The 461,373-nt window shown below is 29.8% G+C and carries 362 protein-coding genes, 11 pseudogenes and 3 riboswitches (2 of these 376 only partly in view); of the genes and pseudogenes, 327 read left to right on the top strand and 46 right to left on the bottom strand.

Annotation, left to right across the window (positions count from 1 at the left end; genetic code table 11):
* The 10 genes from AXY43_RS11090 to AXY43_RS11045 form a co-directional block, all read left to right on the top strand.
* Positions 1-57 carry the 3' portion of a GntR family transcriptional regulator gene (locus tag AXY43_RS11090; protein WP_012060719.1) on the top strand. The gene continues 669 nt to the left of window position 1, outside the view, so only the last 57 of its 726 coding nucleotides appear in the window; the start codon falls outside the window, past its left edge; its stop codon occupies positions 55-57.
* A gap of 21 nt (positions 58-78) precedes the next feature.
* Positions 79-807 (top strand): glucosamine-6-phosphate deaminase, encoded by a 729-nt coding sequence (gene nagB, locus AXY43_RS11085; protein WP_012060718.1) that lies wholly within the window; start codon positions 79-81, stop codon positions 805-807.
* Positions 808-1,203: 396 nt separating this feature from the next.
* A complete protein-coding gene (locus AXY43_RS11080) occupies positions 1,204-1,914 on the top strand; it encodes a GntR family transcriptional regulator (RefSeq protein ID WP_012060717.1) in 711 nt (236 codons plus the stop codon).
* Between the two features lie 283 nt (positions 1,915-2,197).
* Positions 2,198-2,620 carry a PTS sugar transporter subunit IIA gene (locus tag AXY43_RS11075; RefSeq protein ID WP_012060716.1) on the top strand — a complete coding sequence of 141 codons (423 nt, stop codon included), beginning with the start codon at positions 2,198-2,200 and terminating at the stop codon, positions 2,618-2,620.
* The gene (locus tag AXY43_RS11070) at positions 2,617-3,087 is read left to right on the top strand and encodes a PTS sugar transporter subunit IIB (protein WP_012060715.1); all 471 of its coding nucleotides are present in this window, start codon (positions 2,617-2,619) and stop codon (positions 3,085-3,087) included. Before AXY43_RS11075 ends, AXY43_RS11070 begins: the two co-directional genes overlap by 4 nt.
* Before the next feature lie 15 nt (positions 3,088-3,102).
* Positions 3,103-3,867, top strand: a complete 765-nt coding sequence (locus AXY43_RS11065; RefSeq protein ID WP_012060714.1) for a PTS mannose/fructose/sorbose/N-acetylgalactosamine transporter subunit IIC — start codon at positions 3,103-3,105, stop codon at positions 3,865-3,867.
* A 14-nt stretch (positions 3,868-3,881) separates the two neighbouring features.
* A complete protein-coding gene (locus AXY43_RS11060; RefSeq protein WP_012060713.1) occupies positions 3,882-4,706 on the top strand; it encodes a PTS system mannose/fructose/sorbose family transporter subunit IID in 825 nt (274 codons plus the stop codon).
* 63 nt (positions 4,707-4,769) lie between these two features.
* Positions 4,770-5,738 carry an SIS domain-containing protein gene (locus tag AXY43_RS11055; RefSeq protein WP_012060712.1) on the top strand — a complete coding sequence of 323 codons (969 nt, stop codon included), beginning with the start codon at positions 4,770-4,772 and terminating at the stop codon, positions 5,736-5,738.
* A 317-nt stretch (positions 5,739-6,055) separates the two neighbouring features.
* A complete protein-coding gene (locus AXY43_RS11050) occupies positions 6,056-8,803 on the top strand; it encodes a sigma 54-interacting transcriptional regulator (RefSeq protein ID WP_012060711.1) in 2,748 nt (915 codons plus the stop codon).
* Between the two features lie 16 nt (positions 8,804-8,819).
* A complete protein-coding gene (locus AXY43_RS11045; protein WP_023973911.1) occupies positions 8,820-9,449 on the top strand; it encodes an HAD family hydrolase in 630 nt (209 codons plus the stop codon).
* A gap of 270 nt (positions 9,450-9,719) precedes the next feature.
* On the opposite strand, the gene AXY43_RS11040 is transcribed toward AXY43_RS11045, so the two are convergent.
* Both AXY43_RS11040 and AXY43_RS11035 read right to left on the bottom strand, forming a co-directional pair.
* The gene (locus AXY43_RS11040; RefSeq protein ID WP_105411546.1) at positions 9,720-11,681 is read right to left on the bottom strand and encodes a fructose-1,6-bisphosphatase; all 1,962 of its coding nucleotides are present in this window, start codon (positions 11,679-11,681) and stop codon (positions 9,720-9,722) included.
* Between the two features lie 149 nt (positions 11,682-11,830).
* Positions 11,831-12,391 (bottom strand): class IV adenylate cyclase, encoded by a 561-nt coding sequence (locus tag AXY43_RS11035; protein WP_012060696.1) that lies wholly within the window; start codon positions 12,389-12,391, stop codon positions 11,831-11,833.
* A 405-nt stretch (positions 12,392-12,796) separates the two neighbouring features.
* Here AXY43_RS11035 and AXY43_RS28445 point away from each other — a divergent pair.
* From AXY43_RS28445 to glcT, 6 genes and pseudogenes are all read left to right on the top strand, one after another.
* Positions 12,797-15,546, top strand: a pseudogene (locus AXY43_RS28445) (sigma 54-interacting transcriptional regulator).
* Positions 15,547-15,737: 191 nt separating this feature from the next.
* Positions 15,738-16,049 (top strand): PTS sugar transporter subunit IIB, encoded by a 312-nt coding sequence (locus AXY43_RS11025; RefSeq protein ID WP_012060694.1) that lies wholly within the window; start codon positions 15,738-15,740, stop codon positions 16,047-16,049.
* A gap of 20 nt (positions 16,050-16,069) precedes the next feature.
* Entirely contained in the window at positions 16,070-16,381 is a 312-nt protein-coding gene (locus tag AXY43_RS11020) for a PTS lactose/cellobiose transporter subunit IIA (protein ID WP_012060693.1), read from the top strand.
* A 45-nt stretch (positions 16,382-16,426) separates the two neighbouring features.
* Positions 16,427-17,329, top strand: a complete 903-nt coding sequence (locus AXY43_RS11015) for an N-acetylglucosamine kinase (RefSeq protein ID WP_012060692.1) — start codon at positions 16,427-16,429, stop codon at positions 17,327-17,329.
* Between the two features lie 85 nt (positions 17,330-17,414).
* Positions 17,415-18,701, top strand: coding sequence for a PTS sugar transporter subunit IIC (locus tag AXY43_RS11010; RefSeq protein ID WP_012060691.1), 1,287 nt, complete (start codon positions 17,415-17,417; stop codon positions 18,699-18,701).
* A gap of 436 nt (positions 18,702-19,137) precedes the next feature.
* Positions 19,138-19,992 carry a glucose PTS transporter transcription antiterminator GlcT gene (gene glcT, locus AXY43_RS11005; protein ID WP_012060690.1) on the top strand — a complete coding sequence of 285 codons (855 nt, stop codon included), beginning with the start codon at positions 19,138-19,140 and terminating at the stop codon, positions 19,990-19,992.
* 46 nt (positions 19,993-20,038) lie between these two features.
* Here the strand turns inward: glcT and AXY43_RS11000 are convergent, their stop codons facing one another.
* Positions 20,039-20,536: a PTS sugar transporter subunit IIA gene (locus AXY43_RS11000; protein WP_012060689.1), complete on the bottom strand. Its 498-nt coding sequence runs from the start codon at positions 20,534-20,536 to the stop codon at positions 20,039-20,041.
* Between the two features lie 408 nt (positions 20,537-20,944).
* On the opposite strand from AXY43_RS11000, the gene nagE reads away from it, so the two are divergent.
* Positions 20,945-22,381 (top strand): N-acetylglucosamine-specific PTS transporter subunit IIBC, encoded by a 1,437-nt coding sequence (nagE, locus tag AXY43_RS10995; RefSeq protein ID WP_012060688.1) that lies wholly within the window; start codon positions 20,945-20,947, stop codon positions 22,379-22,381.
* A 203-nt stretch (positions 22,382-22,584) separates the two neighbouring features.
* On the top strand, positions 22,585-23,622 hold the full coding sequence (locus AXY43_RS10990; RefSeq protein WP_012060687.1) for a nucleoid-associated protein: 1,038 nt from the start codon (positions 22,585-22,587) through the stop codon (positions 23,620-23,622).
* Between the two features lie 169 nt (positions 23,623-23,791).
* Here AXY43_RS10990 and AXY43_RS10985 read toward each other — a convergent pair whose 3' ends face one another.
* Positions 23,792-24,574: a helix-turn-helix domain-containing protein gene (locus AXY43_RS10985; RefSeq protein WP_012060686.1), complete on the bottom strand. Its 783-nt coding sequence runs from the start codon at positions 24,572-24,574 to the stop codon at positions 23,792-23,794.
* A 413-nt stretch (positions 24,575-24,987) separates the two neighbouring features.
* Here AXY43_RS10985 and AXY43_RS10980 point away from each other — a divergent pair, with 413 nt between their 5' ends.
* The 3 genes from AXY43_RS10980 (at position 24,988) to AXY43_RS10970 (ending at position 30,512) form a co-directional block, all read left to right on the top strand.
* Positions 24,988-27,225: an FAD-dependent oxidoreductase gene (locus AXY43_RS10980; RefSeq protein ID WP_105411545.1), complete on the top strand. Its 2,238-nt coding sequence runs from the start codon at positions 24,988-24,990 to the stop codon at positions 27,223-27,225.
* A gap of 212 nt (positions 27,226-27,437) precedes the next feature.
* The gene (locus AXY43_RS10975; RefSeq protein WP_023973901.1) at positions 27,438-28,757 is read left to right on the top strand and encodes an MFS transporter; all 1,320 of its coding nucleotides are present in this window, start codon (positions 27,438-27,440) and stop codon (positions 28,755-28,757) included.
* A 279-nt stretch (positions 28,758-29,036) separates the two neighbouring features.
* Entirely contained in the window at positions 29,037-30,512 is a 1,476-nt protein-coding gene (locus AXY43_RS10970; protein WP_023973900.1) for an amino acid permease, read from the top strand.
* Between the two features lie 234 nt (positions 30,513-30,746).
* Here AXY43_RS10970 and AXY43_RS10965 read toward each other — a convergent pair whose 3' ends face one another.
* Entirely contained in the window at positions 30,747-31,349 is a 603-nt protein-coding gene (locus AXY43_RS10965) for a GntR family transcriptional regulator (RefSeq protein ID WP_105411544.1), read from the bottom strand.
* Positions 31,350-31,507: 158 nt separating this feature from the next.
* Between AXY43_RS10965 and AXY43_RS10960 the strand changes: the two genes are divergently transcribed.
* Positions 31,508-32,878 carry a glycoside hydrolase family 1 protein gene (locus tag AXY43_RS10960; RefSeq protein ID WP_039769964.1) on the top strand — a complete coding sequence of 457 codons (1,371 nt, stop codon included), beginning with the start codon at positions 31,508-31,510 and terminating at the stop codon, positions 32,876-32,878.
* Positions 32,879-33,088: 210 nt separating this feature from the next.
* On the opposite strand, the gene AXY43_RS10955 is transcribed toward AXY43_RS10960, so the two are convergent.
* The 12 genes from AXY43_RS10955 to AXY43_RS10900 form a co-directional block, all read right to left on the bottom strand.
* Positions 33,089-33,715 (bottom strand): flavodoxin family protein, encoded by a 627-nt coding sequence (locus AXY43_RS10955; RefSeq protein ID WP_023973897.1) that lies wholly within the window; start codon positions 33,713-33,715, stop codon positions 33,089-33,091.
* A 43-nt stretch (positions 33,716-33,758) separates the two neighbouring features.
* Positions 33,759-33,887, bottom strand: coding sequence for a hypothetical protein (locus AXY43_RS28440; RefSeq protein WP_257792340.1), 129 nt, complete (start codon positions 33,885-33,887; stop codon positions 33,759-33,761).
* A gap of 220 nt (positions 33,888-34,107) precedes the next feature.
* On the bottom strand, positions 34,108-35,202 hold the full coding sequence (locus tag AXY43_RS10945) for a GIY-YIG nuclease family protein (protein WP_171983594.1): 1,095 nt from the start codon (positions 35,200-35,202) through the stop codon (positions 34,108-34,110).
* Positions 35,203-35,548: 346 nt separating this feature from the next.
* Positions 35,549-36,469: an ornithine carbamoyltransferase gene (gene argF / locus AXY43_RS10940; protein ID WP_023973895.1), complete on the bottom strand. Its 921-nt coding sequence runs from the start codon at positions 36,467-36,469 to the stop codon at positions 35,549-35,551.
* Positions 36,470-36,564: 95 nt separating this feature from the next.
* Complete coding sequence (locus AXY43_RS10935) at positions 36,565-37,746, bottom strand: aspartate aminotransferase family protein (RefSeq protein WP_012060676.1); 1,182 nt, start codon at positions 37,744-37,746, stop codon at positions 36,565-36,567.
* A gap of 114 nt (positions 37,747-37,860) precedes the next feature.
* Positions 37,861-38,718 (bottom strand): acetylglutamate kinase, encoded by an 858-nt coding sequence (gene argB / locus AXY43_RS10930; protein ID WP_017211161.1) that lies wholly within the window; start codon positions 38,716-38,718, stop codon positions 37,861-37,863.
* Between the two features lie 96 nt (positions 38,719-38,814).
* Entirely contained in the window at positions 38,815-40,038 is a 1,224-nt protein-coding gene (gene argJ, locus AXY43_RS10925; RefSeq protein WP_105411543.1) for a bifunctional ornithine acetyltransferase/N-acetylglutamate synthase, read from the bottom strand.
* A 97-nt stretch (positions 40,039-40,135) separates the two neighbouring features.
* Positions 40,136-41,170, bottom strand: coding sequence for an N-acetyl-gamma-glutamyl-phosphate reductase (gene argC, locus AXY43_RS10920; RefSeq protein WP_023973892.1), 1,035 nt, complete (start codon positions 41,168-41,170; stop codon positions 40,136-40,138).
* Between the two features lie 327 nt (positions 41,171-41,497).
* Positions 41,498-42,883 (bottom strand): argininosuccinate lyase, encoded by a 1,386-nt coding sequence (gene argH, locus AXY43_RS10915; RefSeq protein WP_023973891.1) that lies wholly within the window; start codon positions 42,881-42,883, stop codon positions 41,498-41,500.
* Entirely contained in the window at positions 42,883-44,106 is a 1,224-nt protein-coding gene (locus tag AXY43_RS10910) for an argininosuccinate synthase (protein WP_023973890.1), read from the bottom strand. The genes argH and AXY43_RS10910 overlap by 1 nt, the downstream gene beginning before the upstream one ends.
* A 343-nt stretch (positions 44,107-44,449) precedes the next feature.
* The gene (locus AXY43_RS10905) at positions 44,450-44,830 is read right to left on the bottom strand and encodes a DUF4363 family protein (RefSeq protein WP_012060670.1); all 381 of its coding nucleotides are present in this window, start codon (positions 44,828-44,830) and stop codon (positions 44,450-44,452) included.
* Positions 44,827-45,525: a DUF421 domain-containing protein gene (locus AXY43_RS10900; RefSeq protein WP_017211155.1), complete on the bottom strand. Its 699-nt coding sequence runs from the start codon at positions 45,523-45,525 to the stop codon at positions 44,827-44,829. The genes AXY43_RS10905 and AXY43_RS10900 overlap by 4 nt, the downstream gene beginning before the upstream one ends.
* Before the next feature lie 311 nt (positions 45,526-45,836).
* Between AXY43_RS10900 and AXY43_RS10895 the strand changes: the two are divergent.
* From AXY43_RS10895 to sdaAA, 9 genes and pseudogenes are all read left to right on the top strand, one after another.
* Positions 45,837-47,491, top strand: a pseudogene (locus tag AXY43_RS10895) (nucleoside kinase).
* A 652-nt stretch (positions 47,492-48,143) separates the two neighbouring features.
* Entirely contained in the window at positions 48,144-48,857 is a 714-nt protein-coding gene (locus tag AXY43_RS10890) for an MIP/aquaporin family protein (protein ID WP_023973888.1), read from the top strand.
* A gap of 85 nt (positions 48,858-48,942) precedes the next feature.
* Positions 48,943-49,500: a glycerol-3-phosphate responsive antiterminator gene (locus AXY43_RS10885; protein ID WP_105411542.1), complete on the top strand. Its 558-nt coding sequence runs from the start codon at positions 48,943-48,945 to the stop codon at positions 49,498-49,500.
* Between the two features lie 292 nt (positions 49,501-49,792).
* Entirely contained in the window at positions 49,793-51,292 is a 1,500-nt protein-coding gene (gene glpK / locus AXY43_RS10880; RefSeq protein ID WP_012060665.1) for a glycerol kinase GlpK, read from the top strand.
* Between the two features lie 304 nt (positions 51,293-51,596).
* Entirely contained in the window at positions 51,597-53,024 is a 1,428-nt protein-coding gene (locus AXY43_RS10875; protein ID WP_023973887.1) for an NAD(P)/FAD-dependent oxidoreductase, read from the top strand.
* 17 nt (positions 53,025-53,041) lie between these two features.
* Complete coding sequence (locus AXY43_RS10870; RefSeq protein ID WP_012060663.1) at positions 53,042-54,295, top strand: NAD(P)/FAD-dependent oxidoreductase; 1,254 nt, start codon at positions 53,042-53,044, stop codon at positions 54,293-54,295.
* 1 nt (position 54,296) lies between these two features.
* Positions 54,297-54,650 carry a DUF1667 domain-containing protein gene (locus AXY43_RS10865; RefSeq protein ID WP_023973886.1) on the top strand — a complete coding sequence of 118 codons (354 nt, stop codon included), beginning with the start codon at positions 54,297-54,299 and terminating at the stop codon, positions 54,648-54,650.
* A gap of 280 nt (positions 54,651-54,930) precedes the next feature.
* Entirely contained in the window at positions 54,931-55,611 is a 681-nt protein-coding gene (gene sdaAB / locus AXY43_RS10860) for an L-serine ammonia-lyase, iron-sulfur-dependent subunit beta (RefSeq protein WP_023973885.1), read from the top strand.
* Between the two features lie 2 nt (positions 55,612-55,613).
* Positions 55,614-56,492 (top strand): L-serine ammonia-lyase, iron-sulfur-dependent, subunit alpha, encoded by an 879-nt coding sequence (sdaAA, locus tag AXY43_RS10855; RefSeq protein ID WP_023973884.1) that lies wholly within the window; start codon positions 55,614-55,616, stop codon positions 56,490-56,492.
* A 454-nt stretch (positions 56,493-56,946) separates the two neighbouring features.
* Here the strand turns inward: sdaAA and AXY43_RS10850 are convergent, their stop codons facing one another.
* Positions 56,947-57,231, bottom strand: coding sequence for a putative quinol monooxygenase (locus tag AXY43_RS10850; protein WP_023973883.1), 285 nt, complete (start codon positions 57,229-57,231; stop codon positions 56,947-56,949).
* Positions 57,232-57,939: 708 nt separating this feature from the next.
* On the opposite strand from AXY43_RS10850, the gene AXY43_RS10845 reads away from it, so the two are divergent.
* The 23 genes and pseudogenes from AXY43_RS10845 (at position 57,940) to AXY43_RS10735 (ending at position 90,764) form a co-directional block, all read left to right on the top strand.
* A complete protein-coding gene (locus tag AXY43_RS10845) occupies positions 57,940-58,629 on the top strand; it encodes a response regulator transcription factor (protein WP_105411541.1) in 690 nt (229 codons plus the stop codon).
* Complete coding sequence (locus tag AXY43_RS10840) at positions 58,626-60,182, top strand: sensor histidine kinase (protein ID WP_105411540.1); 1,557 nt, start codon at positions 58,626-58,628, stop codon at positions 60,180-60,182. Before AXY43_RS10845 ends, AXY43_RS10840 begins: the two co-directional genes overlap by 4 nt.
* Before the next feature lie 284 nt (positions 60,183-60,466).
* Positions 60,467-61,471: an FAD:protein FMN transferase gene (locus tag AXY43_RS10835; RefSeq protein ID WP_078114448.1), complete on the top strand. Its 1,005-nt coding sequence runs from the start codon at positions 60,467-60,469 to the stop codon at positions 61,469-61,471.
* 428 nt (positions 61,472-61,899) lie between these two features.
* Entirely contained in the window at positions 61,900-63,144 is a 1,245-nt protein-coding gene (locus AXY43_RS10830; RefSeq protein WP_105411539.1) for a 4Fe-4S binding protein, read from the top strand.
* A gap of 65 nt (positions 63,145-63,209) precedes the next feature.
* Positions 63,210-63,320, top strand: a riboswitch (TPP riboswitch).
* A 189-nt stretch (positions 63,321-63,509) separates the two neighbouring features.
* Positions 63,510-64,049: an energy coupling factor transporter S component ThiW gene (gene thiW, locus AXY43_RS10825; RefSeq protein ID WP_017211136.1), complete on the top strand. Its 540-nt coding sequence runs from the start codon at positions 63,510-63,512 to the stop codon at positions 64,047-64,049.
* Positions 64,050-64,079: 30 nt separating this feature from the next.
* Positions 64,080-64,886, top strand: a complete 807-nt coding sequence (gene thiD / locus AXY43_RS10820; protein WP_017211135.1) for a bifunctional hydroxymethylpyrimidine kinase/phosphomethylpyrimidine kinase — start codon at positions 64,080-64,082, stop codon at positions 64,884-64,886.
* 70 nt (positions 64,887-64,956) lie between these two features.
* On the top strand, positions 64,957-66,267 hold the full coding sequence (gene thiC, locus AXY43_RS10815) for a phosphomethylpyrimidine synthase ThiC (RefSeq protein WP_105412506.1): 1,311 nt from the start codon (positions 64,957-64,959) through the stop codon (positions 66,265-66,267).
* 205 nt (positions 66,268-66,472) lie between these two features.
* A complete protein-coding gene (thiM, locus tag AXY43_RS10810; protein WP_012060644.1) occupies positions 66,473-67,303 on the top strand; it encodes a hydroxyethylthiazole kinase in 831 nt (276 codons plus the stop codon).
* Positions 67,304-67,395: 92 nt separating this feature from the next.
* A complete protein-coding gene (gene thiE / locus AXY43_RS10805) occupies positions 67,396-68,025 on the top strand; it encodes a thiamine phosphate synthase (protein WP_023973877.1) in 630 nt (209 codons plus the stop codon).
* 200 nt (positions 68,026-68,225) lie between these two features.
* Positions 68,226-69,557, top strand: a complete 1,332-nt coding sequence (gene torT / locus AXY43_RS10800) for a TMAO reductase system periplasmic protein TorT (protein ID WP_105411538.1) — start codon at positions 68,226-68,228, stop codon at positions 69,555-69,557.
* Between the two features lie 37 nt (positions 69,558-69,594).
* Positions 69,595-71,517: an ATP-binding protein gene (locus AXY43_RS10795; protein WP_238892654.1), complete on the top strand. Its 1,923-nt coding sequence runs from the start codon at positions 69,595-69,597 to the stop codon at positions 71,515-71,517.
* 72 nt (positions 71,518-71,589) lie between these two features.
* Positions 71,590-73,296, top strand: a complete 1,707-nt coding sequence (locus AXY43_RS10790; protein WP_077867869.1) for a hybrid sensor histidine kinase/response regulator — start codon at positions 71,590-71,592, stop codon at positions 73,294-73,296.
* A 232-nt stretch (positions 73,297-73,528) separates the two neighbouring features.
* Positions 73,529-74,752, top strand: a complete 1,224-nt coding sequence (locus AXY43_RS10785; RefSeq protein ID WP_012060639.1) for an FprA family A-type flavoprotein — start codon at positions 73,529-73,531, stop codon at positions 74,750-74,752.
* 312 nt (positions 74,753-75,064) lie between these two features.
* Positions 75,065-76,318, top strand: coding sequence for a UV DNA damage repair endonuclease UvsE (gene uvsE / locus AXY43_RS10780; RefSeq protein WP_023973873.1), 1,254 nt, complete (start codon positions 75,065-75,067; stop codon positions 76,316-76,318).
* A gap of 112 nt (positions 76,319-76,430) precedes the next feature.
* Positions 76,431-78,964, top strand: a pseudogene (locus AXY43_RS10775) (FAD-dependent oxidoreductase).
* Positions 78,965-79,446: 482 nt separating this feature from the next.
* Positions 79,447-80,733 carry a GntP family permease gene (locus tag AXY43_RS10770; RefSeq protein WP_023973871.1) on the top strand — a complete coding sequence of 429 codons (1,287 nt, stop codon included), beginning with the start codon at positions 79,447-79,449 and terminating at the stop codon, positions 80,731-80,733.
* 69 nt (positions 80,734-80,802) lie between these two features.
* Entirely contained in the window at positions 80,803-81,945 is a 1,143-nt protein-coding gene (locus AXY43_RS10765; protein ID WP_023973870.1) for a glycerate kinase family protein, read from the top strand.
* A gap of 697 nt (positions 81,946-82,642) precedes the next feature.
* Positions 82,643-83,671 (top strand): CdaR family transcriptional regulator, encoded by a 1,029-nt coding sequence (locus AXY43_RS10760; RefSeq protein ID WP_105411537.1) that lies wholly within the window; start codon positions 82,643-82,645, stop codon positions 83,669-83,671.
* A 323-nt stretch (positions 83,672-83,994) separates the two neighbouring features.
* On the top strand, positions 83,995-85,776 hold the full coding sequence (recQ, locus tag AXY43_RS10755; protein WP_105411536.1) for a DNA helicase RecQ: 1,782 nt from the start codon (positions 83,995-83,997) through the stop codon (positions 85,774-85,776).
* Between the two features lie 179 nt (positions 85,777-85,955).
* Positions 85,956-88,706 carry a calcium-translocating P-type ATPase, PMCA-type gene (locus AXY43_RS10750; protein WP_039770014.1) on the top strand — a complete coding sequence of 917 codons (2,751 nt, stop codon included), beginning with the start codon at positions 85,956-85,958 and terminating at the stop codon, positions 88,704-88,706.
* Between the two features lie 293 nt (positions 88,707-88,999).
* Complete coding sequence (locus tag AXY43_RS10745) at positions 89,000-89,620, top strand: HD-GYP domain-containing protein (protein WP_031275663.1); 621 nt, start codon at positions 89,000-89,002, stop codon at positions 89,618-89,620.
* Between the two features lie 131 nt (positions 89,621-89,751).
* Complete coding sequence (locus tag AXY43_RS10740) at positions 89,752-90,348, top strand: HD-GYP domain-containing protein (protein ID WP_105411535.1); 597 nt, start codon at positions 89,752-89,754, stop codon at positions 90,346-90,348.
* Between the two features lie 158 nt (positions 90,349-90,506).
* Positions 90,507-90,764, top strand: a complete 258-nt coding sequence (locus AXY43_RS10735; protein ID WP_012060627.1) for a hypothetical protein — start codon at positions 90,507-90,509, stop codon at positions 90,762-90,764.
* A gap of 93 nt (positions 90,765-90,857) precedes the next feature.
* Here the strand turns inward: AXY43_RS10735 and AXY43_RS10730 are convergent, their stop codons facing one another.
* Positions 90,858-91,550: a PHP domain-containing protein gene (locus tag AXY43_RS10730; protein WP_023973865.1), complete on the bottom strand. Its 693-nt coding sequence runs from the start codon at positions 91,548-91,550 to the stop codon at positions 90,858-90,860.
* A 437-nt stretch (positions 91,551-91,987) separates the two neighbouring features.
* Between AXY43_RS10730 and AXY43_RS10725 the strand changes: the two genes are divergently transcribed.
* From AXY43_RS10725 to AXY43_RS10715, 3 genes are all read left to right on the top strand, one after another.
* Positions 91,988-92,932 (top strand): CAP domain-containing protein, encoded by a 945-nt coding sequence (locus AXY43_RS10725; protein ID WP_105411534.1) that lies wholly within the window; start codon positions 91,988-91,990, stop codon positions 92,930-92,932.
* 606 nt (positions 92,933-93,538) lie between these two features.
* Positions 93,539-94,246: a GntR family transcriptional regulator gene (locus AXY43_RS10720; protein ID WP_017211116.1), complete on the top strand. Its 708-nt coding sequence runs from the start codon at positions 93,539-93,541 to the stop codon at positions 94,244-94,246.
* A 465-nt stretch (positions 94,247-94,711) separates the two neighbouring features.
* Positions 94,712-95,578 (top strand): Cof-type HAD-IIB family hydrolase, encoded by an 867-nt coding sequence (locus tag AXY43_RS10715; protein WP_105411533.1) that lies wholly within the window; start codon positions 94,712-94,714, stop codon positions 95,576-95,578.
* 162 nt (positions 95,579-95,740) lie between these two features.
* On the opposite strand, the gene AXY43_RS10710 is transcribed toward AXY43_RS10715, so the two are convergent.
* Together AXY43_RS10710 and AXY43_RS10705 are read right to left on the bottom strand one after the other, a co-directional pair.
* Positions 95,741-97,444, bottom strand: coding sequence for a methyl-accepting chemotaxis protein (locus AXY43_RS10710; RefSeq protein ID WP_105411532.1), 1,704 nt, complete (start codon positions 97,442-97,444; stop codon positions 95,741-95,743).
* Between the two features lie 620 nt (positions 97,445-98,064).
* Complete coding sequence (locus AXY43_RS10705) at positions 98,065-99,120, bottom strand: aldose epimerase family protein (protein WP_105411531.1); 1,056 nt, start codon at positions 99,118-99,120, stop codon at positions 98,065-98,067.
* A 337-nt stretch (positions 99,121-99,457) separates the two neighbouring features.
* On the opposite strand from AXY43_RS10705, the gene AXY43_RS10700 reads away from it, so the two are divergent.
* From AXY43_RS10700 to AXY43_RS10670, 7 genes are all read left to right on the top strand, one after another.
* Positions 99,458-100,660: a response regulator transcription factor gene (locus AXY43_RS10700; RefSeq protein ID WP_105411530.1), complete on the top strand. Its 1,203-nt coding sequence runs from the start codon at positions 99,458-99,460 to the stop codon at positions 100,658-100,660.
* A gap of 1 nt (position 100,661) precedes the next feature.
* Positions 100,662-101,609 carry a substrate-binding domain-containing protein gene (locus tag AXY43_RS10695; RefSeq protein WP_023973859.1) on the top strand — a complete coding sequence of 316 codons (948 nt, stop codon included), beginning with the start codon at positions 100,662-100,664 and terminating at the stop codon, positions 101,607-101,609.
* Between the two features lie 123 nt (positions 101,610-101,732).
* Positions 101,733-102,740 carry an ABC transporter substrate-binding protein gene (locus tag AXY43_RS10690; RefSeq protein WP_023973858.1) on the top strand — a complete coding sequence of 336 codons (1,008 nt, stop codon included), beginning with the start codon at positions 101,733-101,735 and terminating at the stop codon, positions 102,738-102,740.
* Between the two features lie 103 nt (positions 102,741-102,843).
* The gene (locus AXY43_RS10685; protein ID WP_039773694.1) at positions 102,844-104,361 is read left to right on the top strand and encodes a sugar ABC transporter ATP-binding protein; all 1,518 of its coding nucleotides are present in this window, start codon (positions 102,844-102,846) and stop codon (positions 104,359-104,361) included.
* Between the two features lies 1 nt (position 104,362).
* The gene (locus tag AXY43_RS10680) at positions 104,363-105,403 is read left to right on the top strand and encodes an ABC transporter permease (RefSeq protein ID WP_017211108.1); all 1,041 of its coding nucleotides are present in this window, start codon (positions 104,363-104,365) and stop codon (positions 105,401-105,403) included.
* Positions 105,400-106,407, top strand: a complete 1,008-nt coding sequence (yjfF, locus tag AXY43_RS10675; protein ID WP_023973856.1) for a galactofuranose ABC transporter, permease protein YjfF — start codon at positions 105,400-105,402, stop codon at positions 106,405-106,407. The genes AXY43_RS10680 and yjfF overlap by 4 nt, the downstream gene beginning before the upstream one ends.
* Before the next feature lie 266 nt (positions 106,408-106,673).
* The gene (locus tag AXY43_RS10670) at positions 106,674-108,443 is read left to right on the top strand and encodes a sensor histidine kinase (RefSeq protein ID WP_023973855.1); all 1,770 of its coding nucleotides are present in this window, start codon (positions 106,674-106,676) and stop codon (positions 108,441-108,443) included.
* A gap of 196 nt (positions 108,444-108,639) precedes the next feature.
* On the opposite strand, the gene araA is transcribed toward AXY43_RS10670, so the two are convergent.
* The gene (gene araA, locus AXY43_RS10665) at positions 108,640-110,109 is read right to left on the bottom strand and encodes an L-arabinose isomerase (RefSeq protein WP_105411529.1); all 1,470 of its coding nucleotides are present in this window, start codon (positions 110,107-110,109) and stop codon (positions 108,640-108,642) included.
* A 562-nt stretch (positions 110,110-110,671) separates the two neighbouring features.
* Here araA and AXY43_RS10660 point away from each other — a divergent pair.
* From AXY43_RS10660 to AXY43_RS10615, 10 genes and pseudogenes are all read left to right on the top strand, one after another.
* Positions 110,672-111,744: pseudogene (locus tag AXY43_RS10660) on the top strand (GntR family transcriptional regulator).
* A 134-nt stretch (positions 111,745-111,878) separates the two neighbouring features.
* Positions 111,879-112,565 (top strand): L-ribulose-5-phosphate 4-epimerase, encoded by a 687-nt coding sequence (locus tag AXY43_RS10655; RefSeq protein ID WP_012060611.1) that lies wholly within the window; start codon positions 111,879-111,881, stop codon positions 112,563-112,565.
* Between the two features lie 238 nt (positions 112,566-112,803).
* A complete protein-coding gene (fsa, locus tag AXY43_RS10650) occupies positions 112,804-113,451 on the top strand; it encodes a fructose-6-phosphate aldolase (protein WP_023975892.1) in 648 nt (215 codons plus the stop codon).
* A 668-nt stretch (positions 113,452-114,119) separates the two neighbouring features.
* The gene (gene tkt, locus AXY43_RS10645; RefSeq protein ID WP_105411528.1) at positions 114,120-116,111 is read left to right on the top strand and encodes a transketolase; all 1,992 of its coding nucleotides are present in this window, start codon (positions 114,120-114,122) and stop codon (positions 116,109-116,111) included.
* A gap of 606 nt (positions 116,112-116,717) precedes the next feature.
* A complete protein-coding gene (locus AXY43_RS10640) occupies positions 116,718-118,325 on the top strand; it encodes a xylulokinase (protein WP_105411527.1) in 1,608 nt (535 codons plus the stop codon).
* A 660-nt stretch (positions 118,326-118,985) separates the two neighbouring features.
* On the top strand, positions 118,986-119,258 hold the full coding sequence (locus tag AXY43_RS10635) for a hypothetical protein (protein ID WP_012060607.1): 273 nt from the start codon (positions 118,986-118,988) through the stop codon (positions 119,256-119,258).
* Positions 119,259-119,465: 207 nt separating this feature from the next.
* Positions 119,466-120,605 (top strand): multiple monosaccharide ABC transporter substrate-binding protein, encoded by a 1,140-nt coding sequence (chvE, locus tag AXY43_RS10630; protein WP_023973621.1) that lies wholly within the window; start codon positions 119,466-119,468, stop codon positions 120,603-120,605.
* 70 nt (positions 120,606-120,675) lie between these two features.
* The gene (gene mmsA, locus AXY43_RS10625) at positions 120,676-122,211 is read left to right on the top strand and encodes a multiple monosaccharide ABC transporter ATP-binding protein (protein ID WP_012060605.1); all 1,536 of its coding nucleotides are present in this window, start codon (positions 120,676-120,678) and stop codon (positions 122,209-122,211) included.
* Between the two features lie 12 nt (positions 122,212-122,223).
* A complete protein-coding gene (gene mmsB, locus AXY43_RS10620; protein WP_023973620.1) occupies positions 122,224-123,420 on the top strand; it encodes a multiple monosaccharide ABC transporter permease in 1,197 nt (398 codons plus the stop codon).
* 476 nt (positions 123,421-123,896) lie between these two features.
* Positions 123,897-124,730 (top strand): DegV family protein, encoded by an 834-nt coding sequence (locus AXY43_RS10615; protein ID WP_017210077.1) that lies wholly within the window; start codon positions 123,897-123,899, stop codon positions 124,728-124,730.
* 203 nt (positions 124,731-124,933) lie between these two features.
* Here AXY43_RS10615 and AXY43_RS28645 read toward each other — a convergent pair whose 3' ends face one another.
* Positions 124,934-125,743: an AraC family transcriptional regulator gene (locus AXY43_RS28645; RefSeq protein WP_341457893.1), complete on the bottom strand. Its 810-nt coding sequence runs from the start codon at positions 125,741-125,743 to the stop codon at positions 124,934-124,936.
* Between the two features lie 501 nt (positions 125,744-126,244).
* Between AXY43_RS28645 and AXY43_RS10605 the strand changes: the two genes are divergently transcribed.
* The 8 genes from AXY43_RS10605 to AXY43_RS10570 all read left to right on the top strand — a co-directional run bounded on the left by AXY43_RS10605 (position 126,245) and on the right by AXY43_RS10570 (position 138,097).
* Entirely contained in the window at positions 126,245-127,537 is a 1,293-nt protein-coding gene (locus AXY43_RS10605) for an ABC transporter substrate-binding protein (RefSeq protein WP_017210079.1), read from the top strand.
* A 73-nt stretch (positions 127,538-127,610) separates the two neighbouring features.
* Positions 127,611-128,531, top strand: coding sequence for an ABC transporter permease subunit (locus tag AXY43_RS10600; protein ID WP_023973616.1), 921 nt, complete (start codon positions 127,611-127,613; stop codon positions 128,529-128,531).
* Between the two features lie 16 nt (positions 128,532-128,547).
* Positions 128,548-129,378 carry a carbohydrate ABC transporter permease gene (locus AXY43_RS10595; protein WP_105411525.1) on the top strand — a complete coding sequence of 277 codons (831 nt, stop codon included), beginning with the start codon at positions 128,548-128,550 and terminating at the stop codon, positions 129,376-129,378.
* A gap of 58 nt (positions 129,379-129,436) precedes the next feature.
* Positions 129,437-131,647, top strand: a complete 2,211-nt coding sequence (locus AXY43_RS10590; RefSeq protein ID WP_105411524.1) for an alpha-galactosidase — start codon at positions 129,437-129,439, stop codon at positions 131,645-131,647.
* Between the two features lie 209 nt (positions 131,648-131,856).
* On the top strand, positions 131,857-133,953 hold the full coding sequence (locus AXY43_RS10585) for a glycoside hydrolase family 36 protein (protein WP_105411523.1): 2,097 nt from the start codon (positions 131,857-131,859) through the stop codon (positions 133,951-133,953).
* 351 nt (positions 133,954-134,304) lie between these two features.
* Positions 134,305-134,556 (top strand): TM1266 family iron-only hydrogenase system putative regulator, encoded by a 252-nt coding sequence (locus AXY43_RS10580; protein WP_012060596.1) that lies wholly within the window; start codon positions 134,305-134,307, stop codon positions 134,554-134,556.
* A gap of 135 nt (positions 134,557-134,691) precedes the next feature.
* Positions 134,692-136,110, top strand: coding sequence for a [FeFe] hydrogenase H-cluster radical SAM maturase HydG (gene hydG / locus AXY43_RS10575; RefSeq protein WP_012060595.1), 1,419 nt, complete (start codon positions 134,692-134,694; stop codon positions 136,108-136,110).
* Positions 136,111-136,384: 274 nt separating this feature from the next.
* Entirely contained in the window at positions 136,385-138,097 is a 1,713-nt protein-coding gene (locus tag AXY43_RS10570; protein WP_020372903.1) for a methyl-accepting chemotaxis protein, read from the top strand.
* Between the two features lie 83 nt (positions 138,098-138,180).
* Here AXY43_RS10570 and AXY43_RS10565 read toward each other — a convergent pair whose 3' ends face one another.
* A complete protein-coding gene (locus tag AXY43_RS10565) occupies positions 138,181-138,780 on the bottom strand; it encodes a tyrosine-type recombinase/integrase (protein WP_017210085.1) in 600 nt (199 codons plus the stop codon).
* A 387-nt stretch (positions 138,781-139,167) separates the two neighbouring features.
* On the opposite strand from AXY43_RS10565, the gene AXY43_RS10560 reads away from it, so the two are divergent.
* The 12 genes and pseudogenes from AXY43_RS10560 to AXY43_RS10505 all read left to right on the top strand — a co-directional run bounded on the left by AXY43_RS10560 (position 139,168) and on the right by AXY43_RS10505 (position 156,192).
* Positions 139,168-140,586 carry a putative bifunctional diguanylate cyclase/phosphodiesterase gene (locus AXY43_RS10560; protein ID WP_051144781.1) on the top strand — a complete coding sequence of 473 codons (1,419 nt, stop codon included), beginning with the start codon at positions 139,168-139,170 and terminating at the stop codon, positions 140,584-140,586.
* A 28-nt stretch (positions 140,587-140,614) separates the two neighbouring features.
* Positions 140,615-142,321, top strand: a complete 1,707-nt coding sequence (locus AXY43_RS10555) for a methyl-accepting chemotaxis protein (protein WP_023973610.1) — start codon at positions 140,615-140,617, stop codon at positions 142,319-142,321.
* Positions 142,322-142,996: 675 nt separating this feature from the next.
* Positions 142,997-144,067, top strand: coding sequence for a galactose ABC transporter substrate-binding protein (locus AXY43_RS10550; protein WP_012060590.1), 1,071 nt, complete (start codon positions 142,997-142,999; stop codon positions 144,065-144,067).
* A gap of 88 nt (positions 144,068-144,155) precedes the next feature.
* Positions 144,156-145,654 (top strand): annotated as a pseudogene (locus AXY43_RS10545) (sugar ABC transporter ATP-binding protein).
* Positions 145,655-145,859: 205 nt separating this feature from the next.
* Positions 145,860-147,086 carry a galactose/methyl galactoside ABC transporter permease MglC gene (gene mglC / locus AXY43_RS10540; protein WP_038457978.1) on the top strand — a complete coding sequence of 409 codons (1,227 nt, stop codon included), beginning with the start codon at positions 145,860-145,862 and terminating at the stop codon, positions 147,084-147,086.
* A 336-nt stretch (positions 147,087-147,422) separates the two neighbouring features.
* On the top strand, positions 147,423-149,039 hold the full coding sequence (locus AXY43_RS10535) for a response regulator (RefSeq protein WP_012060587.1): 1,617 nt from the start codon (positions 147,423-147,425) through the stop codon (positions 149,037-149,039).
* Between the two features lie 11 nt (positions 149,040-149,050).
* Positions 149,051-150,859 carry a sensor histidine kinase gene (locus AXY43_RS10530; RefSeq protein ID WP_077856087.1) on the top strand — a complete coding sequence of 603 codons (1,809 nt, stop codon included), beginning with the start codon at positions 149,051-149,053 and terminating at the stop codon, positions 150,857-150,859.
* Positions 150,859-151,839, top strand: a complete 981-nt coding sequence (locus AXY43_RS10525) for a substrate-binding domain-containing protein (RefSeq protein ID WP_105411522.1) — start codon at positions 150,859-150,861, stop codon at positions 151,837-151,839. The genes AXY43_RS10530 and AXY43_RS10525 overlap by 1 nt, the downstream gene beginning before the upstream one ends.
* A 77-nt stretch (positions 151,840-151,916) precedes the next feature.
* Positions 151,917-152,975, top strand: a complete 1,059-nt coding sequence (locus AXY43_RS10520) for a galactose ABC transporter substrate-binding protein (protein WP_023973604.1) — start codon at positions 151,917-151,919, stop codon at positions 152,973-152,975.
* A gap of 374 nt (positions 152,976-153,349) precedes the next feature.
* Entirely contained in the window at positions 153,350-154,411 is a 1,062-nt protein-coding gene (locus AXY43_RS10515) for a galactose ABC transporter substrate-binding protein (protein WP_012060583.1), read from the top strand.
* A gap of 56 nt (positions 154,412-154,467) precedes the next feature.
* Positions 154,468-155,511, top strand: a complete 1,044-nt coding sequence (locus AXY43_RS10510) for a galactose ABC transporter substrate-binding protein (RefSeq protein ID WP_023973603.1) — start codon at positions 154,468-154,470, stop codon at positions 155,509-155,511.
* A gap of 108 nt (positions 155,512-155,619) precedes the next feature.
* Positions 155,620-156,192 carry a beta-class carbonic anhydrase gene (locus AXY43_RS10505; protein ID WP_023973602.1) on the top strand — a complete coding sequence of 191 codons (573 nt, stop codon included), beginning with the start codon at positions 155,620-155,622 and terminating at the stop codon, positions 156,190-156,192.
* A gap of 818 nt (positions 156,193-157,010) precedes the next feature.
* On the opposite strand, the gene AXY43_RS10500 is transcribed toward AXY43_RS10505, so the two are convergent.
* The 7 genes from AXY43_RS10500 to AXY43_RS10470 form a co-directional block, all read right to left on the bottom strand.
* Positions 157,011-157,757 (bottom strand): TIGR03915 family putative DNA repair protein, encoded by a 747-nt coding sequence (locus tag AXY43_RS10500; RefSeq protein WP_105411521.1) that lies wholly within the window; start codon positions 157,755-157,757, stop codon positions 157,011-157,013.
* A 2-nt stretch (positions 157,758-157,759) separates the two neighbouring features.
* The gene (locus AXY43_RS10495) at positions 157,760-159,184 is read right to left on the bottom strand and encodes a putative DNA modification/repair radical SAM protein (RefSeq protein ID WP_105411520.1); all 1,425 of its coding nucleotides are present in this window, start codon (positions 159,182-159,184) and stop codon (positions 157,760-157,762) included.
* 515 nt (positions 159,185-159,699) lie between these two features.
* A complete protein-coding gene (locus AXY43_RS10490; RefSeq protein WP_039770053.1) occupies positions 159,700-160,713 on the bottom strand; it encodes a LacI family DNA-binding transcriptional regulator in 1,014 nt (337 codons plus the stop codon).
* A 12-nt stretch (positions 160,714-160,725) separates the two neighbouring features.
* Positions 160,726-162,225: a UDP-glucose--hexose-1-phosphate uridylyltransferase gene (galT, locus tag AXY43_RS10485; protein WP_023973599.1), complete on the bottom strand. Its 1,500-nt coding sequence runs from the start codon at positions 162,223-162,225 to the stop codon at positions 160,726-160,728.
* Positions 162,226-162,408: 183 nt separating this feature from the next.
* Entirely contained in the window at positions 162,409-163,401 is a 993-nt protein-coding gene (galE, locus tag AXY43_RS10480; RefSeq protein ID WP_023973598.1) for a UDP-glucose 4-epimerase GalE, read from the bottom strand.
* A 107-nt stretch (positions 163,402-163,508) separates the two neighbouring features.
* Positions 163,509-164,678 (bottom strand): galactokinase, encoded by a 1,170-nt coding sequence (locus tag AXY43_RS10475; RefSeq protein ID WP_012060575.1) that lies wholly within the window; start codon positions 164,676-164,678, stop codon positions 163,509-163,511.
* A gap of 297 nt (positions 164,679-164,975) precedes the next feature.
* Positions 164,976-165,437 (bottom strand): RNA-binding protein, encoded by a 462-nt coding sequence (locus AXY43_RS10470; protein ID WP_105411519.1) that lies wholly within the window; start codon positions 165,435-165,437, stop codon positions 164,976-164,978.
* 369 nt (positions 165,438-165,806) lie between these two features.
* On the opposite strand from AXY43_RS10470, the gene AXY43_RS10465 reads away from it, so the two are divergent.
* The 42 genes and pseudogenes from AXY43_RS10465 (at position 165,807) to AXY43_RS10260 (ending at position 209,598) form a co-directional block, all read left to right on the top strand.
* Positions 165,807-166,634, top strand: coding sequence for a hypothetical protein (locus tag AXY43_RS10465; RefSeq protein ID WP_023973596.1), 828 nt, complete (start codon positions 165,807-165,809; stop codon positions 166,632-166,634).
* A gap of 248 nt (positions 166,635-166,882) precedes the next feature.
* The gene (locus AXY43_RS10460; protein WP_039770058.1) at positions 166,883-167,446 is read left to right on the top strand and encodes an HDIG domain-containing metalloprotein; all 564 of its coding nucleotides are present in this window, start codon (positions 166,883-166,885) and stop codon (positions 167,444-167,446) included.
* 461 nt (positions 167,447-167,907) lie between these two features.
* On the top strand, positions 167,908-168,510 hold the full coding sequence (locus tag AXY43_RS10455) for an HAD family hydrolase (protein WP_023973593.1): 603 nt from the start codon (positions 167,908-167,910) through the stop codon (positions 168,508-168,510).
* A 200-nt stretch (positions 168,511-168,710) separates the two neighbouring features.
* Positions 168,711-169,055 carry a DUF3892 domain-containing protein gene (locus AXY43_RS10450; RefSeq protein WP_017212590.1) on the top strand — a complete coding sequence of 115 codons (345 nt, stop codon included), beginning with the start codon at positions 168,711-168,713 and terminating at the stop codon, positions 169,053-169,055.
* Between the two features lie 221 nt (positions 169,056-169,276).
* Entirely contained in the window at positions 169,277-169,969 is a 693-nt protein-coding gene (locus AXY43_RS10445) for a hypothetical protein (protein WP_012060569.1), read from the top strand.
* Between the two features lie 283 nt (positions 169,970-170,252).
* Positions 170,253-171,071 carry an adenosylmethionine decarboxylase gene (gene speD / locus AXY43_RS10440; RefSeq protein WP_170816507.1) on the top strand — a complete coding sequence of 273 codons (819 nt, stop codon included), beginning with the start codon at positions 170,253-170,255 and terminating at the stop codon, positions 171,069-171,071.
* Positions 171,072-171,088: 17 nt separating this feature from the next.
* Entirely contained in the window at positions 171,089-172,546 is a 1,458-nt protein-coding gene (locus tag AXY43_RS10435; protein WP_012060567.1) for an aminotransferase class I/II-fold pyridoxal phosphate-dependent enzyme, read from the top strand.
* The gene (gene speE / locus AXY43_RS10430; RefSeq protein ID WP_012060566.1) at positions 172,547-173,401 is read left to right on the top strand and encodes a polyamine aminopropyltransferase; all 855 of its coding nucleotides are present in this window, start codon (positions 172,547-172,549) and stop codon (positions 173,399-173,401) included.
* A 143-nt stretch (positions 173,402-173,544) separates the two neighbouring features.
* Positions 173,545-174,747: a saccharopine dehydrogenase family protein gene (locus AXY43_RS10425; RefSeq protein ID WP_012060565.1), complete on the top strand. Its 1,203-nt coding sequence runs from the start codon at positions 173,545-173,547 to the stop codon at positions 174,745-174,747.
* Between the two features lie 409 nt (positions 174,748-175,156).
* Positions 175,157-176,296: a carboxynorspermidine decarboxylase gene (gene nspC / locus AXY43_RS10420; protein WP_077856015.1), complete on the top strand. Its 1,140-nt coding sequence runs from the start codon at positions 175,157-175,159 to the stop codon at positions 176,294-176,296.
* Between the two features lie 402 nt (positions 176,297-176,698).
* Positions 176,699-178,875: pseudogene (locus AXY43_RS10415) on the top strand (transcriptional regulator).
* Positions 178,876-178,932: 57 nt separating this feature from the next.
* Positions 178,933-179,358 (top strand): hypothetical protein, encoded by a 426-nt coding sequence (locus tag AXY43_RS10410; RefSeq protein WP_023973588.1) that lies wholly within the window; start codon positions 178,933-178,935, stop codon positions 179,356-179,358.
* A 27-nt stretch (positions 179,359-179,385) separates the two neighbouring features.
* Entirely contained in the window at positions 179,386-179,811 is a 426-nt protein-coding gene (locus tag AXY43_RS10405) for a hypothetical protein (protein ID WP_012060561.1), read from the top strand.
* A 104-nt stretch (positions 179,812-179,915) separates the two neighbouring features.
* Entirely contained in the window at positions 179,916-180,344 is a 429-nt protein-coding gene (locus AXY43_RS10400; protein WP_039770066.1) for a DnaJ domain-containing protein, read from the top strand.
* Positions 180,345-180,504: 160 nt separating this feature from the next.
* Entirely contained in the window at positions 180,505-181,074 is a 570-nt protein-coding gene (locus tag AXY43_RS10395; RefSeq protein WP_023973585.1) for an FHA domain-containing protein, read from the top strand.
* A gap of 82 nt (positions 181,075-181,156) precedes the next feature.
* Entirely contained in the window at positions 181,157-181,657 is a 501-nt protein-coding gene (locus AXY43_RS10390; RefSeq protein ID WP_023973584.1) for an FHA domain-containing protein, read from the top strand.
* Between the two features lie 11 nt (positions 181,658-181,668).
* Positions 181,669-182,517, top strand: coding sequence for a PP2C family protein-serine/threonine phosphatase (locus AXY43_RS10385; protein WP_105411518.1), 849 nt, complete (start codon positions 181,669-181,671; stop codon positions 182,515-182,517).
* A gap of 62 nt (positions 182,518-182,579) precedes the next feature.
* A complete protein-coding gene (locus AXY43_RS10380) occupies positions 182,580-184,418 on the top strand; it encodes a PP2C family protein-serine/threonine phosphatase (RefSeq protein ID WP_105411517.1) in 1,839 nt (612 codons plus the stop codon).
* Between the two features lie 72 nt (positions 184,419-184,490).
* Positions 184,491-185,771, top strand: a complete 1,281-nt coding sequence (locus AXY43_RS10375) for a normocyte-binding protein (RefSeq protein ID WP_105411516.1) — start codon at positions 184,491-184,493, stop codon at positions 185,769-185,771.
* Positions 185,768-186,466 (top strand): hypothetical protein, encoded by a 699-nt coding sequence (locus tag AXY43_RS10370; RefSeq protein WP_105411515.1) that lies wholly within the window; start codon positions 185,768-185,770, stop codon positions 186,464-186,466. The genes AXY43_RS10375 and AXY43_RS10370 overlap by 4 nt, the downstream gene beginning before the upstream one ends.
* 73 nt (positions 186,467-186,539) lie before the next feature.
* Positions 186,540-189,170 carry a molecular chaperone gene (locus AXY43_RS10365; RefSeq protein WP_105411514.1) on the top strand — a complete coding sequence of 877 codons (2,631 nt, stop codon included), beginning with the start codon at positions 186,540-186,542 and terminating at the stop codon, positions 189,168-189,170.
* A gap of 486 nt (positions 189,171-189,656) precedes the next feature.
* Complete coding sequence (istA, locus tag AXY43_RS10360) at positions 189,657-190,952, top strand: IS21 family transposase (protein ID WP_077857071.1); 1,296 nt, start codon at positions 189,657-189,659, stop codon at positions 190,950-190,952.
* Positions 190,945-191,697 (top strand): IS21-like element helper ATPase IstB, encoded by a 753-nt coding sequence (istB, locus tag AXY43_RS10355; RefSeq protein WP_078114545.1) that lies wholly within the window; start codon positions 190,945-190,947, stop codon positions 191,695-191,697. The genes istA and istB overlap by 8 nt, the downstream gene beginning before the upstream one ends.
* 681 nt (positions 191,698-192,378) lie before the next feature.
* Positions 192,379-193,158: a hypothetical protein gene (locus AXY43_RS10350; RefSeq protein WP_105411513.1), complete on the top strand. Its 780-nt coding sequence runs from the start codon at positions 192,379-192,381 to the stop codon at positions 193,156-193,158.
* A gap of 25 nt (positions 193,159-193,183) precedes the next feature.
* Positions 193,184-193,774: a hypothetical protein gene (locus AXY43_RS10345; RefSeq protein WP_105411512.1), complete on the top strand. Its 591-nt coding sequence runs from the start codon at positions 193,184-193,186 to the stop codon at positions 193,772-193,774.
* Positions 193,775-193,795: 21 nt separating this feature from the next.
* Positions 193,796-195,208: a phage tail protein gene (locus AXY43_RS10340; RefSeq protein ID WP_105411511.1), complete on the top strand. Its 1,413-nt coding sequence runs from the start codon at positions 193,796-193,798 to the stop codon at positions 195,206-195,208.
* A 24-nt stretch (positions 195,209-195,232) separates the two neighbouring features.
* Complete coding sequence (locus AXY43_RS10335) at positions 195,233-195,844, top strand: hypothetical protein (RefSeq protein WP_105411510.1); 612 nt, start codon at positions 195,233-195,235, stop codon at positions 195,842-195,844.
* Between the two features lie 17 nt (positions 195,845-195,861).
* Positions 195,862-196,389 carry an imm11 family protein gene (locus AXY43_RS10330; RefSeq protein ID WP_105411509.1) on the top strand — a complete coding sequence of 176 codons (528 nt, stop codon included), beginning with the start codon at positions 195,862-195,864 and terminating at the stop codon, positions 196,387-196,389.
* A gap of 25 nt (positions 196,390-196,414) precedes the next feature.
* Positions 196,415-196,804: a DUF4280 domain-containing protein gene (locus tag AXY43_RS10325; RefSeq protein WP_423236890.1), complete on the top strand. Its 390-nt coding sequence runs from the start codon at positions 196,415-196,417 to the stop codon at positions 196,802-196,804.
* 35 nt (positions 196,805-196,839) lie between these two features.
* A complete protein-coding gene (locus AXY43_RS27865; protein ID WP_242986342.1) occupies positions 196,840-199,203 on the top strand; it encodes a hypothetical protein in 2,364 nt (787 codons plus the stop codon).
* A gap of 219 nt (positions 199,204-199,422) precedes the next feature.
* Positions 199,423-200,118 (top strand): hypothetical protein, encoded by a 696-nt coding sequence (locus tag AXY43_RS10315; RefSeq protein ID WP_039770122.1) that lies wholly within the window; start codon positions 199,423-199,425, stop codon positions 200,116-200,118.
* A gap of 108 nt (positions 200,119-200,226) precedes the next feature.
* Positions 200,227-200,664 (top strand): hypothetical protein, encoded by a 438-nt coding sequence (locus AXY43_RS10310; protein WP_146145470.1) that lies wholly within the window; start codon positions 200,227-200,229, stop codon positions 200,662-200,664.
* A 240-nt stretch (positions 200,665-200,904) separates the two neighbouring features.
* Complete coding sequence (locus AXY43_RS10305; RefSeq protein WP_105411507.1) at positions 200,905-201,183, top strand: hypothetical protein; 279 nt, start codon at positions 200,905-200,907, stop codon at positions 201,181-201,183.
* A gap of 216 nt (positions 201,184-201,399) precedes the next feature.
* Positions 201,400-201,723: a hypothetical protein gene (locus tag AXY43_RS10300; protein WP_146145469.1), complete on the top strand. Its 324-nt coding sequence runs from the start codon at positions 201,400-201,402 to the stop codon at positions 201,721-201,723.
* A gap of 362 nt (positions 201,724-202,085) precedes the next feature.
* Positions 202,086-202,346 (top strand): hypothetical protein, encoded by a 261-nt coding sequence (locus AXY43_RS10295; protein ID WP_105411506.1) that lies wholly within the window; start codon positions 202,086-202,088, stop codon positions 202,344-202,346.
* Positions 202,347-202,365: 19 nt separating this feature from the next.
* Positions 202,366-203,067 carry a hypothetical protein gene (locus AXY43_RS10290; protein ID WP_206608183.1) on the top strand — a complete coding sequence of 234 codons (702 nt, stop codon included), beginning with the start codon at positions 202,366-202,368 and terminating at the stop codon, positions 203,065-203,067.
* 162 nt (positions 203,068-203,229) lie between these two features.
* Positions 203,230-204,219: a transposase gene (locus AXY43_RS27860; RefSeq protein ID WP_069187755.1), complete on the top strand. Its 990-nt coding sequence runs from the start codon at positions 203,230-203,232 to the stop codon at positions 204,217-204,219.
* A gap of 538 nt (positions 204,220-204,757) precedes the next feature.
* Positions 204,758-205,108, top strand: coding sequence for a hypothetical protein (locus AXY43_RS10280; RefSeq protein ID WP_039770132.1), 351 nt, complete (start codon positions 204,758-204,760; stop codon positions 205,106-205,108).
* A gap of 324 nt (positions 205,109-205,432) precedes the next feature.
* Positions 205,433-205,630, top strand: coding sequence for a hypothetical protein (locus AXY43_RS10275; RefSeq protein ID WP_039770134.1), 198 nt, complete (start codon positions 205,433-205,435; stop codon positions 205,628-205,630).
* A gap of 38 nt (positions 205,631-205,668) precedes the next feature.
* On the top strand, positions 205,669-206,568 hold the full coding sequence (locus AXY43_RS10270) for an Rpn family recombination-promoting nuclease/putative transposase (RefSeq protein ID WP_243099200.1): 900 nt from the start codon (positions 205,669-205,671) through the stop codon (positions 206,566-206,568).
* 1,059 nt (positions 206,569-207,627) lie between these two features.
* Positions 207,628-208,431: an RNA ligase family protein gene (locus tag AXY43_RS10265; protein ID WP_039770138.1), complete on the top strand. Its 804-nt coding sequence runs from the start codon at positions 207,628-207,630 to the stop codon at positions 208,429-208,431.
* 3 nt (positions 208,432-208,434) lie between these two features.
* Positions 208,435-209,598, top strand: coding sequence for an AAA family ATPase (locus AXY43_RS10260; RefSeq protein ID WP_051144785.1), 1,164 nt, complete (start codon positions 208,435-208,437; stop codon positions 209,596-209,598).
* Positions 209,599-209,885: 287 nt separating this feature from the next.
* Here AXY43_RS10260 and AXY43_RS10255 read toward each other — a convergent pair whose 3' ends face one another.
* Positions 209,886-211,103 carry a DUF5105 domain-containing protein gene (locus AXY43_RS10255; RefSeq protein ID WP_039770140.1) on the bottom strand — a complete coding sequence of 406 codons (1,218 nt, stop codon included), beginning with the start codon at positions 211,101-211,103 and terminating at the stop codon, positions 209,886-209,888.
* A gap of 529 nt (positions 211,104-211,632) precedes the next feature.
* On the opposite strand from AXY43_RS10255, the gene AXY43_RS10250 reads away from it, so the two are divergent.
* From AXY43_RS10250 to splB, 3 genes are all read left to right on the top strand, one after another.
* Positions 211,633-213,111, top strand: a complete 1,479-nt coding sequence (locus AXY43_RS10250; RefSeq protein ID WP_077870071.1) for an ISLre2 family transposase — start codon at positions 211,633-211,635, stop codon at positions 213,109-213,111.
* 457 nt (positions 213,112-213,568) lie between these two features.
* Entirely contained in the window at positions 213,569-214,087 is a 519-nt protein-coding gene (locus AXY43_RS10245) for a hypothetical protein (RefSeq protein WP_039770142.1), read from the top strand.
* A gap of 130 nt (positions 214,088-214,217) precedes the next feature.
* A complete protein-coding gene (gene splB, locus AXY43_RS10240; protein ID WP_012060518.1) occupies positions 214,218-215,240 on the top strand; it encodes a spore photoproduct lyase in 1,023 nt (340 codons plus the stop codon).
* 273 nt (positions 215,241-215,513) lie between these two features.
* On the opposite strand, the gene AXY43_RS10235 is transcribed toward splB, so the two are convergent.
* Positions 215,514-215,834 carry a YddF family protein gene (locus tag AXY43_RS10235; RefSeq protein ID WP_017212555.1) on the bottom strand — a complete coding sequence of 107 codons (321 nt, stop codon included), beginning with the start codon at positions 215,832-215,834 and terminating at the stop codon, positions 215,514-215,516.
* Positions 215,835-216,040: 206 nt separating this feature from the next.
* Between AXY43_RS10235 and AXY43_RS10230 the strand changes: the two genes are divergently transcribed.
* Positions 216,041-216,868 (top strand): methyl-accepting chemotaxis protein, encoded by an 828-nt coding sequence (locus AXY43_RS10230; protein ID WP_039770147.1) that lies wholly within the window; start codon positions 216,041-216,043, stop codon positions 216,866-216,868.
* Between the two features lie 83 nt (positions 216,869-216,951).
* On the opposite strand, the gene AXY43_RS10225 is transcribed toward AXY43_RS10230, so the two are convergent.
* Positions 216,952-218,274, bottom strand: coding sequence for an alpha-glucosidase/alpha-galactosidase (locus tag AXY43_RS10225; protein ID WP_039770149.1), 1,323 nt, complete (start codon positions 218,272-218,274; stop codon positions 216,952-216,954).
* Positions 218,275-218,798: 524 nt separating this feature from the next.
* Here AXY43_RS10225 and AXY43_RS10220 point away from each other — a divergent pair.
* The 3 genes from AXY43_RS10220 (at position 218,799) to cysK (ending at position 221,687) form a co-directional block, all read left to right on the top strand.
* Positions 218,799-219,638 (top strand): AraC family transcriptional regulator, encoded by an 840-nt coding sequence (locus AXY43_RS10220; RefSeq protein WP_039770151.1) that lies wholly within the window; start codon positions 218,799-218,801, stop codon positions 219,636-219,638.
* 149 nt (positions 219,639-219,787) lie between these two features.
* Positions 219,788-220,309 carry a nitroreductase family protein gene (locus AXY43_RS10215; RefSeq protein ID WP_023973557.1) on the top strand — a complete coding sequence of 174 codons (522 nt, stop codon included), beginning with the start codon at positions 219,788-219,790 and terminating at the stop codon, positions 220,307-220,309.
* Positions 220,310-220,751: 442 nt separating this feature from the next.
* Entirely contained in the window at positions 220,752-221,687 is a 936-nt protein-coding gene (gene cysK / locus AXY43_RS10210; RefSeq protein ID WP_039770153.1) for a cysteine synthase A, read from the top strand.
* 439 nt (positions 221,688-222,126) lie between these two features.
* Here the strand turns inward: cysK and AXY43_RS10205 are convergent, their stop codons facing one another.
* Positions 222,127-222,537, bottom strand: coding sequence for a hemerythrin domain-containing protein (locus AXY43_RS10205; RefSeq protein ID WP_023973556.1), 411 nt, complete (start codon positions 222,535-222,537; stop codon positions 222,127-222,129).
* A gap of 370 nt (positions 222,538-222,907) precedes the next feature.
* On the opposite strand from AXY43_RS10205, the gene AXY43_RS10200 reads away from it, so the two are divergent.
* The 19 genes and pseudogenes from AXY43_RS10200 to AXY43_RS10110 all read left to right on the top strand — a co-directional run bounded on the left by AXY43_RS10200 (position 222,908) and on the right by AXY43_RS10110 (position 244,539).
* On the top strand, positions 222,908-224,038 hold the full coding sequence (locus tag AXY43_RS10200; protein WP_023973555.1) for an iron-containing alcohol dehydrogenase: 1,131 nt from the start codon (positions 222,908-222,910) through the stop codon (positions 224,036-224,038).
* 107 nt (positions 224,039-224,145) lie between these two features.
* On the top strand, positions 224,146-225,591 hold the full coding sequence (locus AXY43_RS10195) for an APC family permease (RefSeq protein WP_023973554.1): 1,446 nt from the start codon (positions 224,146-224,148) through the stop codon (positions 225,589-225,591).
* Positions 225,545-226,363 carry a carbon-nitrogen hydrolase family protein gene (locus AXY43_RS10190; RefSeq protein WP_023973553.1) on the top strand — a complete coding sequence of 273 codons (819 nt, stop codon included), beginning with the start codon at positions 225,545-225,547 and terminating at the stop codon, positions 226,361-226,363. Before AXY43_RS10195 ends, AXY43_RS10190 begins: the two co-directional genes overlap by 47 nt.
* 281 nt (positions 226,364-226,644) lie before the next feature.
* The gene (locus AXY43_RS10185) at positions 226,645-227,370 is read left to right on the top strand and encodes an amino acid ABC transporter ATP-binding protein (protein WP_017212547.1); all 726 of its coding nucleotides are present in this window, start codon (positions 226,645-226,647) and stop codon (positions 227,368-227,370) included.
* Between the two features lie 81 nt (positions 227,371-227,451).
* Positions 227,452-228,336 (top strand): substrate-binding periplasmic protein, encoded by an 885-nt coding sequence (locus AXY43_RS10180; protein ID WP_023973552.1) that lies wholly within the window; start codon positions 227,452-227,454, stop codon positions 228,334-228,336.
* 58 nt (positions 228,337-228,394) lie between these two features.
* On the top strand, positions 228,395-229,102 hold the full coding sequence (locus AXY43_RS10175; RefSeq protein WP_023973551.1) for an amino acid ABC transporter permease: 708 nt from the start codon (positions 228,395-228,397) through the stop codon (positions 229,100-229,102).
* A gap of 316 nt (positions 229,103-229,418) precedes the next feature.
* Positions 229,419-230,636, top strand: a complete 1,218-nt coding sequence (locus AXY43_RS10170) for a PucR family transcriptional regulator (protein WP_077856648.1) — start codon at positions 229,419-229,421, stop codon at positions 230,634-230,636.
* 293 nt (positions 230,637-230,929) lie between these two features.
* Entirely contained in the window at positions 230,930-232,270 is a 1,341-nt protein-coding gene (gabT, locus tag AXY43_RS10165) for a 4-aminobutyrate--2-oxoglutarate transaminase (RefSeq protein WP_087701186.1), read from the top strand.
* Positions 232,271-232,489: 219 nt separating this feature from the next.
* Positions 232,490-233,425 (top strand): M14 family metallopeptidase, encoded by a 936-nt coding sequence (locus AXY43_RS10160; protein WP_023973549.1) that lies wholly within the window; start codon positions 232,490-232,492, stop codon positions 233,423-233,425.
* Positions 233,422-234,357 (top strand): M14 family metallopeptidase, encoded by a 936-nt coding sequence (locus AXY43_RS10155; RefSeq protein WP_012060502.1) that lies wholly within the window; start codon positions 233,422-233,424, stop codon positions 234,355-234,357. The genes AXY43_RS10160 and AXY43_RS10155 overlap by 4 nt, the downstream gene beginning before the upstream one ends.
* A gap of 263 nt (positions 234,358-234,620) precedes the next feature.
* On the top strand, positions 234,621-236,024 hold the full coding sequence (locus AXY43_RS10150; RefSeq protein WP_039770157.1) for a cation:dicarboxylate symporter family transporter: 1,404 nt from the start codon (positions 234,621-234,623) through the stop codon (positions 236,022-236,024).
* Between the two features lie 159 nt (positions 236,025-236,183).
* Positions 236,184-236,564, top strand: coding sequence for a GntR family transcriptional regulator (locus tag AXY43_RS10145; protein ID WP_017212540.1), 381 nt, complete (start codon positions 236,184-236,186; stop codon positions 236,562-236,564).
* A 177-nt stretch (positions 236,565-236,741) separates the two neighbouring features.
* A complete protein-coding gene (locus AXY43_RS10140; protein ID WP_077856718.1) occupies positions 236,742-237,599 on the top strand; it encodes an ABC transporter ATP-binding protein in 858 nt (285 codons plus the stop codon).
* Positions 237,600-237,755: 156 nt separating this feature from the next.
* Positions 237,756-238,415 carry an ABC-2 transporter permease gene (locus AXY43_RS10135; RefSeq protein WP_023973546.1) on the top strand — a complete coding sequence of 220 codons (660 nt, stop codon included), beginning with the start codon at positions 237,756-237,758 and terminating at the stop codon, positions 238,413-238,415.
* A gap of 306 nt (positions 238,416-238,721) precedes the next feature.
* On the top strand, positions 238,722-239,720 hold the full coding sequence (locus AXY43_RS10130; protein WP_023973545.1) for a hypothetical protein: 999 nt from the start codon (positions 238,722-238,724) through the stop codon (positions 239,718-239,720).
* A 178-nt stretch (positions 239,721-239,898) separates the two neighbouring features.
* Positions 239,899-240,690 (top strand): phosphocholine cytidylyltransferase family protein, encoded by a 792-nt coding sequence (locus tag AXY43_RS10125; RefSeq protein WP_023973544.1) that lies wholly within the window; start codon positions 239,899-239,901, stop codon positions 240,688-240,690.
* Positions 240,691-240,797: 107 nt separating this feature from the next.
* Positions 240,798-242,096, top strand: a complete 1,299-nt coding sequence (gene aepX, locus AXY43_RS10120) for a phosphoenolpyruvate mutase (protein WP_039770161.1) — start codon at positions 240,798-240,800, stop codon at positions 242,094-242,096.
* Between the two features lie 131 nt (positions 242,097-242,227).
* A pseudogene (gene aepY / locus AXY43_RS10115) lies at positions 242,228-243,360 on the top strand (phosphonopyruvate decarboxylase).
* A 60-nt stretch (positions 243,361-243,420) separates the two neighbouring features.
* Positions 243,421-244,539, top strand: coding sequence for a 2-aminoethylphosphonate aminotransferase (locus AXY43_RS10110; protein ID WP_206608179.1), 1,119 nt, complete (start codon positions 243,421-243,423; stop codon positions 244,537-244,539).
* 16 nt (positions 244,540-244,555) lie between these two features.
* On the opposite strand, the gene AXY43_RS10105 is transcribed toward AXY43_RS10110, so the two are convergent.
* Together AXY43_RS10105 and AXY43_RS10100 are read right to left on the bottom strand one after the other, a co-directional pair.
* Complete coding sequence (locus AXY43_RS10105) at positions 244,556-245,356, bottom strand: metal ABC transporter permease (protein ID WP_105411504.1); 801 nt, start codon at positions 245,354-245,356, stop codon at positions 244,556-244,558.
* A gap of 33 nt (positions 245,357-245,389) precedes the next feature.
* Entirely contained in the window at positions 245,390-246,061 is a 672-nt protein-coding gene (locus AXY43_RS10100) for a metal ABC transporter ATP-binding protein (protein ID WP_012060491.1), read from the bottom strand.
* Between the two features lie 281 nt (positions 246,062-246,342).
* Between AXY43_RS10100 and dltD the strand changes: the two genes are divergently transcribed.
* From dltD to dltC, 5 genes are read left to right on the top strand one after another with little or no spacing between them, the layout of a single operon-like run.
* On the top strand, positions 246,343-247,527 hold the full coding sequence (gene dltD / locus AXY43_RS10095) for a D-alanyl-lipoteichoic acid biosynthesis protein DltD (RefSeq protein ID WP_023973539.1): 1,185 nt from the start codon (positions 246,343-246,345) through the stop codon (positions 247,525-247,527).
* Complete coding sequence (locus tag AXY43_RS27855) at positions 247,493-247,633, top strand: hypothetical protein (RefSeq protein WP_017212532.1); 141 nt, start codon at positions 247,493-247,495, stop codon at positions 247,631-247,633. Before dltD ends, AXY43_RS27855 begins: the two co-directional genes overlap by 35 nt.
* 14 nt (positions 247,634-247,647) lie before the next feature.
* A complete protein-coding gene (gene dltA, locus AXY43_RS10090; RefSeq protein ID WP_039770165.1) occupies positions 247,648-249,162 on the top strand; it encodes a D-alanine--poly(phosphoribitol) ligase subunit DltA in 1,515 nt (504 codons plus the stop codon).
* The gene (gene dltB / locus AXY43_RS10085; protein WP_039770166.1) at positions 249,162-250,316 is read left to right on the top strand and encodes a D-alanyl-lipoteichoic acid biosynthesis protein DltB; all 1,155 of its coding nucleotides are present in this window, start codon (positions 249,162-249,164) and stop codon (positions 250,314-250,316) included. Before dltA ends, dltB begins: the two co-directional genes overlap by 1 nt.
* A gap of 56 nt (positions 250,317-250,372) precedes the next feature.
* Positions 250,373-250,600: a D-alanine--poly(phosphoribitol) ligase subunit DltC gene (gene dltC, locus AXY43_RS10080; protein WP_017212529.1), complete on the top strand. Its 228-nt coding sequence runs from the start codon at positions 250,373-250,375 to the stop codon at positions 250,598-250,600.
* A gap of 857 nt (positions 250,601-251,457) precedes the next feature.
* On the opposite strand, the gene AXY43_RS10075 is transcribed toward dltC, so the two are convergent.
* Positions 251,458-251,871: a hypothetical protein gene (locus tag AXY43_RS10075; RefSeq protein WP_017212528.1), complete on the bottom strand. Its 414-nt coding sequence runs from the start codon at positions 251,869-251,871 to the stop codon at positions 251,458-251,460.
* Positions 251,872-252,282: 411 nt separating this feature from the next.
* Between AXY43_RS10075 and AXY43_RS10070 the strand changes: the two genes are divergently transcribed.
* From AXY43_RS10070 to AXY43_RS09695, 77 genes and pseudogenes are all read left to right on the top strand, one after another.
* Complete coding sequence (locus AXY43_RS10070; RefSeq protein WP_023973534.1) at positions 252,283-252,684, top strand: DUF6762 family protein; 402 nt, start codon at positions 252,283-252,285, stop codon at positions 252,682-252,684.
* A gap of 129 nt (positions 252,685-252,813) precedes the next feature.
* Positions 252,814-254,598, top strand: a complete 1,785-nt coding sequence (pepF, locus tag AXY43_RS10065) for an oligoendopeptidase F (RefSeq protein WP_077309228.1) — start codon at positions 252,814-252,816, stop codon at positions 254,596-254,598.
* Between the two features lie 454 nt (positions 254,599-255,052).
* Complete coding sequence (locus AXY43_RS10060) at positions 255,053-256,087, top strand: rhomboid family intramembrane serine protease (protein ID WP_105411503.1); 1,035 nt, start codon at positions 255,053-255,055, stop codon at positions 256,085-256,087.
* Positions 256,088-256,302: 215 nt separating this feature from the next.
* Positions 256,303-257,691 carry a glycosyltransferase family 2 protein gene (locus AXY43_RS10055; protein WP_012060482.1) on the top strand — a complete coding sequence of 463 codons (1,389 nt, stop codon included), beginning with the start codon at positions 256,303-256,305 and terminating at the stop codon, positions 257,689-257,691.
* Positions 257,692-258,134: 443 nt separating this feature from the next.
* Positions 258,135-260,084, top strand: a complete 1,950-nt coding sequence (locus tag AXY43_RS10050) for a DNA gyrase/topoisomerase IV subunit B (protein ID WP_012060481.1) — start codon at positions 258,135-258,137, stop codon at positions 260,082-260,084.
* A gap of 188 nt (positions 260,085-260,272) precedes the next feature.
* Positions 260,273-263,185 carry a DNA topoisomerase IV subunit A gene (locus AXY43_RS10045; RefSeq protein WP_023973531.1) on the top strand — a complete coding sequence of 971 codons (2,913 nt, stop codon included), beginning with the start codon at positions 260,273-260,275 and terminating at the stop codon, positions 263,183-263,185.
* Between the two features lie 415 nt (positions 263,186-263,600).
* Positions 263,601-264,152, top strand: coding sequence for a DJ-1 family glyoxalase III (locus AXY43_RS10040; RefSeq protein ID WP_039770174.1), 552 nt, complete (start codon positions 263,601-263,603; stop codon positions 264,150-264,152).
* Positions 264,153-264,290: 138 nt separating this feature from the next.
* Entirely contained in the window at positions 264,291-266,057 is a 1,767-nt protein-coding gene (gene recJ / locus AXY43_RS10035) for a single-stranded-DNA-specific exonuclease RecJ (RefSeq protein ID WP_105411502.1), read from the top strand.
* 108 nt (positions 266,058-266,165) lie between these two features.
* Complete coding sequence (locus tag AXY43_RS10030; protein WP_423236887.1) at positions 266,166-267,224, top strand: undecaprenyldiphospho-muramoylpentapeptide beta-N-acetylglucosaminyltransferase; 1,059 nt, start codon at positions 266,166-266,168, stop codon at positions 267,222-267,224.
* Between the two features lie 149 nt (positions 267,225-267,373).
* Positions 267,374-267,805 (top strand): flavodoxin domain-containing protein, encoded by a 432-nt coding sequence (locus AXY43_RS10025; RefSeq protein WP_012060476.1) that lies wholly within the window; start codon positions 267,374-267,376, stop codon positions 267,803-267,805.
* Positions 267,806-267,955: 150 nt separating this feature from the next.
* On the top strand, positions 267,956-271,465 hold the full coding sequence (gene nifJ, locus AXY43_RS10020) for a pyruvate:ferredoxin (flavodoxin) oxidoreductase (protein WP_012060475.1): 3,510 nt from the start codon (positions 267,956-267,958) through the stop codon (positions 271,463-271,465).
* A 379-nt stretch (positions 271,466-271,844) separates the two neighbouring features.
* Positions 271,845-272,180: a DUF1292 domain-containing protein gene (locus tag AXY43_RS10015; RefSeq protein WP_012060474.1), complete on the top strand. Its 336-nt coding sequence runs from the start codon at positions 271,845-271,847 to the stop codon at positions 272,178-272,180.
* 383 nt (positions 272,181-272,563) lie between these two features.
* On the top strand, positions 272,564-273,757 hold the full coding sequence (locus AXY43_RS10010) for a pyridoxal phosphate-dependent aminotransferase (protein ID WP_065418938.1): 1,194 nt from the start codon (positions 272,564-272,566) through the stop codon (positions 273,755-273,757).
* A 968-nt stretch (positions 273,758-274,725) separates the two neighbouring features.
* Positions 274,726-275,363: pseudogene (locus AXY43_RS10005) on the top strand (HAD family hydrolase).
* Positions 275,364-275,654: 291 nt separating this feature from the next.
* Positions 275,655-276,389, top strand: a complete 735-nt coding sequence (locus AXY43_RS10000; protein WP_023973524.1) for an aminotransferase class IV — start codon at positions 275,655-275,657, stop codon at positions 276,387-276,389.
* A gap of 117 nt (positions 276,390-276,506) precedes the next feature.
* Positions 276,507-278,456 carry a FapA family protein gene (locus AXY43_RS09995; protein ID WP_105411500.1) on the top strand — a complete coding sequence of 650 codons (1,950 nt, stop codon included), beginning with the start codon at positions 276,507-276,509 and terminating at the stop codon, positions 278,454-278,456.
* 14 nt (positions 278,457-278,470) lie between these two features.
* Entirely contained in the window at positions 278,471-278,920 is a 450-nt protein-coding gene (locus AXY43_RS09990) for a chemotaxis protein CheW (RefSeq protein ID WP_017211291.1), read from the top strand.
* A 9-nt stretch (positions 278,921-278,929) separates the two neighbouring features.
* Complete coding sequence (locus tag AXY43_RS09985; protein WP_023973522.1) at positions 278,930-279,418, top strand: chemotaxis protein CheD; 489 nt, start codon at positions 278,930-278,932, stop codon at positions 279,416-279,418.
* 23 nt (positions 279,419-279,441) lie between these two features.
* Positions 279,442-280,548: a protein-glutamate methylesterase/protein-glutamine glutaminase gene (locus tag AXY43_RS09980; protein ID WP_023973521.1), complete on the top strand. Its 1,107-nt coding sequence runs from the start codon at positions 279,442-279,444 to the stop codon at positions 280,546-280,548.
* 8 nt (positions 280,549-280,556) lie between these two features.
* Positions 280,557-281,324 carry a CheR family methyltransferase gene (locus AXY43_RS09975; RefSeq protein WP_023973520.1) on the top strand — a complete coding sequence of 256 codons (768 nt, stop codon included), beginning with the start codon at positions 280,557-280,559 and terminating at the stop codon, positions 281,322-281,324.
* 13 nt (positions 281,325-281,337) lie between these two features.
* A complete protein-coding gene (locus AXY43_RS09970) occupies positions 281,338-283,401 on the top strand; it encodes a chemotaxis protein CheA (RefSeq protein WP_105412505.1) in 2,064 nt (687 codons plus the stop codon).
* 194 nt (positions 283,402-283,595) lie between these two features.
* A complete protein-coding gene (locus AXY43_RS09965; protein ID WP_012060463.1) occupies positions 283,596-284,198 on the top strand; it encodes a chemotaxis protein CheC in 603 nt (200 codons plus the stop codon).
* A gap of 19 nt (positions 284,199-284,217) precedes the next feature.
* Positions 284,218-284,577, top strand: coding sequence for a response regulator (locus AXY43_RS09960; protein ID WP_017211295.1), 360 nt, complete (start codon positions 284,218-284,220; stop codon positions 284,575-284,577).
* A 130-nt stretch (positions 284,578-284,707) separates the two neighbouring features.
* On the top strand, positions 284,708-285,109 hold the full coding sequence (locus tag AXY43_RS09955) for a chemotaxis protein CheW (protein WP_017211296.1): 402 nt from the start codon (positions 284,708-284,710) through the stop codon (positions 285,107-285,109).
* A gap of 22 nt (positions 285,110-285,131) precedes the next feature.
* Positions 285,132-286,130, top strand: coding sequence for a flagellar motor switch protein FliM (gene fliM, locus AXY43_RS09950; RefSeq protein WP_039770186.1), 999 nt, complete (start codon positions 285,132-285,134; stop codon positions 286,128-286,130).
* A complete protein-coding gene (fliY, locus tag AXY43_RS09945; protein WP_174775799.1) occupies positions 286,114-287,316 on the top strand; it encodes a flagellar motor switch phosphatase FliY in 1,203 nt (400 codons plus the stop codon). Before fliM ends, fliY begins: the two co-directional genes overlap by 17 nt.
* 604 nt (positions 287,317-287,920) lie before the next feature.
* Positions 287,921-288,835 (top strand): group II intron reverse transcriptase/maturase, encoded by a 915-nt coding sequence (ltrA, locus tag AXY43_RS09940; RefSeq protein WP_012059836.1) that lies wholly within the window; start codon positions 287,921-287,923, stop codon positions 288,833-288,835.
* Positions 288,836-288,967: 132 nt separating this feature from the next.
* Entirely contained in the window at positions 288,968-289,264 is a 297-nt protein-coding gene (locus AXY43_RS27850; RefSeq protein ID WP_171786255.1) for a group II intron maturase-specific domain-containing protein, read from the top strand.
* A gap of 643 nt (positions 289,265-289,907) precedes the next feature.
* Positions 289,908-290,231 carry a hypothetical protein gene (locus AXY43_RS09935; protein WP_023973515.1) on the top strand — a complete coding sequence of 108 codons (324 nt, stop codon included), beginning with the start codon at positions 289,908-289,910 and terminating at the stop codon, positions 290,229-290,231.
* Between the two features lie 311 nt (positions 290,232-290,542).
* Entirely contained in the window at positions 290,543-291,358 is an 816-nt protein-coding gene (locus AXY43_RS09930; RefSeq protein WP_105411499.1) for a phage replisome organizer N-terminal domain-containing protein, read from the top strand.
* A gap of 174 nt (positions 291,359-291,532) precedes the next feature.
* Positions 291,533-291,808: a flagellar biosynthesis anti-sigma factor FlgM gene (locus tag AXY43_RS09925; RefSeq protein WP_017211301.1), complete on the top strand. Its 276-nt coding sequence runs from the start codon at positions 291,533-291,535 to the stop codon at positions 291,806-291,808.
* Between the two features lie 2 nt (positions 291,809-291,810).
* Complete coding sequence (flgN, locus tag AXY43_RS09920) at positions 291,811-292,221, top strand: flagellar export chaperone FlgN (RefSeq protein ID WP_105411498.1); 411 nt, start codon at positions 291,811-291,813, stop codon at positions 292,219-292,221.
* 107 nt (positions 292,222-292,328) lie between these two features.
* Positions 292,329-294,203 (top strand): flagellar hook-associated protein FlgK, encoded by a 1,875-nt coding sequence (gene flgK / locus AXY43_RS09915; protein ID WP_105411497.1) that lies wholly within the window; start codon positions 292,329-292,331, stop codon positions 294,201-294,203.
* 19 nt (positions 294,204-294,222) lie between these two features.
* The gene (gene flgL / locus AXY43_RS09910) at positions 294,223-295,470 is read left to right on the top strand and encodes a flagellar hook-associated protein FlgL (RefSeq protein ID WP_105411496.1); all 1,248 of its coding nucleotides are present in this window, start codon (positions 294,223-294,225) and stop codon (positions 295,468-295,470) included.
* A 15-nt stretch (positions 295,471-295,485) separates the two neighbouring features.
* Positions 295,486-295,905 (top strand): flagellar assembly protein FliW, encoded by a 420-nt coding sequence (fliW, locus tag AXY43_RS09905; RefSeq protein ID WP_105411495.1) that lies wholly within the window; start codon positions 295,486-295,488, stop codon positions 295,903-295,905.
* An 11-nt stretch (positions 295,906-295,916) separates the two neighbouring features.
* Positions 295,917-296,135, top strand: coding sequence for a carbon storage regulator CsrA (gene csrA, locus AXY43_RS09900; RefSeq protein WP_105411494.1), 219 nt, complete (start codon positions 295,917-295,919; stop codon positions 296,133-296,135).
* Positions 296,136-296,176: 41 nt separating this feature from the next.
* Positions 296,177-296,575: a flagellar protein FlaG gene (locus AXY43_RS09895; RefSeq protein ID WP_105411493.1), complete on the top strand. Its 399-nt coding sequence runs from the start codon at positions 296,177-296,179 to the stop codon at positions 296,573-296,575.
* Between the two features lie 26 nt (positions 296,576-296,601).
* Positions 296,602-296,886: a hypothetical protein gene (locus AXY43_RS09890; RefSeq protein WP_105411492.1), complete on the top strand. Its 285-nt coding sequence runs from the start codon at positions 296,602-296,604 to the stop codon at positions 296,884-296,886.
* Between the two features lie 11 nt (positions 296,887-296,897).
* On the top strand, positions 296,898-297,272 hold the full coding sequence (fliS, locus tag AXY43_RS09885; RefSeq protein ID WP_105411491.1) for a flagellar export chaperone FliS: 375 nt from the start codon (positions 296,898-296,900) through the stop codon (positions 297,270-297,272).
* A gap of 36 nt (positions 297,273-297,308) precedes the next feature.
* A complete protein-coding gene (gene fliD, locus AXY43_RS09880) occupies positions 297,309-299,867 on the top strand; it encodes a flagellar filament capping protein FliD (RefSeq protein WP_105411490.1) in 2,559 nt (852 codons plus the stop codon).
* A gap of 60 nt (positions 299,868-299,927) precedes the next feature.
* Positions 299,928-300,257: a hypothetical protein gene (locus AXY43_RS09875; protein WP_105411489.1), complete on the top strand. Its 330-nt coding sequence runs from the start codon at positions 299,928-299,930 to the stop codon at positions 300,255-300,257.
* A gap of 224 nt (positions 300,258-300,481) precedes the next feature.
* Positions 300,482-302,158 carry a flagellin gene (locus AXY43_RS09870; RefSeq protein WP_105411488.1) on the top strand — a complete coding sequence of 559 codons (1,677 nt, stop codon included), beginning with the start codon at positions 300,482-300,484 and terminating at the stop codon, positions 302,156-302,158.
* A 135-nt stretch (positions 302,159-302,293) separates the two neighbouring features.
* Positions 302,294-304,369: a glycosyltransferase family 2 protein gene (locus AXY43_RS09865; RefSeq protein ID WP_181246116.1), complete on the top strand. Its 2,076-nt coding sequence runs from the start codon at positions 302,294-302,296 to the stop codon at positions 304,367-304,369.
* A 193-nt stretch (positions 304,370-304,562) separates the two neighbouring features.
* Positions 304,563-307,946: a glycosyltransferase gene (locus tag AXY43_RS09860; RefSeq protein WP_341457895.1), complete on the top strand. Its 3,384-nt coding sequence runs from the start codon at positions 304,563-304,565 to the stop codon at positions 307,944-307,946.
* A gap of 146 nt (positions 307,947-308,092) precedes the next feature.
* Complete coding sequence (locus tag AXY43_RS09855) at positions 308,093-308,719, top strand: GNAT family N-acetyltransferase (protein WP_105411486.1); 627 nt, start codon at positions 308,093-308,095, stop codon at positions 308,717-308,719.
* 319 nt (positions 308,720-309,038) lie between these two features.
* Complete coding sequence (locus AXY43_RS09850) at positions 309,039-310,094, top strand: glycosyltransferase (RefSeq protein WP_105411485.1); 1,056 nt, start codon at positions 309,039-309,041, stop codon at positions 310,092-310,094.
* Positions 310,095-310,147: 53 nt separating this feature from the next.
* Positions 310,148-310,399, top strand: a complete 252-nt coding sequence (locus AXY43_RS09845; RefSeq protein WP_105411484.1) for a hypothetical protein — start codon at positions 310,148-310,150, stop codon at positions 310,397-310,399.
* 142 nt (positions 310,400-310,541) lie between these two features.
* Entirely contained in the window at positions 310,542-310,730 is a 189-nt protein-coding gene (locus AXY43_RS09840) for a YjfB family protein (RefSeq protein ID WP_105411483.1), read from the top strand.
* A 27-nt stretch (positions 310,731-310,757) separates the two neighbouring features.
* Positions 310,758-311,594 carry a flagellin gene (locus AXY43_RS09835; RefSeq protein WP_105411482.1) on the top strand — a complete coding sequence of 279 codons (837 nt, stop codon included), beginning with the start codon at positions 310,758-310,760 and terminating at the stop codon, positions 311,592-311,594.
* A gap of 275 nt (positions 311,595-311,869) precedes the next feature.
* A riboswitch (cyclic di-GMP riboswitch) is annotated at positions 311,870-311,959 on the top strand.
* A 722-nt stretch (positions 311,960-312,681) separates the two neighbouring features.
* A complete protein-coding gene (gene flgB, locus AXY43_RS09830; protein ID WP_017211327.1) occupies positions 312,682-313,086 on the top strand; it encodes a flagellar basal body rod protein FlgB in 405 nt (134 codons plus the stop codon).
* An 82-nt stretch (positions 313,087-313,168) separates the two neighbouring features.
* A complete protein-coding gene (gene flgC / locus AXY43_RS09825; RefSeq protein WP_023973285.1) occupies positions 313,169-313,576 on the top strand; it encodes a flagellar basal body rod protein FlgC in 408 nt (135 codons plus the stop codon).
* A gap of 11 nt (positions 313,577-313,587) precedes the next feature.
* The gene (gene fliE, locus AXY43_RS09820; RefSeq protein WP_023973284.1) at positions 313,588-313,905 is read left to right on the top strand and encodes a flagellar hook-basal body complex protein FliE; all 318 of its coding nucleotides are present in this window, start codon (positions 313,588-313,590) and stop codon (positions 313,903-313,905) included.
* Positions 313,906-313,926: 21 nt separating this feature from the next.
* Entirely contained in the window at positions 313,927-315,498 is a 1,572-nt protein-coding gene (gene fliF, locus AXY43_RS09815) for a flagellar basal-body MS-ring/collar protein FliF (RefSeq protein WP_105411481.1), read from the top strand.
* A 5-nt stretch (positions 315,499-315,503) separates the two neighbouring features.
* The gene (fliG, locus tag AXY43_RS09810; RefSeq protein WP_017211330.1) at positions 315,504-316,520 is read left to right on the top strand and encodes a flagellar motor switch protein FliG; all 1,017 of its coding nucleotides are present in this window, start codon (positions 315,504-315,506) and stop codon (positions 316,518-316,520) included.
* Positions 316,504-317,289, top strand: a complete 786-nt coding sequence (locus AXY43_RS09805) for a FliH/SctL family protein (RefSeq protein WP_105411480.1) — start codon at positions 316,504-316,506, stop codon at positions 317,287-317,289. Before fliG ends, AXY43_RS09805 begins: the two co-directional genes overlap by 17 nt.
* A 144-nt stretch (positions 317,290-317,433) precedes the next feature.
* Complete coding sequence (fliI, locus tag AXY43_RS09800; protein ID WP_105411479.1) at positions 317,434-318,750, top strand: flagellar protein export ATPase FliI; 1,317 nt, start codon at positions 317,434-317,436, stop codon at positions 318,748-318,750.
* A gap of 136 nt (positions 318,751-318,886) precedes the next feature.
* Positions 318,887-319,324: a flagellar export protein FliJ gene (fliJ, locus tag AXY43_RS09795; RefSeq protein ID WP_039770235.1), complete on the top strand. Its 438-nt coding sequence runs from the start codon at positions 318,887-318,889 to the stop codon at positions 319,322-319,324.
* Positions 319,325-319,419: 95 nt separating this feature from the next.
* Entirely contained in the window at positions 319,420-320,766 is a 1,347-nt protein-coding gene (locus AXY43_RS09790) for a flagellar hook-length control protein FliK (RefSeq protein ID WP_105411478.1), read from the top strand.
* Positions 320,767-320,777: 11 nt separating this feature from the next.
* Positions 320,778-321,755, top strand: a complete 978-nt coding sequence (locus tag AXY43_RS09785) for a flagellar hook capping FlgD N-terminal domain-containing protein (RefSeq protein ID WP_039770239.1) — start codon at positions 320,778-320,780, stop codon at positions 321,753-321,755.
* Positions 321,756-322,154, top strand: a complete 399-nt coding sequence (locus AXY43_RS09780) for a flagellar biosynthesis protein (protein WP_023973277.1) — start codon at positions 321,756-321,758, stop codon at positions 322,152-322,154. It abuts the gene before it with no gap.
* A 152-nt stretch (positions 322,155-322,306) separates the two neighbouring features.
* Positions 322,307-323,398, top strand: coding sequence for a flagellar hook-basal body complex protein (locus tag AXY43_RS09775; protein WP_105411477.1), 1,092 nt, complete (start codon positions 322,307-322,309; stop codon positions 323,396-323,398).
* 245 nt (positions 323,399-323,643) lie between these two features.
* Positions 323,644-323,835: a flagellar FlbD family protein gene (locus AXY43_RS09770; RefSeq protein WP_017211338.1), complete on the top strand. Its 192-nt coding sequence runs from the start codon at positions 323,644-323,646 to the stop codon at positions 323,833-323,835.
* An 80-nt stretch (positions 323,836-323,915) separates the two neighbouring features.
* Positions 323,916-324,407: a flagellar basal body-associated FliL family protein gene (locus AXY43_RS09765; RefSeq protein ID WP_017211339.1), complete on the top strand. Its 492-nt coding sequence runs from the start codon at positions 323,916-323,918 to the stop codon at positions 324,405-324,407.
* Positions 324,408-324,416: 9 nt separating this feature from the next.
* Positions 324,417-324,815, top strand: a complete 399-nt coding sequence (locus AXY43_RS09760) for a FliO/MopB family protein (protein WP_023973274.1) — start codon at positions 324,417-324,419, stop codon at positions 324,813-324,815.
* Positions 324,805-325,584: a flagellar type III secretion system pore protein FliP gene (gene fliP, locus AXY43_RS09755; RefSeq protein ID WP_017211341.1), complete on the top strand. Its 780-nt coding sequence runs from the start codon at positions 324,805-324,807 to the stop codon at positions 325,582-325,584. The genes AXY43_RS09760 and fliP overlap by 11 nt, the downstream gene beginning before the upstream one ends.
* Before the next feature lie 11 nt (positions 325,585-325,595).
* Positions 325,596-325,865 (top strand): flagellar biosynthetic protein FliQ, encoded by a 270-nt coding sequence (locus AXY43_RS09750; RefSeq protein ID WP_012060412.1) that lies wholly within the window; start codon positions 325,596-325,598, stop codon positions 325,863-325,865.
* Positions 325,866-325,878: 13 nt separating this feature from the next.
* Positions 325,879-327,720, top strand: coding sequence for a fused FliR family export protein/FlhB family type III secretion system protein (locus AXY43_RS09745; protein WP_039770241.1), 1,842 nt, complete (start codon positions 325,879-325,881; stop codon positions 327,718-327,720).
* Between the two features lie 175 nt (positions 327,721-327,895).
* Positions 327,896-329,962 (top strand): flagellar biosynthesis protein FlhA, encoded by a 2,067-nt coding sequence (gene flhA, locus AXY43_RS09740; RefSeq protein ID WP_023973272.1) that lies wholly within the window; start codon positions 327,896-327,898, stop codon positions 329,960-329,962.
* On the top strand, positions 329,963-331,309 hold the full coding sequence (gene flhF, locus AXY43_RS09735; RefSeq protein WP_077868934.1) for a flagellar biosynthesis protein FlhF: 1,347 nt from the start codon (positions 329,963-329,965) through the stop codon (positions 331,307-331,309). It abuts the gene before it with no gap.
* The gene (locus AXY43_RS09730) at positions 331,303-332,163 is read left to right on the top strand and encodes a MinD/ParA family protein (protein WP_017211345.1); all 861 of its coding nucleotides are present in this window, start codon (positions 331,303-331,305) and stop codon (positions 332,161-332,163) included. The genes flhF and AXY43_RS09730 overlap by 7 nt, the downstream gene beginning before the upstream one ends.
* Before the next feature lie 12 nt (positions 332,164-332,175).
* Entirely contained in the window at positions 332,176-332,817 is a 642-nt protein-coding gene (locus AXY43_RS09725; RefSeq protein ID WP_105411476.1) for a flagellar brake protein, read from the top strand.
* 120 nt (positions 332,818-332,937) lie between these two features.
* Entirely contained in the window at positions 332,938-333,666 is a 729-nt protein-coding gene (locus AXY43_RS09720) for a FliA/WhiG family RNA polymerase sigma factor (RefSeq protein WP_023973269.1), read from the top strand.
* A 372-nt stretch (positions 333,667-334,038) separates the two neighbouring features.
* Positions 334,039-334,659 carry a hypothetical protein gene (locus AXY43_RS09715; RefSeq protein WP_105411475.1) on the top strand — a complete coding sequence of 207 codons (621 nt, stop codon included), beginning with the start codon at positions 334,039-334,041 and terminating at the stop codon, positions 334,657-334,659.
* Positions 334,660-334,854: 195 nt separating this feature from the next.
* Positions 334,855-335,625 (top strand): flagellar basal-body rod protein FlgG, encoded by a 771-nt coding sequence (locus AXY43_RS09710; RefSeq protein ID WP_023973267.1) that lies wholly within the window; start codon positions 334,855-334,857, stop codon positions 335,623-335,625.
* Positions 335,626-335,711: 86 nt separating this feature from the next.
* Positions 335,712-336,479: a flagellar basal-body rod protein FlgG gene (locus AXY43_RS09705; protein ID WP_078114568.1), complete on the top strand. Its 768-nt coding sequence runs from the start codon at positions 335,712-335,714 to the stop codon at positions 336,477-336,479.
* A 763-nt stretch (positions 336,480-337,242) separates the two neighbouring features.
* Complete coding sequence (locus tag AXY43_RS09700; RefSeq protein ID WP_012060402.1) at positions 337,243-338,889, top strand: putative manganese-dependent inorganic diphosphatase; 1,647 nt, start codon at positions 337,243-337,245, stop codon at positions 338,887-338,889.
* Positions 338,890-339,652: 763 nt separating this feature from the next.
* Positions 339,653-342,237 (top strand): annotated as a pseudogene (locus AXY43_RS09695) (calcium-translocating P-type ATPase, PMCA-type).
* A gap of 21 nt (positions 342,238-342,258) precedes the next feature.
* Here AXY43_RS09695 and AXY43_RS09690 read toward each other — a convergent pair.
* The gene (locus AXY43_RS09690) at positions 342,259-342,690 is read right to left on the bottom strand and encodes a hypothetical protein (protein WP_105411474.1); all 432 of its coding nucleotides are present in this window, start codon (positions 342,688-342,690) and stop codon (positions 342,259-342,261) included.
* A gap of 837 nt (positions 342,691-343,527) precedes the next feature.
* Between AXY43_RS09690 and AXY43_RS09685 the strand changes: the two genes are divergently transcribed.
* Positions 343,528-344,574: a DNA polymerase IV gene (locus tag AXY43_RS09685; RefSeq protein ID WP_105411473.1), complete on the top strand. Its 1,047-nt coding sequence runs from the start codon at positions 343,528-343,530 to the stop codon at positions 344,572-344,574.
* A gap of 578 nt (positions 344,575-345,152) precedes the next feature.
* Here the strand turns inward: AXY43_RS09685 and AXY43_RS09680 are convergent.
* Entirely contained in the window at positions 345,153-345,926 is a 774-nt protein-coding gene (locus AXY43_RS09680; protein ID WP_039769557.1) for an HAD family hydrolase, read from the bottom strand.
* Positions 345,927-346,120: 194 nt separating this feature from the next.
* Between AXY43_RS09680 and AXY43_RS09675 the strand changes: the two genes are divergently transcribed.
* The 6 genes from AXY43_RS09675 to AXY43_RS09650 all read left to right on the top strand — a co-directional run bounded on the left by AXY43_RS09675 (position 346,121) and on the right by AXY43_RS09650 (position 355,135).
* Positions 346,121-347,599, top strand: coding sequence for a hypothetical protein (locus AXY43_RS09675; RefSeq protein WP_105411472.1), 1,479 nt, complete (start codon positions 346,121-346,123; stop codon positions 347,597-347,599).
* Positions 347,600-348,485: 886 nt separating this feature from the next.
* On the top strand, positions 348,486-349,340 hold the full coding sequence (locus AXY43_RS09670; protein ID WP_039769554.1) for a diguanylate cyclase domain-containing protein: 855 nt from the start codon (positions 348,486-348,488) through the stop codon (positions 349,338-349,340).
* Positions 349,341-349,407: 67 nt separating this feature from the next.
* Positions 349,408-350,604 (top strand): DUF2334 domain-containing protein, encoded by a 1,197-nt coding sequence (locus tag AXY43_RS09665; RefSeq protein ID WP_242986349.1) that lies wholly within the window; start codon positions 349,408-349,410, stop codon positions 350,602-350,604.
* A gap of 4 nt (positions 350,605-350,608) precedes the next feature.
* Entirely contained in the window at positions 350,609-351,862 is a 1,254-nt protein-coding gene (locus tag AXY43_RS09660) for a glycosyltransferase (protein ID WP_039769550.1), read from the top strand.
* An 11-nt stretch (positions 351,863-351,873) separates the two neighbouring features.
* A complete protein-coding gene (locus tag AXY43_RS09655) occupies positions 351,874-354,075 on the top strand; it encodes a cellulose biosynthesis cyclic di-GMP-binding regulatory protein BcsB (protein WP_105411470.1) in 2,202 nt (733 codons plus the stop codon).
* Between the two features lie 325 nt (positions 354,076-354,400).
* Positions 354,401-355,135 carry a phosphatase gene (locus AXY43_RS09650; RefSeq protein ID WP_087701137.1) on the top strand — a complete coding sequence of 245 codons (735 nt, stop codon included), beginning with the start codon at positions 354,401-354,403 and terminating at the stop codon, positions 355,133-355,135.
* A gap of 641 nt (positions 355,136-355,776) precedes the next feature.
* Here AXY43_RS09650 and AXY43_RS09645 read toward each other — a convergent pair.
* Positions 355,777-356,049 (bottom strand): acylphosphatase, encoded by a 273-nt coding sequence (locus AXY43_RS09645; protein ID WP_039769542.1) that lies wholly within the window; start codon positions 356,047-356,049, stop codon positions 355,777-355,779.
* A 437-nt stretch (positions 356,050-356,486) separates the two neighbouring features.
* On the opposite strand from AXY43_RS09645, the gene ndk reads away from it, so the two are divergent.
* The 4 genes from ndk to AXY43_RS09630 all read left to right on the top strand — a co-directional run bounded on the left by ndk (position 356,487) and on the right by AXY43_RS09630 (position 360,510).
* Positions 356,487-356,894 (top strand): nucleoside-diphosphate kinase, encoded by a 408-nt coding sequence (gene ndk, locus AXY43_RS09640; RefSeq protein ID WP_012060389.1) that lies wholly within the window; start codon positions 356,487-356,489, stop codon positions 356,892-356,894.
* Positions 356,895-357,570: 676 nt separating this feature from the next.
* On the top strand, positions 357,571-358,485 hold the full coding sequence (gene ltrA / locus AXY43_RS09635) for a group II intron reverse transcriptase/maturase (protein WP_012059836.1): 915 nt from the start codon (positions 357,571-357,573) through the stop codon (positions 358,483-358,485).
* A gap of 132 nt (positions 358,486-358,617) precedes the next feature.
* Positions 358,618-358,914 (top strand): group II intron maturase-specific domain-containing protein, encoded by a 297-nt coding sequence (locus AXY43_RS27845; protein ID WP_171786255.1) that lies wholly within the window; start codon positions 358,618-358,620, stop codon positions 358,912-358,914.
* Between the two features lie 735 nt (positions 358,915-359,649).
* Positions 359,650-360,510 (top strand): YcdB/YcdC domain-containing protein, encoded by an 861-nt coding sequence (locus AXY43_RS09630; protein ID WP_023973256.1) that lies wholly within the window; start codon positions 359,650-359,652, stop codon positions 360,508-360,510.
* Positions 360,511-360,602: 92 nt separating this feature from the next.
* Here the strand turns inward: AXY43_RS09630 and AXY43_RS09625 are convergent, their stop codons facing one another.
* The gene (locus AXY43_RS09625; RefSeq protein WP_105411469.1) at positions 360,603-363,077 is read right to left on the bottom strand and encodes a transglycosylase domain-containing protein; all 2,475 of its coding nucleotides are present in this window, start codon (positions 363,075-363,077) and stop codon (positions 360,603-360,605) included.
* Positions 363,078-363,183: 106 nt separating this feature from the next.
* Between AXY43_RS09625 and yunB the strand changes: the two genes are divergently transcribed.
* On the top strand, positions 363,184-363,855 hold the full coding sequence (gene yunB, locus AXY43_RS09620; protein WP_023973254.1) for a sporulation protein YunB: 672 nt from the start codon (positions 363,184-363,186) through the stop codon (positions 363,853-363,855).
* A 347-nt stretch (positions 363,856-364,202) separates the two neighbouring features.
* Here yunB and hpt read toward each other — a convergent pair whose 3' ends face one another.
* A complete protein-coding gene (gene hpt / locus AXY43_RS09615; protein WP_023973253.1) occupies positions 364,203-364,724 on the bottom strand; it encodes a hypoxanthine phosphoribosyltransferase in 522 nt (173 codons plus the stop codon).
* A 662-nt stretch (positions 364,725-365,386) separates the two neighbouring features.
* On the opposite strand from hpt, the gene hflX reads away from it, so the two are divergent.
* From hflX to AXY43_RS09515, 20 genes are all read left to right on the top strand, one after another.
* Positions 365,387-367,177, top strand: coding sequence for a GTPase HflX (gene hflX, locus AXY43_RS09610; RefSeq protein ID WP_039769539.1), 1,791 nt, complete (start codon positions 365,387-365,389; stop codon positions 367,175-367,177).
* An 81-nt stretch (positions 367,178-367,258) separates the two neighbouring features.
* Positions 367,259-367,801, top strand: a complete 543-nt coding sequence (locus AXY43_RS09605; RefSeq protein ID WP_023973251.1) for a hypothetical protein — start codon at positions 367,259-367,261, stop codon at positions 367,799-367,801.
* 483 nt (positions 367,802-368,284) lie between these two features.
* Positions 368,285-369,205 (top strand): nucleotidyltransferase domain-containing protein, encoded by a 921-nt coding sequence (locus AXY43_RS09600; protein WP_105411468.1) that lies wholly within the window; start codon positions 368,285-368,287, stop codon positions 369,203-369,205.
* Between the two features lie 27 nt (positions 369,206-369,232).
* Positions 369,233-370,675: a PLP-dependent aminotransferase family protein gene (locus tag AXY43_RS09595; protein WP_039769537.1), complete on the top strand. Its 1,443-nt coding sequence runs from the start codon at positions 369,233-369,235 to the stop codon at positions 370,673-370,675.
* A 376-nt stretch (positions 370,676-371,051) separates the two neighbouring features.
* The gene (locus AXY43_RS09590) at positions 371,052-371,699 is read left to right on the top strand and encodes a YigZ family protein (RefSeq protein ID WP_039769536.1); all 648 of its coding nucleotides are present in this window, start codon (positions 371,052-371,054) and stop codon (positions 371,697-371,699) included.
* A gap of 959 nt (positions 371,700-372,658) precedes the next feature.
* The gene (locus tag AXY43_RS09585) at positions 372,659-373,396 is read left to right on the top strand and encodes a YebC/PmpR family DNA-binding transcriptional regulator (protein ID WP_105411467.1); all 738 of its coding nucleotides are present in this window, start codon (positions 372,659-372,661) and stop codon (positions 373,394-373,396) included.
* A gap of 688 nt (positions 373,397-374,084) precedes the next feature.
* Positions 374,085-374,167, top strand: a riboswitch (cyclic di-GMP riboswitch).
* A gap of 238 nt (positions 374,168-374,405) precedes the next feature.
* Positions 374,406-375,158 (top strand): prepilin peptidase, encoded by a 753-nt coding sequence (locus tag AXY43_RS09580; protein WP_105411466.1) that lies wholly within the window; start codon positions 374,406-374,408, stop codon positions 375,156-375,158.
* 114 nt (positions 375,159-375,272) lie between these two features.
* The gene (locus tag AXY43_RS09575; protein ID WP_105411465.1) at positions 375,273-376,958 is read left to right on the top strand and encodes a GspE/PulE family protein; all 1,686 of its coding nucleotides are present in this window, start codon (positions 375,273-375,275) and stop codon (positions 376,956-376,958) included.
* A 40-nt stretch (positions 376,959-376,998) separates the two neighbouring features.
* Positions 376,999-378,201: a type II secretion system F family protein gene (locus AXY43_RS09570; protein ID WP_023973220.1), complete on the top strand. Its 1,203-nt coding sequence runs from the start codon at positions 376,999-377,001 to the stop codon at positions 378,199-378,201.
* 76 nt (positions 378,202-378,277) lie between these two features.
* On the top strand, positions 378,278-378,700 hold the full coding sequence (locus tag AXY43_RS28435; protein WP_023973219.1) for a prepilin-type N-terminal cleavage/methylation domain-containing protein: 423 nt from the start codon (positions 378,278-378,280) through the stop codon (positions 378,698-378,700).
* 107 nt (positions 378,701-378,807) lie between these two features.
* The gene (gene pilM / locus AXY43_RS09560) at positions 378,808-380,019 is read left to right on the top strand and encodes a type IV pilus assembly protein PilM (protein WP_017211378.1); all 1,212 of its coding nucleotides are present in this window, start codon (positions 378,808-378,810) and stop codon (positions 380,017-380,019) included.
* Positions 380,020-380,034: 15 nt separating this feature from the next.
* The gene (locus AXY43_RS09555) at positions 380,035-380,592 is read left to right on the top strand and encodes a PilN domain-containing protein (protein ID WP_023973217.1); all 558 of its coding nucleotides are present in this window, start codon (positions 380,035-380,037) and stop codon (positions 380,590-380,592) included.
* A 1-nt stretch (position 380,593) separates the two neighbouring features.
* Positions 380,594-381,877, top strand: coding sequence for a pilus assembly protein PilO (locus AXY43_RS09550; protein ID WP_105411464.1), 1,284 nt, complete (start codon positions 380,594-380,596; stop codon positions 381,875-381,877).
* A gap of 6 nt (positions 381,878-381,883) precedes the next feature.
* A complete protein-coding gene (locus AXY43_RS09545) occupies positions 381,884-382,801 on the top strand; it encodes a type IV pilus modification PilV family protein (protein WP_105411463.1) in 918 nt (305 codons plus the stop codon).
* An 11-nt stretch (positions 382,802-382,812) separates the two neighbouring features.
* Positions 382,813-385,224 (top strand): pilus assembly PilX N-terminal domain-containing protein, encoded by a 2,412-nt coding sequence (locus AXY43_RS09540; protein WP_105411462.1) that lies wholly within the window; start codon positions 382,813-382,815, stop codon positions 385,222-385,224.
* Positions 385,225-385,250: 26 nt separating this feature from the next.
* The gene (locus AXY43_RS09535; protein ID WP_242986140.1) at positions 385,251-385,772 is read left to right on the top strand and encodes a type II secretion system protein; all 522 of its coding nucleotides are present in this window, start codon (positions 385,251-385,253) and stop codon (positions 385,770-385,772) included.
* Between the two features lie 69 nt (positions 385,773-385,841).
* On the top strand, positions 385,842-388,667 hold the full coding sequence (locus AXY43_RS09530; protein WP_105411461.1) for a VWA domain-containing protein: 2,826 nt from the start codon (positions 385,842-385,844) through the stop codon (positions 388,665-388,667).
* A 272-nt stretch (positions 388,668-388,939) separates the two neighbouring features.
* Entirely contained in the window at positions 388,940-390,385 is a 1,446-nt protein-coding gene (locus AXY43_RS09525; RefSeq protein WP_105411460.1) for an O-antigen ligase family protein, read from the top strand.
* Positions 390,386-390,564: 179 nt separating this feature from the next.
* Positions 390,565-392,256: an AAA family ATPase gene (locus tag AXY43_RS09520; RefSeq protein WP_105412502.1), complete on the top strand. Its 1,692-nt coding sequence runs from the start codon at positions 390,565-390,567 to the stop codon at positions 392,254-392,256.
* Between the two features lie 134 nt (positions 392,257-392,390).
* Positions 392,391-393,044: a DedA family protein gene (locus AXY43_RS09515; RefSeq protein WP_023973211.1), complete on the top strand. Its 654-nt coding sequence runs from the start codon at positions 392,391-392,393 to the stop codon at positions 393,042-393,044.
* 324 nt (positions 393,045-393,368) lie between these two features.
* Here the strand turns inward: AXY43_RS09515 and AXY43_RS09510 are convergent, their stop codons facing one another.
* Positions 393,369-394,682, bottom strand: a complete 1,314-nt coding sequence (locus AXY43_RS09510) for an aspartate kinase (protein ID WP_077831074.1) — start codon at positions 394,680-394,682, stop codon at positions 393,369-393,371.
* Positions 394,683-396,135: 1,453 nt separating this feature from the next.
* Here AXY43_RS09510 and glnA point away from each other — a divergent pair.
* From glnA to AXY43_RS09260, 49 genes and pseudogenes are all read left to right on the top strand, one after another.
* On the top strand, positions 396,136-397,467 hold the full coding sequence (glnA, locus tag AXY43_RS09505; RefSeq protein WP_012060363.1) for a type I glutamate--ammonia ligase: 1,332 nt from the start codon (positions 396,136-396,138) through the stop codon (positions 397,465-397,467).
* A 41-nt stretch (positions 397,468-397,508) separates the two neighbouring features.
* Positions 397,509-398,069 (top strand): ANTAR domain-containing response regulator, encoded by a 561-nt coding sequence (locus tag AXY43_RS09500; RefSeq protein ID WP_012060362.1) that lies wholly within the window; start codon positions 397,509-397,511, stop codon positions 398,067-398,069.
* 172 nt (positions 398,070-398,241) lie between these two features.
* A complete protein-coding gene (gltB, locus tag AXY43_RS09495; RefSeq protein WP_038457919.1) occupies positions 398,242-402,819 on the top strand; it encodes a glutamate synthase large subunit in 4,578 nt (1,525 codons plus the stop codon).
* 13 nt (positions 402,820-402,832) lie between these two features.
* The gene (locus AXY43_RS09490) at positions 402,833-404,305 is read left to right on the top strand and encodes a glutamate synthase subunit beta (protein WP_012060360.1); all 1,473 of its coding nucleotides are present in this window, start codon (positions 402,833-402,835) and stop codon (positions 404,303-404,305) included.
* A gap of 722 nt (positions 404,306-405,027) precedes the next feature.
* Complete coding sequence (locus AXY43_RS09485) at positions 405,028-405,945, top strand: CPBP family intramembrane glutamic endopeptidase (RefSeq protein WP_105411459.1); 918 nt, start codon at positions 405,028-405,030, stop codon at positions 405,943-405,945.
* Positions 405,946-406,150: 205 nt separating this feature from the next.
* Positions 406,151-406,375, top strand: a complete 225-nt coding sequence (locus AXY43_RS09480; RefSeq protein ID WP_243099199.1) for a hypothetical protein — start codon at positions 406,151-406,153, stop codon at positions 406,373-406,375.
* Positions 406,376-406,993: 618 nt separating this feature from the next.
* The gene (locus AXY43_RS09475) at positions 406,994-407,728 is read left to right on the top strand and encodes a phage replisome organizer N-terminal domain-containing protein (RefSeq protein WP_105411458.1); all 735 of its coding nucleotides are present in this window, start codon (positions 406,994-406,996) and stop codon (positions 407,726-407,728) included.
* Positions 407,729-408,031: 303 nt separating this feature from the next.
* Positions 408,032-409,240: an NADP-dependent isocitrate dehydrogenase gene (locus tag AXY43_RS09470; protein WP_023973195.1), complete on the top strand. Its 1,209-nt coding sequence runs from the start codon at positions 408,032-408,034 to the stop codon at positions 409,238-409,240.
* Between the two features lie 872 nt (positions 409,241-410,112).
* Positions 410,113-412,101 (top strand): methyl-accepting chemotaxis protein, encoded by a 1,989-nt coding sequence (locus tag AXY43_RS09465; RefSeq protein ID WP_023973194.1) that lies wholly within the window; start codon positions 410,113-410,115, stop codon positions 412,099-412,101.
* An 18-nt stretch (positions 412,102-412,119) separates the two neighbouring features.
* Positions 412,120-413,589 carry a chemotaxis protein CheW gene (locus AXY43_RS09460; RefSeq protein ID WP_105411457.1) on the top strand — a complete coding sequence of 490 codons (1,470 nt, stop codon included), beginning with the start codon at positions 412,120-412,122 and terminating at the stop codon, positions 413,587-413,589.
* 105 nt (positions 413,590-413,694) lie between these two features.
* Positions 413,695-414,807, top strand: coding sequence for a protein-glutamate methylesterase/protein-glutamine glutaminase (locus tag AXY43_RS09455; protein WP_105411456.1), 1,113 nt, complete (start codon positions 413,695-413,697; stop codon positions 414,805-414,807).
* Positions 414,808-414,866: 59 nt separating this feature from the next.
* On the top strand, positions 414,867-416,720 hold the full coding sequence (locus tag AXY43_RS09450; RefSeq protein ID WP_146145454.1) for a HEAT repeat domain-containing protein: 1,854 nt from the start codon (positions 414,867-414,869) through the stop codon (positions 416,718-416,720).
* A complete protein-coding gene (locus AXY43_RS09445) occupies positions 416,717-417,559 on the top strand; it encodes a CheR family methyltransferase (RefSeq protein ID WP_087701104.1) in 843 nt (280 codons plus the stop codon). The genes AXY43_RS09450 and AXY43_RS09445 overlap by 4 nt, the downstream gene beginning before the upstream one ends.
* A 2-nt stretch (positions 417,560-417,561) precedes the next feature.
* Complete coding sequence (locus AXY43_RS09440; protein ID WP_023973189.1) at positions 417,562-417,930, top strand: response regulator transcription factor; 369 nt, start codon at positions 417,562-417,564, stop codon at positions 417,928-417,930.
* 2 nt (positions 417,931-417,932) lie between these two features.
* Positions 417,933-420,170 (top strand): chemotaxis protein CheA, encoded by a 2,238-nt coding sequence (locus AXY43_RS09435; protein WP_105411454.1) that lies wholly within the window; start codon positions 417,933-417,935, stop codon positions 420,168-420,170.
* Positions 420,171-420,189: 19 nt separating this feature from the next.
* Positions 420,190-420,561 (top strand): response regulator, encoded by a 372-nt coding sequence (locus tag AXY43_RS09430; RefSeq protein WP_023973187.1) that lies wholly within the window; start codon positions 420,190-420,192, stop codon positions 420,559-420,561.
* A gap of 44 nt (positions 420,562-420,605) precedes the next feature.
* Positions 420,606-421,082 carry a chemotaxis protein CheX gene (locus AXY43_RS09425; RefSeq protein ID WP_105411453.1) on the top strand — a complete coding sequence of 159 codons (477 nt, stop codon included), beginning with the start codon at positions 420,606-420,608 and terminating at the stop codon, positions 421,080-421,082.
* Positions 421,082-421,543: a chemotaxis protein CheX gene (locus AXY43_RS09420; RefSeq protein ID WP_105411452.1), complete on the top strand. Its 462-nt coding sequence runs from the start codon at positions 421,082-421,084 to the stop codon at positions 421,541-421,543. The genes AXY43_RS09425 and AXY43_RS09420 overlap by 1 nt, the downstream gene beginning before the upstream one ends.
* A gap of 90 nt (positions 421,544-421,633) precedes the next feature.
* On the top strand, positions 421,634-422,494 hold the full coding sequence (locus tag AXY43_RS09415) for an STAS domain-containing protein (RefSeq protein WP_105411451.1): 861 nt from the start codon (positions 421,634-421,636) through the stop codon (positions 422,492-422,494).
* Between the two features lie 13 nt (positions 422,495-422,507).
* A complete protein-coding gene (locus tag AXY43_RS09410) occupies positions 422,508-422,924 on the top strand; it encodes an STAS domain-containing protein (protein WP_065418806.1) in 417 nt (138 codons plus the stop codon).
* A complete protein-coding gene (locus tag AXY43_RS09405) occupies positions 422,911-423,309 on the top strand; it encodes an anti-sigma regulatory factor (RefSeq protein ID WP_077309044.1) in 399 nt (132 codons plus the stop codon). The genes AXY43_RS09410 and AXY43_RS09405 overlap by 14 nt, the downstream gene beginning before the upstream one ends.
* 33 nt (positions 423,310-423,342) lie before the next feature.
* Positions 423,343-424,389, top strand: coding sequence for an ATP-binding SpoIIE family protein phosphatase (locus AXY43_RS09400; RefSeq protein WP_105411450.1), 1,047 nt, complete (start codon positions 423,343-423,345; stop codon positions 424,387-424,389).
* 10 nt (positions 424,390-424,399) lie between these two features.
* On the top strand, positions 424,400-425,371 hold the full coding sequence (locus tag AXY43_RS09395; protein WP_023973180.1) for a sensor histidine kinase: 972 nt from the start codon (positions 424,400-424,402) through the stop codon (positions 425,369-425,371).
* A gap of 7 nt (positions 425,372-425,378) precedes the next feature.
* The gene (locus tag AXY43_RS09390) at positions 425,379-426,773 is read left to right on the top strand and encodes an Hpt domain-containing protein (RefSeq protein WP_181246071.1); all 1,395 of its coding nucleotides are present in this window, start codon (positions 425,379-425,381) and stop codon (positions 426,771-426,773) included.
* A 21-nt stretch (positions 426,774-426,794) separates the two neighbouring features.
* Positions 426,795-427,208 carry a response regulator gene (locus AXY43_RS09385; RefSeq protein WP_031275525.1) on the top strand — a complete coding sequence of 138 codons (414 nt, stop codon included), beginning with the start codon at positions 426,795-426,797 and terminating at the stop codon, positions 427,206-427,208.
* 42 nt (positions 427,209-427,250) lie between these two features.
* Entirely contained in the window at positions 427,251-427,478 is a 228-nt protein-coding gene (locus AXY43_RS09380; RefSeq protein WP_023973177.1) for a hypothetical protein, read from the top strand.
* 33 nt (positions 427,479-427,511) lie between these two features.
* The gene (locus AXY43_RS09375) at positions 427,512-428,276 is read left to right on the top strand and encodes a ParA family protein (protein ID WP_105411448.1); all 765 of its coding nucleotides are present in this window, start codon (positions 427,512-427,514) and stop codon (positions 428,274-428,276) included.
* The gene (locus AXY43_RS09370; RefSeq protein ID WP_105411447.1) at positions 428,269-430,119 is read left to right on the top strand and encodes a chemotaxis protein CheW; all 1,851 of its coding nucleotides are present in this window, start codon (positions 428,269-428,271) and stop codon (positions 430,117-430,119) included. The genes AXY43_RS09375 and AXY43_RS09370 overlap by 8 nt, the downstream gene beginning before the upstream one ends.
* A 187-nt stretch (positions 430,120-430,306) precedes the next feature.
* Complete coding sequence (locus tag AXY43_RS09365; RefSeq protein ID WP_087701215.1) at positions 430,307-430,660, top strand: response regulator; 354 nt, start codon at positions 430,307-430,309, stop codon at positions 430,658-430,660.
* 862 nt (positions 430,661-431,522) lie between these two features.
* The gene (locus AXY43_RS09360; protein ID WP_012060355.1) at positions 431,523-431,732 is read left to right on the top strand and encodes a FeoA family protein; all 210 of its coding nucleotides are present in this window, start codon (positions 431,523-431,525) and stop codon (positions 431,730-431,732) included.
* A gap of 13 nt (positions 431,733-431,745) precedes the next feature.
* Positions 431,746-431,967, top strand: coding sequence for a FeoA family protein (locus AXY43_RS09355; RefSeq protein WP_012060354.1), 222 nt, complete (start codon positions 431,746-431,748; stop codon positions 431,965-431,967).
* Positions 431,968-432,041: 74 nt separating this feature from the next.
* Positions 432,042-434,195 (top strand): ferrous iron transport protein B, encoded by a 2,154-nt coding sequence (gene feoB, locus AXY43_RS09350; protein WP_105411446.1) that lies wholly within the window; start codon positions 432,042-432,044, stop codon positions 434,193-434,195.
* A 63-nt stretch (positions 434,196-434,258) separates the two neighbouring features.
* Positions 434,259-434,423: a FeoB-associated Cys-rich membrane protein gene (locus tag AXY43_RS09345; RefSeq protein WP_012060352.1), complete on the top strand. Its 165-nt coding sequence runs from the start codon at positions 434,259-434,261 to the stop codon at positions 434,421-434,423.
* A gap of 459 nt (positions 434,424-434,882) precedes the next feature.
* Entirely contained in the window at positions 434,883-435,929 is a 1,047-nt protein-coding gene (locus tag AXY43_RS09335) for a sulfate ABC transporter substrate-binding protein (protein WP_012060351.1), read from the top strand.
* Between the two features lie 554 nt (positions 435,930-436,483).
* Positions 436,484-437,511 (top strand): annotated as a pseudogene (locus AXY43_RS09330) (sulfate ABC transporter substrate-binding protein).
* Between the two features lie 199 nt (positions 437,512-437,710).
* On the top strand, positions 437,711-438,535 hold the full coding sequence (gene cysT / locus AXY43_RS09325; RefSeq protein WP_105411445.1) for a sulfate ABC transporter permease subunit CysT: 825 nt from the start codon (positions 437,711-437,713) through the stop codon (positions 438,533-438,535).
* A 27-nt stretch (positions 438,536-438,562) separates the two neighbouring features.
* Positions 438,563-439,377 (top strand): annotated as a pseudogene (gene cysW / locus AXY43_RS09320) (sulfate ABC transporter permease subunit CysW).
* Between the two features lie 5 nt (positions 439,378-439,382).
* Positions 439,383-440,447 (top strand): sulfate/molybdate ABC transporter ATP-binding protein, encoded by a 1,065-nt coding sequence (locus AXY43_RS09315; RefSeq protein ID WP_012060347.1) that lies wholly within the window; start codon positions 439,383-439,385, stop codon positions 440,445-440,447.
* A 135-nt stretch (positions 440,448-440,582) separates the two neighbouring features.
* Positions 440,583-442,289, top strand: a complete 1,707-nt coding sequence (locus AXY43_RS09310) for an adenylyl-sulfate reductase subunit alpha (protein ID WP_105411444.1) — start codon at positions 440,583-440,585, stop codon at positions 442,287-442,289.
* Positions 442,273-442,590 (top strand): 4Fe-4S dicluster domain-containing protein, encoded by a 318-nt coding sequence (locus tag AXY43_RS09305; RefSeq protein WP_023973165.1) that lies wholly within the window; start codon positions 442,273-442,275, stop codon positions 442,588-442,590. The genes AXY43_RS09310 and AXY43_RS09305 overlap by 17 nt, the downstream gene beginning before the upstream one ends.
* Before the next feature lie 328 nt (positions 442,591-442,918).
* On the top strand, positions 442,919-443,818 hold the full coding sequence (cysD, locus tag AXY43_RS09300) for a sulfate adenylyltransferase subunit CysD (protein WP_012060344.1): 900 nt from the start codon (positions 442,919-442,921) through the stop codon (positions 443,816-443,818).
* A gap of 1 nt (position 443,819) precedes the next feature.
* Entirely contained in the window at positions 443,820-445,508 is a 1,689-nt protein-coding gene (locus tag AXY43_RS09295; RefSeq protein WP_069187746.1) for a sulfate adenylyltransferase subunit 1, read from the top strand.
* Between the two features lie 266 nt (positions 445,509-445,774).
* Positions 445,775-446,821, top strand: coding sequence for an HD-GYP domain-containing protein (locus AXY43_RS09290; protein WP_039769480.1), 1,047 nt, complete (start codon positions 445,775-445,777; stop codon positions 446,819-446,821).
* An 848-nt stretch (positions 446,822-447,669) separates the two neighbouring features.
* Positions 447,670-448,095: a chemotaxis protein CheW gene (locus tag AXY43_RS09285; RefSeq protein WP_026015802.1), complete on the top strand. Its 426-nt coding sequence runs from the start codon at positions 447,670-447,672 to the stop codon at positions 448,093-448,095.
* A gap of 11 nt (positions 448,096-448,106) precedes the next feature.
* A complete protein-coding gene (locus AXY43_RS09280; RefSeq protein ID WP_105411443.1) occupies positions 448,107-450,263 on the top strand; it encodes a chemotaxis protein CheA in 2,157 nt (718 codons plus the stop codon).
* A 33-nt stretch (positions 450,264-450,296) separates the two neighbouring features.
* The gene (locus AXY43_RS09275; protein WP_105411442.1) at positions 450,297-454,718 is read left to right on the top strand and encodes a methyl-accepting chemotaxis protein; all 4,422 of its coding nucleotides are present in this window, start codon (positions 450,297-450,299) and stop codon (positions 454,716-454,718) included.
* Positions 454,719-454,765: 47 nt separating this feature from the next.
* Entirely contained in the window at positions 454,766-455,578 is an 813-nt protein-coding gene (locus AXY43_RS09270) for a CheR family methyltransferase (protein WP_023973156.1), read from the top strand.
* Entirely contained in the window at positions 455,578-456,642 is a 1,065-nt protein-coding gene (locus AXY43_RS09265) for a protein-glutamate methylesterase/protein-glutamine glutaminase (protein WP_105412501.1), read from the top strand. The genes AXY43_RS09270 and AXY43_RS09265 overlap by 1 nt, the downstream gene beginning before the upstream one ends.
* A gap of 409 nt (positions 456,643-457,051) precedes the next feature.
* Positions 457,052-457,966 carry an AEC family transporter gene (locus AXY43_RS09260; RefSeq protein WP_077869488.1) on the top strand — a complete coding sequence of 305 codons (915 nt, stop codon included), beginning with the start codon at positions 457,052-457,054 and terminating at the stop codon, positions 457,964-457,966.
* 123 nt (positions 457,967-458,089) lie between these two features.
* Here AXY43_RS09260 and AXY43_RS09255 read toward each other — a convergent pair whose 3' ends face one another.
* On the bottom strand, positions 458,090-458,725 hold the full coding sequence (locus AXY43_RS09255; RefSeq protein ID WP_023973154.1) for a VTT domain-containing protein: 636 nt from the start codon (positions 458,723-458,725) through the stop codon (positions 458,090-458,092).
* Between the two features lie 216 nt (positions 458,726-458,941).
* Between AXY43_RS09255 and AXY43_RS09250 the strand changes: the two genes are divergently transcribed.
* Positions 458,942-460,498 (top strand): bifunctional lysylphosphatidylglycerol flippase/synthetase MprF, encoded by a 1,557-nt coding sequence (locus AXY43_RS09250; RefSeq protein WP_023973153.1) that lies wholly within the window; start codon positions 458,942-458,944, stop codon positions 460,496-460,498.
* Positions 460,499-460,527: 29 nt separating this feature from the next.
* Here the strand turns inward: AXY43_RS09250 and AXY43_RS09245 are convergent, their stop codons facing one another.
* Complete coding sequence (locus tag AXY43_RS09245) at positions 460,528-461,079, bottom strand: helix-turn-helix domain-containing protein (RefSeq protein ID WP_087701091.1); 552 nt, start codon at positions 461,077-461,079, stop codon at positions 460,528-460,530.
* Between the two features lie 120 nt (positions 461,080-461,199).
* On the opposite strand from AXY43_RS09245, the gene AXY43_RS09240 reads away from it, so the two are divergent.
* Positions 461,200-461,373 carry the start of an AzlC family ABC transporter permease gene (locus AXY43_RS09240; protein WP_105411441.1) on the top strand. It continues 561 nt past the right edge of the window, so only the first 174 of its 735 coding nucleotides appear in the window; its start codon is at positions 461,200-461,202; its stop codon lies beyond the right edge, outside the window.

The raw sequence follows: 461,373 nt of genomic DNA, 5'->3' as shown, positions 1-461,373 counted from the left end.
ACCATAACAATAGCGAGAGGAGATAAATATAGATACAGGGTTTGTTTAAAAAATTAACATCAAAGGAGCGTAATAATAATGAAGTTACTAGTAGTTAAAGATTATGAAGAAATGAGTGAAGTTGCAGCTAAAATATTTAAGGAGGTAATTTCTGAGAAAACAAATGCTGTCCTAGGACTAGCTACAGGAAGTACTCCTGAAGGTTTATATAAAAAGATTATAGAAATGAACAGAAATAAAGAAATAGATTTTTCTAATATAAAAACAGTAAACTTAGATGAATATGTTGGACTTGGAGGGGAAGATCCTCAAAGCTACAGATATTTTATGAATGAAAAGTTATTTAATCATGTTAATATAAATAAAGCAAATACATTTGTTCCAAATGGCTTAGCAAAAGATCTTGATGAAGAAGCTAAGAATTATGATAAAAAAGTGGATGAATTAGGTGGTATTGATATACAAATCCTTGGAATAGGTGCTAATGGCCATATTGCATTTAATGAACCAGATGATTTTTTAATAGCAGAAACTCATGTAACAGGTTTAACTAAAACTACAATAGAGGCAAATTCTAGATTTTTCAAGTCTATAGAGGAAGTACCTACAAAGGCGTTATCTATGGGTCTTGGTCAAATAATGAAAGCTAGAAAAATAGTATTGTTAGTAAGAGGTCAAGATAAAGCAGAAGCAATAAAAGGATTATTTAAAGGAAATATTACAACTCATAATCCTGCAACTATGTTACACATGCATAAAGATGTAACAGTAATAATAGACGAAGAAATGGCAAATGCAATTAAGTAATTGTAAAATAGGTGAAATTAAAATTTTAAACTATATTAAAATAACGGTGAGTTTTTTAATATAGTTTTTATTATTTTGAAGGAAATCAAGAATGATTTCTTTTTTTGTACAATTTATATCATATTTTAATATGAATTGTGTGTTAGAGTTATGATGTTCAGGAATTTTTTTATTAGATGTATTTACCATCACTAGTAAAGTCACTATAAACAGTAGATTTTAATTGAATGAAGATACTAATAATTTTTATATATATTATTTTATTGAACATATATAATTACCTTATAATTAAACTTAATTTAAGTGTTTAATAATGTATAGAAATGATATAATTAATATATAAATGATATGATAAACATGTATATAAGTTATACTGTAAGGAGAAAGGTGAATATAATGGCAAAATATGATGAAATTGCTGAAGACATAAGAAATAGAATATTGAATGGTGAATATAATCCTAATGAACAGTTGCCTTTAGAAAAAGAAATGTGTGAATATTATGGGGTTAGTAGAATAACAATAAAAAAAGCTGTTGATGAACTAGTAATTCAAGGATTAGTAATAAAACGAAGAGGTTCTGGAACATTTGTAAAAGCTCTTGATGAAGAGGGGGTTCAGGAATTAAGTCTAGCAAAACAATTTGAAGGATTTTCAGAAGCTCATAAGGACAGAAAAGTAACATCTAAAATTGTAAAATTCGAAGTAATTCACCCAACGGAAGAAATTGCAACTAAGCTAAAGATTACTACTGATGATTTTGTTTATTATGTAATAAGAACTAGATACGCGGATGATAGTCCATATGTAATTGAGTATACATATATGCCAATAGGACTTATACCTGGCATAAAAAACGATATTTTAACGAGTTCAGTTTATGGTTACATTGAAAAAAATCTTAAACTTAAAATAAAAAGTGCTCATAGGATTATTCGAGCTATTTTACCAAATGAGTTGGAACAGGAATATCTAGAAATAGAAAATAACTTTCCAATATTGGAAGTGGAGCAGGTGGGTTTTTTAGACAATGGTCAGCCTTTTGAATTTTCAACAGCACACCATAGAAGTGATAGGATTGAATTTAGGACTGTAAGTATTAAATAAGATATAATTACGTTCATTATAATTATAATTATAATTATGGAGTTAAAATAAAATTTCAAAAATTAAATAGAAAAAAATAAGCCTAATGAAAAGTTAATTATACTTTTCATTAGGCTTATTTTTTTCAACACTTTGCTCAAACACTTCAATTAATCTTTTTTTAACTGTTGGTTTTATTTACTAATGTATATATAAATGACCAATTTAGTATGTTTTTGAATACAAACTGTTTTTTGGCACGATTATTGCTAATAATAATTACATAGAATGGAGGTGAATCTTAATGATACAAATTATTTTAGCTAGTCATGGTGATCTGGCAAAGGGAATGAAGGATACTTTGGGTATGATAATTGGAGATGTATCTATGGTTGAAGCTTTTTCATCTTATAGAAACGAAGAAGTAAATGTTGGGGAAATAGTAGAAAAAATAGTAAGAGAAAAATACATTGAAGCAGATATATTTATTTTCACAGATATTCTTGGTGGAAGCGTTAATACAGAAATGATGTCTTTAATAAAAGAATATCCTAAAATACATGTTATTTCAGGAATGAATTTACCTATAATTATTTCAGTTGCTACTCAAGCAAATGAAATTTCTGAAAGTCTATTGCAGCAGATTATTGAAGAAAGTCAGCAGGGAATAGTTGACTGCAATAAATTGCTTAATGAATGTAAAAATATAAAGGAGGAAGATTTATGATTAAATTAGTAAGAATCGATCACCGTTTATTACATGGACAAGTAGTTTTTTCATGGACAAAAAGTTTAGGGATTTCAAGAATTATTGTTGTAGATGATGAAACTGCAAATGATGAGATGAAAAAAGTTTCATTAAACTTATCAAAACCAGTTGGAGTAACTTTAAATATATTTTCGGTAAACGATATATTAGCGAGAATGTCTAAAGTTGAACAATTAAAAGATAATATTATGATTGTTTTTAGAGGTACTAAGGAAGCATTAGAGTTCTGTAAGAGCTGCTCTAGTATTAAAGAAATTAATTATGGGGGAATTGCAAATAAAGAAAATTCAAAGCAATATAGTAATGCTATTTTCCTAAATCCAGAAGAATTAGAAGATACCAAAAAGCTGAAAGCAATGGGGATTAACCTATATATGCAACAAGTTCCTACTTCAAAGAGAGAAGATTTAACTTCTAAAATATAAAAAGGAGGATCAAGAATGTTAATTAAGTCAATATTATTAGGTTTCATTGGTGTTATTTGTATTTTAGACTCTAGACTTTTAGGCAGAATGAATTTAGAAAGACCGTTAATAGTTAGTACGCTTGTAGGGCTCGTTTTAGGCGATATTCAAAAAGGATTAATGGTTGGTGCTGCTCTTGAATTAATTTCTTTAGGATTAGTAAACATAGGAGCGGCAGCACCACCAGATATGAATATGGCATCCATTATTGCTACATCGTTTGCTATTTTATCAAATGCGGATTCAGAGGCAGCACTAACTATTGCGATTCCAATTGCAGTGCTTGGGCAAATGCTTGGAGTTTTAATGAGAACTATTCTTGCAAACTTAACTCATAAAGCTGACTCGTTAATTGAAAATGGGGAATATAAAAAAGCCTGTAATATTCATATTGTTTGGGGAACATTTTTGTATTCACTAATGTATTTTGTACCAATATTTTTAGCAATTTATTTTGGAACAGATTTAGTAAAAAATATTGTAGAAGTCATTCCGTCATGGATTACAAACGGTCTAAATTTATCAAGTAAAATTCTAACAGCTTATGGATTTGCTTTATTGCTTAGCACTATGCTGTCAACAAAAATGCTTCCATTTTTACTAGGAGGATTTTTCATTACAGCATATTCTAATTTAAGTGTGACTGGTGTTGCTATTTCGGCTTGTATTGTAGCATTTGTTTTGGCTGAATTTAAATTTAAAAATGAAAAAATAGTTGATGAATTAGATATTTTAGATTGATTGGAGGTATAAAAATGCAAAATATACAAAAACAAAATGATCCAAATAAATGGAAGTATATGAAGTTCTTATGGCGTTCTTGGGCAATTCAAGCTTCATGGAACTATGAAAGACAAATGAATATGGGCTTTTTATATGGAATTGCTCCTATTTTAGACAACATATATAAAGATCCTAAAGATGATGAATTAAAAAAAGAAGCTTATAAACGCCATATGAATTTTTATAATTGTACACCTCAAACAAATGCTTTTGTTTTAGGATTAAGTGCTTCAATGGAAGAACAATACTATGAAGACAAAGAAAATTTTAATCCTGAATCGATTAATGCTATGAAAACTTCATTAATGGGACCATTATCTGGAGTAGGAGACTCTTTCTTTCAAGGAACTGTACGTATATTGGCTTTTGGATTAGGTATTAATTTAGCGCAACAAGGTAGTATTTTAGGACCAATATTAGCAATAATTATTTCATTTATTCCATCATTTCTTGTTACATATTATGGTGGGAAAATTGGCTATTCAATGGGAAATAAATATTTAACAAAGCTCTATAATGAAGGGCTTATGGATAAAGTAATGTACATTTGTTCTATTGTTGGACTTATGGTTATTGGATCCATGATGGCCAGTATGATTGGAATTACAACTCCAGTGCAGTTTGGTGAAAAATTTGTTTTACAAGATGTATTAAATGGGATAATACCACAGAGTATACCGCTTGGCATAACATTCTTTATGTATTGGTTATTAAGAAAGAAAGTATCAACAGGATGGATGCTTGCAATTTGTATTCTAGGTGGAATATTATTGAGCATTTTAGGTATTTTTAAATAAATTGAAAACATTCCTTAAAAGGATGTAAATATATATAAAATAAAAATATAGGAGGGATTTATTATGAATCCAAAACAAATTATAAAAGAAATAAAAGAAAAACAAGAAGAAATTAGAAGTGTTATATTTGTAGGATGTGGAGCTTCAAAAGCAGAATTATATCCAGCAAAATATTTTTTAGAAAATAATTCGAAAAATTTACGTGTTAGTCATTATACTGCTAACGAATTCAATTATGGTACAATAGCTTCATTAGATAAAACTGCAATTGTTATATCCGCTTCACTTGGCGGTAGTACTCCTGAAACAGTACAAGCTAATGCTAAGGCTAAAGAATATGGTGCACATGTAATATCCTTAACTCGTGCAGAGAATTCGGCTCTTACAAAAGATGCTGATTATGTTATCTGTCATAGATTTGCTGAAAGCTATGGCGCAAAATTAGAAAAGATGGGTTATGCGCTTGAACTTGCAGTGGAGATATTAGAGCAATATGAAGGATATAAAGATTATGAAGATGCACAGGTTGCTTTCAGCAAGATATATGATTTAGCAGATTCAGCGGCAAAATCAGCGATAGCAGATGCAAGGAAATTTGCTGAAGCTTATAAAAATGATTCAATGATTTACTTAATGAGCAGTGGTGCAACCGCTGAAGTTGCTTATTCAACATCAATTTGTTTAATGATGGAAATGCAATGGATCAATTCAGGAAGTTTCCATTCAGGAGAGTTTTTCCATGGACCATTTGAAATAGTAGATAAAGATGTACCATTTATTTTATTAATGAATGAGGGAAGCACTCGTCCAATGGATGCCCGTGCGTTAACATTCTTAAAGCGTTTTGAAGCAAAAACAACAGTTGTTGATGCTTTAGATTATGGATTATCTTCAGTTATCCCAAAAACAGTTATTGATTATTTTAATCCAATGTTAATTACAGCAGTATTCCGTGTATATGCTGAAGAACTTTCTTATGCACGTCAGCATCCACTAACTAAAAGAAGATATATGTGGAAATTAGAATATTAAAATAAAGTTTACGTTAAACGTATGTTATCAGGTTCTACTTATAATCCTAAATACAAAAAAATGACTCAGGTAAGGAAATCGAATATTTTTCGATTTCTTTGCTTTAGGCAAATTTAAAAATAATAAATATATTTTAGTCTATTTTTAGCTATCCTATATAGGTAATTATCTTAAGAGGCCTACTACTATGGGGAGTAGTACATTTTTATTAAAAGTATGCATAATATTTTGGAATTATTATTTTTTCATATGCCTTATTCTAAATGTATGTTATAAAATAATAAGGTTAACTTTTATTAACTAAGGGGGCATTCAGAATGGCAATAGATATATCTAATTATTTAAAAGAGGCTACCAAGGAATTTTCTAAAGATAATATAAAAGAATTTTCGGCCAATTCAATTGCTGAAAAAGTAGAGCTTAGTAGAAGTACAGTAAGTAGTTATCTTAACAAAGAAGTAAAACAAGGCAGGATTATAAAAATTAAAGAGTATCCAGTAATTTTTTTATATAAAGAAACTTTCTCTAAATTATATTTTACCCCAACACAGGCTGAATATAATACTTTAGATGAATTATGGAAAGAAAATTCAAACGTTAGAAAAACAGATATATGGAGTAATGTAATTGGGGCAAAAGGAAGCTTAAAAGAACAAATTGAACAAATAAAGACAGCAGTGCTTTATCCAGAAAATGGTCTTCCTATAATGCTTTTAGGTTCAAGTGGTTCTGGAAAAACATATCTGGCAAAATGTATTTATGATTATTGCTTGGAAGAAAAATTAATAAATCCCAAGTCCTCATTTATTTCTTTAAATTGTGCTCAATATTATCATAATCCAGAATTGTTATCAAGTTTATTATTTGGTTATACAAAAGGTGCATTTACAGGAGCAGATAAAGATAAAAAGGGGCTTCTTGAAAGCGCTGATGGTGGAGTTTTATTTCTTGATGAAGTGCACAGACTAACAGAAGAAGGCCAAGAAAAGCTTTTTACATTTATGGATTCAAATGAGTATTCTCCCATTGGTGATAATAGTATAAAAAAGGAAGCAAAAGTACGGTTAATTTTTGCAACTACGGAATCTATCCAATCTACTTTCTTACCTACTTTTATTAGAAGACTTCCTGTTATTGTTAATATTCCAAGTTTTGCAGAAAGACCTCAACAAGAAAAAATTCACCTAATAGATAGTTTCTTTTTAAAAGAAAGTGAAATCTTGAAACATACTATTAAGGTTACAAAGCAGGTAATTTCCTTTTTGCTTTTTAGTAATTATGAAGGAAATGTAGGGAAAATTAAAAATATTGTAAAATACAGTTGTGGAAGCAGCTATGCTAAGAGGAAAGATCAAGAGATTATTAAAGTTCGCATTGGAGATTTACCGATTGGAAATGAAAATCAATTAAAGGAGAGTTTATATCATCAAATATCAAGTAGATATCAGGATAGGATTTATGATTATCTGCACCCAGAACTATTGAATATTAATAGTGATGAAGAGAAAAACATTAAAAAAACATATTTTGAATTTGTTGAAGGATTTAAACAGGTTGAGTCCGGAGAAATTATGTTTGATCATTATACTAAAGAGATGGTCAAAAATGTGAATTTATTACTTGATGAATTAACATTTAATACAGAAGTAACCAACAATCAATCATTTTTTTCTGTATTAACATTTAATATAAAATCTACTTTTAAATATATGGAAGAAAATTATGGATTTGAACAGGATGGAAATAAAATTCTTTCAATAGCATATTTGCTTTATTTTAAGGAAGAGCAAGAAATTTTAATTAATCATCCTGATTGGAATAGTATTCGCCCAAAAATTATAAATTTCATTGAAAGTTATATGAAGAATATTTTATGGCTTTCCAGGCGTATGCTTACACATTTGAGTGAACGCTTAGACTTTCAGGTTCTTGATGAAGATTTGATTTTTATTTCATTTTATCTAAAAAGCATGAATATACAGAGCCTGAAAAATGAAATTAAAAGTATTGTTTTAGCTCATGGCTACTCTACAGCAAGTAGTATGGCGAATGTAGCTAATAGGATGTTAAGGAAGAACTTTTTCCAAGCTATTGATATGCCTATTGATACTACAATTGATCATATAGAGGAGAAAATATTAGATTTTATTGATAATAACAGTACAGAAAATGGACTTATCTTGTTAGTTGATATGGGATCACTTTTTGATCTTAGAAATCGTTTGGAAAAGAAGATTAAAGGTCCGTTATTATTAATTGATTTTGTCTCAACACCATTGGTATTAGAAATTGGAAGTATGCTTTTACAAGATAAAAATATTATCGAAATTAATGATCAGATTTTAAAGAATGTACAAATTAATAAACAATTAGTTTATCCAGTTGAAAAAAAGAAAAAAGCTATTTTAACTTGTTGCTATACAGGTATGGGAAGTGCAATTCAAATCCAGGATATATTACAAAAGAGCTTAAAGCATGAGGACCCTTCTTTTGTAATTATGTCATACGATTATCATAAGCTGTATCAAAATAAACAAAAGGAATTGCCATTTCAAATGTATGATGTACTGGCTATCGTAGGAACTGTAGATCCAAAAGTTGAAGGAATTCCATATATAGGATTGGATCATTTGATTGGTGGGGAGGATATTGATTCATTCATTAATATATTAAGGTGCAATTTCAATATAGATGAAGAGCAGTTGAAAAAAGATTTGGTATTTAATTTTTCTATAAAGAAAATAATTGAGAAGCTAACAATTTTAGATGTAAATAAAGTACTCAATTTTGTACAAGATGCAGTTGATAAAATGGAAGAAAAACTAGGGGTTAAAATGTCTAATAATAAAAGATTCTTACTTTATCTTCATGCATCCTGTATGGTAGAGAGAATTTTAAGAAAAGAAGATGTTGACATGCAGGAAGATATTAAGGAATTTGTGCAAAGAGAAAAAAGAAAGATAGATATTATAAGGTATGCATTCAGTGAAATTGAAAAGGAATATACAATAAAGATATCAGATTTAGAAATTAGATTAATTTTTGATATTGTATTGAGCGATTGATTTGGGAGGAAAGAAATTGAAACAAGCAGTAATTTTTGATATGGATGGAGTTTTAGTGAATACTGAAAATTTTTATTTTAAAAGAAGGATGAAATTCTTTGATGAATTAAAAATAGAACCAGCTACAAGAAAAATTGAAAATTTCATTGGATCAACAAACGGGATGATATGGGAAATGTTAGTGCCCGATGATGATGAAAAACGAAATACTTTAAAAGAAGAATATTCAAAGTATTGTAAGGAACATGAAGTTTGCTTTCAAGAAATATTGAATCCTTCAGTTAAAGAAGTGATTAGGGAATTAAAAGATAGAAATCTCAAAATAGCCATTGCATCATCTTCAGAAAGAAAAGAAATTTTGAGAATGGTAGAAGAATGTAGAATTGCCAGTTGTATTGATTTTGTAATTAGTGGTGAAGAGTGTATGCAAAGCAAACCAGATCCAGAGATCTACATTAGAGCTATAAAAGCATTAGAATTATTGGAAACAGAAGTTCTAGCAGTAGAAGATTCAATATTAGGAATTCGAGCAGCAAAAGCAGCAGGGCTAACAGTTGCAGCTTTAGAGCCAAGAGATTACTACATAGATCAGTCAGAAGCCGATTATAAAGTAAATGATTTGATTGAAATAACTTCTAAAATTTAAATAGAAAGATATTTTTGCAAATTAGTATTACAAAGTATATAAGTGATGATTATCTTAGAATGGAGTATTACTATAAATGATTTTAGAAAAAGTTAGAGAAGATATATAGTGATTCAATGAAAAGAGGGCATTTAAATAGCATTTATATCAATTGAAGATATATATGAAATAAGTGGCAAGGGTTTTGTAAATGTATAATAAGAAGATTTGTAAAAGAGATAGCAGATTAAAACTGCTATCTCTTTCATTTATAAATATTAAGAGTACAAATTATCTTACCTCGTTTATTAAACCTTTTCTATAGGCTTTGAGCAATAATTTCAAATCTTTAATTTGATTTTTAAGATCCTTTCCTATGTCTGTATCACCAACTTTTTTTCTGTCTAGTTTTTCTACTATTTGTGTTGAAGATAATATATCCGTTTCTTTACTAAATGCATCTTCAATTGATTTGAAAGGTTGATGAGATATTAGCTGAAGTCCATAGGAATTATAAGTCAATGTGTATCCTGCGAGGCCAGTTTGACTTCTATAAGCTTTAGCAAAGCCACCATCTATAACTATCAGTTTTCCATTACACTTTATTGGGTTTTCTCCAAATTTATTTTTAACTGGAACATGTCCATTTATTATTCGTGATTCAGCTGGATCTAATCCAAATTCTTCAAAAATCATATTACACATTTCTTCAGAATCCCTAAAATTGTAGTAGGGATTTTTCTTTTCTTTATGTGTACTTTTGTCTTTTATAAAGTATCTTTCAAAAGTTGTCATATCTTCTTTTCCAAAAAGAGAAGAACAGGCTCCAGTCCATAAATACCACATTATATCAATACCATATAATTTTTCAGCACTGCCTCTAGTACTGAAATAACCTTCTCTAGCTAAAGAATCAAATTTATCTAGAAGTTTTTTTCCTTTATACTCTTCACCATGAATAGTCATACTTTTAAAAGTTTTATCTTTATTTAAAGGAATACAGCCGTGAAATAAAAGATTAGAATTATAAGTTAAATATAGTCTTCCTTTATTAAATAAAAATAGAACGTGCTTTTGCAATTTATCGCTATTTATAAATGAAATTTGAAGCTTAGAAACCAATTTTTTTTCATCACTCGTAAGTTCAAAAGGATTATTAATATTGATTGTAGGGAAACTTTTGTCGCAAAGCTCATAAGTTATATTGTTTAAAGTTATGGTGCCATCACTATAATTTATCTTATCTAAAAGTAATCTATGATCCATATTAAATTCAGGTCTTCTTTTTATAATTTCATATTCAAGTTTAAATTGAATAATTGTTATGGCTTTATGCATTTTAGAAATAAGCTCAATTTCAGAGGCTCCATATAATGTTTCATCTGTGTTTTTAGGAACGAAAGCTATGCAATTATCATTTTTATAGTGCTTAAGTGCAAAAGTTGCAAGAGGTAATAAATTTATACCGTAAATATCTTCGATGACGTCTAGATTAGAATATCTAGCTGCTATTCTTAAAACATTTGCTATACATGTAGTATTACCTGAGGCAGCACCCATCCACAATATATCATGGTTACCCCATTGTATATCAACAGAATGATAATTTATAAGGGTATCGAGGATTATATCTGGTCTAGGACCTCTATCAAATATATCTCCGATTATGTGTAATCTATCTATTACTAGTCGTTGTATTAATTTAGATAGAGCCACTATGAACTCTTGGGCTCGTTCAATTTCGATAATAGTATTTATTATCCCATCATAATAACCCTGTTTATCATTATTATCAGATTCTTCATGTAATAATTCTTCTATAATGTAGCTAAAATCTGGAGGTAGCGCTTTTCTTACTTTAGATCTTGTATATTTAGAAGATACATGTCTGCATAATTCAATCAACCTATACAGATTAATTTTATACCAATCATTTATATCTTTTTCTTCTCTTAGAACAATCTCTAATTTTTGTTCAGGATAGTATACAAGTGTGGTTAAACTTCTTTTTTCACAGTCCATTAAAGAATTTTCAAATACCTCTTGAATTTTTCTCTTTATAGCCCCTGAACCATTTTTTAATACATGAACAAAAGGCTCATATTCACCATGAAGGTCAGCTAAAAAATGTTCTGTACCTTTAGGTAAATTTAAAATAGCTTCTAAATTAATTATTTCAGTTGATGCCGCTGCAATAGTAGGATATTGCTTAGCAAGCAGACTTAAATATTTTATGTCATCATATTTTTCCATGACATCCTCCTTTTATAAGAAAAAAAGTTTAGTTTAAAAGTAAACTAAACAAATTTCATTTTAAAAGTATACCTATCTCTATGTATATTTTACATTATATAAACTTATAATTCCATAGTAAATTTACAGTTAATGGAATAAAAACTTAATTATATTCCTTTAGGGACATTATTAAGCAATCCTCTTTCAGATAATATATCGTATATTGTTTGAGAGGTTGTATCTTCTAATGTATATCCAAGTAACTTCACTACTGTTTCCAATTTTTCTTCCGATGTAGTTTCAATTTCTAAATATGGGAAGGGACAAAAACTCTTGTCATTAATATCAATTTCAATTAAGCAATCAAGTAATTTATAGCTTTCTCTATATTTTTTATTAGATTCTTTCAGAACTAATCCAAGAGATTTAAATATACCTTCTCCCATAGTTTTGTTATCAATTATAACTTCATTTTCTTCCATGACTTTAAATCTGCCCTGGGATAGCATTTTTTTGGTAGTCATAAAATACACGATTTTATTATTAATCATATCATTTATAGTTCTTATTCTAGCATATCCTTTCTTATCTAAAAGACGTCCATCTTCAAAATCATATATATCATTTACTTGATCTTCCATTTTAACTTTTTCAGCACCATTTGATAATAAAATTTTCCTTATATTTTCAACATCAATATCAACGATCCTGGTTTCTAACTCTTGCATAGAATAGCCTCCTTAGTTAAAGTTAATAAATAATACTTAAAAAGAGTAGATATTTATTTTTATATAATAATATAATATAGCAATTTTAAAAGTTGTGCTAGTAAAATTGATTTATATGGCATATTTATAGTAGAGTCAGAATTATCTAAACAATTATAATAATATGAAGAATATGGTTGCAAGAAATAAAAATATTATTATATAATGAATTCAAAACTGGTAGTATCCAGTTATATTTTCACAAAGATTTATGTAGAAGAATTCAAAGGAAAATTTCAAATGTATCTTAGAAAGCGAAAAACATGGGACAATATATAGAGGTGCATTTATATAGTAGGTTAAAAGTTATAAGGACAAATTTTATGTTTTTAATGTGGACTACTTATGAGTGGGGGATAATATTAAATGAAAGGATTACCTAGAAAGGAAGAAGTAATAAAGAGTCTTATTGAGCTTGAAAAGATCAAAGGAAGAGGAATAACAGCAGATGAACTGGGATTTTATATAGGAATAGACCGAACAAATATAAGTAGGTATTTAAACCAATTATATAAGGAAAAAAGGATAAATAAAAAAGAAGGACGACCAGTTATATATAGTAGTATCAAAAGTTACAAGAATGAAATGAATTCAATTAAAAATAAATCGGACATAATCGTGAAAAATATAGATAGCCTTGAAATGCTCATAGGTTCAAATCAGTCACTTAAATTACCTGTACAGCAAGCGAAAGCTGCAATATTATATCCTCCTAGAGGCTTACATGCTCTTATTTTGGGTGAAACTGGTGTAGGAAAATCGCTATTTGCAGAAGCAATGTACAATTTGCTAAAGACTCTAAAATAATAGCTGCTGAAGCTCCTTTTATTAGATTTAATTGTGCCGATTATTCAGATAATCCTCAGTTAGTTGTGGCACAAATATTTGGAGTAAAAAAAGGTGCATTTACGGGGGCAGATACTGATAGAGAAGGTTTGTTAAAGAAAGCTGATGGAGGAATATTCTTTTTGGATGAAGTACACAGGCTATCACCACAGGGGCAAGAAATGTTATTTACTTTTATAGATAAGGGATATTTTAGGCAGCTTGGAGATACTGAGAAAAAGGTGAAATCTGAAGTGCAGATTATAGCAGCTACTACGGAGAATCCACAGTCATATCTTCTGAAAACATTTACTAGAAGAATTCCAATGGTGATAGTATTACCGACATTAAGAGAAAGAAAATTAGAGGAAAGATATCTTCTTTTAAACGAGTTCATAACAGAAGAATCTATAAGAATCGGAAAGAGCATATATATTAGTAAAAATGCGATTATTTCATTTTTACTATATGACTGTCCTAATAATATAGGGCAATTAAAAAGTGATATACAATTAGCTTGTGCTAAAGCATTTTTAAATTATAAGATTAAGAAAAATAATTATATTTTGGTAGATAAAAGTGATCTGCAACCTAGAATTCAAAAAGGAATAATGAGAATTAGAGAATGCAGAAAAGAAATAGATAATTTATCTCAAGATATGGCTGATATTTTAAGATTTTCAAGTGAAGATAGTATACTAAAAAATATTGAATTTCATGAAAATCAAATAGAAGGCTCGGAAAATAAAAGTTTTTATTCGATAATAGAAAATAAGATGGAAAACTTAAAGGCACGAGGAATTAATGAGACAGAAATAAATGATATTCTAAATATTGATTTGGAAAAATATTTTAGAAGATATATTAGTAATATCACAACAAATGTTAAAAAAGATGAGATTGCCAAAATTGTAAACATTAAAGTAGCTACAGTTGCAGAAAAAATGTTGAGTATAGCATCTGAAAAGTTAAATAGGGATTTTGATCAGAAAGTTTATTTTGGGTTAGCACTTCATTTACAGGGAAGCATCGAAAGGATTAATTCAGGAAAAAAGATATATCATCCTAAGCTTAATATTATAAGGGTAGAAAATAGGGAAGAATTTGCTGTGGCCATGGATATTATAAAAATTGCGGAAAAAGAATTTCATATAGATATCCCATTAGATGAAATAGGCTATATAACTATGTTTTTGGCTGCATGTAATGATGAAAATAGTGAACAATTAGAGAAAAAGGCGCGAGTTCTAGTAATGATGCATGGAACAAGTACAGCTAGCAGCATGGCTGAGGTAGCTAATTCTTTAATAGGAGAAGAATATGTGCAAGCTCTAGATATGCCACTAACTATGAAGGCTGAGGATATGCTAGAGAAAGCTAAGAAAAAAATTAAAGAAATATATAATGAAAAAGGTATATTGTTACTTGTTGATATGGGATCATTGGTTAACTTTGGAGATATAATTAGTAATGAATTAGAAATAAAAATTAAAACCATAGATATGGTCACAACACTAACTGTTATAGAGGCAGGAAGTAAAGCTTTTAATGGGAGAAGTTTGGATTCAATATATAATTTATGCAGAGATATTGGAAAGTCCTCTATGCAAGTTTCTAAGGAAGACTATAAATACAATAAAGAACTAGTTATAATAACTACATGCTTTACAGGTGAAGGTGCAGCAGAAAGAATAAAAATAAGAATAAGTAATAATTTGAAGAATATAGAAAAAGTAAAAATTATACCGCTTAATATTTCTGATAGGGAAGAGTTTTTTAGAAAAGTAAATAGGCTAAAAGAGAAGTTTGTAGTATTAGCAGTTGTAGGAACTATAAACATAGTTATTGAAAATGTTCAATTTATACCAGCACAAGATGTATTCTTGAATGAGGGAATAAACTATTTGGAGAATCTAGTGGACATTGAATATGACTTTCTAAAAGTTAGAAAAGCATTAAGTATTGAATTAAATGAATTAAATTCAATAAAGGTATTTTCAGATATTAGAGATGTAATAAGAAAAATAGAAGAAAATTTAAAAGTGAGAATTCAGCATGATGCACAGATAGGAATTTTAATTCATATCACTTTTCTTATAGATAAATTAAAGCATGGTGGTCAAGAATTAAAATTCAAAGATTTAGAAAATTATCGCCATATGTATAATAGTGAATTTTCATTGATTAAGAAAATTTTAAAAGACTTGGAGCGTGTATATAATATAAATATAGGAGATAATGAGATCGCTTATATAGTGAGAATTGTTAAGGAAAATATAGTTACTGTGTAAGAGCCAAAGCAGTGTGTAAGTTAAATTACACACTATTTTTTTAAAGTTGCACACTTCGATTCATGAATTGTGCGATTATGAGATGATTTATATTTATTTATGTATAAATATAATATTGGTATAAAACTTGCTTTATATAATAGTGTAATAGATGAATGCTAGTAAAAAAAATATCCAAGGAGAGGTTAAAAATGAAGAATATATTATTAGTTTGTTCAGCCGGAATGTCCACAAGTTTATTAGTTTCGAAAATGGAAAAGGCAGCTGAAGAAAAAGGGATTGAATGTAATATAAAAGCTGTAGGAGAGGCAGATGTTAAAGAATATATAGGTAAGATAGATGTTTTGTTACTGGGGCCTCAGGTTAGATTTTTATTATCAAAATTTAAAGCTAATTTATCGGATAAGAATATATCTGTAGAAGTAATTAATACAGTTGATTATGGAACAATGAATGGAGAAAAAGTCTTAGAAAGAGCTCTAGATCTTATAAAAAATAAATAATTGAAAAGGAGAGAAACATTGTGGAAGAAACAATAATGAATCTTATAGTGCATAGCGGAGAAGTTAGAAGTTATTCAATGGAAGCTATTCAATGCGCTAAAAGTGGGAATATAGATGGAGCAAGAAAATTAATTGAACAAGCAGAAGCAGAATTATTAAAAGCACATAATGTTCAAACATATTTAATACAAAAGGAAGCACGAGGAGAAAAAACAGAAGTTTCTTTACTTATGATTCATGCTCAGGATCACTTTATGACTAGTATGACATTAAAGTCTATGGCAGTTGAAATTATAGAAATACATGAAAAATTTAATAACAACATATGTTAGCCTAATTACTTATTTACTTAATGTTAAGGAAAAGGTAGTGATGATATGAAATACATTATAGGTGTGGATGGTGGAGGAACAAAAACGGAAGCAGTAGCTTATGACTTTCAAGGAAATATTATAGTTACTTCTGTAAAAGGATTCGCAAATTTGCTAAATAATAGAGAAAAAGCACTAAATAATATAGTAGATTCAATAAGAGAAATAATAGATGTTCTTAAAGAAGACGAACTTGTAGATTTATATCTTGGCATTGCAGGATCGGAAGTCGGAGATAATGCAAAAATTATAAAAGATACAATAAAAAATGAACTTAAGACTGACTGTGTACTTATGAACGATGCTGAAATAGCCCTAAAAGCTATGTTAAGGGGGAATGATGGAATATTGACAATAGCAGGAACTGGATCGATAGCATTTGGAGTTAAAAATAATTCAAGTGTAAGGTGTGGGGGATGGGGCAACTTATTAGGAGATGAAGGGAGTGGATATAAAATATCAATTGATGCTATAAAAAGAATGATATTTGAAGAAGAAAATTCTTTACCCAAATCAGAATTAACTACGAGAATTATGAAAAGGTTAGGTGCTAAATCAATAGGCGAAGTAGTAACTTTTGTATATTCCTCTACTAAGGACGAGATAGCATCTTTGGCAGAAGTAGTTTCAATATTGGGCGAGGAAGGAAATAAGATAGCTGAAGAAATATTGGTTAATGAAGGCGTAGATTTGGCTAAGACTGTTATAAATGTGTATAGAAAATTAAAATTTGAAAGCTGCTCTATTGCCTTGGTTGGTGGGGTTATAAGAAAAGCAAAGATATTAAGGAAATCTTTTGAAAAGTACCTAAGAGAAAATATAGTTATTGAGTATATAGTAGATGATGAAATTTCACCTACAATTGGTGCTTATTATATTAATAAAGCGAAGAGAGAAAGTAATGTTTAGGTAAATATTATACTAGACTATATAGAGCCATGGATGAGTTTTGACTTTATTTCAAATAAATCTTAGATATGGGGAGGAAATAATTATGAATAAATTTTTTGAATGGATGGAGGAGCACTTTGTTCCAATTGCATTTAAGATTGGTTCGCAAAGACATTTAGTAGCTATACGTGACGGATTTGCTACAATAACACCTATTATAATGGCCGGTGCATTTGCAGTATTGTTCAATAATATAGGATTTCAATGGTATCAAAATTTCATGGATTGGCTATTGCCAGCAGGTTGGAAAAGCTGGGGAGGATCTATATGGAATGGTTCTTATGCAATTATGTCAATATTAGTTGTATTTACGATATCATATCATTTAGCAAGATCGTATGATAAGGATGGCTTAGGAGCTGGAATAGTATCAGTTGCGGCATCGATGATCCTATATGCAACGACACCAGATGGAGGAGCATTTCCATTAACTTTTTTAGGGGCACAAGGTTTATTTATTTCATTGATAGTATCATTAGTATCTACAGAGATTTTCGTAAAGTTAATCGGCAATCCTAAATTAGTAATAAAAATGCCTAGTGGAGTACCACCAGCAGTTTCGAAATCATTTGCAGCATTGTTACCAACAATAATAATTTTAGCATTAGCAGCGGGAATTAAGGAATTATTTATAGTTATGAGTGTACCAGATATACATCAGGCATTATTCTTTACTCTACAGAAACCATTACAATTAATTGCAGGAAGCTTTTTAGGAGTATTTGTAATAGTATTATTGGTACATGTATTATGGTTTTTTGGTTTACATGGTTCAAATATACTAGCACCAGTAATAAATGCATTATTACTTCCATTACTTTTAGCTAATACAGAAGCAATAACAAATGGATTACAGCCAGAAAATATATTAAATAGTCAATTTTTAGATTCATATGTAAATATGGGAGGAGCAGGAACCTCAATAGCTTTATTGATTGCAATATATGTATTAGGTAGAAAAGCAGGTGCACAACAAAGGGCCATTGCAAATTTAGGTATAGCACCAGGAATATTTAATATAAATGAACCAGTAATATATGGTGCACCAATAGTTTTAAATCCGATCTATTTTATTCCGTTTATATTATCTCCTATAGTTTCATTAACCATAGCATATATATTAACAGTTATTGGGTTTGTTCCAAAGGTAGCAATAATGGCAACATGGACGACACCGCCAATTTTGGGAGCAATCATATCTACGAACTCAATCATGGGTGGAGTTACAGCTCTTATTTGTTTAATTGTAAGTATATTAATATATCTTCCATTTGTATATGTTGCTGGAAGGCAAGAATTAAGAAAAGAAAATGTAAAAGAGGAATTTTAATAAAGGATTTTAGCATAGTTATTTATAATGTTTCTTAGTAGAATATTCTTAATACTCTATATTAAATATTGAGTAATAAATGGAATTTTAATTAATATATTTATATTAGTCCATTTATTATATTAGTGAGTTATGAAATGTAGCAGATTCTTAGGAATCTGCTTTCTATTTATATCTTAAGATTTCTTAAATCTGTGCTTTACAATAAATAATATATTAAGCTATTATTAATATATTAGATTTATATGGTTTAAAAGAATCATAATAGATACTAACGGCTAAAAATAAGTAAAGTATTTAAATAATAAGGTTAATGATAGAATCGTTTTATAAGATTAATAATGTCATTTATATTTTCTAAATAATGTATTAATTCAGATGATAAGTGATTTGCTAAAGATTAGAAAGTTCTATAAATAATAAAAAGGGTGGTCATATGAGTAAAATTATTGATCCAGCAACGATAATAAAATCCTATAACAACAATATAGTTTCCGTAAACATGAATGGAAAGGAAAGAATACTTTTTGCAAAGGGAATTGGATTCGGTAGAAAGTCTGGAGATACCATTGAAAAGGGTACTGAGGTTGAAAAGATATTTGTTATTGAAGATGAGGATAACCTAAGAAACTTTAAACAAGTAATCGAAAATGTTGATGAAGAATTTTTTGTGCTATGCGAAAAGATGATATCATATGTTGCAAATGAATTAAAGGAAAATTTGGATGAGAGAATACACGTTGCATTAGTAGATCATTTAAATTTTGCAGTGAAAAGGCTTTCGGACAAAGAGGAAATAGAGAATCCATTTCTTATGGAAATTAGAGCATTATATCCACAAGAATACTCGTTAGCAGAAAAAGTTGCGGAAGTTTTACAAAATGAAAAAAAGGTAAAAATTCCAGAAGGAGAAATTGGATTCATAGCATTACATATCCATTCTGCTAGAAATTCAGGTAAGCTATCCAATACTATAAAGAATACACATTTGATAAACTCAATAATTGAATACGTAGAAGCAAAAACTGAAATAAAAATAGACAAAACATCATTAGATTATGCCAGATTTCTCACACATTTGAGATTTGCAATTAAAAGAATTTTAGATGACATATCTATTGAAAATGACTTTATAAAAGAAATAAAATCAAAATATAAATTATCATATAAAGTATCTAAGGGTGTAGCAAAAATATTAGTTTTAAAGCTAGAAAAGAAAGTTTCAGATGATGAAATAGCATATCTAGCAATGCATATAGAGAGATTTAGAAAAGCTACAATAAAACTCTAATTAAAATGGCTAACATATTAATAAAAACATGTTAGCCATTTTTTTTTTATAAAGTAAAAGTAATTACTTCATCTTCTCCAGCAACAACTTCTTTATCAATATTTGAATTTAAATCCTTGATTATATCCATGTTTGTAACAAGGACTGGAGTGACCAAAGAAAAACCTTTTCCTAAAATAAAATCCCTATCTATTTTTATAATTGGAGTCCCAGCTTTAACTTTAGTTCCAGCTTTAGCTAATTGTTCAAAACCTTCACCATTTAAAGAAACAGTATCGATACCTATATGAACTAATAACTCAGCTCCATTATCAAGAGTAATTGCAAATGCATGCTTTGTATTAAATACTAATGTTAAGGTTCCGTCAGCAGGTGAAACTACTGTATCTCCAGTAGTATCTATTGCAAGCCCGTCTCCAGCCATTTTTTCTGCAAAAACTTTATCTGGTACTTTTGATAAATCTATTGTTTTACCAGTTATAGGTGCAACTAATTTTGCTTCTTTATTTGAGTCCTTTGAATTTTTCTTAAAAAAATTAAACATACTTAATATTCCCGATTAAACAGGAACAGTCACTTCCTTTCATTCTGTTATTTATTGGTAATAAAAAAGCATAAGTTTCCGAATTACGCAAACTTATGCCTGATTAAACAGTAACACATTTATGTACTAATTATATTATTTCATACAATTAGTGTCAACAATAAAAAAATAAAAAAGGGTATTGACTATAGAATAAAAATAGAATAATATGAGTGTATAAGAATACGATCTTTGGCGTGTAACCGATTAAATCAGGGCATTAGCTGAAAGGGATAATATAATTTATCCTTTTCAGCTTTTTTATTTGCTGAAAAGGATACATGTCCATAAGAATTATAATGCATTTAGGGATATAACAATCCTTAAAATAAATTTTATTAATTATTATGGAAGGGGAATTATATTATTATGATGAAGTATTTACAAAAATTAGGAAAATCCTTAATGCTTCCAGTAGCTTGTTTACCCGTTGCAAGTATTTTAATGGGTCTTGGTTATTGGCTTGACCCTACAGGCTGGGGAGCAAATAACATTGCTTCAGCTTTTATGCTAAAAGCAGGTAGTGCTTTAATTGACAATATGGGAATTTTGTTTGCAATTGGTGTAGGTGTAGGAATGTCAGATGATAATGACGGTACAGCAGGACTTGCAGGACTTGTTTCATGGCTTATGATTACAACATTATTATCTACAGGAGCTGTAGCAATGTTTAAGGGAATTGATGTTAAAGAGGTAGCGCCAGCATTCGCTAAAACTCAAACACAATTTATTGGTATTTTATCAGGTTTAATAGGTGCAGCCTGTTATAACAGATTTAAAAGTGTTAAATTACCAGATGCATTGGGATTCTTTAGTGGAAAAAGATGTGTCGCAATTGTAACCGCAGCATATTCAATAGTTGCATCTATAGTATTATTCTTTGCATGGCCTCTTATTTATGGTGCATTAGTAGCATTTGGTGAAGCTATTGTATCAACAGGTGCAGTTGGATCTGGTATTTATGCATTCTTCAATAGATTATTAATACCATTTGGTCTTCACCATGCATTAAACTCAGTATTCTGGTTTGATGTAGCTGGAATTAACGACCTTGGTAACTTCTGGTCAGGTAAAGGAACACAAGGAGTAACTGGTATGTATATGACTGGATTCTTCCCAGTAATGATGTTTGGATTACCAGCAGGAGCATTAGCTATGTACCATACAGCTAAAGATAAGAAGAAGAAAGCGGTATATGGTTTATTATTAGCAGCAGCAATATCTTCATTCTTCACAGGTGTTACAGAACCATTAGAATTTGCATTTATGTTCTTAGCTCCAGGTTTATATGTTCTTCATGCTGGATTAACAGGAATTTCAGCATTTGTATGTACATTATTACCAGTAAGAGCTGGATTTAACTTTAGTGCTGGATTTGTAGATTGGTTCTTAAGTTTCAAAGCTCCTATGGCAGAAAATCCAATAATGTTAATCCCAATAGGTTTAGTATTTGCAGTAATCTATTATGTAACATTCCGTTTTGCAATTACAAAATTTAATTTAAAGACACCTGGTAGGGAAGATGATGATGCTGAAGAACTAAATGTAAAACTTGCGAATAATGATTATACTCAAGTGGCAGCTGTAATATTAAAGGGTGTTGGAGGAAAAGAAAACGTAGTATCTATAGATAATTGTGTAACTAGATTACGTTTAGAAATTAAAGATCAAGCTGCTGTAGATGAAAAAGTTATTAAATCAGCAGGTGTATCTGGAATAATAAGACCAGGAAAAACAAGCGTACAAGTTGTTGTAGGAACACAGGTGCAATTTGTAGCAGATGAATTTAAAAAATTATGTAAGTAAATTTGAAGATCAATAATTAGATTAGGAAAATTATCTGATTAATAAATTAAGAATATTTAAAAATGTGGAAAAGAGATTGATGATATAAGAAATTAAGTTTTATATCAGACTCTTTTCCATTTTTTTTGTATGCTTTAAGGCTTTTTTTTAATTTACTTAAAGTTTATAATATCTAATGTATAAATTTATTTGGTGGTGAAAATATGGAATACATAAATGAGATTAATATAAATGAAGCAGTTATTCATATATTAGATAGTAATGGGGAAGAACCTATTTTAAACGAGTATAGTTTGGAATTAAATGAAGATATATATTTTTTCTTACATAAACATTTAGAAAAATGTTTTAAGGATGAAGAACTTAAATATGGAAAGTTTAATCCAGAAAGAAACATAGTTAAAGAAGTATCCCAGGATTATCTGACTGGAGTAGACAATAATTTAGTTAAACTATCTAAAGAATTAGCTAGGCAGCTATTCATAATAATGAAAGGAAATGTGAATATCCCATCTGGAGATTTAATAATAGTGTCTCTAACTACAGATCAAGGTCCAATGATAGGAATACTTAAGATGGATTATGTTAAAAATTTTACTCATGAAGTTCAATTTATAGATCAGAAAATAGGTATAGGGATAGTACCTCAAGCAGCAGGACTTCCAGGAAGTGGGCAAAGAATTCAAAAAGCTGCATTTATTAAACCAATTATAGAAGAGGATAAATATAACTTAATGATTTTAGATAAGCAAAAAGGTAGTAAGGAAGATGAGTATGGAGCAAATTATTTTATAAACACATTCTTAGGTGCAAGCATTGTTACAAATGAAAGAGATATGACCAAAACTTTTGTAAAAGCAGCGGAAAACTGGACTAGAGAAAATGTTACAAATGATGCAGGAAGAGCAGAAGAGATTAGGACTGCAATAAAAACTAAATTAAAAGAAGAAGACTCTATTAATATAGAGGAGTTTTCTGCTGAATTATTTAATGATCACCCTCAAGCGAAGGAAGAGTTTTCAACTTATATAAAACAACAAGGATTGCAAGAAGAAGTAGCTGTGGATAAAACTTGGGTTGAGAAAAAACTAAAAAGAGTTAGACTTAATATTGATAAACAAATTGATTTGTATATAAATGAAGAGACATACCACGACCCTAGCAAGTTTGAGATACAAAGAAACGGCGATGGAACTATTAATTTAATAGTAAAAAATGTGATTAATTATATAGAAAAGTAGATAGCTAGGCTCTATGATTTGTTGCTATTTACTTTATATTTGAGAAAGTAAATGCTCTAAATAGTTTATTTTGTGCTGGCTGATTAACAGCAAGTTTTTAAGAATCTAATATATTTATATTGTGCAACCCACATATAAATATATTAGATTCTTATTTTATATGAATTTATTACCGGTATTTTTTTCTGTAATCAGAAGGCGATATCCCTAAGTTCTTAGCAAAGACCCTGCTAAGATAAAATCCGTTATCATACCCACATTTGGAAGCAATACAATCTAATGTATCTTCGGTTCTGAGTAATAATACTTGAGCTCTTCTTAATCTTAAAGAAGTTATATATTCAATAGGAGTGGTTCCTATACACTTGTGAAATCGTCTAGTAAACTGAACAGAACTAAGTCCCAGTGAAGCTGAAAAATCTTTGATTTTAATGGATTCATAAGCATATTTATTTAAGTACTTTAATGAATAGTTTATAATTTCATCCTGAACAAAGTTTTTTGGGGAGCTGCTATACTGTGTTTCTATATAATATAATTTCAGAATATCGCTTATCAATGAGCTTTTCCATTGGTTTAATTCAATATTGTTATTATGGCTGTATAGTTTTAAATAGTAGTACATATTATTGAGTCTTTTTAAATCTGATACAGATATTTTACCAACTGGAAAAGATGAAGTATCATCTCCAGAATTTATCGAAAAGTTTATGAAGTGAAATGTGAGAGTGGTAATGACCTCTCTTTTGAAAATCATTCCAGGTGGGCAAATTACAATATCACCAAATTTACCTTTTCCTTTATGAGATTCAACTTCGTAACTGCATTCACCATCTTCAATAGCGTAAAGTACCCAGTTCGAATCTATGTCTTCATCCAATAGAAAATGTTCTTTTTTATCCCAAAAAATATGTTGATTAATATTTACATTAAGATTATTTAAATCAAACATCAATAAGCCTCCTTTAAGAGCTAAGAAGATTATGCCATAGAAGAATTATAAGAAAATAGAAGTGAAATGTAAACATTTAAAAAATAATTAAAGTAATTATATCTGTATTTATATAGAAATTTTGATTGCAGAGTATGTGAATTACAAATATTCCTTTTTTAGATGTTTATATTTTGTGTAAATAATAATTGTTATATCAAATATATGAAATAAAGTATATGCAGATGATACGTTAGTGAATTCAAAAAATCAGCACCCTAATATATTATAAAGATATAATCAGTAAGAGGTGGGATAAGCTATAGTCTTCCTATAAAGCTGATTATGAAAAAATAATACAATGCATTGTAAATATTAAAACACTAAATAGATGTAGACATTTAGGATTAATATATCTATAAAGGGAGCGAATTATGAATTACAAAAATGTAAAAAAGGATATAACCGTAATAGGTGGTGGTTTAGCAGGTGTGTGTGCAGCTATTTCTGCTGCTAGAAATGGTAAAAGTGTTTCTTTAGTACAAAATCGCGGAATTTTAGGCGGAAATTCTAGTAGTGAAATTCGTGTATGGGTATGTGGAGCAACAAAACATGGAGTAAACAGATATGCCAGAGAAACTGGAATTATGGGAGAATTGTTTTTAGAAAATCAGTATCGCAATCCAGATGGAAATCCCTATTTTTGGGACATGCTACTATTAGAAAAGGTAAAAGATGAAAAAAATATTTCTTTATTTTTAAATACAGAAGTGTCAGAAATCGATGTAATTGAAGGAGAAAAAGAAAATAAAATAAAATCTGTGACAGGGTGGACAATTGGATCAGAAACTAAGACAAAATTTGAAAGTGAGGTATATCTAGATTGTTCCGGAGATGGATTTATTGGAGCATTAGCTGGTGCTAAATATAATTTAGGGAGAGAATCAAGATATGAATATAATGAATTATTGGCGCCAGAAAAAGAAGATAAAATTTTATTAGGAAGTACTATATTATTTTATACTAAAGATGCTGGACATCCAGTTAAATTTATTCCACCTAATTTTGCAAAAGATATAAGTAAAACCAGTATTCCAAAGAATAGAGTTATAAAATCCAATGACTCAGGTTGCTGCTATTGGTGGATAGAACTAGGTGGGGAAGTTGATATAGTAAAAGACAATGAAATAATAAAAGATGAGTTATGGGCACTAGTATATGGAATATGGGATTATATAAAAAATTCGGGAAATTATGATGCAGATAATCTAACATTAGAGTGGGTTGGGTCAATTCCAGGTAAAAGAGAATATAGGAGATTTATAGGAGATTACGTTTTAAATCAAAATGATATTATTGAACAGACTGAATTTGATGATAGAATAGCTTTTGGTGGTTGGTCAATAGATCTTCATCCTGAGAAAGGAATATATGAGGAAAGCTGTGGCTCGAGAAATATACAAGCTGATGGAATATTTCATATACCGTTTCGTTCCACATATTCTGTAAACGTATCGAATTTGATGTTTGCTGGAAGGAATATTAGCGCATCACATATAGCTTTTGGAGCAACTAGAGTTATGGCAACTTGTGCTACTATAGGAGAAGCTGTTGGATTAGCGGCAGCAATGTGTATAGAATACAAAATTATTCCTAGGAATTTATATATGAAGCATATAAAGAAATTACAGCAGATTTTATTAAGGCAAGATGGATCTATTATAGGAATAAAAAATGAGGACATGGAAGATAAGGCTAGATCAGCATCTATTATGGCATCTACATCATTAAAGAAAATTGAAGTCGTAAATTCTAACGATGAATATAGGTTGACTACAGATATAGGAATTTTATTTCCAATAGAAAACAGAGTTGAAGATATAGAAATACTAATTTCTAGCTTAGAACAGACTACATTGGAAGTAGAACTTTGGGATACAGGCAGAGCAGAAAACTATATTCCTAAAAATCTTTTGAAGAAGAAAAAAGTACAAGTGGAAAAAGGAAGAAATCAATGGGTTAAGAGCGACTTTGTATTAGAATCAGAAGTGGCAAGAAATCTATTTTTGGTTGTAAAGGCTAATGATAAAGTTACAATACATTTATCTTATGAACAATTAACAGGTGTACTTTCATTTACTAAAAAGGCTATAAAAAATACAAATCTTGATGATTATATTGGTATAAATCCAATTGTTGAGTGGTCTATGAAAGAAATGGCTAGAAAAGAATTTTGCTTTAGAATTCATGGTGAAACAAATGCATATTCTCCTGGTAAAATTATAGATGGTTACTCAAGACCTTATGGAGGTCCTCATATGTGGATATCAGAAGATATTAAAGATACAGATGAGTGGATACAACTTGAATGGGAAAATGATATTGAAATTAACGAAATTCATATTACATTTAACGATGATGTAAACGAAGATCTTATAAATCTTCATCACCATTACACTGATTTTTCTGTAATGCCTGAATTAGTTAAAGATTACAAGGTTTCCATATGGAAGGATAATAAATGGGAGGTTATTGCATCTAAGAAAAATAATCGTAAGCGAAAAGAAATATTTAAAAATGTAGGTAAGATTTTAGCAAATAAAATTAGAGTTACCATTGAATCAACAAATGGATGCAGGAAAGCTGAGATAATTGAGGTGAGAGTGTACTAAGATATGCTTCAAGAAGGCGCAATTAGAAAATAGCAAGTCAATCTTACAAGGTTATTTTCCGCTATACTGTTTCAGAAAATTATCATAACAGATGTAAGCACAAGCTACTATGTATTATGATTAAAAATAATCATAATATTTTGAAACCGCTATTTTCTTCAATTCGTCTAAATAGAGAATAATTTATTTAAAGATAGGAAGGAATAAACAATATGAATATAAATAATAATTATAAGACTAATTTGACTGAAGAGAAGCCAACTAGAGTAAGATATTTAGTATTAGCTCTAATATTTATAAATATAGTAATAAATTACATGGATCGTTCAAATATATCTGTAGCAGCATCTCATATGTCTAAAGATTTGAAATTATCAACTGTTCAAATGGGATTAATATTTTCAGCGTTTGGATGGGTATATGCTGCATTGCAAATACCTAGCGGATACTTAGTTGATAGATTTAAGCCTCGTGCTGTATATGCATGTAGTTTATTTATATGGTCATTAGCTACATTATTACAAAGTATTGTAGGTGGATTTGGATCACTTTTAGGTTTACGTTTATCAATAGGATGTTTTGAAGCCCCAGTGATGCCAGCAAGTAATAAGGTGGCATCAAGTTGGTTTCCAACAAATGAAAGAGCATCTGCTATTGCAATATACTCTTCAGCTCAATTTGTTGGATTAGCATTTGTGAGCCCATTACTATTTATATTAGAGGATAAGTTTGGTTGGAAATTCTTATTTATACTTACAGGATTTGTAGGGATAGCATGGTCAATTGTTTGGTATGCATTATATAGAGATCCAAGTAAAAGTAAACGTATAAATAATGCTGAGCTAAATTATATCAAAGAAGGTGGAGGTATAGTAGAAGATGAGGATGTAGATAATTCCACTACCAAGGAGAAAGCTCAGTTCAAGTTTAGCGATTTAAAGATGATGTTCTCTAACCGTAAGCTTATAGGAATATATATTGGTCAATTCACTATATCATCAACATTTTGGTTTTTCTTAACTTGGTTTCCAACATACCTTGTAGAATATAGACATCTAAGTTTTATAAAGTCAGGTTTTGTTTCATCAGTACCATATTTGGCTGCATTTTGTGGTGTTTTAGTTTCAGGTTTTGTATCAGATAAGCTCATAAAAAAAGGAGTTTCTATGGGAGTAGCAAGAAAAACTCCAATAATTATTGGATTATTATTAACAACAACTATAATTGGAGCAAATTTTGTTGATAGCACTCCATTAATAGTAATGTTCATGGCTATAGCATTTTTCGGTAATGGATTAGCAACTATTACTTGGATATTTGTATCATTATTGGCACCTAAAAATTTAGTTGGATTAGCTGGTGGTGTATTTAACTGCACTGGAGCTTTATCATCAATAGTTATTCCAATTGTAATAGGCATTATTGTATCAGGAGGTAACTTTACTCCAGCAATAGCTTTGATAGGTATTTTAGCTTTAATAGGAGCATTATCATATATATTTATAGTAGGAAAAATAGAAGAAAATAATTAGAATTAAATAATTAAGTTTTATATTTAATTTTGGATGAGATAAAAGTTAGTGCTAGTTACCAGCATTAACTTTTATCTTTTATTCTTAGATGGATTTAATTTACATATTTAAAACTTATTTTAAATAAAATAATAGATATAAAATTTTATATTTAGATAAAGTACATGTTATATGAATTTTGAGGAATAATATTCTAGAAGTTATTTAGTACATCGTTAAGAAATTTGCAAATACTTTTATTTGCTTTTCTTAGGTGTTTTAGTACGGAGGAGAATATTTATGAAGAAAAAAAACAAAGGATTATCTGCTTGGCAGCTCGCAATGATGGCTTTGGGAAGCATAATAGGAGGATCGTTTTTTCTTGGCTCAGCGGTGGCTATTAATGCGGCAGGACCATCTGTTTTGATATCCTATATATTAGGAGGAATTTTAGTATACTTTATACTTTATGCTTTATCTGAAATGACTGTTGCAAATCCACATTCAGGATCTTTTAGGACTTTTGCATCAGAAGCGTTTGGTCCTGGAACAGGATTTGTTGTTGGCTGGGTTTACTGGATTGGTATGGTACTTTCAATGTCTAGTGAGGCTACCGCTGTATCAATTTTATTGAATGAATGGATTCCGAATATATCAATAGCTATAGGAGGAACTATAATTATTGTTGGTGTAACTTTGCTTAATCTTTTAGGGGCTGATAAATTAAGTAAGCTCACTAGTGGTCTTTCAGCTATAAAGCTTTTTGCAATAATTTCATTTATAATTATATCTTTTCTACTTGTTACTGGAATAATTCCAGGAAGAACAGCGGTAGGGGCAGGAGAGCTTATGAGAGAGCCTTTTATGTCAAGTGGCATAGGAGGTATTGCAGGAGGAATGCTTATAGTAGTATTTGCTTATGCTGGTTTTGAAATAATAGGTTTAGCGGCTTCAGAAGCTGATGATCCAATAAAAACAATACCAAAAGCAATTAATTATACAGTTGTAAGTCTTATATCACTCTATATAATTTCCCTTATAGCATTACTTCCGTTAATTCCTACAGCAGATTTAAGCGAAAATATAAGTCCAATGGTTGCGGCTCTTGATAGATTGGGAATTACATGGGCTGGAAATGTAATTAATTTAGTACTTATTACAGCTATACTTTCTGCATCTCTCGCTTCTATGTTTGGGATTGCAAGAATGCTAAGATCACTTGCAGATGAAGGTGATGCTCCTAAGTTTTTGAAAGATAAAGGTGATATTCCTTACAAGGCTATAGTATTTTCTGGAATTTCAATGCTTTTAGGATTAGGATTTGGGTTGTTATTTCCTAGAATATATCTGTTTCTAGTAACAGCAAGTGGATTCTCTCTACTTTTTACTTACGCAGTAATTATGGCGACGCACATAAGATTCCGTAAAAGAAATGGATGCCCTCCTGATGGGAAATGTCAAATGCCGGGATTTCCGTATACGTCTTGGATTGGATTAATAAGTATGATTGTAGTTATTTTTAGTATGCCCCTTATTTCAGATCAGGCACCAGGACTTATAGTAGGACTGATAATGATAGCTTCATTTTCATCAATTTATATGATAATGAAATATTTTAGAAGTACTGAAAAAAATAAAAATAGTTATGCAAGAGTTAGTAATAAAATGAATCGTTCAAAGTTGATGACAGAATTTTCGGAAGAAGTTGCAAATGACAACGAATCAAAGCGAAATAATAATCAAAAAAGCCAATGTAAAAAATGCAGCAAGAAATAGATTGAAAGAAAAAAATATATATAAGTTCTAAATAAGATAACCAATTCTTTACAAAATTATTTAAGATAGCATCTAATAGCCTTAAATAAATATTAATGAATTAAATTTTATGGAACATATATATTATATAACTAAAATAAGGATATCTTTTAAATGCTTGACTTTGGGATTAAGTATTTGAAGGATATTTTTATTCTAAATTTTTTAATGATACGAATTTATATAATATTAGTTTTATCGTCTACAATAATATTGAAACTTACTTTCTCTAGATTTGCTTATAGAATATTCATATACTCTACTATTAGTTAAATAACCTATATTTTCAATCTGCATTACAACAGACTCGTTCGGTAAATCTAATAAATCGCTATCATATTTATTTAATTTGATAGAGCTGACAGTTCTGATGCCGTGACTAATTTTATAATCATATTGGGACTCAATATATGAAAGTAAACTGGATTCACAATCTTCTGTTTTAAGGTTTGGAAATAAGGAATATGGCATGTAAATCTCTTCTGTATGAATAGGATGGGATTCTATATAACGAACTCTTTTTATAAGCCAAACATGAGAATTTACTTCTACCTGCAATAATTTGCTAAGTTCATCAGATGAACTAATAAGTTTAAATTCATTAACATAAGTTGAGCCATCAATTGATTTAACCAAATATGACCTTTCAATTAAATGAGATATTACTTTTCTTATAGTATGTCTATTACATTGATATTTGATTGCTAGCTGAGTTTCAGATGGAATACGAGATGATACTGAGAGCTTCCCAGAAGTAATTTTTTCAATCAAGTCGTTAATAATATAATCACTTTTCAAGTTTACTCACCTCGTAATAGATAAAAATTATTTAAATATATTATAGCATAATCAAAAAAAATGTTGTATAGACAGGTGATGAAAGTTAGGTTTAATAAATATAAAATGTGATTAAAGTATTAAATGCTTTGTATAAAGATAAGAGGAGAGTGTAATTTATGAATAAAAAAAATATAAACATAATTCCTGATAATTTCTTTTGGGGAAGTGCGGTTACATCATTTCAAAGTGAGGGAGCATGGAATGAAGGTGGAAAAGGAATTTCTATAGTAGATAAAAGAGAAATAAAAGAAGGTTTTTCTAATTGGGAAGTAGCCGTTGATTTCTATCATAGATATAAAGAAGATATAGCATTGTTTAAGGAGCTAGGAATAAATAGTTATCGTACAAGTATCTCATGGACAAGAATTATTCCAGATGGAGAAGGTGAAGTTAACGAAGAAGGGATAAGTTTTTATAATGATTTATTTGATGAATTATTAGCTAATGGAATAGAGCCAATTATAACACTTTACCATTTTGATTTACCAGAGGCGTTAGCGAAAAAATATAATGGATTTGCATCAAGAAAAGTTGTAGATTTATTTGAGAAATATGTAGGAGTAGTATTTGAAAGATTCAAAAATAAAGTGAAATACTGGATAACATTCAATGAGCAAAATTTAGTTATTCCGCGTATGGAGTTGTGGGGAGTAAAAGTAAGTAATAATGTTAATAAAGAAGCTTTAGCGTATCAAGTATGTCACAATGTGTTTATAGCTCATGCTAAAGCAACTAAACTGATGCATGAAATAATTCCAGATGGAAAAATGGGCGGAATGGTTACTTATATGACAACATATCCAATGACGTGTAAACCTGAGGACGCATTAGCAAACTTAAAAGTAAAAGAGCTCTTTAATGATCTCTATTTTGATGTATTTGCTAATGGTGAATATCCAACATATGTGACAAGTAGGTGGAAAAGTAGAGACATAAAGCCAATATTCGAAGACGGAGATGAAGAGTTATTAAAAGAAAATACAGTGGACTATTTGACATTTAGTTATTATCAAAGTTCAACTGTAAAAGATGATCCGGAGGATACGGAGAGTATAGTAAAAGGAATGACACCAAATCCACTATTAAAGAAAAATGAATGGGGATGGGCTATTGATCCTATAGGTTTTAGAATAGCTTTAAAAGAGATATATGCAAGATATAAAATGCCAATCTTTGTAACTGAAAATGGGATTGGTGTTAGAGAAGAATTGAATGAAAATAAAACTGTAGAGGACGATTATAGAATAGATTATTTGAGAGCACATATAAAGCAAATGAAATTAGCCATGGAAGAAGGCGTTGAGGTTATAGGATACCTAACTTGGGGATGTACTGACATTTTAAGTTCACAAGGTGAGATGAAAAAAAGGTATGGATTTATATTTGTAAATCGTGATGAATCAGATTTAAGAGATTTAAAAAGGTATAAGAAAAAGAGCTTTGAGTGGTTTAAAAATGTAATTTCTACTAATGGGAAACAATTATAAGACAGCCATTAAGGTAGTATAGTATAGCTAAAGAAGTTATATGTTGAATTAGTAAGTTTAGATTTAAAACTTTAATAAGGAAGCGATAAATTAAAACTAGAGTACAGAAGTTTAATTGTAATATATATTTAATTAATTGATAAGTGTAAGAGGGATTTAATAAAAGTTAAGAAAATACATCTTTTATTAAATCCTTTTTCTAAAATAGAGCTATCTAATAAAATTAGTTGCAACTCTAGGTTCACTTTCAGGCAATGAAATACCTGCTTTTTTACCAGCATCTATGGACTTTAGAAGCCATGCCATATTTTTGCCAAGCATTCTCATTGTCTGCATTCCTTCTAAATCTTGTTTAACTTCTTCAGGAGTATTACCGTGAACCATATTCCAATACTGAGATGAAACAACCGGCATATTTGAAATAGTAAAATATTTATTTAATTGATCAAAAGCTGAAGCAGCTCCGCCCCTACGGCAGCTTACAACTGCAGCACCAGGTTTATGTGCAAAGCAATTTCCAGCATAAAAGAATCGGTCTAAAAAAGATGTAATTGAACCTGAAGGAGCAGCGTAATGAACAGGTGAACCGAATATAAATCCATCAGCTTCTTTTGCCTTCTCTAAAGCGATATTTACGATATCATCACTAAATACGCATTTACCTTCACCACTTTTATAGCAGCCACCACAACCAATACAGCCACTAATAGGTTTATTTCCTATTTGAAAGATTTCTGTTTCAATATTTTCTTTTTCTAATTCACCGGCTACTTCACATAAAGCGGTATAGGTACATCCTTTAGCTTTTGGACTACCATTAATAAGTAATACTTTCATTTTCACACCTCACTATTTAATCGAACAAATTTATATAAAATTTTTAATAATTCACTATTGGATTGAAGTTTATGTTTGGATTTCCAAATACTTTTGCAGTAACTGCTGTAATTTTATCTAATAAGTCGGAATTTTGAATAACAGTTAGATGAACTGAGTTATATGCACCCATCCCTACTGGTGCTGCACAGCCAGCATTAATAATAGTATTTAAAGATTCATCACTGATTTACTCAGATTTATAGCTTCTAGTAGATTTACGCATTGCGATTACTTTCATTAATTCCATAGTTAAAATCTCCTTTTATAAATTATTATACTTAGTTAAATGAACTTAGTATAATAATTATACCTACTTGTACAATTACGAACAAGTAGGCACAATTTTATTATTAGGTATCATTTTTTATACTAGGTAACAATTTGTTAAGGATATTATGTATGTTTATATCATTATTTGAAACGCTTAACCATTCTTCTGGAATTATAATATGTTTGCAGCTATTAGAGTTATTTTTTAAATATGTGTAGATTATTTGAGATTCATCGATTTCTTCTTTTCCAATTTCCATTGGAACATCTTCATTGTTAAAGTAAAATAAAATATTATCTTTAAGAATACCTTTCAATGCTTCTAAATCAAAGTTTTTTAAAGTATATTTTTCACTAAAGAGTATCTTATTTCCTCTAATAAGAAAAAATTTAACTATGTCATTATCTAAATATTCAAGCAAAGCAATATTTCTATTTTTTTTAGTAAATTTGACAATTTTAATTTTCTCTAGCAAATAATTTACTGAGCTTATGTAATCCCTATATTTAGCGGCAGTTTCAAAATCAAATTTTTCAGAAGCGCTATTCATTATATGTTCCATTTCCTGGAGAATGATTTTATCATTACCATTAAGAAGATTTATTATTTTATTTAATATATTAAGATACTCTTCTCGTGGTGTAGTATCTAAACACATTCCAATACATAATCCTAGAGAGTAGTTAAAACAGGATGAAGTTTTTCGCTGATTAATACTGCATTGTATTTTGCAGTATTCTTTAATACCATAAAGTCCTTTTTCAACAATGTTTTTTCTTGAATATGGACCAAAATAAATGTTTCCATCCGTTTCATTTGATTCATGAGATATTTCAATATTTGGATATTTTTCGTTAAGAACTATTTTTATGTAAGAATATGACTTAGGATTTTTCATTAGCCTATTATAAGCAGGCTTAATTTTCTTTATTAATTTGCATTCAAGCAAAAAAGCCTCAAATTCAGTATCAGTAATTTTATACTCAAAATCCTTGAGATTTTGAACTAACTTAAGAATTTTAGGAGAATGAGATTTAGAATTTATAAAATATGATCCAACTCTACTTTTTAAGTTCTTTGACTTACCAACATAAATAACGTTATTCAGTGAATCCTTCATAAGATATACACCAGGTGAAGAAGGAAGTTTTTTTACTTTTTCTTTTAAATCCATATCCATATTATCTCCTCTAAAAATATATGTTGAGTAAATTATCATTAGTTAAATTAAAAATCAATTATTCATATAATTATATCTTATCATCACGCCTGTAAAATTAATAATAATTATAAAATAAATATTTAAATTATGTGTAAATATAAAAAAATGATATAGTTGTTTGCGCAGAGTGCATCAGAAAAAAATTATTAGAGTTTCATTATTTCAAGATAAAAAACTTTTACTGTTTGAACGTATGTGAATTGAAAAATTTTTTATCTTGAAATGATAGAAATTCTTTGCAATTTTTTTAGCAATCGAAGTAAACAAGTATATCATTTTTCTATTAACTAGAATTTTATTATTTCATTAATTTAACAAGGACAGCTTTTTGGGCATGTAATCTATTTTCAGATTCATCGAAAATTGAATCAGCATGTTCTTCTAAAATTTCAGCTGAAATTTCTTCTCCTCTATGAGCAGGAAGACAATGAAGCACCATAGCATTTTTATCAGCAATAGTCATTAATTCTTTATTAACTTGGAATCCTTCAAAGGCTTTAATCCTCTCATTAGCCTCACCTTCTCTGCCCATACTAGCCCAAACATCAGTAATTATAACATCAGCATCTTTAGCTGCTTCAAGTGGAGATGTAGTAATTGTAAAAGTAACGCCTTCTTTTTCTGCGATCTCTTTAGCTCTATTAAGGTATTTCTTAGATGCCGTATAATTCTCAGGAGATGCAACTGCAAAATTCATGCCGACTTTTAGGCAGCCAATCATTAGAGAATTGGCCATGTTGTTACCATCGCCAATAAAAGCAACTTTTAGACCTTCTAATATATTCTTATTTTCCCTTATCGTCATTAAATCAGCTAGTACCTGACAAGGATGTTCTTCATCTGTTAATCCATTTATAACCGGAATTGATGCATATTTAGCTAATTTTTCAACCTCATCTTGTGAGAAAGTTCTAATCATTATGCCTTGTATAAATCTAGAAAGAACTCTAGCAGTGTCTTCAATTGGCTCACCACGACCAATTTGCATGTCTCTATCAGTCAAAAAAAGTGAATTTCCACCTAATTGATACATGCCGGTTTCAAAGGAAACTCTGGTCCTAGTAGATGATTTTTCAAAAATCATTCCTAAACTTTTACCTTTAAGATGATGATGTTCTATGCCATGTTTTTGTTCGTATTTTAACTGATCTGCTAAATTTAAAATATCCAGAATTTCCTCTTTAGAAAGATCATCCATTTTTAGTAAGTCTTTTTTCATATATATGCCTCCAAACAATAAGAAAGTGAAAAATAAGCAGTTAGGGAGAAAATCCAAAAGATACGATAAAGATTATATTCATACCAAAGTAAAATTTACTTAAGGCTAGATAAAATTTCAAGAATAATATCTATACCAACTTTTAATTCTTTCTCAGTTATAGTAAGTGGTGGGAGAAGTCTAACAACATCTTTACCGGCTGTAAGTACTAATAATCCTTTTTTTATAGCCTCTTTTTGGACTAGAGCGGGATCACATTTCACCTTTATTCCGATCATTAATCCCATACCACGTACATCTACAATTTGAGGATTTTTAGCTTCATCTATTAGCTCTCTTACAAATAATCCTCTTTTATATATTTTTTCAAAGTATTGTTCATTACAAATCTCTTCAAGAACAACTAAAGCACCAGAACATACAACAGGATTTGCTCCGAAAGTTGAGCCATGATCACCAGGCTTGAATACATCTGCAACTTTAGAGGAACAAAGTATTCCGCCTATAGGAAGTCCTGCACCAAGGCCTTTTGCTACAGAGACTATATCAGCCTCTACATTGAAATTATTATACCCAAACATTTTACCTGTTCTACCTATACCACATTGAACTTCGTCAAATATTACAAGAACATCTTTCTCATTACACGCTTTTACTACTTCTTGAACGAATTTTGTATCAAGAGGGATAACACCACCTTCACCTTGTATTGCTTCGAGCATTATGGCACAAACATCATCTGTAAGCTTAGCTTTAAAGTCTTCTATATCATTTGCTTTTACATAATCAAAACCTTCTGTAAAAGGGTAGAAGTACTTATGAAATTTCTCTTGACCAGTTGCTTTTAGGGTTGTTATTGTTCTACCGTGAAATGATTGAATTAGAGTAAGAATTTTACTTCTTCCAGCACCATATTTGTCGTAACTGTATTTTCTAGCTAGTTTAATTGATCCTTCATTAGCTTCAGCGCCAGAATTAGCAAAAAAGACTTTACTCATGTTGGCTTTTTCAGTTAATTCTTTAGCAAGTTTTAAACTTGGTTCAGTATGAAATATGTTCGATGTATGAGCAAGTGTTTTTAATTGATTACTAGTAGCTTTAACCCATTTTTCATGTCCATATCCTAAGCTGCTGACACCAATTCCACTTGTAAAATCTAAATATTTATTTTCATCTTGGTCATAAAGATAAACGCCTTCGCCGTGAGTGAGTATAAGATCTAAACGACCATAGCTATTAACAACGTGTTCTTTTGCTTCGTTAAAATCATATGACATAAAATTGCCCCCTTTAAATTATTCAATAGTTAATAATATCCAGTATAAACTTTAGATCATTAACTATTATTAGAGAAATTTATTTGAAGTTTCTAAAATATTTTAATATTTTGATTAATAAATCATTGTTCCGATACCCTCATTAGAGAATAACTCTAAAAGAATAGAATGAGGTACACGTCCATCAAGGATAGTTGCTTTTTCAACACCCATTCTAATTGCTTCAACGCAACAATCAATTTTAGGAATCATTCCACCTTTTATTATCCCTTCAAGGCATAATTTGGGTATTTGATGTAATCTTAATGTGCTAATTAGAGTAGATATATCTTTTGGATCTTTCATAACTCCTGGAACGTCAGTAAGCAGTATTAATCTCTCAGCTTTTAATGCTGATGCAATTTTTGCTGCGCAAGTATCAGCATTTATATTGTATGCCTTATTATCATCTTCTCCTAAAGCTACGCTACCAACAACAGGTATATATCCTGAACTTATAGTAGTTTTTAATATTTCTGTATTAACCTTAGTTATCTCACCTACATACCCTAAGTCGTTATCAGATTCTATTTTTTTAGCTTTTAAAAGAGAGCCATCCATTCCACATAAGCCAATGGCCTTTCCTCCAAATTTCTCTATTAAAGAAACTAAATTTTTATTTACCTTTCCGCCTAAAACCATTTGAACTACTTCAATGGTAATATCATCAGTATATCTTAAGCCGTTAATAAATTCACTTTTGTGATTTAATCTATTTAATAAATCTGAAATATCAGGACCGCCACCATGTACTACAATTGGTTCAATTCCAACACATTTCATTAATATAATATCATTTATTACTGTTTCTCTAAGTTCATCACTTATCATTGCATTTCCGCCGTATTTTACTACTATTATTTTTCCACGGTAACGTTGTATATAAGGTAGTGCATGAACTAATACTTCAGCTCTTTCAGTATGATTCAACAAGTTAATACCCCCAGTCAATTTAGAATGTACAGTTCATAATTAACATATTAAGAACTGTACATTGGAATAAGTTTAAAATATATTTATAATCTAAGATTAACTTCTGTAATCACCATTTATTTTCACATATTCGTAACTTAGGTCACAGCCCCAAACATAAGCACTATAATCACCTAAGGATAAGTTAACTTTAATAACTATTTCATTTTCGCTAAGAACCTTTTTTGCAATATCTTCATCGAAGGGTAAAGAACTGCCAGATTCACAAACTTTTATTGAGCCAGCCTTACTTTCAAAGGCAACATCAACTTTTTCGGGATCGAAATCAATATTTGCATATCCAAGTGCACAAAGAATTCTTCCCCAGTTCGCATCGCTACCAAACATTGCAGTCTTTACTAAACTAGAGTTTATTACACTTTTACCTAAAACAACTGCATCTTTTTCATTCTTTGCACCGATTATTTGACATTCTAATAGTTTTGTAGCACCTTCACCGTCTTTAGCTATATTTTTAGCCATAATTGTATTTAACTCAGTAAGGGCATTTAAGAAAGTATTATAACTTTCATCTTTTTCAGTTATAGTAGGATTTTCAGCTAAGCCATTAGCTAAAATTAATACCATATCATTAGTACTTGTATCTCCATCAACGCTGACTCTGTTATAAGTTACTCCAACACTCGATTGTAGTGCTTCATGTAGCAATTCTGGAGCAATAGAAAGATCAGTTGTAATGAAGGAAAGCATTGTTCCCATATTTGGTTCAATCATACCTGAACCTTTTGCCATCGCTCCCATAGTAATTTTCTTATCACCTATATAAAATTCTACAGCTAGTTGCTTTTGAAAAGTATCTGTTGTCATTATAGCTAAAGATGCATCATTAGAACCTTCTTTTGATAACTTTTCAGTAAGCATTGGAATACCGTCTTTAATAGCATCTATATTTAAAGGAACCCCAATTACTCCCGTAGATGCAACTAAAACATCTTCTGTTTTTAAGTTTAGTTTATTAGCTTGCAATGAAGTCATTTTCTTTGCCTTAATTAAACCATCATCACCATTACAAGTATTTGCATTACCGCTATTTATTATTATTGCTTGTGCTTTTTTATTTGATAAATGCTCTTTTGTAACGTAAATAGGAGCACCTTTAACTTTATTTTTAGTATACATTCCTGCTGCAGCAGCAGGAACTTCTGAATAAATCAAAGCTAAATCTTTTTTTAAGCTTCCTTGCTTTAATCCACAGTGTACCCCAGAAGCTAAGAAACCGTTAGGAGCTGTAACTCCGCCATCTATATATTTTATATCCAAATTTATAACCCCCTTAGTCAATGCACAGTGCTCGATGCACAATGCATAATCAATAATTAAATCTGTTAAAGTTTTTAGTATTTAAAAATTATATGAATTAAAAAGCTGGTGCAATTAGATTTAAACCTTCTGCTTCATTAAAACCTAAAATTATATTCATGTTTTGAATTGCTTGTCCGGCAGCACCTTTAATCATGTTATCTATAGTACTAATAATAATAATTTGATCTTCTCTATGATTTAAGTGTAGAGATATATGACAATCGTTTGTTAATCGTACGTTTTTTATTGAAGCTGTATCACCAAGTGGAAGTACATTTACGAAACGTTCATCTTTATAAAATTCTGTATATAGTTTATGAATTTCTTCAAGATCGACTTTATCTTTTGGAATGCAGTAAATTGTTGAAACTATGCCTCTATTAATTGGGAGTAGGTGAGGAGTGAATGTTACATTTACTTTATCTTCTGCCATAACAGATAATGTTTCCTCGATTTCAGGTGTATGTCTATGAGCACCTACTTTATATGGAGCAAAAGTTTCATTTTCTTCTGGAAAGTGAGTATTTAAAGTTAATCCTCTTCCAGCGCCTGTAGTTCCAGATTTAGAATCACAAATAATATTATCTAATTTTATTAATGAATTTTTAAGTAACGGCATTAGTCCTAATTCTATAGTTGTTGGATAACAACCAGGATTAGCAATTAAAGAACATTCTTTGATCTTATCTCTATTTAATTCTGGAAGGCCATAAACACTTTCTGTGTGTATTTCAGGTTGTGTGAATTTCTTTCCATACCACTTTTCATATTCTTTTTCGCTAGATAATCTAAAATCAGCACCCATATCAATACAGACCTTCTTGTTGTCTAGTGCTTTTTTAGCAATATCTTCACTTAATCCATGAGGTAGGGCGGTGAAGATTACATCACACTTTTCAACAACATCATGTGCAGACTCGCAAATTAGATTTGTTTTGCTTAAAAAATTTTTATATATATTGCTAATCTCTTGCCCCTCAAAAGAAACTGAACTTAAAGCTGCAACTTCAACCTTTGGGTGAGATAATAATAATCTTAAAAGTTCAGCGCCTACATATCCTGTGGCACCGATTATTCCGATTTTAACCAATTTTAAATAGCCCCCTTGTTTATTTGATTATTGCAAAATAATATTATTTATTTTCTGTATGTTAATTCTTAACTATAGTATTTCAATTGTCTATAAAATTTCGTGTTAGAAATTTCATAGACAATTGAAAGTTTTTATGAAGTAGAACTTGATTTAGAGGAGGATTTCCATCTGAATCTTAGTTAAACATATACCTCAAGGAATATTATAATGTACACTTAAGGCGTACTTAGCCTAAGACTTAGCAGCCGTTATCTGGGAATGTTACGGCTGCTATTATTATAAGGAAAAAAATATTAAATTTTTTCTTTATAATTACTAATCTTATTAGACTTCCTTATTTTCTGATATAAAATTTTTTAATGCTTCAATTTGAATTTTTACTGATTCTGTAGAAGGACCACCTATAACTTTACGCTCTTCTACGCAAGTAAGTAAATCTATAGCGTGGTAAATATCTTCTTCAAATGAAGGAGAAAAGCTCTTAAACTCTGCCATAGTTAATTCTTCAATCATTTTGTTATCTTTAATACATTGAAGGACTATTTCTCCGACTACTTCATGAGCATTTCTAAATGGCATACCTTTTTTTACCAAGTAATCAGCTACGTCTGTAGCATTAGTAAATCCAAGACCAGCACCTTTTCTCATATTTTCTTTCTTAACTTTCATTGTTTTAATCATTCCACAGAAAGTTTTAAGGGAAAGAATAACTGTATCTAATCCATCAAATAGAGCTTCTTTATCTTCCTGCATATCTTTATTATAAGCGAGAGGAATTCCTTTCATAACAGTAAGTAAAGTCATAAGATCTCCATAAACCCTACCAGTCTTACCTCTAACTAATTCTGCAACATCAGGATTTTTCTTTTGAGGCATAATACTGCTTCCAGTGCTATAACCATCATCAAGTTCGATAAAGCTAAATTCATTAGTACACCAAAGAATTATTTCCTCTGAAAATCTTGATAAATGCATCATTATCATTGAAAGGCAAGAAAGTGTTTCGATAGCATAATCTCTATCAGAGACAGAATCTAAACTATTTAGTGTAACCTTTGAAAAACCAAGATCACGAGCAACAGCTTCTCTATCAATAGGGTATGTGGATGTTGCTAGTGCTCCAGATCCAAGTGGCATCTCATCAACACGTTTATAGCAATCAGAAAGTCTTCCTAGATCTCTTTTAAACATTTCAGCATAAGCTAAAAGATGATGAGCAAATGTAATTGGCTGAGCCTTTTGCATATGAGTATATCCTGGCATTATTGTACCTATGTTTTCATTAGCTTTTTCTAAGAGAACTTCTTCCAAAGCTATTATATCTTGTTTTAATGATGTTATAGCTTTCTTTAAATATAATCTTAAATCTAAAGTTACTTGGTCATTTCTGCTTCTTCCAGTATGAAGCATTTTTCCATATTCACCAATGTAATATGTCAAAGTACCTTCAACAAAACTATGAATGTCTTCAGAAGTTTCATCAATTTCTATAACTCCATTATCCATTCTTTTTAATATTTCTAGAAGACCAGAAGTAATTCTATCACTAGCTTCCTTAGAAATTATATTTTGATTTCCAAGCATGGAAGCATGAGCTAGACTGCCTTCAATATCTTCTTTATACATTCTGCTATCAACATTTATAGAAGAATTAAAATCATTAACTAATTTGTCAGTGCCTTTTTTGAATCGTCCGCCCCAAAGCTTCATTACATTTCCTCTTTCTTAATTTTTTCTTGCATTTTAGCTTTTACAACTGTTGGAAGACCGTATAGATTAATGAATCCAGCAGAATCCTTTTGATCGTATACTCCATCTTCTCCGAAAGTTGCATATTCTTCGCTATATAGTGAGTATGGGCTAGTCATGCCGGCATTGACAATATTTCCTTTGTATAATTTTAATTTAATTTCTCCTGTAACTGTTTCTTGAGTTTTATTAACGAATTCAGTTAATGCTTCTCTAAGAGGAGTGAACCATTGACCGTTATATACTAAATCAGCAAATTTTAAAGCAATTTGCTCTTTATAATGAGCTATTTCCTTATCTAAGCAAAGTTCTTCTAGATCTTTATGTGCTTTATAAAGAATAGTTCCTCCTGGAGTTTCATAAACACCTCTTGATTTCATACCAACAAGTCTGTTTTCTACCATATCAGTTATACCAATAGCATTTTCTCCACCGATTTTATTTAATTCATCTAGTAATTCAACGCTGTTCATTTTTTTGCCATTTAAAGAAACAGCAATTCCTTTTTCGAATAATAATGTTATATAAGTTGCTTCGTTTGGAGCTGCCTCTAAGGTTTTGCAAAGTTCTAAGATCTTATCATATTGTGGTTCATTTTCAGGAAATTCCAAATCTAAGCCTTCATGGCTTAAATGCCATATATTTTTATCCTTACTATAGTTTGTTTCACGATTGATTTTTAATGGAACATTTTTAGCCTCTGCATAATCTATTTCGTCTTCTCTTGATTTAATATCCCAAATTCTCCATGGAGCAATTATTGGCATTTCTGGAGCAAATGCTTTAACTGCCATTTCAAATCTTACTTGGTCATTTCCTTTACCTGTGCATCCGTGACAAATTGCATCTGCTCCCTCTGCTTTAGCAATTTCAACTAACCTTTTTCCGATTATTGGTCTAGCAAATGAGGTCCCAAGAAGATATTTGCCTTCATATATAGCACCAGCTTGAATAGTAGGGAAGATATAATCATCAACGAACTCTTGAGTTAAATCTTCAATATATAATTTTGATGCTCCTGTTTTTATTGCTTTTTCTTCTAATCCATCAAGCTCGTCCTTTTGTCCTACATTTCCGCATACAGCAATTACTTCACACCCGTAATTTTCTTTAAGCCATGGGATAATAATCGATGTATCTAGTCCTCCTGAATAAGCTAAAACTACTTTGTTATATTTTATCATTTTAAAAGCCCTCCTAAATAATCATATAAAATGCATAAACATACATGCAATGCTATTTTCTTAAATATAATCAATAAATTAATCTGATTTATAATACCTAATTGATGTTTATAATTATACAGTTTTGCAAAAGAATAATCAAGTATAAAATGAAAAAATATTCATAAAAATATTAAAAATATGCATTAATAAATAATGTTTATGCAGAAAAAACAATAATTTATGCAAATAGTACTGGCTTTTATGCATGAATTATTGTGGTGCATAATTGTGCGGATAAAGTGAATGTTTATATATGCGAAATTTTTGTATATATAATAAAAGTTTGCATGTCAATGTTCTATTAGAAAATATTCTCGAAATTTGGAGATTGTAACTTCTTTAGATGATCAGTATTATGCTTTACTAAATGTAGAGATGTATGCGCTTCAGTTGAATCTTTATGAACAAGATATGTAGATAACCTTAAAGCTTCATTTAGCAAATTATCAAATTCTTGATGGCTAAGATAAAGAGATGTTAAAACATTATTATCTTGAATAGTATTTAATAATTCAAGAGACTGATAATAGGCATCCTCCATTTTGTCACTTGCGATATTAAGTTCGATATCTTCAGTTTGCATTTCAATATTATCGCATAAACTAATGACAGACTTATTTAAAAAATATACGCATGACATGGTTAGGAGAAACAAAAGTATTGATATTATAGCATTTCTCATTGCGCATCCTCCTTTTCGTATTTATCAAAAAGTTGATATTTAAATTTGCCTTCTGTATCATATAAAGCAATAAGGACATGCTTTATTGATTTAATATTGTGCTTTTTAAGTAGATTAGATATCCATTCTTCATCTTTATTCATGGAAGTTAGTGAGTTTTTATTTACTTCACCATCAGAAATTAATACTTTTGGCAATTTTGCTTCAGTATTTTGAGCAGTATTTCCTGAATTTGATGTATTAGAAGAATTATAATCTGTTGGTAATATAGATATTTGACCATCATTCTCTAAAATTGCATATTGAATTTCATCAAGATTAAAATAATTGGCAAGTCTTAACTCTTCTAGTAACTCATCTATATTTAATTGTTGCTTTTTTAGCGTTGAGTAATTAATTTTTCCTTTATGGACTAATATGCAGGGCTCTCCATCCACGAGCTTTCGGGTATATTGAAATTTTAATCCTATTTGTGTTAAAAGTGTTTTTAAAAATAGCAATGTTATAATTGGTATAATACCTAATAATAATGGGAGCCTTGTGTCTTGCATTGGCAATGATGCTAAGTCTGAAATCATAATAGTTATTACAAATTCATAAGGCTGAAGTTCTCCTATTTGCCTTTTTCCCATTAGCCTCATAGTTAATACAACCAATAAATATAAAATAGCAGTTCTGATTGATACTACAAACATTAAAAAATCACCTCGAAAATAATATTTGCAAAAATAAAATTAATATACACACCTAAAGAAAAAGCAGCTATGCTAAATAAGAACATTTCATAGTAAGTTTGGAATTGATATTTTATTTTATATACTTAATAAAAAAGTTTATCTTTTTTGGAAATAGTGTATATAATATATTTGAAATGATTATTATGGTACCCAAATATTTGAATGCAATTAGAATAAGAGACTTTACAGAGACGGAAAGCTTAATTTTCAAATTGTGGAATTAAAATCTAAAGGGATAATCAAATTATAGAAAGAAAGGTTTGAATAGTATGGAGTGTAGAGGGATTGAATTTAAATATAAGAAAATTAAAGCTAAAAAAGGACTGACTTTTTATGAATTAATTATGGGTAATTACAAAGATAGGGTTAAAGACATAGCTATATGCAAATTAAATGGAAGGTATTGTGAATAACTGAAGTAATAGAGGATGATGGGGAAGTAGAATTAATAGGATTCGATACAGAACTTGGAATGAAAATATTCACAAGAACTTTACAGTTTATATTTATAAAGGTAGCATTGGATTTATTTCCAGAATCAAAGATAACAATAGACCATGCTATAAGTAAGGCAGTATATGGAGAAGTTCATAAGGAAAATCCATTAAGTAAAGGTGAAATTGATAAGATAAAGGTTAAGATGCAAGAAATAATAGATAGAAATGTACCAATTAAGAGTATGAGAACGTCAAAAGAAGAAGCTATTAAGATTTTTGAAGGATATAAGATGGATGATAAAGTTAAGCTTTTAAAGTATTGTGATATAAAGCATGTTCATCTTTATGAGCTTGAAGGACGGTATGATTATTTTTATGGTCCTATGGGATATTCAACAGGTATCATAAATAAATTTGATGTATTTAAGTATGAATCAGGATTCATTTTACAGAGGCCAGAAGAGACTAATCTAAGTGAATTAGCTGAATTTAGAGAAGAGAAGAGCTTAACAAAAATTTTCATAGAGACTCAAAGATGGCTAAACATTTTAGGAATTGAAGATGTCGGGACTCTAAATGAAAAAGTGCTTAACAATGAATTAAGAAATATAATTATGGTTTCAGAGGGGCTTCATGAAAAGAAAATAGCTAATATAGCTGATGATGTTTTAGATAGAAAAGATGTAAAAATCATACTTATCGCTGGCCCATCATCCTCAGGAAAAACCACTTTTGCGAATAGGTTAAGTATACAATTGAGAGTGAATGGATTAATACCTATACCATTGTCTTTGGATAACTATTTTGTAAATAGAGAAGAAACGCCGAAAGATGAGAATGGAGATTATAACTATGAATCAATTGATGCATTGGACTTGAGTTTGTTGAATGATAATTTGGAAAGGTTAATGAGTGGAGAGGAAGTGGACCTTCCTACTTATAATTTTAAAACTGGGGAAAAAGAATGGAATGACTATAAAGTTAAATTACCTAAAAATGGAGTTTTGATACTTGAGGGGATACATGGTTTAAATCCAAATTTAATTTCAAGCAATTTAAATAGGAATGTATTTAAAATATATATATCGGCATTGACACAGCTAAATATAGATAATCATAATAGAATTTCTACAACAGATGTACGAAAGGTGAGAAGAATAGTTAGAGATTCATTATCAAGAGGATATAAGGCCGAAGAAACTTTAAAAATGTGGAAATCTATAAAGAAAGGAGAAAAAAATAATATATTTGTTTATCAAGAAGGTGCTGATGTAGCATTTAATTCTACATTGGTTTATGAACTCGGAGTTTTAAAGCCATATGCATTAAAAGAGCTAGATGAAATAACGGAAGAAAGTTCAGTTTATTCAGAAGCTATAAGATTAAAATCGTTTTTGAACTTTTTCAAAGAGATTAATGTTGATGAAGTGCCAAAGAATTCTCTGTTAAGAGAATTTATCGGAGGATCAGCTTTTTATGAATATTAAATTAAGTATGTTATTTCACTAATATTATTATATAGAACTATAGATAAATTTGAACATTTATCTATAGTTCTTGTGTTCTTAAGATAAATTTATAATAGATAAAATATTAACAATGTTTCATTGTAAAAATAAGGATTAAAAGAAGAAAATAAGAAACAATAATTAGATATGAAATAAGATGCATTGGCAGTCAAGTAATTAAGAATGAATGAGCAAATAATATGTATTGATTTTAATTGTTATATTATTAACTAAGCTTGACACTATAAAGTAAATATGTGATACTAAATCTAACAAGAAAACAATTACATTGCAGTTCTGAAAAAATTTTAGAAATGTAGGCTATAGAGAAATAGAGAATAAAGCCACATAAAACTAAGTTTACTTAAGAAATCTTATGATTACCAAGTAAATTTAAAACTTATGTTTTAAACAGTTAGAAATATATGATTGTTTAAAATGTAAGGAGTTTTATGTGGCTATACTTATGGCCAAAATTACTTAATGTACATTGATTTAGAACTTTTAAATTAAATCAGTCATACTAAAATAAATTATGAATATTATGTAATGAGTTGTTTTCTAGTAATATTAACCGTTCTAAAATGTTAAAAAATAAACAAGTATTGTGAAGTAGAAGGGAGATAATGTTATGACAATTTTTTTTGCAGAGCTAGTAGGAACTTTATTACTTATTTTATTAGGTGACGGTGTTGTAGCCAATGTCGTATTAAAAAAATCAGGTGGATCAGGAGCAGGATTAATAGTAATTGCAATAGGATGGGCTTTTGCGGTAGGAATTCCAGCATTGATTTTTGGAAGTTATAGTGGGGCTCATTTTAATCCAGCATTAACAATTGCGTTAGCAGTAATAGGTAAAGTGGCATGGGCTCAAGTTCCGATTTATTTAGCTGGACAATGTATTGGTGCATTTTTAGGAGCAGTTTTGGTATTTATTGTTTATAATGATCAATTTAAAGCTACTGAAGATAAAGGAAGCAAACTTGGTGTATTTTGTACAGGCCCTCAAGTAAAGAATACTTCAATTAATTTTATAACTGAGCTTGTAGGAACATTTGTACTAGTTTATGCAATTTTAGGAATGGGAGATCAAAATCTATCAAATGGAATGGGAACATTGTTTGTAGCATTTTTAATTTTGGCTATTGGTGTAAGCCTAGGAGGCCCAACAGGATATGCAATTAATCCAGCAAGAGATTTAATGCCAAGAATCGCACATGCAGTATTACCTATACCTGATAAGGGAGATTCTAATTGGGGATATGCATGGATTCCTGTTGTTGCCCCAATTGTAGGAGGAACTTTAGCTGCATTATTTTATGTAATATTACATGGAATATTATAAAAGTTAATTAATAGTTAGAATTGACAGAGACAAACAACTATGTAATACTAAGAATAAAAAAGAAAACAATTACATGGGAGGGCCAATGAATATAAAAGAGTTATTAGAAGAAAATCCAATTATAGCAGCAGTAAAAAATGAAGAACAATTAAATCAGGCATTAGATTCAGAAGCTCAAGTTATATTTGTTTTATTTGGAGATGTAATGAATATTAAAGAGATAAGTGAAATTATAACATCTAGAAATAAAATAGGAATAATCCATATAGATTTAGTTGAAGGATTTACGAATAAGGAAATTGTTGTAAAGTATATTAAAGAAGAAACTAAATTTAGTGGAATAATAAGTACAAAGCCACAAGTTGTAAAACTAGCAAAAAAGTATAATTTACTAGGAGTTCAAAGAGTTTTTATATTTGATACACTTTCTTTAAACAATGTAAAAAATCATATGATTTCTGAATGCGATGCAATAGAGGTACTGCCGGGAATAATTCCAAAGGTAATTGAAATCATTTCAAAGTATTCTAGTAAGCCAGTCGTTGCTGGAGGACTAATTGAAATTAAGGAAGAGGTAATGCAGGCATTAAATTCAGGAGCAACATGCGTATCTACAACTAAAAAAGAAATTTGGAATATGTAGGCTGAAGAGAATTAGAGAATAAAGCCACATAAAACTGAATTTACTTGGGAAACACTTAATGGACTGAGTAAATTTAAAATTTGTACGAGGCAGTAAAAATAAATATTATTGCTTCTGTATAAATGGATGTTTTATGTGGCTTTAATTGTCGCTAAAATTACGTCTAGAACACTAACTCAATTTTTTAGGTCAACTATTTGTTAAATTCATTTCCTAAAATATAAATAATAAATTTAACCTTTTCTAGGTAAATATTAGAATATATAAATATTAGAAAGCAGGGTGTTTTTGTATGAAAAAGTATATATTAGCATTAGATCAAGGAACTACAAGCTCAAGAGCAATAATCTTTGATAAAGAACAAAATATATTAGGAGTGAGTCAAAAAGAATTTACTCAAATTTATCCAAACCAAGGATGGGTTGAACATAATCCTTTAGAAATATGGGCAAGCCAATATGGAGTTTTACAAGAAGTTATTGCAAAGACTAATATAACTCAAGAAGAAGTAGCAGCTATAGGAATTACTAACCAAAGAGAAACAACAATAGTTTGGGATAAAAATACTGGAGAACCAGTATACAATGCAATAGTATGGCAATGTAGAAGAACAGCAGGTATAATAGAAGAACTTAAACTAGACAAAGAATTTAGTGAATATGTAAAAGAAAATACAGGATTACTTTTGGACGCATATTTTTCAGCAACTAAAATAAAATGGATATTAGACAACGTAGAAGGTGCTAGAGAGAGAGCAGAGAAAGGTGAATTATTATTTGGTACAGTAGATACTTGGTTAGTGTGGAAACTTACAAATGGTAAGGTTCATGTAACAGATTATACTAATGCTTCTAGAACAATGCTTTATAATATAAAGGAATTAAGATGGGATGAAAGAATCCTAGAAAAGCTTAACATTCCAAAATCAATGTTACCAGAAGTTAAAAATTCATCAGAAGTTTATGGATACACAAATCTTGGAGGAACAGGAGGCGTTAGAGTTCCAATAGCAGGTATGGCAGGGGATCAACAATGCGCTCTATTTGGACAAACTTGTTTTGAAGAAGGTAGTGTTAAAAATACTTATGGAACAGGATGCTTCTTACTTATGAATACAGGAGAAAAAATGATTCATAGTAAAAATGGATTAGTAAGTACTATTGCAGTTGGTATAGATGGAAAAGTACAATATGCATTAGAAGGTTCAGTATTTGTTGGTGGTGCCGTTATTCAATGGATTAGAGATGAACTTAAGTTAGTTACTGATGCAGCAGATACAGAGTATTTTGCACAGAAAGTAGAAGACAATGGTGGAGTATATGTTGTTCCAGCATTTACAGGACTTGGAGCTCCATATTGGGATATGTATGCAAGAGGCGCTATCTTCGGACTTACAAGAGGTGCTAATAGAAATCATATAATAAGAGCTGCTCTTGAATCTATTGCATATCAATCTAAGGATCTTATAGATGCAATGCAAGAGGATGCAGGATGTAAATTAACAAGACTTAAAGTTGATGGTGGAGCAAGTAGAAATAATTTATTAATGCAATTCCAAGCTGATATAACAGGGGCAGAGGTTGTAAGACCTATTATAACTGAAACAACAGCTCTTGGTGCAGCATATTTAGCAGGACTTGCTGTAGGTTTCTGGAAATCAAAAGAAGAAATAGCTGAAAAGTGGGCTGTAAGTCAGTCTTATTCTCCAAACTTAGCAGAAGAGAAGAAGGAAAAATTATATAAAGGATGGAAAAAAGCAGTTAAGAGAGCAGAAGGATGGGAAGAGGAATAGAATGATACTTTAATAAGTGTTTATTATTCCAAATTAGTCTAAGTTAATCACAAGCTTTGAGCATTATAATGTACCCTAAATGTTGATGACATATAGGGTACATAGTTTAAAATAGTATTTGAAAATAAAGTAAAATTGAAAATTCAGAGTAAATAGTAGACAAGTATACATTTACATGATACAATGTATATATAATTTAAAATAAATGCTGAGAGAATATAGAGTCAAGCATGAAAACGTTGGTGGATTACACCTTGTTTTTTGCTTGACTTTTTTTATGCGCTATTAATAAGGAGGATGTAATATGTATGATGTAGCAATAATTGGATCAGGGGTTATTGGAAATTCTATTTTTAGGGAACTAACTAAGTATAATTTAAAAGTAGTTGTTTTAGAAAAAGAAAAAGATGTATCGATGGGAACAAGCAAAGCAAATTCAGCAATAGTTCATGCTGGATATGATCCTAAAGAAGGTACTTTAATGGCAAAATATAATGTAGCTGGAAATGAGATGTTTGAAGATCTTTGCAAAGAGTTAAGTGTACCTTTTAAGAGAAACGGATCTCTGATAATAGCTTTTAACGATGAAGATATGAAAACAGTACAAGCTCTTTATGAAAATGGGACAAAAATAGGCGTAAAAGATTTACAAATTTTAAGTAAAGAACAGGTTCTAGAAAAGGAACCAAACCTTAATCAAGAAATTTTTGGAGCTTTATATGCACCAACTGGTGGTATAGTAGGTCCGTTTGAATATACAATTGCACTAGCAGAAAATGCAGTAGCTAATGGAGGAGAAATTAAGCTAGAAAAAGAAGTTGTTGCGATAGAAAAAAATGATACATTCAAAATTACAACTAAAGATGGAGAAATAATAGAATCAAAATTTGTAATAAATGCAGCTGGACTTTATGCAGATAAAATTCATAATTTAGTTTGTAAGGAAAGCTTTAAGATAGTACCAAGAAGCGGAGAATACTTTGTAATGGATAAAACTCAGGGAAATGTAGTTAGCCATACAATATTCCAATGTCCATCAAAACTTGGAAAAGGGGTTTTAGTTACTCCAACTGTTCATGGAAATTTATTAGTTGGACCTGACGCCAGAGATATAGAAGATAAAGGCGATGTTGGAACACTAGCAGAAGGATTAAATGAAGTAAGAGACGCTTCAATGCGTACAACTAATAAAGTTAATTTTAGAGAAATAATAAGGAGCTTTGCAGGTCTTCGTGCTAATCCAGATACAGGTGATTTTATAGTAGAAGAAAATGATGAAGTCAAAGGTTTCGTAGATGTTGCCGGAATGAAATCACCTGGTCTTTCTTCAGCACCAGCTATAGCTCTTGATGTTGTAGAAATATTGAAAGAAGCAGGATGTAAGTTAGATAAAAAATCAGACTTTAAGGCAAAAAGAGAACAAATTCATTTTATGGAATTATCGGCTAAGGAAAAAGCTGAATTAATAAAGAAAAATCCGCAATATGGAAGAATGGTTTGTAGATGTGAAAGCATAACAGAAGGTGAGATTGTAGATGCAATAAAGAGAAGTATAGGGATACCATCCTTAGATAGTATTAAAAGAAGATGTAGACCAGGAATGGGAAGATGTCAAGGTGGATTCTGTGGACCAAGAGTTCAAGAAATAATAGCAAGAGAATGTAATGTCCCACTTGAAGATGTAGTTCAAGAAAAATCAGGTTCATATATATTATTAGGTAAGACAAAATAGAAGGATGAGGTGTTATTATGAGTTATGAATTAATAGTAGTAGGTGGAGGACCAGCTGGTCTTGCAGCAGCATATGAAGCATATAATAGTGGAATTAAAAAAATATTGATTTTAGAAAGAGATAAAGAATTAGGTGGTATATTAAATCAATGCATTCATAATGGTTTTGGGCTTCATACTTTTAAGGAAGAACTTACAGGGCCAGAATATGCAGGAAGATTTATTGAAATGATTCAAGATACTAATGTTGAAGTTAAACTAGACACTATGGTATTAGAAATCGGAAAAGATAAAACTGTTTATGCAATAAATACAGAAGAAGGCTATATGGAACTTAAGGCCAAAGCTATAATTCTTGCAATGGGTTGCAGAGAAAGAACTAGAGGTGCTATAAATATTCCTGGTGATAGACCAGCGGGTGTATTTAATGCAGGTGCAGCCCAAAGATATATAAATGTAGAAGGATATATGCCTGGTAAAGAAGTCCTTATTTTAGGATCAGGAGATATTGGACTTATAATGGCTAGAAGAATGACTCTTGAAGGCGCTAAAGTTAAAGCTGTAGTTGAATTGTGTCCATATTCAAATGGATTAAACAGAAATATAGTACAATGTTTAAATGATTATGATATTCCTCTATATTTATCACACACAGTTGTAGATATTGTAGGAGATAAGAGACTTGAAAAAGTTGTAATAGCAGAAGTTGATGAAAATAAGAGACCTATTAAAGGAACTGAGAAAGAATTTGATGTAGATACACTACTACTATCAGTTGGATTAATTCCAGAAAATGAAATATCATTTAATGCCGGACTTGAACCTGATAGAAGAACTAATGGTTTAATTGTTAATGAGAGTATGGAAACTTCAGTAGAAGGAATATTTGCATGTGGTAATGTAGTTCATGTTCATGACTTAGTTGACTTTGTAACTCAAGAGTCAAAACACGCAGGTTTTTCTGCTGCTAAGTACATTAAGGGTGAACTTAAGAAAGACAAATATGTAAACATAATAAATGGTGCAAATATAAATTATACAGTGCCACAAAAAGTTAATGCAGAAGCTGTTGATGATAAACTAACTGTATTTATGAGAGTAAATAACATATATCATAATAAGGCATTAGTTGTAAGATGCAATGATGAAGTTATAGCTAAATTTAAAAGAGCTCACTTAGCACCATCAGAAATGGAAAAGGTAGTTTTAAGTAAGGTGCTATTAGAGAAAGTTAAAGGTGATATAACAATATCATTAGAGGATGGTGAATAAAATGGAAAAAGAATTAATTTGTATATGTTGCCCTAAGGGATGTCATTTAAAAGTAGATGCTGAAAATAAAAGTGTACAAGGTAATGGCTGTAATAGAGGTATTGAGTATGGAATAAATGAAGTTACAAATCCAGTACGAGTAATAACTTCTACTGTTAAAGTAGACAATGGAGAATTACCAGTAGTACCTGTTAAAACAAATAATCCAATTCCTAAGGGACTTAATTTCAAATGCATGGAAGAAATAAATAAAGTGACAATAAAGGCTCCTGTTAAAATAGGAGATGTTGTAATAAAAGATGTTCTTGGAACTGGCGTTGATATAGTTGCGACAAGAAATATACATGAAAAATAGAAACTAATAAAAGTTTGGTTAAAGCATCATCAATATTTAATATTGATGATGCTTTTATTATGGATTATAGTTTATAAATTATAATCCATAATAATAATTACATTTAAATTTCTAGTGGGCCAAGTGCTAATTTAAGATTAATATGTAGAAACTAAATTGAAACATATATATGTAATCAAATTTATGATATTATTTTAGATAGAAAAAGCTAGGAGTATAAATATATTAATAAAGAAAAACTAATTATATATAATAAATAAAAGGGAGGATATTTCTCACAATGAAAGGGATAGGAGTTTTCGATATTTTAGGGCCTATTATGATAGGACCCTCAAGTTCACATACAGCAGGTGCAGCGAGACTTGGTAAGATAGCAAGAAGTATAGCAGGTGGAGATGTATCAGAGGTGACATTTTTACTACATGGTTCATTTGCTAAAACATATAAAGGTCATGGAACAGATAGGGCTTTAGTTGCTGGTATTTTAGGAATGGAACCAAGCGATGAAAAACTTAGGTATTCTATGGAGATAGCAAAAGAAAAAGGTGTTAAATTTTTATTTAAGGAGGCAGAATTAGGGGATGTGCATCCTAACACAGTAAAATTCATTATAAAAACAATTGATGGGAAGTATTGTGAAGTTATGGGATCATCAATTGGTGGCGGAAATATTCAGGTTATAGAAGTTAATAATAATAAGGTTGATTTTACTGGAATGTATGAAACTTTAATAATAGCTCATAAAGATGCGCCAGGTGTAATTAATAGTGTTACAAGTATATTATATAGTGAAAATATAAATGTAGCTTTTATGAGAGTTTTTAGGCAGCAAAAAGGGCATGAAGCTATAATGATTTTTGAGATGGACAATAAAGTGAATAATATTTTAATAGAGAAAATTAAGAAAATAGAATTAGTACATAATGTAATCTCAATAAGCCCAGCAAAGGAAGGTGAATAATAATGTTTGCAAAAACAGGTACGGAATTGTTAGAAATATGTGAAAAACATAATATTTCATTAAGTGAATATGCAATAAGATATGAGGTAGAAGAAAAAGGATTGTCAAGAGACGAAGTAATAGAGAAAATGAGGAAAAATTTGAGCGTTATGATTTCGGCTGCTAATGAGGCAATGGAAAAAGAAGTTTATTCTGTTAGCGGATTAATTGGTGGAGATGCTTTTAAGATACATAATTATGCTAGGAGAGGAAAAACTTTGACAGGTGATGTAACTAATATAGCTATGGCTATGGCACTTTCTTCATCTGAGGTTAATGCTTCTATGGGCAAGATAGTTGCATGTCCAACGGCTGGTTCTTGTGGAATATTACCAGCAGTAATTTTAAGTGCTGGAGAAAAACTTGGATTAGATGAAGAAGGACTTATAAATGGATTATTTGCCGCAGCTGCTGTAGGAATGATTATTGGATTAAATGCAACACTAGCAGGAGCAGAAGGTGGATGTCAGGCAGAATGTGGGTCAGCTTCCGCAATGGGAGCAGCTGCTGTTATTGAGATGATGGGAGGAACTCCTGAGATGAGTTTAGATGCAGCAGCCATAGTAATTAAAAATGTACTTGGCCTTGTTTGTGATCCAGTTGCGGGACTTGTTGAAATACCATGTGCCAAGAGAAATGCACAAGGAGCAATAACTGCTTTATGCATGGCAGATATGGTAATGGCAGGTGTAGCTTCAAAAATACCATTTGACGATACGGTAAGTGCTATGTATAAGGTAGGAAAAAGCTTGCCAGAATCACTTAGAGAAACAGCTTTAGGCGGAATAGCTGTAACTAAAACAGGACTAAAGCTTAAAGAACAGGTATTTGGAAAGAAATAATGCACATATTAAAGTATTGTATAGAACTTAAAGTAAATTGACAAACAATCGAAATAGAATACATGAATTCTATTTCTTTATTTATCCATTACTTCAAGTATTTAATATATGCCTTTGGTTATTTCGGACATAGATACCGAACCTAAAGTAAAATATATATTTTTAATTATAGTCTACACTAGAAAGGAAGTTCATTCTTTTGTAGAAGTGTTACATTGAGTTTTTAGCTGTAGATATTTCCTTAGTAGAAGTTGTTTCATTTATTGATTGTCACGAGCTTGCCTCGGGAGCATGCAGAAATGGTGCAACTTCTTCTAATGGAAATTAAAAGCTAAATACTCCAGAAACCTGGAACAAATGAATGATATTCCTTTCAGTATTTACGTATATAACTTTAAGTTTACTTTAGGTATCTAGTGATTAATAATACCTTACGAAGGTGTCTTTGGGATTTTTATATTTCTTTGTATAAATTTACTTCCCCATTGCCTACACGAAGTTCACCTAGTAAAGGAACTATTCTTGTAAAATGCTCACTGTTGTTATGCAAATTGATTGCTTTTTCGTCTTTCCATTCTTCTATGAAGGTGAATATAGAACTATCATTAATATCTTGAAACAAGCCATATGAGATACAGCCTTCTTCTTTTCTACTTTTATCAATTAACTCTTTCGCAAGGCTTAGATATTTTTCTGTTTGTTCATTTTTTATAACACTTCTGGCCACTATTTTTATCATATTGATCCTTCTTTCTATAATATTTATTAAAATTAGTATATCACTTAATTAAGAAATATTTTAACTTTATTAGTGATAGATGATATAGAAGAATTTAGCGCATATATAAACTTACGATAGATAGACCAATTATAATCAATACTTATGCGTATAGCTCACCGAAACGAATAATATACTTTTGTTCCAGTTTCCAGGTAATTCTGATGGGTGATTCTAAGGCTATAAAGTTGAACCCAAAGTGCTAGCCTCAAAGAACAAGCTTTGAACTAGCACATTTGGAATAACTTATAGCCAAAGAATCACATCCATCAAAATCACCAATGAAACATTCCACAAAAGTATATTACTCATTTCTAGTTGGAGGATATTTCATAGTCTAAGTATAGTTTATGATTATGTTATCTATAACATGTTGCAATAATAAATTCTTATTTAAAGATCTATTAATCTAAGGATTTAATTAAGGCCAGAATGTAGAAATTTAATTACAATAATATATGCAAATTTCTTAATTTATTGTTCCAGTATATGAATTTGTATATAATTAACTATAAAATTACTAAACTAACTATAGTATAATATGTTGAAATAAGCTATCTATATAAAAATGTCTAAAAAGATTTATAAATAATTTTGATTGCAATTTATTGACTTAAAAGACTTTTGAAGTTAAGAAGAGCTATTTTATTAATAGAGGAGAGGAATTTAATGAACTTAGGAGTAAGAGATCAGATTACTATTCTTATAGTTGATGATGAAAAAAGTATAGTGGACTTTATTAAAATGGGATTGGAAGCTGAAGGCTATTTAGTATATGAGGCATATGATGGGAATCAAGCAATCGAGATAGCAAGTAAAATAACCCCTAATATAGTGATATTGGATATTATGTTGCCGGGAATGGATGGATATGAGGTATGTTCAATTATTAAGAAGTCTATAAAAACATCAGTTATTATGCTAACAGCATTAGACGAAGTTGATGATAAGGTGAAAGGGTTGGATATTGGAGCGGATGATTATATGGCAAAACCTTTTAGCTTCAAAGAGCTTTTAGCACGCATTAATGCTAGGATAAGAAATAGTTTTCCGGAGCTAAGCGATATTACTAATATAGGAAATTTTAAAGTGGATGATAAAGCTCATGAAATAACTTATCGTGAAAAAGTATTAGATCTACCTCCAACCCAATACAACTTGTTGAGTTTTTTACTTATGAATAATGGAATAGTATTGAGCAAATCGCTTATACTTGAAAAAGTATGGGGATATGATTTTAATGGAGAAGATAATATTGTTGAAGTATACATAAGGTACTTAAGAGACAAAATTGGAGACAAAGATCATAATATCATTAAAACTGTCCGCGGTGTTGGATATAAGATGGTGGCACAATGAAAAAATTAAGAAATAAATTAAAAATAAAGAGTTTGAAATGGCAGTTGTTATTTAGGTTTCTTGTGATATTAATTTTATTATTGGGAATCATGGGACTTTTTCAGTATATAAGTATGAAAAATTATTTATATAAAACAAAGGTGCAAGTACTTCATGAGAGGTTTCATAATCTAGACTTTAAGAAAATGTCAAAAGAAAATATTGAGGATATAACTGAAAGTGATACTAAAGAAATTTTAAAGAATTTATGGGATAAAAATATGAGTGTAGCTCTAATAAATAAAAATGGAGAGCTGTTAGGTCAAAGAAGCAATATAGATACACCTAGAGATGATGATGACGGTGACGATGATTCAAAGGAGCCTGATGAACGAAAGAGGAAAGAGATACCAGTACCGGTGCTTTCTAGAGATAAATATATAGAGATTTGCAATGAACAAGGGAATTTGGAACATGCATATGAAGTAGTAAGAGATGAAAACAATAATTATCAAATGGTTGCATGGATAAAAGTTGGGGATTTAGATTCACCATCAGGGTTAATACAGTTGAGTACGCCAATAGACGATATTACAAGTATCTTAGATAGGCAAGAGTATGTGCATATTAGTCTTTCAATTATGATTCTCATAGTGGGAACAATACTTGGAATCACTATTTTTAATCGAACATTGAAGCCGTTATATAAGATAACTGATACTGTGGAAGGAATAAGTGTAACTGATCTGCATACAAGACTAACGGAAGAAAGTGGTCAATTAGAAATTAATAGATTATCAAAATCCTTTAATATTATGCTTGAAAGAATAGAGACATCATTTGAAAAAGAACAGATTATCAAAGAAAAAATGAGACGATTCGTGTCTGATGCATCACATGAATTACGTACACCATTAACCTCAATTCATGGTTTTGTTGAAGTATTATTAAGAGGGGCAGCAAAAAATCAGGAAAAATTAGATTTGGCTTTAAACAGCATATTGATAGAAAGTGAAAGGCTTGCAAAACTGGTAAATGATCTTTTAATATTAACTAGGCTAGATCAGCAACCAGTTGTTGAAATAAAAAAGGAGAATTTGAATGATGTTATAAATGAAATAATTCCTCAACTGCAGATACTTTCTAAGGATAAAACTTTAAATATAGAGTTGAAGGATTATATAGATGTATATATAAATAAAAATCAAATTAAGCAGGTCATATTCAATATAACTCAAAATGCTGTAACTCATACTGATAAAGAAAAAGGTGTTATAACAATTTCTACAGGTATAGAAGATTACAAAAATAAAACCTTTGCGGTTTTGAAGATATCTGATAATGGAACTGGAATACCTAAAGAGCATTTAGATAAAATATACGATAGATTTTTTAGAAGTGATTATCACAGAGCTAGGGAACAAGGGGGATATGGATTGGGTCTCTCTATAGTAAAATCAATAATTGATAGCAATCGTGGAAAAATTAGAGTAGAAAGTGAGCTTGGAGTTGGGACAACATTCTCAATATATTTAAAATTAGAAAATAAGGCAGATGAATTTGATATTTTTTGATTGTGCCCAAATAAGAAAAGATGTTACAAAATAGATTTATTATATTATTTTGTAACATCTTTTTTAGTATATATCGTTATTCTATTGATTAAAATATCAACGCATCTTTAGTTTAAGATATCGCTAAGAAAATCTGGGTGAGTAGTCTTAAATAGTTCTCAGCAAATTCTAAGCTTTAACTAAGGATACATTAAGACTTTTTTGTTATAATTCCAACAATGAGGAAATTTATATATTTTAGATAGGTGGGGATTATTATAAGTACAGTAAGTATTTTTATATTAATGATTGTGATAATAATAGTTATTTTATTTTTTATATTTGTGACTGGTAAAATTGAAAAACATGAAGCAACTAGGAGCAGTTATGCTCTTGGAACTTTGATCAACTTAAGAGCAAATGGAAATAAAGCTAAAATGGCAATAGATAAAGCGCTAGAAAGGTTAAACCAAATTGATGATAGAATGTCAGCTTTCAAAGAAAGTAGTGATATATCAAAAATAAATTTTAATGCAGGAAATAAGGGAAAGAAAGTAAATAATGATACTTATTTTGTAGTTAAAAAAGCCATAGAATACAGTAAAGTTTTAGAAGGTACTTTTGATCCTACAATAAGGCCATTAGTAAAGTTATGGAGCATAGGTACAAAAGAAGAAAAAGTTCCAGAAAAATCTCAAATAGAGAAAACAGTAAAACTTGTAAATTACAATGATGTTATTTTTGATGACAAAAATAATTCAATAATGCTAAAACATGATAAGCAAGCTTTAGATGTCGGAGGTATTGCAAAAGGATTTGCAGCTGATGAAGTAAGAGATATTTTTTATCAGTATAATATTAAAAGTGCATTAATTGATTTAGGTGGAAACATTTTTGCTCTTGGAAGTAAGGAAGACGGTTCAGCTTGGAAAGTTGGAATTCAAAACCCATTTAAGCCTAGGGGAGAATTTATAGGAATATTAAGCGTAAAAAATAAATCAATAGTAACCTCAGGCAATTATGAAAGATATTTTATAAAAGATGGAAAGAGATTTCATCATATAATTGACCCTAAAACAGGATACCCATCTGAAAGCAAAATTATAAGTGCAACTATTATATCAGATAATTCAATTGAAGGAGATGGCTTATCAACTGGTGTTTATATAATTGGTATTGATAAAGCTATGAAGATTATAGAAACTATAGAGGGCATTGACGCTATATTTATTACAGAAGATAAGAAAATATATAAAACATCAGGTATTGATGAAAGTATTTTTACATTAACAGATAGTGAATTTTTTTAGCCATTGTGTCTGGAGCTAAATATAGAGGTAAGGGCATAATTGAGGAAATAAGAAAGCTTTAAATCAAGCAAAATGATAAGAAGAGATAATACCGATTGAAACAAACCTCGTTAAGTTGGAATATAACTTATTAGCAGGGATAAATTCAATTTGTACTATCTTTTTTTAGTTAGATTTTTCGTACAATTTAGCCTTTTCCTTAATTCTAAAATGTTTTAATTGCCATTTCTCAGCGAATTCTCAGCTTAGATTAAGGGCACATTAAGGTTCTATTGCTATAATTCACTTAATTAAAGAAATTGCAATAGCAGATAATGAAGTGAAAATAATATTTCTATTGGAAATTAATTGGAAAAATATGATTGATGATAATTAACATAAAAAATTATTATTGCTAAATATAGAGAGTTAGAAAAGGGGAAAGAAACATGGCAAGTAAAATAAAAAAATCGCAGATTATAAGGCATATTATACAATTGATTGCATTTATTCTGTTACCAGGTCTTTATTCAATGACATTCAGTGAAGTAAAAACTGTATATCAAATGATTATCAATGGTAATGTTAACTTTTTGGAAGCATTACCAAGCTTAATAGAATTTATAGCTATTATGCTTTTGACTATAGTATTAGGAAGATGGTTCTGCGGTTGGATATGTGCATTTGGTGCATATAATGACTTAATATATTTTATATCAAAAAAAATATTCAAAATAAAGTTTAGAGTAGATGAAAAAGTTGATTCTATACTTAAGTATTTCAAATATTTAGTATTACTTTTTATAATAGCTATTTCATGGACTATAGGAAGCAGTATACTGGAAAGCACAAGCCCTTGGGATGTATTTGGTCAAATAACTGATGTATCTACTATTTTTTCGAATTTACTTGTTGGATTGATATTTTTAATATTAATCACAATAGGATCAGCGTTTATTGAGAGGTTTTTCTGCAGATATCTATGCCCTTTAGGTGCAATATTCTCTATTATTTCTAAGATTGGAATAGTTAAGATTAATAAGCCAAAAGCTGATTGTGGTAAATGTAGAGCCTGCACAATGAATTGTTCAATGGGGTTACCGCTCTATAAGGTAAATTGTGTCAAAGGTGGAGATTGTATAAATTGCTTAAAATGTACTGAAGTATGTTACAGAAATAATGCTAATGTAAATGTACTTGGAAGAGATTTAGATGCTAAGTTAACAGGATCAGTAGCTATGGCTACATTTTTAGGTATATATGGATTCACTAACTTCGCCGGCAATGCAGTAACTAAATCTGGAATTGCAGCTAAGAGTAATGCAGTTTCAAGCAATTTAAATTCACAAACAGAATCTGCACCAGAAAGTTCAAAATTAAATCATGAAACTACAAGTTCAAATACAGTTCAAAATAATGCAAGTGAATATAAAGATGGGACATACACAGGAAGTGGAACAGGATATAGAGGAGGAACAACTAAGATTTCTGTAACTGTGTCTGATGGAAAAATATCAAGTATACAAGCTATATCCAATCAAGATACTCCAAAGTTTTATCAAAGAGCAGAGGGTACTATAATTAAGAGTATAATTTCAAAACAATCAACATCAGTGGATACTGTATCTGGAGCAACTTATAGTTCGAAGGGTATCATGAGTGCGGTAACAAATGCTTTGAATGAAGCAAAATAATAAAATATACTTGACGTTTGAAACTTAATGGTATAACCTTTAAATTGTGAAAGAAAATTTTGTAATTGAATAACTAGGGGAGCTAATATTTTGGCTGAGATTGGAAAGATTGATTTCCTAGACTCTTATAACCTGATTTGGATAATACCAGCGTAGGGAAGTATATTAATATTATTTGTGTAAGTATTGATATGATTTGTGCATGATTTATTGATGTATCCCTTGTGGATACATTTTTTTTATGCAAAATAATTAACTTCTTTTAAGGTTAATCAATTTAAACGTCATTGTAAAGGTGATTTAGTAAATTTATTTCACATTAAAAAGTAAGTTTATTGATTTTATTATTAAAGGAGTGAATTTTAATGAAAGAAAAGAGTAAAGCACAGAAGATGGCGTTAAGTGGCGTGTTAATCGGTATTTCTGTTATTTTTGGAACATTTTCAATACCGATTGGAGCTGCTAAAATATCTCCAATACAACATTTCGTGAATGTAGTTGGAGCAATAACACTTGGGCCAGTATATGCTCTTATGAATGCATTTGTGACATCTCTAATAAGAAATTTTATGGGAACAGGAAGTTTATTGGCCTTTCCAGGAAGCATGGTAGGAGCATTACTTGCAGGAATTCTTTATAAAAAATTTAGAAAGCCAGGTATTGCAGTAATTGGAGAAATAATTGGAACTGGAATATTAGGAGCATTATTAGCTTATCCTATAGCTACAATGGTGTTAGGAAAACAAGTTGCGGTTTTTGTATATGTTGTTCCGTTTATATCAAGTTGCAGTGTTGGAGCGATTATAGCGTACTTTTTTATAAAAGTTCCTGTCATTAAAAAAATACTAGTAGATAATGAGTTTCAAGTAAAGGGAGAAGCAACTAATAACATAGATAAGATTTAAATGAAATATTATAGGTGAAAGGATGAGTTTATGTTTAGAGCATTAACTATTGCAGGATCGGATACTTGTGGAGGAGCAGGAATTCAAGCGGATTTAAAAGCTTTCTCGGCAAATGGAGTATATGGAATGAGCGTTATCACAGCGGTAACGGCTCAAAATACTATGGGGGTTTTTGGAATTCAAGATATAAATCCTGAAATGATTGAATCTCAGATAGATGTTATTTTTGAAGATATAAGAGTAGATGCTATAAAAATAGGAATGGTTTCTAAAATTGAATCTATAAAAGCTATATCAAAATCTTTGAGAAAAGTTGATAAACTACCAGTGATAGTTCTAGATCCAGTTATGATTTCTAAAAGTGGATTTAATCTGTTATCGAAGGATTCAAAAGATACTTTAGTTAAGGAATTATTTCCATTAGCAACATTAATAACTCCTAATTTACCAGAGGCAGAAGAAATTTTAGGGATGAAAATAGAAAACTTAGATGAAATGAAGGAAGCGGCCTTGAAACTTAAAGAACTTGGTCCGAAGGCAGTTTTAGTTAAAGGGGGGCATTTAGAAGGGGAAGCAACAGACTTGTTATATGATGGAAATAACTTTCTTGTTCTAAAGCAAGAAAGAATAAATACTACCCATACTCATGGAACAGGATGTACTTTATCTTCAACTATAGCAGCAAATTTGGCTAAGAATATGACAATAGAGGAAGCGGTTAGAAGTGGTAAAGAATATATAACATGTGCAATCGAACATGGTTTTGAGCTTGGTAAAGGTGTAGGCCCTACTAACCATTTTTACGAGCTATATAAGAAAGCAGGAATGATTGAATAATACTATAGAACTCAAGTTAAATTTTATAACTAATAAATTAAATAATAATGGTATGAGGAGAGGGAAAGAAATGAATTATAAAACACAAATGGAAGCAGCTAAAAAAGGTATAGTTACAAAGGAAATGAAAATAGTAGCGGAAAAAGAAAGAATTTCAGAAGAAAAATTAATGAAACTTGTTGCAGAAGGTAAAGTAGCTATACCGGCTAATATCAACCATAAATCACTTAGCCCTGAGGGGATTGGTGATGGATTAAGAACAAAGATAAATGTAAACTTAGGGATATCAGGAGATTCGGTTGATTATTGCAGAGAGATGGAAAAAGTAAAAATGGCAGTTGATTTTGGTGCAGAAGCAATAATGGATTTAAGTAATTATGGGAAGACTCAAGAGTTCAGGGAAAAGCTTATAGAATATTCTCCAGCTATGATAGGAACAGTTCCTATGTATGATGCAATTGGATACCTTGAAAAAGATCTTTTAGATATAAAAGCTAAAGATTTTCTTGACGTGGTGTTAGCTCATGCTAAAGCTGGGGTTGATTTTGTTACTATTCATGCAGGAATAAATAAAAGAACAGTTTCGATATTTAAAGAAGATAAGAGAAGATTAAATATAGTATCAAGAGGTGGGTCATTGCTATTTGCATGGATGGAGATGACAGGAAATGAGAATCCATTTTATGAATACTATGATGAATTACTTGATATACTAAGAGAATATGATGTAACAATAAGTCTTGGAGATGCTATGAGACCTGGCTGTATTGATGATTCAACAGATGCTGGACAAATTACAGAACTTATAGAGTTAGGATTATTAACAAAAAGAGCTTGGGAAAAAGATGTACAAGTTATGATAGAAGGACCAGGTCATATGGCAATGAATGAGATTGCAGCTAATATGCAAATTGAAAAAAGATTATGCCATGGGGCACCTTTCTATGTACTAGGCCCTCTTGTTACAGATATTGCACCTGGGTATGATCATATAACTTCAGCCATTGGTGGCGCTATTGCAGCAACACATGGAGCCAATTTCCTTTGCTATGTAACACCAGCTGAGCATTTAAGACTTCCTGATTTATCTGATGTTAGAGAAGGAATTATTGCATCGAAAATTGCAGCTCATGCAGCAGACATTGCTAATGGACTTCCAGGGGCTAGAGATAGAGATAATGCAATGGCAGATGCTCGTCAAAAACTTGATTGGGAAGAGATGTTCAAGATTGCTATTGATGGGAAAAAGGCTAGAGAATATTTTGAAAGTGTACCACCAGAAGATATGCATAGCTGTTCTATGTGCGGGAAAATGTGTGCAGTAAGAACAACTAACAGAATTTTAAATGGCGATAAAGTGGAGCTTCTTGACCAGAAATAAGATTTATATGAGGTATAATTATATATGTTGCAGTTGAATTTCTATAGTATTATTTTTATTGAGTACTTAGTTTACTAGAATTTTAAATGCAAGTTCATAATTGCAACATAGATATCAAGCAAAAGAAACTTGAAAAATTTTTACTTTTGAGAGGAGGTATTTTAGTAAGGATCATTAAAGAATGAATTCTTACTAAAAGATATTTATGAGTAATGAAATATCAATTAAAATAGGAAGTTTATTAAATGAAGTTAGGAATAAGAAACCACTTGTGCATAATATAACAAATTATGTTACAGTTAATGATTGTGCGAATATTTTACTTGCAATAGGTGCATCACCAATTATGGCTGATGATATAAAAGAAGCAGCGGATATTACTAAGATTTCATCTGCCCTTGTAATAAATATTGGAACATTAAATGAGCGAACTATTGAATCTATGATTGCATCTGGTAAGAAAGCAAATGAATTAAATATTCCAGTCGTTTTTGATCCAGTTGGAGCAGGAGCATCAGAATTTAGAAATTCAACAACAAAGAGATTATTAGAAGAAGTGAAAATAAGTGTTTTACGTGGAAATATGTCTGAGATTAAATTTATAAGCGGATTAGGCTCTACAACTAAGGGAGTTGATGCCTCAGAAAATGACGCAAGAACAGGAAATGATGAGGGAATAGATGTAGCTAAAAACTTAGCTAAAAAACTTCAGTGTACTGTAGCCATTACAGGTGCAACAGATATTATATCTGATGGAGAAAGAGTAGTTATACTTGAAAATGGAACTAAGATGTTATCTAACGTCACAGGAACAGGCTGCATGACAACTGCATTAATTGGAGCGTTTTGTGGGGCAGGTTCAGATTATTTTATAGGAGCAGTTTCTGGTATCATTTCAATGGGAATATCGGGTGAAATTGCTTTGGATAAAGCAGGGAAGATTGGAACAGGAAGTTTTCATATTGCAATTATAGATGCCATAAGCAATTTGACTTCTAATATCATTGAAAAGATGAATAAGATAAAGGAAATATAATAAACAATGTTTGCGTGTATATCATTGAAATGAAATACACGCATTAATGTGTGAACTTATCTAAAATATAATATGAAGGAGAGAGGAGTTTCATGAAACCTAAAATAGATTATAGTATCTACCTTGTAACAGATAGAGATTTAATGAGTACAGAAACTTTAGAAGAAGCTGTGGAAAAAGCTATAATTGGAGGATGTACATTAATTCAATTAAGAGAAAAAGATTGTTCATCACTCGACTTCTATAATACAGCTGTGAGAGTTAAAGAAATTACAGATAAACACAATATTCCATTAATAATAAATGATAGAGTGGATATTGCACTAGCAGTAGATGCGGCTGGAGTGCATGTTGGACAAAGTGATATTCCTGCAGCAATTGTAAGAAAAGTCATAGGAAATGATAAAATCCTTGGAGTTTCAACAGGGTCTGTAAATGAAGCTCTTGAAGCAGAAAAAAATGGAGCTGATTATTTAGGAGTTGGTGCGATGTATTCAACTGGTACTAAAAAAGACGCAGATTCAACTAGTATGGATGAATTAAGAAAAATTAGAGAAAATGTATCTATACCTATAGTTGTAATAGGTGGAATAAATAAGGATAGAGTTAAGGATTTCAAAGGAATAGGAATTGATGGACTTGCAATAGTTTCTGCTATTATAGCAAAGGAAGATATTACTACAGCCGCTAAAGAATTAAAAAATGAATTTATTAAAATCTAACAATTAAATATATAGTATTTCAAAGGCACTGTTTACTGGAATTTCTGGTATAGTGCTTTTATTTTATTCTTATTTATACTGAGCATAAAATATATTTTGCAGAATATTGTCATATAGTATGTTTTGACAAATTATAGTAAAAAAATTAAACTTAAGATAGCATAAAGATTATAGTAGAATAGCAAGTTTAATGGAGTTTAATGACGATTAAAGTAATACTGCAGGTAATATCCATAGAGAGCTTGAAGGTAAGGATGTGCTTTGCTACGAAAGTTGGAAAATATATCAATAGAAAGTTAGGACTATCAATTTTGATAACGTCAGTAGTATTTATATTGGGATTAGCATATATAAAAAATCACAAGAACATAGGATCTAATGATATTGTCAGAAAAGAAAAAGAAGAATACGTGGAAAGAGAACGTGTATCGAAGAGTATAACAACAGTGGAGACAAATGATGATAGAATTCTTACACAAATAGGTAAAAAAAAGTTAATAGTAAATAGCTATTATAATATTGATGCTGCTTCAAATAGTAAAGAGGGTGATATGAGAGGCGTTGTAAAAGAAAAGTGGAGGCATATTAAGCCTAAGAAGGAATATACAATAGGCGTTTTGCTGCCTCACTTTGAAGATCAATATTGGGTCTCAGCGAATTATGGAATAATAAATTATGCAAAGGAATTAGGAGTGAAGGTAAAGTTATATGCAGTTGGAGGCTATATAGAGTTTGGAAACCAAAAAGAGGAGCTAATGGATTTAGCTGAGGATGATAAAATTGATGGAATAGTGTTTGCTACATTAGATAATACAAAATTTAATTCAGATGTAGAGAATATTGTTCATTATGATAAGCCTATTGTTGCACTAGTAAATGATATTAATAGTCCTGATATTAGCGCAAAAGCAATAGTTTCCTATTATGATATGGGATATAAAGCAGGAGAGTATGTTGTTGAAGATTCAGCAGGTAAAGATATAAAAATTGCATTTTTTCCTGGGCCAAAAGAATCAGGATGGGCATTAGATACATTAAATGGCTTTAAAGATGCAGTTTCAAGGTTAAAGAAAAATAATCAAAAGATAGATATTAGTAATCCTTTTTATGGAGACACTAGACCTGATGTGCAGCGATTACATATAACAAGCGTTTTGGAAAATAATGATGATTATGATTATTTAGTTGGTTGTGCTCCAGCAGTAATTGAAGCCGAAAAATTTATTGCTAAACGCAAAGAGAAATCTAAAAATATAAGAATTGTATCAACATACATGACAAGTGATGTTTTTAATCTAATAGAAAAGGGAGCTGTATTAGCTTCTCCATCAGATCAAACTATCCAACAATGTAGAATAGCACTAGATATGATTGTAAGAATTTTAAATGGAGAAAAGGCAGGGATAGATTTTCCATTCCAAAGTGGTCCGTGTGTGCCTATAATTTCAAAGGATAATATTTCAGAATTTGAGTATGAAGATCTATTTGGAAGTAAAGAGTACATTCCAGTATTAAATCATATGGGTAAATAAGGGTTAAATTATGAGCGTAAAAAAGAAATTCAGGAATATGAAGATTAAGCACAGATTTACAATTTCAACATTAACAGTGGTTATAATTACCATGTTAATATTTGAAATAATAAGAATAATAATATTGGTTGCAGGAATAAATAAGGATTCAATGCAAAAAGTTGAAACAATCACTAGATTAGCAGCACTTAGCTATCAAGACCCAATTTGGAATTTAAATATTGTAGGAATTAAAAAAATTAGTGATGCATTATTTGAGGATGAGGAAATTGGTTATATTCAAGTTAAAGCTAAGGGAAATGGAGAAATATATAATAAGTATAAAAAAGATGATATATATTCTGAGCAGAATTTGATCATAAAGAAGGTTAATGTTTTAAAAGATGAAATACCAATAGGTGAGATAACTATAGGTATTACAAGGTATTATAAATCAAAAGTTATTGAAAATTACATAATTGCTACAATTATAAGAATCTTGGTAATGGTTTTACTTCTTTGGTTAGCAATAAGTATTGTTTCCCGTATTGTTACCAAGTCTATATATGAGTTGAGTGTAGGAACTGATGAGATATCAAATGGAAACTTGACTCACAGATTATTTATTAATTCAAGAGATGAAATAGGGGAATTGGCTATTAAATTTAATAATATGTCTCAAAATTTATATAATATGATTCAGCAGAGGAATGAAGCAATAAGTGAACTCAAATCTTCAGAAGAGAAATTCAATAAGGCGTTTAATTATAGCGCCGATGTAATAGCTATTGTAAGGTTTAGTGATAAACTATACATTGAAATAAATCAAGCGTTTTTACGCACTTTTGGATATAAACGTGAAGAGATAATTGGTCATTACTCCCATGAGTTTAACTTGTGGGAAAATGAAGAACATCATTTGAATGTGATTCAAATATTAGATAGTGGAGGTATGTTGCGTAATGAAGAGATAACTTGGAATACTAAATATGGAGAAGTTAGAGTTGGATTATTTTCAACGGAAATAATTGAAATTGACTGTATTGAATGCATAATATTTGTTTGGAATGATATTACAGAACGTAAAAAAATTAGCGAAGAGTTGAAACGCGTTAATGATGAACTAGAAGATAAAGTTAATGAAAGAACAAAACAACTTATGCAGACTCTTGCTGAGTTAGAAGATCAACATAATAAGCTCAAATCAGCTCAGTCAAAATTGATTCAATCAGAAAAGATGGCTAGTCTTGGTACTTTAGTAGCAGGGGTAGCACATGAAATTAATAATCCCATTAATTATATATATTTAAGTTCAAAAGTTCTGGATATGGATTTATACAATTTTAAAGAAGAACTTATGGAATTATTAGATGATGCGGATGATGATGTGTTAAATTTTTTTGAACAATATTTCAACAAATTTTCTAAATCAATAATTAATATTCTAGATGGATCTAATCAAGTAACAACCATAGTTAACGATTTGAGATTATTCTCTAGGCTTGATGAGGCTGTTAAAAAAGAGATAGATGTTTCAGAAGCTTTGGAAACGACAATAAGGTTAGTTAAAACTCAATATACTAAACAAATTAAATTTATTAAGAACTTTCAAACTCATAGGAAGATAGTGTGCTATCCTTCACAATTAAATCAGGTATTTTTAAATATAATTGTAAATGCGTGTCATGCTATAGTTGAAAAGCAAAATGACTTAGTATGTGAAAATAATGGATTAATAGTAATAAGAGTTTTTGACAATAACAAAGAAATTATAATCGAATTTTGTGATAATGGGTGTGGTATGACTAAAGATACAATATCAAGAATATTTGAACCATTTTTTACAACTAAACCAATGGGACAAGGAACAGGGTTAGGTATGTCTATATCATATGGTATTATTGAAAAACACAATGGAACTATTGATGTTGAATCTAAAGTGGGGGAAGGATCGACTATAACTATTCATATTCCTTACTAAAGATATTAATAATAAAATCAATAAGGCACCATAATCTAAAATTATATTTTAATTTCAGTAAGGAGAAGATAAATGAAATTTGTTATAAATAAGGACAAGCTTAGAGAACTTAATAAAACAGATAGTAAAGATAAAAAATATACAATACTATTAATTGATGATGAACTAGCAAATCTTGAGGCTTTAACAAGACTCTTAGAAGAAGAGTATGATGTAATCAAAGCAGAAAATGGGTTTGAAGCATTAAATATACTTAAAGATGAATCATGTTCTAAAAAAATCAATTTGATTATCTCAGATCAGCGCATGCCAGGAATGACAGGGGTTGAATTATTAAAGCAAACAATATCTATTGTCCCAAATGCAATTCGTATTATTTTAACTGGATTCATGGATGTGAAAGATATTATTGATTCAATTAATGAAGGGCATATTTATAAATTTCTTTTAAAGCCATTGGAGGCAGATGAGTTGTTAATTTCCGTAAAAAGGGCTTTGGAGACATATGAATTGAAAATGAAAAATATTAAGCTTATAGATGAGTTAAAGCAAACAAATAAGAAATTAAAGAAAAGTGAAGTTTACTTAAGCACTATTTTCAATTCGGTAAGTGATGCAATATTGATTCATGATTTTAATGGGATTATAGTTAACGTTAATGATACTGCTAATAGGCTATATGGATATCTACATGATGAACTAATTGGTATGAGTATAAAAGATATTATTTCAAAAAATTCACCGTACATATACGATGATATACTTAAATTGATTAATGATAGAAAGAAAAATAAGATTAATACTCCAGTAACCCTTGAAGCTATTTCAATAGATAAAAATCATAAAGAGTTTTGGGTTGAGAGTAATAGTCGTGCAATAATATTTAATGAGCAGAAGGCTATTATTGCAACTGTAAGAGACATAACTGAAAGAAAAAATACTGAATTAAAATCAAAAGAAGAGGCTTTGGAATTAGAAAAATTAAGAACTGAATTTTTTGCTAATATTTCTCACGAATTGAGAACACCACTTAATATAATACTAGGTGTGATACAAATTCTAAGAAGAGATCTTTTAGATAAAGAAAAACCGATCGACAAAGGAAAGATAATTAATAATATAGACATTGAAAGACAAAATTGTTTTAGATTACTTCGTTTAATAAATAATTTAATTGATTCAACTAAATTAGATGCAGGACATTTTCAGATTGATATGATTAATTGTAACATTGTCAGTGTCGTAGAAGAAATCACTCTGTCAGTAGCTGGTTATATAAGCAATAACAATATAAACCTTATATTTGATACCGATGTTGAAGAAAAAATTATTGCTTGTGATCCTGATAAAATTGAAAGGATTATGTTAAACCTACTGTCTAATTGCATAAAGTTTACAGATGATGATGGAAGCATATTTGTAAATATATTTGATGGAGAAGAATATATAACCTTGTCTGTAGAAGATACAGGTATAGGAATTCCAGAAGAAAAAGTTGAAATTATTTTTGATAGATTTAGACAAGTAGATAAATCTTTTACAAGAAATTATGAAGGAAGCGGAATTGGATTATCTCTCGTAAAGTCCTTAGTAGAGATGCATGATGGGACGATATCAGTGGAAAGTAAATATGGGGTAGGAACTAAATTTACGATTAAACTTCCAGTAAAGGTATTAAATAAAAGTAAAGAAAGAGTTAATATAAGTAATAATATAATTAATACTTGTGTAGAAAAAATAAATATTGAATTTTCAGATATATATAAACAACATTTGTAGAGGAATAAGTAAAAAAGTACGAGATTATACTTAGAATTTGCAAATATATAGTCAATTAACGAAAAAGCAATATATTATATGTTTTTATGAAAATATATAAGAATTTGTGTATAATATATATGGCGAAATACATTAGTATAACGATGTTAAAGGTATTATTAATTGTTTGTTATACAAAAAAGGTGTATAATGTTCTGATTTGGACGAAATATATCTAGGGAGGGATTTTTACATGGAAATATTAGAATTGAAAAAAAATTTATACTGGACAGGAGTATTAGATGCCAATTTAAGGGTATTTGATATTATCATGGAAACAGAGTTTGGAACTTCTTATAATTCTTATTTACTTAAAACAAGTGAAAAAACAGTATTATTTGAAACTGCAAAGGCTAAGTTTTTAGATGGATATTTAAAGGCGTTAAATAAGCTAGTTGATATTAAGGATATTGACTATATTGTAGTAAACCATACTGAGCCAGATCATGCAGGGAGTATAGAAAAACTTATTGAAATGAATCCTAATATTAAGATTATTGGAAGCCAAGTTGCTATAGGATTCTTGAAGAATATTGTTAACAGAGAATTTAATGGAATAATAGTTAAAGAAAATGAGACTTTAAGCTTGGGTGACAAAACTTTACGTTTTATGTCAGTACCAAATTTACATTGGCCTGATACAATGTATACTTATATTGAAGAAGATAAGACTTTAGTTACTTGTGATTCATTTGGTTCTCATTATAGTTTTGAAGGAATTCTACTAAGTAAGGTTACAGATAATGAGGGATATTTAAGAGCTCTTAAATATTATTTCGATTGTATTATTGGACCTTTTAAGAATCCGTTCATGATTAAAGCATTAGATAGGATTAAAGATTTAGAAATTGATATGATTTGTACAGGACATGGTCCAGTTCTTGACTGTAGAATAGATGAAATTATGGAATATTATAAGAAGTGGTCTAATGTTTCAAATCCAAATCCTAGAAAGACAGTAATCATACCATATGTAAGTGCGTATGGGTATACAAAAGAATTAGCAGAAAAGATTGCAGAAGGAATTAAGGCTAGTGGAGATATAGATGTTAGAGTTTATGATATGGTAGAGGCAGATAAAGACAAAGTTCTTGAAGAACTAGAATTTGCAGATGGTATTTTATTTGGTTCACCAACAATAGTTGGTGAGGCTCTAAAGCCAATATGGGATTTAACTACTTCAATCTTTGCAAGAACTCATGGTAATAAACTAGCAAGTGCTTTTGGAAGTTATGGATGGAGTGGGGAAGCTGTTCCTCATATTATAGAAAGACTAAAGCAACTTAGAATGAAGGTTGTTGATGAAGGATTCCGTGTTAAATTCAAACCAAGTGAGAGTGAGTTAAGTGATGCTTATGATTATGGTTATAATTTTGGATTCCTGCTTTTAAATAAAGAAAATCTAAATAAAAATTAATAGGTAATTATTATCTTATTAGGACTTATTGTAATAAGTCCTAATTTTGATTATTATATTGTAAAATAACAAGCTAAAGACTGAGTTTACACTTTTTTTTGAATTTGTGAAAATGTTTACTTGAATTGATATCGTATTAATGGCAGAAATGAGACATAACATTGTATAAAGGAAATTAAATGACTTGTTATTTTTGGATTATTGTATATATTTGATACTAAACAAGAGTTAAATAATCAAAGGTATAATCTTTAAAAAGTACTAAAAACAAACGAATGAGTAACTAAGATTATTAGAAAAGGAGATTAAATAATGAGTATAGGATATGCATGTTTAACAATAGGAGTTCCAGATGCTAATCTAAAAAGCTGCACTGCTAAGAGTTTAACTGAAGAAAAGTTATTGGAAATAATATCGTATAATTTGAAATCTCTTAAAAATATAATTGAATATAATATAAAGAATAATATAAAGCTTTTTAGGATTAGTTCAGACTTAATACCATTCGGATCCAGTCATTTGAACCAATTATCATGGTGGAATATATTTTCCCAAGAATTTGGGGAAATAGGTAGAAAGATTATGGATAATGATATAAGGGTATCGATGCATCCAGGGCAATATACAGTGCTTAATTCTCCTAATGATGATGTTGTAAAGAGAGCAATTGAAGATTTAAATTATCATGTTAAAGTTTTGGATAACTTTGGAATTGGAGAAAATCATAAAATTATATTGCATATTGGTGGAGTTTATAATGATAAAGAGCAGGCGATAAAAAGATTCGCAGATAATTATAAACGTTTGAATGATCAGGTGAAAGAAAGACTTGTTATTGAAAATGATGATAAATCGTACAATATAAATGATGTTCTTAAAATAGGAAATGGACTAAATATTCCAGTTGTTTTTGATAATCTTCATAATGAGATAAATTGTTATGATAGAGAAAAAAGCGATTCATATTGGATAAGTGAGTGCAATAAAACATGGAAAGAGAAAGATGGAAGGCAGAAAATACATTATTCTCAGCAAGACCCATTAAAAAAGGCAGGCTCTCATTCAAATACAATAAAAATTAATAAGTTTATAGAGTTCTATGAAAGTGTAAAAGGGAAAGATATAGATATAATGCTTGAAGTTAAGGATAAAAATTTTTCAGCTGTAAAGTGTATAAATTCTATAGCTGAAAATACTAAAATAAAAAAACTTGAGGAAGAATGGGGAAGATATAAATACAAGGTTTTAGAGAATTCTCCTTCAAATTACTTAGAAATAAGGAAGCTGCTTAAAGATAAAACTCAGTATCCAGCGGTTAAGTTTTATAATTATATTGAAGATGCCATGGAAGAGGAAATAACAATTGGAAATTCAATAAATACTGCATTACATGTATGGGGATATTTTAAGAATTTAGCAGATGATAAAGAGAAAATGAGCTTTTTAAAAAGTATTGAAGATTATAAAAATGGAAAAGTTTCAATAAAATTAATAAAAAATAAATTGTTTAAGATGGCTGTAAAATATAATGAATCATACCTTTTAAACTCGTATTATTTCCTATAAAATAGATTTATTAATTGTGAATTATAATAATTTTCTAGTATTTGATACAGTTTTACTATAAAAAAAGGTATAATATTTTCATATAGATGAAAGTTATAGGGAGGAATTTTATATGGAAATATTAGAATTAAAAAAGAATTTTTATTGGACAGGAGTTTTAGATCCTGGTTTAAAAGTATTTGATATAGTTATGGAGACAGAGTTTGGAACATCTTATAATTCCTACTTACTTAAAACAGGGGAAAAGACTGTATTATTTGAAACTGCCAAAGCTAAATTTTGGGATGGGTATTTAAGTGCATTAAATAAATTAGTTGATATTAATGATATTGATTATATTGTAGTAAATCATACAGAACCTGATCATGCTGGGAGTATAGAAAAGCTTATTGAAATCAATCCTAATATTAAAATAGTTGGTACACAAGTTGCTATAGGATTTCTAAAGAATATTGTAAATCGTGATTTTTATAGCATAACAGTAAAAGAAAATGATACTTTAGAATTGGGAGATAAAACATTACGTTTCATGTTCTTACCTAATTTACATTGGCCAGATACAATGTATACATATATTGAAGAGGATAAAACCCTTATAACTTGTGATTCGTTTGGATCTCACTATAGTTTTGATGAAATATTATTGAGTAAGGTTAAAGATAATGAGGGTTACTTAAGAGCTACTAAATATTATTTTGATTGTATCATTGGGCCTTTTAAGACGCCATACATGGTTAAGGCATTAGATAGAATTAAAGATCTAGATATTGATATGATATGTACTGGGCATGGTCCAGTTATAGATTGTAGGATTGATGAAATCATGGAACTTTATAAAGAATGGTGTACTGTAGTTAATCCAAATCCAAGAAAAACAGTAATTATACCTTATGTTAGTGCGTATGGATATACTAAAGAGTTAGCTGGTAAAATATCAGAAGGTATTAAAGATAGCGGAGATATAGATGTAAGATCGTACGATTTAGTAGAAGATGATAAGGAAAAAGTAATTGAAGAATTAGGATTCGCTGATGGAATTTTATTTGGAACACCTACTATAGTTGGTGAGGCTTTAGAGCCAATTTGGGATTTAACTATAAAGATGTTTGCTAGAACACACGGAGGAAAACTTGCTAGTGCCTTTGGAAGTTATGGATGGAGTGGTGAAGGAGTTCCACACATTATAGAAAGATTAAAACAACTTAGGATGAAGGTTGTGGATGATGGATTTAGAATTAAATTTAAGCCTAGTGATAGTGAATTAAGTGAGGCTTATGATTATGGATATAATTTTGGATGTATACTTCAAAATAAAGAGAATCCAAAGAAAAAATCAGCTAAAAGAACATTAGTAAAATGTTTAGTGTGTGGAGAAATATTTGATTCAAGTCTTGAAATATGTCCAGTTTGTGGTGTAGGAAAAGAAAATTTCGTACCAGTTGAAATAGATGATAGCAATTATAAAAATAATACAAATGAAATTTATCTAATTCTGGGAAATGGAGCGGCAGGTATAAGCGCTGCAACGTCTATAAGAGAAAGAAATGAAACTTGCTCTATAGTATTAGTTTCTAATGAAAATGTGCTAGGTTATAATCGTCCAATGCTTACAAAGTCAATGATAGCTAAATTTAATTCGAAACAAATTGCAGTTCATGATGAAGCTTGGTATAAAGAAAATAATATTACAAATGTTCTTGACAGAGAGTTAATTCAAATAAATGCTAAAGATAAAGAGGCTGTGTTTAAAGATGGAATTAAATTAAAGTATGATAAATGTATATATGCTTTAGGAGCTGAATGCTTTGTTCCACCAATTTCAGGGAAAGATAAGAAAGAAGTTATAGCAATCCGTAGGATTTGCGATACAGATAAAATTACAGAATTATTGCCAAAGGTAAAGAATGCAGTTGTAATAGGTGGAGGAGTTCTCGGACTTGAGGCTGCATGGGAATTAACAAAAGCAAAATGCAAGGTTACAGTATTAGAGCTTGCTGATAAATTAATGGGACGTCAATTAGATTATGAAGGCGGAAAATTCCTTGAAGAAATAATTAAAGGTCAAGGAATTGATGTGAGATTAGGCGTAAAAATTGATGAAATAGAGGGTGAAGATTCAGTTACTGGAGTTAGAATTAATGGAGGAGAAGTTATTGCAGCTGATTTAGTTGTTATATCTTGTGGTATTGTACCTAATTCTAAAATAGCTCAGGAAGCAGGAATTGATGTTAATAGAGCAGTAATAGTAAATGAAAAAATGGAGACTAATATTTCTGATATTTATGCATGTGGAGATTGTGCAGAATATAATGGGATAAATTATGGAATATGGCCACAAGCTCTAGAAATGGGAAAAGTAGCAGGGGCTAATGCAGCGGGAGACTCATTAACTTATGAAACAGTAGATGCAGCATTAACTTTAATGGAGCTAATACTTCACTGTATGCAATTGGTGACAACGGTAAGAACCCAGAAATCCAATATAAAACAGTTGAATTTAAAGATCCGGTTAAGAAGACATATACAAAATATTATTTTGCAAACAACCGTTTATGTGGAGCTATTTTAATTGGAGATACTAGCAACTTGGCTAAAGTAACTCAAGATGTGAAGGAAAGTAGATTATTTAAAGATATGTTTAAATAGAAATTTAAGATAATTTAAATTTGGAGATAACGAAATTAATTTGAATTTGGTTATTCTATTCTAAGGCTGCTGGCAAAATGTCGGCAGCTTTTAATTTTTGAATTATTGTTATAATGCACAATAGATTAAATAAATTGAAGAAGTAAAACAGTTAGAATAGTTACTATTATACTATTAAAAGCCAGACTTTCAGAGTTTAATAATATTAAACTTATGAAGAAAGACTCGCTGCAGCGGCAGTTTCACGTAAGAAGGCATAGATATTTAAAAGCTGTGCATAGTATGAAAATTCAACTAATAAAGTAGCACATAAGATTTAAATTAAGAGCCTATTGTTCAAATACACAAAAAAAAATGTCAAGTAAACAATATCAAGGTCTTACTAAATATATTATTATGTATATGTTAGTAAACGTTAACTCGCTTACACGGTATAATAAAGGATAAATTTGTATAATTATTAAATTTGAGGAGGAAATATAATGGCAGTTATTCATTGGAGTGGAGCGATTATTGGATTAGTAATCGCTATAATACTAATTTTAAGGAAAGTGAATCCTGTATATGCACTTTTTGGAGGCGCTGTTATAGGCGGACTAATTGGTGGTGCTAGTTTAGCTAATACAGCACAGGCTATCATTGAAGGTACGAATAGCGTAATGGGAGCAGTTGTTCGTGTAATAGCAGCAGGAGTGCTTGCAGGTGTATTAATTGAATCTGGAGCAGCAGAGAAAATTGCTGAGACTATAGTAGAAAAATTTGGAGAGAAAAAGGTTCTCTTAGCAATTGCACTATCAAGCATGATAATCACAGCGGTTGGAGTTTTCATACCGGTTACAGTTATTATAGTTGCACCTATAGCACTTCCTGTGGCTAAAAAAGTTGGAATCACTAAATCGTCTATACTTTTAGCTATGATAGGAGGAGGTAAGGCTGGAAATATAATTTCTCCAAATCCTAATACAATTGCGGTAGCTAAAGGATTTAATGTTGAATTAGCACAAGTTATGATAGGAGCATTTATACCAGCAGTAATTGGGCTTATAGTTACATACTTTGTTGCAACGTTAATTAGTAAAAAAGGAGAAATGATTAAAGAATCGGAAATACCAGTTAGAGTAGATAATAAGATAAAGCCAAGCTTTGGAAAGGCCATGGTAGCACCAATAGTTGCTGTAATATTATTAGCACTTAATCCTATAGCGAATATGTTGCATTTGAAATTCTTAGCAACTATTCAAATAGATGCAATGTATATATTGCCTATAGCAGGATTAATTGGATTGTTTGCAATGGGACAACGTAGTAAGATTCTTGAGTATACAACATCAGGATTAAATAGAATGACACCAACTGTAATGATATTAATTGGTGCTGGAGCAATAGCGGGGATTATTTCTAAATCAAATTTAAGTGATGCAGTAGTATATTGCATTCAACAAACAGGGATTTCGGGAATATTTTTAGCACCCATATCGGGTATATTGATGGCAGCAGCTACGGCTTCAACATCTACAGGTGCAATTGTAGCGACAGGAACTTTTGCGAAAGCAATACTAGCTGTTGGTGTCGCACCTTTAAGTGCAGCAATTATGATCAATACAGGAGCTGTAGTTATCGATCATCTACCTCATGGTAACTTCTTCCATGCATCAGCAGATGCAGTAAAAATGAATATAAAGGAACGTATGAAATTAATGCCATATGAATCTATAGTTGGAGGATCTATGGTTATCGTATCAATAATAATATACGGTTTTATAAAATAATAATATAAGTAAAATTTATTCAGTTTAATAATCTCACAAAATATAAAAATTTAGTTAGGAGCGTTGAAAATGAAAAAAGATTTAGTTATTGTATTAGCACCTGATTCTTTTAAAGAGAGCATGACAGCAAAAGAAGCTTGCGAGGCAATGGAAAGAGGAATAAAAAAAGCAAACGTTAATATAAAATGCTTACATGTGCCTATGGCTGATGGTGGAGAAGGAACTATGCAGTCATTAGTAGATGCTACTAATGGAGAAATATATTCATTAAAGGTAATGGGGCCCCTTGGTAATGAAGTAGAAGCACAGTATGGTATTTTGGGAGATAAAGAGATAGGAATATTGGAAATGGCTAGTGCAAGTGGAATACATTTAGTACCACCAGATAAGAGGAATCCTTTACTAACTACAACTTATGGTACTGGACAACTTATAAAGGCATGTTTAGATAGAGGTGTAAAAAAACTGTTAATAGGTATTGGCGGAAGTGCTACTAATGATGGTGGAGCAGGAGTTATACAGGCACTTGGAGGAAAACTATTAGATGATAAAGGCAATGAATTAGCTCTTGGTGGTGGAGAATTAGGAAAATTAAATAGTTTAGATTTAAAGAATTTTGACCCAAGATTAAAAGATGTTGTAATTGAGGTAGCCTGTGATGTTAATAATCCTCTTTGTGGTGAAAAAGGAGCTTCAAATGTATTTGGACCACAAAAGGGAGCAACACAGGAAATGATAGAAATATTAGATGATAATTTAAGACATTATGCAGATGTAATAAAAAAAGAATTGGGAAAAGATGTTTTAAATGAACCAGGATCTGGAGCAGCTGGAGGGCTTGGAGCTGGACTTATGGCATTTCTAAATGGAACTCTAAAAAAAGGTATTGAAATGGTGATAGAATATGCTTCATTAGAAGAAAAAGTTAAAGAAGCAGATATGGTATGGACCGGAGAAGGAAGCATAGACTTTCAAACTCAATACGGTAAAACACCTTTAGGTGTTGCTACAATTGCTAAAAAACATAATAAGCCGGTAATTGCATTAGCGGGAAGAGTTGGTGAAGATATAGAAGTTCTATATGAAAGTGGAATAGATTCAATATTTGGAATAACTAAGGGCGCAACTTCGTTAGAAGAAGCTTTGGTAAAAGGTCAGGAGAATATTGAAAAGACTGCTGAGAATATAGTTAGGCTTATGAATCTACTGTGATTAATCCAATATAAGTATAATATTAAAAGTGCGTTTTATTTTAAGACGCACTTTTAATTTATATATTATGATAATGTAGATATTGCTTTTGCTTTATAATCTAATTATTATATATACTTAGCTTTGTTTTAGTGTTAAAAAGTATAATAATAGGTATTGTATATAGATAACACAATCATAAACTATGCTTAAACCATGAGTATCTTACAACTAGAACATAAGTATATTATTAATTTCGGTGAGCTATACGCATAAGTATAGATTATAGTTGGGTTATCTTTGTATAGATATCCAATTTAAGAATTAGACTTATTAGATGAACATATTTGCAAATTTTCTAAAACTTTGAGTTCATATCTTCACTAGAAATCATAAATATATTTGTGGAGAAAACATTTGAAAATGAGCTGTTAAAGGTTCTTAGCTGTAGGTTGTTCCAATTTAGCTTGTCAAACTGAAAGTTGGAGCATGCTAAATTGGATACAACCTGCTGCTTAGAAATTTCAGCGATATTTTCATAGCTTTTCGGAACAAAATATTTATGATTTCGGTAAGTTATCACATCAGTTTAGTTTTAAATTTGGATATCTATAGATAGAAAAATTAAGAATTAGATTTATATTTTTCAATAGATACTATACTAATTATAGCTTTGAATTCTTATAATATAACTATAGATTAGAAAGGGATGGTTGATATGACGTTATCTAAAACCATAGCACAAAAAATTGTTTTAGAAATGATGAATGTAATTCCTTATAACATAAATGTTATGGATGAAAGTGGAATAATTATAGGCAGTGGTGATAGTAAAAGGATTGGGAATTTGCATGAAGGCGCCAGGAAAGCTATAGATAACCAACAAATAAACGAAGTCTTTGAAGAAGATGACAGAATGAAACCTGGAGTTAACGAACCCATTATTATCAATGACAAAGTAATAGGTGTGATCGGGATAACTGGTCACCCTGATGAGGTGAGAAGATTCAGTAAACTTGTTCGTGTAACAGCAGTTTTATTAATAGAGCAATCTAAAGCAGATGAGGAAATTCAGAACAAAAGATTAAGTATGCAGAAATTTTATAATGAACTAGCTCATAGAAAGACAAAGTATGATGAAAATTTACATCAAAGAGCTAAAAGCTATGGAATAGATCTTACGAAAAAATGCAGAGTTATTCTTGTGGATGGAAATATAAATTCTCGAAGCTTTAAAATATTGTATCAAAAGTATTCAAGTTATAGTGAGGTTGATAATAGAATAGCATTTTTTGTTACGTCTAAGGATCTATATAATGGATTACTAGAGAACTTAAAAACAAATAAAGATGTAAAGAGAATAAGCATTGGAGCAATGGAAGATGTTGCAGCTATCTCGCTAGAAAGTGCGGAATTGGCAATGGAATTTGGTGCGAAGATAAAATCATCAAGCTTAGTGTATAGCTATGATGAATTGAGATTTTTTATAAAATTATCACATGACAATAAGTTACCTTTGATATCAATGATGTCAAATCTTGATAAGGCAGGGAATAAATTAGAACTTATTCAAACTATACAGGCATATATTGAAGAGAATGGGGATATCGGTAATGTGGCTAATAGATTAAATATACATAGAAATACTTTAAATTATAGGCTAGAAAAAATAAAAAAATTAACGGGGAAAAATCCGAAAAATTTATTAGAATTGTTTGAGTTGTTGTGTGGGTTAATTTGGAGATAATCATTTTATGTTTAAGATTTTAATTATGTGGTATATACTAGTATTAAGGTATAATTGAAAAATAACAAGTCCATCTGCCAAGAATGTTTTCAGACATGGAAAGCTCAATTCGCATACACTCGCTGAGTAAGAGAGTCACACCAAATCACAGATTTGGGTTCTCTTCTCATCAGCATATTGGTTTAATAGGTTTACCATGGGCAATCTATTTGATTGCCTAATGAAAAATAACAATGGCATTTTAGACTCGTTATTTTATTTAATATGCTAAAAAAGAAATTTACAAGTAGAATTTATTATATATAAGAGAAAGGGAAGCAAAGATGGATACTAAACAAAAGATATTTTATGCTTTAAAAAAATACTACGGATTTGATACTCTAAGAAGAGGGCAGTTCGAGATTATAAATAGTATTTTAAATGGTGTGGATACTTTTTGTCTTATGCCTACAGGGGCAGGGAAATCTATTTGTTACCAGATTCCAGCTATAATTATGCAAGGTGTAACTATAGTTATATCTCCTTTAATATCGCTTATGAAGGACCAAGTGGACAATCTAGTTGGGGCTGGGATTAAAGCCGCATATATAAATAGTACTCAGAATATGGACACTATAAGAAGTATATTAATTGAAGCATCTATGGGGGAGTACAAGATAATATATATATCACCAGAAAGATTAGAATCCAAAATATTTAGAGAATTGATTAAAGATCTTCATATATGCCAAATTGCTATAGATGAAGCACATTGTGTATCTCAGTGGGGGCATGATTTTAGGCAGAGTTATTTAGGAATATTAGATTTTTATAAAAGTCTTAAAGTTAAACCTATAATATCAGCGTTCACTGCAACAGCAACAAGTGAAGTTAGAGAAGACTCAATCAAATTATTGGGGTTAGAGAAACCTTATATATATAAAGGCGATATTAATAGGGAAAATCTTAGTCTTAATATACTTAAGAAAGTAGATAAGATTGAAACTGTTAAGGATATAATTAGAAAAAATGAAGGTGAATCTGGTATTGTATACTGCGCGTCAAGAAACGAAGTAGATAATTTATATTATTATTTAAGGGACCTAGGATTTAATGTTGGTAAGTATCATGGTGGACTCAAAGATGAAGAGAAAGAAAGATTTCAAGAAGAGTTTTTATATGAGAATTTAGATGTAATTATTGCGACTAATGCATTTGGAATGGGAATAGATAAGTCAAATATTAGATTCATAGTACATTTTACTTTTCCTCAAAACTTAGAATCGTATTATCAAGAGATAGGAAGAGGAGGAAGAGATGGAGAGAACTGTGACTGTTACTTATTTTATTGTGAAGAAGATATAAGTAGAGTGGAATATATTATAAATAGAAGTTCTTCCATGAATAGGAGAGAAATTCAGCTTAGAAAGTTCCAATTTATGATTGATTATTGTAATTTAAAGGAATGCTATAGAAAATATATATTGAATTACTTTGGAAATGATCGGAAGCTAAATTACTGTAATAAATGCAGTAACTGCTTAAACGATGATGAATTAAAAGATTTTACAAAAGAAAGTCAGATGATTTTATCCACAGTTTTTAGAACAAAAGAACAGTATGGAATATCAGTTCTTGTGGATATTTTGAAAGGTTTTAAGGGACCTAAAATAATACAAAATAATTTAGATAAAGTTACAACATACGGAATAATGAAGGAATATGGAAGCACCTTTATAAAAGAGTTGATAAAAAGATTACTAGATGATGGATACGTTGATTTGAAAGAAGGCACATATTCAATGTTAAAACTTAATTCTAGATCAATTAGGGTTTTGAAAAGTAAGGAATCGGTTGTATTTAAGATATTAGATAGTAGGGAACCTATAATAAATACAGAGCTATTTGAAGCTTTAAAATCTTGGAGAAAAGATAGGGCATATAAGGATAAAATAAAGCCTTATATAATATTTTCGGATACAAGTCTGATTGCAATATCTAATAGCAGACCTAGAACATTAGATGAATTGTTGGAGATCAGAGGAGTTGGAACAAAAAAAATTGAAGCTTATGGGGGAGAGTTATTAAATATAATAAAAATGTTTGCTCAAAAAGAAGCTAATTAATAAAAGTATCTAAAAATTGATACTGTTGTAGTAAAATGGGTTATAATGAATAATATAAACTAGTAGTTAAGTCCGTATTATAAGTTAACTTAATATTGACTATGTTTTATGTTAAAATATATTGAAAGATTTTGAATCATATTTGAAGGAGCTACATGTTAATAAGAGGAGTTTAATTAATGAAATATTTTAATAAAGATATAGAATCAGTTTTAGAAGAACTAGATGTCGATCTAGAGATTGGCCTAAATGATTCATCCATAAGAGAGAGAACTGAGAAGTATGGAAAAAATGAATTTACTCATAAAAAAGAAGGAAATATATTTGAAGAAATAAAAAATGCATTATTGGAACCAATGATGCTTATTCTTTTGATAGCGGCTTTAGTTAGTGCAATTATTGGAGAATATTATGATTCAGTTGGAATAGTATGTGCTGTTGCAATTGGAATAACTATCGGAATAATTACAGAAGGAAAATCAAAAAAAGCAGCAGAAGCTTTGGCCAAAATGACAGAAGATATTGTTGTAAAGGTGTTGAGAAACGGCAAAGTAACTCAAGTAGGAAAAAATGACTTAGTTCCAGGAGATATCATATATCTTGAAACAGGAGACATGATACCAGCAGACGGAAGATTTATTGAGACAATAGATTTAAAGGTTAGGGAAGATATGTTGACTGGTGAATCAGAAGATGTTACAAAAAATGCTCAAGTAATTGTCAATATGGAGGAAATACAAGTAAAAGAAAATAAAGAAATGCAGGATCCAATTCCAGCAAAGCAAATTAATATGGGATTTGGCGGAACTCTAATTGCTTATGGTAGAGCGACAATGGTTGTAACTTCAACTGGTGATAATACTGAAATGGGTAAAATAGCTCAAACTCTTCAAATAGATGAAGAAGAAACACCTCTCCAAAGAAAATTGGGGGATTTGGGTAAGACAATCACTAAAATATCAAGCGTTATAGCAGGTTTACTATTTATATTTATGGTTACCAAAATGATTATATCTGGTAATTTGAATATAAATACATCAGGAGTAATATCGTTTTTAAATTCTATAGATCCTGTTAAAACTGCTTTTGTTGTATGTATTGCTTTAATAGTCGCAGCGGTGCCAGAAGGGTTGCCAACTATGATTAATATGACATTAGCAATAACGATGCAAAAGATGGCTAAGATTAATGCGTTAGTAACAAAAAAAGAGGCTTGTGAAACTATAGGCTCAGTTAGCGTTATTTGTTCAGATAAAACAGGTACTTTAACTGAGAATAGGATGACTGTAGAGAATCTTTATTTAAATGGAAAGTTCTTTGATGATAAAAATGATATAGATGATTATTTTATAAAAAATTGCCTTGTGAACTCAACGGCTGATATAAGTTTTGAGGGAGATAAGTTAAATTACTTAGGTAATTCAACAGAATGTGCACTACTTTCATATCTAGAGGAATATGATTATAAACAGGAAAGAAAAGAAAGTGAAGTGATTCATCAAATACCGTTTAACTCTGAAAATAAATTCATGGCTACTGTTATGAAGATTAAAGGAATGAATGTAGTACTCGTAAAAGGAGCGCCTGAAATACTGTTATCAAATGCTACTAATGAAGTTATAAATAATAAATTTATAGATCTTACACAAGAGAGAAAAAATGAAATAATAAAAGAAATACAGAAACTACAGGCTAAATCTATGAGAATTCTAGGGTTTGGATTTAGGATTATTGAAGATGTAGAAGCAGAGGCTGCGATTACAAGTGAGATAAGTATTTTAAAACCTAAACTATTAGATGGAGAAAATGGACTAATATTCAGTGGTTTTGTTGCCATAAGAGATCCACTAAGGGAAGATGTAGCTAAAGCTATAGAAGCAGCTAAAAGAGCTGGTATTGAAACTAAGATGTTGACTGGGGATAATATAAATACAGCCATAGCAATAGGAAATGAGCTTGGAATGCTTAAAGGTGGAAAAAAAGCAGTGGAAGCTACATATATTGATACTTTAAATGATAAAGAATTAAGAAATGAGATTGAAAATATAGCTATTGTAGCTAGAAGTAAGCCGGAGACAAAAATGAGAATTGTTGAAGCTCTTCAAAGCAATGGGGAAGTAGTTGGAGTAACTGGTGATGGTATAAATGATGCACCAGCATTAACAAAGGCAGACGTCGGAATAGCTATGGGTATTTCAGGATCAGAAGTTTCTAAAAATGCTGCAGATATAATATTAACAGATGATAATTTTACTACTATCATTGATGGAATAAAGTGGGGAAGAGGCGTGTATGAAAATTTTCAAAGATTCATACAATTTCAGATTACTGTAAACATAATAGCATTTTTAGTTGCAATAATTTCACAAATATTAAATTTTGAAATGCCATTTACTACGATTCAATTACTGTGGATTAACATAATAATGGATGGACCGCCAGCACTAGTTCTAGGTTTAGAACCAATTAGAAAGAATGTTTTTAATAGAAAACCTGTAAATAGAAATTCAAGTATAATTACAAAAGGTATGATTACTTCAATAATATTAAATGCAATATATGTTACATCAATTTTACTTATACAGATGAAGTACAATATCTTAGGAGCATCCACAGAAAAAAACGGATTTGCAAGTGAGATGGAAACTGTTTTATTTGGATTATTTGCATTTAGTGCACTATTTAATGCATTTAACTGCAGAGAATTTGGGGCAGAAAGTATATTTCCTAACTTTTTTAAGAACAAGATAGCTATTCAAGTAATATTTATAACTGGATTGGCTCAAATAATATTTACTCAAGTATTTACTACTTTCTTTAGTTCAGTTGCTTTATCGGTGATAATGTGGAGTAAAGTTCTAGGGTTAGCATTTATGGTTATAGTAGTAAATGAAGTTATAAAATTTATTATAAGAATGTTTAGAAAATAATTAAATAGTGTTATTTAAAAGCTAAGGGAAGTTAATTTAACTCCCCTTATTTTTATGTACTTTTGTTCTTAAAAAATAGCAGTGATAAAGGTAAGAAGTTAATAGGGTATTTAGTGATAATATTCATATTTATCATAAAATTATGATAAAAGTTAAATATTGATTAATAAGTAAAATAGGATATAATATAATTGATAATAATTTTCAATGAGAGATAATTTAAGTAAATTAAATATGATTTAGAGTTTAATTTTATATAAATGCGTTTTAATTTGATTTAAGGAGGTATGATTATGAGTATGTTATTTAGTAGTGAAGTTTACCACGATATAATAGAAAGTATGGTTGCAGCATTGGATGCAAAAGATATTTACACCGCTGGACACTCTACTAGAGTTGGAAATATGGCGAATAAGCTTGGTATGTATTTAGGGATACAGAATGAAGAATTAGAGATTTTGCACATTGCAGGGCATTTGCATGATATAGGTAAGATTGGGGTTCCTGATAGTGTTCTAAATAAGAGAGGTAAACTTGACCTACAAGAGTGGGAGCTTATGAAGAAGCATCCAGAGATAGGGTATAAAATATTAAGCAAAGTAAAAAGCTTAGATATTATTTCAAAAATAGTACTACATCATCATGAAAGATGGGATGGAAGAGGATATCCAAATGGATTATGTAAGGAAGAAATACCATTAGGATCTAGAATAATAGCAGTTTGTGATTCTATTGATGCTATGAAAAGTAATAGACCTTATAGAAAATTAATAAGCGATGAAGAATGTAAGAATGAAATAATTAAAAATAAAGGTATAATGTATGATCCTGAAATAGTAGATTGCATCATTAAAAATTGGGGCGAAATTACACAAGAATATGATACTAACAATGAATTCTATATTGTGATTTAATCGTCAAGTTTCTATAAATATTTGAAAAGTATTTTAATTATCTTAATTGAATTAAATAATTATATTCAAACACAGTAGATTTTATGATATTATATTTAGTAAGAATAGCAAAATTAGTAAGGCGGTGAGAAATATTGGAACAATATAATGATGATATGTATCATGGTGTTGTAAGAAGTATGGTTGCAACCTTGGAAGCAAAAGACTTCTATACATATGGTCATTCGACTAGAGTAGCAGATATGGCTTATAAGTTAGGAGAAGTCTTGGGAATGACAACGGAAGAGCTCGAATTAATACATATAGCAGGAGATCTGCATGATATTGGTAAAATTGGAGTACCGGATAACATTCTAAATAAACCAGATAGCCTGGAAGTAGGTGAATGGGAATTAATGAAGAATCATCCGTATATTGGATATAATATACTAAGTAAAACAAGTACGTTTGAAGATATTTCTAGGATAGTCTTATATCATCACGAGAGATGGGATGGAAAAGGATATCCTAAAGGATTAAAGGAAGAAGAAATACCGTTTGCATCAAGAATATTAGCAGTTTGTGATTCTATAGATGCAATGAAAAGTGATAGGCCGTATAGAAAATCCATAAGTGATGAGTTATGCAAAGATGAAATAAAGAAGAATAAAGGAATAATGTATGATTCGAAAATAGCTGAATGCATGCTCAACAATTGGAATAAAATAGTTGATGAACTTTATAATTAGGATTGTAACTATGTATAGATTTTTTCTATAGTATAGTTACAATTTTTTTGTTTGAAATTTTATTTAAAGCTAGAAGTTTTTTGTATATAATAGATTTAAATTAATATGATATAAACAAAGCAGAAATATAAATCGTAAATTATATGAGGGGTGATTGAATGCTAGACTTTAAGAAAGAGATAATGAATGGATCTTTTAACAAAGTTAGTAAGGCAGATAAAGAAGCAGGAAGTATTAATGTAAATTTTAAGTCTAAAGATAGAAGTGTTGATATTAAGGTTTCGGGAAAAGGGTTGCTTTTGGCTGGATTTATAGCAGTGGCTCCAACTGCTATATGTGTTTTGGGAACTACTGTGACAGCATGCTTGGTAGCTAACAAAATATATAAAAGAAGAAAAAAGCTAGAAGAAATATAGTTTATGAAGTGGGAAATTAGATATATGTAGTATAGTAATAATTCAATTAAACATATATCTAATTTTTAATATTAAATAATTCTAGTAAAGTATTTACAAGTATGGCAACTTACCACGTATCAAAAAATTATATATTTCAGATTCATTTAGATAAACGTCACCTATTATCCCATGAATTCTATAAAATTCTTTGCAACTGTGGAAATCTGACCCGGCTGTGTAAAGTAAGTTTCTATCACTGGCTACTTTTAAGAAGTATTCAGTATCATTTTCTGTATTACTGAAGTATTTAGCTTCAAGTCCATCAAAGTCCATTTCTATGATTTTTTCAAAATCAGATTTGTTTAAAAGTACAGGATGTGCTAAAACCACTGTAGCTCCAAAAAACTTTAGAATTTTTATGCCAGTCTCTACAGAAAGTTTATCCTTAGTATTATAAAAATCTAGATTTTTTCCTAGCAATTTTTTTATATTTGAAATTTTATGATTCTTTACATTTTTTAATACTTCAACTAAAAGCTCATTTTTGTAGCTATCATCTTTAAAGTAGCCTAAAACATGAACTCTGGAAGAATTGTATTTAGTTGAAAGTTCAACGCCAGGAATGACTCTTACACCAAGATCTTCACCAGCCATGACAGCTTCATCTAAACCAGATGTACTATTATGATCTGTTATAGAAATAATATCCACCTCTCTTTTTTTGGAAAGAATGACAAGCTCCCTAGGGGTACATTTTCCATCTGAGAAAGTTGAATGGATATGGAAATCACCTTTTTTATACATTATAACTCCCCTGAAATATTATCTATTTCTAATATATGAGTTAATGAATTAGGTGTTAAAATGATTGATTTTTATATTTATATGAAAATTAACTTAATTAACAAATTGCGTTAACATAAATTCTTTATATTATATATATGTTGTAACAATAAATTTGTATTTAAATTTTTAAAGACATAAGTACTTAAATAAAATATATATATGAATATAACTATTTTATAATAAATTTACAATAAATCAGAAGGAAAAAAGAGAATTATATAGTCTGTTTAGCTATTATAAAATATTTTAGAATAAAATGGGTTGAAAAATGTCGAATTTATGGTAAAATAATTATATGGAAAAACTTTTATATGTGGTTCTGAAAACGATTTTACAGGGAGTTATACATAACTATATGTAAGATAACAGAATAACAAAAGAAGAGAGGAAAACTAATGAAGAAAACTTTTTTTACAAGAATTACAAGTACAGTTATTATGGCTGCAACAATTGCTACACTATCACCGTTAAAAGCATCTGCGGAATGGAGTCAGAATGATGATAGAACATGGAGCTATAAAGAAGGAAACAAGGTAGCTAAAGGATGGAAGAATATTTCAAATGAATGGTATTATTTTAATGAAAACGGAAGAATGAAAACAGATTGGACTTATGAGAAAGGAAACTGGTATTACTTAAATAATTCAGGAGTAATGCAAGAAGGTTGGAATAATATCAATGGAACCTGGTATTATTTTAATAATAATGGAGTGATGCAAATAGGTTGGATTCAGGATAATAATAAATGGTATTATATGAATAGCAATGGAGCAATGCAAACAGGAATTCAAAATATTGAGGGAAAGGTTTATTGCTTTGATGAGTCTGGAAAGTTAATAGAATCATCAAATGATTCAGGCCAACTGTTGACTAACTCAGCATACGATGGACAAGCTGGTAATAATGCTGTTGATATAAATGGACTTCCTCAATTACCAAGAAACTATTCTATAAGCATACAAATAATGGCAGAAAATAAAATTTTTGAGTTAATGAATGAAAAAAGAACTGAAGCAGGTCTAAATCCTTTAGTTATGGATAATGAGTTAGTTCAAGTAGCTAGGTATAAGAGTAACCATATGATACAATACAATTATTTCGACCATACTACTCCAGAGGGCAATAATTGGACAAGTTGGCTAAAAGCAATTAACTATGAATATACTACAACTGGAGAAAATATAGCATACAACAATTATGAACCAGTTGAATTATTCAATCAGTGGTGGAATTCGCCGGGGCATAAGGCAAATATGATGAATCCTTCTTACACTAAGGTTGGTATAGGTGTAATTAGTGGTAGTGATAAATATATGGGAACTCAGACTTTTTCAAATTAATATTTGGACTAGTATGTTGTTAATATAAATATACATGATACATAAGTTAAGTAAGAACTGCTGATTATACAAAATAATTAGCAGTTCTATATAAGTTGCGTTAAAGATTTATCTATATTATTAACGGTTAAGCATATATAATTAGTATTAATATAGGATTATAATTCAACTTATATACTATTTGAATTATTATTTTGTGAACTTAAAACAAGTTATTTAAACCTTTACAAAAGGTGCCTTATATTATATAATAAATCATGCCAATGAATTATAAGAATAGTTAAATTATTCCGCTAGTTGGAGGAATCAATAGATATAAAGTTTAAATACTAAGAAGTAAAAGATGTAATATATTAGTAAAGATATTAAATAAATTATTAAGAAGAGAAAAGTGAATTTATGTGATAATGATATTCATTAAAGGGAATTATCAAGTATTAAACCCAATATTTCGAGTGAAAATGAAAGAGGAAATATTGGGTTTAATATTTGATATAACAGTTTTTATTGTTTTTAGAAACTTTATAGATTAGGATTAACGTGTTACGAATTAGAAGAAGATATTAGTAAAAATACTTATTTAAAATAAAGCGAGGAATTACAGAGATGCAAACAAAGTATGAAATGGTTGTTAATATTTTAGAAAAAGAAATGTTGGAAGATAGATATAGTTTGAGTAAAAAACTTCCTACAGAAGAGGAACTGATAAAAAAATTTAATGTTAGCAAAAATACTATAAGAAAAGCTATAGAAATATTAGTGACTAAAGGTTATGTTTATAGAGTGCAAGGTAGTGGGATATTTTTAAGGGAGTTTGCAAAAAATGGTTGCGCCCAAATAAGAGATATAAATGGTTTATCAAAACAGTATTCTAATGAAAAGTTTGAAAGTAAGGTTGCTGAATTTTCGTTAATTAATGCAGATGAAAAATTATCAAATAGAATGAAATGTGATATTGGCACAAAGATATATTATATTAAAAGAGTAAGATATTTAAATGGAGATCCAATTGAAATAGAGGAATCTTACTATAATAAAGATATTATTCCTTATTTGAATGAAGAAATATGTAGTAAGTCTATATTTGATTACATTACAAATGATTTAAAATTAAAAATAGGATTTGCGGATAGAATAATAACTTCTGAAAAATTAACTGAAGAAGAAGCAAGTTTTTTGAACTTGGAAAAAGATGATCCAGCTTTAGTTTTAAATAATACTATATTTTTAAGTAGTGGAATAGTATTTGATATTTCTGTAGAGAAATTTAACTATAAAAATATGAAATTGATAAGCTTGACTAGTATTAACTAAATAATTTAATGTTATATGTTTTACTAGTAAATTTATATAGATATTACAAATAAGTGTCTATAATTATTATCTTAATTGAATAATTGGTTTGATGGGGGGGAAAAGTAGATTTATTATATAAAATATATATTTAAAATTATAATAAATCAAGTATTTAAATAAGCTTAAATTAATATAGAAATCATATTTAGTTGTATGAATTAGTGATTTATATAGTTAATAATTTCAATTATCTTGGGTGAATAAAAAAGCTTGCCCTTTATATTATATAAAGGGTAGGCTTTTTTGTGTTATAAGTTTGATGAATAGAAAAGATGTCAAATAAAAGTTAGGAATCAATAAAACCTATTTTTAACTATATATTGATAAAAGTGAAATCATGTCGCTTATTTTCACAATTGAATAAACTTTGTTATAATATTAAGGTATGAGAAATTTAATAAAATAGCGAGGAGATGATCCCAAATGATAAAACTTATTGCATCAGATATGGATGGGACACTGTTGAATACAAAACATAAAATAGATAAAGAGACCGTATCTGCTATTAAGCGCGCTGAGAAGGCAGGAATTATATTTGCAATTTCAACAGGAAGGGAATATGATACTGTTAAACCTCTTTTGATGGAAAATAATATAAGATGTCAATGTGTACTTATGAATGGGGCAGAGTATAGAGATGAGGATGGAAATATTCTAGAAGAGATAAATATAGAGCTAGAAACTGCAACTAAAATTATAAATATACTTCAAAGAGAAAAAGTATCTGCAAGAATATTTACTAATAAAGGAATATATACTACAGACACTAAAGAGGAAGCTTTAAAGGAAATGGCATATAGAACGTTATCCTTTAATCCAGAGCTTACTCCAGAAGAAGCTTTGAAACTTGCCAAAGTTCAACCATATTTTGTTCAACTTAATTATATTTCTGATTTGGATAAATTTTTAAGCAGTGGTATAGAAATTAGAAAGTTTGTAGCTTTCCATAAAGATATAGAGCTTATAAATAAAATGAAAAAAGTTATTGGAGAATTGAAAGGAATTGCTGTTTCATCTTCATTCAGGGATAATATAGAGATTACGGATATAACTGCTCAAAAGGGCATTATACTTGCAAAAGTAGCTGAAAAAATGGGATTTGAAAGAGATGAAGTTTTGGTGCTAGGAGATAGTTTTAACGATTATTCTATGTTTACAGAATTCAAAGAATCAGTTGCTATGGGAAATGCTATTCCTGAAATAAAAGAAATAGCAAAATATATAACTGATACAAATGACAATTTAGGAGTAGCAAAAGCAATATATAGAGTTTTAGAAGAACAGAAATAAAAAGAAATTATATGATTGCGCTTTAACGTCTAAGTAAAGCAGTTTTATCATGGCGTTATGCCAATGGCACAGATATGATCTTTTTATATTGAAGCCAAAGAATTTTTACATTCTAATTCTTTGGCTTGAAATAAGTATTGATATCTAAAAGGCCAAAATTCATTATTTGTTTTTTAATGTATATTTTGATATTTCAGTTTTTATTATCTGAGATTGAGAAGCTAATTCTTCTGTAGATGCTGCTAGTTCTTCTGCTGTTGCAGAATTAGTTTGAACTACTTGAGAAATTTGATCAACCTTACTGGTCATTTCGGTTATAGCTTCAGTTTGGTCTTCAGAGGCTACAGCTATTTCTTTCACTAAATTAGTAGTATCATCGACATTTTTAACTATTATATCTAATGCAGCAGCAGTCTCTGTAGCCAGCTTTTCTCCATTAGCTACTACATGCAATGAATTTTTTATAATCTTAGAAGTATTGTTTACGGCTTCGGCAGATTGTTCAGCAAGATTTCTAACTTCGTCTGCAACTACAGCAAAACCTTTTCCAGCTTCACCGGCTCTAGCTGCTTCAATAGCAGCGTTTAATGCTAAAAGATTAGTTTGAGAAGCAATTTCTTCTATTGCTTTTATAATTTCAGCAATTTGTTTTGAGCAGATAGTTATTTCTCTCATAGATTCCATCAATATTTGCATCTTTTCGTTTCCTTCTTGTACAATATGTTTTACATTAATGGAAAAACTTTTAGCTTTATCTGCATTGTTAGTAGTATTATTAACCTTTTGCAGTATGTTCTTAAAACTAGTAAAGAGCTCTTCAACAGCACCAGCCTGGTTAATAGAGCCTTCAGATAGTATTTGGGTGGTTGAAGATAATTGCTCAGAACCATTAGAAATTGATGAGATTGATTGATCCATATTCTGAAATATAATATTTAAAGAATCGATAATATTTTTTATTGATTTTTGTATAGGATTAAAATCGCCTATATATGCTATTGAAGTATCTAAATGTATATCTAAATCTCCATCTGCTAATCTTTCCAAAGTGCTTGTTATATCATTAATATAAGAAAGTAACATTCCGATAGAATTAGTTAAATCGCGGGACATTTCGCCCATTTCGTCTTTTGCATTATATTCAGTATTTATCTTAAGATTTCCATGAGCTAGGTTTTTTGCAATATCCTTAATATGATTAATCCCTTCAAGTAATACATCATTCAATACCCTAATTAACAATAATGATATCACAATTAATATTATCATAATAAACGTAATAGAAATTAGTGATATATTTCTATAAGTATTTGAATTAGTAACAAAGGAATTAGCATCTTCTTGGGATGACTTAAAAAGCTTAAGTATACATTCTTCAGACTCTTTAATTTGTGAAGAGTAAGCATCTTGGCTGACTTTCATTACAGACTGATTGGTTTTTGATTTTAATAAGTCACTTAATTTTTCTCTCTTATCATCTAAACCCTTTACATTTGATAAAAATTCATTTAATAAAGATGGATCTCCCTTATGTATTTCTTTTAAAATTTCTATATTTTTCGAAAGAGCTATAGATTCTGTATCAGCTTGCTCTAGATAAAAGTTCTTTATTCCTGGATCTGTTTCTGTGATTGATCTGAACATGTCCATTTTTATTGTTTGTAAGTTTACTCTAATATTAGAAATAGTCTCAGAAACTTTATATGGTCCATTATATAGCGAATTTGTTTGCGATGAAATAAACAATATTATGCATATCACAGCTACCATAAGGAAAGAAGTAAGTCCTAAAATTGTTGAAAAAGTTATTTTGAATTTTGTATTAATAGGATAGTTACTAATAACTTTTTTTAATTTATTATACATATAAATTCTCCTTTAATAAAAATGACATTAAAAATATAAGCGCAAGGTATTTGATAAGTCTAAGCATAAAGTTAATAAGCATTAATTTTAAAATATGTATAAATATTGAAATGTATTTGCATAGATTACAAAAAACATTCTAAAAGTTGTATTTTAAAATAAATTTAGTAATGCATAAATTCAAGCAACCTTATCGTATTGAGTATACTCAGCGTGATGAATATCTTTTGAGGTTAATATACTTTAATAAGAAATTTTAATTTTGGGACTGAGCATGTTTTTTAATAATATCAACTTTATAAATAGATAGCGTCGCCATTGTAGATAGGGATTTTCCTTGATTTATTTCAATGATTGTATGGTAACGTATTTCATTTAGAATAGTATCTATTAGGCGACTTAGGTCAGAAAGCAATCTTTAAGACAAAGTTGGATTAGCATACAATCATGGAAAATAAAGTGTTTATTTTTTTAGTGCTCTTTATAATATTTGTATAATCCATAGTGGTTATATTTTAGGCGAATTTTTATTTAATAATTAAATCATAAAACATAATTACCCACTATGGATGTTTATTGGTTAAGTACCTTTTTATATTAGTGCATTATAATATCAGAATTTATAATGTAGAGAATTTATAAATGGTTTTATCTTTATATACTTCTCCAGCTCTAAGTATTGGAGATTTAAATTTACTACAGTTTATAGAGTTAGGAAAATATTGAGTTTCTAAACAAAATCCATTTCTACGATTATAAACAGATTTATTTTTACCTACATCTGAACCATCAAGAAAGTTCCCGCTGTAAAATTGAATTCCAGGAGTGGTTGTATAAACATCCAATACTATTCCAGAATTTTCATCAACAGCTTGAGCAGCCTTTGAGCTATCACATCCATCGGTATTTAGTACCCAGTTATGATCGTATCCTTTTCCAAAATCAATTTGTTCATAATCGCTATTTATATTGTTGCCGATAGGAGTTAATGATCTAAAGTCCATAGGAGTTCCGGCTACCTCTTTTATTTCGCCTGTAGGAATTGAATATTTATCGTTTACTGTAAACTTATCTGCATTTATCATCAATTTTTGATTAAGAACGTCACCAGATGAATGACCAGATAAATTAAAATAAGCATGATTTGTAAGATTTACGACTGTATCTTTATCAGAAGTTGCACTATAATTTATCTCTAGAGCATTATCTTCAGTAAGGACATAAGTAACTTTAACATTAAGGTTACCAGGATATCCCTCTTCACCATCTGGGCTAAAATAAGAAAGCTCTAATGTATTAGGAGAATCTTCAACTATTTTTGAATCCCATACTACTTTATCAAAGCCTTTTAAGCCGCCGTGTAAATGATTTTCTCCATCATTCTGAGCTAAAGTATATTCTTGATCATTAAGGATGAACTTTCCATATTGAATTCTATTTCCAAAACGTCCTATTAAGGCACCGAAAAATTTATCTCCTTTTAAATAATCATCTAAATTATCATATCCTAACGTTACATCAATTAATTTACCATCCTTATTCGGAACTAAAGATGAAACTATTGTACCACCGTAAGTAGAAATCTCAACTTTCATTTTGTTAGAGTTTGTTAAAGTATAAATATAAACATCTTTTCCATCAGGCATTGTTCCGAAAACATTTTTTTCTATTGCCATGATAACACCTCCGTATTTAATAAATTACTACATATTTTTTAGTATACATTTACATAATTAAAGATATCGGTTTCATGTATGTACAAGTATATTATATTACATTAAAATTGTACATACAATTATTTCTAGAAATTATTTTGGAAATATATTAAAATAATATAAATATATGCTTAATAATTACATTAATGGAGTATTAAAACAATAAAAATTAATATAGTAACAAAATAAAAAATATATCTTGCAATTAATTTCCTATATTTTAATATTAATTCGGCCTTAGCTCTAGAATATTAAATATAAATTTATTATTGTAATATATATTATAAATGGAGGAATTATGTGGAAACTAGTTATCGCTGATGACGAGCCTAAAATTAGAAGGGGTATTGAGAATATTTTAAATTGGAGTGAGTTCGGTATTGAGATAGTAGGGCAAGCGGAAGATGGGGAAATTGCATTAGAAATTATTAAAGAAAACAGACCCGATATTATATTATTGGATATAAATATGCCATTCTTAAACGGTTTAGACCTATTGCAAAAGCTAAAAGAGATTGGCAATAATGGGATTGTTATTATAATAAGTGGATATGATGATTTTTCATACGCTCAAAAAGCATTGCAGTTTAATGTTTTCGATTACATTCTAAAACCTGTGAGTAAAAAGAACATAGAGGAGATAATAATTAAAGTAACCAATAAACTTATTGAAAGGGGAAAAGAAAACAATTACTTAGAATGGGTAAAAAGACAATTAGCTGAAAATAAGGAAGTATTACAAAAAACTTTTTTTAGTGAATGGTTTAACAATAAATTAAGTGATGAACAAGTTTTAAAGGAGATGAGTTTTTTTGATATCGAGTTTGGAAGAAATATTGGAATTATGGTTATAAAGATTGTTGAAAAACTTAATGTTGAAGTAAGTGTCAGGAATTGGAGTGTTGAATTATTAGAGTTTGCAATAGCTAATATTTTAAATGATGGATTTAAAGATTTAGAGTTAAAGTATATTTTTAATGATGATAAGAAAAATATAATATTAGTAAGCAAGATAAATGATATGGGGTGGTGGATTTCTATTGCAAAAAAAATACAGAAGGAGATATATAAATATTTAAAGTGTAATGTATTAATTGAGCAGGCAAGTGTTTTTAATGATGTATTTAAGATAAAAGATGAATATATGAAAATAATGAATAGGGTTAATGAAAAAAAGAAGTGCAGTTCTATGGTTTTACTAGCAATCAAGTATATAGAAGATAACTATTATTCAAATGAGTTAAATATAAATTATATATCAAGTAAATTAGAAGTAACATCCTCATATTTAAGTAAATTATTAAAAAAAGAAACTGGATTATCCTTTATTGATTACCTTACTAAAACAAGAATAGAAAAAGCAATGTATATGATGGAGGATCCAGCTGTTAAAATTTATGATGTGGCAGAACTAGTCGGTTATAGTAATCAACATTATTTTTGTAGAGCTTTTAAAAAAGTAGTTGGAGTTTCACCAACGGAATATAAGAGGGGAAAATAGAGTGAATAATAAAAGAAAGATTATTTATTTATCTATAATTATAGCTTGTATATGTGGACTAATAATTTTTGTAATTCATTTATATAGGACAAACTCTCAAAAAAAGGATACATTTATAATCGGTATGTCTCAGGCAAACCTGTATGAACCATGGAGAATAAGTATGAATAAAGAAATACAGGAAGAAGCTAAGAAACATAGCAATATAAAAATAATTTTTAAGGATGCAGGTGGAGATGTTGAAAAACAGAAAAAGGATATAGAAGATTTGATGAACTTTGGTGCAGATTTACTAATTGTTTCAATTAATAATTCCAAAGAACTAGCACCAACTGTAAGAAAAGCGTATGAATCTTTACCTGTTATATTATTGGATAGAGCTGTTGAGGGATATGATTATACCTTATATATAGGGGCTGATACAAAGTCTATAGGAGTGCAGGCAGGAGAATTAATTGCTAATTTAGCTGGTAATAACAAGGCTAATGTTATAGAGGTTCAAGGAATATTAGATTCAAGTACAGATAAAGAAATAACTAATGGATTTAAAGAAGCGATTAGTAATTATAAAAATATTGCTATAGATAGAACAATTGTAGGGAATTGGCAGAAGAATGAAACAGAAGATAAATTAGAGGAAATATTGAAAGATGATAAGGATGTTAATATAATTTTTGCTCATAGTGATTATATGGCACTTGGGGCATATTACGCTACCGTAAGTACTAATTCAAAAAATATTAAAATAATTGGTGTTGATGGCTTAGAAGGACCTCAGGGAGGTATAGACCTTGTTAGAAATGGCATATTGCAAGGAACATTTACATGCAAGACTGGAGGAAAAGAAGCAGTAGATTATGCAATAAAAATATTGAACAAGAAAGATGATATTCCTAAAAAAGTATTACTAAAGTGCAATAAAATAACTAAAGATATTTTAAGTAATTAAATATATGGATTTCCATATTCCGTAAAAGTATACAAAAGTGCTGATTAATGCAAATACAATTTATAAGTATAAATATATAATTAATTCATGAAAACGAAATCATGAATATAGGGGGAATTAATTATGAAGTTAAAAAAGATGATGGCATTAATGGCGAGTGCTGTATTGTGTATTGGCATGCTTTCAGGCTGCGGTGGATCTGGAGCTGGTGGAGGCGATTCAGCAAAGACATCAGCGGCGAATTCATCTAGTAAAAAAATAATTGGATTTGCACAGGTTGGTGCGGAAAGTGGTTGGAGAACAGCAGAAACTGACTCTATAAAATCAATTCCAACATTAGATCCTAACTTTGACTTGAAATTTTCTGATGGACAACAAAAACAAGAAAATCAAATAAAAGCCATAAGATCATTTATTGCACAAAAGGTAGATTTAATTGCTTTAGATCCAGTTGTTGAAACTGGCTGGGATACAGTACTTAAAGAGGCTAAGGATGCAAAAATTCCAGTAGTAATTGTTGATAGAAAAGTTACAGTTTCAGATGATTCACTTTATAAATGTTTCTTAGGTTCAGACATGGTTGCAGAGGGGAAAAAGGCTGCACAAATACTAATAGATCAATTCGGTAAAGACGCAACACTTAATATAGCAGAGCTTCAAGGAACAGTGGGGTCTACTGCAATGGTTGGAAGACAACAAGGGTTTAATGATGCAATAAAAGATTGTCCTAATTATAAGATAATAAAATCACAAACTGGAGATTTTACTCGTGCAAAAGGTAAAGAAGTTATGGAAGCATTTCTAAAATCAGATGGTGATAAAATAAATGTACTATGGTCTCATAATGATGATATGGCAATGGGAGCTATTCAAGCTATAGAGGAATATGGAAAGAAACCAGGAAAAGATATATTTATAGTTTCAGTTGATGGTATTAAAGATATATTCCAAGCAATGGTTGATGGTAAAGCTAATGCAACTGTTGAATGTAATCCGTTACTTGGACCTCAATTACTTGAAGTTGCTAAAAACATATTAGATGGTAAAGAAGTTGAAAGAACTATAAACTCAAAAGAAAGTCAATTCTTACAAAAAGATGCTGGAGCAGAATTACCAAACAGAAAATATTAATGATAGTATGCATAAGAGCTGGAATTCAATCCATGCTCTTATGTTAAAAAAGATGTAGTACGTACATGTTTGTAATTGTGTTAAAACAAGAGGAGTGATATAAGTGAGTGATTCTAATATAGTTTTAGAGATGAAAAATATTAGCAAGTTCTTTCCGGGTGTTAGAGCACTTTCAAATGTTGATTTTACACTAAGAAAAGGTGAAATCCATACGCTAATGGGAGAAAATGGTGCTGGAAAATCGACATTGATAAAGGTTCTTACAGGTGTTTATAAGATAGATGAAGGAACAATTATATTGAGGGGAAAAGAAATAAAAATATCATCTACTCAGGAAGCTCAGAGTCATGGAATTAGTACTGTTTATCAAGAAGTAAATCTATGTCCAAATCTATCAGTTGCAGAAAATGTATATATTGGACGTGAACCTAAGAAAAATGGAAGTATAGATTGGAAGAAAATGAATAGAAGTGCAGAGAAACTATTAGAAGAAAGGCTTAATTTAAAGGTAGATGTAAAGAAGGCCTTAAATAATTATTCGGTTGCAGTACAACAAATGGTAGCAATTGCACGTGCTGTAGATATATCTCAAGGTATATTAATCTTAGATGAACCAACATCAAGTTTAGATGATAAGGAAGTAAAGCAATTATTTAAAATTATGAAAAAATTTAAAGAAGAAGGTATGTCAATAATATTTGTTACTCACTTTTTAGATCAAGTATATGAGGTTTCAGATAAACTTACAGTGCTTAGAAATGGTGAGTTGGTCGGGACATATGATGCAGACAAACTTTCTAGGATAGAATTAGTTTCTAAAATGATTGGTAAAGACTATAGCGAGATAGAAAAAAGTACAAGAACAAAGAAAGTAGTTAATGATGAACAGAGAGAGAATTTAATATCAACAAATAATTTTGGAAGGTCTGGAACTATAAATCCATTTAATATAGAAATCAAGAAGGGGGAAATTCTTGGATTCGCAGGGCTTCTTGGGTCTGGTAGAAGCGAATGTGCGCGAACAATATTTGGGATAGATAGATCTACTAGTGGAAATATAACTATAAATGGAAAAAACTATTCGTATATTTATCCTCAAAAAGCAATAGAGGAAGGTTTGGGTTTTTGCCCAGAGGACAGAAAAGTTGAAGGAATAGTTGGCGATCTAACAATAAGAGAAAATATAATATTAGCATTGCAAGCTAATAGAGGAATATTTAAATATTTGCCGATGAAAAAACAACAAGAAATTTCACAAAAATATATAGATTTACTTAGAATCAAAACTCCAAGTATGGAGCAAAAAATAAGTAATTTAAGTGGTGGTAACCAACAAAAGGTAATATTAGCAAGATGGCTCGCAACAGAACCGCAATTATTAATTTTAGATGAACCAACAAGGGGAATTGATATAGGAGCAAAAGGTGAAATAACAGAATTAATATTAGCATTAGCTAAGCAAGGAATGACAATTTTGTTTATTTCGTCAGAGCTACCAGAAGTAGTTAAATGTTGTGACAGAGTAATTGTTCTTAGAGATAGAAATATTATCGGAGAACTAGTTGGAAATGAAATAGAGGAATCTAATATCATGAAAACTATAGCAGGAGGTGCTAGATAATATGGAAAATAATAAGAAACAAACTTTTTTCCTTAAAATTTATAATGCTAAAATATTTTGGCCATTAACGAGCTTAATAATATTACTTTTGTTTAATTTTATAATGACACCAAGTTTCTTAAGCATAAGTATGAAAGACGGGCATTTATTTGGAAATACTATAGATATACTAAACCGTGCAGCTCCATTAATATTGATATCTTTAGGAATGACTCTAGTAATTGCAACTCAAGGAATTGATATTTCAGTAGGGTCAATAATTGCAATAAGTGCAGCTCTTTCTGCAACTGTAATAGTTGATGGAGGTTCAGTTCCATTAGCAGTAGCAATAGGAATAATTAGTGGACTTGTATGTGGAATATGGAATGGTTTTTTAGTTTCGTATATAGGAGTACAACCAATGGTTGGAACATTAATTTTATATATTGTTGGTAGAGGAGTTGCTCAACTTATAACAGGAGGACAAATATTAACTTTTACTAATAAGGATTTCATATTTATAGGGACAGGCTACATATTGCTTCCTATAGCAATATTTATAGCTATTGCGGTAGCATTAATTATGTATTTTTTAATAAGGAGAACTGCTCTAGGATTATTTATTGAGTCTATAGGAGTTAACAATAATTCATGTAAATTCGCAGGAATTCAATCTAGGAAAGTTGTATTTTCACTTTATGTTATATGTGGAATGTTAGCAGGAATAGCAGGAATAATTTTATGCGCTAATATAAAAAGTGCTGATGCTAATAATGTTGGTTTGTGGTTAGAATTGGATGCAATCCTTGCAACAGTTATAGGTGGGACGTCTATGGCAGGAGGACGGTTTTATCTTTCAGGGACAGTTGTAGGGGCATTGTTCATACAAACATTAACTACAACAATTTATAGCTTAGGCGTTGCACCTGAAATTACATTAGTTGTTAAAGCGATAGTAGTTATAGTTGTATGTATAATTCAATCTCCTGAATTTAGAAAAATTCTTAAGATAAAGAAAAATACAAAAATCAATCTAAAAGAAAAAGAGGTGATTAAAGCATGAATAAGCTAATAGGAAAGAAGAACGCATTTAAGATAAACAAAGATTATATTGCAATTTATGCTACAATCGCATTATTTATAGGATTATTTCTAATAGGATCAGTATTATATAAAAGTTTTTTATCAGCACAAGTATTTACTAACTTGTTCATTGATAATGCATATTTAATAGTGGTGGCAATTGGGGAAGCAGTTGCAATATTAACTGGTGGAATAGATCTTTCAGTTGGATCAATGATAGCTTTTGTAAGTATGATTACAGCAAGTTTATTGCAAAAAGGAGTAAATCCTTTTTTAGTAATGCTAATAGTTCTTATTGTTGGAATTATTTTTGGAACAGTTCAGGGCATCTTGATTCAAAAGTTTAAACTACATCCTTGGATAGTTACACTTGCAGGAATGTTCTTTGCAAGAGGAGCTAGTTATATTATAAGCATTGATACAATTATAATTGATAATCCAGTTTTTACAGAAATCTCATCATATAGAATATCAATATTACCAGATGCCTTTATATCAATTAATGTTATCGTTAGCCTGATAGTTGTCGCTGCTGCATTTTATATGATGAAGTTTACAAGGTTCGGAAGAACCGTGTATGCAATTGGTGGAAATGAAAATTCAGCTAAATTAATGGGATTACCAGTGGAAAGAACCAAAATACTTGTATATACATTTTCGGGTTTCTGTTCATCTTTAGGTGGTTTATTGTTTACAATATATACTCTTTCAGGTTATGGTCTTCATTGTAATGGAATGGAAATGGATGCCATAGCAGCGTGCGTAATTGGAGGTATATTATTAACAGGTGGATATGGAAATATAATTGGACCATTATTTGGTGTATTAACTACAGGAATTATTCAAAGTCTTATAATGTTTGATGGAACACTAAATTCATGGTGGACTAAAATAGCGGTTGGAATGTTATTGTTCATATTTATTGTATTGCAGAGAATTATTGTAATTAGAGATGAAAGGCGAAAAAATGCTTCATCTTCTTAATCAAACTAAATAATATAATATGGATTAATATAATAAAATGAGCATTTGTATGATCTTTTAAAATAAGAAAGCACAAATGTTCATTTTATTTTTGAACGAATGTAATATATTTAAATAAATATATATGCCAAGTATTGGTAGTTTGGGCTATAATTTAATATATAGGCTTGTTAATTATAAGTATAGTTAATAATAAAATTTGAAATATAGATGTGCTAATTTGTGGATGATAGATATGATTTATACAAATGTTTTGGAGGTATAGGGTGAATAGTTTAAAAACATATTTTATGAATAAGAGCATAGGGGATAAACTCATATTTTATTTTTTTGGAGTAATCCTCATTGTTACTATTACTATTACTACTTTGGGAAATTTACTATATAAAGATTCAATTAACTTTTCACAAAATGAAAACACTAATCAAATAATAAAACAAATAAATAGCAATATTGAATCTTATGTTAATAATACTGAAAACATTATAAATTATATGTCAATCGATCCTAGAATAATAAAATTCCTTAATGATAATAAATCTGAAGATACTGATATTGAAGACGAAGCGTATAAATCTATTTATAACTTTGTTAAATTCAATCCGGAAATAGCTGGAATAATGGTGGTAAACACTAATGGTGGTTATATAAGTGATGTAATGAACAGAGTATCAAGAGATCCTTTATATAATGAAGAATGGTATACAAAGGCTTATAATAAGCCTGAAACTATACACCTATTTACTAAACCAATAGGTAGGAACATTGATAATATTTTTCGCTATTCTGCTGATGAAGTCTTCTCTATGTCTAAAGCTGTTGTGGATTCATCTACTAACCAAATAAAAGGTGTAATACTTATTGATATAAAATTAGATGCAATCAAGAAAATTATTGAGAATTCAAGACCAGGAACTGCGGGTTTTATTTATATTATGGATATGAACAAAGAGATTGTTTATACTCCTGTTAATAATATAGTATATAGAATTAAAAATGAATGGATAGAGAATATTAACAACGATATAATAATAAAAAATATTAATGGAGAAAATTATCAATTGACAAAGATTGATTCAAAATATACAGGATGGGAAACAATTGGAGTATTTCCTGAAAGTGAGAGTTTACGAGTTATTAAATATATAAGATATTATTCTTTTGTAGTAGCTATTTTGGCATTAATAATAGCTGAAATTTTAGTTATAATCTTTACAAGATCTATTGTAAATCCAATTCAAAAATTAAAAAGGTTAATGAGAAAAGCTCAAGAAGGAGATTTAACAGTATCATTTAATGCTAAGTATAATGATGAAATAGGGGAACTTGGCGGCTCTTTTAATACCATGGTAAAAGAAATAAATAATCTTATAAAATTAGTACAAATCGAAGAAAAAAATAAAAGGCTGGCTGAAATGAATGTTTTACAGGCTCAAATAAAGCCGCATTTTATGTATAACACTTTAGATACTATAAGGTGGATGGCAGAAGAACATAATGAAGAAGATATAGTGGAGATAATAGAAGCCTTTACTAACTTGCTTAGAATAAGCTTAAGTAAAGGAAAAGAAATAATAAGCGTCAAAGAAGAACTGAGTCATGTACAAAGCTACTTAATTATTCAGAAAATAAGATATGAAGACAAGCTTGATTACGAAATTCAATTTGATAAAGAAATACTTGATTATAAGTTAATAAAATTAATATTACAGCCCATTGTTGAAAATGCAATTTACCATGGAATAAAAGAAAAGCGTGGCAATGGGAAGATTTTAATTACAGGAAAAATTGAAAATAATTTATTATGTTTTACTGTAGCTGATAATGGAAAAGGTATGGATGAAGAAACATTAAATAAAATAAATAATATGCTTAATAATAACGATGGGAATAGGAATCAGATTGGATATGGAATTTTTAATGTAAATGAAAGAATAAAGCTTATACATGGAAGTGAGTATGGGTTAGTCTACAGAAGTATTCTTGGAGAGGGGACAATTGTTGAGCTTAGACATCCAATAATTGAGCCAGAATAATATTAGGTCATAATGAAAATAGGTAAAATCCGGATATCGGATTTTACCTATTTATATTTTATCAAATAAGGGGAGTGGTAAATATTAGGATTGTAGAGAGTCTATTATTTCTTTCTGGAAGGTTAATGAAATATATTCTAAAATCATCAATCAATATTTACCACTTTTATATAAATAAGATTTATAGCACTATTAATCAGAATTTCCAAGCGGCACTAGAAAACTTTAGTTCGTTTTTGAATGTTGAAAGTTTAGTGTCATTATTAATTACTACACATTCAACTCCAACCATATCAGCCCAATCTAATAATTGTTCTTCATCAACATAGAATGAGAAGCTAGTATGGTGAGCACCACCAGCCATAATCCATGCTTTAGCACCTTCTTTTAATGATGGTTGTGGTTTCCAAAGAACGCTTGCTACTGGTAAGTTAGGCATATCTTCAGTTACTTCAACACAATCAACACTATTAACAATTAAACGGAATCTGTTACCCATATCAATTAATGAAGCAGCAACAGCTGGACCAGAAGCACCTTTAAATACTAAACGAGCTGGATCTTCTTTGCCTCCAATTCCAAGTGGGTGTACTTCAATAACTGGCTTAGTTGCAGCAAGTGTTGGACATATTTCAAGCATGTGTGCACCAAGAATCAATCCATTTTCTGAATCCATGTTATAAGTGTAATCTTCCATCAATCCTGTACCTTTTCCACCAGCCATGATTTTCATAGCTCTAAGAAGTGCAGCAGTCTTCCAATCTCCTTCAGCACCAAAGCCATAACCTTCAGCCATTAGATGTTGAACAGCAAGACCTGGAAGCTGTTTCATTCCGTGAAGTGCTTCGAAGTTAGTTGTGAAAGCTGTATATCCTCTTGCATCCAAGAAAGTTCTTAAACCAATTTCAATTTTAGCTTGTTCACGGATAGAGTCTATAGAAGCTTTAGGATCTATATCATATAATTTAGAGTACTCAGCCATAAGTTCATCTATTTGATCTTCTGTAACTGTATCCATTGATTTAACTAGGTCACCAACTCCATAGTAATCAACTATCCAACCAAATTTAATTTGAGCTTCTATTCTATCACCATCAGTAACGGCTACATTTCTCATGTTATCTCCGAAACGAGCAACCTTAATACTGTGTCCTTCAGTAAATGCAACAGCAGGAGCCATCCATTTAGCTATATCAGCAGAAACAGAAGCATCTGTCCAGTGACCAACTACTATTTTACGAGCTATTTCAAGTCTAGCTCCAATATATCCAAATTCTCTATCTCCATGAGCTGCTTGGTTTAAGTTCATGAAGTCCATATCAATTGTTCCCCAAGGAATTTCTTTATTAAATTGAGTATGGAGATGAAGTAATGGTTTTCTTAGTTCAGTTAAACCATGAATCCACATTTTAGCTGGTGAGAATGTATGCATCCAAGTAATTATACCAGCACAGTTTTCATCGTTATTAGCATCGTTGCATACTTTTCTAATTGAAGGAGAATCAGTAGCAACTGTTTTAAAGACTATTTTATAAGGTAAATCCTTTTTGTTTAATTCATCAACTATTATCTTTGAATTATCAGATACTTGCTCTATTACTTCAGGACCATATAGATGTTGACTTCCTGTAATAAACCAAAATTCATAATTTTTTACTTTTAACATTTAACATTCCTCCTAATATATAAAGTGAAACTTTTTAAGTGGAATTTTAACTCCACCTTGAATTTATACCCTTAAGGGGCACCTAGTCCAGGAGCTTGCGGCCGTTATCTCTCACTTAAGAAGATGGAGTACTACGGATGCTAGCTATTGGATAAATAAAAATGCTTATCTAAATTTAGTATACCTTTTCATGAGTACAAACAAGTTTTTGATGTATGTACAAGCTTATTATAATACAATAATGTTGTACATACAAGATGTAAAATGAAAAAAATAAAAAATATTAACTTTCCAGATAGACATTATTATGGTTTAAATTAGGTAAAGACAGCCTTGCAGTGAAATTTATATTTGAGATTACGATAAAAATTATTAAAGTAGATGATGTATGGTTAACCTTTGTGTTTAAATAAATTTTAGAAAAAACTATTGATATATATAGGGAATAGAGATATAATCAAATCATCAAGTGCGTACAACTTTTTGAAATATACTTTTAAAGAAATCGATTTATATTTTAAGAAGTTATTGCATAGTTATTTGATGAAAGTAGTTGAAAAAGATGAAAGAAGCTGAAACAAAGCACGAATTAATAGAAAATTACTATATCAGCCTAATAGAAGAAAACAAGGTTTCAGCAGGAGACCAATTACCTTCCGAAAATGAAATAGCCAACTTATTTAATGTAAGTAGGCACACTGTAAGACAAGCTCTTACTTATTTAGTACAAGAAGGCTGGATATATAAAGAAAGAGGAAAAGGAAGCTTTTACTCTAACAAAAAAACTAATGAAGTTAAAAAAAATGTTGCTGTTCTTACAACTTATATATCAGATTATATTTTTCCTAAAATTATATCAGGTATAGAGGAAGAATTAAGACGTAAGGGATATAATTTATTATTATTTAATAGTAACAACGACATTGAGAATGAAAGAAGATGTTTTGAGGATATCATAAACCAAGATATATCAGGACTAATAGTTGAACCAGCACAAAGTACAATAAATAACCTGCATCATGATAGCATTAAAAAGTTAGAAAAGAACAATATAAAATATATTGCAATAAATGCTAATTGTGATGAAGAAAATTCTGCATATATTGTAGTAGATGATGAACAGGGAGGGTACAAGCTTACTAATTATTTATTAGAACTTGGTCATAGAAACATAGCTGCATTATTTAAAGCAGATGATTTACAAGGTGAAAAGAGAAGAAGGGGTTACATAAAGGCCCTAAACGAATATGACTTGAGTTTTAACAAAAGTATAGTAGGAGAATATATAACTGATAATCAAGAGATGTATATAGACCAGTTTATAAAGAAGATTTTAAATCTTGAAGAAAAGCCAACCGCAATTGTTTGCTATAATGATAAGGTTGCTTGAAGGTAATAGATAATTGTAGAAAAGAAAATATAGAGATACCAAAAGATTTATCAATAGTAAGTTTCGATGATTCTAGTTTAGCAGTTTCATCAGGTGTTAAACTTACAACAATAAAGCATCCGAAAGAAGAAATGGGAATAAGAGCAGCCAAATGCATTATAGATATGATTGAGGGAAGAATAGATAAGCCTCAATACACATACAGTGCTGAACTTATTGTTAGAGATTCTTGTTCTAGAGTTTAAATTTTATCTTTGCTTTAGATGACTTGATTTTGGGTTACTGGAGCAAAGATAAACTTTAATGATATATATTAGATATTATTTTTTTATGTACGCTTGTACGTACATACATACAACAAGCAGATAGGGGTGTTTAAATGTTAGAGAAATTAAAGGAAAAAGTTTATGAAGCTAATATGGAACTTCAAAGAAAAGGTCTTGTAATCTACACTTGGGGAAATGTTAGTGAAATCGATAGAGAAACTGGATTAGTAGTTATAAAACCAAGTGGTGTTGATTATGATACTATGAAAGCAGAAGATATGGTAGTTGTAGACTTAGAAGGAAATGTTGTAGAAGGAAAGTATAAACCTTCAACAGATACTCCAACTCACTTAGTTATGTATAAAACTTATCCGAGTGTTGGAGGCGTTGTTCATACTCATTCAGATTGGGCAACAACTTTTGCTCAGGCAGGAATGAGTATACCAGCTTTTGGGACAACACATGCAGATTATTTTTATGGGGATATTCCTTGTACTCGGGATCTAACAGATGAAGAAATTAGTGGAGAATATGAAAAAGAAACAGGAAATGTAATAGTTGAAACTATTGGAGATAAAAATCCATTAGAAGTTCCAGCTATTGTAGTTAAAAACCATGGTCCTTTCGCTTGGGGAAAAGATGCTAATTCAGCAGTTTACAATGCAGTAGTATTAGATAAAGTTGCTGAAATGGCATATAAGACAATGACTTTAAACAAAGATGTAAAGGGTGTCAAACAGCACCTTTTAGATAAACATTATCTTAGAAAACATGGTGCGAATGCATATTATGGACAATAAGATATCATAGTATAAACCAACATATTTTTAAGGAGAATTTTTAATCAGCAATTGGAACTCCTTTGTAAATTCTCCTTAATAAGTATGAATTAAAAAGTGACGTATAAAATTGAAGTTAAAAAAGAAAATGTCTAAATTTAATATTATGAAACATAAATATTAAATGGAAGGTAAATATGCAAATAATAGTTTGTTGCTAAATAACAAACAAAATATATAAAGAGGAGATGTTAATAAAATGAGATTTTTCTTAGACACAGCAAATGTGGAACACATTAAAGAAGCAAATGAAATGGGAGTAATATGTGGTGTAACAACAAATCCATCATTAATAGCAAAAGAAGGAAGAGACTTCAATGAAGTAATAAAAGAAATTACAGAAATAGTTGATGGACCAATAAGTGGAGAAGTTGTAAGTGAAGATGCTGAAGGAATGATAAAAGAAGGAAGAGAAATTGCAGCAATTCATAAGAATATGATAGTAAAGATTCCAATGACAGCTGAAGGATTAAAGGCAACTAAAGTATTAGCAAGTGAAGGAATTAAAACAAATGTAACATTAATATTCTCAGCAACTCAGAGCTTACTTGCAGCAAATGCAGGAGCAACATATGTAAGCCCATTCCTTGGAAGAGTAGATGACATCTCAATGATAGGTATGGATTTAGTTAGAGATATAGCAGAAATATTTGCAGTTCATGGAATAGAAACAGAAATAATAGCAGCAAGCGTAAGAAATCCAATTCATGTAATAGAAGCAGCAAAAGCAGGCGCAGATATATCAACAGTACCTTATAGTTTAGTAATGCAAATGTTAAAACACCCATTAACAGATCAAGGATTAGAAAGATTCAAAGCAGACTGGGCAGCAGCATTTGGAAAATAAATTGCCGAAGTAAGGAACAAGCTTTTGTTCCGGTTTCTAAGAAATTTTAACGGGTGCTTCTAAGATTACAAGTTGTACCCAAAATGCTAGTCTCAAAAACAAGTTTTGAACAAGCGTTTTGGAACAACTTATAACCAAGAAGCACAACCGTCAAAATTTCTAATGAAACACTTCACAAAACATGTTCCTTACTTCTAGCATAGATATTTTTCAAAGTATAGTAATAATATAAAGAGTAATATCTATAGGATACATTTTAAAAATACAAGAGTAATTTATAGATATAATGGCTAGATTCTGAAATTAGGAAAGTGTAAATGTTTATGGATAAATATTTTGATATAATGCTTTCGCAAAAGTATGACTATCATTTATGATTTATTCATGTTCCAAATGACAGAGATAAAAATATATATTCTTAAGAATATAAGAATATAAGAATATAAGAAGTTAAGAATGAAAGAATTTAAGAATATAGGAATTTAAGAATTTATAAATGAAAACATAAAACAACTTCAAAAGGTGTGGTAAAATAGGAACCTTTTGAAAAGATAATGAAGGATAGCTAAGATTATTTCAGGTTTGAAATGAATTCGAAGCGCAGCATGGGACTTAATTAGCACAACTAAGAACTTATAAAAAAATATGTCTATGAAATGAGGATAAAGATGAGTAGAGAATTAGATAAATTATCTATTAACGCAATAAGAGTATTATCAGCAGATGCTATTGAAAAATCAAAATCAGGACATCCAGGTTTACCACTTGGATCAGCTACAATGGCTTATACATTATGGACAAAGATGAATCATAATGGAAAGAACCCTGAATGGGATAACAGAGATAGATTTGTATTATCAGCAGGACATGGTTCAATGCTTGAATATTCATTGCTACATTTATTTGGATATGGACTTACAGTTGAAGATATTAAAAACTTTAGACAATTCGGAAGTTTAACACCAGGACATCCAGAGTTTGGTCATACAAAAGGTGTTGAAATAACAACAGGACCACTTGGACAAGGTATTTGTAATGCAGTAGGTTTTGCTATAGCAGAAGCACATCTTGCAGAAAAATTCAATAAACCAGATTATAGCGTAGTTGATCACTATACATATGCTATAGTTGGAGACGGATGCCTTATGGAAGGTATCTCAGGAGAAGCGTCATCTCTTGCTGGAACTTTAGGTCTTGGAAAATTAGTTGTATTATATGATTCGAATAATATTTCAATTGAAGGAAATACAGACATAGCATTTAGAGAAGATGTAGCTAAGAGATACGAAGCTTATGGATGGCAAGTGCTAAATGTAGCAGATGGAAATGATATAGATACTATAGAAAAAGCAATAGAAGCAGCTAAAGCAGAAACAACAAAACCATCTATTATAATAGTTAAAAATCAAATTGGTTTTGGATGTCCAGCAAAACAAGGAAAAGCTTCAGCACATGGTGAACCTTTAGGAGCTGAAAATGTAATTGCTATGAAGGAAAACTTAGGATGGAAGACAGAGCCTGCATTCTACGTACCAGACGAAGTGTACACAAATATGAATGAACACATAGCAAAAGGTGAAAAGACTGAAGAAGCTTGGAATCAGCTATTCAAAGCATATGCAAAAGCTTATCCAGAACTTGCAGCAGAATATACTAAATGGATGAGTGGAGAACTTGATAAAGAAGCTTTATTAAACAACGAAGAACTTTGGAGCTTTGATAAAGAAATGGCTACAAGAGAATCTTCAGGAATAATGATAAATAGATTAGCTAAACTAATTCCAAACTTCATTGGAGGATCAGCAGATTTAGCTCCATCTAACAAAACTCATATGAACGATAGAGGAGATTTCTCAGCAGAAGATAGAAGTGGATCAAACCTTCACTTTGGAGTTAGAGAACATGCTATGGCAGCTATCGCTAACGGAATGTATGCTCATGGAGGACTTAAAGTATTCTGTGCAACATTCTTTGTATTCAGTGATTACATGAAGGGTGCTATGAGATTATCAGCTCTTATGAATCTTCCAGTAGCTTATGTATTAACACATGATAGCATTGGAGTAGGGGAAGACGGGCCAACTCATGAACCAATAGAACAATTAGCAGCTCTTAGAAGTATGCCAAACATGACAGTATTTAGACCAGCAGATTCAAAAGAAACTGCAGCAGCTTGGTACTATGCTGTAACTAATGGAACTACTCCAACATCATTAGTATTAACAAGACAAAAGTTACCACTATATGATGGATGTCCTAAGAGAGCATTAAAGGGTGGATATATCTTAAAAGATTCTAAGAAAGAAACTCCAGATGTACTTCTAATGGCATCAGGGTCAGAAGTAGAATTAATCTACAAAGCAGCAGCTGAATTAGAAGCTAAAGGTATAGATGCAAGAGTTATCAGTATGCCATCATTTGAATTATTTGATGCTCAAGATGAAGCCTATAAAGAATCAGTTATGCCAAATAAAGTTCGTGCAAGAGTTGCAGTAGAAGCATTAACAAGCTTTGGATGGCATAAATATGTAGGTCTTGATGGAGATGTTATATCTTTAGATACTTTTGGAGCATCAGGTAAAGCAGAAATCCTATTCGAGAAATTTGGATTCACTGTAGAAAATGTTGTTGAAAAGGCTATTAATGTAGCAAAGAAATAGATATTAAAGTAATCAAATCTACGATATAGTAGAGGAAATTTAGTGATTATAGTAAAACTTTAGAAAAATAGATTTAACCTTAAAATATTAATAAATATAGCTAAACATATATAAAAAGATTTGGATTAAAAGTGTGTAAATTAATTAATCTATAAATATATTAAAACCAATCTATTCATTATTATAAAAGTTAAAATTATTAAAAGATATGTATGAAGATGTGTGAAAAGATTAGTGTGAAATTATGTAATTACAATAATAAATTATTGGTTAGAAATATATTTATAGATTTTTAATAAATGTATATAAATTAATATGACAATAAAGCAGTTTTAGAATTTAATAAAATTATTTATCTAATGTCTAGTCATTATTGCATTCCGATCTTACATTGAGCTGGGGACGGTAACGGTATGAGGGCTGGACATTAGGTGATTATAAGAGTTATTTTGTATTAGGTTTAGTAATATTACAATGGAATGATATTCAGAAGAGATTAGAAATTATTTTAAAATTAAGATTTATTTAATTTAACTATAATAATAATATAAATTTATCACATAATAAGTAAACGATTTAAAAAAATTACACGTAGTGGAGGTTTTTATGGGATTAGAGATGAGCAATATAAAAAATGCCATTATTAATGGTAAGACAGTGCTTGGTATTGAACTAGGTTCAACTAGAATTAAAGCAGTTTTAATAGATGAAAATAATACTCCAATAGCTTCAGGGAGCCATGATTGGGAAAATAAATATGTTAATAATATTTGGACTTATGGTTTAGATGATATCTGGACTGGCGTTCAAGATAGTTATAAGAAGATGGCTGAAGATGTCAAAGAAAAATATGGAGTTACTATTGAAACAATAGGCGCAATTGGATTCAGTGCTATGATGCATGGATATATGGTTTTTAATAAAGAGGGAGATCTTTTGGTGCCGTTCCGTACATGGCGTAACACTATTACTGAAAAAGCCTCAGAAAAATTAACAAAATTATTTAACTATCATATCCCTCAAAGATGGAGTATTGCTCATCTTTACCAAGCAATATTAAACGGTGAAGAACATGTGGCTGATATAGATTTCCAAACAACTTTAGAAGGATATATTCATTGGAAATTAACAGGTGAAAAAGTTATAGGTGTTGGAGAGGCATCTGGAATGTTCCCTATTGATATAGATACAAAGAATTATAATGCACGTATGATTGATCAATTTGATGAGTTAGTAGCTCCTAAGAATTTTTCATGGAAACTTGGAGATATTTTACCAAAGGTATTGTTAGCTGGAGAAAATGCAGGCGTACTTACTGAAGAAGGTGCAAAGCTTTTAGATGTTACAGGGCAATTAAAAGCAGGTATTCAATTCTGCCCTCCAGAAGGTGATGCAGGAACAGGAATGGTTGCAACTAACAGTATTGCAAAGCGTACAGGTAATGTATCAGCAGGAACATCTGTTTTTGCTATGATCGTACTTGAAAAAGAGTTATCAAAAGCATATGAAGAAATAGACTTAGTTACAACTCCTACTGGTAATTTAGTGGCTATGGTTCATTGTAATAACTGTACTTCGGATCTCAATGCTTGGGTTGGATTATTTAAAGAATTTGCAGAGGCATTTGGTGTAGAAGTTGATATGAATAAGTTATTTGCAACTCTATATAATAAGGCACTTGAAGGGGATTCGGATTGTGGCGGATTATTAGCTTATAATTACTTCTCAGGTGAGCATATAACTGGTTTTGAAGAAGGACGCCCACTATTTGTACGTTCAGCAGAGAGTAAATTCAATCTAGCTAATTTTATGCGTGTACATTTATTTACATCATTAGGAGCGCTAAAAACTGGTTTGGACCTTCTTCTTAAAGAGGAAGGTGTTAAGGTCGATGAAATGTTAGGACATGGGGGTTTATTTAAGACTAAAGGTGTAGGACAAAAGATAATGGCAGCAGCTATAGATGCACCAGTTTCTGTGATGGAAACTGCTGCTGAAGGCGGAGCGTGGGGAATTGCAGTACTTGCATCTTATATGATAAATAAAGATGAAAATGAGACATTAGACGATTATCTTACAAATAAAGTGTTTGCAGGACAAATAGGTACAAAAATAGATCCAGATTCTAAAGATGTTGAAGGATTTAATGAATTTATAAAACGCTACACTAGTGGGCTTGCTATTGAAAGAACAGCGATAGATAGCCTTAAATAGAAAGTATGATTAATAAGGTTGAATTCAATAAAAAGGATTCAACCTTATTATCTATTATCTATAAATAATAAAGGAATAGATAAAAAATATACAATTTGTGTTTATATTATAACTCACCTCAATTATAGATATTTCGATTCATAAAGATTGTAAAAATATCATTGAAGCGGCTAAGAATCAGCTTATATATACTTTAGCATGCTCTGATTTCTAGTTTAACAAGTTAAAATTGAACATTTTATTGCAACGAATCCTAGATGTATGCACATTGGTAAAGAAATATAATAAAATTGTACATACAATATAAAAAAAACTATTGCTATAGTGATGAAAACGATATATAATAAATACATGAAGTACGTACAACATATTAACAAGTACTTCTTCTAAAATTATAACACATTAAGAGTTAGAGTATGTGTATCAGATAGAAGTGACAAGATAGGCTATTCTCAATTTGTACAAGCAGGATACATATATAAATAAATGTTAATGTAAATTTTTATTATGATAATAAAGAAGAATATTGATGTACTTACAAGATATATATCATAGAGCATATATAGGAAAATGTATTTTCCATGATATATATTCAAATTATATGAATAATATCAATCAAACATTAAACAATAATATTTACTAGGATAGGGGAGGAATTTTATGAATGAAAAGCACATTACTTTATGTAACAAATTATTATACTATCTAGTAGCTCCTGGCTTATTACTATATTTTATTTCTATCGATTCAGGAATAATTACTTCTTCTTTTGGTGTACTAGCTATATTTGGATTAGCCATTTTGCTTGGAGTAGGAATACCAATGATTTATAAGAGAAAGAATCCAGAGTATAAATTCAATATTAGTAGTAAATATGCTAATGCTATGGCTATATTAGTTATTCTTGAGTTAACTTATAATATGTCAAAATAAATAAGAACATGTCTGAATTTGATGAAAACGTATTAATAAAGTTTAATTTTTGGTTATAAGTGTATTAAAAAAATTATATTGTTTTAATAATTTAGAATATTAACTTTTAGTCCACTTTAATTTATCAGAAATGATAACTATTAAGCAGATTAAAAGAAAATATAAATTTATAATTTATTATATGGGAAGTTGAAGGGAGAAAATATTATGAAGAAAAAATTAATGGCTATGTTATTATCAATGGCATTACTAGGTTCTATCGGTGGATGTAGTGTAACAACTAGTGCTCCAAACTCAGATGCAGATAATTCTAAAACAGAGTCACAGGGAAAAACTGACGGGGGATCAGGAAGCGGAAAAACAATAGGTATTTTAATGCCAACTAAATCTTCTGAACGTTGGATAAATGATGGAAATGACATGGTAAAACAGTTAAAAGATCTTGGCTATAATACAGATCTTCAATATGCTGAAGACGTTGTAGAAACTCAAGTATCACAAGCAGAAAACTTAATTACAAAAGGTGTTAGTGGCTTAGTAATTGCAAATATCGATGGTGAATCTTTAACTGATGTTTGTCAAAAGGCTAAAGATGCAGGAATTCCTGTTATAGCTTATGACCGTTTAATTAAAAATACTGCAAATGTAGACTATTACATTTCTTTTGATAATAAACTTGTAGGAAACCAAATGGGTCAATATATAGAAAAGAAATTAGATTTAAAAAATGCACAAAAATCATTTAACATAGAATTATTTGCTGGATCTCCAGATGATAATAATGCTCATATGTTCTTTGAAGGTGCAATGGAAGTACTTCAACCATATATAGATTCTAAGAAATTAACTGTAGTTTCAGGTCAAACTAAATTTGATGAAATCTGTACATTAAGATGGGATGGAGCTTTGGCACAATCAAGAATGGAAAATATATTAACTGCTAACTACTCAGGTGGTAAAAAAGTTGATGCTGTATTATCTCCTTATGATGGTATAAGCCGTGGTGTTGTAGAAGCGTTAAGAAGTGTTGGATATGGTTCAGGGGATCTTCCATGGCCAGTAATTACAGGTCAAGATGCAGAAACAGCTTCAATTAAATCTATAATTGCGGGAGAGCAAACATCAACAATATTCAAAGATACAAGAAAATTATCAGCTCAAGCTGTTAAAACAATCGATGCAGCTATTAAAGGTCAAAAAGCTGAAGTTAATGATGAGAAGACTTACAACAATGGAGTAAAAGTTGTACCATCTTACTTATGTCAACCTGTATCTGTAGATAAAACAAACTATAAAGAAGTTCTAATTGATTCAGGATATTTAAAAGAAGCAGATCTTTCTAAATAAGATTAACAGCAGTAATGATAGTGCGGACAACTTTGTTGCACTATCATTCAAATAAGGAGGGGCGTGACGTATGTTAAAAGACAATGATATTATTCTTGAAATGATAAATATAACTAAGACATTTCCTGGTGTAAAAGCACTAGATAATGTTAATTTAAGAGTGCAATCAGGAGAAATTCATTCTCTTTGTGGAGAAAATGGAGCAGGTAAATCAACTTTAATGAAGGTATTAAGTGGAATATATCCTCACGGATCATACGAAGGTGCAATTCTATATAATGGAAAGGCATGTAAATATAAAGGCATAAAAGACAGTGAGGCAGATGGAATAGTTATTATACATCAAGAATTAGCTTTGAGTCCACATCTTAGTATAGGAGAAAATATATTTATAGGAAACGAAATTGCAAGTCATGGAGTTATAGACTGGCAAGAGGTAAGAATTAGAACTAAAGAATTACTTAAAAAGGTCGGATTAGATGAAGACCCAGATACAATAGTTAACACACTTGGTGTTGGTAAACAACAATTAATTGAAATTGCAAAGGCATTATCAAAGAACGTAAAATTATTAATTCTAGATGAACCGACTGCATCATTAAATGAGGATGACAGTGAAAATTTATTAAAATTAATGTTAGAGTTGAAATCACAAGGAATTACATGTATTTTAATTTCACATAAGTTAAATGAGGTTTCAAGAGTATGTGACTCTATAACAGTACTACGTGATGGAGCTAGTATTGAAACATTAGATGCCTCTGGAGGGCAAATCTCAGAGGATAGAATTGTTAAAGGGATGGTTGGTCGTGAACTTACAGACCGTTATCCAAAAAGAACTCCTAAAATTGGAGATGTGATGTTTGAAATAAAGGATTGGAATGTATATCATCCAGATTATCCGGATAGAAAAATGGTTGATAATGTAAATATAAAAGTTAGAAAAGGCGAAGTACTTGGAATTGCCGGGCTTATGGGTGCTGGAAGAACTGAACTTGCAATGAGCATTTTTGGTAGAACATATGGACAAAAGATTTCTGGTAGCATTTTAAAAGAAGGTAAAGAGATTCATATTAAGACAGTTAAAGATGCAATTAATGCAGGTATTGCTTATGTAACTGAAGATAGAAAAGAAGCAGGTTTAAACCTAATTGATGATATTCGTCACAACATTTCAATAGCATCATTAGGCAAAATTTCAAATAATGGTGTTATAAATGAACAAGTTGAGATTTTAGCTGCAGAAGAATTTAGAAAATCAATGAAAATCAAAACCCCAAGTATATTACAAATTACAGGAAACTTAAGTGGTGGAAATCAACAAAAAGTAGTACTTTCAAGATGGGTTTATGCAGAGCCAGACTTACTAATTCTTGATGAACCTACTAGGGGAATTGACGTTGGAGCAAAATACGAAATATATACAATTATAAATGATTTGGTAGCTCAAGGAAAAGCAGTTATTGTAATTTCATCCGAATTACCTGAAGTCCTTGGATTAAGTGACAGAATCTATGTCATGAACGAAGGAAAGATTATTGGAGAATTAGATAAGAAAGATGCTACTCAAGAAGTTATCATGAGTAAAATTGTTGCATCAAAATAGGGAGGTAGTAAAATGAGTGAAGCAAGAGTTGAAGAAAAAAAAGTTGCAAAAAATACATTTAATAAATTTATGAAAGACAATGGTATGCTAGTTGCATTATTGGTGGTAGTAGTTATATTCTCGATTTTAACTAAGGGAGTTATGTTAAAATCACTTAACATAACAAATTTAATTCAGCAAAATGGTTACGTACTTATTCTTGCAGTTGGAATGCTTTTAGTAGTTATTGTAGGTACGGTCGATCTTGCGGTTGGTTCAGTGTGTGCCTTTGTTGGAGCAATAGCCGGTGTTCTTATGGTTAATAAAGGAATGAATCCGGTAGTATCTGTTGTTCTATCACTTTTAATAGGTGCAGCTGTTGGAGCTGTACAAGGATATTGGATTTCGTATAAAGCAATTCCAGGATTTGTTGTAACATTAGCGGGACAATTAATCTTTAGAGGATTCTCAATGATAATATTAAATGGTAAGACAATAGCTCCATTCCCAAATGAATTTGCGAACTTAGGATCTGGATTCATACCTCCACTATTCTACTTTAAAATGGGTGATATTTACTTAGTAGGATCAGCAATGATTATAGGTGTTATACTATCAGCAATCATGGTATTTAATAATATAAAAGGAAGAAAGAAACTTCAAAAATATAATTTCAATGTTGATCATAATTCAATGTTCCTTGCTAAAAATATAATATCAGTTGTAGTAATTATGGGTGGAAGCTTTGTATTAGCATCTTATAAAGGTATACCAAATATATTAATAATAGCAGGAGTATTAATAGCAATTTACTCATTCATTACTACTAAAACAGTATTTGGTAGACAAGTATATGCAGTTGGTGGTAATAAAAAAGCAGCAGCTTTATCAGGTGTAAACGTTGATAAGATTACATTCTTAGTATTTGTAAATATGGGATTGATGGCAGCATTAGCAGGACTCGCTTATGCAGCACGTGTTAACTCAGCACAACCTAAAGCTGGTGTTAACTTCGAATTAGATGCTTTAGCAGCTTGCTATATAGGTGGTGCATCTACAGCAGGTGGTACTGGAAGAATTTTAGGAGCAGTTGTTGGTGGACTTGTAATGGGAGTACTTAATAATGGTATGTCTTTAATGGGAGTTGATAATAACTGGCAACAAGCTATCAAAGGATTTGTATTATTATTCGCTGTAGTATTCGACTTATATTCAAAGAAAAAGAAATAAATATAGCAGCAATATAAGAAATGGTTTCTTCAAACTTTAAAACATAGTTTGTTAATAAAATGTGTTAAATAAATTAAGAAAAAGAAAATGTATGAGGTTAAGGTAAGTTCTGCACTAAATATTTTATATATGTGCAGAACTTGCCTTTTACTATTACGTATAATTTGAAAGATATATCGTTAAGAGTAAGTATTAAATAGTACTACTTATAATACTTTGTTTTTAGATATGTATATGTGTTGAAATTCACATTTCAACGATTCACAATTGCGGCTAAAATTCTTGTGATATTTTTAGAATTATAATGAAGGATTACTTTTTCAATATATATGTTAAGAAAAAAAGAACTACTAATAATAGTAAAATTAATATATAATTTAGTGGACAATTATATATTAATTTAGGCAAGCGTTATTAATTAAATGAGTTGATAGATAAAGTATTAGAACTACAAATGAAAAAGATGGAGGAATAAAATGAATACTAGAATAATAGTAGACAGTTGTGTTGATTTTAATAATGAAGTTTTTGGAAATGAAGAGTATATGGAAAGAATTCCATTTAAAATTATTATTGATGATGAAGAAATCGTTGATAAGAATGTAAATATAAATGATCTACTTGAAAAAATGAAAAGCAGCAAAAACAAAATTAAAACAGCATGCCCATCGCCACATGATTTTCTAGAAGCTTTAAAAAAGTGTAAAAATAATTTTGTTGTAACCATTTCTGGTAAATTAAGTGGATCACATAATAGTGCTGTATTGGCAAAGGAAATGTTTCAAGAAGAGTTTCCAGAAAGTTTCGTTCATGTATTCGATTGTAAGACAGCAGTATCTGGAGCTGATCTAGTTGTTTTAAAAATAAAAAAGTTAATTGAAGAAAAAGCACATAATTCTCAGATTGTAGAGCAAGTTACTGAATACATAGAAAATATGAAGACATTATTTGTTTTAGATAAATTGGACAACCTAGTTAAGAATGGTAGGATAAGCAGTGCAAAAGCTTTAATGGGATCACTTCTGCAAGTTACTCCAATTATGACTGCTAACGATGGAGAAATTGTGCTAAAAGAGCAAGTAAGAGGGAAGAAAAAGGCATTTAATAGACTAATAGACCTAATAGGTGAAGAAGGCAGCGATTTTAAAAATAAGGTTCTAGGAATAGGGCATATAAATGCAAGAGAAAAAGCAGAAAAGCTTAAGGAAGAAATAAAAAACAAATATAACTTTGAAGATATAATAATTTTTGAAGGAAGCGGATTAAGTACTGTTTATGCTGATGATGGTGGGATTGTAATTTGCTACTAACGCTAAATTATAAAATATTAATTATATAATTTCACAGTTAGCTATTTTGATTTATGAGAATGTCATTACATAAAATATTTAGATGAATGATATCAGTAGATAATCCTAAGAAAATATTTAATAAAATAAGAAATATAAAGCAAGCTTTGCATTAGTTAATATAGTTAATGTAAAGCTTGCTTATTTTTTGAATATAGAAGAAGTTATAACTTAGTTTTATTTTGATTTCTCCATTGCCTAGGAGACATATTATAGACTTCTTTGAAGGATCTAGAAAAGTGAAACTGATTTGGATATCCAGTTAGTTCAGAAATTTCTCTAATAGATATATTATTATCCTTCAACATTTCGCATGCTTTAGACAACCTATACTTAATTAAAAACTCCTGAGGAGTAGTTTTCATAGAGTTTTTGAATATTTTACCAAAGTAACTTCTATCTAAGTTACACCATTTTGCGATATTTTCAACAGAAATATTATTGTTATAATTCTTTTCAATGTAATTTATAGCTTCTCTTACATAAAATTCTTGAAGATTACTAGCACTTTTGGTGTTATTAAAACTTGAATTTTCTAGTAGAGCATAGAAGAATAAATAAAGATGACCTAAAATAGCTGAATCAGGAGCACTTGGGTTATTTAATAAAAACATTAGATTGTCCTTTATAGAATTATCATCATTATTATATTCTTTAGGTGTAAAAATTGGATTTTTGCTTGATAGACCTATTTCTTCAAGATATCGTTGGGCTTTTAAGCCTTCAAATTCTACCCAAACATAATTCCAGGGATCATCTTTATCAGCCTCATAAGTGTTAATTATATTTGGGGTTAATAAGAAACCTTCCCCCGCTTTTATAGTATAAATGGAGGAGTCATTTTGTGTTCCTTTATTAAATGAGTAGAGTCTTCCTTTTCCAGATAGAACATAATGGAAAAGAAAATGATTTTTAACCGTGGGGCCAAATGAATGTAGGGGATCACAACGTTCTGAGCCAAATTGATAAAGTATAATATCTACATAATTTATGTTATTAAAAATATAACTTTTAAAATCGGCCGAATGGTATACCTCCTTTTGAAAACGTTAAATGGATAAATTTTCTTCCATTATAACATAAAATATATACTTTTGCGTTTATAGTTGAACAATAACTAAGTAATATAGCAAAAGTATATATTATTAGCTTGTTTATTCTATGTATTCCGGAATTTTTTAATGATAATATTTAATTATAGAAAGTGAATAAAGTCCAAAGAACGCTTTATACTGCAGTAATAGCACCTGATGTGCAAAACAACAAAATTATATAGAAATTCTATATAATTCGTTTTTAGCCAAATTTTGAAAAGCTTTACTTAAATCCTTTTAACGATAATAATATATATATTTGCTTATAATTTGAACAAATTAAAATGATGAATGTGATTTTAATATTAGTGTTGCAAACTACATATTAAAAATATATTTGTTTACAAAATCGAATATGTACAAAAATAGGAGGGAAATTTAATGAAAAAGAAAATTGTTTCTTTAATCTTAGCTAGTATGATGGCTGTTACAGGACTTGCTGGGTGTGGTAGTTCAAATTCTGCAGCAACTGGTGGACAAGACACAGCTAAGGGATCTAGTGGGGGAGATGTACACATTACTTATGGAATTTGGGATTCTAATCAGGAAAAAGGTCTTAGGAAAATGGCAGATGAATTTGAGGGAAAAAATCCAGGGATAAAAATTGATATACAAGTAACGGGTTGGAGCGATTATTGGACAATGTTAGAGGCGGCAGCTACAGGAGGATCTCTGCCAGATACCTTTTGGATGCATTCAAACGAAATTTATAGGTATGCATCAAATGGAATGCTTATGGATTTAACAGATAAAATTAACAAAAGTGATGATGTGAAATTATCTAATTATCCAGAAGGGTTGGTGAAGATATATAATTTGAATAATAAACAATACGCTATTCCAAAGGATTATGATACTATAGGTCTTTGGTATAACAAAACAATGTTTGATAAAGCTGGTATTTCATACCCTGATGAAACATGGAACTGGGACAAGCTATACGAAGCAGCAAAAAAATTAACAACAGGTGATGGAAAGCAATATGGATTCCTAGCACCTTTACACAATCAAGAAGGATATTATAATTTTGTATATCAAAATGGCGGAACAATAATAACTGATGATAAAGTATCAGGATATGATAACCCTAAGACAATAGAAGCAATGAAATATTATGTGAGATTTGTTAGTGAAGGATTGTCACCTAAAATTTTTGATGATGCAGCACGTGCAGAGACACTACAAAATGGACTATGTGCAATGGGGTTTTTTGGTTCTTGGAATTTAAGTGGATTTGCAGCAAATGACTATATGACTAAGAATTTTAATGTTACAGTATTACCTTCAGCAAATGATGGAAAGAGAGCTAGTATCTTCAATGGACTTGGAAATGCAATTTCTGCTAATACAAAGCATCCAGAAGAGGCTTGGAAATGGGTTCAATATTTAAGCTCAAAGGAGGGACAGACAAAGCAAGCTGAACTTGGAGTTGCAATTTCTGCGTATAATGGTACAGCAGATGCATGGATAAATTCAAACAAAACATTTAATATAAAATGCTTTGTTGATATGGTTAAATATGCACAAATAAGACCATATTCTAATACAACTGCAAAATGGGAAGATAAGGCATATGAAATGTTAAAAGGTGCATTTACTGGAGAAAAGACAGTAGAAGATGCTTGTAAAGATACTGCTAAAATGATGAATGATGCATTAAAAGAGGAAAAATAAAATAATTATTTATGATTACGGCAGCAAGTATGTTGCCGTAATCTTTAAAATAAATATGATAGGAGATGAATATATGGCAAAAAATATAACAGTAAATATAGGAAAACCATCAAAACGAACAGTTAATGAGTGGAAATGGGCATATTTTTTAGTCGCTCCTACTATTATTGGACTTATAATATTGAATATTATTCCTATTATTGAAACCCTATATTTAAGTTTTTTCAAGAGTGGAGATTTTGGAAAGGGAAATATATTTGTTGGCTTAAGTAACTATAAAAAGATGCTTGGAGATGTCCAAGTATGGTACGCAGTAGGAAATACTTTAAAATATACAATTATAGTTGTACCAGTAACAGTAATAATAGCAATGGTCTTAGCTGTATTATTAAATTCCAAGATTAAGGGAAAAGGTATTTATAGAACAATATATTTCATTCCAATGGTTGCTGCACCGGCAGCAATAACAATGGTTTGGAAATGGTTATATAATAATCAATTTGGTCTTATTAATTATATTCTATCTAAAATTGGAATTGGACCTGTAGATTGGATCGATAACCCTAATATTGCTCTTTATTCTATAGCTATTATTGGAATATGGAGCACAGTTGGATATAGCATGGTTTTGCTTATAGCAGGCCTTCAGGAAATACCAAAGGACTATTATGAAGCTTCAAGTATTGATGGTGCAAAACCAGTACGACAATTCTTCAATATTACCTTACCCCTTGTGTCTCCAACCTTATTTTTTGTTGTTGTTACTAGTATAATTCAGGCAATGCAAGTATTTGATGTCATTTATATGATGATTGATGTAGCTAGTCCTGCATATGATAAGACAGTATCGTTAGTTTATTTATTTTATAATAGCTCATTTAAGTATGCAGATAAAGGATATGGTTCAGCTATAGTAATGTTACTTCTTGCTATTATTATGATAATTACAGTATTTCAAATGAAAGCACAGAAGAAATGGGTTAATTACATGTAGAAAGGGGAGCTATATTATGAAAATGAAAAGAGATGCTTCAAAATTATTTATACACTTATTTTTATTGTTTGGAGTAGCAATTATGATATTACCATTTGTTTGGATGATACTTACATCATTTAAAACTGTATCAGAGTCTACTTCAATGAATCCATATGTTATTTTTCCATCAGATTGGAAGATCGAGAATTACTTTGAAGCAATAAGACAAAACAATTTTATTATATTATATTTTAATACTTTTGCAATGATGTTTTTTAGGATATTTTGTTCAGTGGCTTTTAGCGCTATGGCGGCTTATGCCTTTGCGAGATTAAAATTCCCAGGAAGAGATTTTTTATTTGGAATTGTGTTATTTCAAATGATGGTTCCAGTTCAACTTTTTATAATTCCACAATATTTGATGGTAGATAAAATTGGAATGAGAAATTCAATATTTGCGCTTCTTTTTCCAGGACTTGTAAGTGCATTTGGTACATTTTTGTTAAGGCAATTCTTTATGGGATTGCCAAAAGAATTAGAAGAATCTGCAAGGCTTGACGGCTGCAATATAGGACAAACATTTTTAAAAGTTATGTTACCCTTAACTAAGTCTGGCCTGGTTGCACTTGGAATATTTACAGCATTATTTGCATTTAAGGATTTAATGTGGCCGCTAATTATTAATTCCAATGCTGATTCCGCAACTTTATCATCGGCACTTGCAAAAATTCAAAGTGCATATTCTGTTAATTATCCTCAATTGATGGCTGCATCTGTACTTGCCATTTGGCCAATGCTTGCAATTTATATTGTATTCCAGAAACAATTTATAGAGGGTATAGCAACTTCAGGTGGAAAACTTTAATTCAATAATTCTAATGAACAAAGATAATTTGCAGAAATACATAGGGAGGAGTAGTTATATGGCAATTAAATTTAACGCAAAGTCAAAGGAGTTTCATTTATACAATAAAGAGATTAGTTATATCATAAAAATACTAGATAATAATGAGCTAGGAAATTTATATTATGGGAAGAGGATACATCATAAAGAATCATTTTCATATCTTTTTGAAGGAGGAATGCGTCCTTTAGCAGCATATGTATTTGAAGGCGATACTTTCTTTTCGCTGCAACATACTAGGCAGGAATATCCTTCTTATGGAACAACAGATTTTCGGTATCCTGCATTTGAAATAAAGCAGGAAAATGGAAGTAAAATTACTAATTTTCAATTTCAATCCTATAATATTTTTCAAGGTAAAAAGAAGTTAGAACAACTTCCAGCTACCTATGTGGAAAATGAGAAAGAAGCACAAACTTTAGAAATAATACTATATGATGATTTGATTAGTACAAGATTAATATTAAGTTATACCATATATGAAGATTTCCCAATAATAACAAGGAACGCAAAGTTTATGTATGAAGGAGAAGATAAAGTTACATTAACAAAGGCGATGAGTTGTAGTATAGATTTACCAGATTATGATTACGAAATGGTGCACCTTTCTGGAGCTTGGAGTAGAGAAAGACATATAAGAAATAGAAAATTAGACCATGGAGTTCAATCAATTTACAGTTTAAGAGGGACAAGTAGTGCAGAGCATAATCCATTTATAGCCTTGAAGAGACCAAGCACAACTGAGTTTGAGGGCGAAGTGTATGGATTTAGCTTGGTTTATAGTGGAAATTTTTTGGGTGAAGTTCTTGTTGATACGCATGATACATCTAGAATTATGTTAGGAATTCATCCAAGCATGTTTGAATGGATACTAAATAAAGATGAAAGTTTTCAAACTCCAGAAGTTGTAATGACCTATTCGGATAAAGGAATAAACGGAATGAGTCAGGCTTACCATAAATTATATAGAACCAGACTTGCTAGAGGCTATTGGAGAGATAAGGCAAGGCCAATTCTAATAAATAATTGGGAAGCTACAACATTTGATTTTGATGAAGAGATAATATTAAATATTGCAAAAACCGCAAGTGATCTAGGTATAGAGTTATTTGTGTTAGATGATGGGTGGTTTGGAAGTAGAAATAATGATAAAGCAGGGCTTGGAGATTGGTATGTAAATACTAAAAAGCTTCCAGATGGAATAGTTGGACTTTCAAAGAAGATAGAAAACATGGGTATGAAATTTGGACTTTGGTTTGAACCAGAGATGGTAAATAAAGATAGTGATTTATACAGAGCTCATCCAGATTGGATTATCCATACACCAAATAGGACGGCATCCCATTGTAGAAATCAGTATACATTAGATTTTTCTAGAAAAGAAGTTGTAGATTATATTTATAATGCAATGTCAAAGGTATTCAGAGAGGCATCAATATCATATGTAAAGTGGGATATGAATAGATATATGACTGAATGTTATAGCGTATCTGCAATTGCGGAAAATCAAGGAAAAGTAATGCATGAATACATTTTAGGAGTGTATGCATTATATGAAAGATTAACATCTGAATTTCCACACATTTTATTTGAATCATGTTCGAGTGGTGGTGCAAGATTTGACCCCGGAATACTTTATTATGCACCACAAGGATGGACAAGTGATAATACCGATGCAGTTGAACGCATGAAAATACAATATGGAACTTCATATGTTTACCCAATAAGCTGCATGGGGGCTCATGTATCTGAAGTTCCGAACCAACAAGTTTTTAGAATAACGCCACTAGAAACTAGAGCAAATGTAGCTTATTTTGGAGCTTTTGGATATGAGTTAGATTTAAATCATTTATCCGAAGAAGAAAGAACGATTGTGAAGAAACAAGTTAAATTTATGAAAGGAAATAGAGAATTAATACAAAAGGGAACTTTTTATAGGCTTATAAGTCCTTTTGAAAATAAATTAAATTCTTGGATGGTTGTCTCAGAAGATAAATCCGAAGCAATAGTTGGTTATTATAAAATACTTAACACAGCTAATGAAGGTTTTAAGAGGATAAAGTTACAAGGATTAGATGAAAATAAAAAATATTATATAAATAATAAAGAAGAATCTTTTTTTGGAGACGAATTAATGTTTGCAGGAATTCCAGTAAGATCAGAAGATTTTTGCGAACATAGTGGAGATTTCACTTCAGCAATATATCATTTGAATGAAATAAATAAGTAGTTTAGAAGCAGTAGATATGCAAGTTAATCGTGATTTTGTATCTACTGCTTATTTATATAGTAATTTATACACAATAACAGGATGGAATGCGAATGATAATTATATGTAGAGTATGAAGGATCTAAAAACTAGATAAGGAAATAAGCATCTCTGATTAATTACTCTATTGTGTTTTTTAGGGAGCATGTTTAGGAAATGGGGAAAGATAGATGAGTAAATATATAAAAATTAATGAGAATAATTTAAATATTGTATTAGAAGTAACTAAAGATAGAGATATAAGATTGCTACATTTTTCATATCTTCCTTTTGAACAGTTTAATAAATTAAGTGAAGATGAAAAAGAAAAATGTAGATTATTAGAATTGCAATTTACAGGAGAAAATCAATTAAATCATAGAGGAGTAAAACATACAGGAACTCTGCCCGGACATAGGATAATTTATGAGAGTCATAATGATGAAATTCTAAAAGAAGGAAGAAGAATTACTATTAACTTAGTTGACAATATTACAAAAATTGAAGCAAAAGTAATATTTCAATTTTATAATGATTTACAAATCGTTAGAACATGGATCATTTTAGAAAATAAAGGTGAAAGAAGTGTTGGAATAGAGTATATAACCTCATTTGCTTTAACTGGTATTGATAGAGGCGGAGTATTAGACAGAGAATATAAAATGAAGATATATATTCCTCATAATGAGTGGTGTGGTGAAGGAATGTGGGAACAATATTCATTAAAAGATGTTGGAATATTCCATGTGGAAGACGAATCAACAAATAGATTGTTAGTTTCTAATACAGGAAATTGGTCAACCTGTCAGTATGCGCCTCTAGGATTTATAGAAAATACAGAAATAAGTAATGGTTACATGTGGCAAATAGAGCATAATGGCTCATGGAATTGGGAAATTAGTGACATAATGCATATGCTATATTTAAAATTAAGCGGACCTTCAGAAGCAGAAAATCATTTCTGGAAAGAACTAAAACCCAATGAAAGCTTTGAAACAGTACAAGTCGCAGTTACAAGCATAAGTGGAGGATTGCAAGCTGGAATAGAAGTTATGACTAAATATAGGCGTAGAATAAGAAGAGAAAATGATGATAATAAAAGATTACCAGTTATTTTTAATGATTATATGAATTGTTTATCTGGTGATCCTACTACAGAAAAACTAATTCCTCTTATTAATGCTGCATCACTAGCTGGTTGTGAGTATTTTTGCATAGATTGTGGATGGTATAGTGATGGACCTTGGTGGGATGGTGTTGGAGAATGGCTGCCATCTAAAGAGAGATTTAAAAATGGTATTAAAGAACCTCTAGACTATATAAGAGAGAAAGGAATGATTCCAGGGCTTTGGCTTGAACTTGAGGTAATGGGGATAAATTGTTCATTAGCAGACAAATTACCTGATGATTGGTTCTTTATGAGGCATGGAAAGAGAATAAAGGATCATTCAAGATATCAATTAGATTATAGAAATCCAGAAGTTAGAAAGTTTGCAACTGGAATTATAAAGAGAGTTGTAGAAGAGTATGGTGTTGGATATATAAAGATGGATTATAATATTAATATGGGGATTGGTACTGATAACAAAGCTGATAGTGCAGGTGAAGGACTATTAGGTCATAATAGAGCATATTTAGCTTGGTTAGACGAAATATTTAAAAGATATCCTGACTTAGTTATTGAGAATTGTGGTAGTGGTGGACTTAGAATGGATTATGCCCTATTGCAAAGACATAGTATACAATCAAGCAGTGACCAAACAGATTATAGAAAAAATGCAGCAATTGCAGCAGCGGTACCATCTTTAGTTACTCCAGAACAATGTGCAGTTTGGTCTTATCCATTGCGAGATGGGGATAAAGAAGAAGTAATATGTAACATGGTAAATTCTATGTTATGTAGAATTCATCAGAGTGGGCATTTAGCAGAAATAAATAATGAATCCTTTAAATATATCCAAGAAGGAATTAAATATTATAAAAGCATCAGACATGATATACCAAATGGAATACCATTTTGGCCAATAAAAATGCCATCTCTGGACGATGAATGGATAGCATATGGACTGTTATGTAGTAGAGTATGTTATCTTGCTTTATGGAGGATGCAAAGTGAAAATGATATTATAGAGATTCCATTGGAAAGATTTAATGGAGAAAATATATCTGTAAAAATGGGGTATCCTGAAGACGTAGATTTAAGCTGGAATATAAATAAAATTAAGAATATTTTAATCATTAGAAATAAACATAATTATAGTGGAAGAATTCTCGAGATAAGGTGGTGAAAATAGTATTTACATGGTTTACTGGAAAGAGATAGTTAAAAAAAGAGTTAAACATGATAATTTAATTTTTTATAGAAATGATGACTATTGCTAAAATATATTTTTATGATAAAATATATATGTAGTCTGACTTTAAAGGGAAATCCCAAGAAGAAAGACTCTTAACACATGATCGTTCTGAAACACATGAGGGTTCGTCCCAAATGACAAGGCGGTATTATAGATAGAGATATGTACGCTATCCCTGCGCCTTTTTGTGGCACGGGGATTTTTTATTGCAATTGAAAAATAGTAATTGCTAATTAATACGGTGAATATAAAAATATTTTCTTCTTGAAAGGAATAAAGAATATGGATACAAGAATCGCATTGATAGGAATTATAGTGGAAGATATGAATTCAACAGATAAGCTCAACAATATTTTGCATGAATATTCGCAATATATGGTTGGGAGAATGGGGATACCTTACAGAGAAAAGAATGTGGGTATAATAAGTGTAGTGATAGATGCTACCAATGATATAATAAGCTCATTATCAGGTAAACTTGGTATGATCGAAGGAATAAATGTAAAAACAATGTATTCTAAAACTGCTAAATAAATATTAAATATAGTAATAAGTAGATTAGCTTTAATTAATATTTTAGCCTTTGCCAAAATTGGATGAAGAAAGCATTAATCAGAACGAATTAAATTCAAAATTTAAAAATCCAATTATAGAAAGAAGAGTAGAGTAATGTATAATGTTAAATCAAAAATAGCAACAGAATTTATTGATAACGAAGAGATATTAGAAACTCTTGAGTTTGCTAAGAAAAATAAGAACAATAGAGAATTAATTAATGAAATTCTAGAAAAGGCTAAAGAGTGTAAGGGAATTTCACATAGAGAAGCAGCGGTTTTACTTGAATGCGAATTAGAAGATGAAAATGAAAAAATGTATAAACTTGCAAAAGAAATCAAGCAAAGATTTTATGGTAACAGAATAGTAATGTTTGCACCACTATATCTTTCTAATTATTGTGTAAATGGATGCACATATTGTCCATACCATCACAAAAATAAACATATAACAAGAAAGAAGCTTACTCAAGAAGAAATTAAAAACGAAGTAATTGCATTGCAAGATATGGGACATAAAAGACTTGCATTAGAAACAGGAGAAGACCCAGTAAACAATCCTCTTGAATATGTTCTTGAAAGTATAGAAACAATTTATAGTATAAAACACAAAAATGGAGCAATTAGAAGAGTTAATGTAAATATCGCAGCAACAACTGTTGAAAATTATAGAAAGTTAAAAGACGCAGGAATTGGAACATATATCTTATTCCAGGAAACATACCACAAGAAGACATATGAAGAACTTCATCCAACAGGACCAAAGCATGACTATGCTTATCATACAGAAGCTATGGATAGAGCTATGGAAGCTGGAATTGATGATGTTGGTCTAGGTGTATTATATGGCTTAAATATGTATAGATATGATTTTGTAGGCTTATTAATGCATGCAGAACATTTAGAAGCAGCCATGGGAGTTGGTCCACATACTATAAGCGTACCTAGAATAAGACCGGCTGATGATATAAATCCAGATGAATTTACAAATGCTATTTCAGATGAGATATTTGCTAAAATAGTTGCAGTACTTAGAATTACAGTTCCATATACAGGTCTTATTGTTTCTACAAGAGAATCTCAAAAAACAAGAGAAAAAGTGCTTGAACTTGGAGTCTCTCAAATAAGTGGAGGATCATCTACAAGTGTTGGTGGATATGTTGAAAAGGAAAATGAGGAAGAAAACTCAGCACAATTTGATGTAAGTGATACTAGAACTTTAGATGAGATAGTAAACTGGTTGCTTGAAAGAGGTCATATTCCAAGTTTCTGTACAGCTTGCTACAGGGAAGGAAGAACTGGAGATAGATTTATGAGCCTTGTTAAATCAGGACAAATAGCTAACTGCTGCCAACCTAATGCATTGATGACATTGAAGGAATATTTAGAGGATTATGCTTCTGAAGATACACGAAGAAAAGGTGAGGAAGTAATTAAAAATGAAATTCCAAATATTCCAAATGGAAAAGTTAAGAAGATAGTATTGGAAAATCTTGAAAACTTACATGAAGGAAAACGTGATTTTAGATTTTAGATAGATTAAATTAATTAATAAAGCTATATGCATAGTTAAAGTAGACTTGTGTATAGCTTTATTATTTTTTATATAATTAAGTTTATAGTTAAAAATGATTAGCAAATACTCAACATTTCGATATAAGAGTAGATTTTTTAGTTGATTATATAAATTAAAAATATTATCATAATAATTAGCAATATATGTTAATTTCAACATCTTAGTAAAACGTTTTCTATTGCAAAAAGGGTAATAAATGGTCGAGATTATAAATTTAGAGAGGGGAAAAGTTATGTTTTTGAGAAGAAGCCTGCCTATAAAATTTAAATTAACCTTATCATTTTTGACGGTAGCAATTTTAATTGGCGTAGTAGGAATAATAGGAGCATTGTCTTTGAAAAATGTAAATAATAAAGCATCAGGAATGTACAATAGAAATTTTAATCATGTCAATGAGATCCTATCTATAAAATCAAATATGACAGAAATTAAAAGTAACATATTAATCATGATGTATGAAAAAGATAAATATAAGGTAGAGGAAGCACAAAAAAATGTTATTACTGCACTTAATGAGAATGATAAATATATAAATGATTATGAAAAATCACAAATGACAAGTAGTGAAACAAAATCTTGGAAGGAATTTAATGATAATGCGAAGGAATATAATCAGGTTAGAGACAAGGTAGTGAATGCTGTAAAATCAGAAGATTTAGAAGAAGCAAAAAAGAGGTATTTAGAAATGGTTCCTCTACAGACAAAAATGATGTATAGCCTGGATAAAGTTATAGATATAAATATATCTGATGCAAAATCAGCTAATGAGGATATATCATCTACTTATATTAATTCTAATAAAATTATGATTACACTTACTATCTTTGGATTAGTGGTAGCAATTATATTTGGAGCACTAATATCAAAGGCTATAAATATACCATTAAAAAAAATCAAAGGATTTGCAGAGAGATTAGCGTTATATGATTTTTCGACTCCAATTTCAATTAAAAGAAAGGACGAACTTGGACAAACAGGAAGTGCATTAAATAAAGCACAAGAAAATGTGAATAAACTAATTAGAGATATTATTCAAAATTCTCAAGATATAAGTACATCTAGTGAAGAACTTTCTGCAACAGCTGAGGAGCTTTCATCAAAAGCTGCGAGTATAGATGAAGCTGTAAGTACTATTTCACTAGGGATGGAGGAATCTTGTGCTGAGGCAGGAATTATAAGTACGACAGTAGATGAAGTAAACTCAAATATAAATGATTTATCTAAAAAAGCTATGGAAGGAAGCCAGAATGCTAATAGATCCAAAGAGAGAGCTATAGAAGTCAAAAACAATAGTAAAAAGTCTATAGATGAAATGGAGAAATTATCAAAGGAAAAACAAAAGAACATGTTAATTGTTATTGAAAATGGAAAGATAGTTGATAATATTAAAATTATGGCTGATACAATTGGAAGTATATCTGAACAAACAAATTTATTAGCACTGAATGCAGCAATAGAAGCAGCAAGGGCAGGGGAACAAGGTAAAGGATTTGCAGTTGTAGCAGATGAAGTAAGAAAGCTTGCAGAACAATCATCAGAGGCTGTAACAGCTATCAAAAATACTATAATTAAAGTTCAGGATGCATTTAATAACAGCATTAACACTGGAAATGATATATTGAAATTTATAAATACAGAGGTGCATGAACAGTTTAATGCCTATGGAAATACAGGAAATATATATTATAGCGATTCTGAATTTGTAAGTAAAATGTCAGAGAATATTGCAAACATGTCAGAAGAAATTACAATCACTGTAGGGAAAGTTAATAAGTTAGTACAAGAGATGGCATCGACAGCGCAGGAATCAAACGATCAAGTAGCTACGATAAAAGAAAGTGTAGATGAAACTTCAAAAGCCATAGAGCAAGTTGCTTTAACAGCACAAAACCAAGCAGGGCTTGCGCAAAAACTCAATGAAATGATACAAAAGTTTAAAATCTAAAGAAGATATGTGATGAAAAATAAAAGACTTATTTTAGTTATTTAGCAGCTAAAGTAAGTCTTTTTTAATTAATTAAGTAAATTTTATACCATTTCACTTTTTCCCTCTAGTTTTGCATACATCTTTTCTTGTTGTTTTGTAGTAAATTGAAAATATATTTCTGTATTGGTAACAGATTTATGGCCAAGCCACCATTGAAGCTCTTTTATATCCATATCACATTCAGCAAGGTGAACTGCTGTAGTATGTTTAATGGTATGAAAATGGTGCTTTGACTTATCTTGAATACTTGCCATGGAGAAATATTGCTTCGTTAGGTGGTCTAGGGTTTGCCTTGAAATTGGCTTATTCTTTTGACTTGTAAATATAGTTTGAGCTTCAGATGTAATTTCATTTTCAGTAATGTATTTGTCTAAAACGCTTTTTGTTTTCTCATCTAGCCGCAGAGTATTATTCTTACTACCCTTTAATCTTTTACAATATATTTCTCCTTTATTAATATTATAATTCTCCAATTTTAACATTGATATTTCGGAAGCTCTAAGACCGCATCTATAAGCTAATCTAAATATTGCTAAATCACGTGTTGAATGCAGCTTTCCAGAATTTTCAATTGCATTAAATAGTGATAATACTTCTTTTTGCGTTAAATATTTAATTTCAGTTTCATTAGATGCCCTCATATGCACTCTCCTCTAGAAGTAATGATACATAATAAATATTTTGTCCTATTATTTTATGTAATAATGTATTTATAGCTTGCAAATATACAAATATTGCATATAAATGTTCATAAGAATACAATTTAACCTATATTTGTACATTTTATAAGCTTTTTTATACAATATTTACATATATACAACTTATAATATAATATAATAGGACAAAATATTTATTATGTTCAAATAAATGATATATTTAATTTTTTAAAAAGTCAAAGTTTAAAAGTTTGTAGAATAATTACGCAAAAATTATTATTGAAGATGTCATATTTTATTATTAAATAATAGGAGCGAGGTGGAGAGGTTTTACACGTGTTGAGTTGTACTAATTTAAAAAAGGAAGTTATTATGAATAAAATTAATATGCCCAAAAAAGAACTTAAACTTAAGATAAAAATGGTAAATACCACAAGAGGAAAATTAAACAAGGATATACATAGGAGAAAAAAAAGTAAGCCTAATGAAGAATTCTCAAGGTATGATATTCTTACTGGGCTACCAAATAGTACTTATTTTTTTGAAAAGCTTAATAGGAGTTTAGAGATATCAAAAGTTAATTGTAGAAAAGGTGCGATTATTTATATTGATGTTGATGACTACAAAATCATAAATTATAATTGGGGCTATTCTTTTGGTGACTTTATATTAAAATGTTTTTCTGAAAGGGTAAGTAAATGTATTAAAGGAAAAGGGAAACTATTTAGATTAAATGGTGATGAATTTGCAATTTTGATCTATGAATTTAAATTTATAAGTGAAATAGAGGAAATTTGCAAGAAAATTTATGAAAATTTGTCAGTACCTTTTAAGATAGCAGATGATGAATTAGACATTTCTGTAAGTATGGGAATATCTACTTTCCCGGATGATAGCATAAATTCTGATGAGTTGTTAGAGTTTTGTAATTTAGCTATGTACAAGTCTAAGAAAACTGGAAAAAACAATTATACAATCTTTAATAACGAAATATTTGAGACATATTATAGGGACGTATTGATTAGAAGGGAATTAAAGAATGCTATTAATAAGCATGAGCTAAATATTAATTATCAGCCACAAATTGATTTGTCTAATAATGAGATTGTTGGAATTGAAGCTTTATTAAGATGGAATAATGATAAGCTTGGAAATGTTTCACCAGCAGAATTTATTCCTATTGCTGAAGAAAGTGGAGATATAGTTCAAATTGGCGATTGGATAATGGAAAAATCCATAGAGCAAGCGAGTTTGTGGAAGTGCATGGGGTACAAGTTTAATAATATAGCAATCAATATATCACCAATTCAAATCAAGGAAAAAGATTTTAAGGATAAGTTGTTAAAATGCTGTAATAAGTATAATATTTCTCCAAACTTTTTAGAGATAGAAATAACAGAGAGTACTTTATTAGATATATCAGAAAAAAATATAGAAGTATTAAATGAACTTAAAGGGATGGGAATAAATATTGCAATAGATGACTTTGGGACGGGATACTCTTCTTTAAGCTATTTAATTAATATTTCAGTAAGTACATTAAAGATTGATAAAACATTTGTAGATCATGTAGAAAATTATAAGAACATGGTATTAATAAAGAACATAGTTAACTTATCAAAGGACTTGAAATACAAGGTAATAGTTGAGGGAGTTGAAACAAGAGAGCAGATAGAAGTACTTGCTGACTTAGGTTGTAAGATAATTCAAGGTTTCTATTTTAGCAAACCGCTTACAGAAGATGGTATGAAAACTTTATTGGATAGTAATAGAAAAAATAATATGCAATAGCATTTTAACAGTGGGAGGAAATTTTAATATGAATTTATTAAACCAAGTAAGAGCTAAGTTAATATCAGCATTTTTATTAGTGGCTATATTAATTGCAGTTGTAGGCACAATTGGTGGAATAGAAGTAAAAAGAGTAAATAAAAATGCAGAAACAATGTATAGCGTAAACTTACAGAGTGTTAATGAAATTTTGTCAATAAAATCAAATATGTCACAAATAAAGAGCGAAGTTTCAGTTATAATGTATGATCAAAATAAAAAAGAAACGGATCAAGCAAAAAAATATATTACTGACATGGTAGCTGCAGATAACGAATATATAGCTAAATATGAGAAATTAATTACTACAACAGAGGAAAAAGAAAATTGGACGAAGTTTACCGATAATGTAACAAAATATAGAGATGCTAGAAACAGGATAATAGATGCAGCTGATCTAAATGATCCAAATGAAGTGACGAAACAGTACATGATTTTTTTGCCTATAGAAGAAGAAATGATGGCAAGCCTTGACAAGGTTATAGAAATAAATTTGGCGGCAGCAAAAGTAGCAAGTGATAACATTAATATAGCATCTGCACGGACAAACATAATTATGACATTGATGAGCATTGCAGGGGTTATAATTGCCATTTTACTTGGAATATTTATTTCAAGCCATATAAATAAACCTTTAAGGAAGATAAGAGATTATGCAGAGAGATTAGCAATGTATGATTTTTCAACTCCAATTACTATTACTAGAAAAGATGAATTTGGACAAACAGGTATCGCTTTAAATAAGGCACAAAAAAATGTAAATATCTTAGTTAAAGAGATCATGGAAAATTCTCAAGATATAAGTGCGTCGAGTGAGGAACTATCTGCTACGGCTGAAGAATTATCTTTGAGAGCTAGAAGTATTGATGATGCTATATCAAATATTTCTGATGGTATGCAAGAATCTAGTGCGGCAGCCGAGGAAATAAGTGCATCTGTAGAAGAAGTGGATTCAAGCGTTAATGAACTTTCAGGAAAGGCAATGGAGGGAAGTAGTAGTTCAAGTAAATCCAAAGAAAAAGCAACAGAGGTAAAGAATAGCGGTAAAAAAGCTATAGAAGAAACAAGAAATCTATATGCAGAAAAAGAGAACAAAATGTTAGAAGTTATTGAAGATGGCAAAGTAGTAGATAATATAAAAGTTATGGCAGATACAATAGGAAGTATAGCCGAACAAACAAATCTATTAGCTTTAAATGCAGCTATAGAGGCTGCAAGAGCAGGAGAACAAGGTAAAGGTTTTGCAGTTGTTGCCGAAGAAGTAAGAACACTTGCAGAACAGTCATCACAAGCTGTAACGTCTATACAGGAAACAATAAATAGAGTCCGTGATGCTTTTAAAAATAGTATTGATACTGGCAATGATATACTTTCATTTATTAATACTGAAGTACATAGACAATTTAATGCCTATATGCAAACCGGTGACCAATATTATAATGATTCAAATTTCGTCAGCATGATGTCAGAGGAAATTGCAGCTATGTCAGAAGAGATAACAGCTACTGTAGGTCAGGTTAGTGAAGTTGTACAAGATATGGCACAAACTACTCAAAAGTCTAGTGAAGAAGTAGCTACAATCAAAGAAAGTATGGATGAGACAACTAAATCCATAGAGCAAGTTGCACTAACAGCACATAGCCAGGCTGAACTCGCTCAGAGGCTCAATGAAATGGTACAAAAGTTTAAAATTTAGGTATCAAGATGCAAGAAAGAATGATTTTATTCTTATACAAATTTCATTGAGAGAAATATAATTATACATATAATTTATAGAGGATATAAGTTTTGAATTTATATCCTCTTTTTATATATTAATTAAATGTATGCTAAATTGGATTCAACCTGCAATTTAGAACCTTCAGTGATTTTTCATAGTTTTTCGGAATCAAAATATTTATGATTTAGGTAAGTTATCCCATAAGTATAAGTTATATGTTGTTTATATATAACACAATCATAAACTATATAGGATATGAAATATATCAAAACTAGAAATGGGCAATATACTTTTGTGGAATGTTTCATTGGTAATTTTGAGGGATGTGATTCTTTGGCTATAAGTTGTTTCAAATGTGCTAGTTCAAAGCTAGTTCTTTGAGGCTAGCACTTTGGGGGCAACTTTATGGCATTAGAATCACCCATCAGAATTGCCTAGAAACTGGAATAAAAGTATATTATTCATTTCGGTGTGGTATACGCATAAGTATAGATTATAGTTAGTTTATCTATAACATCTAAGAAATTCGATAAAAAAGTGAAGAATTTCGTATGGAGACTAATTGATAAAATCCCTATAATTAGTAATGTAAACGAAGAACAAATTTGAGTCTTTGTTTTAGGATTTAGATAAGAATATGGAGGGGTAAAAATGAAAAGGTTTAAGAGTCTATTAACAATTGTAATGTCAGCAGCTATAGTTGCAACAATGGCAGGATGTGGAGCAAATAAGAGTGCAAGTTCTGGAGGGGATGCACAAACAAGTACTAAATCTTCAAATACTTTAATTGGTTCTGCAATATATAAATTTGATGATACTTTCATGACCGGAGTTCGTACTGCTATGGAAGGTGAAGCTAAGGAAAAAGGATCAACTATTGAACTAGTGGATTCACAAAATAAACAACCTACTCAAAATGAGCAAGTTGATACATTTATTACAAAAGGTGTAAACGCTTTAGCAATAAATCCAGTTGATAGAACTGCAGCAGGTCCTATCATTGAAAAAGCAAAAGCTAAGAAACTTCCAATCGTATTTTTAAATCGTGAGCCAGAAAAAGCAGATATGGATAGCTATGATAAGGTTTGGTATGTAGGTGCACATGCAGAACAATCAGGAACTTTATCAGGTCAACTTATAGCTGACTACTTCAAAGCACATCCAGAAGCAGACAAAAATCATGATGGAGTGGTACAATACGTAATGCTTCAAGGAGAACCAGGACATCAAGATGCTACTCTTCGTACAGAATATTCTATAAAAGCTATTGAAGCTGCAGGATTAAAAACTCAAAAACTTGCTGCTGATACAGCAATGTGGGACAAGGCAAAAGCTACTGACCTTATGAAAGCATTTATGACAGGTCAAGGTGTTGATAAGATAGAAGCAGTTCTTTGTAACAATGATGATATGGCTCTTGGTGCAGTAGAAGCATTAAAAGCTGAAGGATATAACAAAGGTGATGCATCTAAATATATTCCAGTAGTTGGAGTTGATGCAACAGCACCAGCATTACAAGCTATGAAAGAAGGATCACTTCTTGGAACAGTTCTAAATGATGCACAAAACCAAGGTAAGGCTACAGTTAATATAGCTTTAGCAGCTGCTCAAGGTAAAGAAATTAATAAAGAAAATGTTGGATTTGATGTAACTGATGGAAAATATGTATGGATTGACTATGTAAAAGTTACTCAAGATAACTACAAGGATTATTTAAAATAAGATATATCTGACATAGAAATTGTCAGGGATGCGAGATTATAAAAAATCCCCATCCCTGAATTATTATTTAGAAAAGGAGGATGCTTGTATGGGTGAATATGTACTGGAGATGAATAACATAACAAAGGTATTTCCAGGAGTAAAAGCATTAGATGGTGTAACATTGAGGGTTCGCAAGGGAAGTGTCATGCATTAATGGGAGAAAATGGTGCTGGAAAATCAACCCTAATGAAATGTCTATTTGGTATTTATCATGAAGATGGTGGAGAGATCATATTAGATGGAAAGAAAATGGAGATAAATACTTCAAAACAAGCATTGGATTTAGGTGTATCAATGATACATCAAGAATTGCACCCAATTCGTTTCCGTCCAGTTATGGAAAACATTTGGCTTGGCAGATTTCCAATGAAAGGAATTGCTGTTGATAAGAAAACTATGATTAAGAAAACAAAGGAATTATTTGAAGAAATTGAGTTAGATATAAATCCTGAAGCATTAGCGGGAACACTTTCACCATCTAATCTTCAATTAGTTGAAATAGCAAAGGCTGTTAGCTATAATTCTAAAATTATTATTATGGATGAACCGACTTCATCATTAACAGAAAATGAAACTAAGCATTTATTTAAGATAATAAAACAACTTCAAAATAAGGGCTGTGCAATTATATACATATCCCATAAGATGGAGGAAATTCTTAAGATATCAGATGAAGTAACAATTATGAGAGATGGTCAGTATGTAGGAACTTGGGATGCTAAGGATCTTACAACAGACTTAATTATAAATCGTATGGTTGGTCGTGATATGACTAATAGATTTCCACCAAGAGAATATACACCAAGTAAAGATGTTGTATTAAGGGTAGAAAATCTTTGTTCTCCAATTAAAAAATCATTCCAAAATGTAAGCTTTGATTTACATAAGGGTGAAATACTAGGAATAGGTGGTCTTGTTGGGGCACAACGTACAGAATTAGTCGAAGCTTTATTTGGACTTCGTGAAGTAGCCTCTGGTACTGTAGAAAAGGATGGGAAGATTATAAAAATAAAAATCCCTAAAGATGCAAAAGAGTATGGTTTTGCACTGTTAACAGAAGAAAGACGTGCTACTGGTATATTTGGTATTCTTTCAGTACTAGATAATACTGTAATTGCAAGTCAAAAAGAATATGCTAAAGCAGGAGTTTTGCAAGAAGCAAAGAGATATAAAGCTGCAAAGCAGTCAAATCAAGAACTTAGAACTAAAACACCAAGCATGGAACAATTGATTCAAAATCTTTCAGGTGGAAATCAACAAAAAGTTTTAATTGCACGTTGGCTTCTTACAAATCCAGATATTCTTATATTGGATGAGCCTACAAGAGGTATTGACGTTGGAGCTAAGTATGAAATCTATTCGATCATGCATGAATTGGTTAAGAAGGGCAAGTCAATTATTATGATTTCTTCTGAAATGCCAGAATTGCTTGGTATGTCAGATAGAGTTATGGTTATGTGTGAAGGTAAGGTTACTGGAATTTTAGATCAAAGTGAAGCAGATTCAGTAAAAGTTATGAATCTTGCTACAAAATTTATGCAATAAGAAATATCTCCTTTATCAAGTGGGACTTAATTCAGGTAGGGTTAATCCATAGCTGAATTTTAGTTGAACTTATGTCCTTAAGTGTGCAGTCGTTATTTTATCCTACTTATAAAGAGGTGAAAATATTACGGATGCTAGGTATTGGATAAATGAAATTTTATAACAAATGATTTTGGTAGGAGAGAAAGAAAGTGAGGTATGTAATATGAGTGGAGAGAAGATAGTTTCACGAAAAGGCTTTGGAAAAATATTTTTAGGTATTGGTGCTTTTTTGGTGGCTTTAGGAATTGTTTTTAATTTTATTTTAGATCCAAGTGTATTTTATGATTTACCAATTTATGTAGGTGGAGTTGGTATAGCATTACTTGTTTATGGCGCAAAACAGTTTTGGGATAAGAAGAATGCAGACATGGATGTTATTTTTTCATCAAAGACTGTAAAACATTTCTTTACAGATAATGCGATTATTATAGCATTATTATTACTAGTAGTTGTAATTATGATAATTCAACCACGTTTTATGCAATATGCTGTATTTCTAGATATTTTGACACAATCATCAACAAAAATGATTGTTGCTTTAGGAATATGTTTTACATTATTAATTGCTGGTACTGATTTATCAGCAGGACGTATGGTAGGTCTTGCAGCTGTAATATCAACTTCAATGTTGCAAAACCCTGATTATGCAAATAGATTCTTCCCCAATATGCCACAGTTAGCAGTTATCATTCCAATACTGTTAGCAGTAGTTGGATGTGCTATATTTGGAGTTCTTAATGGTTTCTTGGTTGCAAAATATGATATGCATCCATTTATTGCAACATTGGCTTCTCAAGTTATAGTATATGGTGTAACTTCTCTATACTTTGATTTACCTCCAAACAAATCACAACCTATTGGTGGTATTCGTCAAGACTTTATAGATCTTGGACAAACAAAATTATTTCAAATTGGAAGTTTCCCAGGAATATCAATTCTAGTTCCAATTGCTGTAGTATTTATAATTCTAGTTTGGTTTATTTTAAATAAAACTGTATTCGGTAAGAATGTATATGCTATTGGTGGCAACCGTGAAGCAGCAGTAGTTTCTGGAGTAAATGTATTTGCAACTATTATGGGTATATTCATCTTCGCATCACTTTTATATGGTGTTGGTGGCGTACTTGAAGCGGCTAGAACAGCTGGTGCAACAAATAACTATGGTAATGGTTATGAGCTTGATGCAATCGCAGCGTGCGTTGTTGGCGGTGTTTCATTAAATGGTGGTGTTGGTAAAGTTGGTGGAATAGTAAGTGGTGTTTTAATCTTTACTGTTATCCAATATGGATTACAATTTATAGCGGTAAGTCCTATGTGGCAACAAGTTATAAAAGGTATCATCATAGCAGTTGCAGTTGCAATAGATATGGCAAAATACAGAAGAAAATAATTATTAAATAAATAAAATGCAGGCAAATCATTAGTTTTTTAGCTAGAGATTTGCCTGTATTTTATTTATTTTCTAAATAATAATCAAATTGGTAAGACTTAGCACTCGTGCTAGTAATAATTTAATACATAATGTATAATAGTATTTAGGCATAATCAAAAAATAACAAATCTATCTGTCAGTATTTTTTAATCATAATTTATTGCCAAAGTGCCCTAATAGACCTGATATGAGAGTAATTTGTCTCCTTGGCTAATAAAAAATATTCATGGCAGTTCTAATTGTTATTTATTTTCATGTGCCTTATTAAATAATTCATCTATCGGAGGTAGTTAAATGAATTCATATAGAATTATGATTGTAGACGATGAAGAAGAAATACGCCTTGGAATCATAAAAAAGATTGATTGGGAAGCCAATGGATTTATAGTTGTTGGTGATGCTGAGAATGGACAAGATGCCTTGGAAAAAGCAGAAAAACTACAGCCAGATGTTATAATGACAGATATTAAAATGCCATTTATGGATGGGTTGGAACTAGGAAAGAAGTTGGTAGAATTAATGCCATCTACAAAAATTATTGTATTTTCAGGATGTGATGATTTTGAGTATGCTCATAAGGCAATAAAGATAAATGTAGTTGAATATGTTCTGAAACCGATTAACTCAGCAGAACTCATAGAAGTTTTAGTGAGGTTAAAAGAACAGCTCGATCGTGAATATAACGAAAAACGAAATTTAGAAACACTTTATAAGCATTATATTAAAAGTCTACCAGTAATTAGAGAACAATTTTTAGTTGGTGCAATTGAAGGCAGAATAAATGAAGAACAATGGCATGAACAAATGGAGGAGCTGGGAATAGAATTCAAGTATAAGCATTTAACAGTAGGGATTATTCAGGCAGATGGAACACTATCCTTTGAAGAAAACTTAAATAGTTTTTCGGGGCAAAAGGAATCAGCACTTACACCAATTTCTATTAAGAAAATTGTAGATGAAAATATGGGTAAGTATTGTAAATTTATTAGTTTTATTTATTCTGGTATGGTAATAGTTATGGGTAACTTTGAAAAAAAGGAAGATATATTATTATTTATAAAAGGTATAAATGAGGTTTGTAAGGTTTATAAGAGAATTATGAGTTTAACAATATCTGCAGGAATAGGGTATGTTTATAGTAATCCTTCGCAAATACGTTTTTCATATAGAACTGCACAAAATGCATTAGATTATAGATTTATATTAGGAGCTGGAAAGGCTATTTATATTGATGATGTAGAGCCAGATAATTCAATCCAGCTACAACTTGATGAGAAAGAAGAACGATCGATGTTAAATGCAATAAAAATTTCTTCAGAGGATGAAATTTCAGAGGCAATTGATAGTTTGTTTAAGAAAACAGAAGATTTATTATTGCCTTTTAATCAATATAGAATTTATCTTATGGAAATTATGACGTCACTTTTAAAACTTGTTCAAACATATGCATTTGATATAGAAGAAATTTTTGGTGAAAATTTTAATGCATACAGTTATTTAGAATCCTTTAATTCTATTCATGAAGTCAAAAAATGGATTATAGAAAAAGCTATTAGGATAAATAGTTATATTAAAAGAGAGCGAATCAATTCATCTATGATGCTTATTGAAAAAGCAAAACAATATATAAAAGAAAATTACAGTGATTATGATGTTTCAGTAGAAAAATTATGTTCTAAATTGCATGTTAGTCCAACATATTTTTCTACAATGTTTAAGAAGGAAACAGGAACAAGCTTCGTAAATTATCTCACAGCAACACGTTTAGAAGAAGCCGTTAAACTTTTGAATACAACAGATGATAAGACATACATGATAGCGGAAAAAGTTGGATATCCAGAAGCTAATTATTTTAGTTATGTTTTTAAGAAACAGTTTGGAGTATCTCCATCAAAGTATAGAAAGAATTGAGTTGATTTACTATGCTTAATTTGTTTAAGAGAAAAATACAGAAGACAATAAATTACGTTAACAGCGGAAGTATACAACATATAATATCAATTTCTTTTACCGTAATAGCAGTTATAGGAATGGTTACTGTTGGAGGGGCTTTATATTTTCGTTTTATAACTTCCACTGAAGAAATGGTATCTGAGCATAATAAATCTATGTTAGATCAAGTAAATTTGAATTTAGATTCTTATCTGAGGAATATGATGAAAGTGTCTGATACCACTTATTACAATGTAATTAAGAAGAAAGATTTGGCTACAGATACCATAGATAAAGAAATGGACTTATTGTATGAAACAAATAAAGATTCACTTATAAGCATATGTGCCTTTTCGCAAGATGGGGAAGTTATAGCGGCATCTCCTGTAAAACAATTAAAAAGCTCTATTGATCCACGAGTGAGTGATTGGTTTACTAAAGCGATAGATAAGAAAGAAAATTTACATTTTTCAACACCTCATGTTCAAAATTTATTTGTAGATCCAGATTATAAATATCGTTGGGTCGTATCATTAAGTAGGGCTATTGAACTTACTAATAATAAGAAAACAACATCTGGAGTATTGTTAGTTGATATAAATTTTAGTGGAATAGAGCAGATATGTAAAAATGCAAATATAGGAAAGTCAGGATATGTTTATCTAGTTGATAGAGAAGGCGAAATTATTTATCATCCTAGGCAGCAATTGATTTATTCAGATTTAATAGATGAAAATAATAAAATTGAAGCAGCTTATGATGATGGAAATCATATAGAAACTTTCAGAGGAGAAAAAAGATTAGTTACAGTTAAAACTGTTGGATACACTGGATGGAAAATTGTCGGAATTACACCGATGTTAGATATTACTTCAGATTATTATCAAATGAGTATATTTGCTGTGTTCATTATGTCTTTCGCTATCTTTATACTTGTATTTCTTAATATGTTTGTCTCTTCAAGAATAGCTAACCCAATACGATTATTAGAAAAGTGTGTGAAGAAATTGGAAAATGGAGTAAAAGATGTAGATGTTTCGATAAGCGGATCATATGAAGTTCAGCATTTAGGAAAAGCAATTCGTTCTATGGTCAACCAAATGCATACACTTATGGACAACATAATGATTGAACAAGAATCAAAAAGAAAAAGTGAGCTTAATGCTCTTCAAGCACAAATTAATCCCCATTTTTTATATAACACATTGGATTCAATCATATGGATGATAGAAAATGAAAATTATGATGGGGCAATAATTATGGTAACTGCTTTAGCAAAACTTTTTAGAATAAGCTTAAGTAAAGGCAAAAATATAATAACAGTGAGAGATGAAATTGAGCATGCACGAAATTATTTGACCATACAAAATATAAGGTATAAAAATAAATTCACATATAATATTGAAGTTGATGAGAAAGTTCTTAATTATGGAAGTATTAAATTAATTATTCAACCGTTAATTGAAAACGCAATTTATCATGGTATGGAATTTATGGGGGGAGATGGTGAGATTTTAGTAAAGGCATATGCAAAAGATAATGAGTTATATATTGATGTTGTAGATAACGGACTTGGAATGCTTCAAGATGTTGCAAATAGCCTTTTAACAGGTGAAAGCAAGATTGAAAAGAAGAGCTCTGGTATAGGATTGAAGAATGTTAATGAAAGAATACAACTATATTTTGGAAAGAGATATGGACTCGAAATTTATAGCGAGCCAGATGAAGGGACAACAGTTCGTATTCATATGCCATGTGTGGACTTTTATGAAATTAGAAAGAGGGAGGAAGATAAATAGTGAAGAGAAAAAGGAAGCAAATTTTTATTACTTTATTTTTGCTATTAATATTATCTTTTTTACTTTTCTTAAATAATACATTGTGGTATGAAAAAGATATAAGGATATACAACATATCAATTATAACTAGAGGAAGAAACAGTGAAAGCTTAATGATAATGAGACAGGGTATAGAGCAGGCAGCTTCAGAAATGAATGTTAATGTAAGTTTTGTTACTTTGTCGGAAGATAATAGTATTGACGAACAGAAAGAACTTATAGAACGAGAGATAAAAAATAAGGCAGATGCAATAATTATATCGCCTGCAGATTATGAGAAAATGGCAGAACCAATAGAAAATGCTAGAAAAAAGATACCAATTATATTATTTGATTCTACTATAAAATCAGAACATGCTCAGCCCAGTATTTCTTGTGATAACTATAAGCTTGGATCTAGCTTGGGGGAAGAATTAATAAAGAACGGAGATATGAATAAGAATATTTTAATAATCAAAAACAACTTAGAGTGCAGCAGTGTAAAGGAACGATATAATGGATTCATGAGTGTTATGAATCGAACAGATAACAAATGTACATTTTGGGATTTTTCAGAAGATAAGCAGACTACTTATTATAATCAAGCTAAAAGTTTGTTAGAGAACAATAATATTGATGTTGTGGTTACATTTGATGCAGGATTATTAGAGAATGTTTCTCAAGCTAAAAAGGATGTAATGGGTATTAACAAAGAAAAAGCATCAATAGAGATATATGGGACAGGAAGTACAAGCAAAATTCTTTCTTTTTTAGAAGATAAGGTTATTAGTGCAACAGCTATTCAAAATGAATTTAATGTAGGATATCTAAGTATAAAATCAGCAGTATATAAGATTAATAAAAAAGATATGCCCAATAACATTATCTCTTCAACAGTTATAAATACAAAAAATATGTATTCGGAAGAAAATCAAAGATTATTATTCCCATTTGTTAGATAAGCACCATAAATGCAAGGATGAACTTTTGTATAAATGTATTGTGGTGCTTGATGGAATCATATGGTGGAGGGATTGTAGTGAGATTAATTAAGAAATTATCAGGGCTTTTAACAGTAGTCTCAATTTTTAATGTATTGTCATCTTGTAGTGCAAATGTGAAATCAGCAAATTATAGTAATGATATTAAGGAAATAAAAATAGGTGTAACCTTATATAAACAAGATGATGCATTCATATCAGAAATTTCAAAGAATATTGAGGATATAGCAAAAGAGAAGGAGAATCAAGGTAAATATAAGATCATTGTGAATGTTGCAGATGCTAAAGGAAATTTAATTAACCAAAGTAATCAAGTAGATAAATTTGTTGCGCAGAATTACGATGTTATATGCGTAAATATGGTTGATCGTACAGCGGCATCTATGATCATTGATAAAGCAAAATCAGCTAATATTCCAATTGTTTTCTTTAATCGTGAACCAGTAGAGGAAGATATGGAAAGATGGAATAAGCTCTATTACGTTGGAGCAGATGCTCAGCAATCAGGTGAGATGCAAGCAAATATCATTATAAATGCTTATAAAAAAGACAATAGAATGGTAGATAAAAATGGAGATGGCAAAATCCAGTATGTAATGCTTGAAGGAGAGCAGGGACACCAAGATTCCTTAATTAGAACGGAATATTGCATCAAAACTATAACTCAAAATGGAATTGAATTAGAGAAATTAGCTGATGATACAGCAAATTGGCAAAGTGCTCAGGCAACAACAAAGATGTCACAATGGATTAAAAGTTTTGGAGATAAAATTGAAGTTGTATTTAGTAATAATGATGAAATGGCACTTGGAGCAATAAATGCAATAAATGATGCTAATATAGGCGGTAAAAAACCACTAGTTGTAGGAATTGATGGGCTTCCTAAAGCGTTAGAGGCAGTGAAAAATGGATCTATGATAGGAACTATTTTAAACGATTCGAAAAAACAGGCAAATGCGATCTTCAATCTTGCATATACATTAGCTTCTCATGGAAATGTAAATTCCATAGATGGACTTGAGAAAGGAAAGTATATTAGGACTCCACACGCAGAGGTTACTAGTGATAATGTTGATTTATATATAGAAAATAAATAAAATTATATATTATGTATAGATAATGTAGAAGTATATTTATTATAAAAAAATAAGTAAGTCTTTTTCGATTTACTTCCTTTTTTGTATAAGCATACTTCTATTTTTATAAATTTTTATCAGCAGGATCTATAGCTATAGTTAGATTATATTCAATATGCCTTATACCAGTATAAAGTTCTTTATTACACACATAATAAAATAAATGATTTAAGAAATAAAGATAAAATTTAATGTGCTTTTTATGTATAGAAACTGACCATAAAGGCAAAGTCTTTGCAAGGTACTATGAAAATAGGTTTATTTTCGTAGGAACCTTAAGTATCGAGATGCTAGGAAGAGTAGGGAGCTATTTGATAAATCAACGGAGGATAAAAATGAGAAATTCTAAAAAGATATTGGTATTATTCACTATTATGGTTATGATAATAAATTTATTATTAAATTCTAATAAAGTAGTTGCCAATACCAAGTTAACAGCCACGGAAGGAAGGCCAGTAAGAGCAAGCGTATTATTACGTACTTTGGAGGATCCATATACCGCCTTACTTAAGCAAAGTTTTGAAGAGATTCAGAAAAATAATCAAGGGAATATTGAATTTACTTTTTATGACTGTAAGAATGATCAATCATTACAAAACAGAAATGTTAATTCAATACTTAATGCAGGAAATGCAGATATTATATTACTGAATCTAGTAGATCCAACAGGAGTGAGGACAATTGTAGATAGAGTCAAAGAAAAAAATATACCTTTAGGTTTATTCAATATAGAACCACTAAATATGGAAACTGTAAAATCATATAGTAAAGCTTATTTTGTTGGAACAAATCCAGCCGAAGCGGGAATACTGCAAGGTGAACTTCTTTCCAGCTTATGGAATAAGGATAGAACAATTATTGATAAAAATGGAGATAATATAATGCAATATGTTATGCTTATGGGACCGCGTAATAACTTGGAGGCAATTGGAAGAACTAAGTATTCTGTTTTATCAATCAATGATGCAGGAATTAAAACAGAAGAAATTGCTTTGAGAGTTTGTAATTGGGAAGAAAACTTAGCTAAAGATGCTATGGATGCATTATTCTTATCGAATGGAAATAAAATTGAAGTTATAATTTCTAATAATGATGCTATGGCAATAGGTGCAATTGAGGCATTGCAAAAGTATGGATATAATAGTGGAGATAAAAATAGGACAATACCAATTGTTGGTGTAGATGGGATACCGAAAGCGATACAGCTCATTAATCAAGGAATTATGACTGGATCTGTTCCTCAAGATGCAGCTAGCATGGCAGAAGCGACTTATCTTATAGGAATGAATTTGGTTAATGGTAGACCTCCACTTGATGGAACTTCGTATAAGTTTGATGATACAGGAGTTGCAGTTCGTATTCCTTACAAAGGATATATAAGTAATGATAATATCTAAGGTTATTTAAGTTGATTAAATAACTTATAATAAAAAATATGGAGGATTAGTATAAGATGTCTAAGAAAATAACTACCATAATTATTATCATGATTGCAGCAGCTATGCTAATAAGCATTAATCAAAGTAATATCATGGCGAGTTCAGGAATTGCTGAAGGAAAGCCTATTAAAGCAGCTGTATTATTATATAGATTTGATGATGCTTATATTTCTTTAGTTCGTGAAAATTTAGAAAAAATACAAAAAGAGAACGAAGGAAACATTGAATTTATTTTTTATGATGGGAAGAATGATCAATCTATACAGGATAAAGATATTAATAACTTAATTGAAAAGCAAGATGTTGATCTTTTGCTAGTAAATCTAGTCCAAACAACGAGTACACAGTCAGTTATTAATAAAGTAAAAGGAATTAATATTCCAGTAATTCTATTTAATAGGGAACCAGTTGCGATAGATTCTATAAGATCTTATAATAAAGCTTGCTATATAGGAACAGAGGCTGAGGAAGCCGGACTATTACAAGGAAAAGTTATTATAAATGCATGGAATAAAAATAAAACAGCAATGGATAAAAATAAAGATGATATACTTCAATATGTTATGTTAATGGGAGAACAAAATAATTTAGAGGCAATTAAAAGAACAGAATACTCTATATTAAAAATCAATAATTCGGGAATAAAGACTCAAGAAGTTGCATTAAGGGTTTGTGATTGGAATGAGGAAGAAGCTAGGAATGTTACTAAAACATTGTTTCTGCAGTATGGAAATAAAATTGAGGCTATAATTGCGAATAATGATTCCATGGCTATAGGTGCGATTAAAGCATTGCAAGAATATGGCTATAATAAGGGTGGCAAGACTCCTAATATAGCAGTTGTAGGAGTTGATGCAATACCAGAGGCACAGGAATTAATTAAACAAGGAATAATGACTGGGTCTGTTCTACAGGATCCTTATGAATTAGCTAAAGCACTTTACAGTGTTGGAATTAATTTGGTTTCTAATAAAAACCCGCTTTATGATACAGAATATAAATTTGATCAAACAGGAGTTTCAATTCGATTGCCTTATCATGAATACATGAGTAAGTAAGAATTAAAAGATATATAAAATAACTTTACAATCAAACCAACTTAACTTAATATTAAGTTAATAAAAAAACGTATTATATTATTAAAATTTACGAGGAGTGGGGCTAAAATGAGTAAATTAGAAGAAATAATAAAGTATAATGAAAGTTTTGTGGGGAACAAAGATTATCAGGAATATGTAACAACTAAGATACCTAAGAAAAAGATGGCGATATTATCATGTATGGATACAAGATTAACAGAATTGTTGCCTAAAGCCATGAATATCAAAAATGGGGATGCAAAAATAATAAAAGATGCAGGAGCAACAGTTATGCACCCATTTGGTGGTGTAATGAGAAGTATATTAGTTGCAGTATATGAATTTGGAGCAGAAGATGTTTTTGTAATAGGACATCATGGTTGTGGGATGAGTAATTTAAACACAAAAAAACTTGTTGATAAAATGTTAGATAGAGGAATTAAGGAAGAAACGCTCTCTACTTTAAATAACGCAGGAGTTAACGTTGAGAGATGGCTTCATGGTTTTGAATCTGTTGAAGAATCAATAAAAGAAAGTGTTAAAATGATAAAAGATCATCCTCTTTTACCTAATGACGTAAGGGTACACGGTCTCATTATGAGTCCTGAAACTGGAGAACTAGAAATCATAATAAATGGAGACATTAAAGACGCAAACTAAAGGTATGGCGAAGCGCTAGATATCTAGAGTAAACTTAAAGTTATATATGTAAACACCGAAAGGAAGGTCATGCATTTATTCCAGGTTGCTAGAGTATTTAACTGCGAATTTCCAATAGAAGAAGTTGCATCATTTCTGCAAAATCCTATATGTAACACCTCCACAAAAGCATAACCTTCCTTTCTGGTATATATCATAATTGAAAATATATGTTTTAATTTAGGTTCGTTATCTAGATACGAAATACCTAGAGATCAATACATGGATTGTGATTCCGTTGTATATTTTTATGAGTTATCAAATCTATAGTGATGATAAATACTCAATAATGTTAAACTTAAAAATTTAACATTTAACATTCTGATGAGTAAAACTTGCGTATCTATATGGAGACCAATATAATTATTTATTTGGCACGAAGTAATCACTGTGTTTGGAATATATTATTTTTTCATCTACTTAGTTTGCTAACAATAGAAATATAAAAATATTTGCGCGAATATAGATTTACTTTAATTTACTGCTAAATTAGAAATGGAATATATGTTTTTGCACAGTGTTCATAAGAAGATTTTGCTGGCTGTAATTCTAGATTATAAGTTGTTCCAAATGTGCTTGTTCAAAGCATAGTCTTTGAAGCAAGCGCTTTGGATGCAACTTATAATTGTAGAATTACCCAGTAAAATCTTCAAGGAACCGGAGCAAACACATATATTCCATTTCGTCTTTTGGGCAGTGAAATTAAATTGTCCTCAATACTTGCAAGTATTTTTATATTTAGCTCGTTTGTCAATACGTACTTTTATGAACATGGTAAATTATATTTTTGTTTCTAGTATGTGCTTCCAATATCTTTTAGGCATCATTCTACATTGAAGTTTAAGATTTTTTCGCTCTTGTATAGTAGTGGCTTTAAAATATGTTTTCCAAAGGTCTGTATATTCATCGTTGTGAAATTTTAGTTTTTCATAAGTTTCTATATCCATATCTATTATTTCGTAAAAATTTGTATTATATATTAAAGCCTTTTGTCTAGAAATATCGTGTATAATAAAATATTCCCTAGGAAATCTATTTTTAAAATGATCTCCAATAAGCTCTAAAATATCATTATCTGGTTCAATAGAAGAGTATAAAAGTTTCTCTTCTATTTGATTAAATCTAATAAATCCTTCAAATCTATGGCATTCATTTAAAACCTTTTTTGTAATATTATCTACAAGTCTTATTACATCTATATTTAAAAAATCATGAACATCTGGTCCGAGTTTAAAGGCTATCTTTAAATAATTAAATATTATTATTCCTTTGTCCTCATAATTACTTAAAAATGCAAAGTATATTTTTTTTAATGAGAGGAAATTAATTTTATTTATAATAGCATTTTTTACTTTTTTGAACTTATTAATATCAGTAGAAATTTCAACTATATTCCCTAGTAGAAGGGGAGTATTTGTTTGGCTTTTTCCATATATAGATGTTGGAGGTGAGCCGTTTGAGTAAAAAGCATCATATATGGAAGTTAATAGGCCTTCAAAAGTATCGTCATATAAGTATATTTTCATAATCAAAACTCTCCAGTTAAAGAAGTAATTTTATCACCTAATGTTAATATATTTGACTTAGGAATTATATTATTTAAAGAATTTTCAATTTTTATAGGTGATATATGTGATGAAGAAATATCATCCTTAGGTAATATAATTCCAGAAGGAAGCTTTACATCATTAAATGAAGCATTATCAAAAAATGATATTTGATTAGGATTTACGCTGCCACTTTTAGAAATATCGTGTTCTAGAAGTTTATTTTTTATTTTAATAGTATCAAAAAGAACATCTCCATGATATTTTCCGTTACAGGTAATAAAATATTTAGCTCTTTTAAGTACAACTCTTAGATTTCTCAAGTCATCAAAGGTCAGATTATGAACTCTTCTTATTTTTAAAATTTTCTTAGCAGAAGTAACTCCTATACCAGGGATTCGTAATAATTTTTCATAAGAAACTTTGTTAATTTCAACAGGAAATTCATTCAAATTGGATAATGCCCAATGTGTTTTTGGGTCAAAATTTAAATCAAAGTTATCATCGTCATTCTTCAAGAGTTCATTAGCTTTAAATCCATAATATCTAAGAAGCCAATCGGCTTGATAAAGTCTATGTTCTCTAAGCATTGGTGGATGCGTAATGTCAGGAAGCAGGTTATTATCCTTAATTACAGGGACATAAGCAGAGTAGTACACTCTCTTTAGAGTATATTTATTGTAAAGAGCTTCAGAGAGTTTTAGAATTTTTCCATCACTTTCAGGAGTTGCACCAACGATTAATTGAGTACTTTGACCACCTGGTACAAACAATGGTGTACTTTTTATGCTTTTTTTCATTTCACTATAATTAAGTATTGAATTTTTTATAGTTTTCATAGGTTGTAAAATTTTTTCTTTACTCTTTTGAGGTGCCAAAAGTTTAAGACTATTGCTAGAAGGAAGTTCTATATTAACACTCATTCTATCTACAAACTTTCCAGCTTCCTCAATTAAAGCATTATCAGCGCCAGGTATAGCTTTTAGATGAATATAACCATTGAACTTATTTTCTATACGCAGTTTTTTCACAGTTTTAAGTAGAAGTTCCATAGTATAATTAGGATTATAAATAACAGCAGAACTTAAAAAGAGGCCCTCTATATAATTACGCCTGTAAAAATTAATAGCAAGACTGCATATTTCATCAGGAGTAAAGCTTACTCTTAAAAAATCTCTAGATGATCCATTAATGCAATATTTACAATCAAAAATACAATCATTTGAAAATAATATTTTAAGGAGAGAAATGCAACGTCCATCCGGAGTAAAGCTGTGACAAATACCAGCTTCTGAAGCATTGCCTATTCCATTTTTAGCATTCTGTCTCTTTGAGCCAGAAGAGGAACAAGAGACATCATATTTTGCGGCATTAGATAATATTTTTAATTTTTCCATTAAATCCATTTTGATTACACTTCCTTATAAAATGAAACTTTAAAATTAAAATATATGCTCTGACAAAACTTGAATGGTGTATTGGAATTTAGTTTTTGTATTTTTGCATTAACTAAGTACGTAGGGAATAGAATTTTAAAGTTAAATTAATTATCATAAAATATACACGCTCTAAAAAATTTAATTCATCGAAGTTTATTTTAAAATATAAGATAATAAAAAATTAGATAATTTTATAATGATCGAATCATATTATTTAAAACATATACAAATAGAAAAAGAACATATATTCGTTAGGAATATTATATACGAATATATGTTCTGTGGCAATGAATTCATTTTAAAGTTTTGATAAAAAAACTAAAATGAAAAGTTAAATTCCGTATGTAAGAGTAAATTCTATGTAAATAGAATTAAGTTATAAACTTATTTATGATTAAATTAAAAAAATAATGCTTTGGTATATGTTACATTAAAAATAATCAGTAACTATAACAAATGCATTATTTATTTTAATAAATATATTAAATAGCGGTTACAGTATCACGCTCAATTAAAGTGTTCATAAGAATAATTCTCTTGCTGCAAGAATTATCACATTCTATTTTTTCTAATAGCAGTGTTGCTGCATTTGAGCCAAGAAGAAACATGTTTTGATCTATAGTAGTTAACTTAGGTTCTACAAATTTACTCAAATCTATATTATCAAATCCTATAATAGATAATTTATCTGGTACATCTATATTTAGTTTTTTGCAAGCGTTAAGTACACCAACAGCCATAAGGTCATTGCAGGCAAGAACTGCAGTTGCAGTAGATGCTTTAAGGACATTTAGGAATATATTAACAGCGTTATCAACAGTTTCACTACTATTTCCATTTCCTATGTTGATAATATTTTGTGGATTAAAATTATTTAAATCATCCATTATTTCTGTATAAACTTTTTCCTTTACGTCATAAGAATAACTATCTTTTCCTCTAACAAATAGTATATCTTTGTGATTTTTTTCTAATAAATAGTTTAAAGCCATACTTGCACCCATAGCTTCATCATTTACAACAGATGAAATATTTGTGGACACGGAATGTCCATTAACAAAAACAATGGGAGTTTGTTTTGAAATATTATGAAAAAATTTAGATTTAATATTTTCTGTATTTGGGTCAATAACTATTATTCCAGATACATTCCTAGATAATAAATTGTTAACACATAATTTTTCTTCTTCACTATCATTATTACTACATGCCAGCACTAAAGACAAATTATTTGCTTTTAAGCTGCTTTCAATCCCGTTTATAACTTCTGGGAAAAACATATTATTGATACTAGGAACAACAACACCTATAGTAGCTGACTTCTGTTTAGTAAGCTCACGTGCTTGCATATTGGGAATATATTTAAGTTCCTCTATTACTTCAAGTACTCTTTTTCTTGTTTCTTCTTTCACTGGATAATTGCCATTCATTACCCTTGAAACAGTCGCAACAGATACATTAGCTTTTTTTGCTACATCTACTATGGTTAATTTCATAATTATTCCACCTTATAATATATTTATAAATTTATCAAAGGCAGCAAATCCTTCTTTATTTCTTTTAAATACTCCGGAGTGACATAATACTTCTAAGAATTTAAATCCAACTTCCTCTTTTAAAATAGAATCAACGTTTTCTTGAGATATATTAGAGTGTTTTTCTAGAAGATATTTATACCAATCAGAATGTTTTGCCACCATTTCATCATCTAAAATGTTGTCTTTTCTATTAATTAAGTATTCCTTTAAAATGTTTAATTCTTCTTTTAATCTTGCAGGAAGAACTGCAAGTCCCATGACTTCTATAAGTCCTATATTTTCTTTTTTAATGTGATGAACTTCACTATGAGGATGGAAAATACCAAGAGGGTGCTCAGTACTTGTTCTATTGTTCCTTAAGACTAAATCTAGTTCGTACTTATTATTCCTTTTTCTTGCAATAGGAGTAATAGTATTATGCGGTTCATCCATTGTATGACTTAATATATTTACAGATTCATCAGAATAACTTCTCCATGAAGTTAAAATATGATCAGCTAAATCTAATAATTTATCTTTATCATTACTTGAAAGCCTAACAACAGACATAGGCCATTTGACTCTACCTATTTCAACATCTTCATAATTTTTAACTGAGTAGTTTTTTTCTATTGGAGCTTTTTCCATAGCAAATGTGTAGTGACCACCTTGATAATGATCATGAGATAGTATTGATCCTCCAACTATAGGCAAGTCAGCGTTAGATCCAGCAAAGTAATGAGGCAGTATATCAGTAAAAATCAATAAATTCCTAAAAGTATCCTTATTAATTTTCATAGGTATATGTTCGCTATTTAGAATTATACAATGCTCATTATAATAAGTATAAGGGGAATACTGCAAGAAATATTTTTGTTTATCAAAATCCAAAGGTATAATTCTATGAGTCTGTCTGGCAGGATGATTTATATGACCATAAAATCCTTCATTTTCTTTACATAATAAACATTTAGGATATGAACTAGATTTAATTAATTTAGCTTTTGCTATATCCCTAGGATCTTTTTCTGGTTTTGATAAATTAATTGTTATATCTAAGTCTCCATATTCCGTTGGTGCTTTCCAGATTATGTTCTTGTCAATTCTATCTTTTCGAATATAGTTAGAAGAAATGCTTAAATCATAATAGTACTCAGTAGCTTTAGTTGGAGAGATATTATATAAATTATTAAAGTTATTTATAACCTCAGAAGGTCTTGGCATTACGCAGTTCATAATTAAAGTATCAAATAAGTCTCTTTCAGTCACTGTATTTTCTATTAAATTATTTTCACATGCGTAGTCTAAGATATTTTCTAAGATAGGAGTTGGAGTTTCTAAAGTTTCATCAACTTCACGAACTTCAAATTCATTTAAGTTTAATACTCCAAGAATCATATTGGTAGAGTAAATTATATCATCATTATTTATAAGATTTTTTTTCAATGCAAAGTTTATAAGTCTATTTATTTCATGATTTATATTTATCATGCTAAAACCTCCTCAATTTTAACAAAAGGTATTAATCTAAGACATATCTAAAAAATAAGTCCATGTTAGTTTATTTCATAGACTTATCTTTTTCTATGCCTAGGTGGCGGAAACTTGAACCATATAAGTTTTTAGGTTGGCTCTAGTTTCCCAAGATAAATTTTAAAATTCTATATGATTTTATTATTTGTCATCATATCCGTTAGGATTATTTTTGTGCCATGTCCAAGCTGTTTTGATTATAGCTTTTACATCAGTATATTTAGGAGTCCAGCCTAGAATCTTTTGAGCTTTTTCATTAGAAGCTATTAATCTTGCAGGATCACCAGCACGCCTTTCGCCCACAACAACTTTAATTTCTTCACTAGTTGCTTCTTTAGCTGAATCAATCATTTCTTTAACGCTAAAGCCAATTCCATTACCTAGATTGAAGATGTTACTTTCATTTCCGTTTTGTAAATACTCAACAGCTTTTATATGTGCGTCTGCTAAGTCTAGTACATGAATATAATCTCTTATACAAGTACCATCAGGAGTATCATAATCTTCTCCAAAAACAGTTATAGCTTCTCTTTTTCCAAGTGGAACTTGAAGTATTAGAGGTATTAAGTGACTTTCAGGAGAGTGATCCTCACCGATGCTTCCATCTTCTAGTGCACCAGCTGCATTAAAGTATCTTAAAGAAACGTAATTTATTCCGTTAGCTTTGCTAACCCATTTCATCATTTTTTCCATAGTCAGCTTTGTTTCACCATAGGTATTAGTTGGATTTGTTTCATCATCTTCAGAGATAGGAATTTTCTTTGGTTCTCCATATACTGCTGCAGTTGAAGAAAAAACTATATTCTTAATATCATGTTTTACCATACTTTCAAGTAATATTTGCATACCATATACATTATTATTGAAATATAGTAGAGGTTTTACCATACTTTCGCCAACTAAAGAATTAGCAGCGAAATGTATAATAGCATCGATTTTATTTTCAGAAAAAACTTTATCTAAAAACTCAGAATCTCTTATATCACCTTTATAAAATTTTGCTTTTGGATTTACAGCTTTCATATGACCTGATTGTAAATTATCAACTATTATTACGTCTTTATTTTGTTTTACAAGTTCATGAACTGTATGAGAGCCGATATATCCAGCACCACCACAAACTAATATTGACATATTAACATCTCCCTTATTTTTATTGATTTGGTTTAAAGACTTATACTTTAAATTTAAACTAAATCTTTCTTATAATCAACTTAATAAAATCTTAAGTAGTAAATCTTTTATCCAATTTTTCTTGTTCCATCTGAAATGCTAACTACATAGAAGCTAGGTTCATAGCCAATTTTGCTTGTATATTCGGCTTTAACTTTTTCTACAAATGAATCTATACAGTCTTCTTTAACAATATTAACTGTGCAGCCCCCGAAACCAGCGCCTGTCATACGAGCTCCAATTACACCTTCACTTTTCCAAGCAAGAGAAACTAAAGTATCTAGCTCTATTCCAGTAACTTCATAATCATCTCTTAGAGAAATGTGAGAATCATTCATAAGTTTTCCGAATAGAGTTAAATCATTTTCTTCTAGAGCTTTTACAGCCTTTAATGTTCTTCTATTTTCATATACTGCATGTTTTGCTCTTTTTGCTTTAATAGGATCTGAAATACAAGATTTAACTTCTTCAAATTCTTCTTCTGTAAGCTCACCTAAAGCATTAATATTCTTAACTTTTTGTATTTCAGCTAAGGCAGTTTCACATTCACTTCGTCTTTCATTGTACTTAGAGTCAGCTAGACCACGCTTTTTATTTGTATTGGCAATTACTATCTTGTAGCCATCCATAGCAATAGTACTGTATGAATATTTCAAGGTATTACAATCTAAAAGAATCGCACAATTTTCCTTTCCCATGCCAATAGCAAATTGATCCATTATTCCACAATTTACACCGATAAATTTATTTTCAGCTTCTTGACACATTTTTACTATATCAACCATGTTGATATTTAAATTGAACAAATCATTTAATATAGTTCCCATCAAAACTTCTATTGAAGCAGAAGAGGACAATCCAGAACCATTTGGAATATTTCCATAGAAAAGTATTTCAAATCCGTTAGGAATATTATAACCATGATTTTCAAAAGTTTTAATTACACCTTTAGGATAATTGGCCCAATCGTGTTGTTTTTCATATATCATATTTTCTAAACTAAATTCTAAAATTCCTAATTCTTTAAAGTTTAAAGAGTTAACTAATACATTTTTATCTTCTCTTTGTCTAACTAAAGCATAAGTTCCAATAGTAAGAGCGCAAGGAAAGACATTACCTCCATTGTAATCAGTATGCTCTCCAATTAAATTAACTCTTCCAGGTGAAAAGAAAACACTTTCAGCATCTTTTGCAAATAATTTTGTGAAATCACTTTTTAATACATTAATATTCTCCATATTTAATACCTCCCTTTTAATTTAATAGTAAGCGATTACTATTAAAAAGTAAAGAGGGAATTAAGAAAATTTAGAATTTTTTAGATATATACAAAATCTGTGAATATACACTATAAATGAAGGCTTAATAGGACAATAGTGATAAGCTTGATCTTTCATGAGAAAGATTACAAATAATAATTATTTCTGAAGTGATTATTTGAAAATATATAAATTTAGAATATTTTTATAGAAAAGGCTTACTGTTATAAAATTTAATAGGTAGCCTAAATTTTAAGCTACCTATTAGAATGTCCACTATTTTTTTGAATGGGAATGCCTATTTGAATTGTTGTTCATATTGTTCATCATGTTATTCATATTATTCATATTATTCATATTATTCATAGGCATATTGCCCTGATTTCCCATTAGCATACTTAATAAGGAATTAATATCGTTCATATTTCCCATATTATTCATATTTGGACCATTGCTATTCATATTATTTGCATTATTCATGTTAGGGTTGTTATTTGGATTATTAAATGGAGAACCGTTAGATCCGCCCATATTTCCCATCAACATGTTCATTAATGGATTTCCATTCATAGGGTTCATGCCGCCACCCATGCCACCCATAAGCATGTTCAATAAAGGATTACCACCCATTTGATTTGGATTACTGCCACCATTTTGATTAGGCATCATGGGATTTCTAAATCCGCCACCCATTCCATTAAAAAGGGAACTGAGTATCATACTTAATAAAGGATTCATTTTACCACCTTTTTGTTAATTGCTTTATTATAGTTTATTACAGAGGCATATAAAAGGATACTAAAATTTAATCTATAATAAAATATATATATGTTGCAATTCACAATGCGCAACGCACATTGCACAATTCACAATTGCAACTAAAATTATTGCAATATTTTTAGAATTATCATGAAGAATCATTTTTGAAATATATATATTAATGAAAGAAAATATTTTATGTTTAGAATACAGAATAAAAGAGGAAAAAATGAATAAAATAAACACAAGAACGAGGGCTGAGAACTGTAATCTTAGTTCTTTTTTATGTTTGTTTATGAAATATAAAGACAGCTAGAGAATATAAGCTAAGGAACTTAGGAGAATTTTATGAGAATCGGAGAACTGGAGATAGCAATAATAGATATAATTACATTTACGGGAATATTAATAACTCTTTTAACAGGAGTGCTTAATTTATTTCAAAACAAGAAAACTCTTTACATAAATAATATTACAAGATTTAGAGTCATATGGATAACTACATTAAGAACGCATATTGCAAGCTTGAAAGAGCTAAGCAATATAACTAACTTATATATTAGAACTAAAGATGGAAGTAATAAGATTGAATATAGAAGAGAGTTAGATAAAATAGTATCGTTGATTAAAATGCATTTGAATTTTACAGGAAAACTAGATATTGAGCTAATATTAAAAGTAGAAGAATTAAAAGCTACACTTAATAGTTATTTATTAATATATTATTGTAAAAATGCAATAAAATCTGCAGAAAGAAATGAAGATATAACAACGAAATTTTATGAAGCTATAGATGTGATAAGTGAAAAAAAAATATTAAAGGAATTTTTGGTTATGGCAAATAGTTATAAGAATGTTGAAAATAAAAATAATATAAATTTATTAAATTTACTAGAACTTAAAAATGAAGTTAAATCTGCATACAGCGATGAGTTACAATTAATAAATAATATAGTTGAAAAAAGCGATTATATAGTAAGTAATTATGAAAATGAAATTGAAAGCCTAAATAGAGATATAGATGAGCTTGTGCAAATATGTTTAAAAGCTGAGTGGATTAGATGTAAGGTAGAAACTAGAATATGGCCGTATAATAAATATGATGAAGAAAGAGTAATTACTAAGCTAAAGGATGAATATAAAAACATTAGACATAAAATGCAGACTTATAAATAGTAAGTCTGCATTTATAAAGCTGGATAGTAAATTTACATTTAAAAATGCTAGTAAGAAGGATCTTGCATTGGGATTAGAATTTAGAAATTTAAGTATAATATATATAATTTTATAACTTAAATCCTAATAATATTGATTATAAATTTTCATAGTGATATTATTTTTATTAACATGGATATAATTTCATATATAGAAATAAATGTTAATAAAAATAATTTTATATACATATGTTAAGGGGGCTATATAATATGGAAGAAAAAATTAATAGACAAAAGGCATGGGACGCACTTTGTAAGTATAATAAAAGTGATGCACTCAGAAAACATGGACTAGCAGTAGAGGGGGCAATGAGACATTTTGCTAAACTCTATAATGAAGATGAGGATGTATGGGGCATAATTGGATTACTTCATGATATAGATTATGAAATGTATCCAGATAAGCATTGTGCTAAATCTCAAGAAATAATGAGAGAAGAAGGATTTCCGGAGAGTTATATAAGAGCAGTTGCATCTCATGGATATGGAATAGTAAATGAAATAAAACCTGAAAGCAATGCTGAGAAGGTACTTTATACAATAGATGAACTTACAGGTCTTATAGGGGCAGCTGCATTAATGAGACCATCTAAAAGCGTAATGGATCTAGAAGTTAAATCTGTTAAGAAAAAATTTAAGACTAAAGGATTTGCGGCAGGAGTAGACAGAAATGTAATATTAAATGGTTGCAAGATGATAGATATGGAATTAGACAAGGTCATAGAAAATACAATTTTAGGAATGAGAAATGTAGCAGAAGATATTGGACTTTAGTATGGAATATTAATAGTTAAATTTATCATACAAATATAAAATTATATAGATATCCAAAACAAAACTTAGACTTATGCAATAATTTACCGAAAGGACAGGTACTCTGTTGTTTCGGTTACTGAGAATAAGTTGAGGCTTTCTAACAGCATAAGTTGCACCATTTCAGCATGCTCTCGAGACAAGCAAAAATGGAACAACTTATGATGAAGAAATGCCTGCAACATATTCTCTAATGTAACACTGCACAAAAGAGTACCTGTCCTTTCTGATATAGCAGATTTTTAAAGCTATAAGTATAATTCTCAAATTGGATATCTATATATAGGGTTCCATATTGATAACAATACATATCAACTGTTTCAAATTTCTGAATAACAGCAATATTGAAATTTCATAAGTTTGAATATCATTGAGGAACCATATAGTTAATAAGATACATTATTAAAATTAGGAGAATTTTTATGATTAAAAATATAATATTTGATCTTGGAAATGTTATTTTAGATTTTCAACCAAAGATATATGTAAGATCAAAAATTGATGAAGAAAAAGTAGAAGAAATATATAAATGTATATTTCAGAGTGATGAATGGCCAATGCTTGATAGAGGAACAATTTGTGAAGAAGATGCTAAAAGAAATATAATTAATAGAAACACTGAAAGTGAAGAGTTAATTAATAAAGTCTTTGAAAATTGGTACGACATACTGACTCCAATAGAAAGCAGCGTGGATACATTAAAAAAACTAAAGCAAAAAGGTTATAAAATTTATTATCTATCCAATTTTCATCTAGCAGCGTTTGAATATATAAATAATAAATATGACTTATTTAAATTATTTGAAGGAGGAGTGGTTTCTTATAAAGAGAAATTACTTAAACCTGAAAAAGAAATTTATGAGAAGATACTATATAGATATAGTTTAGAACCAGGTGAAACATTATTTATAGATGATATGGAGCAAAATATCGAAGCTGCTATTAAGCTTGGATTAAAAGGAATAGTCTTAAAAGAACCAAGGAAACTGGAAGGTGAATTACAAAAATTTGATATCAATATTTAAATAGTAAATAATAGAATGCATTAAAGTATTTTTATTGGACAATATAACACTAAAGGGTTTTAGAATAGGCATATAAAAGAAAATATACTAAAATACTGACTTGCTATATTTTAATTATTCAGCAAGTGTATTTTAAAAAATTAAAAAACAGAGATTAGAAATATACACATATGCTTATCTAGAAAATAGGAGGTGTTTGTATGGAGGATAAATATAATGTATCTTCAATGGGATTAACATATGACTTTATTCATAATGCTGCTGTAGCAAATACTGACATAAAGTTAAGTGATAACGAAGATTCACAGTCAAATGTAGAAAAAAGCTCTATAAAGGCTATAATAAAGCATTCGGGTGAGATAACAGGATATGAACTTTCAAATGGAGAGAGAATAACTAAAGAAAGAGGCGTGGAGCTAGCCAAAGATGGAGCTATATCTGGAGTATCTGTCTCAACATCAAGAAAAGGTGAGGAATATTTAAGGAGCTTAAGAGATGATGATGAGTCAAACAATTTAAGCGCCTTGCCAGTAGTAGAAGAATAAAATACTTTTTTAATAAAATTTGCTTATAAACTCTATGGAATATGTTACTATTAAAATAAAGAAAGAATATTTTTAACTAGAAAACTCATATCATTGAATTCAATGATATGAGTTTTTTCTTAAAAGTGTTAAAATAGTAAAAGAAGCATAATAATGAATAGATATGTGCTTAGAGGAAAAAAATAATAATTATAAGTTGATTAATGTAAGGAGATGTATTCATGAGTGATTTAAGTGACTTAAAGGAAATGACAAAAGCTAAGGCAGCAAAAGAAATGCAAGAATTGAAAGATAAGATATTAGAAAGATTGAGCTCGATTAAAAGAGATGGGATAGATGAATTAATAAAATATCTTTTAGAAAGAACCGATTATTTTACAGCCCCAGCATCTACTAAGTTTCATTCAAACTTTGATGGAGGATTAGCACTTCACTCTGATAATGTTGTTGAATTATTAATACAAAAAAATAAACAATATAACCTAGGTTTGAGTCATGATACAATGTATTTAACAGGATATCTACATGATTTGTGTAAGTGTAATTTTTATGAAAAAACTATGAGATTAAAAAAAGATGAGATGACAGGAAAGTGGATAGGATATGCAGCCTATGAATTTGACGATAAAATTCCTTTAGGACATGGAGAGAAAAGTGTAATTTTACTTCAACAGTTTGTCAAGTTATCATTAGAAGAATGTTTAATGATAAGATGGCATATGGGTGCTTATGTTCCAAAGGATGAATATAGAGACTACAATAAGGCAATAGAAATGCATAAGTCAGTTCTGGCATTTAGTAATGCAGATGCAGAGGCTTCACATTTCTTGGAAGAAGTAAGAGAACCAGAAGTTTATTCAATAGAAGAATATAATCAATATGTAAAAGAAAGAGCTTTAAGAAAAAATAGTTAATTATTACTTTATTTATATATGTGAGAAATAAGAAGGATTTGCAACCAAAATAAAGCATAAGGGACTTCAAACAAATTTATCAAGTATATTAAAGAAATATTGTCATAAATAGTAGCAATTTTAAAGATAATATAGTAAAATGTCAATGTTGTATAATAAAGATGTTTCAAGGTAAACTAGAAGGTGAGTATTTGAAGGTTATAAACATTAGAATATATAGGATTTTAGTGATTGAATTTTTGAAACAAATTCTAATGCAACTATAATTTATGCCAGAAAGGTTGTGATGTTAGGGTTGGAAAACAAGCTGAAGTTATACGGCTTTAACAACCTCACAAAAACACTTAGCTTTAACATCTATGATGTATGCTATGCAAAAAGTGAGCGAGAGCAAAAGGACTATATTGCTTATATTGATGAGCAATACAATTCAGAAAGACTTACTAGAATTCTGTGTGATGTAACGGAAAGTATTGGAGCACATGTACTTAATATTTCAAAACAAGATTATGATCCTCAGGGAGCAAGTGTAACTATTCTAGTATCGGAACAGACCCTAGCAGTCAAAGAGATAGATGCATCTTGTAATAAAGGTGAAATTGACATTTTGAAAACTAGAGACACTGTTGTAGGACATTTAGATAAAAGTCATGTTACTGTGCATACTTATCCAGAATATCATCCAGATAATTCAATTGCTACTTTTCGTGTTGATATTGATGTAGCCACGTGTGGAGAAGTTTCTCCTCTAAATGCACTAAACTATCTTATAGGAAGTTTTGATTCAGACATCATAACGATAGATTATCGTGTCAGAGGTTTTACCCGAGATGTTGATGGCAAAAAATTATTTATAGATCATAAAATAACATCAATACAAGATTATATTGATGAAAATACCTTGAAAAAGTATGATGCAATGGATATAAATGTATATCAATCAAATATATTTCACACTAAAATGCTAATTAAAGAAATTGAACTTCAAAATTACCTTTTTAATAGAGATGTTTATGAAATCAAGCCAAAGCAAAGACTTGAAATTGAAAACAACTTAAGAAGAGAGATGATTGAGATTTTTAGTGGAACTAATATATATTAACGGGAGGGATGTATACGATGAAAAACAAAGAATCCCACTCAAGAGCACCAATCTATGAAGCATTAATAGAATATAAGAAAGCTAGAGTGGTTCCGTTTGATGTACCAGGTCATAAGCAGGGCCGAGGAAACGATATGCTTAGGGAATTCTTGGGAGAGCAATGTCTTTCAGTAGATGTAAATTCAATGAAACCACTCGATAATCTTATTCACCCGGTATCGGTTATAAGAGAAGCTGAGGAGCTTGCGGCTGATGCATTTGGTTCTAAGCACGCATTTTTAATGGTTAATGGAACAAGTTCTGCAGTTCAGGCTATGGTTATGAGTGTATGTAAAAAAGGTGAAAAGATTATAATGCCTCGTAATGTGCATAGAAGTGCTATAAATGCTTTAATAATTAGCGGAGCAATTCCGGTTTATATAAATCCAGGAACAAATAAACAACTTGGAATACCACTTGGGATGTCAGTTGAAGATGTAAAAAAAGCAATTAGAGAAAACCCAGACGCAAAAGCGATATTTGTAAATAATCCTACTTATTATGGGATTTGTTCAAATTTAAAAGAAATTACGAAACTTGCCCATGAAAATGGAATGTACGTATTAGTAGATGAAGCTCATGGAACACATTTTTATTTTGGTGACAATATGCCTTTATCAGCAGTTGATGCTGGGGCAGATATGGCAGCAGTCAGTATGCATAAGACTGGAGGATCTTTAACTCAAAGTTCTTTTCTACTCTTAAATTGTGATTTAGCAATAGGATATGTTCGTCAAATAATTAATTTGACTCAGACTACAAGTGGTTCATATCTTTTAATGTCATCACTTGATTTGGCAAGAAGAGATCTTGTATTACATGGAAAAGAAATTTTTGATAAAGTAAAGCAAATCTCTGAATATGCTAGAGGTGAAATAAATAAAATAGGCGGTTATTATGCCTTTTCAAAAGAGTTAATTGATGGAGATGCAGTTTATGATTTTGATATAACAAAGTTATCTGTATTCACTAGAGAAATAGGTCTTGCTGGAATAGAAGTATATGATCTATTAAGAGATGAGTATGGTATACAAATTGAATTGGGAGACATTGCAAATATTTTAGCTATTATTTCTGTTGGAGATCGTAGTCTTGCAATTGAAAGATTAATATCTTCATTATCTGAAATTAAGAGATTGCATTCAAAAGATAAAATTGGTATGTTTGATCATGAGTATATAGATCCTGAAGTTGTATTAACTCCTCAGGAAGCATTTTATTCTCAAAAAACTTCAGTGCCGCTAAATGAAAGCAGTGAGAAAATATGTGCTGAATTTGTAATGTGTTATCCACCAGGAATACCAATTCTTGCTCCAGGAGAAAAAATAACAAAAGAAATATTGGACTACATAAATTATGCAAAAGAAAAAGGTTGTTTTTTAACTGGAACAGAAGATACTAAAATTGAAAATATTAATGTTGTGGAGGACAAGTAAATGGAGTTATGGTATACAGAACAACACACAGAAAATGTAAGATTTTCAATTAAAGTTGAAAAAGAAATACATACTGAAAAAACTGAATTCCAAAGAATAGATGTACTTGAAGCTAAGGAATTCGGAAGGTTTTTTACATTAGATGGATTAATGATGGTAACTGAAAAAGATGAATTTATTTACCATGATATGATAGTTCATGTACCAATGGCAACTAATCCAAATATTAAGAATGTTTTAGTTATAGGTGCTGGTGACGGTGGAACAATAAGAGAACTTACAAGATACAGCACAGTTGAAAAGATAGATATGGTTGAAATTGATAAAAGAGTTGTTGATATTTGTAGAGAGTATTTTCCGCTAACATCATGTAAGCTTGATGATAAAAGAGTTAATGTATTCTATGAAGATGGTTTGAAATTTATACGTGATAAAGAAGATGAATATGACTTAATAATAGTTGATTCAACAGATCCTTTTGGACCAGGAGAAGGATTATTTACTAAGGAGTTTTATGGAAATTGCTATAAAGCACTAAGAGAAGATGGAATTTTAGTTAATCAACATGAAAGTCCATACTATGATAATGATGCGGCTGCAATGAAAGAAGCTCATGAAAAAATAACGAAATTTTTTCCAATCATTAGGGTCTATCAAGCACATATTCCAACATATCCATCAGGACATTGGTTATTTGGATTTGCTTCAAAAAAGTATCACCCTATAAAGGATTTTGATGCAGAAGCTTGGAATAAGTTAGGGATAAAAACAAAATATTATAATACAGATCTTCATGTAGGGTGCTTTGCACTTCCAACTTACGTTAGAGATATGTTAAATGGACTTACTGATTAGAAAAATTATCAGATAATACAATTAAATTTTTTGTTCATGACTTGAAGATAATCAAAAAATAATAAGTCAATATTCTAAATTCAGCTGGAGCATAAAGCTCCGTCTGAAAAGTTTCATTTTATAAAGAAATTGGAGGAATTGGAATGGGAAAAGCTTTAATTATTGGCGCTGGTGGTGTTGCTAGCGTTGCTATTCATAAATGTTGTCAAAATTCAGAGGTGTTCGAGGAAATTTGTATCGCTAGTAGAACTTTATCAAAGTGTGATGCAATAAAAGCTTCATTAGAAGGAAAAACTAAGACAAAAATACAAACAGCAAAGGTCGATGCTGATAATGTCCCAGAATTAGTGGCGCTTATTAATAAATTCAAACCAGAAGTTGTTATAAATCTTGCGCTTCCTTATCAAGACTTAACAATTATGGATGCTTGTTTAGAAACAAAAGTTCATTATGTAGATACAGCTAACTATGAACCACTTGATACAGCAAAATTTGAATATAAGTGGCAATGGGCATATAAAGAAAAATTTGAAAAGGCAGGTTTAACTGCATTACTTGGAAGTGGATTTGATCCAGGGGTTACTGGTGTATTTAGTGCTTATGCTCAAAAGCATTATTTTGATGAAATAAATTATATTGATATATTAGATGCTAATGCTGGTGATCATGGTTATCCATTTGCAACTAACTTTAACCCAGAAATCAATATTCGTGAAATTACAGCTCCAGGAAGCTATTGGGAAGAAGGGAAATGGATAGAAACAGAACCTCTTGAAATAAAGAGAGTTTATGATTTCCCAGAAATCGGACCAAAAGATATGTATTTATTACATCATGAAGAATTAGAATCTTTAGGTATAAATATTAAAGGAATTAAGAGAATAAGATTCTGGATGACGTTCTCACAAAAGTATATAACACATTTAAATGTACTTGAGAATGTTGGTATGACATCAATTGAACCAATTGAATTTGAAGGAAAGCAAATAGTACCATTACAATTCCTTAAAGCAGTATTACCAGATCCTGCATCATTAGGTCCAAGAACAAAAGGAAAGACTAATATAGGATGTATATTCCAAGGTAAAAAAGATGGAAAAGATAAAACATATTATGTTTACAATGTTTGTGATCATGAAGAATGTTATAAAGAAGTTGGATCTCAAGCAATTTCTTACACAACTGGAGTTCCAGCTATGATAGGTGCAAGCTTAGTAATGAAAGGTTTATGGAAGAAACCAGGAGTATATAATGTAGAAGAATTCGATCCAGATCCATTTATGGAAGAGTTAAATAAATGGGGATTACCATGGAAAGAAAGCTTTGATCCAACTTTAGTTGAATAAATTGTGAGTATTTTAATCAAGTAATAACGGACTGAAAGGGCAGGTACTCTGTTGTTTCGGTTGCTATAGAAGATGGCTGTGGATTTCTAACATTAGAAGTTGCATCCAAAATGCTGGTTTCAAAGGCAAGCTTTGAACTAGCATATTTGGAACAACTTCTAATTAAGAAATACCTACAGCCATCTTCTAAATGCAACACTGCACAAAAGAGTACCTGCCCTTTCTGAGATTAAGAATGATTTAGATACTAATTTATTAAACTAAATTAGTAAATTATTATATTAACGAAAAAATAAGGATGAAGTCTTAATTAGAGTTTCCTGGAACTAGTTTATTTTCACGAAAAGCTGTGGCTTTCATCCTTACTTTTTACTGTAAATTTATAACTAGAAAAAGGTTTGGTGATTTAATGAAAGATATAGATTTAAGCAAATTACCATCACCATGTTATTTGGTTGATGAGAGACTTCTTAAGAAGAATTTGGAGACTTTAGATTATGTACAGAAGGAAACAGGTGCCAATATTATTCTGGCAACTAAAGCATTCTCTATGTACTCAACCTTCCCATTAATTGGAAGGTATCTAAAAGGAGTTACTTCAAGTTCTCTTCATGAAGCTAGACTTGGATATGAAGAGATGGGGAAAGAAGTACATATTTATTCTCCTGCATATAGAGAAGATGAATTTGATGAGATAATGAAATATAGCGATCATATAGTATTTAATTCATTTAGTCAATGGAGAAAATATAAGGATAAAGTAAAAAACTTTAAAGGAAAGAAAATCGAATGTGCTATTCGTATTAACCCTGAGTATTCAGAGATAGAAACAGATATATATAATCCATGTTTTGAAAATTCAAGAATGGGAGTTACTTTGGCTAACTTTGAAGAAGAAGATATTGAAGGTATAGATGGATTGCATTTTCATACAATGTGTGAACAGAATTCAGATACCCTTGAACGTACAATAAAAGTGGTAGATGAAAAATTCGGAAAGTACATCAAGAAAATGAAGTGGATTAACTTTGGTGGTGGTCATCATATTACTAGAGAAGATTATGATATAGAAACACTAATAAGATCTATTAAATTCATAAAAGATAAATATGGAGTACAAGTATATCTTGAGCCAGGTGAAGCCATTGCTCTAAATACAGGATTCCTTGTATCAACAGTATTAGATACTATGAAAAATGGAATGGATATAGCTATACTAGATACTTCAGCGGAATGTCATATGCCAGACGTACTTGCAATGCCATATAGACCTAATATAATAGGTGCTGGAAAGACAAATGAATTCGAATTTACTTATAGATTTGGTGGTCCTACTTGCCTTGCAGGTGATATTATAGGAGATTATTCATTTAAAGAACCTTTAAAGCCAGGCGATAAACTTGTATTTTGTGATATGGCTATTTATTCAATGGTTAAGAATAATACCTTTAATGGAGTTAATCTTCCTGCAATTGTAAAATATAGTGAAGAAAAAGGTATTGAAGTAATAAAAGAATTTGGATATGAAGATTTTAAAGCTAGATTGTAAATTATAATTTGGTTAAAGTTTTGAAAATATAATTAAAAATAAACATAAATTAGCTGTCTAAAAATAGGATTTTATTCCTGCTTTTAGACAGCTATTTTTTTAGTATAAAATTATATATCATATTAATTTAAAATACAATATTAAAAGAATGAAACGTACATATTAAGGGATTAAAAGAATATTTAAGCGGAAAAGAGGATGAAATGCGTTTTATTCCATTATATTAACGTTTAATTACTGAATATTGGCGTTTTATTCTGGGTTAATTTACATAATTTCGTTAATATGTAAAAATATTATCAGGGATAAATAATAATGCAAAACTACTTATAATGGGGTAAGAGGGATCATATTAAACGAGTTCGATTAAAAAGTAATTTTACAATATAGGAGGATTATAAAGTGGATGTTATAAACCAAACCAATAGAACAATATTATTTGAGGAAATAAACCCTGAAAAATTAGATTTAATTACTATAATAGGTGATACAAAAGGGTTAAACAGTTTAAATGACGATAAGATAAAAGAAATTAATGAACTTCTTTTAGTTAATAGTTTTGATGAATTTTTGGATAAGTTCTCACCAGTTGTATATTCTTTCTATAATGCGACTAATCAAAAAGTAATGTATACGTTAAAAAAGCCTGAGAACTTTCCAAGTGAGCTAATAACAGAAATTCCAATTAATAAGTCAAATGATTTCTTAAAAATGTTATCACATTAATTGACACAAAGAGAGCTCAAGGTATTGCTAATGTAGATTTTAAATTTGAAAATCTATTGGATATGATATCACCTAAAAAAGTAATGGATGATATAAAACAAACTAGAAAGGAAATTCAATATACATATAGCCAATATGAAGCTTTAGATGATGAAGATCCAAGCAAACTTGATCTAGGGGACAAGCTTAATGTTATGTTTGAAGAAGCTAGCTCAAACTATAATAACATAATGGCAATGTTACCACTTGCTATTGAAGATATAAAAACAAGGTTACTTCTTGGAGGCGAGGATAAGAATAATTCAAATGAACCTCTTAAACTAGGCGTTTTAAGCATGGGAGAAGATGGAGAGTTAAAAGTATTAGAAGCCCCAAAGGTAGAGGAAAGATCATTGATTGCTATAGATGATAAGGCAAATATGGGACTTATTGAGGCTTTTGAAGACGATTATGATGAAGTAAATGAAGTGAAGTCAGAGTATGTAAAAAGCCTAGTAGTAAGAACTTTCTGTCCTTTAGCATCTACTATGGAAAGTTCTGTTGATTTAGGAGTAGAAGTAAGCAATTATAACACATATTTAGATTTCTACAAAACATCTAAGGATGATTTTATAAAGACAGTTAAGCCATTAATAGAAAAGATATTAGGCGTAAAAATGTTTTTTGATCAATACAAGACAAAGAACAAGGGAATGAAGCCGAGTTTGTTAGTTACAAATACAAAGCTTAGCAGATTAGTAAATGCTCAAAACTTACCAAGATTAAATACTTATTTAAGCTCAGTAAATGATAAAAATGATTTTGATAACACAATTTGGTTTGGAGTAGTTCCATCAATTGAGCTTGAAGGTCAAAGTAAGAATAAGGTTAGAAGAGAAAGATTTAAGGCCAATAAGCAAATGGAGAAAACAGATTCAAATTCTATGGAAGATTTAGCAACACTTCTAGATACAGTTAAAAAGTATCGTGTTCAAATATTCTTTAGTTTTGAACCAAGAGAGGATACTACATTTAATCATGTAGCAACAGCCGGAATTGAAAAATTTGTGGATAAATGTGAACCACTTATGCATAACACTTATAGTGAATTTGCAATTCCATGTGTACCTAATTTCACAGTTATTCCAAAGGAAAAATCTGGGGTTGTATTAGATAAAAGAATGGTGCTTTCTGAAGAAGGCTCTGCAGAGTTATCTAAAGAAAAAGAAGATATTCTAAAACTTTGGATTGAAGGAGTCTATATTGGAAGTTCATATATAGCAGCTGGAGTTGTAGCTGCATACCAATGCCCAGAATATTTAAGAGAGTATTTTGGAGATATATATAGCGAATATCCAGGAGTTAGATTTGATATAGAATCAGGTTCTAATGCTCTAAAGATAACGACTACTTTAGCAAAAGAAATATCTGGTTTTACAAATGAAATTAAAAATTCAATAAATAAGAAAAATTTCGGTTTTGTATTTTCATCTGAAAATGCAAAGCTTGAAGGTAAAGATATAAAACAAATTACTGTTTATAAAGCTAGAAGCTTACAGGCTACCGAAAATGATTTTGAATCAATATATAAAACACTAGTAACAACATATATAGAAAGAATATTGAGATTCTATACTAATGATTTTAAAGAAGATAATATTATTAAATTCTTTAGCAATAATCCAACTAGTGTTAAGAGTAAGTGGGTGGCTCATAAAGAATATACTAATGCCATAGTAAAAGATGGTGATGATATTAACTTTGTAATAAATGAAAAGAATGGAACATGTAATATTGACCTAGTATTTAACGGCAACGTTAAGAACTTAGAAGTTGAGATTACACGTAATGATGCACACAGTCAAGTTGGCTAATTATAATAGATTAAAAATCTATTTTAATTATAAATAAAAATAAAGGGAGGCTCAAAAATGGGATTTAGAGTAAAAGTTGAGGGCGCAGAAAGTATTGATTTAAACATCGAAAGTATTGAAACTGTAGAGTTTAAAACAGATACTCCAAATGATTCCAATGCACGTTCAACAGATTTAGGAACAACATTAGAGATAACTGGTAAAATTTTGACACCAGTAAATGGGGAGGTAGCAGATACTACAATTAAATTAGCACAATGGTCATTAGTGCCAGCAGAAAAGGCTGATTGTTATAGAAATGTTAAAGTAGATGTTATTTCTGCTTCTCAAATTGTAAGACAATTTACTTTACCTAATGCATTTGTAGTTAAGTACGAAGAAGATTTTGGTGATGTAGAAGGTGTTGGTACATTTAGGTTGTACGTTAAACAAAAGAAGGACAAAACTGCTGGCGTTAAATTTGAAGGCGGTTTTGCTGAATAGAAATTAAAATAGGGAGGATTTTGACAAATGGGATTTAAAGTGAAAATTGAAGGTGCAGAAACAATAGATCTTAGCATAGAAAGTGTTCAAACAGTAAAACTTATTACAGATACTCCAGAAGATTCAAATGCAAGATCAAAAGACGTAGGAAGTACAATGGTTATTAAAGGTAAGATCTTAACAGCAGTTGATGGAGATCCATTTGATAGCACAAGAAAAATGGGTACATGGTCATTAGTACCAGCAGAAAAAGCTGACTGTTATAGAAAAGTAACTGTAGAAGTAATTTCAGCAGATCAAATTATAAGAAAAATAACTTATCCTAATGCCTTTGTAGTAGATTATAAAGAAACATTTGGAGATACTGAAGGTATAGGTACTTTTGAACTTGTTGTAAGACAAAAGAAAGACAAGCTAAGTACTGTTACAATAGAGGGCGGATATAGCGCTTAATCTTAAAATTAAATTGATTTTTCTTTTGGAGCTTAACTCCAAAAGAAAAATCTTTTACTATAACGTAGAAGCACTAAAATCATTCTTAAAAGATGGGGTGTAAGGTGAAAGATTATTATAAAGTATTAAATGTATCAATAAATGCTAGTAATGATGAAATAAAAAAAGCATTTAGAAGTTTGGCTAAGAAATATCATCCTGATAGAAATAAAGATGATAAGGATGCCTTAAGAAAATTTCAAGAAGTAAATGAAGCTTATGAACTTTTAAGCAAAGAAGAATCAAGAAAAAAATATGATCAAGAAATATTTAAAGAAAAGAATAATCAAGAAACAAAAAATAAATCACGTAGAGAAGACAAGACTAAGACATATCAAGATAAAGGTGAAAGTATAGAAAACTTAAATAAATATTTTGAAAATTTTTTTGGATTTAACGCGAACAGCAATGATATTAATAAAGAAAAGTTAAAAAAGGGAAAGAATCCAATAGATACAAGCAAAATGTTTGATAGCTTTTTTAATATAAAGTGAAGCTTTTCGGGTAGAGTTTTATGCTCTTTCTGAAATTAGTTTGACTGATACCCTCAAAGGGGATATCGTCTGAGAGCATGCAGCTTAAATTCTCAATTTAAAAGAGAATGGTTACAGATGCTAGCTATTAGATAAATAAGAAGTAATGGAGTGAATTACTTTGAAAGAAGAAAATAATATGAATTTTAATAATAAGCTGTTAGTGACAATGCAGATAATAAATGTATTTATAGGCGTAATAATTGCACTAATATGTGTGGTTGCATATATCACAATACAATCAATTTATATAAGAACATTAATTATTGTTATTGTAATGGGATTTGGTGTATGGGGATTTATCAGTTTATACAAGAAACTGCACAAAGAAGAAATAATGGAAGATGAAAGTAATATAAGCAAAATTGAGCTAGTTAACGAAGAGAATGAAATTATAAGAAGTTGGGATATAGGAGAGCGAATATCATTTCTTATTGGGAAAAATGGTAGGAGTGATGAAATGCTTATAGATTTAAGTACTTCAATTTACTCTAAATTTATAGAAAATGAGCATGCAGTATTAAATTATGCATCAGGAAGATGGTATGTAGAAGATTTATCAGAAAATGCTGGACTTGTAATCCAGAAAGCTGCTGATGATACAAAATATAGAATTGTAAAAGATGCTCCTTGTGAATTAAAAAGAGGAGATATTCTATTTATTTCTAAGGTTAAACTTTTACTTAGATGAGCCAAGGAAAATAAAAGTTACTTAATTAATAGGAAATACATTGAAATGTTAACTTTTACTTAAATGAAATGGAGTGAGGTAAATGGGTCTTATTAGATGTCCCAATGGTCATATGTTTAGTGAAAGGCGTTATGGAACTATATGTCCATATTGTAATATAGATACTTCAACAAAGGAAAGACCAGAACCAGTTCAAGAAAAAATGGATATAGAAACTAATCTTTTATACCAAGAAATTGAACCAGTTTGTGGATGGCTTGTATGTATTGAAGGTACAAGGGTTGGTAAGGATTATAAGATAAAAAGCGGGAAAAACTTTATTGGTAGATCAGATGATATGGATATTCAAATAATAGGGGATAATGGAATTGCTGCTAGAAATCATGCAATAATCGTATATGATCCCAAGAAAAATAATAATGTCCTATTACCTGGGGATTCATCAGGTATTGCTTATTTAAATGAAGAACCAGCTTACATGCCATCTGAATTATCACCATATGATGTAATTGAGCTTGGTAAAAGCAAATTTCTTTTTGTACCATTTTGTGGAGAGCATTTTGAATGGGGAGATAATAAGTAGGTATATATAATATGATTAATATTAATGATTACTCAAATTTGAAATTTATATTTTTACTATTAGCAGTATTAATCCTTTTACTAATAGCACGGAATTTTTTAATAAGAAGAATTTATAAGCGAGAATTAGAGATAGCAAATGAAATATTTATTGGAAATGAAGAAATACAAGAGGATTATTTAGAAGTAGTAAATAAATCAAGTGGAACCATGGCAGTTTTAGCAGATGGACTAGGAAAAAATGAGGCAGGAAGAATTTCAAGCATTGTGGCTGTAAAAACAATAAGTAAGTTATTTAAAGAGGAAGGAAACAAGGAAAAGATAACATACTTTTTTAAGAAAGCTTTTAACAAAGCCAGCCGTGAAATTATAAAAAGAGTCGAAAAGGATAAGGGCGGAGCAAGTGTACTTAGTGTAATAATATATGATAATTTATTATCTTACGCTCTAGTTGGAGACGTTATGCTAGCCATTTTTAGAAATAAGGAACTTGTAAAACTAAGTAACGGTCATTCTATAAGTGAAGTAGCAAAAAAACAATATTATAATGGGAAAATTCAAAAAGACGAAGCTTTATACGCACTAAAGGAAAAGAAACTTCTATATTATATTGGACAAGGATCGTTTAGAGATATAGAAATTTCTGAAACCCCAATTGAACTTCAAAAAAGTGACATAATAATACTCATGAGCAGAGGAGTATATGAAGGGTTAAGATGGATAGAAATTGAAAGAATTTTAGGAAATAAAAAAGCTAATATAAATGAAATTTGTGGGCAAATAATGGAGAACGTTAAAGATAATAATAAAAATAATTGCAATGGCAGTATTATGCTTATGAAATATTGCGGTAAAAAATAAAAACTTTTAAGGATAAAACCAAATTTATTTAAACTAATAAAACTAAGTTAGGGTGGACGATAATGAGAAAGTTAAACTCGAAGTTTAAGACAAGCTTTATATCAGAAGAAGGAACCTTTCTACAAAATAAAGATTACTTCGCATTTGTTGAATTAGATAATTATGCATGTTATGTAGTGGCTGATGGAATAGATGAAGATAAGGAATTAGAAAGTGCAAAAATTGCAGTGACTACATTTATTAAAGACTTCACAGCAAAACCGACTATGAACAGATTTATTCTAAGAAAATACTTAAAGGATGCAAATAGTGAGTTAATAAGAAGCAGTAGGAATGTTAGATTAAAAGCATCAATTACAGTAGTTGTAACTAATTATAGTAAATTAATATATTCAGTTATAGGAAATACTAGATTTTACTACTTTAAGGATGGATATTTAAAGTATAAGAGTAAGGATCAGTCGTTAGCTCAAAATTTAGTAGATGATGAAATGATTCCATCAGATGCAATGTCAAAACATTTTGAGAGAAATAATCTTTCTTCGTATTTAGGACAAGATAATTTAAATAAAATTTATATATCAAAAAGAATAAAGCTTTCTGACGGAGATGCATTTGCAATTCTTACAAAAGGAATATGGGAGAATTGCGATGCTAAGGAGATAGAGGATTCACTAGAAGGCGCAAAGGAACCTAAAGAGGTTACTGATAATATTGAAGAAATGATTTTGTCAAAGCAGCTGAAGGAAATAGAGAACTATACATTAGCATTAACATTTGTAGAAAAGTCATACATAGACCCAAAAAGAAGCAAGAAAATAAAAATAGCTATAATAGTTGCAATACTCTTACTCTTAGTTATAGCAATAGGAGTAGGGGCATTTATAATTCATAAAAATAGAAAACAGGATGCTATTGCGTCTGTTAACGAAGGTAAACAAAATGCAGAAGAATATATAAAGAACGGTAATATGGAAAAAGCAGATGAGGAATATAAGAAAGCTTTAGATACAGCGAAGAAATATAAACTTAAAGATGATATTGATAATTTAACTGAAGATTATAAGTATACAGAAATAGTATTAGATGGAGATAAAGATTTAGAAGGAAAAAAATATGATGATGCGTTAGATAAATATGTACTAGCTTTAGAAAAGTCAGGAGAAGCGGAAGAGGCTGGAAGTGACTATGTATTAAAGAAAATAGATATTGCAAAAGAATGTGTAAAAGTAGCTGATTTATTAACTTTAGCAGATAAGCAGTATGATGATAATGACTTAGATGGTGCATTAAAAAATTATTTAGATGTAAAAGATTTAGCAGTAGATTATTACTTAAAGGATGAAAAGAAAGAAGCAATGGATAAAATTCAAAAGATTTATGATCAAAAGGCAGCCGATGCAAAACAAAAAAAGGCTGATGATGATAAGGCGGCAGCAGATAAGAAACAAGCTGATGATGATAGTAAAAAAGCAGCTGATGATGCAGCTAAGAAGGCAGAAGATGATAAAAAAGCTGCAGAAGATAAGGAAAATAAAGCTATAGATCTTAGAAAAAATGGAGATTTAAAATATACAGCAGGTGATTATGTAAGTGCAAAAATGTATTATGAATTGGCTAAGAAATCATTTGAGGATCTTAATGAAACTAGTTTAGCTGATGAATTAGTTGACAAAATAGCTCTTATGGATAAAAAAATCAGTGAAACTTCAGATAAAAAAAGTGAAGCTGATAAATATGCACAGGCGGCTGATGCAAAATATGCAGCTGGTGATAGTGCTTCAGCAAAAGTATTATATCTTTTAGCTAAGGATGCATATAACAGCCTGGGAGATGCAGAAAATTTAGCTAAAGTAACGGAAAAAATCACAGCTATAGACAAGGCTTCTACTAAGTCATAATCATAATTAAAAAATGTTAAGTTTTGAGATAGATATATCTAAATAAACTAATAAGCAGATGTAGGTGAAAATATGGAGAATAGAATTTATGAGAAATTAAGTGAAATAAAAGATCTAAATGACAGAATCATGCTTAAAAAAATAATGAATAGTGTATTTGAAGAGCTAGAGGAACATTCAAACAATAGAATTAATGGATTAGAAAAAAGAGTGTTTAACGAATTACATTATATAAAAGAAAAATACAATATCTATTCAACTATAGTTAAAAGAGACAGGCTTGATATAACTGATGAATTTCTATTTCCTATGTTATTAGAAGATACAGAAGAAAAAGTATACGATACTAAAGAAATTTTAAAAGTGCTTGAAGCCAAAGAAAGCAAGAAGCTGTTCAAGGTTTTTCTTAAATGTGATTATTTGATTTTTAAAGAATTTATCAGTAGAAATTCTAATATAAAGGGAGTAATAAAAACAGATAAGAAAACTTATGAAGCTCACTTTAAAGTTCAGGAAAATCATGAGTATAAAAGCAAAATAGAGAGATTATATAAAAGCTTTATAAACAGCAACATCGCATGGACAACAATTAATAATCCATATATTCATAAGATAGCAGATTTATTTTTAATTGGCTGCGAAGATAAAATTCAAGAGGATGAAGAGATAATTGAAATTGAGGTAGATTTCGGCGATTATAGCAAGTTCATTAAATATAATATGGTTCCACTTTGGAACGTAAAGGAATTAAGCATAAAATGTAGCGGTTTTCCAATGCCGTGCATTGATAAAGTAGGGTACGAACATGATATCTCAATTGAAAAAGAAGGAAAAGATAACGGATATCTAATAGATAGTAAGAATCCAGATATTAATTGGGCTATGTTTACAAAAGAATCAGTAATAATATCTTCTAACATTAAGGACTCTATAGAGTGGAATTTGTGGAGTATTATTAACCCTGATAAAAACGACCAAAAGAAATATGAGTATGAACTTATGACTAATCAAGTTAGTATAAACTTCTCTAATAAATTAGCTTTTGATAAATCATACACAATAAAAACAAAAACTGAGCTCGCAAGACTTATAAATTCATTTAAGGCTTCAAAATACTTGAAGTTTCATGATATTTCACTTATGGAAAGTTCAAAGGAAGAGCAGAAGCACACTTATGAAGTAAATGACTTTATTATTGATGAAATAAGAGAAGATAATATAAAAAAATCTCTTATTCTATACTTTGAGCCAGCCGATAAGGAAAATTATTTAAACAAAGATATTTTAAGTTTCTTAGTATCTGAAGTTCAATTTATATATCCAGAATATAAGTGTGAAGGAAGATTGATATGAATTATATTTGGGAAGTGCTTCTAAAAGCAGATGAAGAAAATATTCCTAGAGAAGATATTAAGTTTGTTCAAGCTGATATATGCAGTCCATATATGGAAATTGCTCTTGATAATTTAAATTCAAATTCTCTTCCAGAAGATAATGTTATCGAGGTAAATGAATATTATAGATTTTACGAGATTTTTAAGGATTTGTTTAATATAAATTTTCAGGAGAGCAAAGAGTTAAGAGAATCACTTTTAGATATATTATTGCATTATTTAGGAGAACTAGACTTAAAAAGCGGACTATGTAAAACAGAAATATATAAGAATTTTTTATATAAGGATATATTAGATAACGTGTTTGGAGAAAAATTAAAGAAAAATATAATTTATTTCAACAAAGATGAAGTAGATGTCTTATTGAATGGGTTTATAACCTTGTATAAAACAGGAACTTCAATCCAATTGTTTAAAAAGATTTTTAAGGAAATATTCAAAAAAAGCATAATTTATTCCAGCAAGGAAAAGCCTAAAAATATTTATATTTATCTAGATGAGATAAAAAAAGTAGAGCTTGAAAACAAAGTCAGTTCTATAGTAGATACATTTTTACCAATAAATATGAAGCCATTAATATTTTGGGATAAGCATTTTGGGATTATTGGACTTAATGACACTATGAAAATCAATGAGGCAGTTATGGTTGAATAAGGCATAATAAGATAAAGACATTGATTTTAGTACACCCTAGTTTCATATGTTTTAACAGTTTAGGAGGATAAAGATGAGTTTATATTCATACAAGTTGCATAAAGGAAATGAAGAGCATATTAAAAAAAGTAAGTATAAAGAAAAAAATCTAAGGCTCATGACAACTTTTCAATTAAGAGAAATATGTAATAAAGAAAAGCTGGTAAAGAGTATAATTAATCCTCTTGATAAAGAAGAACTTATAAGACTCATAATGAAATATAGAGGAGAAAAGGAAAGTAAACTCATAAAGAATTACTTAGTTGGAGGAATTGAAAGAGTTGAAAGATTTTTAAGCAGAAGCAATAAAGAAGTGATTAGTAATAGGTATATAGATTATCCAGGTAAGATCACTATTTATGAAAACTTAGCTCTTGAAATTTATGATAATTATGTTTTAAGAAGCAGTGAAAAGTTAGAAGAGAGTAATGTTTTATTAGTTGACAGTAATTATAAGGTTTGCACTATATTTAACATTAAAAAATTGATACAGAATAATAAAGAGGAATACTTCCTAACTAAAGGTGAATATATAGAGGCAAGAGAATCTGAAAGTAAGCATTATAGTCTTCTATTTTTTTCAGAAAAGGATTCAGAGACTATTTATGATACGTATGAAGGAGACAATATAGAAGTTGATTATAATATAAAGTTTACTTCGCTGCCTATATTACAATTTGAAGTTAGACCATTAAAAGAGACAAAAATGCCACTTGCAATTGATTTTGGAACATCAAATACAACTGCTGGTATTTATATAGATAAAGAGATATTTCCAGGCTTAAATGAAAATTTAACTGATAATCGGGAATACGCAGATTACGAAAATGATAAAGTAAAATTCGTAAAAATAATAAATGAGAGCAAAGAAAATTTAGAAATAACACCACTTATACCAAGTATTGTAGGTGTTAAGAATATAAAAGAAGATGAAATAGAATACGCTTTTGGGCATGATGCAATGCTTGAGGCAAGAAGAAGATATGTGGATGATGGGATGAGCCTTTTTTATGACATAAAGAGGTGGATAAGTGACTTTGAAAAAAGTGAAAAAGTAATTGATGTAAAGAATAAAACTACCTTTATAAAAAGAAAAGACATTATAAAAGCATATCTAGAATACATTATATCTTTAGCACAGCAGAGATTTAAATGTAAGTTTAAAAATATCTATATATCCTGTCCATCAAAGCAAAAATATAAATTCCATACATTATTTAAAGATGTTTTAAGTGACTATACCGTTGAAAGTTCAAATATATTAGAAGAAAGTGCAGCTGTACTGTATAACACTATTTCAGATTTGATTGAAAAGAAGAAATATGTTCAAGGCGAATGGTATAAAGCTTTAATTATAGATTGTGGAGGGGGAACTACTGATCTTACTGGCTGTAGCTTTAGCATATCAAATAGCAGAGTCTCTTATAGATTAGATATAGAAACCTCCTATGAAAATGGAGATACGGATTTTGGAGGAAATAATCTTACTTTTAGAATATTGCAGTTAATAAAAATATTAATGGCAAATGCTTTAAGTAATTCTAAGAGTGAATTAAAAAAAGCAATAATAGATGAATTTAACATAGATATATTTAGATTCATAGATAAATCTGGGATCAATGAGCTATATGAAACTTTAAATGAAGAATACGAAAAGGCAGAAGCAGTAATTCCAACAAAATTTCAGATATATGAAACAAGAAGTAAAGAAGATTACTGTAAGGTGAGAAGTAATTACTATTTCTTATTTGATCTAGCAGAAGAAGTAAAGAAATTATTCTTCTCAAATCCAGATATTTTAAAGGTTTTATTAACGTCTAAGGAAGATACAAATTTAGATGAAAATATAATAAATTTTGATAAATGGAAATTATCTTACATGAATAAAGGAACTTTACAGGTGGTAAAGGAAGCTCCAAGTATAACTCTTAGTATATATGAAATTGAAACCTTAATAAAAGGTGATGTTTACAACATAATAAAGAAGTTTTTAGAAAAGTTATATGAAAATGATGAGTTATACGATTATTCTCTAATCAAACTAACAGGACAATCATGTAAGGTAGATATATTTAGAGATGCACTAAAAGAATTTATACCTGGAAGAATAATTGAAATAAATAAGAGTAAAAAGGAAGTTAAAGAGGAGTATGAATTAAAATTATCCTGTCTTAAAGGAGCTCTAAAATATCTATATGATAAAAACTTTGGCTATGCAGATATAAATATAGAAAGTAAAAAGCCTACTCTTCCATATTTATTAACAGCCTATACTCATGCTGGAGAGCAAAAAACACTAATTAAAGGCAGGGAAATAAATAAAGGGTTTATTTCTAGGTTCATGGATAGAATTCTACTTAAATTATATTTAAAAGACAGCAATGATAATGTGAAATACGAATACAATTATCAATTTAATGAGGAAGAATTAGAAAAGACAAACGCAAGGAAAATAGGAGAAAGATATCCAAATATAAATCAGCACGAAACAGATAATATAGAAAATAATGAAGTGAAATTCTTTGTATGGGAAGAAGAAGAGTTATGGGGATTTTATGTACTAGCCATTTTAAGAAAAGAAGAAGAACTTTATATAGGGCAAGAAAAGTTCTTCTACTTTGAAAATGATAAATGGGAGAGAAACTTCTTTGATGGACTTAAATAAGTTCAGGTGAAAATACCGAAATATTGGTCAGGCATTTATTCCGGTTACTGAAGATTTTAATGGGTGAGTCCAAGATTATAAGTTGCACCCAAAATGCTTGCTTCAAAGGCAAGCTTTGAACAAGCATCTTTGGAACAACTTATAATCAGGAATCACAGCCATTAAAATCTTCTGATGCAACACTACACAAAAGCATGACCAATATTTCTGGTATATGACTGAACTTTATTAGTAGGAATGAATACTTAGTAGGTAAAGTTTTATAGAAGAAGGTGCTTTTGGCAGTGGGATTTTCAAATGCCTGCTTCAGAAAAATGTATCTGATTTCTGGTGAAGTATACATTTTAAGTGAAGTAAGGATGAAACATAAGTAATAAATTATTCGATATATAAATGATAAGATAAGAATGTAAGGAAATGATCATTTAAGAATGTACAAATTAGTTTTTATAAATTATAATTACCCAATATTTATTGGGGGTAATTATGATTATACAAACAAACATTTATTCAGAAATTAAAATAAATAAGGTAGAAGATCTTCATAAATTAAAGCCACTTATGGAGGTAAACAATTTGAAAGTAAATAAAAGCCAAATAGCTAGAGAACTTGGAGTTGATCCTCGAACCGTAGGCAAATATATAAATGGATATGTCAAACCTACCACTAGAAAATGCAAATCTAAAATAGAAGCTTTTGAGCCTATTATAAAAGAGCTTCTTAGCAAAGATTCAATTCAAGTATTTTATTATAAACGTATTTTATGGCAATATCTAAAAGATAATCATGGACTAGATTGCGCACAATCTTCGTTTAGAAGATACATTTCTAATCACTCAGAATTTAATGAGTACTTTAATAATAGGAAAAAAGGACATATATCAAATGCTTCGCCTATGCGATATGAAACGGAGAAAGGGCAACAAGCACAATTGGATTGGAAAGAAAATATAGAATTTGTTTTGACTACAGGTGAAATTATTAATATAAATATTTTTGTGGTAATCCTTTCATACTCAAGGTTTAGAGTATATAAATTATCGATTGATAAAACGCAAGATATACTACTATCTTTTTTAGATGAGTCATTCGAAACTTTTGGAGGTGTGCCAAAAGAATTACTAACAGATAACATGAAAACAGTTATGGATAACCCTCGAACTACTTATTCTAAGGGAAAAGTAAACAATAAATTTCAACAATTTGCAGATGACTATGGATTTAAGGTCCGTCCCTGCATAGCAGGAAGACCGAATACAAAAGCAAAAGTTGAGGCTCCTATGAAACTATTAGACGAAATAAGGGCCTATAATGGAACCTTAGATTATGAAGGTCTGCATAAGCTTGTTTCGGATTTAAACAATAGAATTAATGGTACATGCCATACATCAACTGGTAAAATACCCATATTGCATTTAGAAAAAGAAAAAGATTTCTTATCAGAACTGCCTAAAGTACAGATAAGAAATCACCACAAAATAATCACCACAAATGTTAAAGTAAATCGCCAAAGTATGATTTCATATAAATCAAACCAATATTCTGTACCACCAGAATATATAGGTAAAAAACTAAAACTTCAAGTTTATGATGATCAACTACATGTGTATTATAGCACAAAGTTAGTTACTATTCATAGAATAAAAAATCAGAAGTTAAATTATCATGCTGATCATTATGCTGAAATCAGTGGTTTAACATTTAATAAAAATTCATATGAAATGATAGAAGTAGCCAGAAATAATTTGAAAATGATAGGAGAAATATATCAAAATGAATAGTACATATACACAACTCATAAATAATTTAGAATATTTGAAGATGAAGCAAATGATTACTCATTTGGACGAAGTTATTGATTTTACAACAAAAAACAATCTATCTTTTGTTGATGCTTTAATTAAGCTTACAGCTCACGAGATCGACTGTAAAGAAGCCAATATGATTAAATCAATGGTTAAGGTTGGGGCTTTTCCACATCAAAAGGAAATTAAAGATTTTGACTTTAATTTTCAACCTGGAATTAATAAAGATCAAATATTGGATTTTTTAACACTGCGTTTTTTAGAATCACAAGAAAATATTGTATTTTTAGGTTCTAGCGGAGTTGGGAAAACACATCTTGCGACATCTATAGGAATCGCGGCTGCGAAGCGCCGGTACAGTACATATTTCATTAAGTGTAATGATTTGCTGCAGCAGCTAAAACGAGCAAATTTAGAGAATAGGTTAGATGCTAGACTTAAGCATTTTAGTAAGTATAAACTTCTTATTATTGATGAATTGGGATATTTACCTATAGATAAAGAAGATTCGAAACTGTTTTTCCAATTAATTGATATGAGGTATGAGAAAAAAAGCACTATCTTAACTACCAACATAAATTTTAACTCTTGGGATGATATTTTTTATGATCCTGTTATAGCTAGTGCTATCTTAGATAGAATTTTACATCACGCCCATGTTGTTACAATCAATGGAAAATCATATAGACTAAAAGATCATTTTAAACAAGAAGAAGATTAAAAAACCACATTCTTAAATGATCAAAAAGTTACATTTCTAGCTTGACATTTATACGATATAAAATTTTATAAAAGCATGACCAATATTTCTGGTATATGACTGAACTTTATTAGTAGGAATGAATACTTAGTAGATGAAGTTTCACATAGGAAGTTGTTTTTTAGTAGCGAGATTTTCAAATGCCTGCTTCAGAAAAATGTATTTGATTTCTGGTGAAGTATCCATTTTGAGTGCATTGAATATGAAACATAGATAATAAATTACTGGATGTAGAATTCTATAAAAGCATGATCAATATTTCTGGTATGTGACTGAACTTTATTGGTAGAAATGAGTACTGAGTGGGTGAAGTTTTATAGAAGAAGGTGCTTTTGGCAGCGAGATTTTCAAATGCTTGCTTTAGAAAGATGTATCTGATTTCTTAAATATTCTGAAGAATATATATTCTTAAGAATTTTAGAAGTTAAGAATATAAGAATATAAGAATATCTGAGAAAATTTGATTCAAATGTGTTTGGTGGATATTTATAGAGTAAGCGACTATCATCAAATCATAAGTATATTGAGTGAAAGTTCTGCTAACTGAATAAAAGATTTAAAGAATAACTTTTGGGTTCTTTGTTTAAGAATTTGATTATAAGATATGGATTGTGAGAGTTGGATGAAAAGGAGGGAAGAAAGGTGTTTCAAAATAATTATCCGCTTTTTAATAGCGGACGACTTTTAAAGATAGAGATGTTGGAGGAGCTTAGAAATTTTCCAAGGGGATTTTTTGATGCGAGGATTAAGGGATATTCTAATGGAATAATCTGCGGGTGTGAGATAGAGGTTTCTGATAACTACATAAAGATATTGGAAGGCATAATAAAATATCAAGATGTGATTTATCTTTTAAAAGAAGATATTAAGGTTGAATATGCCTGTAATAATAAGCTTATGCTTTTAAAGATAAAATTCTTACCTGAAATACAGGATAGTGATTTTAAAATAAATTCAACGGAAATTTATCTAGATGAAAAGCTAGATATTAAAGAAAATGAGATTGAAATCTGTAGGTTTAAATTAAGATCGGGTGCAAAGCTTAGAGCAGACCATACAGATTTTATTGATTTAAGTACGGAATACGATACGGTAAATACAATATATGCTCCTTACGCAGTTTACGGAAGTAGCAGCTTAAGTCCTGAAATTTTAAGAAGATTTGGAAGAGAATTATTAGAGTGTAATTTAAGCGAAGCTTGGGATATATCCTTTGCAATGATGTGTGTTCAGAGTAAGGATGCTATTCAAAAAGAAATAATAATAAGCTATCTAGCAAATAAATTAGATATTGAGATGAAAGATTATAATAATGAGAATTTATACTTGTATCTTTCAGAAGTATTAAGAAGTGCTAAAGATGGAGCAAAAGGTAATGGACGCAGAGGTAATGGAAGATTTAAAAAGATACTGATTGATTAATTGATATTTAAGGAGGAATAGGAGAATGGAGAAAATGGTTGATGAGAAGATTTTAGAATATATAAATGCGGCAGAAAAGAAGGAAGCTCAAAAGGATATCTCCAATGGAGCAATAAAAATTGGACAGAGATACTATGAGTTTGAAGAAACGGAATTTTTTGAAGGTAAGTTAAAAATGTATATTCCAAAAGATTTTCAAGATATGCCATTGGAAGCAAGAAAATTTAAATATCCATCAGAAAATAGACCTGAAGTAATAAAATGCAATGAGGATGGAAGTATAGCAGTAACTTTTAAATTAATAGAGAGTATTTTAACGGAAGAATATGTAGAACAGCTTAGGGATATGATGAAAGCAATTAATAAGAGACTTAATCCAGCTAACATATATTTTGATGAAGAAATTTTAGAAGTAGATGGGAAGAATATAGGATACTTTGATTTTAAAAGTTCTGCTATAGATGATTTTTTATATAATTATATGTTTTTTTTATCTCTTGAAGGAAAAACAGTAATTGGAACTTTCAGCTGTATTTTTAGGGATTATGCTGAATGGAAAGATATTATAATGCAAATGGTTAACACTATAAGAATAAAAAAAGAAGAAAATAATTAATTAGTTGAGGGAGATGGGAGAATGAGTAACGGTTATGTATATACTCAAGGAGATATTATAGTAGAACCTTATAAGTTTAATAAAATCTTGAATTTAAAGATAGAAAAGGAGCCTAATGAACATTCAAAGCTTCGTATAAGTGGTTTTATTTCAGCTGAGGATTCTGACAAATATGTAGAGGTAGCTAATGATGACTCATATATTAAAGTATCTGTAAAAGATGATCAAAATAATGTAAAAGATTTATTTATAGGAATGATAACTAATATAGGAATAGAATCTATAGATGATGTAAAAAAATTAGATATTGAAGCTTTAAGCTACACTTTTAAAATGGATATAGAAAAGAAGTGCCGTAGTTTTCAAGGGGAAGGTTTAACCTATAGAGAAATTTTTAATACTATAAACAGTGTTTATGGAGATATTCAAATGATAGATTATGTTTCGGCTGGACGGACTATTGATTATATTGTAGTTCAATATAATGAAACAGATTGGGAATTTTTAAAAAGATTAGCTTCACATTTTAATGTAGCAATTATTGATGAATGCACTCTTCCAGGAATCAAGTATTCCATAGGACGTGGGGAAAGTGCACTATACGAAATAGAAGAATATAATTATTCAATTAATAAAGGGTTAAAAGAATACAAAATCCAATCAAGCAATAACAATTATCAATTAAATGATATAGATTTAATCAGCTTCGAGGTTTCTACTCATCTTATTATAGGTCTGTATAATACTATTCATTTTAAAGATAGATATTTAAATCTTTATAAATCGGAATTAAAAATTCATAATGGTGTAATTACAAATAACTATATTTTAAGAGATGATAATGGAATGAAAGTAAGAAAGCTGAATAATGAGAATATTGTTGGCGTTTCCATAGATGGCTATGTTATTGCTGTTTACAATGATTATGTAAGGACTTCTCTTAGAATAGATGGTTATTCTAATACAATTGACAAAACTGTATGGATGCCATATTCAACAGTATTTTCTTCACCAGATGGGACAGGGTGGTATTGTATGCCTGAAATTGGAGATAAAATACGAGTATATTTTCCAGACAGCACAGAAAAAAATTGTTATGTAATAAGCTCAGTTAATGTAGCGTCAAGTGATTCTTCTAGACGAAGTGATCCTTCTGTAAAAAGCTTTAGTACAAAGTATGGAAAAGAAATAATAATGAGACCGGGAGGTATAGATATTATTTCAGGAGGAAATTCTATGAGTTTAAGCGATGATGGCGGAATAGAAGTAAACAGTGGCAGCAAGATCGTACTAGAGGCTGGAGATGACATTGAAATAAATGGTGGATCAGTAAGCATTGAAGGTGGTGGGGGAATAAATTTGTCCCAAGCTGGTGCAAACATGAGTATACAAGATAATATAACTGTAAGCGGTGGAAAGGTAAATATTCAATAATATATTTTATAGAGGTTCAAAAATATGATAATAAAAGTTGATAAAGAAAAAGTGCTGAAAGAGTTTGAGGAGAAATATGTAAAAAATAGATATATTAATGAGTATAAAAATATTCAAGAAAGATACAGAATAGATGGAGAGCGTATTAGAGAACATTTATTTATAAAATTTGATTCGGTCTGTAAGAAAGCAATTTTATATCAAGAAAAAGGATTAAAAGGAGAAATAGAATATATATACGTTTCATTATTAAGGACGAGCCTTATTGAAAATAAAGGAGAATATAGAATTGATTTATATGATGAAAATTGGTTTTTAGATAAAGAAGAGTGTTCAATAAATATAAATTTAGATTTTATTTATGAGCCTTTATTTAATCATATGAAGGAACTTTCTGATAAGAAAAATGAATATGGTAGAACTATAAAGGAAATGGATATCGAAAATATAAAGTTAAGAGAGGCAAAAAACTATCATGTTTTGGCATTGGAGTTTCTGAAAACTATAATAGAAGAATTCGTAAAAATCGATTCTTATAAAAACATAAAAAAGAAAGAAAATATAAGAATTATGGCGGGCGAATATATGGATATTACAACTAGAATATATCCTAAGAATCAAAAGAATGATGTATAAAGAGGATGAAAAAAATTATGGACTATTTTTTATTAAAACAAGATAAAAGATATACAAATACGCCAAAACTTATGAATGTATTTAATAAAATTGATATTAGAAATATTAACTTATTAAATGCTCATAAAATTGAAGAGATGATTATATTTAATATAAAGTGTAATGAAGAAACTGAATTCCTAGATATTTTAGATACTCAACTATTTCTCATATCAGAAGATATGAAGAAAATAATAGAAAAGTATAATGTAGATATTATATTTAAAATTATTCCACTTATAGATTTATCTCATGAAAGGCAGGAAAATTATTATTTACCAATAATTGAAGAATTGAATTGCTTAAGTGAAAAATCGGAATTTAATTTATATAGGACTGAAATTAAAAAAATTATATTAAATAGTGAAAAAATAAAAGGAAAAAAGATTTTTAAAATAAAAGAAAGTTCAAAGACATTAATAGTAGTAAGGTTAGATGTTGCTGAAAGTTTACTTAGAAGAGAATATAAAGGAATATATTTAGAAAGATTAGAAATTGAAAATTGAGTAAATAAAATAGGAGATGATAAGTGTGGCAGATAATATTGCTTATGTAGTTAGAGGAGCTAGAATGAAATGTGATAAGGGCACTCACACAAGAAAGATAAATCTTCCTGTAAGTCATGGAACATATGCAAATAAAAACCCTATGATGAATAAAACAGATAGTATAGTAGATAAAAATATTAGTTATTTTGGAGTATGTAACGGAGATTGTCCGTCTAATGGTGCTGATATTACATTGGTAACAGAAACTGGAGGAATAGTTACAGGGAAAAAATGTCAAGTGAAAACATTAAACGATTGGATAAATGCTAAAGAAGATACTCTAGTTGGAGGAAAAGCTGCATTGACAGAAAAGTCAATATTAGTATGTGCATATGGTGGACAGATAAAATTTGTTGCCAATGGTCAAAAATAAAAAATAAATTTAGAGTGTGAGCAGGAGGTAAATATATGGGAGAAATTCATAGGCTAAGAGTTGAATCACCTTACGAGTTAATGAAAATATTAGATATAAAAATTGAGAATAAGCCTAATGAGCATGGCTATTTATTTTTAAAATGTTTAATAGATGAAAAAATAAATTTTGATTCCGCCATAAAAGCTTCCGCTAATGATAAAATATGTGTTTACGAAGCACCAGAAGAGGAAAACATAAGCTATAATGAAGATTCTGTAAATATTAATATAGTAGATGAAAGAGTTTGTAAAATTCTATTTAAAGGAATAGTTGAAAATATTAATACAAGAAATGTTGATGGAGTTTACTATATAGAAATACAGGCATTAACAATTAGCACCCAATTAGATATAGAAGAAAAAAGCAGATCATTTCAAAATGTAAATATGACATACGACGATTTAATAAATGAAATATTAAGCGAATATTTAGGCTATGGATTTAAGCAATTCGTAGGAAATGGACAACCAATAGGTAAGCCACTATTTCAGTATAGAGAAACAGATTGGAGCTTTTTTAAGAGAGTTGCAAGTGAATTAAAATCAGATATTTATTGTGATATAATGGAAATTAAGAATATATTCAATTTTGGAAGACCACAAGAACATGCATATACATTAAAAGACAGTATTAGCTATAAAGCATGGAAGAATTTAAAAAAGTTTTACCAAGCTAGCGGTAGTGGTAAGTATAATGATACAGATTATTTTTATTATGAAGTAAAAATAAGGGATAAACTTGAAATTTGTTCTCAAATTTATTTTAAGCAAAAAGAATTATATATTAGAGATCATGAAGCTTATGTAGACAGAGGGGAATTAATTTATAATTATAAAATATGCAGGAAAAATGGAGTATGGCAGGAGAGAATATATAATAAATATTTAAAAGGAGCAGCTATCGAAGGAAAAGTCCTTGCAGTACAAGGTGAAATGGTAAAACTTCATCTAGACATAGATAAAAGTCAAAATGAAGATGAAGCAACTTGGTTTTACTATGCACCAATAGCAGGAAATATATTATATTCAATGCCACTAGTTGGTGAAAGTGCAATGTTATATTTTCCTAATGAAACAACTGAAAATCCGATGGTAACAAGCTGTGTACGAAAAAATAGAGCCACTTGTGATAGGCTCTATGATACAGCTAATAGATATTTTGAAACTGAATATGGTAAAGTGATAGAAATGCTTCCAGATGCTTTAAATATAAAAAGTGGAAGCGAAGAAAATTTAAGCATAAATTTTGAAGATGAAACAGGAGTAACAATTAAAAGTCCAAGTGGTTTAAGTTTAAATGCAGGTGGAGAAGTAGTAATAAGTACACCTAATAATGTAAATATAAATGCTACAAGTCAAATATTAATGAAAAAAGGAAAAACATCTAATGTATCGTTGGAAGGTGAAATTAATGTTTTGGGTGGAGCAACAGTAAGTAATGGAAGTGATAGAACAGCATTTCCTAAGTTTACAGATGATGAACCAATACAAGTACAGATTGTAGTAGAACCAAAACCATTAGAAGGACATCTTATAACTAAGGATTCAGCAAAATTATTGAAGGATGTAAATGGAAATGATATTAGTTTTGCTGATGCATGCAGTGCAATAAACGCATTACAAGGAAGTAAGCCTTCATGTGGATCAGTTATTGCTAATGGGGATGGTAATAGTGGGGCTGATAATTCTAATTCGGGTAATAGTAGTTGGAATCAAGCCGATTGGTCAGCATATTTATCTCTAGGAAACGACGCAGGAATTGGTACAAGTGCTGTTCAAGTTGGATTAGAAGCTGGAAAAGTCTATATACCTAGAGTTATTTCAAATGCTATTAAACCTACTTATTCATTTGAATTTAAAAATATAATGGCAGCAAAGGCAGTACAAAATGCAGAGCGATTAGATACAGCTGCTAAGATGGGTAGTAAAGGAGGGTGGATTGCTGCGGGTCTAGATGTGTATTTAAGTTATAAGGCTGATGCAGCAGATAAAAATATATCTCCAGAAAGACGCAATTCCAATGCATATGTTAATGGGGCATTTGATGCTGGTGGAGTGGTACTATCCAATGCAGCTGGAGTGGGAACTGAAGCGTTAATTGCGTCATGGATTGGTGAGGGAGCGGTAACAGGCTCGGCTGTTCCAGGATATGGAACAGCTATTGGTGCACTTGCTGGATTGGTTGTTGGATTAGTATATATAGGAGCTACGCAAGTATGGAAGCCAGGTGGTGAATCAATTCAAGACCGTGTAAAAGATGCAATAGCAAATCCAGATGATAATGTTAAACAAGCTGCAAATAAAACAAGAGCTGGTCAAGATATTTACTATGCTAACAAAATAGCAAATAAAAATTAGAGATTAAATCCATGGCATCAATCAGACTCAATTGAGTAAAATGCGTAATAACTGGGGACAAATAGTTAAATCAATCACAAGTTGGTTAGGGAGATTATCACTATGAATAAATTGCTATCACAATAAGATAAATAGCTTTTGGAAACTATATAAAAGAAGAGTAATAAAAGTGAAGAAGCACTGTAATAGTTTATTAAGTGGCTTTAGGAGGGAATACATTTGAATAAAAATAGTAGCGAAACATCTAGTGATTGGCAAAATGTTATGATTTTTTTTATGGTTTTAATTATTTCGTTACCAATCTTAGGTTCATTATATGAATGGTATTATAATTTTCAAATTTCAAAGTTATCTAATGCGAGCACATTATTGTTCATTCATGATGATATATCACAATGGATAATAACTTTTGCCATACCTATTATAATATTTATGGCAATTTTTATTATAAAAAATTATTCTCACATGAATGCTATGGAAGTTAAAATTTGTTTAATTATTATTATTACAATAATTATGATTTTGACATTCTTTCTTTTTTTAAAATTCTTTGATTATACAGATATAAGTAAGGATGGAATACATGTTAGAAAAAATATTTTTTCAAATATTAAAGATTATAACTGGAGTGATGTGACATCTACAAAAGTATCATATAAAAGAGGGAATAAAGGTGCTCTGATAATTAGTTATGATATATATTTGGATGATGGGAAAATAGTACATGCAAATGATTCAAAAGATTTTTTCGATAATATAGTCAACCTCGATAATTTAATGCAAAATGAAAAGATTATGATTAGTAGACAAAAAATATTGAGTAAGGACTATAGCGATTTTGTAAGTCAGTATCAAGGTCCAGGAGGAGCAAAGAATGATAGATTAGAAGTTGTGGTAAAAATACTGGGTAAATAGAATATTAAATCGTTATATTATGAATTGAAATGTTAGAAATTATATTATTAATATGAAGAGCGGTGATAAATAGTGAAAAGAGAAGTACCTATTTTTTCAGAGTATAACATGAATAAAAAGTTTAAAATTATGCCTTTATTTATAATTCTTTTTATTTTACCTATTTTTCCAATGACTAGTACAAGTGATGTGGAAATTATTTGTTTTCTTCTGGCTATGCAAATAATACCTTCGGTAATAGCAGTTTATATATTAACAAGTCATTTTAGTGTATATTCAAATAAAATAGAAGTTGGAAGTGTTTTCTCAAAATCTATAGTTTTATTTAATAAGATAAAAGTGATAGATATAAAGTTATTTGAAGGATCAAATAAGGGATATAACTGGAGTGCCCTAAAAATTATCTTTTTAGACAAACACAATCATATCTTATGTAGTCTTCCTGCAAGTAATAGTATACCAGGTGTAATTTCTATTTTGAAAAATTATAATTACCAAATAAATATAAGTAATGATTTAAAAGAATATTTAAATGGAGAAGGTTAGAAGTTATATGTTCTCTTTGGCAGTGTAGATGTGCCAAGTGATAAGGAATTTACAGATTTATCATTTAGCATGGATTAGATAAGATTTTTGAGAAAATGCTTAAAGAATATATATTTTGAAGGAAGAAAATATGGAAACAAAAAGGAATATATAGACGCGAATAATTAGGGGATTGTTATAAGGGATGGTATACTTTGTAAAAATAGGAGTTATGTATGGAATGATGTTATAGATGTAGAAGTGTCATATGAGCGAGACATCAAAAGCCAAATAGAACTTTTTTATAACATAAATTTAGATGATGGCACCGTAGTAAATACGCGTAATTCAGAAGATTTTTTTTGCAATATAATAAGTTTAGATAAATTTATGAAAGATAAAAGGATTAAAATTGTTAGAGGTAAAATACAACCAAGCGATCATATGGATTTCGAAAATACATTTAAAGATAGCACGTTAAATGCAGTATTGGAGATATTAAATAAACAATATATTAAATTCAATTGTTCCGATAATTAGTTTAAAGGAATATATTAATATAAAGAGAGGACATGATATATATTGAATAAAGAAATACCTACTTTTTCAGAATACAATATAAAAAGGAAGTTAATACTAATAATTTTTTTTGTGATTATATGTATACTTCCAATTTTTGTATTAATTAATCGGCATGATATATTAGCTATTTGGTGTGTATTTTTATTCGAATTAATATTATTACCATTTATAATTATGTTGATAACAGATCATATTAGTTTATATCAAGATAGAATAGAAACTGGTAGTGTTTTTTCTAAATCAATAATTTTATTTAGTGATATAAAAGGATTAGATTTAAAGTTAATTGAGCAAACATATAGATGGAAGAGATGGAATGTTTTATCAATTGTGTTTTTAAATAATCAAAATTATAGCTTGTTGACTCTTCCTGTAAAATCTATAAAGAGAATATCAGATATTATTTATGCTTTAGAGAATAATAATAAGATAAAGCTAAGTGAGAATCTTATAGAATATTTGAATGAAAATGCTAATTATAAAAAAAATAAAAAATAATATATATGTTATAAAAAGCTTAGTTCATCGAAATTTAATTTATACTATTAATTATTAATAGTAATTATGATTATTTGAATACCATCAAATGCTTACTAGTTCTACATTCCTTTTTACTATTTGAATTTACAGTTGTAAAATCAGGCGTGGAAGCACTGCGTTTTAGAATTTATAAAAAACTATTAGAGGCAAAGGAAATAGAAAATTAATTTAGTAAATACAGCCGTTCAGCTCCTAAATTTTAAAACCATTGATATCACTAGCATTTTGGGTGATTTTAAAAGTGTATCAAATTCTGAGAATTTTCACTATAAATGAGACCTCATTTTTGTTAAGCTATTAACTGAAATGAGGTTTTGTATTTGAGAAAAAATTACTTTGCTAAGTTAGTAAAATATATGAAAAATGTTTATCATATTGAAAATGCACTAAATAAATTAACAGATTTGAGAGTTAATCATACATATGATACAGCACATGTTATAACACTTGTGCTTTTAGGTCTTTTGCTTAGGATAAAAAGTTTCAATGAATTAAATTTTATGATTAAAGATAATGAATTCAGCAAGATATGTCCTTTTATGCAGAGTTTTGCTGAAGAGTTTATACATTTGTGGAAATAATAGTAGTATAAAGGACTGGATGGAAATCAAGAAAATTAATAATTTTATTATTAGTAGGCGTGGCGGCAAAATGGAGGTTAATATGATTGGCAGAATGAAAAGGGACATTGCAACATTAAATAATAAAAAAATAGGAAAAGAGATTACTCAATACACGATAGCAACGGTTATTATTTGGATATATGTATGGATTATGAATATAGTTAAGGATAATGATGTGGTAGGGAAACTTGTATTGGTAATTATGTCTTTTATTGTTCTATGCGGATGTATAACAGCATTCAAGGCTAGAAAAAATAAGATGATACTTATTTTCTTTAAAGTAATTAGTCTGTGGATGATGTCACTAGCATTTTTATCAATGGCCTACACATCTTATTATGTATTCTTAAAATTTAAAAATATTTATTTTGTATATTTAACTATATTTATATATATATTAATTTTTCTTAGCACGCTAAGAATAGTTATAATTAGAGCTAAAACAGAAATGAAAATAAAAAAAGAAATAATGAATAAAAATAAAACAGTGTTAATAGGTGGTCCGATATTTTTTGGTATAGGATATTTTATCATTGAACCAATTGTAAAGAAATATGGTCAATTTACAATGCTTGTTACGATAATTTGTTTTTGTTTACTCATATGTTATATACTTGTAGCATGCTCAACTTATTACTTAGTAGAGTATAAGGTTTCAAAACAATTAAATAAGAAATGATGAGATTGAGTAATTCGACAGCAGTTTAGCTTCTAAATCATAAAATCATTGAAATCACTAGTGTTTTTAGTAATTTAAAAAGTGTATCAAATTCGGAGAATTTTCACTATAAAAGGAAACCTCATTTTTGTTAAACTAATAACCGAAATGAGGTTTTATAAATTGAGGAAAAATTACTTTGCTAAGTTAATAAGATACATGAAAAATGTATATCATATTGAAAATGGATTAAATAAATTAACAGATGGGAGAGTTAATCCTACATATGATACAGCAAAGGCTGTAACACTTGTACTGTTAGGTTTTTTACTTAGAATCAAAAGTTTTAATGAATTGAATTTGATGATTAAAAATAATGAATTCAGCAAACTATTTCCAAGAGGTACAAGGCTGCCATTGGTTGATAGTATTAGAGATACTTTAAAGATTATTGATATTAAAGGCTTAAAAGAAATAAATGAATATATAATAAAGAAGGCAGTAGAGAATAAAGTTTTTGAAAATGGAACAATTGATGGATGTACAGTGGCCGCTATAGATGGAACAAAGTTCTTCGGAAGTAATAAGAAAAGCTGCCCAGAATGCTTAAGGAATAAATCTCATTGTTTTCATAGTGGAGTCGTCATGTCAATAGTTGGAGAAGGACCAAAGCTTGTTATTGATTTTGAAAATTATAGACCAGGACAAGATTCGGAATCAAAGGATGAAGGAGAACAAAATGTGGCAAAAAGGCTGTTTACAGATGTATTAAGAGTTCATAAAAGTTTAATTGATGTTGTAGTTTATGATGCTCTTGCCTGTAATTCCGTTTGGATTAATCATTGTAGGCAGCATGGTGTTGATACAATTGTTAGAACGAAGAATAACAATAATAAAAGCATTAGAGAAGTGAAAAAGAGAGTAAATAAGTCAGAGAAAGCTGAAGTTTGGACAAATGAAAGAGGTTTTGAAAAAATTGAAGTATATGAGTTAGTATTTATTATGGACAAGGTAAAAGAGCCATTGCGTTTTATGAAATATGCAATGAAATATCAAAATAAAAAGAGGTCACAAATAATGATTATAACGACTTGTATGGATATGGAATTTGAAACTTTATTTAAAATAATAAGAGCACGCTGGGATATTGAAAATTCATTTTTAATAATTTGAAAAAAGAAAGTGGCTTAGAACATTGCTTTGTGCATGGAGGTAAAGCAGTTGAAGCTGTACTTTATTTGATATTTATTGCATCAAACATAATGCAATTATTTCTATTTAGGCGGTTGAGAAAGCATTTTTCAACACAACGAGAAATTGTAAGACTTTTGCTAAAGGGATTGTATCTGATTGAATATAAATCAGAGTTGGTTTTCAATAGTGCTTAAAGAGTAAAAAAACATAATAATGGAGAAATAATTTTTGGGGTAGGGGAAAGTCTATCTATTTTTAGAATATTGAATGTTTTCAAGCAAGGATTAATGGAAAATATTTGTAAATTTATGTATAATTATAGCAAAAGCTAGATTGCTTGGTGGTTCACCAACAATCAATATTTAATTCTGAGGTTAATGGTAATAAGCTCAGAATTAAAGAAATTAAAGAACACTGGAAAGCAAAAGGAGAACGATTGATAGAAAAAGAACCTTGAAAGTGGTATGATCCAGGCCCAAAATAGAAACAAATATTAAAAATTTAAGGAGATAAGGATATGTATGAATCAAAAATTCAAGAATTAATTGTAAGTAAAGGAATAGATTATTGTATAATTAGTTATCTAGATAATAATGGGATTAAGTTTCTTGGGGAAATGAGTAATTTAAAGGAAAAAGATCTACCAAAGCAATTATTTGGTGATTTAGATACGATAACTAATTTAAATAATTCGTTAATAGGACAGGAAATGCCAGTAACATGGAAACAGGGAGAAGTAAAAGGAATTGTTTGTAAACCTAAAGCAGATGTCATTATTGGTTTATTTTATAATGAGTATCGATCATTATTCGATTCTATCGATTTTTGTAATGAAATAACTTTAGAACTTTTAAAGATATTTAAGTGATACTTATGATCATACATTAACTTATTCTGATATTCAAAATCTAATCTTCTAAATCATAATTAAATTAACATCAAAAGTATAATAGGGATTTTAAGAGTACAATGTTGTTTCTAGATTTACTAGAGTATATGAAGTTTTTGCAGCTGATGTTGCGAATTTAGATGGAGATTTAAATTCAGAAGAAGAAGTTTAGCTTCTAAATCATAAAACTGTTGATATTAGTGATATTATTAGCAATTTAAAAAGTATATCAAATTCCGAGAATTTCCGCTATAAATGAAACCTCATTTTTATTAAGCTATTAACTGAAATGAGGTTCTGTAATTGAGAAAAAATTACTTTGCTAAGTTAGTAAAACATATGAAAAATGTTTATTATATTGAAAGTGAACTAAATAAATTAACAGATTTGAGAGTTAATCCTACATATGATACAGCACAGGTTATAACACTTGTGTTGTTAGGGTTTTTACTTAGAATCAAAAGTTTTAATGAGTTAAATATAAGTTGGTTTTTGGTTTAAGAAAAGCACTTTATGGTATATAATAAAAGTATAAATAAATGGAAGATGTGGTGATTAAGATGGTAAGAAAAGAAGTTTTAGATGATGGATTTATAATGTCACCTAAAAATGATTTTGTTTTTAAATTATTATTTGGAGATGAGAAAAATAAGGATTTATTAATAGAATTATTAAATTCAATATTAAAGATGCCACATGATGAATTAGAAGATATAGAACTAATTAATACAGAACTATTAAGAGAATTTTCTGAAGATAGAAAAGGAATTTTAGATGTTAGAGCAAAAACTAAAAGCGGTGAGCATATAGATATAGAAATCCAAGTTTTATATACCGATTACATGGCTGAAAGAACATTATTTTATTGGAGTAAAATGTATAATGGTCAGATAAAATCAGGAGATACATATGATAAACTAAAAAAATGTATAACAATAAATATAGTTGATTTTAATTGTATAGAAATAAATAAACTTCATACAAGTTTTCATATTACAGAAGATGAAACAAATAAAAAGTTAACAGATGTATTAGAGATTCATTATTTAGAATTACCCAAATTGTTTGATAATAATATTCCAAAAGATGAATCTGAACCATTAGTTCAATGGATGATGTTCTTACAATCAAGAAATAAGGAGGCGTTTGAAATGCTAGCAGAAAAAAACGAAAAAATAAAAAAAGCATATAATATTCTTGAAGTTATAAGTAAAGATGATAATGCAAGAGCAGCATATGAAGCAAGAGAAGCAGAACTTCATGATCAAATGACAAGACTTAAAAGTGCTAGAGAAGAAGGCATAAAAGAAGGATTGAAGGAAGCAACAATAAAAAATGCAAAAAATTTTTTAATTATGGGACTGGATGTTGATATGGTTGCAAAGGGAACAGGGTTAAGTGTTGACGAAGTCTTAAAAATTAAGGAAGAACTAAATTAATAAAAATAATATAGTGATAAGTTATTAAAATGAATTTTTGCAATAAATGAGAGAGTGTATATTTCAAGTTGAAGAAATATATGCTCTTTTATTATGTAAAAAAATATAGTATGAGCAGAACTTTAGTTTCAAAATCATAGAGTCATTTATATAAGTGGTGCCTTTTAAGATTTAAAAGGTATATCAAATTCGGAAAAATTTCACTGCAAATAAAATCTCATTTTTGCCAAATTAATAAGCAAAGTAAGGTTTTATAATTTGAAAAAATTACTTTATAAAATTGTTAACCTATATGAGAAATGTATACTATATTGAAATTTCGGTTCTTAATGTAATAAAGAACTTTATAAAACCACCCCAAAACCTATTACATAAAATAGGATAGTATATTGCAAAATCATAAAAGAATCCAAAACAAGTTATAATATGGATTAATTTGACATATAAACATTAAAATGTTATATTTATATAAATTGTAATTTTGAGAGGAAGAGAACTATGTAATGTGTATATTCTAATAGATTATATCTAATTTTATTAGGTAGTCGATTATATCAATAATATTTGATATAAAATTAAGAGCTTTATTAAAAGTATGATAAATAAAAGTTTTCATATTATAGAAAACTTCTTTTTAAGATGCTCTTATTTCAGTCGCATGAAAATAAACAAGCAAATAGACTTGTTATTTTTTGAATGTGCCTAAATTAGAATATACTTTTCAATAACATAGCAAAGGCAATTATAAGATAGGATATTTTATTATTACTTTCTTTTAAATGCTTAATTCTCTAAAAAAGCAATATCTTTTTTAGTTTATTTGTGTTGTGAAAAGTTAAATTCGCAGCACTTTTTATTTTGTAAAAATATTGGTGCACGGGGAGATTTTGTGATTGTAGATGTTCAATATAAATTTCTCATTGAAAATAATAAGTTGAACTTATACCATAAGGGACACAATGTCTGGGGGCTAAGTCATTGTTATTTCCCACGTAAAAGAAGATGGGAGTGTTATAGTGGCTAGATATTAGATAAATAAACTAAGAAAGAAGAGATAATATGGACGGAATGTTTAAATATCCAAGAACTCGTCACATTGAGGGGTCAAGGCTTCAAGCTGGCGATGAGGATTTAAAAAGTGTTAAATTTGAAGTTATTAAAGATAAATATATAGTTGTAGAAGAAAAAGTTGATGGAGCAAATACAGGAATCAGCTTTGATAAGAATGGAAATCTACTTTTGCAGAGCAGAGGTCATTTTTTAAATGGAGGATATGGTGAAAAGCAGTTTTCACTATTTAAAATGTGGGCTAATTCTAATAAAAATGAGCTTGAAAGCATACTAGGAAATAGATATGTAATGTATGGGGAATGGCTATATGCAAAACACACTGTTTTCTATGATGAACTCACTCATTATTTTATGGAATTTGATATTTACGATAAGTTGGAAAATAAATTTTTAAGTACTAAAAGAAGAAAGGAAATGCTTCAAGGACATAAATTTATTACTTCAGTTTTAGTACTCTATGAAGGAAAATTGAACAAATTAAAAGAATTAACTTCGTTTTTAGGTAGATCCAATTTTAAATCTGAAAACTGCCAAGAAGTTTTTAAAAAGCAATGTGAGGAATTAAATTTGTCTTATGAAATTGCAAAAAAGCAAACAGATGCTTCAGACTTAATGGAAGGATTATATATCAAGGTTGAAAGTGAAAATGAAGTTATAGATAGATTTAAATATGTAAGGAATTCTTTTTTAAATACTATATTAGACTCTGAAACTCATTGGATTAATAGACCTATCATTCCTAATAAGCTTAAAGAGGGGTTAGATTTATTTTCTCTAGGAGAAGAGGTGTAAGAAGTGAAGAGTGATTTATTTGAAAATATGATTAATAAACAATTTGATTTTCAGAGTATAGCCGATAGCTTTCAAGTTATAAATAACCTTATTGAAATACCTCAAAATCCCAAATATCATGGTGAAGGGAATGTTTATATTCACACTAAAAATGTGTGTGATGAGCTTTTGAAGTTAAATGAATGGAAGGAACTTTCTAATAAGCAAAGGGTGATTTTATATTTAGCTGCCTTGTTCCATGATATAGGGAAAATAAGCTGTACCAAAATTGAAGATGGAGAAATAGTATCTGCAAAGCATGCCATAAAAGGAGCAAAGAGGTTTAGAGAACTAGTTTATATGGAATATGCTCAAAAATATGAAATTGATTTTCAAACTAGAGAACAAATTGCAGCCTTAATAAAATATCATGGCTTGCCACTACTCTTTATGGAGAAGGAAGATTTAGAGTATAATTTAATTAAAGCAAGTGAATGCTTGGACATGAATTTATTATATCTTTTGTCAAGGGCAGATCTGTTAGGAAGAGAATGTGGCGATAAAAAAGAGCTTTTAAATAAGATAGAGTATTTTAGGGAATATTCCATTGAAATAGGGTGTTTTTATTCTAAAAAAGAATTTAGAAATGAATATACGAGGTTCAAATATTTTAATAGTAAAAATATTTGGTATGGTGATGAAGTATTTGATATTACAAGCTTTGAAGTTATAGTAATGGTTGGATTTCCACTTGCAGGTAAGGATACTTATATAAAAGAAAATTTAAGCCATATGCATGTGATTTCCTTAGATGATATAAGAGAAGAATTCAATGTGTCGCCGAGAGATAATTCAAGTAAAATTGCTATGGTTGCAAAAGATAGAGCAAAGGATTATCTGCGATTAAAGGAGCCCTTTGTATGGGATGCAACAAATATTGTAAGTGATACTAGAAAGAAGTTATGTGATTTATTTTCATCCTATGGAGCTAGAGTCAAATTTATTTATATTGAAGTGCCATATAACGAACTTATTTCAAGGAATAGAACTAGAGCTAGAAGCGTGCCAATAAAAGTAATAAATAACATGATTCATAAATTTGATATGCTAGAAAGCTTTGAAGGATATAAAACGGAATTTCATGTGAATGGAGATTCCAAAGAAGTAAGCATTGAAAAGGAATATTAGATGTTAGAGTTAAAATCAAAAATGGTGAGCAAATAGATATAGAAATCTAAGTTCTATATGAGAAATATATGGCAGAAAGAACTTTATTTTATAATTATAGTAGTAAGAATAAGAGTAAAATATATCATGGTATTGATTAGTTAAAAAATAAAAGGAACATATATTTATAATTGAAAAATATGTGTTCCTTTATTATATGAAAATAATGGATATAAAAAATATAAATAACCCTAATGAATAGGGCTATTTATATTTAAAAATCGTTATAGATCACTCAATAAATTTTATTATTTTATAACCATTTTAGAAATGCTTTCAGTATAATTAGTTGTATCTGATGGCAACCATATATTTCCGACTTTAGTGAAGCTGAATGTATTTTCAGTTGTTGTTGGGCTTATTTGGCCCTTATTAATTGAATCTATTAGGTTTGCAACATAAGCTTCTGTAAGTTTTTGTTTATCTCTAATACCATTTGATAGTGCCTGAGATGTAGTAATATTTACAGCATCTTTAGAGATTTGATCTCTATCTATAAATGTTGATGATACTTTAACTTGTGCAGAATTATCTGTTTTAGACACTTCTTCAAAATTAACTGAGTTTTTACTTATAGCACTTCTTAGAGCAGTTATCATTCCTTGAAGTTGATCATCCGATAATGAAATACCAGATTGTCCAGATTCTTTCTTAAAAGTTTTAAAATCATTTTTATTTATATTCTTAATTATTCTTTCGCCAAAAGCTTTGCTGTAACCAAGTTTCTCCATGCCGTTACTATCTTCCTTAATTACTAAGTTCCAAAGAACTTCAGCACTTTCTTTTGGGGAGATACTTTCTTCATCAATATTAAGATTAGGATTATCTTTATTTACTGCTAATTCAACTAACTTGTACCCGAAATTAGTTTGATCATTTGCAATCCAATATCTATTAACTTTTTTAAATTTAAATGTATTTGAAGATTTATCAGAGCTCACTTCTGCATTTTTTAATCCTTCTGTAAGCTTGCTTAAATATATTTCACCAAATTTTTTATTTTCCTCTTCATTACTTGTAAATTCCATCTTATCCGTTTCATCTAAAGCATCCATTGCTGCTTGTTCATCGATTTTTTTTATATCAAAATTAGTAGTTGAAATTTCTACTTCGGCTTCGTCACCAGATTTAGAAATTTGCTTTGTTTCATAGGTAATCTTTGAAAGTGCTTCTTTATATGCTTCACATATAGAATTTAATTGTTCATCTGAAGCTGAATATTGCATCAAAAGAACATTTTTTCTTAATTGATCCTTAATTTTATCTTCGTATTCTTTTATTATATTGTCTTTCTCAGAGTCAGATACCCCTATCTTTTGAAGATCTTTAGCATCAGATTTAAATATTAGTGAACAGTAAATGTCAGCTGAATTTTTTGCTGCATTACTATCAAAGCATCCACTAAATAAAAAACTAAATAGTAACGCCACCAATACTAAAAAACTAATTATTCTTTTTTTCTTCATTATTTTTTACCCCTATCATTTTAAGTTTAGTAGTTAACAAAGTACATTATATCATCCAATTAAAGTAATTTAAAGTTGTTTTTTACTAATATGGATGCTATTATAAAATGGAATTGGGGTAAAATTTCATATCTATCTTTAAAGATAAAGAGAAAAGAGTGATGAAAATAATGAAGGATAGATTAAAGAAAATATGTTAAATACAGTTAAATTTCAGCAGTAACTAAACTTTTAATTAATATAAAATATTCTTAAGTAAAGTTTATATATAATTTTAAAGACCACTGTCCTAAGTTATTTTAGAACGGTGGTCTTTGTATAGAACTTTTATTACAAATAATGTTTATTATGTAAAAGGATTTTATAAAATGAAAATGTATACAAAAGTTTTGTTAGAGTATAATTTTAGTAGGCAAAGATAATAAAGAATACTATATAAATAATAAAGGAGATGCAAAAGCATCTCCTCAATACATAAATTATCCATTATAATTAAGTTGACGAAACTAAATAGAATAGAGTTAGATTTATGTATGAATTAAGTTTAAATGATAATGGATTTACTTTCAAGGAGTTAGAGAAAAGAATTTATAAATATGCTTGTGATGAAGCTTGCAATGCATTAAAAAGCATATTAGAATCCTTGGATGAAAAACTACTTAATGAAAGAGATAGCAAGGTTTACCGTAATAAAGGCCGTAAGCAAACTTGTTTGAGGACTATTATGGGGAATGTAGAGTATTCTAGGCGTGTTTATGAATTAAAACTTGAGGATGGTAAGAAAGCAACTAAATACCTTTTGGATGAGTATTTAGGAATGGATACTATAGGAAATGTTTCTATAAATCTCGTAGAAACTATTTTGACTAACGTGGCGGATGTTTCTTTTAGAAAGACATCTGAGAATATTAAAACTATGTGTAATCAAGAAATTAGTGCTCAAGGCGTTTGGAACGTAGTTCAAACAGTTGGAGAAAAGATTAAAGAACTAGAAAATCGTAAAATTGAACTAGATGATAAAGGTGTGTTAAAAGGCGAAAAGGAAGTACCAGTATTGTTTCAAGAGCAAGATGGAGTTTGGCTCTATCTTCAAGGTAAAGATAGACCAAAAGGGAAAAATAAAAAGAAAGAGTTAAAACTAGCAGTATCATATACAGGCTGGACTTTACGTCCAGGAAGCAAAAAAGAATATGTAGTTGTTGATAAAACTGCTTGTGCAAGTTTTAGTAATTCTAGCCACTTTAAAAAGCTTGCTAGCGCAACAATTTCAGAAAAATACAATGTAGACGAAATTCAAACTAGAATATTAAACGGTGATGGAGCAAAGTGGATTAAGGCAACTTGTGAGGATCAAGACATTCATTTTCAACTAGATCCATTTCATGTAGGTCAAGCAATTATGCGTAAGGTAAGTGATAAAAGAACCCAAAAGCAATTATTAAAACTATTTAGAGAAGGTAAAATTGATGAAGGTCTAGAAGCTATTGTAAATATGATGACACTTACAAATGAAGAAGATGTTTCATTTAAGAAGCTTACTGAGTTATATGATTACTTAGCTCACAATAGAGATGGATTAACACCATATAAATTAAGAGGTAACATAGACATGCCTACGGCGCCGGAAGGCATAGAATACAGGAATTTAGGTACAATGGAACATAATATTTGTGATGTATTAGCTCAAAGGATGAAGGGCAGAAAAATGAGCTGGTCTATTAATGGTGCAGATAATTTATCTAAAATATTATCTGAAAAATTTAGTAATAGGTTGTTTGATACTGTGGATAAAATCTATAGAAATATTATTCCTGATAATGTTATTGATACAATAGTTACAAAACTACCATTAACAGTATTTCAAGCAAATAAAGAATCTAATAAATGTAAGGTATATAAGTGTAATAGCGCACAAATTCCGTACAGCGGAGCTGCCACAACGCTAGGTAGAAAAATAGTGCGTGATTTATGTGGATTAAAATCATTTAGTGATATTAGTTATAGTTAAGTATAAAGCGTGTGTAGGGAAATTCTAAAAATATGATGTAAAATAATGGATAATAAATTAAATAAAATTCTTGCCAACTTTTACTTGACTCAAACAAAGTTTTAGATTAATTGTATCCAATGGTAAAAATACAGTATAATTACATATTTAATTTATTAATTAAGTTTATTATTTATGTTATAATGAATTTGAAATAGGTATTCTACAGATTATTTTTGTAGAAAGGAGTAATAAAAGCAAAATGTTTAACGTTAACAATGTCACTATGAAGTCGTATTTAGATAGGAATACTCAATGGGAACAGAATTAAATTTCTTTGTTTGAATAAAAAAATTAAAACTCTTAAAATAAGAAAAATATTTATAATTTCGGTATGTTTCAACAGAAGTCTAAATTATATATTATCTATCTATAGAATTAAAATTTTACATTAAAATATAAAAAAGGGAGAATAAATATGAAACAAGATAAAAATTATCTATCAGCAATTTTAATTATAGCAGCTACTGGGTTTAGCTTATTTATTATTATGCAGAATTTTTTAACTAAAACAAATGAGAGAGGGATTAGTGCTGGATTGCCATTAATGATTCCAACATTGGCATTACTTATTCCTTTAGCCATAATAATTGTAACAATGATTTCACGGGAAGTAAAATATAAGAAAGCTCTAACTAATGGGGTTAAAAGTGTGGGACTTATTAGAAAGATAACAGAAACAGGGAAGAAGTATTCAAGAAAATTGGAAGAAGTTAAATTGGAACTTGATGTTTTAGAGCAGAATGGAAGTGAATTTTTAGGGGAAGTAACAACAGTTATTCGTTATGCAGAATTAGAGTTCTTAAAAGAAGGGGAGCCAGTTCCTGTTATTTATAAATTGGATAATAAGGAAGAAATATCAATAGATAGGAAACCCAATGTAAACGAGCTTAAGGATAGAATAAACAATTATAAAACACAAAAGAATATGAAGTAATTAAAAGTAAATTTAGGTATATATAATATAATTTTTAGCAAATACTAGCTTTATATAAACAAACACACAATATAAATATAAAGAGAGGAGAAAAAGAACCAGCGTATATATGCTGGTTTTTTGAAAAAATATGTTTATACCTAAAAGAGTTATATTTGAAAAAGATTCATTAGATTATGAGGCAGCTAAAAATATTTTAAACAAGTTTAAAGATAAAAAGGATGTTGAAATTATCAATATTACTTCAAATAAATTGAAACAGCATATTCCTGGAGAAGATTTTTATGCTCAGTATAGGGAAGGAAAGAAGACTTTAGTGGTTGGAACAAAGAAGAGTCTGAAATTTCAATCTTGTAAGCCTTCGGCTCATTATCAATTACCACTAATATCAGGGTGTATGGGGCAATGTGAATATTGTTATTTAAACACAAAACTCGGTGACAAGCCTTTTGTAAAGGTACATGTAAATATTGATGAGATTTTAAGTCAGGCTCAGAAGTATATAGATGAAAGGTTGCCCGAAATAACCATATTTGAAGGTGCAGCTACATCAGATCCAATTCCCGTGGAACCTTATACTCATTCACTTGAAAAGGCTATAGTATTTTTTGGTAAGCATGAAAATGCTAGATTCAGGTTTGTAACAAAGTATAATGATATAGATTCACTATTGGATTTAGAACATAATGGTCATACTGAAATGAGATTTAGCATTAATACATCATCAGTTATTAATAAGTATGAGCATGCAACAGCTTCACGTGACTTAAGGATAGAAGCTAGTATAAAGGCGGCTAAAGCAGGATATCCAATTGGTTTTTTAGTTGCACCTGTGTTCATTTATCCAAATTGGAAAGAAGAATATCATGATTTATTGCTAAGCTTAAGTAAAAATCTGCCAAGGGATTTAAAAACTCCAGTGACCTTTGAGATAATATCTCATCGTTATACATCAACAGCAAAAAATATAATACTTCAGGTTTTTCCAGAAAGTGAATTACCAATGAGTGATGAAGAGCGTAAATTCAAATATGGTCAATTTGGATATGGAAAGTATGTTTATCCAAAAGAAAATATAGATGAAATGAAACAATTCTTTATAAAAGAAATAGAGGACTTATTTGAAAATAAAGAAATTAAGTATGTTATATAGATAAATAACAGGGCGTAGATTTAAGTTTATATACTGAAATGCAGTGTGGGTTTTATATTTAATAGATGTAATATTCCATAGGACTACTGGAATATAATTGAAAACACTAAAAAGCAGGTATCATCCAATTCATCATACTTAATTTTATTTTAACAAGCTAAATTGGAAAGAACTGCTTTTTAGAATCTTTTGCGATACCATTTATCTTTTCAGAGTAAGAGTATCTGTACGTTCAATAAGTTCAAATACAATTCTAAGTTAAAAATTTTATATTCATTCTAATCTCTCCATTAATTTAAATGAGTAGCCTATTTTTTCTATTTCATCTCTTGATAAGACTGATCCCTCTGGAGGTCTCACATTTAATTTAAAAACTATAGCTTTTTGCCCAACTTCTTGTTTAAAATTCACACGATTCATTTTGATATCCATATTAAGTGTATCAGAGATAGCCTCTGCTGTTGATTCGTGTCCTATTGCAGATATGAATCCGTCCTTATATAAAAGCTTTTTTGCAGATTCCACATCTATATCACTTATCTTATAAACACCATTTGTTGTAGCAACAGTTCCATTAAATATCGCAACCTTCATGTTCATCACCTCTAATAATATATTACTACATAAATCCTATATTTGTCAGTCATTTAATTTATATTGCAAAATCAATTAGCTTATTTGATCAAGTTATGCATTTAATATTTAACTTTAACAAGAAATCAAATATAATTATAATAGCATTTAATATTTTAATCGAAAATATAGTAATAGCTTATAAGTAGTAAGGGTGGAGTTAAAAAATGTTAAAAGGTAATTTTGGAAATGATGAATTGAATAGTATTTATAATTCTATTAAATATATAGAGACTTTCTTTGATAATGACATAGAAATTATGTTAACGGATAGAGAAAAAGTATTATATTACAAAGGAAGTAAGGAAATAGATTTTAAAATAAAAGAAGGAGATGTTGCTGGAGATTTCGTGAAAAATGCTATGAATAAAGGAAAACCAGTGATTGAAATGATTCCAAAAGAGTTCTTAGGGGTGGCTTTTAAATCATATATGGTTCCAATTAAAGATGATACTGGTATTATAGGTTCAATTGCAATAGGAAAGAGCTTAACTAAGAAAAATTCAGTAATGGATATTACAGAAAGTTTAATTCAATCGGTTTCTCAAATATCAACTGGAATAAATGATATTTCAGCTAGTTTTCAGGAATTAGCAAGTATGAATTCAGAAATACTGGTTAAAACAAATGTTGCCAATGAAATGGCAGCTAATACTGATGAGATAGTTGGATTTATAAAAGGTATATCGTCTCAAACAAATCTTCTGGGATTAAATGCAGCTATTGAGGCGGCAAGAGCAGGAGAACATGGGAAAGGGTTTAATGTTGTTGCAAAGGAAATTAGAAAATTATCTAATGAGTCTCATAAATCTATAGGATCAATAGAAACAGTTATAAAAGATATATCAGATGCAATAAAAAAGATAAATGAAAAAGTATCAGATGTTGATACTGTATCAGATAAACAATTAACAGCATTAGAAAAAATAACAGAATCAATTGAAAATCTAAATTCTACTGCAAGTTTATTAGGGAAATTGTCAGAAGAATTATAATAAATTCCATTAGGAAATATTATAGTGGCAGCTCTTATCATGAGAGGTGCCACAAACTATATAAAGGAAGTGAACAATTTGATTTAGTTAAAGTCCTTCATATAATCTCCGTGAGCTTGGATCATTTCATCACACATTTTTATAATGTCATCAATAGATAATTCAGCAGCTGTATGTGGATCCATCATGGCAGCTTGATAGATTTTACGTCTATCTTTTGTAACTGCTGCTTCAATTGTCAATAGCTGAGCATTTATATTATTCATATTCATAGCAGCAAGTTGAGTTGGAAGTTTTCCTACATGAGTTGGATGAATTCCCATAGCGTCGACCATACAAGGAACTTCTACGCAGGCATCAGTTGGCAAATTATCAATGAGCCCAGTATTTAGTACATTACCACCAATTTTATAAGGGGTATTAGTCACAATTGCTTCCATAATATAAGATGCATATTCTTTTGAGCGTTTATGTGTAACTTTACCATCACGTAATATTTCATTTTTCTCTTTTTGCCAACCCTCAATTTGTTCAATACATCTTCTTGGATATTCATCTAGGGGTATATTAAATTTATCAATTAGCTCTGGATATTTTGATTTAATGAAAAAAGGATTATATTCTGCATTATGTTCGCTTGACTCAGTGCAGTAGTATCCAAGGTGTTTGATGTATTCATAACGAACCATGTCTTTATGTTTTTCTTCACCAGAATTTTTTAGCTCAGCTCTTTTTCTAATCTCAGGATATAAATCATTGCCTGCTTTATCATATATTTCTAATAACCAACCCATATGATTAATACCAGCAATTAGCTCTTTTCTACCTTCTAGTTTATCTTCCATGCCTAAATCTTTTAACAAATGTTCTGAACATACTTGTACACTATGACAGAGTCCGATTGTTTTTACTTTAGTGAAACGTTGCATAAAACCTGTAAGCATAGCCATTGGATTAGTATAGTTTAAGAAATATGCATCAGGGCATACTTCTTCCATATCTTTTGCGAAATCAGCCATTACAGGAATTGTTCTTAGAGCTCTCATAATTCCACCGATTCCCATTGTATCTGCAATAGTTTGTTTTAAACCATATTTCTTAGGAATTTCGAAATCTGTGATTGTGCAAGGATCATATCCTCCAACCTGAATAGCATTAACCACAAAAGTTGCATCTTTAAGTGCTAGCTTTCTATTTTCAACGCCTAGAAAACATTTTATATTAGCCTTGCCATTATTTATATTTTTGTTGATTGCATTTAGGATTATTTCACTTTCCTTTAATCTTTCCTCATCAATATCATAAAGTGCAATTTCACTATCTTGTAGTGATTCTGTGCACATACAATCACCTAAGACATTTCTTGCAAATACAGTACTTCCAGCTCCCATAAATGTAATTTTCATATAATCATCCTCCTTGAGTAATTTTGATATAACTATAAATAAATTATATAATTGTAAATGTATGCTTTCTATGTTTTATGTTTCTAAAAATTGTGGTTATGTTGAATGTTTGTATACTTTTATTAATAAAAATTAAAAGTGGATTTATTATTTTGGTAATTTATTATATAAATTTAGTTTTAAAGCTGGATAGATATATTCATAAAGTATAGATAACCCAACTTTAAGTTAGATTTATACTATGAAATATGTCCCAACTAGAAATAAGAATTATGCTTTTGTGAAATGTTTCATTAGGAATTTGATGGCTTTGATTCTTAGATTAAAAGTTGTTCCAAGTATGCTAGTTCAAAGCTTGCCTTTGAGGCTAGCATCTTGGTGCAACTTGTGAGCTTAGAATCATCCATCATAATTTCCTTAGAAACTGGAACAACAGCATAATTCTCATTTCGGCGAGATATATGCATAAGTCTAGGTCTTAGTTGGTTTATCTATATGTAAGTACCATAGAGGAGGATTAATTAATGGAAGCAAAGTTAGAATTTACTTCAAAATATAAATCAATCAGTACTTTAACAATATACTATGGAGGTCATGAGGTCTGTGCGCCATCCCATTCTTTTGGGCCTGCCATTCGCCATCACTATCTTTTGCATTATATTTTAAATGGAAAAGGGAAATATTATGTAAATAACAAATGCTATGAATTACAAGGTGGAGAGGCTTTCTTAATTTGTCCGGGTGAATCTACCTATTATAAAGCAGATAAAGAAGAGCCTTGGGAGTACTGTTGGGTAAGTTTTGATGGGAATGATGCTAGCACTATTCTAAAAAATTGTGGATTATCGAAAAATAATTTAATTTTCAAGGATAACAGTAATGGGGTTTTCAAAGAAAGACTACTTTTACTAATACATAATTATGAAGAAGATAGTCACAATGAGTATGCTCTCATTGGTCAGTTGTATATGTGTTTTTCGAGCATGTATGATCAGGTAAATATAAAAGAAAAAAACACTTGTGAGTCATATGCTGATAAGGCCCGCGATTATATTTATAATAACTTTGGCTATGATATCAAAGTTAGCGACATAGCTAAATATGTTGGAATTGATAGAACATATTTATATAAAATATTTATGGAGGAATATAAAATTTCACCTCAGAAATATCTTATTTCTTTTCGGTTAAATACTGCTGTGAATTTACTTGAAACCACGAAAATGAATATAACAGAAATTTCTTATTCTTGTGGATTTAAGGATACTCCTACTTTTTATAAACATTTTAAGAAACAGTTTAATATTACACCTGTGCAATATAGAAAAAGTAGCATTGATTATATTAAACTACCTAATGAATAGAAAAGCTGATGTTAATTAAAAACTGCTTAGTGCAATTAGTTATAAAATTAATATAGTGGTATAATTTAAATATAAAACTATAATTAATTATCTTTAAATTAAATGGAAAAATAACGTATAAACATTTTTGCGTAAAAGGAGATGTTATCATGAATGAAGTATTACAAAACATATTAACAAGAAGAAGTGTGAGAGCTTTTAAGGAAGAACAATTAAAAGATGAAGAATTAGATTTAATTTTACAGGCAGGTGTAAATGCACCAAGCGGAATGAACAAACAAAGTTGGCAGTTCACAGTTGTTCAAAGCAAAGAAAAGATGGAGAAGCTTGCAAAAGTAGTTAGAGAAGCTTTGAAAAGGGATGCTGGATATAACTTTTATGCGCCTCCAACTTTAATTATGTTGTCTAATGATAGAGATAATACAAATGGACTTGCGGATTGTTCTTGTGCATTAGAAAATATATTCTTAATGGCAAATTCACTAGGAATAGGTTCATGTTGGGTTAATCAATTAAAGAATATTTGTGATGAAAAAGAAGTAAGAGAAGTATTAAATAGCTTTGAAATACCTGAAAATCATATTGTTTGGGGAATGGCAGCTTTAGGGTATCCGGCTAATACACCGAAGGCACACGGAAGAAAAGATGGAGTGATTAAATTCATAAAGTAATATCTATTAAAACAAATATCAGAATCAAGATGTGTTTCAATATAGAGAAAAATAAGCAAAATATCCTGAGTCTAGGAATTTGCTTATTTTTTATTCTGTAGGAAATCTACACATATAAAAAGAGTTTGAAGCACAAGACAGAATTTATCTAAAGTCACCTTAAACTTTCTTCTTTAAAAATTAGTAATAATTGAATTGTGAATAAATTACTATAAATAGTTAGAAAATAGAATGTAATAATATATCAAAAATAAAAATTTACTATTTTATTTTTTAAAATAATTATTAGTATGTATATTTATCATCAATTGCATATATATGTAATTTAGGCAAAACTTTTTAAAAAATACAAAAAAGTATTGACTATATAAAAACAGAAGAATATACTTATAACATAGTAAACTGATAAGAATTATATGAGAAAGTTTAAGGAGTGGTTGGAATGTCAAAGATATATAAGAATTTAGCAGAATTAGTAGGTAAAACCCCATTATTAGAAGTTGCAAATTATAGTAAGGGAAAAGATTTAAAAGGAACAATATTAGCTAAGTTGGAGTATTTTAATCCAGCAGGAAGCGTTAAAGATAGAATTGCAAAGGCTATGATAGAAGATGCTGAAAACAAAGGTTTATTAAAACCAGGATCAGTAATAATTGAGCCAACTAGTGGTAATACAGGAATCGGTATTGCATCTGTAGGTACTGCAAAAGGGTATAAGGTTATAATTGTTATGCCAGAAACAATGAGTGTAGAAAGACGTAGTCTTATAAAAGCTTATGGAGCTGAGATAGTTCTAACTGAAGGAGCAAAAGGAATGAAAGGAGCTATAGCTAAGGCAAGTGAGTTAGCAAATGAGACTCCAAATTCATTTATACCAGGACAATTTGTAAATCCAGCGAATCCGGAAGTTCATAAAAATACAACTGGTCCTGAAATATGGGAAGACACAGATGGAAAAGTAGATATATTTGTTGCAGGTGTTGGTACAGGTGGAACTGTTACAGGAGTTGGAGAATACTTAAAATCTAAAAATCCAGATATTAAAATTGTTGCAGTAGAACCAGCGGATTCACCAGTTTTATCAGAAGGTAAATCAGGTCCTCACAAAATACAAGGAATTGGTGCTGGATTTGTACCAGACGTTTTAAATACAAAAATATATGATGAAATTATAAAAATAACAACAGAAGAAGCATTTTCTGCTGCTAGGGAATTATCTAAAACAGAAGGTTTACTTGTTGGTATTTCATCAGGAGCTGCTGCATTTGCTGCAACAGAATTAGCAAAACGTCCAGAGAATGCAGGAAAAACAGTGGTGGCATTATTACCAGATACAGGAGAACGTTATTTATCGACTGCATTATTTGAAGATAAATAAGAATATATAGGAAAAGCATTTATAAACTCAATTCGCTTAGTTTTAAGTGAATTGAGTTTATTTTCGGTATATAAGATTACAGATTTGGTATAGATAAACCAACAATAAGCTATATGCATAAGTTCAACACTTATTTGGCTATAGGGTTCCAACTTGAAAATTTGAGATATCACAAACATAGAAATTGGATACATATTTGTGTAGTAGGCATTTGAAAATAAGCTGCTTAGGTTCTTAAGGTGAGGTTGTTCCATTTACTGCCTGTCACACTGAAAGTGGGAACATGCAGTAATGGGTGCAACCTGCCATTTAGAACTTTTCAGCGAAATTTTAATAGTCCTATGGAACAAATATGTATTCAATTTCGTTGGTGATTCACATAAGTTCGATTCTCATTGCGGAACCCTATATGTGATTAGAAGTGAAGTATTATATAAATCTATCTAATTAATTTATATAACTCACTTTCTTCTTTACTAATTCTCTTTTCTATAGCAACTAAGATTTTTTTTGTTTCGCTTGTAAAAACTTCATTGCCTTCAGATATTATTTTACTCTTTGTATTAAATTTATTTTTATAATTTGTAAATGTATCTGAAATTCCACCCATTTCATTAATATATGAATTTGCTAGGTTTTTAAGTTTATTATCATCTCCATTAAGTAGATTAGGGTATAAAAATTTGTCCTCTGAACTTAGATGAATTTTCAACTTTCCAGCAAGTTTGTTTATATGAGTAGTTATATCCAAAAGATCAGATTCGAATTTTTTATTATTAATTGACTCATTTATATAATTTATTTCCTCAAAAATACCTTTATGTTCTCTCATCAAATTATCTATATTCATAATTAACACCTCATTAATATTTGTAATTCATTAACTAAAGTATAGTTTTTATATGATAATAAGTATGTAACAAAAGTTACAATATTTATTTGTTTATGAATATTTATCTTATAGCTGAAAATTTTAGTATTAACACTGAAATAACAAGAAAATTATTAATTGTCCAATGTGCACTAAATTATTGTCTATAAAATTATAGAATATATATTGCCAATATGGTATTATAGTTTTGACAAAGGTGTCTTTATTATTAATAAAGGCATTTTTTTATATTCTTTTATTGAAGATTAAGATTATAAGAAAATGCTAAGTTAGAGAGAAATTATTAGTAGTTTAGAATCAACAATTAAACTACTTAGGGGGAGTTAGAATGAATTTTAATTATAATTTACCAATAAATCTTCTATTTGGAAGAGGGAGAAGTAATGAAATAGGAACTGAGGTTGCTAAGTATGGAAAGAAAGCGCTTATTGTAACTGGGAGAAACAGTACAAAAAAAAGTGGTTTACTTGATAAAACCATAGATTTGTTAAATGAAGCAAAAGTTCAATATGAAATTTTTGATAAAGTAGAACAAAATCCACTTACTACAACTGTATATGAAGGTGTAGATGTTATAAAAGAAACTGGATGTGATGTTGTTTTAGGACTTGGTGGTGGAAGCATTATGGATGCAGCCAAGAGTATAGCCTTTTCAGCTAAAAATCCTGGAGATATATCAGAATATATATTTGGTATTAAACAAGGGAGTGAAGCATTGCCTATAGTTCTAGTTCCGACAACATGTGGGACTGGAAGTGAAGGAAACTGTTTTTCAGTTCTTACAAATCCTGAAACTAAGGATAAGAAATCCCTTAGAACAAATATAATTATTGCAAAAGCATCAATTATTGACCCAGAACTTATGGTGACAATGCCAAAGAGCATACTTGCATCTGTTGGATTTGATGCATTAGCGCATAATATGGAAGCGTATTTATCAAAAATAGGACAGCCATTAACAGATATGAAAGCATTTTATGGAATAAAATTATTATCAGAGAATTTAATTAAAGTCTACAATGATCCAAGTGATTTAGATGCATGGGATAGTGTAACTTTAGCAAGTACACTAGGTGGAATGGTGATAGGAATAGCAGGAGTAACTGCACCTCATGGACTTGAACATCCAGCGAGCGGATTACATGATATTGTTCATGGCAAAGGATTGGCAGCCCTTACACCAATTATTGCTGAAAAATCGTGGGAAAGTAATTTAGAAAAGTACAGTAACATATCTAAACTATTAGGAGGAACTGATGCAAAAGATTGTGCAGATGCTATAAGAAACTTTCTGAAAAAAATTGATTTGAAAGTTACTTTAGGAGAGCTTGGGATTACAGAAAAAGATGTAGAATGGATGGCTGAAAACTGTATGAAGGTTTCAAAACCAAGCATAGCAAATCATCCTAAGGAATTTTCATTAGAAGAAATTAAGGATATATATTACAAGTCATTATAATATAGAAATTTAAAATAATTTATTAGATGCAAAGGCGCACTGAAATAAAAATCAGTGCGCCTTTTGTGTTATCAAGATTAAAAAAATATTTATTAGGAGGAATAATTATGGAAAAATCAGGTTTAAAGAAGGATAATTTAAGTATTATTGAAACAGTGGCTTTATCAGTGGCTATTATAGCACCAACAGCAGCGATGTCATTAAATATATCTCTAATGGCGCAGACATGCTCGTTTTCTGCACCACTTGTATTTCTAATTTCAACTATAGTAGTAGGTCTTGTATCATATTCGATTATAAAATTTAATCATTATATATCTGCATCAGGCTCACTTTATGCTTTTACTAAAACAGCCCTAGGAAATAAAATGGGATTTACATCTGGATGGGCACTATTACTTGCCTATATTGCATTAGCAGGAGGCACTGCAGCAGGGTTTGGTAATTTCTTCTCTGGATTTTTATCTGTATTTGGATTTCATGTAAATTGGATGCCAATCTCAATAATAGCATCTATTGCAATGATTGCATTAGGAATCATTGATGCAAAGATATGTAATAGAATTATTCTAGTAATAGAAGGAATATCAATATTACTTATACTACTACTTTCAGTTGTAATTTTAATTAAAGTTGGTACTACAAATGGTTTGAGCTTGATTCCTTTTAAGAGTAACGGGGTTAGCACATCAGCTTTAGCTTCAACTTCAGTATTTGCATTTCTTTCTTTTATAGGTTTTGAAAGTGCTTCAAGTTTAGGTGAAGAAACAAAGAATCCTAAAAAATTCATTCCAATAGCAATAATAAGTGCTGTATTTTTATCAGGTTTATTTTATTTAGTTTGTAGTTATGCACAAGTTATAGGTTTTGGTCTTGATGCAAAAGGACTTGAGGCGTTATCTTCTTCAACACTTCCACTTTCAGATTTATCAACAAAATATATGACAGCAGGATTTGGTACAATATTGATGTTGGTTGCTGCATGTTCAAACTTTTCTTGTGCGCTTGGATCTTACTGTGCTGGTTCAAGAATGTTATTTGCATTAGGTAGAGATGGAATAATGCCAAAAGCGATGATGAAAATACATCCTAAACACAATACACCATATTTTGGATTGATATTAATAATAATAATATCAGATATAGTTCAAATTGCATTATTTAAACATGATGGTATAGAAGTGTTTGGTTATTTGGCAACAATAGGATCATTAGCTATACTTGTTTCGTATATATTTACAAGTATAGGAGCTATGGTTTACTTTACAAGAAACAAAGTATGGGGAAAAACTCATTTAATAATACCAATAGCATCAATAGCAGCCTTGTTATATGTATTATATTCTAATGTTTACCCTATACCAGAGTTTCCTAATAACCTGTTTCCATATATAGTATTGGCATGGATTGTAATAGGTTTTGCTATTAGTAATATATTTGGAAAAAGTAAGATTAAAAGAGATGAAAAGAGAGAGGGTTACGTATTAGAAGTAAGGGGATGGAAAGATGAAAATAAAAGTTACTTGCGTTCAAATGGAGCCAAAACTAAATAATGTAAAGTATAATTTAGAAAAGATGGTTACATTCATAAACGAGATTATGGAGAAAGATAGTGAAACTGACTTAATAGTATTTCCTGAGTTAATAACATCTGGATATGAATGTGGTAATAAATTTAAAGAACTAGCTGAAGTAGTGGAAAGTAGTAATAGTATAAAAGTCATAAGTGAACTTGCAAAAAAATTTAATACTAATATAGTTTATGGATTTCCAGAAAAAGATGGTAATCTAACAGATGTTCTCTACAATTCATCTGTGTGTATAGATAGTAGCGGGAGAGTGGCAGGAGTATATAGAAAAGTACATCTATTTGATACAGAAAAAAGATATTTTAAAGCAGGCTGTGAGTTCCCAATTTTTAATACCTCTTTTGGAAAAATTGGAGTAATGATTTGCTGGGATACTGCATTTCCTGAAGTTGCAAGGACGTATTGCTTGAAAGGGGCTGAGCTTCTTGTGGTTAATACTAATTGGGAAAAGCCATATTCTGATGATTGGGATCTAGTAACAAGAGCACGAGCATTTGATAATTGCATATATTTAGTAGCAGCTAATAGAATTGGACAAGATAAAGAATTGGGCTTTTTTGGCCATAGTAAAATAGTAGATCCTGTTGGAAGACCATTAAAAGAGTTAAATGATGAGATAGAGGGAATAGTATCTGGGGAAATAGATTTAGAATTGCCTAGAAAGCTTAGATCAGAATACTACACTTTATTTCAAGATAGAAGACCTGAACTATACAAAGAGATAATAAAAGAGTAATCATAAGTTAAAATATTTAACAAGGAAGTTAGATATTGCATACAAATTGTAGTTGGATTGATAGATTCAGGCATTATTTAATAAACTTAGTGTTGAATCAAATAGTGTGCATACTGCACAAAAAAATTGTTATTTATGGTTATAGAAATAGGGTAACTACCATGATAATATTATCCTAACGCAAAACAATGTAATAATTTAATATTAAATGCGAAGGCGCACTGTAAGAAAAAAACGGTGCGCCTTTTTCTTATTACTTTAGATGAAGTGGAGTTGAGAATATGTATAAGGTTAATGAATTATCAAAGAAATATGGAGAGTTAGAGGTTTTAAAAAATATAAGTGTAGATATAAAAGAAGGGGAAGTAGTTTGCATAATAGGACCATCAGGATCTGGTAAAAGCACATTTTTAAGGTGTTTAAATTTATTTGAAGTTCCAACAGGTGGGGAAATGTTCTATGATGGTAAAAATATACTGGGTAAGAATGTCGATAGCCGTTCTCTTAGGGAAGAAGTAGGAATGGTATTTCAAAAATATAATTTATTTCCGCTACACACAGTGATAGAAAATGTTATTTTGGCACCTGTGCTTACAAAAAAGAAAAATAGAAAAGAGGCTGAGGAAATAGCTCTAGAACTTCTTAAAAAGGTTGGTTTAAAAGACAAAGCAGATGTATATCCTAGGACTCTATCTGGTGGGCAACAGCAAAGAGTTGCAATAGCAAGAGCGCTAGCAATGGAACCAAGGATGCTCTTATTTGATGAACCTACATCAGCGTTAGATCCAGAATTGGTTGGTGATGTGTTAGATGTTATGAAGCAATTAGCTAAGGATGGTATGACTATGGTAGTTGTTACTCATGAAATGGGATTTGCTAGAGATGTATCTGATAGAGTAATTTTTATGGACAAGGGTTATATAGTTGAAGAGGGGAAACCAAAAGAGATTTTTGCAAATCCAAAAAATCCAAGAACAAAGGAGTTTTTATCTAGAGTTTTAAACTAAATTCACATGTTAAATTTGAAATTACTATAGATAATAAAAAGATTCAACATTAAAAATAATTACGAAAAGGGGAAATTAATTATGAAAAAACTAGGGAGAAAATTATTAGTTGTAACAATGGTTATAATGAGTTGTATTGGATTTATGACAGGATGTGGCTCGGGAAGTTCTAGTACTACATCAACATCAGCAGGTAATGATAAATCAAAGGATACATTAGCAGCTGCAAAAGAAAAAGGGGTATTAACAGTTGCTTCATCAAATGATGCACCATTTGCATTTATGGATGCTAAAACAAATGAATTTACTGGAATTGATGCAGAAATCATAACAGAAGTTGCAAAAAGATTGGGAATTAATAAAGTTGAAATGAAGCAAATACCGTTTGAAAACCTGTTGGTTGAGTTAAATAATAATACAGTAGATATGGTAACAGATGGAATGTATGTTAAAGACGAGCGTAAGAAATTAGCATTATTTACAAACATATGGTATAAGGAAGGCGAAGCAATAGTAATTCCTAAAGATTCAAAAATTGCAAGTAAAGACGATTTAAAGAATGCAACATTGGGAGGGCAAAAAGGTACAGCGTTTCTTGAAACAGCTCAAAAGTGGCAACAAGATGGATCAGTGAAAGATGTTAAAGTATTTGGAAGTCAATCTGAATTAATGTTAGCAGTAAATACTGGTAAGGTAGATGCATGTATAACTGACGGAATGGTTGCCGGATACACACTATCACAAGATAGCAGTCTTAATTTAAAGATATTATCTCCATATAAAGCTGAAACATCTGGAATGATAGCAGCAGCAGTTAGAAAAAATGATAAAGCTTTAGCAGATGCAGTTAACGAACAGATTGATGAAATGAAGAAAGATGGAACAATATTAAAACTTCTTAAGAAGTATGGAATGAATGAAGATTATTTTGTATCAGTAGAAGATGGTAAAGCTTCTGACAAGTAACAATATAAACTAAAAAAGAATCCAGACGGATTCTTTTTTAGAAGGGGAGGAAATGAATATGGATATTTTATCTAATCTAGATTTTAGTACAGCTTTCAAGTTCTTGGTGCCTTCATTAAAGGCAGGTCTTTGGGTTGTAGTACAAGCGACAGTGTTTGGATTTTTTTTAGCAATAATCTTAGGATTATTTATTGCAATTGGACGTATTAGTAAAATAAAAATTTTAAGAGGATTTTTATTAGTATTTTTAGAATTTATAAGGGGAACTCCTTTATTAGTTCAATTAGTATATATGTATTATGTAGTACCACTTTTAGTATCTATTATTGTACAAGTCTGGAATCCAGGGTATCAATTTAAAATAAGTTCACTGGTTGCGGGAACAATAGGCCTTGGAATTAACTATGGATGCTACATATCAGAGGTTATTCGTTCATCAATATTATCAATAGATGGAGGACAAACAGAAGCAGCATTAGCATTAGGACTTACAAATAATCAAACTATGTTTAGAATAATAATACCGCAGGCACTTCGCAATGTAATACCTGTCTTTGGAAATTACCTTGTAATGATGTTAAAAGATACATCACTTCTTGCATATGTCTCGGTTAGTGAACTATTATTACGTACGCAAAGTTATGCATCTCAGTCATTTTTAACTATCGAATCATATACGATTTTAGCAGGATTTTATTTAATATTAAGTTTGCCACTTGCACAACTAGTAAAACTGGTAGAAAAAAAGATGTTGAAATTTAACTAGTGAGGTATATGGTGAACAATTATTTAGGTGTCACCTGGTAAATTATTTTCTATTATAAACATTTATGTAAAAACTGTAACTAAGAATCAAGGTATTTACCCATATTAAAAGAGCATATGAAAAATTGTTAGTAGAAGGTTGAGCAAATTCTAATTATATCAATAAATATTGAGAGTAATAAGAATTTGATCAACCTTCTTTTTAATATGAAAAAATTATTATAATATTATATCTTTTTTTATGAGGAGATATTATTATAAAAATATAATAAATAAAGATGACATTTTAAATAATTAGAGGGGCAAGGGTGAAGTTTATGTCAATTTCGGTAAAAGATATACTTAAATTAGATTCCTTAAGAAAAATTAATCTTGTTGGTGGAGAAGGTGGCTTAGAAAAAAGCATAGAGTGGATATATGTGGCGGAATGTTTTGAGAATCCATTGGAGGGAATTAAATGGCTGCAAGGTGGAGAAATCATATTTATAACCGGCGTTGGAATTAGAGAAAATGAGGGGCTATTACTAGATTTTATTAAAGGAATTAGTGAGAAAAATGGTTCGGGCTTAGTAGTAAATATAGGTCCATACATAAGGAATGTATCTGAAGAGGCGATTAAACTCGCTAATGAACTTGAAATTCCATTGTTCACATTGCCTTGGGAAGTTAAATTGGTTGAAGTCTCAAGGGAAATTAGCAATGCTATTATTTTATCTCGTATTGAAGAGAATTCTCTATCACATTTTTTAAGTAATATTCTATTTGGAGATGGTGAATTAGAAGGAGATGCAATACAAAAGGCCGCATATTTTGGATATAATCTGTCAGGCGGATGTTGCATATGTGTTATAGATATTGATGGTTTCGAGAGATACTTAAAGTTAAAGAATTTAGGTGATGAGAAAAGTATATCTAAGATTAAAATAAACTTTAGAAAAGTGGTTCAAGATATACTTGATAAACATGCACTAAAGGTACCAATAATAGATAAGGATGATGCTGTAATCTTTTTTATTAGGTCAGAAGAAAATTGTATGAATAGATTGGATAAGGCTTTAAAAGAGATACAGTTAGCTACAAAGAATCGCATGGATGGAATGTCTGTAAGTGTAGGAATAGGAAACTCGTACAAGGATTTAAAAATGATGAAACAATCATTAAATGAAGCGGAGCTAGCGATAAATAGTGCTAAATGCCAAGGTTTAGATGACACAATTACAAGATACAAAGATATAGGAATTTACAGCCTGCTTTTTAGCGTTGAGAATAGGAGCATATTACAAAACTATTTTTCAGAAGTTTTAGGTCCAATTAGTGGTGCCGATAATAAAGATAATAATTTAATTGAAATATTAGAAATGTATCTAAATGAAAATTGTAATATCACAGTTACAGCGGAAAAGTTATTTCTTCATAGAAACACCCTTAAATATAAAATAAAAAAGATAGAAGAACTATTAAATTGTGATTTACGGAATTTTAATGATTGTATTAAAGTAAAAATTGCACTAGACATTGGTAAAATTCTTAAATAGGCAGATAAATAATATAGTCAATGTGCACTAATACATTAATTTTGATCATGTATTAATCTAAGTTTTAATATGTTTATGTGTATTTGATGTTGGGACTTTAGTCAAAATAGACAAAAACATTATAATGCTTGGACATAGAAAAGAAAAATAGAAAGTATTATTATATAAACAAGTTAAGAAATTTAAATAAAATTTATGGGCAATGGAGTCTTTCGTGTAAATAAACATGATGGCTCCATTTTTATGGAATTAGAAATATATTAAGAAAATAAACGTTAATGGAGGTTTTTATAATGATAGAAGAATCAAATGTAAAATTAGTAACATCAATACCAGGTCCTAAATCAATAGAAATATTAGAGGAAAGAAAAAAATATGTTGCCGATGGAGTTTCAGTATCAACTGGTATTGCTATAGCTGAAGCAAAGGGAGCATTAATTAAAGATGTAGATGGAAATATATTTTTAGATTTTGCAGCAGGAATTGGTGTTCAAAATGTTGGACATTGTGATCCTGAGATTGTTGAAGAGATAAAGAAACAAACAGAATTATTTATTCACCCAAGCTATAATGTAGTAACATATGAATCTTACGGTGCTTTGGCAAAAAAATTAACTGAAATAACAGTTGGAGATTACGAAAAGAAAGTAATGTTTGCTAATAGCGGAGCAGAAGCAGTAGAAAATGCTATAAAAATAGCAAGGACTTATACTAAGAAAACAGGAGTACTTTCAGCTACTGGGTCTTTCCATGGTCGTACAAATATGACTATGTCAATAACAAGTAAATATAAACCATACAAAAATGGTTTTGGACCATTTGCACCAGAAACATATAAATTTGATTTCCCTTATTCGTATAGAGCACCACTTGGAGTTTCAGAAGAAGAATATGCAGATGAATGTATTAATAGACTAAAAACTATGCTTAAAACAACACTTTCTCCAGACATGATTGCATGTTTAATAATTGAGCCGTTACAAGGTGAAGGTGGATTTGTAGTTCCATCTGCAAAATACATGAGAGAATTGCAAAAAGTTTGTAATGAGAACAATATAGTATTTATAGTTGATGAGATACAAGCAGGATTTGCAAGAACAGGAAAAATGTTTGCACATGAGCATTATGGTATAGAACCAGATATTATCACTATGTCAAAATCAATAGCTGCTGGAGTACCGCTAAGCGCAGTTGTGGCTAAAAAGGAAATAATGGATTCAGCATGTGTTGGTGGAATTGGCGGAACATATTCTGGAAGTCCTCTTGGATGCGTAGCAGCGCTTAAAGTTATTGAGAAGATTGAAAAAGAAAATCTATGTGAAAAATCATTAAAACTTGGCGGATATATTATGGAAAGACTAAATGAGATGAAGGAAAAGTATACAGTTATAGGTGATGTAAGAGGATTAGGTGCAATGGTAGGATTAGAATTTGTAAAAGATAGAAGCACAAAAGAGCCAGCAGCAGATTTAGTTAAATCTATAATTAAAAAATGTTATGAAAATGGTGTTATATTCTTAAATGCAGGTATACTTGGAAATGTAATTCGTTTCCTACCACCACTAGTTATGACAGATGAACAAGTTAAATATGGAATTGATGTATTGGAAGAATCAATAAAAGAGTGTATATAAATAATATTCAAATATTTTGGAAAGTAATTTTATATATGGCATGTAAAAAAGTTTGACAATAAAATATCCAAGTAGTAATATTAGATTAAAGCAAAGAAGCTCACACAGTGGGATTCTTTGCTTATTTTTTGTATAAAAGAAAATTTTTTTACAATAATAATATTAATTTAGATTGTTTTTACAGAATAGGTTTTTGAGTGTGAGCATATGGAGGGGAACATGGTAGAAACGGTAGTATCTTTAGGATTAGCGGTTGATGAAAAGTTAGTAATCAAAAAAAATAGACTTACGTCAGTAAATATTAATGAAAAGGCTAAAAGAATATGTATTATAACAGGTCTTCATGGAGATGAACTTGAAGGTCAATATGTATGTTATAAATTAATAAGAAAAATTAAAGAAAATATTAAATACTTAAATGGAATTGTTGATATATACCCATCTTTAAATCCGCTTGGAATAGATTCAGTACATAGGGGAATGCCAACATTTGATTTAGATATGAATAGAATATTTCCAGGATCTGAAAGCGGAGCAATGGCAGAACATGTTGCAGCTAAAATTATTGAAGATATAGAAGGGGCTGATATATGCATAGACCTGCATGCAAGCAATATATTTTTGAGAGAAGTGCCTCAAGTTAGAGTGAGTGAGCATATAAAGGATAAATTAGTACCTTATGCAAAGCTGTTGAATATGGATTTTATATGGGTTCATCCAGAGTCTACTGTTCTGGAATCAACACTTACATATAGCTTAAATAATAAAAATATACCAACATTGCTTGTAGAGATGGGGGTTGGAATGAGAATTACACAAGAATATGGGGATCAATTAGTGGAAGGTATATTTAATTTAATGAAAAAATTGGGCATATGGAATGGGACAGTAAATCCTGTAAGAGACCCCATAATATCAACTGAAAAAGAAGTGAATTTTATAAATGCTAATTCATCAGGAATATTTATGCCTTGTGTAAAACATTTGGATGAAATAAAAAGAGAAGAAAAAATTGGAGAGATTTTTAATTCCTTAACTGGAGAGATAGAAGAAGAGGTTATTTCATCTTGTGATGGAGTAGTATTTACATTGAGAGAATACCCAGTTGTTTATGAAGGATCACTTATTGCGAGGGTACTTGGAGGTGTAAAATGATAAAAGAAATAATATATACATTAAAGTCACCTCATAGAGATGATATGAGAATAACAGGATATAAATTTGGAAAAGGTGGAAAGTCAGCATGCATAGTAGGTGCAATAAGGGGAAATGAGATACAGCAATTATATACGTGTTCTCAATTGATTAAAACTTTAACTAAGTTAGAGCAAAGGGGAGCAATCTCAAGACATAGCGAAATCCTTGTGATTCCTTGTGTAAATCCTCATTCAATGAATATAGGAAAAAGATTTTGGACAATGGACAACACTGATATAAATAGAATGTTCCCAGGAGAAGTGAATGGGGAAACAACTCAGAGAATTGCAAGTGGTGTTTTTGAACAAGTTAAGGATTATACGTATGGAATACAGTTTGCTAGTTTTTATATGCCAGGAGATTTTATTCCGCATATAAGGATGATGGAAACAGGATATCAGAGTCCAAGTCTTGCAAATTTATTTGGACTTCAGTATGTATTAATTCGTAAGCCGAAACCTTATGATACCATGACATTAAACTATAATTGGCAGATGTGGAATGCAAGTGCCTTCTCTTTATATACAAATGCAACAGATCAAATTGATGAAGTTTCTGCCAAACATGCAGTAGTGGCTGTATTAAGATTTTTAACTAGAATGGGAGTTATAAAGTATACTAGTCACAGTGGATACATAGCTAGTGTTTTGCAGGAAGATGATTTGCTTTCGGTAAAGACTACTACAGGTGGAATATATAGACGGTTAAAAAATCCAGGAGATGGAGTGGAAAGAGGCGATGTTCTTGCAGAAATAATCCATCCATATGAAGGTGAGATCATTGAAAAAATTACATCTCCTACTGATGGAATAATCTTTTTTGCTCATAAATCACCAATGGTCATGGAAAATGTGGTTGCATATAAAATAATAAGGAGACTTCATGAGTAAAATTTACATAACTATTATGAATATTAGCTTTTGATAATCGAAAGTTATATTCATGGTGGTTATTTTTTTGTCATAAATTTTAAATGATATTTTGATTAATGTAATAATAAGTATTCCATAATTATTATAAAGTATTAAGAAGTATATGTTTTCAGGAAGAATATATTTAAAAATAGTATTAACTTTTATTGACATATGATCATATAATTGATACTATAAATATACTAATTATATAGGAATTGTAGGAATTATAGGAGGTAACAATGGATAATACATTTTTTTCGAAATTTATAATGATAACAAGCTATAAACCAATAATATTTATAGCAATTTTAATAGGTCTATTCTATGGACTTTATAAGTTAGAAAAGGCTGGATTAAACTTTTCAAAACGTATGATTATTTCAACTGTGGGAGGATTATTACTTGGAGTTATAATACAATTTATAGCAGGATTTCCAAGCAATACAGGAGATGTTGTTTGGATAGGTGAGGTTACAAAATGGTATGGGCTAGTAGGAAATGGATTCATGGACCTATTAAAAATGTTAGTAGTACCATTAGTTTTTCTTTCAATGTTAAAAGTTATAATAAACATGGATGAAAAACAAAGTTTAGGAAAACTTACTTCTAGATCAATATTTGTTTTATTAGGAACTACAGCTATTGCTTCAATAGTTGCTATAATAATCGGAAATTTATTTAGACTTGGCGTTGGAGTTGAAGCAATCCAAAGTAAAGCTGAATTAAAAGAAATAACATCTTTTGTAGATACTATGAGAGGACTTTTACCAGCAAATCCAATAAAAGCAATGGCAGATGCAAACATAGTGGCTGTTGTTATATTTGCAGCATTTCTTGGAATAGCTATAAGAAAACTAAATAAGACTAACAAAGATATTATAAAACCAGCAATAGATGTTATAGAGGCATTCTATAACATAATGACTACTGTAGCTAGAACAGTTATCAGATTTATGCCATATGCTGTATTACCACTACTTTCAAATACAGTTGCATCAAATGGAATATCAGCAATAATAAATGTGGTTAATTTCATAGTTGCTTTATATGTAAGTGTTATTATTGTATTTGTAATTCATCTTGTAATAATTTCACTTAATGGCTTAAATCCTATTCAATATTTAAGAAATGTAATTGAGCCGTTAGTTTTGGCTTTTACATCTAGATCAAGTCTTGGAACTTTACCAGTTACTATTGAGACTTTGAATAAAAAAGTCGGAGTTGAAAAAGGAATTGCAAGCTTTGCAGGAAGCCTTGGAGCTAATATGGGAATGAATGGCTGTGCTGCTATATATCCAGCATTAATGGCTGTTACAATTGCAAATATGTCTGGAACTCCAATGGATTTTAGCTTCTACGCTATGCTGGTAATTACTATAATTATAAGTTCCTTTGGAATAGCTGGATTACCAGGAACAGCAATAATGTCAGTATCAGTAGTAATATCAGGAATGGGAATGGGAAGTTTCTTCCCTCTTGCAGGAGGAATACTTGCAATAGATCCGATATTAGATATGGCGAGAACAGCGCTTAATGTTGATGGATCAATGGTTACAGCAGTAACAGTTGCTAAGAGCTTTAATGAATTGGATAAAGATGTATTTAATAATGTTCAAGATAAAGTTATAGCAGAAGGAAATTAAAAAAATAGAATTAAGATATTAAAGACCATTAGGTGAGAATATAAATCACCTAATGGTCTTTTTGAATTGAGAGTGTACTAAAAAAATTATTGACAAAACTGTTCATACTGTATATATTGTATATATACAGTATGAACACAAAGGAGGCGAAGTAGTAATTTGAAAATATTACTTTCTAATAAATCTGATTTGCCTATTTATGAGCAAATTAAAGCTCAAATAAAAGAACAAATCCTGTCAGGCGAAATTTTAGAAAATGAGTTTTTGCCATCAATAAGACAGCTGGCGAAGGACTTAGGGATAAGTGTTATTACCACAACCAGAGCTTATTCTGACCTTGAAAGTGAAGGGTTTATAGCAACTCTTAGAGGAAAGGGAAGTTATGTACTTCCTAAGGATAGCGAAATGGTAAGGGAACAATATTTAAAGAAAATAGAAGAAGCCCTCATGGTTGCTATTGAAAATGGGAAACTAGCAAATATATCTAATGATGAATTGGTGGTTATGCTAAAAACATTGGCAGATGAGCAAATTACATAAAGTGAAACTTTTCAGATGGAGTTTTATACTCAAGCTGAATTTAATTGAACTTATCCAGTAGCATGTAGCCGTTATAAGGGAGTGTTACGGATGCTAGCTATCGGATAGAATATGTGGAAGTTTAATTATTACAATACACGTTATTATTAAGAATATGATTTTAAGGAGTAGGGAAATATGAATGCACTTGAAATAAAGAACTTAAATAAAACATTTGATGGCTTTGAACTTAAAAATATAAATTTGGAATTGCCAAAAGGTTATATATTAGGATATGTGGGACAAAATGGTGCTGGGAAAACAACGACTATAAAACTTATAATGAATCAATTGAAAAAAGATAGTGGAGTAATAAAAGTATTTGGCAAGAGTTATGAGGATGGAGAAGAAGTTTATAAGGACATGATAGGATTTATCGGAGATGAATGCTACTTTCCAATAAATTTTACATTAAAAGATGTAATTAATACACTCAAAGATTTTTATACTTCATTTGATGAAAGCAAATTTAATGAGTATGCTGAAAAATGGAACCTTCCTTACAAGAAAAAAATAAAAGAATTTTCAAAGGGAATGAAAGTTAAATTATCTTTTGCAAGTATTTTATCAAGAAATACAAAACTTCTTCTATTAGATGAACCAACAAGTGGCCTTGATCCAGTAGTTAGAAATGAAGTTTTAGAGATATTACAGGAATATATAGCAGATGGAGAAAAAAGTGTTCTATTTTCAACCCATATAACAAGTGATCTTGAAAAGATAACAGATTATCTATTCTTTATTAATAATGGAGAAAAGGTATTTTATGATATAACAGAGAATGTACTAGAAAATCATCTATTGGTTAAAGGTGGTCTTGATGATTTAACAGAAGAATTAAAAGAGAAGTTAATTGGATATAAGTCTTCTAATTTTGGATTTGAAGGATTAATTGATTCAAAGAATAGAGAGTATATAAGTAAAGATTTGTTAGTAGAAAAACCATCGATGGATGACATTGTGATATTTTATATCAATGGAAAAAGAGATCAGTAATAAAATATTCTATGCATATACGTTGCAAGAATAATTCTCTATCATAATTCTAAAAATATTGCAAGAATTTTAACTGGAATTGTGAATTGTGACATATATATTATGTTTTAGTATTAATTCTATGTAGAATTTATAAAGAGAAAGAGGTTTTAAAATATGAGTAGATCAATAAGTTATTTAAAATTTGATTTAAGATTAATAAAAGAAAGTATTAGGCTTTATGTGTTAGCTCCAGCAATATTTTGTGCTTTATTTATGTTTTCAGGAGAAACATACACTATGGCATTATCATATTTATTTTTCTTTTTAATAATTTTAGCAACAGTACCATTTAGTACTCAAGGTAATGAAAAAAGTACTCAAATGTATTATATGTTTCCTGGTAAAATTTCTGATATGGTTCTTGGTAGATTTTTATATTTAATAGGTGTAGCTTTGTTTATATTTCTCATTAATACATCTATTGTGACTTATCTATATCAGATTAGTAGAGTTCAAAACTTTGAAGTTCTAACAATGTTCTTTTGCGGGTTAATGAGCTTAATAACTTGTTTTATTCAATATCCTATATATTATAAGTTTGGGATGGAAAAAGGAAAAGCAATATCAATATTAGTATATCTGTTACCTGCATTTTTCATATTTGCGTTACCATCATTTTTGGTCAATAAGGATGGTTTTATATTAGAGAATTCTTTAGATTTTATTATAAATAATAAGTTAATATTAATAATTATCAGCATGTTAGTCACAATAATTATAGGATATATTTCATATAAAATTTCATATAAAATTTGTAAAGCAAAAGAAATATAGTGTGTAAAGATATTTGTTAAAAAATATTTAGAAATATTAAGTATAAATTAAGGTAAATTTAATATTTTTTTCTATCATTTATTAATGAAAAATATGTATAATAGAAATATGATGAAAAGTAAATTATTAACATACATTGTATTTTTATCATCAAGTGAAACTTTATTCAGGTGGGGTTTGATCCTCATCTGAATCTTAGTTGAACTTATCCAGGAGCGTGCAGCCGTTATCTCAGGCTTAAAGAAGTGGGAGTTTTACGGATGCTAGCTATCGGATAAATATGAGTATTTACAGGGGGAAAGAAAAATGAAAATGAAAAAAACTTTGGCATTCATTATGACAGCAGCGTTAACTGTTGGAACAATGGCTGGATGTAGCCAAGCAACACTTAATTATGCACAGGAACTTTCAAATACGGCTAAATGGGAAGCAACAACATCAAGCATTGATGGAGACTTAAATATCAATGTAAAAGGAAAAGATGGGACTGAAACAAAACAAGAAATAAAATTTGCAGCTACTGGATATACAGCAAAAGATAAATCATATGTTGATATGACATTTACTGATCCAGCAGGAAAACTTAATATTCCAGAACTTAAAGCATATTCAGATGGAACTACAAGTTATATAAATAAGAGCTTTTACCAAGGGATATCTTCTTTAACTGGACAAAGCGCTCCAACAGGTTTAAATAATATAACTCAAGAGTATATAGGAATTGATACTCAAGCATCAGGTGTTGATACAACAAAATTAAAAGCACTAATGACTCAACCAGATGGAATGGTTGAATTCGGAAAGATGATATTTGGAGGAAATGCTGATCTTGATTTACCTTTCGTTCAAAATGGAAGAGAATATACAATAAATCTTGATGCAGATAAAACTGTAGATTTAGCCGCAAAAGCATTAAAAGCAACAGCTAATAATTTAGATAATCTTAATAGTACATTTAAGTTAGGATTGCCAGCTGAAAGTATTACACAGATGAAAACTGCTGCTAACAGCCCAGAATTTGATAAATCATTACCTGAAATTAAGGCATCATTATCTGGAACAACTATTAATTCAAAAGAAGTGTTCACAGATAATGATTATAGCTCAGATTTCAATATGAATTTACAAATTAAAGATTTTGGAACTATTGCATTAACTATGAAAACAACAGATACTAAGAGTGATGTAAAAGGGATAACTTTCCCAACTAGCACATTAAAAGTTTCTCAAGAAGAGTTTAACAAATTAATGATTCCAGCAACAAACACAACTATAGCATCATCTACAAATGTAGTATCAAAATAATATTTTAAAATAAAAGCAGTATAAAAAAGAACCACTTCCTATCAAGCAGATAAGGAGTGGTTCTTTTTTTGAATATATTTTTAGAATTAAAGTAAATTTTTGTATGAACATATTGTTTTGAACAATGAAAGATGTTAAGATAATTTTGTTCAAAATATGAACCGGATGGAGGGGGAAAATGAGTAAAGTAAGAACAGCAGTAATTTTAGCAGCTGGAATGGGATCAAGATTGCAGGATATAACAAAGGATATGTTACCAAAAGGATTTATAAAGGTAAATGGGAAAAGCTTGATAGAAAGATCTATTGAGAAATTACGAAGTCTAGGCATAGATAAGATTTATATAGTAACAGGACATTTGCATGAATTTTATGATGAACTAGCAAAAGATAAAAATTATATAGAAACAAGAAAAAATAGAAAATATAAAGCTACTGGCAGCATGACCTCACTATCAATTCTTGAAAATGAATTAAAAGAAGACTTTTTGTTACTTGAAAGTGATTTAATATATGAGGTTTATGCACTAATAAAGACTATAAATTTTGAAGAAAATGATTGTATTTTACTAAGTGGAAAAACAGATTCCGGAGATGAATGCTTTGTAGAAGTTAGAGATAATAACTTATATAAAATATCTAAAAGAAGAGAAGAAATAGGACATGTATATGGGGAATTGGTTGGGATTTCTAAAATATCATTAGCGTTGTATAAGGAAATGTTGAAGCAATATAAAGAATTTAATAGAAAAATATATGATTATGATAGTATTTTTGAAGATAAGTGCGAGGTGACAAAGAAATACGATTATGAGGATGCAATATTTGATTCTGCTAAAAAAAGAAAAGTAGGATATCTAAAGATTGAAAATTTAGTATGGGGAGAAATAGATGATAAAAATCATCTTGAAAGAATAAAGAAATCAATCATACCAAAGCTAGAAAAAATTTCAGAAGAGAGAGCAGTATAGAGGAAAATGTTTGGATGTGTTCTAGGTTAATAGATTTTTTATAGTTAAGTTTTAACATCTAGAAATATGCATATAAAAATGCAGAAAATAGGAGAGTGTGAAAGAATATGAAAACAGTTTATGTTGCTATGAGTGCTGATATAATTCATCAAGGACATTTAAACGTACTAAATGAAGCAAGAAAATTTGGAGATATAATAGTGGGATTGCATACAGATGAGGTTATAAGAGGTTATTGGAGAAATCCAATAATGAAGTATGATGAGAGAAAAGAAGTGATTAGTAATATTAAAGGAGTTATATCTGTAGTTCCTCAAGAAAGCTTAGATCAAGTTCCAAACCTTCTTAAAATTAGACCTAACTATGTTCTTCACGGGGATGATTGGAAGGAAGGCTCGCAAAAAGAATTAAGAGAAAAAGTTATAGAGGTGTTAAAACAATGGGAAGGAGAACTTATAGAAGTTCCATATACTAAAGGGGTTTCCATTTCAAAATTAGATGAAGAATTAGCTAAAATAGGTATAACGCCTCAAATGAGAATGAAAGGCCTAAAGGAATTAATTTATTCAAAGAAACCCCTAAGAATACTTGAGGCTCATAATGGCTTGACAGGACTCATTGTTGAAAAGACTAAAGTTAAAAGTGATGGGAAAATAAAAGAGTTTGATGGAATGTGGATTAGTTCATTATGTGATTCAACAGCTAAGGGAAAACCTGATATAGAATTGGTAGATTTAACATCAAGATTAAATACAATTAATGATATTTTAGAGGTAACAACAAAACCTATAATAGTTGATGGTGATACAGGAGGACAAATTGAACATTTTGTCTATACGGTTAAGACTTTAGAGAGATTAGGCGTTTCAGCTATTATCATTGAAGATAAAACTGGTCTTAAGAAAAATTCATTATTTGGAACAGAAGTGAAGCAAACTCAAGATACAATAGAACATTTTTGTGACAAAATAAGGGCTGGGAGAGAGGCGAGAGTAACTAGTGATTTTATGATAATTTCAAGAATTGAAAGTTTAATTGCAGGCGCTGGAATGGATGATGCTATAAAAAGAGCTAAAGCTTATATTGAAGCAGGGACAGATGGTATCATGATTCATAGTAAAGAGAAAGATGGAAGAGAAATTATTGAATTCTGTAGGAGATATAATGAGTTTGAAAATAGAGTACCTTTAGTAGTAGTCCCAACTTCATATAATTTTATGAAAGAGGAAGAGTTAATGGAATTAGGAGTTAACGTTATTATTTATGCAAATCATCTGATAAGAAGTGCATATCCAGCAATGGTAAATACAGCGAAAAGTATTTTGGAGAATGGACGATCTAAAGAGGCTTCAATCAACTGTATGCCTATAAAAGAAATACTTACTTTGATTCCAGGAGGAATGTAAAGAAATTAATTAAACAAATGAAATTAGATATATTTGAATGCTTGTTTCATTTGCTGACTATTAAAATATTATATTTGGAGTATGCCGAAAATATAGTTTTCATAAGCGTAATATTAAAGGAGTTAAAAAGAATGATTGAAGTAGAAGAGTTTTATAATGAGCTATTAAATAACAATATAGATTTCTTTACAGGGGTTCCAGATTCTTTACTAAAGTCTTTTTGTGCATACATTAAGGAAAATGTAAGTAGCGAAAAGAATATAATTTCAGCTAATGAGGGGAATGCAATAGGAATAGCAGCAGGATATCACTTAGCAACAAAGAAAATTGGCCTAGTATATATGCAAAACTCAGGTCTTGGAAATGCATTAAATCCACTTATATCACTTACAGATAAATTGGTCTATAGTATACCAGTGCTTTTAATAGTTGGATGAGAGGTGAGCCAAATAAGAAAGATGAACCTCAACATAAGAAACAAGGACTTGTTACAATCGAAATATTGGATATTCTAAGCATTAAATATGATATTTTAGAAAATAACACAAGCAATGATGAAATGAGGAAAAAGATAAGGAAAGCAAATAATTATATGAAGGAAAATAACGAGCCCTATGCATTGGTAGTGAAAAAAGATACTTTTGATGAATATCAAATAAAGTATGATAAAACTTTGGATTTAGAAATGACTAGGGAAGATGCTATAGAAATATTAATATCTAAAGCGAAAGAAAAATCAGTTGTAGTATCGACAACTGGAATGGCTTCTCGTGAGCTTTTTGAATTGAGAGAAAGATATAATGGAGATCATAGTAAGGATTTTTTAACAGTAGGATCTATGGGACATGCATCTCAAATAGCATTGGGGATTGCATTAAGCAGAAAAGACAGAGATGTCTATTGTATTGACGGGGATGGTGCCTTAATAATGCATCTTGGTGGCTTAGCTATAATAGGAAATCAAAATACAGATAATCTTAAGCATATTTTGATAAATAATGGAGCTCATGATTCAGTAGGGGGTCAAGAAACTGTAGGATTTAAAATAGATACTTTAGCAATTGCTAAAGCTTGTGGATATAAAAAATTCTATTCGTGTAGTTCAAGAGATGAATTAGTTAGGTTATCGGAAAAAATAAGCAATGAGAAAGGTCCGATATTTTTAGAGATAAAAGTAAAAAAAGGTTCAAGAAAAAATTTGGGGAGACCTACAACAACACCAATTGAAAATAAGGAAATGTTTATGAAATTTTTAGAGAATTAATATACATGGTGAGTTGTTGTTTTTTTGATAAAACTATACAGGGAGGAAATTAATTTGGAAATCAGAAGAAATATATTATTAAATCCAGGACCAGCTACCACATCGGATACAGTAAAATTCGCTCAGATTGTACCAGATATTTGCCCTAGAGAAAAAGAATTTGGGAGCATTATGGAGTTTATATCAAGAGAACTTACTGAATTTGTAGGTTCAAATGAAAAGTATACAACTATATTATTTGGAGGATCGGGAACTGCAGCAGTTGAGGCGATTTTAAGTTCGGTAGTTGATAATAAAACAATATTGATAATTAATAATGGAGCTTATGGCAAGAGAATGTGTGAAATTGCAGAAATATATAATTTGAATTATATAGAATTTAAAAGCTCTCAAATAGAAACAATAAACTTAAAAGAGTTGGAAGAAGTAATTAAAAAGAATAATGAAGAAAGCAAAATAAATAATTGTGGAGCTATAAGCCATTTAGCGGTAGTTCATCATGAGACTACAACAGGGATGTTAAATGACATAGAATTATTAGGTGAAATTTGTAAGAAATATAGTATTGAGATGATAGTAGATGCTATGAGTTCATTTGCAGGTATTCCTATAGATATGTATAAGATGAATATAAAATATTTAGCATCGAGTTCAAATAAATGTATACAAGGTATGGCTGGAATAAGCTTTGTAGTAGCAGATAAGAAGGCCTTGAATAAAACTCAAAATATAAAACCTAGAAACCTCTACCTTAATATATACAAACAATATTCATATTTTAAAGATAATTGTCAAATGAGGTTTACGCCGCCAGTTCAAACACTTTATGCATTAAAGCAGGCGATAATAGAGGCTAAGGGTGAGACAATAGAGAAGAGATATAAGAGATATAAAGAGTGTTGTGAAATTTTATGGGATGGACTAGATAAACTCAATTTAAATAGACTAATAGATAAAAACATATCATCAATGCTTTTGACTTCAGTAATTGAGCCAAAGATAAAAAATTATAAATTTGATAGATTACATGATTACTTATATAGCAGGGGATTTACTATATATCCAGGAAAGATATCTTCAGAAAACACATTTAGAATAGCTAATATAGGTGATATATATCAAGATGATATGAGGAGATTTGTAAAAATATTAGAAGAGTATTTTACAGGTATTATATAATAATACCTGTATTAGCCTAATCTTCATAATTAAAAAATCTTTTAAATATCAGTGTTAATAGAAGAACTATAACCGATATTAAGGCAATAGTACCACCAGGTGCACTATTTATATAATAAGAAGATATAAGTCCTATCATAACATCCACAAAACCAAAAATAACGGCAAAAATTAGAGTCGTAGTGAACCCTTTTTTTAATTGCATAGCTGTTGCAACTGGAACCACTATGATTGATGAAACAACAAGGATACCCATAACTCTTATAGAAAGAGAAATTGTTGCACCAACAAGCAGCGTAAAAATATAATTAACGAGTTTAACGTTTATTCCAGATGTTTTTGCTCCATTTTCATCAAAAGTTACATATATCAATTTGTTGTATAGAAATAGAAGACATATAAGGCATATTCCTCCAACAATGGCGATTAAGCAGATATCAGAATCTGTTACAGTTAAAATACTTCCAAATAAAAATGAATCTACTTTAGCTGAAGCTTTACCACTACTTATTAAAATAATAGCTATTCCTAAACTCAATGTCAAAACAATTGACATAACAAGTTCTGCATATTTTTTATAATACGTTCTTAGAAATTCTATTACAAGAGCGCACATGCTAGTAAATGAAAATGCAGTTAAAAGTGGGTCAATCCCTAAAACAAGACCAATTGCTACGCCAGCAAAAGATGAATGAGATAATGTATCACCAATCATTGAATAACGTCTAAGAACAATAAAAAGTCCTATAAAAGGACACAGCATAGAAACAATAAAGCCAGCAATAAATGCATTTTGCATAAAACCTAATTGAAACATAAATTATTACCTTCCTAAATATAGTTTAACTACTTAAATTATGTTGTAAAATGAATCCTCAGATTCTAAATATCTTTTAAAATCTTCATTTGTATATAATTTCATAGAACAATTTTCTAATTTTAAAATGTGTGTTGAATACTTTAATGCAACCTTAGTGTTGTGTTCAACAGAGATAATAGTTTTTCCTAAATCCTTATTTAAACTTTGGAGTAGAGGATATATTTCATTTTGGCTCTTTTCATCTATTCCAGTTGATGGCTCATCTAATATTATTAGATCGGGATCACCTATTAACGCTCTAGCAATAAAGATTCTTTGCTGTTGTCCACCTGAAAGGTTTCCTATCAACTTATTGCTGAATTCACTCATGTTTACATTTTTTAGAGAACTTTGAATGGACTTTGAATTCTTAATTCCCACTGTCTTGGCATGGCAAGACAAAACTTCCTTAACTGTTATTGGAAATTCTGCATTAAAATTATCAAGTCTTTGCGAAACGTATGAAATTTTATTAGAATCTAAACTTATACAACCGCTATCAGGTTTTAGAAGACCTAATATAAGTTTTACTAGTGTACTCTTACAGCTTCCGTTTTCACCAAGTATAGATAGATAAATTCCAGTAGGTATATTAAGATTAATATTTTTTAATAAATCTGTTCCTTTTGTATAGGAAAATGATAGATTTTTTATAGTAATCAAATAATCAACTCCTTAAAGCATTATTATATTATACACTCAAATGCAAATAATTTGCAATAGAATATATTTTTATATTATGATTAATATCCAATACAATAACTATTTTATACTACAGTACTATAAAAATTTGTCATAGAAAGCCGCCTTTGATTATGAAAATATATTCTAATCATATGATTTTATATACTATGATAGAAGGGACTTTTGCATTGAAATATGTCTTAAATTAGTATAGAATTAAATGGAAATCGTAGTAGAAAAACAAGAAATAGGAGGGACAAATGAAAAAAAAGCTTATATATATGTTATTCCCTATTATTACAGCTGTAGTAACCGTTATGTTACTTAATATTTTTTTGGATAAAGAAATAGGAGCTATGTTAAAAAGCAAGGATTTAACTGAAATAAATATAGAGTATGGGAGCAGCTATAAAGATAGAGGACTCGTATATAATGAATTTGTTACAAATAATAACTATCAAATATTAGAGGGGTCATCAGAGTTAGGGGCACCAGTCTCACAATTAGCTACAACCTTTTTCCCTGTAGAAGGAATGGATACAATCGTAACTAATGGTAGAGCATATTGCCAGGACTTGACTCAGATATCTAATTTAGGAAGCCAGAATACCCAGAGGAAACCAAATGTTGCATTTATAATTTCACTTCAGTGGTTTATGAGTGATCATGGTGTTGACGGGACAGACTTTCAAGCTAATTTTGCACCAGTGCAATTTTATAAATTTTTATCAAATAAGGAAATAAGTGAAGAACATAAAAAAACATATACAGCTAGAGTGGATAAGCTTTTATCAGGAAGCTCACAATATATACCAGAAAAGCTTTATGCAAAACTTTATACAAACGATAATTTAATATCTAAAGTATCAAGTGTTATATTTAAGCCATATTTTGTTGCAAGGGAAAATATTGTTGAACTTAAAGACAAAGGTCTATTATATAGAAGGTTAAAGAAACTACCTGAAAAATCAGAAAAACAGCTAAGAACAGTTGATTGGAATGAAGAGCATAAGAAGGCCGAGGAAGAAGCAAAGAAACAAGTAACTAATAATGAGTTCTACGTATATGACACATATTATGACAAGAATTTAAAAAATAATTTACAATCTCAAAAAGATATAAATAAAAATGTTGATTTAATGAATTCAAAAGAATTTGATGACTATGAATTATATTTAGACACTTGTGTTGATCTTGGTATAAAGCCATATATAATTTTAGCACCAACTAATGGAAGATGGTATGATTACACTGGAATGACTAAGCAAAGTAGAGATGAGTTTTTCGATAAAGTGGAAGAAATGGCTAAAGAAAGAGGATTTGAAGTTTTGAACTTAAAAGATCAAGAATATACGCCTTATTTTATGTGTGATGTAATGCATCTAGGATGGAAAGGATGGCTTGAAATTGATGAGCAACTTTATAAACGAAATAAAGAAAAATAGAGCTTTAGGATTTGCATTAGTAAGTTCAATTGTAGTTATTTTAGCAATTTTAGTATTAACATTTGAACCATTTGCTGAAATACCATTTGTATATAATCAATTTTAAGGGAGATATAAATAATGAAGATTTTAGAAGGCATAAAAAAATACTCAAATAGTAATAGAATCGCATTAAAATGTGATGGAAATATTATGACATATGCAGAATTAGATACAATATCAGAATGCATAGCAGCTTTTTTATTAAGGGAATTTAAAGATGATAGAACGCCTATTATTATATATGGTAATAAGGAAAATTTAATGATGGCAGTTATGATGGCTTCTTTAAAGTCAGGAAGAGCTTATATACCAATAGATATTAGCTATCCAAAAGAGAGAGTGGAGGCAATTATCAGTGAGGTTCATCCAAAGGTTCTTATTGATTTTAGTAAAGAAAGCAATTTCGAAAGTATAAGGATCTTAAAAGATAAAGATATTGAAGAAATAGTAAAAGAATATAAAGATGTTAAAGTAGAAAAAGAAAATTGGGTAAAAGAAGATGAAAATGCATACATATTATTCACTTCTGGAAGTACTGGAAAGCCAAAAGGTGTTCAAATAAGCAGTAACAATTTAGATAATTTTGTTGAGTGGATTGCAGAATATTTAAATTTAGATGAAAAAGAAGAAGTATTCATGAATCAGGCTGCATACTCTTTTGATTTATCTGTAACATCAATTTACCCAGGATTATGTTATGGGAAAACATTACATGGTTTTTCAAAAGAAACACTTTCAAACTTAAAGAATATGTTTGATGACATAAGAAAATCTGATATTAATATATGGGTATCAACTCCTTCATTTGCAGGAATGTGTGTTGCAGAAAAAGATTTTGATTCTACAATGCTTCAGAATTTAAAAGCGATGATATTTGTAGGAGAGGTATTACCAAAGCCATTATGCGAGGAACTTATAAATAGATTCCCAGGAACAAGAGTGGTAAATGGATATGGTCCAACAGAGGCAACTGTAGCAGTTTCGGCTAATGATATGAGCAAAGAATTATTGTTAGAAGAAGGAAGCTTGCCTATTGGATATCCAATGAAAACATCAGTTGTAAAGATTGTTGATGATGAAGGCAACGTGTTAGGTGATGGAGAAAAAGGAGAAATAGTAATTGTAGGTCCTAGTGTAAGCAAAGGATACTTTAATAATGAACAAGTTACTGCAAAAGCATTTTTCTATGATGATTATAATGGATCTAAATGTAGAGCATATAGAACAGGTGATTTAGGTTATTATGTAAATGGAAATTTATATTATTGTGGAAGAAAGGATTTCCAAATAAAGCTTAATGGTTTTAGAATAGAAATAGAAGATATAGAAAATAACTTAGTTAAAGTTAGTAATATAAAAAATGCAGCTGTTGTTCCAATAGAGAAAGATGGAAAAATTGCATATTTAACTGCGTTTATTGAGTTAAAAGAAGATAATGGCTTAAGTGGATTAAAAAATGGAATAATGATAAAGAAAGAGTTGGCCAATTTGATTCCTTCATACATGGTACCTAGAAATATAAAAATTGTTAAGCAATTTCCGACTAATGTAAATGGAAAGATTGATAGGAAAAAACTATTGGAGGAAGTATAATGAAGTTGACACAATACGGAGATTACTTTTACTTATATATCTTGCTACTAACATTTATTCCTGCCATAGTTTTAGGGCTAAATGGGATTAAATCAAAATATTATGGAATAATCGCTTCGGCTTTAATGATATATTTGATTATGGGAAAAAGTTTAGGATTAGCTTTATTTTCAATGTTTTTAGTTGGCGAAATTTTTGTTATATACTTATATTTGTTTGTTAGAAAAAAAACAGATAACAAATATTTATATTGGTTATTCTTATTTGCATCAATAATTCCGCTTATATTAACTAAAGTAGCAGGGGTTACACATTATGCTTCATACATTGGGTTTATTGGTTTATCATATCTAAACTTTAAGGCAATACAGGTAGTAATAGAAATTTATGATGGTAGAATAACTCAAATAAATTTTATGACATTTATTCATTTTATAACATTTTTTCCGACCCTAAGTTCTGGACCTATAGACAGATGGAAAAGATTTGAGGATGATTTAAATAGAAAAGTAGAAAAGAATATATATTTAGAAGAATATTTAATTCCAGGTCTGAAAAAGATATTTATTGCAATTGCTTATAAATTTATACTAGCATATTTAATTGATACATATTGGTTGTTAAAAATACCTTCAGGTATTACACTATTAAATAGTGTAAATTATATGTATGCTTACACGATGTATTTATTCTTTGATTTTGCGGGATACAGCTTATTTGCGGTTGGATCAAGTTATATCTTTGGAATTAAAACACCAGATAACTTTAATAAACCTTTCTTAAGTAAGGATATGAAAGAATTTTGGACACGATGGCATATATCTTTATCACGATGGTTTGGAGATTATATTTTCTCAAGATTTGTGTTAAATTCTATGAGAAAAAAGAGGTTTAAGAATAGGTTTATCGCTTCCCACGTGGCTCAAATTATCACTATGTTTATAATGGGATTATGGCATGGACTAACTGCATACTATATAATTTATGGATTATATCAAGGAATTGCATTAGTTCTAACTGATATTTATCAGAGGAAATCAAGTTTTTATAAGAAACATAAAAAAGAGAAATGGTTTAATTATGCTCAGGTTTTAATAACATTTCACATAGTATGTTTTGGTATGCTGATATTTTCAGGATATTTATTTAAATAGAAATAATCAAGCTAAGAAATTAAAAAAATTAGTACTATAAGAAGGAGTATACTATTATGAAAGACAAAGTTTTAGAAATATTTACTGAAGTTACAGGAAATGATGAAATAGCAGAAGATTTTGATTTAGATCTTTTTGAAGCTGGATTACTAGATTCTCTAGCAATAATTGAAGTTTTAATTCAAATAGAAGAAAAGCTAGGAATCAAATTACAACCTACAGATTTAGAAAGAGAAGATATGTCAACTGTTAATAAGTTGGCTGCGTTCTTAGAAACTAGATAAAATCTATGATATCTAAATGTGAACTCGCATTTAGGCACAATCAAAAAAATAATAAACCAGTATGCTTGCCGAAATGAATAATATACTTTTGTTCCGGTTTCTAGGTAATTCTGATGGGGGATTCTAAGGCTATAAAGTTGCACCCAAAGTGCTAGCCTCAAAGAACAAGCTTTGAACTAGCACGTTTGGAACAACTTATAGCCAAAGAATCACATCCATCAAAATTACCAATGAAACATTCCACAAAAGTATATTACTCATTTCTGATTGTGTTATCTATATAGATATCCAATTTAAGAATTCAACTTATTAGATGAATGTATTTACAAATTTGCTAAAACTTTAAGTTCATATCTTCACTAGAAATCATAAATATATTTGTGAAGAAAACATTTGAAAATGAGCTGTTAAAGGTTCTTAGCTGTAGGTTGTTCCATTTTAGCTTGTCAAACTGAAAGTTGGAGCGTGCTAAGGTGGCTACAACCTGCTGCTTAGAACCTTCAGCGATATTTTCATAGCTTTTCGGAATCAAAATATTTATGATTTCGGTAAGTTATCACATAAATGTAGTTTTAAATTTGGATATCTATATACAAAAAAAGAATCAGATTTATGATATGAAATTCTAGATACTAGAAAAAGGGTTAATCTTTTGTGCAGTGTTGCATTGAGAATAAGGCTGTAGGATTTCTTCATTGGAAATTGTTCCACTTTTTGCTTGTCCTGTGCTTGCCACAGGAGCATGCAGAAATGGGTGCAACTTCTAATGTTAGAAATCCACAGCCCTATTCTCCAGCATACCGAAATAAAAGATTAACCCTTATTTCGGCTAGTTTATTGCATAAGTATGAATTTATTTATTCGTCAAATATTTTTTCTAAGCACCAGCTTTTCTTATCATCCTTTTTAAAGCTTCCTTTAACTGAAATGGTTTTATGGGGAGCAGCCTTAGAAAGTCCAGATGCTTCAACAACAGCAGTTTCACCATCATTATATAGCAGTGACATTTTTTGAACTCTAAGGAGTTTGTTTTCTGATGAGAAGCCAGAAGTAAAGTTATGTTCTACAGAAAATCCGAGGTCCTTGGAATTGTTTGATATATAAATATCACGAGTCATAAAGAATGAAGCTATAATTATTATTCCGAAAGAAATAGTTAAAGATAACATGAGTCTTCTTTTATTTTTTAGAGTAATATTTTTCTGGAGTCTTCGTCTTCTTCTTTTTTTATAAACAAAGTACTCTTCTTGAATCTGTGCGCTATTCAGCATACTGTATACCTCCTTTATTTTTGATGTACCTAAAGTATAGTTTGAAGAAATTAATAAATAAGATTAAATTCACAGTATATGAGTGAACATAAGAAAATATTACCATATAATTCCATATAATAAAAACAAAAGCGTATGACAAAGTTAAGGAAAAAATATTATTATCTGAGTGGATTCTGAATATAGTCTTATATTTGGAAAAAAGTTTACCAGGTTTTATTTTTATGGTTATAAAATGTCTTTTTTGATATAATTTTATATGAGAAATTAACTATATATGTTTTAAATTAAGTCTATACTTTATTGAACTATGGCTAAAAATAGTAATGTAGGAGATTTCATAAAACTTATATATGTTTTGATTTACTAATATAAAAATAATTATTATAAAAATAACAGGATGGTGGAACTATGGATTTTTCAAGTTTAGTATTAATAGAAAAAGATAAAGAAACAGGATTTATAAAGAAAGAGCTAGGAAGTTTTGAAGTAAATGAAGGAGCATTGTTTGTAAAAAAACTTTATGTGTTGGATGATATTGTATATATGTATTTCGATACAAATAAAAATGTAGAAGAATGGGAATACTCAGCAATATATGATTTATTTAATAATAAAGCGTTTACTGAAAAAGGATATGAAATTGAAGAGGATTTAGAAGAATACAATCCTACATATATAATAAAATTTAATTATGTGGATGACTATGATGTAATGAAAGGGAAGATACAAGAAGTGGTATCTATAATAGATAATGAGATGAATGCAGTATTTGAAGCTATTAAAGGAAAAGAATCTGAATATACTGAATAGATAAAAGATATTTTATAGTCATTTGTGTGCATTTCGAAAGCATATTCTTAAGAATATATATGGTAATATTCTTGAGATAAATAAGGTTTAGAATTTTACTAAAATTTTTGTAAAGAAAGGTGTATTTATATGAGTGATTTAAAGAAAAGAGAAGAAATTGAAGATAAGTTTAAATGGAAGGTTGATAAGATTTATAAAAGCATAGAGGATTGGGAAAAGGACTTTGAAGATGTAAAAAATGAAGCGGTTAAATTAAAAGATTTTTCAGGAAAACTTGTGAATGGAGAAGCAATACTAGATTATTTAAAATTCAATGAAAAAGTATCTAGGAAGGCAGAAAACTTATTTATTTATGCTCATTTAAAGTGTGATGAAGATACTTCAAATACCACTTATCAAAGTTTAATGAGTAAAGTTGATATATATATGGCAGAGCTTGCAAGTTACACAGCATTCTTTGTACCGGAAATTTTAAGTTTAGATGATAGCTTTATTAAAAGCGAAATAAACAGATTAGATGGATTAAAACAATTTGAATTCTTAATCGAAGATATATTAAAAGAAAAGCCACACATATTATCTAAAGAGATGGAAGAATTGTTAGCAGCGGCATCAGATTGTTTGGATGCCCCTTCAGCAATACACAATATATTAACTAATGCAGATATGACATTTGGAAAAATAGAAGATGAAGATGGTAATGAAGTTGAATTAACAGAAGGAAACTATTCTTCATTTATAAGAGGTAAAAATAGAGAGGTAAGAAAAGCAGCATTTGAAAGATTATTTGGGGAATATGATAAGTTGAAAAACACTCTAGCAACGTCTCTAAGTGCATCAATAAAAACTTTCAATTTTAGCAGCAGAGTTAGAAAATATAATAATGCATTGGAAGCATCATTGAAACCTAATAATATTCCTTTAGAAGTTTACAAAAATGCAATTAAAGTAATAAATAATAATTTAGATTCACTTCATAGATACGTGAAAATTAAGAAGAAACTATTAGGATTAGATGAAATTCATATGTATGATTTATATGTTCCAGTCATTGAAATTCCAAAGGAAAGAATTGAGTTTAATGATGGAGTAAATATAGTATTGAAAGCATTAAATCCTTTAGGAACAGAGTATTTAGATATCTTTAAAAGTGGAGTTAATGATGGTTGGATAGATATATATGAAAACAAAGGAAAAAGAGGAGGAGCATATTCTTGGGGTGGATATGATACCATGCCTTATGTTTTGTTAAATTATAATAATGAGCTAGGAGATGTTTCAACTTTAGCACATGAAATGGGGCATTCAATTCATTCATATTATTCAAGAAAAGAGCAGCCATATTATTATGCAAATTACACATTATTCTGCGCAGAAGTCGCATCAACAACAAATGAATCATTACTTATTCACTATCTAATTGAAAATGAAAAGGATGAAAAGAAAAAATTATATTTAATAAATCAAGAATTGGAACAAATAAGAACAACTGTATTTAGACAACTGATGTTTGCAGAATTTGAGTTATATACACATGAGACTCTAGAAAAAGGAATACCATTAACAGCAGAAGATTACAATAAGGCTTGGCATGATCTAAATGTTAAGTACTTTGGAAATGAAATTGTTATAGATAAAGAAGTAGATGTCGAATGGTCAAGAATTCCTCATTTTTATTCAGACTTTTACGTTTATCAATATGCTACAGGTTACGCAGCAGCATCAGCTTTTTCTAAGGCTATCTTAGATGGTAAAGAAAATGCAGTAGAAAAATATAAAGGATTCTTAAAATCTGGTGGAAGTGATTATCCAATAAATATTTTAAGAAATGCAGGAGTAGATATGACAACAGATGCACCAATAGAAGCTACAATAAAGAGATTTAATGAGCTTTTAGATATGATAGATAATTAGGGTTTACAAGGTAATTCAGAAACCCAAGATGTATTTCAATAAGGCATATGAAAGAAAATAACGAGTCACAAATGCCATGATTATTTTTCATTAGGAGAAGAAGCAGATTGGACTCATAGCGAGTCTATTACTGCAATCTGCTGATGAAGTATAATGGAAAATGGGCACTTATGAAAAGAGTAGCTATGCTGCAACAAGGAACTTTTCTTGGCAGATAGACTTGTTATTTTTTTGATTATGCCTAATATATATATGTTGCAATTCACAATGCACATTTCACAATTACGGCTAAAATTCTTGCAATAGTTTTAGAATCATGATGAAGAATTATTTTTGCGATATATATAGAATGTGAAATTCACAATTGTGACATAAAATAAAATTGTCTATAATTGTGAATTTGCATTATAAAATAATAAGTTATGAATTTTTATATAAGAATAGGTAAGGTATTATGAATAACTTTAAAGAAGAATTTTATAAAATTTTAGTAAATACAGAGAATTTCTATATGAAACAATATTATAGTGATTTTCATAAAAGAGAAATATTTCTTGCAATTAAAGAGTTATCAAATGGAATATACTGCGTTTTGATAAGCGAGGATGAAAATATAGACTTTTTAGAAGCTTTTGAATATATAAAAACCTTAGGAAAAGACTTTTCTCTAAATATGATAGTTTTATCTAAAGGCGAATATACAAATGTAAATAAAACAGTTATGGTAAATAAACTTATTGTGGATAAAGAAAACTATACAGTTATTAAGTATGATGAATCATGTCTTCCCTTAAAAGAAATACTTGAACTATATATAAATAAAAGTAAAGTGAAAAATATTGATAATAAGAGAGAATTTTTTAGGTATAAAATTCCAACTATGATTTTAATATTGATAAATGTAATAATATTTATAATAATGCAAATTGATATTTATAATATTAAACATTCATTAGGTTCATCTCAGTTGTTGTCAGAGGAAATTATAAATGCAATAAATAATTCAGTACTAGTGACCTTTGGAGCTAAATATAATGCACTTATAAATAATGGAGAAGTATGGCGGTTATTAACTTGTGCCTTTTTACATTCTAGCATTATACATATAGCATTTAATATGTATTCTTTATATATAGTAGGTCCACAAATTCAGCAGATTTATGGGGCTAAAAAGTATCTAGTTATTTACATCACTTCTTGTATAACAGCATCAATATTAAGTTATCTAGCAAGTCCATATACTATATCAGTAGGAGCATCAGGCGGCATATTTGGTCTTTTGGGAGCTTTGTTAGCTTTTGCAATTATGGAAAGACATAGATTGCAGAAAAAATATATATCTAGCTTACTACAGATAATACTTATAAATTTATTTATAGGATTAAGTGTGAAAAATATTGATAATTATGCACACATAGGTGGACTTATTGGAGGAGTATTGATTGGATATGTCTCTTACAAAATATTAAATAAACAGTTGAAAAATTAGATAAATTTATATATTTTTATTGCTTGGGAAATATCATGAATTGAGCTAGAAAAAATCAAATGTAAAGGATTTTATTAAGGCAATATTAATTTTATCTTAAGAAAATAGGGTTGATTTTTTATTTTTATTGAAATATTATTAAATAGGTATAGTATGATGATAGATATAAAATAATAAATGGGAATATATCTCATTAAATATTAGGAGTGAATGTAATGGGAAAATACATTTTTACCATAACAGCATTTTTTCAAATTTTTGTTTTTGCAATAACATGTTACTATTTAGCTTTAGGACTTATAGGGCTTTTCAGAAAGAAAGAAAATAAGAACTATGAACCTAAAAATAAATTTGCATTGTTAATAGCAGCACATAATGAAGAAGTTGTTATTGGTAGTCTCATAGAGAGTATGCTAAAACTAGATTATCCTAAGGAAATGTATGATGTTTTCGTTATTGCAGATAATTGTACAGATGATACAGCTAAGATATCTAAAGGTTACGGGGTAAATGTTTGTGAAAGATTTGCAAAAGATAAAAGAGGAAAAGGTTATGCGTTAGAGTGGATGTTTGCAAAGTTATTTGCAATGGAAAAACAATATGATGCTATTGCTATCTTCGATGCAGATAATCTTGTACATAAAGATTTCTTAAAAGAGATTAATTCAAAGATGCAGGAAGGTTACAAAGTTGTTCAAGGATATATAGACAGTAAGAATCCAGATGACTCATGGATTGCAGCTGCTTATTCAATAGCTTTTTGGACTCAAAATAGAATGTTCCAGTTAGCTAGAGCTAATATAGGATTTTCTAATCAAATTGGTGGAACAGGATTTGCCATTGAAACTAAGACATTGAAGAAGTTAGGCTGGGGTGCCACTTGTTTGACAGAGGATTTAGAATTCTCATGTAAGCTTGTACTAAATGGAGAAAAAGTTGGTTGGGCTCATGATGCGATTATATATGATGAAAAACCACTAAAGCTTAAACAATCATGGACTCAAAGAAAAAGATGGATGCAAGGTTTTACAGATGTTGCTTCAAGATATTTCTTTAAGCTTGTTAAGAAGTCAATAATGGAAAGAAAGTTTTATATATTTGACTGCGCACTATATGTATTGCAGCCTTTTGTAACGTTATTACTTGGTATTTCAGCAGTTTTAACTTTAATACAGGCAAATACTACAGGCGTAAATATATTTATTATAAATTATTTGTTTAGTGATGTTGGATTTAAGACATTTGCGGCTATTCAATTTTTGATTACTCCGTTAATATTAACAATTGATAAAAAAATTACAAAACCATTCTTAGTTATGATGGTATTATATTCTAGTAATGTTTTCGTAGTTCCTTATTTAACAGCTAATATGGATAATTGGATTATTGCTTGGGTGAGTGGCTTAGCTTATAACTTAGCATTCTTGATATTAACAGGAATATTACTAGGAAAGAAAGAATTAATTTTATTCTTTAGATTCTGGTTATATGCGTTATATACATTAACATGGATACCAATTACAATTCAAGGTATATTAAATAAGAATAATAAAGAGTGGAGTCATACTAAGCATGTTAGAAAGATAGAAATATGTGATGTGTAATACTCTAAACAAAAGTATAAATTAGAAATCAGGATGTCGTAAAATGGTTAAAAGACCTTTTTGACATCCTATTTTTATTAGGATAAGGTATATGTTTTATGAAAATGTCAAATAAATATATATAAGTAGTAAGTATTGTTAGAAATATATATTTTAATATAAATATTAATGAGATATAATAATGAAATATTGTTTGTTTCATGCAATGCAAGGAACAGAGATCTTAGAAGATTAAAAAAATAAGAAATGTCAGAGCGTTTTTTATAAGGAGGCTCGACTCACGTTTGCTTACTTAGGGCTTACAGAGTAAGCGACCATCATAAAATTATAGATTAGAGATGTCTGCTTAAGTTTTTTTTGACATTAAAGCAGAAAGGCAGTATATTTTATAGAGCGAAATAATTACGAAAAAATAAGAACTGGTGTTCAGATGGAGGAGTTTTATGGAATTAAAAAATACTAATGCTTATGATGTAACAGATTTAACATCACTTGAAAAGCTAGAACCTGTAAGAATAAGACCGGGTATGTATATAGGATCTACAGGTAGTAAGGGGTTACATCACTGTATATGGGAAATAATAGATAACTCCATAGATGAAATAGCTAACGGATATGGTAACAAAGTAACCATAACGTTAAATGAAGATAAAAGTGTAACCGTATTGGATAACGGAAGAGGTATCCCTACAGGAATTCATCCAATCAAAAAGAAATCTGGAGTTGAAATGGTATTTACTGAACTTCATACAGGAGGAAAGTTTGATAATAAAAATTATAAAACATCTGGAGGACTTCATGGAGTTGGAGCAGCAGTAGTAAATGCTTTATCAGAATGGTTAGAGGTTGAAGTTTACCAAAACGGGAATATATACAGACAAAGATTTGAATATGCTTTTGATAAAGAATTAAAAAGAGAAATGCCAGGAACATCTGTTGGCAGCTTGAAGGTGATTGGAAAAACAGATAAAGTTGGAACAAAGATCACATTTAAGCCGGATAAAGAAATCTTCTCAACTACTGATTTTAAATTTGATATAATAGATAGCCGATTACAGGAATTGGCATTCCAAAATAAAGGGATAAGATTAGAATTAATAGATAAAAGAAAAGGACAAGAAATCACTAAAGAATATTACTCAGAAAATGGTCTTTTAGATTTCATAAATTATCTAAATGAAAGTAAAACACCAATTCATGAAGAGCCCATAATTTTTGACGGTGAAAGAACTGTTGGGGAACTTCAATTATATGGTGAAGTATGTATTCAATTTACAGATTCAACTACTGAATATATTGCAAGTTATGTAAATAACATTCCAACAACAGAAGCAGGGACTCATGAAACTGGATTTAAGACTGGAATGACAAGATCTTTTAAAGAATGGTCTAAAAAGTTAGGATTGGTTAAGGAAAAAGATAAGGAATTTGAAGGCGATGATTTAAGAGAAGGTATGACTGCTATTGTAAGAATTAAAATCACGAATCCTATCTTTGAAGGTCAAACTAAGACTAAACTTGGAAATAATGAAGCATATACTATGATGAATGATTTAGTGTATACTAAATTTTCTGAATGGATAGAAGATAATAAAACTTTGGCAACAAGTATAATTAATAACGCATTAGAAGCAGCTAAAAGAAGAGACAAGATTAAGAAAATAAATGAAGCAGAAAAAAAGAAAATAGGAAAAGGTACAGCACCGCTTGCAGGAAAAGTTGCTGTGTGTACATTGAAAGATAAAACTGTGAATGAATTTATAGTTGTGGAAGGAGATTCGGCAGGAGGATCTGCAAAGCAAGCCAGAGATAGAAGATTTCAAACTATCATGCCTTCAAAGGGTAAGATAATGAATACTGAAAAACAAAAACTTGAAAATGTATTGGCTTCTGAAGAATTAAAAATATTTAACACTGCTGTTGGAACAGGTACTTTGGATAATTATAGAGAAGAAGATTTAAAATATGACAAGATAATAATAATGAGTGATGCTGATGTGGATGGATATCATATTAGGACATTATGGATGACTTATATTTATAGATATATGAGACCGCTTATTGCTAATGGACATTTATATTTAGCGCAGCCCCCATTGTATAAAGTGTATAGGGAAACTAAAGGGAAAACTATAGTTAAGTATGCGTATAGTGATGACGAACTTGAAAATACAAAGAAACAAGTTGGAAAAGGTGCACTGATTCAAAGATATAAAGGACTAGGAGAAATGAATCCCGATCAATTATGGGATACAACACTAAATCCAGAAAGTAGAACTCTGCTTCAAGTAACTATAGAAGATGCGGCAAAAGCAGAAAAGATGGTTTCGTTACTTATGGGAGATATTGTTGAACCTAGAAAGAACTATATGTATAAATACGGAGAATTTTAAATCAATTCACAATTAACAATTTGAACAAGTTCCCATGGAACTTGAAAAATTTATATACTTTAAAAAGTTACTAACTACAGGAAAAACTTTCTTATTTAGAAATAGAGAGTTATGAATTAAAAGAAATTCCATAGGAATTTCACCATTAATTGTGAACTGTGCATTATGCATCAAAAAAGGAGAAGAGTATGGCAAAAAAGAATGAAAATATTATACCTAAAGATAATAATATAATTGGTATTCCTCTAGAAGAAGCAATGCCAGAAAATTATTTACCATATGCTATAGAAGTTGCTAAAGATAGAGCGCTTCCTGATGTTAGGGATGGTCTTAAGCCTGTGCATAGAAGAATTTTATATGGTTCATATATGCTTAAGGCCTTTCCAGATAGACCTTATTATAAATCTGCAAGAATAGTTGGAGATATCTTAGGTAAGTATCACCCTCATGGTGATTCGTCTGTATACGAATCTATGGTAATACTAGCTCAAGATTTCTCAACTAGGGCACCGCTAATCGAAGGTCACGGGAACTGGGGATCTATTGATGGTGATGGGGCTGCAGCTATGAGGTATACAGAGGCTAGATTATCTCCTATTGCAATGGAAATGCTAAGAGATATTGAAAAGGATACGGTAGAAATGGTTCCAAACTATTCTGATAGTGAAATGGAACCTAAAGTATTACCAAGTAGATATCCTAATTTACTAGTAAATGGGGCGTTTGGTATAGCTGTAGGGCTTGCAACCAATATACCTCCACATAATTTGGGAGAGGTAACAGAAGGAGTTCTAGCGTATATTGATAATAATGAAATAACTACTTCTGAACTCATGAAATATATAAAAGGACCAGATCTACCTACTGGAGGAATCTTGATAGGGGAAAAATCCATTTTATCAGCATATGAAACTGGTGAAGGAAAAGTAGCTTATAGAGCAAAGACTTCAATTGAAAAATTAGAAAATGGAAGAATCGGAATAATTATAACTGAATTCCCATACAGAAGAAATAAGTCTAGGATTCTCCAAACAATATCTGAAATGACTGGAGATAAGAGACATGCAAAAGCATTGGAATCTATAACAGATATTAGAGATGAGTCTGATAGAAGTGGAATAAGAGCTGTAATTGAATTAAAGAAAAATGCAGATGAAGATGTTGCAGATAAAGTGCTAAAGTATCTGTTCAAAAAAACTGATTTACAATGTAACATAAGTTTTAACATGGTAGCCCTTGCAAATGGAAAGCCAGAAACTATGAGTTTAAAGGCTATAATAAGATATTATGTAGAGCACCAGAAAGAAATAATAACTAGAAGAACCCAAAAAGAACTTGATGTGGCAAAAAAGAGGCATCATATTGTTGAAGGATTTATTAAAGCTATAAGTGTTTTGGATGAAGTTATAGCAACCATTAGAAGTTCAAAGTCTAAAAAGGATGCATCGGAAAACTTGATAAGCAAATTTGGATTTTCTGAGGCTCAAGCACAAGCTATATTAGAACTTATGTTATATAGGTTAACAGGTCTTGAAATAGAAATATTTGAAAAAGAATATGCTCAACTTGAGAAACTTATAAAAAAACTTGAGAAGATTTTATCTAGTGAAAAAGAGCTTTTGAAAGTTGTTAAAAGTGAATTAAAAGAAATAAGCGATAAGTATGGAAATGATAGAAGAACTGAAATTATACATGATGATAATGAAAGTAAAATTGATGTTGAAGAATTAATTATTGTAGAAGAAGTTATGATAACAATATCTAAAGATGGATTCGTAAAAAGAATACCATTAAAGAACTACAATAGATCTAGCTCTAATCCAGAAGATATTGAATATAGAGAAGGAGATTCTTTAAAATATTTAATAAATTCTAATACTAAGGATACACTTCTTGTATTTACGGATAAAGGTTTCATGTACCAAACGAAGGGTATTAATATTCCTGAAATGAAATGGAAAGAAAAAGGGGATAGATTAGATGATATTATTAAATCATTAAATCTTGATAATGAGAAGATAATTGCAGCTATATCCATAGATAATTTCAATCCTAGCAAAGCATTTAGATTTATAACGAAACATGGAGGAATTAAGTTAAGTTCTTTAGATAAATTCCAAACTGCATATGGTAAACTTCAAGCGTTAAAACTTAGAGATGGTGATGAGTTGATTGACGTATCCATGAGAGAATTGGAAGAAGAAGAGAAGTTCTTAAAAGTTAAGAGTAAACTAGGGTTAGAATTCACTCTTGAAATAAAAAATCTAGAGGAAACGGCTAGAAATATTTTACCTACTCAGCTATTTAATTTCTCAGAAGAAGATGAAATTAGCCAGGTAGAAGATACTAGTGAAATTGAATATTTTGAATTAAGTGTTGGAGTTACGGATAAGAATAAGTTTAAATCCTATGAGAGGATAAAAGAAGATTCATTAAAAGTTAAAACAAATTCTTTAAAGGAATTACTTATCTTTAGCAATAGAGGATATGTTTATAAAATACCAGTATTTTTAATGAGAAATGTTTTAAATAAAGAAATAAATGTAGAAGCATTTATAGGTAAAATGGAAAAAGGGGAAAAGATAATAAGTTTAATCTCTATTGATTCTTATGACGAAGACTTAGGAGTATACACGTTTACGAAAAAAGGAATGGTTAAGAAAACATTATTAAAAGAATTTGAAGGCGACTTTTTAAGGCAAGCATGCTATAAGTTTAAGTTTGAAGATGATGAAGTTGTATCTGTAGAAATGAATCAAATAAAAATTGGTCACTTGATTATGATAACTAAAAAAGGAATGGCAATAAGATTCCCGGTTGAAAATGTAAATATTATGGGTAAAATAGCTTCGGGAGTAACTGGAATAAGTCTAAGGGATGAAGATCAAGTCATTTTTGGAAAGTATCATAGTAATTACAAGAAAAGTGATGATAATACCGTAATTTTATCTTCGGATGATACAAAAATTACACTTGTTTCTAAAGGCAAGGAAAGATCAGTAATGGATATAAGTGATATTAAACTTCAAAATAGAGCTGGAAGAGGAACGAGTATAATGATGGTTTCACTTGATGATGAAATAAAAGATGTACACATATAAAAGAAGTGCGAAGCACAATTAAGAACCTAGCACCTATAAAAAGGTGCGAAGCACAACCAAGAACTTATAACCTATAAAAAGTGCGCACTGCTAAGAAGAATACGAAGAACAATGGGAAACTTACTAAACATAACAAGTTATGTTGTATATAAAATAAAAATTTCTGATTCTTACTTTTTAGCAAAGTGAATGTCTCACACAAAATATATCATTATGTGTGAATCGTTTATGGCAGGTGGTTGGAAGAAAGTAAAGAAAATTATAGATTGGAAAGTTACAATTCTGACAATTAAGTTGTGGTAGTTAAACAATAAATGGGGTATAATGTAGGTATAAATTGAAGAGAAGCAGAATGAGGGTGTTCTAAAAAATAGTTTAGGATATCCTCATTGTTTAGATTTAAGGAGGAATTGATATGAAGAAAGTATGCGTTTTGTTAGCCGAAGGTTTTGAGGAAATAGAGGCTTTAACTGTATCTGATATAATAAGAAGGGCGGATGTAACTTGTGATTTAGTATCAATTGCAGAAAAGCAAGTTAAGTCAAGTCATGGCGTGGTAGTTCAGGCAGATAAGATTTTTGATGAAAATATGGAATATGATTTAGTGGTAATACCAGGAGGTATTCCAGGAGCTACTAACTTAAGAGATGATGAGAGAGTAATAAAATTTGTTAAAAAGCAAAACAAAGATGGAAAATTAATTGGAGCGATTTGTGCAGGACCAATAGTTCTTGGAAGAGCGGGAATCACAGAAGGAAGAAATATAACTTCTTATCCTGGATATGAAGATGAATTGCCAAATTGTGAATATTTAGAAGATGCTGTAGTAGTTGATAAGAATATAGTAACCAGCAGAGGTCCAGCAACAGCAATGGCATTTGCATATAAGTTATTAGATATTCTTGGATATGAGAATAAAGTAGAAAGTATTTCATCTGGTATGTTATATAAGATGTTTATAGGGTAAAAGTTATCAAATTTACTAGGAAATTTTTTACTTTATTTCAGTATAAGAGAGATGAAAAATATAGAAATCTAAAGTATATAACCTCTAGGATCAAAGGTCTTAGGGGTATTGTTGCGGCATGCTGTGAGGGGAGAAGAAATGGCAGAAAGATGGTTTATAAAAAATATAAAAGCTGATTATAAATACATATCTAAAAAATATGCACTTTCAGAATTGGTTAGTAGGCTTATAGTAAACAGGAATATTATAAGCGATGAAATGATAAGAAGTTATATTAATCCGGATTTTGATAAATTTCATGAGGCCAGAGAGATGAAAGATTTAGAAAAATCAGTTGATATACTGAGTGAGAAAATAAAAGCTCAGAATAAGATACGAATTGTTGGAGATTACGATGTTGATGGTGTAATAAGTATTTATATTTTATACTCAGCTTTAAAAAGGTGCAATGCAAATGTAGATTATGAAATTCCAGATAGAATAAAAGATGGATATGGAATTAATATGAATATTATAAAGCAGGCGAAAGAAGATGGGGTTGATACCATACTAACTTGCGATAATGGTATATCGGCTATAGACCAAATAAAATACGCAAAAGAATTAGGAATTACAGTAATAGTTACAGATCATCATGATATACCATTTGTTGAGAAAGAAAATAACGTCAGAGAATTTATAAGTTTAAGTGCTGATGCTGTAGTAAATCCAAAGCAAAGTGAATGCAATTATAAATTTAAACAATTGTGTGGAGCGGGTGTAGCATTTAAGCTTGTAGAAATTCTTTATGAGACTTTTAATATAGATAAAAAAGAATGCTACAAATTCATAGAATTTTTGGCAATAGCGACAGTTTGCGATGTTGTAGATTTAGTTGATGAGAATAGGATATTTGTTAAAAAGGGATTAGAACTTATTAACAGTACAACTAACTTAGGACTACAAGAATTAATAAGAGAATGCGAATTAACAGAAAAAACTTTATCGGTATATCATCTTGGATTTATTATAGGGCCATGCATAAATGCTTCAGGAAGGCTAGATTCGGCCAAAAGAGGATTGGAATTATTGCTCTCATATGATGAAGAGGAGGCAGTAAGGCTCGCAAAAGAATTAGTTAAATTAAATGAAGATAGAAAAGATATGACCATGAAGGGCGTCGAAACTGCTGTTGAAATTATAGAGAAAAGTGGAATGATAAATGATAAAGTATTTGTTATCTATATTCCTGATATACATGAAAGTTTAGCAGGTATAATAGCAGGAAGAATAAAAGAAAAATATAATGTTCCAACTTTGGTTATAACAAAAGCAGAACATGGTGTGAAGGGTTCAGGAAGATCAATAGAAGAATACAATATGTTTGAAGAACTTATTAAGTGCAAGGATCTGCTTGAAAAGTTTGGTGGGCACCCTATGGCTGCAGGTTTTTCATTAAAAGAAGAAAATATAGATGAATTTAGGCGAAGATTAAATGAAAATACAATTTTAAAAGACGAGGATTTATTGAGAAAAGTTACTATAGACTCGGTTTTGCCGCTTGATGCTATAAGCTATGATGTGATAAATGATTTAGAAAGATTAGAGCCTTTTGGTAAATCAAACTCTAAACCATTGTTTGCTGAGAAAAATATTAATTTATTAAAGGCAACAATACTTGGGAAGAATAGGAATGTGCTAAAATTAAAACTCAAGACCAGGATGAATAAAGCTCTGGATGCCATTTATTTTGGCGATATTGAAAAGTTTGAAGAAGAAGTTAGCAGTAAATATGGAAATGAAGAATTGCAAAAACTCTATAATGGAGAATATAATCATGTGAACCTTGATTTAGTATTTTATCCAAATGTTAATGAATATAATGGTAATACTACTATACAAATAGTAATACAAAATTATAGGTAAAAGAATAGAGTTTTCGGTTAAGCATAAAAAGATGTTATGAATTTAAGATCATATATTTTGAGTTATTATAAGAAAGGATGATAGTTTTTGGCTAAGTATAAAATAATAATGACAGGAGGAGGAACTGCTGGTCACGTTACTCCTAATCTGGCTTTAGTTCCTAAACTAAAGCAAAAGGACTTTGAGATAAAATATATCGGAAGTTTTGACGGCATTGAAAAAGAAATAATAACTAAAAACAATATACCTTTTTTCGGAATTTCGTGCGGGAAATTACGAAGATATTTTGATGTGAAAAATTTTACTGATCCATTCAAAATTTTAAAGGGAATTGCTCAAGCACTAAAAATATTATCAAAAGAAAAACCAGATGTGATTTTTTCAAAGGGTGGTTTTGTAGCTGTTCCAGTTGTAATAGCAGCATCTATTAAAAAAATACCAGTGGTTGCGCATGAATCAGATATGACTCCAGGGCTTGCAAATAAACTTTCGGCACCATTTTGTGATAAACTATGTGTCACATTTAGAGAAAGTCTAAAGTTTATAAAGGATGATAAAGGAGTACTTACAGGAAGCCCAATCAGAGAAGAAATACTTAACGGAGATAAGACTAGAGGGGAAAAGATATGTGAATTTTCTGACAATAAGGAGATTCTCTTTATTATGGGGGGGAGTCTGGGTTCTAAGCTCATAAATGAAGAAATAAGAAAAAATATAGATAAGCTTTTAAAAGATTTTAATATAATTCATATTTGCGGAAAAGGTAATGTAGATAATAATTTTTTAAATAAAAAAGGGTATAAGCAATTTGAATATGTAACCGAAGAATTGCCTGACCTTATGAAGGCTTGTGACTATATAATTTCAAGAGCAGGTGCTAATTCTATATTTGAATTTTTAGCATTAAAAAAACCAACACTATTAATACCACTTTCAAAAAAGGCAAGTAGAGGGGATCAAATATTAAATGCTAAGTCGTTTGAAAAAGAAGGGTATTCATTAATGCTGCAAGAAGAAGAAATTAAAAATAATGTATTATATGAAAAAGTTCTTGAGCTAAAAAAAAGAAAAGATGAATTAATTAATAATATGGAAAAGAGTCAAGCTAAAAGCGGTGTTGAAGCAATAATAAATGTATTATTAAGAAGTGTTAAGGGAAAAAAATAAATTATTAAATTTGTAATTATTATTTAAATAAAGCACAAATTATACAATCAAATCTTGCAAAAAAAAATATGTGAGATATAATAAAAGAGTAAGTTCATTTTAGTGAAAACATAAGTTAATTATTTAACAAGAAGATGAGGTGCATTACAATGAAAAAAGTTTCAATCATTTATTGGAGTTGTGGAGGAAATATAGAAGCACTTGCGAACACTATGGCAGATGGTGCTAGGGAGCAAGGAGCGGAAGTAAGTGTGAAGCACGTTGCAGATGCCACATTGGAAGATGTTTTAGAAGCTGATTCTATTGCTTTTGGAAGTCCAGCAGTAGATGCCACTAAAATCGAGCAGGAAGAAATGAAACCATTTTTAGATCAATTACAAAACTATAAAGATGTAAACATAAATAAAAATTGTATTTTATTTGCAACTTACGGGTGGATTGAAGATACTTTTATGAAATTATGGAAAGATGAAATGTCATCTTATGGTTTTAATGTAATTGGAGATTTAACAATTAAAGATTCACCAACTAAAACGCAGGCAAACATTATTAAACAATTAGGAAAAAAACTAGTTAATTAATATAAGGTTTGTCATATTGTTTCGTGCGTCTATTGTTAAAAATCTCTTAAGCTAAATATTAATATGTTTATTAGGTGGTCTTTAAGACTAACTTATTAATAAATTTAAATTACTAATTTATGTTTAAAATTAGAAAGAGGGGTCAACGCGATGAGAAAAATGAAAACTATGGACGGTAATACTGCAGCAGCTCATATATCTTATGCATTTACAGAAGTTTCTGCAATATTCCCAATTACACCATCATCACCAATGGCAGAACATGTAGATGAATGGGTAGCACAAGGAAGAAAGAACATATTTGGACAACCTGTAAAAGTTATGGAAATGCAATCAGAAGCTGGAGCAGCTGGTGCAGTTCACGGATCTTTACAAGCTGGAGCTTTAACAACAACTTATACAGCTTCACAAGGTTTATTATTAATGATACCAAACATGTACAAAATTTCTGGTGAAATGTTACCAGGAGTATTCCACGTATCAGCTAGAGCATTAGCTACTTCTGCTTTAAACATATTTGGAGATCACCAAGATGTTATGGCAGCAAGACAAACTGGTTTTGCAATGCTTGCAGAAGGATCAGTTCAAGAAGTTATGGATTTAGCAGCAGTAGCACATTTAACTGCTATTAAAACAAGAATTCCATTCTTAAACTTCTTTGATGGATTCAGAACTTCTCATGAAGTACAAAAAATTGAAGTTTTAGAATATGATGAATTAGCAAGCTTACTTGATTGGGATTCAGTTAAAGCTTTCAGAGAAAGAGCATTAAACCCAAATCATCCTGTAACTAGAGGAACTGCTCAAAATGCAGATATCTATTTCCAAGAAAGAGAATCTGTTAATAAATTCTATAATGAATTACCAGAAACAGTTGAAAATTACATGGCTGAAATCACTAAGTTAACTGGTAGAGAATATCACTGTTTCGATTACTATGGAGCACCAGATGCTGATAGAGTAATTATAGCTATGGGTTCTGCTACAGACGTTTGTGAAGAAACTATAGATTACTTAAATGCTAATGGACAAAAAGTTGGTGTTATTAAAGTAAGATTATTCAGACCATTCTCAAATGAAAGATTATTAGCTGCTATTCCAAAGACAGTTAAGAAAATTGCTGTTTTAGATAGAACTAAGGAACCAGGATCAACTGGAGAACCATTATACTTAGATGTAAGAAATGCATTCTATGGACAAGCTAATGCACCACTTATTGTTGGTGGAAGATTTGGTTTAGGTTCAAAAGATCCAAATCCAGGACATATTGCTGCAGTTTATGCTAACTTAGCACAAGATGCTCCTAAGAACGGATTCACAATCGGAATCGTTGATGACGTTACAAATACTTCATTAGAAGTAACTGAAGATATAGATGCTACTCCAGAGGGAACTACATCTTGTAAGTTCTGGGGATTAGGATCAGATGGTACTGTTGGAGCAAACAAGAGTGCAATCAAGATCATTGGAGATAATACAGACATGTATGCTCAAGCGTACTTCTTCTATGATTCAAAGAAATCAGGTGGAATTACAGTATCTCACTTAAGATTTGGTAAGAAAGCAATTAAGTCACCATACTTAATAAACAAAGCAGACTTTGTTTCATGTTCTAACCAATCATACATCCACAAATACAATGTACTTGAAGGTTTAAAACCAGGTTCTACTTTCTTATTAAATACTATCTGGTCTCCAGAAGATTTAGAAGAAAAATTACCAGCTTCATATAAGAGATTCTTAGCAAACAACAACATTAAGTTCTACACTATCAATGCTGTAGGTATTGCTCAAGAAATCGGTCTTGGTGGAAGAATCAACATGATAATGCAATCAGCTTTCTTCAAGTTAGCTAACATTATTCCAGTTGAAGATGCTATTAAGCACTTAAAAGATTCAGTTGTAACTTCTTACGGTAAGAAGGGTGAAAAAGTTGTTAACATGAACAACGCTGCTATCGATAAAGGTGTTGAATCAATTGTTGCAATAGACATTCCAGAAGCTTGGAAGACAGTTGCAGATGAAGCTCCAGTAGAAATTAAACATGCTACTAAGTTTGTTAAAGATATAGTTATTCCAATGAACAGACAAGAAGGAGATCAACTTCCAGTTTCAGCATTTGCAGGTATGGAAGATGGTACTTTTGAAAATGGTACTGCTGCTTTCGAAAAGAGAGGAATTGCAGTAAATGTTCCTGAATGGGATAAAGATAAATGTATTCAATGTAACCAATGTTCAATGGTATGTCCACATGCTTCTATAAGACCATTCTTATTAACTGAAGCAGAAAAGAATGCTGCGCCAAGTGCAAATAAGGCTGTAGCTGCTAAAGGATTAAAGACAGAAGAACCATTATTCTATACAATGGGTGTAACACCACTTGACTGTTCAGGTTGTGGAAATTGTGCTCAAGTATGTCCAGCACCAGGAAAAGCATTAGTTATGAAACCACAAGAATCTCAACATGATCAAATAGAAGCTTGGGATTACTTAACTCATGATATATCAGTTAAGAAGAACCCAATGAACAAGAAGACAGTTAAAGGTAGCCAATTTGAGCAACCATTGCTTGAGTTCTCAGGAGCTTGTGCAGGTTGTGGAGAAACTCCATATGTTAAAGCTATAACTCAATTAGTTGGTGATAGAATGATGGTTGCTAATGCAACTGGATGTACATCAATATGGGGAGGATCAGCTCCTTCAACTCCATACACTAAGAATAAAAATGGACATGGTCCAGCTTGGGCTAACTCATTATTCGAAGATAATGCTGAATATGGATTAGGTATGTTCTTAGGAGTTAAGGCTATAAGAGAAAGAATTGCAGAAAAAGCTGAAGCTGCTATAGCTGCAAATGATCCAGCAAAAGCTGAATTACAAGAATGGTTAGATAACGTAAATGAAGGTGAAGGAACTAGAGAAAGAGCTGATAAATTAACAGCTGCTTTAGAAGCATCTAACACTGAATTAGCTAAAGAAATATTAGCTGAAAAAGACTACTTCGTTAAGAGATCACAATGGATCTTCGGAGGAGACGGATGGGCTTACGATATCGGATACGGTGGAGTTGACCATGTATTAGCTTCAGGAGAAGATGTGAATATATTAGTAGTAGATACAGAAGTTTACTCAAACACTGGTGGTCAATCATCTAAAGCTACTCCAACTGCTGCAATCGCTAAGTTTGCTGCAAGTGGTAAGAAGACTAAGAAGAAAGATCTTGGAATGATGGCTATGAGTTATGGTTATGTATATGTAGCTCAAATTAACATGGGTGCTGATAAGAACCAAGTTATGAAAGCTATTGCAGAAGCTGAAGCTTATAAAGGACCATCATTAATAATAGCTTATGCACCATGTATAAATCATGGATTAAGAATTGGTATGGGTAACAGCCAAGAAGAAGCTAAGAGAGCTACTGCATGTGGTTACTGGCAAATGTACAGATTCAACCCAGAATTAAAAGATGCTGGAAAGAATCCATTCTCATTAGATTCAAAAGAACCAACTGCAGACTTCAAGGAATTCTTAATGGGAGAAGTTAGATACTCTTCATTAGCTAAGGCATTCCCAGAACAAGCTGATGCTTTATTTGAAAAGACTAAGAAAGATGCTATGGAAAGATTAGAAGGATACAAGAAATTAGCTAATCAACAATAGTAATTAAAATATTGAAATAACTAAATTTGCGCGAAAAGAGGAGTCACTTCTTTGTAGAAATTATTCTATAGGAAGTGGCTTCTTTTTTACATGCATTCGAAAAAGCAGATCCTTAAAAGATCCAAATCCAAAGTGATCTGAGATCTAATTTTTAGAAGAAACTTAATATAATGGTTGAAATAATAAAATTATATTTTCTTGTAAGAACTGTTTATTTTCTAATAAATTGTAATTTGAATTGAATTTTGATGAATAAAATGTTCTAGAATATATATAATTAGAATATTTATTAAAATTACTTTACAATTTTTTTATTTAAGGGTTTTAATTTTTATGATTTAAGGGTAAAATTAATTAAGAACCAAAAGGAGGTTGAAACATGGAAAAAGATTTAGAAAAATGTGGATGCAATAGTGAAGAAGGAAGTTGTGGATGCGGTGGACATCACCATGATGAAGATCATGAATGTGGATGTGGATGCAATGATGAAGAAAACTTCGTTATAGATTTAGAAGATGAAAATGGAAATGTAGTTACATGCCCTATAATCGACGAATTTGAATATGAAGGAAAAGCATATTATTTAGCTCAAAATCCAGAAGAAGATTCAGTTTATCTTTTCAGACTTGATGAAGATGAACTTGTTGTTCCGGATGAAGAAGAATTTGATAGAGTATCAGCTTATTATCAAAATGAGTTAGTAGGCGAAGAATAAGAAGTTAAAGACTTTAGTAATTTATTACTAAGGTCTTTTGTTTAATATGTCTTAGGGACATTCAAAAAAATAACAAGTGAATCTGCTAAGAAAAGTTCCTTATTGCAGCATAGCTGCTCTTTTCATAAGTGCCCATTTTCCATTATACTGCTTCAGTAGATTGTCCTAATAGGCCCACTATGAGACCAATCTGCTTCATTGTCTAATGAAAAATAATCATTGCATTTTGACTTGTTATTTTCCTTCATGTCCCTTAAATATTCCATATTGTTTACAATTCAATATATTAATGATATATTTTTATTATGCGACAAAAGTATATATAAATGAATTAGAACATTTTTTATAATTCATTTTAAGGTCAAAATTGGAGGGAAAAAGCAATGCAATTATCTAAAAAAGCGGGGAATATCACACCATCAATTACATTAGCAATCACAGCTAAAGCTAATGAACTAAAAAGTCAAGGGGTTGATGTAGTAAGTTTTGGAGCAGGGGAACCAGACTTTAATACACCAGAAAACATAATTCAAGCAGCTATAAAAGCTATGAATGACGGGAAAACTAAGTATACTCCAGCAGGAGGTTTGTTAGAATTAAAAACTACTATATGCAGTAAGTTTAAAAATGATAATAACTTAGAATATAAGCCAAGTCAAATAATAATTTCTACAGGTGCAAAACAATGTCTTGCAAATGTATTTATGGCAACTTTGAATCCAGGAGATGAAGTATTAATTCCTGTACCATATTGGGTTAGTTATCCTGAATTAGTTAAGTTAGCTGATGGAGTTCCAGTGTTTGTTGAAACATTAAAAGAAAATAATTATAAATATACAGTTGCTGATCTAGAAAAAGCTTTAACTAGTAAAACTAAAGCGCTTTTATTAAATAGCCCTAATAATCCTACAGGAACAATTTATCACGAAGATGAATTGTTAGAAATTGCTAATTTTGCAAAAGAACATGATTTAATAATTATATCAGATGAAATTTATGAAAAACTAATATATGATGGAGAAAAGCATATAAGTATAGCAGCATTAAATGAGGATGCCTATGAAAGAACCATAGTAATAAACGGCGTTTCTAAGACATATGCAATGACAGGGTGGAGGCTAGGATATGCAGCTGCAAGTGAAAGCATAACTAAGCTTATGACAAGCATTCAAAGTCACATGACATCTAATGTGAATACAATAGCTCAATATGCTGCAATAGAGGCATTAAATGGTCCAGTAGAAGATTTAAACAATATGATTAAAGAATTTGAGAATAGAAGAAATTTCATGATATATAAATTAGAAAAGTTAAATGAAATATCAATTATAAAGCCTAATGGTGCATTTTATATAATGGTTAATATATCTTCGTACTTGAATACTACATTTAAGGATCAAACTATTAACAACTCTGTAGATTTTGCAAAGGTATTACTAGAAGAAGAGAAAGTTGCAGTAATACCAGGTTCTGGTTTTGGTTTAGATGATTATATAAGATTATCATATGCGACATCTATGGATATAATAGAAACTGGAATAGATAGAATTTCAACATTCTTAAGCAAAATTAAATAATGTATATAGATATCCAACTTTAAAACTAAATTTATTTGGTAACTTACCGAAATCGTAAATATTTTGATTCCGAAAAGCTATGAAAATATCGCTGAAGGTTCTAAGCAGCAGGTTGTATCTATTTTAGCATGCTCCAACTTTCAGTTTGACAAGCTAAAATAGAACAACCTACAGCTAAGAACTTTTAGCAGCTCATTTTCAAATGTTTTCTCCACAAATATATTTATGATTTCTAGTGAAGATATGAACTTAAAGTTTTAGTAACTTTGTAAATATGTTAATCTAATAAGTCGAGTTCTTAAATACTTTATTTATGTAGATAAAGTATTAAGAATTATATTTATAGTATGCAGTTTATGGCTTAGATTGATTAAATAAAAAGTTGGTATTAGTTATAAGTTTCAAGTGATAAGTTAATTAAGAAAAGCCATCGGCTTTTCTTAAAATAATATTTTTAGAAATTTCTAAAGGAAATTCCATCCTTAACTTGTCACTTATCTCTTGTTACTTGTCTATAATCAAGAGATTATCTTCAGCTTATGAAAAATATGATTTGTAAATTATAAATCGTATTGTTGATTTATTTGTCTATAAATATTAAATGTGAAGAAAGAATATTATGGTTAGAATTGATTTCTAATTTTTGTATATATGTTGCAAAGATAGTTCTTCATCATAATTCTAAAAATGTTGTGAGAATTTTAGCTGTAATTGTGCATTGTGAAATATACATTGTGAATTGCAACATATATATTTACAATTTTGTTGTAATAATTAAAGTTATTATTACTTAAAATAAACAAGTGATAAAAAGAATACTGAAATTGAGTTTAAAGAAAAGCCTAATGATTTTTAATCAAAATTAATAATTATAATATTTAGCTCTAAACACTTAATGATTTAAAGTAAAGTTAAATGATATTCTTGAGTGTTAAGAATTAAATATTAAAAAGGTAGGTATTTGTGTTTTGAAGAAACTTGCTATATTTGACATAGATTATACCATCACTAAAAAAGAAACCTTAATGGAATTATTTAAGTATGTAATTAAAAAAGATAAAAAAAATCTTAGATTCTTACCAAGAGCTATATACTGTGGAATTATGTACGCAATTGGAATATATGATGAGAGAAAAGTAAAAGAGACATTTTTAAGGTTTATAGATGGAATAAAAGAAGAAGAGTTAGCTGAACTTGTTAAAGAGTTTTATGATGAAAGTCTAAAAAATATTTTATATGATGATGCGTTGAAAATGATTAAAAAACTTAAAAATGAGGGGTATGATATATACCTGATTTCAGCATCTCCTGAATTTTACGTTAATGAATTTTACAATATAAAAGAAGTTGATAAAGTAATAGGAACTAAATTTGGATTTGAAAATGGAACTTTCGTAAGAAAAATGGTAGGGAATAACTGCAAGGGAGAAGAGAAGGTTAGAAGATTGAAAGAAGTACTTAAAGATGAAAAAATTGAGGTGGATTTTAAGGAATCGTATATGTTTTCTGATTCCTTATCAGATAAACCATTATGGATCTAGTAGGTAAGCCATATTTAATAAACTATAAAAAGAATCATGATATAGAGATACTAAGATGGAAATAAAATATAAATTAAGATATCAGTCTTATTAAGAAATAAAATTGATTTGATTACATAGTATAAGCTGTGTTAAAGAATTTACATTAGTATATGATTAAAGTTTAGGCTTATGCAATTAATAATATTAATTTAATATTACAGATTATATATATATAATATATACATTGCAAAAATGATTCTTTATCATGATTCTAAAAATATTGCAGGAATTTTAGCAATGATTCTGAATTGTGAAATGTGCATTGTGCATTGTGAATTGCAATATCTATATATAGTAGAAAGGGATGGCAAGGCATGGAAGATAAAATAATTTATGAAGTTTTAAGAGTAATAGATAGAAAGTCAATTTTTCTAGAAAGTCATTTAAAAAGAATGAAAAATTCTTTTAATTTAATAAATGAAGAATTTTTAGTAAGTTACGAAGAAATAAGTAAGGAAATTGAGGAACTAATAGAAAGTGAAAATAGATCTGAAGGAAATATAAAAATAACATTTGGAGTAAATGAAAAAAAGCTAAGAGTATTTTTTATTGAACACTCATATCCATCTGATGAAATGTATATGAATGGGGTTAACACTATACTTTATTTTGGAGAAAGAGAAAATCCTAATGCGAAAATAATAAATGATACCTTTAGAGAAAGAGTTAATAAAGAGATAAAGGATAATAATGCGTATGAAGCTATTTTAGTCGATTCAAATGGGCATGTAACAGAAGGCAGCAGATCAAATATTTTCATGGTTAAAGGAAATAAACTTCTTACATCACCTGTAAAAGCTGTACTACCGGGAGTAACTAGAGGAGAAATAATAGATATTGCAAATAAGGTTGGGGTTGAAGTCGAGGAAGTAGAATATAAATATTCTGATATAGATAAATTGGATGGAATGTTTATTTCGGGTACATCCCCTAAAATATTACCAATAAAAACAGTAAATAGCATAAATTTTAATGCAGATAATAACTTGATTAGAAAATTGATGAAAGAATATGATGATGAGATAGAAAAATATATAAAAAATCATTAAAATTAAGTTAATTTGTATTTTCATGTAAAATAATATAGATTAATATAAATAATGGATATAAAATTAAAATAGGCTGTGGTATACTTAGATAAAGGAGTATTTTAGGGGGAGATATTTATGGACTTGAAGTTTTCTGGATCATCCTTAAATGAATGTCTTGAAAAAGCATCTTCTGAATTAAATCTTTCGAAAGAAGTTTTAAAATATAGAATAATTAAGGAAGAAAAGAAGTTTTTTAGAAAGAAAGTAGAGATAGAAATAATAGAAGTTGACGAAAATAAGAGCAGCATTGAAGAAAAGGAAATAATTGAAGAATTACCAGAAACTAAAGAAGAATTTGGAGCTAAGATTGAGAATGGGAAAATAATAATAACAGAATATGATAATAAAGATGAAATTATTACTATAAAAACTTGTCCGGGTGTAATTTTAATTATTAATGGGCAAAAATGTGATGGAATAACGCCTGTAACATCACGAGATAAAATTGAATATAAATTTGAAGAGAACGAGCCGACAAGAAACATAAATATATCAATTACAGATGATAAAATGGAGGCATATGTTGATATAAAATCAACCCCAGCTCATATATATGAATTAGTTAACCAAGAATATCAAAAAAATTTAACAATCAAAAAGAAGAATGTTGATGATAAATATCCACCAAAGTATACAGTAAAAGAATTAAAAGAGTTACTAAAGAGTAATGGAATTAAATATGGAATTATTGAAAAAGAATTAGAAACTATATGCAATGAATATAATATAGAAAAAAAGTTAGTTGCAAAAGGAGTGCCTGCTGTAGATGACATTCCAGATGAGATTCAAGTTCTATTTCACGATTCAGAAGAATTAATTCATTACAAAGACTCAGAAGAAAAAGTTGATTATAGAAATAGATTTCTAATTGCAAATGTTAAAGTTGGAGACGTTATAGGCGAAATAATACCTGGAAAATCGGGAAATGATGGACAAGATATATATGGTGTTCCTGTTAAAAGAAAGACTTTTAAAAAGACGGGAGTAAGACTTGGAGAGGGATGTAAACTTGAAAACAATGGTATTATAGCAACGTCTGAGGGTAAGCCAGCTTATAAAGCAAATACATTTGTAGTAAATAAATTATACAAGGTAGATCAAGTAGATTTAAAAAGCGGAAACATAGATTTTGTTGGCAATGTTGAAGTTGTTGGTAATGTTTTAGAAGGAATGGAAGTTAAAGCAGGGAATGAGCTTCATGTTGGCAAAAATGTAGAATCTGCAATAATCAGGTCTTCAGGAGAAATTTTTATAGGCGGAAATATATTGAATTCAACAGTGACAGCTGGATGTGAGAATGTTGAGAAAAAGCAGTATTTAGAAAGTTTGAAGAGTCTGGCTCATATTATTGATGATTTAGTTGATTCAACAGTGCAAGTAAAAGAACATAACTTACTAGGTTCAAAAAAAGATGGAGAAATAATTAAAATATTAATAGAGAATAAGTTGAAATCATTACCTAAAATATGTAGAAATATTTTGAATTATAATATGTCTGAAGGAATTCAGCATAGTGACGTTACAACATTTATAATAAATAAACTATTGGGCTTGGGCCCACTTAAAATAAATAATATTAATGAATTTGACATTTTTAAGGAATTGTTAGATGAAGAAATTTGCGAAATAGAAGATTTGATGGTAATTCCTACAAGCGTGCATTTAGCGTATGCTCAAGGGTCTACCATAGAAGCATCAGGGAGTGTTTTTGTTACAGGTAAAGGACAGTATACCTGTAATATAATAGCATTGGAAAATATAGAGTTTACCAGTGAAAAAGCTGTTTGTAGAGGCGGCACACTTTCAGCAGGATCTGAAATAAAGTTAAAGACAGTGGGAAGTGCAGCTGGAGTTAGTACTGTTTTAAAAGTCTCTAAAAAGGGAAGAATTACAGCTGATATAGCTTATAACAATACTATTTTCTGCTTTGGAGAAAAACAAATTATGTTAGAAGTTTCTTCTAAAAATGTAGAGGCATATATAGATAAAACTGGAGAAATAACAATTGATAAATTTATACTATAGGAGGGCTCAAAGTAATGTCAAGTAATGAAGTGAAAATTTTAATATTTGGATTAAATGGAGAACATTACGCAACAGATATAAAAGAAGTTGAGAGGATTTTAGGATATGAAGAACCAACAATTCTTCCTGATTCGCCTAGTTTTGTAAAGGGAGTAATAAATTATGAACAAAGTATACTTCCAATAATTAGCTTATCCAAAAAGTTTAATTTTGGAGAAGATGAAGAAAATGAAAATAGAAAAATAATAGTTGTAAAAAGAGATGAAAATAAATTTGGAATTATTGTAGAAAATGTTTACGAAGTGCGAGATGTTAGTAGTGATTTGATGGAAGAAGCACCTCCTATAACAGCAACAATAGACAAAAGATATATAGCAGGTTTGATAAAATTAAAAGATAATATTGTTATTTTATTAGACTTAGAAAAGATACTGTCTTCAGAGGATGAAGAAAAAATCTTTTAGGGGGTAAAGATGGTAAGTGCAGAAGTAAAAGTTGGAATAGCTGATCTAAATTTAGTACTCGACCCAGGAACAATAATGACAATAGGACTCGGATCATGTATAGGAATTGCCTTATATGACAGGGCAGTTAAGGTGGCAGGATTAGCACATATAATGCTTCCTGATAGTACACAATTTAAAAGTAGTACAAACCCCATGAAATTTGCAGATTTAGCTATTCCACTATTAATTGATAAAATGGAAAAGCAAGGGTGTAAAAAGAGAAATCTCGTGGCTAAAATAGCTGGTGGAGCTTCAATGTTTAATTTTTCTGATAAGAGCATAATAAGCGATATTGGAAAAAGGAATAGTGATGCAGTGAAGAAAAGTTTAAAAGAAGAATCTATACCTATAATTGCTGAGGAGATAGGTGGAAATAAAGGTAGAACTATGATTCTTTATGCAAGCGATGGAAAGGTAATACTTAAAGTTGTAGGGCTTGGAATTGTAGAATTGTAGAATAAAGAGAGAGGTGTGATTAGGTGGGTAAGATAAAGATTATTGTTGTTGATGATTCGGCTTTTATGAGGAAGGCGATATCAGATATGATAGAATCAGAAAGTAATTTTGAAGTTATAGCTAAATTTAGAGATGGAAGAGAATTGGTTGAGAAGGTAGAGAAGTACAATCCGGACCTTATCACATTAGATGTACATATGAGGGATTTAGACGGACTTGCAACTCTTAAAGAATTAAAAAGACTTGGGAAAAGTTATCCTGTAATAATGCTTAGTAGTTCAACGACAGAAGGATCGGAACTAACTTTAGAATGTTTGGATAATGGAGCTATTAGCTTTATAACTAAGCCATCAGGAAGTATTTCGCTAGATATAGCAAAAGTTAAAAATAACTTAATAGAACAAATAAAAAGTATAACTAGCAATGTCAATTCTAGAAAGAAGTTAACAAGTTTAGAAACTAATAAAAACAACCCAATAACTAATAATGAGATTGGTTTAAATAATCCCAATATAATAAAAGAAAAAACTATACATAGGGTGAATAGTATACCTAAAAATAAAAAGATAGATGCAGTTGTAATTGGGGCATCTACTGGAGGTCCTAAGGCTCTTCAGGAGGTATTAACCAAATTACCTGAAAATTTAGGTGTACCAGTTTTTGTGGTTCAGCACATGCCAGAAGGCTTTACAAAAGTATTTTCTGAAAGACTAGATAAAGCTTGCAATATGAAAGTGGTTGAGGCAGCAGAAGGTATGAGGATTAGTAATGATACAATATATATTGCTAAGGGTGGTCAACATATGACTGTAGGATCAAATAATTTAATTCACTTAAATGAAGAGCCACCTATATGGGGAGTAAGACCAGCAGTTGACAAGTTATTTAATTCTGCTATAAAAGTGTACAGAGGAAATTTAATATCTGTAATTCTTACAGGAATGGGCAGAGATGGTGCTGATGGAACTGCAAACATAAAAGATAATGGTGGTATAACAATTTCAGAGGATAAATCTACATGTACAATTTATGGTATGCCAAAGGCTGCGTTTGAAACTGGAAAAGTAGATTTAGTGGCTCCGCTTAATGAAATAGCTGAAAATATAGTAAAAATAATTAAACAGTTATAGGAGGAAATATGGATTTTAATGAATTTCACAAATGGGTTCATAAAGAGTTGGGTATAAATTTATCAGCATATAAGCCAGAACAGCTAAATAGAAGAATAAACAGCTTAATGACAAGAGTTGGTATAAAAACATTAGATGAATATTCCAAGTCTATAAAAAGTAATCCAGAGCAAAGACAAAAGTTTTTAGATTTCATAACAATAAACGTAACAGAATTTTTTAGAAATCCAGAATTATTTACTGATTTAGAAAAACAAATTGCAAAGGAGTTACTACCAAATAATTCAAGTCTAAAAATTTGGAGTGCAGCTTGTTCAATAGGCTGTGAACCATATTCATTAGGAATAATATTGGATAAGTTAGCGCCAAATGGAAGACATAATATAATAGCTACAGATATAGATGATACTATACTTTCTAGAGCAAAGCTTGGAGAATATACTCAAAATGAAATGAAAGGTGTAAATAATACAGATTTAAGTAAATATTTTAAAGTAAGGGACGATAAATACTATGTAGAGTCTAAAATTAAGAATATGGTAACTTTTAAGAAACATGATTTGATTTTAGATCGATATGATACTGGCTTTGATTTAATTGTTTGTAGAAATGTAGTTATTTATTTTAATAATGATGTTAAACAGGAAATTTATAAAAAATTCAGTAACTCATTAAAAAAGGGTGGGCTTTTATTTGTAGGAGCTACAGAGAGCATTTATAATTATAGAGACTATGGATTTGAAAAAGCATCAACCTTTATTTATAAAAAGATATAGAGGAGGAGTAAGGATGGATACATCTCAATATATGTCAATGTTTTTAGAGGAGTCATTAGAAAATTTACAAACATTGAATGAATCACTATTAGATTTAGAACAAAATCCAGATGATACAGATAAGGTTAATGAAATATTTAGAGTTGCTCACACAATTAAGGGAATGGCAGCGACTATGGGATTTACTGATTTAGCAGAACTTACCCATAAGATGGAAGATGTATTAGCTGAATTCAGAGAAGGAAAACTAAAAGTAACTCAGGATGTAGTGACAGTATTGTTTGATTGTCTTGATACATTAGAAAAGATGGTTGACAATGTTCAAGAAGGTTCTGAGGAAAAAATAGATATAGATGGAATAATGAAAGCTTTAGCTGATATAAAAGAAAATGGAAACAAGAGTAACGTACAAGAAGAAACACAAGCTAGTGAAATTAAGTCAGAAGATGAAAATAAAATGATATCAGGTGATGAATTTGATTTAGATTTAAATCAATATGACACATCTGTTATTAGACAAGCTAGAGAAAAAGGATTTAACTCTATTGAGTTAAAAGTAACATTAAGTGAAAACACTTTATTAAAATCAGCAAGAGCATTTTTAATAGTTAAAGATCTTGAAGATCACGGAGAAATATTAAAATCAGACCCATCAACTCAAGAAATTGAAAATGAAGAGTTTGATTTTGAATTGAAATTTATCTTAGTAACTAAAAATACTGTAGATGAAATATTAACTGTTGTAAATGGAATTTCAGAAGTTGCAAAAGTTGAAGCTTCTTTAATAGAATTAGAAGGTTTAGATATAGCTCCAAAAGAAGCAGAAGTAAAAGAAGTGCCACAGTTACCAGTTATAGAAAAAGCTCCAGAAGAAAAGCCAGCTGAAGCAAAAGTTGAGGCAAAGCAGCCAGTTGCTAAAAAGCCTACTCAGAAGAAAGAAGTTAAGAAAGCACATCAATCAGTAAGAGTTGATTTAGAGAGAATAGATAATTTAATGAATATGGTTTCTGAGCTTGTAATTTATAGAACTCGATTAGAACAAATTGTAAATGTTCATAAATCGCAAGAGTTAAATGAAACATTGGAACAAGTAGGAAGAACAACATCTGATCTTCAAGATTTGGTTATGAAGATTAGAATGCTTCCACTAGATACAGTATTCAATAGATTCCCAAGAATGATAAGGGATATATCAGTAGAATTAAATAAGGAAATTAACTTTGTTATAGAAGGTGCTGATACTGAACTTGATAGAACTGTTATTGATGAAATAGGTGAACCATTAATACATTTATTAAGAAATGCAGCGGATCATGGTATAGAATCTGCTGAAAAGAGAATTGCACAAGGTAAGCCTCCAGTTGGAACTGTTAAGCTTGTTGCATACCAAGAAGGAACAAAAGCATTAATAAAGGTATCAGATGATGGTGCAGGAATAAATCTTGAAAGAGTAAAAGCTAAAGCAGAGCAAAAGGGAATAAACACAGAAGGATTATCAGATAGTGATATTAAGAACTTGATTTTTGCTCAAGGATTTAGTACTAATGAAGTTGTAACAGATATCTCAGGAAGAGGAGTTGGAATGGATGTTGTTAAAACAAAAATTGCAGCACTCGGTGGTACTGTAGATCTACTAAGTGAAGAAGGCAAAGGTTCAACTTTTGTAATTAAGCTTCCGCTTACATTACAAATAATACAAGCTTTACTTGTAAAGGTAGGAGAGGAAACATTAGCAATATCATTAGGATTTATTGATAGAGTAATTGACTATAAAGAGGAAAATATAAAGAAAAGTAATGGAAAAGAAGTTATTATTTATAGAGAAAATGTAATTCCATTAGTAAGATTAAATGAAACTTTAGATATAGAGGCTAGTAATACTGATAAGAAATTTGTTATAATAGTTAATGTAGGTGATAAAACTATAGGTTTATTAGTCGATTCATTACTTGGACAACAAGAAATAGTTATAAAACCACTCGGAAAAACATTAAAGAATTTAGATCAGTATATTGGTGCGACTATACTTGGTAATGGTTTAGTAACGCTGATACTAGATGTAGGGGCATTATTATAAAGTGAAATTTTTAAGTAAGATTTTTAAATCTAATTAAAATTAGTTTGACTTATAATTCCATAAAAATGAGCAAAAGGCTAAAGGTTTGGAGTGGACAAGATATATTATTATTGTTATGTTATAAAGGCAATAATGATATATAAATGTGAGATGATTGGCCCTTTAGGGTGAAAAATTTTAAAGGAGGGTTATAAGTGGAGTATTCTAATTTAAGCACTTTGCAATTAGATGCACTTAAAGAAGTTTCTAACATAGGTGCAGGTAATGCAGCAACTGCTCTTTCTATGATGATGGGAAAAAAAGTAGATATGACAGTACCAGCAGTAAATGTAGTAAAACTAGAAGAAGTATTTCAAGAAAGTGGAGAATGTGCTGTAGCTGGAACAGTTGTAAGAGTGCTAGGCGATATTTCAGGAAATATGCTTTTAGTATTCGAACAGGAAACAGCTGAAAATGTAATAAAAAAATTAGTTGGAAGCAAGCAGTCTCCAGAAAGTGAAATGGGAAGTTCTGTATTATGCGAGATAGCAAATATAATATCAGCATCATATATGAATGCTATTGCACAGTTAACTAATCTTGTTATGGCACCATCAGTGCCTGCAACTTCATTTGATATGTTAGGTGCAATACTCACAACTACATTTATTGAGTCCAATCAATATGATGAATATATACTAGATATTGAAACTGTATTCTTAGACAGTGATACAGAAGAGAATATAGGTGGACATTTTTATTATATCCCTATGCCGGGTTCGTTAGAGAAAATATTGAAATCTATAGGAATAAATTAAATTTTGGAGGTAAAATTGTATGGCTAGAGTTTTAATTGTGGATGATGCAGCGTTCATGAGAATGATGATAAAGGATATCTTAGAAAAAAATGATTTTGAAATAGTAGGTGAAGCAAATAACGGGATAGTTGCAGTAGATCTTTATAAAAAAGAAAAACCAGACGTAGTAACAATGGATATAACTATGCCAGATATGGATGGAATTGAAGCAGTTAAACAAATAAAAGCATTCGATCCAGATGCTAAAGTAATCATGTGTTCAGCAATGGGACAACAATCAATGGTTATGGATGCAATAAGAGCTGGAGCAAAAGACTTTATAGTAAAACCATTCCAAGCGGATAGAGTTTTAGAAGCTATAAAGAAAGTTGTAGGTTAGTATAAAAGCAATAATACAAGAAATGAATTATAACAGGCTATAAATAAATCTTTGCAAATTTTAAAGAAATTTTAATTTAAGTGTCAATTATTAATGGTTGATTGTATATTATTGTAGAGGAGGAGTATGAATGCAAATAGTAGTATTCAAACTAGGAGAAGAACATTTTGCAGTAGAGACAGATAGAGTCCAAAGTATCAATGATACTATGGGGATTACAAAAGTTCCTAAGGCTCCGAGTTATATTAAAGGATTAATAAATTTACGTGGGAGCATTAAATCTCTTGTTGACATAAATTTATTACTTGATGTAACTCCTGGGAAAGAACAAAATAATATAATTATTTTAACAGTAGAAGATGAAGAAATTGGAATATCAGTAGATGAGGTTGAAGAAGTTTTAGATATAGATGAGAAAAATATACAAAAAATAGAAAAAGATGCAGGTAAAGCACAGCCTTATATTAAAGGTATATTAAATTATGATGAAAAACTTCTTACAATAATAGATATCGACAAATTATTAAATTAGTTTATTGAAATGAGGGAAAAGTATGGCAGATGTCTTATCGCAAAGTGAAATAGATGCCTTATTATCTGCCTTATCTACAGGTGAAATAGAGTCAGAAGATGTTGGTAAAGATGAAGAAAAACATAAAGTTAAGCTTTATGATTTTAGGAGTCCTCAAAAATTTTCAAAAGAGCATATAAGGACACTTGAATTAGTTCATGATAATTATGCGAGAATTATTTCCAACTACTTAACAGGTCAAACTAGGCAAAATGTTAAGGTGAAGATAGAATCTGTAGAGCAGATAACATATGAGGAATTTATTCACTCTGTGCAAAACCCTACCATTATTACAATATTTAAAATGGCTCCATTATCAGGGACAATAATATTCGAAACTAATCCTCAATTTTCTCTTCAAGTAATAGATGTTTTACTTGGGGGGAAGGGAAATAGAAAAGCTGAAACAAAAGAATTTACAGATATAGACAAGAATATAATGCGACAAGTAACTACCGGAATGATAAGCAATTTAAAGTTAGCATGGGATTCGGTAATAGAAGTTGAGCCAGAAGTAGAAGCAATTGAAACTAATCCGGCAATCAATCAAACACTAGCACCTAATGATCCTGTGGCATTAATAACATTTTCAGTAGAAATGAATAAGAGAAGCACATTTATTAATATGTGTCTTCCTTATTTAAGCGTAGAGAAAATACTAGATAAATTAGTAGTACAATATGCATTTAAGAATGATAATGAGGCTTCGATGGCTGAATCGAGAGAAAAAATAGAAAAAGGAATCAATAAGGTTGATGTTGAAATTATAGCGGAACTTGGAACTGCTAATATAACAGTAGATGATTTCTTGAAACTAACAGTAGGTGATGTAATTAAACTTGATAATAAAAGTTCATCACCAATAAAAGTATATGTAGGTAATGAAGAATGTTATTATGCTAAGCCGGGTGTAGTAGGAAAAAATGCAGGTGTTATGATTTTAGATATAACGGATAAGGAAGTGAATGGGTATGGGCAATAACTTTTTATCGCAAGAAGAAATAAATGCGTTATTAGCAGGTGAAGATTTAGCTTCTACTGAAGCTGAAAGTGCAGATGCGTCAGCTGATGATAATAAAATAGATACTGGAGTTATAACTGATATTGATAAGGATCTGCTTGGAGAGATCGGGAATATTTCTATGGGATCAGCTTCAACTGCCTTATATCAGCTTATAAATCAACAAGTTAACATAACTACTCCAGTAGTTAGTGTGACTACTTTGAAGGAAATAAAAGAAGGCTTTGAAACACCGAATATTGTATTAGATATTGAATATGTAGCGGGAATAATAGGAAGAAATATTTTAATCATAAAGACATTAGATGGATTGGTTATATCTAACCTTATGATGGGCGGAGATGGAAATGTAACTGAGACTCATGAGTTATCTGAAATAGAGATTAGTGCAGTTTCAGAAGCTATGAATCAAATGATAGGATCTGCGGCTACATCTATGGCTACTATGTTTGGAAGAAAAGTAGATATATCACCACCATCAGCTAAGGTTGTGGTTGATGGATCTATACCGATTTCTGATGCAATACCAGAAGATCAACCAATAGTAAGAGTATCGTTTAGAATGACTATTGGAGACATTGTAGATAGTAATATAATGCAAATATTTCCAATAGAGACAGCTAAAAATATTGTTGCAATAATGACTGGAGAAGATAAGGCAAAAGAAGTGGCAGCATCAGAACCAGCAAAAGACAATAAAAAAGATACAATTGTAAATAAAGAAATATACGAACAGCCAGCGCCTGTTCAACAGCAGCCACAACAACAATATCAACCAGAACCTCAATATCAACAACCACAATATGAGCAGCCAAGAATGCAGCAGCCGGTAGAAGTTCATGCGGCAACGTTTGAACCATTAGTACCGCAAAATAGCGTTCCGCCAATAAAGAATATTGACTTGATATTAGATGTTCCTTTAGATATATCCGTAGTTCTAGGAAGAACAAAGAAAAGTATACAGGATATTTTAAATTTAGGAACAGGTTCCTTAATAGAGTTAGATAAACTTGCAGAAGAACCAGTTGAAATATTAGTTAATGGAAAACAAATAGCTTTAGGTGAAGTTGTTGTAGTTGATGAAAACTTTGGAATAAGAATAACAAATATAGTAAGCAGTGTTGAAAGAATAAAGAGATTAAAATAAAAACTCCCGAGAGGGAGTTTTTATTTTTGTATAGATATACAACGTTAAAACCAGACTTATGTGATAACTTATCGGTACGCCAAGCAAGGGCGTAAAAGATAATGAGGGCTAACCTTCCTCATTATTACTATATAGCAGGTGGGAATCCTGCATGACAAAGGCCAGCAACCAGTCATTAGTTAGTCTTGGGCTTATTATGGCGATGTAATAAGTTAAGTGTAGACAAACAAGGTACCAGGCCGCAAGCGAATGCTGAAACTACTAGCCACGAAATTATCACAAAGTCAGAAAGGACGATAATATCGGTAAATTAGAAGTCAGAACATAGATAATCATTATTGCAAGAATATCTGTGCTTTCTCGTGGTTTTAAGGTGTAGCATGGTATACATTGATATAGTACGTCAACTTGGGAGGACTCATTATTCTCTGACTTCAGAGTATGGAAAACAATGATTAGAAATCAGAGGTATTCAAATGATAATGAGTAGTCGGATTACACCATAGTACTGAAGAAATGAGTAATGACCATGGAGGGAAGGGTGTAACATATTATAGACCTTGAAAAGAGAAACAGAAATTCTCACACAGAGGAGGAAAAAAAAATGTACACAAAACTTGAGAGGATAGCAGAAATAGCTGGAAATAATCCTAAAGAGAAATTTACATCACTAATGCATTTAGTTAACAAGGAAATGCTAATTTTATGCCATTATGAACTGAGCGGAAATAAGGCTACAGGAGTGGATAAGGTAACAAAGGAAGAATATGAAACTAACTTAGAGAATAATATTGATAATCTACTAATTAGAATGAAGACTTTTAAATATAGACCGCAGCCTGTAAGGAGAGTATACATAGATAAGTCTGGTTCAAACAAGAAAAGACCTCTAGGTATACCGGCATATGAAGACAAAGTTGTACAATTAGCCATTAATAAAATATTAAAATCAATATATGAACAAGATTTCATTGATAGTTCTTTTGGGTTTAGACAAAATAGAAGTTGTCATGATGCTCTTAAAATCTTAAATGTATATTTATCTGAAAAGAATGTGAATTATGTTGTAGATGCTGATATTAAAGGATTCTTTGATAATGTTGACCACAAGTGGTTGATGAAATTTCTTGAACACAGGATTGCAGACAAGAACTTACTTAGATATATAGGTAGATTTTTGAAAACTGGAATAATGGAAAACGGAAAGTTTTATAAAGTATATGAAGGAACTCCACAAGGGGGAATAATATCTCCAACATTAGCAAACATTTATTTACATTATGTTTTAGATATATGGTTTAATAACTTTATCAAAAAGAAGTGTAAAGGACAGGCGTACATAGTACGCTATGCGGATGATTTTGTTTGCTGTTTTCAGTATGAAGACGAAGCGAAAGCTTTCTATGAAGCATTGAAAAACAGATTAGACAAATTTAACTTGCAGGTAGCTGAAGATAAAACTAAAATATTATATTTCGGTAAGAATGCCTACTATGATAGAAAATTCAAGAGAGCATGAAAGTTAGAATCATATAAAGATAGAACTTTTGATTTTCTAGGATTTACACACTTCTGCAGTTGCAGAAAGAATGGAAGTTTTAGAGTTAAGAGGAAGACTAGCTCAAAGAAATTTGGAGCTAGCATAAAGAGATTGAATGAATGGTTAAAGAATAATAGAACAGTGCCGCTCACATTATTAATGGAGAAACTGACACAGAGACTAATAGGATATTATAGGTATTACGGAATCACTGACAACAGTTTAAGTCTCGCAACTTTCAGATATTTAGTAAGAAAACTAACTTTTAAATGGCTAAACAAAAGAAGTCAGAAAAGAAGTTATAACTGGAGAAGTTTTGACACTATGTTTGAGTGCTTCAAAATACCTAAAGCTAAAATATATGTTAATATTTTCAACTTAAAAGAAGATATATCATATATACTGTGAATTATAATGTGGGGAGCCGTATGCGGGAAATCCGCACGTACGGTTCTGAGAGGGGTTAGGGAAGTGATTCCCTAGTCTACTTACCAAATCATAAATATTTTGATTCCGAAAAGCTATGAAAATATCGCTGAAGCTTCTAAGCAGCAGGTTGCATCCACTTTAGCATGCTCCAACTTTCAGTTTGACAAGCTAAAATGGAACAACCTACAGCTAAGAACCTTTAACAGCTAATTTTCAAATGTTTTCTTCACAAATATATTTATGATTTCTAGTGAAGATATGAACTTAAAGTTTTAGCAACTTTGTAAATATGTTCATCTAATAAGTCTAATTGTTAAATTGTTTACCTATATCACTTTGAAAACTAAACATATGTCGTAAAACTGCCAAAATCAAATACATTTATATTAAGTAGGACTATGAAAATTTTGATGAAGGTTCTGATTAGGGCAAATCTGTAATTTTGGCATTTATATATGTTGCAATTCACAATTACGACTAAAATTTTTTAAATATTTTTGAATTATGATGAAAGATTATTTTTGGACTTTTTGCAATATGTATACATTAAAAATAATAGTAGAACTAATATAAAATTATGATATAATTAATTTACTTACTAATAAATATGTGAGGTGAGAAAGTGGAAGATAAAGTTTTAAATATCCTTGAAAGGCTTGAATTAAGATTTACATCAATGGAAAATAAAATTGGTGGAATAGAAGCTAAGATTAATGGGATAGAAAATAAAATTAGTAGAATCGAAGAAGATGTTAAGGTACTTAAACAAGATGTTAAAGAGCTTAAAGAAGGTCAAGAAAGAATTGAGAAGAAATTGGAATCAACACATGAACAAGTGGAAAGAACTGCGGAAGATATAACAAGCATAAAGCATGATCTTAATAATGTTGAAATGATAACATCTAAAAATTGGTATGATATAGCTAAAATAAAAGCAATTAAATAATAATGTGATTTAAAAAGTTTTAGATTCGCTTAGTGTTATATAGCACTGAGCTTTTTTTGCGTCTGAATAATTACCAGTAACCCAGTTATAAAATTATAATTTAATAAAAAAATTTTGTTAGAACCCTTTATATATTTCTTTTTTTGCGTATATATTAATTGGAGGGATAAATATACACTTATAAAAAGAGCAGCTATGCACTACTGAAAAGAGCAGCTATGCTGCAATACGGAACATTTCTACAATGCGGAACTTTTTAAGTGTAAGAAAATTTTTATGAATCAATTTATTAATATATATGAAAGGGATTGATGAATATGAGAGAAAGAAAATACGTTAAATTTAGAGTTGATATGTATGAGGATACAAAATTTAAAATAATAGATAGGATGAGGAATAGAGATCTAATTCACTATGTTTGGAACAGGGTAGTTGTTCTAGCTGGAAAGGTAAATCAAGAGGGAGAGCTATATATGTCAAGAAATATTCCATATACAGTAGAGACTTTATCAATAGAATTTAATAGAGATATCAGTGAAGTAAAATCTGCATTAGATGTTCTAATAAATTTAGAAATGATTGAAATCGTAGATAATAATATATACAAGGTGAAAAACTTTGTAAAGCATCAAAATATTAAAGTTAAAGAAAAAAATGAAATTGTGAAAAAAGAAAATGAGGTAAAAATTGCAGAGGATATTTACATTGATAAAAATGAGAGCATAGAAGTAAGTCCGAAAAATGTGATTCCTATAAAAGAAAAAGAAGAAGTCGATACTAAAGAAAATAAGGACAATGAAATAGCGATTTTAAAAGTAGATGATCAGAAATCAAATAGGGAAAATGAAAGTGATGATAATAGTAGTAATGTGATTGAAGCAAAGAAGGAGGAGAGTGATCAACATAATAATTCTCCTGTAATTTTTGAGGTTAAGAAAAATTCAAGTAAGAAGAAGAAAAGAGTAAATAAAAAGAACAATGAGAGTGATATAGAATCTTATGATGAGCATGTTTCTGATAATATTACAGATAGAGGAAATAAAGATAATGATATCTTTTGGTTTAGTGAAGGCGAAATCATATTGGGGGAAGGAGAACGTACGATAGCAGAGTGGTCTTTTGATTAATAATAACATATATTATGAATATTTTCTTAAAATAGTTGCATAAATTATTTTTTATTGACTTTTCTATAAACTTATAAAAGAAAAGTACGATAAGTATATTAATGAAGTAGTAAGGCACAATTAAAAAATAACAAGTGTTATTTTTGGGGGGCCTAGGAAATGGAGAAATGTATTATGAGTATTGATAGAATAAGTAGATCGACATATATAAATGCATATAACTCGAATAGCAGTAAAGCTGTCGAAAAGACAAAGAAAACTAATGATGTAGATAGAATTGAAATTTCGGAACTTGGAAAAAGTCTTAAAGGTTACTCATTAGATAGTAATATACAGAATGCAAAAAAAATAGCTGATATTAAAAATAAAATAGATAGCGGAACATACAATGTTGATGCAAGATTAACTGCAAAAAGTATGTTAAATGCAATGAAGGAGAGTAAGGCATAAATATGATAAATGAACTTATTAAATTAATACAAAGCCAAGAAGAAGAGTTGCAAAGACTTTTAGAATTATTAGAAACTCAATATAAGATGATAATGAGTAAAGATGTGTTTGGTTTAGAAGGATTAGTTGATAAGATTAATGAATCTGGTAAGAAAATTGCTAAACAAGAGATAGAGAGACGAAACTTAATAGGGGAGAAAAACATTAAGGACATCATTTATAATTCAAATAATGATAAGTTAAAAGAATTGTATGGAAAAATACAGACTACTTTGAATAATACCATCATGAAAAAGGAAACAAATGAAATGTTATTAAAGCAACAAATAGTATTTAATAATAAGATGTTAGAAATAATAAATCCTAGAAGAGAGATGAAGACTTATAATTCATATGGAAATTTATCCAGATAACTATTGCTAAATGGTGAATGAGATTTTAAAGAGATAAATTTTAATAATTAATAATAAGGAAGTTAAATATATACATGGATGTAAGCTAGTGAAGGGCAGGAATAAAAATGGCAGGACTATTGGATACATTTACTATTGCGAGAAGAGGATTAACTGTACAGCAGGGAAATATTAATGTAAGCTCGCATAATATATCGAATATAGATACGGAAGGGTATTCAAGGCAAAGAGCAGTATCAGAGACAACAAGACCTTTTGGTGGAATGTCTAGATTTGATACAACTGGAGTTGGACAGGTTGGTACAGGTGCTGAAATAACATCAATACAAAGAATTAGAGATTACTTTATAGATTATCAATATAGAAGTGCTTCGGGAACTTCTGGGTACTACACTCAGCAAAATCAAACATTATCAAAAGTAGAAGACATTTTTGGTGAACCATCTGACACAGGAATACAGGAACTTACAAGTCAATTTTTTAGCTCATTTCAGGAAGTATCAAAAACTCCAGATAAAGCGGATGTAAAAACAGTAGCTATTAAAAATGCTCAAGCTCTTGCAGATGCAATAAATTATACTTATAATCAGCTGGAAAAAACTAATCAGGATAGCCAAAAGCTTTTAGAGAGTAATGTTACTGATGTTAATAGTTATCTAAATCAGATAAACGAATTAAATAAGGAAATAAGAAGCGTTTCGGCTGTTGGACAGACTCCAAATGATTTAATGGATAAAAGGGATAACCTTGTTGATAAATTAAGCGAAAAATTTGGGATAAAACTTGATAGAGATAGTTTAGACACTATCAATCTTTCATCAACAGAATATCCAGATTCAGCATTTGTAAAATCAGATCCTAATGATACAGACTATTCTAGACTTTCATATATAGATACTGTAACGGCAGCTACAGATTCGTCAGGAAATCTTACGGGAGATGTAACTGTAAAATATTATCCATTAGGAAATGAAAACTCAACACTTCAGACTGTTACAATAAAGACTGGATCAGCAACAGATGCCAAGTCATTAAAAGACGAATTGACGCAATGTAGAATTCTAATAACTGATAAAGACGGAAAATTAACAATGAAAGATAGTAGCAACAAAGAAGTGGAAGTTGGAGATGGAGGAACAGTAAGTGCATCTCAGCTAACAGAACTTAAAACTAAGATCTTTCAGACTTATAAATATGATACAAGTTCTGGAACAGCGGTAAATAATGTGGATAATAATCATGTAAAAGGAGATATCGCGGCAAATCAATCAGCACAAGAGACAATACAAGGATATATGGATAATTTAGATAGGCTTGCAGCAGCGCTTGGTTATAGCGTTAATGCACTGCAAGTAGGAAGTTTGGATACGGCAAATTCTAGTTTGTCAAGTAGTGAACTTATATTTGTAACTTATGATGAGACGAACAAGACAACTACTTCTACAGATAAGGGACTAACAGCAAAGAATATAAGAATTAATGCTAATTTGCTGGCGGATACTAGTAAGTTAAATTGCAATACAAGTTCAGCAAGTGGAGAAGGCGATGGAAAAAGAGCAAATGCTATTGCTAATCTTAATACTATAAAAATGAATTTTAGTAATATAGCAGCTGGAACAGATTTTTCAAAAATTGATAGGAAATCTTTCTTAACTTCAGTTGGAATGTCTGGAACAACTGGATTTTCGGATAATGACTGCTTGAAGTTAAATGCAGGAACAACAGGATCAACAGTAGATTCTTATTATAAAAGTGTAATAAACAATATTGCTGTAGCAACACAGGAAGCAAGTAGGCAGCAGGATAGCCAAGAAGATATATTAGCTGATATTCAAGATCAAAGAAGTCAAGTTTCTGGGGTATCATTGGATGAAGAAACTACAAATTTAATACAATATCAGCATGCTTATCAAGCAAATGCAAAAGTAATATCTACTATAGATGAATTGTTGGATGTTGTAATAAATGGATTGAAAAAGTAGGAGTTAGGAGGATGAATTTATGTCAAGTAGAATAACTAGCAATATTTTAACTTCAAATTATTTGAGAAATATGAAGAAAAATTTAAATAACATGAAAACACTACAAAATCAATTGGCTTCAGGTAAGACAATACAAAAAGCATCAGAAAATCCTTATACAGCATCTAGAAGTATGCAATTAAATACAGAAATGTCTTATAATAAGCAATACAACGAAAATATTAAGGATACGTCTAACTGGCTTGATACAACAGATACAGCGTTAGCACAAATGGGAAATGTTTTTGGAAGGATAGAGACTTTACTTGTTAGTGCAGGAAATGGAGCATATGGAGAAGATCAAAGAGCTGCAATTCAGGATGAAGTTAAAGAAAAAGTTAATGAGTTGTCTCAAATTTTAAATACAAGCTTTGATGGTTCGTATATTTTTGGTGGCACTAAAACGGGTTCTAAACCAACTACTGTTGCTGATGGAAAATTGGTTTATGCAGATCAAAGTGGTAATGGGATTACTAAAACAGCGACAGGATTTAGTATAGATACATCTACTAATCCTATAAAAAGCACTGTAACACCAGCTAATAATATGAAAATAGATGGCATTGTTAAAGATGGAACTACTGTAACCTTAACGGTTAATAATTATAGTAGTGGAAGTGCAGTTGCAGTAACACCGTCACCAACAGTAGATCTGACTAAAATTGGGACAGTAATCGTTCCATCAACTACGCCAGAGACTTTAGAATCACTATTTCAGTCAGCTTTATCGCCTAACTTTAATACAAGTGATGCTAATCAGGCGGCTAATTCTTACAGTTCATTAAATCAAATAGCTTCAGGATTACAAGTTGATATCTCACAAGGAGTGAAAAGTCAATATAATAAAACTGCAAGCGAGATACTAGAGTTTACAGATAAAACTGGAAAGAGCATAAATGTTTCTGAACTTTTAAATACTATAATAAATGATTTAGGGACAAGTGGAAACACAGCAAATTTAACAACAACTGATTTAAAAGATATTCAATCAGTTACAACTAATTTACTGCAAAAGAGATCTGAAGTTGGAACGATGCAAAATAGAATGGATTCTGCACAAGGAAATAACGAAACTGAGAATTATAATATGACGGATATATTATCGAAAACAGAAGATGTAGATTATGCAGAAGCTACTATGAATTACTCAATGATGCAGACTGTGTATACAGCTTCCTTGCAGACAAGCGCGAAGATATTACCAATGACTATATTAAGTTATTTATAGTTAGGAGAATAAAATATGAAATTTATATCTAAAATCCATGGTGAAATAGAATATGAACAAAAAAATATCATTACTTTTAATAAAGGGTTATTAGGATTAAGTGATTTAAAGGAGTTTATACTTTTAGATTTAGAAGATTATGAACCATTTAAATTACTTCAATCATTACAAGATAATGAAATTGCGATGATTGTAACCTCGCCATATGAATTTTTTAAGGATTATGAATTTGTGCTTAGTGAAGAAACTATTAAAAACTTAAAAATAGATTCTCCAGACCAAGTTAATGTAATTACTACAGTGACATTAAATTCAGATATGAAAAAAATAACCACTAACTTGCAAGGGCCTATAGTTATAAATACTTCTAATAATATTGGGGAACAAATAATATTAGATAATCCTAAATATAAAGTAAAAAGTCCTTTAATATAAGGAGGTATATAATGTTAATTATAACTAGAAAAAAAGGTGAATCTCTTATGATTGGAGATGATATTGAAATTGTTATAAGTAAGATAGATGATGGAAGTGTAAAGCTCGGAATAAATGCACCTAAATCTATTCAGATATTAAGAAAAGAAATTTATGAAGAAGTAGAAAACGAGAACAAAGAAGCTAGTAAGATTGATCTTGGTATGTTGAGTAACATAAAGAAAAAATAAGGGCGTATATTATAGGCTCTAAACACGGAGGTATGATAGACATGGATGTTAATAATTTAGCTCAAAAATCAATTAATCTAAATAATTACCAAAATACAACTGTATCAGATTACACGACTGGTAATACAGAAACATCAGGCCAACAAGTGCAAAAAATAGAAACTCAGTCACAAGATGCGAATAATAATGCAAATTTGAACAAACAAAATGAACAATATAATAAGAAAGAGTTAGATGATGCGTTAAAGAAAATTAATAATTTTCTTAAAGATGAAAATACACGTGCAGAATATGATTATTATAAGGATTTGAAGACAACTACTATAAAGATAGTTGATGTGGATACTAAAGAAGTACTATTAGAGGTTCCACCTAAGAAGATTTTAGATATGGTTGCGAGTATGATGAGGCAAGTTGGATTACTGGATAAAAAAGCTTGATTTAAAATCTAAGGAGGCAGACTTTATTGGAATTTAAATTAAATAAAATTGATACAGACATAAGAAAAAAGATGCAGGAAGATATAAAAGAAGAAAAAGTACATTCTGGTAAAAGTATAAATATAAAGAAAGATATAAAAGATGAAAAGAGTAAATATCAGGAAGATTTAAAAGAAAATGAACGTGAAAAAAAATATATTACAATAGAGGGTGTAAAGTACAATAATAAGAATATAGATGTGAAAGTTGAAAAAGTAGAGGAATTAAAAGAAGATAATTCCAAGGGTAGAATTTTAGACAAAAAGAAATAGGAGGAATTGGAATGTATTCTAATGGATATAATGTCTACAAAAATAATGCTGTAAATTATGCTTCTAAAGAACAACTACTGTTAATGCTAGTTGAAGGTGCAGTAAAGTTTTGCAAGATAGCTAGACAAGCTATAATAGATAAGGATGTTAAAAAAGCTCATAATGCTCTTATAAGAACGCAAGATATTTTTTCGGAACTTATGATAAGTTTAGATACAAGCGTAGGGGATTGGGCAGTTCAATTATTTAATGTCTATGCCTTTATTAAAGAGAAGTTAGTTGAAGCTAATATGAGTAAAAATCTAGAAATAATAGATGAAATACTTCCTCTTATAGAAGATATAAATGAAACGTGGAAAGAAGCTTATGTAAGAGCAAAGAAATAATATAATACAATTTGGGTGATAAGGGAGTGATTTAAAATGTCAAGTATACAGAGAATAACTGGTACTAATTCAGGTTTAGATGTAGATACATTAGTTAAAACTGCTCTTAAGGGAGACCAGAGTAAAATTGATAAAGAAGTACAAAATCAGAAAGTTATGCAATATCAACAAGATCAATACAAACAAATAATGAGCGATGCATCAAACTTCTATGATAAATATTTTGATGTGCTAAAAAGTGGAAGTATGATGTCAACAAGTACTTATCAAACAGAGACTTTTACATCAAGCGATGGGACAAAGGTAACTGCTAAAGGATTAGCAGGAGCAAAACTTGATAATTATACAATTTCAGTAACGCAACTAGCGTCTAAAGCAACGGATAATTTGACAAGCAGTGAAACTGGAAATGTGAAAATATCAATAGGTACAGCGTCGGTGAAATTTCTTGCTAGTGCTGATGGGAATACAACAGTAAAGAACTATAATGATGCAGTAGCGGCTGAGAAAACTAGGTTAACTAATGAAATAAAAGCAACAACAGATGCAACGATAAAGGCAAATTCTCAAAAACAATTAGATGATTTAAATAATAATGTAATAACAGCTCAATATAGTGAATTTTCTAAAAATGTAAGCTTTACAGCAAGTTCGTTTGGAGGAACAGGATTTACGCTTAGTCGTATTGATAGTAACGGTGCTGTTACAGCAACTCATTCAAAGGCAGAAGACAAATATCTTGAAGCTATTATAAAAAATAGTAGTGGTACTGTATATACTATAAGTAGTTCTGATAAAAAGACAAGTAATAGTATAACAATCGATAATGTACAGTTCGATTTTAAGTCAGTCGGTGCATCAACATCTACACCACCAACTGCAAGCTTAAACGATATAAGTACATTAACTGCAGCAACAGTTGGTGGTGATGCAAGTCCAATAACGGAATTAACAGCGTTAGCTGAAGATACGACAAGCACTAAAACAACAGCAACAGATGGAACCAAAACAACAGTGACAACATCTGGGACAAAAACGACTACGAGAGTAACAACTAGCGCTGGGGCTACAACAACTACAACAACCGATACAAGTCAACCAGGAATAACAAGTGTTATAGATAAAAATGGGATAATAACAACAACAGATACAAGTAAGTCAGGATCGGGATCCGGATATACTTTAAAAACCGTGAAAGCTGGAACAACTACAACAACAACTAAAACTAATGATGATGGAACTATACCAATAACTAAAACAATAGAAACAAGTGGGACGACTATAACAACCACAACAACATTGAAAAGTGGAGCAACCACTACAACTAAAAAGGAAGTAAATGATGGAAGTAATATATCGACAACCACTACAAATGAAGAAGAAGGACCAAACGGAACAAAAACAACGGTAATAGAAGCTGCTAATGGAATAGCAACAAATACTACAACAACAGATTTAAAAGTTGGATCAGATGGGAAAACAACTAAGATCGTAACAACATCTAACGGAACAACAATGACACAATTAACGGCATTGTCACATTTGCCAGATGATAGCACAACGGTAACGGCAGGAGACGGAACCAAGACAACAACAGCAACAGCTGGAGATGGAACCAAAACAACAACAGTAACCGCTACAGATGGGACCAAAACAACAACAAAATATGCAGTGGATGGAATAACTAAAACAGATCAAACAGTGACAGGGACAGATGGAACCAAAACAACAATAAAATATGCGACAGATGGAACAACTAAAGTATATCAAACAGTAATAGCAACAGATGGAACCATAACAACAACAAAATACGCAGCAGATGGAACAACAGAAACAAATAAAACAGTAACTACTGCAGCTGCTTATAGTACACCAACTACACTTAGTGGATCAACAGATGTTTCGGCTTTAAAAGATAAAATTGTAAAATTTGTTGATGATTACAATACGTTGCTAAGTAGTATTAATACAAAGATTTTTGAGACAAGAGATAAAGATTATATGCCTTTAACTGATGAGCAAAAGGCAGCAATGACGGATTCTCAGATAACTGCTTGGGAGAAAAAAGCGCAAACAGGGTTACTTAGAAAGGATAGTGATCTTCAAAGGATTGCAAGTGAAATGAAAAGTGCTATATCAACTGTTGTGTCGGGGTCAGGGTTAAGCTTGGAAAAGATAGGGATAACACCTGTTAAAGATTATACAGATAAAAATGGGATGCTTACTGTTAATGAAGATAAGTTAACTCAAGCGCTAGAGGATAATGGAGGAGATGTAAAAGACTTATTCATAAGGGCGGCATCGTCTACAGACAGTGGGGGAGCATTAACTCAGCTTAAATCGGCGTTATATAGTGAATTTAAAACAAGTACATCATCATTATCTCAAAAAGCTGGATTGGTTGGAAGTAGTACGGAATTTGATAACACATTAACCAAGAGTATATACAAGAAAAAGCAGCTGATAGCAGATTTAAATAGTGCGTTAACAGATAAAGAAAATGCATTATATAAAAAATATTCGAATTTAGAAACAGCTATGGAAAATATAAATGCGCAGAAATCATCACTAGCAAGTATGCTTGGTACAAGCTAATTTTATTAAACAATTTATAAGATAATATGACTCACAAAATAAGATAGTGGGAGATAAATTATGAACTTGCAGGAATACCTAGAAGAGTATAAAGATATAACTTTAAAATTAATGGATAAAAATCTTAATAATAATGAAGTTGACTCATTTATCGTTAGAAGAGGAGAAATTCTTAAAATACTTAATGAATCCAGTTTTGATAAAGATGAGATTAGAAGAATTGGAGATTCGTTGAACTTGTTAAAACTAGAAGATGAGTTGCAAAATTTTATGAAAAAAGAAATGGTAAATATAAAAAGAGAAATAGATAAGTTAAGGAAAACGAAACAGGCTAATATGCAATACAATCATTTTGAAAATAGAGCAAGAGTATTTAATAAAAGTATTTAAAATAATTTAGAAAATACTATAAAGTATTGAAATTTATTCACGAACATATAAATATAAGATTTAGAAACTATTACAAAAAAAAATTAAAATAATGTCTAAAGTAGTAGTTAATTAAATCGAATATAAAAATATAAAGCTTATAAGCTATTAACTCTTAAGAGTTGATATAAAAAATAAAGTATGGACATGGAAGTCCTAAGCTTAAAATCAAGGAGGAATATATTATGATAATTAATCACAATCTTATGGCAAATAATGCAATCAGAAGCATGAATTCTAATTCTGCTACTGCAAGTAAATCAATGCAAAAACTTTCTTCAGGTCTTAGAATAAACAGCGCAGCTGATGATGCAGCTGGACTTGCTATATCTGAAAAAATGAGAGGGCAAATAAGAGGTCTTGATCAAGCTTCTTCTAATGCTCAAGATGGTATATCTATGACTCAAACAGCAGAAGGCGCTTTAAATGAAACTCAAAGTATACTTCAAAGAATGAGAGAACTTTCTAACCAAGCAGCAAATGGAACTAATACAACAGATGATAGAGGCTCTATCCAAGATGAAATGAACCAATTGACTTCTGAAATTAACAGAATAGGTAATACTACTGAATTTAATACTCAAAAGTTATTAAATGGTGGTATTGGTTCAACTGATGGACAAAAGATTACTCAAGCTACTAGTGCTAAAATTGCAGGAGCTGGTACGTTTGCAGCAGCTACAGCAACTTCACCAGGAAATACTGCAACTATTAAAGTAGATAATCAAACATTTAACTTTACTGCTTCGGCAACAGCAACAAGTGTTGATAAAACTATAGCTGCTTTAAAAGATATAACTTCAGGTGGAACAAAGCTTTCAGATTTAGTTGATATAACAAATGATAGTGGTAAGATTGTATTCACTGCTAAATCAAGCGGAAGCACAAGCGAAATTAAGATTACAGCTGGTACTGGAGCAGGTACAGCGTTAACTTTAGGCGGTGCTACTACAATAGACAAGACAGGAGATCCAACTACAATAGAAAGAGCTGGACTTGAGGCAACAAATAAACTTGGAGCTTCAGCAGATGCAACTATTAGTAAAGGTGATTCAATAAAGATAACAATAGGAAGCGATAGTGCTGTAACTGTAGATTTAAATACAGTAGCAGATAAGACTTATAAAACTAATACAGGTGTAGACACTAATGAAAAGCAAGCGGCAATGGATGATTTAATCAAAGATGTAAATGCTGCAATACAAAAGGCAGGATTATCTGATAAAGTTGAAGCTTCATTATCAAAAGATAATAAGGTTCAATTTATTTCAAAGACTGGTGCAGATATTTCTATTGCCAATGGTACAGGAACTCCATTAAGTACACTAGGTACAGGATTCTCAACTGTTAAAAATGTAGAACAAGTTGTTGGACCTGGAGCTGAAGGTAGTGGATTTACAACTACATTCCAAATAGGTGCTAACAAAGGTCAATCAATGTCATTAAGTATAAATGATATGAGAGCAGCAGCACTTGGAATCACAGGAAATGCAGGACAAGCTGGCTTCACTAGCTCAAATACTGTAACAGATGGTACAGACGATACTAAGCAAGAAGCTGCTTTAGATGTTACTACAAAAGATAATGCGTCAAAAGCACTTGCTACTCTTGATAAAGCTATATCTAAAGTTTCGACTGAAAGAGGTAAGTTAGGTGCTATACAAAACAGATTAGAACATACAATAAATAACCTTGGAACTTCATCAGAAAACTTAACATCAGCAGAATCAAGAATTAGAGATGTTGATATGGCGAAAGAAATGTCGACATATTCAAAGAACAATATTCTTTCCCAGGCTGCTCAAGCTATGCTTGCTCAAGCTAATCAACAACCTCAACAAGTTCTTTCATTATTAAGATAAATTTAAATTAAAAAAGAGTCAGGAGTTTTCTCTTGGCTCTTTTTTAAAAGAATTGTTAGTATAGAAAATCATAAATTTTATGATGATTTCCTATAGTGCTAATTTTTATACAAACAAATGAAAGGAAGAATGATTATGTTATTAAGTATAGGAATGATGGTTAAAAATGAAGAGAAATATTTAGATAAGTGTTTAGCTTCATTAATACCAATTCTTGATAATCTTGATTCTGAGCTAATAATTGTGGATACAGGTTCTACAGATAAGACCGTAGAAATTGCTAAAAAGTATACAGATAAAGTTTATTTTCATGAATGGAATAATAATTTCTCAGAAATGAGAAATATTACGTTGGAATATTGTAGTGGAGAATGGTTTTTTTGTGTAGATGGAGATGAGGTGGTTGAGAACTGTGATGAGATTATATCATTTTTTAAACAAAAAATATATAAAGACTATAAGTCAGCGAGTATATATGTTAAAAACCTATCAAGTTTAGATGATGAAAAAGATTTCAGTATATTTCCATCATTGAGATTGTTTAAAAAAGATAAAGATTTTAAGTATGTTAATGCAATCCATAATCAACCTTTATACAAGGAGCCTATTAAAGTACTTGCAACAATTCTTAAACATTATGGGTATATTAGCACAGATGAAGAGTTAATGGAAAGAAAATTTAAAAGAACAGCAACTATGCTAAAGAGTGAGTTGGAAAAGGACCCGGAAAATATATATTTTTTGTATCAATTATCAGTGAGTTATGGTATGCATAAGCAGTATGATAAAGCAGTTGAATATATTCAGAAGGCGTATGATAAATATATCTATAAAAAAGAAGATATAAATAAATATATATATTTATATCCCCAATTATGTCTTTGTTACATTAGTATAAATGATTATTTAAATGTTAAAAAGTATGCTAATGAATGTTTGAAATACAAAGAATTAATAGATATATACTATTATTTGGGTATGGCGACTATGTTGCTAAAGGATAACGAAGAGGCAGATTTATCCTTTAAATCATATTTGAAGCTTTATGAGGACTATTATGTTTCAGAAAAAGATGTGAGTATTATTGATTACACAATTGGAAAAGTAGATGAAGTTTATTATTGTCTATATAAATTAAGTAGAGAAGCAGGGGAATATGAAAGAGCTGGGAATTATTTATTAAAAATAGAAGATGTTCATCAATATGATATATGTGGAAACATTGTGGATTTGTATATCGAAACAAATGAATATCACTATTTAAAGGAATATGAGCAACGATTACTGGCTGAAGATGACAATAATACAGTTATAAAGAAATTCTATAGTGAGTTAGAAATTAAGAAATTAAAGCTGAAAAATGAAGAAGTAGGTATGTTAACAGAATTATTTGTTGATGGAAATACAACGTATAATTACTTGAATAAAATAAGATTAGATTATATGAAGGAAAAATATATTGATATTGATTTGATACATGCACTATTGAAAAAAATTGATTTACAAAACCAACCATTTTACTTTGCAGATTTGATTTACTATTTAATGATTAATGGATTCGATATTTCAAATGAAATTATTGAATTTAATTTTATGAAAATAAATGAGTATTTTGAATATTTGAAAACCAAATATAATGATTTTGATGAAATAATTTATAAATATATACTGAAATTTAAAGAAAATGATGAATTTATTCATGTAAGGATTAATAAAGAACTATGCAGATATATAATATTACTTGATAAATTAGAGGAAAGTAAGCTTATAGAAATTTATAAAATTTATATAAATATAGGTGTAGAATATATAAATTACGTATATAGTAAATTCATGTTAGAAAATGAACGTTGGCAAGAAGTTAGAACGGAAGAAGAAATGTTTTTTGTTTATATGAATAAAGCGAAGTTTTATAAAAATATTGATAAAAAGATTTATATTAAATACTTAAGAAAAGCATTGAGTGTTTATCCGTACATGAACGATCTAATAAGATATTTATTGGATGAAGAGAAAAGAACAATTCAGAAGAATGATATTGAACTTAGTGAATATAAAAGTAAAATAAAAGATGAAATAAAAATGTTTATTAGCAATAAAGCATTTGAAAATGCCGAGTTGTTAATAAAAGAATATGAGAAAATTATCAATAATGATTTGGAAATACTTTTGTTTAAATCACAAGTCACAAGTGGAAAATTAAAAAGATAGTGATTATGTAAACTATAATAGAGTATGAGATATATTTTATGAATTTAAGATTTAATCAGTTATGCGGTTCTATACAGGATTGATAATTGAAATTAACTTTAATATAGTAAAAAATATATCTCACTCAAATTGATAAAAAGTATTTTTTAATAAATAATTCTAACTTTTTAAAATATTTTAGGGAAGTGATAAAGTGATTAATGAAAGTGAGATAAAGAAGCAGATAATGGAAAATATACAGTATCTTATTGATAATAAAATGCTGAATGAAGCAATGCGGTTAATAGATGAATATTCACAAATAAATCCAGACGATATAGAATTATATTCCATTAGAGCAGTTGTTTTGTTAATTCAGGAGCGGTTTGTTGAGGCGGAAGAAATATTGATACAGGCACTTAATATCAATGATAGAAATTTTGATTTAAATTATAATTTAGCTTATCTTTATGAAAAATCTGAAAAGTTTAGTAGTGCCTTAAAATATTATAAAAAGGCATTAGAAACTTGTAATGATGAAGAATTAAAATTATATATCATTAATTATATTAAAACAATGTCTCCGGAACATGATATTTTAGAGGTGAAAAATAAAAAGAAATTGGTGTTTTTTGTAAAAAAAGGAATGGATAGTTTCTTGGGAGATATAATTTCTAGATTATCAGACGAATATGAAATTAAAAAGATGATTATAGAAGATTATAAAAAAATTGATGAAGGCTTAGAATGGGCAGACATATGTTGGTTTGAATGGTGTGATGAACTTTTGGATTATGGAAGTAAACATAAGCTATCTGAAAGCAAAATAATTATCTGTAGACTGCATAGTTATGAAGCTTTTGTAGGGTATCCTAATATGGTTAAATGGGAAAGTGTTGATAAAATCATATTTGTAGGAGAGAATATAAAAAAGTTTGTAATGGAAAAGTATAAGATAGATGAAAGTAAAACTGTGCTTATTCCAAATGGTGTTAACATTGATGAATACACATTTAAAGAGAGGAAGTCTGGGTTCAATATAGCTTATGTAGGATATATTAACTATAAAAAGGGACCTATGCTATTATTACATACGTTCAAAGCTATTTATGATAAAGATCATAGATATAAATTATATATTGCAGGACAATTTCAAGATGATAGAGATGTCTTATATTTCCAACAGATGATAAAAGAATTTGGAATTGAGAAAAATGTATGTTATGAAGGTTGGCAGGATAATTTGGACAAATGGCTTGAAGATAAAAATTACATATTATGTACAAGCGTACTTGAATCTCAAAATATGAGTGTTATGCAAGCAATGGCAAAAGGAATAAAACCTATTATACATAATTTTGTTGGGGCTAAAGATATATATGATAATAAGTATATATGGAATACTATAGATGAAGCTATGAAAATGATATTTTCAAGTGAATATAATTCTAAAGAATATAGGTTGTTTGTTGAAAAAAATTATTCTATAAATAAAGAAATTAATAAAATTAAATCAAATATTAAAATGTGGATTAGCGAAAAGAATAATATTAATACGGAAAGACCTCTTGTAACTGTAGGAATTACAAATTATAATTATAGTAAATATCTAGATGAATGTATAAATTCAGTATTAAATCAAACTTATGAGAATATTGAAATATTGATTATAGATGATTGTTCAACTGATGATTCGATTGAGAAAATAAAAAGTTATACTAAGAATTATAAAAATATTAGAGCCATATTTCATGGAAAAAATAGTGGGAGTGTAATTCAATCATATAGAGAGGTGATAAAATACTCACAAGGAGAGTATTTTCAGTTTATCAATTCAGATGATTTATATAGTAATAATAGAGCAATAGAAGAAACTATCCAAGTATTTATAAATAATCTAGAAGTAGATTATGTATATACTGATCTAAGGATAGTTGATGAAAATTTGAAATTAATTGATATATGGAGATATAAACAGTATACAGATAATGAAATTATTAATTTAGTATTTAATAGAGGCGGATCTGGAGTTATGCCTATGATTGGAATGTATAGAACCAGTTTTTATAGAAGTAGGAATATAGAGTGGTATCATGAAGTTGAAAATGAATCTGCTGGAGATACATTAAATACTTTATTTAATATAAAACAAGGTTGGAAGTATAAATATTTAGATAAAGATTTATATAGTTATAGACAACATGGAGAAAGCTTAACATATGATTTGAAGAAAAGGATAAAATCAATAATTTCTGTACTTGAATATATTATAAATAATTTCGATGAAAATATTTATCTTGAAAATTATAAATTTAAGAGTATTAGTAACAATGAAAAAGAAAAGCTTAAAAATTATACTATCGGAAAATTTTACTTGAACTTATTTAAGTATTACCATGAGGGAAAATGGAAGCCTCCTTACGGTGAAATTAGTTTTAATAAAGAGGTTTTAAGTGGTTTATTAGATCCTTTATTAAAAAAAGTGGAAAGATATATTTTAAAAGTAAATGGATATTATGATTGTAGTAATATATTAAATGAATTAAAAGTATACTCAAAAAAAATATATATAAATTCTGATAATGAGGATGAATATATATATAGTTATTCTCTAAATAAAAGAAAAGTTATGTTAGATAAATATAAAGATTCCCATATCGGTAAAAAATATAATGTTCTCATATATTCACCTAATAATGGAGCTTGGAAATATAGCTTTATATCTTGGAAGAAGGCATTTGAACACATGGGAATGAGTGTTACAATAATATATGATATTGATAAGAACTATAACTACAGTAATAATGATATTTTTATATCTATTGCAAATAAAGCACATTTTGAAAAAATAAGTATGAATTTGAGTATTTTATCTATTAGAAATAAGATTGGGATAGCGTCAAAAGAAATTTATTATAATGATAAAAATTCTCTAGAAGACGAAGCAATGTTGGAACTTTTGATAGAAACTAAATTTTTTGATTTTCTTATTTCATCTTTTAGTGAGGTGGGAATAGATTACATATTTAATAAATGGATAAATAAAGGTATAAAAATATATAGTGTACCATTTTCGTTTAATCCATTAATTCATTATCCAGAGAAGAAAACTAAATTATATGATTATTTCTTTGTAGGGACTAATAGCTATCTTAAAGTTGATGAGACTAAAAAATACTTGATGCCAATTGTTAATAATTTCAATGGTATGTTATGCGGAACAGGATGGGGAGCTAATGTCAAAGAGCTTGATCCAATGACAGTGAGAAATTATTATAATGGTGCAAAAATAAATTTGAATTTTCATTTACAAATTCAAAAAGATATAGAAAATGAAATTAATGAAAGAACTTATATAATTGCAGCATGTGGAGGGTTTCAATTAGTAGATAATCCTAAAATTTTGAATAAATTTTATAATTCAAATGAGTTGGCTGTAGCATATGATGAAAAAGATTATTATAATAAATTTATTTATTATTTGAATAATCAAAAAGAACGTGAAGAGATGGCTTTTAATTCATTAGTAAAAACGTATGATAATGATTATAGTATTTTTAATAGAATAAATAGTATATTGCAAAAATGTGTATTTTAAAATGTACTTTTGAGGATGGTTTAGGTGAAGAATAAGTTTAGTTTTAGAGAATTGGATTGGGATACAAATTATTTTGGAGTGTCAAGTGGTAGAGTTAGTTTAGTAGTACAATTGACAGTGGTGATTGGACAAAAATAATAAATTTGATGAGTGAAAAAGAGTTTAATACAATTGATAATATTAATAATGATGCGTCTAACAATTTATTGATATCAAATATGAAAAATACATTTTTGACTGATATTAATTTTCAATTCATTAAGACCATTAATAAAAACGAATTAAAAAAAGATAAATTACCTCCTAATTATACACTAATAATTAGCAATTCAATTGAATATGATGAAAATATATTAGAAATAAGCAAAAATGTTTATAAATATTCAAGGTTTTATAATGACCCGTTTATAGATGAGATGAAGGCAAGAAGGGTATATGTTTTATGGGCAAAAAATTCGTTCGAAAATGATAAAAAGTATTTCTTAAAATTGAAGGATAATTCTAAAACCATAGGATATATTCTATTTAATATAGATATAAAACTTAAATGTGTTAATATTGAATTGATAGCAGTAGATTCCAAATACCAAAACAGAATGATTGGTAACTTAATGATTGTTATGTTGGAAGATTATTTGATTAATGAATTTAATAATATCGATATTATTAAAGTAGGTACTCAGGGCAATAATATGAATGCTATAAATCTATATACAACTAGAGGGTTTAAAGTAAGAGAAATAAGAACAATTTATCATTTTTGGAATAAGTAAGAGAAAAATTAGTTTTTTAATAAAATATATATTTTGAAGTTGGAATTCAATATAACTATTATATGTATATTAAAAAACACGAATTTATATTTAGTTGTAAATTAATATTATGTTAATTATTTTTTATAGAAATATAATTAAATATACTATAGATTTAAATTTATAAAAAATATAAAAGTATAATTTATTGCATTCTTGGAGCTTTTGCTTCGGATAAAATTCGGCATCTAAATGAGTATTTTATATGTAATTAATAAAATATTTTACTAAGAAATAAAAAACGAAAAGGAAGAATAAGTAAAGGATATGAATTGAAAATATGTTATCTTTATGTATGATAGTTAAAAATGAAGAGGAAAATCTTAAGAGCTGTTTACCTAAAGTGTTAACTTTTATAAATGAAATAATAATAGTTGATACAGGTTCTAGTGACAATACAAAAATGGTTGCAAAGGAATTTGGAGCTAAGATTTACGATTTTAAATGGTGCAATGATTTTTCAAAGGCTAGAAATTTTTCGATATCGAAAGCATCAAACGATTGTGTATTGGTGTTAGATGCAGATGAGTTTGTTTTAAATTTTAATAAAGATATTGTATATGAATTTATAAGTAATCCTGAAAATGAAAATAAAGTTGGTAGAATTCAGAGAATTAATATCATGGAAGATTCTAATGGTAGTAAAAATTATATAGAGAGAGTAAATAGGCTTTTTAATAAAAAATATTTCTGCTATGATGGTATAATTCATGAGCAATTAGTAGCATTAAACGGTAAGGAATATGAAACAGAGAATGTAGATATAAAGGTTGATCATGTTGGATATACAAAAGATGAACTGAACAGGACGCATAAGCTAAAGCGAAATATAGATATGTTACAAGAAGCTCTAAAAAATAATACACGAGATCCATATATATACTATCAATTAGGTAAATCTTATTATATGCTTCAAAATTACTCAAAGGCTTCCATTTACTTTGAAAAAGCATTAGAATTTCAATTGGATTTTAGGTTAGAATATGTAGAAAATTTAGTAGAGACTTATGGATATTCTTTAATTAACAGCGAACGATATTCAGACGCTCTTATTTTAGAAAATTGTTTTGAAATATATTCGAATTCGGCTGATTTTAATTTTATAATGGGATTGATATATATGAATAATGCTAAATTTACAAAAGCTGTAGAGTGTTTTTTAGAATGCACTAAATTTAATCAAAGTAAAGTAGAAGGTGTGACATCATTTATAGCTTACTATAATATAGGTGTTATATATGAAGTGTTGGGTTTTAAAGAAAAGGCTATAGAATACTATTCTATGTGTGATGATTATGAAGCTGCAAAAAAGAGACTTAACATGCTAATAATATAGTTTGGGTAAGGGAACTAGAAAAATAAAGAGGATTTAGAGATAAGTATGTGATTATGAATGAAAGAGAAGAGTTAGAAAAAGAGTTAAAAGAAGAATTACAATGGGTTAAATATAGACAGAGAATGCTTGACGTTATAGAAGAAAAATTAACAAAAATGAAAAATATAGCAGAACAAGCTAGAGAGAAAAATCTTATTGAAAGTGAATTAAGGGAATTAAACATTGAATTAAATAATTTATCAGAACAGGTCAAAGCAATAGATAGTGAAAGTAAAATCATTAGTGAGTGGAGAATATTAGAATAAGCATTAATGAAAATATCAATTAATGCTTATTTTTTAAATTAAAAAATAGGAAATAAAGAAGAATGTAGCAGAAGTATTACTAAAGGAATAATTTAGGATTACGATAATAAATTATAGTTATTAAGAGAAAGGATATGATTTTATGGATATAGCTACAATGTCAATAGGTATGCATCAAGCATTGTTACAGAATGAGGTGTCAATATCTGTTGCTAAATTGGCGATGAATAGCAACGCTCAAACAGCAGAAAATCAAATTGCTGATATAAAGAATAGCAATAATATGGCTATTGATGCAAGTAGGGGCAATAATATAGATGTAAGAGTATAAATAAAGAAGAAAAGGAGGAGGTGCGATATGAGGCTTACTCATAACATGTATTCTTTAAGTATATATAAAACATATAGAAATAGGATTAAAGATGAATCTAAAGCCTTGGGTAATATTAGTAATGGAACTAAATTGAATTCTGCAAAAGACAATCCAGGTAAAATAGGAAAAAATGAAACTTTAAAGATACAAGTAATGACGAATGATGCAGCAAGTAAAAATATTCAAGATGCAAATTCAATGCTTCAAACTTTTGATGGCTCGCTTCAAGAGATTAATGATAATCTTTGTAGAATGAGAGAATTATCGGTTAGTGCTGGCTCCGGAGCCATAACTGATGAGGATAAGGAAAGTATTCAAAATGAAATTGACAGCATAAAGAAAAATATAAATGATTTAGCTAACAATACAGAATTTAACGGTATAAAATTATCTGTAGCTAGTCCGACAGCTTTGAATGAAAATTCTACAGGGTCAATAAAATCTACAACAGGAACCATGGATGATGAAAGTATTCAGATACCATTTTTTGATGTAACTTGTGAAAATTTAGGAATTAGCGATTTGGACGTGAATAATTTAAATTCATCTGTTGGTGCTATCGATAATGCTACTAAAATGGTTAGTAAATTTAGAAGTAGATATGGTTCTATACAAAATAGATTGGAAGGAACAGGTGAATACTTAAGCGAGAAAGACACGTGTGTTCAAACAGCTCAAAGTAGAATTGGTGACTCAGATATTGCAGAAGAAATGATGAACTATTCTAAAAACCAATTATTAGTTAATTCTTCAATTGGTTTAATGGCACAAAGTAATAATTTCCCTAAAGATGTATTAAATATTTTAGGGAATGTTAAATAAATCATTAATAATTTAATTCTTAAGAAATAAACTATAGTAAATCTTAATGTTAGAATTACTATAGTTTATTTTTTTGAAACTAAAATAAATGATTTAAACAATTTTAATGGATAATTTTGTGAAATATTAGATTTATATTTATAGAAAATTCTATTATCGAAAATTATTGGATAAATTATAATGAAATTTATAATTTATTAGATGATTTTATCGAAAATTAAAAATAACTGTGGTTAAATAAACCAAAATACATTATAATTTAAAAGGACAAATTATATTGATACTAGCACACTTATTGAAAAATAAGGCCGCAAAGCCATGAGTCTAAGGAAAATTTTATTTTCTATGATTGTCAGGTTGCCAAAATATAAAGTGAAACTTAGTTCTTAGCTTCATGAAAAAATTTATATTGAAGACTAATTGAACTTATTTAATGTCGTGTTATTGTTATCTCGAATATTAATGAAGAATATTGGAAAATAAGATTTTTCATTTTGTTTGATTTGTTTTATTGTTTGTTAATATGCGAGTATTACAAAACTAGGCATAAGATAATTATATATATGTTGCCCAAATAATTCTTCATGATAATTCTAGAGATATTGCAAGAATTTTAGCTGTAATTATGAATTGAGAAATGTGTATTGTGAATTGCAACATATTAATAAAGTTTATATTTATTTTGCTTTAAACATTTTTGGTGCCTATAATTTATAGACACCTTTTATTTTTTAGATATATGGTAGGCCACAGTACGGATAAATACGGCAGAAAGTCTAAAAATGGCATTTAATTTATTTTAGAAGATTTATTATGTGGGGGAATATTACAATAAAACCAAAAAAAATCGGAATTAGTAAATAAATTGGAAAACATTTTTCAAAAAATTATAGATAAAATTGCATAGTTATTCTATAATTAAATTATTAATTGGTCAAAATAAATTGTAATATTTTACTCAGGTAAAAATTGTGAGGAAAAAAGCATTTTATTTTACATATTTCTAATAATGTGTAAAATAAAATATTTGTACTGAAAGTTTTAGATATTTATGCAAGTAGAAGGCGAAATGTAAGGATGTGAATTTATGGCAATACAATCTATTAGTTCAGATGCTACTTATGATTTGATTAAACAAGGCATTAAAGCATCAAATGTTAGAGCTAAAACAATTGCTAATAATATGGCAAATGTCAATACGAAAGATTATAAGAGATTTAATGTAGTATTTGAGGAAAATTTAAAGAATCAGGGAGATTTTTCAAAATTAGAGTTAAAACGCACTAATCCACGTCACTTTTCAAGTAGTGATTCAAATAGCGGTGATAATATATCAATTGAACAGGATAAGAGTACTAGCATGAGAAGTGATGGAAATAATGTTGATTTAGATATAGAAAAGGTAAATCAAGCAGCAAATACTCTTAAATATAATGCGTTAATAACTGACATAAATAATAAATTTAATAATTTAAAAACTGTTATTAAATAGTGATAAACAATACATAATTAGGAATTATATTTAGACAAGCTATGAAATTTGGAATTATTGATTAGATAAAGGAGGATTATAAATGAATGCATTTACTTCCATGCAAATAAGTGCAACGGGTCTTTCAGCAGAAAGATTAAGAATGGATACTATAACTTCTAATATGGCGAATGCAAGTACAACAAGAAGTGCAGATGGCAAAGGCCCATATGTAAGAAAAGTAGCTGTATTTCAAGAGGCTCTTGATGCTAATAAGGATATGGCAGGAGTTAAAGCAGTTAAAATTGAAAATGATCCATCACCTTTAAGAAAGGTATATGACCCAACGCATCCAGATGCAGATAGCAATGGATACGTTACAATGCCAAATGTGAATGTATTAAATGAAATGGCAGATATGATGGTAGCAACTAGATCTTACGAGGCAAATGTTGATACTTTTAATGCTTTAAAGAGCATGTTTTCAAAGGCTTTAGAAATTGGTAAGTAGGGGGATGAAAAATGAGAATAGAAGATAAGTTTGCACAAAATGAAATTATATTTAATAATAAATTTAAAGATATCAATAGTGATAAGAGCAATAATGAAAGCAATAACTCAGTTAATTTTGGAGATGTCTTAAAAAAGGCAGTAGATGATACCAACGGTAAGATGACACAAGCTGATGAAACTGCAACAAAGTTTATTAAAGGTGATGATGTTAATATTGATGAAGTTATGGTTAAGAATCAGGAGGCTAGTTTGAGTCTTCAGTTTTTAGCACAAACTAGAGACAAGTTATTGGACGGATATAATCAATTATCGAGGTTGCAATTGTAGTAAGGTGAGGAGAGCTTAATAATGAAAAAACTTTTAGAAAAAGTTAAGGGGCTTTTGGAAAAGTTTAAATCCAAGAATAAGAAGATAAAAGCTGCTATAATAGTAGCAATCGTGGCAGTTATTATTGCAATTATAAGTGGGATTTTTTACTCATCTTCTAACAAATATCAAGTACTATTTTCTGATCTTGATGCAGCTGATGCTCAAACTGTCGTTAATAGTTTAAATGAAAAAAAAGTTGATACTAAAATAGATAGTAACACAAATACGATTTGGGTTCCTAAGGATCAAGTGGATAAATTAAGGTTGGAGCTAGCACCAACTTTGACATCTGGAAGTAAAGGCTATGAATTAATGGATAGTGGAAGTTCCTTTGGAATGACGGATGAAGAATTTAAAATAAAAAAAGTTAGAATGCAGCAAGGTGAGTTGGAAAAGACAATAAAAAGTTTTCCACAAGTAGAAGAAGCAAGAGTACATATAACTGAAGCTAAGGATTCTGTTTTTGTAAAGGACAAAGAACCTGGAAAAGCAGCAGTTTACCTAAAATTAAAAAAGGGGACAACTATTGGTGAAGATCAAGTCAAATCAATAGTAGCTCTAGTATCTGGAGCAACTGAAAACATACCAAGAGAAAATATAGATGTTATAGACGATAACATGAATTTACTTACTAAGGATATAAATTCAGATCAAAATAATTCAGTAAGTTCTGAAGCAATATCAAAGCAACAAGATGCTGAAAAAGCATATGAAGATAGGATGCAAAAGGCAATTGTTAGTTTATTAGAACCAATTGTTGGTAAAGGGAAAGTTAAGGCTACTGTTAATGTAAACTTAGATTTTGATTCAAAACAAAAGACACAAACAGTAGTAGATCCGAATAAAGTAATTGTAAGCCAAGAAAATTCAAAGGAATCAAATAACTCAGGATCAACAACTACAAGTCAAAGTCCTGTTGATAATAATATGAGTAATACAACTACGGCCACAAATAATACCCCTTCGACTTCAAGTAAGGAAGATCAGAAGACAAATTATGAAGTGGGCAAAAGTGAATCTAAAGTTATTAGCGCACCAGGAGAAGTTAAAAGACTTACAGCATCAGTTGTGATTGATGGAAATTTAGATGCTGCGACGCAACAGACACTTGAAAATACAGTTGGAAATGCAATTGGATTGGATACACTTAGAGGAGATAAAGTTTCGGTGCTTGGAATGGCGTTTGACACAACAGCTCAGGATCAAGCTAAGGCAGAAATTGATGCTATGAATGCAGAGACAGCTACGGCTAGTAAGAATAAGATGATGATTGCTGCAGGAATTTTGGGAGCATTGCTTTTAGGTATTATTATTTACTTTGTCGCAAAGAGAAGAAAGAAGAAGAAAGAAGAAAATGAACAATTATTAAATACTTTAATTGATGATACTATATTACCTAAAGAACCAACAGATGATGTTTTTGAACCAATAGAATTTGAGGCTAAAACTAAAAAATCACACTTAGAAGAAGAGATAAAGAAATATGCAACAGAAAAACCAGAGCAAGTAGTAGAAATAATCAAGTCATGGTTGACTGAAAATGAGAGGTGATGGCTATGTCAAAAGAACCAAATCAATTGACAGGGGTGCATAAGGCAGCAATATTATTTATAACTCTTGGACCTGAAGCCTCATCGGGGATATTGAAAAAACTACCAGAGGCAGATATACAAAAAATAACTTATGAAATTGCTAATATTACATCTGTTACACCAGAACAAAGAGAAGAAATATTAAATGAGTTTTATCAGATGAATAAAGCCCGAGATTATATAATTGAGGGCGGTATGGATTATGCTAAAACATTATTATCAAAAGCGTTAGGAACTCAAAGAGCTAGTGAAATATTAGATAAGGTATCAGAAGCTACAGCTCAATATAGACCTTTTTCAATTGCAAGAAAGGCAGATTCTCATCAATTGTTAAATGTAATTATATCAGAGCAGCCTCAAACTATAGCTTTAATTTTATGTTACTTGCAGCCAGATAAAGCTGCACAAGTTATGGCTGAATTACCAGAAGAAACTCAAAGCGAGGTTGCTTATAGAATAGCAACTATGAGCAATACGTCACCAATGGTAATTAAAGAAATTGAAGCTGTACTTGAGAGCAAGTTGTCTTCTGTAGTAAGAACTGAAATGACGACTTTAGGTGGCGTAGAAACTTTAGTTAGCATATTAAATGCAGTTGATAGAACAACAGAAAAGAATATTACAGAAGGCCTAGAAAGAGAAGATGCAGAACTTGCAGATAAAGTTAAGAGTTCAATGTTTGTATTTGAAGATATTATATCTCTTGATGATGTATCTATCCAAAGAATTCTTCGAGAAGTGGAAGTTGGAGATCTTGCACTTGCACTTAAGGGATGTTCTGATGAAGTTGCAAATTCTATATACAGGAATCAATCTAAGAGAGCCGCTGCTTCATTAAAGGAAGATATGGAATTCTTAGGACCAGTAAGGCTTATGGATGTTGAAAAGGCACAACAAAAGATTGTTTCTGTTATTAGAAGGTTAGATGATGCTAATGAAATCATCATTGCAAGAGGTGGAGAAGATGCAATCATCGTATAGATTAATAAAAAAGGACTTTGCAAAGTCAGGAACAAGTAAAGTTATTTCAACAGAGTATGTTAGTAAAAAGGCAGCATCTGAAGAAATAGAAGAGGAAAAAGAGGAAGAAGAAATTGTAGTAAAAGCTCCACAGATTGATCCTGAAGAACTTCTAAAAAGGTATGAAGATATTGGACAAAGGATAATACAGGATGCTAAAAACGAAAAGCAGATTATTGTTTTGAGAGCACAAATGGATGCCAATGCTTCAGAGAAAAAAGCATATGAAAAAGGATATGCTCAAGGATTAGAAAATGGATATGATGATGGATATAGGAAAGCTTATGATGAAACAATTGAAAGTGCAAGAGCAGAGGCGGCAGAGATTGTTAATAAAGCAGAATTGATGCTAAAATCTGCGCATGAGAACTATGAAAGATATCTAGAAAGTAAGAAAAGCGAGATAGTACAATTAGCGTTAGAAATTGCGGAAAATATTACAAAGAAAACACTGAGTACCAATGAAGCGATGAATAATATTATTGAAGAAGCTTTTAAGATCTCAAAAGGAGAAGAAAATGTTATTTTAAAGGTGAATTCAACCCATATTGAAGAATTAAAATCGCAGGTGGAAAGATGGAAGGTATCATACAATATAAAAAATGAAATTTTTGTGCTTGCAGATGATTTTATGGAACCGGGAAATGCAGTTTTGGAAAAAAACAGTGGCATAGTAAAAGTGGGCGTGGATATTGGAATGGAACAAATACGAAAAGCAATATTTGGATAAATAATTCACAATTCATAATTCACGATTCACAATTGAGAGCAAGTTTCTATAGAGTTTGAAAAAATTTTAAAAACAATTTCAGTGGGTTATCAATAATTGTGAATTGTGCACTGTGCATTGGAAACTGTAAAGGAGTAGTTATAAGTGCTGGATTTAGACTTGGATTTCGATAAACTTATTAAAAAAGCAAGTGATACTTCGACAATATATAGTGAAGGCGTTGTTAAGAAAGTAATAGGACTTACTATTGAAGTACAAGGTATTAAGGCTTTTGTAGGTGAACTTTGCATAATATATAATGAGAAAAATGTTCCTGTAAATTGTGAAGTTGTTGGCTTTAGAGATGAATTTGTAATATTAATGCCTCTTGATGAGCTTATAGGAATTTCACCTGGATGTAGAGTTGTACCACAACGTAAGCCGCTAAGTGTAAAATGTTCAGATAAGCTACTTGGACATATAATAGATGGACTTGGGAATCCTTTAGATTGCGATAGTATATCTATGGATGGAGAAGAGTATCCACTAGAAAATGATGCGCCAGATCCATTAAAGAGAAAAAGAATAAAGGAAATAATGCCTACTGGAGTTAGAGCAATAGATGGTTTCTTAACTTGTGGTGATGGACAGAGAATTGGTATATTTGCAGGTAGTGGAGTTGGAAAAAGTACCACACTAGGAATGATAGCAAGAGAAGCAAAAGCTGATGTTAATGTTATTTCACTAATAGGTGAAAGAGGTAGAGAGGTTCTAGAATTTATAGAAAAAGATCTAGGACCAGAAGGTATGAAAAAATCTGTTGTAGTGTGTGCTACATCAGATAAACCGGCATTAATAAGACTCAAAGGAGCATTGACAGCTACAGCTATTGCTGAATATTTCAGAGATAAGGGTAAAAAAGTAATTCTTATGATGGATTCAGTTACAAGATTTGCAATGGCACAAAGAGAAGTTGGACTTGCTATAGGGGAGCCCCCGGCTACCAAAGGATATACGCCTTCAGTATTTGCTAAATTGCCTAAACTGATGGAGAGATCTGGAACATCTATCGATGGTTCAATAACTGCCTTTTATACAGTGCTTGTTGATGGAGATGATTTTAATGAGCCTATAGCAGATGCTGTTAGAGGAATATTAGATGGTCATATAGTTTTATCAAGATCTTTAGCTCATAAAAATCATTACCCAGCCATTGATATTTTAAATAGTGTCAGCAGACTTATGAACACAATAGCACCTAAAGAACATAAAGAAGCTGCATCTATGGCAAGAGATCTTTTAGCAACTTATAAGGACTCTGAGGATTTAATAAATATAGGGGCTTATGTCAAAGGAAGTAATAAAAAGATTGATATGGCAATCAACTACAATGATGCATTAAATGATTTCTTATGCCAGAGAATCGATGAAAAAACGTCTTTTGAAGGTACACAAAATTCTTTAATATCAATGTTTAAATAATCAGGAGAAGTTACAAGTTGAAAACTGAAAGTCACAAGTGGGAAGTGGCAATTTGTATTTGAAGTAATAATGACTGAATGCTCAAAGATAAACTGTGAACTGTGCATTGTGAATTATAAAAAGAAGGTGTGTTATTTTGGCTGAGAGGTTTAAGTTTGGCTTAGAAAAACTCCTTGAAATGAGAATGGAAAAAGAAGAAGAAAGTAAAAGATTATTTACTGAAAGTCAGAGAGAGAAAAAGAAGATTGAAGAAAAGTTAGAAGAACTTAAGGCAAATTATCAAAAATATAACGGTATATCTCCTAATGAGGATGTTGTATATCAGAAATTAAAAAGATATTACATTCAAGGTGTTCAAAGTGGAATAAAATCTACGGAGAAGGATTTAGCGGTCAAAAATCAAGAGATTGAAAATAGAAGAAAAGATTTAACGGCTAAACAGATGGAAAGAAAGACTGTTCAGACCTTAAAAGAAAAGAAGTATTCTGAATATGTAAAAGAGCAGGATAGAATAGAACAAATCAATATTGATGAGTTAGCTCTTTATGCATATGTAAGAAATCAAAAAAATTAAAAAATATTAATCTATGATTTGGAGGTTGAGATGCAGTTAATCTTAATTGAATTTCATCTAAATAGAATTAAACTGCTTGAAGGGAGGTGAAAATAATGGTTACAGCTACAAAAGATTCAAATAGTTCGTCAAACAGCTTAGATAGTATGGTGAAGTCATTTACTTCTAATACAAATTTTGCAAGCAAATCTACTTCAGAAGTTACTAAGACGCTGAATAATTCATACACTTCTAGGAAAGATGATTTTAAAAATGTATTAAAATCAAAAAGTGATTATAAGGCTCATGAGGATAATGGATATGTATCTTCTGCAAATCAAAAACAAAATTCAACTGGAGTTAAAGATACTGATAAGGATACAAAAGAATTAAATGAAAAGCTTGAGGAACTAGAAAAGGAAAGTAAGACAGCATCTAAGGATAAACTGAAGGACATATTATCAGAATTGTTAAACTTACTTGCTAAATTGGGAATAAAACAAGATAGCATAAATGCCAATGGAGCAATTAATTCTAAAGTTGGAATTGATGGAGCTAACAGTACACTATCTAATAGTGGTTTAAATGGTATTATGGAAAAAATAATGGAATTACTAAAAAATGATTCTGTAAAAAGTAAGTTAGATTCTAATTCACTAAACTTAATGGAAAAGCTTTTAGGAAATTTAAATGGTACTATTAAAGAAAATGCTACAGAATCTACTAAAAGTAGTTTAAAAGGAATAATGTCTGAAATATCTGATTTGCTAGAAAATAAGCAGAATGCAGGTAATAAAGTTTTAACACTTGAAGATATGTTAAGTAAAAGTTATTCTCAAGATAATAGTGAAAGTGATAATTCTTCAGCATCAAAAAATAATACTCCGACAGCTTCAAAAGAGGAGAAGTTCTTAAATTCTTTAGTTGATGATAATAAAGATGACTCATTAAATAAAATCAATTTGTTTGCATCTAGAACTTCAACAATACAGAATCAAGGTGTAAATAATACTAGAGGACTTACAATCAATAAGGCTACTTTTGCTGATGATTTAATAAAAGACGTTAAGTTTATGAACACTAATTCACTTAAGGAATTAACAGTAAAAGTTAATCCAGGAAATTTAGGTGAGATAACTATAAAGCTGGTTCAAGAGGATGGAGTAATAAAAGCTAATTTAAAAGCTAATTCAAAAGATACAACTGCTTTAATTTCTCAAAATTTATCTGATATTAAAAAGCAGCTTGGAGAGCAAAATTTAAAAATAGCAGATGTAAATATTGAACTTTATCAAGATGATACTACATTTTTTAGTGAACAAAGTTTTGGCGGACAGCTTTCAGAAGAGCAAAGAAGAAACAATACTAGAAATAGTAATGCAGCAAATAATTTAGCATCTAGTGAAGAAGATTTAGTGGAGAATATTGAAGCTAATGATAATAATATAGAATTTTTTGCATAGGAGGTATAAGTATGAGTACTACATTAAGTCCATTAAATGATTCGACAGTAAATGTTGCAAGTTCAGGTACAACTGCGAATGGAACTAAGATCTTAAAGAAAAATGATAATACTATGGATAAAAATTCATTTTTAAAGATATTATCTGCTCAATTAAGTAATTTAGATCCAACCCAAAATCAAGATTCAAGTGCATATGTAAGTCAGATGGCTCAATTCGCATCAATGGAACAAATGCAGAATTTAAATACTACTATGTCAGACTCAGCATACCAGCAAATGATTGGTAGAACAGTAATAACCAATGAAAAAGACGACAATGGCTCTTATATACAGGGGTATGTAACTCAGGTATTGAAAGAATCTGGTGGAACATATTTAGGAATGTTAATTAATGGGAAAGAAGCAAAAATTGCAGTTGAAAATATAATTGGAACTGTACAAACAACTGATTCTAATACTAATGCAAATAGTAGAACTGCTCTTAATTCTGATTTCTTAGCCGCCTCAGCTTTAGCAGATAAACAAGAAAAAGTTGTGATTGCAACTTTAGATGATAAAAAGAAGACTGTTTTAATAAAAGGAAAGATTACTGGTGCTTATATTGATACTGTCAGTGGTGCTACTGTAAAGATAAAAGTTGATGTTTTGGATGATAACGGTAAGCCAACAGGAGAAAATAAGACTTACGATTATGGAGATATAGTAAGAGCTGGAGATCTGGCAGATGATGATATGAAAGTGAATTTAAATAACAATACTGCTAATGAAAGTACAAGTGAAACAGGTACAAATGGTTCAAGTAACAGTAATTCTAGTGGCAGCGGAACAACTTCTGATTCTGGTTCTACAGACACTAATACTAATACAGGAACAGCAGGTGATACTACGAATGCATCTTCAAATGGAACAATAAATACAATTTCAAGTGCAACTAATGATTCGACAGATGCAGAAAATGCAATTCTAGCTAAAATAGCAGGTGTATAAATGAGTTATAGAATTATTAATGGACAAGCTTATTCTGTAGGGAATATTGGGCAATTTGCAAATTCTCAAAAGGCTATAGGTGATAGTCCTAATAGCAAGCAGAAGGAAGCAAAATTTCAGGATGTACTAGATGGTGTTAAAAATAGAGATCAGAGTTTTACTGTATCAAAGCATGCTGCTTCAAGATTAAATGAGATTAATTTTACTAAAGAAGATATGGAACAAATACAAAAGGGTTTTAAAATAGCTCAGGATAAAAATTCTAAAAATACAGTTATGTTATATAAAGATATTGCATTAATTGCTAGTGTTGAAAACAAGACTCTAATAACAGCTGTAGAAAAGGATAGAGCGAAAGATAATATATTTACGAACGTAGATAGCGTAGTAATTTTATAGGCTGGACCTTTAGACAATGCACAATGCACAATTCACAATGCACAATCATTGTGACGTGTGAATTGATAATTGTGAATTGGTTACGGAAGCCTGAACTTGTGGATCGACAGAAGCAAGTTATATAAATTGAAAAAAGATTGGGAGGTATGTTTATGTTAAGATGTATGTATTCTGGGATAAGCGGAATGAAGGTTAACCAAACTAAATTGGATGTTATAGGTAATAATATAGCAAACGTAGGAACAACAGCTTTTAAATCCTCAAGTGCAAGATTTAAGGATATGCTTTATCAAAATTCTTCTGAGGCAACAGCACCTACTTCAGTACTTGGAGGTACAAATGCTAAGCAGATAGGGTTAGGAGCACAACTTTCAAGTATTAACAAAGTTATGGGACAAGGTAATGCATTATCAACAGGTAGAAGCCTTGATGTATGTATTGATGGTGATGGATACATGGTAGTATCTAAAGGCGATTTGAATTCTGGAATTGGTGCTGATCAAGCTACAGGTGCACCAAATGCGGCAGCCTCTGATGCCACTGGACAAATTTCAGAAACTTTGTTTACAAGGGATGGAAATCTTACATTAGATTATCAAGGTAATTTATTAACATCTGATGGGCATAGAATTATGGGATATTATTTAACTAGTGCTACAAATGATGGTGGAACTGCTAGTGCTAAAAGTTTAGCTTATGATTCAACAAATAATGTTATAAGTGCTAACTATGTAAATGCAGATTCTAAAGATTTAAAAGTATCTGATAATACAATGAGACCTTTAGTAATACCAGATAGTGTAACTATTTCAGGAACTCCAGGTGCATCAGGTGCTGTAACACAGCCGGTTAAGAAATTTGAAATCGGAAAAGATGGTATTATTACTGCTGTATTAGGAGATGGTAAGAGAGCTGCAATTGGTCAAATTGCTATGGCAAGTTTTAAAAATCCAGAAGGATTGACTGATCTTGGTGGTAATATGTGCATAAATTCTTCTAACTCAGGGCCTATAGTTTATAAAACTGGAAAGATAGATACTAGTACATCATCTTCAGCAACTACTGCAACAGGGAATCAAGGTGGTTTCGGATCATTAATTCAAGGAGCTCTTGAAGGTTCAAATGTAGATTTAACAGAACAATTTACAGATATGATCACAGCAACTAGAAGTTTCCAAGCTGCATCAAAGATGGTAACTACAGGAGATGAAATTCTACAAACAATTACTGGTCTTATGAGATAACCTAGATAATAAAGATAGTTAATATTACATTAAAGCAGGTTGGGTGAAAGCCCAGCTTGCAACTAAATACTATCAGGGGATTTTATTTATAAGTAATATTTTTCTATAGTGCACAATTCACAATGCACAATTGGTAAGTTATTGTATTATAAAAAACCTATATACTTTAAATAATATAGTGAATATAATAATAATTAAGTGTGTATTGTGAACTGTACAGTTTATTATTAAAGGGGGAGAATTTTATGATAGATGTAACTGGAATGAACCATGAGCACTTCATATTAAATGCAGATCATATAGAAAAGATAGAAGAAGTGCCTGAAACAATAATTACATTAACCAATGGAAGAAAATATATAGTACTTGAAAGCGTAGAAGAAGTTAGGCAGGCGGTTATAAAATACAAAAACAAAATTTTTACTTATAAAATATAATTATAGGGACTTTATTAAAATAAAGCTAATAATAAAAAGGTTAATACTTTAATTGTTGCAAGTGGTGAGGAGTGGTAATAGTGGCTTTAGGAAAAGGTAAGGACAAGGAAAAAGAAAAAGGTGAAAAGTCAGGTAAAAGTGGAAAAGGTCTTATGATAGTTTTATTTATTTTAGGATTATTAGTATTAGGATCAGCAGCTTTCGGTGGAGTGTATTTATTTATGAAAACTAAAAATACAGTAGATGCTCAAGAAGTTGTTGTTGAAAATGAGTATATGGATTTAGCTGAATTCACAGTAAATTTAGGTGATGAAGGTGGTAAAAGATTTTTTAAGGGAGAACTTGCTTTAGGCTATGATAAGACTAAGACTAAACTAAAGGAAGAATTGACAGCTAATCAAGTGGTTGTAAGAGATGATATTATATTTTTCTTTAAGAGCCAAAAGGCTGATTATTTAAATAATGTAGCGAATAGGGATGCTATAAAAAGACAATTAATTGATTCTATTAATAAGGATTTAACAAAAGGCAAGATTACTGATGTTAGATTTAAAAGTATGATAATTCAGTAGGTAAGAGATATGAATTTTGGATTTTTAGGAATGATTGTACAGCTTATTTTGGCCTTGGGAGTTACTTTAGGATTAATATTTTTAAGTTTTAAGTTAGCAAATTCAAAATTTAATGTTATTAATAATAATAAATATATTAAGGTTATTGAAAGAGTGCAAGTAACAAAAGATAATTCTATATTAATAGTTAAAATCGGAGAAAAAGGATATATAATGACTAGTACTGCAGGGCATATGGAAAAATTATCAGAGTTATCAAGAGAAGAAATTGATAATATTGAAGAAGATAAAAAGAAAGCATCGCAGGAAATGGCAGAATATTATACTAATTTAGTATTAAAATCGAAAAAGAACTTTTCTAAGATTACAAAGAATATAAAATCAAAGGAAGAGAAGCATGAAAAATAATAAAAAGAGAATTGCATTTACCTTCATGATGGCTCTTGGAATTATGATGTTTTGCACTATAAGTGCATATGCAGCTCCAAGTAGTACAAGCGTGCCGCAACTAAATGTATCTTTTGGAGACGGAAATAGCACACCGCAGGATTATGTATCGAGTATTAAAATACTAATATTTTTTACGATTCTAGCATTATTGCCATCAATAGTGATAATGATGACATCTTTTACCAGAATAGTGGTGGTGTTTTCATTTCTTAAGAGTGCAATGGGAGTACAACAAGCTGTTCCAAATCAAATATTGACAGGACTTGCTATATTTTTAACTTTGTTTATTATGAATCCTGTTTATAATGAGGTAAATACTAAAGCAATACAGCCATATTTAGAAAATAAAATAACTCAGGATCAAGCTTTTGAAGAGGCATCTAAACCCCTAAAATCATTTATGCTCAAACAAACGAGGGAAAAGGATTTAGAGTTATTTGTTGAAATAGGTGGAGTAGATAAAGAGAATTTAACAAAAGAGAATGTTTCATTTACAACGTTAATCCCAGCCTTTGCGATAAGTGAATTAAAGACAGCCTTTCAAATAGGATTTTTAATATATTTACCATTTTTAGTTATAGACATGGTAGTATCTAGTGTTCTGATGTCTATGGGTATGTTCATGCTACCTCCTACAATGGTATCATTACCTTTTAAATTGATATTATTTGTAATGGTAGATGGATGGTATTTACTGGTGAAATCTTTGATACAGAGTTTTATGTGAGGTGAAATAAGATGACGCAGACAATGCTTAATGCTGTAGTTAAGGATACAATAATAACAGCGGCGAAAGTATCAGCTCCTATATTAATAGTAGTTCTAGTATTGGGGTTAGCAATAAGTATTATACAAGCTACAACTCAAATACAAGAGCAGACATTAACTTTTGTTCCTAAATTAATAGCAGCAGCAATTGTTGGAATATTTTTGGGGAGCTGGATGCTTGAAACAATTATGTCTTTCACAAATAGGATTTTTGATTTGATTTCAAAAGTTATTACATAGGGGGTAGGACTGTATGGTGGATGTATCCTACTTTCTTGCATTGTTTCTAATTTTTTTGAGGATAACCTCATATTTTATATCTGTTCAAATATTTTTCCCAGCTGGAACACCACAAATTATGCAAGGAGTATTTTCACTTATATTATCATTTGGAATTGTAGCAGGGATAGATCATTCTACATTGAGTGCTTTAAATAGTGGCTACATGCTGGTGTTTTATGCTATAAGTGAGATAATGTCTGGCTTAATATTAGGATATATAACTAATTTAATTTTCCAAGTGGTAAAGCTTGCGGGAGAATGGATGGATATTCATGCAGGTTTCTCAATGGTATCAGTGCTAGATCCAACAACTCAGACTACATCGACTTTACTTGGAAATTTATCATATTTTGTTTCATTAGCTTTCTTTTTTATAGTTGATGGACATCATGTTGTTATAAATATGCTGGTAGAAAGCACAAAGATAGTACCTATTGGTAAAACTATAGTCTATCAAGAAACCTTAATGGGGGTTATGAAGACTATTTTTGACTATTTCGCTTTAGGTGTGAAAATAGCAATACCAATAGTTTTGATAATTGTTATAACTGACGTGTGTTTGGGATTGATTTCTAGAACAGTACCAACAATTCCAATCATGATTTTTGGAATGCCTATAAAAAATTTATTAGGACTTATTACATATATTATATTGCTTCCATTAATGTTGAAGTTAATTGGAACAGCTATATACAATCTACCAAGTATTTTCCGGGAAATAGTTAATTTGATACCTGCGGTACCTTTAGTTCTAATTTTTGCTGGTGATGATAAGACTGAAGAAGCAACACCTAAGAAAAAGTCAGAATCTAGAAATAAAGGACAAATAGCAAGAAGTAAGGATGTATCTGTAGCAATTACAATGGTTATTTGTACGTTATTAATATCATCTTTATGGGGGATGTTAACAAGTGGATTTAAAGATGTTTTGATCTATTTTTTGAATTTTCCCATGATAAAAGATTTTGATAATGCAACTATTTCTAATTTAGCAATTACTACTGTTATAAAGATAGGAAGTTATTTATTACCTTTTGCATTACCTATAATGGTTGGAGGAATTATTGCAAGCTTGCTGCAAACAGGTTTTATAATAACTGCTGAACCATTAAAACCATCATTTGGAAAGTTAAATCCTTTAAATGGTTTGAAGAACATGATATCAAAAAGAAGTATGGTAGACTTATCTAAAAATTTAATTATAATAACTATAATATCAATTATTTGTTATAAATACATATCAGGAAATTACCAAAGTATATTGGGAATTTCAAATTTATATCTACCTTCCCTAAGCGACGAAGTTAAAAATTTAGTTGTGGGAATATTTAAGCAGATATGCATTGTATTGGTAATCATTGCAGCTATTGATTACTTTTTACAAGTTAGAATGCATAATAAAGAGATGAGAATGACTAAGCAGGAAATTAAAGATGAGTACAAACAATCTGAAGGAGATCCTAAGCTAAAAGGGAAAATTAAGCAAAGGCAAAGGGAATTAGGAATGAAAAGAATGATGCAATCTGTTGCAGATGCTACAGTTGTAATAACAAATCCTACTCACTTAGCTATTGCTATAAAATATGAAGAAGGAAAAGATATGGAGGCACCTAAAATTGTAGCAAAGGGTGCTGATTATGTAGCATTTAAAATAAAAAGTATTGCGAAAGAAAATGAAGTCCCGGTTATCGAAAATAAGCCTCTTGCAAGGCTGATGTACGATAGGGTGGAAATAGATGAAGACATACCACAAGATTTATATCAAGCTGTAGCGGAAATATTGGTAGTAGTAATGAAGCTCAAGAAGAAATAAAATTTAAATACGCAATGCACAATGCACAATGTACAATTCACAATTTGAGTTGAAATTCTTACAGAATTTCTAATATATATTGGAAAAATAATTCTTCATAATATTTCTAAAAATATTGCAAGAATTTTAGTCGTAATTGTGCATTGTGAATTGATCAAAAAGGGAGGTTTGATTCTTGGAGTTTGGCAATAGAAAATTAAAGGTAAAAGATAATCTAGATGTATTAATTGCATTTGGTGTTATAGCGATAGTTCTTATGATAATAATACCTTTACCTAAACAGGTAATAGATTTACTTTTAGCTTTAAATATAACAATTTCAATAATCATAATTTTAATTACAATGTTCACAACTAATGTATTGCAGCTTTCAGTCTTCCCTACATTATTGCTGGTTACAACATTATTTAGATTGGCACTTAACATATCATCAACAAGACTAATACTTACAGAAGCAGATGCAGGAACTATTATAACGGCATTTGGAAACTTTGTTATACGTGGTAATTATGTAGTTGGTATTATAATATTTTTGATTATAGTAGTAATTCAATTTATGGTTATTACTAACGGTGCGGGAAGAGTTGCAGAAGTATCTGCAAGATTTACACTTGATGCAATGCCAGGTAAGCAAATGAGTATTGATGCTGATTTAAACTCTGGAATAATAGATGAAGCTATGGCAAAAAAGAAAAGAAAAGACTTGCAATCAGAAGCTGATTTTTATGGGGCTATGGATGGTGCATCTAAGTTCGTTAAAGGTGATGCAATAGCTGGTATTGTAATTACTATTATAAATATAATAGGTGGAATTATCATTGGAGTACTTCAAAAAAATATGACGGCTGCGACTGCCGCTCAAACATATACCATTTTATCTGTTGGAGACGGTCTTGTGAGCCAAGTTCCAGCGCTACTAGTATCTACGGCTTCAGGTATTTTGGTAACACGTTCAGGAAGTGAAGAGAATTTAGGAAATACATTGTCTGCTCAATTGACAGCTTTTCCAGTAGCTACAGGAATTGCCAGCGCTATAATGTTGTTTTTAGGCATTATACCTAGCATGCCTAAAATTCCATTTTTTACAGCATCTTTAGCAATGGGGACGTTAACATACCTGCTTTATAAAGATGCAGCTGCCAAAGAGATACAAGAATTTGTATCGGAAGAAGAAGAAATCATCCAAGCAGAGCGTAAAGAGCCAGAAAATGTTATGAATTTAATTTCAGTAGAGCCAATGGAGGTTGAAATTGGATATGGACTTATACCACTTGCAGATGAGGCATCTGGTGGAGATTTACTTCAAAGAATTGCATCTGTTAGAAGACAATGTGCTATAGAAATGGGTATTGTTGTTCAACCTATAAGAATCAGAGATAATCTTCAATTAAAGACAAATGAGTACATAGTAAAAATTAGAGGAACCATGGTTGTTTCTTCAGAATTAATGCCGAGTATGCTTCTTTGCATGGATCCAACAGGAGAAAATTCAGAGATGCCAGGTATAAAAACAATTGAGCCGACTTTTGGACTTCCAGCAGTATGGATAAATAAAGATCAAAGGGAAGAGGCCGAAATTAAGGGATTAACTGTAGTTGATCCAACAACGGTAATGGTAACTCACTTAACTGAAACTATAAAGAGCCATTCATATGAATTGCTTGGAAGACAAGAGGTTAAACTTATTGTTGATAATGCGAAAGAAAAATATAGCGCAGTTGTTGAAGAACTTATTCCAGACCTACTAAGTATCGGAGAACTTCAAAAAGTACTACAAAATTTACTTAGAGAAAAAGTTCCAATTAAGGATATTGTTACGATAATGGAATCTCTAGCAGATAACGCTAAAAATACTAGAGATTTAGAGGTTCTAACAGAATATGTTAGATTCTCATTAGCTAGAACGATTTGTAATCAAGTGGTTGATGAAAATAGAACAATTACTGTAGTAACTTTGGATCCAAGTATAGAAGAGATAATAGCAAATAATACTCAGAAATCAGTGCAAGGGTCATTCCCAACAGTAGATCCGGATACAACTACCAAAATACTTACAGGAATAAAGAATACTATAGAATCAGTTTATTTTTACAACAATCAACCTCTTATACTTGTTTCACCAAATATAAGACCTGTATTTAGAAAGTTAATCGAAATGGTATTTCCTCACATTATGGTAATTTCTTTAAATGAAGTACCTAATGATGTTCAAATTAATAGTGAAGGAGTCGTAAGAATATAGATGATTATAAAAAAATATCTTGTAGCAAATATGAACGAAGGTTTGACTCGGATTAGATATGAACTAGGAAAAGATGCTATTATAATAAGTCAGAGAAAGGTTAGAAAACCAGGACTAAAAGGCTTATTTTCTAAGAAAGTGATAGAGGTTACAGCTGCTATTGAAAATTCACAAAGTGATGACAATAGTAGTTCTAATAAGTACAGCAGTAAGTACAACAAAATGGATGAAGAGTTTCAAAATTCATTAGAAAGTATTAAAAAGTTAATGCAGGATGAAGTATCAGTTTCAAAAGATTTGAGAGAAATTCCTAAGGCTGATACCATAAGAGATAAGATATTAGAACATAATGCTAATCTTGAAAAGGAAGCGTCTAGTAATAATATATACGAAGAAAATATTAATAAACAGGAAATTAAAAGTAGTTCTACAAAAATGGAAAATAGCAGTAAAGAACAAAAGGGAATGGATTATATAGATAAGGCCATAAATAATGAGGCGAATATAGAATCAATACATAAAGAAGTTAATGAATTAAAGAGTTTATTAAGCAAGGTTATAAAAAATACGTCCAACGAAGATGTATCAGTAAGCTTTATAAAAGAAAGATTAAAAAGTTTGGATATTGATGAAGAATTGCAGGATGGAGTTATAGAGTCAGTAGAGAATATAAATTCTGGAGAGGCTTTAAATGAAGTAGAAGTTTTAAGAGAAGTTTTTGAGAGAGATATCTTAGTATCCACTAAGAGCTTGAATGGGCGCGTTGTATTAGTAGGGCCAACTGGTGTAGGGAAAACAACCACAATAGCAAAGCTTGCTGGAAGACTTGCACTTATCGAAAAAAAGAAGGTAGGATTAATTACAGTAGATACATATAGAATTGGAGCTATTGAGCAACTTAAAACATATGCAGAAATAATGAATATACCTTTTAAAGTTGTAATTACAATGAAGGAAATGGAAGATGCTATTGAAGCAATGAGTAACTGTGACGTTGTTCTTATAGATACTACAGGAAGAAGCAGCAAAAATGCGATGCAAATTTCAGAGCTTAGAGCATTTGTACAAAAAGCAAACCCTGACCATGTAAATATGGTAATAAGTGCAACTACTAAAAATAGTGATATAAAATCCATACTTACAGGCTATTCAGGGCTTGAATATGATAATATTATTATTACTAAACTTGATGAGACTACTGTGTATGGTTCTTTATATAATATTGCTAAAATTGCTAACAAGCCAGTTAGCTTTGTAACTATAGGGCAAAATGTTCCAGATGATATAATGGTACCTACAAAGGAAGAAATTGCTAATTTTATCCTAGGGGAGGAGATTCTATGCTAGATCAGGCTGAATCATTACGAAAATTGATTAACAATGAAGAACAAGAAATAAATAAGACAACTACAAAAATAATAACAGTAACGTCTGGAAAAGGCGGAGTTGGAAAAAGTAATTTTGTTGTGAACCTAGCAATATTACTTCAAAATAAAGGAAAGAAAGTTTTGATTTTTGATGCTGATTTGGGTATGGGAAATGATGATGTATTAATGGGATTATATCCCAAGCACAATATATTTGATATTATATTTACTGGATTGGAAATAAAAGATATAATTATAACAGGAACCAATGGCGTTGATTTAATTCCAGCAGGGTCTGCTTTAAGTAAAGCTCAAGAATTAGAAGAAGATCAAAAGAAATTATTTATAGAAAAACTCGAGACATTGGATGAGTATGATTATATATTAATGGATACAGGAGCTGGAGTTAATAAAGATGTCTTATCTTTTATAGCAGCTTCAGAAGAATTAATTATTGTAACTACTCCTGAGCCTACGTCGTTAACAGACGGATATAGTTTAATTAAAGCAACAGATCACTATAATCTCAAGACTAAGGCGAAAATAATTGTAAATAAAGCCTTTACTAAAGAGGAAGGCGAAGAAACTTATAATAAATTTAATAGGGCAGTTACTAAATTTTTAAAGATAGATGTTGAATACTTGGGATGCATATTAGAAGATAAAAAATTAGTGCAAAGTGTTAGGCAGCAAAAACCTTTTGTTATATTATATCCTAATTGTGATGCGTCTAAAGATATAGAAAAAATAGCTTCGAAACTTTTGGGACAAGAAGTGGATTCATCAGATGGAGCAAAAGGAATGTTTAAAAGATTATTTAATATATTTTCATAGGAGGATTTTAAGGTGCTTAATTTTAACTTAAAAGTTAATGATAGAGTGGAAGTAATAATAGGAGAAAAAGCATATAAAGCTCTAATAATGGATGTAGAGGATGACTTTTTAAAAATGAATGTTCCTGTTTGTGATGGTGATTATTTAATGCTTCACGCAGGAGAAAAGATCGAAATGAATACTTACTTAAGTGAAAATGGATGTTTTAACTTTTCATGCGAAGTAATTTCAAGAGGTAAAGAAGGAAGCATAATATATTATAAAATCTCAACACCATTTAATATTGTAAAAATACAAAGAAGGAATTTTTTCAGAGTTGGGTTATTAAATCCAGTTAAATATAAAAAGATTACTGGGATCGATGAGGAAGATATTTCTAAGATACCTTATAAAGATGGATTAATGGTTGATTTGAGTGCTGGTGGATTAAAATTTAAAATAAATGAAGAAATTACTAAAGAAGATTTGATATTGGTTAGCTTAAAATTAAGCAAAATTGAAGTCGAAATTAAGTGTGATATTGTAAGAATTGAAAACACTCCAGATAAAGAAAAATTGTGTGGATTAAGATTTATTGATATTACTCCAGCTCAAAGTGAAAAAATGATTCAAGAGCTTTTCGAAATAATGAGAAGGCAAAGAGCTAATATGTAAATTTAGTGAATTAAATTTTGGATTTTTAAGGCTAGTTTTGTTCGAATGGCTTAAAAGTAAAAATTGAAAGAGTTTGCGAATATAAATTGAGAAATGAGTTTATGGGGAGGTAATAAGGATATGCACGCATTAAAAGACGTTGATGGAAAAGAGCAGATCATACAAGAATATATCCCGTTAGTAAAGTATATTGCCTCGAGGGTTATGTTTGGAAAGAACAAATACATGGAATATGAGGACTTAGTTAGTTATGGTATGGTTGGGCTTATGGATGCGTTAAATAAGTTTGACAATACGAAAGGAATGAAATTTTCATCATATGCGTCTATAAGAATAAAAGGTGCTATGATAGATGAGCTGAGGAAAAATAGACCTATATCTAAAGGGGCAATGGACAAACTAAATAGATACAATAAAGCGATAGACACATTGCAGTTAGAACTATTAAGGGAACCTACTAATGATGAGATTGCAAAATATCTTGGGATATCTATAAGTGAAGTAGGAGAAATTGAAAATTACATAAATTATATTTCAATGGTATCACTGGAAAATGTAATTTTTTCGGATGATGAGGATGTAAACCTTATTGGAATTATAGAAGATAAAAATAGTCCAAGTCCTGATGCTCACTTACAAGATAAGGAGCAACTAGAGATTTTAACAAAGGCAATTGATCTCCTTAAAGAAAAAGATAGAATAGTATTAAATCTTTATTATTATGAGGGATTAACTTTAAAAGAGATAGGAACAGTATTAAGCGTTTCCGAATCTAGAGTTTGCCAATTACATAGTAGAGCTATTAGTAGCTTGAGAGAGTGCATGAGAAAATTGCATTATATTGATTAATATATAATTCACAGTGCACAATTTACAATTCAAATTTCATAATTAAGATTGGACAGAGATATATGTGTTGATTAGGTTAAAAGAGATTGTGAGTTGTAGATAATCGTTAAAAATTTAAGCACTGGAATATAAAAAATTGGAATTACATTTTGCTATGGCTTAAAAAATTAAATATATTTTCGAAGTGTGAAAATATAACATGAAGTGTGGCATAATAAATTGTGGACTAAAAACTGTAAATGAATAAATGTGTATTGTGCATTCAATAAATAACTATGCATTGTGAACTGAGCAGTGTGAATTTAACAAATAATTGTGCATTGTGAAATGTGAATTGAGCATTAAGCATTGTGCATTGAACAGAGGTGTTTTATGCCATTAATATTACTGATAATAGGATTCAGTTTAATAGTTTATAATTATCGTGTTATCAAGAGAGAAAATAATATAAATAAAGAAAATGATACATTAAATATATCATTTCAAAGTGTGTTACAAGATAGTAAAGAGGAATTAAATGATTATAAAATGGAAATAGGACTTTTAAGAAGAGATATTGCAGAAAGTCTAACTGAATTACAGGAAGAAATTATTAAAATAAAAAGTGATTTAAAAGAGCTTAAGAATGGTGAAGAAGGATACGAAAATAAAGAAGATCTAGAAATTGAAGATTTTCTAGATAAATATGATATAGATGACAGTATAAATTATGGCGAAGATAAAGAAGATCATAAAAAATCTAAAAGACTGTACATTGTGGATGATAGTATAATGGATCTGGATGATGAATATACTGAATCTTTAACAGATACTGATATAGACGAAGAAATTGGAGTGATATCTGAAATTAATTTTTCAGAAAGTGCGGATAGTAACAAGACTCAGAGCATAAAAAGACTTTTAAATGCAGGGTTAACAGAAGATGAAATATGTCGCGAATTATCTGTGAGTAAGGGGGAAGTATTATTAGTAAAAGGCTTATTCAAAAAATAAAAAATAAATTTATATTTCTCATGGATAGGAAGATCTTATTGGGTATAGGAATAGGATTGGTTTTAGGAGTTATATTTATGTTTGGATATAAATATACTGCTAGTCTTTCGGATAGCCAGATAGAGGAAAAGGCTAGAGCTTTAGGTATGATTTATGAAAGCGAACGTAAATCTATTTTGAAAGGGGACAATTAAAGTGATAAGAGGATTCTATACTTCTGTTTCAGGATTAATAGCGCTTCAAAATGATCAGGAAGTAGTAACTAATAATATAGCTAATGTTAATAATACAGGATATAAAAAACGTGAGCTTACAAAAAGTAGCTTTGAAGACGTGATGATATCTAACAGACAAAAGCTTGTAGGAGATAAATACGTTAAAAATGACATTGGAAATTTAAATATGGGCGTAAAAGTTAATGATGTTGAAACAGTTTTTACACAAGGAGCATTTAAATCAACAGATAGTATGACGGATTTTGCTATAGATGGTAGAGGATTTTTTGTAGCTCAAAATGGAAATAAAGAAGTTTATACAAGAGACGGAAATTTCAAAATCAATAATGAAGGCTATCTAATAACAAATGATGGATCACAAGTATTGGGAATAAATAACTCTACAGGTGCAAGAGAACCAATATATGTTGGCGATTCAAAGTTTTCAATAGACGGTGATAACAACATTAATATCGATGGAGTTGGAGCTGCAGATAAGTTATTAACAGCAGATTTTCAAAATTATAATACTTTGGAACCAATTGGTGATAACTATAGCACTATGGATAACCCTATTTATAATGCAAAGGTAAATGTAAGACAAAACTTTCTTGAAAGCTCAAATGTTGATCCATCAACAGAACTAGTAAAACTTATGGAAATAAAAAGACAATTTGAAACAAACCAAAAATTTGTAAAAATGCAAGATGAAACAGTACAAAAGGCGGCAAGTGAATTAGGTCGAGTATAATAGGATAAGGCAAATTAGAGAAAATAAAATGTTTAAAGTGGTTAAGAGAAATTTATTGATTTTGCCTAATGTAAAGGAGGAAAATTATGTTTAATATTTTTGCTACAGCAAAGAGTGGAATGAATGCGTATCAAGAGAAGCTAGATTATCTTTCTAATGACCTAGTTAATATTTCAACAACAGGTTATAAGAGTACAGATGTTAACTTTAAAGATTTATTAACTGAATCACTTGATAGAAGAGGAACACCACTTGTGGAAAAAAAGGCGATTACTGGAACTGGAGTTAAATTAGGAGTAAATTATGCTAATAACAAACAAGGGAATCTCTTAACAACAGGTCAAAAAACAGATCTTGCTATAGATGGAAAAGGATATTTTGCACTTTCAAAGGAAGATGGAAGCATAGTATATACTAGAGATGGTAATTTTAAAATAGATTCGAATGGAGCTTTAGTAGACTCAAATGGAACTAAAGTTTATGTTCAATATGAGAATGGATTTTCAGAGGGAAATCCAGCTTTAGATAGGGAGAAGATGTCTATAGATAAAGATGGAGGAATATCTATGGAAGTTGATGGACAATCAACTAAAATAGGTACAATTCCTGTCTTTACAGCTATAGGTGATAAGAGCTTTATACCTATTGGAAACAGTTATTTTGTTCCAAGCTCAGATGCACAGGTTGCACTAAGTAGTAACTATAATATAGAACAAGGTATGTTAGAAGGTTCAAATGTAGATGCAGGAGAAACATTTTCAGATATAGTACTTACACAAAGAGCTTTTCAACTTAGTTCAAAGGCTGTAACTACAGCGGATGATCTTTGGAGTATGATAAATAATATGAGATAAAAGGTGGCTTAGCCACCTTTTTCAATGCACAATTATGGTACAATTTCCATTGGAAATTGGATTGGAAAAAGAAATTTCAACGCATTGGTTGTCCTAGCTCAGATAGTAAAACTGAAAGTTGGAGAATGCTAAAGTGAATACAACCAATGATTATAACCTTCAGCGATACTTGCATAGATTTTCGGAATCAAAATATTTATGATTTTGATAAGTTTCCACATAAGTCTAGCTTTAAAATCGGATATTTATATAATTTCAAAAAATTTATTTATTAATTGTGAATTGTGCATTATGCATTGTGAATTGAATAAGGTCTTTACAATAATTAACTTTATAAGTAAAATAAATATGTGTGAATTAAGTAATATACTTGTTCTAATATGTCAATTTATATATAAGCCAATTATAAGTTAGATTTATACTATGAAATATATCCCAACTAGAAATGGGTAATATATTTTTGTGGAATGTTTCATTGGTAATTTTGATGGATGTGATTCTTTGGCTATAAGTTGTTCCAAATGTGCTAGTTCACAGCTTGTTCTTTGAGGCTAGCACTTTGAGTGCAACTTTATAGCCTTAGAATCACCCATCATAATTACCTAGAAACTGGAACAAAAGGATGTTATTCATTTCGGTGAGTTATATGCATAAGTTCAGGTCTTAGTTGGTTATCTATATATAAGGCACATGAAAATAGCAAATTCATTATTTTATGTGCCTAATGTACTAAAGTAAAACAAAAAATTTAGGAGGAATTATTTTGGAAAATGTAGTTTACGTAACTGGACATAAAAATCCTGATTCAGACTCTATTTGTGCTGCATATGGTTACGCAGAGTTTAAAAATAAGACTGGTAATATTCCGGCTATACCTGTGAGATTAGGAAATGTAAATGCAGAAACACAATTTATATTAGATCATTTTGGTGTTAAGGCTCCAAGACTTTTAGAAACAGTTAGATTAAAAGTAGAAGATTTAGATATTGATACAATTGGACCTATAACTTCTAATATTTCTTTAAAAGCAGCATGGAATATAATGAGAGACAATCATTTGAAATCACTACCTGTAGTTGGAAATGATAGTAGATTAGTGGGAATTCTTTCGATTTCAAACTTAACTTCATCATTTATGGATATATGGGATAATAATATATTAGGAAAAAGTAATACATCAATTGAAAATATATTAGATACGCTTTCTGCTACTAGTGTATATATAAATGAAAATTGCAAAACATTCCCTGGAAAAATTGCAGTTACAGCAATGCAACCAGATAGTTTAAAAGAAATTGTAGATAAAGATGATATTGCTATTGTAGGAGATAGACCAGATGTACAAGAAGCTTTAATTGATATTAATACATCATTAATAATAATTACAGGAGCACATAAGCTTGCTGAGAATTTACTTTCTAAAGCTAGAGAAAAAGGAGTTACTATAATAAGTACACCTCATGATTCTTTCACAGCTTCAAGATTATTAATTCAAAGTATACCTGTAAGTCATGTTATGGCTACTAAAGATTTAATATCATTTTCTAAAGACGATTTAGTTGATGATATCAAAGATGTTATGGCTGAAACTAGATATCACAGTTATCCTGTAACTGATGAAGATGGAAGAGTAATAGGAACAGTCTCAAGATATCACCTTATTTCAAAGCATAAGAAAAAAGTTATTCAAGTAGATCATAATGAAAGAGGCCAATCAGTTGATGGATTAGAAGATGCTGAAGTACTTGAAATTATAGATCACCATAGAGTTGCTGATATACAAACAAGTAACCCTATATTCTTTAGAAATGAACCACTAGGAAGCTCTTCAACTATAGTTGGAAAAAGCTTTTTTGAACGTAATATAACACCACCTAAAGAAGTTGCTGGATTATTATGTGGTGCAATAATTTCAGATACTTTATTATTCAAGAGTCCAACTTGTACAGAACAAGATAAAGACATATGTCATAAGTTGGCTGAAATAGCTGGTATTTCAAGTTTAGAAGAATTTGCAAAAGAGATGTTTAAAGCTGGAACTTCCTTAAAAGGAAAGACTGTATCTCAAATATTTAATCAAGACTTTAAGCCTTTTAATATGGGAGAATCAAGAGTTGGAGTAGCTCAAGTAAACACAATGGACATCGATGGATTTATGCCATTAAAAGATGAAATGTTAAGTTACATGAAGAGCGAAGCAGATAGCAAAGGTTATGCTGTAGTAATGTTACTTTTAACAGATATATTAAAAGAAGGTTCACAAGTTCTAGTTGCTGGTGAAAGACATGATTATGTTGAAAAGACATTTAATATTCAATTAGTAGATTCAATGGCATTTTTACCAGGAGTTCTATCAAGAAAGAAACAAGTAATACCACCACTTACAAATGTAGTTAACTCAATGAAATAGATTTAAAGAAGAAAAAATCCTTTAGGGGATTTTTTCTTTTTTTAAAACAATAAAGGTATTGTTCACTAGATACCTAAAGTAAGAATAAAGTTACATATGTAAATGCCGAAATGAAGGTCATGCATTTGTTCGGGTTACTGAGGATTTAGTTGTGAATTTCTAACAGTAGAAAGTTGTACCCATTCCTGCATGCTCCTGTGACAAAGCACAGGACAAGCAAAAACGTAACAACTTCTACTGAAGAAATGTCTACAGCAAAATCCTCTATGTAACACTTCCACAAAGGCAAGACCTTCATTTCTGGTGAATATAATAATTAAAAATATATGTTTTACTTTTGATTCGGTATCTAGGTGTGAAATACTTAGGAATCAATATGGTGGATTGAGGTTCTGATATTTATTTGTATATTTAGTATGCTCCAGAATATTTTTATTTAATGTGAAAAGGATTAGTAAGAACCACAGTACTTTTCTTTTTTGTGTGGAAAGACTTTATAAGTGCTTACGCACTTTTATTTTTTTTAGGTGATAGGAATTTATAAGTGCTTACGCACTTTTTTTTTTAATGTGAAAAGAATTTAATAGTGCTTACGCACTTTTTTTTAAAAGGTGATAAGAATTAATAAGTGCTTACGCACTTTTATCTTTAAATGTGAAAAGAATTTATAAGTGCTTACGCACTTTTCTTTTTTTTAGGTGCATAACTTTTGTAATGGAAAATATATATATTATATAAAGTTCTATATTTAGGAGGAAAAGTTGTGGTACAAGAAAAAGAGTTGACATCTGGTCTTAGCACTAAGGAAGCGGAAAAGAGGATTAAGAACTTTGGACTTAATGAATTGAAGCACCATAATAAAGCATCAGCATTCAAAATATTTCTATCTCAATTTAATGACTTCATTGTTTGGGTGTTAATTGCATCTACTATAATTTCCGGGATAATTGGAGATAAGGCAGATGCCATTACAATACTTATAATAATAGTTATTAATGCAATACTAGGATTTGTCCAAGAATTTAAAACAGAGAAATCTTTAGAAGCGTTGAAAGAATTAGCGGCACCTACATGTAAAGTTTTGAGGGATTCAAGTATACAGATTATAAATTCTATCTACTTAACAATAGGGGATATTGTTATTTTGGAGGCTGGAGATAGGATACCTGCTGACGGATTCTTTATAGAAAGTTCATCAGTAGTCGTTGATGAATCACTATTAACAGGTGAGTCAGTTGGTGTAAACAAAGAAGCCAATCCATATAAAGCTGATGGTAAAAAGACAAAGAAGAATAACGAAGGATTTATGGGAACTACTGTAGTAAAAGGAAAAGGATTATTTAAAGTTGATTGTATAGGAATGAACACCGAAATGGGGAAGATTGCAGACCTAATTCAAAATATTGAAGAAGAAAAATCCCCTTTAAATAAAAGATTAGACTCTCTAGGGAAAGTACTAGTTGTAATTTGCCTTGTGATATGTGCAATTGTTACTGCAATGGGAATAATTAGAGGAAATGATATAACAGAGATGTTCTTACTTGGCGTTAGCTTAGCAGTTGCTGCAATTCCAGAAGGTTTAGCTGCTATTGTTACTGTTTCACTGGCTCTAGGTGTGTCTAGAATGCTTAAGAAAAATGCACTCGTAAGAAAACTTCCAGCTGTAGAGACACTTGGCTGTACATCTGTAATATGTTCTGATAAGACAGGAACATTAACTCAAAATAAGATGACTGTAAAAGAGGTATATTTAAATGGCAGAATTCATGAACTTGAAAAAGAAAAGCTAAGTAATTATACAAAGTTCATGAAAGCTCTTGTATATTGTAATGACTGTAATTATGATTTTACAAAGAAAAAAATGAGTGAAGCACTTCATGGTGATCCAACAGAAACTGCACTAATAAATATGTTCTTTATGATGTTAATGATTTAGAAGATTTTATAAATGATGCAAATAGGATATATGATATACCATTTGATTCAAATAGAAAGATGATGTCGGTTATAATCAAGGAAGGCGCTAAGGAGGGAGCAAATGAAACATGTTACGTTAAGGGAGCTCCTGAAAGAGTAATAGATAGATGTGAATTTATACTAGAGAATAACAAAATAAAACCATTCACATATCAAAAGAAAAAGCAAGTTAGTGATTTTATTACAGCAATGTCATCTAGAGCACTTAGATGTATAGCAGCAGCATATAAGGAAGATAATCTAACAAAAAGTGATAAGTTAGAGCAGAATTTAATTTTTATAGGTATAGCAGGAAGTATTGATCCACCAAGAGAAGAAGCTAGAGATGCAGTTTTAAAATGCAAACTTGCAGGAATAAAACCTATAATGATAACAGGAGATCATCAGAATACTGCACTTGCAATAGCAAAATCTTTGAATATATGTAATACAGCAGATCAGGTAATGACAGGTGATGAAATTGAGGCTATAAGTGATTTAGAATTAGAGGGAAGAATAAAAAAAGTAAGAGTTTTTGCGCGGGTTTCACCTAACCATAAGTTAAGAATTGTAAGGGCTTTTAAGAAAAAAGGAAATATCGTTGCAATGACAGGCGATGGTGTAAATGATGCACCTGCTATTAAGGAATCAGATATAGGAGTTGCAATGGGAATTTCGGGTACAGATGTAACGAAGGAAGCATCATCTATGATTCTTATGGATGATAATTTCTCAACTATAGTTGCAGCTGTAGAAGAAGGAAGAATAATATATGATAACATAAGAAAATTTATAAGATACTTACTATCTTGTAACCTTGGAGAAGTGTTAACAATGTTTTTGGCAACTTTATTCTATTTACCTAATCCATTAAGCCCAATACAAATATTACTTGTAAATCTAGCTACTGATGGACTTCCAGCTATAGCACTTGGAGTTGATCCACCAGAGCAAGACATAATGAGACAATCTCCAAGAGAAAAAAAGGAAAGTATATTTGCAAGAGGATTAGTTGAAAAAATAGTAATAAGAGGAACATTAATAGGATTATGTACCTTACTATCATTCATGGTAGGAAGATACTACAAAATGGATTTGGAAACATGCCGAACTTTAGCATTATGTACATTAATTTTATCTCAATTAATACACGTATTTGAATGTAGATCAGAAAGATACTCCATATTCCAAATTAAATTATTTACAAATCCTTATTTAGTTGGAGCTGTTTTAATATCCATATTACTAATGTGCTCAGTTTTATATGTACCATTTTTACAAAATGTATTTCATACAGTAGCATTATCTCTTAATCAATGGCTTATAGTCCTATTCTTTTCAGGGATAATAGCATTTATTAACAGTGTATATTTATTAATAAAGACAAAATAAAAAAAGGGCTTAGCCCTTTTTTTATCTTCTCATCATATTGTTTGCTTGTTGACGTGATTTTTTTATTTGGCTATGATCTATTGGTACTAAGTCTTTCTTAGTTGTAAGATTTAATAGGTTAAATATTTGAACTTCTTGAGAATTTTCCTTCTTACTATCCTTATCACCTGTAACACCCATAACAATAACTTTGTTACCTTGCTTTACAGCAATGAATTCAGGTTTCTTAAACCATCTATTCTTTTTATACCAACACTTAACAACTTTTTTTCCAACTTCAGGCTTTATAACCATTTCAACCATTAATCTATTGAAGATAACATAACTTTTTTCAATAAGCTTTACAGATAAAATAGTTCCAGATATGCTTGTAATTCTGTCACCATACTTTTCCATATAAGCATTTTGGAAATAGTTACTGAATTTACTACCTATTTTTTCTTTAAGACCCATAATAATTACTCCTTTACATAAAAATATCGCTAATAACGCTATTATACTTAAAATACTTTATTATTATACCATATGTCAAATAAAATTAGCTAACTTTTTAATATGTATATGTTGCAATTTACAATGCACATTTCACAATTCACAATTACAGCTAAAATTCTTGTAATATTTCTAGAATTATGATGAAGTATTATTTTTGCAATATATATGTATAGCAATTAATATAAATATAAGATTTATGCCATATATTATTGTTTCATTAACTAATGATTTATATGTTAAAATACTTATAGATTATTTTGTATAATAATATACAGATTTTTTTATAAGCTATATAAAAAAACGAGTGCAATTTGTTTATAGATAAACTAGATTTAATACCATGAAATATTATCCCAACTGGAACAAAAGTATGTTATTCATTTCGGCGAGTTATATGTATAAGTTCAGGTCTCAGTCGGGTTATCTATATAGGTATCCAATTTAAGAATTCGACTTATTAGATGAACAGATTTACAAAATTGCTAGAATTTTAAGCTCATATCGTTACTAGAAATCATAAATATATTTGTGAAGAAAACATTTGAAAATGAGCTGTTAAAGGTTCTTAGCTGTAGGTTGTTCCAATTTAGCTTGTCAAACTGAAAGTTGGAGCATGCTAAATTGGATATAACCTGCTGCTTAGAACCTTCAGCGATATTTTCATAGCTTTTCGGAACAAAATATTTATGATTTCGGTAAGTTACCACATAAATCTAGTTTCAAATTTGGATATCTATATGCATGATCAATTAAATATTGAAAATTAGTTAATCATAAAGAGGTGATTTTATAAAAATGGATAATGTAATATTGCACGTAGATATGGATGCTTTTTTTGCATCTGTTGAGCAAAGAGACAATCCAGATATTAAAGGTAAGCCTGTTATAGTAGGCGGGATAAGTGAAAGGGGAGTAGTATCAACTTGTTCTTATGAAGCAAGAAAATACGGCGTTCATTCGGCTATGCCCATGTTCATGGCTAGAGAGAAATGTCCGAATGGAATCTTTGTATCTGGGAGATATGGAAAGTATGCTAAAGTATCTCAGGAGATATTTGAAATATTTAATGAAGTTACGCCACTAGTCGAACCTGTATCCATTGATGAAGGTTTCTTAGATTTGTCTCAAGGAAAAATAAAAGATGGAATTGAGGCTGCAAGGTATATTAAAAATAGAGTATTTAAGGAAGTTGGTTTAACTTTATCTATTGGTATATCTTATAATAAATTCTTGGCAAAGCTTGCTTCTGAATGGAATAAACCAAATGGAATCAAAGAAATAAGAAAAGAAATGATTCCTGATATATTATTTCCTCTTCCTATATCTAAGGTTCATGGGTTAGGTAAAGTATCAGTAGCAAAGCTAAATAATATGGGGATATATTATATTGAAGAATTATATAAGATGCCTAAAGAATTTTATATAGAGTATCTAGGCAAGAATGGTATTGAGATATACGATAGAATAAGAGGGATTGACGGTAGAAAAGTTGAGTTAATTCGCGAAAGAAAATCTATAGGAAAAGAAAGGACTTTAAAATTCGATACTAAGAATAAAGAAGAATTGAGAGAATACATTAAAGAATTTTCTTTTGAAATCGAAGAGATTTTAAATAGAAAAAATGTCAGTGGAAAAACTGTAACACTTAAATTCAAAACCAAGGATTTTGAAAATCATACAAGAAGTAAAACATTAAATTATTATATTGGCACTCAGCTTGAAATATATAAAGTTGCAGAAGAGCTATTAGATGGTGAGCAATTGAAAGAAGAAGTAAGGCTGATTGGAGTCAGCATATCTTCATTCAAAGAAACAGAAGTACAGCAAATGAGTTTGTTATAATGTATTGTGCAGAACTTAAAGTGAAGCGACAAACACCCGAAATAGAATACATATATGTTCCGCAGGACTAGAAAAACTTCGCTAGGTATGACTAAATGGGACGTTGTGCCCATTTATGCGTGCTCCAAATTTATTTGGACAAGCAAAATGGAACAACATCCCATTAAGACATACCAACAGCTCATTTTTCAATGCCTGACTTCACATATATGTATTCTATTTCTTTGTTTTGATATCACTTTAAGTACTTCACCTATACATTTGATTATTTATGACCTAGATACCGAACATAAAGAAAAACAGATATTTTTAATTATGGCATATACCAGAAAGGAAGGTCCTGCTTTTGTGGAGGTGTTACGTAGAGAATTTAGCTGTAGACATTTCTTCAGTAGAAGCTGTTCCAGTTTTGCTTGTCCTGTGCTTTGCCACAGGAGCATGCAGAAATGGGTACGACTTCTACTGTTAGAAATTCACAGCAAAATTCTCAGTAACCCGAACAAATGCATGATCTTCCTTTCGGTGTTTATATATATAACTTTAGGTATCTAGTGATTCACAATACCTTATGATTGTGCTTAAAGAGCATATTCAAGAATTGCTCTTAAAACTCCATGTTCTACATTACTTGCAGCTATGTACTTACCATATTGCTTCATGTCCTCTGGAGCATTTTCCATGACAAAGCTATACTCAGCTTCAGCGAGCATTTCTATATCATTGTAATAATCTCCGAATACCATAGTTTCTTCTTTTGATATATTATCAGTATCCATAAGACTCTTTAAAGCAACACCTTTGTTAACGCCTTTGTTTGAAATATCAGTCCAAATTGCAGCTGTTGAAACTATATTAAGATCATTGGTTAATTCACTGTCAGTTATATTATTAGTACCTTCCAAATTACAAATACTAATTTTAATTATATCATCATCAATTTTACTTAAATCATCTACAATTTCTAATGTTGTATAATATTTCTTTATTTCAGTCAAATATTCTTCAGAATAATTTTCAATATATGCACAATTTGGAGAGCATACTACTAATGCATTTGCTTTGACTTTTTTAGCTTCACTGATTACATTTTGAACCATATCTTTAGCTAAAACACTTTTATAAATTATCTCATTATTATCAACAACTAAAGCTCCATTTTCACAAATAAAAGATAAATATCTTCCTACAGGGCCAAAGTTAGTTTGTAGCGTATAATAAGGTCTTCCGCTAGCAGCAACAAGTTTTATGTTTTTTGCTCTTAAACGGTCCAAGATATCAGTAAATCCATCTGGTAAGTGACCATTCTCATCTAGTAAAGTTCCATCCATATCTGTTACAACTAATTTAATCATAAAATCTCCTTCCAATGCTTCGAATTTTAAAATATATACATTTAAAATGATAACACATATTTAAGAACTAATAAAGGTGATGATTCTACCATGGAAGATATGTACATATAGATTACATTTTAAAGAATAATTTATAACTTGTTTCACATCCTATAAGTAAAGGAAAATCAAATTATTATTTATGAAGGAGAAAGATGAAAAATATTTTGAATAGAATAAATAGTATTTTTAAAAATATCAATTATCCATTAGCGGCTTTTTTCCTAGTAATAATAATAGGCATATTTACTTTATTTATTAAACCTATTATTGGCATGGCTGATAATGGGGATTTCTATAGAGTGATAAGTTCAAATGGTGTATATGAATTAAATCCCAATGATAGTGATTTATATAATGGATATTTTTATAGGCATTATGGAATTTATAAATACAATAATGATATAGAAAAAAACTTTATATCAACTCAGGGGATTTTTATTAAGATAGCAGTTTACATAAGCCAGATGATTAATAAAAATTTCATTTTAGATATAAGATTCATGTCATGGATGTTTTTATTTGTAGAGGCAATTGGAATTTATTTAATTGTAAAGGTATTAATAAATCAAGTTAGTGAAGAAAAACATAAATTAATAATAACGTTAGTAACCATTTTTATATTTTGTGACACAACATATTTAGCTTATTATAATTCCTTTTATGGGGAAGCTATTAATATAAGTTTCTTTCTGCTCAGCATAGGAATTTTATTAAATATGGCAGAATTCAATAAGTTTAGCAAGCTGAATATATTGTTGTTTGGAATCTCATCTTTTATATTTTTAGGTTCAAAACAGCAGCTTTCTCCAGTTGGTATTTTAATTGCAGTATTATGTCTTAGAATAGGATTTAAAAATAAGGAAAAATTATTTAAGGGGCTATCTATGGTTTTAGCTATTGGATTTGTGATAAGTTCAATATTGTTCTATAAGCAAATAACTGGGGATTTTCAATATATTAATGGATATCATGCAATGAATAGAGGGATTTTATTATATGAAGAAGACCCTGATGAAGTTATGAAATTTTTTAACTTAAATGAGCAGTATTCCTTATTAAAAGATACAACTTTCTATGATGATGTGACTTTAGTTAATTTATATGATAAACAGCTTATAGAGGATTATTATAAAAAATTTACTACAACAAAAATAATCTCTTATTATATTACAAATCCAAGGGCATTTTTTAAAGTGTTAAAAATAGCTTTTGATAATGGATATTCCATAAGACCTAATGCAATGGGGAATTACGAGAAATCTGAAAACAAAGAATTTGGGGCTAAATCATATTTTTTTGCATTATATAGCACAGTAAAAGAAAAAGTATTTACAGGAAATATTGTACTATCAATTATTGTAATAATAGGGTATTGTTATTCTTCAGCTGTTAGATACATAAAGGCGAGAAAAATCAACTGTGATACTATGATTTTCAAAGAAGAGGCATATTTTTATATATTTTTAGTTGGAATATCTCAAATTATAATATCTGTTATAGGGGCAGGAGATGCAGATTTAGCTAAACATGTTTTCATGTATAATATGAGTTTTGATTTGATTTTAATATATTTTATATCTATAAAATTACAAAAGCATCAAGTTAAGATAAAATCAAAAAACAATAAATAGATATATATGTTTTAATTTACAATGCACAATTGTAGCTGAAATTCCTGTAACATTTTTACAACATATATGTTTAAGTTATTAAGCTCATATCTTTACTAGAAATCATAAATATATTTGTAACCACAAGGGTCATAATATGGAGAAAACATTTGAAAATTAGCGTTTGATTTATACTTTGAAATATATTTTATACTAGAAAGTAGAAATATTTTTGCGCAGCAGGCATTTAAAAATGAGATGTTAAAAGTGCTTTATTGTAGGTTGTTCCACTTGTGCTTGTCACACTGAAAGTGGGAGCAAGCACGAGTGGCGACAACCTGCAATTTAGCACTTTCAGCGAAATTTTTATAGTCCTGCGAAGCAACAATGTCTTTACTTTCGGTTGGCTATATGTATAAGTCTAATCCGTACTTGTGTTATCTATATAGATAAGTCAATTATAAGTTAGATTTATACTATGAAATATATCTCAACTAGAAATGAGTAATATACTTTTGTGGAATGTTTCATTGGTAATTTTGATGGATGTGATTCTTTGGCTATAAGTTGTTCCAAATGTGCTAGTTCAAAAAGTGAGAATCGAAAAGTGATGCTCCAAATTTTACATTTGGTAAGCAGAACTTTCCCTGTGGGCATTTTATATTTCGTTCTTCGAACTTTCTCTGTGAGCGCTTGTTCTTTGAGGCTAGCACTTTGGGTGCAACTTTATGGCCTTAGAATCACCCATCATAATTACCTAGAAACTGGAACAAAAGTATGTTATTCATTTCGGCGAGTTATATGCATAAGTTCAGGTCTTAGTTGAATTATCTATATATGAAAGAAACAATAAGTAAAATTTGATTTTGTATTCACTTTCAAGTGTTTTGAACTGGAGGAATGATATGTGGAACCAGTTAATGTAAGAAAAAAGGTTGATATCCTAATAACTATACTTATAGCGTATTTCTTTGTTTTATGTTTAAGCTATAAAGTTTTTGAATTAGATAATTCTTTTGAAAATTATATTATGCTCGAAGTTGTAATGATAATAGCCCTTGTAAGCTATTATACTAATGTTACATTGGCTTTAGTTGTTACTCTTACAGCTGATTTTATTTATATGAGTTACAAATTATATTTAAATTTCTGGGGAAATGTAAATATTGATTTTTACTCATATTACTGGATTTTTCTAATTCCAAGTACAGCTATTTTAATGTCTTTAGTTTCAAGAAATATTTTTGCGCTTCAAACAGAAAATGAAAGTTTGATAAATGAAAATTTAGAATTAGTCATGATAGATGAGGAAACAAATATTAAAAATCAAAGAGCTCTTTTAATGGAGCTGCCAATATATATGAAGCTTAGCACAAGACATAAAATTCCTGTTACCTTACTTATTGTAAAGATTAAGTTTGCAGAAAAACTTAGAAGTATATTAGGAAAAGAAGGATATAAGCTTTTGCTGATTCAGGCAAGTCAGGTTCTTGAAAAAAGTTTAAGAGAAGAAGATATTAAATATATAATAGATGATAAGACTTTTGGGTTTTTGACAATTACTGATATGAGTGGAGCGAAAGTTGTAAAGGAGAGATTTAGAGAGAACATTAATAAATATGATTTTACTACAGGATCTCATTATAAAAAAGTGAAGCTTGATATTCAAATTGGCAGTTATACCTTTGATAATTCTATAAAAGATCCATTGGAACTCATTAGACTGGCAGAGAAGGAATTGGAATATGATATACATGAATAAATGTTTTATTTATAGAGTTATAACAATTTTGATTTGCTTTATAGGCGCTGAGTATTTTATTAACCCCATGAAATGTTATGGAGAAAACGAGAAAATACTTATTTTGTATGATAAAAGTAAGGAATATGGAAGTGAAAAAAATTTATTGAGTGCTTTAGTTAAAAGTCAGTTATCAAAAGAAAAGGAAATTAACATAGCTAAAATTAATATAAATAATTCAAAAGATTTAGGGCAGTACAATGAAATATTCATTTTAAATATAGGAGAAGAAAATCATAGTATAGAGGTATTAAGAGAGGAATTAAAATCATATGAAAGAAAGGTTGACTGGATTAAAAAATCTTCTGAACTTTTAGATAAAAAGGATTTGAAATTAAAAGCTGAAACTTACTTTTATCTTGATAATGTAACTCCTTTTAATGATTTAAATAATTTAATAGGCGAAGTAGATTATTTAAAAGATAAGGGGATTAAATTTTTTATAGAAGCAGCGCCGGTATTTGTAAATGAAAACTTGAAAGCCATGGGCAGATTTTCAGAAGCTCTAAGATATGCACAGGCAAATGGAGGAAAAGTAATACTTAAGTTTCCTATAATTAATTCTAAAGGAGTAAATGGCACAGATACAGGGGGGGAAATAATTGGAGATAAACTTAAAGAGGCCTTTAAGAATTATACTAATTATTGGATTTATCCAGTTGGAATAAATGCTGATGAAGAATTTATCTATAGAGAAGATTTGAAAAATATTTTAGAAAGCACTAATACTTTATTTCTAAATTACAATGAAGATATTAACATTGATATAGATAATTATGAAATCAAAGCGTATACCAATTTTATTCAAAAAGTTGATTTAAACGACTATATTAATAATGAAAAAATAAGCGGTAAAAATGCAATAAAAATAGAAAGTAACTGCAATTTAGAAGAATTTAAAAATAATATTGATAAAGTTTTAAGTAAAGAAATTAATCTTATTCCAAGTAATAAAATGAGCACTTATATAAAGTTTGAAAGTGAAATTAAGAATGATAATGTAAGAGTTTTTTTTAACAATCAAGAGGTAACTCAGGATAGATTTATTAATGCAGAAGAATATGAAAATGCTGTTAACAAAACGATTAATAAAGAAAATCCAATTAAAGAGGATTTAACTCTTATTAATAGAAGACTGGAAATATTCAGTGGAGCAGCTTTAATAATATTTATAGGAATACTTATAATAAGCAGAAATATAGAAAGAAAAAGGTTTTTTAAATAATGGTATGAATATTTTAGATTATTTAGTTATATATTCACTCATAGTAATATGGATAACAATTTTTATGAATGTGATATTAGTAATAGCCGGATATATGTATTATTCAAAAGTAAACAAGGAATATATGTATGAAGAGCTTGAAAGCTATCCATTTGTATCAATATTAGTTCCAGCTCATAATGAAGCTGTAGTAATAAAAAAGACAGTAATTTCTTTGTTAGAATTGGATTATCCAAATGATAAATATGAAATTATAGTAATAAATGATAATTCAAGCGACAATTCTAAAGATGTACTTGAAAATGTCCAAAAAACTTATTATGGCAGAAATCTTATAGTGATTAATACTGATAATATAATAGGGGGAAAAGGAAAATCAAATGCTTTAAACATAGGTCTTCAAAGAAGCAAGGGAGAAATTTTAGCGGTTTATGATGCAGATAATACTCCTGATAAAAATGCTCTTAAGTATTTGGTGCAGACTTTGATAAAAGATAAGAAATTAGGAGCAGTTATTGGAAAGTTTAGATGCAGAAATAAGGATGTAAATTTACTTACAAACTTTGTTAATATAGAAACTCTTACATATCAATGGATGGCGCAGGCAGGAAGATGGTATATGCTTAAACTTTGCACTATTCCAGGAACTAATTTTGTAGTTAGAAGAGAAGTAATGGAAGAAATGGGAGGTTGGGATACAAAAGCTATAACAGAAGATACAGAAGTCAGCTTTAGAATTTACAGAATGGGATATAAAATAAAATTTATGCCTCTTGCAGTAACTTACGAACAAGAACCTCAGACTATTAAAGTATGGTTTAAGCAGAGAAACAGATGGGCAAAAGGAAATATATATGTGGTAATAAAAAATCTGAAATATTTATTTGGACTAGAAGCAGGAGTGACAAAATTTGATATTCTATATTATACTTTGGTTTATTTCTTTTTTTTATCTGCAAGTGTAATATCAGACTGTTTATTTTTGCTTGGAGGAGCAAATTTAATTGAACTTCATATTGGAGGGTATGAGATTATTTTATGGTTTATGGCATTATTAGTATTTGTCTTATCAGTAATGGTAGCAATTTCAACGGAAAAAGGAGAATTGAATGTAAAAAATGTATTGATTATATTTTTAAGCTATTTTACTTATTGCAAAATGTGGGCTATAGTTTCGGTGGCTGGTTTTTACAATTATATAAGGGATGTTGTATTGAAAAAGGAAGCAAAGTGGTATAAGACAGAAAGATTTTCTTAAGGAGGAGCAGCATGAAAGGATATATTTCAAATAAAGTAATGAGGAACAATGAAAAGCACATCTTTGGAGTATTATTTTTTTTCGTGTGTTTTATTTTTTCTACAGCGATTTTGATATTTAATACAGGTGCTGAAGTATTTGCTGCATCTGAAGGAAATAATATAGAAACAACTGAAAGTATAAAAACTTATAGTTTAAGTAATGACATATCCGTTAATGGAACTTTTTCAAGTCATAGTATATATTTCAATGTAGATAAATGGTGGGAAAATACTAAAGCTGAAGTTCAAATGAATTTTTCTATAAATCAATTAATTGATAATAGTAAAAATTCCTATATAAAATTATCCGTTAATGGAACGCCTTTTTATTCTCAAAAAGTTTATTACAGAGCAGATTCAGAGGTTCAGCAGTTAACGGTATCTATACCAAAGGAGCTAATAAAAACTGGATCTAGTGAATTAAAAATAGAAGCTTACTTAAGATCATCTGAGGACCCATGTGTAGATGATGTTAATTCAGCTAATTGGTTTGTAATAAAAGATGGTACTAACATAAAAACAACCTTTAACAATATTATTTCCAATAATAAAATATCTGATTTTCCATATCCATTTTTAAAAAATCATGATAATGATAGTGATTTAGAGGATTTATTAATTATAATTCCAGATGATTACACTGATTCAGAGCTTAGTGCTGCATACATCTTAAATTCATATTTACAAAAACTAAATGATAAATATGAAAATAAAATAAGTATAACTAAGTATGGAGATTTTCAAAAAGGAGAAAATACCAATAATATATTTATTGGAAAATTTAATAGTTTTCCTAATGAGTATACAGAAGAAAATGATCAAAGTGATGAATGTCTTATAAAAATATCAAATTCATTGTATTCAAAAAATACAAATATTAAAAACATGATGATTTTATGCAATGATAATGACAACTTAATAAGAGGAGTTAAAGCACTGGGAAACCAAGAGTTAATATCTCAGTTAAGTGGTGATACTTATAAAGTAAATAAAGATTTAAAGGTAGATACAGTTCCAGATACTAAAAGTGGAAAAATCACTTTTGACAATATGGGAATTGGTGAAATACAGTTAAAAGGTGTTTTTAGAAGAGAAGCTGGAATAAGCTATAGTATTCCTAAAAATAAGGTTTTTTCTCAAAGCGATAAGCTTAAAATTTTTATGAGATATTCAGATAATCTTGATTTTGATAAATCTTTAGTTACAGTGTACGTTAATAATACACCTATAGGAAGTAAAAAACTTGATAAGGGTAAGGCTTTAAATGATGAATTGGAGCTTAGTTTACCAAATGATATAAGTTACACAAACTATTTAGATATAAAGCTTGGTTTTGATTTAATTTTAAAAGATACATATTGTGAAAAAAGAGAAGAGGATATGCCTTGGGCCCTTGTTACAAGAGATTCGTATTTATATATTGGTGATAACGATACGGAAGGATATTATTTTTCAAGTTACAGTGCACCATTCGTAAAAGACGAAATGTTTAATGATACTGCAATGATTGTTCCAGATAGTCTAAGTTCTAAAGAAATGAATTCATTAGAAAAAGTTATTGGTTTTTTAGGAAAAGATGTTACCTACAATAATGGAGATTTTAAAGTTATCAGTAATTCAAATGTGACAGCTGATGATAAAAAGAAAAATATAATAGTCTATGGAACACCAAAAACTAATAAATTAATTCCAGAGATAAATGATAAATTATGGTTTAAGTATGATGAAAGCTATTCAAAATTTTTATCAAACGAAAAGCTTCAATTAACAGAACCTTTTAGCTATAAGATTGCAAATTTCCAATTTGATATATCAAAATACAACAGCCAAAAGGCAATGCTTGTATTAACCTCACCAGATAATAAAGTATTAGAGGACTCTCTAGATTATTTAAGTGTAACGGAGATGTTTCAAAAACTTAATGGAGACTGCGCAATAATAGATGAAGAGGGGAATATTAAAACATATAAAATGAAAAAAGAAACTACAAAGCCAGTTTATGAAAAGGTAGAGGAATTAGGCGGCAATGCTAAGATAATGCTTATAATAATAGGTTTGTTTATAATATTTGCAGTAATTGCTATAGTTCTATATTTATATAAAAACAAAAGCAAAGACAAGAGCGATAAAGGTAAAATAGGAAGTAGAAGAAGACGATACAATAAAAAATAATAAATTATATATTAAGTCAAGTTTTTATTATATAAGTAGAGTGGAGCAGTAGATCCTACTATATGAGACCAATATAATTATTTTTAAGTAAATGTTTTCGGAGGCCTGATCGTATTTGAATAAAAATTTAAATATGATAACATAGTAATTGAGAAAAATAATAATTAAATACTTTATAAACTATATTTGTTGTAATGTACAATTCACATTTCACAACGCACAATTAATTGTAGCTAAAGTTCTTGTAATATTTTTAGAATTACGATGAAGAATTATTTTTGCAACATATATAGTTTTGCCAAAAATAGATAAATGGGGTGATATAATGAAATATGCATTAGATGTGCATACTCATACTATAGCAAGCGGCCATGCTTACTCAACCTTAATGGAAAATGCAAAAGCTGCTTCGGAGAAAGGAATAAAGGTGCTTGGTACTACAGAGCACGGAATTACTATGCCACATTCTCCGCATATATGGTATTTCAATAATTATAAGGTGCTGCCAAGAGAACTTTTTGGAGTTACAATGCTTTATGGAACTGAGGCTAACATAATTGATTATGATGGAAGCTTAGACATGGATGATTTAACATTAGAGAAATTGGACATTGTAATTGGAAGTATACATGATGAAGTTTACAAAGTTGGAAATATTGCAGAAAATACACGAGCTTTTATAAACGTAATAAAGAGTGGAAAAGTTGATATAATTGGTCATCTTGGAAATCCAGGAGTTCCAGTTGACTTTGAAGAAGTAATAAAGTGTGCTAAGGAAAATGATATTTTAATAGAAATTAACAATAGCTCATTTACAACATCTAGAATTGGAAGTTTAGGTAATTGTACAAAAATAGCATCGCTATGTAAGGAGCATGAGACTAAGCTAATAATAAATAGTGATGCGCACTTTTGTACTCGTATTGGGGAATTTACAGAAGCTATTAATATGCTAGAATCAATAGAATTCCCGGAAGAACTTATAATAAATAATGATCCAAAGGAATTATTATTGAGATTAAAGAAAAAAGGTAGAATAAAAGATTTAGAAGTAGAATAATTGCAATAGAAATTAAACAATAGAATGTATGATAAGCTAAATTCTTATAGATATCCAAATTTAAAATTATATTTATGTGTGGGAAAACCGAAATTAGATACAAATTTGTTCCAGCGGACTAGTGAAATTTTCGCTGGATAGTTCTAAGTGGAAGGTTGAACTCATTTCTGCATGCTCCAAAAACAAGTTTAGGACAAGCAGAAAATGGAACAACCTTCAACTAAGAACTATCACAACTCAATTTCAAATGCCGCTTTCTCAAACATGTATCTAATTTCTAGTATAATTCACAAAGATTAAAGTATAGGTATATCTTTTGGGTTGGATATCTATAGTATGGATACCCAATCATAAACTATACGTAAACTATGAAATATCCTCCAGATAGAAATGAGTAATATACTTTTGTGGAATGTTTCATTGGTAATTATGATGGATGTGATTCTTTGGCTATAAGTTGTTCCAAATGTGCTAGTTCAAAGCTTATTCTTTGAGGCTAGCACTTTGGATGCAACTTTATAGACTTAGAATCACCCATCAGAATTACCTAGAAACTGGAACAAAAGTATGTTATTCATTTCGGAGAGTTATCTGTATAAGTTCAGGTATTAGTTGGGTTATGTATACATTCTATTTTTTGACTAATATTTAATTGAAAACTTTTTTTCACCATCTAATACTGGAAGTATATTTAAATCTATATCGGAAACTTTAGCAAATCCATTTCCTTTTTTTATTTCGGAAACGAAAGATAAGACATTAGTTTCTAGTCCTTGAACCTCAATTTCTACATTTCCGTTCATAAGATTCCTACACCAACCAGTTAAATTTAGTTTGCAAGCTGTAAGTTGAATAAAATATCTAAAACCAACCCCTTGTACTCTTCCTTGTACTATTGCTGAATATCTAATCATGTGTTTATCCTCCAATTCCTTTATAAATCGATACTTTTGATAAAATATGTTTTTCTCATATCAGGCCTATTAGGTCAATTTGCTGATGAGCAGAGAAACCAAATCTATGATTTGGTGTGAATTAGTTAAGCAGACATTCAAATCTGTGATTTGATGATGGCCGCTTACTCTGTGAATACTCAGTGAGCGCATGTGAGTCGAGCTTCCAATGATGTAAAATAGGATGGCAAATATACTTGTTATTTATTTGATTGTTCCTAGCTATAGTGATTCATATAACTTAACATATATTTCATTATTTATTTTTTTATTATATCATAATACATCTAAAAATTAGATGATAATCACAAAAGTATTTATAATTTTCAGAATCTTTAGTATAATGTATATGTATTAGGGAATAATATGAATTAATTACACTATATGGAGGTCTTCGTATGATTGAAAGAAGCGTAGTATTAGTTAAACCAGATGGAGTAGAAAGAAATATAATAGGAAACATTTTAAGTTGTTATGAAGATAATGGTTTAAAAATAGTAGCCCTAAAGCTTATGAGAGCTACAAGAGAAATTGCTGAAAAGCATTATAGTCAACATAAAGGAAAAGACTTTTATGAGGAACTTATAACGTTTATAACAAGGAGCCCGCTATGTGCATTAATATTGCAAGGTGAAGATGCTGTAGCAAGAATAAGAAAGATTAATGGAGCAACTAGTCCAACAGATGCAGAAGAAGGAACAATAAGACATAGATATGCTAGAAGTAAGACAGAAAATTGTGTTCATGCATCAGACACTGTAGAAAGTGCTAAAGAAGAAATTGCTTTATGGTTTCCAGAAATATAAAATACGGACTTTAAATGAATGAATAATTGAATATTAGATTTAAAAAGGCCTACTTAGAATACAATTAGTATTTAAAGTAGGCCTTTTTGTGTGTGGAGAATATAGATATCCAACTGTAAAACTAAATTTATGTGGTAACTTACCGGTACGCCAAGCAAGGGCGTAAAAGATAATGAGGGCTAACCTTCCTCATTATTACTATATAGCAGGTGGGAATCCTGCATGACAAAGGCCAGCAACCAGTCATTAGTTAGTCTTGGGCTTATTATGGCGATGTAATAAGTTAAGTGTAGACAAACAAGGTACCAGGCCGCAAGCGAATGCTGAAACTACTAGCCACGAAATTATCACAAAGTCAGAAAGGACGATAATATCGGTAAATTAGAAGTCAGAACATAGATAATCATTATTGCAAGAATATCTGTGCTTTCTCGTGGTTTTAAGGTGTAGCATGGTATACATTGATATAGTACGTCAACTTGGGAGGACTCATTATTCTCTGACTTCAGAGTATGGAAAACAATGATTAGAAATCAGAGGTATTCAAATGATAATGAGTAGTCGGATTACACCATAGTACTGAAGAAATGAGTAATGACCATGGAGGGAAGGGTGTAACATATTATAGACCTTGAAAAGAGAAACAGAAATTCTCACACAGAGGAGGAAAAAAAAAATGTACACAAAACTTGAGAGGATAGCAGAAATAGCTGGAAATAATCCTAAAGAGAAATTTACATCACTAATGCATTTAGTTAACAAGGAAATGCTAATTTTATGCCATTATGAACTGAGCGGAAATAAGGCTACAGGAGTGGATAAGGTAACAAAGGAAGAATATGAAACTAACTTAGAGAATAATATTGATAATCTACTAATTAGAATGAAGACTTTTAAATATAGACCGCAGCCTGTAAGGAGAGTATACATAGATAAGTCTGGTTCAAACAAGAAAAGACCTCTAGGTATACCGGCATATGAAGACAAAGTTGTACAATTAGCCATTAATAAAATATTAAAATCAATATATGAACAAGATTTCATTGATAGTTCTTTTGGGTTTAGACAAAATAGAAGTTGTCATGATGCTCTTAAAATCTTAAATGTATATTTATCTGAAAAGAATGTGAATTATGTTGTAGATGCTGATATTAAAGGATTCTTTGATAATGTTGACCACAAGTGGTTGATGAAATTTCTTGAACACAGGATTGCAGACAAGAACTTACTTAGATATATAGGTAGATTTTTGAAAACTGGAATAATGGAAAACGGAAAGTTTTATAAAGTATATGAAGGAACTCCACAAGGGGGAATAATATCTCCAACATTAGCAAACATTTATTTACATTATGTTTTAGATATATGGTTTAATAACTTTATCAAAAAGAAGTGTAAAGGACAGGCGTACATAGTACGCTATGCGGATGATTTTGTTTGCTGTTTTCAGTATGAAGACGAAGCGAAAGCTTTCTATGAAGCATTGAAAAACAGATTAGACAAATTTAACTTGCAGGTAGCTGAAGATAAAACTAAAATATTATATTTCGGTAAGAATGCCTACTATGATAGAAAATTCAAGAGAGCATGAAAGTTAGAATCATATAAAGATAGAACTTTTGATTTTCTAGGATTTACACACTTCTGCAGTTGCAGAAAGAATGGAAGTTTTAGAGTTAAGAGGAAGACTAGCTCAAAGAAATTTGGAGCTAGCATAAAGAGATTGAATGAATGGTTAAAGAATAATAGAACAGTGCCGCTCACATTATTAATGGAGAAACTGACACAGAGACTAATAGGATATTATAGGTATTACGGAATCACTGACAACAGTTTAAGTCTCGCAACTTTCAGATATTTAGTAAGAAAACTAACTTTTAAATGGCTAAACAAAAGAAGTCAGAAAAGAAGTTATAACTGGAGAAGTTTTGACACTATGTTTGAGTGCTTCAAAATACCTAAAGCTAAAATATATGTTAATATTTTCAACTTAAAAGAAGATATATCATATATACTGTGAATTATAATGTGGGGAGCCGTATGCGGGAAATCCGCACGTACGGTTCTGAGAGGGGTTAGGGAAGTGATTCCCTAGTCTACTTACCAAATCATAAATATTTTGTTCCGAAAAGCTATGAAAATATTGCTGAAGGTTCTAAGCAGCAGGGTGTATCCACTTTAGCATGCTCCAACTTTCCTAGGGAAGCTCGACTCATTACATTTGCTGAGGAAGTTCGAGAACCCAAAATAAAATTTTGGACTCTCACTTCACAAGCTAAAATGGAACAACCTACAGCTAAGAACCTTTAACAGCTCATTTTCAAATGTTTTCTACACAAATATATTTATGATTTCTAGTGAAGATACGAGCTTAAAGTATTAGAAATTTTACAAATATATTCATCTAATAAATCTAGTTTTGAAGTTGAACACCATGGAAATTGAAAGTACAAAGTTCTAATATATATTACGAAAATAATCCTTCATAATAATTCCGAAAATACTATAAGAATTTTAGTTGTAATTGTGAAATGTGCATTTTGAATTGCAACATATATGAGTTCTAAATTATATAGTCATTCTTTATAAAATTATTCAGTTTGTAGTGTCTAATAGTCTAAATAAGGCTCTGATGAATTAAATTTGGATTGGCTGTTGGAACAGATGGAATTGTTATTTTTTTGAATGTGACTAGTATAAAAATATGGTATAATAAAATGGAATAGCAATGTTAAGTCTGCAAGGGAGGTAATTAATGAAGTTAAGGAAAGCGAGTATTATAGGGGGAATAATTTTAGTTTGTCTCATCATAATAATAGTCATAATACTGTATAATCTGATTGGTCCAGGTGCAAAAGATATTAGGGCATCTAAGGATTTTATGGCTAGGTTATATTCAATTAATGCAATAAATACTGAACAAAATTTAGAATCTATAAAATATGAAAGAAGAAGGACGCTAAATAGTCAGAATGAATTAGTTCATAGAAGTATAGTAACTCAAGGTTTTGGTATAGATTTAGATAAAGATAATAATGTAATAGGTTTTGCAAAAAAAGAAATTCCAGCAAATGCAACAAAAATTAATTTACAAGATGCTAGAACTTTAGCAGAAGGGTACTTAAAGAACATATATGATGGAGAAGTGGTCTTAAAGACAATTAATAGCAATGAGGATGCTAAAAAGCTGCCATATTACTCATTCATATATACAAAGCAAAAGAATGGATATCCGTTTTATTTCGATGAAATAAAATTAAATATTGATAAAGAAAGTGGATTTCTAGATGGGTATTCCAACTCTACAATGCAAAGGGAATGTAAAGATCCTGTAATAAATATTTCTAGTGGAGAAGCAAAAAAAATATCCGTTGACTCTTTTGAAAAATACAATAAAGAAACTGTAGTTAAAGATGAAACTGATTTAGTTTATGCAGATAATAGAATGGAAAAAGAAAAAAATCCAATATATGAAGTCTGTTACATTGTAACTATAGATGGTAAAAATGATAAGGAGGCAAATATTAGTTGGAAGTTTTTTATTAGCGCTGAGAGCGGTGATGTTTTAAATATATTAAAAGATGGCGCTGAAAAAGAAGTTATTACAAATAAATAAAAAGATAGAGGATTAATCTGATATTTGATTATCCTCTATTTTTATTTTATAGAAATTTAAAATTTAGCAAATTCATAATATACTTGAGCTATTTAATTATTTGTTGGTGGATGCTGATTGTTACTACCAGGTCCGTAAGAATTATGTGTAGTATTCTTGTTACCACCAGTGCTGGCATTATTAGAATTTGAATTATTATTCTCATTATTATTTTCAGTTTTCTGCGAAGGTTCCGTACTACCAACGACAGGTGGAGCTAGTGCGTCATTATTAGTTGCAGGAGGAGTCTCGGAATCTGCTGGGGCATTACCCGAATTTGAATTATTATCTGCAGGGTTTAAATTAGCTGAAGATCCGTTATTAAAATTATATCGATTAGTACCAGAGTGTATTGTGCAATTTGAAGTTGGTTGTGTTCCATCGATGAATAATTCTTCATAAACCCTGCTTCCTCTAAGGTCAAAATTACAGAAAAGGGTTGAAAGTTCACCAGAATCCTTACAAACACTAGCTTTTACTATTCCGCTAGGCTCTTCTATATCTTTTGCCTCTAACTTTGCATGAGCTTTAGCCATTAATTTTCCCCAAACAACAGCGCACCCACTTGAACTACCATGGAGTTCTTTAGGATTATCATATCCAATCCAAACAGAAGCTGATAAGTAAGGTGAAAGTCCTGCAAACCATAAATCTGTGGAATTAGAAGTAGTACCAGTCTTACCAGCAACAGGCATATTGCCCCACTTTGCACCAGTAGCATTGTATTCATTTACTGGTCCTTTTAACATATCATATAGAATATATGCAGCTTGTGGTGAAAAAACTTTTGCTTGTTTTGGCGAAGTATTATCAAGTAAAACTTTACCTGTAGAATCAACTACTTTTGTATATAGCATAGGCTCTGTATATATACCGTTATTACCAAAGCTGCCATATGCAGCAGCTAAGATAGATGTATTACCACCGTCCCTATCACTTGGAGAGTTATTGAATTGTCCTAAAGCAACAGCTGCCATTGATGACTTAGAAGCAGCATTATACTTTAGACCAAGCTTTTCACCGTATTCAATACCAGTTTTCATACCGATCTTATCTTCTGTTAAAACTGCACCAGTATTCTTTGAATGCGTAAGAGCATCTCTTGAGGTCATAAGTCCTGAATATTCATTAGGGGAATTTAGAGGATTATAAGGACCATCTTTTGCTGGAGAATACTTCTTTCCGATTTCAGGAGGTATTGGTGCATCATTTATAGGTGTTGCAGCAGTTATAATTTTTTGATCTATGCCAGGACCATATACCGTTAATGGTTTTGTAGACGATCCGATAGGACGCAAATCATTATAAGCTCTATTTATTGATTGCGGACCTTGTTTACCACGTCCCCCAACCATTGCAAGAACATGACCATTTCTGTAATCCATTATTGTTGCGGACGCTTGTAATAAAGGAACGCCATCTTTATCGTAGCTTTCCTTGTTATTAATTCCTAAGTTTTTATAATTATCTAAAGTAGATTGGGTAAAATCTTGAAGCTCTTTATCCATGGTTGTATAGATTTTAAGACCACCATTAACCATTAATTTAGATACTTCTTCATCTGAATATTTATATTTTTCCTTTAGGTCTTCTTTTACCTGAGACACAGCAGGATATACAAACCATTCATAGTTTAATCTATAGTCCTTTTTAATTGATTTAAATACTAGACCACCATTTTTAACATCGTTAGCGGCCTTATCATATTGAGCGTCATCAATATATTGAAGCTTGTGCATCTGACTTAAAACAGTAAGTGTTCTATTAATATAAGGACTTGGATCCTTTTGATTGTTATAAGCACTATATGAACTTGGAGCTTGAGTAATTCCGGCTAGATATGCACATTCAATCAAAGATAAATCGGGTGTGCTTTTACCAAAATATAATAAAGATGCAGCCTCCACTCCATACACATGACCACCTAGGGGAATTGTGTTCAAATAAGCTGTTAAAATTTGATCCTTTGTTAATGCTTTTTCTAAATTAATAGCTAAATAAGCTTCTTTTATCTTTCTTTCGATAGAAACATCATTAGTTAAAATTGTGTTTTTAAGTAATTGTTGAGTTAGTGTAGATGCTCCATGTAGTCCTTTTTGTCCAGTAACAAATCTCTTTGCATCTAAAAAAGCTGCACCTACAATTCTCTGAATGTCTATTCCATTATGTTGGTAGAATCTTTCATCCTCGATGGATACAAAAGCATTTTTTAAGTTAGATGGTATTTTGCTTGAATCTATAACGTAACGTTCCTCATCAGTCTGCATATTATCCATAAAGTCCCCAGCACTATCATATATACTGGAAGGTTGGTTTAAAGTTAATACAGCATCGACATTTAGAGGAGGCGTAGTTTTTATAATAGCAAAAGCATAACCTGCGCATACTACTAACATTGCAAGAAAACAAAATATAAAACCAAAACATATGCCCTTAAAAATTTTTTTTGATTTCTTTTTCTTCTTTTTAGATGGCTTTTTTTTTCGTGGGGCATTGTTTGGTTTTTTCACGTTATCATTAATTGCCATTTTATCCTCCTAAAATTACAAGGTATATAATTTAATAATATTCTATATCATTATAGCATAATTATAGTATGATTAAATAAATAACTCAATAATAAAGGTGTTGACAATGCAATATTATACAAGACGAAAAACGCATAAATACATATCATTTATAGTACTTATTATAGTTATTATTGTCATTTTAAACATAACTGTAATGTTTTTTGATCAAAGGGTCATGCCCTCTGTGACAGAAATAGCGACAATAATGGCAAAGTCCCAAACATTAGATATAATAAATAAAAAAAGTGTAGATATTTTATCAAAAGATTTTAAGTATGATGAGATGGTAAAAATTGAAAAAGACAACCAAGGCAATATAATTTTAATTCAAGCGGATACTGGAAAATTGAATTATATAGCAGCTGAATTGTCTACAGAATGTAATAAAGAATTAAGTGATATGAAGAACAATGCAATAAAAGTTCCTTTAGGCTGGATGAGTGATAAAAGTGCCTTTTATAATGTTGGCCCTAAGATAAGTGTTGAGATAGAGCCTATAGGAAATATAAGTACAAGTTATGAATCTAAATTTGAAAGTGCTGGAATTAATCAAACTAGGCATAAGATATACTTAAATGTTACAGCTAAAATCAGGCTTAGACTTCCACTAAGGAATCAAGATGCTGAGGTGAGCACACAAGTTCCGGTTTCAGACACAATCATAGTTGGAAAAATACCAAATACAACTCTTGGATTTCCTACAAATGATCAGAGCAAGAGTGGGGATACAAATTAAAGGTATAGATAAACATTATATAACCCAGACTTATGCTATAGCTTACCGAAATTATAAATGTTTTAATTCCGAAAAACTATGAAAATATCGCTGAAGGTTCTAAGTAGCAGGTTGTATCCACTTTAGCATGCTCCAACTTTAAGTGTGACAAGCTAAAATGGAACAACCTACTACTAAGAACCTTTAACAGCTCATTTTCAAATGTTTTCTTCACAAAAATATTTATAATTTCTAGTGAATATATAAACTTAGGTCTTAATTTGGATATCCATAGAAAAAAGGTTATAAGAATTCGCCTTATAACCTTTTTTCTTAAAATTAAATTGAATAGCCTTACCTATTTGTTTTTATTCCCAATTAAATACGTAAGGAACATTTCTATAATAATCCCCGTAGTTTAATCCGTATCCAACTACAAATACATCGTCAATTTCAAAACAGCAGTAATCAGGTTGTATATGTACTTTTCTACGAGAAGGTTTATCAAGAAGAACACAAGTCTTTACAGAAGCTGGGTTCAAACCTTTTATGTAATTATAAACGAAATCCATTGTAATTCCAGTATCAACTATATCATCAACTATAAGAACGTCCCATCCTTCAATATTATCAGAGATATCATTAACTACTTTAACAGACCCAGAAGATGTTTCGCTATGTCCGTAGCTTGATGTAGTCATAAATCCTATTTTAGCATCTAAATCTATAGCTCTAGCTAAATCAGCAGCATAGATAAAACTTCCACGAAGTAAAGATAAAATGTAAAGTTTTTTACCTTTATAATCTTCAGCAATAGTTTTTCCTAATTCCTTTATTCTTGTATTAATTTGTTCTTCAGAAAAAAGAATGTTACGTTTCTTATCTTCCATGTTTAAAAAACTCCTTTTATATTTATTTTTCAAATGTACACATTTCCTTAAAAATACACAGCTTATTATTAACATATAAGTTCTAAAATAATATAATTCATTCTATTTGGTTTACAATAACTGATAGTTTGAATTTATTTTTGATGAATTTAATTTTTTAGAATACATAATATATTATGTTGCAATTCACAATGCACATTTCACAATTCACAATTACGGCTAAAATTCTTGCAATATTTTTAGAATTATGATGAAGAATTATTTTTGCAATATATATGATTACAGATAAAATACTCATAGGTATTTATAAATTGTTGCATATTTTTCAAGTTATGTGATAATTTACTCTAAATTTATAAAATGTATATTGTCAAGTGTAGATTATTAAAGTTATAATTAATGAATTAATAGTATAAAATTATATGAAAGTTGTCAAGATAGGGATATGAGGAAAATAGCGAGTTAAAGATGTAATGAAAAGTTCTTATGTGCAACATACAGGCTCTTTTCTAATATGTATATTTTGCGTCAGGAAAGTAGGAAGGTTTAACGCATAGAGAACTATCAAGGTAAACCTAACGATGCAGTATGACACGAGATAGATAAACATACTGTTTTGTTATTTTCTTAAATATCCCTTGGCTAATGTGAGGTGTTTATTAATGATATATGGAAATATTGAAGGAATTAGAAAATCTTTAATAGAAGAGTTAGAGAATATTTATTCTATAAGAAATTTAAAGGATGAAATATGTAATGAAGAAATTTTAAATATTATTTCTAGAGTTTCTAGTTTTATTGAAAGAGAAATCAGTGTAGCTATAAATAGAAAAGGTAATGTCACATCTGTTGCAATTGGAGATTCTACATCTGTTGAGGTTCCAATAATAGATATAGATGAAAAGAGATTATCAGGTGTTAGAGTTATACATACTCATCCAAATGGTTATTGTAATCTTTCAGCGCTAGATTTAACAGCTCTATTAAAATTAAAGCTAGATGCAATTATATCAGTGGCTATAACAGATGGTAATATAATAGATTTTTCTTTGGGAATGCTTAGTTTATATAACAATAAATTAGAAACAGAAGAAAAAAGTAATCTTTCTTTAAATGAAATTATGTCTATAAATATTTTAGATAGGATAAGATTTATAGAAAATTTAATTAAGAACAATGATGTCATAGAGGAAACAGAAGAAAAAGCAATATTAGTTGGTTCTGATACAAAAGAAAGTCTAGAGGAATTAGCAGAGCTTACAGAAGCCTGCAACATACCTGTTTTAAAAACTGTATTCCAAAGCAGAAGTAAAATTGATGCAGCATACTTTATTGGACGAGGTAAAGTGTTGGAAATTGCTTCTATGAGGCAGGTAGAAAGAGCTAATGTAATAATATTTGATGATGAGCTTTCAGGATCTCAAGTTAGAAATTTAGAAGCTGCATTAGGAGCCAAAGTAATAGATAGAACAACATTAATATTAGAAATATTTGCAACAAGGGCTAAAACTAAAGAATCAAAAATTCAAGTAGAGCTAGCTCAGTTGAAATATAGATTAGGTAGATTACAGGGACTCGGAACTATATTATCTAGAACAGGTGGTGGTATAGGAACTAGAGGACCTGGAGAAAAGAAGCTTGAAACAGATAGAAGACATATAATGGAAACAATATATGATTTAAAAGATGAGCTTAAGAAAATAAAAAGAACTAGAGAAGTACAAAGAGAAAAGAGAAGAAAAGAAAATATTCCTAAAGTATCTTTAGTTGGATATACTAATGCAGGAAAATCAACTTTAAGAAATACACTTTGTGATTTGGCAGCAAAAAATGAAAATAAAACTAAGGAAAAAGTATTTGAAGCAAATATGCTTTTTGCAACATTAGATACTACAACAAGAGCTGTAACTCTAAGTAAAAAAGGAGTGATAACTCTTACAGACACAGTTGGTTTTGTAAGGAAATTACCACATGATTTGGTGGAAGCATTTAAATCAACTTTAGAAGAAGTTATATTTTCAGATCTTCTATGCCATGTAATAGATGTATCTTCAGATAGTGCAATAGATCAATATAATGCTGTAAATGAAGTTTTAAGTGAGCTTGGGGCTATAGATAAAGAAACAATATTAGTTTTAAATAAAATAGATAAAGCTACTGAAGAACAAAAAGCGCGAATTAAAGAATTTGCAGTAGGAAATTTTGATGTAATAGAAATTTCGGCTAAAGAAAAAATAAATTTAGATAAATTGCTAAGTTTAATTGAGGAAAAATTGCCATATAATTATAGAAAAGTAGAGTATTTAATACCTTATGAGAAAGGCGATATTCAATCTTTCTTACATAGAAATGCTAGAATACTTGAAGAAGAATATAAAGATAATGGAACATATATGGTAGCAGAAGTAGATGATGAAGTTTTTAATAAAACTCAGGAATACGCTAAGATATAAGGTTAACTGATTAAATATAATAATAAATATAGTTCTTCCGTAATATACTTAAATAAGAATTGTTATAGGAGACTATAGTTTATGGAAACAAGTGGACCATTAAATCAATTAGATCCTAGAAGCGCAAGATCCCTAAGAACTGCTCAGAGGGCATTGAATCAGGGAAGTACAGGTGCTAATGCGACTGATGCCGCTGGTAATGAAAATGTATCATCGGATTTAAATAATGAACTAAGAGATATGCAGAATCAAGTATTAACGCAATTATCAAATATGAGTACAGCAATAGCACAAATAAGTGCAGCTCAAACTAATGTTGCTTCAATTAGAGTCGAGCAGATAAGTTTAACTTATTTTACTAGAGAGGTACGTCCTTTACTTGATGCATTATACTTTATCTCTATATCATCTTTAAATATAGCAGGAGTTGCACAGGTAATACAAAGTAATACTTTTGGTGAGAGAAAAGAACTAAGGGAATCATTGGAGCTTGTTTATGAAATGAATCACGAACTTAATCAGATATTAGAGTCATTAAGCAGGCGTTTGAAGATTTACATACATCAGATAAAGAAAATGGATAAAGATTGTCCGCCATTTGTGAATAGAACAGAAGATTCTTAGATATTATATTTAAGAATCTTTTTTTATTCTTTAGGAATTTATATTCCAATAAAATCTGTGGATAATTTAAAAAAGGTTGATTGACTAGTTTTTGTATTTTAAAAAGAATAAAAAAGAAATCTTATTCGCCTGCCAAATTTTTCTCACATGCGTTCGAAAAGGCAGATGCGTGAAAAAATCTCCGGCTCCACAGTCGCCTGCGATTTTGTTCTTCGAATATTATAGATTTGAGTAGTACTGTAAAGTAGCACCTTTAAATAAATATTTCTTTACGTTATAATGTTAGTAAGTTTATTATAAAGTAAAACCTTGATTCAGATGTGATTAGGCTTTATCTAAATTTTAATTGGACTTATGCCTTAAAAGGCAAGATCTCAAGAAGCCTGCAACTGTTATTTTTTAGTTAAAATGAATAAATGCTTTAGGTGATAGCCATCTGATAAACAAAGTAAACAATGTCTTGGTAAAAGAAGGTGAAATTAAGTGTCAAAATCCATATTAGAATATCAGAAATCCTCTGAAAAGTTAATAAATGTATTGAAGACCAATAAAAAAGTGTTGGCTATATTTGCATTTGGAAGCATAATTAGCGGTGATCTTTGGGAGGAATCTGACATAGATTTATTCATTGTATATAAGGATATATTTGATAATGTTAGAGACATATATTCTGAAATACTAGGGGTACCGGTACATATAAAGGTCCTAAATAAAGAAAGCTTTTTGGAACTATACGAAAGTAATGGGAATAAGGGAGTTATAAGGAACTTACTAATATCTTCTAAAATAATATTTTCAAGAGATGATGAAATTGAGAGCATTTTTAATAAAGCCAAATATAGTTTAGATAAATACAGAGAAACTTGGAACTTGGTGTATTTAGGTAATGTTATAAAAGATATTAGAGTAACTAAAAAGTATTTGCAAAACAATAGTGTTTTTACATCTTATGAAGTTTTAATAAGAGCTCTAGATAGTTTTGCTAAGTTATATTTAAATTTAAATGGATACACTGTAAGTAAAGACGCAGTAAAAATGGCTATAAACTTAAATAATAAATTTAATGTTATAGTTGATAATTTGTTTAATGATAAATGCGCAAAGGAAAATATACAAAACGCTGTAGATTATATCGAGAATTTTCTAGATGAAAATATAAATGACGCCGCTAAGTCTTTACTGGATTATTTATATGAAAAAAATGCATTTTTAAGCTCCTTTGAAATAAAAAACAGTGATGAGTTCAAGGAATTTAATATAAAAATAGAAGATATACTAAAGGAATTATACAAGAGAAAATTAATAATGAAAGATACTAAAAATTTGGATTTGCCTTCTAATGAAAAATTAGTCAGAGAGAATGTGTATTCATACAAGAGTTATGAGGCACAATCAAAAAAATAGTCTTACAATCAATTAAAGGAGAGTTTTATGGATATTTATAAAGATTTTGCGTTTAAAGATGATGATATCCCTAAGTATATTCAAGTAGCTAATTATATAAAAAGTTTAATTGATAAAAGAAAGATAAAAGAAGGAGACAAACTTCCAACTATAAGAGAGCTGTCAAAAAAATTAGGCGTAAACAATGTCACTATAGTTAGTGCATACAATAAGCTTAAATCAGAAGGTTATGCCTATCAAAAGGTAGGAAGCGGTAGTTATGCAAAAAGAAAAGAAGTTGCTTCAAATTTTAGAAAAGAATATTCAAATGCATTAAAAAAGATATCCATGGGAGATTTAACTGATGTAATAGATTTTACTGGGGAGACTACAGGGGAAGTGTTATTCCCTATTGATGATTTAAAAGGAATTATAAATGAAGTTTTAGAAAGAGATGGAGCAAATGCGTTACTTTCAGACAACAGAAATGGATATACTAATCTTATTTATACTATAAATAAAGTATTTTGGAATAATAAATTAAACAATGAAGACATAATAATTATATCAGGTGCTCAACAAGGAATTGATATAGCATCTAAAGGAATATTAAATATAAATGATAATATAATAGTTGAAAAGCCAACATATGTAGGAGCATTATCAGTATTTAAATGGAGAAAAGTTAATTTGTTTGAAGTGCCAATTGATGAAGATGGAATAAACTTAAATAAATTTGAAAAGATATTACAGAAAAACGAAATAAAGTGTTTTTATACAATGAGTTATTTTCAAAATCCAACAGGAGTAAGTTATAGTATAGAAAAGAAGAAGAGAATTTTAGATCTTGCAGAAATTTATGATTTTTACATAATTGAAGATGATTATCTATCGGAACTTATATATGAAAATTCATTAGAATATGTGCCGTTTAAATGGCTTGATAAAAATGATAGGGTAATTTATATAAAAAGTTTTTCGAAAATATTTCTTCCAGGAATAAGATTAGGATACTTAGTTGCACCAGAAGTATTCAGTGAAACTCTTCAAAATTCAAAGCACAATACAGATATAACTACTTCAAGTTTAATGCAGAGGGCTCTGGAATTATATATTTCGAGTAATAAGTGGAAAAAGAATATTAAAAATCTAAATGATGAATATATAAAAAGGTATACGCATTTAAAAACAATTCTAGATAGTGAATTTAAAGATATGTTAACCTACAATGATCCAAAAGGTGGATTAAATTTTTATATAACTTTAAAAGATGAATTTAAGATTAATACTAAAGAACTTTTTATAAAACTTAAAAAGAAAAATGTATATATTACTCCAGGGGCTATGTTCTTTACATCACAAAATGATGGACAAGATTCTTTTAGGATAGCCTTTTATCAAACCGATAAGGAAAAGATTGAGAAAGGTATGAAAATACTTAAGGAAGAATTAATTTTGGCTAAGGAACTTAGATATGACAAGTTAAATTAACTAGTGAGAGATTTTATCGGATGTCTAGTAGCTGTAATATTCCCATATTCTATTAAAGTGGGAGATAACAGTGGCACGCGACACTAGATAAGTTCAACTAACCTTCAGTGGTAGAGTTACCATCAAGGGGCACCTAAAAACTCCCTCTGAGGCTGAGTTTCACTTCATGTTAATATTCTTAAGAATTTTAGAATATATATTTTAAACAATATTAGAATATATATTCTGTACAATATATATTCTTCAGAATATCCAGTGAAAATGCAGCATAGTAAGGTATCGTAATATTCTAATTATTTAAGTATGTATAAAGTTGTTTTAAATCAATATGCGTACTATATATTCTGATTTTAGATTGAAAAGGAGCTAGATTGATATGTCGTACATTACAGTAAAAGACTTTGGTGAAGATAGATTTGAAGAAAAAAAGTCAGAGTTTATTGGTTATGCAAAAAGGGTAGAAAATGAAGAGGAAGCTAAAGCTTTTATAAATGAGATAAAGAATATGCACAAGCAGGCAAGGCATAATTGCTCAGCGTATATAATCGGCAAAGACATGAATATTCAAAGATACTCAGATGATGGCGAACCACAGGGAACAGCAGGAATACCAATTCTTGAAGTGATGAAAAAAAGTAGGGTCACAGATTGTGCAGTAGTTGTTACGAGATATTTTGGCGGAATACTTTTAGGGGCAGGTGGTCTAACTAGAGCCTATACAAAAGGTGCCAGCATCGCGATAAAATCAGCTGGAGTTGTAGAAAAGGTTGAAGGTTTGAAATTAAGTTTTGAAATGGAATATGATCTTTTTGGAAAAGTTCAATATACATGCGGTCAAAATTCTTGGCATATAGAAGATACTGAATACAGCGATAAAGTAGTTGTTAATATATTAGCTGAAAAGTTAATGGCTGAAGATATAGAAAACGAGATCGTAGAAGTTACTAACGGAAAAGTGATAGTTAGAAAAAGTGAAGAGGATATATATTTTAAAGAAGGAAATAGATTATATTTGAGGATATAATTAGTATACTCATTATGGTTCGTTGCTTATATATAGACATCCAATTTTAAAATTATATTTATGCGTTAACTTACCGAAATCATAAATATTTTGATTCCGAAAAGCTATGAAAATATCGCTGAATGTTCTAAGCAGCAGGTTGTAGCCATTTTAGCATGCTCCAACTTTCAGTTTGACAAGCTAAAATGGAACAACCATTAGCGGAAACTCGACTCACATTCGTTCACTGAGTAAGCGATTCTCACCAAATCAAAGATTTGGGTTCTCTGCTTAAGAACCTTTAACAGCTCATTTTCAAATGTTTTCTCCACAAATATATTTATGATTTCTAACGAAAGATAATCATTTATATATAGTAAATATGGAAATATGTTCACAGAATAAGTCTAATTAATAATTGCGATGTCTATAGTTACGTATTTAAAGCTCAACGAGATACTTCGTAAAAGAATGAGAATACAAGCTAATTATAAAATTTATTATTCATAATTAACTACTACTGGAGGTTTTTATTTCAAAGTGAAAATGTAGTTTTAGCAATAAATTTTCTATAACATAGAACTTAGGTTTATATATGCTATAATGATAAATTTTCATTTAAATTCTAATGGATTAGATCCAAAATTGTGTTAAAAAGCTAGAGACTTGGCTGTAATATAATGTTATATTTTAATAAAGCTTATAGAGAATTATTTGGTGATAGGATAATTGTGAACTTATGTAAAATGTGGTATAATAGCTGTTGGATTTTGTATTTTAAAGAAAAAATAATTAATTAAATGAATAACTTGTAATAAGAATCGGTACAAATAGATATTATATATATTGTTAACATGAATCTATATTTAAAACTTTAGTAAGTTAAGAGCTAAAATAAGATCAAGATTTAGGGACTTAATTGCAATATATATTTATAAAAATAGAGATAATTATTACGAATAAAGTAAGGAGGAAAACATATGTCAGGACACTCAAAGTGGCATAACATTCAAGCAAAAAAGGGCAAGACAGATGCAAAAAGAGGTAAGATTTTTACTAAGATAGGTAAAGAAATTGTGATGGCTGTTAAAAATGGTGGAGCTAACCAGGATATAAATGCAAAATTAAGAGATGTAGTTGCAAAAGCCAAGGCAGCAAACATGCCTAATGATACTATTTCAAAAGCAATTAAAAAGGCATCTGGGGAATTATCATCAGTTAATTATGAAAATATAGTTTATGAAGGTTATGGACCTAGTGGAGTAGCTGTAATAGTTGAAACTCTTACTGATAATAAAAATAGATCTGCTGGAAATGTAAGAAGTGCATTTACAAAAGGCGGCGGAAACATGGGTACATCAGGTTGTGTATCATTTATGTTCCAAGAAAAAGGCGAAATTGTCATTGAAAAAGAAGATAAAGATGAAGATGAATTAATGATGATTGCTTTGGATGCTGGTGCAGAAGATTTCGCATCAGAAGAAGAAGTATTTGTAGTAACAACTGCACCTGAAGAGTTCGGAATAGTTAGAGAAGCATTAGAAGCACAAGGCATTGAATTCTTAGAAGCTTCAGTTAAGATGATTCCAGATACATACACAGCAATAGATGAAGCAGATGCTAAGAAGTTCCAAAAGATGTTAGACTTACTTGATGACGATGATGACGTTCAAGAAGTATACCACAACGCTGAATTCCCTGAAGGATGGGATGAGTAAAATATTTTAAGTTACTGTAAAAGTGCAAAATCACTGGATAATAATATATTTATTAAAATAATAACACTTTCAATATTGATATGCATAGTTAATTGATATTGGAGGTGTTTTTTTTGCCCACCTGTAGATTTATTAACTGTAAAAGAAAAGGATAGCTTGGCTGGTACAACAGCTATCCCTAAACGGTTGTTATATTTATTAATAGAAGGATAAATAATTAGTAAGAAATTATCTTACAAAGTTATTATAACAAACAATTATTACAAAATTATATTGAAAATGTTAATTGAGTATAAATGTTTTCTTAAATAAAATTAAGGAGTGGTAAACAATTAAAGAAATAAAACGCATTTTCTTGTAAATTCAATTTTCTAATTCTTTTTAGATTGGAAACTAACATCTTTTGGTGTAGATATGTAAAACATGATTAACAATATTATTCAATAGTTGTAAAAAAATTGTAAACATGGTATTATGGAATAGAAATATATATGGCAATTATTCTAAAATTTTATATGAAAAGTGACAAAAATGTAGGACTATAAGTAAATAATTGCTAATAATATTAGAAGAAAAAAGTTTTAAACAAGATAGACCAATTAATGATCATTATGGTATAATTACTATGGCATATATTGGCTATATTTAATATGTTATGTAAGAAATAAAAGAGACAGCAAGTATATTTTGTTATAAGGAAACTTTGATCCATATATTTTAATTGGGCACTTTATATATGGTGAGTTAGTAGTGCAACCGACCTTTATATTTTATAAAGGCCGGTTTTTATATTTTTTTAAAGAATTTGTAATATACTTGCAAATACAGTGGAGATATATTGAAGAGGTACTTTAGCTACTATGATTAAAATAAGAGAATGAATTTTTATTATCTTAATATAATTTTGATTAAATATTTTTGAAAAAATGAGAATAAAATACAAATTTGCTCACAACAACGTTTACAAAAAAGTTAAATAATATTAAAATATACAATGAGAGGTGATTTTTTGGACTATGCATTAATATGTATTTTAGGACTAGTTATAGGCAGTTTTTTAAATGTTTGTATTTATAGAATTCCTATAGAAAAATCAATTGCATTCCCACCATCCCATTGTACAACCTGTAAACATAACTTAAATCCACTAGATCTAGTGCCTGTATTTAGCTATATATTTCTTAGAGGAAGATGTAGGTATTGTGGTGAAAAAATCTCTATAAGATATCCTATTATAGAAATCTTAAATGGATTGTTGTATTTAATTGTGTATGTAAAGTTTGGATTAGATCTGATTACCTTAAAATATTGTATTTTGGTATCTCTTTTAATCGCAATTAGTGCTATAGATTTCGATACTCAGTTTGTATTTACAAGCACCACGATTTTTGGAGGAATAGTTGGCATTTTATTTATATTATTACAGTATGTTTTATATAAGAATAATGTTCTAGATTTAATTCTGGGAGGAATACTAGGAGCAATAATCATAGGACTAATAGTGTTTTTAACAAGAGGAATGGGCGAAGGTGATATTGAAATTGCCGCTGTGTGTGGATTGTTCCTAGGAATTAAAGGAATTTTATTAGGCTTATTTCTAGCAATTGTGCTAGGTGGAATAATAGGAATAATTGTTTTGATACTAAAATTAAAGAAGGCAAAAGAAAAAATAGCATTTGGGCCTTTTGTAGCAATAGGAAGTTTAATTTCAATGCTCTACGGGGCGGAAATATTAAAAATTTACTGGAATTTGTTAATGTGAAGATACACTTTTTTACAATAACTTTACTTGTGAAAATCGAATAGCAAACTTATACTAAATATAAGGTGTTATACCGCATTTTATATATAATTCATAGGAAAGGTGAGACTCAGAATGGCAACTGAAAAAAGAAGACTAGGTAACATTCTTGTAAATGCGGGAAAAATTACAGGATATCAATTGCAAGAAGCATTAAAGTCTCAGAGGACACTAGGGAAGAAGCTAGGAGAAATACTACTCGATAGTAAGATTATAACTGAAGAAGATATAATAGAAGCAATAGAACAACAGACAGGAATTAAAAAAGTAGATTTAAATACAATAAATTTTGATAAAAAAGCTATAAGTATAATTCCTAAAAATTTATGTGATAAATATAATCTGATACCATTCGGATTTGAAAAGAATAAAATAAAGGTTACGTTATCAGATCCCTTAAATATATATGCAATAGATGACGTTGCAATATCTACTGGGTTTGAAATAGAATCATACATATCAAAGAAAGACGATATAAAAAAGTTTATAGAAATATATTATAGCAGTCAGCAGGTTAGCTTGGCAGCTCAACAACTTTCAAAAGAAAGTTCTGAAGCAAAGAATTTAAAAGTTAATATAGATGAAATGGATACTGTTAAGAATGCTCCGGTTGTAAAAATGGTAGAGTACTTATTTAAGAACTCAATAGAGCTAAATGCATCAGATATCCATATAGAACCATTTGAAAATGAAGTGAGAATACGATATAGAATAGATGGTAAATTACAGACTGTAAATGTTATTAACATAGAAAGCTTAGGTCCGCTAGTAACAAGAATAAAAATACTTGCAGGATTAAATATAGCAGAAAAAAGAATACCACAAGATGGAAGAATAATGACTAGTGTAGGAGGAAAAGAAGTAGATCTTAGAGTTTCAATACTTCCAGTAGTTAATGGGGAAAAAATAGTTATAAGAATCCTTAACAAATCTATGGGGAATATAGGTAGAGATAAACTAGGAATGAGTAATGAAAATCTAGAGAAGATAGATAGAATTATTTCAAATCCACATGGAATAGTATTAGTTACAGGACCTACAGGAAGTGGTAAATCTACAACATTGTATACAATTTTAAGCGAATTAAACAATGATCAAATAAATATAATTACTGTAGAAGATCCAGTTGAATATACGCTAAATGGAGTAAATCAAGTGAGTGTAAATAATAAAGCCGGATTAACTTTTGCAAGTGGACTTAGAAGTATATTAAGGCAAGATCCAGACATAATTATGATTGGTGAAATTAGAGATAACGAAACAGCAGAGATTGCTACTAAAGCGGCTATAACAGGTCACTTAGTTTTAAGTACACTTCATACAAACGATGCTCCGTCATCTATAATAAGGCTTGTTGATATGGGAATAAAACCATATTTAGTTGCTACGTCAGTAGTTGGAATAGTAGCTCAGAGATTAGTTAGAAAAGTATGTATGAATTGTAATGCTCCATATGAAGCTACGGAATATGAAAAAGAAATCCTTGGAATTGATAAGGACAAGCAGATAATTTTAAATAAAGGTAGAGGATGCGGATATTGCAATAACACAGGATATGTTGGAAGAACTGGTGTGTATGAGGTAATGGAAATTACAAGGGAACATAGAGAAGCTATTAATCTAGGAAAAGACTCAGATATACTTAGGGATATATCAATAAAAAATGGAATGAATACATTAGTTGCTGAATGCAGGAAGTTAGTTATAGAAGGTATAACGACAATGGATGAGCTTGCAACAATAACGATGACTAAGGAATAGACAGATATTATTTATTCATACTAATTTTGGGGGGATAGAAGTGGCCAATTTTAAATACAGAGCAATGAATGCAGATGGAGAAAAAATTGAAGGTATGCGTGAAGCAGATTCTAAGGGAGAAGTAATAGATTTTATATCCTCAAATGGATACTACCCTTTAATGGTAGAGGAAGTAATTGAAAGCAGTAAAATAGAACTGAGCTTCAATGAGAAGGTTAAGATTAAAGATATCTCAATTTTTTGTAGGCAATTTTATACTATGCTAGATGCTGGAGTGCCTATATTAACTTGTTTAAATATATTATCTAAACAAACCCAGAAGAAAAAACTAAAGGAAGCAATTGTGGAAATTGAACAAGAAGTTCAAAAAGGTGGAGTCTTGTCTGAAGCAATGAAAAAACAAAAAAAGATATTTCCAGAACTTTTAGTTGGCTTGGTTGAAGCTGGTGAGGCTAGTGGTACATTAACTAGTATAATGCAAAGAATGGCCACTCATTACGAGAAGGAAAATAAAATAAATAATAAAGTTAAGAATGCTATGATTTATCCAATTATATTGAGTTTAGTAGCAGTAGTAGCGGTTGTGTTCATACTAACTTATGTCATGCCAACATTTAAAGGGATATTTGAACAAACGGGAACAGTATTGCCATGGTCGACAAGGCTTATACTTGGCAGCGGAGATTTCCTAAAAGAAAATTTTATATGGATTATAGTTTTTATAATATTAAGTTTTATTGGTATAAAATATTATTTTAATACAGAAAATGGTTCAATTGCTTTGAGCAGAATAAAGCTTAAACTTCCGATAGTAAAAAAGTTTACTGAGATGGTTATAGTATCTAGGTTTACAAGAACTTTATCTACATTATTAGCAAGCGGATTATCTCTAATAAATGCAATGGATATTGTATCGCAAGTTGTGGAAAATAGAATAGCCGAAAAAGCGTTAAAAAAGGTTAAAGAAAGAGTAGTTAAAGGTGAAGAGTTAAATACTTCAATGAGGGAGTCAGGCATATTTCCAGAAATGCTTTATTCAATGATAAAAATTGGAGAAGAAACAGGATCTATCGATGAAATTTTAAATAAAACAGCAGATTTTTATGATGAGGAATTGGAAACTACAATACAGGCAACAGTTGCATTAATGGAGCCAATATTAATAGTTGTAATGGGACTTGTGATTGGATTTATTATAATGTCTGTAATGCTTCCAATGTATGATAGTTATACTAAAATTTAAAAAAGTTAAAATAATACACGTGTAAAACACAGTGGATTATAAAATATAAATTATATAAAAATTAGGAGGAATTAATATGACTAGTTTATCAATCAGAAAAATGAATGAACTATCAAAGAAAAAAAAGAAAGGATTTACATTAGTAGAATTAATTATAGTTATTGCTATTATTGCAATATTAGCTGCAATTGCTATTCCTAAGTTTGGACAAATTACTAGAAATGCAAATATGAAAGCTGATATAGCTACTGCTAAAAATATTCACGGTATAGCAGCTGAATTAATAGCGGAAGATCCTTCCATTGGAAATGGATTGACAGCGGCAGTTGCGAAGAAAATTGATGGAGCAGCTAGTGACGCAACAACATTGCCTAACACTAAATTAAATAGTAGTGTATCCTTTTCAGTTGATTATGATGCAACAACTGGTAATATAACAGTAACTGCGGGTAATGGCAATCAAGTATATCCAAATCAAACAGGAACTTACAGCTCATAGTAAATAATGGAGATAGATTAATTTATCTTAAGAAGTGTAAAGCTAAAATAAGCTTTACACTTTACTCTATACACTTAAAATATAAGGGTAAATAGGTGGGGGAAATAATGAATAGAATAAAAGAAAAAATTCATTTTAGCAATAGTGGCGAATTTAAGAGAAAATTAGATTTTAATAAAATTAAAGAGTTAATGAATCTTGATATCAAAGATATCAAAGCTAAATTGTTGAAAAATAACAATAAAAATAAGAAGCAGTATTTTAAAAAGTCAGAGAAAAAGAGAAAAGTAGTGGCTTTTGATATTGGGAATAAAACTACTAAGATAGTTGAAGGAATTTATTATAAAGAGAATTTAACTATTAATAAATTTATAGAGGTCGCTACACCTAAGGGAGCAATTTTAGATGGAGCAATAGTTAATCAAGAAGCTCTTATTTCTAAGTTGAAGCAAGTTTTATCGGAAAATTCCATAACTGCTAAAGAAGGAATATGTACCAATAATTCTACTTCAATTATAAATAGAGAACTTACAATACCACAAGTAGAGGCTGATGAAATTGAAACTGTAGTTAGGTATGAGATTCAACAATACTTACCTATAAATTTAGACGACTATGTTCTTCAAACTAATATTTTAGGTGAAGAAGAATTTCAAGATAGTAAAAAGCTAAGTGTTCGTGCTATAGCATATCCTGAAAAAATGGCTAGGGGATATTATGAGCTTTTAGAAGCATTAAATTTAAAGCCATATGCATTAGATGTTAATTATAATGCATTAAACAAGTTAATTAATTATATAGATGCTATTAATGAATATGAATATAATTCTAAAGAATCAGTTGTTTTTATAGATATGGGAGCAACGAGTCTTGATGTTAACATATATAATGAAGGAATTTTGCAATTTACAAGAATAATAAAAACAGGCGGTACTGATCTTAACGAAATATTAGTTGAAGTGCTAAATCTTTCGGAAGATGAGATTGAACAATACAAAGAGAGAAATATAAACCTAAAAGAAGATAGGCTTGATACCCAAAATAAAGTCATAATAAACGAAATTGATGACTGGATTGATAAAATAGAAAAAGTAATACAATTTTATAAAAATAAAAATATGGGAATTGGTGTAGATAAGATATTTATTTATGGGGGTACATCTAAGATTAAAGGATTGTGCGGATATATGACTTCAAAGCTATTAATAAAAGTAGTAAGAATTAAGAGTATACCTAAAATAGATTTTAACACTACTAATGCGGCATATGAATCTATCGACAATTTTATTAATGCAATAGGTTCAATAATAAGATTGTAGAGGAGAGATTAAGAAGTGAAAGATATAAACTTTTTTAGTTATTATCAGGGAAAAAATCAAGAAAAAAAGGATGAAAAAATATACTTTTATATAGCTTACGGAATATTAACTTTAGTGATTTTAACGACAATTATTATAAATTCAGTTAAAATTTTCACTTTAAATAGTCAAATAAAAAATTATACTGAAAAATTAAATGCATCAGATATGCAGGAAAAACTTAAAGAAGCTGATGAAATAAATGGACAAATAGAGACTTTGAGCAAATATGAAAACAAATTAGCAGATGTTGCAGGTTCCGTTGAAAAAAATGATATTGTAACAGATGATTTATTAAATGATATATGTGGAGCTATTCCAAGTGATATTTCTTTTAAAAATTTTAAAATTGAAGGATATGATGTAACTATAAGTGGAGTATCACATAGTAGGGCAGCCATCGGGGAATTTGAACATAATTTAAAGAATTTATCTAAAATAAAAAGTGTTCAAGTGGGGACAATTGGTAAAAGTAACACGGTAGGTGAAGATTACTCCTTTGAGATGACTTGTGTATTAAAGGAGGCTAAGTAATATGAAAATAAGTAAAAGAGAAAAAGTGATGTTGCTTATTTTAGGAATCTTAGGAATAGGTATTTTATATTACCAATTTGGATATACAGCCTTAGTTAAAAGTGTAGAAGAAAAAACTAAAGTTAAGAATGAAATTGAACAGAAATATAACACGGCAAGGAATACGATAGATTCTATGGAAAGCCAAGAGAGTAAGGTTAAGACATTAAAAGCAAAGATAACCGATCAAGCTGGATCCTTTTATCCAACTATAAGTCAAGAGCATATAATATTAGAACTTGATAAATTAATTAAAGAAAGTGGATTAGAAGGTGGCATGAAATTTGAGGCTACCGAGGTTAAAGGAATAGAATCAATAAAGAAATCAGAAAAAGATAAAGAGTTACCTGAAAGCTCACTCCAAGCTGATGCCGATGAGTATAATTATAAATATGGTGAATCAAAGGGAGAAAAAAATGCTACAGCTGAAAATACTGACTCCAAAACTAATAATAGCAGTGAACAAAATTCAGCTAATGCGAGTAATGCTAGCAGTAAAAAATCAACAAAGGACTCTAATTCCAATAAAGAGAATACTGTAACTCAATTAAAAGTTAATATTGATTTTAATGGAAGCTATGAAAATGTAGTTAAATTTTTAAAATCACTTGGAGATTATGAAAGGAAAATTCCAGTATATACAATTGATATGACCCAAAAAAATTTAGAAGAAGTGGCTGGGGCAGTTAATATAATAATATATTCTATTCCAAAAATTGATGATGAAACAAATAGATATTTAAAATGGGATCTTAATAATATGTATGGAAAAGCGCAACCTTTTAATGTTGGAAGTGCTGCCGGGACTGGAATAAAATCTGGTATAGATGTAAGTGACTTTATGGTTGGAGTGAAATCATCAACTTCAGAACTACCAACTTTGATGATAGGAAAGGCAAATGATGATTTGAGAACCACTTATGCTTATGGTGATGGAAATAACGAGCAAAATGCAGAGATTGTATTAACTAAAAGAGATGATAAGTATTATTATAAATATAAAACGAATATTGATAAAATTCCTGTTAGCTATAGTGATCTAGGTAACGAATTTGTGCCCAATAGTGATAATATAGTTGTGAATATCTCTAGTGAAAGCAGAGTATCAGATGATGATAAATCAGGGGTGAAGTTAAAAATAACTAATAATACAGATAAATTGGTTAAGGTCAATGTAACTGGAGATGATATAAGGGATCCGAGAGTTTCGATTGATGGAGATAGTAAAAATGTGAGCGTAAATTAAAAGTGGGTGAAATTTGTGAAAGTTAAATTAAAAAAACATAGAGGATTCACTTTAATAGAAATGATAATTAGTCTTGCATTATTTGCAATATTAATGACTCCAATATATTCAATGGTAATATTGACAATGAAACAGAATAATGATGGCGGAACCAAACAAACAGCCTCACTTAAAGGACAAGAACTATTTGAAAAAATTAAAAGCGGCGATATAGTTCCGGTTGAAGACAATTCAGGAAATATTACTGCAATCAAGATTGGCGATAAAGTTATCCAAGTCACATCCAATAAAATAATAGATGATCTGGGAGATGGTTATAAAGCTAAAATTGAAATTCAAAAAAACAGTTCAGTAAATCTCAATAAAGAGACAACAACAATTAGAACCAATAACTTTAATGTTTCATTAAGTGGGAATAACAGCCCAGTAAAAATTAAGTCGGATAATGAAAATGGGGAATTGAATTATAATAATTCAGATGACACGTTAGAACTTGTTATAAATACTAAGACAGGAGTAAATAGTAAGTTATTAGATATTAAAGATAAGGACAATAATATAATTTTACAAGATGGATGTTTTAATCTGAATGATATAGACAAGAACAACCCAATAAAATTGATTTTGAATTTCGACGAATACAAAGTATTAAATGCATCAAATTCTAATAAATTAAAAAATGTTGATATAACTGTGTATAATCAGGATAATATGCCTCTGAATTTATGTTTACAAAAGTCAAATGATTTGAATGTGAATATAGATGCTAAACTTGGAAATGTTAGAGTTTACGACAATCGTACAAAAAGTGACTCAAAACTTGGAGGGTTGTATGACATAGATATCGTGGTGACTCAAACAATAGAAGGTGAAACAAAGACTATTTTTACTAGTAGAACTAGTCAAAATATAAATGAGAATTAGGCGGTGATTAAATGGTAAGAAAAAAAGAAGGATCTAGTTTAGTTACTGTGGCAATTATTTCATTTGTTTTAATCACAGTTGCAACTGCTATGGTATCTATGACAGTTGGTGATTACAAAATGAGAATGACAGAAAGTACAAGAATAAAAAATTTATATTCATCTGAATCAGGTTTAGATGTTGCTTATGATATACTGGTAAAAACTTTTGATGCAGCAACTATATATGGAACTAAGCAGACAGAAATATATAAAACATCGCCTGATATCACGGCCATAGATGATGAAATAAAAAGTATAAGAAAAGACGATTCAATCCATAACAAGGATGAACAAATAAAAAGCTTGGAGGCGCAAAAAAATGAAATGCTAGATAGCTATTTTAAAAGAATTTTTTATACTTTTATAGATGGTGGAGATTTACAGGAAAGTAGTGCCCCAAATAATGAAAATGAATTAAGAAAATCTATAAAAGGATTAAAGTATGTTGCTGTAGATAGTAATGGAAATGAGAGCTATGAAGGTGTAAGTATTAATACGGAAAATACAAGTGCAATTGATCTATTTGTTGGAGAACAAAGTGTAAATGATGATGATGGAATCGGGTATGAAGAAGTACCTGCGAATCTACAGAATGGTAAGGAGTATTTAAGCAGGAACTATACAATAAAGATAACGTCACAGTATAGTACAGAAGATACTAATGGAAAAACTAAAAGGAAGCTTCAGACAATTTATAACTTACTAGTTCCAGATTATAAAGATGTAGCATTTAGTGAGAGGAATACGGAACTGCCTAAGTATACATTTATGAATGATAAAGCTATTATTGTTGGAAAAAATATAAATGTAGACAATGCTAATTTTTCTGTTAAAGGTAACATCTATGTTGAAGGTGATGGTTATGAAGATTTAGATGGAAATGAAGAATCTCGAGCATATGATAAGTATATTGGAGGAGTGGTTCTAAATGCTGATTCTAATAAAGATATTGTATTTAACGGAGATGTTATTACGGGAAAAACTTTTAACATTAGAAATAATGTTAATGCAACCATAAATGGAAACTTGTATGCAATGAATGTTTATGCGGGCAATGAAAGAGCAGATGATCCACATTCTATGAATTCGACATTAGATGTTAATGAAGTAGATGGCAATGGAGGAGAAGTTGTAGTGGATAACGACATGACTTTAAAGGCAGATAATACTGACATTACAATTGATAAATTTTATGGAGTTAATGATAAAAATATAAAGTATAATGATCAAACAGGAATTGATGGAACAAATAAAACTGACAAACCATTAGGGAGAACGTCTAGTTGCATCATAGTTAATGGAAATGAAAATTCCAATATAAAAATCAATAAGGAAGCTTATATTATGGGAGTAGCCCATATAAATACAACAAATGGATATAATACAGGTGAATCTGTAGGTGTTAAAGATAATTATATAGCATATTCAATTCCAGAAGAAGATGATGATAACTTTACAGAAAAAAAATTTAAGGACAGCTCATCACAAACTAATGAATCATTACAATTGTTAGATGAAGATAATGTTATTAAAAAGAGTAATCATTTTGTAAAGTATTGGGGAGATAAACTAGAGCTAGATAATGCAGGTGGAATTTATTTGCCAATAAAAACACCAGATCATCCAGAAAGAAATACTTATGCATTAGGAGCAATTGTATATTTATACAAGGATGGTACTTCAGAGGCGGAAGCGAAAGTTTTAGGAAGTAGTTATAGGTTAAATAACATTCCTACAATTGTAAGTGATAAGCAAAAAGAATTTGCTTCAAAAGTGTATAATGTTGGAGGAAAAAATTTAACAGAAGATCAAAAGAATAGTTTATATGAATCATTAGGAAATAACAAAGATAAAGTAAGGGACCTAATGAATATAGATGGCGTGAATGATGAATATAAGAATAAAAATAAGATTTTTTTTAAAGAATTTGATGATAGCTCAGATGAAACACCAGATGAAGAAAGTAATAATGAGAAAGCTATATTTAGCGATAAAAATATAATAATTCAGTCTTCTAACAAAGATGAGATAGTTAAAGATGGAGAAGATATAATAATAAGTGTTAACAGTAATAATACTTTAAATGCATTTATTGATACATCTGGAGATGTTACCATTAATGGAAATGTTAAAATTAAAGGGAATATAATTGCCGAAGGTAATATGAATATTGGTGGAGGAAGTGAACAAAAAAGTATACAGTATGATAATGAATTATCAAATAGAATACAAGCCTCGCATGTTGATCTTTTTGATTCTGTATTTGGACACATGAGGGATGATAGTAGCGAAAATCCATCAGGAGGCAATACGTCTAATTTAGTTGTGGAATATGATTTAAGTAAGTTTATAAAAAATACTTTATGGAAGATCATTAAATAAAACTTGAATGAAGGTGTGAGAAAGATTTGATATGTTCTAGAAAGAAAAAAGGATTTACTGTAATAGAATTGATAATTGTGGTAGCATTAACAGTTGTTGTATTAGGAATAGTATGGCAAATGTTTGGGGTGACTAACAAAATAATTTCAGACGTAACTATCAAATCTGACTTGCAGAGAGAAGGACAATCTATTCAAGAAAAATTAATTAATATTGGAATGCAGGCGACAGAAGTAAAAGAACTAGTTTATGCAGATGATGCGTCTGGGAGTATAAAGAAAATAAAAATTAATTCTTATGATAAGGATGGAAATAACAGGGATATTGAAGTTAATCTTAATGGTGAAATTTTAACTATAGATGGGCAAAGTGTTTCTAGTCATGTAAAAAGTATAAATGTGAATCCAGAAATTATAAGGGAAGATGATTTGAACAATATTTCTTATATTGATTTTACAATTTTTCTAGGTGAAAAGAAGAATTATAACAGTGAAATTATAGAAAACCAAATAAAAGTAAGAACTGTATTTAGAAATAAACATTCTTAAGGAATGTGATATCAAATTGATTTTTTTAGATCCACCTTATGATTTAATTATAGAGAAGGGGGGAAATATATGATTAAGGATAAGAAGATATTTATAGGAAAATTGAGTTTTTTAATAATTATTGTTTTAATGCTCGGATGTATAAGTCTTTCTCGGTTTACTGTAAAGGCGGATATTTCATCAAAACCAGCATTTACAGTTTCGATAGATTCATACACTCCAACAAATCCAAGTGTGGGAGAAGATATAACAATACATGGAACAATAACCCCTCAGCCCTTTCAAATGGCCGTACCGGCAAAAGAAATTGTGCTGGTTTTAGATACCTCTGGTAGTATGGCTGATCCTAAGACTGGGAATATTAATGATTCAAAAATAGAAAAACTGAAAGTTGCAGCTAAAAATTTTGTTGATACAATGAAAAACGAATCTAATTTGAAAATTGGTATAGTGACATTTTCAACAAATTCAAACATTAATGAAGCACTTATTCCGGCAAGTAATGTAACAGAATTAAATAGAGTAATTAATGGATTAAAGGCAAATGGTGGAACTAATACAGGAGAAGGATTAAGAAGAGCAGCATATCTTTTATATAGCAGTAATAATAGTGCAGCTAACAAAACAATAGTGTTTATGTCAGATGGTGAACCGACATACTATAATGGACAAACAAATAAAGGCGGATGGAAGTATGGTAATTATTCTGGAAAGTATTATGAATATTATGGATGGTATTTTTTAGGTGGTTCATACTTTATTGGCAATTATGGTTCAGATGATAATCATACACCAAGTGGATATGATTATAGAAAAGGTCCATATGAGGGAAATTATGAAGGTTACAAGTATCAAAATTCGTATAATAGTTATTATACAGATATTACAAAATCGGAAGCTGATGATAATTTATTAAAAGGAACTGGGTATTCGGATGACAATGGTTACTGTTTAGAATATGCTAAAGAAATTGGAGAAATAATTAAAGCAAGGGGATATAATGCATTTTCAATCAGTTATGGACTAGATGACTCGGGAAATGCTAAAATGCAACAAATTCATAACTCAATGAGCGGGAATAGTAGTAATTTTTTTACAACTGGTACTGATGCAATAAATGGCGTATTTAATACAATAGCGAGTACACTTAAAGATACCTACACTATTTCTAATATAAATTTTAATTTTAATTTTAATGATGGGTCAGTTATAGAAGCTGTTGGAGGAAATACAATTAGGCTTAATGATATTACTTATAAAAAAGGTCCTGAGAATAATGGCGTAAGTACCTATACATCACCACCAATACCATTTACAATAACAATAAAATCAAAAATACCTGGTGATGGAATACCAGTGCTTTCAAATTCAACTATAACATTTCCGTGGAATTCAGAAACGGTGACTACAAAAGTTCCGGCTACAACAATAAACGTAAAAGATAATAATCTTCCAGGTATAAATGTAGATTTAGCTAGTGTTGAGCAGAACCCATGCAAATTTGGAGATTCAGTTAAAATTACTTACAATATAATCCCTCAAGATTTTGTATATAGCGATATGTCATCACAATTGATTCCTAAAGATGTAGTTATATTATTAGATACTTCAGCTGGAATGAATGATGGAGATAAATTAGGTACGTTTAAAAATGCAGTATGGAACAATTTGTTAAATAATAGTATTTTTAATAATAAACCTATGAAGTATGGATTGGTAACTTATAATTCCAACGCAATAATTAATCAAGATTTGACGACTAATAAAACTCAACTTAATGATAATGTGATCAAAAATATTACCCTTTCAACTTCTAATGAGAGAAATATAGGATTAGCCTTAGAAAAGGCAAATGAGATTTTGCAAAAAGACACATCAGATGCTAAGAAATATATTATATTAATTTCATCTGGTAATGTTAATTATACTGAAACGCAAGTTAATAATATACGAAATAATGGATATAAGGTTTTGAGTCTCGCATTAGGAAACACTAATGATGTTAATACAGACCCATCACCGACTTTGAATCAATTAGCAACAAGTTTAGGTGGGACAAGTCAAGATTACTTTATTAGTGTGAAAGAGGGAAATAATAATGCAACGCAAAATTATGTGATGAACAATTTAGCAAATAGAATAAATGATGATTTTTATAAAACCTATAATTTTAGCGATATTAAATTAAATCTTGATTTAAATGGAAATTTTGATGCGGTAAGTGGGCTTTCGGGAAGCGGTGACAAAAGAAGTATTGCAGTACCTAGCGTAGAATATAAAAATAATAATGGTGTTTGGCACGCTGAGTCTACAAGCATTTCATTTACTATTAAACCTAATAAACTTGGGCACTTAAGCTTTAAAGAAAATACTGATATTAATAATTTAGCAAATACCATAAGTTATACAGGAATAAATAAGAGTATAACTAGAGCGATAAATACACCAACTATTGATGTTATATCACCAATAATTGTGAATCATGGAATTTATGGTGGAATTGATAATGAGAGTAAGAATCCAATTATAGAGCCATCTAATGATAAAACATTTCCTAAAAAAGCAATTGTACCAATGGCAATAAGCTTTGATTTTTATACAAGTACAACTATAAAATTAGCATTAGATAAGAATAGATTAATTGATGGAAACATTAAGGTCTATAAAGTAAACGGTGGGACTTTATCAAAGATATCCGAGATTAATAATAATAATTCCAGCACTTATGATATACCAATTGGAGATGGACTGACAAATGGTGATAAAATACTAATATTATATAATTCCATATTACCAGATAGAGACGATTATTATACGAATTCGGTAACTGTAGGTTCAGCAAGCCCGGTTTATGCGATTCTAAATGTAAAAGGAAATCTGCCAGATTTGTTTTAGAGTAAGTTTATAAATGAGATGCATATAGAGCAGTATACAATATATAATTTAGAAATAGATATTTGGATTATATGTTGTATACTAAATTTGATTAAAAATCCTATTATGTTAAATCTAATAAAAATTTTAAATAAAGCATTATGATTATTGGGTAGCAGTTTTTAGTAAGGAATGAATTATAAAATGTAATTTAAAACATAAAAATTATATAAGGAATAGCTTAAAATTGAAAATAGAAACATAATTTTTATATATTGAAAGGCGGTTTCCTATTGGAATTAATAACTAACTTATCAAAAAAAACGCAAAAGATTTCTAGTGATATACATAAAATGAAGACAATAAGCGAACTCGTTAATTATATCCCAGAACAATTAATTGAAAGGTCAGCTCTTTTGCTACTTATTTTATGGGTATTATCACCATTAATTGTGATACTTTCTAATAATTTTGTAAATGATGTAGAGAAAACATATACACTTATGTTCAAACAACTATATTGGTATGAAATACTTCAAACGATTGGTTTCATTGGATGTATTCTGGGAATTATTACTTTTTCAAAAAGTATTTTACAAGTAAAAGTAGAGAAAGTATCTTTACAGAACTATATTAAAAGTAACCTATTTCATCTATTTTTGTTTATGATGCTTATTTGGAGCATAATATCGTGTTTGAATTCAGATAATATTAATATTTCGCTTAATGGTACATTGTATAGAAAAGAAGGTATCATTACATATTTCACTTACTGCGGAATTTTTTGTTGTGGATATGTAGTAAGAAATAGACGATTAATAAAGATTATTTTCGAAATTTTTACTTTATGTGCAGTGGCATTATCGATATTGACTCTTGTTGATTCTAAGGAGTTAAATAATACATTAGGATTAACCTCTGATTCGTCTATCTTTTGTCAATTTAATCATTATGCATATTACTTGTGTATGTCTATAATGAGTGCATCGTTGCTATTTATTACAGAGAAAAAATCAATTCAAAAGCTGATTTTTAGAATCATAATATTTTCTGTTATCACAGCTGCCTTAATTAAAAATGGATCTTTTGGACCTTACATTGCTGTTATAGTAGGATTGATTTTTAGCATTATTTTTTCAATTCTGCTAGACAGAAAAGTTTTAAAGCGAGTAGCAATAGTTACAAGTGTTTTCGTAGCTATTACGCTAGGTATGAACATTTCAAATAGTCATACTTACAAGGATTTTTGGACATTAGGCGGAGATATATTTAAAATAGCAGAGAAATCTCCAGATGCTAATAAAGCAGGAACGGGTAGATGGATTCTTTGGGTGAATGGAGTTAGATTCATTTCTGAAAGACCTTTATTTGGTTATGGAGCAGATAATCTTGGGGATCAATATGCTAAAGTTAATGTTAATACGGATCGTGCACATAACGAAATTATTCAATTTGCCGCAAGCCTAGGTATTCCAGCTGCACTTTTATATATTGCAGCACTAGCAACTTATTTTATGTTTTTTATAAAGAAAAGGAAACAATTTTTGAGGCTAGATATCTGTATATTATGCATAGTAATTGCTTATTTAGCATCATCAATGTTTGGTAATACTATGTATTATACAAGTCCATTTTTCTTTATGATATTAGGAATTTCAAGCGGAAGACAAAAGTTACTTTTAAAAAGTTTCTCTAGTTATTCAAGAGAATCCGAGAATTTATTTTTAATAAAATCTTGATTTCCCTTTACTAAATAATAATGATAGCAACATTGATATTGATTTTTTAAATAAAAAACTTCACTTAATTAAATGATGAGTGAAGTTTCTTATTTTAAGCAAATAGTTTATAGGATATAATATTAAAGAAAGAAAATGTAAATGAGTGGATATGTTTAGTGGGAAAGAAGGAGATTATTATTAAAAAGAAGCTGCCAATTGGAATAGATGATTTTAAAACGCTAATAGAAAATAATTATTATTTTGTAGATAAGAGCTTACTTATAAAAGAATTTATAAATAATTCTGCTAATATAATTTTAACTCCTAGACCAAGAAGATTCGGTAAGACTTTAAATATGAGCATGATTAAATACTTCTTTGATATAAATACTAAAGATGAGTCTGGAACATTATTTGATGAATTAAATATAAAAAAAGATAAGCAAATTATGGAGTTACAAGGAAAACAGCCGGTTATTTTTATAACACTTAAGGATACTAAATTTGCTAATTTTAGAGATTTTACATCAGCAATAAGAGGTCTTATGTCAGAAGTGTATAAAGAATATATATATGTTTTAGATAGTGATAATCTGTTAGATGCAGATAAAGAAGATTTCAACAAAATACTCTATAGTAAAGGTGATATTCCGCTGTTAACAAATTCAATAAAAAATTTGAGCAGGTATCTATGCAAATATCATGATAAAAAAGTAATATTACTTATAGATGAGTATGATGTGCCAATACAAGAAGCATATATAAATGGATATTATGATGAGGTAATATTATTTATGAGAAATTTATTAGGTTCGGTGCTTAAAGGTAATTTATATATAGAAAAAGCATTGCTTACTGGAATACTTCGGGTAGCCAAAGAAAGTATTTTTTCAGGACTTAATAATTTAGAGGTAGATACAATAATTAGAAACAAATTTAGTGATAAGTTTGGCTTCTTGGAAAGTGAGATAGATGAGATTTTATCATATTATGAAAATAACAATGTTAATATAGATAAGAATATGATTAAAGAATGGTACAATGGATATATTTTTGGAAACAATATCATATACAATCCATGGTCAGTACTAAATTATATTGATAATCGGGAAGAGGGATTTAAACCCTACTGGATCAATAGTAGTGAAAATGCTTTAGTTAAGAAAATTCTTTCAAATGGAAACGAGGAAATAAAGAAAGAATTTGAATATTTAATAGAAAATAAAACTATTGAAAAAGTTATAGATGATAATGTAGTTATGGGAGAGATTGAAGGATCTAGTGAGAGCGTATGGAGTTTTTTACTTATGACAGGATATTTAAAGGCTGTCAAAAAAGAAAATATAGAAGGTATTTTAAAGTGTGATTTAGCAATTCCCAATAAAGAGGTTTATATATATTTTAAGAATATGATATTAAAGTGGTTTGATGATAGCTTAAGTATGTTAAAGTATAAAACTATGCTTAATGCTTTGGTAAATGGAGATATAAGGAACTTTGGAGCATTATTTAAAGGTTTTGTTATAAATAATGTAAGTTATTTTGATGTCTCAGGAAAGGAACCAGAAAAGGTTTATCATGCGTTTGTTCTTGGAATGTTAGTGTCACTTTCTGATAATTATGAAGTGAAATCAAATAAAGAAAGTGGGTATGGAAGGTATGATGTAATGATAATACCAAAGGATGCTTCAAAATATGGGATAGTAATAGAGTTTAAAAAGATAGATGAATTCTTAAGCGATACAATAGAAGAAGCAACGAAAGAAGCTTTAGAGCAAATAGAGAACAAAAAATATGCACAAGAGCTTTTAAGCAGAGGGATAAATAATATTATAAAACTTGCCATCGTATTTAAAAATAAAGAAGTAGAAATAACTCAAGGCAGTTAAAAATTTTATGAACTACTTGTTAGTCAAAATACACATTTTTTAATAAAATCTTAATTTCCCTTTACTAAATAATAATGTATAATAACCATATGTTATAAATTAATTAATATGTCGAAACATATGGGAGGAAAAATATGAATACAGTTACTTATTTAATTGATATATTTCTACATCTTGATAAATATCTAGGATTCATAATAAACAATTATGGATTTGAAACATACTTGCTACTATTTTTCATAATATTTTTGGAAACAGGATTAGTAGTAACTCCATTTTTACCAGGAGATTCGTTAATATTCGCTGCTGCTGCTTTTGCTGCTATGGGAATGCTTAATATATATGCGTTACTAGGACTTCTAATAGTTGCAGCAATCTTAGGAGATACAGTCAATTATGAAATAGGAAGAATTTTTGGTGATAAACTTATTAACATTGCTGGTGGGAAACTTATTAAGAAAGAGCACTTAGATAAAACTAATAAGTTTTATGAAAAGCATGGTGGAAAAACAATAATCTTTGCAAGATTTATCCCAATAGTCCGTACGCTAGCACCATTTGTAGCTGGAATAGGAAAGATGCAATATAGGCATTTTATTTCATTTAATGCAATAGGCGGAATTCTATGGGTATTAGTAGTTTCAGCACTAGGATTTTTCTTTGGAAACATTCCAGTAGTTAAAAAGAACTTTGAATTTGTAATTATAGCAATCATATTTATTTCTATTGTACCAGTTATCGTTGAATTCTTAAGAAGCAAGATGAAAAAGACTAATCAAACAGTATAAAAAAAGCCTAATTAGGGAGTGGAAAGACTCTTTAATTAGGCTTTTAAATTAATATTTTATAGAAAAGAACATTATTTATAGTTATAGATTAATAATTACATATTAAAATCATACATTATCAGAAAGAAGGATATACTTTTGTGGAGTGTTGCATTGAGAATGTGGCTTTTGGAGTTTCTTCATTAGAACTTGTTCCATTGTTGCTTGTCCTTAGGAACTAAGGATCATGCAGGAATGGGTACAATTTCTAATGTTAGAAATCCAAAGTCATATTCTCTAGCAACCGGAACAAAAGTGTATCCTTCTTTCGATTATATCTATTTTCTAATTAAATGCGTTATATATTGCAGCAATTCCTTTTTCAAAATCATCATTTTCTATACCAACTAGTATGTTCATTTCACTAGAACCTTGGTCTATCATTCTAATGTTGATTTCAGCATTTGAAAGAGCTGTAAATATCTTAGCAGCAGTGCCCCTTTGTTTAGCCATTCCACGTCCAACAGTAGCAATCATAGCTAAATTTGGATGGATTTCTATACTGTCTGGGTTGCATGCTCTTTTAATTTCTTCCACAACAACATCCTTTTTGTTCTTCAATTGAGTGTCTTGAATTACAAAGCATACTGTATCTATTCCAGAAGGCATATTTTCAAATGAAATATTATGCTGTTCAAGTATTGATAAAATCTTTCTACAGAAACCAAGCTCTGAATTCATTGAAGCTTTAGATATTGAAATAACTGTGAAATCTTTTTTACCAGCTATACCTGTTACAGTTGTTGGTTTCATTGAACCATCTGTATTTTTTACGATAAAAGTACCTTCGTCTTGAGGTTTGTTTGTATTTTTTATATTTATTGGAATTCCAACTTCTCTTACTGGGAATATTGCATCTTCATGTAATACAGAAGCACCCATATAAGAAAGTTCTCTAAGTTCTGAATAAGTTATTTTGCTTATTGGTTTTGGATTATCTATTATTCTAGGATCTGCCATTAAAAATCCTGAAACATCTGTCCAATTCTCATAAAGATCAGCATTGATGCTTGAAGCAACTAAAGCTCCTGTTACATCAGAACCACCTCTTGAGAATGTGATTATATTTCCGTCTTTATCTGCTCCATAAAAGCCAGGAATTACAGCCTTAGAAACTTTAGATAATTTATAATGAAGGGCTGAATCTGTTGCTTTAGAATCTAAGGAACCGTCGCTATTAAAAACCATAACGTCTTTAGCATCAACAAATTGAAAGCCAAGATAGTTAGCAAGTATTAATCCGTTTAAGTATTCACCTCTACTTGCAGCATAATCACTTGAAGCCCCTTCTTCAAGATCTTTTTTTATGATGTTCAAATGTTCTGTAATATTAAAGTCTAAATTTAAATCTTTAACTATATTACAATATCTATCTGTTATATGATTAAAAACATCATCAAAAGATATTCCAGTAGAAACATGGGCGTGGCAAAGATATAATAAATCAGTAATCTTTGAATCTTTAGAATTTCTTTTTCCAGGTGCAGATGGCACTACATATCTTCTTTCTGGATTTGAAAAGATTATTTCTTTAACTTTTTTAAATTGAGTTGCATCTGCTAGTGAACTTCCACCAAATTTTGTTACAATTGTGTTCATAATTATAGCCCCCATATATATGTATTTTTACATATAAGATTGTAGCAATTTATCTAAAAATGTTCAAGTTAATTATTAATAATGCTAAATGATTATTTTCTCTTGAGCATTTGAGTATTATTTATAGAAAAGAACATATAATAAACTGCAAAGCAGATTAAGAAATGGATATAAAATAGATTTATTGTATAGAAGGTACTGAATTTTCCAAATATAAATCAAGTTATTTATTTCCCTATCTGTATAAAAACACATAGAATGCCTTTAAATATTAATGAAGAAAATTTGTTTAATATAATAAATTATATATACTACGAGAACTAATTCTTCATCGTGATTCTAAAAGTATTGCAATAATTTTAACCGTAATTGTGAAATGTGAATTATAAATTTTAAATTGCAATATATATATTCTATGAAAAAAATTTATCGTAGTTAAGCATATAAGTATGTTCCAATAGATAATTTACATTTAAAGTTTTAGTAAGCTGAGTTATCAATTAAGACTAAAATTTAGAAATTTACTTGCAGCATATATTATATGTAGAGAAAATAGTGAGTATTATTAATAACGTTTGACAGAGTAAATATTGATTTGTATAATAAAAATACCAAGTGAAACTTGACTATTTCTTGTTTTTAATTGAAATTCAACGTTGAATAAATTAAGAAAAACAATGTAGAAATAAAAAGTATGTTAACAATATGGTACTGGTAATTTAATATCTAAATATTTTAATTATCAGGAGTTATATAGATAAGCCAATTATAAATTATATTTATACTATGAAATATATCCCAACTAGAAATGGGTAATATACTTTTGTGGAATGTTTCATTGGTAATTTTGATGGATGTGATTCTTAATTAAAATTCCAAATCTATGATTTGGTCAATTGAAATTACTCAGTGAACGAAGTGAGTCGAGTTTCCTTTGAACTATTCCAAATGTGCTAGTTCATAGCTTGTTCTTTGAGGCTAGCACTTTGGGTGCAACTTTATAGCCTTAGAATCACCCATCACAATTACCTAGAAACTGGAACAAAAGTATGTTATTCATTTCGGCGAGTTACATGAATAAGTTCGGGTCCTAGTTGGATTATCTATATGTATTACAAATTTATATATACTTTGACAACGGAGTCACAGAATTAATAATTCAGATTGATTTCGTTTTTTTTGTTATAAGTTATAAAATAATTTTCTGCAGAAGTTATTTTTTATATTTATCAATTTGATAAATATAAGCTTTAATTTTTAAAGAATATGGTATTAATTTCTTTAAAAATTAAAGTTTTTACCACAAAAATACTTACTTTTTTAAAAAATCTATTGATTTGTTAGAAACGGTGGTATATAATTTACTTATTAAATGAATTGAGCAAAGGCGTTCAATAGATGGTATACCGCTTCTATTGTGCGTCTTTTTTTAGAAAAAAAGGGGGTTTGTAAAATGGCAAAGTACACAAAGGAAGATATCATTAACTTAGTAAAGGAAAATGGAGTTAAATTTATAAGACTTCAATTTACAGATATCTTTGGAACATTAAAAAACGTAGCAATTACAGACAGACAGTTAGAAAAAGCATTAAATAATGAATGTATGTTTGATGGATCATCTATTGATGGTTTCGTTAGAATTGAAGAATCTGACATGAATTTAAGACCGAACTTAGATAGTTTTGTAATTTTCCCATGGAGACCTCAACAAGGTAAGGTTGCAAGATTAATCTGTGACGTTTATAAACCAGATGGAAAGCCATTTGAAGGTGATCCAAGATATATCTTAAAGAGAGCTATAGCAGATGCAGCTGAACTTGGATATACAATGAATGTTGGACCTGAATGTGAATTTTTCTTATTTGAAACTGATGAAAATGGTAATGCAACAACAAACACTCAAGATAAAGGTGGGTACTTTGATTTAGCACCTACAGATTTGGGAGAAAATGCAAGACGTGACATGACTTTAGCATTAGAAGAAATGGGATTTGAGATTGAAGCATCTCACCATGAAGTTGCTGAAGGACAAAATGAAATTGACTTTAAATATGGTGATGCATTAACTACAGCTGATAGTATTATGACATTCAAGCTAGTTGTTAAGTCTATTGCACAAAGACACGGATTGCATGCATCATTTATGCCAAAGCCAATTTTCGGAATTAATGGTTCAGGAATGCATGTTAATATGTCATTATTCAAGGATGGAAAGAATGTCTTTGTTGATGAAAATGATAAGAATGGCTTAAGTCCAATAGCTTATAACTTTATAGCAGGATTACTAAAGAATATCAAAGGTCTTGCAGCTGTTACTAACCCGTTAGTTAATTCATACAAGAGATTAGTACCGGGATATGAAGCACCAGTTTATTTAGCTTGGTCTTGTAAAAACAGAACAGCATTAATAAGAGTACCAGCAGCTAGAGGCGCAGGAACTAGAGTTGAGCTTAGATGTCCAGATCCAAGTTCTAACCCATATTTAGTATTAGCAGCTCTATTACAAGCAGGACTAGATGGTATTAAAAACAATCTACAACCACCAGCAGAAGTTGAAGCAAATATTTTTGCTATGACTGATGAGGAAAGAAAAGCTAACGGAATTGATAACTTACCTAATAACTTATATGAAGCAGTTCAATTCATGAGAGAAAGTGAGTTAGCTAAGTCAGCTTTAGGAGATCATGTATACAACAATTATCTTGAAGGTAAAGCAGCTGAGTGGGATGATTATAGAACTAAAGTACATGACTGGGAATTAGAAAACTATCTTAATAGATATTAATTTAGTAATACCAATTATTATTAATTAAGGTGGGGATTGCAATGGCTCAAGATGGAAGAATTATTATAGCTTTAAGCAATATTGAGACAGCAAAAAAATTAAAGAGTTTACTAATGCAGGAAGGCTATGAAATCATAGCATTATGTGCTTCAGGAAATGAATTAATTAGATTAGTTATGCAACATTCCCCAGACCTAGTCTTAGTAGGATATAAATTCAAGGATATGAGTTTACTAGATGTTTATGAAACACTAGTAGATGTAACTAGTTTTTTAGCTATCGTAAATGAGCCTTATAAATCATTTATAGAAGAAGATACTGATATATATTGTATTGGTACTAAAATCTCTAATGTTCTCTTAACTAATGCTATAAATTTAATTTTTCAAAGCAAAAAGAGAATCAAGAAGCTAAGGGATCAAGTTGAAAAGTTAGAACATACTCTGGAAGATAGAAAGCTTATCGAAAAGGCTAAGGGTCAACTCATGAAAACTTCAGGACTTACGGAGAATGAAGCGTTTAGATATATGCAGAAGATAAGTATGGATTCTGGGAAAAGAATGAAAGATATTGCGAGTTTAATATTAAGTGAAAATGAATAACTTATAAAATGTAGCAAATACGCGAGTAATTATATTTCAAAAAAGGATGTATTTACTCGTTGTTTGCTACACATAAATGCAATATGATTGTTTTAAGGATAAATAGGTGCCTGATAGATAAATATTTAAGAAGGTACAAATGAATATATTATTATCTCAAGGGGGAATTTTAATGGAAAGAAATAATCCGAATGCACAGGGGTTATATAATCCATGTTTTGAACATGATGCTTGTGGAATTGGGACTATAGTAAACATTGATGGTGAGAAATCTCATGAAATATTATCAGATTGTTTAACTATCCTAGAAAAGCTAGAGCATAGAGGTGGTACAGGCGCTGATGAACATACAGGAGATGGAGCAGGAATATTATTTAATATACCACACAAATTCTTTCAGGAAGAATTGAAATCAAAAGGTATGACTCTCGGAAACGAAGGGGATTACGCTGTTGCTATGGTATTTTTACCACAAGAAGAAAAGGCAAGAAAAGAAGCTATGAGCCTTTTTGAAGATATATCAAAGGAAGAAGGACTTGAACTAATTGGGTGGAGAGAAGTTCAAACGAACCCTTCAATACTTGGAAAAGCATCGCTAGAAGCAATGCCTGCAATAATGCAAGCTTTTGTAAGAAGACCAAATGGAATAAAACCAGGAAAAGATTTCGAAAGAAATTTATATATTGTTAGAAGAAATATAGAAAAAAGAGCAGGATGGATAAGTAAATTCCTAAATGAAACTTTCTACATAGCGTCTTTTTCATCAAAGACAATAGTATATAAAGGAATGTTATTATCTACACAGCTTAGAGAATTTTATAAAGATTTAGAAGATGAAAGAGTTGAAACATCTTTGGCATTAGTACATTCAAGATATAGTACTAATACATTCCCAAGTTGGGAAAGAGCTCATCCTAATAGATTTATGATTCACAATGGTGAAATTAATACACTTCGTGGAAATGTTAATAAGGTTTATTCTAGAGAAACAAATGTTAAATCTAGAGCACTTGGAAAAGATTTAAACAGAGTGTTACCTATCATAAATAAAGAAGGATCAGACTCTGCGATATTTGATAACAATTTAGAATTCTTATATATGAACGGAATGGATTTAACTAGAGCTATTATGATGGCAATTCCAGAACCATGGTATAAGAGTAAAACTATGAGTAAAGAAATGAAAGCTTTTTATGAATATAATGCTACACTAATGGAACCATGGGATGGTCCAGCAGCTATCGTATTTACAGATGGCGAAAAAGTTGGTGCAGTTTTAGATAGAAATGGTTTAAGACCATCAAGATATTATATAACTAAAGATAGAAGACTTATTCTTTCTTCAGAAGTTGGTGCATTAGATATACCAGCTGAAATTGTTGAAAAGAAAGATAGATTAATGCCAGGTAGAATGTTACTTGTAGATACAGTTAAGAAAGAAGTTATAGATGACGAAGAATTAAAAAATTCTTATGCTAATCAATATCCTTATGGAGAATGGTTAAAAGAAAATCTGATTACTTTAGATAAAATGAATGAAAGTAAGAAGTTCAAGATTGAATATGATAAGGAAACTAGAAAGAAATTAGAAAAAGCTTTTGGATATACTTATGAGGAAGTAAAAACAACAATGCTTCCAATGGCTGAAACTGGAGCTGAACCATTAGCAGCTATGGGTGTAGATGTTCCCTTAGCAGTATTATCAAAGAATTCTCAACCGTTATTTAACTATTTCAAGCAGTTATTTGCACAAGTAACTAATCCTCCTATTGATGCTATTAGAGAAGAAATAGTTACAGCTTCTAATGTTTATCTTGGACCAGAGGGTAATATATTAGAAGATAAAGCATCAAATTGTGAGTTGATTAAACTCGATTCACCAATAATTAATGATGAAGAATTAGCTAAAATAAAGGCTTATAATAAAGGAAACTTAAAATCAAAAGTAATTGATATTGTATTTGATAAAGGTGGCTCTTTAGAGGAAGCATTAAATGAAACGTTTGAAAAAGCTCAAGATGCTTATGAAAAGGGATATACTATATTTATATTATCTGATAGAAATATAAGTGAGGCAAAAGTTCCTATTCCGTCATTACTTGCAGTATCAGCACTTCATCAATATTTGGTTAAAAAGGGAACAAGAACTTCAGTTGCTCTAATACTTGAAAGTGGAGAGCCTAGAGAGATTCACCATTTTGCTACATTGCTTGGATTTGGTGCTTCTGCTATAAATCCATATATGGCTTATGAAAGCTTAAGAGGGTTAATTGAAGAAGGATTACTTGATTTAGAATATGATAAAGCTGTTTACAACTATAATAAAGCAGTGCTTAAAGGTATAATTAAAATACTTTCAAAAATGGGTATTTCAACAATACAATCTTATCAAGGAGCACAAATTTTTGAAGCTATAGGAATTGGAAAAGAAGTTATTGATAAATACTTTACTAATACTATAAGCAGAATCGATGGAATTGGACTCGCTGAAATTCAAAAAGAAGCAGAGATAAACCACAAAAATGGATTTAAAGAAAAAACTTATGCAGCAGACTTTTCGCTAGATTCTCCAGGATATGAAAAGCTTAGATCAGGGGAAGATAGTGGAGAAGAGCATTTATATAATCCACTAACTATTCATAAACTTCAAGAAGCTACTAAAACATCAAATTATGAATTATTTAAAGAATATACTTCTTTAATTGATGATGAAAAAGCTGAAATCACTTTAAGAGGATTATTAGAATTTAACTATAATTCTAAGGCAATTCCACTTGAAGAAGTTGAGCCAGTTTCAGAAATTGTTAAGAGATTTAAGACCGGAGCAATGTCTTATGGATCAATTTCTAAAGAAGCTCATGAAGCACTTGCTATTGCCATGAACAGAATTGGCGGTAAGTCTAACACTGGTGAAGGTGGAGAAGATAAGGATAGATGGACTAAAGATGCAAATGGGGATTCAAGAAGATCTTCAATAAAGCAAATTGCATCTGGTAGATTTGGAGTAACTTCAGAGTATTTAGTAAATGCAGATGAACTTCAAATAAAACTAGCACAAGGAGCAAAACCTGGTGAAGGTGGTCAATTACCTGGAACTAAGGTTTACCCATGGATTGCTAAAACTAGACATTCAACTACAGGGGTTGGTCTTATATCACCACCACCTCATCATGATATTTACTCAATAGAAGATTTAGCTCAATTAATATATGATTTAAAGAATTCAAACACTGGAGCTAGAGTATCTGTTAAGTTAGTTTCAGAATGTGGAGTTGGAACTGTTGCAGCTGGTGTTGCTAAAGGTGGAGCAGAAGTAATATTAATTTCAGGGTATGATGGAGGAACAGGTGCATCACCTAAAAACTCAATCAAAAATGCCGGACTTCCTTGGGAACTTGGACTAGCTGAAGCTCACCAAACATTACTTCTTAACGATTTAAGAGAAAGAGTTAGAGTTGAAGTAGACGGTAAACTTATGAGTGGACGTGATGTTGCTATAGCTGCCCTTCTTGGAGCAGAAGAATTTGGCTTTGCAACTGCACCATTAGTAACTTTAGGTTGTGTTATGATGAGAGTTTGTAATCTAGATACTTGTCCAGTTGGAGTTGCAACTCAAAATGAAGAGCTTAGAAAGAGATTTAAAGGAAAACCAGAATATGTAGTTAACTTTATGTACTTTATAGCTCAAGAACTAAGAGAAATTATGGCAAGTCTTGGATTTAGAAATATTGATGAAATGGTTGGTAGAGTAGACAAACTTAAGCAGAGAGAAAATATTCATGGCTGGAAAGCTAAGAATGTTGATTTAAGCTCAATACTTTACACTCCAGATAAGTATAAAGGAAAAGTTGTTAAGTTTGATGAAACTAAGAAATACGACTTTAAATTAGAAAGAGTGCTAGATCAAAAAGTATTCTTAAGCCAATTTAAAGACGCTATAGAAAAGAAAGAAAAAGTAAACTTTGAAATTGATATAACTAATACTGATAGAACACTTGGAACTATTCTTGGATCTGAAATAACAAGAGTAAATGGTTCAGATGGATTAACAGAAGATTCTATTACTATTAAGTGTAATGGAGCTGCAGGGCAAAGTTTTGGTTCATTCATTCCAAGTGGATTAACATTTGAGGTTGAAGGAGATGCTAATGATTACTTAGGTAAGGGATTATCAGGTGGTAAGATTATAGTATATCCTCCAAAGAAATCAACATTTGTAGCAGAAGATAATATCTTGATTGGAAATGTTGCTTTATATGGTGCAACTTCAGGAAAAGTATTTATAAATGGTATTGCAGGTGAAAGATTCTGCGTTAGAAACTCAGGAGCGACTGCTGTTGTTGAAGGAGTTGGAGCTCACGGATTAGAGTACATGACAGGTGGTAAGGTTGTTGTTTTAGGTAAAACAGGAATTAACTTTGCTGCTGGTATGAGTGGCGGAATTGCTTACATTTATGAAGAGGATCCAAACTTTAGAATAAACTTAAATGAAGAAATGATTCTATTAGAAGAGTTAAGCTTAGAAGATGAAGAAGAATTAAAGAACTTAATTGAAGAACATGTGAAAGTTACAGGCTCTCCTAAAGGAAATAAAATATTATACAACTTTGAGACAGAAAAATCTAAATTCCACAAAATAATTCCAAAGGATTATAAGAGAGTATTGGAAACTGTTGAAAAGCATAAGAATCTTGGATGTGATGAGGATGAAGCATTAATTAAAACTTTCCAAGAAATTAAAGGAAATTAGGAGGGTTAGAAAAATGGGTAAACCAACGGGATTTTTAGAGTATGATAGAGAAGTAGGTAAAAATAGAGAACCTAAAGAAAGAATAAAAGACTATAAAGAATTTCATTTAAGTCTTCCAGCAGAAAAGCAAAGTATTCAAGGTGCAAGGTGTATGGACTGTGGTGTTCCATTCTGCCAATCAGGAGTATTATTCTCAGGTATGGTATCTGGTTGTCCACTTCATAACCTAATTCCTGAATGGAATGACTTAGTGTATAGAGGAAAATGGGATTTAGCTTATGAAAGATTAGATAAGACTAATCCATTCCCAGAATTTACAGGAAGAGTATGTCCAGCTCCATGTGAAGCTGGATGTACAGCAGGATTAAATGGGCCTTCAGTTGCTATAAAGGAAAATGAAAGAGCTATAATTGATACTGCTTTTAAAAATGGAATAGTTAAAGCTAATCCTCCAGCTAAGAGAACTGGAAAGAAAGTTGCTGTAATAGGATCAGGTCCAGCAGGACTTGCAGCAGCAGATACATTAAATAAATGTGGTCATAAAGTTACTGTTTTTGAAAGAAGTGACAGACCAGGTGGATTATTAATGTATGGTATTCCAAATATGAAGCTTGATAAAGAAGTTATATTAAGAAGAATAAATCTTATGGCGGAGGAAGGTATTAGATTTGTAACTAACGCTAATATTGGTGAAAATTATGATGCAAATGAAATATTAGATGAATATGATGCAGTAGTACTTGCAACTGGCGCATCTGAGCCTAGGGATCTTGTAGCAAAAGGTAGAGATGGAGTTAAAGGCGTACATTTTGCAGTAGATTTCTTAAAAGCTAATACAAAAAGTCTTCTAGACTCAAATCATGATGATAATAATTATATTTCAGCAAAAGATAAAAATGTAATTGTAATTGGTGGTGGAGATACAGGAACAGATTGTGTTGGAACTTCACTTAGACATGGATGTAAATCATTAGTTCAATTTGAAATAATGGGTGAACCTCTTAAAGAAAGAGGAGCTAATAATCCATGGCCAGAGTGGCCTAAAGTTCTTAAGGTTGATTATGGCCAAGAAGAATTTATAGATCTTTATGGCAAAGATCCAAGAGAATATTTAACTACAGTTACAGGTCTTAATACAGATAAAGATGGAAATCTTGAAAGTGTTGATACTGTAAAAGTTGAATGGAAGAAAGACGAAAATGGAAGATTTGGTCCAGTGCCAGTTGAAGGATCAGAAAAAACTTATCAAGCCGAACTTGTATTGCTTGCAATGGGCTTCACAGGTTCACAAAATTACATTAAAGAAGCTTTTGGTGTTGAATCAGATGCAAGAAGTAACATAAAAGCGAATGAAAAAGATTTTAAAACTAATGTACACAAAGTATTTTCAACAGGTGATGCTAGACGTGGACAATCATTAGTTGTTACAGCTATAAATGAAGGAATAAGAGCAGGAATATCTGTTAATGAATTCTTAAGAAAATAGCATATTGAAATGGGAGTGATATTCTAAGTATTTAGAAGTATCACTCCTATTTTTTGGATAAATTTAAATCTTAAATTTAGATACAGTAGGTGACAATAAGTAAGCACTAAATTCTATTAAGAATATTTTTATAACTAACATATTTATGAATAGTATGTATATTGCAAAAATAATTTTTCATAACGATTATAAAAATATTGCAAGAGTCTTAGCTGTAATTGTGAATTGTGAAATGTGCATTGTGAATTGTGAATTGTGAATTGAAATATATATATTAGGAAAGTAACGCCACACTCAGTATAGATTCGCATGAAATATATATTTTAATTAATAATTAAGAATATTTTCATGAATTTATATTAACTAGATATATATAATATAGAGGTGAATATTTTTTATTCTTTAGGAATTTATATTACAATAAAATCTGTGGATAACTTAAAAAAGGTTGATTGACTAGTTTTTGTATTTTAAAAAGAATAAAAAAGAAATCTTATTCGCCTGCCAAATTTTTCTCACATGCGTTCGAAAAGGCAGATGCGTGAAAAAATCTCCGGCTCCACAGTCGCCTGCGATTTTGTTCTTCTCTAGGAATTTATATTGAAGATAAATCTTCAGACATTATGCAAATTGAGGGGATAAATTATGAAAAAGGGTTGATTTAGAGATATATGTTTTAAAAGAGAATAAAATTGTAAAGAGAAATTGATTGGAGGATGTTAATGAGAATTTTTAGTAATGATCGTAAGCAAGTAAGATCTGGTTGGAAGATAATACTTGTTTTCGTATGTTTCTTTGTATCTACAACTATAATGTCGGTTGTCTTCAGTAATATATATAGTGCATTTGTTTTTATGACTAATCCAGCATTGCTGTCAAAGCAAGATGAGGGTATAAGTTATATTACTGAGCAGCTCTTAAGTATGTCTTCTTTTCCAGGCGCATTTTTAAATTTGATACAATGTATACTAATGATATTCTTTGTAGTTTTATTCTGGAAAGTTCTAGATAGAAAAAAAGTGAAAGATATTGGATTGATTAATATAAAAAGAGGTTGGAAAGATTTATTTTATGGCTTATTATTTGGCGCAATATCATTTACTATAGTTGCAATTATATTGTTATGTACTAAATCAGTTGAACTAGTGAATAGTTTTAATAGTCCAAACTTTTCAAGAACATTATTTTTACAGCTTATTGTTTTTATATTTGTTGGCATTAATGAAGAACTTTTTGCTAGAGGGTATTGCATGACTGTTTTAAAACAAACTAAAATAGCATGGATTCCTATTTTAGGATCATCCATAATTTTTTCACTAATGCATTCATTAAATCATGGAATCAGTTTACTTGCATATGTTAATTTGTCTTTATTCGGGATTTTTATGGGATATTTATTCATAAAGACTAAAAATATATGGATGTGCATAGGATATCATATAACTTGGAATTATTTTCAGGGTGACATTTTTGGATTCTTGGTAAGTGGAAATGTTACAGATTCTATATACACCATAAGAACTATTAATTCAAATATAATTAATGGAGGAAGCTTTGGACCAGAAGGAGGAATAGTTGTTACAGCATTGCTTGTAGTAACGATTTTAATAACATATAAATTCATACCTTATAAAGCATAAAATGCATAAAAAACCTACACATATGAAAAGAGTGCGAAGCACAATACGGAACTTAAAATATGAAAAGAGTGCGAAGCACAATGCGGAACTTAACCAAAGTCGACTACGATTTTGTTATGTACATTGTAAATTTTACATTCATAAGGTATACTTAAGGTATGCTTTTAACTAAATGAGAAACTAAGTAATATAGAGGTTGAGTGTAATGAACAGAGAATTTAAAAGATATATGTATATTATAGGAACAATTTGTATAATATTTTTAGTAGGATCATTAATTCTACATATTCTTCCATGGCTTCTGATAGCAGGAGTAATAATATATATTGTTATGAAGATAGTGGGATTTTTTAAAGAAAAAAAGAGAAAGAAGAATTTAAAAACTATTATAATAATGATAGAGATAAGGAAGTCTACAGCACTCCTGTAGATGACTATACAACTGGAGAAATTATTGATGTTGAATATGAAGATGTAGACAAAAAAGAAAAATAATATTTTTATATTAAAGCTCAGTTTTGGTAACTGAGCTTTTTTGCTGTCTAAATAATTACGCATAACTTAGTTAGAAAATTATAATTTTGATAAAAAAATTTGTTAGAACCCTTTATATATTTCTTTTTTTGCGTATATATTAATTGGAAGGATAAATATGCACCGATAAAAAGAGCAGCTATGCACTACTGAAAAGAGCAGCTATGCTGCGATACGGAACATTTCTGCAATCAGTAACTTTTTTTGAGTGTAAGAACCTTTTTGGATTAACTCGATAAGATGTAAATATGAGGGGATGATGAATATGAAAGAGAGAAGATACGCACATTGAAAAGAGCAGCTATGCACCTATAGAAAGAGCAGCTATGCTGCAATGTGGAACTTTTCTGCATATAAGAACGTTTTTTTTGAATTAATTAGTGGTATGTGAGTATGAGAGGAGATTGATGAGCATGAGAGAAAGAAAGTATGCACATTGAAAAAGAGCAGCTATGCTGCATATAATAACATTTTTGTGAATTAACTTGTTGGTATATAAATATGAAGGGAAATGATGAGTATGAAAGAGAGAAAATATGTAAAATTCAGAGTTGATATGTATGATGACACAAAATTTAAGATAATAGATAGGATGTCTAATAGAGACCTTATTCACTATGTCTGGAACAGGATGGTTGTTTTAGCTGGAAAGGTGAATCAAGAGGGAGAATTATATATGTCAAGAAATATTCCATACACAGTAGAGACATTATCAATAGAATTTAATAGAGAGATCAGTGAAGTAAAAGCTGCATTAGACGTTTTAATGAATTTAGAAATGATTGAAATCGTAGATAATAATATATACAAGGTGAAAAATTTCGTGAAGCATCAAAATATCAAAGTTAAGGAAAAAGCTGAAATTGTAAAAAAGGAAAATAATACAGAAATTTTAGAAAAGACTGATATGGATAAAAATAAGAATAATGAAACAACACTTTTAAAAGCGAATAATAAAAAATTAAATAATGAAAATAAAAGCGATGAGAATGGTGGGGGTATTGAGGTAAAGAAGGATATTAGTGAACATAATAATTCTCATGTAATTTTCGAAGTAGACAAAAATATAAGGAAGAAGAATAAGGGGAACAAAAAGAAAAATGAAAGCATTATAGAAGTTTATGATGAGGATGTTTCTAATGATTCTACAGATAAAAGACATAGGGATGATGCTATTTGCTGGCTTAGTGACGGTGATATTACTTTAGGAGAAGGAGAAACTATAATAGCTGAGTGGTCTTTTGAGTAATTGTAATATATATGGCAATTCACAATTACGGTTAAAATTCTTGCAATATTTTTAGAAGTATCATGAAGAATTATTATATATATTAAAATTGAGTTTCGATATTTTGTCTTAATTAAGTGCTTAGCTTATTAGAAATTTAAATGTGAATTTATTATTAAAACATATATAATAATGCTAATTGTTTGAAAATAGGGTGTTAATATTGTATAATTATTTATAGAAATTAAGATGTCTAAAATAAAAAAGAAAGTTAGTTTCTAAAGATTTTTAAAGTAAATATAAGCAATATAGGAGGCAATAAATATGGAAAAGATAAAAATGTCAACTCCGTTAGTTGAAATGGATGGAGATGAAATGACAAGAATTATTTGGGGCGCAATAAAAGAGGAGTTATTAAATCCTTTTATTGAATTAAATACAGAATATTATGATCTTGGATTAGAGTATAGAAATGAAACTAACGATCAAGTTACTGTAGATGCTGCAGAAGCTATCAAAAAGTATAAAGTTGGGGTAAAATGTGCAACTATTACACCAAATGCAGCAAGAGTTAAAGAGTATAATTTAAAAGAAATGTGGAAAAGTCCTAATGGAACTATAAGAGCAATATTAGATGGAACAGTATTTAGGGCACCAATTATAGTAGAACCAGTTAAGCCATATGTTAGAACATGGAAAAAGCCTATTACGATAGCAAGACATGCTTATGGGGATGTATATAGGGATGTTGAAATGAAAATAGAAGGTAAAGGTAAATGTGAACTTGTATTTACCTCTGAGACTGGCGAAGAAAAAAGAGAGTTAGTACATAACTTTGCAGGTGATGGAGTAGTTCTTGGTATGCATAACCTTAATAAGTCTATTGAAAGTTTTGCAAGAGCTTGCTTTAATTTTGCACTAGATACTAAACAAGATCTATGGTTTGCAACTAAAGACACAATTTCAAAGAAATATGATCATACATTTAAGGATATTTTTCAAGATATTTTTGATGAAGAATATAAAGCTAAGTTTGATGAGGCGGGCATTGAATATTTCTATACGTTAATTGATGACGTTGTTGCTAGAGTTGTTAAATCAGAAGGTGGAATTATCTGGGCTTGTAAGAACTACGATGGAGACGTAATGAGTGATATGGTTGCTACAGCATTTGGTTCACTTGCAATGATGACATCTGTACTTGTTTCACCAGAAGGAAACTATGAATATGAAGCAGCACATGGAACTGTTCAAAGGCATTATTACAAACACTTACAAGGTGAAGAAACGTCAACAAATTCTATTGCAACAATATTCGCATGGTCTGGAGCATTAAAGAAAAGAGGAGAACTAGACAATAATGCTGATTTAGTTAATTTTGCAGACAAATTGGAAAAGGCCTCAATTAAAACAATTGAAGATGGAATAATGACTAAAGACTTATCGTTACTTGCTGAGCATGATAACATTCAAACATTAAATACATTTGACTTTATTAAAGCTATAAGAAAGACATTAGAGGAAATACTTTAATCTTATTTTGTGTGATTTAATATTTAAGAATGAGTGCACACAATGTTATATCTGTGTTTTAATAATAGATTTATATTTAAAGTCTAGCACAACAAGTGCTAAGTTATGTTGAAAATTTAGAAACTTAACTAATATATATAAAGTATAAATGAAAATAGGCTGTGCAAGATAGAATGTTTTTCTATTTTGGATAGTCTATTTTTTATATTCATTTTGAATAAAATGAATATAAAAAATATAGGAAACTTAGTTGATAGCATTATGTATATATATGTTGCAATTTAGAATGTACATTTTACAATTCACAATAATTCTAAAAAAATTTTGCAATATTTTTAGAGTTATAATGAAGAATTATTTTGGTAATATATATTGAAATATAAAGCTTATGTTTAAGAATTCTAGCAAACTAAATATTTGAATAAATTATATTTATTTAAGTAAATAATCAAATGGCTTTTATTAAACTAGTTAATTCGACATATTTATCTAATTTACCATTAGCTTTTATAATTGTTATAAGTTTTATGGTTTAATATATAGTGGGAATATTATATAAAATATAATTAAATGCTTAATAATTGAAAAGTATAAAAAAAGAGCATAAAATGGTGTAAATTATAATAAAATATCATTTATAATATTGATGCACCTTTGATTTAATGTTAAAATTAAATTGTAATTAAATATATTGGTAAAATTCTAAAATCCATTATTTAAATGAGGCTTGAATTACTAAGTTTATGTGTTATTAACATGTATTTTTCATAATGTTGTAAATTGTATTCATATAGATTTAGATAAGATAAGTAAGTCGCATTAAAAATATGGATTTTTTTTATATTTTGTATGTATTTCAGGAGGAGATTTTTATGGAGAAGAAACTTGCGAAACCAACTACAACGATTAATAAGGAAGCTAAAAGTGAAAGAGCAGGCTCGATGACTGCAAAAAGTAGCACAAAAAGAGCTTCACTAGAACATAGCGCTGATGCCATGGAGAAGAAAAGAGAGATTGCAAGAAAGCAAGCACAAGAAAAAATGAGATCAAGAACTTTGGCAAAACAACAACAAATGGCTGAAAGAATATCAACTGCAACAGAACAATTAGCGGCAGGTATTGAAGAAGCAAGTGCATCATCTAGGGAACTTGGCGCTACAATGGCTCAAATAGCAGCTGGAGCAGTTCAAGCGTCATCGGCAGCGGAAGAATCAAGAGCAGCGGTGAATCAAATTGATAAGGCTTCTATTGTAGCAATGGAGAGGGCAAAAGAATCATTAGATAGAATGAATGAAGCTCAAGCATTAATAAGAACAACTGCAAGAGATACAGAACAGCTTATATTAGGAATTAAGGAAGCAGCTAAAACAAATCTTGAATCTGTTAAATTAATAAATGAACTTGAAAAACAATCTGATGAAATAGGCAATATTGTACAAGCAGTAGTGCGAATAGCTGACCAGACAAATCTACTTGCTCTTAATGCGGCAATTGAAGCAGCTAGAGCAGGGGAACATGGAAGAGGTTTTGCAGTAGTAGCTGACGAAGTAAGAAATTTGGCAGAGATATCAGAAAAATCTGCTCGTAATATAACAGATCTAGTAAATGAGATACAAAAAAATGTTAAAGTTGTTGTGACTGACATAGAGGCTTCAGGAAAAGCAGCAGATGAAGAAGTTGAGAAGGCAAAAAAGATTACAGAGGATTTAATAAAAGTTGAAGAGGATGTTACTGTAGTACAAAGTAGTATAAATGAAATAGAAGAAAATTCTGCAGATGCAAATAAAGGCGCATCAGAATTTTTGGAAATATCTGAACAAATAGCGGCAGCGGCAGAAGAACAAACTAGTGCAGCAGAAGAAGTAGAAAGGTCGATAGAAGAGCAAAATAGAGCATTTGAAGAATTGAATATAGCGGCTTCTGAACTTTCACAATTATCAGAAGAATTGAAAGTATCAACAGATACACAAAAGTCATCTGAAATACTAGCATCTACTGCTGAGGAACTTTCTTCGAATGTAGAAGAAGCAAATTCGGTTGCAACTGAGATAATGAGAGCTATTGAACAAGTAGCAATAGGAGCAGAAGCACAAGCAAACTTGACAGATAAAGCAGCAGCAATTAGCGAAAGATTAGCGGCTGGGGCAACTCAAATGAATTCGAGATCAATTGAATCAGCAGAAAAAGTAACAGAACTTCAGAAGTTAGTGGATGAAAATAAACAAGGGATAGACATAATGATAGAAGGAATTAGTTCTTCAGCTGAAGCTAGTACTGTAGCTGCAAAGAATATCAAAAGTCTTGAGGAAACTACTAGGAAAATTGATAAAATTGTAGATGCTATTGTAAATGTAACAATTCAAACTAATATGCTAGCAGTTAATGGATCAATAGAAGCAGCAAGAGCGGGTGAGTTTGGAAGAGGTTTCTCAGTAGTAGCAGGAGATATAAGAACATTAGCAAATGAGTCAGCTGAGAATACTGATAAGATAAAAGACTTAGTGCGAGGAATTCAAAGTCAAATTACAAGAGTTGCGACAGACATAGAATTATCTAGTAGAACGTCTTTTAGTGAGGTAGAAAAAGCAAATGTAATAACTGATAATTTGCTTATAATACAGGATAGTATGAATACTATTTTAAGTGGAACAAATGAAATATCTAAAGGCGCAGAAGAAACCATGGTAGCACTTGAGCAAGCTAAAAAAGGTGTTGAGCAAATTTCATCTGCAGCTCAAGAAACTTCTGCTGCTACAGAAGAGGCGAGCAATGTGGCAACAGAGCAATCGAAAGGAATGCAGGAACTTGCAGAGGCTATAGAGGAGATAGCAGGGCTTGCAGATGAATTACAAAATATGTAATGAATGGAGGGATAGCAAATGGCTTCTATAGAAAACAATTTGAGTTTAACAGAAAGACAGTTGGTAACCTTCCATCTTGGAAGTGATGAATTTGGAGCAGACATAATGAACGTAAAAGAAATAGTCAGAGTCTCCGAAATTACAAAAGTACCCAATGTCCCACTCTATGTAGAGGGTGTATGCAATCTTAGAGGAAATGTACTTCCGATTATAGATGGCAGGACAAGATTTAACATGGAAAAAAAGGACAAAGATGAGAATAGCAGAGTACTTGTAATTGATATAAATGGTAGGGCTACGGGGGTAATAGTAGATAGAGTTTCAGAAGTAATGAGAATAAATTCTTCGGAAATTGAAGCTACTCCAAGTATAATGAGAACAGAAAATATGGACTATTTAAGTGGGGTATTAAAACTTGATAGTGGTAACCGCATTATATTGCTTTTAGATTTATTAAAGGTTCTAAATGCTCCTGAAGTCCAAGAGATTGATTTAAAAGATTTTAGTGAAGATTTAGGAATGGTTAATAATTTAATAGAAAGAGAAAAAATAAATGAAGAGCAGTTAGTTTCTTTTATGGTGGATAAAGAGGAATATGCAATAAATATAATGCAAGTAAAAGAAATAATAAGAGTAATTGAAATAGCCAAGGTTCCAGGTACTGAGGATTATATTGAAGGTGTAGTATCAATAAGAAATAATCTGTTACCAATTATAAATTTACGAAAATATTTTGAATTAGAGGTTTCAAAAATAAATGATCATACTAGAATTTTGATAGTTGATATGGGGAAAATAACTTGTGGAATAATGGTGGACAAAGTTTCTGAGGTGAAAAGAGTTCTAGAAAGTGTTATACAGCCCCCGCCAAGTATTTTTTCTAATGAAGAAGAGCCTCTTAAGGGTGTGGCTAAATTAGATGATGGAAAAAGACTTGTTATGATTTTAGAACCAACCAAGTTAATCGCTCTAGAAAAACTTGAAAAAATTTCAGGAATAGATGAAAGCAAAGAAGAAAATTTTAAAACTATCGAAAAACAATTGCTAGATGAAGAACAATTAGTAACTTTTAAAATAGATAAAGAAGAATATGCTATAAAAATAAATTTTGTTCAGGAAATAACAAGAATGACAGAAATAACAAGAATTCCAAGAGCTCCATATTTTATTGATGGCATTGTAAATCTAAGAGGAAATATAATACCAGCATTAGATTTAAGAAAATTATTTGAAATGGATGAAAAACAAGTGACAGATTCAACGCGAATTATTATTGTAGATCTAAATAACAAAAAAACAGGAATAATTGTTGATGAAGTTTCTGAAGTATTAAGATTTGAAAAAAGCCTTATAGAAAGTTCGCCAGATATATTAAGTCAAGGAAAAACCAATAAATATATTGATGGGGTTGGAAAGATAGATAATGGAAATAGAATGGTTATAATACTAAAATTGGATCAGATACTGAATTTTAATAATAATAATTAAACTGTAAATAGTTCTATTTAGGTGACCGATATTTCAAAATCTAAATGGAACTTTATAGAATAATTAATTTAAGTAGTTAATTTAATATCTAAAAAGGTGATTATAATGGTGCATAAAATAAGAGTATTAATAGTAGATGATTCTGCTTTAATGAGAAGAGTAATAAAAGAAATTTTGCTTACAGATGATAATTTGGAAGTTGTTGGAATAGCAAAAGATGGAGAAGATGCCATAGAAAAAGTAAGATTATTAAATCCAGATGTAGTAACAATGGATATAAATATGCCCGTTATGGATGGATTAACTTCTATGCAGTATATTTTAGAAGAGTTTTCTGAAGTGGCGGTTCTTATTTTAAGTTCCCTTACTCAAGAAGGCGCATTGAAGACATTTGAGGCACTTGAGTTAGGTGCTTTTGATTATGTTAGTAAACCATCTGGAACGGTATCTTCAAACTTGTATATAGTTGGAAAAGAAATAATAGAAAAAGTGAAGGCAGCTTATAAATATATTCAAAAAAGAAATAGACGTAAAAGAATTATGAATAATAATTATACTGCTATTGGTGAAAGAAGTCAGAGGTTTTACAAAAAATCTGATGTTAATGAAAGAAATACTGTGATGAGTGATAATCTTTCAAAAGTTGTAGTAATTGGGATATCAACTGGGGGGCCAAGTACACTTATGGAGGTACTTCCAAAAATACCGAGAAATTTAAAAGCATCTATAATAGTGGTTCAGCATATGCCTCCATCATTTACAAACCAATTTGCTAGAAGAATTGATTCAGCAACTGAAATTAATTTTAAGGAAGCTGAAGCTGGTGACATTATTACTGATGGAAGAGGTTTTTTAGCACCGGGAGGTTATCAGCTTTTAGTAAGAAGCAGCAGTATAAAGGGTGGTAATTTAATAAGATTAACTAAGCAGCCGCAAACTCTTTTTATGCCTTCTGTTAATATAACAATGGAATCAGTGCTTGAATGTTTCGGCCCTAAAAGAACCATAGGAGTCCTAATGACTGGAATGGGAGATGATGGAGCTGATGCAATGGTTAAAATAAAAAAAGCAGGCGGAATAACTATAGCTGAAGATGAATCTACTGCAATTGTATATGGCATGCCAAGAGAAGCTATAGAAAGAGGTGGAGCTGATATAGTAGTTCCTTCACATAATATAGCGAGGGAAATAATAAAGGCAGTAAATATGAGAAAATAACCCAATCCTATTCTTCTAGAAAGGTGCTGATTGAGATAGATTTTTATGAACTTCAAGAAATGGATGAAAGTAATGTTGAGTATCTTATAAATAAACTTCAAAATGAAAAAGATAAATACACTCAAGAAATGATTGCAAATAGGATTGGACAGTTTAAATCTGAATATACTGCAAATTTAGTAGGAAAAATGCTTGAAATAGATGATACTCGCATCCGAAATATGGCTATAGAAATATTACAAGATATGGGTGAAGTGTGTATTAATACTATAAGTAAAATGTTTTACCATGAGGATAAAAATATAAGGAAATTTATATTAGATATAGCAAAGGAAATTAGAACTGAGAAAAGCAGTTTGATCGCTGTAGCCGCTTTGAATGATGTGGAGGACAATATAGTTCAGGTAGCTATAGAAATACTAAATTATCATAAATATATTCCTGCTGCTCCTAAGTTATTAGACATTTTAAAAGTATCTAATAATACGTGGATAATTGTAGCTTTAATCAATACATTTGCATCCATTGGGGAAATATCTGCTGCAGAGAATATTGAAGATAAATTTAATGAAACTGGTTTATCAATATTAGAGAAAAATATTATTATTAATTCTTATATTAAAGCTTTAGGTGACATTGGTTTAATTTCTCACTTGGAGAATGTTATGACAGTATATAGAGTTAGGTTTCAAATAGATGAGGATAATTTAGACTACTGTATCAATGGGATAATTGCTAGAAATGAAGTAGATACATTAAGTGCAGAAGTAAAAGAACTGGTCAAAAATTATTATAAAGAAAAAATTAGTTTTAAAAATTGCAATTTAAATTTAGATAGTGTTAGGACAGCAGTAAAATTAGAAGTTATATTTTCAATAGATAATATAGAGCTTTTAAATAAATTAATAATAAATTCCCAAGATGAAGAGTATTTTGAAGATTTATTTGAAATAGTAGTAAATCAAAAATATATATCTAAAGAGATTATTTCAGAAATTATAAAAGATAATGATATTAAGATAAACATATTTGTTTTACGAATTATTAGAAGAAGGCAAATTTTGGGGTTAAACGAATATGTTAATGGTTTTCTATATGCTGAAACAGATAATAAGATAAAAGTAGAAGCACTAAGGATTATTGCAGAAATTGAAAGTTATTATGATAAAGATATTTTAAATCAATTTATAAACTCTAATGAAAATGAATTAAGTGAGATTGCAATACAGGGGATAAAGCTTGAAAATATAAATGATATGAAGCCTTTAATAAAAATATTTAGAGGTCCTAATATTGATTTGAGGAAAATTATTGCAAAAAGGTTTGTGGAAAATAGTAAATTTATAGATACTAATAATATTATAGAAATAATTAGAGAAGCGAAAGATTTTGCCATAGTAGAAGCATTAGAAATTTTGTTTTACTTAGATGGTAAAAAAGCAGAAGAAATTATTGGTGAAACTTTAGATAATGAAGATAAAGAAGTAAGAAAAGAAATAGTTAAAATAATGAAATTAATTAAAAATGATGAAAAATTCTATAGATATATGTATATCATGGCTCAAGATTGCGAAGCAGAAGTAAGAAGAAGCGTCATAAGAGAAATGTGTAAAGAAAATAAATATGAAGCATTCCTTTTTCTTAAGGGGCTTTTGGAAAGTGAAAATGAATTACAAAATAAATATGAAATTATATGCAGTCTTTATAAGTATAAATTTGAGGATTGTTATAAATTAATAATCCGAAATTTAGATAACACTAACCTTCTTTTAAAAGTTGCAGCTATTACAAGTTTAGGGGCATATGGTGATAAACAAGCAATAGAGAATTTGAATAAGCTAATTAAGGATATAAATCCTGATGTTAGAGAGTGTGCACAAGAGGCCCTTTATAGATTGGAAGTGGTTAAGTGATATTATCTGGGAGTTTATATGAAAGGTTTACAGAATTAGTTTATAGGAAAACGGGATTGTATTATGAACTGAATAAGAAATATTTTGTAGAAAAAAGACTTGAAAGTCGCATTATTGAATTAGGTTTTTCAGACTATAAAGAATATTATAATCTTATAAAATTTTCTGCTGATGAAACCGAATTCTATAAACTTATTAATGATTTAACAGTAAATGAAACTTATTTCTTTCGTGATTTCCCACAACTTCAGAATTTTGCTGAGGATGTTTTACCGCTTATAGTAAAGGAAAAAGAAAAAAATAATGACTATACCTTAAATATATGGAGTGCAGCGTGTTCTAGAGGGGATGAGCCATATACATTGTCTATAATATTATATGAGATGCTAGATGAACCAGAAAAATGGGATATTAAGATAACAGCTTCTGATATTAATGATGAAGTTCTTAATTATGCCAAGATAGGTGTATATGATAAACGGTCAGTAAAGGATGTGCCACCGGAGTATCTTAGCAAATATTTCGTAAAGAGAAATGAGAAATATTTGGTGAATTTAAAGATTAGAAAGCCATTAGAATTTAAAAAATTGAACTTTTTTGATTTTAATGAAATGAAAAGGATGATAAATTATGATGTTATTTTTTGCAGAAACGCTCTGATTTACTTTAATGACCAATCTAGAAAGACGGTAATAGATAGTTTTTACTATAGCTTAAATCCAGGAGGATTCATATTTCTTGGTCATTCAGAGTCTATAGGGAGAATAAGTTCTGCTTTCAAAGCTCAAAGAATTGGAGGCAGCATAGTTTATTCAAAACCTTTTAGAAAGGAATTGTAAGTATGAAAAAGATATTGATTGTTGATGATTCAGAAATGGTTAGAAATTTTTACAGTTATATTTTGAAAGTTTTTTCTTTTGAATCAGATACGGCGGAAAATGGCTTAGTGGCTTATGAAAAAATATTAAAGAATGAATTCAGTATTATTATTACTGATATAAATATGCCAAAGATGAACGGTTATGAATTAATAGAAGAAATAAGAAATCTAGGAATAAAAACTCCTATAATAGTAGTATCTACTCAGGATGAGCAAAAAGAAATATCAAAAGGAATGAAAGCTGGCGCAGATATATTTCTCATTAAACCCACAGAACCTGATAAATTTATACTCATAGTTAAAGAAATACTTAGAAAAGAGAGTGTGTAGATATGAGCTATGCGTTTGAAAGTCCAGATTTAGAAATATTGAATTTATTTATAGAAGAAGCTGTGGAGTCTTCAAATCAAGTCGAAAAGGAAATATTAAAGCTCGAAACAAATGCAGAGAAAAGTGAATTAATTAATGATGTTTTTAGAGCTATTCATAGTATAAAAGGTGGTTCATCATTCTTAGGTCTTGTAGGAATTACAAAATTAAGTCATAGTATGGAGACTGTATTAGATAGTTTAAGGAAAGAAAAGATTGAGATAAGTACTGAATTTGTGGATTGTTTTATGGAAGGCTTAGATTTGTTAAGCAGTTTTATATATGATATACAAGATAAAGTTAATATTATAAATTCTGAAGGAATAGATGGAAAGTTTGAAATAGAGTTAAAAGATGAAGATAAAGTTGAAGAAATTCTTGTCAAAGTCCAAAATATCATAAGCAATGAAGAGAAGGAAATCTCAGAAGAAGCAAAAGATAATAAAAATCAAGATGAGTTCTTTTTAGAAATTGATCCTAAAGTTTTAGGTGAATTTAAAGAGCAATTTATAACTGAATCGTTAGAACATATAGAAAGAGTAGAGAACGACTATTTAGTTAAGTTAGATAAAGATGGAAATGACGTATCTACAATAAATGACTTATTTAGGAGTGTCCATAGTATAAAAGGTGTTACAGGGGTATTACTAGGCGTATTAAAAGAAGATAATCATTGCTTGGATTCTGCAAAAGGCATATCATTAGTATCTCACTCTTTTGAGACGTTATTATCAATTATTAGAGATAGAAATTTAAATTTTAAGAAGGAAAATATTGACTTAAGTTATGGAATTGTAGATTATTTAAAAGCTTGCATAAGTGTGATTAGTGGAATTAGTGAAGTGGTTATACCAGCCCAAGCAATTCGTGAAAAAATTAATAAAGAAATTGAAAGTTTATCAAATGACTTATTATATAGTGTAAAAGAATGTTCAGAAAAGAAAAATATAAAAATAAATAATGAAAGTAATTTGGATGTTAATGATGAAGTATTAAAAAAAGAAACTCAATTGCAGAGCATACGAGTAAATCAAGAAAAGTTAGATAAGATGATGAATACTATTGCAGAACTCATGGTAACAAAGAATGCTTTTATGCATGTTGCTAAGAGATTGAGCTTAGAGTATGATATCCCGGACCTCGCAAAAGAAGTAAAGGAAATTGGTGCATCAGTAAATAGAATTTCAGACGAACTCCAAAATTCTATGATGTCTATGCGAATGGTAGAAGTAAAAACAGTATTTCAAAAAATGCCAAGAATTATAAGAGATGTATCTCAAATTACTAATAAAAAAGTCAATTTAGTCATTGAAGGAGAAAGTACTGAAATAGATAAAACTATAATAGAGAGAATTAGTGATCCATTGGTACATATAATAAGAAATGCTGTAGATCATGGAATTGAGGAACCTAAGACTAGAATTAAAGAAGGTAAAAATGAAATAGGTACAATATATTTACGTGCTTACAATAAGAACAAGAATGTATATATTGAGGTTCAGGATGACGGAAAAGGTATTGATAGTGAAGAAATAAGAAAAAAGGTTATAGATAAAGGTTTTATAGAGCCTAGTGTATTAAATAATATAGATAAGAAACAGATATTAAATTTAATCTTTCTACCTGGTTTTAGTACAGCTAAGAAGATAACCGAAGTGTCAGGCCGAGGTGTAGGCATGGATATAGTTAAAAGTAACATAAACAAAATAAATGGGATTGTTGATATTGATAGTGAGGTTAATAAAGGCACAAAAATGACAATTCAACTTCCTCTTACTTTAGCCGTATCAAGAGGTTTGTTAGTCAAAAGTATGGAAGAAAATTATATTATACCAATAGATAATATAATTGAAACTGTGAAAATTCCTAAAAATAATGTTTATGAATTTAACAATAAACATTTTGCTCATCTAAGAGGAGAAATAATAGGCATAGAATGGTTAAGTAAATTTTTATTAATAGACAGGTTGGAAAATAATATATCAAAAGCAGAAGAATTAAATATAGTCACAATTACTAATGGAGTTGAAAAGTTAGGATTAGTAGTGGACAAGCTATTGAATGAACAAGAATTTGTAATTAAAGCATTAAGTGATTCGCTTGGAGAAATACCTGGAATATCTGGATCCACTTTGCTTGGCGATGGGAAAGTGGTTCTGATATTAAATTCTGGAGATATAATAAAAATGGCAAAGAGATAACTTTTAGGGGGATTTACATATGAACAATAAATATAAAATTTTAGTGGTGGATGATTCGCCAATGGTACATGCATTAATGAAAAGAGCCTTAGAAAATGATGATTTTACAGTCTGCGGTTGTGGGAAAAACGGTAAGGATGGATTAGAAAGATATAAAGAATTATCACCTGATATCGTAACAATGGATATTACAATGCCAGTTATGGATGGATTAGAAGCATCTAAAGAAATTATGAAAATAAATCCTAAGGCTAAGATTATCATGCTTAGTGCCATGGGTGATGAAGAGATAATTAAGACTGCAAAGGAAATAGGGATAAATTATTTTATTAGAAAGCCTTTTAATCAAGAAGAACTTCTTAATGTGGTAAGAAAGATAGCCGAAGACTAAGCAATCAGAGAAATAGAAATAATATTTATTGTAAGGAGATATCTATGAATACAAGTTTCATAAAAGCATTTACGGATAATATTGGTGCAACATTTATGCAGATGGCAGATATAAAATTAATAGCGAATGGTGAAGCATATAAAGAGAATAGTGATATAACTTCTTTTGGAATTACGTCTATCATTTCTTTTGCAGGAACGTGTAAGGGAAGATTACTTTTAGATATGGAAAGTAGTTTAGCTTTGCAAATAACTAAAAACATAATCGGAGAAGAGTTTAAGAATCCACGAGATGATATGGTTCTTGCATCAATTGGAGAATTAAATAACATAATATCAGGATCGGCTGTAACAGCAATTAATAACACTTTTAAAACGAGCTTAAGACTTTCGCCGCCAATAGTATTTATAGGCAAAGATGTGGTGATATCTATACCTAAAATTGAATCTATATCAAAAACCTATATAACTGAATATGGAGAAATAAAAATAAATATAGCTGTTGAAGGAGGTGGATTTTAATGAATGTTAAATGCATAAATCCATTTCTAGACGCAGTGAAAAGTGTCTTAGAACAGTTAGGGATTACTGATATAAAAATGTCTGGTCTAAGCAAAAAGGAGAAGATGTTTGTTAACTTGGAAATAACATCTATGATAGGTATCGTTGGCGACATAAGGGGAAATATAGCATATTCTATGTCAGAAGAAAGTGCTAAAAAAATCATTTCTACAATGATGATGGGAATGAATGTTGAAAATATAGATGAAATAGGTAGAAGTGCAATAGGTGAGCTTACTAATATGATTACAGGCAATGCGGCAACAATGCTTTCAGATAATGGATATTTAACAGATATAACTCCGCCATCAACTGTTTTTGGAAAAGATATGTATTTTATTATTAGTACTGTAGAAACAATTGCTATAGAAATTGATTCTTCTATTGGGAGAATAGAAGTGAACATTGGACTAGAAGTATAAAAATAATACATAAAGAAATTAATTAAACAATCAGCTTTATTTGAGATGATTAAATAATGAATTGAAGAAACCTGAAAGGAAGGAAATGTTATGAATAATATGGATCAGAATTCTAAAATCATAGAAAGTAGAGAAAAAATTTTAGGAAAATGGCTGCATGAATTAAATTCACATAAACTCATAGGCAATGGAATTTTTAGAGAAAAAGAAATAGAAGAAATGGGAAGAAAGATTTTTAATACTTTTCTGACAATGCTGCAGCTAAATAGTGAGATAGATTGGGAGAACGGTGAACTTATGGAAGTGAGCCTAATAGTTGAAGAATTTTCTAAAAAAATGGCTACAAGAGGACAGACTCCAACTGTAGCAACTAATTTTATTTATTCTTTAAAGAGTATTGTATTCGAATTTCTTCAAGACTGTTATAAGGATTCTCAAGACTTATTAAACAAAGAAATTCTTAGGATATCGGATATATTGGATAAAATTGGTCTGCACTCATTCAATTATTTTGTACATGAAAGAGAAGAAATTATTAAAGTGCAACAAGAAGATATGATGGAATTATCTACACCTGTAATAAAAATATGGGATGGAATATTAGCAGTACCGCTTATAGGAACACTAGATAGTAAGAGGACACAGCTAGTAATGGAGAAATTACTAGAAACTATAGTTAATACATCTTCAAAAGTAGCTATTGTTGATATTACAGGTGTAGGAACTGTGGATACGTTAGTTGCAAATCATCTAATAAAAACGGCGGCAGCCACAAAGCTTATTGGCGCAGAAATAATAATTACAGGAATTAGTCCTGTGATAGCTCAAACTGTAGTACATTTAGGTGTTGATTTGTCAGGAATTATAACAAGGGCAATTATGGAAGATGGAATAAAACTAGCGATGGAAATGTGTAGTTACAAAGTTGTTAAAGCAATAAATAATATTTAAATGGAGAGTAGTCATGGGAAAAATTCCAATTATAAAAATAAAAAACTTTTTAATTGTGTCACTTGATAGTGATTTAACAGATAAATCAGCTATCGAACTGCAGACTGATATACTTAATAAGGTTTACGAAAATACAGTGAAGGGTGTATTAATAGATATTTCAGTTTTAGATATGGTAGATTCATATCTAGGCAAAATCATAGCTGATATGTCAGCCATGATTAGATTATTAGGTGCAGAAACAGTCCTTGTAGGCATGAAGCCTAACGTAGCTATAACACTTGTAGAGATGGGATTTAATATAGATGGAATTACTACTTCAATGAATGTTGAAACTGGAATAGAGATGTTAGAGAATATAATAAAATCAAATGCAATTCAGGAAGTCTTTAAAGATGAATTGATGAAAGTGAGAAATGATGATATGTAGTGAAATTTCTATTGAGTATGAAAATGATATAGTTATTGCCAGGCAAAAGGCAAGAGAAGTATCCAAACTTCTAGAATTCGGAATTGTAGATCAAACAAGAATTATTACTGCTGTTAGTGAACTCGCAAGAAATATATTTCTATATGCACAAAAAGGGAATGTTTTATTTGAAGAAATTTCAGAAGGAAGAAAACATGGACTGAAAATTTCTTTTAGAGACAATGGACCTGGAATTGAAGATATAGAATTTGCAATGCAGGGGGGGTATTCTAAAGGCCGGAGTATGGGGCTTGGGATGTCAGGAAGTAAAAGGCTGATGGATGAATTTTATGTGACTTCAATATTAGGGAAGGGAACAGAAATCATAATAAAAAAATGGTTATGATATTTATTTGATTTCGCATGGTGAAATATTTATATGGAGATATTTGAAATAAGTAACGATTGGGATATAGGTCAAGCTAGAAGATACATAGCAGAAAAAAGCAAAGAAATTGGATTCTCTAGTATTGAAATAGGTGAGATATCTATTGTAGTTAATGAACTTTGTACAAATTTAATAAAGCATCATTCAGTTGAAGGTAAGATAATATTTAATAAAATAGAAATGAACGGAAAGAATGGAATTCAAATTATATCTGAGGATAAGGGGCCAGGTATTATTAATGTAGATGAAGTTATAAAAGATGGAATATCTACAAAGGGTACAATGGGCGGAGGCCTTGGAGCAATTAAAAGATTAATGGATAGTTTTGAAATTTATTCTAGAACAAGCATTAATATAGGGAAATATATTGGATATGGGTATTTTATTGAAAATAATGGTATTGGAACTATAGCAATAACACAGAAATGGCTTAAAAGTGGCCAAAATATACGTGAAAAAGAAGTGAAAATAAGTGTGATGAGTAGGCCTTATATAGGATGTAAGGTAAATGGAGATTTATATTACATTAAAGAATCTAATAATAAAGTGATTCTTGCACTTATAGACGGGTTAGGCCACGGAACAGAGGCTAATAAAGCTGCAATTAAAGCAAATGATCTTTTGGAGGAAAATAATTATAAGCCATTAAAAGAATTACTTTATAGTATTGATGCGGGAATGAAACATACAAGGGGAGCAGTAATTGGTATATGTATAATTGATAAAGAGAGAAGAACATTTGAATATGGAAGTATTGGTAATGTGCAGCTAAGATACATTATAAACAACAAAGACAAAAAATTTATAGCGACTAATGGTACCTTAGGAGTTTCTTTTAATACAAAAGTTAATGTGCAGCAAAGCTCATATGAAAATGGAGGAATTATAGTTATGAACACAGATGGTATATCTAATAAATGGGAATATGATGAATACTCATGTATACCAACACATAATCCAGCGGTTCTTTCTAATATGATTTTTAGAGATTTTGCAAAAGATAATGATGATGCGACTGTCTTGGTGGCAGTTATTTAGAGGATGTTATATGAGTGAAGAGAAAGAATATCTGATTAGGAGAAACATTGAGTTAGAGGAACAAGTTGGCAATTTAACAAAGGAACTTATTGAGACCAATCACGAAGTACTAAATATTTTACAAGCTTTTGAAGATTTGAATAAAGATATGCTGATTAATGATAAAGAGAAAAATGATTTTTTAGCCAAACTTAAGAAATCTAATAAAGAACAATTAGAAAAAATTAAAATGCAGGAAAATGCTCTTATTCAAGCCGATAAATTAGCATCATTAGGCCAGCTTATTGCAGGAATAGCACATGAAATAAATAATCCTAATACATATATAAGGTCAAATATAGAACTTTTACAAAAATATTGGAGATTATTAGAAAAGAAAATAAGCGTGGACGAAGGAGATATTCATGCATCTATTGTAAGTGATATTCCTAGTGTCATGAATTCAATGTACAAAGGAACAGAAAGAATTATGGAAATAATAAGTGCACTTAAGGCTTTTTCTAAGGAAGAAAAGTTATTTTATGAGAAAATAAATATAAATGAATGTATAGAAGAAGCTTACAAATTAGTTAAGGTTGAACTAACAAAGAATAAGGTGATATTTCTGAATAAAGTTTCGCAAGTGGGATATGAAATTAATGCATCAAAGCAGAAAGTAGAACAGGTCCTGATTAACTTATTTTTAAATTCAATTAAAGCAATAAAATTTAAAAGAGAAGAAAATGGTCAAATTATTATATTTACATCAGAAGATAAAGATAATTTTAATATTTCCATAAAGGATAATGGTTGTGGAATAAAAAATGAGCATTTAGATATGATTTTCAACCCATTTTTCACTACTCATCAAGAGGATGGTGGAACTGGATTAGGCTTATCTATAGTGCATGGGATTATGAAAGAGCATGGGGGAAGTATTAAAGTGATGAGTACCATAAATGAAGGTACAGAGTTTACGCTTGTATTTCCTAAGGGCAGGTGATAAAAATATGAGTCAAAATGAATTGTTAGAAGTTTACTTTGAAGAAACTAGTGAAAATTTAGAAGAAGCAGAGAGATGTATGATAAGTTTAGAAAAGTTATTTTCGATGGAAGAGCTTAACAGTCTTTTTAGATGTATTCATACGATTAAAGGTAGTTCAGCGGCTGTAGAATTTAATGAAATTTCAAGTCTAGCGCATAAATTAGAAGATATTTTAAACCATGTGCGTGATGGTAATTTAGAATTTAATACGGATAATTCTAACCTTTGTTTTAATTCCATAGATAAGCTTGTAGAATTATTTCATTTTCGAAGGCAACATAAAAGTAATTATATAGATTATGAAATAATAAACAATACTTTAGACATTGAAGTTAATATGGATGAACTAATAAATAGTGTTAAGAAAAATTTTGAAGATATAAAACCAGAGCAACCAAGTATTGCAGTAAATATGCAGATAGAAAATAATGATAAATTCTCACAGACATATTTTGTGAATATAGAATTTGATGTTGAAGATATAATGCAGTCAGTAACAAGATTTATGATTATTAACTCAATGAATGAGAGCGGAAAGATATGTTATTCATATCCCAATGTGGATTTTATGATATCCGTTGATGTCGAGGATCCAGTTTATGAATATGAATGTTTATTTAAAACGAATCTTGATAGTGAACAATTGCTTAATAAATTAGATATTCCATTTGTCAAAAAAATTAAGGTTATTAATGTTACTAATGAAATATCATCCAAAGAAGAATTAAAAGACTGCAATGAAAAGATAGATGCCTTATTTGATCTATTAAACAGTTTTTTATTTATAGAAAAACATTATATGAGTGCTTCGTGGAGTGAGGAAGCAAAAAATAATATAAATAACTTGGCAAGAAAAACTGGGGATATTTTAGAATTTGAGGATACTAATGAAGAATTGTTATTACTAATTAAAGAATTGAGAGGATTTCTAAATGTTCAGGTATCTATGATAGACAACAATGTGCCTATAGAATTATTTCATAGCACTTATAGCTTATATGAATGTTTGATTTATAAAATATATGGTACTTTTAAGAATAAAATAATTTTTAAATACCTTGAACTTCAAATGGATAAAGAAAATATAGAGAGATTAGATAATATATCTAGTAAACTCAATAAAAAAATCTTTAGATATGTATTTCTTGATGTAAGTAAAGTAGAAATACTTGAAAGTGATGAAATTAAAAAAATTATTAAAGTCAATAATCTCTTGAAAGAAGAAGGTGTTGAGTTGGTTATTATCAACGGCGGAAAATATAAAAAAAGATTGTACAATATATTTGAAGCAATAAAAGACTTTAATAATATCAAGCAATGTAATGATGAAATAAATGCAGCTTTACTTCTAAAAAAATAATAAGGAGAGGTATATAAAGTTATGAAGAAAGAATATAAAATACTAATAATAGATGATGAAGAAGAGATTTTATTATCATTAAAAAAGAATCTTGTACTTGAAGGATATAATGTGGAGACATGCAATGATTCAGTAGAAGCACTGGAAATGATAAAAAACAATAAGTTTCATATTGTAATTACTGATATTGTAATGCCTAATATGAATGGTATAGATCTTTTGAAAGCAGCTAAATCTTATGATGCATTGACACAAGTAATAATGATGACTGGATATTCAACAATGGAAATAACAATACAATCTTTAGAATTTGGAGCAAATGATTATATTCTTAAACCTTTTAAAAGCATTGAATATATTATTGAAATTATAGATTATTCTATACAGAAGTTAGAAAGATGGAGAGAGTCCATAAGAGGTCTTGTATCAAAATAGAATAATAAAAAAATCAATGGAAGAGCATAAGGGAGAAAAAATATGACTCAGTTTGATGATGAAGATTTATTAAAATTATTAAAAACTAGTGATACAGAAATGTATACACTAGCAGAAATTCATAAAATAGTATTACAAAACGATATTAAATGCAGGATAGAAGAAATTAGAAAAAGAATTCATACTTTGCTATGCGATGGGTATCTAGGGGTTGAGTTAACAGGTGATGGTATTCAAATGTATTTCATGATTTTTTATCCGGAATACTAGTTCAAATAAGTATATTTTTATAAGGAGGTTATTATGCTTAATGAACCTTTGAAATATGCGGTGCTCAATAATAAAGGCGGCGTAGGGAAAAGTACAATTTCTGTACATATTGCACATGGACTTGCCCTCTTAGGGAATAAAGTATTATTAATAGATTTGGATGGGCAAAATGATTCGAGTTTATTCCTAGGCATCTATGATCAAGACTATAAAAAGACATTTTACGATTTAATTAACAAGAGAGAGTGTATAGAACTTTCAGAGTGTGTCATTAAAGCAAGAGAGAATTTGGATTTACTTCCGTCAAAGCATATAGATATCATAAATACAGAATTTTATAGAGAGCCAAGAATTGATTTAATTTTAAAAGAGAGATTGCAAGGTATAAATGATATGAATTATAACTATGTTATCATTGATTGTGGTCCTCAGCGAAGTAAGGTTAATGATGCGGTTTTATGTTTTGTTGATAAGATTATAGTTCCAGTTCAAGTAGAATCAGCATCTGTTAGAGCGATTGGAAACATATATGAGTATTTATCTGATTTAAGGTTGGATCCAGAAATGATAGAGTTAATTATACCAAATATGTATGATCAGAGAACAAGTGAATCTAGGGAGAATATGGAGTTACTTGAGGAATTATTTTCAGAAAATGACTTTATGACCGATCCAATCAACAGAAGAGTAAAAATTACGGAAGCTGGAAAGTTAGGGAAGACCGTATATGAATATGATAAAGATTCTGCAAAACAATTTTTTAAGATAGTTGAAAGGTTGGTAAGCAGAAATGCCTAGAAGTAAGGTGAATAAAGATTTAATAAATAGTATTGATAAAATAAAGCATGAGATTAATCAAAAAAAGCAAAAAGCAAAGGAAATACATAAATCTAACGGGCTTATACCTGAAAAAGATAATTCAAATAATAGTAATTTAGAATTGTCGAAGAAGGATAACATTAATAAAACTGCTAGTAACATAAGTAAAGAAAAAGAAGAGATTAATAAGGGAATTAAAAGTACAAGAAAAGTAAAGGAAATTGCAAACAAGGCAACTAAAAGCACTACTAGTAAAAAAAATATAAGTGTCAGTAAAAATTATAAAAGCGAAGATGAAAAAATTAAAGGTATTAGTGAAGAAAATAAAAATACAAGTAACGTAATCGAAATAATTAATAAAAGTAAAGTTTATGAAACCATTAATAAAGATAAGTATGTAGTTTTTATGCTTAACAATGAAGAATATGCAATAGAATTAGTTAATGTTAAAGAGATAATTAGGGTGCCAGAAGTTAAGAAAGTACCGAATTCTATGTACATTGAAGGATTATGTAATCTAAGAGGAGAGCTTGTTACAATAATTGATATTCATAAGAGATATAACATATCTCAAAGTGAATGGAACGATAATAGCAGAGTTATAGTTATGGAGTTCAATGGGTGTGTTGTAGGAATAATTGTTGATAAAGTTTTACAAGTTTTAGATATTGATAAAGCATCTATAAAATTAATACGTGAAAATAGTAATGATACTAAAGAAGGACGTATTAATGGAGTTATAATGCTTGAAAACGGAAAAAGGTTAATTATGATTATGGATGCACAAAGTATTGTAAATATAAATGGCCTTGGAGGAATTTTAACAAATGTACATAAACAAGAACATCAAAAAATATCAGCTTTTGCTACTGAAAATAATGAGGAAAGTATTCAATTGATAATTTTTAGTATAAATAGTGTTGAATATGCATTTCATATATCAGAAATAAAAGAAATTGTCAGAATTCCAAAGATTGCAAAACCACCAAATGTTTCTAGTTTTATAGAAGGTGTTATTTCATTAAGAAATGAACTCATAGGAGTAATAAATCTTTCTAAAATTATAAATATGAATAGTGAAAGTATAAATGAGAATGGAAGTATTCTTATAGTTGATATAGGAACTTTAACTTATGGGGTAATTGTTGATAAAGTGTCAGAAGTAAAACTGATTTATAAAAAAGATTTACTAAAGCCATCACAAGTTGTTGGAAATATTGCTGTAAAAATAGTGAAAGAGTTTGGAAATATAGATAATGGTAAAAGGGTAGTTACAGTATTAGATCCAAATAATCTTATAGATTTAAAGGAATTGCAATGCAATCTAAAGGTTAATAAAAGAGAATATGTTTCAAATAATTCAGATAAAGACCTGTTAGTTTCTAAAAAAACAACAGAAAGTATTGTGATTTTTAAAATAGAAAATGAAGAATATGGAATTAGGATTAATTCTGTTGAAGAAATAAATACAATCAGTAAGATAACAAGCTTTCCTAATGAGGAAAATTTTATTGAAGGATTGGTAAATTTAAGAGGAGATATGATTCCAATAATAAATCTGAGAAGATTTTTCGGTTTGGATTTCCAACATAACGATTCTAATTGTAAAATTTTAATAGTTAGAATAAAGGATAAAAAAGCAGGAATTCGTATTGATTCTGCATCAGAAGTACTGAGTTTTTCAGAAGATATATTTCAAAAGTATCCTGGCGAGTTAAATTCTGAGAATAATAAAAGATGCATAGATGGAATGATAAAACTTGATGATGGCAGTCGAATAGTTCTTTCTTTAAACTTAGATGAAGTTTTTAAGTTTATGTAAAATAGTATGAACATTATTTATAGTATATATGTTGTAATTATCAATGTTCAATGGATGTTGATTTTCTTTGGAAATAATTCTTCATCATGATTCTAAAAGTATTGCAAGAATTTTAGCCGTAATTGTGAATTGTAACATATATATTAATTTTAAATTTAAAAGTATTTTTATTAAAGGGGAAAATGAAATGAAAAAGGTTTTAATTGTAGATGATGCAGTATATATGCGACTTTCTTTAAGGGAGATTCTTGAAAGAAATGGATTTGAAGTCATAGGTGATGCTGAAAATGGAATTGAAGCGATTGATAAATATAAAATGTTATCACCAGATATAGTAACCATGGATATTACAATGCCAGAAATGGATGGTGTTCAAGCACTAGTAGAAATAAAAAAAATAGATTCAAATGCTAAGGTTGTTATGATATCTGCAATGGGTCAAGAATCTATTGTTAGAGAATCAATAGTGAATGGCGCAAAAGGTTTTATAGTAAAACCTTTTAAAGAAGAAAATGTTATTAAATCATTAAGTAAGATTTAATGACTATAATAATAAAGAATAATTGACATATTGTTATTATCATATGATATATTGGATATATTAATGGATTAAATTAATTTATTTGTGATTATTTAAGAAAGATAAATCAAACAATTATAATTTTAAAGAAATCTAAAGTAATATATATTTATGAAATTACAGCAAAATGAGATAACAATATAGAATAAATTGTGTAAATTGAATATTTAATATCTTATATAACTGGAAATTCTATTTCCAGTTATATTTTTTTAGAGTGCTCAGCATGGGGGGGCTAATAGGTGAAAGTCAGTAATTTTGGATAATATCACTAACCACTTAGCTAAAGGCAAAGATGTTCGTAGTTAGGTAATATATAATGGGTAAAAATAAAAGCCGTGCTGGTAAGCATTTATTAAAACTAAACAAAACCACTTAGATACAAACTAAAAAAAGAGATATCGATAACGGATTTTAATCTGCTAATGCGATAACTCTAATTATAATGCATATATTTAGCTAATAAAATATATGATTCTATAGTAAGAATTCTTATTTTTTATGAAAAAGTTATTTGAATTATTGAAGTTCATAGAATCAAATAAAATATTAACAATTATAAATTTATTAAAATAATTAAGTAAATTTAACAAAAAAAGCAAAAATGCAATAATAAAACGTTACCAATTGATGAAAGCATAATTTTTAAAAAAAGTCATTGAAAATCATTTTCAATGAGAGTGAAAAGTGCTATTATTATTTATAGAGAAGTTAATTAAAATCATTATCAATTGATTGTGACTTTAATTGGCGATAAAATATAAGGAATTATACATAAATAATTTATGCAAAAATTAGTGAATCTAATTAAGGGGGAAGCATTATGCCATTAATATTAGCTAATAAGGGAAATGAAATGAATATTAAAAAGATTACTGGAAATGATGAAACAAAAAGATTTTTAAACAGTTTAGGGTTTGTTACAGGTGAAACAGTTAAAATTATTTCTGAACTTGGAGGAAATCTAATAATAAATGTTAAGGATAGCAGAGTTGCATTAGATAAAAGAATGGCAAGTAGAATTATAGTTTAGGAGGATTTTTATAATGAACACATTAAAGGAGATTAAATGTGGACAAACTGTTAAGGTTAAGAAGGTTGATGGTTTAGGACCAGTCCGTAGACGTATTATGGATATGGGAATAACAAGAGGGTGTGAAGTGTATGTTCGTAAAGTGGCACCACTTGGAGATCCAATAGAAGTAACAGTTCGTGGATATGAATTATCACTTCGTAAAGCTGATGCAGAAATGATACTTGTAGAGTAATTCAATACAAAAAAATATATACCATAGTTCAGATTGATAAAGAAAGGTATATATAGTGATGAGGAGGAATAGAAATGTCAATTAAAATAGGGCTTGCAGGTAACCCTAATTGTGGAAAGACAACTATGTTTAATGAACTTACAGGTTCATCACAATATGTTGGTAACTGGCCAGGGGTAACTGTTGAAAAAAAGGGTGGTAAGTTAAAAGGACATAAGGAAGTTGAAATTGTCGATTTACCAGGAGTTTATTCTCTATCACCATATACACTTGAAGAAGTTGTAACACGTAATTTTATGATAAATGATAGACCAGACGCAGTAATCAATATTGTGGATGCATCTAATATAGAAAGAAATTTATATTTAACAACTCAGATTTTGGAATTAGGAATCCCTACCGTTATAGCACTTAACATGATGGATATTGTAGAGAGAAATGGGGATAAAATAGATATTAATAAATTATCAAAAACTCTAGGGTGTCCAGTAGTTGAAACTTCTGCACTTAAAGGAAATGGTGTTAAAGCAGCAGCGGAAAAGGCTATAGAAATAGCTAATTCAAAGAAAAAGCCAAATTTTCAAGTTCCATTTTCAAAAGAAGCTAGAGATGCTTTTGAAGAGATAGAAAAAATTGTCCAAGGTAATATACAAGGTAAAGATACTAATATTAATTGGCTTTCTATAAAATTATTTGAGCGTGATAAAAACATAATAGATAATTTAAAACTTCCAGAAAACATATTAAGTGATATAGAAGCAGTAATACAGAAATATGAAAATGAACTTGATGACGATAGTGAAAGTATTGTTACTTCAGATAGATATGCATTTATAGGAGATGTAGTTTCAAGTGCGATTAAAAAGAGCAGTAATGGAAGAGAAACAACATCAGACAAAATTGATAAAATTGTTACAAATCGTTTCTTGGCATTGCCAATTTTTGTGGTTATTATGTATGCAGTATATTATATTGCAATAACAATAGGGACAATAGGAACTGATTGGATTAATGATACATTATTTGGAGAGATAATTCAAGGAAGTGCTTCAGATTGGATGGCAAGTGCAAATGTAGCTGACTGGTTACAAGGATTAGTTATTAATGGAATAATTAGTGGAGTAGGTTCGGTAATTGGATTTGTACCACAGATTATACTTTTATTCTTATTCTTATCTGTACTTGAGGACTGTGGATATATGGCCCGTGTGGCATTTATTATGGATAGAATTTTCCGTAAGTTTGGTCTTTCAGGTAAGTCATTTATACCAATGCTTATTAGCTCTGGTTGTGGTGTACCTGGTATTATGGCAACACGTACAATGGAAAATGAGAGAGATAGAAAAATGACAATTATGTTAACTACATTTATTCCTTGTAGCGCTAAGTTGCCAATTATAGCTTTAATTGCATCAGCATTCTTTAATGATTCAGCTTGGGTAGCTCCATCAGCATATTTCTTGGGAATAATAATGATTGTTGTTTGTGGAATTATATTAAAGAAAACAAAATTATTTTCTGGAGATCCTTCACCATTTGTTATGGAATTACCACAATATCATATACCAAGCGCAAAAAGTGTAGTCATTCATATGTGGGATAGAGTAAAAGCATTTATAGCAAAAGCTGGAACAATAATTTTAGTTTCTTGTGCAGCAGTATGGTTCTTACAATCATTTAATTGGTCATTCGAAATGGTAGATGCAGATAATAGTATATTAGCAAGCCTAGGAAATATTATTGCACCTATATTTGCACCACTTGGCTTTGGAAATTGGCAATCATCAGTTTCAACAGTTACAGGACTTGTTGCAAAGGAAAATCTTGTTGGAACATTTGGTGTTTTATATGGAATATCAGATGCATCTGAAACTGATCCGACATTAATTAATAATGTTGGTGCAATGTTTACAGCAGCAAGCGGGTTTGCATTTATGGCATTCAATTTACTTTGTGCTCCTTGTTTCGCGGCAATTGGTACAATAAGACGTGAAATGGGAAATTGGAAATGGACATTTATTACTATAGGATTCCAGACAGCAACTGCATATATAGTGGCACTTGTTATTAACCAAGTTGGTAATTATATATTGGGGGTTGGAAGTTTAGTTGGAGCTGTAGTTTCAATTATAATTGCAGTAGCTGTAGTATTTATAGTTATAGCAACAGGAAGAAAGGGATCAAAAGAAAAAAAAGTAGTTAATGCTAATTTAAGTTATACAAAATAATGTTTATACAACTAGATTTAAGTATAACGGTTTACTTAGATTAAGATTTGAGGAGTGATAATTATGGTGGCAACAATTATATTAGCTGGTATAATATTTGGATTTATGGCATTTGTGATAGGGAAGCAAATAAAAAAAGCTAAAAATGGAGAAAGTGGCTGCGGATGTGGATGCTCCGGTTGTTCATCAGCTAATGCGTGCCACGGAATAAAAATAAAGCAAAAATAAAATGCTAATAATTAAATATGTTGCAATTATAAACCTATATTTTAGTATTAAATGAGAAATTGGCTTATTAATATATTAAATGTAAATATTGCGGCATATATGTTAAGTAGTTGTTTAAGGCAACTACTTTTTTTATTCTCCAGATTCTAAAGTCTCCTATGATTTTGTTCTTTTCTTGAAGTTTATATTTGTGGAGAGAAAACTGTGGGTACTGTGTTCTATGTTAATAGAATTTTTTTGAATAAATGTATTGACAAAGTGAATAATATAAACTATAGTATAAATCATATAATTCCCATTGAAATAATAGGAATTAAAACAAATATCAGTATAACCAATAAAATAATACGGATTATTGATGTTGTTATAAATTCTTTAATTGAGATTTAGATAGGCAATTATAACTAAAAGCCTACTAAACATATATGATAAATAATGGATTTGAAAGGGGCAAATGTTATGAAGAAGAGAAGAATATTAAGTGTTACGCTTTCTATAGCTTTAATAATGGGGGCTTTTATAGGTTGTGGAAAGCAAGAAGCTAATAGTGAAAATTCGGACAGTAAAAAACCTGTAGAGCTTTTGAATGTATCATATGATCCAACAAGAGAATTATATACAAAATTTAATGATAGTTTTATAAAATATTGGAAGGATAAAACTGGACAAGATGTAACAATAAATCAATCTCATGGAGGCTCTGGTGCACAGGCACAATCAGTAATTGGTGGATTAGAGGCTGATATTGTAACCTTAGCACTAGGCTATGATATAGATGCTATAAGTCAAGCTGGTCTTGTAAATAGTGATTGGCAAAGTAAATTTAAAGAAAATAGTTCTCCATATACATCTACTATAGTTTTTCTTGTTAGAAAAGGAAATCCTAAGAATATAAAAGACTGGGATGATTTAACGAGGGATGGAGTTTCGATAGTAACACCAAATCCAAAAACATCAGGAGGAGCTAGATGGAACTACTTAGCAGCTTGGGCCTATGCATCGAAAAAGTATAATGGTGATGAAAAGGCTATAAAAGATTTTATGTCAAAGTTATATTCAAATGTAACAGTATTGGATTCAGGAGCTAGGGGAGCAACAACAAGTTTTGTTGAGAGAGGATTAGGAGATGTACTTATAGCATGGGAAAATGAAGCACTTTTATCACTTAATCAACTTGGAAAAGATCAGTATGAAATAGTAGTGCCATCATTAAGTATTTTAGCAGAACCTCCTGTTGCTGTAGTTGATAAAGTTGTTGATAAAAAAGGAACTAGGGAAGTTGCAGAGGGATATTTAGATTATTTATATACTAAAGAAGGACAAGAAATAGCAGCAGAAAATTATTACAGACCTAGAGATAAAGAAGTTGCTGAAAAGTATAAGAGCACATTTCCAGAAGTTAATTTAGTTACAGTAGACGGTGAATTTGGAGGATGGGCGAAAGCTCAGGAAACTCATTTCTCAGATGGAGGAACATTCGACCAAATTTATATTCCTAAAAAATAATGATTCAATAGTTAAATAATTTAATATTAATTTTATAATCATAGATACAAATTTTGGTGATTTCGAAATATAAATAATATTTTACAAAATAACAATTTCAAAAACTTACTGGATAAAATTTAACATTTTCATTTAGTAAGTTTGATTTTTGTTAAAAATTAATATTTTTGAGTTAATTTTATTGACAAAAACATAAAATTCCCTTATAGTATATTTCATATAAAGTTTATAAAATTAGTAGGAAATAAAAAACTTTATATATGATTAGCTAAACAGTGCAATCATCACATAAAGCATTATTTTATATAATAATTGAGATAAAGTTTTAATAATGTATGATTTAATTAGGTTTCTATACGAAAGTATGAAGTGGATCTTAGATTAATAAAACTTTAAGTGTAAATTTATTACTGCAACGTATACTAAAACTTGTTATTTTCTAGGATGTCATTTGTTTAAAATCCTACTAAACATATATGAATATTGATTTTTTACATATGAGCAATAAATATTTATGAAAAAAGATTGGGGAGAATATTGTGAAAAAAACTGGGATGTTATGTTTGCTGCTTTCTATTACGCTAATTACTGGGGCTTTTGTCGGCTGTGGAAAGCAAGGAACTAATGGCGATAATAGTAAGAAACCAGTGGAGCTCTTGAATGTATCATATGATCCTACAAGAGAATTATACACTAAGTTTAATGAAAGTTTCATAAAGTACTGGAAAGAAAAAACTGGACAAGATGTAACAATAGATCAATCTCATGGAGGATCTGGTTCACAAGCGCAGGCAGTTATGGGGGATTAGATGCTGATATTGTAACCTTAGCATTGGGATATGATATTGATGCCATAAGCAAAGCTGGTCTCTTGAATAGTGATTGGCAAAGTAGTTTTAAAGAAAATAGTGCACCATATACTTCAACTATTGTTTTTCTTGTTAGAAAAGGAAATCCAAAGAATATAAAAGATTGGGATGACTTAACAAAGAATGGTGTTTCAATTGTAACACCAAACCCAAAAACTTCAGGTGGAGCTAGATGGAATTACTTAGCGGCCTGGGCTTATGCATCAAAAAAATATAATGGTGATGAAAATTCTATAAAAGAGTTTATGTCCAAGTTATATTCGAATGTAGTTGTATTAGATTCAGGATCAAGAGGAGCAACTACTAGTTTTGTTAGAAGAGGATTAGGTGATGTTCTTATAGCTTGGGAGAATGAAGCTATGTTATCACTACAACAGCTTGGAAAAGATAATTATGAAATAGTTACTCCATCTTTAAGTATTTTAACAGAGCCATCAGTTGCAGTAGTGGATGAAGTCGCTGATAAAAGAGGTACTAAAGAGGTCGCTGAAGGATACTTGGACTACTTATACACTAAAGAAGGACAAGAACTAGTAGCTCAAAACTATTACAGACCGAGGGATAAAGACGTTGCTGAGGAATATAAGGATACATTTCCTAAATTGGATCTTGTAAAAATAGATGATTCCTTATTTGGAGGATGGAAAAAAGCTCAAGAGACTCATTTTTCAGATGGGGGAACATTTGACCAAATCTATATTCCTAAAAACTGAGAATATTAGATTATAAAGTGATAATTAGCTCAAGTATGGATATAAAAAGAAATTTTAGTTGGATCTATACCATAAAGGATAATCAAATCTGGGAGATTGCCAGTTTTATATCTAACTTAGATAAGAGGAAGATAAAAGTGGCTAGGTATCAGAGAAGTTTTTTAATATGGTAATTATTTTTTTAGAGTGGGGGATGAATATGAGCAAGACAAAAAGAGTTATTCCTGGATTTAGACTGACAATGGGTTTTTCTCTTGTTTACCTAAGCCTTATAGTTTTAATTCCTTTATCAGCTTTAGTCATAAAGTCAGGAGGAATGGGATTAGATAAATTTCTTAGTATAGTATTGAATGCTAGAACATTACACGGATACTTGGTAAGCTTTGGTGCTGCATTTATAGCAGCGATAATAAATAGCATATTCGGAGTTATCTTAGCGTGGGTTTTAGTTAGATACGATTTTCCATTTAAAAGATTTATAGACGGAATAATTGATTTACCATTTGCACTTCCAACAGCAGTTGCAGGTATCTCGCTTACTACCTTATATTCTGAGAATGGTTGGATAGGAAAAATACTTTATTCATTCGGAATAAAATCATCATTTTCTATTTTAGGAATTGTTATAGCTTTAACATTTATAGGAATTCCATTTGTTGTAAGAACAATTCAGCCAGTTCTTGAAGATTTAGATGGACAATATGAAGAAGCGGCAGCAATGCTTGGAGCTAGTAGACTAAGAACTTTTTGCAAAGTAATATTTCCAGAAATATCAGCACCATTATTAACTGGATTTGGTTTAGCATTTGCAAGAGGTGTTGGTGAGTATGGAAGCGTAGTTTTTATCGCAGGAAATCTTCCAATGAAAACAGAAATTGCACCTCTTTTAATTATGTCAAGATTGGAACAATACGATTATAGTGGCGCTACAGCTATAGCTTTAGTTATGTTAGGTGCTTCATTTTTAATATTATTCGTTATAAATGGAATTCAACTATACAATAGTAAATTAAAGCAGATATGAGGTGAATAGTAAGTGAAAAAAACATCAATGAATAGAAGTGAAAATAAATTCTTAAAATACGGTTTGATAGGTATAAGCATATTTTTTCTTATACTAATGCTTATTATTCCATTGATATCTATAATTTCTGAGGCTTTGGCTAAAGGATTTGGTGCATATATTAAAGCAATTTCAGATGGATATACTCTTAAAGCTATGAACCTTACATTAATAGCTACGTTAATAGCAACAATCATGAATACCATATTCGGTATATGTGTTGCCTGGGCTATAACAAAATTTAAATTTAGAGGGAAGAACCTGCTAGGAACTTTAATTGATTTGCCATTTGCAATATCACCTGTTATTGCAGGATTAATATTCGTATTAACATTTGGAAAAGGGAGCTTTTTAGAAAATATTTTAGTTCAAAATAATATAAAAATAGTGTTTGCTATACCAGGGATAATATTAGCAACAATATTTGTAACATTTCCATTTGTAGCAAGAGAAATAATACCTTTAATGAATGCTCAGGGAACTGATGAAGAAGAGGCTGCAGCGATGATGGAGCTAATGGATTTAATATATTTAGAAAAATAACTCTTCCTAATATTAAATGGGGACTTATATATGGAGTAATACTTTGTGCAGCAAGAGCAATGGGAGAATTTGGGGCAGTATCAGTGGTATCTGGTCATATTAGAGGAAAGACAAATACTCTTCCATTACACATTGAAATCTTATATAACGAATATCAATTTTCAGCAGCTTTTGCAGTTGCTTCAATATTGGTAATCATTGCAGTTATTGTTTTAATATTGCGTAATATTGTGGAATGGAAAACTAAGAAGGGGGTGTAGTATCTATGTATGTGGAACTAAAGAATATTAATAAAAGATTCGGAGATTATAAGGCGTCTGACAATGTTAGTTTTAGAATAGAGCAGGGAAAATTGATTGGCCTTTTAGGCCCAAGTGGAAGTGGTAAGACTACTATACTTAGGATGATAGCAGGTCTTGAAACTCCAGATGAAGGAGATATCATTATTAATGGAGTCAAAGTCAATGATATAGAACCGGGAAAAAGAGGAATTGGCTTTGTATTTCAAAGTTATGCTCTATTTCGTCATATGACAGTTTATGATAATGTAGCGTTTGGTCTTGTGGTACAAAAAGCTAAAAAAGATTATATACATGAGAGAGTTATGGAACTTATAGAGCTTATTGGTCTTAAAGGTCTTGAAAAAAGGTATCCAGGTCAATTGTCTGGTGGACAAAGACAACGTGTAGCTTTTGCTAGAGCACTTGCTCCTAATCCACAGTTGTTACTACTAGATGAGCCTTTTGCAGCAATTGATGCGAAGGTAAGAAAAGAACTTAGAAGATGGCTTAGAGAAACAATATCGAAATTGGGAATAACAAGCATTTTTGTAACCCATGATCAAGATGAAGCTGTAGAAGTGGCAGATGAAATAATAATAACAAATAGAGGGAAAATTGAGCAGAAAGGTAGTCCAGTTGAGATATATAAGAATCCAAAGACTCATTTCGTAGCGCAATTTATTGGTGAATCGAATCTAATAGATGATTATACTAAGCTAAAAGGATTTGAAGTTGTAAACCCTAAAGAAACAAAGGCAATAGTACGTCCCGAATTTATACAAATTGCTAAAAATGATAAGGAGATTTTGACTCCTCTTGCAGCAGAAAAGGGAATTGTAAAAGGTATTGCATTTAGAGGAAATAATCTTGAAATAGATGTACAGGTAGGGAATCAAATATTTTATGGATATCGTAGCCTGGAAGATGAAGAATTAAAAATTGGTGAAGAAGTTTTCGTTTTAATCCATAGAGTTTATGCATTTGATGAGAAAAGTGCAAATGTTGTGGAAAATAAGATTAAAACAGAAGAAATGTCTGTATTTATTTAAATATCATCCATGAATAAAGACAAAGATTAAATATATTTGAGCTTTGTATAAATAAAAATCAGTGCTTAAAAATGCAGGGAATAATAATCTCTGTGTTTATTTAGTAAATATTGACCTTAAAAAAGGAGATATGCTATGAGTAAGAACGTTCAAGTAAAACAATTAGAAACTGATATATTAATTATTGGAGGAGGCACTGCTGGGTGCTATGCGGCCTTAACCATACGTGAAAATTCTGATGCATCCGTACTTATACTTGAAAAAGCTAATATTAAGAGAAGTGGGTGCTTAGCAGCCGGAGTAAATGCAATCAATGCATATATAGTTAAAGGAAGAACCCCTGAAGACTATGTGGATTACGCTAAAAAAGATGCAGATAATATTGTGCGTGAAGATCTACTTCTTACAATGTCACAAGGTTTAAATAAGGTAACAAAAAAGTTAGAGGATTTAGGGCTTGTTATCTTAAAAGATGAAAATGGCGAATATGTGGCTAGAGGAAATAGAAATATAAAAATTAACGGTGAAAATATTAAACCTATTTTAGCAGATGCAGTGCAGGAACTAAACGATGTTACTGTTATGAATCAAGTTAATGTTATTGATTATATTGTAAAAGATAATCAGATACTTGGCGCTTTTGCAGTTGGTGTAGAAGAAGAAATTCTATATGAGATTAAAGCAAAAAAAGTAATATGCGCAACTGGTGGAGCAGCAGGTCTTTATAAACCTAACAATCCAGGCTTTTCAAGACATAAAATGTGGTATCCTCCGTTCAACACTGGTGCAGGGTATGCTATGGGAATAAAAGCAGGGGCTGAAATGACTACTTTTGAAATGAGATTTATTGCTTTGAGATGTAAAGACACGATTGCACCAACGGGTACAATTGCTCAAGGTGTAGGCGCAAAGCAGGTAAATTCAAAAGGAGAAGTTTATGAAACAAAATATGGTCTAACTACATCAGAAAGAGTTTATGGAACAGTAAAGGAAAATCAAGAAGGAAGAGGGCCTTGCTATTTAAGAACGGAAGGTATTACTTCTGCTCAAGATGAAGAATTAAAGAAAGCATATTTAAACATGGCTCCTAGTCAAACTTTAAAATGGATAGAATCAGGAAAAAATCCAAGTGAGCAAAATGTAGAAATTGAAGGAACAGAACCATACATAGTAGGTGGACATACTGCTAGTGGATATTGGGTTGATACCAAAAGAGAAACTACAATAAAAGGTCTTTATGCAGCAGGTGATGTAGCTGGTGGATGTCCACAAAAATATGTTACAGGAGCACTAGTAGAAGGGGAGATTGCAGCAAAGGCAGTAGTTGAAGCAATAAATAATGGTGATAAAGATGTTGTTACTTTATCAACAACTGAAGAAGATTTACTTATAAAGAAAAAGAAATCAGAAGTTGAAAAAGTGCTAAACTCTGAAAATCAGATATTTAATTTTGAACAACTTGAAGAAGCAATGCAGAAGGTAATGGACACTTATGCAGGTGGAATTGGAAGTAGTTATCAATTTAATGAAAAGCAACTTGAACTTGCAATGGAGAAAATTGAGCAAATTGAGAAATTGAGTGAAAATCTTTATGCAGAAGATATGCATGAATTGATGTTTGTATATGAGTTAAAAGAGAGACTTACTCTTTGTAAATCTGTAATTGTCCATTTAAAAGCGAGAAAAGAAACTAGATGGCACAGCTTTGCAGAAAACCTTGATTATCCAGAGAAAAGCGATGAATGGTTAAAATATGTTAATTCGAAGCTTGTAGATGGCAAACTTAAAATGTTATATAGGGATTTAGTGGGAAGAGGTGAAACATATGAGCATAGCAATTAATAAAAATAAATGCATAGGATGCAAAAGATGTTTAGCTGTGTGTCCAGGAAGTCTTATAAAATCAAATGAAGATGGCAAGAAAGTATATATAAAATATCCTAAAGATTGTTGGGGATGCTCTTCTTGCATAAAAGAATGCCCTACAGGTTCAATTTCATTATATCTAGGAGCAGATATGGGTGGAAGAGGAAGCAAGCTTACAGTTAAATTTAAAGATGATATTGCAGATTGGAAGATTGAAGAAACTGATGGAACAGAGCATTCTATCGAAATAAACCGTAAAGATTCAAATCAATATTAGAATCAATTCACAATGCACAATTATCAATGCACAATTAAGGAGGAAAAGCCTATAGGCTTTTCAGAAAAAATATACACATATAAAAAAAGCAGCTATGCTGCAACCAAGATCAATTATATAAAAAAAGCAGCTATGCTGCAACCAAGATCAATTATATAAAAAAAGCAGCTATGCTACAAATAAAAACACTTCACTTAGAAAAAGCCCAAAGCGTAATAAAGAACATTTGAATAAATTACGAAGTAATTTATTCCACAATTGTGCATTGCGAACTGTGAATTGAAAAGTATATTTAAAAATTTAAATTAGCAAATAGGGGGACTAATATATGAGCGAATTATCGCATCTTGATAAATTAGAAGCAGAAGCAATTTATATTATTAGAGAAGTAGCAGCAGAATGTGAAAAGCCAGTAATGCTATATTCAATTGGTAAAGACAGTTCAGTTATGTTACATCTTGCAATGAAAGCATTTTATCCTGAAAAGCCACCATTTCCTTTCATGCATATAGATACAACATGGAAGTTTAAAGAAATGATCGAATTTCGTGATAAGACAGCAGAAAAATTAGGAATTGAGATGATTGTCCATTCAAACGAAGAAGGTATAAAGCAAGGGATTAATCCTTTTGATCACGGATCAGCATATACTGATATCATGAAGACACAAGCTTTAAAACAAGGATTAAGTAAATATGGATTTACAGCAGCCTTTGGTGGAGGACGTCGTGATGAAGAAAAATCCCGTGCAAAGGAAAGAATTTTCTCTTTCAGAAATGAAGCGCAAGCATGGGATCCTAAAAATCAAAGACCAGAAATGTGGAAGCTTTATAACACTAAAATAAATAAAGGTGAAAGTATGAGAGTTTTTCCAATTTCAAATTGGACTGAAAATGATATATGGCAATATATAAAGCGTGAAAATATTGATATAGTTCCTTTATATTTTGCAAAAGAAAGACCATGCATTGAACGTGATGGCAATATAATTATGGTAGATGATGATAGATTAAAACTATTACCAGGTGAGAAAGTTGAACATAAGAAAATAAGATTCAGAACACTTGGATGTTATCCATTAACAGGTGGTTTTGAATCAGATGCAATTACTTTAGATGCGATTATTGAGGAAACCCTTAGTGCCGTATCATCTGAAAGAACAACTAGAGTTATTGATAGTGAAGCAGCAGGTAGTATGGAAAGAAGAAAGAGAGAGGGGTATTTCTAAGATGAAGAGCTTATTAAAGTTTATAACATGTGGTAGTGTAGATGACGGAAAATCTACTCTTATTGGGCATATTTTATATGATTCAAAGCTTTTATATGCGGACCAAGAAAAAGCTTTAGAATTAGATAGCAAGGTTGGAAGCAGAGGTGGAGCAATAGACTATTCTCTATTATTAGATGGCTTAATGGCGGAACGTGAGCAAGGAATTACAATAGACGTTGCATATCGTTATTTTACAACTGATAATAGAAGTTTTATAGTAGCAGATACTCCAGGACATGAAGAATATACTAGAAACATGGCAGTAGGTGCATCTTTTGCAGAGCTTGCTATTATATTAATAGATGCAAAGCAAGGAGTATTAGTACAAACAAGAAGACATGCAAGAATTTGTTCTTTGATGGGTGTAAAACATTTTGTATTTGCAGTTAATAAGATTGACTTAGTAGGTTACAGTGAAGAAAGATTTTTAGAAATTGAAGAGCAAATTAAAGAATTAGTAAATGAACTTTCATTAGAAAATGTTCATTTAATTCCTGTATCAGCTACGGAAGGGGATAACGTTACTAAGAAGTCAGAAAATACTCCATGGTATCAAGGGGAAGCGCTTTTACCATATCTAGAAAATGTAGAGATTGATAGTAAGTCAGAAGAAGGCTTCTATATGCCAGTTCAAAGAGTATGTAGACCTAATCATACGTTTAGAGGATTCCAAGGAGAAATTGAAGCTGGAAGTATTTCTGTAGGAGATGAAATTACAACACTTCCTAGCAATGAAAAAGCATTAGTAAAAAGTGTTCATATTACCGATAAGGAATCGCAAAGTGCTGGAAAAGGCCAATCTGTTACAATACAGCTTAATAAAGAAGTTGATGTATCAAGAGGCTGTGTACTTACAAAAGAAACTGATATTACTACAAGTAAGTTAATTAGTGCAAAGATTCTTTGGATGGATGACTCGGAATTAACGGCTGGTAAAGAGTATTTTGTAAAAGTAGGTACTAAGATGCTGACTGGTGTTGTTACAGATGTAAAATATAAAATTGATGTCAACACAGGAGAGCATTTACCAACTGGTTATTTAACAAAAAATGAAATAGCAGCATGTGATATTCTATTATCTGAAAAGATAGTTGTTGATAAGTTTGATGCACATAAAACATTAGGAGAACTTATTTTAATAGATCGTGTTACTAATATGACATCAGCTTGTGGTGTTATAGAAGATGTTCATAATAATGATACTAAAAATGCAAAATTTGCTTTTGAGTATAATGAATTAAAAGCAAGAGGAGATATTTTTGAAGAATTCTATTATGATACAGAAACTTTATCTATATTCAAATATAAACCAGAAGAAAAGACTTATACTGTAGGCGATGAGCTTCCAATAGAAGGTGATAGCTACAAATATCCAGATAACTTTGATTTACTAGTTCTTCGTGACTCAATAGTAATTGAAATACGTGATAAGAAAATTACAGATATTAAATCTATTGTCGATTATAAATATCAAGAAGTTCCAGTTATTAATGGCAGAGGATTTGAAGTTAAGGTAAATTCTAATGAAGAAGTTGTAAAATTCTTGAATGAATATAAAGAAGCTAACGAGAAAACTCTAGGAGATTTCTTAAATAGATGGGTTAGATTTGAAACTTATAGAAGAGTAGTTTTTCATAGTACTAAATAGAAAATGTATAAAGGTGTTGTCTTAAATACAGAATATAAAAAATAAATCAAAGAAGCCTTAAAAATGATTGGTAAATTATTTTTGAGGCTTCTTTTACTAACGTTTATTATTAATAAATGCAATTACTAGATTTTAAATTCGAAGTTATATAATGTATTATTATGTTATAATATTAGGAAAAATATACTATATTTATATTTGTTTTATTGAAAAAGGAATTATTTGATGATAAAGTTTAATGTAGGTAGATAGGGGTGATTAATTTTATGAAACATAAAATATTATTGTTTAATTGTAAACCTGGCATGATTTTGGCTGAGGATATAATATGTAATGGTTTAAAATTAGCGTCTAAGAATACAATACTCAATTCATATATAATAGATAAATTGATTAGTCTTGGAGAATATAGTGCTCATATCTATGTTTCGGGAGAAAACAATAGCTTGGGCAAAAGTAATATGGATAAAATTAAAGAATTTGAAGAGGATTATGATGCAAGTATATTCAATATTAAAGAATTAATAAGAGGATTGATTACAACAAATAAAATGAATTCTGAGAGTATTTCTAAAATATCTAAATCGATAATAAAGTATTTAGATGAGCCTAACATCATAATTAAGTGTTTAGTTGCGTTAAACAAAGCAGATGAGTATACTTATACGCATTGTATAAATGTAGCAATATATTCAATGCTTATAGCAAAATGGATGAATTTATCTTCAGGCACAGTTAAAGAAATTATTGAATCAGGACTTCTTCATGATATCGGCAAGATTAAAATAGATAATGAAATATTGAACAAGCCAGGTCAGCTAACAAGAGAAGAATTTGATGAAATTAAGAAACATACTATTTTAGGATATGATATAATAAATGATTATGATTATTTTAGTAGAAGTATAAAAGATGCAATACTTATGCACCATGAAAGAATTGATGGATCTGGATATCCGTTTGGAAAGTTAGGAATAGATATTACATTAAACGCAAAAATTGTTGCAGCAGCAGATACATTTGATGCAATGATATCAAATAGAGTATACAAGAAAGGCGTAACTCCACTTAAAATATTTCAAATGTTTTTGACTGAAGGAGTAAAATTGTATGATACTTCAGTTATTTTTACACTCTTAGAAAATATAAGCCCATATTATATAGGAATGAAGGCAAGGCTTGAGGATGGTAGGATAGGTGAAATTATGTATATACCTCCAAATGATATACTAAGTCCTATTGTAAAAATTAATGATGAACTTATTGATTTTTCAAGAAGAAAAGACTTGGATATAAGTGATATATTTGTATAACAGTTAGTAATATAGGAATGCGGAAATTTAAAACTTAAAAAAATACTGTTTGATATATATTGCAAAAATAATTCTTCATCATAATTCTAAAAATATTACAAGAATTATAGCTGTAATTGTGAAATGTGCATTGTGAATTCCAATATATATATAATAAAAGATATGCTAGTTAAAAATTCTATTGATTTTAAGATAAGTATAAAATAAAGTTTTAAAATTATAAAAAAACTGTGTGTATATGTCGAATCGTAATTCCATTTTTGGAAATAATATAGATAAACAAAATTAGAATATTAGTATATCTAGATGAAAACTTTTATTAATGCAAAAAAAGCAAATATAATATAAGTTGACAATTATATAGAGTATTTTTCGCCAAACATAGACTCGAAGTAGATTTTAAGCTACTTTGAGTCTATTTTTTTGTATAAATTTATAGAAAGGGCAAAATAAAATTTTAATATAAAAAGATTATTTGATTATATAATTTGATAAAAATTATTAGATGATAATACCAATTAATGCAATATATTATTATATTAAACAATATAATGTTATTATTGACAAATAAGACCAAAAATTATAATATAAAATTAATAGAAATTAATATTTTTTTATAGTAAAGATAATAAAGTATTGTTTTTTAAAAATATATATAAAATTAAATTATAAAAAGTAAAAAATATAAAGAAATTTGTGCGTGGAGGAGTGGATGCGAAAAGGATTCTTGGAATCTATAATTAATGGAGCTAGAGGATTCATTATAAAACCATATAAAGAAGATTACTTAGTTGATACTTTAAAAAATTATAGTGAATTTTACTAGAATGTTTGTGGAGGAAGATTATATGAATGATTTATTGGATATTCAACATATTGCTTTTGAATTAGCAAGTGAGAAGTATGCTCTTAAGATTAGTGATGTTTATGAAATTATTAGGCTGCAGCAAATATCTCCAACACATAATAGTAAATTCTTTCTGGAAGGCGTTATTAATTTAAGGGGAAAGGTAATTCCGGTAGTTAATTTACATAAAAGGTTTAAACTAATAGAATGCGCTAGAACTAAAGAAACTAGAATAATAGTGGTAAAAAGTAGAGAAGAAATGATTGGTATAATTGTGGATAAGGTTGATTCAGTCATACAATTCAATGATATTCAACCAACGCCAAAAGTTGTTGCAGGTATTGATGGAGAGTACTTTGAAGGAATAGGAATTACAGAAAATGGAGTGATAAGCTTATTGAAGATAGATATAGTTCTTCATGATTAGGGGGGTGTGAAATGTCTAATATATATGAAATGCCTGAAATGGTAAGTGCATTTTTGGATGAAGTGGAAGAGCAGATACAACTTTTAGAACAAGGAATTTTAGAATTAGAAAAGAAAGATGAAGTCAGCAAAGTTATACAAGATATTTTTAGGGTAGCACATACATTGAAGGGATCCTCTTCAGCTATGGGGTATGAAAAGATGAAATCGCTTACTCATGAGATGGAAAATGTACTTGATAAAATTAGGAATAATTTTATGGAAGTAACGGGGCCAATAATTAACGTTTTGTTTGAATGTACTGACTGCTTAACTTTATTAAAAAGAGATTTTATAGAGTATAAGAATGATACAGAAGTAGACATTGATGATATCATAGGAAAACTTAGGCGTATACAAAGTATTGATGTAGACAAAACTGAAGGCAATCAATTTATGGGAGTAAAAAGGGAAATTAGTCATGAAGTTGACAATAAGAGGATAGTATTTGAGCTAGATGATGATAAAAGATATACAATAGAAAATGAAAAGATAAATGGGCGCTCTTGTGTTGTTTGTGAGATTAAGATCTCAGAGGATAGTCTTATGAAAGCAACGAGAGCGTTTCTTATACTTAATTTGCTAAATGATATGGGAGAGGTCATAGGATCAAGTCCTAATGTATTAGAACTATTGGATGAAGATGAAAATATTACTACTATAAAATATTTATTAATTTCGGAATTAGGAACAAAGGAACTGGAGTCAAGAATTAAGCATGAATTAATGGATGTTGATGATGCTAATGTATTTGATTATGAATTTACAAAATTAGATAAAGAAAAGATAGATACTAAAGATATAGAAAATATAGCTAAGATAGAAGGAGAAATAGTAACGGATAAAATTGATGAGATAAATGGTAAAAAGAAAGTTATACAAGAGATTAAAAATGAAAAAAAATTATCACAAACTATTAGAGTCGATATAGAACGTCTTGAACATATGATGAATTTAGTTGGAGAGATGGTTATTGAACAGACTAGAATTGCTCAAGTAAGCAATACTTTACATAACAAATATATAGCTGATGATTCAGTTGAAGATTTAATTGGAATATCAAGTCGTGTATCAAGAGTAGTTAGTGAACTTCAAGAAAGCATAATGAAAGCTCGTATGGTGCCAGTGCAACAGCTATTTAGTAGATTCCCAAGGCTAGTAAGAGATCTTGCTAATTCATTAGGAAAAGAGGTGGAGTTGGTTCTTGAGGGCGGAGAGACAGAAATGGACAGAACTATAATTGAGGATATTACTGATCCTTTGATTCATCTTGTAAGAAATTCTCTAGACCATGGAATAGAAAAACCTAGTACTCGTATAGTCAAAGATAAGCCTTCAAAAGGAACATTGAGAATAAAGGCATTTCACCAAGAAAATCATGTCATTGTGACAATTGAAGATGATGGTGCTGGTTTAAATTTAGAAAAGATAAAGCAATCAGCAATTAAGAAAGAAGTAATTTCAGCTCAAGAAGCAGAAACATTATCAGAACAAGAGATAATAAATCTTATTTTTCAAACAGGGTTATCAACAGCTAATAATGTAAGTGACGTTTCAGGTAGAGGCGTAGGAATGGACATTGTTAGAAATCATATAGATAAACTAAATGGGATTATTGATGTAGAAACAAAAGAGGGAGAAGGAAGTAAATTTACGATTAAACTACCATTAACGCTTGCAATACTTGCAGGGTTATTAGTTAAAATTCATAATGAAATTTATGCTCTTCCAATGAGTAACATAATTGAGATAGTAAGAAAACCAAAGAATGAAATTGAATATATTAAAAATCAATCTGTTGTTGTGATTAGAGACAAAGTCCACCCCCTGGTGTGGTTGCATGACTATTTTAAGTTACCTAGAGAAAATAAAAAGAGGAATATATTTATTGTGGTTTTAGGTATTGCAGAAAAGAGATTTGGTATTGTAGTTGATGAATTAGTTGGAAATCAAGAAATAGTAGTTAAACCCTTAGGCTCTTACATAGGAAAAATTGAGGGGATATCGGGTGCAACAATACTTGGTGATGGAAGTGTTGCTCATATATTCGATGTAGTAGGAATATCAAGAATGATTAGTAACAAAAATACAAAAGATAGTGATAATTTTAGTAACAATGAGATTCAATAAGCAAAAGATCAGAAAGTGTGGAGGCGTATATAAATGGGTAGTTTTAAAAGAAATATTGGAATTAAGCTTATGGGAGGTTTAAGAAGTGTAGATAATACAGTTCTTGTATCTAAAAAACTCGATGAGAAATTAAAAGAATTATCAAGTATAAATGAACAAGTTAAAAAAGGAACAATTGATCAATCAGAAGCTGTAAAATCAGTAAATTCTCTTACAAGTGAAATGTCTAAATCTATAAATGGAGTTGTGATAAATGCAGAGCAATTAACGAATGCTGCTCAAAAGTCGCAAAGATCACTTGAAGAAATAGCTGTATCAGTAAAACAGGTCGCAGGTAATAGTGAAAGTGTATCCGGTTCAATTGAAGAAATATCAAATTCAATTGAGGAAATGGGTAAATCAATTAAAGTGGTCGCAGGAAATGCGGAAGAAATGACTGGATCAGCTAAGGAAGTTTCAGAATCAATACAAGAAATGGTGGCATCAATTCAGCAAGTAGCAGGGAATGGAGAGAGCGCATCAAAATCAGTAGAAGAAATCTCTTCTTCAGTAGAGCAAATAGGGAAATCAGTTAAAGGAGTAGCTGGAAATGCAGAAAGTTTAACTTCTTCAGCAAAAGAGGTGACTGTATCAATTCAAGAAGTAGTAGCATCAATTCAGCAAGTAGCAGGAAATAGTGAAAGCACAGCAAGTTCAGTAGAACAAATATCGGCATCTATTGAGGAAATGGGAAAATCAATACAAGGTGTTGCAAAAAATGCAGAGGGATTGAAGGATACTGCTGAAAATGCAGAAGCATCGGTGCAATCAATTGTAGTATCAATTGAAGAAGTGGCAAAAAATAGTGAAAGTACAGCAAGTTCAGTAGAACAAATATCATCATCTATAGAGCAAATGGGAAAATCAATAAAGGGAGTAGCCGGGAATGCCGAAAGTTTGAAAGGTTCTGCAGAAGAATCTACAATGGCGGTTCAAGAAGTAGTAGCATCAATTCAGCAAGTAGCAGGAAATAGTGAAAGTACAGCAAGTTCAGTAGAACAAATATCATCATCAATAGAACAAATGGGAAAATCAATAAAGGGAGTAGCAGGGAATGCCGAAAGTTTAAAAGGATCAGCAGAAGAAGCTACAGAAGCAGTACAAGAAATAGTAGCTTCAATAGAACAGGTAGCTGGAAATAGTGAAAGCACAGCAAAATCAGTAGAAGAAATATCAGTTTCAATAGAACAAATGGGAAAATCAATAAAAGGAGTAGCAGAAAATGCCGAAAGTTTAAAAGGATCAGCAGAAGAGGCTACAGAAGCAGTACAAGAAATGGTAGTTTCTATTCAACAAGTGGCAGGAAATAGCGAAAGTACGGCAAGTTCAGTTGAAGAAATATCATCATCAATTGAAGAAATAGGAGCTTCAATAAAAGGAGTAGCAGGTAATGCAGAAAATTTAAAAGGATCTACAGAAGAATCATCAGTTGCAGTTCAAGAGATGGTAGCATCAATCCAACAAGTAGCAGGAAATAGTGAAAGTACAGCAAGTTCAGTAGAAGAAATATCATCATCAATTGAAGAAATGGGTGTATCAATAAAAGGAGTAGCTACTAATACAGAAAGTTTAAAAGTTTCAACAGATGAATCAGCAGCGGCCATACAAGAAATGGTAGCATCAATCCAGCAAGTAGCAGGAAATAGTGAGAGCACAGCAAGTTCGGTTGAACAAATATCGTCATCAGTAGAACAAATGGGGAAATCAGTTAGGGGAGTAGCAGGAAATGCCGAAAGTTTAAGAGGTTCTGCAAATGAAGCTGCGGCTGCAGTTCAAGAGGTTGTAGTATCTATTCAGCAAGTAGCAGGAAATAGTGAAAGTACTACAAGATCAGTAGAAGAAATATCTGCGTCTATAGAAGAAATGGGAAAATCTATTCAAGGAGTAGCTAGTAATGCTGAAGAACTGCAAAAAGCTTCAAATGAAACTTATAAGACGGTTGAGGACATGGCGGCATCAATAAGTCAAGTGGCTCAAAATGCTCAAAATGTAAATTCATTAAGTGATGTAGTGAAATCAGATGTTAAGGATGGACAAACAGCTGTAGCTAATACATTAGTCGCTATAGGTGAAATATCGGAGGTTATCCATAAAGCAGAAAGTGTAATAACTAACTTAGGAAAGAGTTCTGATAAAATTGGAAGCATTATAGATGTAATAGATGATATAGCAGATCAAACAAATTTACTTGCTTTAAATGCTGCAATTGAAGCTGCAAGAGCAGGAGAACACGGAAAAGGATTTGCGGTAGTAGCTGATGAAGTGAGGAAACTAGCTGAGAGAACTGCTACAGCTACAAAGGAAATATCTGAACTTATAAAAGGAATCCAGGGAGAAACTACCAATGCAATTAAGGCGATAGAAGTTGGCACTGAGAAAGTTGAATATGGATCAAGATTAAGTAATGAAGTTGGGACTGTAATAGAAAAAATAGTTGGTGGAATAGAAAATGTGACTAATGAAATCAAAGAAATAACTTTGGCAACTGACAGTCAAAATAAAGGAAGTAGAGAAATACTCGAATCCATGAGAAATGTTACTAATCAAGCATCTATGGTTACACAAGCTACGAGGGAACAAGCTATAAGTGTAGAAAATGTAATAAAAGGTGTAGCAAATGCAAGAGAACAAGTAGTGCAAATTAATATAGCAATGAATGAACAATCTAAACAAGGACAAAATATTGTTGGAGCTGTCGAAAATGTAACAAATCAAGCCGATGAAGTTGCAATAGCAGTAAAAGAACAAGTTATTGGCATAGATGAAATAATAAAAGGTGTCGAAAATTCAAGAGAACAAGTAAGACAAATAACAGTAGCGGTAAAAGAACAAGCAAGTCAAGGGGGAAATATTAGTAAAGCCATAAATAACGTTGTTAATCAAACAAATGAGGTTACAATAGCAGTAAAGGAACAAGCTGCTGGCGTAGAGGAAGTAATAAAAGGTGTTGTAAATGCTAAGGAACAAGTAAGGCAAATAACAGTAGCAGTGAAAGAACAGGCAAAACAAGGAAAAAATATCGCTTTGTCTATAGAAAATGTTGTTAATCAAACAAATGAGGTCGCAGTAGCAGTAAAAGAGCAAGCAGCGGGAATTGATGAAGTAATAAAAGGTGTGGCGAATGCAAGAGAGCAGGTAAGACAAATAACAGTAGCAGTAAAAGAACAGGCAAAACAGGGACAAGATATTGTTGGATCTGTAGAAAATGTAACAAATCAAGCAGCACAGGTGACTACGGCTGTTAAAGAACAAGCAAATGGAGTAGATGAAGTAATTAAAGGCGTTGTAAATGCAAGAGAACAAGTAAGACAAGTAACGCTTGCGGTAAAAGAACAAGCAAAACAAGGTGGAGATATTGTAGCAGCGGTAGAAAATGTGACAGATCAAGCAGCTCAAATAGCTGTAGTAACTAATGAACAAACAATAGGCGTAGAAGAAATAGTTAAAGGAATAGTAAATGCAAGAGAGCAAGTAAGACAAATTACTGTGGCAGTAAAAGAACAAGCAAAGCAAGGGCAAAATATTGTTTCTTCTGTAGAAAATGTAACAAATCAAGCAACACAAGTGACTACGGCTGTAAAAGAACAAGCCAGTGGAGTAGATGAAATTATTCAAGGGGTAGTAAATGCAAGAGAACAAATTAAGCAAATAACTGATGCAATGATATCACAGACAATACAAGGAAAATCAATGACTAAGATAGTTGGAGAGGTTACAAGTCAAACTGCAGAAGTAACACAAGCTATGAAAGAGCAAGCAGGTGGAGTTGCTGAAATAGTAAAAGGAATAGAAAATGCCAGAGAACAAGTAAGACAAATAACAGTAGCAGTGAAAGAACAAGCAGAACAAGGGAAAGACATTGTGGTTTCTGTAGAAAACGTAGCAGAACAATCAGAGCAAGTGACAAGAGCAGTAAAAGAACAAGCTATAGGAGTTGAAGAAGTAGTTAAGGGAATAACTAATTCTAGAGAACAAGTAAGACAAATAGCTGTAGCAGTGAAAGAGCAGGCAAGGCAAGGAAAGAATATTGTAAATTCAGCAGAAAATGTTACAAAAGTGTCACAACAAGTTACAGAGGTATCTAAAGAGCAGGCATCAGGAGTAGAAAATATTATAAAAGGTGTAAGATGTTCTAGGGAAGATATGAAGCAGATAACTTGGGCCATGAATGAACAAACAAAATCTACTGATAGAATCACAGATAACTTTAAGAATGTTACGGAACAAGCAAATGAAGTAACAATAGCTACTAAGGTACAGGCAAGAGAAGTTGAAGAGCTTAGAAAACATATTGAAGATATAAATAATGTAGTTAACTTAAATGTAAGGGATGTTCAAAAAACTTCAAGTATTACTAGAGAACTTTCTGAGTATACATTAGAAATAAAAAAATCATTAGAGGAGTTAGTTGAATAATTTGAGAATAAATTGTGGTTTTAAATATAAGGAGGAAATTTTAAATTATGAGTATTATGGCATTAGAACAATTGGCGAGTTATATATATGAATTCTGTGGCATTGACTACTCCAAAAATCTTCCTTCACTTGAAAGTAAGATAACCTATAGAATTAAAGAACTTGGACTGAATATTTGGGAATATTGCGGATACGTTAAAATAGAAGAAAAAGAAAGAGATACATTAATTGAACTAATAACAGTAAATGAAACTTATTTCTTTAGAGAAGAAAATCTATTAAGAGAATTGCAAACTAATATTTTACCCAAATTTGAAGACTATTCAAAGGAAAAAACTTTTAGAATCTGGTGTGCGGCATGTTCAAGTGGGGAAGAACCATATACATTAGCAATGTTAATAAAAGAAACAATGCTTTTTGAAAAAAGTTCTGTTGAAATAATAGCCTCAGATATTAATAAAAAAGTATTAGATAAAGCTGAGAAGGGAGTATACAGTAGCAAATCTTTGTCCTTTAGGAAGATGCCTTATGGAATGTTAGATAAATATTTTGATAAAATTGAAGATGACTACAAGGTTAAGGATGAAATAAGAAAACTTGTAAAGTTTAAGAATTTAAATATGTTTGATAAAAATATCGAACAAGAAGTTGGAAGAGTTGATATAATACTCTGCAGGAATGTTTTGATATATTTTGATACAGAATTTACTAAAAAAGCTGCTCTTTCGTTTTACAATATTCTTAATGAAACAGGATATTTATTTTTAGGCCATGCAGAAACAGTTACTAATGTCAATCCAGGCTTTGATACTGTTTATACTCCATCGATCTTTTATTATAAGAAGGGAGAGAAAGCATGATGAAACAATATGGTGTTTTAGTTGTAGATGATTCTTCCTTTATGAGGAGATGTATAAGCCTTATTATAGAAAAAGATCCTCAATTTTTTATAATAGGAATCGCGAGAAATGGATTGGACGCAATAGAAAAGATACAAAGATTAAAACCTGATATAGTAACATTGGATGTAGAAATGCCAGAAATGGATGGAATAAGTGCCCTAAAAGAAATTATGAAAACTTGCCCTGTACCAGTTGTGATGCTGAGTAATCATACGGAAGATGGTACTAGGACAGCACTAAAGGCTTTAGAGCTCGGAGCAATCGATATTTTCTTAAAAGGTTCATTAGTAGGGGAGAACATAAAAGAGGAAACAATAAATGATTTTCTTAGTAAACTAAAAGTAATTGCAGACAGTAGTAAGGTACAAAAGAATAAAGAAGATAGTAATGCAGATTTAGAAAATATTAAATATGATAAACAGCAGATTAATTGTGGTGAAAAATTCATGAAGAGGGAGCTGCTTATTATTGGGTGCTCAACAGGAGGACCATCCGCACTTCAATCAATATTGCCAAGATTTCCAAAGGATTTATGCAGGCCAGTTATTGTAATCCAGCATATGCCTCCAGGATTTACTGGACCGCTAGCTGAAAGATTTGATACCATATGTAATCTACATGTTAAAGAAGTAGAGAATGGAGATATACTTGAGCGAGGAAAAATATATATAGCACCAGCGGGATTTCAAACACTATTAGAAAAAAGCCAGGATAATAGCATAGTTTTTAAAGTTGAGGATATGAAAAATGTAGACAGCCTATACAAGCCATCAATTAATGTTACTTTAAATTCGGCAGCGCCTATTTTTAAAGATAAGCTAGTCTCTGTAATTTTAACGGGAATGGGTAATGACGGGTTAGCAGGCTGCCAGAATGTAAAAAATAATAATGGATATGTTATAGTTGAGGCAGAAGAATCCTGTATAGTTTATGGCATGCCTAAAGTAGTGTTTGAAGCAGGTCTTGCAGATAGTCAGGTAGCACTAAGCGACATGTTTGAGACAATAATGTTAAACTTATAAATTTAGTTTAGATACATGAAAATAAATATCAAGTCCAATGTTGTCATGAATATTTTTCATTAGATACGGAGAGAAATTGACCTTATAGCGTGCATATTAGGTCAAATTACCGACGAATGATGATGGAAAATAGGTTGGTAAATGGACTTGTTATTTTTTGAATGTGAGTTACTTATTTAATGAAGTAACTTATAGCTTAATATAGAATTAAAGCAAATTTAAATGTTAATAAGCTAGTAATATATATGGCTAGCTTGCTAATATTTAAATTTATTGCTTTTAGACTTGTATATTAAAATAGGTAATTGATATAATGATTTATCAGAAGGAAAGAGTTAGTTTATAATGAATTATCATGTAAAGCACTCATATATTTAAAGTCATTTTTAGAACGGAAGGATAAAGTATTATGGAGATTATTTTTACAATAGTTGGACAAGTAAGTATCATGTACATATTAATGGCAATTGGCTTTATAGTCTACCGCAAAAAATTAATTAATGAAGATGGAGCTAAACAAATATCTAATCTTTTAGTTTGGGTTATCAATCCAATGATTATGTTAACACGCTATCAAATGGAATTTTCTATAGATAAGTTAAAGGAGCTAGGAATTTCTTTTTTTATTTCGTTATGTGCAATGTTAATAGGCTTTTTTGTGGGTAAAATTGTCTTTAAGAAAGATCAGAGAATAGATAAATTTGCAATCGGATTTGCAAATGCGGGATTTATTGGAATCCCACTAGTTACTAGCATAATGGGGATAGAAAAGGTGTTTTTTTTATCAGCATACCTAGTTTGTTTTAATATACTGAGTTACACTTATGGAATATATACAGTATCAAATAATAAAAGTTTAATTACCTTAAAAAGTGTTTTATTTAATCCTGGAATAATAGCTGTGGCATTTGGATTGCTTGTTTTTATTTCACCCGTAAAGCTGCCAAAGCTTTTTTATGATGCGTTTAACTTAGTTGGACAAACCAATACGCCTATTGCTATGATTTTACTTGGTACGTATATTGCTAAGTCAAAACTAATTACATTATTTAATGATAAGCATGCTTACTTTGTAGCATTTATAAAACTTATCGTTATTCCAGTTATAATAATGATATTATTTAAATTTTTACCACCGTATTTAATAGAAATAAAAAAAGTTGTATTAATAGCTATGGCTACGCCAGTAGGTCTAACAGTACCAATGTTTTCTCAGATGTATGGAGGAGATTATGAGTATGGAGCTAAATTGGTTGGCCTAAGCACATTGCTATCACTGATTACTATACCAATAATTTTGTATCTGGCAAATGTTATTTGGTAATTGGAAATCTAATTAAGAATATTAGATTGTAGGCCGTTCTTTTATTATTTATAAAGCTATGTATTATAAAGAATTTTAATAAGAACACTGGAAGAAAGTGGCTATAAGCTTTTATGTTTATAGCTATTTTCTTTTAATATTCTTTAAAAGTGCAGCAATTAAGCTGGGGGATACAGAAATGAAAATTATAAGCAATATGACAAGTTCGAAATTATTTGAAACGAAAGGTATATTTCCAAAAAGATAGCCACCAATTATAAATAAAACTACCCAAGGTATGCCTCCAAGCATGTTATATGATATAAAGCTTATAAACTTAACATTTGCTGTTCCGGCAAGAAATGGAATAAAGGTACGTATTATCGGAATAAATTTAGCGATAATTATTGTTTTTCCACCATGAGTGTTATAAAAATTTTGTGCTCTAGTTATATGTTTCTTATTAAAAATTATAGAATTATTACTTTTGAAAATTTTAATGCCGAACTTTTTGCCAATATAATAATTTACACATTCACCGATTATGTTCGCAATAGTTAATAATAACGTTATTTTTAAAATATCTAATAGTCCTTTTGAAGCTAATGTTCCAGCAACGAATAATAATGATTCCTCAGGGAGAAATGGCGCCATAAAAAGACCAGTTTCACAAAATACAATGGTAAATAGAAATAGGTAAGTGTAATCATTATAATTTGTTACGAAATTCGTGAGAAAAGTGTCAAGGGATAACGAAAGATTTAAACAATACAAAAACATTGCAAACTCCTTTATATTTACTTTGTTAATTTAATTAAATAAAAAGCGTATATAATTGGTATAAAAATAGAATTATAATTTATATTGTCATTATATAGTATTATACAATATAATATAAACTATATAATACAACATGTCCATATGCTAGCATTCATATTATTTTGAAAAATAATTAATGCAGATAATATATTTTATAAAAAGATACTTGGAGGAAACATGAAATATAAAAAATACCATATTCTTTCTGTTATTTCATTAATGATTATTTTGACCATTAGTGAAATATGTGATTTACTAGGCTATATTAATGATCATGGCAGATCATCAAAAATTAGTTATATATATATAATTAATTTAGTTTTATTGATAATTTCGTTTGGGTTTCTTATAAAGGGATTGCTTCAACGGTTTAGATGGGCATTGATAGTTAATATAATAATTTTATCGCTGCTGGTAGTAGCAAATCTTATGGGAGATACATACTTTGAATTCGACATATTTTTACTAAGCTATATATTATTATCTTTAATAATCCAGCGCAAATGGTTTAAAGCAAAATCTCACTTTATAAGATTGAAAATAGGGATTGGCCTAGCCTGTTTTTTGTTTGCTGTCAATATTATATTAAATGTGATTTTTATAAGTAGATTTAATGATATAAATATGCTTATAAATTTATGTTTATTTCTGATAATTATAAAGTTAACATTAAAGCCAAAGAACCTGAGAATAGAGCATACATATGAGGATAAATTAAAGGTTCAAGACTTATTAAGGAAATTTTCAACAAATCCCGTATCGGCAATAATTTTGGAAGATGATAAGCAATATTTTTTTCCTAGATTCTGTGAAGGTGTTATCGGATATACTGTAGTTAATAATATAGCAATTGTAGCAGGGGAACCGATATGTAGTGATAAAGAAATTGAGAATATTTTATCAGAATTCAAGAATTTTTGTTCAGATAATTCACTGTCAATTTGTTTTTGTCAAGTTTCTAAAAAGTGCATAAAGGCTCTGAAGAATGCTGGTTTTATTGTGCAAGAATATGGGAAAGAAGCTATTATCTACTTGGATACATATACGATAAGTGGTTCTAAAACTTCAAAAATTAGATGGGCAAATAATAAAATGGACAAACTAGGCGTTAAAACAACGGAATATAAGCCGCTTATTGAACGAAATCATCAAATTGAGGAACAAATAATGGATATTTCTAATGAATGGCTAGCTATGAAAAAAAGTGGGGAACTTTCATTTATGTTAGGAACTGTATCGTTTGATGAACCATTTGATAGAAGGTATTTTATAGCGTCTAATCAAGAAGGGGACATATTAGGTTTTGTAGTGTGTTTTCCATATGAGTCAAATAGAGGGTATTTTGTTGATATAACAAGAAGGAGTAAGGATGCTCCACTTGGGATTATGGAGAAGTTAACTATAGATATGTGCAAAATTTTAAAAGAAGATGAGGTTAAAGAAGTTAGTTTAGGATTAGCGCCTCTTGCAGATATTCAGGGGAATAGTTGTGTGGAGGGGATAATTATACATAAGATTTTTAAATTTATGTATAAATATATGAATTCCTTTTATGGATTTAAGGCATTATATGATTATAAGAAGAAATATAATCCATCGGCTTGGGATTCAAAATTTATAGCATTTTCATCTGAAGCATCTATTATATCAATAGGGTATGCTATGATAAAGGCTAAGCATCCACAGGGGGTAAGAAAACTTATATTTGACAGGTTACTGACATTTATTAAATAAGTAGTATTAGGTATTTTTATAATTAATAACTATATTAAATAGTTATTAATTATAGTCATTCGTATAGTAGTGCTGTACAGATTTATATATGAATGTGGCTTGGATGAATCAAACACTATGGAATCACCAGGAGTTAGGATATAAGTTATATTATCCACATTTAAAGATAACTCACCATCATAAACTATTATATATTCTTGAGTCTTTTCGCCATGGGAATTGGATTCATATGTGCTATTGCCATCTAGTTCTACAGTAAAAAGTTCAAAATTCCTATTTGAATTGCTTGCAAAATAGCAATAAACTCTATATTTATTATCAGGAGATTCTTGGTGCTTAGAATCTTCTTTTTTTATTAAAATATCATTTTTTATTGGCTCATCAATAAGGGATGTATATGGAACCCTAAGTCCACCAGCAATCTTCCATATTGTATTAATAGTTGGATTAGATTCACCACGTTCGATTTGCCCTAGCATTACTTTACTGACACCACAAATATCAGAAAGTTTGCTTAAGCTTAATTGTCTTTCATTTCTTAATCTTTTCAAATTCCCAGCAATAATATTATTTAAATTCATATTTTCACTCCTTGACAAATATAAAGTACAAATGTAAGATATAGCATAATATAAAGTATAACGTACAATGTATATAATATATATTACGGTTTTATACAAAAAGTATCAAGGGGGCATTTTATGGAATTGGGGAAAATACCAAATGATTCTTTAGAAATAAAGAATAAAAACAACTCGTATTATTTTATTCAGGGAGTGAAAGACTGTATTCCAACTATATTTGGGTACATAAGTTTAGGGCTTGCATGTGGAATTTTGAGTAAATCTTGTGGTTTGACAGTTTGGGAAGCAATG

The sequence above is a fragment of the Clostridium sp. MF28 genome (assembly GCF_002969175.1).
Taxonomy (GTDB): domain Bacteria; phylum Bacillota; class Clostridia; order Clostridiales; family Clostridiaceae; genus Clostridium; species Clostridium beijerinckii.
Note: the sequence above shows the minus strand (reverse complement) of the source record. Positions and strands in the feature narration are given on the sequence as shown.

Excerpts from the sequence above, each read along its gene's own strand:
- fliE (WP_023973284.1), top strand. The coding sequence starts at position 313,588 with ATGAGAATAGAAGATAAGTTTGCACAAAATGAAATTATATTTAATAAT.
- AXY43_RS10550 (WP_012060590.1), top strand. The coding sequence starts at position 142,997 with ATGAAAAGGTTTAAGAGTCTATTAACAATTGTAATGTCAGCAGCTATA.
- fliD (WP_105411490.1), top strand. The coding sequence starts at position 297,309 with ATGTCAAGTATACAGAGAATAACTGGTACTAATTCAGGTTTAGATGTA.
- AXY43_RS10370 (WP_105411515.1), top strand. The coding sequence starts at position 185,768 with ATGAATTATATTTGGGAAGTGCTTCTAAAAGCAGATGAAGAAAATATT.
- AXY43_RS10600 (WP_023973616.1), top strand. The coding sequence starts at position 127,611 with ATGGCAAAAAATATAACAGTAAATATAGGAAAACCATCAAAACGAACA.
- pepF (WP_077309228.1), top strand. The coding sequence starts at position 252,814 with ATGAGTGATTTAAAGAAAAGAGAAGAAATTGAAGATAAGTTTAAATGG.
- AXY43_RS10565 (WP_017210085.1), bottom strand. The coding sequence starts at position 138,780 with ATGAGGGCATCTAATGAAACTGAAATTAAATATTTAACGCAAAAAGAA.
- mglC (WP_038457978.1), top strand. The coding sequence starts at position 145,860 with ATGAGTGGAGAGAAGATAGTTTCACGAAAAGGCTTTGGAAAAATATTT.
- AXY43_RS09705 (WP_078114568.1), top strand. The coding sequence starts at position 335,712 with ATGTTTAATATTTTTGCTACAGCAAAGAGTGGAATGAATGCGTATCAA.
- AXY43_RS11060 (WP_012060713.1), top strand. The coding sequence starts at position 3,882 with ATGCAAAATATACAAAAACAAAATGATCCAAATAAATGGAAGTATATG.
- AXY43_RS09450 (WP_146145454.1), top strand. The coding sequence starts at position 414,867 with ATGGATGAAAGTAATGTTGAGTATCTTATAAATAAACTTCAAAATGAA.
- AXY43_RS10960 (WP_039769964.1), top strand. The coding sequence starts at position 31,508 with ATGAATAAAAAAAATATAAACATAATTCCTGATAATTTCTTTTGGGGA.
- AXY43_RS10990 (WP_012060687.1), top strand. The coding sequence starts at position 22,585 with ATGGAATACATAAATGAGATTAATATAAATGAAGCAGTTATTCATATA.
- AXY43_RS09995 (WP_105411500.1), top strand. The coding sequence starts at position 276,507 with ATGGACTTGAAGTTTTCTGGATCATCCTTAAATGAATGTCTTGAAAAA.
- AXY43_RS11035 (WP_012060696.1), bottom strand. The coding sequence starts at position 12,391 with ATGCAAGAGTTAGAAACCAGGATCGTTGATATTGATGTTGAAAATATA.
- AXY43_RS09400 (WP_105411450.1), top strand. The coding sequence starts at position 423,343 with ATGGAGATATTTGAAATAAGTAACGATTGGGATATAGGTCAAGCTAGA.
- AXY43_RS10365 (WP_105411514.1), top strand. The coding sequence starts at position 186,540 with ATGAGTTTATATTCATACAAGTTGCATAAAGGAAATGAAGAGCATATT.
- AXY43_RS10180 (WP_023973552.1), top strand. The coding sequence starts at position 227,452 with ATGAAAAAACTAGGGAGAAAATTATTAGTTGTAACAATGGTTATAATG.
- AXY43_RS09335 (WP_012060351.1), top strand. The coding sequence starts at position 434,883 with ATGAAGAAGAGAAGAATATTAAGTGTTACGCTTTCTATAGCTTTAATA.
- AXY43_RS09790 (WP_105411478.1), top strand. The coding sequence starts at position 319,420 with ATGGTTACAGCTACAAAAGATTCAAATAGTTCGTCAAACAGCTTAGAT.
- AXY43_RS09455 (WP_105411456.1), top strand. The coding sequence starts at position 413,695 with ATGGTGCATAAAATAAGAGTATTAATAGTAGATGATTCTGCTTTAATG.
- AXY43_RS10560 (WP_051144781.1), top strand. The coding sequence starts at position 139,168 with ATGAATAAAATTAATATGCCCAAAAAAGAACTTAAACTTAAGATAAAA.
- fliW (WP_105411495.1), top strand. The coding sequence starts at position 295,486 with ATGAAATTTATATCTAAAATCCATGGTGAAATAGAATATGAACAAAAA.
- araA (WP_105411529.1), bottom strand. The coding sequence starts at position 110,109 with ATGTTAAAAGTAAAAAATTATGAATTTTGGTTTATTACAGGAAGTCAA.
- AXY43_RS09970 (WP_105412505.1), top strand. The coding sequence starts at position 281,338 with ATGGATACATCTCAATATATGTCAATGTTTTTAGAGGAGTCATTAGAA.
- AXY43_RS09285 (WP_026015802.1), top strand. The coding sequence starts at position 447,670 with ATGAATGATTTATTGGATATTCAACATATTGCTTTTGAATTAGCAAGT.
- AXY43_RS10040 (WP_039770174.1), top strand. The coding sequence starts at position 263,601 with ATGAAGAAAGTATGCGTTTTGTTAGCCGAAGGTTTTGAGGAAATAGAG.
- AXY43_RS09540 (WP_105411462.1), top strand. The coding sequence starts at position 382,813 with ATGGTAAGAAAAAAAGAAGGATCTAGTTTAGTTACTGTGGCAATTATT.
- AXY43_RS09355 (WP_012060354.1), top strand. The coding sequence starts at position 431,746 with ATGAACACATTAAAGGAGATTAAATGTGGACAAACTGTTAAGGTTAAG.
- AXY43_RS10795 (WP_238892654.1), top strand. The coding sequence starts at position 69,595 with ATGAAGATTAAGCACAGATTTACAATTTCAACATTAACAGTGGTTATA.
- AXY43_RS10510 (WP_023973603.1), top strand. The coding sequence starts at position 154,468 with ATGTCTAAGAAAATAACTACCATAATTATTATCATGATTGCAGCAGCT.
- AXY43_RS09855 (WP_105411486.1), top strand. The coding sequence starts at position 308,093 with ATGAGTGAAAAAGAGTTTAATACAATTGATAATATTAATAATGATGCG.
- tkt (WP_105411528.1), top strand. The coding sequence starts at position 114,120 with ATGAGTAGAGAATTAGATAAATTATCTATTAACGCAATAAGAGTATTA.
- AXY43_RS10700 (WP_105411530.1), top strand. The coding sequence starts at position 99,458 with ATGTGGAAACTAGTTATCGCTGATGACGAGCCTAAAATTAGAAGGGGT.
- AXY43_RS09280 (WP_105411443.1), top strand. The coding sequence starts at position 448,107 with ATGTCTAATATATATGAAATGCCTGAAATGGTAAGTGCATTTTTGGAT.
- AXY43_RS09485 (WP_105411459.1), top strand. The coding sequence starts at position 405,028 with ATGAGAATTTTTAGTAATGATCGTAAGCAAGTAAGATCTGGTTGGAAG.
- AXY43_RS10025 (WP_012060476.1), top strand. The coding sequence starts at position 267,374 with ATGAAAAAAGTTTCAATCATTTATTGGAGTTGTGGAGGAAATATAGAA.
- AXY43_RS10255 (WP_039770140.1), bottom strand. The coding sequence starts at position 211,103 with ATGAAGAAAAAAAGAATAATTAGTTTTTTAGTATTGGTGGCGTTACTA.
- AXY43_RS09720 (WP_023973269.1), top strand. The coding sequence starts at position 332,938 with ATGCACGCATTAAAAGACGTTGATGGAAAAGAGCAGATCATACAAGAA.
- torT (WP_105411538.1), top strand. The coding sequence starts at position 68,226 with ATGACGATTAAAGTAATACTGCAGGTAATATCCATAGAGAGCTTGAAG.
- aepX (WP_039770161.1), top strand. The coding sequence starts at position 240,798 with ATGAAAACAGTTTATGTTGCTATGAGTGCTGATATAATTCATCAAGGA.
- AXY43_RS09955 (WP_017211296.1), top strand. The coding sequence starts at position 284,708 with ATGCAAATAGTAGTATTCAAACTAGGAGAAGAACATTTTGCAGTAGAG.
- AXY43_RS11015 (WP_012060692.1), top strand. The coding sequence starts at position 16,427 with ATGAAATACATTATAGGTGTGGATGGTGGAGGAACAAAAACGGAAGCA.
- AXY43_RS09680 (WP_039769557.1), bottom strand. The coding sequence starts at position 345,926 with ATGATTAAATTAGTTGTAACAGATATGGATGGAACTTTACTAGATGAG.
- AXY43_RS09380 (WP_023973177.1), top strand. The coding sequence starts at position 427,251 with ATGACTCAGTTTGATGATGAAGATTTATTAAAATTATTAAAAACTAGT.
- gabT (WP_087701186.1), top strand. The coding sequence starts at position 230,930 with ATGATAGAAGAATCAAATGTAAAATTAGTAACATCAATACCAGGTCCT.
- AXY43_RS10900 (WP_017211155.1), bottom strand. The coding sequence starts at position 45,525 with ATGTTTGTAGTATCAATCAGAACTGCTATTTTATATTTATTGGTTGTA.
- AXY43_RS10450 (WP_017212590.1), top strand. The coding sequence starts at position 168,711 with ATGGAGGATAAATATAATGTATCTTCAATGGGATTAACATATGACTTT.
- hpt (WP_023973253.1), bottom strand. The coding sequence starts at position 364,724 with ATGGAAGATAAGAAACGTAACATTCTTTTTTCTGAAGAACAAATTAAT.
- AXY43_RS10425 (WP_012060565.1), top strand. The coding sequence starts at position 173,545 with ATGGGAAAAGCTTTAATTATTGGCGCTGGTGGTGTTGCTAGCGTTGCT.
- AXY43_RS09550 (WP_105411464.1), top strand. The coding sequence starts at position 380,594 with ATGAAAATAAGTAAAAGAGAAAAAGTGATGTTGCTTATTTTAGGAATC.
- uvsE (WP_023973873.1), top strand. The coding sequence starts at position 75,065 with ATGAGTATAGGATATGCATGTTTAACAATAGGAGTTCCAGATGCTAAT.
- AXY43_RS09645 (WP_039769542.1), bottom strand. The coding sequence starts at position 356,049 with ATGATTAGATATTCAGCAATAGTACAAGGAAGAGTACAAGGGGTTGGT.
- AXY43_RS09985 (WP_023973522.1), top strand. The coding sequence starts at position 278,930 with ATGGTAAGTGCAGAAGTAAAAGTTGGAATAGCTGATCTAAATTTAGTA.
- AXY43_RS10635 (WP_012060607.1), top strand. The coding sequence starts at position 118,986 with ATGAATGAAAAGCACATTACTTTATGTAACAAATTATTATACTATCTA.
- AXY43_RS11010 (WP_012060691.1), top strand. The coding sequence starts at position 17,415 with ATGAATAAATTTTTTGAATGGATGGAGGAGCACTTTGTTCCAATTGCA.
- AXY43_RS09870 (WP_105411488.1), top strand. The coding sequence starts at position 300,482 with ATGATAATTAATCACAATCTTATGGCAAATAATGCAATCAGAAGCATG.
- fliF (WP_105411481.1), top strand. The coding sequence starts at position 313,927 with ATGAAAAAACTTTTAGAAAAAGTTAAGGGGCTTTTGGAAAAGTTTAAA.
- AXY43_RS09425 (WP_105411453.1), top strand. The coding sequence starts at position 420,606 with ATGAATACAAGTTTCATAAAAGCATTTACGGATAATATTGGTGCAACA.
- AXY43_RS11075 (WP_012060716.1), top strand. The coding sequence starts at position 2,198 with ATGATACAAATTATTTTAGCTAGTCATGGTGATCTGGCAAAGGGAATG.
- sdaAA (WP_023973884.1), top strand. The coding sequence starts at position 55,614 with ATGTTTGCAAAAACAGGTACGGAATTGTTAGAAATATGTGAAAAACAT.
- AXY43_RS09660 (WP_039769550.1), top strand. The coding sequence starts at position 350,609 with ATGAATATTTTAGATTATTTAGTTATATATTCACTCATAGTAATATGG.
- AXY43_RS10300 (WP_146145469.1), top strand. The coding sequence starts at position 201,400 with ATGTTGATAACAGATCATATTAGTTTATATCAAGATAGAATAGAAACT.
- AXY43_RS10750 (WP_039770014.1), top strand. The coding sequence starts at position 85,956 with ATGAAATATTTTAATAAAGATATAGAATCAGTTTTAGAAGAACTAGAT.
- AXY43_RS10845 (WP_105411541.1), top strand. The coding sequence starts at position 57,940 with ATGAACTTAGGAGTAAGAGATCAGATTACTATTCTTATAGTTGATGAT.
- hydG (WP_012060595.1), top strand. The coding sequence starts at position 134,692 with ATGTATAATGTTAAATCAAAAATAGCAACAGAATTTATTGATAACGAA.
- AXY43_RS09780 (WP_023973277.1), top strand. The coding sequence starts at position 321,756 with ATGAGTTATAGAATTATTAATGGACAAGCTTATTCTGTAGGGAATATT.
- AXY43_RS10230 (WP_039770147.1), top strand. The coding sequence starts at position 216,041 with ATGTTAAAAGGTAATTTTGGAAATGATGAATTGAATAGTATTTATAAT.
- AXY43_RS10475 (WP_012060575.1), bottom strand. The coding sequence starts at position 164,678 with ATGGAGAATATTAATGTATTAAAAAGTGATTTCACAAAATTATTTGCA.
- AXY43_RS09375 (WP_105411448.1), top strand. The coding sequence starts at position 427,512 with ATGCTTAATGAACCTTTGAAATATGCGGTGCTCAATAATAAAGGCGGC.
- dltD (WP_023973539.1), top strand. The coding sequence starts at position 246,343 with ATGAAAAAAAAGCTTATATATATGTTATTCCCTATTATTACAGCTGTA.
- AXY43_RS10245 (WP_039770142.1), top strand. The coding sequence starts at position 213,569 with ATGAAACAAGATAAAAATTATCTATCAGCAATTTTAATTATAGCAGCT.
- AXY43_RS09405 (WP_077309044.1), top strand. The coding sequence starts at position 422,911 with ATGATGATATGTAGTGAAATTTCTATTGAGTATGAAAATGATATAGTT.
- flgB (WP_017211327.1), top strand. The coding sequence starts at position 312,682 with ATGGCAATACAATCTATTAGTTCAGATGCTACTTATGATTTGATTAAA.
- galT (WP_023973599.1), bottom strand. The coding sequence starts at position 162,225 with ATGATAAATATAAATCATGAAATAAATAGACTTATAAACTTTGCATTG.
- AXY43_RS09715 (WP_105411475.1), top strand. The coding sequence starts at position 334,039 with ATGCCATTAATATTACTGATAATAGGATTCAGTTTAATAGTTTATAAT.
- AXY43_RS09575 (WP_105411465.1), top strand. The coding sequence starts at position 375,273 with ATGGCAACTGAAAAAAGAAGACTAGGTAACATTCTTGTAAATGCGGGA.
- AXY43_RS11080 (WP_012060717.1), top strand. The coding sequence starts at position 1,204 with ATGGCAAAATATGATGAAATTGCTGAAGACATAAGAAATAGAATATTG.
- AXY43_RS10500 (WP_105411521.1), bottom strand. The coding sequence starts at position 157,757 with ATGAAAATATACTTATATGACGATACTTTTGAAGGCCTATTAACTTCC.
- AXY43_RS09465 (WP_023973194.1), top strand. The coding sequence starts at position 410,113 with ATGGAGAAGAAACTTGCGAAACCAACTACAACGATTAATAAGGAAGCT.
- AXY43_RS09310 (WP_105411444.1), top strand. The coding sequence starts at position 440,583 with ATGAGTAAGAACGTTCAAGTAAAACAATTAGAAACTGATATATTAATT.
- AXY43_RS09875 (WP_105411489.1), top strand. The coding sequence starts at position 299,928 with ATGAACTTGCAGGAATACCTAGAAGAGTATAAAGATATAACTTTAAAA.
- AXY43_RS09745 (WP_039770241.1), top strand. The coding sequence starts at position 325,879 with ATGGTGGATGTATCCTACTTTCTTGCATTGTTTCTAATTTTTTTGAGG.
- recQ (WP_105411536.1), top strand. The coding sequence starts at position 83,995 with ATGGATACTAAACAAAAGATATTTTATGCTTTAAAAAAATACTACGGA.
- AXY43_RS10680 (WP_017211108.1), top strand. The coding sequence starts at position 104,363 with ATGGAAAATAATAAGAAACAAACTTTTTTCCTTAAAATTTATAATGCT.
- AXY43_RS09605 (WP_023973251.1), top strand. The coding sequence starts at position 367,259 with ATGGAAACAAGTGGACCATTAAATCAATTAGATCCTAGAAGCGCAAGA.
- AXY43_RS09255 (WP_023973154.1), bottom strand. The coding sequence starts at position 458,725 with ATGTTTTTGTATTGTTTAAATCTTTCGTTATCCCTTGACACTTTTCTC.
- AXY43_RS09435 (WP_105411454.1), top strand. The coding sequence starts at position 417,933 with ATGAGCTATGCGTTTGAAAGTCCAGATTTAGAAATATTGAATTTATTT.
- AXY43_RS09785 (WP_039770239.1), top strand. The coding sequence starts at position 320,778 with ATGAGTACTACATTAAGTCCATTAAATGATTCGACAGTAAATGTTGCA.
- AXY43_RS10975 (WP_023973901.1), top strand. The coding sequence starts at position 27,438 with ATGAATATAAATAATAATTATAAGACTAATTTGACTGAAGAGAAGCCA.
- AXY43_RS09270 (WP_023973156.1), top strand. The coding sequence starts at position 454,766 with ATGAGTATTATGGCATTAGAACAATTGGCGAGTTATATATATGAATTC.
- AXY43_RS10190 (WP_023973553.1), top strand. The coding sequence starts at position 225,545 with ATGAAAATAAAAGTTACTTGCGTTCAAATGGAGCCAAAACTAAATAAT.
- cysK (WP_039770153.1), top strand. The coding sequence starts at position 220,752 with ATGTCAAAGATATATAAGAATTTAGCAGAATTAGTAGGTAAAACCCCA.
- AXY43_RS09410 (WP_065418806.1), top strand. The coding sequence starts at position 422,508 with ATGGGAAAAATTCCAATTATAAAAATAAAAAACTTTTTAATTGTGTCA.
- AXY43_RS10835 (WP_078114448.1), top strand. The coding sequence starts at position 60,467 with ATGATTGTGATAATAATAGTTATTTTATTTTTTATATTTGTGACTGGT.
- fliG (WP_017211330.1), top strand. The coding sequence starts at position 315,504 with ATGTCAAAAGAACCAAATCAATTGACAGGGGTGCATAAGGCAGCAATA.
- thiW (WP_017211136.1), top strand. The coding sequence starts at position 63,510 with ATGAAAGAAAAGAGTAAAGCACAGAAGATGGCGTTAAGTGGCGTGTTA.
- AXY43_RS10185 (WP_017212547.1), top strand. The coding sequence starts at position 226,645 with ATGTATAAGGTTAATGAATTATCAAAGAAATATGGAGAGTTAGAGGTT.
- AXY43_RS09360 (WP_012060355.1), top strand. The coding sequence starts at position 431,523 with ATGCCATTAATATTAGCTAATAAGGGAAATGAAATGAATATTAAAAAG.
- AXY43_RS10045 (WP_023973531.1), top strand. The coding sequence starts at position 260,273 with ATGGCAAAAAAGAATGAAAATATTATACCTAAAGATAATAATATAATT.
- AXY43_RS09245 (WP_087701091.1), bottom strand. The coding sequence starts at position 461,079 with ATGAATTTAAATAATATTATTGCTGGGAATTTGAAAAGATTAAGAAAT.
- AXY43_RS10235 (WP_017212555.1), bottom strand. The coding sequence starts at position 215,834 with ATGAAGGTTGCGATATTTAATGGAACTGTTGCTACAACAAATGGTGTT.
- AXY43_RS10195 (WP_023973554.1), top strand. The coding sequence starts at position 224,146 with ATGGAAAAATCAGGTTTAAAGAAGGATAATTTAAGTATTATTGAAACA.
- AXY43_RS10710 (WP_105411532.1), bottom strand. The coding sequence starts at position 97,444 with ATGTATAATAAATTAAAAAAAGTTATTAGTAACTATCCTATTAATACA.
- gltB (WP_038457919.1), top strand. The coding sequence starts at position 398,242 with ATGGAAAGAAATAATCCGAATGCACAGGGGTTATATAATCCATGTTTT.
- AXY43_RS09315 (WP_012060347.1), top strand. The coding sequence starts at position 439,383 with ATGTATGTGGAACTAAAGAATATTAATAAAAGATTCGGAGATTATAAG.
- AXY43_RS10875 (WP_023973887.1), top strand. The coding sequence starts at position 51,597 with ATGTATGATGTAGCAATAATTGGATCAGGGGTTATTGGAAATTCTATT.
- mmsB (WP_023973620.1), top strand. The coding sequence starts at position 122,224 with ATGAGTGAAGCAAGAGTTGAAGAAAAAAAAGTTGCAAAAAATACATTT.
- AXY43_RS09490 (WP_012060360.1), top strand. The coding sequence starts at position 402,833 with ATGGGTAAACCAACGGGATTTTTAGAGTATGATAGAGAAGTAGGTAAA.
- AXY43_RS09470 (WP_023973195.1), top strand. The coding sequence starts at position 408,032 with ATGGAAAAGATAAAAATGTCAACTCCGTTAGTTGAAATGGATGGAGAT.
- flhF (WP_077868934.1), top strand. The coding sequence starts at position 329,963 with ATGATTATAAAAAAATATCTTGTAGCAAATATGAACGAAGGTTTGACT.
- AXY43_RS09865 (WP_181246116.1), top strand. The coding sequence starts at position 302,294 with ATGTTATTAAGTATAGGAATGATGGTTAAAAATGAAGAGAAATATTTA.
- AXY43_RS10175 (WP_023973551.1), top strand. The coding sequence starts at position 228,395 with ATGGATATTTTATCTAATCTAGATTTTAGTACAGCTTTCAAGTTCTTG.
- AXY43_RS10205 (WP_023973556.1), bottom strand. The coding sequence starts at position 222,537 with ATGAATATAGATAATTTGATGAGAGAACATAAAGGTATTTTTGAGGAA.
- AXY43_RS09650 (WP_087701137.1), top strand. The coding sequence starts at position 354,401 with ATGAAATATGCATTAGATGTGCATACTCATACTATAGCAAGCGGCCAT.
- AXY43_RS10655 (WP_012060611.1), top strand. The coding sequence starts at position 111,879 with ATGTTAGAGAAATTAAAGGAAAAAGTTTATGAAGCTAATATGGAACTT.
- AXY43_RS10785 (WP_012060639.1), top strand. The coding sequence starts at position 73,529 with ATGGAAATATTAGAATTGAAAAAAAATTTATACTGGACAGGAGTATTA.
- AXY43_RS09930 (WP_105411499.1), top strand. The coding sequence starts at position 290,543 with ATGAATATGAGAGAAAGAAAATACGTTAAATTTAGAGTTGATATGTAT.
- AXY43_RS10340 (WP_105411511.1), top strand. The coding sequence starts at position 193,796 with ATGAGTAACGGTTATGTATATACTCAAGGAGATATTATAGTAGAACCT.
- AXY43_RS10310 (WP_146145470.1), top strand. The coding sequence starts at position 200,227 with ATGAATAAAAAGTTTAAAATTATGCCTTTATTTATAATTCTTTTTATT.
- AXY43_RS10865 (WP_023973886.1), top strand. The coding sequence starts at position 54,297 with ATGGAAAAAGAATTAATTTGTATATGTTGCCCTAAGGGATGTCATTTA.
- AXY43_RS09760 (WP_023973274.1), top strand. The coding sequence starts at position 324,417 with ATGAATTTTGGATTTTTAGGAATGATTGTACAGCTTATTTTGGCCTTG.
- AXY43_RS11050 (WP_012060711.1), top strand. The coding sequence starts at position 6,056 with ATGGCAATAGATATATCTAATTATTTAAAAGAGGCTACCAAGGAATTT.
- ndk (WP_012060389.1), top strand. The coding sequence starts at position 356,487 with ATGATTGAAAGAAGCGTAGTATTAGTTAAACCAGATGGAGTAGAAAGA.
- AXY43_RS10170 (WP_077856648.1), top strand. The coding sequence starts at position 229,419 with ATGTCAATTTCGGTAAAAGATATACTTAAATTAGATTCCTTAAGAAAA.
- AXY43_RS09665 (WP_242986349.1), top strand. The coding sequence starts at position 349,408 with ATGAAATGTTATGGAGAAAACGAGAAAATACTTATTTTGTATGATAAA.
- AXY43_RS10445 (WP_012060569.1), top strand. The coding sequence starts at position 169,277 with ATGAGTGATTTAAGTGACTTAAAGGAAATGACAAAAGCTAAGGCAGCA.
- AXY43_RS10505 (WP_023973602.1), top strand. The coding sequence starts at position 155,620 with ATGAGTAAATTAGAAGAAATAATAAAGTATAATGAAAGTTTTGTGGGG.
- AXY43_RS09835 (WP_105411482.1), top strand. The coding sequence starts at position 310,758 with ATGAGGCTTACTCATAACATGTATTCTTTAAGTATATATAAAACATAT.
- splB (WP_012060518.1), top strand. The coding sequence starts at position 214,218 with ATGTTTATACCTAAAAGAGTTATATTTGAAAAAGATTCATTAGATTAT.
- AXY43_RS09750 (WP_012060412.1), top strand. The coding sequence starts at position 325,596 with ATGACGCAGACAATGCTTAATGCTGTAGTTAAGGATACAATAATAACA.
- AXY43_RS10605 (WP_017210079.1), top strand. The coding sequence starts at position 126,245 with ATGAAAAAGAAAATTGTTTCTTTAATCTTAGCTAGTATGATGGCTGTT.
- AXY43_RS09345 (WP_012060352.1), top strand. The coding sequence starts at position 434,259 with ATGGTGGCAACAATTATATTAGCTGGTATAATATTTGGATTTATGGCA.
- AXY43_RS10060 (WP_105411503.1), top strand. The coding sequence starts at position 255,053 with ATGAATAACTTTAAAGAAGAATTTTATAAAATTTTAGTAAATACAGAG.
- AXY43_RS10455 (WP_023973593.1), top strand. The coding sequence starts at position 167,908 with ATGATTAAAAATATAATATTTGATCTTGGAAATGTTATTTTAGATTTT.
- recJ (WP_105411502.1), top strand. The coding sequence starts at position 264,291 with ATGGCAGAAAGATGGTTTATAAAAAATATAAAAGCTGATTATAAATAC.
- hflX (WP_039769539.1), top strand. The coding sequence starts at position 365,387 with ATGATATATGGAAATATTGAAGGAATTAGAAAATCTTTAATAGAAGAG.
- AXY43_RS10490 (WP_039770053.1), bottom strand. The coding sequence starts at position 160,713 with ATGAAATTAACCATAGTAGATGTAGCAAAAAAAGCTAATGTATCTGTT.
- dltC (WP_017212529.1), top strand. The coding sequence starts at position 250,373 with ATGAAAGACAAAGTTTTAGAAATATTTACTGAAGTTACAGGAAATGAT.
- argF (WP_023973895.1), bottom strand. The coding sequence starts at position 36,469 with ATGAAAAAAGACTTACTAAAAATGGATGATCTTTCTAAAGAGGAAATT.
- AXY43_RS10070 (WP_023973534.1), top strand. The coding sequence starts at position 252,283 with ATGGATTTTTCAAGTTTAGTATTAATAGAAAAAGATAAAGAAACAGGA.
- AXY43_RS11055 (WP_012060712.1), top strand. The coding sequence starts at position 4,770 with ATGAATCCAAAACAAATTATAAAAGAAATAAAAGAAAAACAAGAAGAA.
- AXY43_RS09595 (WP_039769537.1), top strand. The coding sequence starts at position 369,233 with ATGGATATTTATAAAGATTTTGCGTTTAAAGATGATGATATCCCTAAG.
- AXY43_RS10720 (WP_017211116.1), top strand. The coding sequence starts at position 93,539 with ATGCAAACAAAGTATGAAATGGTTGTTAATATTTTAGAAAAAGAAATG.
- AXY43_RS10125 (WP_023973544.1), top strand. The coding sequence starts at position 239,899 with ATGAGTAAAGTAAGAACAGCAGTAATTTTAGCAGCTGGAATGGGATCA.
- argH (WP_023973891.1), bottom strand. The coding sequence starts at position 42,883 with ATGAAGCTTTGGGGCGGACGATTCAAAAAAGGCACTGACAAATTAGTT.
- AXY43_RS09655 (WP_105411470.1), top strand. The coding sequence starts at position 351,874 with ATGAAAGGATATATTTCAAATAAAGTAATGAGGAACAATGAAAAGCAC.
- glnA (WP_012060363.1), top strand. The coding sequence starts at position 396,136 with ATGGCAAAGTACACAAAGGAAGATATCATTAACTTAGTAAAGGAAAAT.
- AXY43_RS10745 (WP_031275663.1), top strand. The coding sequence starts at position 89,000 with ATGAGTATGTTATTTAGTAGTGAAGTTTACCACGATATAATAGAAAGT.
- yunB (WP_023973254.1), top strand. The coding sequence starts at position 363,184 with ATGCAATATTATACAAGACGAAAAACGCATAAATACATATCATTTATA.
- AXY43_RS09690 (WP_105411474.1), bottom strand. The coding sequence starts at position 342,690 with ATGGGTCTTAAAGAAAAAATAGGTAGTAAATTCAGTAACTATTTCCAA.
- AXY43_RS10725 (WP_105411534.1), top strand. The coding sequence starts at position 91,988 with ATGAAGAAAACTTTTTTTACAAGAATTACAAGTACAGTTATTATGGCT.
- AXY43_RS10870 (WP_012060663.1), top strand. The coding sequence starts at position 53,042 with ATGAGTTATGAATTAATAGTAGTAGGTGGAGGACCAGCTGGTCTTGCA.
- flgL (WP_105411496.1), top strand. The coding sequence starts at position 294,223 with ATGTCAAGTAGAATAACTAGCAATATTTTAACTTCAAATTATTTGAGA.
- AXY43_RS10570 (WP_020372903.1), top strand. The coding sequence starts at position 136,385 with ATGTTTTTGAGAAGAAGCCTGCCTATAAAATTTAAATTAACCTTATCA.
- AXY43_RS10390 (WP_023973584.1), top strand. The coding sequence starts at position 181,157 with ATGGGTCTTATTAGATGTCCCAATGGTCATATGTTTAGTGAAAGGCGT.
- AXY43_RS09925 (WP_017211301.1), top strand. The coding sequence starts at position 291,533 with ATGAGTATTGATAGAATAAGTAGATCGACATATATAAATGCATATAAC.
- glcT (WP_012060690.1), top strand. The coding sequence starts at position 19,138 with ATGAGTAAAATTATTGATCCAGCAACGATAATAAAATCCTATAACAAC.
- istB (WP_078114545.1), top strand. The coding sequence starts at position 190,945 with ATGAATAGTACATATACACAACTCATAAATAATTTAGAATATTTGAAG.
- speE (WP_012060566.1), top strand. The coding sequence starts at position 172,547 with ATGGAGTTATGGTATACAGAACAACACACAGAAAATGTAAGATTTTCA.
- cysT (WP_105411445.1), top strand. The coding sequence starts at position 437,711 with ATGAGCAAGACAAAAAGAGTTATTCCTGGATTTAGACTGACAATGGGT.
- thiM (WP_012060644.1), top strand. The coding sequence starts at position 66,473 with ATGAGTAATGAAATATCAATTAAAATAGGAAGTTTATTAAATGAAGTT.
- AXY43_RS10945 (WP_171983594.1), bottom strand. The coding sequence starts at position 35,202 with ATGGATTTAAAAGAAAAAGTAAAAAAACTTCCTTCTTCACCTGGTGTA.
- AXY43_RS10150 (WP_039770157.1), top strand. The coding sequence starts at position 234,621 with ATGGATAATACATTTTTTTCGAAATTTATAATGATAACAAGCTATAAA.
- AXY43_RS09590 (WP_039769536.1), top strand. The coding sequence starts at position 371,052 with ATGTCGTACATTACAGTAAAAGACTTTGGTGAAGATAGATTTGAAGAA.
- AXY43_RS10330 (WP_105411509.1), top strand. The coding sequence starts at position 195,862 with ATGGACTATTTTTTATTAAAACAAGATAAAAGATATACAAATACGCCA.
- AXY43_RS10770 (WP_023973871.1), top strand. The coding sequence starts at position 79,447 with ATGGCAGTTATTCATTGGAGTGGAGCGATTATTGGATTAGTAATCGCT.
- AXY43_RS09990 (WP_017211291.1), top strand. The coding sequence starts at position 278,471 with ATGTCAAGTAATGAAGTGAAAATTTTAATATTTGGATTAAATGGAGAA.
- AXY43_RS10075 (WP_017212528.1), bottom strand. The coding sequence starts at position 251,871 with ATGCTGAATAGCGCACAGATTCAAGAAGAGTACTTTGTTTATAAAAAA.
- AXY43_RS09265 (WP_105412501.1), top strand. The coding sequence starts at position 455,578 with ATGAAACAATATGGTGTTTTAGTTGTAGATGATTCTTCCTTTATGAGG.
- AXY43_RS10985 (WP_012060686.1), bottom strand. The coding sequence starts at position 24,574 with ATGTTTGATTTAAATAATCTTAATGTAAATATTAATCAACATATTTTT.
- nspC (WP_077856015.1), top strand. The coding sequence starts at position 175,157 with ATGAAAGATATAGATTTAAGCAAATTACCATCACCATGTTATTTGGTT.
- nagE (WP_012060688.1), top strand. The coding sequence starts at position 20,945 with ATGATGAAGTATTTACAAAAATTAGGAAAATCCTTAATGCTTCCAGTA.
- AXY43_RS10030 (WP_423236887.1), top strand. The coding sequence starts at position 266,166 with ATGACAGGAGGAGGAACTGCTGGTCACGTTACTCCTAATCTGGCTTTA.
- AXY43_RS10615 (WP_017210077.1), top strand. The coding sequence starts at position 123,897 with ATGAATACTAGAATAATAGTAGACAGTTGTGTTGATTTTAATAATGAA.
- feoB (WP_105411446.1), top strand. The coding sequence starts at position 432,042 with ATGTCAATTAAAATAGGGCTTGCAGGTAACCCTAATTGTGGAAAGACA.
- fliM (WP_039770186.1), top strand. The coding sequence starts at position 285,132 with ATGGCAGATGTCTTATCGCAAAGTGAAATAGATGCCTTATTATCTGCC.
- AXY43_RS10380 (WP_105411517.1), top strand. The coding sequence starts at position 182,580 with ATGAGAAAGTTAAACTCGAAGTTTAAGACAAGCTTTATATCAGAAGAA.
- AXY43_RS09260 (WP_077869488.1), top strand. The coding sequence starts at position 457,052 with ATGGAGATTATTTTTACAATAGTTGGACAAGTAAGTATCATGTACATA.
- AXY43_RS11065 (WP_012060714.1), top strand. The coding sequence starts at position 3,103 with ATGTTAATTAAGTCAATATTATTAGGTTTCATTGGTGTTATTTGTATT.
- AXY43_RS10595 (WP_105411525.1), top strand. The coding sequence starts at position 128,548 with ATGAAAATGAAAAGAGATGCTTCAAAATTATTTATACACTTATTTTTA.
- AXY43_RS10705 (WP_105411531.1), bottom strand. The coding sequence starts at position 99,120 with ATGGCAATAGAAAAAAATGTTTTCGGAACAATGCCTGATGGAAAAGAT.
- AXY43_RS10015 (WP_012060474.1), top strand. The coding sequence starts at position 271,845 with ATGGAAAAAGATTTAGAAAAATGTGGATGCAATAGTGAAGAAGGAAGT.
- AXY43_RS10345 (WP_105411512.1), top strand. The coding sequence starts at position 193,184 with ATGGAGAAAATGGTTGATGAGAAGATTTTAGAATATATAAATGCGGCA.
- fliS (WP_105411491.1), top strand. The coding sequence starts at position 296,898 with ATGTATTCTAATGGATATAATGTCTACAAAAATAATGCTGTAAATTAT.
- thiD (WP_017211135.1), top strand. The coding sequence starts at position 64,080 with ATGTTTAGAGCATTAACTATTGCAGGATCGGATACTTGTGGAGGAGCA.
- AXY43_RS10265 (WP_039770138.1), top strand. The coding sequence starts at position 207,628 with ATGGACGGAATGTTTAAATATCCAAGAACTCGTCACATTGAGGGGTCA.
- AXY43_RS09395 (WP_023973180.1), top strand. The coding sequence starts at position 424,400 with ATGAGTGAAGAGAAAGAATATCTGATTAGGAGAAACATTGAGTTAGAG.
- AXY43_RS10830 (WP_105411539.1), top strand. The coding sequence starts at position 61,900 with ATGGCAAGTAAAATAAAAAAATCGCAGATTATAAGGCATATTATACAA.
- AXY43_RS09275 (WP_105411442.1), top strand. The coding sequence starts at position 450,297 with ATGGGTAGTTTTAAAAGAAATATTGGAATTAAGCTTATGGGAGGTTTA.
- AXY43_RS10290 (WP_206608183.1), top strand. The coding sequence starts at position 202,366 with ATGGAAATCAAGAAAATTAATAATTTTATTATTAGTAGGCGTGGCGGC.
- AXY43_RS10410 (WP_023973588.1), top strand. The coding sequence starts at position 178,933 with ATGGGATTTAGAGTAAAAGTTGAGGGCGCAGAAAGTATTGATTTAAAC.
- AXY43_RS10850 (WP_023973883.1), bottom strand. The coding sequence starts at position 57,231 with ATGATAAAAATAGTGGCCAGAAGTGTTATAAAAAATGAACAAACAGAA.
- galE (WP_023973598.1), bottom strand. The coding sequence starts at position 163,401 with ATGTCAATATTAGTTTGTGGTGGTGCTGGATATATCGGCTCTCATACA.
- fliY (WP_174775799.1), top strand. The coding sequence starts at position 286,114 with ATGGGTATGGGCAATAACTTTTTATCGCAAGAAGAAATAAATGCGTTA.
- fsa (WP_023975892.1), top strand. The coding sequence starts at position 112,804 with ATGAGATTTTTCTTAGACACAGCAAATGTGGAACACATTAAAGAAGCA.
- AXY43_RS11025 (WP_012060694.1), top strand. The coding sequence starts at position 15,738 with ATGAAGAATATATTATTAGTTTGTTCAGCCGGAATGTCCACAAGTTTA.
- AXY43_RS28435 (WP_023973219.1), top strand. The coding sequence starts at position 378,278 with ATGACTAGTTTATCAATCAGAAAAATGAATGAACTATCAAAGAAAAAA.
- fliP (WP_017211341.1), top strand. The coding sequence starts at position 324,805 with ATGAAAAATAATAAAAAGAGAATTGCATTTACCTTCATGATGGCTCTT.
- AXY43_RS10885 (WP_105411542.1), top strand. The coding sequence starts at position 48,943 with ATGAATATAAAAGAGTTATTAGAAGAAAATCCAATTATAGCAGCAGTA.
- AXY43_RS10935 (WP_012060676.1), bottom strand. The coding sequence starts at position 37,746 with ATGTCATATGATTTTAACGAAGCAAAAGAACACGTTGTTAATAGCTAT.
- AXY43_RS09295 (WP_069187746.1), top strand. The coding sequence starts at position 443,820 with ATGAAGAGCTTATTAAAGTTTATAACATGTGGTAGTGTAGATGACGGA.
- AXY43_RS09840 (WP_105411483.1), top strand. The coding sequence starts at position 310,542 with ATGGATATAGCTACAATGTCAATAGGTATGCATCAAGCATTGTTACAG.
- AXY43_RS10105 (WP_105411504.1), bottom strand. The coding sequence starts at position 245,356 with ATGTTTCAATTAGGTTTTATGCAAAATGCATTTATTGCTGGCTTTATT.
- AXY43_RS10460 (WP_039770058.1), top strand. The coding sequence starts at position 166,883 with ATGGAAGAAAAAATTAATAGACAAAAGGCATGGGACGCACTTTGTAAG.
- AXY43_RS09845 (WP_105411484.1), top strand. The coding sequence starts at position 310,148 with ATGAATGAAAGAGAAGAGTTAGAAAAAGAGTTAAAAGAAGAATTACAA.
- AXY43_RS09850 (WP_105411485.1), top strand. The coding sequence starts at position 309,039 with ATGTTATCTTTATGTATGATAGTTAAAAATGAAGAGGAAAATCTTAAG.
- AXY43_RS09805 (WP_105411480.1), top strand. The coding sequence starts at position 316,504 with ATGCAATCATCGTATAGATTAATAAAAAAGGACTTTGCAAAGTCAGGA.
- AXY43_RS10250 (WP_077870071.1), top strand. The coding sequence starts at position 211,633 with ATGTATGAATTAAGTTTAAATGATAATGGATTTACTTTCAAGGAGTTA.
- AXY43_RS10730 (WP_023973865.1), bottom strand. The coding sequence starts at position 91,550 with ATGTATAAAAAAGGTGATTTCCATATCCATTCAACTTTCTCAGATGGA.
- AXY43_RS09975 (WP_023973520.1), top strand. The coding sequence starts at position 280,557 with ATGGATTTTAATGAATTTCACAAATGGGTTCATAAAGAGTTGGGTATA.
- AXY43_RS09625 (WP_105411469.1), bottom strand. The coding sequence starts at position 363,077 with ATGGCAATTAATGATAACGTGAAAAAACCAAACAATGCCCCACGAAAA.
- AXY43_RS10590 (WP_105411524.1), top strand. The coding sequence starts at position 129,437 with ATGGCAATTAAATTTAACGCAAAGTCAAAGGAGTTTCATTTATACAAT.
- ltrA (WP_012059836.1), top strand. The coding sequence starts at position 287,921 with ATGTACACAAAACTTGAGAGGATAGCAGAAATAGCTGGAAATAATCCT.
- AXY43_RS09250 (WP_023973153.1), top strand. The coding sequence starts at position 458,942 with ATGAAATATAAAAAATACCATATTCTTTCTGTTATTTCATTAATGATT.
- dltA (WP_039770165.1), top strand. The coding sequence starts at position 247,648 with ATGAAGATTTTAGAAGGCATAAAAAAATACTCAAATAGTAATAGAATC.
- AXY43_RS09500 (WP_012060362.1), top strand. The coding sequence starts at position 397,509 with ATGGCTCAAGATGGAAGAATTATTATAGCTTTAAGCAATATTGAGACA.
- AXY43_RS09630 (WP_023973256.1), top strand. The coding sequence starts at position 359,650 with ATGAAGTTAAGGAAAGCGAGTATTATAGGGGGAATAATTTTAGTTTGT.
- cysD (WP_012060344.1), top strand. The coding sequence starts at position 442,919 with ATGAGCGAATTATCGCATCTTGATAAATTAGAAGCAGAAGCAATTTAT.
- flgK (WP_105411497.1), top strand. The coding sequence starts at position 292,329 with ATGGCAGGACTATTGGATACATTTACTATTGCGAGAAGAGGATTAACT.
- AXY43_RS10980 (WP_105411545.1), top strand. The coding sequence starts at position 24,988 with ATGAATTACAAAAATGTAAAAAAGGATATAACCGTAATAGGTGGTGGT.
- thiC (WP_105412506.1), top strand. The coding sequence starts at position 64,957 with ATGAATTATAAAACACAAATGGAAGCAGCTAAAAAAGGTATAGTTACA.
- AXY43_RS10910 (WP_023973890.1), bottom strand. The coding sequence starts at position 44,106 with ATGATAAAATATAACAAAGTAGTTTTAGCTTATTCAGGAGGACTAGAT.
- AXY43_RS10000 (WP_023973524.1), top strand. The coding sequence starts at position 275,655 with ATGGAAGATAAAATAATTTATGAAGTTTTAAGAGTAATAGATAGAAAG.
- nagB (WP_012060718.1), top strand. The coding sequence starts at position 79 with ATGAAGTTACTAGTAGTTAAAGATTATGAAGAAATGAGTGAAGTTGCA.
- AXY43_RS10760 (WP_105411537.1), top strand. The coding sequence starts at position 82,643 with ATGACGTTATCTAAAACCATAGCACAAAAAATTGTTTTAGAAATGATG.
- chvE (WP_023973621.1), top strand. The coding sequence starts at position 119,466 with ATGAAGAAAAAATTAATGGCTATGTTATTATCAATGGCATTACTAGGT.
- AXY43_RS11040 (WP_105411546.1), bottom strand. The coding sequence starts at position 11,681 with ATGGAAAAATATGATGACATAAAATATTTAAGTCTGCTTGCTAAGCAA.
- AXY43_RS09770 (WP_017211338.1), top strand. The coding sequence starts at position 323,644 with ATGATAGATGTAACTGGAATGAACCATGAGCACTTCATATTAAATGCA.
- AXY43_RS10055 (WP_012060482.1), top strand. The coding sequence starts at position 256,303 with ATGGGAAAATACATTTTTACCATAACAGCATTTTTTCAAATTTTTGTT.
- AXY43_RS09415 (WP_105411451.1), top strand. The coding sequence starts at position 421,634 with ATGAATAATATGGATCAGAATTCTAAAATCATAGAAAGTAGAGAAAAA.
- AXY43_RS11000 (WP_012060689.1), bottom strand. The coding sequence starts at position 20,536 with ATGTTTAATTTTTTTAAGAAAAATTCAAAGGACTCAAATAAAGAAGCA.
- AXY43_RS09430 (WP_023973187.1), top strand. The coding sequence starts at position 420,190 with ATGAACAATAAATATAAAATTTTAGTGGTGGATGATTCGCCAATGGTA.
- AXY43_RS10405 (WP_012060561.1), top strand. The coding sequence starts at position 179,386 with ATGGGATTTAAAGTGAAAATTGAAGGTGCAGAAACAATAGATCTTAGC.
- AXY43_RS10640 (WP_105411527.1), top strand. The coding sequence starts at position 116,718 with ATGGGATTAGAGATGAGCAATATAAAAAATGCCATTATTAATGGTAAG.
- AXY43_RS10555 (WP_023973610.1), top strand. The coding sequence starts at position 140,615 with ATGAATTTATTAAACCAAGTAAGAGCTAAGTTAATATCAGCATTTTTA.
- AXY43_RS10010 (WP_065418938.1), top strand. The coding sequence starts at position 272,564 with ATGCAATTATCTAAAAAAGCGGGGAATATCACACCATCAATTACATTA.
- AXY43_RS09675 (WP_105411472.1), top strand. The coding sequence starts at position 346,121 with ATGAAAAATATTTTGAATAGAATAAATAGTATTTTTAAAAATATCAAT.
- csrA (WP_105411494.1), top strand. The coding sequence starts at position 295,917 with ATGTTAATTATAACTAGAAAAAAAGGTGAATCTCTTATGATTGGAGAT.
- ltrA (WP_012059836.1), top strand. The coding sequence starts at position 357,571 with ATGTACACAAAACTTGAGAGGATAGCAGAAATAGCTGGAAATAATCCT.
- pilM (WP_017211378.1), top strand. The coding sequence starts at position 378,808 with ATGAATAGAATAAAAGAAAAAATTCATTTTAGCAATAGTGGCGAATTT.
- AXY43_RS10790 (WP_077867869.1), top strand. The coding sequence starts at position 71,590 with ATGAAATTTGTTATAAATAAGGACAAGCTTAGAGAACTTAATAAAACA.
- AXY43_RS09515 (WP_023973211.1), top strand. The coding sequence starts at position 392,391 with ATGAATACAGTTACTTATTTAATTGATATATTTCTACATCTTGATAAA.
- flgN (WP_105411498.1), top strand. The coding sequence starts at position 291,811 with ATGATAAATGAACTTATTAAATTAATACAAAGCCAAGAAGAAGAGTTG.
- AXY43_RS09420 (WP_105411452.1), top strand. The coding sequence starts at position 421,082 with ATGAATGTTAAATGCATAAATCCATTTCTAGACGCAGTGAAAAGTGTC.
- AXY43_RS10715 (WP_105411533.1), top strand. The coding sequence starts at position 94,712 with ATGATAAAACTTATTGCATCAGATATGGATGGGACACTGTTGAATACA.
- istA (WP_077857071.1), top strand. The coding sequence starts at position 189,657 with ATGATTATACAAACAAACATTTATTCAGAAATTAAAATAAATAAGGTA.
- AXY43_RS11070 (WP_012060715.1), top strand. The coding sequence starts at position 2,617 with ATGATTAAATTAGTAAGAATCGATCACCGTTTATTACATGGACAAGTA.
- thiE (WP_023973877.1), top strand. The coding sequence starts at position 67,396 with ATGAAACCTAAAATAGATTATAGTATCTACCTTGTAACAGATAGAGAT.
- AXY43_RS10515 (WP_012060583.1), top strand. The coding sequence starts at position 153,350 with ATGAGAAATTCTAAAAAGATATTGGTATTATTCACTATTATGGTTATG.
- AXY43_RS10160 (WP_023973549.1), top strand. The coding sequence starts at position 232,490 with ATGGTAGAAACGGTAGTATCTTTAGGATTAGCGGTTGATGAAAAGTTA.
- AXY43_RS10140 (WP_077856718.1), top strand. The coding sequence starts at position 236,742 with ATGAATGCACTTGAAATAAAGAACTTAAATAAAACATTTGATGGCTTT.
- AXY43_RS09510 (WP_077831074.1), bottom strand. The coding sequence starts at position 394,682 with ATGAACACAATTGTAACAAAATTTGGTGGAAGTTCACTAGCAGATGCA.
- AXY43_RS10130 (WP_023973545.1), top strand. The coding sequence starts at position 238,722 with ATGAAAATGAAAAAAACTTTGGCATTCATTATGACAGCAGCGTTAACT.
- AXY43_RS10280 (WP_039770132.1), top strand. The coding sequence starts at position 204,758 with ATGTATGAATCAAAAATTCAAGAATTAATTGTAAGTAAAGGAATAGAT.
- AXY43_RS09390 (WP_181246071.1), top strand. The coding sequence starts at position 425,379 with ATGAGTCAAAATGAATTGTTAGAAGTTTACTTTGAAGAAACTAGTGAA.
- AXY43_RS10585 (WP_105411523.1), top strand. The coding sequence starts at position 131,857 with ATGAGTAAATATATAAAAATTAATGAGAATAATTTAAATATTGTATTA.
- AXY43_RS09730 (WP_017211345.1), top strand. The coding sequence starts at position 331,303 with ATGCTAGATCAGGCTGAATCATTACGAAAATTGATTAACAATGAAGAA.
- AXY43_RS10375 (WP_105411516.1), top strand. The coding sequence starts at position 184,491 with ATGGAGAATAGAATTTATGAGAAATTAAGTGAAATAAAAGATCTAAAT.
- AXY43_RS09475 (WP_105411458.1), top strand. The coding sequence starts at position 406,994 with ATGAGTATGAAAGAGAGAAAATATGTAAAATTCAGAGTTGATATGTAT.
- glpK (WP_012060665.1), top strand. The coding sequence starts at position 49,793 with ATGAAAAAGTATATATTAGCATTAGATCAAGGAACTACAAGCTCAAGA.
- AXY43_RS09290 (WP_039769480.1), top strand. The coding sequence starts at position 445,775 with ATGAAACATAAAATATTATTGTTTAATTGTAAACCTGGCATGATTTTG.
- AXY43_RS10270 (WP_243099200.1), top strand. The coding sequence starts at position 205,669 with ATGGAAGATGTGGTGATTAAGATGGTAAGAAAAGAAGTTTTAGATGAT.
- AXY43_RS10690 (WP_023973858.1), top strand. The coding sequence starts at position 101,733 with ATGAAGTTAAAAAAGATGATGGCATTAATGGCGAGTGCTGTATTGTGT.
- AXY43_RS10905 (WP_012060670.1), bottom strand. The coding sequence starts at position 44,830 with ATGAGAAATGCTATAATATCAATACTTTTGTTTCTCCTAACCATGTCA.
- yjfF (WP_023973856.1), top strand. The coding sequence starts at position 105,400 with ATGAATAAGCTAATAGGAAAGAAGAACGCATTTAAGATAAACAAAGAT.
- AXY43_RS27855 (WP_017212532.1), top strand. The coding sequence starts at position 247,493 with ATGAGCAACTTTATAAACGAAATAAAGAAAAATAGAGCTTTAGGATTT.
- dltB (WP_039770166.1), top strand. The coding sequence starts at position 249,162 with ATGAAGTTGACACAATACGGAGATTACTTTTACTTATATATCTTGCTA.
- AXY43_RS10050 (WP_012060481.1), top strand. The coding sequence starts at position 258,135 with ATGGAATTAAAAAATACTAATGCTTATGATGTAACAGATTTAACATCA.
- AXY43_RS10890 (WP_023973888.1), top strand. The coding sequence starts at position 48,144 with ATGACAATTTTTTTTGCAGAGCTAGTAGGAACTTTATTACTTATTTTA.
- AXY43_RS09685 (WP_105411473.1), top strand. The coding sequence starts at position 343,528 with ATGGATAATGTAATATTGCACGTAGATATGGATGCTTTTTTTGCATCT.
- AXY43_RS10765 (WP_023973870.1), top strand. The coding sequence starts at position 80,803 with ATGAAAAAAGATTTAGTTATTGTATTAGCACCTGATTCTTTTAAAGAG.
- AXY43_RS10435 (WP_012060567.1), top strand. The coding sequence starts at position 171,089 with ATGAAAAACAAAGAATCCCACTCAAGAGCACCAATCTATGAAGCATTA.
- AXY43_RS10200 (WP_023973555.1), top strand. The coding sequence starts at position 222,908 with ATGAATTTTAATTATAATTTACCAATAAATCTTCTATTTGGAAGAGGG.
- AXY43_RS10215 (WP_023973557.1), top strand. The coding sequence starts at position 219,788 with ATGAATGAAGTATTACAAAACATATTAACAAGAAGAAGTGTGAGAGCT.
- AXY43_RS10385 (WP_105411518.1), top strand. The coding sequence starts at position 181,669 with ATGATTAATATTAATGATTACTCAAATTTGAAATTTATATTTTTACTA.
- AXY43_RS09775 (WP_105411477.1), top strand. The coding sequence starts at position 322,307 with ATGTTAAGATGTATGTATTCTGGGATAAGCGGAATGAAGGTTAACCAA.
- flgC (WP_023973285.1), top strand. The coding sequence starts at position 313,169 with ATGAATGCATTTACTTCCATGCAAATAAGTGCAACGGGTCTTTCAGCA.
- AXY43_RS10955 (WP_023973897.1), bottom strand. The coding sequence starts at position 33,715 with ATGAAAGTATTACTTATTAATGGTAGTCCAAAAGCTAAAGGATGTACC.
- AXY43_RS09365 (WP_087701215.1), top strand. The coding sequence starts at position 430,307 with ATGAAAAAGGTTTTAATTGTAGATGATGCAGTATATATGCGACTTTCT.
- AXY43_RS10470 (WP_105411519.1), bottom strand. The coding sequence starts at position 165,437 with ATGAATCCTTTATTAAGTATGATACTCAGTTCCCTTTTTAATGGAATG.
- AXY43_RS10220 (WP_039770151.1), top strand. The coding sequence starts at position 218,799 with ATGGAAGCAAAGTTAGAATTTACTTCAAAATATAAATCAATCAGTACT.
- AXY43_RS09385 (WP_031275525.1), top strand. The coding sequence starts at position 426,795 with ATGAAGAAAGAATATAAAATACTAATAATAGATGATGAAGAAGAGATT.
- AXY43_RS09440 (WP_023973189.1), top strand. The coding sequence starts at position 417,562 with ATGAAAAAGATATTGATTGTTGATGATTCAGAAATGGTTAGAAATTTT.
- mmsA (WP_012060605.1), top strand. The coding sequence starts at position 120,676 with ATGTTAAAAGACAATGATATTATTCTTGAAATGATAAATATAACTAAG.
- AXY43_RS10530 (WP_077856087.1), top strand. The coding sequence starts at position 149,051 with ATGCTTAATTTGTTTAAGAGAAAAATACAGAAGACAATAAATTACGTT.
- AXY43_RS10155 (WP_012060502.1), top strand. The coding sequence starts at position 233,422 with ATGATAAAAGAAATAATATATACATTAAAGTCACCTCATAGAGATGAT.
- nifJ (WP_012060475.1), top strand. The coding sequence starts at position 267,956 with ATGAGAAAAATGAAAACTATGGACGGTAATACTGCAGCAGCTCATATA.
- AXY43_RS09960 (WP_017211295.1), top strand. The coding sequence starts at position 284,218 with ATGGCTAGAGTTTTAATTGTGGATGATGCAGCGTTCATGAGAATGATG.
- AXY43_RS09305 (WP_023973165.1), top strand. The coding sequence starts at position 442,273 with ATGAGCATAGCAATTAATAAAAATAAATGCATAGGATGCAAAAGATGT.
- AXY43_RS10225 (WP_039770149.1), bottom strand. The coding sequence starts at position 218,274 with ATGAAAATTACATTTATGGGAGCTGGAAGTACTGTATTTGCAAGAAAT.
- AXY43_RS10840 (WP_105411540.1), top strand. The coding sequence starts at position 58,626 with ATGAAAAAATTAAGAAATAAATTAAAAATAAAGAGTTTGAAATGGCAG.
- AXY43_RS10465 (WP_023973596.1), top strand. The coding sequence starts at position 165,807 with ATGAGAATCGGAGAACTGGAGATAGCAATAATAGATATAATTACATTT.
- AXY43_RS10735 (WP_012060627.1), top strand. The coding sequence starts at position 90,507 with ATGCTAGACTTTAAGAAAGAGATAATGAATGGATCTTTTAACAAAGTT.
- AXY43_RS10335 (WP_105411510.1), top strand. The coding sequence starts at position 195,233 with ATGATAATAAAAGTTGATAAAGAAAAAGTGCTGAAAGAGTTTGAGGAG.
- AXY43_RS10535 (WP_012060587.1), top strand. The coding sequence starts at position 147,423 with ATGAATTCATATAGAATTATGATTGTAGACGATGAAGAAGAAATACGC.
- AXY43_RS28440 (WP_257792340.1), bottom strand. The coding sequence starts at position 33,887 with ATGGGTGCATATAACTCAGTTCATCTAACTGTTATTCAAAATTCCGAC.
- AXY43_RS10495 (WP_105411520.1), bottom strand. The coding sequence starts at position 159,184 with ATGGATTTAATGGAAAAATTAAAAATATTATCTAATGCCGCAAAATAT.
- AXY43_RS10135 (WP_023973546.1), top strand. The coding sequence starts at position 237,756 with ATGAGTAGATCAATAAGTTATTTAAAATTTGATTTAAGATTAATAAAA.
- AXY43_RS27865 (WP_242986342.1), top strand. The coding sequence starts at position 196,840 with ATGGGAGAAATTCATAGGCTAAGAGTTGAATCACCTTACGAGTTAATG.
- AXY43_RS10970 (WP_023973900.1), top strand. The coding sequence starts at position 29,037 with ATGAAGAAAAAAAACAAAGGATTATCTGCTTGGCAGCTCGCAATGATG.
- AXY43_RS09460 (WP_105411457.1), top strand. The coding sequence starts at position 412,120 with ATGGCTTCTATAGAAAACAATTTGAGTTTAACAGAAAGACAGTTGGTA.
- AXY43_RS09370 (WP_105411447.1), top strand. The coding sequence starts at position 428,269 with ATGCCTAGAAGTAAGGTGAATAAAGATTTAATAAATAGTATTGATAAA.
- AXY43_RS09895 (WP_105411493.1), top strand. The coding sequence starts at position 296,177 with ATGGATGTTAATAATTTAGCTCAAAAATCAATTAATCTAAATAATTAC.
- AXY43_RS09585 (WP_105411467.1), top strand. The coding sequence starts at position 372,659 with ATGTCAGGACACTCAAAGTGGCATAACATTCAAGCAAAAAAGGGCAAG.
- AXY43_RS10580 (WP_012060596.1), top strand. The coding sequence starts at position 134,305 with ATGGATACAAGAATCGCATTGATAGGAATTATAGTGGAAGATATGAAT.
- sdaAB (WP_023973885.1), top strand. The coding sequence starts at position 54,931 with ATGAAAGGGATAGGAGTTTTCGATATTTTAGGGCCTATTATGATAGGA.
- AXY43_RS09480 (WP_243099199.1), top strand. The coding sequence starts at position 406,151 with ATGAACAGAGAATTTAAAAGATATATGTATATTATAGGAACAATTTGT.
- AXY43_RS09530 (WP_105411461.1), top strand. The coding sequence starts at position 385,842 with ATGATTAAGGATAAGAAGATATTTATAGGAAAATTGAGTTTTTTAATA.